This window comes from Microbacterium sp. Z12_35 (genome assembly GCF_058310475.1).
In genome coordinates this window covers 840,806-1,295,183 of the sequence record NZ_JBZEGJ010000001.1, presented here as the reverse complement: position 1 = coordinate 1,295,183, position 454,378 = coordinate 840,806, and the positions used below count along the sequence as shown (strand labels likewise).

Sequence of the window (454,378 nt, the reverse complement as noted above, 5' to 3'; positions counted from 1 at the left end):
GGATGGCGCATCATCCGCACGCTCGGAAAGGGCCTGACCGACGTCAAGCCTGCCCAGGGATTCGCGGCCGAGACGTCCACGGCCTCCACCATCCTCGCCTCCAGCGCACTGGGCTTCGCTCTGTCGACGACGCAGGTGGCGTCGGGATCCGTGATCGGGTCGGGTCTCGGTCGCCGCGGTTCCATCGTGCGCTGGCGCACGGCGGGTCGCATCGGGATCGGCTGGCTCCTGACTCTCCCGGCCGCCGGTGGGGTCGGTGCGCTCGCGGCGCTTCTGGTGGTCTGGCTCGGGGGCTGGGGCATCCTCGTGGACGCGATCCTGGCCGGCGTGACCGTGCTCGGGCTGTTCCTGCGCTCCCGCCGGAACCAGGTGACGTCGTCCAACGCCATGAGCGAGGTGGCCGTTTCCGGCCGCGCCGTGAAGGTCCAGCGGAACCCCCCGCCCACGCGCCGCCAGCGGCGGCTCTCGCATGAATCGGCCGCAACGTCGGACGCCCCCTCCCGCACCGACGAAGGGAGCGACAAGTGACCATCGACTGGTTCTCCTTCCTGCTGGTGTTCGCCGTGGCGCTGCTCGGCGCTGTGGTCGTCGTGCTCTTCTACGCGCTCGGCCTCCGGCTGCTCGTCCGCGCGGGGCGTGTTCCCGTGGTCGCCCCGGCGGAGTTCACCGACGCCATCGCGGTCGTGACCGAGAAACAGCGGCGCCGCGCGGCGAAGGCCGCGGCCAAGGCGGCCAGGAAGAACCCGCTCAGCGCCGCCCAGAAGCGCATCGCCCTCCTGGGCGCGTACGGGTGCTTCGTCGTCTGTGGGCTGGCGGTGCTCGCCGGGCTGATCCTCATCGTCGTCGGGCACTGATCGCGTCGGCGCCCCGCTCTAGGGTGGAGGCATGGTCTCCGCGGTTCAGTTCGGTCAGCATCCCCCCGCCCGCCGCGTGATCGTGCACGTGAGCGACACGCATCTGCTCGCTGGGAACCAGCGGCTCGCCGGCCGGTACGACACGGCGGGCAACCTCGCACGCACTCTGGAGGCCGTCGCGGGCCTGGGTGTACGCCCCGACGCCATCGTCTTCACGGGGGATCTGACCGACCTGGGTGAGCCCGAGGCCTACCACGCTCTGCGCGCGACGGTGGAGCCCGTCGCCGAGCGCCTCGGGGCGCCCGTGATCTGGGTCGCGGGCAATCACGACGAGCGGCCTGCGTTGCGCCGCGACCTCCTCGGGCTCGCCCCGTCCGAAGAGCCGGTGACCGGTGTGTGGGACCTGGGCGGACTGCGCCTGATCGCGCTGGACAGCACGGTTCCGGGATGGCACCACGGCGATGTGGATGCGGCGCAGCTGGCGTGGTTGCGCGACGTTCTGGCCCAACCGGCGCCGCTCGGAACGGTCCTCGCCCTGCATCACCCACCGCTGCCGACGCACATCCCCCTCTTCGACATCCTCGAGCTGCGTGACCAGGCCGGGCTCGCCGAGGCCATCGCCGGCTCCGACGTGCGGCTGATCCTTGCCGGGCACCTGCATTACTCCACCAGCGGCACCTTCGCCGGGGTGCCCGTGAGCGTGGCCGCGGCGACGTGCTACACCATGGACCTCGCGCGACCGGCCGTGGAGGTCAACGGCATGGATGCCGGCCAGTCTTTTCATCTCGTCCACGTCTACGACGACACCGTGACCTCCGCGGTCGTGCCGGTCGTGGATGCGGAGCCCTCGGGCTACTTCTCGGCGGCGTGGGCCGAGCGGATGTCCCGGCTGAGCCCGGACGAGCGTCTCGAGGCGTTCTCGCGCAAGCGTCCCGCGGAGGCGTGAGCCGTCCGCTGCGGCGGCCGCCGAGAGCTCGCTGGACGCCGCGGCCACGGCTGGCCGGGAGGCCCGGCGGGTAGGCTCGGGGCATCCCCGACCGACGTGAAGCGACCCACGAGGACAATCACATGGCACTGGACGCAACGACGCGTACCCGTCTCGAGACCGACTCCCTCGGCTCGCTCGAGATTCCCGCCGACGCCTACTGGGGCATCCATACGGCGCGCGCCCTCGAGAACTTCCCCATCTCCAAACGCCCGATCTCCGTCTACCCCAATCTGGTGTGCGCTCTGGCGATGGTGAAGCAGGCCTCCGCACGGGCCAACCGCGAGATCGGCGTGCTCGATGCCGACAAGGCGGACCTGATCGATGCCGCGGCGCAACGCGTGATGGACGGGGAGTTCCACGACCAGTTCGTCGTCGGCGTCATCCAGGGCGGCGCGGGCACCTCGACGAACATGAACGCCAACGAGGTGATCACCAACATCGCGTTGGAGATGGCCGGACGCGAGAAGGGCGACTACGCCTTCCTCTCGCCCATCGACCACACGAACCGCAGTCAGTCGACGAACGACGTGTATCCGACCGCGGTGAAGGTGGGCCTGTCCCTGACGCTGCACAGCCTGCTCGAGCAGCTGGCCCTCCTGCGGCAGGCTTTCCTGGACAAGGCGGCGCAGTTCCACGACGTGCTGAAGGTCGGTCGCACGCAGCTGCAGGATGCCGTGCCCATGACCCTGGGGCAGGAGTTCCACGGGTTCGCCACCACGCTGGGCGAGGATTACAACCGTCTCACCGAGAACGCCTACCTGCTGTCCGAGATCAACATGGGCGCCACCGCGATCGGCACCGGGATCACCACGCATGCCGGATACGCCCGCGCGGTTCTGCGTCACCTCCGCGAGAACACCGGACTGGACCTGGAGACGGCGACCGACCTCGTGGAATCCACGAGCGACACGGGCGCGTTCATGTCGTTCTCTTCATCTCTCAAGCGCAACGCGATCAAGCTGTCGAAGATCTGCAACGACCTGCGCCTGCTCTCCAGCGGCCCACAGGCCGGCCTGGGGGAGATCAACCTCCCCGCCCGGCAGGCGGGCTCCAGCATCATGCCGGGAAAGGTCAACCCCGTCATCCCCGAGGTGGTGAATCAGGTCGCGTTCGCCGTCGCCGGTGCCGACCTCACCGTGACGATGGCGGTCGAGGGCGGCCAGCTGCAGCTGAACGCGTTCGAGCCGGTCATCGCGCATTCGATCTTCCAGTCCATGACGTGGATGCAGCAGGCCATGTGGACGCTGCGCGTCAACTGCATCGAGGGCATCACCGTCAACCGGGAGCGGCTGGGCGCCATGGTCGGTTCGTCTGTCGGTGTCGTGACCGCCCTGACGCCCTTCATCGGTTACGCGGCGTCGGCGGCGCTGGCGAAAACCGCGCTGCTGACCGGGCGGAGCGTCGCCGACCTCGTCGTGGAGGCGGGGCTGATGTCGCGGGCGGAGGTCATCAAGCAGCTCTCCCCGATGCGCCTGTCGGGGCTCGAGGCCATCACGGAGGCGATCCCGATCATCCAGGCCGCGGAGAACGTGGTGGCGCCCGCGGAGGACTGAGGTCAGTCGAGGATGCGGCAGTGCGTTGTCAGTTCGCCGATCCCGTCCACTCCCACGGTCACGGTGGAGCGGTCGCGCAGGAAGATCTGCGGGTCGCGCGAGTAGCCCGCGCCTCCCGGGCTTCCGGTGGAGATCAGGGTGCCCGGCAGCAACGTGACGGAGCGGGAGAGGTGCGAGATGAGAAGGGCCACAGACCGCACCATCTGACCGGTGGAGGCGTCCTGGACGAGGTGCCCGTCGACCACTGTCCAGATGTGCAGATCCTGCGGGTCGGCGATCTCGTCCGCCGTCACGACGAACGGTCCGGTCGGCGTGAAGCCGTCGAACGACTTGCATCGCGACCACTGCGCCTCGGAGAACTGGATGTCGCGCGCGGTGATGTCGTTGACCACCGTGTAGCCCCACACGTGGTCGAGGGCGTCTTCCACCGCGACGTCCTTCGCGGGCCGGCCGATCAGGACGCCCAGCTCGGCCTCGTAGTCGACGGACTGGCTGAGGGACCGGGGCCAGGAGGTGGTCGCGTCGTGCCCGGTGAGGGAATTCGGCCACAGGCCGAACACGGTCGGGGTCGCGTCCGTCTTCAGCCCCAGCTCGCCCGAGTGCGCCGCGTAGTTCAGCCCGACCGCGAGGATGACGGGTGGAGTGAGCACCACTGACGCGAAGGTGGGGTCGGCCAGCGGCTGCCAGACGGCTGCCTGCTGGGCCTCGCGGACACGACCCAGCAGGTCGTCGCCGCCGGCGATCAGGTCATCCAGTCGGGACGGCGCGCCCGGGAAGAGCTCGTCGACGAATGCGCTCTCGCCGTCGCGGACGACCACAAGCCGAGGGGTGGTCGAGGACGGCGGGATGACATGGGCGAAACGCATGGTTCCACGCTACCTGCGGTTGCGGCGCGGTCCGTGCCGAGCGGGGTGGTGCGCCTGGCCGGAGAGGGACCCGGCGGCGCTCTAGGCTGAGCGCATGTCGCATCCCTCGTCGCTGTCGCAACCGCACCCCGGCGCCGGAGCCCTGATCCCACCGGCACCGTCACGGCAGGTCGCTCCGAGCGAGCCGCCGCGGCCACGGGGCACGGGCGCCGCGTTGATCTGGGTCGGCGGCGTCCTCGTCATCGTGCTGCTCGCCCTGGTCGGGTACTTCCTGCGCTTCCTCGGTCCCGTCGCATCCATCATCGGCGTCGTGTTGGCGGCAATCCCGTTCGTGGGGGTGTGGCTGGCGGTACGGATCGTCGATCGCTGGGAGCCGGAGCCGCGCGGTCTGGTGGTGTTCGCCCTCGCGTGGGGGGCGATCGCCTCGGTGGGCATCGCGCTGGGCGTCGACCTCGTGCTCGTACTCTTGTTCGGCGCCGGCGACTCCGCGCTCTCCGCGATCGTCCAGGCTCCGATCGTGGAGGAGGTGGCCAAGGGTCTCGGCGTCTTCCTGATCTACGTCGCCGCCCGGCGGGCTTTCAACGGACCGGTCGACGGAATCGTGTACGGCGCGCTCGTCGGAGCCGGCTTCGCCTTCACCGAGAACGTGCAGTACTTCGCGGTGAGCCTCCTGGAAGGCGGCATCGCGGACGTGACAGTGACCTTCTTCCTCCGTGCCGTGCTCTCACCGTTCGCGCACGTGATGTTCACCGCGATGACCGGGTTCGCTCTCGGTCTGGCGGCACGGCGCGCGCTCGGTGCCGGGGGAGCGCTGCGCTACGGTGTTGTCGGCCTGGTGGCCGCCATCGTCCTGCACGCGCTGTGGAACGGTTCTGCCGTTCTCGCTGACTTCTTCGGCCTGTACTTCACGCTGCAGGTGCCGCTGTTCGTGCTCTTCATCCTCGGTGTCGTGCTGCTTCGTCGGGAAGAAAGCCGTCTCACGCGCGCCCGTCTGGGGGAGTATGCGGCAGCGGGATGGTTCACTCCCCAGGAGGTGGACATGCTCGCCACCGGACCCGGCCGCCGCGCGGCGCTGAACTGGGCCGCGACCCTCCCCGGCGATCGGCGCAGGCTCATGCGCACCTTCATCGCCGACGCCACCGCCCTGGCCGCCGCGCGGCAGCGAAGCCTGAGCGGGCGGGACGCATCTGCCGCGGAGAGCGAGCGGACCCTGCTGAGGCAGACCGCCGAGGCGCGGGCAGCCTTGTTCGCCCGCTGACCCGGCAGGCGGGCCCGCAGCAAGACTCAGCGCCCGGTGCCGCGGCGATGCCTGCGTGCCTACCGAGCGCTGAGTTTGTCTGCACACAGCATCCACTCTGCTCGAGAGGGTGTCAAGAGGTGCCGCCGGCGCACCGCCGAGCGTGCTTGGATGAGATCATGACCGATCGCACCAAGCCCGAGTTCGACGCGCCCCAGGGGCCGGCTCCCACCGACCTCGTCATCCGTGACCTCATCGTCGGGGACGGCCCCGAGGCCAAGCCCGGCGACACCGTGACCGTCCACTACGCCGGCGTCGAGTACGACTCCGGCGAGGAGTTCGACTCCTCCTGGGGACGCGGCGAGAGCATCCAGTTCCCCCTCCGTGGCCTCATCCAGGGGTGGCAGGACGGCATCCCCGGTATGAAGGTCGGGGGGCGCCGCGAACTCATCATCCCGCCGCACCTTGCGTACGGCCCCGCCGGTGGCCACTTCCTCGGCGGCAAGACCCTCATTTTCATCATCGACCTGCTCGCCGTCGGCTGACGATCGGGCGAGGAAGACCCGGGAGCCTTCGCTCCCGGGTCTTTCTATTCGGGGGAATAGATCGAACCGCGTGACGCGTTGGCTCCCTTGTTGCAGCATCCCCAGCATCCACGAGGAGAGATATGACCGACACCACCCCGCTCGACGTTTCCGGGTATCAAGCAGGCACCTGGGTGCTCGATCCCTCGCACAGCGAGGTGTCCTTCACGGTTCGCCACATGATGATCTCCAAGGTGCGCGGTACCTTCGGTGTGAAGAGCGCGACCTTGATCGCCCCCGAGAACCCCCTCGACGCTCGCGTCGAGGCATCCGTCGACGTGGCCTCGGTCGACACGAAGGACGCGGGCCGCGATCAGCATCTGCGCTCGGCGGACTTCTTCGACGCCGAGACGTACCCGACCATGGAGTTCCGCTCCACCGGCGTGCGCATCGAGCAGGGGGACTTCCTCGTCGACGGCGACCTGACGATCCGGGGCACCACCCGTCCGGTGACGTTCGCCTTCGAATTCGGCGGCTTCGGCACCGACCCGGGCGGCAATTACAAGGCCGGCGCTACCGCGAAGGCGGTCATCAACCGCGAGGACTTCGGTCTGACGTGGAACGCCGCCCTCGAGACCGGCGGTGTGCTGGTCGGCAAGGATGTCACCCTCGAGCTCGAGCTGCAGGGATCGCTGCAGGCCTGACCGCGACAGCAAGCGGCGGATGCTCCGGCATCCGCCGCTTCGTCGTTCAGTCGGTCGCGCGGGGTCCGAGGCGGATCCGCTGCTGCACGAGGAGGATCCCCAGGACGACGATGAGGGCGCCCGCGGGCTCGTTCCACGTCAGCGTCTCCCCGAGCACCACGATGCCGAGGATCACACCCACCACGGGCGTGATGTACGTCACCGTGGATGCGCGGGTGGGTCCCCACGCCGCCAAGGTGCTCTGGTTCCAGATGTAGGCCAGGCCGGTGCCGAAGCATCCCAGCAGCACAACACTGCCCGCCACCCAGGGATCCCACCGCACTGGTTCGAGGAAGACCAGGGGCGACAGGGCGAGCATGACGAGCGCGGCGATGCCGATGTAGCCCGCGGCGACGGCCACCCCGGACAGGCCGGTGTCCGCGAGGAACCTGCGCATGTAGGCCAGGCTGAAGCCGTAACAGGCGGTGCCCCCGAGGAGGGCCAGCTGGGCCACGACGCTCTCGCCGAGTTCGAAGGTCGCTCCCGGCGCGATGATCACGACCACGCCGGCCACGCCGACGGCGATCCCGGCGAGCTGACCGGTGCGCAGGCGCTCGACACGGAAGACCGCCCACGCGAGCACGGCCGTCATGATCGGGGTCGTCGCGTTGAAGATGCTCGCCAGGCTCGAGGTGACGTGCTGCTGAGCCCACGCGAACAGCAGGTAGGGCAGGATGCAGAAGGTCACGGCCACGACGCTCAGATGACCCCACACCCTCCGGGAGCGCGGCAGCCGTTCGCGCCGGAGAAGGACGATCGCCGCGAGGGTCAGGGCGCCGAAGACGAGACGTGACCACGTGACCTGCACGAATGTCATGCCGGTCAGCGCTACCGCGATGAACAGGAAGCTGGAACCCCATACGACTCCGGTGAGGACGAATTGCACCCCGATCGTGATCGGGGAGGGAGTGCGGACGGCCGTCGGAGAGGTCACCCGCCGACGATAGCCCCGCTGGCGGACGCGGATGCACCGCTCTGAAGGGACGTCCGAAATCCTCCGACGATCGGCGGTCGGCGCACGGTCACGGTTGCGGATTCTCCGCGTCGTAGTGGCGGAAACGGGGGTTGAGGCGGACGAGAAGGCCCACGAGGGCGAGGATGACCAAGCCGCCGAGCAAGGGCGGGAACCACAGCGCCACGAGGGTCGCCAGGGTGCCGGCGTACAGTGCTCCCACGCGCGGTCCGCCGGTGACGACGACGATGAACACGCCCTGAAGGCGGCCGCGGATGTTGTCGGGGACGGCGGCCTGCAGCATCGTCGATCGGAAGATCGAGCTGACGTTGTCGGCGGCGCCGGCGAGCACCAGGGTCACCATGGCCGCGATGATGAGCGCGGTGTTCGCGGAGTTCTCGTTGACCTCGGATGGCGCGAAAATCCCGAAGGCCGCGGCGGCGAGAACGCCGCCGAACATCGCCATGGCGACGCCATACGCGAGGATGGCCCGCTCGATCCCGAGCCCCTGGCGTCGGACGCGTCCGACCGGGCCGGAGAACAGGCTCGACAGGAGGACCCCTCCCGCCACCGCAGAAGTGAGGGCGCCTGTCGTGATCGCGCCGCCTCCCAGCAGCACGGCACCGATCGCGGGGAAGAGGGCGAGGGGGTGCCCGAAGGTCATCGCCACGATGTCGAGCAGGAACTGCAGGCGGATGTTCGAGGCGCGGCGGAGGAACTGCCATCCGTCACGGAGCGACTGCAGACCCGCCTTGACCGAGTCTCCTTCCGGCGCGATCTTCGGAAGGGTCCACAGACCCAGGAACAGCCCGAGCATCAGGATGACGTCGATCGTGTACGTCCACGCGTACCCCGTGAATGCGACCAGCACGCCGGCGAGCGCCGGTCCTGCCATGACCATCGCCCCGGCGGAGATGCCCTGGAGCGCTGCGGCGGCCGGAAGCAGGTCGCGCGTGATGAGGCGCGGCACAATGGCGGCCCGGGTGGCCATCACGACCGAGTTCGCGGCGGAATTGACCACGCTCAGCACGTAGAGCCACCACACGGTCTCTCCGCCGGTCCAGGCGAGGACCGACAAAAGCACCGTGGAGCTGAAGGTCACCGACGCGGCCAGGAGGGCCACGATCCGGCGGTCGAACGCGTCCGCGAGCATCCCGCCATAGAGGCCCGCGACGACCATCGGCAACAGCCCCGCCACGGCGATCATCGACACCGCGAACGTGTCACCGGTGAGCTCGTAGACGTGCAGCATGACGGCCACGACGGTCAGCTGGCCGCCGAGCCCCGCCAGTGCCGAGCCTGCCCAGAGGCGCGCGAACGCCGGGGTGCGCAACGGCCGGAGGTCGACGAAGTGATCGCGACGCAGACCACGGGCCCGAGCCGGACGACCCGCGCTCACGCGGCTGTGGCGCGGACGGCGGGGGAGGGTCGGCGCATCCCTCCAGGCTAACCGGCGCTGGCCGCGGCCCGGTCGCCGCGGGATCCGTTCGCTGGTAGTCTTAGGAGGTTGCCGTTGGATCGGCCGCGGAGAAAGAGAGCCCACGGATAAGCCGTCGGGCGCCGCGCAACAAGCTGAAAGGGGATCCCATCTATGCCACTCGAGTCAGACGCTAAGAAGGCGATCATGGAAGAGTACGCGACGCACCCCGGTGACACCGGATCCCCCGAGGTGCAGGTCGCGATGCTGACGCAGCGCATCAAGGACCTCACCGAGCACCTCAAGGAGCACAAGCACGACCACCACTCACGTCGTGGTCTGTTCTTGATGGTGGGTCAGCGCCGTCGTCTGCTCGGCTACCTCCAGGACATCGACATCGCGCGTTACCGCACGCTGATCGAGCGTCTGGGGCTCCGCCGCTAGTCGCAACCAGCGCACAATCGCTTTCTCGAAGGGCCGTCCCAGGTGTGGGACGGCCTTTCGCTTTGCGTTCGGGCGGCATCCTTGTGAATGCCCGGAGGCGCGGATACGTTGTGGATGCCGGTGGAATCCGGGCGACGTCCTTCGGCTCGTGAGGAGGTGCTCCGCATGAATTACGGGATCAGCATCCTCTTCCGCGTCATTCCTCTGCTGATGGGCGCCGTCTGTCTGGGGTTCGGGCTGTACGTCCTCAGCGGCGGCAGCGACGCGGGTCATTTCGTCGCAGGGCACGTGCTGACCGCGTTGACGGCCATTTGCATCGCACTGTTCACCACGGCGGCGATGATCATCCGTCAATTGACGAACACCTTCGCGCCGGCGTGGAAGGTCGTTCTCCCCACGGTGGGCTACGGGGTCGCGCTCGCGACAGCCGGCTGGGGTCTCTGGCTCCGATCGGACGCGACGTCTGCTCCCTCGTTCGTCGCCGGTCACGTCGTGTTCGGGGTCGGGCTGGTTGCAGCCTGCGTCTCGACCGTCGGTGCCGCATCCAGCGCGTTCACGCTGATCCCGCGGAACGGCGCGGGTAGTCGCAGCGACGGCGCGCCCGCGGAGGCCTACAGCAGGTCGGCGGCCTGGGCGCTGCTCAGCGTGCCCGTCGCAGCGACGTTCATCGCCGGAGCCTGGGCGGTCGTGCTGCTGGCAGGTGGGGCGCAGGCTGATCACTATGTCGCCGGGCACGTGCTGCTCGGACTGACCGCGATCTGCTCGAGTCTCATCGCACTGGTGGGCACCGTCGTGCGACAGGTGCGCAATCAGTTCGACGAACAGGAGCGCTGGTCGTGGTCGATCTGGGTGCTGATCATGGGAACCAGCACCATCGTGTGGGGGCTGTTCGTACTGTTCGGCTCGAACCGTCCGGAGCGGATCGCACCTGGCTGCATCCTGATCGGTCTCGGCTTGATCTGCTTCAGCATCATCTCGAAGGTCTGGCTGCTCGCCTCGGTATGGCGCCGTGACTTCCCGCTGGCCAACAGAGTGCCGATCATCCCGATCATGACCTGTCTGACCTGCCTCTTCTTCGCGGCGTTCCTGGCGGAGGCGGCCACGACCGACCCGAACTTCTTCGTTCCCGCCCGCGTCCTCACAGGGCTCGGGGCGGTCTGCTTCACGCTGTTCTCCATCGTCTCGATCCTCGAGGCGGGCACCTCGAAGGACTCCTGACCCGCTCTGGCCTCGTCCCGTGGCCCTGTCGCCCCCGCCGCCGAGACTGCAACCGAACGAGGCCGCCTTGCAGCCTCGCGGCCGAGAGCGCGGTCGAGAGGGAGGGCGCGAGGGAGCGCGGGGGAGCGTGCGCGAGCGTCAGGAAGACGCGGATGCGGCGGCTCGTGCGGCGACGAGGTCGGCGTGGTGGATGGCGGCGACGTCGGGGTGCGCGCGCAGGCGCGACTTCAGCGCGTTCTCTCCGTAGGTGGCGTGGATCGGGTTCGACGGGTCGTCCGTCACGCCCCGCGCCTCAGCGGCCAGTTCGGCGGGAAGCTGGATGATCGGCAGCGTCGCGTCCAGCGCCGGATTGAAGAAGAACGGCACCGAGATCCGCTCGCCGGGGTAGCGCGGCGAGATGACGCGGTGGTTCGTGGCCGTCAGGTAGCCCTGCGTGGCGTACTCGAGCAGCTCGCCGATGTTCACCACGAATGCGCCGGGCACGGGCGGAGCATCCACCCATTCCCCCTCGCGCTGCACCTGCAGGCCGCCCTTGCCCGGCTCGACCCACAGGAGGGTGAGGACGCCGGAGTCCTTGTGCGCGCCCACTCCCTGCTGCGGCGTCGGGTCTTCCTTACCGGGGTAGCGGACGATCTTGATGAGCGTGGACGGTTCGCCGAAGTGCCGATCGAAGTACGAATCCTCGGCCCCCAGCGACAGCGCCCATGCGCGCAGGAGCTTGCGTGCCACGCCCGTGAGGTGGTCGTGCCATTCCGTGACCACGTCGCGCAGTTCGGGCTGAGCATCAGGCCACAGGTTCGGCCCGATGAGCCGCGCGTAATCGGGCGCGTCAGGTTCGGTGACCGGCTGGCGTTCGGGACCGATGTCGATCTGCTCGCGCCAGTCGACCTTGCCCTGCGTCCGTTCACCGCCGACACGCGTGTAGCCGCGGAAATGCGGGCTCTGCACGTTCTCGATCGCCAGCTTGTCAGCCTCGGGGAGCGCGAAGAAGTCCTTCGCGACCTGCAGCAGGCGTGCCTCCAGTTCGGGCGTCACGCCGGTGCCCACGAGATAGAAGAACCCGACGTCATGGGTCGCGGTGCGGAGCTCCTCGCGGAAGCGCTGGGCGGCTTCGGGACCCTGGTCCAGAAGCGACAGATCGAGCACGGGAAGGTTCAGGTCGGACATGCCCCGAGGTTAGATCTCCGCCGGCCCGGTGTGCACGAATGTTGCCCCGCGTTACCGGCCGTTCGGTCCGGGATCCGCCGGGAGCGGGCGCGGATCTTCCTGCGGACGGCGTGACCCCGTGGGGTCATCCTGGTGGCCTTCCCGGGTCGCCAGCCCGGGATCCGCGAACAGCCAGCTCGGCCGGGGTTCCACCAGCACCCGGAACACCCGGCGCACCGGGCGGGTCGCCAGCCCCAACGCGATGAGGACGCTGGCGACGATCACGATCGGCAGCCACAGCCACGTCGGCTCGAGGTCGCGCAGCACACCCGACTCGCGGAACGGATACAGCACGAACGAGTGCAGCAGATAGACGTACATCGTGTACCTGCCGAAGTGCGTCCACCACGTCTGCCGTCGTGGCAGGAGGGTGAAGAACGCCGTGCACAGGATGACCGCGACGCCCATGAGCAGCAGACGCACCCCGCCGCCCCACCACTGCGGCCCGACGAGAACGGAGTATGCGTCGTCGTAGAACAGCCAGGTCCGGAGGTCGACCCCGCGCCAGACGTCCACGAAGAACCAGCTGACGAGAGCTCCGATGACGAAGGCTGCGATCGATGCCGCGACGGCCCACCACGGCCGGCGGCCGAGAAGATGCAGCCTCTCGACGATGTCGTGCTCACGCAGCCACCAGCCCAGGGTGAAGAAGGGCAGCAGTCCGAGAGTACGGGTGAGTGCGAACGTGGAGTCGATGTTGGGGAGGTAGCCCACGCCGATGGAGATCACGACCGTCCACAGCAGCGGCCAGCGCAGCAGCGCGAGGTAGGGCAGCACGAGGCGGAAGATGCCGAGCGCGAGGAGGAACCACAGCGTCCAGGACGGCTGGGTGAGGTTGGGGTTCGCCTGGCCCTCGACGAGCCACTTCGTCATCGTCCACAGGGCTTCGAAGATGACATACGGGACCACGATGTCGGTCAGGATGCGCGCCATCTGCAGTGGGGTGGGTGCTCCGGACTTCGAGAAGTACCCGGAGATCAGCGCGAAGGCCGGTATATGGAAGGCGTACACGAGGAGATAGAACGCAAGAGCGACATCGGAGTCGTAGGTCAGGCGCTGTGTCGCGTGGCCGAGGACGACGAGCACGATGCACGCGAAGCGAGCGTTGTCCCAGAAGGGCACGCGTCGCCGCGGGCGCGCCGGGGTCACGGTGCCGGTGGGGGATTCCGGGTCGGCGGGGGCGGAGGCGTCGCTCATCTCGGCGTCACACTATCTCGCCCGATCGACGCGCCGACCCCCCTTGCACGGACGGCGAAGCGATACTGTACCGCCGATGACCACTCTCGATGATGCCGTGAGCCGCGACCGAGCGTTGTCGGACCTCGATTGGCGCGTGCTGCCGGTCGGCGCCGAGAGCGATGTGTTCGCGGCACCCAGTGGTGCCATCGCGCGCGTGGCCATGGGCTCGGGGGAGCGCGGCCGCATCGTGCTCGTTCCTGGCGCGACCGGCTCGAAGGAAGACTTCACCCTCATGCTCCCGCTGCTCGCCGACGCGGGGTACCGCGCCGAAGCCTTCGACCTCGCGGGGCAGTATGAGTCCTATCGGGCAGGTCCTGAGCGTCTGCATCCGCCGCGCGCGCACTACGACTACGACCTCTTCGTCGATGATCTCATCGCGGTGCTCGAGGACGACACGGCGCCCGCGCACGTCGTGGGGTACTCCTTCGCGGGCCTCGTCGGGCAGGTGACCCTCTCTCGGCGTCCCGACCTGTTCGCCTCCCTGACGTTGCTCTCGACGCCCCCCGCGACGGGCAACGTTTTCCGAGGGATCAAGCACATCGGGCGGCTGAGTCCGCTGGCATCCCCTCACCGCGGGGCGACGCTGATGCTGTGGGGCATCCGCAACAACCTCAACGGCGTCTCGCCCAGGCGGATTGCGTTCGTGCGCGAACGTTTCGCGCTCACCCGCCGGAGCAGCGTCGACGACATCGTGGGCCTGATGATGCGCATGCCCGACGTCGCCCGGGAAGTGCGGGATGCGGAGGTGCCGCTCCTGTCCGCGGTCGGTTCGCACGATCTGTGGCCCACCGCCCAGCACCGCGCGTACGCCCAGCGCATCGGCGCGCGCTTCGCCGTGTACGACACCGGTCACAGCCCGTGCGAAACCACTCCGCACCAGGTGGTGCGCGATCTGCTCGCCCTGTTCGCGACCGCGTGAGCGGGAATAACCTCAGGAGCGACGCGTTACACGAGGTATATTCACGCGCATATAATCTGAGCGCGGGACGACACGGGAGAGAACGTGAACGACAAAACGTGGCCGGGCATGCAGTTCGGCATCATGACGGTGAGCGATATCACCGAAGATCCCACGACCGGCCAGACGCCCAGCGAGGCGGAGCGCATCCAGGCCACCCTGACCATCGCCAAGCACGCGGAGGAGGTGGGCCTCGACGTCTTCGCGCTGGGGGAGCACCACAACCCGCCCTTCTGGTCCTCGTCACCGACCACGACCCTCGCGTACATCGCGGCGCAGACCGAGCGCCTCATCCTCACCACCTCCACGACCCTCATCACCACGAACGACCCGGTGAAGATCGCCGAGGACTTCGCGATGCTGCAGCACGTGTCCGGTGGACGCGTGGACCTCATGCTCGGCCGCGGCAACACCGGGCCGGTGTATCCGTGGTTCGGGAAGGACATCCGTCAGGGTCTGCCGCTGACCATCGAGAACTACGACCTCCTGCACCGCTTGTGGAGTGAGGATGTCGTGGACTGGGAAGGGAAGTTCCGCACCCCGCTGCAGGGCTTCACCTCGACCCCGCGTCCGCTGGACGGCGTGCCGCCCTTCGTCTGGCACGGCTCCATCCGCACGCCGGAGATCGCCGAGCAGGCCGCGTTCTACGGAAACGGGTTCTTCGCGAACAACATCTTCTGGCCGAAGGAGCACTATCAGCGCCTGATCACGCTGTACCGGGAGCGTTTCGCGCATTACGAGCACGGCACGCCCGAGCAGGCGATCGTCGGGCTCGGCGGGCAGGCGTTCATGCGTGCGAAGTCGCAGGACGCCGTTCGCGAGTTCCGCCCGTACTTCGACAACGCCCCCGTGTACGGCCATGGCCCGAGCCTCGAGGACTTCACCGAGATGACCCCGCTCACGGTGGGCTCGCCCCAGCAGGTCATCGACCGATACGCCGGCATGCGGGACGCGTATGGGGACTACCAGCGCCAGCTGTTCCTGATGGATCACGCGGGTCTTCCGCTGAAGACGGTGCTCGAGCAGCTCGACATCCTCGGCGGCGAGGTCGTGCCCGTCCTCCGCAAGGAGCTCGCGCAGAACCGCCCCGCGTCGGTTCCGGATGCTCCCACCCACGCCAACCTCGTCGCCGCCGCGTACGGTGATGGCGTGCCCCGCGAGGCGCGGCCGAAGGCAAACCGCGGCGACAACCTCACCGACGGGTCGCCGTACCGCGATACCGCGGCGCGGACCGGGAGCGCGTTCGGGGCGGCTGCGAGCCGGACGGGAGCGTGACATGACCGTCCGTCGCATCGCCGTGGTGACGGCGGGGCTCTCCAACCCCTCGTCCACCCGGATGCTCGCCGACCGCCTCGCAGCGGCGGCTGTCACAGCCCTTCGGGCAACGACCACCGCATCCGACCCCGACGGGATCGATGCTGAGGTCGATGTGTTCGAGTTGCGCGACTACGCGCATGACATCACGAACAACCTCCTCACCGGGTTCGCCGCGCCGGGCCTCGAGTCCATGATCAACGCCGTGGTGTCGGCGGACGCGATCATCGCGGTCACGCCGATCTTCTCCACGAGCTATTCGGGATTGTTCAAGTCGTTCGTCGACATCCTCGACCCCGACGCCCTCGCCGGAGTGCCTGTGCTGCTCGGGGCGAACGCCGGCACCCCGCGGCACTCGCTCGCGATCGACTATGCGCTGCGTCCGCTGTTCACCTATCTGCACGCCAACCCCGTGCCGACGGGCGTCTTCGCCGCATCCAGCGACTGGGGAGCCAGCGCGGACGAGGTCGCCCCACTGGGCTCGCGGGTCGATCGGGCGGCCAGGGAGCTCGCTGCGGCCATCGCCGCCCGGGAGCCTGCCCGGGAGGACGATCCCTACGACCCGTCCTCCTACCTCGGGGAAGGGCGCTCGTTCGGGCATCTTCTCGGCGGCCTGGCGGGGGAGTAGCCGGCGTGGAGCGCATCGTCAAGGAGCGCGCCGACGCACCCGAGGGCTTCTTCGAGGCCGAGGCGGCGGGCCTGCAGTGGCTCGCCGCGGCCGGCGGCGCCCGGTTCGCGCGGGTCCTGGAGGTCGGTCCCGGGCGCATCGTTCTCGAGCGGGTGCGTCAGGGCGAACCGGATGCGGTGTCTGCCGCGGCGTTCGGGAGGGCGCTGGCCGATACGCACGCCGCGGGCGCGGAGGCCTTCGGCGCTCCGCCGGAGGGATGGACCGGCCCGACCTTCATCGGCCGGCGTCGCCAGCCCGCCGAGCCGACGGCGACGTGGGGGGCGTTCTATGCCGCGCAGCGTGTGATGCCGTTCGTGCCGGCGGCTGTGGATGCCGGCAACCTGACGGTCGACGAAGCCCGTGGGGTCGAGCGGGCGTGCGCCATCATCGCCTCCGGCACCTTCGACGACGGCGACCCGCCGGCGCGCCTCCACGGCGACCTGTGGAACGGCAATGTCCTGTGGTCGCGCGAGGGCGTCGTCCTCATCGACCCGGCAGCGCACGGCGGACATCGCGAGACCGACCTGGCGATGCTCGAACTGTTCGGATGCCCGTTCCTCGACGTCTCGCGCGCTGCCTACGACGAGCGCCGTCCCCTGCGGGCGGGCTGGCGCGACCGCATCCCGGTGCACCAGCTGCATCCCCTGGCGGTGCATGCCGCCGGGCATGGCCGCTCGTACGGGCGGGCTCTGGCCGATGCGGCCGCGCGCACGATCGCCCTGGCCGGCTGAAGGGCTCTGCGTTCGGGCCGAAAGGCGGCCCCGGGAAAGCTCCGGTCAGCCGCTCTTGCGGCGGAATTCCCGCTTGGAGCTCGCCGCGCCGTGGGTGCCATGGACGGGCGAGTCGCCGTCCAGGTGTGCCTCGCCATTGCGGTTGGCGGCGTTCTTCTTGTCGAGCGCTTCGCGGAACTTGCGCTTCATCTCATCGGATGCTGCGCCCGCGGGTTTGCCTTCACTGCTCATATCCCTAGCCTAGGCGGGCACTTCGCGTGAGTACACCGCACGGGGCGGCGGGGTTCGTCCCGCTCGCATGCCGTGCCGGGCGTGCGCTCGCCGTTCCCGGGGGAGTCCTCAGCCGGGACGGAGGCGCTCCTGATACGCTGATGTCGGTTACCGAATTCGGTACCCCGCTCAATTTCATATGAGCTGCGGAGCAGGCCGGCAGACGCTGGTCCCCTGTGGTGGATCCCCATCCGTGTCGGATGGTGGTCGTCTACTGGTGGCCAGTCGCCCGGTACCGCGCCGACTTGTCGTCGCGCGCCCTTTCTGCCTGTTCCTGCTCCTTCGAATGCCTCGCCCGTCATACGGACGCGCGAGTCTAAACAAAGAAGGAGGGACCTCTTGGAAGGTCCAGAAATCACCGCCGCTGAAGCCGTTCTCGATAACGGCCGTTTCGGCACCCGCACTGTCCGGTTCGAGACCGGCCGTCTGGCGCAGCAGGCCCAGGGCGCCGTCGCCGCGTACCTCGACGAAGAGACCATGATTCTCTCGGCGACCAGCGCCGGCAAGCACCCGCGTGAAGGATTCGACTTCTTCCCGCTCACCGTCGACGTCGAAGAGCGCTCGTACGCCGCCGGAAAGATCCCCGGCTCGTTCTTCCGTCGCGAGGGACGCCCGTCCACCGAGGCGATCCTCGTCTGCCGTCTCATCGACCGGCCGCTTCGTCCGTCCTTCGTCGAGGGGCTCCGCAACGAGGTCCAGATCGTTGTGACGATCCTCTCGATCGCGCCCGGCGAGTTCTACGACGCGCTGGCGATCAACGCCGCATCCCTGTCGACGCAGATCTCCGGTCTGCCGTTCTCCGGTCCGATCGCCGGTGTGCGCCTCGCGCTCATCCCCGGCTCGGGCGAGCACGCCGACCAGTGGATCGCGTTCCCGACCGCGGCGCAGCTCGAGACCGCCGTTTTCGACCTGATCGTCGCCGGCCGTGTCATCACGGACGCCGACGGCAAGGACGATGTCGCGATCATGATGGTCGAGGCCGAAGCCACCGAAGGCAGCTGGAACCTGATCAAGGGCGGCGCTACCAAGCCGAACGAGCAGGTCGTCGCCGAGGGCCTCGAGGCGTCGAAGCCGTTCATCAAGGAGCTCGTCGCGGCGCAGAACGTCGTGGCGAACACCGCGGCCAAGCCCATCAAGGACTTCCCCGTCTTCCTGCCTTACAGCAAGGAGACCTACGACTTCGTCGCCGGCCTCGCCTACGACAAGCTCGTGCCGATCTACCAGATCGCCGACAAGATCGAGCGTCAGAACGCCGACGACGAGCTGAAGGATGCTGTGAAGGCTGAGCTTCTCGCCGCCGTCGAAGCGGGCCGACTGCCTGCCGTCGCGACCCTGGAGTTCTCGGCCGCCTACAAGTCGGTCACGAAGCTGATCGTGCGCAGCCGGATCCTCACCGAGGGCGTGCGCATGGACGGCCGCGGCCTGGCGGACATCCGTCCGCTGGACGCAGAGGTGCAGGTCATCCCGCGCGTGCATGGCTCGGCGATCTTCCAGCGCGGTGAGACCCAGATCCTGGGCGTCACCACGCTGAACATGCTCAAGATGGAGCAGCAGATCGACTCGCTGTCGCCGGTGACGCGCAAGCGTTACATGCACCACTACAACTTCCCGCCGTACTCGACCGGTGAGACCGGCCGTGTGGGAAGCCCCAAGCGCCGCGAGATCGGGCACGGCTTCCTGGCCGAGCGCGCCCTCGTGCCCGTGCTGCCCAGCCGCGAGGAGTTCCCGTACGCGATCCGTCAGGTCTCCGAGGCGCTGGGCTCCAACGGCTCGACGTCGATGGGCTCCGTATGCGCTTCGACCCTGTCGCTGCTGAACGCCGGTGTGCCGCTGCGCGCGCCGGTCGCCGGTATCGCCATGGGCCTGGTGACCGACCAGGTCGACGGCCAGACGCGCTACGCCGCGCTGACCGACATCCTGGGCGCCGAAGACGCCCTCGGTGACATGGACTTCAAGGTCGCCGGTACGAGCGAGTTCGTCACGGCGATCCAGCTCGACACGAAGCTCGACGGCATCCCGTCGTCGGTGCTCACGGCCGCGCTGCAGCAGGCGCACGAGGCACGGCTCACGATCCTCGGTGTGCTCAACGCCGCGATCGACGCGCCGGATGAGATGGCGCCCACGGCCCCGCGCGTGATCAGCGTGCAGATCCCCGTCGACAAGATCGGCGAGCTCATCGGCCCCAAGGGCAAGACGATCAACTCGATCCAGGACGCCACCGGCGCCGACATCTCCATCGAGGAGGACGGCACCGTCTACATCGGCGCGACCGACGGCCCGTCGGCTGAGGCCGCGCGTGCCCAGGTCAACGCGATCGCGAACCCGACCAACCCGGAGATCGGCGAGCAGTTCCTCGGAACCGTCGTCAAGATCGCGACGTTCGGTGCGTTCATCTCGCTCCTGCCCGGCAAGGACGGCCTGCTGCACGTCAGCGAGGTTCGCAAGCTCGCCGGCGGCAAGCGTGTCGAGAACGTCGAAGACGTCCTCTCGGTCGGTCAGAAGATCCTCGTGAAGATCACGAAGATCGATGACCGCGGCAAGCTCTCGCTCGAGCCGGTCGTCGAAGAGGCCTCCGACACCGAGGCTCCGGCTGACGCCCCGGCTGAGGCGACCGTCGAGGTCTGATCCGCAAGAACAACGATGCCCGTCCCGCCTGTGCGGGGCGGGCATCGTCTTGCGCAAAGCGTTATGCAATGTTTACCGACGGGCGCGCTCAATCGGCGGGAGTGTCCGAGGCAGGACATAGCCTCGTAATACGCGCCGGAGCGCGCGGTTTCAGATTGGATCCGTGCTCGCCGGCCTCACCCTGGGAGCGCACCATGTCGGGCTTGAGCGTCGGTCAACCGGCCTCTGTGAGCTTGCGCCCGCCTGCTCCCTCGCACCCTTCCGCTCCCATCCCCGTGCAGGGACCCGCCCTCGGCGAGGCCGTCCGGGTGCCGCTGGGGGAGTCGGGTCTCGACGTCTTCCCCCTCGCCTTGGGGGGTGCAGAGTTCGGGTGGAACGTCGATGTCGAAGCCAGTCACGGCATCCTGGACACCTACTTGGAGCTCGGCGGCAACATGCTGCACACGGCCGACAGCTTCTCGGCGGGGCGAAGCGAGTACATCATCGGGCAATGGATGCGCTCGCGCGGGACACGCGACGAAGTGGTGGTCGCCGTTCGCGTCGGGCGTCATCCCGATAACCCCGGCCTCGGTTCGGTGAACCTCGTCCGCGCCGTGGAAGCGTCGCTGACCCGCCTCGGGACCGACCGCATCGACGTGCTCTACCTCGATGCGAAAGCCGCCGACCCGGTTCCCCTGGAAGACACCCTCGCGACCTCGGAGTGGCTGGTCGAGTCGGGCAAGGTCCGCACCGTCGGCGCGTACGGCTACACGGCGGCGCAGCTCGTGGAAGCCCGCATCCTGGCGGCGGCTGGGTACCCTCGCATCACCGTGCTCGACGTGCCGTACAACGTGGTTCGCCGCGACGAGTTCGATGGCGATCTGCGCCTCGTGGCCGGCGCTCAGGGCATGGCCGTGACGCCGTCGCACGCCCTCGAGCACGGGTTCCTCGCCGGTGCGCAGCGGCGACGTTCGCGCGATGTGCGCTCGGTGCGCGGCGCGCAGATGGCGGCCAGCCTCACTCGTCGCGGCACCCGCACGCTCCGCGCTCTCGACGCGCTTGCCGCGGAACTGAGCGTTCCGGTCGCCGCCGTGGCGGTCGCGTGGCTGCTGGCAGAGCGCATCGTCACCGCCCCCATCGTCAACGCCTTCGCACCCGAGCACGTCGAAGAACTCGTGCAGGGCGTCGGTGTCCGGCTGAGCCGCGCCCAGCTGTCCGACATCGCGCGCGCGATCGCCTGAAGCGCGGCGCGCCGACTTCTCCCGTCCCCTCCCGTCGCCCCTGTCGTAGGGTGGGAGGGTGCTTCCGAGCATGCCGACCGACGACGAAGCGAGCTGACGTGACGCACTACATCTACCTCGTGCGCCACGGCGAGCATCTCGACGCTGAGCACGGTCTGGTCGACGGGCCGTTGTCGCCGCGCGGTCTCCGGCAGGCGGCCGCCCTGGCGGATCGCCTCTCCGGCGTGCCCCTCGATGCGGTCTGGCACTCCCCTCTGCAGCGGGCCGAACAGACCGCTGTGGCCGTTGCTGAGCGGTTGCAGGCGATCTCACCGACACCGTCCGCGCTGCTGTTCGACTGCATCCCCACGGGGATGACAAGCGAGACTCCTTCCGCCTACGAGCCCTTCTTCGGCGCAGTGACGGAGGCCGAGATCGAGGCCGGCGGCGCGCAGATGGCGGACGCGACGGCGGAATTCCTCGCCCGCCGCTCGGGCGAGGTGCACGAGCTCTTGATCACGCACAACTTCGTGATCGGATGGTTCGTCCGCGAGGTTCTGCAGGCCCCCGACTGGCGATGGATGACCCTCAACCAGGCGCATTGCGGGCTGAGCGTCATTGCTCAGAAGCCCGGACGTCCCTGGACGCTGCTCGCCCACAACGACCTGGCCCACCTGCCCGTCGAGCTGCGCACCGGCCTCCCCGAGCCGAGCCCGGTCTAGCGCCCAGCCAGCAGGCCCGTTCGCGAAACCATACGTCCTCGACGAGCTCACATCCCGTCGGCATCCACCCGGGTGTTCTCGCCGAACGATATGTCCTCGCGCCCCGCGGCGGACGGTCGAGGCGAGAGCAACGCGCGGGCGACCCGGTGGGGCGCTCAGGCGAGGGGCTTGGCGTACCAGCGCGTCGCGTTGGTGTTGTCGTTGTACGGCTCGGTGGGGACGTAGCCCGACCGCTCGTAGAGCGATCCGGCCGCATCCAGGGTGTGATGGGTATCGAGCACCATCTCGGCTCCGCCGGCCTCGACGGCGCGCCGCTCGAGATCCTGCAGCAGCATGCGCCCCCAGCCGCGGCCGCGTCCGGCGTCGCACACATAGAGGTGCTTGACCTCGAATCGCGGGCCCAGCGGTCCGTCGGGGAGGCGGCGGATGCCGGCGCACCCGGCAGGCTCTTCGCCGTCGTACAGCACGAGGAAGACGCCGTCGGGATCTTGGAAGGAGTCGGGAGAGGGGAAGACCGTTCGGTAGCCGCCGCCGGGGAAGATCGAGGCGCGAAGGGCGAAGTACTCCTCCAGCAGCGCGTGGGCGTGGGGGGAGTCGACGCTCACGGGACGGATCGTGACCATGCTCCGAGGGTAGGCCACTTAGGGTGGGACCATGACGACGCGCGTGGCTCTCGTGGGCGGAACCGGCAAGCTGGGCAGCGTCATCCGATCCGTGATCGACGACGCGCCCGATTTCGAGGTGACCTCGATCCTCACCTCGTCCTCGAGTCTGGATGAGCTCGCGGGCGCCGACCTGGTGGTGGATGCCTCCTCCACCGTTGTCTCCATCGACGTCGTGCGGGCCGCGATCGCGCGGGGCATCAACCTCCTCGTCGGCACGTCGGGGTGGTCAAGCGAACGCATAGCGCTCATCCGCCCCCTCGTGGATGCGGCCGGCACCGGCGCCGTGTTCATCCCGAACTTCTCGCTCGGATCGGTCGTCGGAAGCGCCCTCGCCGCCGCAGCGGCGCCGCATTTCCCGTCGATCGAGATCGTGGAAGCGCACCGCGAGACCAAAGTCGATTCGCCGAGCGGCACGGCTGTCCGCACGGCGGAGATCATCGCCGCGGCCCGCTCCGGTGTGGGGCCGGTCGAATCGCCCCACGTCGACCAGCGAGCCCGTGGTCAGCAGGTCGCCAGCGTGCCGATCCATTCGCTGCGCCGACCGGGCGTGGTCGCGCGGCAGGAGGTCGTGCTCTCCGGGGCCGGAGAGTCCTTGACGATCGTGCACGACACCGTCGACCCGGCCCTCGCGTACGCCCCCGGCATCCGGATCGCGCTCACCGCTGCGCGCGACGCGGTGGGGGTCACGGTCGGACTCGACAGCTTCATCGACGTCGGTATCCGCATCCCGTCCCCGCGCGTCGACGGTCCCGCGCCGGTCGAGGGCGGCTCAGGGCAGGTGGCGGGCGGAACCGGCCTGTGACCGCGCGCATCGGCGTCGCGCTGATGGCAGCGGTCCTGCTGCTGTACATCGTGCTGGTGGGTCAGCGGGCGTGGCTGTTGCTGATCAGCGGGGATGGCATCGGGATCGCCCTGGGCGTCGCGCTCCTCGTGCTGCCGTTGCTCGCCGCGTGGGCTCTGGGTCGCGAACTGTGGTTCGGATGGCGCGCAGACCGGCTCGGTCGGCGGCTCGAAATCGACAATGCGCTTCCCGACGACTCCGTGGCGGTGCGTCCGAGCGGCCGTGTGGTGCGTGAGGACGGCGACGCTGTCTTCCCGCAGTACCGGGCCGAGGTGGAGGAGAGTCCGGAGGACTGGCGGGCGTGGTACCGCCTGGGTCTGGCGTACGACGCGGCATCCGATCGCCGCCGGGCGCGCGAGGCGATCCGCCGTGCCATCCAGCTCGAGGGGACGGAGCGCCGCGGCACCCGATGAGGGATGCGGCGCCTCAGGCCGCCGGGGGAACCACGGCCGCGATCGCCGAATCGACGGTCTGGTGGGTGAAGCGGAATCCGCCCCGCTCCAGCACTTCGGGGACGACATCGGCGTCGGAGGTGAGGATCGCCTCGGTCGCGTCGGATCCGAGCACCAGCCGCAGCGCCCACGCCGGGGCGCGCAGCACGTAGGGCCGGTTCATCCGCAGCGCGAGTGCGAAGCCGAGGTCGTTGGCTGTCGCGCGAGTGGGACCGACGAGGTTGACGGGGCCTTCCAGCCCCTCGTCCATCACATGGCGGATGGCGCGGACCTCGTCCACGAGCGAGATCCAGGGCCAGACCTGGGTGCCTCGTCCGATGGGGCCGGCCAGTCCGAGCCGGGTGAGCAGGAGAAGCGGCTTGAGCACCCCGTCCGGGTGCACGAGCGGCGCTGTCCGGAGGAGAGCGACACGGGCGTGCGAACCGGCCGCGCGGGCGGCGTTCTCCCACTCGCCGCAGAGGTCGGCGAGGAACCCCTCCCCGCGGGGCGATTCTTCGGTGAGTCGACGACCGGGCACCGACCCGTAGTACCCGACGGCGGACGCGGAGACGAAAGCCGGAGCATCCGCCCCCAGCGCGCGAAGCGCCGTGGCGAGCGTGCGGGTCGGGGTGATGCGCGACCACAACAGGGTGCTCTTATACCGCGGCGTCCACGGGAAGCGGCCGATGCTTGCGCCGTTGAGCGCAACGACGGCGTCGGCGCCGGCGAGCACGTCCGGATCGAGCGGTTCCGGACCGGTCAGCCATTCCACCTCGCCCGGTGCCGCCGCGGGACGGCGCACGAGGGTGGTGACCTCGATGCCGTCGGCGCGCAGGCTGTCGGCGAGGGCGCTTCCGATGAGGCCGGAAGCGCCCGCGACGACGACACGGCGGGTGTCAGGCAAGCGTTGCCTCGAGGGTGATCTCGATGCCGGCGAGGGCCTGCGAGACGGGGCAGTTGGCCTTGGCCTCCGCGGCGATGCGCTCGAACGTCTCGGCGTCGATGCCCGGGACGACGGCGTTCACGTTGAGGTGGCTGCCGCTGATGCCGGTGCCGGGCTTGAAGGTCACGGATGCCGTCGCATCCACCGACTCCGGCGGGGTGCCGTTCTGCGCGAGGGCATGCGACAGCGCCATGCTGAAGCAGGCGGAGTGCGCGGCGGCGAGGAGCTCTTCCGGGGTCGTCACCGATGTGGACCCCTCGCTGCGAGCCTTCCAGTTGACGTCGAAGGTTCCGGCGCCGGAGGTGGCAAGCGCCACCTGGCCCGATCCCTCCATGAGACTGCCTCTCCAGGCGGTGCGGGCTTCGCTCGTGACGGTCATGGAATACCTCCCGGGTCGACGGTGGCACCGCGTCGGGCGGTGTCGGTGCGAGCCTAATCGGACGGCGCGGGGGACGGGATGCCTCGACAGCGTGAGACCTGCGTGGTACCCGCGGGTGCGTCAGGCGGAGGCGGGGCGGCGCCGGCCCAGGATGCCCACGCGCTGCAGCAGCAGGTAGAGCTGGCAGCCCAGGCACAGCCCGAAGGCGGCGTTGAGGAACGCGGCCACGAACGCCATCCCGGCGGCGATCGGGAGCGCCCATGGGACGCCGAGCACGTGGAGCAGCAGTCCCGCGGCGGTGACGACGAGGCCGACGCCCTGCGCGAAGCGCGGCGGGCGCGGGTCTTCCCGTTCGGCCGGCGGGCCGAGGCGCGGTTGGACGACGCGGCGGTAGAGAACGCCCCACGGTGCGGTGCGCGGCGACACCACGCCCCACAGGAACAGCAGCGCGATCACGGCCAGCAGCAGGAACCCCGGGTCGAGAAAGCGAGCGGACAGGGGAGCCACTGTCACGGACCACGAACCGCTGACGAAAGCGAAGTCGCCCGTCAGGCGTTCCGGTGCGCGGGCCGTGGAGATTCCGGTGAGCCCCAGCACGACATCGATGGCGAGCAACAGGGCGGTGATGCCTGCCGCGAAGCGGGGTCCGCGCGGGTCGATGCCCGCGGGCAGGGCGTCAGGCACGAGCGCCCTCGCCGGTCAAGCGGGTGAGCTCCAGCTCGAGCATGTCGCGCCCCGGCACGCCGCCGATACGGGACTGCACGGCGCCATGACGGTCGAGGATGAGGGTGGTGGGCGTCTGGAGGACGCGGAAGTGCTTGGCGATGTCGGGCCGGTGTGTGAGGTCGACGTTGAGGTGGCGGACACCGTCGTGCCCGGCGGCGACGGATGACAGTATCCGGTGCAGCCCCGGGCACCTCGAGCACATGTCGGTGCTGAACTGCAGCAGCGTCGCCCTTTCACCGAGCCCGTCGGCACCGAGCCGCTCCGGCTGGATGACCTCGTGCGGGACGTCCCTGCGGATGCGCACCGCCCGATGGCGGACGACGAGTCCGCTCACGAGCACCGCGGCCAGGAGGGCCGTGAGCGCGAGCATGGCGTCGAAGAGTGACATCAGGAGCCACGTTATCGGCCCCCGCCGGTCCGTGGGCAGAGATGTTCCACATGACGCGGACGGCGTAACGATCGCTGTCGGCCGACGGCAGTAGGGTGGCACCGTGACTGACGCCGACATCCGCCCCGAGATCGAATTCCGCAGCGACGTCACCGTCGAGCTGGTGCGAGCCAGCGCGTCGGATGCCGATGTGCTCTTCGCCGCCCGCGTCTCCACCCAGGGCGAGCAGACTCTGGAGGCTGCGCAGTCCGGCACCGAGGCGTCGGGGCGCGACCGGGGCCTCATCAACTACCTCATGCGCGACCGGCACGGCTCGCCCTTCGAGCACAACTCGATGACCTTCTACGTGCAGGCGCCGATTTTCGTCTTCCGCGAGTTCATGCGTCACCGCATCGCCTCGTACAACGAAGAATCGGGCCGCTACCGCGAGCTCCGACCGGTCTTCTACGTTCCCGCTCCGGAGCGCAACCTGGTGCAGGTGGGCAAACCCGGCGCCTACGAGTTCCTCCCCGGCAGTCCCGAGCAGCACGCGCTCGTCGACACCGCGACGAAGGATGCCGCGGAGTTCGCGTTTTCGGCGTACCAGCGGATGCTGGCCGCCGGCGTCGCCCGCGAGGTCGCACGCATCGTGCTGCCCCTGAACATCTACTCGTCGATGTACGTGACGATGAACGCGCGCTCCCTCATGAACTTCCTGTCGCTGCGCACCAAGGTCGAGGGCACCCACTTCCCGTCGTTCCCCCAGCGGGAGATCGAGATGTGCGCGGAGAAGATGGAGAAGCTCTGGACCGAGCTCATGCCGCTCACCCACTCCGCGTTCAACGCGAACGGCCGCGTGGCTCCCTGAGGGACGCCGGCGGCATGACGCGCTGCCTCCGATTGGGTCTTTAGTCTCTGGTCATTCGTCCCCGCCGCGGCGAGAGTGAGCAGCGGCGAGGCCCTCGCCCGGAGGGAGTGGACATGGCCGATTCATGCTCACTCCGCGCCCGAACCGTGACGGTGCTGAAGGTGGTGTGAGCCGTGCGCGTCCACCTGGACGGCGTCGGCAAGGACGAACGCGCTCATGCACTTCCGCCCATGACGGTGGAGTTCGAAACCGGGCGGACGACGTTCGGGTTGGCCGAGACGGAGCAGCGACCCACGGTCCTGGGACTGCTGGCCGCGGGCCGGATGCGACCGGACACCGGCGCGGTGCTCCTCGACGGCCGACCCGATGCACGTGCGTTGCGCCGGATGGTGGCCCTCGTCGACGCCCCGGACATCTCGGCGCCCGAACCCAACGTGGCCGTCGCGGCTGTCGTTGCGGAGGAGCTGATGTTCGCCGGTCAGCGTTCGGGGCCGGTCGCGGCGCGACGCTGGCTGCGCGAACAGGGGATGAGCGACGCCGCCCGCCGTCCGGTCAGCAACCTCGAACCGGTACGGCGTCTGCGCATACTGTGTGAGCTGGCGGTGCTGCGCAAGAACGTCAGCGGACTGGTGCTGGTGTCACCCGATCGCCACGGTGCAGATCCTCGCGACTGGTGGTCGCTCGTGGCCGAGTTCGCCGCCCGCCGGTTCGCCGTGCTCGTGATCGCCGGGGAGGCCTCGCGCCTCGTCCTGGGTGCGCGCATCGGCGTGCCCGACGACCCGGCGCCGCGGGCGATCGCGGCAGGCCCGACCGGTGCGTCATGAAGATCTCCCATATGGTGGCCGCCGAGTTGCGGCGGTTGGTGTCCAGACCGATGTCGGCCCTCGCCCTCGTCGCACTGCTGTGTGTGCCGATCCTCTACGGGGGCTTTTATCTGTGGGCGAACCAGGATCCGTACCAGCGGCTCGGGAGCATTCCCGCCGGAATCGTCGTCCTGGACGCGGGCGCTCAGATCCAGGGAGAGCAGCGCAATCTCGGCGACGAGATCTCCGAGGAACTGCGCAAGAGCAAGACGTTTCGGTGGAGCGTCGTCGGCGAGCGCGCCGGGGAGACGGGCCTGCGGGACGGCAGATACGAGTTCCTCATCGTCGTACCCCGCGATTTCTCGGAGGCCGTCGCCTCGATCACAGGATCCGCGCCTGAGCGCGCGGCGATCGAACTGCGCACGAACGACGCCAACAATTACTTGGCCTCCTCGATCGGCACGCAGGCCGTCCAGCGGGTGCAGAACGTCATCGCCCGGAAGGTGATCGATGAGGCGGCGTCGGCAGTGCTGGGCGGCCTCGCCGAGATCCGCGCCAAACTGCTGGAGGCCGCGTCCGGAGCCGGGCAACTCTCTGAGGGACTGTCGACGGCCGGAGCCGGCGCCGAGCAGCTGCGCTCAGGATCGCAGCAACTCCTCGATGGGACCGCGCAGTTGCGCGAGGGAAGCGAGAGCCTGGCGGCGGGAGCGCAGGAGGTCGCCGCCGGCGTGCGAGAACTGGACGGCGTCGCGGACGACGCGGGCGCGCTGGCCGCGCGGGCCACTGCCGACCTTCCGCAGGTGCAGGCCGATCTCGTCCAGGTCCTGACCGACGCGGGTCTCCCGCAGGATCAGATCGACCAGGCCGTCGCCCGTCTCCAACCGGTGGGTGACCGGCTCCGCAGCCTGAACGACCGCTTGCAGGGTGCGGTGTCGCGCATCGACCGCCTCTCGGCCGGGGCGGGGGAGGTCGCTGCCGGGGCGTCGAGCCTGGCCGGGGGACTGGGGTCAGCGGAATCGGGGGCGACCGAGCTGCGCGGCGGCATCGACCAGCTGGCCGCCGGAATCACCGAGTTGTCGGCCGGTGCGGGCGAGCTCACCACCGGGCTGCAGGACGGCGCCGGACAGGTGCCCGACGCCGATGAGGCGACGCGCGAAAAGCAGAGCGCCACGTTGGCCGAGCCGGTCCGCATCGAGACCACATCGCTCGCCACCGCGCAGAATTACGGCGCGGGGCTGGCGCCGTTCTTCGCCGCGCTGGCGGCGTGGATCGGGATCTACGCGCTGTTCCTCATCGTCAAGCCGGTCTCGCGTCGGGCGGTGAGCGCCATGGAGGTGCCGGTGCGCGTGACGATCGCCGGATGGGCCACCCCGGCCCTGCTCGGAGCGGTGCAGATGGTCGGGCTTTTCGCCGTGCTTGCGCTGGCCCTGCAGTTCAGATTCGCCAACCCGGCGGCCGTGCTGGGGCTGCTCGTGTTCGCTTCGGCCTCGTACACCTGGATCATCCTGGCGTTGAACATCTGGCTGGGGGCGGTGGGTCAGTTCCTCGGGCTCGTGCTCATGGTTCTTCAGCTCGTGACCGCGGGGGGCACGTTCCCCTGGCAGACGCTGCCCGCGCCGCTGGCGGCGCTGCACGAGGTGCTGCCGATGGGCTTCATCGTCGACGCGTTGCGCCAGGTCATGTACGGCGGCGATCTTTCCCGTGTCTGGACCGACATGGGGGTGGTGCTCTGCTGGGCGCTCGTTGCAGCCATCGTGGCGGCGGCGGGGGTCACTCGGATGACCCGCTTCTTCACACTGGGCGACCTGCAACCCAGCATCATCCAGTAACGGTCCGGCCCATCGATGGCCGAGAAGAACGGGGATGATGCGCGGGTTTACCCCCCTTCCAGCTCCCTCGCCACACACCCACCGGCTGTGGCGAGCCAGCCGGGCATCGCCGTGGTATGCCGGCTCCTCAGCGTCGTGCCCGGGGTGGCGACCGCCTTCGCGGGCGTGCTGTCGTCGGCGTGGCGTTCGGAAGCCGGGCGCACCCACCATGCCTTCGCTGAGGATCGAGAGCCACGTCGCCTCGAGCACCGACGGATCGCCCTGCCCGGTGCTCTCAAGCGGTCCGCGTCGTGAACCGGGGCTCATCACGCGGGCGTGCGCAGCGGGTGACCCTGGGGCGCCTTCGTGACGACCACGACGGGCTCGCTGATTCCGAGTTCTCTAATCCGGCGTCCGGCGGCTCGACTTGTTCGTACCCCGCGCGGATCCCGTCGTCGGCGGGCGCGCCGCCGAGGCGGCGGCGGGTCCTGACTCCGAGTTGCCTTGGGCGTCATCCTCGTCGTGGGTGCCGTGCTTGGTCTTGTCGGCTTCGCTGCGGCGGTCCCATCCAGGTCGGCGGAGGGCGTAGAAGACGAGCGGCGGAGCGCCGAGCACCACGATGACCAGACCCACGATCCACGGGTACACGGCGGGTGGGAATGCCGTGAATCCATCAGGGGGGATGAAGGCGAGCAGGAACGCGGCGAGGCACCCGACGAATCCGACACCGGCCACGAGGTTCATCGCCGGTACGCGGTAGGTGCGCTTCACGTCGGGTTCCTTGCGGCGCAGGACGATCGCGGCGGCGAACATCAGCATGTACATGATGAGGTAGATCGCAGCGGCCATGTCGACGAGAGCGACGAACGCGGCGCTGACGTTGGGCACGACGACGAAGATCGCCGCGAGGATCGTCACGATGGTGCCCTGCAGCATGAGGATGCCGGACTGGACCCCCGCCTTGTTGCGCTTCTGCAGCGCCGGCGGCAGCAGCCCGGTCTCGGCCGCGGCGAGCAGACCCTTCGACGGACCGGCGATCCACGTGATGACAGATGCGAGCGCGCCAGCCGCGATGAGCGCGGACACCACCGCGGTTCCCCATCCGAGATCCCACTTGTCGAAGTAGGCCTGGAAGGCGAGCATGATGCCGTTGGTGAGCCCCAGCTCCTTCTCCGGCACGGCGATCGAGATGGCGATCGTCGGCAGGATGAACACCAGAAGGATCAGGATCGAGGCCAGCAGCACCGACCGCGGGTACCCCTTGCCGGGATCCTTCATCTGGTTCACGTGGACGGCGTTCACCTCCATGCCCGCGTACGCCAGCACGTTGGAGACGATCAGCACGATGGAGGCGATGCCGGTGAACGGCGGGATGATCGCCGAGGCGTCCAGCGGCACCTCGCTCTTCTGGCCGGTGCCGAGCCAGATGAAGCCGAACACGATGAGCAGCACGGCCGGCAGGAGCGTGCCGAGGATGCCGCCCCACGAGCCGAGCTTGGCGAAGAGGTTGCCGCCGCGCAGCGTGATGAGCGTCGACCCCCAGTACAGCACCAGGATCACGATCGCGGTGAAGAGCCCTGAGTTCGCCAGCGACGGGTCGACGAACACGAACGCCAGCGCCGCGGCGATGAACGCGATCTGCGTCGGGTACCAGACGACATTCTGGATCCACTGGAGCCAGACCGCCGTGAACCCCCAGCGGTTGCCGAAGGCCTCGCGGACCCAGACGTAGACACCGCCTTTCCACCCTGTGGCCAGCTCGGCGGCCACGAGCGCGGTCGGGATGAGGAAGAGGACGGCGGGGATGATGTAGAGGGTGACGCTCCCGAGCCCGTACACGGCCATCGCGGGGAGGGAACGCAGGCTCGCCACGACCACGAGCGTCAGCAGTGCGAGCTGGCCGACTCCCAGGAAGCTCGTGACGACTTTGCGGGACGTGAGCGGATGATTGGACGCGGCCTTCGCGGCAGCATCCGCTGTCTGATTCGATGCGTTGGTCGACATCTCCGCCGCCTAGTGGTGGAAACCGGAGTGTTGGGCTTCGACGGGCATGGGCGATTCGAGTGCATCGAGGTAGGCGGTCTCGGTCTCGATGCTCTCGAGCAGTTCGGCGGCCAAGTCCATGCTCAGACCATTGCGGACCACGATGCGCTGCACCGTCAGATCGCTCAGGTCATCGGGCATGGGATACGCCGGCACGAGCCAGCCCTTCATCCGCAGTCGATCCTGCAGGTGGTAGAGATTCCAGTTCTTGGTGTGCCCGTCTTTCAGGTACCACGCGAAGACGGGGATGTCGCTGCCGTCGTTCCACAGCTCGAAGGCGCCGATCTTGGCGATACCTTTGGCGAGGTACTTCGCGACGTCCTGCGACGCTTGCTGCACGGCGCGGTACCCCTCGAACCCGAGGCGGAGGAACATGTAGTACTGCAGCAGCACCTGTGCGCCGGGGCGGGAGAAGTTCAGGGCGAACGTCGGCATCTGCCCGCCGAGGTAACTCACCTGGAACACCAGGTCCTCGGGCAGCCACTGCGTGTTGCGCCAGACCACCCAGCCCAAGCCTGGGTACACCAAGCCGTACTTGTGGCCCGAGGTGCTGATTGAGTGCACGCGTTCGAGGCGGAAGTCCCAGACGAGGTCGGGCTGGAGGAACGGCGCGATCATCGCCCCGGATGCCCCGTCCACGTGGATCGGGATGTCGAGGCCGGTCTTGGCCTCGATGTCATCCAGCGCCTTGGCGATCTCGGCGACCGGCTCGTACATGCCGGTGTAGGTGACCCCCAGGATGGCCACGACGCCAATCGTGTTCTCGTCGACGTACTTCTCGAGGTCGTACCCGTCGAGGGTCTTGTGGTCCATGCTGATCGGCACGAACCGGGGTTCGACGTCGAAGTAGTTGCAGAACTTCTCCCAGCACACCTGCACCGCGGATGACATCACCAGGTTCGGCTTGGACGTGTCCTTCCCGGCGACGCGGCGTGACTGCTGCCAGCGCCGCTTGAAGGCGAGGCCGCCGAGCATGCAGGCCTCCGACGAACCGATCGTCGACGTGCCGATGCTCTGGGAGGCGTCGGGCGCGTTCCAGAGGTTCGCCAGCATGTGCCAGCAGTTGTCCTCGATAGCCGCGGTCTGCGGGTATTCGTCCTTGTCGATCATGTTCTTGTCGAACGACGCCTCGTACACCTGCTTGGCGTCTTCGTCCATCCACGTCCCCACGAAGGTGGCGAGGTTGAGGCGGGAGTTGCCGTCGAGCATCGTCTCGTCGTCGACGATCTGCTTTGCGGTGTCGGGGAGGGACTCCTCCTGGGGGATGACGTGGCGGGCGGCGATGGTCGCCTCACCGGGCCGCGCGAACCTCGGAGTCAGATCACCGCTGGCCTGGAATGCGTTCATGACATCTCCTGTCTAGCTCCCGAGCGGCCACAAGTAGGTGGTCGTCACAGGTGCGACGGCCGACGAGGGGTCCGCGGTCGTGCACCCGTGGCGAGCGTACGTCGGGGGCACGCGGCCGGACCAGGGTCGTTCGTCCCCCCCGACGGATGGCCCGTCGGAGCGGCGGCGCGCGTGGAGAATGCCGCGCAGACGGGCGGAACCAGCGGCGGGTCGCGCCGAGCAGCAGCGATTGTTGTGGGTCGTTCGCCCCTGGCGATGCGGTCTTGGCCGGACGTACCGAGGCCCCCAACGGGAGACGAACGAGCACCCATCGGAGACGGTCCCATGTGCGCAGGCGCGAGGGACACCACCCGCGACCACTACTTCGGTCGAAACCTCGACCTGGAGTTCTCGTACAACGAGACGGTGACCGAAGGGATCGGGTGACGCTCGGGCCGCTGCCCGGTCACGCGCGGTCAGCCTCGAGGTCGACGAGCCATCCGGCCGTCGATCGCAGACGGCGCTCCGGGGGCGGGTCCGGCAGAGGGTTCCTGGTGGGTATGACGGCTCCGCCCTCTGGGCCGGGCAGACGCACGCCCTCGACCGGATGAAGGGTCGCGCTGTCCGGAACGGGTTCGCGGACGACCACGTACCGCGACGGGCGTGTACCGATGAAGATCCCGTCGCCAACCTGTCGCCGAGTTTCCGGCCACTCCTCGCCCGCTCGTGGGGCGACGGCATCGGGGGGCGCGCCGTGCCCCGGACGGCGCAGCTCGCGGCGTTCCACGTATCCGATCGCGACTGCGTGCACGGCCGTGACCACCCCGCGCACCCGGTCGGGGAACTCCTCCTCGTGGTGCGACTCGACCGCGTCGACGGTTGCGGCGAGGTCGGATCCGAGGAGCTCGTGAAGCCACGCATCGCCCGCGCGGGAGGCGATGCCGAAGTCGACGGCGTCGCCCACGCGGAAGGGCTCCCCGCAGCATCCCCATTCCCATCCGGTCAGCCACACGCGCGTCATGGCGCCAGACTAACGGCGGTCCTAGGCTGGCCGTGATGGCACGTACGGCACTGATCACGGGAGCGAGCTCCGGCCTGGGCGCCGAGTACGCGCGACAGCTGGCCGCGCGGGGGATGGATCTCGTGCTGGTCGCCCGCGACCGCAACGCGCTGGAGGCACTCGCCACCTCCGTCCGCGACGCGCACGGGGTTTCGGCCCGGGTGCTGGTCGCCGACCTTCTCGACGCCGAGCAGCGCGACACGGTGGTCGCGCGCCTGTCCGATGGGCAGCATCCGATCGACCTGCTCGTGAACAACGCCGGCTACGGCCTGCCGCTGGCGTTCGAGCGGAACCCGATCGAGGACGAGGTGAGGCATCTTCAGTTGCACGTCGAGGTGCCGATGCGGCTCATGCACGCGGCGCTGCCCGGCATGCTCGCGCGGGGAAGCGGCAAGATCCTCAACCTCGCGTCCGTCGCGGGGCTGATCCCGCGGGGCACCTACGGCGCCGTGAAGGGGTGGCTCGTCAGCTTCAGCCGGTGGGCGAACGTGCAGTACCGCGACCGGGGTGTGACCGTGACGGCCGTTTGCCCCGGCTTCGTGCACACCAACTTCCACGAGCGGCTCGGATTGCCGCCGGGCGAGGAGGGGATCGCGGACTGGATGTGGCTGGACGCGCCGGACGTCGTCCGCGAGTCGCTCCGAGACCTCGGCCGGGGCAGGTCGGTCTCCATCCCGTCCCGCAGATACAAGGCGCTCGTCACCGCCTCCCGTCTCCTGCCCGACGCCGTGGTGGTCAAGGCCGCCGGTCGGGGCCGCTGACGCGGCATCCCCCTCCGACCCTCCCGATGCCTGTGCGCTGGCGGAGGAGATGTCGCGTGGGGAGGGGGTGAGTGCTGGATTCGGCCCTCCCGAGTGCACTTCTCCTCCCGACGTGCCCGTGAGCGCGCCCGCTATCGGCGGCCAGCGTCCGGCGCGGGCGTTTGGGGAGGAGATGTCGCTTGGGGAGGGGGTGAGTGCCGGATTCGGCCCTCCCGAGTGCACTTCTCCTCCCGACGTGCACGCCCCGCCCCGCGCCGGCGCGCCCGCTGCGCCCGCCCGCCCCGCCCCGCGCCGGCGCCCGCCCGCCCCGCCCGCCGCGCCCGCCCGCCCCGCCAGGCGCCGGCGCCCGCTGCGCCCGCCGGCCTCGGGCGACAGAACCCCCTGCGAACGCCTGGGCGCCAGGATGCGGCGGCGACGACGCCGCGCCGACCGATACCCTGAGAACATGACGCATTCGGGCAATCCGTTCGGGCAGGTGCTCGTCGCGCTCGTCACCCCCATGACGGCCGACGGCGAGGTCGACTGGCCCGCCGTCGAGAAGCACATCGACGATGTCATCGTCGCCGGTGCCGACGGCATCGTCGTCACGGGCACCACCGGCGAGACCAGCACCCTCACCGACCCCGAGAAACTGCGCCTCGTCGAGGTGGGCAAGGATGTCGCGGCCGGCCGCGCCAAGATCATCACCGGCGGCGGATCCAACGAGACCGCGCACGCCATCGAGCTCTACAAGGCGAGCGAGAAGGCCGGCGCCGACGGCATCATGATCGTGACGCCGTACTACAACAAGCCCACACAGGCGGGCATCCTCACGCACTTCCGTCTCGTCGCCGACGCTACCGACCTGCCGGTCATCCTCTATGACATTCCCGGCCGCACCGGTGTACCCATCAGGTACGAAACGATCCTCCGGATCGCGAAGCACCCCAACGTCCTCGCCATCAAGGACGCCAAGGGCGACTTCAGTGAGGTCAGCCGCGTTCTCAACCAGACCGACCTGATGTACTTCTCCGGCGATGACGCCAACGTGCTGCCGCACCTCGCGATCGGAGCGAGCGGGCTCATCGGAGTCACCGCGAACATCGCCGCCGCGCCGTACCGCACGATCGTGGATGCGGTGAACCGCGGCGACCTCGCCGCTGCCACCGCCGCGCACAAGCGCCTCGAACCCCTCGTCCGCGCCGTCATGACCCACGTGCCCGGGACGGTGGCGGCGAAGTACATCCTGCACGGCCTCGGACGCATCACGAGTCCCCGCGTTCGCCTGCCACTGGTCGGGCCCGAGGAGTGGGAGGCCGCGATCATCGAGGACGAACTCGCCCTCGTCCGCGACGTCCCCGGCGCGGACTTCTCCAACTTCCGCCCCGACCGGAACGCCGCGGCCGGTGGCGCGCTGCCGAAGGTGCACGGCACCACCCGATGACATGGGCTCGCGCCGCGCGAGTCGACAAAGAAAGAGGTTCGCGCCACGCGAGCCGCAATAGCGATGCAACCGCATCCGAGGAGGCAACACATGCCCACGACGGTCTATGACCCGCCCGCGCTCGCACCCCGCACCCTTCGAGTCACGCCGCTGGGCGGGCTCGGAGAGGTCGGCCGCAATATGACGGTATTCGAGTACGAGGGCAAGCTCCTCATCGTCGACTGCGGCGTGCTCTTCCCCGAAGAGCACCAGCCGGGCGTCGACCTGATCCTTCCCGACTTCGAGCCGATCAAGCACCGTCTGGACGACATCGTCGCGGTCGTGCTCACCCACGGTCACGAAGACCACATCGGTGCGGTTCCCTATCTGCTTCGGCTCAAGAGCGACATCCCGCTCCTCGGCTCGGGTCTGACTCTCGCCCTCCTCGAGGCCAAGCTCAAAGAGCATCGCATCAAGCCGTACACGCTCACCGTCGCCGAGGGGCAGCGGGAGAAGGTCGGTCCGTTCGATCTCGAGTTCGTCGCGGTCAACCACTCCATCCCCGACGCGCTCGCCGTCGCGATCCGCACCCCCGCGGGCATGGCCCTGGCCACGGGCGACTTCAAGATGGACCAGCTGCCGCTGGACGGCCGCATCACCGACCTGCGCGCCTTCGCTCGTCTGGGCGAGGAGGGCGTCGACCTGTTCCTCGTCGACTCCACCAACGCCGATGTGCCCGGGTTCACTCCGACCGAGCGCAGCATCGGCCCGGTCCTCGAGCAGGTCATCGGTTCGGCCCCCCGCCGGGTCATCGTGGCAAGCTTCTCCAGCCACGTGCACCGGGTGCAGCAGGTTCTGGATGCTGCCGCCGCTCATGGGCGCCGCGTCGCGCTTCTCGGCCGCAGCATGGTGCGCAACATGACGATCGCCGAAGAGCTCGGCTATCTGCACGTGCCCGAGGGCGTGCTGATCGACTACAAGAAGGCACGCGACCTCCCCGAAGACCGCATCGTGTACATGTCGACCGGGTCGCAGGGCGAGCCGATGGCGGTCCTGTCGCGCATGGCCAACAACGACCACGAGATCGAGCCGGGTGTGGGTGACACGGTCATCCTCGCGTCCAGCCTGATCCCGGGTAACGAGAACGCGGTCTACCGCGTGATCGACGGGCTGACCAAGCTCGGGGCGACGGTCGTGCACAAGGGCAACGCCAAGGTGCACGTGTCCGGCCACGCCGCCGCCGGGGAGCTCCTGTACTGCTACAACATCATCAAGCCCGCGAACGTGCTCCCGGTGCACGGCGAGTACCGCCACCTGATGGCCAATGCGCGCCTCGCGCAGGACACCGGCATCCCCGCCGAGCGCACGATCCTGGGTGAGAACGGCACCGTCGTCGACCTTCGCGACGGCCTCGCCGAGGTCGTCGGACAACTCGACATCGGGTTCGTCTACGTCGACGGCTCATCCGTCGGCGAGATCACCGAAGCGGATCTCAAGGACCGCCGCATCCTCGGTGAGGAGGGCTTCATCTCGGTCATCGTCGTCATCGACTCCGCGACCGGCAAGATCATCACCGGACCGGAGATCCACGCGCGTGGCTTCGCCGAAGACGCCGGAGTGTTCGAGAGCGTCAAGCCGAAGATCGCCGCCGCGCTCGCCGAGGCAGCCCAGTCGGGCACGCGCGACAGTCACGCGATGTCGCAGGTGGTGCGCCGGACGATCGGTCGCTGGGTGAACCAGCGGCTGCGTCGCCGCCCGATGATCGTGCCGCTGGTGATCGAGGCGTAACCATGCCGGCGCTCCCGGTTCGCCCGGCCCGTCAATCCGATGGGACGTTCCTCGCCGACATGGTGGTGGAAGCGGCGAACTGGCGCGCGGGCGGCGATCGGCCACGCCATGAGGTGCTGGCCGGAGCCGACTACCAGCGATACCTGGCCGGGTGGATGCGGCCGGGTGACGCGGGCATGGTCGCCGAGTCGCCGGCCGGTGAGGCCGTCGGGGCCGCGTGGTACCGGATGTTCCCGCGCACAGAACCCGGTTTCGGTTATGTCGGCACGGGCGTGCCGGAACTGATCATCGGCGTGCGACCCATCTGGCGATCCCACGGCGTCGGCCGGCTGCTCCTCCACACTCTGTGCGACGAGGCGCGTGCGCAGGGGTTCGGCCGCATCAGCCTCAGCGTCGAGCGGGGCAATTTCGCCGTGACGCTGTATCGCTCGGAGGGGTTCGCGGTCACGAACGCCGGGATGGGGCGCGACACGATGGTCAAGCGGCTCCGCTGAGTTCCGTCGGGTCGTCAGCTCATGGCCCCGACCTCCCGGCACGACGCGTACCCGAGAGAACAGAGTTCGCCGACGTCGTGGAGCGCGGCCACAGGAACGGCGTCCCGCACCGAGAGGGCCGGCATCCACGCGGGCGCCGTCACCCAAGCAGCCAGGACTCCCACGACGACGAGGGTGACGACGACGACGGTGAGGACCGATCGGGTGCGCACGCGATCACTCTAGGGTGAAGCGGCTCCGCTGAGAGACCCGCGTCAATCCGGGGAAACGTCGGCCCCCCGGCCTACCGTGGGAGTATGCCCCGCAGCACCACGACGACCGGCGCCCGCGCGTCCGCAAAGGGTGGCGCGCGCAAACCTGCCCCCGCACCCAAACGTTACGTCGGCGAACCCGAGAAGCCCGCCGTCCTCGTTCGCGCATGGCTCGCGCTCGCCCACGCTGTCGGAGGGGTTTTCCGTGCGTTCGGGCCGGAGACCCTCGAGAAGGATCAGCGGCGCGACGGGTTCCCGTTCCTGCTCGTCCTCCTCGCCGCTGCCGGCGCGGTGGTGGAGTGGTTCCTCATCGGCACCGACGTCGCGGCACTCATCAGCGCGTACAGCGTCGGCGGTCTGATCGGCCGCGAGGCATTCGTCTTCCCCGTGCTGTTGCTGCTGCTGGCCGGCTGGCTCTTCCGCCACCCCTCTTCCGTGCACGACAACGGCCGCATCGGCATCGGTTTCGCGCTTTTCCTCGTGACGGTCGCCGGCTTCTGCCACGTTCTCGGCGATCGGCCGCAGCCGAGCGAGGGCCTTCCGGTCCTCAGTCTCGCGGGCGGGTTGTTCGGCTGGATGGCGGGGGAGCCCCTCGCGATGCTGCTCACACCGGTCGGTGCCGGCATCGTGCTCGCGCTCGTCGCGGTGCTCAGCATCCTGATCCTCACGAAGACGCCGCCCAATCGCATCGGCCGCCGTCTGGGCGACCTCTACGACTGGCTGTTCGGCGCCGATCCTGCCGAGCGGGCCGCGCGCGCCGAGCGTGCGGAGACACGGCGCGCGGATGAGGCGTCCTCCGGCGACGGCGACGACGGGGATGACGCCGACCCGGCGCTTCCGTGGTGGCGACGCAACCGGACGGGCCGAGAGCAGGAGGTCGACGGGGGCCTGGGATCGCAGGACCTGACCCAGCTCTTGACGCCCGGCACGGTCGAGGGCGGCTTCGAGCAGGTCTTCCCGACGGCCCCCACCCCGACCCCTCCGCCCCCGCCGCGCCCGCCGACGCCCGACGCCCTCACCGAGGTGCTCGACCCGGCCGCGCTTGCCGCTGCCCTGCCCGGCGGAGGAACGTCGCTGCGCGACGACGCTCCCGATGATCTGACCGCGGAGCTGCCCGGCATCTCCGGACTGGGCGGTGACGGTCAGGGGCTCCCGCCGGCAGCGAACTACCGGCTGCCGTCGGTCGCCGCTCTCGCGGCCGGATCGCCGCACAAGGACCGGTCGCCGGCGAACGACGCGGTCGTCGCGGCTGTGGAGAGCGTGCTGTCGCAGTTCAACGTCGACGCGCGCGTCACGGGGTTCTCTCGAGGGCCGACCGTCACGCAGTACGAGATCTCGCTCGGCCCGGGTGTGAAGGTCGAGCGCATCACGGCGCTCACCAACAACATCGCCTATGCCGTCGCATCCAACGAGGTGCGCATCCTCGCCCCGATCCCCGGCAAGAGCGCGATCGGCGTCGAGATCCCCAACACCGACCGCGAGATCGTCACGCTGGGTGACGTCCTGCGCTCTCCGGTGGCCGCGGCATCCACGCACCCCATGACCATCGGTGTCGGCAAGGACGTCGGCGGCGGCTATGTGGTGGCGAACCTCGCGAAGATGCCCCACCTGCTCGTGGCCGGTTCCACCGGCTCCGGCAAGTCGAGCTTCGTGAACTCGATGATCACGAGCCTGCTCATGCGCGCCAAGCCGTCGGAAGTGCGGATGGTGCTGGTCGACCCCAAGCGCGTGGAACTCACCGCCTACGCCGGCGTGCCGCACCTCATCACGCCGATCATCACGAACCCCAAGAAGGCCGCCGAGGCGCTCCAGTGGGTCGTGAAGGAGATGGACATGCGGTACGACGACCTCGCGTCGTTCGGATTCCGCCACATCGACGACTTCAACAAGGCCGTGGTGGCGGGGGAGTTGCAGCTCCCCGCCGGCAGCGAGCGTGTCCTCAAGCCGTATCCGTACCTCCTGGTCGTTGTGGATGAGCTCGCGGACCTCATGATGGTCGCCCCGCGCGACGTCGAAGACTCCATCGTGCGCATCACGCAGCTGGCCCGCGCGAGCGGCATCCACCTCGTGCTCGCCACCCAGCGACCATCGGTCGACGTGGTGACCGGACTCATCAAGGCCAACGTGCCGTCGCGTCTCGCGTTCGCCGTGACGAGCGTCACCGACTCCCGCGTCATCCTCGACCAGCCCGGTGCTGACCGCCTCATCGGACAGGGCGACGCGCTGTTCCTGCCGATGGGCGCCAACAAGTCGCTGCGCGTGCAGGGCGCGTGGGTGAGTGAAGCCGAGATCGAGAAGGTCGTCGCCCACGTCACCCAGCAGGCCCGGCCGGAGTACCGCTCCGACGTCGCCGCCGCCGCGGAGCGGAAGGAGATCGACGCCGATATCGGGGACGACCTCGAGCTTCTCCTGGCCGCGGCGGAACTGGTGGTCTCGACGCAGTTCGGCTCGACATCCATGCTGCAGCGGAAGCTCCGCGTGGGCTTCGCCAAGGCCGGGCGCCTCATGGACCTCCTGGAGTCCCGCGAGATCGTCGGCCCGTCGGAAGGCTCCAAGGCCCGCGACGTGCTCGTGACCGCAGAGCAGCTGCCCTCGGTGATGGCACGGCTGCGCGGTGAGGATGCTCCGGAGCCGGCAGCATCCGACCGTTACGCGTCCGACCCGATCGAGGCCCAGTTCGACGGCCTTCCGGTCGTGGACGCGGACGACGACGACGGCGACGCGTGGCAGTTGACGGGTCGCGATTGATGGCCGTTCCTCGGCAGTTGCCGAACGTCATCACGATCGTGCGCATCCTGTGCGCGCCGGTCTTCCTGTGGATGCTGCTGGCCGACGACGGCGCGGACGGGCCGCTGCGCTGGTGGGCCGCGGTGCTGTTCATCGTCGCGATCGCGACCGACGGCATCGACGGCTACCTGGCGCGCCGGTACGAGATCGTCACAGATCTCGGGAAGCTGCTCGACCCGATCGCCGACAAGGTGCTGACGGGCGTGGCGTTCGTGGGTCTGTCGATCCTCGGTGAGCTGCCGTGGTGGATCACGATCATCGTGCTCGTGCGCGAGATCGGCATCACCGTGTACCGCTTCCTGGTCGTGAGCGACCACGTGCTCGCCGCCGCATGGATGGGCAAGCTGAAGACGGTGGCTCAGGCCCTCGCGCTGTCGCTGGCCCTTCTGCCGCTGGCGTCGCTCATCGACGATCCGACCTGGCAGGGCGCGGTCTGGTGGGTCAACGTCGTCACCATGACGATCGCCGTACTGCTCACCATCGCGAGCGGAATCGACTATCTCGTCAGTGAGTTGCGGGCCGCGCGGTCGCGTAAAGTCGCGCCATGATGGACGAGCTCCCCGCAGAACTCGAGCAGACCCTGGCAAGCAACCCTCGCGAAAGCGCCGCGAGGCTGATCGAGCGGCTGGCGGAGCTGGGGTGGACCGTCGCGGTCGCTGAATCGCTGACCGGCGGGCTGGTCGTCTCCTCGCTCGTTGCGGTACCAGGAGCCTCCCGCGTCGTCCGCGGGGGAGTGGTGGCCTACGCGACCGACATCAAGCGCAGCGTCCTCGGGGTGGATGAAGCTCTCCTCGACGCGCACGGGCCGGTGCATCCGAGCGTGGCGCGTCAGATGGCGAGAGGGGTACGCGAAGTGCTGGGCCACAACGGCCGAGCGGCCGAGGTGGGCATCGCCACGACCGGCATCGCCGGCCCCGACTCGCCCGACGGGCAGCCGGTCGGAACGGTGCACGTTGCCGTGTCGACCCCACTGGGCACTCGAGTGGACTCGCTCGTCCTCAGCGGAGACCGCGACGCGATCCGCAAGGAGGCCGCTCGCATCGCGGTCCGCCGCGCGATACTCGCCCTGTGAGGGCACTCGCCGCGCGCGGGAATAGGGCGTGTTTCTGCGCCGTTACATTCGGCGATTCCCATCCATTCCCCAGCGCAAGGGATTAGATTGCCAGCATGCGGTGTTGTACCGTGGTGCACCCGGCAGAAAGCGGAGTCAACGTGAGGAGGGGCTTGAAATGATCCTGGTACGTCAAGAGATCGGCGAAGTCCTGCGCGAACTCCGTCAGGAGAAGGGTCGTACCCTGCGGCAGGTGGCGAGCCGCGCAAGCGTCGCGCTCGGTTACCTCAGCGAGGTGGAGCGCGGCCAGAAGGAAGCCTCCAGCGAGATCCTCGCCTCGGTGGCGGAGGCGCTCGACGTGCCGATCTCCACGATCATGCGCGAGGTGGGCGACCGCATCTCCGTCCTGGAAGGCCTGCAGCCGTTCCCCGACGTGGTTCCCGACGACCTGGTCGCTTCGGTGGAGCCCGAGCTGTCGCTGCGCTGACACGGTGCGCAGGTCTGAGTTCGATCGGGCGGTGTCCGATGAGTTCGGCGCTCGCGGATCCTCGCTGGTGACCGATCTGGTGCTGTCCGCCGTCGGTGGGCGCACGGCCGCCGAGGCACTCGATGCGGGGATCCCTCCGCGCGACGTGTGGCTGGCTCTGTGCGAGGAGACCGACGTGCCGCCATCGCGTCGCTACGGCGCCGGCCGCCTCGAACCCCGCCGGCGCTGAGCCGACGTCGCGCCCAGGGCTCGCCCCGGCTCGCGGCTGCTCGACGCGACCCCGGCAGGGCACGCATATATCCGGGCGGGTGAGCCGTCCTCGCGGCGTGTCATCGAAGAAGTGTTCGAACGGCGCGTAGGCTCCTGCACAGAAGGTGTCGAGGACGCGTTTGTCCCCGCGACCACGGGAATCCTCCGCGATGTCGGAGGCCCCGTCTAGCGTGAACAACGTCGAACGACACCACACGCCTTGTCGCAGCATCCACCCGCCGGGCTGGAGCGCGACAGCCTACAGGCGACGGACACGCGCAGCAGAAGGAGCACGCCATGCCATCACCCGCCGACCGCGAAAAGGCCCTCGACTCGGCCCTCGCACAGATCGACCGGCAGTTCGGAAAGGGCTCGGTCATGCGGCTGGGCAGCGACGAGCGTGCGCCCGTCGCCGTCATTCCGACCGGATCGATCGCCCTCGATGTGGCCCTTGGCGTGGGGGGACTCCCGCGCGGCCGCATCATCGAGATCTACGGTCCGGAGTCGTCGGGTAAGACGACCCTGACCCTGCACGCCATCGCGAACGTCCAGCGTCAGGGCGGCATCGCCGCATTCATCGACGCCGAGCACGCGCTCGACCCGGAGTACGCCAAGAAGCTCGGCGTCGACATCGACTCGCTGCTGGTGTCGCAGCCCGACACCGGTGAGCAGGCGCTGGAAATCGCCGACATGCTCATCCGGTCGGGGGCGATCGACCTCGTCGTCATCGACTCGGTCGCCGCGCTCGTCCCTCGTGCCGAGATCGAAGGTGAGATGGGTGACTCCCACGTCGGCCTGCAGGCCCGTCTGATGTCGCAGGCACTTCGCAAGCTCACCGGTGGGCTGAACACCACGAACACCACGATGATCTTCATCAACCAGCTGCGCGAGAAGATCGGCGTGTTCTTCGGTTCGCCCGAGACCACCGCCGGCGGAAAGGCGCTGAAGTTCTACGCCTCCGTGCGCTTGGACATCCGCCGCATCGAGACGCTCAAGGACGGCTCCGACGCTGTCGGAAACCGCACGCGCGTGAAGGTCGTGAAGAACAAGATGGCCCCGCCGTTCAAGCAGGCGGAGTTCGACATCCTGTACGGCACGGGTATCTCCCGCGAGGGCAGCCTGATCGACTTCGGTGTCGAGCACACCATCGTCAAGAAGTCCGGCGCGTGGTACACCTACGACGGCGAGCAGCTCGGTCAGGGCAAGGAGAACGCGCGCAACTTCCTCCTGAAGAACCCCGACATCGCCGCCGACATCGAGACCAAGATCAAGGACAAGCTCGGGATCGGTGCGCCGCGCACAACGTCGGTCGAAGACGAGCTGGCCGCGCGCCGCCCTGCCTGATGTTTCGACGTCGCTCAACAACCGTGTTTCGGCGTCGCTCAACAACCGGGGTGAGCTATGAGTAACGGGGGCGAGGGCGAGCGCCTCGCCCCCGTAACCCCCTTGTTCGCCGGCGCGGCAGACGCGCCGGCCTGGCACCCCGCGTGGACCGTCGAGGCAGAAGAAGCGCTCGGCACCGACGTCGTTCCGACCGGAACCTCGGCATCGGATGCGGTGGCCGACGCCGAAAGCGCGCTCCTGCGCCGTCTCCGGGCGCGGCAGCTGTCTGTCTCGGAGGCGCGGTCCTTCCTCCGCGAAAGGGATCTCGGACCCGGCGAGGCGGATGCGCTCGTCGCCGAGTTCGTTCGTCTCGGCTATCTCGATGACACGATGCTCGCCGAGCAGCTGATCCATGCCGCGACCGAGCGCAAAGGGCAGGGAAGGCGCGCGATCGCGCAGACGCTGTCGGGTCGCGGGGTTCCGCGCGCCGTCACCGACGCGGTCCTCGCCGAACTCCCCGACGACGATGCGGAGCGGGCGCTGCAATTCGCTCGGACCAAAGCGCGCCAGCTGAGCCGCTACGACGATGACACGGCGCTCCGCCGGCTGATGGGTCAGCTCTCCCGTCGGGGGTACCCCGGGTCGGTCGCTGCGACGGCGGCGCGCGCGGCGCTGGCGGAGAACCGGTCGAGCGGCGGCGTGCACTTCCGCTGATTTCCGGCGTGACGCCCCGCGACACGTCATGGGGAGACCGCCCACACCTTCGATCCCCGCGCCCGTCGCCGGAACCTAGAATGGGGCACCATGACCACCCTGTCCGCCGCCCCCACGCTGATCGCGCCGTCTCTTGCCGCGTACAGCCCCGACGGCCGTGCGCGCACCTACGAAGTGCGCACGTTCGGCTGCCAGATGAACGTGCACGACTCCGAGCGCCTGTCCGGCTCGCTGGAGAGCGCGGGGTACGTGCGCGCGGCGCTCGGGGAGGAGGCGGACGTCATCGTCATCAACACGTGCGCCGTGCGCGACAACGCGGCCGGCAAGCTGTACGGGACCCTCGGTCATCTGAAGTCCCGCAAGGACGCGCACGCCGGCATGCAGATCGCCGTCGGCGGCTGCATGGCGCAGATGGACAAGCAGGCCGTTCTCGACAAGGCACCGTGGGTGGACGTGGTGTTCGGCACCCACAACATGGGTTCTCTTCCCGGCCTCCTCGAACGCGCCCGTCACAACGGCGACGCAGAACTGGAGATCCTCGAGTCCCTCGAGATCTTCCCCTCGACCCTTCCCACGAAGCGCGACTCGGCGGCCAGCGGCTGGGTGTCGATCTCCGTCGGGTGCAACAACACCTGCACGTTCTGCATCGTCCCGAGCCTGCGAGGCAAGGAGAAGGATCGCCGGCCGGGCGACATCCTCAACGAGATCCGGATGCTCGTGGACGACGGAGCGATCGAGGTGACGCTGCTCGGGCAGAACGTCAACTCGTACGGCGTCGAATTCGGCGATCGAGAGGCGTTCGGCAAGCTGCTGCGGGCCGCGGGCGAGATCGACGGGCTCGAGCGGATCCGCTTCACGAGCCCCCACCCGGCAGCCTTCACCGACGACGTCATCGCCGCCATGGCCGAGACGCCCGCGGTCATGCCCTCGCTCCATATGCCGCTGCAGTCCGGCAGCGACCGCGTCCTCAGGGCCATGCGTCGCTCCTACCGGAGCGAGCGATTCCTCGGGATCCTCGATCGCGTTCGCGAGCGCATCCCGCAGGCCGCGATCACGACCGACATCATCGTGGGGTTTCCCGGTGAGACGGCCGCCGACTTCGAAGACACCCTCCGGGTCGTCGAAGCTTCGCGCTTTGCCAGCGCCTTCACCTTCCAGTACTCCATCCGCGAAGGGACACCGGCGGCGACAATGCCCGACCAGGTGCCCAAGCCCGTCGTCCAGGAGCGTTACGAACGCCTGCTCGCGCTCCAGGAGCGGATCGCCCTCGAGGAGAACCAGCGCCAGGTCGGCCGTGAGCTGCAGATCCTCGTCTCCACGGGCGAAGGCAAGAAGGATGCGGCGACCCGCCGCGTGACGGGACGCGCGGAGGACAACCGTCTGGTCCACGCCGAAGTGCCCGCTGGGTCGGGCGTGCCGCGGCCCGGCGACGTCGTGACCGCCGTGGTGACACACGCGGCACCCTTCCACCTGCTCGCGGACAGCCCCGACCACTCCCCGTTGCGCATCCGGCGAACGCGCGCCGGCGACGCGTGGGATCGGGCTCAAGGGGATTCCTGCGCGGTTCCCGCACCCGTCGGCGGAGCCGGCGGCGCACGGGCGGTGTCGCTCGGCCTCCCGGGCCTCCGCGTCGGGGTGTGAACGAGCGACGCCTCTGGGCCGTCGTCGGGGCGACGGGGACGGGTAAAACCGCCCTCTCGCTTGCCCTGGCCGAAGCGCTCGGCTCGTTCGGGCAGCCCGCCGAGATCGTCAACGCCGACGCCATGCAGCTGTACCGCGGCATGGACATCGGTACCGCCAAGCTGCCGGAGGACCAGCGTCGGGGTATCCCACATCATCTGCTGGACGTGCTCGAGGTGACGGACGAGGCCGCGGTGGCGTGGTACCAGGAAGCGGCACGCACCGCGGTGCGCAGCATCCATGCGCGGGGGGCGGACGCGATCCTCGTCGGTGGTTCGGGGCTGTACGTCTCCGCGGTCATCCACGACTTCCGATTTCCGCCCCGCGACGACGCGTTACGCGCGGGCCTGGAGGCTGAGCTGGCGGAACAGGGGCCGGGGGTGCTCTTCGCTCGGCTGCAGGCGGCAGACCCGGCGACGGCGGCGCGCGTGGACCCGCACAACGGCCGCCGCATCGTGCGGGCTCTCGAGGTGCTCGCGCAAGGCGAGTCCACGCACGGCGCGGCGCTGCCCGCACGGCCCGTGCTCTGGCATCCGCGCACCTCCGTCGTCGCGACGGCCATCGAGCGGTCGGAGCTGGTGCCCCTGCTGGACTCGCGCGTGCGCCGGATGTGGCAGGACGGCCTGGTCGACGAAGCCGACATGTTGCGGGCCAGCGGGCTGGAGCGCGGCGTGACGGCGCGCCGTGCCATCGGATACGCGCAGGCGCTCGCCCAGCTGCGGGGGGAGATGACACCCGAGGAAGCGGTCGAGGAGACCCAGGCTCTCACTCGGCGGTACGCGCGCCGTCAGGTGTCGTGGTTCCGCCGGTATGACGACGTCACCTGGGTGGATGCGCGCACCATCGACGCCGCAGACCTCGTGCGCGCCGCCACCGTAGACTGACGGCATGCCGATTTCGCTCCCGTTCACCAAGGGCCACGGCACCGGTAATGACTTCGTCCTGATCGCCGATCCCGACGGCGAGGTGGACCTCAGCGACGCGCAGGTGGCGGTGCTCTGCGACCGGCACTTCGGCATCGGCGCCGATGGGATGCTGCGTGTCGTCCGCTCGGCCTCCATCGCGGAGGGGTCCGATGCGGCCGCGGCCGGCGCGGAGTGGTTCATGGACTACCGCAATGCCGACGGGTCGAAGGCCGAGATGTGCGGCAACGGTACCCGTGTCTTCGCGAAGTACCTCTCCCAGACCGGGCTGGCGAGCCTCGACGGCGGGCTGCGCATCGGAACCCGCGCCGGCGTGAAGACACTCACCCGCAGTGAGGACGGCCTAGAGGTGGACCTGGGCCGCTTCCGGATCGAATCGGGGGACACTCTCGTTCGTGCACGAGGCCTGGATATCGCGCGCCCGGGCATCGGCATCGACGTGGGCAACCCGCACATCGTGGTCGCGCTGTCATCCGCCGCCGAGCTGGAGGGCCTCGATCTGACGTATCAGCCCGTGCTGGAGCCGTCACCGGCACGCGGGGCCAACGTCGAGTTCGTTGTGCCGTCCGATCCGCTGGTCCGCGACGGCGTGGGCGAGATCAGCATGCGGGTCTTCGAACGCGGAGTGGGCGAGACCCTCAGCTGCGGGACAGGCGTGGCCGCTGCCGCCCTCGCAGTTCGCCACTGGGCAGGTCAGGCGGCGCCCGATCGCTGGGTCGTCGACGTCCCGGGCGGGCGCCTCGGCGTCCGCGTGCACGAGGGTTCGGTGATGCTGTCCGGACCCGCATCCCTCGTCTATTCGGGCGAGATCACGCTCTCCTGACCCGCGCCCTGGGGTGTCACGGCAGCGTGATCGTCCCGGTCTCGGGCGTTCCGTGCCGGCGCACCTTGAGCACCCGGTAGCCGCGGGACGTCGCGGCGCGCTGCACCGTGAAGCCTCGCGGGAAGGTCGCGTCCAGCCACCGCTGCAGCGAGTCCGAACCGAGGTTCCGCTGCACGACCAGCCACGCGTCCGATCGGACGTCCAGGCGGGGGATCCAGTGCTCGAGCATGTGGTGCAGCTCGTTCTTGCCCACGCGGATCGGGGGATTGGAGCGGATGGTGCGGAAAACGACGTCCGAGGGAACATCCTCGGGGTGGGCCGCGTTGACGTTATTAAGCCCCAATTCCTCGGCATTGCGCCGCACGAGGTCCAAGGCCCGTTCATTGACGTCGACCGCCCACACCGTGGCGCGAGGCGCCTCCAGCGCCAGTGACAGCGCGATCGGGCCCCAGCCGCAGCCGAGATCGAGGAAGTGACCGCCGGCGGGCGGGGGAGGCGTGTGGGACAGCAACACCGCCGTACCGGCATCGAGCCGGTCGGGGCTGAAGATTCCCGCCGCCGTCGTGACCTCGCGGTCGTGCCCCGCCAAGGTCACGCGGATGCGACGGAACTGGGCGGAACTGGAAGGCGACGCGCTGAAATAGTGGTCGCTGCCCATGCCGGAAGCGTAGCGGAGACCGTCCCGATGGCGGGACAGTTAGAGTGCAGGGGTGCCCGACCGGGCGGTAACCGGCCGGTCAGGCATCGAGAAAGGATGATATGACGGACACCACCACACCCCGACACGGGCACCAGCTGCCCGTTTCGAGCACCGATGAGACCCGGGTCGACCCCGTGGATCGTGTGCTCGAGCGTGCCGAGGCTCGCTCCGGGGTCAGTGTGTTCGGGGCCGCTCAGGCCCTGCAGGACGAGACCACGGTGAGCTACGGCAACAGCGACGGCGAGCAGTGGGAACGCGAGGAACGCGCCGCGCTTCGCCGCGTCGTCGGGCTCTCCACCGAACTGGAAGACGTCACCGAGGTCGAGTACCGCCAGCTGCGGCTGGAGAACGTCGTTCTCGTGGGCGTTCACGCCCAGGGCGAGCAGGGGGACGCGGAGAACTCCCTGCGCGAACTCGCCGCGTTGGCGGAGACGGCCGGTGCCGTCGTGCTGGATGGCGTGCTGCAGCGGCGGCCGCATCCCGACCCCGCGACGTACGTCGGCCGCGGCAAGGCTCAGGAGCTTCGCGACATCGTCGCTGCCGTCGGCGCCGACACGGTCATCGCCGACACCGAGCTCGCCCCCAGCCAGCGCCGTGCGCTCGAAGATGTCGTGAAGGTCAAGGTCATCGACCGTACGACGGTCATCCTCGACATCTTCAGCCAGCATGCGAAGAGCCGCGAGGGCAAGGCGCAGGTCGAACTGGCCCAGCTCGAATACCTCCTACCGCGTCTGCGCGGCTGGGGTGACTCGATGAGCCGCCAGGCCGGTGGCCAGGTGGGTGCCGGCGGTGCCGGTATGGGCTCACGCGGTCCGGGTGAGACGAAGATCGAGCTCGATCGACGCCGCATCCGTACGCGCATGGCCCTGCTGCGCCGACAGATCCGCGACTTCGCGCCCGCCCGGGACGCCAAGCGCGCCGAGCGCAAGCGCAACGTCATTCCCGCCGTCGCGATCGCCGGATACACCAACGCGGGCAAGTCGAGTCTGCTGAACCGCCTCACCAGTGCGGGCGTGCTCGTGGAGAACGCGCTGTTCGCGACGCTGGATGCGACGGTGCGTCGGTCGGAGACCGTCGACGGCCGCGTGTACACCCTCACCGACACGGTCGGATTCGTCCGCAACCTGCCGCACCAGCTCGTCGAGGCGTTCCGCTCCACGCTCGAGGAGGTCGGCGACGCCGACGTCATCGTGCATGTCGTGGACGGGTCGCATCCCGACCCGGCGGCCCAGCTGGCGACGGTGCGGGATGTCATGGGGGATGTCGGCGCCCGTTCGACGCGCGAGATCGTCGTGTTCAACAAGGCGGATCTCCTCGATCCCGATACGCGAATGGTGCTGCGGGGCCTCGAGCCCAGCGCGCTGTTCGTCTCGTCGCGGACCGGCGAGGGGGTCGGCGAGCTGCGCGCGGCGATCGAGGAGGCGCTTCCGCTTCCCGCGGTCGAGGTGCGCGCGGTCGTGCCCTACGACCGGGGCGAGCTCATTTCGGCGGCCCACGACTCCGGGCTGATCCTGGCCGAGGAGCACCGTGCCGAAGGAACGTACCTGCACGCGCACGTGGGGGAGCGGCTCGCTGCCGAGCTGGCACCCTTCGCATCCTGACCCGCCACGTGCGTGAATCGGCTGCCACACCGAGGGGTGCGGCAGCCGATTCACACGCGTCGGGGACTTAGAAGGGCGTGGGGCCGTACCCCTCCGGCACGATGAGGATGCCGACGACGAGGCCGTCCTCGTTCACTGCCACGCGGCCGGTCATCTCCCCGGCCTCGCAGACCAGGGTGGTCGCGCCCACGACGGTGCCGACGACCTCGTCTTCTTCGGCAGCGATGGTGGCCCCGCCGGGCATCTCCACGCGCGTGTCGCGGAGGCTCTGCAGCGCACCCACCTCACCGAGCACCGTTCGCCACGTGTCGGCGATGCGCTCGCGCGGAAGCTCCTGCGCGGTGACCGGATGCATGATCTCGGTCAGCCTGCCGTAATCGCCGGTCGCGATGAGCGTGAACACGAGCTCCGTCGTGGTGCGGACCTCCGCCACGCCCCGCCGGGGGAGCGGTTCGCCGCCTACCGGATCCACCGGCTTCCCGAACCGCTTGAATGCTGCCTGCCTCGTCATTCCCAATTCCCTCCCGATATCGGCCCATGTCCGCCCCGCCGCCCGCGCCGCATCGACGGCGGACTCCAGTCGGCGGCGGGCATCCTGCACTGCTTGCTGTGCTGCCCGGATCTCATCCATGTCGATAGTCAACCAAAGGTTGACGCTGATGTCAACCGACCGTTGACACTCGGTGGGCAGCGGGGTCGGTGCCGCGGCGCGTCGGGCTCGACGGGGTGTCAGGTCGAGAGCGTGATCGGCGGGACCCCTGGCGTCTCGAAGCCGAAGATCTGGCCGAGGAACGCCAGCTCGCTCTCCAGGGCGTGCGCGATCGTCTCGCCACGGCGAAAACCGTGGCCCTCGCCCTCATAGAGCACATACGCGTGCGGGATCCCCTGGGCCGCAAGAGCATCACGGATCGCCTCCGCCTGCGACGGCGGGACCACCGCATCCTCGGCCCCCTGCAGAATCAGGATCGGCACGCGGAATCGCTCGGGGCGGCTCAGCGGGGACCGCTCGCGGTAGAGGGCCTCGGCCTCCGGCAGCGGACCGATGAGTCCGTCCAGGTAGCGCGCCTCGAAGTCGTGCGTGTCCTCTGCCAGCGTCCGCGCGTCGCCGACGGCATACCGCGCGATTCCCGCCGCGAACACATCCGTGCCCACGAGCGCCGCCAGCACCGTCCAGCCACCGGCCGACCCGCCGTCGATCGCCAGGCGCTCGCCGTCCGCGTCGCCGCCGGCCACGAGTCCCTCCGCGGCGGCAGCCACATCGTCCACGTCGACGATGCCCCACTGCCCCTTCAGCCGATCACGGTAGATCCGCCCGTAGCCGGTGGACCCGCCGTAGTTGACGTCCAGCACGCCGATCCCGCGACTGGTGAAGTAGGCGATCTTCGCGGATGCTGCCGGCCCGACGTGTGAGGTCGGGCCGCCGTGGACGAGGACGATGCAGGGCGGCAGCTCGCCCTCCACGCCGGTGTAGTGGGGGTTCGTCGGCGGATAGGAGAAGGCGTGCACAGGGCCGTGCGGCCCCTCCGCCGTGAGGCTCCGCGGGCGCGGCATCCAGTCCTCCGGGAGAACCGGCGTGCCACCGGCCACGAGGACGGCCTCCTCCGCGTCGACATCCATCATCCACAGCCCACCCTGCTGATGCGGGCTGCTGCCCGAGACCAGCACCCTTCGGCCGTGGGCGTCCTCCACGAGGGCGCCTGATGTGACCGGCACCGGCAGCGTGCGCTCGTTTCCGTCCGTCAGAAGCACCAGCTGGTCGGCACCGTCGGTGCGCACCGCGACGAAGCCGCCGTCGATGGGCGCGAACCACCGGGAACCCAGCACCCAGAGTGCGCCGCCGGTGTCGGCATCGGCGGGGGCGATCGGATGCGGCGTGCCGCCGACCCGCGTGCCCCACAGGTTCCACCTGCCGGACGCGTCGTCGAGGAACGCGAGTTCGTCCCGTCCTGTCCATTCCGGTTGCAGCGGCGCGCGGTCCGCGCCGCCGGCGACAACAGCCCACGTGTCGATCCGGCCGTCCTGCAGTTCGCCGACACGGAGCTCCGTGCGATCCCACGGCATGTCCGGGTGATTCCACGCGATCCAGGCGAGTCGCGTCGCATCCGGGGAGAGTGCCGGCTGCGCCACGAAATCGCTGCCGGCCACAATGCTCTGCACGGCCGCCGAGTTCGCGGCCGCGGAACCGTCCAGGGGAATCACGACGATGTCGCGTTGCGGCGTGCGCCCGGTCCCGTCCGTCTCGCGCACGGCCAGCAGCATCCCTGCCTGAACGCGCAAGCCGCCGAACCGCACGCCGTCGGCGCGGGGGGTCAGGCCTCGCGGTTGCCCGCCCGGCCGGAGTGCCCACACGCGCTGATCGCTCTTCTCGACGTAGACGAGCTCGGCGTCGTCGGTCGCTGCCCATGCGCCTCCGCCATACTCGTGCACCCGGGAACGCGCGTTCCCCGGCGCCGGCAGGACGTCGCTCACGGTGCCATCCGCCGACCGCCGTCGCACCGTCGTCCGGCCGCCCTCTTCAGGAACCGTCTGCCCCCACCACACCTCATCACCGACGAACCGCGCGCCGTCGATCCGCGGCGACGCCGCCGCCACATCGCGCGCGGAGAGGGGAGATGGCCAAGAGCCGTGGGGGAGGGGAGCAGGCATGCCGTCAGCCTAGATCGGCGAAACAGTCCGACACACCGCACCCCTCGGGAAGGGGCCGGCGGTACCGTCGAACCGCACGACCGCCCCGCCCCTGACGTCGCGTGCGCAAACCGCCGTAGGTGCTGCGCGCAGCACCCCGTTCCTCCGCCGAGAGCCCCAGATGTCCGACGATCTGCGCACCAACGTGCCGTTCTCCTTCGAGCTGTACCCGCCTCGCTCGGCGACCTCGGAGCCGGCGCTCCACGAAACGATCGCGCGTCTGGCGCGGACCGGGCCCCAGTTCATCTCCGTGACGTACGGCGCGGGTGGATCCACCGGCGGGCGCTCGCTCGACGTGCTCCGCCACATCCGGCGCACGACCGACGTCGAGCCGCTCGCGCACCTCACCTGTATCGGCAACAGCTACACCGGCGCAGCCGCACTCATCCGTGAATTCCTGGACGCGGGGATCACGAGCTTCCTGGCGCTCCGTGGCGACCCGCCGGAGGGGGTGGCCGAAGACGAGGTGGAACTCGGCGACCTTGAGAGCTCAGCGCAGTTGGTGCAACTCATCGACAGGGTGCAGGCCGAGCGTGCGCCCTACACCGAGTTCGGCATCCCCGGGCTTCCCGGGGCCGCCCGGGTGGACCGTCGCCCCCGCGTGCAGATCGCGGTCGCAGCGTTCCCCACGGGGCATCCGCGTTCGCGGCATCCTCGTCAGCACATCGATGCCCTGCTGGCGAAACAGGCCGCGGGAGCGACCCTCGCGATCACGCAGCTCTTCTTCCACGCCGACCACTACCTGGGGTTCGTCGCGCGCGCCCGCGACGCCGGCGTGACCATCCCGATCCTGCCCGGCATCATGCCGATCACCTCGCCGGCACGTCTGCGGCGCGTGCTCGAGCTCACCGGCGAGGATCTGCCGTCCGAGCTCGCCATCGCCCTCGAGGTGGAGCCCACGTCCGAGGGTCGCACCCGCATCGGAATCGATTACGCCGCACGTCTGGTCGCCGACGTGGTGGACGGCGGCGCGCCTGGCGTCCACCTCTACGCCTTCAACCACCACGACACGGTGCTCGCGGTCCTCCGCGAGGCCGGTGTCCTCACACCGCACAAGGAGACCGCGAGATGACCGCATTCCCCACCGGAACGATCCTCGGATACCCCCGCATCGGACGCCGGCGCGAGCTCAAGCGCGCCGTGGAGGCGCACTGGGCGGGCGCGCTCGACGAGGCGGAGCTCGAGGCCGCAGCGGCGGCGCTGCGTCGCGCGACGCGGGGCCGCCTGGCCGCCCTGGGGCTCGGCCGGAACGACTCCGCCATCCCTGAGTCGTTCTCGTATTACGACCAGGTGCTCGACGCCGCTGTCACCGTCGGCGCGGTCCCCGCGCGCTTCGCTGACCTGCGCGAGGCCGACGGCACCGTTCCCCTCGCGGGGTACTTCACTGCGGCGCGGGGCGCGGGGGAGCATCCCCCCTTGGAGATGACGAAGTGGTTCGACACGAACTACCACTACCTCGTGCCCGAGATCTCGCCCGACACCGTCTTCCGCCTCTCCAGTGACCGGTATGCGCGCCTGGTGGCCGAGGCGCGCGCCGACGGCTACACGACGCGGCCGGTGATCGTCGGCCCCGTGACATTCCTCGCCCTCGCAAAACCCGCCGACGGGGCGCCGGACGGCTTCCGGCCGCTCGACCGCCTCGACGACCTGCTTCCCGTGTACGCGGAACTCCTCGCAACACTCCGCGCGGCCGGCGCGGAGTGGGTGCAGCTGGATGAGCCGGCGCTGGTGAGCGAGAGCCTCCCGGAGGATGCGGCGTCCCTCGCCGCGGCGGCGGAGCGGGCGTACGCGGCGTTGGGCGGAGCATCCGACCGCCCTGCGATCCTCGTCGCAGCCCCCTACGCGCAGCTCTCCGAGCAGGCGTGGGCGGCGCTGGCCGCAGCCCCCGTCGAGGCGATCGCGGTCGATCTCACCCGGGGAGCCGTCCCGCCGGTCGTCGACGGGCTGGGCGGCAAGACGCTGGTGGGCGGCGTCATCGACGGACGCAACGTCTGGCGAGGTGATCTCGGAGCAGCGCACACCCGCCTCGCCGAGCTCGCCGCCCTCGGCTCCGCCGCTGTGGCGGCCGGGACCTCCACGTCGCTGCAGCACGTTCCGCACGATGTCGAGGACGAGCCGGACCTCGACCCCCGCCTCGCGACATGGCTGGCGTTCGCCGACCAGAAGATCGGTCAGGTGGCGACTCTGGCGCGGGGTCTTGAGGACGGCCCCGACGCGATCGCGGATGAGGTGGCCGCCGCATCCGCCGCTCTCGCCGATCGCCGGAATGCGCCCGGAGTCCGCGACGGCGACGTGCGCGCCCGCGCCCAGGCGCTGACCGATGCCGACTTCTCTCGCGGCGAGTACGGGGTGCGCGAGGTGGCACAGCGGGAGGCGCTCGGGCTGCCCGTGCTTCCGACCACCACCATCGGATCGTTTCCCCAGACCGGTGACATCCGCCGCGCCCGTGCACGCTTCGCCCGCGGGGAGATCGACACGGATGCGTACGAGGGGTTCCTCCGCGAGGAGATCGCCCGCGTCGTTGCGCTGCAGGAGGAGCTCGGACTCGACGTGCTGGTGCACGGCGAGCCCGAGCGGAACGACATGGTGCAGTACTTCGCCGAGAATCTCGGCGGGTTCGCGGTGACCCGTCACGGGTGGGTGCAGTCGTACGGATCACGCGCCACCCGACCGTCGATCCTGTGGGGCGACGTCTCGCGCCCGGCACCGATCACGGTGCGCTGGTCGACGCATGCGCAGTCACTGACCCAACTGCCGGTCAAGGGGATGCTGACAGGACCGGTGACGATCCTGGCGTGGTCGTTCGTCCGCGACGACCAGCCGCTGGGGGAGACGGCGAATCAGGTCGCCCTTGCCCTCCGCGACGAGATCTCCGACCTTGAGCGTGCGGGGATCGGGGTCATCCAGGTCGACGAGCCCGCCCTCCGCGAACTCCTGCCGCTCAAGCGCGCGGACCAGCCGGCGTACCTCGACTGGTCGGTGGGGTCGTTCCGCCTGGCCACGGCCGGCGCAGCCGACGCGACGCAGGTGCACACGCACCTGTGTTATTCGGAGTTCGCGGTGGTCATCGATGCGATCGCCGCCTTGGATGCGGACGTGACCTCGATCGAGGCTGCGCGGAGCCGCGGCGAAGTGATCGGCGACATCCGCACCTCCGGGTTCGCCCACGGCATCGGCCCGGGCGTGTACGACATCCATTCACCGCGTGTGCCTTCGGTCGCCGAGGTCGCGGAGCTGCTCGACCGCGCCGTCGATGATCTGCCGCTGCGGCAGGTGTGGGTGAACCCGGACTGCGGTTTGAAGACGCGCGGCTACGACGAGACGGTGGCGTCCCTCCGCAACATCATCGAGGCCACGCGCCGGACGCGCGCGCGTGTGGCCGCCCCCGTCGCCTGACCCCCACGGACGCCACCGAGAAACGACATCCCGGCCGAGACGTAACGCAACGCGTTGTTTCTCGGCCGGGATGTCGTTTCTCGCGCGGATGCGGAGGGGGCGGCGGCGGGGTTAGACGGCGCGCAGCACCGCCACGACGCGGCCCAGAACGACCGCCTCGTCGCCGAGGATCGGCTCGAAGGCGGAGTTGCGCGGGAGCAGCCAGGTGTGGCCGTCGCGGCGGCGGAAGGTCTTGACCGTGGCCTCGCCGTCGAGCATCGCCGCGACGATCTCGCCGTTCTCCGCAGTGGCCTGTGAGCGGATGACGACCCAATCGCCGTCGCAGATCGCAGCGTCGATCATCGACTCGCCCGACACCTTCAGCATGAAGAGGTCGCCCTTGCCCACGAGCTGGCGGGGGAGCGGGAAGATCTCCTCGACGTGCTGATCGGCGGTGATCGGCACACCGGCCGCGATGCGGCCCACCAGCGGCACGAGCGCGGCGTCGCCGACCGACGGGCCGGCGTCGGCCGGATTCTCCGCCGCCGTGCCCGGCAGATCGATCAGCACCTCCATGGCCCGGGTCTTGCCGGGGTCGCGACGGAGGTATCCGCTCAGCTCCAGCTGGTTGAGCTGGTGCGTGACGCTGGAGAGCGACTTGAGCCCGACGGCGTCGCCGATCTCGCGCATGCTCGGCGGGTAGCCGTGCCGGGCGATGGATCTCTGGATGACTTCGAGGATCGCGAGCTGCTTGTCGCTGAGGCTCTTGCGTCGGCGCGTCTGCGGCTTCTCTCGAGCGGTCGCGTCGGTCATTCTCCTGCTCCCTCCCGGGCCCGCCATGGCACCGGTCTTCGAATGTCGGAGGTCCGTGATGGTCTTCCGTTGTCGAAACCGTATCCGGTATCGGGCTTCGGATGTCGCTGCGCTCCGCGTGTCGCCTCCGATCCATGTCCGATCAGGCGTTGGTTGACACGCGAAGTATATCGAAGATAGATTCGGAAGACAGGTTCGCATCTTGCCCTCCCGGCCGAGTGCTGGATGCGAACCTTCCCCCAAAGGAGGAGCCATGGCCACCATCGCGAGCGTCGCCCCCACCACCCGCCTGCGCCTCACCGCGCGTGGTCGCCGTGTGCTGGCGTCCCTGGCCGCACTTCCCGCCGTGCTGGCGATCACGTGGGCCGCCCTCGCCGGCGGGTCCGCCCTCGCCTCGGGTGACGGGGGAGCGCCGGCAGGGACGTTCACCGAGATCACGGTGATGTCTGGGGAGTCGCTGTGGTCCATCGCCCAGGACGTCGCCCCCGATGCCGACACGCGTGACGTCGTCGACGCGATCTCGCGGCTGAACATGCTGGACTCCTCGACGGTGTCGGCCGGCCAGCGCCTGGCGATCCCTACAGAGTTCGCCGCCACCCCGTAGCCCGATCAGCTCGCCGTAGCATGGGGAGAATGACGATCCGGTTGGACGACCTCCCGCTACGCGACGATTTGCGCGGATTGGTGCCGTACGGTGCCCCCCAGGCCGCGCTGCCGATCGCCTTGAACGTCAACGAGAACACACATCCCGTGCCGCAAGAAGTGGCCGATGACATCCTCGACTCGATCGCCCGAGCGCTGCGGGACGTGAACCGGTACCCCGACCGGGAGTTCACGGCTCTTCGTGAGGCGTTCGCGGAGTACCTCGGCCACGGACTCACCCCCGATCAGATCTGGGCGGGCAACGGATCCAACGAGGTGCTGCAGCACATCCTGCAGGCCTTCGCCGGTCCCGGCCGCACGGCGTTCAGCTTCGCGCCGACGTACTCGATGTATCCCCTCCTGACCCGGGGCACCGGAGCGCGGTGGGTGGCGGGCGAACGGGCGCACGACTTCACGCTCTCACCGGAATCCGCGGCCGCGCAGGTCGCGCAGGTTCAGCCGGATGTCGTGTTCCTCTGCGCGCCCAACAACCCCACCGGAACGCCGATGGGGTTGGACGTCATCTCCGCCGTGTATGACGCCACCGACGGCATCGTGATCGTGGATGAGGCCTACCACGAGTTCGCGCCGCGGGACGAGCGTTCGGCGCTCACCCTTCTCCCGGGTCGCGAACGGCTGGTGGTCTCGCGCACGATGAGCAAGGCGTTCGCGTTCGCCGGCGCCCGGGTCGGTTACCTGGCGGCGGATCCGGCCTTCGTGGACGCCCTGCGGCTCGTGCGCTTGCCCTACCACCTCAGCGCCCTCACGCAAGCGGCGGCGGTGACCGCCCTGGGGCATGCCTCCACGATGCTCGGCATGGTCGAGGACATCATCAGCCAGCGCGATCGCATCGGGGCCACCCTCTCGGCGTTGGGCTACACGCCCTACGAGTCGTCGACGAACTTCGTCCTTTTCGGCGGGGTGGATGACCCTGCTGCCACGTGGAAGGCGCTTTATGACCGCGGTGTCCTCATCCGCGACGTCGGTATCCCGCACTCGCTGCGCGTGACTGCCGGGACGGAGGAGGAGTCCACCTCGTTCCTCGATGCCCTGGCCTCGATAGGATCGAAGGTATGACCGGAACTGGCGCGCCCCGCACCGCGACCCTGCGACGTGCCACGAGCGAGTCCTCCGTGGAGATCGAACTCGACCTCGACGGCTCGGGGCGCAGCTCCATCTCGACGAGTGTGCCTTTCTACGACCACCTCCTGACGGCGTTCGCCAAGCACGCCCTGATCGATCTCACGGTGCGCGCGACCGGCGACACGCACATCGACGCGCACCACACCGTGGAGGACGTGGCCATCGTGCTCGGTGACGCGATCCGTGACGCCCTCGGCGACAAGTCGGGCATCACCCGGTTCGGCGACGCCCTCGTGCCGCTCGATGAGGCGCTCGTGCAGGCTGTCGTCGACATCAGCGGCCGGCCCTACCTCGTGCACGTCGGTGAACCGGCCGGCTTCGAATTCCACCTCATCGGCGGGCACTTCACCGGTTCGCTCGTGCGGCACACGTTCGAGGCGATCGCGTTCCACGCCGGCTTGACCGTACACATCCGCGTGCTCGAGGGCCGCGACGCGCACCACATCGCCGAGGCCGAGTACAAGGCATTCGCGCGTGCGTTCCGGCAGGCGAAGTCGCTCGATCCGATGGTCGACGGCATCCCCAGCACCAAGGGCGCTCTGTGAGCGATAAGCCGCTCGTCGCCGTCCTGGACTACGGCTCGGGCAACATCCACTCCGCTGTGAAGGCTCTCGCTGCGGCCGGAGCCGATGCGCGCCTGACGAAGGACGCCGGACTCATCCGCGACGCCGACGGTCTGGTCGTCCCCGGAGTCGGGGCCTTCCACGCCGTCATGGAGGCACTGCGGGAGAGCCGCGGTGACGAGCTCATCGAGCGCCGTCTGGCCGGTGGCCGTCCGGTTCTGGGAATCTGCGTGGGTATGCAGGTGCTCTTCGGCCGTGGGGTGGAACGCGGGGTCGATACGGAGGGGCTCGGGCAGTGGCCGGGAGTGGTCACCGAACTGGATGCTCCGGTGCTGCCGCACATGGGGTGGAACACCGTCGAGGCGGGCAAAGGCTCGCGCCTGTTCGCCGGTCTCGAGTCCGAGCGGTTCTATTTCGTGCACTCCTTCGCGGCGCAGCAGTGGAATCTGGAAGTTCTGCCGCCGTTCCCCTCACCGGCCCTCACCTGGTGCACGTACGGCACGCCGTTCCTCGCGGCGGTGGAGAACGGTCCGCTCGCAGCGACGCAATTCCACCCCGAGAAATCGGGCGAGGCCGGTATCAAGCTGCTGTCCAATTGGATCGGCGGCCTCGGCGGGGCTACTCTCTGAGCTTGTGCCCAGCCCCGGCGCCCGCCGTCCGTTCGCACGAGGAGCCATGAACGATTTCGCGTCAAGTCCCGAGCTGATCCTGCTGCCCGCCGTCGACATCGCCGGCGGAAAGGCGGTACGGCTGACCCAGGGGGAGGCCGGAAGCGAGACGTCCTACGGCGACCCGGTTGAAGCCGCCGGTGAGTGGGCCCGGCAGGGCGCGCGATGGATCCACCTCGTCGACCTGGATGCAGCGTTCGGCCGCGGGAGCAACGGCGGGATACTCCGCAAGGTCATCAAGCAGGTGCGCGGCGTGCAGGTCGAGCTGTCCGGCGGCATCCGCGACGACCGTTCGCTCGAGACGGCTTTGGAGAGCGGTGCCGCGCGGATCAACCTCGGCACCGCCGCCCTGGAGAACCCGGAGTGGGCGGCGGATGTCATCAGCCGCTACGGCGATGTCATCGCGGTGGGCCTGGACGTCCGGGGGACGACCCTGGCTGCGCGTGGATGGACGCGGGATGGCGGCGACCTGTGGACCGTGCTCGACCGGCTGGAGAACGCCGGCTGCAGCCGCTACGTCGTCACCGATGTCACCAAGGACGGCACACTACGCGGACCGAACCTGGAGCTCCTGCGCGAGATGACCTCGCGGACCCCCAAGCCGATCGTGGCATCCGGGGGAGTGTCGAGCCTCGACGACATCGTCGCTCTGCGGGAACTCGTCCCCCTCGGCGTCGAGGGCGCGATCATAGGCAAGGCGCTGTATGCGGGGGCCTTCACGCTGGCCGAGGCGCTGGATGTCGCCGGACTCCGGCGCTGACTCCGCGGGCGTGCCCTGGGAGGGCCGCCATTTCGAGGCGAACCCGCACTCCGGCGACGACGGATCGGCAGACCCCGCGCTCCTCGCGGCCTTGCAGGGTTTCCGGGCCGGAGACGCCGACGCGGTGGCCGTGGTCGAGGCCTACCGGCACGCGCGCCTCCTGATCCCGCTCATCGCAGAGAAGGGCGACGAGGGGGTCGGACCCACCGGGTTGACCGTGGACAAGACCCAGGAGCTGTCGATCGTGACCGTCGGCGCGCCCGACGGTCGCAAGGTGCTCCCGGTCTTCACCTCGGTCGACGCGATGGGGCGGTGGGATGCGGCGGCACGCCCCGTCCCCGCCGAGGGAGTGCGTACGGCCCTCGCCGCAGCATCCGACGACACCGACCTGATCGTGATCGATCCGGGGTCCGAGACGGAGTTCGTGCTCCGTCGCCCCGCGGTGTGGGCGATCGGTCAGGGTATCCCGTGGGAACCGAGCCACCTGTCCGCGGACGTCTTCACCGGGCTGCAGCAGAGCATTTCGGGGGAGCTGGCGGTGCTCGACCTCGCGGTCGAGCCGGGCGATCCGTCCGCACAGTTGCGTGGTCCCGACCTCATCGTGCACCTCCAGCTCATGCACGGCCTGGACCAGGAGGAACTGGACGCGGTGCTCGCGCGGGTCGCCCGCCGCTGGGCGGCCGATGACCGCATCGCCGTGCTCGTGGATTCTCTGACGGTCAAGCTCCACCGTTCCGCGTAGCCGCTCCCTACCCGTAGCCGCTCACGCACCCGCAGCCGCTCACGGAAATCGAGGAGATCTCGCGGATCGAGGACCCCTTGGGCTCGATCGATCCTCGATTTCGGTGATCTCCTCGTTTTCCGGGGCACGTCACGTCGCCTCGCCCGCTGAGCCTCGCTCGCGACCAAGCGGCGACGTGGGCGAGCGGGCCCGGAAAATTTCCGAACGCGACCCGGAAATCGAGGACATCTCGCGGATCGAGGACCCCTTGGGCTCGATCGATCCTCGATTTCCGTGATGCCCTCGTTTTCCGGGGCACGGAGCCCGAAGCGAGGACCGGAGCGACGGGCCCAGCCCGGGTCAGGTGACGGGTCCCGTCCACTTCTCGCCCGGCCCCTTGCCGATCGGATCGGGGATGACGGAGGCCTCACGGAAGGCGAGCTGTACGGAGCGAAGTCCGTCGCGCAGCGAGCGGGCGTGCATGTCGCTGATCTCCGGCGCGCCCGCGGTGATGAGGCCGGCGAGAGCGTTGATGATCTTGCGGGCCTCGTCCAGGTCGGTCTGGGTTTCCGGGTCATCCGCCAGGCCGACCTTCACGGCGGCGGCGCTCAGCAGGTGCACCGCGGTGGTGGTGATGACCTCGACGGCCGGCACGTCAGCGATGTCGCGGGACGCGGATGAGGAGGCCCGCTCCTGTTCTTCCCAGCGAGCGAGACGCTCGACGTGCGGGTCGGGGATGGGGTCGCTGCCGGGGATCGAGGTCACGTGCTTCTCTCTGGTAGACTTGTGCGGGCTCCGGAGCGTTCTGCTTCGGACGTAAGAGGATTCCATCCCACCCGTTCGCCGTTCCAGGCTACCGGGTCCACGCACTCCGCCCCGCTCGTCGGGGTTGTTCGGGTGCGAGAAGCCGGCGCTGAAAGCGTCGAGCCGGGTGGCGTGCATTCCTCTTCCGCTCCCGCCGCATCCGCGGCGTGGTGGCTGACTACCCAGAAGAGGAGTTCCGTATCAGCGATCCCCGCACCAACGACCGCATTCGCGTCCCCGAGGTCCGCCTCGTCGGTCCCGCGGGTGAGCAGGTCGGCGTCGTCCGCATCGAGGTGGCGCTGCGCCTGGCCCAAGAGGCCGACCTCGATCTCGTCGAGGTAGCCCCGAACTCGAAGCCGCCCGTGGTCAAGATCATGGACTACGGCAAGTTCAAGTACGAGGCTGCGCAGAAGGCCAAGGAAGCGCGTCGCAACCAGGCGAACACCGTCCTCAAGGAGGTCCGGTTCCGTCTGAAGATCGAGGCACACGACTACATAACCAAACTGAAGCGCGCCGAGGGCTTCCTGCAGGCCGGCGACAAGGTCAAAGCCATGATCTTGTTCCGCGGCCGCGAGCAGTCCCGTCCCGAGCAGGGCGTCCGTCTGCTGCGCAAGTTCGCCGAAGACGTCGCGGAGTTCGGCACGGTCGAATCCAGCCCGACGATCGACGGGCGCAACATGGTGATGGTCGTGGCGCCGCACAAGAACAAGTCCGAGGCCAAGGCCGAGCAGAACGCTCAGCGCACCGCCAACAGGGAAGCCGCGCGTGCGGCCGCCCGTGGCGACGGGCACCCCGACGACGAGGACACGGCCGAAGAGGCTCGGCCCACCCAGGCCTCGGCCGAATAGGCCCCCACCACTCCCCGCCCGGGCGGGAACCACAACGAAGGAAGAGACATGCCGAAGCAGAAGACCCACTCGGGTGCCAAGAAGCGTTTCAAGGTCACCGGCAGCGGAAAGATCATGAAGCAGCAGGCGAACCTCCGCCACAACCTCGAGGGCAAGGCCACCAAGCGCACCCGCCGCCTGTCGCAGGACCAGGTCCTCGCCAAGGGTGACGCCAAGGTCGCCAAGAAGCTCCTCGGCATCTGAGCGCCGACGCACGTTAGGAAATAGAAGAAATGGCTAGAGTCAAGCGGGCCGTCAACGCCCACAAGAAGCGTCGCGTCATCCTCGAGCGCGCATCCGGTTACCGCGGGCAGCGTTCGCGCCTGTACCGCAAGGCGAAGGAGCAGGTCACCCACTCCCTCGTCTACGCCTACCGTGACCGGCGCAAGCGCAAGGGCGACTTCCGCCGCCTCTGGATCCAGCGCATCAACGCGGCTGCCCGTGCGAACGGCATCACGTACAACCGCTTCATCCAGGGCCTCGGCCTGGCGGGTGTGCAGGTCGACCGTCGCATGCTGGCGGAGCTCGCGGTGAACGAGCCGGCGACGTTCGCCTCGCTCGTCGCGACCGCGAAGAACGCCCTGCCCGGCGACGTCAACGCCGCGAAGACCGCGTAATCGCCGCTTCCACGATCGTGGGGCGCCCTCTTCGGAGGGCGCCCCTTTCGTTTGTCTCCGTGTCGTGGCTCCCCGGTGCCCGGTGCCGAGCGTCGGGGCCCATAGACTGAGAACGTGCTGGAAAATCCCCGCTCGCCGCGCGTTCGCGCGGTTGCGAAACTGAGTAAGCGCAGCGCGCGCCAGGAGACGGGGCTCTTCCTCCTCGAAGGTCCGCAGGCTGCCCGCGAGGCCCTCGCCTACGTGCCGGCCACCGTGCTGGAGCTGTTCGCCACCCCGTCCGCGATGGAGCGGCACGGCGACGTCCGGGACGCCGCGCGCGCCGCCGGCATCGAGGTCGAGTTCACGACCGAGGACGTGCTGGATGCGATGGCCGATACGGTCACACCGCAGGGCATCGTGGCCGTGGCCCAGCAGTCGCCGACGGCGATGAAGGACGTCTTCTCGGATTCTCCGCGCCTCGTCGCGATCTGCGAAGAGGTCCGCGACCCGGGCAACCTCGGCACGATCATCCGCGCGGCTGATGCTGCGGGCGCGGATGCGGTAATCCTCACCGGGCGGACGGTCGACCCGTACAACCCGAAGGTGGTGCGCTCGAGCACGGGCTCGCTGTTCCACCTTCCCATCGTGGTCGGAGTGGAGCTGGAGGCGGCCGTCGAGCGTGCCCACGCCGCCGGCATGCGCGTGGTGGCAGCCGATGTCGGTGGCACGGACTTCCTGGCCTCCCGGGCGGCACTGTCGGACCCGACCGCATGGCTGTTCGGCAACGAGGCGCACGGACTGGAAGAAAGCGCGCTCGCGCAGGCGGACCTGGCTCTGCGCCTCCCGATCTACGGTCGCGCCGAGTCGCTGAACCTCGCGACGGCGGCGAGTGTGTGCCTGTACGAAACCGCGTTCGCGCAGCGCGCGGGCGAGGCGTCCGGCGCCGGCGGCCCTGTTACAAGTCGATAAAGGCGGGCGTCGATCCTTGGTCGGCGTGCACGGCGCTCCTAGGGTGTGATTATGGTGACCCCCGACTCCCGTGCCACAGGCGATCCGCTCGTCGTGCTCGCGGATGTGCAGAAGCACTACGGCGAATTCCAGGCGCTGAAAGACATCAACCTCACCGTGGGCCGCGGTGAAGTGGTCGTCGTCATCGGTCCGTCGGGTTCGGGCAAGTCGACGCTGTGCCGCGCGATCAACCGGCTGGAGACGATCACGTCCGGCACGATCTCGATCGACGGCAAGGAGCTGCCCAAAGAGGGGAAGGCTCTCGCGCAGTTGCGGGCGGATGTCGGCATGGTCTTCCAGTCGTTCAACCTGTTCGCGCATCTGACGATCCTCCAGAACATCACGCTCGGCCCCATCAAGGTGCGCGGCATGAAGAAGGCCGACGCCGAGCGCGAGGCCCATGAGCTTCTGGAGCGGGTGGGGGTGGACGCGCAGGCGAACAAGCTCCCCGCGCAGCTGTCCGGTGGGCAGCAGCAGCGCGTCGCGATCGCGCGGGCCCTCGCGATGCATCCGAAGCTCATGCTCTTCGACGAGCCGACCAGCGCGCTGGACCCCGAGATGATCAACGAGGTCCTGGACGTCATGGTCGGCCTTGCCCGTGAGGGCATGACCATGATCGTCGTGACGCACGAGATGGGCTTCGCCCGCAAGGCAGCGGACCGCGTCGTGTTCATGGCCGACGGTCTCATCGTCGAGGAGCAGCAGCCGGAGGGCTTCTTCACCTCCCCTCGGTCCGACCGCGCCAAGGACTTCCTCTCCAAACTCATCACGCACTGACCCCCATCCACAGCACATCCCCCAAGGAGTCCTGACATGCGAAAGTCCCGCATCCTCACCGGCGTCGGCCTGGCCGCCGTCGCCATGCTCACCCTCAGCGCCTGCAACAGCGGCTCGCCCTCCGGCGGCTCGGGAGGCGGGGGAGAGGAAACGGCTGGAACCGAAGCTTTGTGGGAGGTCGCCACCGAGGTCGACCTGGAAGGCAGCCCCACGTACGACCGGATGGTCGAGCGGGACGGCGTCGTCGTCGGCGTCAAGAACGACCAGCCCGGCCTCGGCTACGAGGACGCCGCCTCGGGTGACCGCACCGGCTTCGACGTGGACATCGCGCGCTGGATCGCCGCATCCCTGGGCTTCGACGAGAGCCAGATCGAGTACCAGACGATCCCCTCCGCGAACCGCGAGCAGGCGATCGTGAACGGCGATATCGACTACTACGTCGGCACCTACTCGATCACCGACTCGCGCAAGGAGCAGATCGACTTCGCCGGCCCGTACTTCATCACCGGTCAGGGTCTGCTGGTCGCCGCCGACAACGAGGACATCACCGGCCCAGACGACCTCGCGGGCAAGATCGTCTGCTCGGTGACCGGCTCCACCCCGCTCCAGCGCATCCGAGACGAGTACAACCCCGGTGACGCCGTCGAGTACGACACCTACTCGCAGTGCGTCGAGCAGCTGAAGGCCGGCTCGGTCGATGCGATCACGACGGATGAGGCGATCCTCGCCGGCTACGTCGCGCTGGAGCCTGACGCCCTCAAGATCGCCGGCGATCCCTTCAGCGAGGAGCGCTACGGCGTGGGCCTGGAGAAGGGCGACACGGCGCTGAAGGAGCACATCAACGCCCTGTTCACCGACGGCGGCGACGTGTGGACCGCTCTGTTCGAAGAGCACCTCGCACCCGCCGGCATCGAGGGCGAACAGCCCGCCGTCGACCAGTGAGTTCCCGGGGCGGCGCACCTGCGCCGCCCCCTTCTCCGGCCGTTTGCGGAAAGGATCGCGCGTGGGTGTCATCACCGACAACCTCGACCTGTGGTGGACGTTCCTCCTGGGTACCCTCTTGCTGTTCGTGGCCGGAGGTGCGCTCGCGCTCGTCCTGGGCACCATCGTCGGCGCGATGCGTGTGTCCCCGATCCCGGTGGCGCGGGCGGTGGGCACCCTCTACGTCAACACCATCCGGAACACGCCGCTCACGCTCGTCTTCTTCGCCTTCTCCTTCGCCCTCCCGCCGCTGCTCGGTCTTCGCCTGACGCAGTCGGTCTCGGTGACGCTCGCGATCTGCGCCTTGGGTGTGTACACCGCGACGTATGTGGCGGAGACCATCCGTTCCGGCATCAACACCGTGCCCGTCGGCCAGGCCGAGGCCGCTCGCGCGCTGGGGCTGACCTTCGGGCAGGTGATGGGCAGCGTCGTCATGCCGCAGGCCTTCCGCTCCGTCATCCCGCCCCTGATGAGCGTGTTCATCGCCCTGCTGAAGAACACCACCGTGGCGGCGGGCTTCTCCGTCATCAACCTCGGATCCATCCGGAACTACCTGAGTGAGCGCGGCGAGAACCAGTTCGTCACGATCCTGTGGGTCATGGTCATCTTCATCGTGCTGGTGCTCGTGCTGTCCTGGGTGCAGCGCACGCTCGAGAACCGCTGGAGGATCGCGCGATGAGCAGCGTCCTGTACGACGTCCCCGGTCCGCGCGCGATGGCGCGCAACCGCGTCTTGGGCGTGCTGACGATCGTCGTCGTCGTGGCCGTCATCAGCTTCTTCGTGTGGCGGCTCGCCGCCACCGGCCAGTTCACGGCGCAGAAGTGGTCGGCATTCACGTACACCAACGTGTGGATCAACATCGGTCAGGCGACCATGCGCACGCTCGCCGCCTTCGGCACCGCCGCGGTCGGGGCCCTCATCCTGGGCTTCGTGCTCGCGATCGGGCGCCTCTCCGATCACGCGTGGGTGCGCGTGCCGTTCACGGTCGTGATCGAGCTGCTGCGGGCGGTGCCCGTGCTCGTCTTCATGTTCCTGCTGTACTACGGCCTCCCGGTGATCGGGGTGCGCATGGAGCCCTACTGGGCCGTGGTCATCGCGCTCATCGCCTACAACGGATCGGTGCTCGCGGAGGTCTTCCGCGCCGGCGTGGAGTCGCTGCCGCGCGGGCAGAAGGAGGCCGGCTACGCGATCGGCCTGCGCAAGTCCGGGGTCATGCGCCTCGTCCTGCTTCCGCAGGCGATCCGGGCGATGCTGCCGGTCATCATCGCCCAGCTGGTGGTCACGCTCAAAGACACCGCGCTCGGGTTCATCATCACCTACCCGGAGCTGCTGTTCTACGCCAAGTTCCTCGGCTCACAGGCGAGCATCGGCTCCCCGATCATCCCCGCGACGATCGTGGTCGGCGCCATCTACATCGCGCTGTGTCTCGCGCTGTCGGGCGTGGCGACACTGGCCGAGAAGCGGCTCCGGCGCTCGCCGAGGGTGGCAACCGTCGCGGGCGCCCATCAGCCGATGCAGGAAGTCACCGACACCGAGCTCATCGTCGCGCAGCGTGGGCTCGGCAAGCACGACGGGACCAGCGGCGGCGGGTTCTGACACGCACGAACGGGGCGGCACGCGCCCGTCGGTAGACTCGACTCTCGTGTCTGACGCACCCGAGATCACCCCCGACGCCGTGCAAGCGGCGGTCGACGCCGCCCTGGCGGCCATCGACGCCGCCTCCACCACCGCCGAGCTCAAGGCCGTCCGCGCGGCGCACTCCGGCGAAGGGTCACCGCTCGCACGGCTGAACGCCCGCCTGCGCGATGTCGCCCCGGAGAACAAAGCCACCTTCGGCAAGCTCGTCGGCCAGGCGCGTGGCCGTGTGAACCAGGCGCTCGCGGCCCGTGAGGCCGCGCTGGCGGAGGCGGAGACCGCCGCGCAGCTGGAGGCGGAACGTGTGGACATCACGGCGCTGCCGCAGCGTGCTCGCGTCGGGTCGCGGCATCCGCTCACCCTCCTGCAGGACCACGTCAGCGACATCTTCGTCGGCATGGGCTGGGAGATCGTGGAAGGTCCGGAACTCGAGCACGAGTGGTACAACTTCGATGCCTTGAACCTCGACGCCGACCACCCGGCCCGTCAGATGCAGGACACCTTCTACGTCGACCCGGTCGCCCGCCACCTGCTGCTGCGCACGCAGACGAGCCCCGTCCAGATGCGTTCCATGCTCACCCGCGACCTCCCGATCTACATCGTGTCGCCCGGCCGGGTCTTCCGCACCGACGAGTTCGATGCCACGCACCTGCCCGTCTTCAGCCAGTTCGAGGGCCTCGTCGTCGATGAGGGCATCACCATGGCGCACCTGCGCGGCACGCTCGACCACATCGCCCGCCAGCTGTTCGGCGCCGAGGCGAAGACCCGTATGCGCGCGAACTACTTCCCCTTCACCGAGCCCTCCGCCGAGTTCGATCTGTGGCATCCCACCTTCAAGGGCGGCGCACGATGGATCGAGTGGGGCGGATGCGGCATGGTCAACCCGAACGTGCTGCGCGCCGCGGGCATCGACCCGGAGGTCTACTCCGGCTTCGCGTTCGGGATGGGCTTCGAGCGGACGCTGATGTTCCGCTCCGACGTGCAGGACATGCGCGACATGGCCGAGGGCGATGTCCGCTTCAGCGAGCAGTTCGGGATGGTGGTCTGATGCGCGTTCCCATCGCGTGGCTGCGCGAGTACGTCGATGTTCCTGCCGACGCCACACCCGAAGACATCCTCGCCTCGCTCGTCTCCGTCGGATTCGAAGAGGAGGATGTCCACCGCTTCGAGCTGACCGGTCCGATCGTCGTCGGACAGGTGCTCGACGTCGTCGAGGAGCCGCAGTCCAACGGCAAGACCATTCGCTGGTGCCAGGTGGATGTCGGCCCATCGAACGGCGGCGTACGCGGGATCGTCTGCGGCGCGAGCAACTTCTTCGCCGGCGACAAGGTCGTCGTGACCCTCCCGGGTGCCGTCCTGCCGGGTCCGTTCCCGATCGCCGCCCGGAAGACCTACGGGCATGTCTCGGACGGCATGATCGCCTCGGCCAAGGAGCTGGGGCTGGGCGACGAGCACAGCGGCATCCTGCGCCTGACCGAACTGGGGCTCGATCCCGAGGTCGGCACCGACGCGATCGCCCTCCTCGGCCTCGACGACGTGGCGGTCGAGATCAACGTGACCCCCGACCGCGGCTACGCCCTGAGCCTGCGGGGCGTTGCCCGCGAGTACGGGCACGCCACCGGGGCGAGCTTCCGTGACCCCGGCGACCGCCCGTTCGAGGAGCTCGAGCAGCCCACCGGCGGATTCTCCGTCTCGGTCGTCGACGACGCTCCCATCCGCGGCCGGGTCGGCGCCAGCGAATTCGTCGTGCGCATCGTGCGCGGCGTCGACCCCACCCGTCCCACGCCGCCGTGGATGGTGTCGCGGCTGACGCTGGCCGGGATCCGGTCTCTCGGGGTGCTCATCGACATCACCAACTACGTCATGCTCGAGCTCGGCAACCCGATCCACGGGTACGACCTCGACACTCTCACCGGCGGCATCACCGTGCGCCGCGCTCAGGCCGGGGAGAAGCTCACGACGCTCGACGGCAAGGAACGCTCCCTCAGCGAAGAAGACCTGCTGATCACCGACGAGTCCGGCCCCATCGGCCTGGCCGGCGTCATGGGCGGCGGCGCCACCGAGATGAGCGACGAGACCCGCAACGTGCTCATCGAAGCGGCGATCTTCGACCCCGTGACGATCGCCCGGACGGCGCGTCGCCACAAGCTCCCCTCCGAGGCATCCCGCCGCTTCGAACGCGGCGTCGACCCCCTCATCCCGTTCGTGGCGGCACGCCGCGTGGCCGACCTGATGGTCGAGCACGCCGGCGGAACCCTCGACACCGAGACCGGCGGAGCCCTGTTCACCGAGGTGTTCGTCGAGGCGATCGAGTTGCCGCGCCCGTTCGTTCCGGGGCTCATCGGCGTGGAGTACACCGATGCCGAGATCATCGGTGCGCTGGAGACCATCGGCTGCGAGGTGACCGAAGCCGCCGAAGCGCCCGGCTCGTGGATCGTGATCCCGCCGTCGTGGCGGCCCGATCTGACGGACAAATGGACCCTCGCCGAGGAGGTCGCCCGGATCACCGGCTACGACCGTATTCCGTCGAAGCTGCCCATCCCGCCGTCCGGACGCGGTTTCACGCCGGCGCAACAGGGCCGGCGCCGGGTGGCGAACGCGCTGGCTGCCGCAGGGTACGTCGAGACCCTGTCGTTCGGCTTCACCACGGAGGAGCAGAACGACCTGCACGGGTCGGCGTCCGGAGCAGACCTGCCGAGCATCCAGCTCGCCAACCCCCTCGACGGGCAGAACCCGTTCCTCCGCCGGTCGCTGATCCCGGGGCTTCTGCAGGTGGCGCACCGCAATGTCTCGCGCGGGTTCACCGACTTGGCGTTGTTCGAGAGCGGGGTCGTCTTCCTGCCCGAGCCGGGCATCGACTACGGCACCGCGAGCGTTCCGGTTCCGGCCGAGCGGCCCGACCCGGAGACGCTTGCGGAGTTGGATGCGGCGATTCCGCCGCAGCCGCGCCATGTCGCGGTGCTCCTCACCGGCAACCGGATCGCCAAGCAGCCGGGCCAGCCGGTGGCGCCGTTCGACCTGGCCGACGCCCTCGACGCGGTCCGTACGATCGCGGCGGCCGCCGGGGTGCACATCGACGTCGCGCAGTCCCAGCGTGCGGCGTTGCATCCGGGGCGAGCCGGCGTGCTGACAGTGGGCGGCGTCGAGGTCGGATATGTGGGGGAGCTGCTCCCGGCCGTCGCCGAGAAGTCCGACCTGCCCGGGCGCGTCCTCGTGGCCGAGCTGAACCTCGATGCGCTGCTCCAGGTCGCGGGTGACCGCGTCGTCGCCGCATCCCTCTCCGGCTACCCTGCCGCCACGCAGGACGTGTCGCTGGTGGTGGATGGTGCGGTGCCCGCCGCCGATGTGCGTGCGGCGATCGTCGAGGGGGCGGGTGAGCTGCTGGAGTCGCTGCACCTCGTCGACGACTACCGCGGCCCGGGCCTGCCCGAGGGCGGCAAGAGCCTGACGTTCGCGCTGCGCTTCCGCGCACCCGACCGCACGCTCACCTCCGCCGAGGCTACCGAGGCGAAGCTTGCCGGCGTCGCCGTCGCGGCCGAGCGCTTCGGTGCGGCGCTGCGCGACTGAGAGCGCCCCGCGTCCCGTTTCGCGGGCCGCGGGCCGCGGGCCGCGGGAGGACGTTCGCGCCGCGCTCGCTGTCTAGCGCGACCCCCAGTGCCACGACGGCCGGTCGAGGGTGCCCTGGCCCGCCACGCGCGTGCCGCCGGCGGCACCCTCGAGCCGGTGCAACGCGGCCCCCGTGTCGGCCAGGGAGGCGGCAAGGGGCTCGGCGTGCGTGACCACGAGCACTTGAGCGTCGTCGGATGCGGCGGCGATCAGCTCGGCGAGGGGTGCCAGGAGATCGGGGTGCAGGCTCGACTCCGGTTCGTTCAGGACGATGAGCGGTGGAGGCTCGGGGGAGAGCAAGGCCACCGCCAGAAGCAGGTAGCGCAGCGTTCCGTCGGAGAGCTCTTCGGCCGAGAGTGCGCGCAGGAGTCCGCGCTGGTGCCACAGGAGGCGAAAGCGTCCGTCGTCGACGCCGATCTCGACACGACTGCCGGGGAAGGCTCGTTCCACCTGCGCATCCAGGCGCCCGCCGAACCCGGCCTCGCGGATGCTCTGCCAGGCCGCGGCGAGATCCGCCCCGTCGTCGGCCAGGCGGCGCGTGCGGGTGCCGACCTGCGGCCGGCGCGCGGGAGCGTCCGCATCCACGCGGAAGTGATCGTAGAACCGCCAGGCCGACAGCTGGCGGCGCAGCGCCAGCAGCTCGGGGGCGGCCTCCCCGTCGGCGAGGTCGGTCACGATGCTCTCGTACGGCGTGAGCTGCTGGCCGAGGGTCCGCCAGGCGCCGTCGCGCACCCGGGCGACCGCGCGCAGCCGGTCCACGAGCAGGCTCGACGGCCTGGCCGCGCGACCGGTGAACACCTGCTCGCGTTTGATTTCGGGATCCCGGGCGAAGAGGCTCGACTGCTCGGTCTGCGGCAGACCCAGGTCGACGAGATATCCGAAATCGTCGGAGGCGAAGCCGAGCAGCACCGCCACCGGACCGCGGCGCCTCGTGCCCTCTTCGCCGCCACCGTTTTCCGGACCGGCCCACACGAGCGAGGACAGGCCGCCCTCGCGCGCCACGGCGCCGACGAGCCCGCCGGCGGCGACGGTGGACAGGAGGCGCAGGGCCCGGTACAGGTTTGACTTTCCGGAGCCGTTCGGTCCGGTGACGACCGTGAGGCGGCCGAGCGGCAGGACGACGTCGCGCAGTGAGCGGTACCCCGCGACGGCGAGCGTGGTGAGCATGCGTCCATCCTGGCCTGGCGCTCCGACGCCGCCGGATGTGCGGCCGGTTCGCGTAGTGATGTCCCACATCTGCAGGTTCTGGAGGGTGGTTTCCTGCAGAAGTCGGACATGACGTGACGGGATGCACGGCCCGGACGCGGCCGAGGCGGCCCGAGTGGTGAAGGATTTGCGCGGCGGTCCGGCGCGGGACTAGGGTCGCCCCATGCTTCCGGCCGGTTCCTCCTCGCTCGCGTTCTGCGGCACCGGTCTGCGTTCGCGCCGCGGCGCCCGCCGACTCTAGGCGACCCCGAACGCGTCTGCGGCTCGGGTGTCGCCGTCTCCGGCCCCGTCGTCCCAGAACATAAGGTGGAAGTCATGCCCTATTCGGTCGCCGTCTCCGGCGCATCCGGCTACGCCGGTGGCGAGATCCTGCGCCTCCTCGCCGGGCACCCCGACGTGGAGATCCGCACGGTCACCGCGCACTCCAACGCCGGGCAGCCGCTGGTCGAGCATCAGCCGCACCTGCGATCGCTCGCGCACCTGACGCTGCAGGAGACCACCCCCGAGGTGCTCGCCGGCCATGACATCGTCGTGCTGGCCCTCCCGCACGGCCAGTCGGGTCAGTACACCGACGCGCTGACCGATACCCCGCTCGTCATCGACGCGGGCGCGGACCACCGCCTGACATCGTCGGCGGACTGGGGTCGCTTCTACGGTGGAGCCTTCACCGAGGCGTGGACGTACGGAGTGCCCGAACTGCCCGTCGGCTCTTCGAAGCAGCGCGACCTTCTCGTGGGCGCGACACGGATCGCCGCGCCGGGCTGCAACGCGTCGACCGTGTCGCTGAGCATCGCCCCGGGCGTGGCTGCCGGTGTCATCGACGCCGGCGACATCGTCAGCGTCCTGGCCGTGGGGCCGAGCGGTGCCGGCAAGAGCCTGAAGACGAACCTCCTGGCGAGCGAAATCCTGGGGTCGGCGAACCCCTATGCCGTCGGCGGGACGCACCGCCACATCCCCGAGATCCGGCAGGCGCTCGCCGCAGCAGGGGCGGATGCGGCGTCGGTGCGGATCTCGTTCACCCCCGTGATCGTGCCGATGGCCCGGGGCATCCTGGCCACCACCTCCGCACCGATCGCCGCCGGCGCCACCGACACCCAGATCCGCGACGCGTGGGAGGCGGCCTACGGCGGGGAGCCGTTCGTGCAACTCCTTCCCGCGGGGAGCTTCCCGCGAACCGCCGACGTCGTGGGCGCCAACACCGCGCTGCTGGGGCTCGCGATCGACCGCGACGCGAACCGTGTCGTGGTCGTCGCGGCCGTGGACAATCTCGTCAAAGGCACTGCCGGCGCCGCCGTGCAGTCGATGAACATCGCACTGGGGCTCCCGGAGACCCGCGCGCTGAGCATGAACGGAGTGGCACCGTGAGCGTCACCGCCCCCGCAGGCTTCGAGGCGGCCGGTGTGGCGGTGGGCCTCAAGTCCACCGGCAAACCCGACGTCGCCGTCGTCGTGAACCGCGGCCCGCTCAAAGTCGGTGCGGCGGTCTTCACCTCCAACCGTGCGAAGGCCAACCCGATCCTGTGGTCGGAGCAGGCGATCCAGGACGGGGTGGTCGAAGCGATCGTGCTCAACTCGGGCGGCGCCAACTGCTTCACCGGGTCGTTCGGATTCCAGACGACGCACCAGACCGCCGAGAAGGCCGCGGCCCTCCTGGGGGTGGGCGCCGGTGATGTGCTCGTGTGCTCCACGGGTCTCATCGGCACCGGCGACGAGATCTTCCGCGGGAAGGTCCTCCAGGGCGTCGAAGAGGGCGTCGCCGCGCTGTCGGACGACGGCGGAGAGGCCGCGTCGCTCGCGATCATGACAACGGACTCCCGGCCCAAACGCGTCGTGCACCGTTCCGGTGGCTGGACGATCGGCGGGATGGCGAAAGGCGCGGGGATGCTGGCGCCGGGCCTGGCGACGATGCTCGTCGTGCTCACCACCGATGCGGTGCTCGACTCCGCCGAGGCGGATGCGGCCCTCCGTTCCGCGACCCGCGTCAGCTTCGATCGGCTGGACTCGGACGGCTGCATGTCGACCAACGACCAGGTCAGCCTGCTGGCCAGCGGGGCCAGCGGCATCCGTCCCGACCCCGCGGAGTTCCGCGACGCTCTTGCCGCCGTGTGCGTCGACCTCGCCGAGCAGCTGCAGTCGGATGCCGAGGGTGCGAGCCACGACATCCGCATCGAGGTGTCCTCCGCCGCGACGGAGGAGGAGGCGGTCGAGGTGGGACGCTCGGTCGCTCGCAACAACCTCTTCAAGGCGGCGATCTTCGGCAACGATCCCAACTGGGGTCGGGTGCTCGCCGCGATCGGGACGACGACGGCGCAGTTCGACCCCTACGACGTCGATGTCTGGATGAACGGCGTGCGGGTGTGTACGGCGGGGGGACCCGACCGCCCCCGGGAAGACGTGGATCTGACGCCACGGGCGACGCGCGTGGAAATCGACCTCAAGGCCGGGGACGCGGCCGCCGTCATCCTGACCAACGACCTCACCCACGAGTACGTCCACGAGAACAGCGCGTATTCGTCATGACCGGAATCGATCTTCAAGACACCGACCCCGCCGCTGCGAGCGAGTGGGCCGCGAGCCTCGTGGAGTCCCTCCCGTGGCTGCAGCGCTACCGCGACTCGATCATCGTGATCAAGTACGGCGGCAACGCCATGGTCAGCGACGAACTGCAGGATGCCTTCGCCGCCGACATCGCCTACCTCCGCTACGTGGGCGTGCTCCCGGTGGTGGTGCACGGCGGCGGACCGCAGATCTCCTCCATGCTCGACCGTCTCGCCATCCCCAGCGAGTTCAAGGGCGGCTACCGGGTCACCTCGACCGAGGCCATCAGCGTCGTGCGCATGGTGCTCACCGGTCAGATCAACCCGCAGCTGGTCGCCAAAGTCAACGCCCACGGCCCCCTCGCCACCGGGCTGAGCGGCGAGGACGCCGGACTGTTCGGTGGCCGCCGCCGCGGCGTCGTCGTCGACGGGGTCGAGCACGACCTCGGTCGGGTGGGCAACGTCGAGTCGGTCGATCCACGACCCGTGCTCGATCACCTCGCGGCGGGCCGCATCCCGATCGTCTCCAGCATCGCGCCCGACCTGGATCACCCCGGGCACTCCCTCAACGTCAACGCGGATGCCGCGGCGGCCGCCCTCGCGGTGGCCCTGAAAGCCGAGAAGCTCGTGATCCTCACGGATGTGGCGGGGCTCTACGCCGACTGGCCGAACCGGGAATCGCTCGTGTCCCACCTCACCTCGCCGGAGCTGCGCGCGATGATGCCGCGGCTGGAGTCGGGGATGATCCCGAAGATGCAGGCGTGCCTGGAAGCCGTCGAAGGCGGAGTCCCCACCGCGGCCATCATCGACGGGCGGGTGCCGCACTCGGTGCTCGTGGAACTGTTCACCAGCAAAGGGATCGGAACGGAGGTCGTCGCATGAGCGAGGCAATGTCGTGGCAAGAGGACGCCGGGCGTGACCTCGTCCGCAGCTTCGGTGAGCGGATGGCCCTGTTCGTCCGCGGCGAGGGCGCCTACCTCTGGGACGGCGACGGCCGACGGTATCTCGACTTCCTCGCCGGCATCGCCGTGGACGCCCTCGGTCACGCGCATCCGGTCTTCGTGGAGGCGGTGTCCCGCCAGGCCGCCACGCTCGCCCACGTCTCGAACTACTTCGCCACCCCGCCGCAGCTCGAACTCGCCGCCCGCCTCAAACGGCTCGCCGGTACCGGCCCGGCCGGCCGCGTGTACTTCGGCAACTCCGGTGCGGAGGCGAACGAGGCCGCGTTCAAGCTCGCGCGGCTGCACGGCCGGAACTCCGGCCGCACCCGCATCCTCACTCTCAACGGGGGCTTCCATGGACGCACCATGGGCACCCTGGCCATGACGGCGAAGCCCGCCCTCCAGGCGGACTTCCTCCCCATGGTCCCGGGCGTGGAACACATCGATGCGACCGTCGACGCGCTCGAGGCGGCGATGGATGACCGCGTCGCCGCGCTCGTCGTGGAACCGATCCAAGGCGAGGCCGGCGTCGTCGAACTTCCGGAGGGGTACCTCCAGGCGGCTCGCGCGCTGACGCACGACCACGGTGCGCTGCTCATCGTGGACGAGATCCAGACCGGCGCCGGACGCACGGGGGAGTGGTTCGCCTTCCAGCACGAAGGGATCACGCCCGACGCGATCACGGTCGCCAAGGGCTTGGGCGGCGGGTTCCCGATCGGCGCTCTGATCACGTATGCGGCGGCAAGCGAGCTCTTCTACCCCGGAACCCACGGATCGACGTTCGGTGGCAACGCGCTCGGGACAGCGGTCGCCGACGCCGTCCTGGCCGAGATCGAGGATGCCGGGCTGGTGGAAAACGCGACGCGGCGTGGCGAGCAGGTGCGCGCGGCGATCCGTGGCATCGAATCGCCTCTGGTGGTGGGCGTCCGCGGACGTGGGCTCCTCCTCGGAGTCGCGCTCGCCTCCCCGGTGGCCAAAGCCGTCGTCGCGGCAGCCCAGCAGCATGGGCTGATCATCAACGCCCCGAACGACGACACCATCCGTCTCGTTCCCCCGCTGACAATCGGCGACGCCGAGATCGACGAGTTCTCGAGACTCTTCGCGGCGTCGTTGGCGACGGTGGCGGACTCGCTGCTGCTGAAGGACGCCGCGCCCGCGGCGAAAGGAGAGTCCGCGTGACCCGACATCTGCTGCGCGACGACGACCTGAGCCCTGCCGAGCAATCCGAGATCCTCGATCTCGCGATCGAGCTGAAAAAGGACCGGTGGGCGCAAAAGCCCCTGGCGGGCCCGCAGACCGTGGCCGTCATCTTCGACAAGTCATCCACGCGCACGCGCGTGTCGTTCGCAGTCGGCATCGCGGACCTGGGCGGATCTCCGCTGATCATCTCGACGGCCAACAGCCAGCTCGGCGGCAAGGAGACCCCTGCCGACACCGCGCGCGTGCTGGAGCGGCAGGTGGCGGCCATCGTCTGGCGCACCTACGCCCAGGCGGGGCTCGAGGAGATGGCGCGGAACACCCGGGTGCCGGTGGTCAACGCCCTCAGCGACGACTTCCACCCCTGCCAGCTGCTGGCCGACCTGCTGACCATCCGCGAGCACAAGGGCGCGCTGACCGGTCTGACGCTGTCGTTCTTCGGTGACGGCCGGAGCAACATGGCCCACTCCTACGTCCTCGCCTGTGTGACAGCGGGGATGCATGTGCGGGTCGCTTCGCCCGAGGACTACGCCCCGCGCGAAGACGTGGTGGCGGACGCCGACGCGATCGCCGCTCGCACCGGGGGATCAGTGACCCTCTACACCGACGCGAACGAGGCTGCCGCAGGAGCGGATGTCATCGTCACCGATACGTGGGTGTCGATGGGCAAGGAGGAGGAGAAACTCGCACGCCTGCGAGATCTCGGTGCGTACAAGGTGACGCAAGATCTCATGGCGCTCGCCCGCCCGGATGCCGTCTTCATCCATTGTCTGCCGGCCGACCGCGGTTACGAGGTCGACGCTGAGATCATCGACGGCCCGCAGAGCGTCGTCTGGGATGAAGCGGAGAACAGGCTCCACGCCCAGAAGGCGCTGCTGGTGTGGCTGCTGCGTCAGGACTGACCGCCTGGCTCCGCTCGCGGTGGCGTCGGTTCGACGCCCCGCCGCGCCTGGCCGGCGTCGACCTCGCCCGCGGGCTGGCTGTGGTGGGCATGCTCGCGGCGCACCTGCTGGTCATTGACGACTTCGTCCTGGACGATCCGGCGACCTGGGTCGACATCGTCAACGGGCGGTCCTCGATCCTGTTCGCCACCCTGGCCGGGGTGTCGATCGCGATCGTGACGGGCGGCCGGCGGCCGTTCCACGGTTCGCGCCGCGCGCGCGCGTCCGCCCGCATCGCCCTGCGTGGAGCACTGCTGTGGGTTCTCGGGGTGCTGCTGGTGAGCACGGGGGTGCCGGTCTACGTCATCCTGCCCGCGTACGCGATCCTCTTCGTGCTGTCTCTGCCGTTTCTCGGCCTCGGCGCCCGTGCGCTCTTCCTCCTCGCAGCGGTGCTGGGACTCACGATGCCGTTCCTCCAGGCGCTGTGGGACGCATCGCCGTTCTGGTTCACGCCCGAGGGGGCGACGATCTCCGCCCTCATGGGATGGCACTACCCCTTCCCCGTGTGGATCGTGTTCCTGCTCGCGGGCATGGCGATCGGGCGTTGCGATCTGCGCTCGGCGCGTACCGCCGCCCTTCTCCTGGGCTCGGGTGCCGTGCTCGCGGCCCTCGGGTATTTCCTGGACGCGACGACGGGTACGAGTGTCGAGGCCGAGCCGTTCTCGCCGTTGGCGGCCGTGTGGACGGCGCGCCCGCACTCCAGCGGCGTGCTGGAGGTGATCGGGTCCGGCGGCTTTGCGATCGCGGTGATCGGACTGTGCCTGCTGATCAGCCGCACCTTCGTGCGCTGGGTCGTCGTGCCCCTGCGCGCGGTGGGGTCGATGCCACTCACCGCGTACACCGCGCAACTTCTCGTGTGGGCGTGGATCGCCGCATCCGTTCTCGGCCGCACGGACGACCTTCAAGGATTCCGCGAGCTGGATCCCTTCTGGCCGCTGACCATCGGCCTCCTCGTGGCGTGCACGCTGTGGGCGCTGCTCGTCGGCCGCGGGCCGCTGGAGGCGGCGATCGCGCGGCTCAGCACCTGGCTCGTGCGCGAGCCGGACGTCGGCGAGGGCGTGGATAGGCTGGAGCGATGAGCGGTCACACAGGACACGGCACGAACGAAGGCGCGCTGTGGGGAGCGCGGTTCTCCGGAGGACCGTCGCCGGAGCTGGCCGCGCTCAGCCGGTCGACGCACTTCGACTGGGACCTCGCGCTCTATGACATCGCGGGATCGCACGCCCACGCGAAAGCGCTGGAAGCCGCGGGGTATCTCACGGCTGACGAGGCGGCGACCATGCACGCCGCCCTGGACGCGCTGGCCGTGCGCGTCACCGAAGGCACCCTCGTCGCGGGCCCCGACGACGAAGACGTCCACGGCGCCCTGGAGAGCGCGCTCATCGCGCAGATCGGGTCGGCGCTGGGCGGGAAGCTGCGGGCCGGGCGTAGCCGGAACGATCAGATCGCGACCCTCGTGCGCCTCTACCTGCTCGACCACGGCCGCACGATCGGGCGGGAGGTGCTGCGCCTCATCGACGCGATCGTCGCGCAGGCCGACGCTCACGCCGATGCGATCATGCCCGGCCGCACCCACCTGCAGCACGCGCAGCCGGTGCTGCTCGCGCATCATCTCCAGGCGTACGGCTGGGCGCTCGTGCGCGGGCTCGAGCGCCTCCGGGACTGGTCAGCGCGCGCGGCGGTCTCGCCCTATGGCGGGGGAGCGCTCGCCGGCTCGAGCCTCGGCCTCGACCCGGAACTGGTCGCGCGGGAACTGGGCCTTGCCCGTCCCGCGGAGAATTCGCTGGACGGTACGGCCTCGCGCGATGTCGTGGCCGAGTTCGCCTTCGTCACGGCCATGATCGCGGTGGACGTCTCCCGGTTCGCCGAGGACGTCATCCTGTGGAACACGCGCGAGTTCGGTTTCGTGACGCTGGATGATGCGTACTCGACGGGGTCGAGCATCATGCCGCAGAAGAAGAACCCGGACATCGCAGAACTCGCGCGCGGCAAGGCGGGACGCCTGATCGGAAACCTCGCGGGTCTGATGGCAACCCTGAAGGGCCTTCCGCTGGCGTACAACCGCGACCTGCAGGAGGACAAGGAGCCCGTCTTCGACAGCGTGCGCACGCTCGAGCTCGTCCTTCCTGCCTTCGCGGGGATGATCGCGACGCTCCGGTTCGACACTGCCCGCATGGCCGCCCTCTCACCGGAGGGTTTCTCGCTGGCCACGGACGTCGCAGACTGGCTCGTGCGTCAGGGAGTGCCTTTCCGGGATGCGCATGAGATGTCCGGCGCGCTGGTGCGGGCCTGCGAAGCGCGGGGGATCGGTCTCGAGGACGCTTCCGACGAGCTTCTCGCCGAGATTTCGCCGTCGCTCACCCCTGCGGTGCGGGGAGTGCTCACCGTGGAGGGTTCGGTGGCGAGCCGCTCGGGGATGGGCGGAACCGCACCGGACCGCGTGAGCGAGCAGCGGCGCGAGCTGGTCACGCGTGCCCAGGCGGTAGCTCGGGCGTTTATCGGCTGATTCGCGCAATATCGCTTATATCTCCGCTGAATAAGCAATACTGTGGCCTATGGCTTACCGCGTAGGCGTCATCACCGACATCGTACGGTCACGAGAGCTGTCCGACCGCGCGGGAGCGCAGGCCGCCATTCGCGCGTGCTTCGACCGCGCGCATACCGTCGCGCCGGCGGTCGAGCCGCTGTGGGCCACCGCCGGCGATGAGTTCCAGTCGGTCTACGCACGGGTCGAAGACGCGCTTGTGACAACCCTGCTCGTCCGCACTCTGCTTCCGGAGGGTTTGGATTGCCGCTTCGGGATCGGCGAGGGGGACATCCGCCGAGTGGAAAGCGGCGCGAACGGTCACGACATCCAGGACGGGCCGGCCTGGTGGAACGCACGTGAGGCCATCACGGCGGTCCACGCGATGCAGGACCGCGGGCAGGCGGGGCTGCGCACCTGGTTCGTCGGAAACGACCCCGCCCAGCAGGGCTTGGTGAACGCGTTGCTCCTTGGCCGCGACCACGTCGTGTCGAGGATGAAATCTCGCGAGAGACGCCTGGCGGCGGAGTACTTCGCCGGCCGGACGCAACAGGCCATCGCCCAGTCCGAGAAGATCTCGCAGGCGGCGGTTTCCCAGAACCTCCGGCGATCCGGTGCCACGGCACTCGCCCTCGGCATGGACGTTCTGAAGGCGGGGCCTCGCTCGTAACGGCAGCAACGCGGCGCGCCGCGCGGCCGGCCCCTCCCCGTCGGTGGCCGCGGGGAGAATGCAGACATGGTTCTCACCGCGGGCTCAGCCGACGCAGACCGGCGCACGGCGCATCAGCCTTCTGGGGATGTGCGTGCGCCCGCGCGAGGAGGGCGGTCGTGATCCTCGCGGGCCTGCTTCTGCTCACCATCGGGGCTGCGGATCTGCTGCGGCAATTCATCCCGGCGCCTCGCCGGTGGCTCGCCTACCTCGTTGCCGTGGTCCTGCTGATCTGTCTCAGCGCCGCCGTGGATGCCGTGCCTGCCGCGATCGCCGCATCCCTTCTCGCCGCGGCATGGCTGGCGGTGGTCTCCCCGGATGGAGCGCGTCGCGCCGGCATCTGGGCGGCCGCCGTCGCGGCCCTCGTCTGTGCCGCCGCTGTCCTCGCCATGCCGCCCCGCGTGCAGGCGGGTCCGCTCGGCGACATATGGCATCCGGTCGCCCCGTTCGGACCCGTCGCGATCGACACCGTCGTGGCCGCGGTGGGCGCGGCGGTGTTCATGCTGGAGTCGGGCAACGTGATCGTCCGCGCCGCCCTCCGCCACGAGATGGCGGAAGTGCCCGCGGCCGGCTCCGGGCTGAAAGGCGGGCGTCTCATCGGGCCTCTGGAGCGGCTCCTCGTCTTCGCGCTGACCCTCGCCGGCGCGTACACGCTCCTGGCCGCGGTGCTCGCCGCGAAAGGCATCGTGCGCTTCCCCGAAATCTCACGCGATGACGAATCCGGCAACCGCGCGGAGTACTTCCTCGTGGGGAGCCTCGTCAGCTGGGTGTCCGCACTCGGTGCCGCGGCGCTCGTGTGGTGGGGTTCAGGAATCTGACCCTGGTGTGCCCGTAGTTCCGGCGGAAGGATGGCAGCCATGGCGAAGATGGAGCATTTCGAGATTCCGGTCGACGACATCGAGCGCGCGCAGAATTTTTACCGCGCCGTTCTCGGATACCGGTACGAGCCGTGGGACGACGACATGGGGATGCTGCTTCAGCCCGATGGGGAAGGAATCAGCGGCGACCTGCACCTGCGCGGGGCGACGCCCCATCCGACGGTCGTTTTCACCGTCGACCGCATCGAGGACGTGGTGGATGCGGCGATCGCGCACGGCGGCGAGCAGCTCGGACAGATCCAGCCGCTGAGCGAGACGTCGCGGTGGGTCTACATCCGCGACTCCGAGGGCAACATCATCGGCCTGTTCGACGAGGCTGCATCGTCCTGAGTCTCCGACCCCCGCTGGTAGCGTTGACGGTGTGTCCGCACCTTCGACAGAGAGTGCCGTGAACGCCCTCGCGCCGGCCAACGACCCCACGTTCGACGACGTCTGGGACGAACTGGTCTGGCGGGGTTTGGTGCAGGTTTCAACGGACGCCCAGGCGCTGCGAGAGCTCCTCGCCGGACCGCCGATCGTCTTCTACTGCGGTTTCGACCCGACGGCCCCGAGCCTGCACCTCGGTAACCTCGTGCAGCTGCTCACGATGCGCAGGCTCCAGTTGTCCGGTCACCGCCCGCTGGGTCTCGTGGGCGGCTCCACAGGGCTCATCGGTGATCCCCGACCCACGGCCGAGCGCACGCTGAACACCCCCGACACGGTTCGGGAGTGGGTCGGCTACCTCCGCGCGCAGGTCGAGCGTTTTCTGAGTTTCGACGGTGACAGTGCGGCGCGGATCGTGAACAACCTCGACTGGACGGAACCGCTGAGCGCCATCGACTTCCTGCGCGAGATCGGCAAGCACTACCGCGTGGGCACGATGTTGAAGAAGGACGCGGTCGCTGCCCGCCTGAATTCCGAGGCCGGCATCAGCTACACCGAATTCAGCTACCAGATCCTCCAGGGGCTCGACTACCTCGAACTCTTCCGCTCCTACGACTGCGTTCTGCAGACCGGCGGGAGCGACCAGTGGGGAAATCTCACCAGTGGCGTCGACCTCATCCACCGGGTCGAGGGCCGGTCCGTGCACGCGCTCGGCACCCCGCTGATGACGAACGCCGACGGGACGAAGTTCGGCAAGAGCGAGGGCAACGCGATCTGGCTCGACCCGCAGATGTGCAGCCCCTACGCGTTCTACCAGTTCTGGCTCAACACGCTCGATGACGATGTGATCGCGCGGATGAAGGTCTTCACCTTCCTCTCGCGGGCGGAGATCGCCGAATACGAGAGGCTCGTGGCGGAGGAGCCGTTCCGGCGCGCCGCGCAACGGCGCCTCGCGCTCGAGGTCACCACGTTCGTCCACGGCCAAGAGGCCACCGCCGCCGTCGCCGCGGCATCGGAAGCCTTGTTCGGGCGGGGAGACCTGGCAGCCCTGGACGCCGCAACTTTGCGCAGCGCACTGGAGGAGCTACCCCATGCGCGGGTCGCGCCGCGCACCACGGTCGTCGATGCGCTCGTGGCGACGGGTCTCGTGACGAGTTCGAGTGAGGCGCGGCGCGCGATCGCCCAGGGTGGGGTGTCACTGGACGGTGCGCGTGTGAGCGCGGACGATGCCGTCGTCGAAGGAACCCTGCCCGGCGGCGTATCGGTCCTGCGGCGCGGAAAGAAGACCCTCGCCGGGATCTTCCTGGACTGAGCGGCGCCGTGCCGTTCACGCCGAGCCACGCCGTGGTGGCACTGGCGTTCGCACGGACGCCCCTGGTTCCCGCCGCGGTCGCGATCGGCGCGATGACCCCGGACCTGCCGCTCTTCGTGCGCGCCGGTGTCCCGCCCTACGGGCGGACACACGATCTGGCCTGGCTGCCCCTCACCGTCCTGATGGCAGGGGCGCTGCTGCTGGTGTGGCGGATGCTGCTGCGGCCGGCCGCCCGCGAACTCGTGCCGCGCGCGATCGCGGCACGACTGCCGCAGGCGTGGGACGCCGGACCGATGGCGGGGTGGCGCGAGACGCTCGCCATCAGGCGGGGCCGCGTGTCCTGGCGCGGCATCGCGCTGCTGCTGGCTTCCCTGGCGACCGGGGTGGTCACGCACATCGTGTGGGACCTCTTCACGCACGAAGGCCGTGGGGGAGTGCAACTGATCCCCGTGCTCGACGAAAGATGGGGACCGCTCCCCGGGTACACATGGCTCCAGCACGGATCCAGCATCCTGGGCCTTGGTGTTCTCGCGGTATGGGCTGTTCTCTGGCTCGCGGGCCGCCGGCCGGTGCCGCTGCGGCGGACGCTGCCCGCGGCGGCGCGCGTCGCGTGGTGGGTATCGCTTCCCGTTGTGCTCGCCGGAGCGTGGGCGGTCGGACTGGCCGCGCTGGGCCCGCTCGACGCCGACTTCACCCCCGCACACCTGGCGTACCGAGTGCTTCCGCCGGCGTGCGCCGGGTGGGGGGCGGCGACACTCGCGCTGTGCGCCGTCCTGGTGCTGCAGCGGCGTCGCCCCTCGCGCTGACCCGCGGAAAGCCGGGCGACACGCCCGGGATGCGCCCAGATTTGCCGAGCCCGCGGATCGCACGTAACTTATTACTTGTTCGCCCCACAGGGGAGAGCGGAGAGGCCGAAAGGCCCCGCTACCTCTCAAGCGGAGAACCACCCCCAACCACACACTCGCTTGAGTGTGACGACCTCCGGGTCTAGGATGGGGTTTCCGGCCGCCCAGGCCACGTCCCCGACGCTCGGTTCCGATTTCGGAACGAACGAAACGTCGATTTGACAGCCTGAGCGAAACGGATAAGATAGAGAAGTTGCCCTGCGGGCGAGGCCGAGAGGCTGAGCAGCAGGAGCATCCGATCCTTGAGAACTCAACAGCGTGCACTTGTCAAATGCCAAAAAACCTCGCGGTCAGCTTGTCTGACCGATGAGATTCTTTTGAGATTAAACGGATAAATGTCAGTAATGACATCCGATCGTCAGATCAAACTCGCTCGGCCGAACCTATTCCGGTTCGATCGCAGCAAAATTCTTCTACGGAGAGTTTGATCCTGGCTCAGGATGAACGCTGGCGGCGTGCTTAACACATGCAAGTCGAACGGTGAAAGAGAGCTTGCTCTCTGGATCAGTGGCGAACGGGTGAGTAACACGTGAGCAACCTGCCCCGGACTCTGGGATAACAGTTGGAAACAGCTGCTAATACCGGATACGAACTGCGAAGGCATCTTCAGCAGTTGGAAAGAACTTCGGTCTGGGATGGGCTCGCGGCCTATCAGCTAGTTGGTGAGGTAATGGCTCACCAAGGCGTCGACGGGTAGCCGGCCTGAGAGGGTGACCGGCCACACTGGGACTGAGACACGGCCCAGACTCCTACGGGAGGCAGCAGTGGGGAATATTGCACAATGGGCGAAAGCCTGATGCAGCAACGCCGCGTGAGGGACGACGGCCTTCGGGTTGTAAACCTCTTTTAGCAGGGAAGAAGCGAAAGTGACGGTACCTGCAGAAAAAGCACCGGCTAACTACGTGCCAGCAGCCGCGGTAATACGTAGGGTGCAAGCGTTATCCGGAATTATTGGGCGTAAAGAGCTCGTAGGCGGTTTGTCGCGTCTGCTGTGAAAACTGGAGGCTCAACCTCCAGCCTGCAGTGGGTACGGGCAGACTAGAGTGCGGTAGGGGAGATTGGAATTCCTGGTGTAGCGGTGGAATGCGCAGATATCAGGAGGAACACCGATGGCGAAGGCAGATCTCTGGGCCGTAACTGACGCTGAGGAGCGAAAGGGTGGGGAGCAAACAGGCTTAGATACCCTGGTAGTCCACCCCGTAAACGTTGGGAACTAGTTGTGGGGACCATTCCACGGTTTCCGTGACGCAGCTAACGCATTAAGTTCCCCGCCTGGGGAGTACGGCCGCAAGGCTAAAACTCAAAGGAATTGACGGGGACCCGCACAAGCGGCGGAGCATGCGGATTAATTCGATGCAACGCGAAGAACCTTACCAAGGCTTGACATATAGAGGAAACGGCTGGAAACAGTCGCCCCGCAAGGTCTCTATACAGGTGGTGCATGGTTGTCGTCAGCTCGTGTCGTGAGATGTTGGGTTAAGTCCCGCAACGAGCGCAACCCTCGTTCTATGTTGCCAGCACGTAATGGTGGGAACTCATGGGATACTGCCGGGGTCAACTCGGAGGAAGGTGGGGATGACGTCAAATCATCATGCCCCTTATGTCTTGGGCTTCACGCATGCTACAATGGCCGGTACAAAGGGCTGCAATACCGTAAGGTGGAGCGAATCCCAAAAAGCCGGTCCCAGTTCGGATTGAGGTCTGCAACTCGACCTCATGAAGTCGGAGTCGCTAGTAATCGCAGATCAGCAACGCTGCGGTGAATACGTTCCCGGGTCTTGTACACACCGCCCGTCAAGTCATGAAAGTCGGTAACACCTGAAGCCGGTGGCCCAACCCTTGTGGAGGGAGCTGTCGAAGGTGGGATCGGTAATTAGGACTAAGTCGTAACAAGGTAGCCGTACCGGAAGGTGCGGCTGGATCACCTCCTTTCTAAGGAGCATCTGGCACTCTTCGGAGTGTCCAGGCGCCAGATCGAGACGAATGTTCTCGCTGGTAGCTCAAGGGTGGAACATTTGACGAGGTGCCGATCGGATCTTCCGGTTCTCAGTACGCTGCTTGCAGCTGGAAACGAACCTGTTGAAATGGCCGGCACATGCACGCTGTTGGGTCCTGAGGGACCGGATGCGGTTTAGACCGCAGCTGGAACTTCTGGGCCCTTTCTTCTTGTCGCACATGCGGCAAGGGAGAAGGGCACCGCCCGTACTTTGAGAACTACACAGTGGACGCGAGCATCTTTGAGCTGATCTTTGATCAGCTCTTATGATGATCTTAAAGATCATTAATCAATTTCGAGTCGGACTTCGGTCCGAAACGATTCTTTGATAAAACTCATGTGATTTCAAGTCTTTAAGAGCAAACGGTGGATGCCTTGGCATCTGGAGCCGAAGAAGGACGTAGCAATCTGCGATAAGCCTCGGGGAGTGGATAAGCACACTTTGATCCGAGGGTGTCCGAATGGGGAAACCCCGCTGGGCGGCGTGCCGACCCAGTGACTCCCGCCTGAATATATAGGGCGGGTAGAGGGAACGTGGGGAAGTGAAACATCTCAGTACCCACAGGAAGAGAAAGCAACCGCGATTCCGTTAGTAGTGGCGAGCGAAACCGGAACAGGCTAAACCGAGTACGTGTGATATCCGGCAGGAGTTGCGTATTCGGGGTTGTGGGACTTTTCAGGCTGCTCTGCCGAGCAGCCGGCGTTACAAGAAGGTATAGACGAACGGTCTTGAAAGGCCGGTCATAGAGGGTGCCAACCCCGTAGTCGAAATGCCTCCCTTGGCGCGAGAAGTATCCCAAGTAGCACGGGGCCCGAGAAATCCCGTGTGAATCTGTCAGGACCACCTGATAAGCCTAAATACTCCCAGATGACCGATAGCGGACAAGTACCGTGAGGGAAAGGTGAAAAGTACCCCGGGAGGGGAGTGAAATAGTACCTGAAACCGTTTGCTTACAAACCGTTGGAGCAGCCATAGCAGCTGTGACAGCGTGCCTTTTGAAGAATGAGCCTGCGAGTTAGCGATACGTGGCGAGGTTAACCCGAGTGGGGTAGCCGTAGCGAAAGCGAGTCTGAATAGGGCGATTCAGTCGCGTGTCCTAGACCCGAAGCGAAGTGATCTATCCATGGCCAGGTTGAAGCGACGGTAAGACGTCGTGGAGGACCGAACCCACTTAGGTTGAAAACTGAGGGGATGAGCTGTGGATAGGGGTGAAAGGCCAATCAAACTTCGTGATAGCTGGTTCTCTCCGAAATGCATTTAGGTGCAGCGTTGCGTGTTTCTTGCCGGAGGTAGAGCTACTGGATGGCCGATGGGCCCTAAAAGGTTACTGACGTCAGCCAAACTCCGAATGCCGGTAAGTGAGAGCGCAGCAGTGAGACTGTGGGGGATAAGCTTCATAGTCGAGAGGGAAACAACCCAGACCACCAACTAAGGTCCCTAAGCGCGTGCTAAGTGGGAAAGGATGTGGAGTTGCTTTGACAACCAGGAGGTTGGCTTAGAAGCAGCCACCCTTGAAAGAGTGCGTAATAGCTCACTGGTCAAGTGATTCCGCGCCGACAATGTAACGGGGCTCAAGCACGCCACCGAAGTTGTGGCATTGACATTATTGGTAGGCCTTCGTGGTCCAGCCGTGTTGATGGGTAGGAGAGCGTCGTGTGGCCAGCGAAGCGGCGGTGTGAACCAGCCGTGGAGGCCACACGAGTGAGAATGCAGGCATGAGTAGCGAAAGACATGTGAGAAACATGTCCTCCGAAAGACCAAGGGTTCCAGGGTCAAGCTAATCTTCCCTGGGTAAGTCGGGACCTAAGGCGAGGCCGACAGGCGTAGTCGATGGACAACGGGTTGATATTCCCGTACCGGCGAAGAACCGCCCAAGCTAATCCAGTGGTGCTAAGAGTCCTAACCAGGAATGGACGGATCCCTTCGGGGTGAAGCCGTCTTGGCGAACGCTCGACCCCATGCTGGTGCGGTTAGCGTATTAACAGGTGTGACGCAGGAAGGTAGCCCAGCCAGGCGATGGTTGTCCTGGTGCAAGTGCGTAGGCCGAGTGATAGGCAAATCCGTCACTCATACAGGCTGAGACACGATGCGAATGAAAAGTGGGTGATCCTATGCTGCCAAGAAAAGCATCGACGCGAGGTTCTAGCTGCCCGTACCCCAAACCGACTCAGGTGGTCAGGTAGAGAATACCAAGGAGATCGAGAGAATCGTGGTTAAGGAACTCGGCAAAATGCCCCCGTAACTTCGGGAGAAGGGGGGCCTTCGGCGTATTAGGACTTGCTCCGAAAGCGTTTGGAGGCCGCAGAGACTAGTGGGTAGCGACTGTTTACTAAAAACACAGGTCCGTGCCAAGTCGCAAGACGATGTATACGGACTGACGCCTGCCCGGTGCTGGAAGGTTAAGAGGACCGGTTAGCCGCAAGGCGAAGCTGAGAATTTAAGCCCCAGTAAACGGCGGTGGTAACTATAACCATCCTAAGGTAGCGAAATTCCTTGTCGGGTAAGTTCCGACCTGCACGAATGGCGTAACGACTTCCCAACTGTCTCAACCGCGAACTCGGCGAAATTGCATTACGAGTAAAGATGCTCGTTACGCGCAGCAGGACGGAAAGACCCCGTGACCTTTACTATAGTTTGGTATTGGTGTTCGGTGTGGCTTGTGTAGGATAGGTGGGAGACTTTGAAGCATGGACGCCAGTTCATGTGGAGTCATTGTTGAAATACCACTCTGGTCACTCTGGATGTCTAACTTAGAACCGTAATCCGGTTCAGGGACAGTGCCTGATGGGTAGTTTAACTGGGGCGGTTGCCTCCCAAAAAGTAACGGAGGCGCCCAAAGGTTCCCTCAACCTGGTTGGCAATCAGGTGTCGAGTGTAAGTGCACAAGGGAGCTTGACTGTGAGACTGACAGGTCGAGCAGGGACGAAAGTCGGGACTAGTGATCCGGCAGTGGCTTGTGGAAGCGCTGTCGCTCAACGGATAAAAGGTACCTCGGGGATAACAGGCTGATCTTGCCCAAGAGTCCATATCGACGGCATGGTTTGGCACCTCGATGTCGGCTCGTCGCATCCTGGGGCTGGAGTAGGTCCCAAGGGTTGGGCTGTTCGCCCATTAAAGCGGTACGCGAGCTGGGTTTAGAACGTCGTGAGACAGTTCGGTCCCTATCCGCTGCGCGCGTAGGAAGTTTGAGAGGATCTGACCCTAGTACGAGAGGACCGGGTTGGACGAACCTCTGGTGTGTCAGTTGTTCCGCCAGGAGCACCGCTGATTAGCTACGTTCGGGATGGATAACCGCTGAAAGCATCTAAGCGGGAAGCCGGCCTCAAGATGAGACTTCCATGCCTTCGGGCGAGAGGCTCCCAGCCAGACTACTGGGTTGATAGGCCGGATGTGGAAGCGCGGTAACGCGTGAAGCTGACCGGTACTAATAAGCCGATGACTTGATAACACACCGTTTTATGGTGCTTGCGTCCACTGAGTGGTTCCCGATGTACGGTCGGGAGCAACAACACAACAATGATTACGTTTGTGTACGACTGAAACATCAATAGTGTTTCGGCGGCCATAGCGTGAGGGAAACGCCCGGTTACATTCCGAACCCGGAAGCTAAGCCTCACAGCGCCGATGGTACTGCAGGGGGGACCCTGTGGGAGAGTAGGACACCGCCGGACTTCTTTCGAGAAATGGCCACCCAACGTTGGGTGGCCATTTCGCGTTTACGGGCACATTTATCCCGATAGAGGAGGCGACGCCGTGGCTACGGACGATCGCGACGACCGAGCACCACGCACCCCTCGCGGGAGCGGTGGTGACCGAAACGACCGCGGCGGATCCCGTCCGGGCAAGGACGGCGATCGGTCCTCCGACCGTGGGACGGGCGGCGCTGCGCGTCGTCCTCGTCCGGCGTCGGATGGGCCGCGACGCTCTTCCGGGGACGGGCCGCGACGGGCTTCCGCCGACAGCGACCGTCGGCCTTTCCGCGACGGGCAGAGCCGACCTGCGAGCGACGGAGCCCGTCGACCATCCGGAGACGGAGCCCGTCGGCCTTTCGGAGATGGAGCCCGCTCGTCCTCCGGCGAAGGAGCGCGTCGGCCTTTCGGAGACGGAGCCCGCTCGTCCTCCGGCGATCGGCCACGTCGTCCGGCCGATGGGGGAGGAGGGCGTCCTTCATCGGGCGACCGGCGCGGCGCCGCCGACGGTGCGCGTCGGCCATTCCGGCCCGCTTCCGATGATCGCCGGCAGGGGCGCGACTACGGCTCCGACCGCGGCGGTTCGGCCCCGCGATTCGGCGGCGAGCGTCGGCCCTCGCGTCCCATCCCGCCCAGCGAGGAGCGCCGTGCGCGCGTGGCCGAACCCGAGATCCCGGAGGATGTGACGCCGCGCGATCTCGCCTCGGCAGCGCGCAATGAGCTGAAGACCCTGAGCAAGGAGAATGCCGAGAACGTCGCCCGTCATCTTGCGATGGCGGCGCGTCTCATCGACGAAGACCCCGCCCGCGCGCACGAGCACGCACTCGCGGCCACTCGGCGCGCCGGCCGTGTTGCGGTCGTCCGAGAGACGGCGGCGATCACTGCGTACGCGGTCGGAGACTTCGCGCTCGCGCTCCGGGAACTGCGCACCTATCGGCGCATCTCCGGTCGGGATGACCAGCTGCCGCTCATCGTCGACAGCGAGCGGGGTGTCGGTCGTCCCGATCGCGCGCTCGAGGAAGGCCGCTCCGTCGACCGTGCGAGCCTGCCCGTGCCGGTGCGCGTCGAGTTGGCCATCGCGATGTCCGGCGCCCGGCTCGACCTTGGGCAGCCCGATCGCGCGCTGACAGAGCTCGATATCCCCGAGCTCGACCCCGACCGCGCCTTCGAGTGGAGCCCTGGCCTGTTCGCGGCGCGTGCGGCAGTGCTGGAGGAGCTCGGCCGCGACGACGAGTCCGCCGAATGGTACCGCCGGGCCGAGATCGCGGAGGACGCACTGGACGCCGCGACGGGTGCTGCTGATCGTGAGGTCCTCGTTGTGGAAGACGTCGACATGGACGGCGATTCCGACTCTGACGACGGGTCTCGGCACTCCCCGGAGCCCGAGGAGTGATCGGGCGTCGCCGCCCGGTTGACGGGTCGACGCCTCTCGATGGCGTCGATGTGGTGCTCGCCGACCTCGACGGCGTGGTCTATGCCGGCCCTGGTGCCATTCCCCATGCCGTCGACAGCCTGAACCGCGCAGCTCAGCAGGGGCGGCGCCTGGGTTTCATCACGAACAATGCGTCGCGCACCGATGCATCGGTGGCGAACCATCTCACCGACCTCGGGTTGACCGTTCGCGCTGAGGAGGTCGTCACCAGTCCGCAGGCGGCGATGCGCCTTCTCCGGGAGCTGGTTGCTCCGCCCGCGACCATCCTGGTCGTCGGCGGTGAGGGGCTCGTCGTCGAGGTAGAGAAGGCCGGATACGCCGTCACCCGCAGCGCGGATGACGCACCCGCCGCCGTCGTCCAGGGATTCGCACCCGAGGTCGGATGGACGCAGCTGGCCGAGGCCGCGTACGCGCTGCAGCTCCCCGAAGACGAGGGCGGGATCCCCTGGATCGCGACGAACACCGACTGGACGATCCCGCAGGCACGCGGAATCGCGCCAGGAAACGGCACGCTCGTCTCGGCCGTGCATACCGCCGTCGGGCGACTGGCCACCGTTGCCGGAAAACCCGAAACACCGATCTTCACCGAGGCGGTGGCCCGCTTCGCCGCGGCGTCGCCGTTGTTCATCGGCGACAGGCTCGACACCGATATCCAAGGCGCCTCCCGCGCCGGTATCCGGTCGGCGCTTGTGCTGACGGGCATCGACCGACCCAAGCACGTCCTCGCGGCGCCCCCGGATGCTCGTCCCGATCTGATCCTCGGCGACCTCCGCGAGCTGTTCGAGCCCTACCCGCAGACAGTGGTCCAGGGATCCCGGACCATCGTCGGCCGGTCCTGTGTGGAGATCGACGGCCCCGACCTCCGCATCGTCAAGGAGGGCGACCGCCCCATCGATCTCGTACGGGCCGCGGCGTCCGCGATCTGGTCGTCGGGCCGCGCCATCTTCGGGTTCCGTGTTCCGGAGCGCCTGTATGCCGACCCGTTCTGGCGCGTATAGGTCGTTACGATAGCGGCATGTCCGAGCCCGATGACGCCGCGACCGGCGATGAGGAAGGCGAACTGATCAGCCGTCTCCGGGTGATCGAGTCCCAGCCCCTCGCCGAGCGCGCCGCCGCCTACGCTGCGCTGCACGACGAACTCGCGCACCGTCTCGAGTCCGGACCGACCGCCGACGGCGGACCGCGCGGATGACACCGCGCCTCGACGCGGCGATGGCCGGGCGGGGGCTCGCGCGTTCACGAACTCAGGCCGCGCAGCTCATCACAGCCGGATCCGTGAGTGTCGACGGACGCCCGGTGGTGAAGCCCTCGACGCCTGTGCCGGACGACGCGCGCATCGAGGTGCTGGCGCCCGACTCGTACGTCAGTCGCGCGGCGCACAAGCTTCTCGCCGGACTCGACGCATTCGGCATCGAGGTGAGCGGGCGACTGGCCCTCGACCTCGGTGCGTCCACCGGCGGATTCACGCAGGTGCTGCGCGAGCGCGGGGCTTCGCCCGTCCTCGCCGTCGACGTCGGCCACGGGCAGCTCGCCCCGCAGGTGGCGGCGGACCCCGGCGTCATCGCTGTCGAGGGGTACAACGTGCGATACATGGATGCGGCGAGCCTCGCCGCCGCGACGGGCGTCGCCGCGGCGCCCACCGTCGTGACCGGCGACTTGTCTTTCATCTCCCTGACCCACGTGCTTCCGGCGGTGGCGGCGGTCGCCGCCCCCGAGGCCGACATCGTGGTGCTGGTCAAGCCGCAGTTCGAAGTAGGGCGCACCGCGGTGAAAGGCGGACTGGTCACCGACCCTGCGCTGCGGGTCGATGCCGTCACCAGCGTCCTGTGGTCGGCGTGGGACGTCGGGCTGAAAACCGCGGGTGTCATCGCGTCGCCGGTGGTGGGCACCCACGGTAATCGCGAGTTCGTCGTGCATCTGGCGACGGGTCGGGGAAGCGATCCGTCAGAATGGACGAGCACCCTGAACGAAGTGGCCGGTACCCGATGAATTCGAGCGAACGCAGCATCCTTGTCGTGGTGCACTCCCGGCGGGACGACACGGTCGAAGCGGCGCGTCGGGTGCTGTCGGAACTGCGCTCGGCCGGCGCACGCCCCGTCTTCTCCGTCGACGACCGCGCCGTGCTGGACGGTCTGCTGGACTTCGACGGGGCCGGCACACTCGGCGTCGACGTCCCGCTGGATGACGTCGAACTGGCGATCGTCCTCGGCGGCGACGGCACCATCCTGCGCGCTGCCGAACTGGTGCGCGGGGGGACGGCGCCGGTGCTCGGCATCAACCTCGGCCATGTCGGGTTCCTGGCCGAGATCGAACGGGACGACATGGACGACGCCGTCCGCCGCGTCATCGCCCGCGACTATCGCGTCGAGGAGCGCCTCGCTCTGGCGGTCCGGGTGAAGGATGCCGCGAACAACGTCATCTACGAGACCTGGGCGCTGAACGAGGCGACCGTGGAAAAGGCCAGCCGGGAGCGCATGCTCGAGGTGGTCATGGAGGTCGACGGGCGTCCCCTTTCGTCCTTCGGATGCGATGGAGTGGTCGTGGCCTCGCCGACAGGGTCGACCGCCTACAACTTCTCCGCCGGTGGGCCGGTCATCTGGCCGAACGTGGAGGCGATCGCGGTCGTCCCACTGTCGGCGCACGCGCTGTTCGCACGACCCCTCGTGGTCGACCCGGACACTTCCGTGGCGATCGAGGTCCTCGAGCGTACGAGCGGTGGGGGGATCCTCTGGTGCGATGGACGGCGGTCGCACGATCTGCCGCCCGGAGCGCGGGTGATCGTGCGTCGCTCCAGCCGCCCGGTGCGGCTGGCGCGTCTGCATCCCGCTGCCTTCACCGACCGGCTCGTCCGCAAGTTCCGCCTGCCCGTCGAAGGGTGGCGCGGCCCGGACGGGGCCCCTTCGTGATCGAGCAGATGCGCCTGCGCGACCTCGGCGTGATCGCCGACGCGACCCTGCCCATCGGCGCCGGGTTCACCGCGATCACGGGTGAGACCGGCGCCGGAAAGACCATGGTGGTCACCGGTCTCGGGCTGCTTCTCGGACAGCGAGCGGACTCGGGTGCCGTGCGCTCCGGCGCGAGCCAGGCCTCGGTGGAAGGGGTGTGGGTCGTCCCAGAGGAGGGCGCTGTGGCCGATCGCGTCCGCGAGGCAGGTGGCGACATCGAGCCTCTGGGCGACGGCCGGGCGGAACTGTATCTCGGGCGGACGGTCTCGAGCGAGGGGCGGGGGCGCGCGACCGTCGGCGGACGCACGGCGCCGGCCGGCGTGCTCGCCGACCTCGCCGACGACCTCGTCGTCGTGCACGGGCAGTCCGATCAGCTGCGGTTGCGCTCATCCGTCGCACAGCGCGACGCGCTTGATCGCTTCGGAGGCGCGCCGATCGCACGAGCGCTCGGCACGTATCGGGCCGCGTTCGAACGGTGGCGCGCGCTGGACGAGCAGCTGTCGATGATCGAGAACGATCGCGATGCCCGCGCCCGGGAAGCCGAAGAGCTGCGCGCGCGCCTCGCCGAAATCGAAGCGGCCGCGCCGGTCGCGGGCGAGGAGGCGCAGCTTGCCGCGCGCGCCGAACGTCTGGCGAACGCCGAGGAGTTGCGCCTGGCCGCCGTCACCGCTCACGAGGCGCTCTCCTCCGACAGCGACGCCCCGGACGTCACAGCGCTGCTCGCCGATGCCCGCCGGGCGCTCGAGCGGGGAGGGGATGCGGCGCTGCGCGAGCTGGCCGACCAGATCGCCGAGCTCGGCTACCGCGTCACCGATATCGCCGCGGCGCTGTCGGGCTACCTCGCCGATCTCGACGAGACAGGTCCGCATGAGCTCGCGGCCGTCGAGGAACGTCGCGCGCTGCTGGCCGGCCTCGCCCGGGTCCATGGCAGCGTGGACGCCGCCATGGAACTGCTGGAGTCGGGCTCCGCCCGTCTGGCGGAGCTCGATGACGATTCGGACCGCGTGGAGCGGCTGTCGGTGGAACGCGACGAGGCGGCCGGCAGCCTGGATGACGCGGCGGCGACGTTGACGGCCGTGCGCACCGACGCCGCGGCGCGCCTCGGGGCGGCCGTCACCGAGGAGCTCCACGCCCTCGCCCTTCCCGACGCGAAGCTCACGGTCGCGGTCGCTCCCGGTGTGGCGTCCGCGTCCGGGCGCGACGAGGTGACGATCCTCCTCGCCCCGCATCCGGGCGCCGACCCGCGACCTGTTGCCCGGGGAGCATCCGGGGGAGAGCTCAGCCGCGTCATGCTCGCGATCGAAGTCGTACTGGCCGGGGTCGACCCTGTCCCCACGTTCGTGTTCGATGAGGTGGATGCGGGGATCGGCGGTGCCGCGGCGATCGAGGTCGGGCGCCGGCTGGCACGGTTGGCCGAGACCTCGCAGGTGATCGCCGTCACCCACCTTGCACAGGTCGCGGCGTTCGCCGGCAACCACCTGTCGGTCGTGAAGGGCACGGACGGCGCGGTCACCGCTTCCAGCGTCCGCCGCCTGGAGGGACCCCAGCGCGAGGCGGAGATGGCCCGGCTGCTGTCGGGGATGCCCGACTCGGAGGCCGCGCTCACGCACGCTCGCGAGCTGCTGGACGCCGGGCGCTCCCCGCGGTGACCCCGGACGCTGCTGAGCCGCCGGCCGAGGACGAGCCCGCTCCCGCCGACGCCGTTCATATCGCGACCCGCCGTCCGACCCCGCTGTACCGACGGCTCGCCCGCTCACTGCTGTGGCTCGAGGCGCGCGCACGGGCTCGGGGGCCGCTCGGAATCCGGCTCACGAACCTCGGGGTGTGGCTCCTCGTTGCCGGGTCCGGACTGATTCTGCTGACCGGACCCGTGATCAACGAGCCGCGCGACCTCGACGACATCACGGCGGCGGCCTCGGAGGCGACAGATCGCTGGATCGCCCGTGGGTTCGACGTGGCCTTCGAGGTGGAGCGCACGGACGAGGGGCGGATGCTGCTGCACGTCGAGGAGCGCATCGACGCGGTGTTCCCCGACGGAGTCGCAGAATCCGGGATCAGCCGGACCATCGCCTCCCACTATGAGGGACACGATCTGCTTCCGGAGGTGACCGGTGCCGAAATCGACGGCGTGCCGACGGAGCTCGAGATCGACCGGAAAGCCACGACCGCGACCCTGCGATGGGACACGGGGAAGGTCCTCGACGGTGCGCACCGATTCGTGGTGCGCTACACCCTGTCCGACGTCGCCTACCGCTCCCTCGACGAATCGACGGGCCGGATGCAGAACGTGCTGGAGTGGGACGTGTTCGGTCCCGCCTCCCCGCAGGGGGTTGCCCGCACGTCGGCCACCGTTGTCCTGCCGCGGGAAGTGGATGAAGCGCTCGAGCGCTCGCCGCGGGCAGCCGTGGCATGGACGCTGCTGTCGGATGCGACGAGCCTGAGCCCCGACAGCGAAACGTCGGACTCGGTGACGTATCTCGTCGAGAACGACCAGAATCTGCCGCCGTATGCGCAGTTCTGGTTCACGTTCCGCTTCGCGGACGGCACCTTCGCGATGCCCGACCCGTCGCCGCTGTACTGGGTGCTCGTCGTCGGGCCGTTCGTGCCGCTCCTGCTGCTCGCGGTCGGCCTGCTGTTCGCGCTGGCGGCCAGAGCAGTGGTGTGGAACGACGAGCGCGGCCGCGCGTGGTACGTCGCCCAATACGAGCCAGACCCCGAGGTGCCCGCCCCCGTCGCATCCCGGCTGATGCGTCAGGTGCTCACGGCGCCGCTCGTCCAGGCCCTCGATGACCGGCGCCGCTCGCGCGGGCCGTGGTCCGCCGTCGGGCGCATCGCATGGCGGACCGGACGGCCGGGCAACATCGTGGCCGCGTGGCGCGCCTACCTCATGGCGCCGGCGTGGTCGGCCCAATACCGCTCCGGGCTCCGCCGCGTCCCGCGAGGCATCGTGCGCGACGTGTTCGTCGGCGCCGCTCTCGGCCTCGCTCTGCTGCAGCTCGGGGTCGTGCGTCAGCTGTCGCACCAGATCCCGCTGAGCGTCTACTGGTGGCCAGTCCTGATCGTGGCTGCCAACCTTCTCCTTGCCGCCGTGGTCCTGCTCGTGGTCCTCTCTGCCCGCCCGCTCACCCGCGCCGGCGCCTTGGCGAAGGAGCACCTGCTGGGGTTGCGGCTGTATCTCGAGCAGACGCAGTCGGCACAGCGCATCACGCTGCGTGACGAGCTCCTTCCGTACGTCGTGATGTTCTCCCCACCGCGCCGGGCCGGTGCTCTCGTCTGGGGGCTGCTGGGCGAGCGCGGTCATCGTGACGCGCGCGTGGCCGCCGGGTTCCTTTCCATCCCGCGGCTGCTGCTGCGCGCTGTGGCCGTGCTCAGCGTCGCAGGCTCCCTCGGGCTGGCCTACCTCGTTCCGTCCCCGTCGGAACGCGATCGCCCAGAAGACCTCGCGTACTCCGGCGATCTGCCGGGCGGGCGCGGGTGGGTGGTCACCGATTTCGCCGCCGATGCGGAGCTGGAACGGACGGAAGCCGGCGCGGCGGTCGTCGCCGTCACCGAGACCCTCTCGGTTTTCGTCGACGACGGCCGCGACCACCTGCCGCAGCTGATGCGGCAGTGGCGCGATGTCGTCGCGGGGCATGACATGGCGCTGGACGTATCGGCGGTCACCGTCGACGGAGAACCCGTGCCCTTCGCGGTTCGCCGCGCGCAGGGCATGGCCTTCTTCCAGACCGCGCTCACCGACGAATGGGGCGGCGAGCATGTCGTGGAGATCCGCTACGTGGTCGCGGATGCTGCGGCCGCGGTCCAGCACGACGGACAGTGGCGCGAGCAGGTGTTGTGGACGGCCCTGAACGAGGGGTGGGAGGCGGCGTGGTCGTGGCAGGACACCCCGATTCTGCGGGCATCGGTGACGGTGCGTGTGCCGGCGGCGCTCGCCGAGGAGACCGAGGCGGCCACAGGCTGGCTCGCCGGCCAGACCCGCGGGAAGACCGACGTGCGCGCGCTGCCGCCCGGGCGCTCGGCCGGGGACGTCGTCGTCTACCGATGGCAACTGACCCCGGAGCCGGACGGGTACTGGGGCACCGAGGCCGACGAGGACGTCGGCATCCGGATGCTGTTCCCGGAGGGGACGTTCGCGGATGTGGATCGCGGCTCCTGGTGGGCGGCGGAGACATGGCGTCTCGCCCCCACGGTGCTCGCGCTCGCCCTGTCGGTCATCGCCGCCGGAGTGGCCCTGTACGGATTGATGCTGCGCGGCGGAGGCTCGGAACGGCTGAAACGCGCCGGTCTGGTGCGCGACCTCGTGCGGTGGATCCCCCCGTGGTTCACTGCCGCGGCCGTGGTGCTGTTCGTATGGCGGACGATCGACGCGGTGGAGGAAGACCCCATCCTTCCGCTCCTCGGTATCCCCGCCGCAATCGCGCTGGCCCTCACCATCTGGAACGCCCGCGTCACGCGTTCGAGACCGTGAGGCCCCTCGGATGCTGGCAGACTGCAGGGGAACCGATTCCGCGCGCGCCGCAGCGGAGCATCCCCGACAGCCGGCTGATAGGATTGAAGCCCGTGATGCAGACTTCAGACGCGGGACATCCAGACGACACCACCAAGCACATTTTCGTGACGGGCGGTGTCGTTTCGTCTCTCGGTAAGGGCCTGACGGCGGCCAGCCTGGGCAACCTTCTCACGGCCCGCGGTCTCCGCGTGGTGATGCAGAAACTCGACCCGTACTTGAATGTCGACCCGGGCACGATGAACCCGTTCCAGCACGGTGAGGTCTTCGTGACCGACGACGGTGCCGAGACCGATCTCGACATCGGACACTACGAGCGCTTCCTCGATATCGAGCTCAGCCAGGCGGCCAACGTCACCACCGGACAGATCTATTCGCAGGTCATCGCCCGGGAGCGCCGGGGCGAGTACCTGGGCGACACCGTGCAGGTCATCCCGCACATCACCGACGAGATCAAGCGCCGCATGCGGCTGCAGGCGACGGAGGAACCCCGCCCCGACGTGATCATCACCGAAATCGGCGGAACCGTCGGCGACATCGAGTCGCAGCCGTTCATCGAGTCCGCTCGGCAGATCCGTCACGAGCTGGGTCGCAACAACGTCTTCTTCGTCCACGTGTCGCTCGTGCCGTTCATGGGGGCCTCCGGGGAGCAGAAGACCAAGCCCACGCAGCACTCCGTAGCCACGCTCCGCTCGATCGGCATCCAGCCCGATGCACTCGTCCTGCGCAGCGATCGACCCGTCACCGAGTCGAACAAGCGCAAGATCGCGCTCATGTGCGACGTCGACGAGGACGCGGTGGTCAACGCCGTCGACGTGCCGAGCATCTACGACATCCCCTCGATGCTGCACGAGCAGGGTCTGGACGATTACATCGTCCGCTCCCTCGGGCTCGGCAAGGCGGCGGACGTCGACTGGTCGCGGTGGGAGCGGGTTCTTCGCGCCGTGCACAACCCCAAGCACGAGGTGACCATCGGGCTGGTGGGCAAGTACATCGACCTGCCTGATGCGTATCTCTCGGTGACCGAGGCGCTGAAGGCGGGCGGGTTCGGCGAGGAGACGCACGTCAACATCACGTGGATCCCCTCCGACCTGTGCGAGACGCCCGAGGGCGCGGAGAAAGCACTCGGATCCTTGGATGGCATCGTGATCCCCGGCGGGTTCGGCATCCGCGGTATCGAGGGCAAGCTCGGGGCGCTGCGCTTCGCCCGCGAGCAGGGCATCCCGACGCTCGGCATCTGTCTGGGACTGCAGTGCATCGTCATCGAGTACGCCCGGAACGTCGCGGGCATCGAGGACGCCTCCTCGAGCGAATTCGACCCGGACAGCCCGAACCCGGTCATCGCGACGATGGCGGAGCAGGTCGACATCCTCGACCGTGGCGACCTCGGCGGCACGATGCGCCTCGGTCTGTACCCTGCCGACCTCCTCGACGGCTCCATCGCGGAAGAGGTCTACGGCGCACCGCGCGTGTCGGAACGGCACCGTCACCGCTACGAGGTCAACAACGCCTACCGCGATCAGCTCGCCGAGGCGGGGCTGGTCTTCTCCGGCGTCAATCCCGACCTCGGTCTCGTCGAATACGTCGAGCTGCCGCGCGACGTACACCCGTACTACATCGCGACGCAGGCGCACCCCGAACTGCGCTCGCGTCCGACGGAGCCGCATCCGCTCTTCCGCGGTCTCATCGGCGCCGCGCTGGAGCGCCACCGCGCCAGCGAGCTCTTCGATGTCGAGCAGGCCTGACGTGGGGAGCGGCACGCTGCGTGACGAGCCCCTCGACCCCGAAGTGCTCGCCAGCGAGATCGTCTACCGCGGTGCGGTCTGGGATGTGCGGGCCGACACCGTGCGGTACGGGGACGGCGAGATCCAGCGCCAGTACGTCGAACATCCCGGGGCCGCAGCGATCGTGGCGATCGACGACGATGAGCAGGTCGTGCTCATCCAGCAGTATCGTCACCCTTTGCGCCTGCGCGACTGGGAGGTGCCCGCCGGTCTTCTGGACGTCGCGGGGGAGCCCCCATTGGAGACGGCGAAGCGCGAGCTGGCCGAGGAGGTGGACCTCGTCGCCGATCGCTGGCAGTTGCTCGCGTCGCTGCGCACGAGTCCCGGCGGCAACGACGAGGTCGTGCACCTGTTCCTGGCGCGCGGGCTGTCGGATGCGCCCGAGAAGTTCGCCCGCGCCGAGGAGGAGGCAGACATGCGTGTCGCACGCATCCCCCTGGCCGATGCGATCTCGGGGGTGCTCGAAGGGCGTCTGACCAACGGCATCCTCGCGACCGGGGTGCTCGCGGCTGCCGAGGTGCTCCGCCGCGAGGCGGGGGACCCCACCGGGCGATGACGTGCGCCTGTCCCGTGCGGTCGACGCGTATCTGAGGCACATCTCGCTCGAGCGCGGGCTCTCCGACCACACCGCCGAGGCTTACCGGCGTGACCTCGCCGGATACGTCGAATGGCTCACCGCGCACGGGGTCGACGACACGGATGCGGTCACCCCTGCCATGGTGACGGAGTTCGCTGCGGAGCGGGCCTCGGCGCAGCCGCCGCCGGCGGCATCCAGCATCGCGCGGCTCCAATCGTCGGTGCGGGGCCTGCACCGCTTCCTCACGCGCGAGGGCATCGCCGCCGACGACCCCTCGGGCCGGTTGCGGCCGCCCAAGGCCGCGCAGCGACTCCCCAAGGCGCTGACGATCGACCAGGTCACGCAGCTGCTGGATGCCTCGGGCCCGGCGCCCGAGGATGCCGCGCCGGGTGACCTCGCCGGCATCCGCGACCGCGCGCTCCTGGAATTGCTCTATGCGACGGGTGCACGCGTCTCGGAGATCATCCAGCTGGACGTCGACGACCTCGCACACGGAGATGTGCTGCGCGTGCGCGGCAAAGGCTCGAAGGAGCGGATCGTGCCGGTGGGTTCCTACGCCCGCGCAGCCGTGGACGCCTATCTCACGCGCGTGCGGCCCGAGCTGTCACGCCGCGGGCCGGCGACTCCTCGGCTGTTCCTCGGCCTCCGCGGAGCCCCGCTCTCCCGGCAGAGCGCCTGGCTCGTCCTGCAGCAGGCCGCGGGGCGCGCGGAACTGACCGCCCACGTCTCGCCGCACACACTCCGGCACTCGTTCGCGACCCACCTGCTGCAGGGTGGCGCGGACGTGCGGGTCGTCCAGGAACTGCTCGGCCACGCCTCCGTGGCGACCACGCAGATCTACACGCACGTGAGCGTCGACGCGCTCCGCGACGTCTACGCCACGTCGCATCCCCGCGCCCGCTGACGACGTGCCGCGCGCATCCCGGGACCGGGACGGGCGGCGGGTAGAATCAACACACGACATGGCAAGGTCAGGAGAGTCGGTGGCGGGCAGCGCGACAACGGGCAAGGCGAAAGCCGCAGTAAGTCGGGACGAGGTCATCCTCGGCCCGACCGGTCGCCCCTATCACGGCTTCCCCACGCCCCCGAAGCTCGACGGGCACGGCCCGGCACGCATCATCGCCCTCTGCAACCAGAAGGGCGGCGTCGGCAAGACCACGACGACCATCAACCTCGCCGCGGCGTTGGCCGGCTACGGCCGCAAGGTGCTCGCTATCGACTTCGACCCGCAGGGTGCACTCTCGGCGGGCCTGGGGATCCAGACCCACGACATCCCGACGATCTACGACCTGCTGCTGGACACCAAGCGCGATCCGCGTGACACGATCGTGCACACCTCGGTCGAGGGGCTGGACGTCATTCCGGCGAACATCGATCTGTCGGCGGCCGAAGTGCACCTGGTCAACGAAGTGGCGCGCGAGACGATTCTGGCGCGGGTGCTCCGCCATGTCGCTCCCGACTACGACGTCATCCTCATCGACTGCCAGCCGTCGCTGGGCCTTCTGACGGTCAACGCCCTGACGGCGAGCCACGGCGTGGTCATCCCGCTCGAGTGCGAGTTCTTCGCGCTGCGCGGCGTCGCGCTTCTCGTCGAGACGATCGACAAGGTGCGCGACCGGCTGAATCCCGCCATCATGCTCGACGGTGTCCTCGCCACCATGTACGACCCCCGCACGCTCCACTCCCGCGAGGTTCTCGAGAGAGTGGTCGAGGCCTTCGGCGATGACGTCCTAGAGACGGTCATCGGCCGCACCGTGAAGTTCCCCGACGCGTCGGTGTCGGGCGTGCCGATCACCGAATTCGCCCCCGAGCACGCGGCCGCCCAGGCGTACCTCCGCCTGGCGCGGGAGCTGGTCGCCCGTGGCGCCGTCGCCTGACCAGGATGCGCCGACGAGCGAGCACGACGACGGTTTTCGCGTCTCGCTCCCCGTCTTCGACGGACCGTTCGACCTGCTGCTGACGCTCATCTCGCAGCGCGAACTCGACATCACCGAGGTCGCCCTCAGCGCTGTCACCGATGAGTTCATCGCCTACCTGCGTGCGCTCGGACCTGATGCTCACCTCGACGAGGCATCCGAATTCCTCGTGGTCGCCGCCACCCTGCTCGACATGAAGGTCGCGGGACTCCTCCCGCAGGGTGAGCTGGTGGATGCGGAGTCCGTCGCGCTGCTCGAAGCCCGTGACCTCCTGTTCGCCCGTCTGCTGCAGTACCGCGCGTTCAAGCAGGTGTCCGGCTGGCTCGGTGAGCGTCTGCAGGCCGAAGACCGCCGCCATGTGCGCGCGGTGCGGCTGGACGAGAAGTACCGCAACGCCGCGCCTGACCTCGTGTGGACGCTGAGTGCGGACGACTTCGCGGCGCTCGCCCTCCTCGCCTTCGCCCCCAAGGAGATCCCGCACGTCGGACTCGATCACCTGCACGCGCCGCTCGTGAGCATCCGCGAGCAGGCCGCCGTCGTCGTGACGCTGTTGCGCGGCGCGGGAGCCCTGTCGTTTCGTGACCTCATCGCGGGTGTCACGCAGACCGGCGTGGTCGTCGCACGATTCCTGTCCGTGCTCGAGCTGTACCGCCATGCTGCGCTGTCGTTCGAGCAACTCGAACCGCTGGGCGAGCTCACCCTCCGATGGACCGCCGAACGGTGGTCTGAGGAGAACCTCGCAACCCTGGGAGCCGACTATGACCGATGACCCTTCGTCTCGCCCTCCGGGCTCGCTCAGGGACCGGGAGGTCGCTCCGAGCTCGCTCGGGGACCGGGAGGAGGCTCCGGTCGCCGAGGGATCCGTTGCGCGGCGGCTGGAGGCGATTCTGCTCATCGTCGAAGAGCCGCAGAGCCTGGTGAGTCTGGCAGCGGCCGTCGGGGCTCCCGTCGCCGCGGTCCGCCAGGCGATCGAATCGCTCGTCGACGACTATGACGGACGTGCCGGCGGCCCGCGACGCGGCTTCGAGCTGCGCGAGGTCGGCGGGGGATGGCGGATGTACGTGCGCGCGGAGCACGATGACCTGGTGACGGAGTTCGTCAACACCCAGGCACCGTCGCGCCTGTCGCAGGCAGCGCTGGAGACCCTCGCGGTGATCGCCTACAAGCAACCGGTCACGCGCGGGCAGGTGGCCTCCATCCGGGCGGTGAACGTCGACTCGGTCGTGCGCACACTTCTGGCGCGCGGGCTCATCACCGAGGTCTTCACCGACCCGGAAACCGGGGCGATCAACTACGGGACGACCGACGCGCTCCTGGCGAACCTCGGCATAAACTCCCTCGACGAGCTGCCGCACATCTCTCCGCTGCTCGATGACGGTTCCGACGGATTCGACATCGAGGGCGTGCGATGAGCGACCCGCGGGGCACCGAGGGGGTCCGGCTGCAGAAGGCCCTCGCAAACGCCGGCGTCGCATCGCGCCGTGTCTCGGAGCAACTCATCGTCGAAGGACGCGTGCGCGTCAACGGAACGGTGGTCACGGAGCTCGGGAGCCGCGTCGATCCGGAGGTCGACCTCATCGATGTCGACGGTGTCGCCGTGCAGCTCGATACCGACAAGCGCTACGTCATGCTCAACAAACCCACCGGCGTCGTCAGCACGATGAAGGACGAACGCGGCCGCCCCGATCTGCGCCCGTTCACCGAAGAGTGGAGCGAGCGACTGTACAACGTGGGCCGCTTGGATGCGGACACCAGCGGGCTCCTCGTGCTCACCAACGATGGCGACCTGGCACATGTGCTCGCCCACCCCTCGTTCGGGGTGACGAAGGTGTACATCGCCAAGGTCGAGGGACGCGTCACCGCTCAGACCATCGCGCGTCTGACCCGCGGAATCGAGCTGGAGGACGGCCCCATCGCTGCGGACAAGGCGCGGCTGCTGGATGCGTCGGGGGAGTCGAGCCTGGTGGAGTTGACGTTGCACTCGGGTCGCAACCGCATCGTGCGGCGCATGATGGCCGAGGTCGGGCATCCCGTCGTCGAGTTGGTCCGCCGGCAATTCGGCCCGCTGCACCTGGGAACCCTCCCGGTTGGGCGGGCACGTGAGTTGACTAAGCTGGAACGTGGTGCGCTGCTGACCCTCTCGCGTCGCGAGAGCGCACCGGACGACACCCCGTGAGCGATTCAGAGACTTCTTCCGCGCGCGCGGCCGCACCGCTGGCCCCGCGTGTTCGAGGGACGGTGCGCATCGTCGGAGCGGGGTTGCTGGGAGCGAGCATCGGGCATGCGCTCACCGCCCGCGGCGTGGACGTCGTCCTGGATGACGCCTCTCCCGCGCAGCTGCGGCTCGCCGTGGACTACGGGGCCGGACGCCAGGCCCGCGCCGACGACGCTCCCACGCTCATCGTCGTGGCCGTGCCGCCGGACGTCACGGCCGAGGTCATCGCCCGCGAACTCGCCGCGCACCCCGGCGCTGTCGTGACCGACGTCGCGAGCGTCAAACTCGAGCCGCTGCGCGCGCTCCGCGCCCGGGGAATCGACCTGACGCACTACATCGGTTCGCACCCCCTCGCCGGCCGCGAGCGCGGGGGCGCGATTTCCGCGCGCGCCGATCTGTTCATGGGCCGACCGTGGGTCGTGTGCCGTGACGGCGAGACGTCGGCCGAAGACCTGGCGCTCGTGGAGAGCCTCGCCCTGGATGTGGGCGCCGTCCCGGTGGAGATGTCGCCGGAGGAGCACGACCGTTCGGTCGCTCTCGTCTCGCACGTTCCGCAGCTGGTGGCGAGCCTGCTCGCCGGCCGTTTCGTCGACGCGCCGGGCTCCGCGCTGGGCCTTGCCGGTCAGGGCGTCCGCGACACCACACGGATCGCCGCATCCGCCCCCGAACTGTGGGTGCAGATTCTCGGTGCCAACGCCGCGCCGGTCGTCGACGTCCTCGACGCGCTGGCCACCGATCTCGCCGCGGTCGCCGAGGCGCTGCGCGCACCGGATGCTCCGGGGGCACGCCGCGCGGTGGCCGACACCATCCGCCGAGGCAACGACGGCGTGGAACGGCTCCCCGGTAAGCACGGCCAGAACCGGCGCTTCGACTCGTTCGTCGTGATGGTCGATGACACCGCAGGACAGCTCGGGCGCCTGTTCGGCGAACTCGGAGAGCTCGACGTGAACGTCGAAGACCTCCGCCTCGAGCATTCGCCCGGAGCGCAGTTCGGCCTCGCCGAGATCAGCGTGGAGCCCGACGCCGTCCGCCGCGCCACCGAAGGACTGACCGCGCGCGGTTGGCGGATTGCGAGCACGAATGACTGAGCCGACGATCATTGCCGTCGACGGTCCCGCGGGCAGCGGCAAGTCGAGTGTTTCCAAAGAAGCCGCACGACGGCTGGGCTTCGGGTACCTCGACACCGGCGCCGCCTACCGGGCGTTGGCGTGGCATGCCCTCGAGCACCACGCCGACACGTCCGATTCATCGGCGGTGCTGGACGTCTTCGGCGATTTCGACTTCGCCATCTCGCTGGACCCCGACGATTATTGGGTGCGCGTGGCCGGCCACGACGTGACAGCGGCCATCCGCGAGCCGCGGGTCACCGATGCCGTCAGCGGCGTGGCGCGCATCGCCGCCGTCCGGCACGCGGTGAATATCATCTTCCGCCAGCTCGTCGCGGACTCTGATCGTCCCGGTGTCGTCGTCGAAGGCCGTGACATCACCACGGTCGTCGCGCCCGACGCCGCCGTGCGGATCCTCCTGACGGCGGCGCCCGAGATCCGCGCGGCGCGGCGCAGCGCCGAATTGACCACCCAGGATGCGGCATCGGTGGCCGCCGCGCTGCATAGGCGCGACGCATCCGACTCCGCCGTTGTCGACTTCCTCACCGCCGCCCCCGGCGTCGAGGTCGTCGACTCGAGCGACCTGGATTTCACACAGACCGTCGACGCCGTTCTTGCGGTCGTCGCACGCACGAGGGGAGCCCTCGATGGGCGCTGAAGACGAATACGAAGGCGGGCCTGACCAGCTCGTCGAGAAGATGCAGACGCTTGACGACACGCTCGCCGAGCAGCGTGCGGCCGCCCTGCGTGCCGGGCTCGACGACTTCGACCTGGACGAGGACGACGCAGCGCTTCTCGCCGGTCTGGCCGAGGACGGCGACGGCATCGAGTACCTCCCGGCGCTGCCGGTGGTGGCGATCGTCGGACGCCCGAACGTGGGCAAGTCGGCGCTGGTCAACCGGATCCTCGGCCGCCGCGAAGCGGTCGTCGAAGACACCCCGGGTGTCACGCGCGACCGGGTGACGTACAAAGCCGAATGGCTGGACCGCCGCTTCTCGCTCGTCGACACCGGCGGGTGGGAACCGGACGCCCGGGGCATCGACCGTTCGGTCGCGCTGCAGGCGGAGGTGGCGATCGAACTCGCCGACGTGGTGCTGTTCGTCGTGGACGCACGGGTGGGGGCGACCTCGACCGATGAGCACGTCGTGAAGCTTCTCCGCCGCAGCGGCAAGCCCGTCTTCCTCGTGGCGAACAAGATCGACGACGCCCGCCTGGAACCGGAAGCGGCGGCGCTGTGGAATCTCGGACTGGGGGAGCCGTACCCCGTGTCGGCGATCCACGGACGCGGGGTCGCGGACCTCCTCGACGCGCTCATGAAGGTGCTTCCCGAGGTGTCCGCCGTCGCCAAGCACGAGATCGGCGGCCCACGCCGCGTCGCGATCCTCGGGCGTCCCAACGTCGGCAAGTCCTCGCTGCTGAACAAGGCAGCCGGTGAGGAGCGCGTGGTCGTCAACGAACTCGCCGGCACGACGCGCGACCCCGTGGATGAGGTCGTGGAGCTCGGTGGCAAGCTCTGGCGGTTCGTCGACACGGCCGGCATCCGCCGACGGGTGCACCTGCAGCAGGGTGCGGACTTCTACGCTTCGCTGCGCACCGCGACCGCGCTGGAGAAAGCCGAGGTCGCGGTGGTCGTCCTCGACATCTCCCAGTCGCTCAGCGAGCAGGACGTACGGATCATCGACCTGGTCCTGGAGTCGGGGCGCGCGCTCGTCCTCGCCTTCAACAAGTGGGACCTGCTGAACACGCCCGAGCTCGAGAACGCCGACCGCCGCCGCTACCTGGAGCGCGAGATCGAGCAAGACCTCGCCCACGTGGCATGGGCACCGCGGGTGAACATCTCCGCGCGCACCGGCCGGCACCTGGACAGGCTCGTCCCGGCTTTGGAGACGGCGCTGGAGTCGTGGGATCAGCGCATCCCCACCGGCAAGTTCAACGCCTTCCTCGCCGCGCTCGTGGCCGAGCACCCGCATCCCCTCCGCGGCGGCAAGCAGCCCCGCATCCTGTTCGGCACGCAGGCCGCCACGCGGCCGCCCACGTTCGTGCTCTTCACGACCGGCTTCCTCGACCCGGGCTATCGCCGCTTCATCCAGCGTCGCCTGCGCGAGATCTACGGCTTCGAGGGAACGCCGATCGTCCTGAACATGCGCATCCGCGAGAAGCGCCAGCGCTGATCCACGCGGTCGACTCGCCACAATCCGTCGCATTCTCGCGCGAGACTCCGCGTTTTGTGGCGAGTCGACCGGGGAGCGGGCTGGGACCGAGAGGACTGTTCCGTCGAGTCGCCAGCATCCGTTGTGTTTTTCGCTGCCACGCCGTGGATGTCGGCGACTCGACCCGAGAGCGCTGTGACAGGCTGGGAGCGTGACTATCGAGCCGCCCCGTCCCGGTGAACCGCGCCGTCCCGCGGGGCCGCGCGATCCCGGTGATGCGTGGGTGGTTGCCGACTCGGGGGAGCGGTATTGGGGGCGGTTCGGCGCCGCGGGACTTCTCGCCGTCGACCCGGACAGAGGCGTGCTTCTGCAGCACCGCGTGTCGTGGAGTCACTTCGGCGATACGTGGGGGCTGCCGGGAGGCGCCCGGCACGAGTGGGAGTCGGCGGGCGACGCTGCCCTCCGAGAAGCGGCCGAGGAGGCCGGGGTTCCGCCCGGCGCCGTCATGCCGCGCCTGGTGAGCGTGCTCGACCTGGACGTCTGGACGTACACCACCCTCGTGGGTGACGTCATCGAGCCGTTCGAACCGGTGATCAGCGATCCGGAGAGCCGCGCGCTGGCGTGGGTGCCCATCGACGAGGTGGATGCTCTCCCGCTGCATCCGGGATTCGCCGCATCATGGCCGGCCCTGCGCGGTGTGCTCGACACGTATCCGACCATCGTGGTCGATGTCGCAAACGTGGTGGGGTCGGTTCCCGATGGCTGGTGGCGCGACCGTGCCGGAGCCGCCGAACGCCTGCTCGAACGCCTCGGACGGCTCGCTGCCACGGGCGTCGCCGCCGACGCGATCGGGTTCGCCGGCACTCGTTGGTTCCCCGGGATCGTGGCCATCGTGGAGGGCGCTGCCCGCAGCGCCGCAAGGGATGTAACCGGAATCACCGTCGCGTCGGCCCCGGGCGAGGGCGACGACGAGATCGTCGCGCAGACCGCGGCGTTGCCGCATCCGGATCAGGCGATCGTCGTCACGAGCGATCGCGGCCTGCGCCAGCGCGTGGAATCGGTCGGTGCGTCCACCCGCGGCGCGGGCTGGCTCCTCGACCTGCTCGACTGAGGTTCACGACCCGCGCAGGCGGTCGATCTCGCGGCGCTCGCGTTTCGTGGGCCTGCCCGCGCCGCGGTCCCGCACTGCGAAGGAGGGAATGCTCTCGCGCGGCGGCGGGGGAGGCGTGCGATCCTCGACCGCAAGGGCAGCCTGCGGAGCGCCCACACGCTTGGCGATCGGTTCACGAACAACCAGGGTGCGGTCGAACCCGGCGACGCGCACGCGCAACTCGTCGCCGGGCCGTACCTGCACTGAGGCCTTGGCGCGCTCACCGTTGACGCGCACATGCCCCGCTCGGCATGCCGCCGTGGCGATCGACCGCGTCTTGTAGATGCGCACCGCCCACAGCCATGCGTCGACGCGGGCCGCACCGGCGGTCATGGCGCCGCCGTCGGCACCAGCAGCACGGCACCGCGGTCGATGAACCCGGTCACGCCTCGGTGTCGGGCGCGTCGTTCGGTCGCTCCCACACCCAGTTGTCGCGCTCGTACAGCACCTCGAAGCCGGAGCGCACCATGTTGTTGAGCGACGGGTTGCCTCCCTCGGTCTCGGGTACCCACGTTTCGGCGATTGCCAGCTCGCAGCCGGCCTCTCGTGCGGCCACCGCGCGGGCAGCGATGAGTGCCGTCTGAGCGCCTCTCCGCTGATACTCCGGCAGCGTAGCGGCCCCGTACATGTGCGCAGTGGAACTGCCTACCGCGACAGTGGCAGAGGCGATCATCCGGTCGCCATCGAACGCGCCGAAGCCGAGGAGCGCGCCCGAGCGGACCGGGGCGCTGTACACCGCGTCCACGACCTCGTCGGACCAGCCGAACGCGCCGCCGAGAAGGCGCGAACCCTCATCGACTTCGTCCTCTCGTAGCTGTCGAACCGGCGGACCGGAGGAGGATGCGGTGAACTGCCGTAGCTCCAGCCCGAGTTTGTACCAGGCGCTTGATCGGCGCAGTCGGTGGTGCTCGGCGATGCCCGCCCAGTCGTCGGTGAGCAGCTCGGGGACGACTTGGATCCTCGCGACGTCTGCCGTCCCCTGGGCCAGAATCTGGATGGCAGCATCAGTCGCCTCGGGCGTGGCGGGTTCGAACAGACCGAGACCGATCACCCGGTTCCAGAATCCGCCCGGATCAGCGCCGAGAGAGGTGACTGCCACTCCGCTCGGCAGTCGGACGGCCGTCATGCCGAGGGAGGTCCTCGTCTGGGCTGTGCCGGAGCCCAGGAGGGTGAGCAGTGTGTCGATCTCGCGGATCTCTGCGGTGGTGATCGTCGTCAGGCTAGACATTGCTTCATTTTATGTGCCGTCAGGGCGCGCGGATCGGACCGGACGACGCGCCGGAACACCGCCATACTCGGAGCCATGACGGATGCGCTGGTGCGAGGCGGACTGCGACGGATGATCTCGCGCGACCGCTCGGAGCCGTACCGGACATCGTCGCCGCTCGAGCTCCTTTTCGATCTCACCTTCGTCGTGGCGGTCTCCCAAGCCTCCAGCAATCTGCATCACCTCATCGCCGAGGGTCGCATCGGAGACGGCGTGGTGGCGTACCTCCTCGTCTTCTTCGCCGTGTGGTGGGCGTGGATGAACTTCACCTGGTTCGCCTCGGCGTTCGACATCGACGACTGGCTGTACCGCGTGCTCACCATCGTGCAGATGGGGGGCGTGCTCGTGCTCGCGGCGGGTGTGCACGATGCGATGGTCGAAGCTGACTTCACTTTCGTGACGTGGGGATATGTCGTGATGCGCCTGGCGATGGTGGCGCAGTGGGTGCGGGCCGCTCTCTCCGATCCGGGCGCTCGGCCCACCGCCGTGCGGATGGCCATCGGCATCGCCGGCGTGCAGCTGCTGTGGGTCGGTCGCCTCCTGCTGGACGATGAGCCGGGGTTCTGGGCATTCCTGGCCCTCGTGCTTGCGGAGCTTGCCGTGCCGGTATGGGCGGAGCTACGCGGGCGTACGCACTGGCATCCGCAGCACATCGCCGAGCGGTTCGGGCTGTTCACGCTGCTCCTGCTGGGCGAGAGCCTGCTCGCATCGTCGAGTGCGATGATCGACGCGCTCAGCGAAGGCGAGCACGTGCCGCAGCTGCTGTGGCTGGCCGCATCGGGTCTCGTGATCACCGCCGCGATCTGGTGGCTCTACTTCGCCCGCGAGCAGCACACCGGCTTGCGGGGGCTGCGGCGCGGCTTCACTTTCGGCTATGTCCACTACGTCATCTTCGGCGCGGTGGGAGCGGTGTCTGCCGGGGTCGAGGTGGAGATCGATCGGGTGACCGGGCACACCGAGATCAGCGCGGTCGCCGCCGGGCTGACGCTGACCGCTCCGCTCGCCGTGTTCCTCCTCTGTGCGTGGGCGCTCCTGCTGCGCGGGCGGGTGGCGGGCTGGGTGTCGGCGGTCGCGGTGGCCGGCGCGGTGCTGGTGACCGGGGCAGGGCTTCTTCCGGCGGGGGAGTATGTGGCAGCGGCCGTCGTGATGACCGGGGTGGTGGTGGCCGTGGAGATGGATGCGGCGCGCCGAGTCACTCACGGAGGGTGAGCGACACGAGGGCTCGGTCGTCGCTGGGTTGCGCAACGACGTCGAAGCCGGCCTCGGTGAAGACCGACAGGACGCCGCGGTAGAGGTCGTTGGACGGCCGCTTCTTCACGGTGGGGTCGAACGGGTAGGCCTCCACGACTCGGGCGCCGGCGCTTCGCGCGTAGGCGACGGCGGCATCCAGGAGTTGACGCATGAGGCCCGCGCCGCGGTGTTCTTTGCGGATCGCGAAGCAGGACACCGCCCACACGGACGGGTCATCCAGGGGCTCGGGGGTGTGTGCGATGAGCATCCGCGTGCGGAGGAGACGTGGTTGTGCGGTGCGTGGCCCGACGCGCACCCAGCCCGCCGGGGCGCCATTGACGTAAGCGACAAGACCGGGGGAGGGTTCCTTCGTCATCTCGACGCGGAGCAGGTCGACCAACTGTTCCTGTGTGGTGTCGCGGAACTCGGCCGCCGGAATCGTCCACCATTGGCACTGGCAGGTCGGGCCGTCGCCACCGCCGGTCAGGGCGTGCTCGGCATCGTCGAAACGGTCGGCGGTCGCAGGGAGGATCTCGATGCTCATGCCGGAAGGGTAGTCCCGGGCGCCGACACGGGCGATCGGCCTCATGCGGCGAGGATGAAGGCGAGGGGATCGAAGCGTCTTCGCCCGCCCAGGCGTGGCGTGCGGTCGGGATCGATGTGGGCGGGTGGGATGAACCAGACGACGCCGGCGGATGGCGGGGAACCCGCCGGGGTTTCGACGCGGATCTCCCACGCGTCCGTGTGTACCCGGTGGTGGCATGCCGTGCACAGGAGGATCCCGTTGTCGAGATCGGTGGGTCCGTCGTCTCGCAGCCACCAGAGGATGTGGTGGGCTTCGGCGTAAGCGGGAGGAAGGTGGCAGAACGCGCATCCGCCGTCGCGTTCGACGAGTGCTCGGCGTTGCGCCTTCGTGAAGTGCCGTCGGCTTCGCCCGAAGTCGAGGACCTCGCTGTTCGTTCCGAGGACGCAGGGGATGATGTTCGCCGCCGCCGCGAGACGGCGGGCGGCTCCTGCGTCGATGGGTTGTTCGATCCCGTCGATCGTCGCGATGCCGGTGCCCGTGGTGAGGTGATCGAGATCCATGCGCACGATGACCGATGCCGACGGCCCGGGGACGACGTTGGAGTCGCATCCGATCGCGTGCCGGCAGATCGCCGCCAGCGCGTCGGCGCGTAGCTGCGGCAGCGATCGGGACTCCGCGGCCACCGGCGCGGAACCGTCCTCGAGAACGACCCCGTCCGGGGTGTTGTGGCCACGGGACGTCCGCAGTTGTGCCGTGACGATCGCATCGATCGCGGCGACCACGGGGGCTGCGCTCTCCGGGTCGAGCCGCGCGGTCAGCACGGTCATACCTGAGGCGTCGTGCCCGATCTTCAACGACCGTTCGCCGTGCATCTCGTCGGTGGCCGGCTCGAGCCCGTCAGGGTCGAGGTGGGCCTCCGCGCGGCGCAGCACGGCTTGCAGTTCTTCGAGGGAGAGGAGTGGCGCCTGGCCGACCAGGGCTTGTTCGGCTTCGGCCAATGTGGCGGCGTCGACGCGGAGCGCGATGCGATCCAGCATCCCCGTGATCGCGGAGGCCGCTGCGACGCTGATCGCGCCGGTGCTGACCGAACGTGCGACGTCGGGATGCCGCGGGGGAGCCGATTCGCCCGAGATGAGGCTGCGTTCGCGGGTGGCCTCGCCGACCTGGATGAGCCGGACGGCGTCGCCGACGTGGCCACCGGTGGTCGCGGCGATCAGCTTGGCGGGAGAGCGGAATCCGGCCTGCCGGGCGAGGCCGTCCGTCCCGAGCTCCGGGCGCGACCTGGCCGCCATCTCGGCCGCGATCTGTGTGTGCAGGCCGTCGAGCTGGCGTCGGATCGCCGCGATCCGCTCGTTCATGTCGAGCAGATCCGCGGCAGTCATCGCGCGCGCATCGCCGTGGGCGGAACTCGCCGCGCTCCATGCCGCCCGCAGGGCGGTCATGGTCTCCAGGAGCGGGTCCACCGGGTTGTTCATGCCTCCATGGAATCACCAACCTCGGACATTGGTTCGAGGGTTCCGGAGTGCTGTGGACGAACAGTCGATGTGTCCGCCCCGCGTTCGCGGCGGCCGAACGGACCGGCTAGGATGGGGGAGTTGTCCGCTCGCGGGCATCGGGATGTGGCGCAGCTTGGTAGCGCACTTGACTGGGGGTCAAGGGGTCGCAGGTTCAAATCCTGTCATCCCGACCGGAAGAGGCCCGGAATCTCATAAGAGGTTCCGGGCCTTCCGTATGTCTGGAGGCGATGCTCCGAGACCGTGTGTGGTCGGATTGCTCGCCGGGTCCGCCGACCAGGTCCCGTCAGGAGCGAGTGCTGCTGAGTCTCATGACGGCCCAACCGAGCAGAGCGAAGACGAGGCCCGCGCCCATCGCGAACAGGGCCACGCCGAACGACACGACAGATGTGAAGAGCGATGCGCGCAGGAAGGAGGCGTTCATCACCGTGTCGCGAAGGGGGTCTTCCCGATCGAGCTCGGCGTACGTCTTGCCGTCGGCCATCTCCAAGGCATGCACGTTGATGATGTCTGCCTGTGCGAGCGCGGTCAGCGGGCCTTTCACCTCGTCGCCGGCGAAGAAGGAAGCGTCATCGGCAACGGTGATTTTCTGCTCGGCGAGTTGGGAGCTCACCACCCCCCACACCACCCCGCCGGTCACGATCATCACGATGCCGGCAAGGATCGCGAGCAAGCCGACCCACCAGATGAGGGTGCGCTTTCTCGACGTGCGGACTTCGTGGTCGGTGGTCGACTGGGTCATGATGCCTCCAGGGGGGCGGACGAGGGAATCCTCGTTCTTCGTGCAGCGTCTCACGAGCGGCCGCTCCCGGTTAGGGCCGCATGGCCCAATATGAGCCTGATCTCCACCACCCCCGGGCCGCCACCGCTCGGCGGCGCCTCGGGCGCGGATGCGGCGCCGCGAAGCCGTCCGGTGAGACGGCTAGACGCCGAGAAGCTCGGTGATCCTCGCGTAGAACGCGGCTTGGTCACCCGAGAGCGATCCCTTCACCATGGCGGTCCAGTCGTCGACGACGACCTCGATCGACCCCGCGGCCAGACCGTCGAGCGTCGCGCGCGCCACCTCGCGGGGGTGCATCAGCGGGCCCTCGTATCCGGCCATCATGTCGGTGTCCGCTGTGGCGAGGAGCACCCCCAGGACGTGCGTTTTCTGAGCGGCCAGCTCCAGGCGGACGGCGTTGGTCATGTTCCATGCGGCGGCCTTCCCTGCCGCGTAGGCGCCTGCGCCCGGCGCGGCGAACCAGGACATTGCGGAGAGGATGTTCACGATCGCTCCTCCGCCGTTGTCCGCCAGGATCGGGCTGAACGCGCGGATCGTGGCGAGCGTGCCCCAGAAGTGCGTGTCCATCTCGCGGCGGATCATGGTCAGATCGCCCGTGACGAGCGCAGTACCGGTGCTGATGCCGGCGTTGTTGATGAGAAGGGACACGTCCGGGGCGGCGTCCGCGGCAGCGACGATGGACTCATGGTCCAGCAGATCGAGACGCAGCGGCACCACCCGGGCGTCGTCGAAGTCGAGGCTCTCCGGCCGGCGAGCCGTCGCGTAGACCTTGCTCGCCCCGCGCTCGAGCAGTTCGAGAACGAACTGCCGGCCGATACCGCGGTTGGCGCCGGTGACGAGAGCGATCTGATGGGTGACGTTCATGTGCGGTGCTCCTGTGTACGTATTCGGTTCAGCGGCCGGGGTCGGCGCGCCGGCGGCTACGCTAATCCTTCACGTTGGCGTCAAGGTCAAGAGGCGGTCCGCGGAGGCGGGATGAGAGGGAGGGTGCACGTGCGCATCGGAGAGGTCGCGCGGAGGGCAGGCGTGAGCACCAGAGCCCTCCGCTACTACGAAGAGCAAGGCCTGCTCGCCTCGGCCCGCACCTTCAGTGGCCAGCGCACCTACCCCGACTCGGCCGTCGAACGCGTCCGCCTGATCCAGCAGCTCTTCACCGCAGGCCTGCCCAGTCGCACCATCCGCAAGCTCCTGCCCTGCATCGAAGCAGGGCACGCTTCTCCCGAAGCGCTCGAGCTGATGGCGGCCGAACGCAACCGGATCACCACAGCGATGGCCGACCTCGCCGCCGCGCGCGATGCTCTCGACCGCGCGATCGACATCGCGAACCATCCGACTCCCGAACACTGTCCCACCCTGCGCGAACCCGCCTGGACGCCCTACATCCCCGAACCCCGAGGGACGGCAACGCCCGCCGACGCGGCCGCGTGACCTGCAGGCATTCGTGCCTCGCCTCGGCATGAAGGGCGGGCGATCGCGAGGAGAATGCGGGTGCGCGGCGCCTTGGCCTACGCGGGGGAGCGCTCGTAGAACCGCCAGAGGTGCCGGAGGGCGGACGGGATGCCGGTCTCGTCGTACGGTGCCCGCTCGACGAAACCGCGGCATTCGTAGAGTCGGTGTGCGTCCCCCATGAAGCGGTTGCTGTCCAGCCGGATGATCTGCGCCTGGAAGTGGTCGCGGGAACCATCGAGTAGCCGATCCAGCATCCGAGATCCGAGGTGGGCGCCGCGGTACTCGGGACGCACGTCCCGAGATCCGAGGTGGGCGCCGCGGTACTCGGGACGCACGTACATCCGTTTGATCTCGACCACATCGGGATTCAGCGCCCGCACAGCTCCCACCCCGGCCGGCATTCCGTCGACCTCTGCCAGCGCGAGCAGCCCGCGGGGACGCCGGAAGCGGTGCAACGACGCGGGGGTGTCTTCCGCAGCGGCCTCCATGGAGAACCCGTACGTGCTCTCGAACGTCGCCAACGCCCAGGTCATGTACTCCGTCATGAGCATCAGCACCGAGGTGTCGTCCGAGGGGAGGGCTTCCCGGATATGCAGTTCGGCCACCCCTAATCCTGCCGCGATGTCCGGTTCCGGCGCCGACTCCGAGGCCTGAGCGCGCGGGCTTCCGCCCCCGGGAGGGGACCGCGCTCGTCACGCTGCGTGGCCCCGCGAAGCCGTCTGGTCAGACGTGGACCAGGCCTCGGTGTCAGCCGCGCGGCACTGTCCCACGGAGGTGCTCGGCGACGGGGCGGAGGATCTCGCCGAGCAACGCGAGCATGTCCGGAGGGATGTGGTCGAGCACCTGCTCCCGGATCTGATCCATGTGTCCGGCCGCGGCGGCGAGGAAGGTGCGGCGCCCGGCCTCGGTGAGAGTGACGTGCCGGTTCGTGCCGCGGCGTTCCCGAGTCACGAGCCCGCGCTCCGTCATGCGCGTGATGGTGTGGGAGAGGCGAGAGAGAGAGCCGGCCGTGATCGCGCTGAGCTCGTTCATCGGCGCGGAGTGGTCCGGTTGACGGTGCAGGGTCAGGAGCACGGCGTACTCGTAGTAGCCCAGACCCGCGTCGCGACGCAGTTGTTGCTCCATGACGGTGGGGAGGCACTGCGCGATGATGTGCAGCTGTGTCCACGCGGACTCTTCGTCGTGGCTCAATGGTGGCCTGTGGCTCATGCTTCCCCCTCCACGCCAATGTCGCACAGGTGACTTGATTGTTCAAGTTAGACGGCCTAGGTTCTACTTGAATGATCAAGTTGCGGGTGAATGAAGGAGTGGCGTGAAGAAGATCGGATTCCTCTCGTTCGGGTATTGGAGTCGGGGGATGGGCTCGCGTGTGAGATCGGCCGGTGAGTCGCTCTCGCAGTCTGTCGATCTCGCCGTCGCCGCCGAGGAGATCGGCATAAGGGGTGCCTACTTCCGGGTGCACCACTTCGCGGAACAGCAGTCCTCGCCCTTCCCGCTGCTGGCCACCATTGCCGCACGCACCAGGCAGCTCGATGTCGGGACCGGTGTCATCGACATGCGTTACGAGTCCCCGCTCTATTTCGCCGAGCAGGCAGCGTCTCTGGATCTGCTCTCCGGAGGGCGTGTGCAACTCGGCGTCGGACGCGGCTCGCCCGAGGCGGCCGACCGTGGCTATCGGCACTTCGGCCACGTTCCCGCAGCGGGTCAGGAGCCCGGGGAGATGGCGCGGGAGCACACGAAGCAGGCGCTTGCCGCCATCCGCGGGGCGGCGATCGCCGCCCCGAACCCGGAGCATGGCGCCGGCTCCGGCCGTCTGCCGGTGAGCCCACAGTCTTCGACCCTGCATGAGCGCGTTCAGTGGGGTGCCGGCAATCTCAACACGGCGCTCTGGGCGGCGGAACAGGGGTTGGGGCTCATGAGCTCGACACTGATCATCGATGAGAAGGGCATCCCGTTCAGCGAGCTCCAACTCGAACAGATCGAGGGTTTTCGGAATGCCTGGCGGAAGCACGGGTGGTCGTGGAGCCCCCGGGTCACCGTCGTCCGCAGCATCGTTCCGCTCGTAGACGAGGAGAGCCGGGCCTACTTCGGCACGAGCCTCGACCGGGACGAGGGGATCGGTGTTCTCAAGGGCACGGCCTACCGGTATGGCGCCTCATTCATCGGTGAGCCCGAAGATCTCGTCGAACGTCTCGGACACGATGTGGCACTGTCCGCAGCGGACACCGTTCTCGTCACTATTCCCAACCAGCTCGGCGTGGACTTCAACACTCGACAGCTCGCGGCTGTCCACGCCATCGGACGCGAGCTCGGGTGGCACGAGTGACCGGTCGCGCAGGGACACCTTTCACACTTCCTGCGCGAGAGCTCAGCGGCTGACGGTGAGCCGCACGTCCATGAACCGCGGACGGTAGATGCTCGCGTCGTTGTAGACGTCGCCGACGTTGTCGAACGTGTTGACGTTGTACGTCACGAGCAAGGTGCCGCCGCGCGTCAGCTCAGGGTGCGAGTGCGCGTTGTAGGTGAACACGTCCGGGTCGCCGTAGCTGCCCGCAGCGCCCGTCTCGGGCGTCCGGAACAACTCCGTGTCGCCGGTGAAGACACCGGTCGGGGAGCAGCCGACTTTCGCGACCACCCGCGTGCTGAACAGCTCCGACGTGTCGTGCGTCACCATGAGGTACCCATCGCGGAACTTCTCGACGCTGAACTCGTTTGCCACGTTCTCTGCGATTGCGGCAGCATCCTCCTCGTTCGCCGACCACATGCTGCCGTTCCAGTACTCCCACACGCCCTTCAGGCCATCGCCCGAGGTGGTGCGGGCGACGAAGGCGGTGCGGACGCCCGCGACGTCTTCGATCCCGTAGGTGTAGGTTGTGCGGCCCTCCTGGAGCGTCCACGAGCCCCAGTTGATGCCGCGCTCGGAGGGCAGGTCGGTGACGTCGATGAGCTGCAGCGTCTTTCCGTCGAGGGTCGCGAGTCGGTTCGCGACCCATCGGAAGTCGAAGCTGCCCGTCCCGGTCTTTTCGAACTGCAGCAGCGGGATCTGGACCGTCTTGCCACGCCCCTCCGCGGGGTCGCCGATCCAGTACCAGGAGTTGGCTTCGCCGGTCGAGACGAGTGAATCGGGCTGGCCGGGGGTGCCGCCGGTGACGGTACGGAGGCCGGCCCTGGATTGCACGACGATGGAGTTGTTCACGAACAGCGAGTCCCGGGGTCGGGAGCCGTCGGGATTCACCTCGCCCAGGAACGTGTCCGAAAAGAACCACCCGACGTCGCCGTGCTTGAGGGGCAGGGAGAACGTGCTGTCGCCGCCGGTCCATGCACCGCCGGTGTTGCCGTAATCGGTGAACTGCTGCGTGAGGGGCTGGTTGATGGATGCGGTGGCCGTGAGCGTGCGCGTGGCGAGCGCGCACGTGTCCCCGCCGTGACCGCGGTCGCTGTCGGCGGCGGTCGCGTGTGCCGCGGGGGCGAGTCCGAGCGTCAGCATGAGTGCTGCGGCGGAGATCATGCCGGTGCGAGCGAGAGAGATTCTGTTCATGAGGGTCACTCCTTCGTGACGTCGGTGGGATTTCCCGGGGGGTTCAGCTCGCGGATGCTGCGACGGTGCCATCTGCGGAAATGTCCATGAGGCGGCCGCCGACGCGGAGGCCGCGGAGGGCGGCGGTCGGGTCGAGGTCGGCGATGCATCCACCGGCTGTGACTTCGCCGTCGGGACCGATTCGCACACCGAACACGCCTTCGACGATCAACTCGAACCAGGCTCCCGACGATGAGCACGCCCAGTCGATGATGTACGGCAGTTGAGGCGGAGCCTTTCGTGCGCCACCGTTTATGCCGGGCACCGCTTCTTCGACGAAGTGCGCCTGACCCATCGGCCCCTGGTTCGCGGTGTGCGAGAGCCCCTCGAGCCAGTCCAGCAAGACCTCGGGCGCCCCGAGCTGCACGAGTGCGCGCCCGGCATCGGCGGGCCAGGCCGGGTAGGCCCCGTTCCATTGGTGGTCGGGTCGAAGGCTGTAGCTGGCGTCGGGATCCCACGGCGAGAGGGCGCGCATCCAGTTGCCCGTCTGCAGCTCACGCTGGAAGAAGGCGACCATGTCGGCCTTGGTCTCCGGTGGAAGGTCGTCCGCGATGGTCGTGCCGACGATGCTGAAGTCGTAGCAGTGCCGGACGGGCAGCCGGGTGCCGTCCGGCTGGCCGGCGGCGAAGAAGCCCTCCCCTTCGAGGGACAGTTCCAGCACGCGGGGGAGCAGCGCGTCCGCCTCCGTGCGGAGGGCGGCCGCGGCATCTGCGTCATCCGCGCGGTCGAGAAGATCGGCGGCGGTGCGGAGGTTCCACACGTTCGCCGCGTTGAGGCTCGCCACTTCGTGCGTGTAGGAGCTCACGCATTCGAGCAGGTTGTCGATCTCGCCATAGTCGGCGAGCCCTGCGGAGGAGCGCAGATCACGCCAGGCCTGTGCCCAGTACTGCAGGGAGGCGGTGACCGCCCCGCGCTCGCCGATGCGAGCGCCGAGAAACTCGATGTCGCCGCTGACCCGGACGTAGTCGTTCACGAGCCGGGTCATGGCGAAGTCGTTCACGGAGTACCAATTGCCGACGGTCTCACCCGTCAACGATGAGGTGCCGAAATGGGTGTGGGTGTCCAGACCGATCCACTGCGACACCTGGCGCCGCATCTCCTCCGGGTCGAGGAGCGCGTGGCTGAGGGAGCTGAGGCTGTAGTCCCAGATGAAGGTCGTCGTGCCCCAGTAGTTCGGCATGAGCGTGTCGTAGGTGCGCCCGAGCACGTTGCCGGCGAAGTCGCGGCGGAACCAGATCACCCCGAGGATGCTCCACCAGTACAGCCGTCGGAGAACCGGCGACTGCGTCTCGAGCGTGGGCAGGTGACCGGAGTACTCGGCGTTGCCCGGGGTGAAGGGTGCAGCGAGCTGACCGTTCCAGAACTCCTCCGTCTCCGCGACGGTGGCCGGCACGTCGGCGATCGCGGCGCGGTACGCCGCATCCGCCTCGTCCTTCGACGTGCCGCTCGCGTTGACGTACCCGAACCGCGCTGTCCCGCCGGCGGGTGCCGTCAATTCCACGGTGACGTCGCCGCCGCGGCCGTTGCCGCCGATGCCGGTGTCGAACGCGTCGGGAAGGTCGGCGACGCCGCTGAGGCGGGCAGAGGCAGGCACGTCGACTCCCTGCACGCTCCACGCGCTGTCGTCGTGGGAGCGGAAGACGAGACGCCGGTCGTCGGCTGCGACATCGTTGCGGTCGCTCGGCGACTCGGCGGTGCGCCATGCCCCCTCGGCGCGGGTCACCCGGGCGGCGAGGGATAGCCCGAGGCGGATGCCGCGCTCATTGTCGCCGGTGTTGCGGACGACCACGTCGATCGCCACCGCGGTTTGCCCCGGCACGGCGATGGTGGTCGTGGTGATCTCCCAGCCGCGCACGACGGCCGTACGGACGACACGGTCGGGCCGCCAGGTGTGAGTCACCGGGACGCCGTAGGACGCGAACAGCCGCCCATCGACGAACAGCACCGCCGTTTGCGTGAGAGCCTGCGACACCGGCGGGAACTGCACTGCACTGATCGCCGTCAGATCGTGATCCACGCGCACGGTGCCGAGGAAGTTCGTCAGCCCCTGGGGCGCGATCATGTCGTCGAAGTGGTGCGTCACGGCATCGGCCGCGAGGTCGTCGACCGTGGGGATGGCAGAGAGCACGAGCATCCTTTCGTGGGATTCAGTACTGGCCGAGGGCCAGGCCCTTGGCGAAGAAGCGCTGGGTGCACAGGAACAGCACGACCGTCGGCAGCGAGACGAGCACGGCCGCGGCCAGCACCGTCGACAGCTGCGCTCCGCCGTACGTGGACTGCATGCCCGCAAGAGTCGTGACGATCGGGCGGATGTCGTCGGACTGGCTGAGAGTGAGCCCGAGCAGCAGGTCGTTCCACACGAACGTCGCCTGAAGGATGAAAATCGCGACCAGCGCGCTGGAGGCGATGGGGAGGTACATGCGCGTGAAGATGCGCCACGTGCTGGCACCATCGATGACCGCCGCCTCGAACACGCTGTGCGCAACACCGGTGAAGAAGTTCCGCATCACGAACGCCGCGAAGGGGATCGAGATCGCGGTGTACACGAGCACCATGCCCACGCGGGTGTCGTAGAGCTCGACTCGGGAGTACGCGTCGAAGAGGGGGAGCAGCACCATCTGTAGCGGGAACACCGTGCCGCCGAAGATCACGACGAACCACAGGAACCCGCGCTTGAGCCGCAGCGCGACGATCGCGAAGCCGGCGGCAGCGCCCACGACGACCGCGATGAGCGGCGACGCGATCGCGTAAATGAGGGTGGCGACGACGCTGTTGCCGAGGCCCGAGAGCGTCATGGCCTCGGCGATGTTCTCGAACAGGTGGAAGTCGGTCGGGATCCACGAGGTCTTCGTCGTGAACGTCAGCGGGTTCTTCGCCGCGTTGATGACAAGGAGGTACGCCGGCAGCAGCCAGACGAGACCGAGGATCACCAGGACGGCGTAGCGGATGCTTTTCATGGTGAGCCTCGTCACATCTCGTGCTTCGGGGACAGCTGCTGGCGGAGGTAGATGACGGAGGCCAGCAGAGTCACGATCGTGAGGAACACCGCGACCGCCGACCCGAGCCCGTACTCGCTGTTGACGAACGTCTCCTTGTACATCGTGAGCGCGAGGGTCTCGGATGCGGTACCCGGACCGCCCTTCGTCATGGCCCAGACGATGTCGAAGGTCTTGAGGCTCGCGACGATCGAGAGCCCGACGACGACGGCGGTGAGGGGGCGGAGCATCGGCCACAGGATGCTGCCGAAGAGGCGGAAACCGCCCGCGCCGTCGATGCGTGCGGCCTCGAGCGGTTCCTTCGCGATCGACTGCAACCCGATGGTGAACAGCAGCGCGTTCACCCCGACGCCCTGCCACGCCGACGCGAAGATCATCACGACCGTGTTGAGCGGCGAATCAAGCAGCCACCGCGGCGGATCTGTGATGCCGACGAGGAGGAGCGCCTGGTCGAGCGCCCCGCCGGAGGAGAGGATGAACGACCAGATGACGCCGACCCCGATGCCCGACAGGGCGTAGGGGATGAGGAACGGGAGGCGGAGCCACATGCCCCCGCCGAGGTTCCAGGTGAGGAGGGCGATGGCGAGCCCGATGCCGACGGGCACGATCAGGGTGCCGACCACCCATAGCAGGGTGTTACCGGCGGACACGAGGAATCCCGCATCCGAGAACATCTCGACGTAATTGTCGAGACCCACCCAGTCCGGGCTGCCGAGACCGTTGTACTCGGTGAAGCTCAGGTACACGGTCCACAGCAGCGGGAGGTAGAGGAGGACCGCGACCAGGAGCACGCCCGGGGCGATGAAGCCCCGGGCGGACCACTGGTACGGCGTCTTGGACGGCCTCGGCTCCGCAGTCGTCGGCAGCAGAGGCCTTTCGGCATCCGTCTTCGACGTCGTGATCGTCGTCATCGGTGACCTTTCAGACGTCCTCGCGGATTATTCCTGCGAGGCCCAGTAGGTGTCGGCCTCGGCCTGGATGGTCTCGAGGGACGGCATCGGGTCGCCCGGGTTGGCGATGAAGGCGCCGAACTGCTCGAGTGCGACGTTCAGCACGGAGCTGGGCATGGCCTCGAAGAATCGGTCGTACAGCACGTAGTCGGAGCCGGAGATCTGGGTGCCGAGCTCCTCGAGTGCGGGGTCGGAGACCGTCGCCTTCGGGTTGAACGCCACGTCGCCGTGCGCGTCGTTCCAGGCGCTCTGCGCCGTGTCCGACATCCACCACTCGGAGTACGCCAGGCCCAGGTCCTTCTGCGATGAGTTCTCGGCGACGCACATGGGCCCGGACTCGACGGCCACCGGGGTCGCCTCGAGGTCGGAGTTCACAGCCGGGATGACGAACATGCCGTAGTCGTCGCTCGTCATGCCTGCGCCGGCGAGGTTGCCGGCGTACCACGTCCCGAAGTCGATCATCGCGAAGTCGCCCTGCTTGAGCCCGACGGCGGGATCTGTGGAGCTGCCGGCGTCACTGAACCAGCCGTTCTCCATCTCCTCGAGCCAGAGGTTCATGACATCGACGATCTCGGGGTCGGTGTACTTCACCTCGCCGGTGGAGAGCCCCTCGTAGAGCTCCGGGTCGGTGCTGGCGACGAGGTGCTGGAACCACTGGAAGGTGAAGAGCGTGCTCGTCTGGTAATAGGGCGTGACTCCCGCATCCTTCAGGGTCGTGGCAGCCGTGTTCAGGTCGTCCCAGGTCGTGGGGACGGTGACGCCGTTCTGCTCGAAGAGGTCCTTGTTGTAGAACATGACCCAGTAGGCGATGTTCATGGGCACGCAGTACTGCTTGCCGTCGAAGGTGTACGAGTCGCGCAGGCTCTCGCTGACCCAGCCCTCCTCGAGGGCGTTGTCCCAGATGTCGGTCGTCTCGGCCACGAGGCCCTCATCGACGAGCTCCTTGAGGGACTCGCCGGTGTGCCAGGTGAACAGGCCCGGGGCCTTCGAGGTGCGGAACGACTGCTTGATGAAGGCGTCGTACTGGTCGGCGTCGGAGTAGCCGGTGACCTTGAGGTCGATGTCTTCCTCCTCCGAGCTGACCGTGTTCAGCGACTCGAAGTCGCCCTTCCACGCGGCCTTGTCCGTGGCGAAGTTGAGGGTGCCGGTCGTCGCGCCGGCGGAGGAGGAGCCGCCACCACCGGAGCATCCGGTGAGCGCGGCGCCAGCGAGAGCGACGATCGCCAGCGAGCCGGCGAGGATTCGTCGAGAGGACATGTGAACTCCTTCGTTCGTGAGGGGTTTCGGGTGGTGCGTGGTTCTGAGTGGGGTGCGTCGGGGTGCGGTGTGTGGCGGGATGCGGTGTTGGTCGGGACGCGGCGGGTGCGGTTTACGGACGCGGGGTGGGCTGCAGGGGTCGGGTGATGCCGTGTGCGGTGCGAGCAGGGCCGTCGGGCTCGGTGCGGCCTGCAGTGGGCCTGTGGCCCGCGGGTTCGGCGGGGTTTGTGGTTTCGTCGTGGTTCGCGGCTGCGGTCTGCGCTTCGGACGGGGCGTCGCGCGTGCGTTCCGTGCCGCGGACGTAGGCCTTGAGGGTCGCGAAGCGCTCCGAGCGCGCGTCGGCGGTGCGTTCGATCACGTAGGCGCCCACGGATGCGGGGACGATGAACGTCTCGGCATAGTGCACGAGGAACGGCTCGAACGCGCCGGTGGGGCTGACGACGCGCACCTGGTCGCCCTCCACCAGGTTCAGCACGTTGACCGTGCCCGCGGTGTCGTGGGCGGCGCGCTCGGTGAACCAATGCCGGCGGGTCTCGATGAACTCGAGCTCGTGAAGCCCGGTGCGTTCCTCGATGACCCCGTGGTCACTGCTGAGCACCTCCACCTGATCCACGAGGTTGTCGGTCACCCAGGCGGTGTCGCGGTCCCACTGGATGTTCCTCGCGCCGTGCTTCAGGTGCACGGGCCGCGGGATGCCGTCGAGGCCGAGGCGGCCCCAATCCCACAGCTTGAACGTGAAGATGAACGGGGTCGCCGAGATCTCGAGAACCATCGAGTTCTCGCCCGAGCAGTGGATGGTGCCCGCGGGGATCGCGAAGTGGTCGTGCTTCTTCGCCGGGAAGGTGTTGACGTACTCCTCGGTGGGGAACGGCGCGTCGCCGCCCTGCGCGACCTCGAGGTCGCGCAGCATCCGTTCTCGATCGATGCCCTCCTTGGTGCCGAGGTACACGACCGCGTCGTCGCCCGCATCCAGGAGGTAGTAGCTTTCGTCCTGCGTGTAATGCATGCCGAACGTGTTCTGGATGTAGTCGGTCAGCGGGTGCACCTGCAGGCTGAGGTTGCCACCGCCCATCGTGTCGAGGAAGTCGAAGCGGATGGGGAACTCCGCCCCGAACCGTGCGAATGTCTTCTCGCCCAGGAGGTCGACGGGCTGGGAGAGAACGAGATCCATCGCGGGGATCTCGATCACACTGCCGCCGCCTTCCCCGCCGCCGTCGGCGTGGGCTGACTCGCGGAGGAGGAGCGAGTTCTCCTCGGGCACGCAGTCGAAGCACCACGCGTAGTTCGGCTGCGATGGATCGAGTCCGATGACGCTCTTCATCCATTGACCGCCCCACACGCCGGGGTCGAAGAACGGAACGACACGGAACGGCCGGGCCGTCGCGTCACGCAGCGCGCCGCGGAACGCCTCGCCCGTAATCATGCCGAACTCGTGGGCGTCTTGGGCATGCGAGGGCGAGATCGCGTTACCGTCCACGACGAAGTCGACAGTGGGGAAGAGGGTGCGCTTGTGGCGGTCGGCGACACGCCACTCGACGAAGAAGCCGCGTTTGTACTTGCGGAGATTGTCCTCGTCCGCGTTGTCGCAGTGCCAGTTGGTCGCTCCGCGGCGCTGACGCTGCTGCAGCTCCCACCGGGCCATGTCCACGAGGATCGTGGTGGGGGCCGGTGTGGTGGCGTCTGCCGCGCCGACGAGAGAGGCGCCCCAGCCGACGAGAACGGTGGGCCGACCTCCGTCGACATCCAGGCGCTGGAGGGCCTCAGAGTCGTAGAAGTCCTCCAGCACGGCGTGGCTGAGCACCCCGAAGACACGGTCGTCGGTGAGATTGCCGGCGATCATGGCGTCGATCACCGCGAGCGGACGCGCGGCCTGCTCGACGTCGACGACGCTCCACGCGGGCAGCGCAGAACGGATGCTGTCGATCAGGGCAGAGAGGTCGGTGCCGGGATACGTGTCGACGACGAGCCGCGGAGCGCGATTGCCGCGGGCGGCTTGATCCTCAGCAGCGGCGGCAGCGCGGAGCCAGGCGTCGGCACCCCGGACGATGCGCTCGCCGTGGGGGAGGGCGATGGTCGGCTGGGTGTCGTAGGTGCCGCGGACGGTATGACCGCTGTGCATGTCACCGATGGTTCCGGTCAACGGACGATCTCCTTGGCGGTCGCGGATGCGGATGCGGAAAGGACGGCGAGGCCACGAAGGACGGACAGCTCGGGCTGCATGGCGATGACCAAGGGCGGCCGGTGTGACGACGGCCACAGATGGCGGTGGACGTGCTCGCGCAGGGGATCCGCGATGCGGGCGCCGGCACGCAGGACGCCGCCGGAGAGCACCACGAGATCGGGGTCGTACATGTGGCAGAGGGTGACGATCGTCGCGCCCCAGACCTGCAGGAACTCCTGGAAGAGCGCCGATGCCGCCGCGTTGGTCGTGCTGAGAGTCACGAGCGCATCCATGCCCGCCAGGTCGGGGCGCCTTTCCCGTAGCGCTCGGGTGCTGGCCAGCGACTCACCGCAGCCGACGTTGCCGCACGGGCACAGCGGAGCATGCACATCTGTGGTGACGTGGCCGCCCAGGATGCCGGCGTGGTCGTGGGCGCCCCAGAGGAGGCGACCGTCCATCGCAGCGGCCGTGCCGATGCCGGTGCCGAGGGTGACGAGGACAACGTCTCGTTCTCCGGTCGCCACTCCCGAGGCCATCTCGCCGGCGAGTGCCGCTCGGGCGTCGTTCTCGATGATGGCCGGCGCACCGAACCGTTCGCGTGCCCAAGCCGTGAGATCCACTCCGGCGCTGGAGGGCTCGCTGCCGCCATCCCGGAGATAGCCGTACTTGGCGTTGGCGTGCAGCATCCGCCCCGTCCTGCGGTCCACCACGCCAGGGACGGCGATCCCGACGGCGGTGACGGCGCCCACGCGGGCGATGAGCCCGTCAGCCGCCGCGGCGGCTCGGACGAGATCCTCCGCAGTCCCGGCGACGGGCAGGACGTCGACCGCGAGAGGGGTGCCGTCGCGCAGTATCCCCGTCTTGATCTCGGTGCCGCCGAAGTCTATGCACAGCTGCACGGCCCACCTCCTCGTGTCGTCGCTTGGCTGGTAACGTTACCAACGCGCCTCGCGGGGGTCAATGCCCGATTCGGGAGACCTATCGGCTACGCCGCGTGAGAGTGACGGGCATCTGAACCTCGCGCACCGGGTCGTTGCCCGCGCCGTCGAGACGGGCGAGCAGCAGGCGCGCTGCCTCACGACCGAGCTCACGTGCGTCGTGGCCGATGACGCTCACCGGCACCGGCATGAGGGCCGAGAGCTCGAAATCGTCGAAGCTCATCACCTCCGGCAGCTCCGCCGCAGACCGGCCCAGGTCACGGATCTGACGGCCGATCTCTTCCACGGCGCCGATCGCGTTGCGGTTGTTGGCACAGAACACTGCCGTCGGGGGATGGGCGAGCTCGAGGAGGGTCCGCATCGCCTCCCGGGCCTGCGCGACGTCCTGCTGCCCCGGGCCGATCAGTTCGGGGTCGATCGGGACGCCGCGGTCGCGGTGCGCCTGCTCGAATCCGACGTACCGCCGGCGTCCGGTGAACATCGAGCGGGCGTTGCCGAGGTAGGCGAGGCGCGTATGTCCCGCATCGAGCAGGGCGAGCGTGCCGCGGTACGCGCCGCCCTCGTCGTCGAGGACGACGCTGTCGACCGCGAACCCGTCCGCGCGGCGGGAGGCCAGTACGACGGGTAGGCCCTGCGCGACTGCTCGTTCGAGGTGCTCGTGGTCGCCGCTGGCCGGGACGACGATGAGCCCGTCGACTCGGCGGCCCAGGAAGTCATTGATCAACTGGCGTTCGCGGTCGCCGTCCTCCGAGGTGTTACCGAGAAGGATGCGCCGGCCCGTGCCCGCGGCCTGCTCCTCGACGCCCAACGCGAACGTGCTGTAGTACGGGTTCGCGATGTTCGTGATCGCGACGCCGATAAGACCGCTGGATTGTCCGGGCCGGATGCTGCGTGCGTTCTCGTTCCGGTGATAGCCGAGCTGCTCCACGGCTGCCCACACGCGCGCCTGGACGTCGGGTCGCACGTTGGTGCCGCCGCCGAGGGTGCGAGACACCGTCATCGGGCTCACGCCGGCGTGCTGGGCGACCTCTTTGACGGTCGGGCGCCGGGGGGAGTCGCCGGGGTGGCTCGTGGGCTCGCTCATCATGTGACTCCGGGCGATCGGACCCCGCGGCTGAGTGCCCCGGGGCTTGGGGAACGTTACCAGCCGTACACCCGAGCTCGATGCCGGGGAGCGGGGATGCCCAAACGGGCGCGTACGTTCGCCGTCGGCTGCGGGTGAGTGGGTGCCGCTCTGCGCCGGCGTCTCGGGCGCGGCAGACCGGGGCCTGGGAGGATGACATGCGTGACCGAGTTCCCCCGCGCGTTCCGCGCTCCGATGCGGTCGCGGAACGACGACGTGCCGGACGGTGCAGCGGTGGAGCGCGCCCTTTCGGAAGGTCTGTGCGGCCTCGGTGGGATCCTGGCGTCGCAGCCGCGGTCGCTCGGGGAGGCGACCGCCGGCCTGGCTGCCCACCACGATGAGCGGATGGCGCGCCGCCTCGAGCGATTCGCTGCTGTCCCCGATGGCGCCTTCGTGTGGACCCGGGACGTCGACGGGCTCTTCTGGCTCGGGCACCTCGAAGGACCCTGGCGTTACGACGGCAGCGCCGACGCAGCGCGCGTCGACCTCGTTCACGTCCGACGCTGCTCCTGGCTGGACGCCCCGGTTTCCGAGGAGGATGTTCCCCGGCGCGTTCGTGTCGCGTTCGCCCGGGGAGGCCGCAACTGGCAGGAGATCCACGACCGCGCAGCGGCCGAGGCATCAGCGCGGTTGTGGCGGCGCTGACGCGACCAGATACCCGGCGCGGGCACGGTGAGATGTCCGGCCCCGGGGCCGGTGCCGTCGCGACGGGATCCGTGGCATTGTCGTAGTCGGCCCGGGCAGCTTCCGGCGCCGGAAGGAACGAACACCATGGAGCAGCGTGATCTCGGCCGCACCGGCCGCACCGTTTCGGTCATCGGCCTGGGCACCTGGCAACTCGGGGCCGACTGGGGTGAGATCACCGATGATGCAGCCCGCGCCATCCTCACCACGGCGGCGGATCGCGGCATGACCCTGTTCGATACCGCGGATGTGTACGGGGATGGACGCAGCGAGAGGTTCATCGGGGCCTACCTCGCGGAGCATCCCGGAGCGGACGTCTTCGTCGCGACCAAGTTCGGACGCCGGGTGGAGCAGACGCCGGAGAACTACACGCCGGGGAACTTCCGCGCGTGGGCGGACCGTTCCCGGCACAACCTGGGCACGGACACCCTCGACCTCGTGCAGCTGCACTGCCCGCCCACCGAGGTGATCGAGAGCGACGCGACGTACGACGCGCTGGACGCGCTCGTGGCCGACGGCACCATCGCCGCCTACGGCGTCTCGGTGGAGACGACGGCGCAGGCCCTCGCCGCCATCGCGCGGCCGAACGTGACGAACGTCCAGATCATCTTCAACCCGTTCCGGTTGAAGCCGCTGGATGAGGTGCTCCCCGCCGCCCGCGCGGCCGGAGTGGCGATCTTCGCTCGGGTGCCGCTGGCGTCCGGTCTGCTGTCGGGCAAGTACACCGCCGACACGACGTTCGCGGCCGACGATCACCGCGCCTTCAACCGGCATGGTGAGGCGTTCGACCGCGGCGAGACCTTCTCGGGCGTCGATTTCGAGGTCGGCCTTGCCGCAGTGGCCGAACTGACCCAGGCGCTCCCCGAGGGGGTGTCCCTCCCGGCCGCCACCCTCGCGTGGATCGCTTCCCAGCCCGGCGTCACGAGCGTCATCCCGGGGGCCAGCAGCGTCGCACAGGCGGAGAAGAACGCGGATGCGGCGGCCGTGCTGTCCGACGTGGATCTCAGCGGGTTCGACGCGGCCGTACACCGCGTGTACGACGAGCGCCTGCGGGCGGACATCCACCCGCACTGGTGACATGGGGTTCACTCGCGCCGAACTGGAGTCGTTCCGGGGTGCCACCATCCCGGATCTGGTGCCGGAGAAGCCCAAGCTCCTCTTCGTGGGCATCAACCCGAGCCTGTGGACCGCGGCGACGGGAACGCCGTTCGCCCATCCCGGAAATCGGTTCTACCCGGCGCTGGTGGCCGCGGGCATCCTGCCCCGGCTCCCTGCATTCTCGGAGCCGTTGCGGGACGAGGATCGCCGGATGATCCTGGACGCCGGAATCGGGATCTCGGCCCTCGTCCGCCGGGCCACTTCCCGCGCCGACGAGCTGACGCGGGAGGAACTGCGGGAGGGCGCGGAGCGTGTGGCGGGCGATGTGCGGCGGTGGCAGCCGCACGTGGTCGCGGTCTTGGGTGTGACGGCCTACCGACAGGCGTTCGGATACCCCCGCGCGGCGGTGGGGCGGCAAAGCAACGAGATCGCCGGTGTCCCGACGTGGGTCGTCCCGCACCCGAGCGGCCTGAACGCGCACGACACCGTCGCAACGCTGGCAACGGCATACGCCGAACCCGCTCGGGCTGCCGGCATCCTGTCCTGAAGACCCTTCCGGATCCACGAGCCGGCCGGTTCCCCGTCGGATCGCGATTTCCCTTCGAGAGAGCCCCGCACCGGGCCGTCAGGCGATCGGGACGACGCCCGTGCGGATGCCCCACAACACGGCCTGCAGGCGATCGCGGGCGCCCGTCTTCTGCAAGATCTGGGCGAGGTGGTACTTCACGGTCGTCGTCTCGACGAACAGCCGCTGGGCGATCTCCGCATTCGACAGCCCCTCGGCCAGCAGCCGCAGGACGTCGAGTTCGCGTTCGGTCAGCGGCACCGTCGAAGCTGCGCCGGTGCGATGCGCATCGCCCGGCCGTCTCTGGGTGAACTCCTGCAGGATGCGGCGGGTCAGCCGCTGGTCGAGCGTGCCGTCGCCCGCGGCCACGGAGCGGATGGCGCCGAGCAGCGTCGCCTCGTCCGCCCCCTTCAACAGGAACCCCGCCGCGCCCGCCTCCAGCGCGGCGAAGACGTCTTCGTCGATGTCGAAGGTGGTGAGGATCAGCACATCTGTCGAGAGCGCGGGGTCGCTGGTGATCGCGCGGGTCGCGGCGATCCCGTCGGTTCCCGGCATCCGGATGTCCATGCACACGACATCGGGATGCAGCGCACGCGCCAGCGCGATGGCCTCCGCACCGTCCGCGGCTTCGCCCACGACCTCGAGGTCATCTTCGGCGCCGATGATGACGGAGAGTCCCGCGCGCACGATGGACTGGTCGTCGGCGATCAGTACGCGGATCATTCAGCGTTCCCTTCTCGTGATCGCGGGATCACGAGTTCGTTGGCCCAACCGCCGTCGGGCTGGACACCCGTCGTCAGTCGCGCCCCGATGAGCTGCGCGCGCTCGCGCATCCCCGCCAGGCCGTACCCGTCCGTGCGTACGGCGGCTTCCCTCCGTGGCACCCACCCGCTGGGCTCGTTCCGCACGAGAAGGCGCACCGTGTCCGTATCGACGTCGACCCGTACTTCGGATGCGGCGCCGGGGGCGTGCCGTGCGGCGTTCGCGAGCGATTCCTGCACCATCCGGTAAGCGGCCGTCTCGGCGAGCGCCCCCAGCGGAGGCAGCTCGCCTTCGACGACCAGGTCCACGATTCGGCCCGACTCCCGCGCCTGGGCGACCAGGGCAGGGATGCGGGAGAGTGACGGTGGTGCGGAGGGCACCTGGGGTCCTGCCCCGGCCGCATCATCGTCGCGCAGGAGCCCGACGGTGCGGCGCAGATCGGTGAGGGCGGTGCGGGCGTCGACCTGCACCGCGGCCAGCATCTGCCGGGCGCGTTCGGGATCGGTGCGGGTCAGCGCCGAAGCGGCCTGTGCCGAGACGATGATGCCCGACAGGTGGTGTCCGGCGACGTCGTGGAGCTCGCGCGCGAGGGCGGTCCGCTCGCTGCGCAGAGCACGCTCGGCGCTTTCCCGCCGCTCGCGCTCGACCAGCACCGCCCTTTCCCGCTGGGCGAAAGCGAGCTGCTCACGGTTCCGGGCGTATTCCGCCGCCGCGACGGGCAACGCGTAGAGGATGACGACCCTCGACACGCTCGCGATCAGGATCGCCGCGACGGGCATCCCGGCGATGCCCATGGAGACCGCACCCGCCGCGACGGTCGCCGCCGCGGCGATTCCCACCGGAACGAGCGCGGCGGGGAACGATGAGCGCCGCCACGCCGCGTACGTCGCGAACAGGACGGCGAGCGCCCCGATCCCCAGCTCACCGCCGCTGGTGCCGAGGATCAGCGCATCCAGGGCGACGACGGCGGCGAGGGCGGTGACGGGGAAACGGCCGCGGAGCACGAGAGCGAGGGCTTGCAGCGCCACCATCCCGGCGTGGGCGACCGGCGGGACGGGAGAGATCACCGGGTCATCGAAGCTGCCGGCGAAGTCCACACCGACGTATCCGATCGCCACCGCGAGGATGATCACGGGCGCGATGGCGGCCCGCCAGCCCGACGCGGGCGCGGGCGTCGCGGGCACGGGCATGGACAGAGTCAACCACGACGGGTGCCGGCGCGTACTCGCGCCGGCACCCGTCTTTCCGTCGGTCGGGATCACTGATCTTCCAGCGTCTCGTCCAGGGCATCGAAGATCACCTGGTACTTCTCCAGCAGGGGCTCTTCCGCTGCCGGATCGGCGATCGCCCAGGGGAGTGCGTTCACGGCGATCGTGACGGCCGTGCCGTCGGGGGCCACGGCGTTGCGCGTCTGCATCCCCTGAATGTCGCCGCCGTGTCCCCAGGCCAGGCCGCCATCTTCGAGCGAGAAGCTCTGCAGGCCGAGGCCATAGGCATTGTCCTCATGGAAGGGGTCGCCGGCGGGCACCGTCTGCTGCATGAGTGACAGGCTGTCCTCGTTGACGAGGTCACCGCGCAGCAGTGCCTGCATGAAGAGGTTCAACTCGGTCGGGGTGGACACCAGCGCACCCGCCGACCATGCCGTCGACGTGTCGAGGTCGGTGATCTCCCGCAGGTCCTCCGGGAATTCGGCGTGATAGCCCTCGATGTGCTCACCGCGCAGCTCGCGCTCGGCAGGGCCGGGGAGATACGTGTGCTCGAGGTTCAGCGGTTGCACGATCCGCTCATCGATCTGCTCCCACAGTGCGCGCTCGGTGACGCGCTCGATGAGAAGGCCGAGGACGAAGTAGTTCGTGTTGCTGTAGTCGAAGCGCTCGCCGGGAGCGAAGTTGGCAGGCTGGGAGAGGCCGATGTCCACCATGTCACGAGCCGACACGTACAGTTCCTGCGTCGCGAAGGCGTCCAGGGCGAACTCCTCGGCGTTCTCGGCCAGGCCGGCGGTGTGCTGCAAGAGGTGATGGACGGTGATGGCCGTGCCATCGATGCCTTCGCCGGCGACGACTCCGGGAAGGTACGTGTCGATCGGTTCGTCGAGGGACACCAGGCCCTCCTCGACGAGCTGCATGACGATCGTCGCGACGAACATCTTGGTGTTGCTGCCGACACGGATCTCGCCGTCTTCCGCGGTCTCGCGGTCGGAGGAGAGGTCGCCGTCACCGACGAGCACCTCGATGCTCGAGCCGTCCGGATGCGTGATCGATGCCTGTGCGGCGGGGTATCCGGCATCGACGATCGACTGGAGGCGCTGCTCCAGCTCTTCGCGCTCGGTGTCGACGCTGGTGCTGCGCGCGGCGGCGCCGAAGGCGAGTGCGCCGACGACCAGTACGGCCGCCGCTGTGCTCGCGAGGGCAACGCGTCCGCGGGGCAGGCGGCGTCGCTCGGGCGGCGCGGCTGGGGTGGGGGTCATGTTGTTTTCGCTCATGACCCCAGCCTCCGCGTTTACGCATCCGGCCGCCCCGGCCGGGGGATCAGTCCGCCCTGTCCGGAAGGACAGGAAGGGAGCGCGCCCGCATGAGGGACGCAGGGATGTGGCCGATCCCGAGGAGGACCGCGGATCCCGCGATCCAGGGGTTGGCGACCCATGCCGCCGTCGCCAGGAACACCACGACGGGCGCGATCGCCATCGGCACCGGTATGCCGGCGAACGGCGCGTAGAGCACGCGTACGCGGCATCCCGTTCTCAGGTACCGCGCCCAGAGGCCCCCGTACAGGAGAACGCCTCCCGCCACGGCCGCGGACCATCCCCATCTCAGCGGCCCGGGCTCGGTGATCGCCGGCACCGTCACGCACAGGGCCTGGCCGCTCCGCTCGAGAATCACCAGCACGCGTGGGACACGGGCATCCGGATAGCCGTCGCGAGGCGGGAACCGCAGCAGAAGCAGGTTCGGGGCGAGCACGGCCAGGCTGACAAGCAACCCCCACACGGAAAACCCCACACGGGGACGCTACCGCCCGTGACGCAGGATGGCAGGGTGTCGACCTCCTCGCGCCTCCGGCGGACGGCTGCCGCCCTCTCCCTCCTTGCTGCAGTCGGTGCGGGCCTGAGTGTCCATGCGCTCGCGCCCGACATCGCCGCGAGCGACATCGCGGGCGATGCGCTCTACGCGCTCGCCGCGTATGCCGGCGTCGCGCTGCTCGCCCCGCGTCTCGCCCCGGCGGTCGTCGCGATCACCGCCGGTGGATGGTGCGCGGCCGTCGAGCTCTTCCAGCTGACCGGACTGCCTCTGCAGTGGGGCGGCGCGTTCGCGCCCGTCACGCTTCTCCTCGGGACCGTCTTCGACGGACGGGACCTGATCGTGTACGTTCTCGCCGTGCTCGTCGCGGCCGGAGTCGACAGCGTGGTGGGGAGGCGGTTGCTGAGCGCGCGGTGAGGGGGCACGCTGTGGGCAGCCCGATTCGCCGGAAGGACTTGTCATGACCGTCACGCCGCTTCCCGCAGCCATCGCCGCCTTCATCGACGCCACCAACGCCGGCGACGACGAGGGATTCCTCGCCGCGTTCACGGATGACGCGGTCCTCAGCGATTGGCGGAGGGTTTACCGCGGGCGGGGCGAGATCGCCGAATGGAATCGCACGGACAATATCGGCAAGCGCTCCCACTTCGACCTCGTCGGGATCGAGCCCGGTGCGGCCGCCGACACCTTCGTGGTGACCCTCACGGTCGCCGGCGACGGATACAACGGAACGGGGCCGATGACGTTCTCGCTGTCGGGCGGACGTATCTCACGGCTGACCATCTCTCCCGAGTGACGCGCCCGCGCTTGCCCCGCGCACGGCGGGGACGGACGATGGGGTGGTGACCGATTCCCCCCGGCCGGCGCGGCCCGCCGCCCGATGGATTGCCATGGCCGTCGCTGCCGTGCTGGTGGCCGCCGGCGGCATCGCGGTGTGGGCGCTCGCCGATCGCGGCGGCGCCGCAGCGCCGGCCGCGACCGCGATTCGTGCGGACACGCCCTCTCCGATCCCCACGGCATCTCCCACTCCCAGCGGGTTTCCGGCGAACACGGCGTCGTACCCGCTCGACCAATTGCCGCAGGTCGACGTCTACGCCGTCATCCCCGCTCTCCCCGTTGATGCCGACCCCTACGGCGCTCTGACCGGCGACCTGGCGCGGGCGACGGCCGAGCGGATCCCCGTGTTCGCCGACCCCACGGGGGAGCCGGTCGCCGCCCTGCCTCGCGATCACTATTACGACGGCACCACGGTGCCCGTGATCGAACGACAGGAGCACTGGCTGCACGTGCTCCTCACCGGTCGCGCGGCGCTGCCGTCGGCGGGGAACCCCGCGCAGCTCACTGGATGGGTGCGCGCGCAGGACGTGGAGCTGTCGACCGCGGGAGCGACGGTAGAGGTCGATCTGGCGGCCCGCACCATCGACATCGTCACCCCTGATGGCACACGCGAACGCATCGCCGACGACTACGCGTGGGGCACCGAGGCAACGCCCACCCCGCTCGGCCGCTCGTTCGTGATGATGGTGCGCACCGAACCGTCGCTGACGTATACCCGGGGTCATCCGCTGGTCTATCTCGCGGCGCAGTCACCGACCCTCGACGGGTTCGGGGGCGCGCCCGTCGCGGTGACGGCGTTCCACTATCACGACGCCCGGACCGGCGCGATCTCCAACGGCTGCCTGCGGCTGGGACCGGAGGCGATTGATCGGCTCGGCCAGTTGCCCGTCGGAACCCCGGTCGTCATCCGCTGACGCGCACGCCCGGCCCGACCATTGTGCAGGGCGCGCCCGGTGGTGAACACGCGCGAGTAGCGTGGGCCGCGTGTCATTGGTTCCTCGTATCGCGGTGGTCATCCCATGCCGCAACGATGCGCCCTTCCTCGAGGAGTGCCTGCGGGCGCTCGCCGCGCAGTCCCGCCAGCCCGATGAGGTCATCGTCGTCGACAACGACAGCGCCGACGACTCCGCCGCCGTCGCGCGGCGGTATGGGGCCCGGGTCGTCACCGAACCGATGGTGGGCATCTGGCCGGCGGCGGCTCGCGGATACGACGAGGCCCTGGGCTTCGACTTGATCGCTCGACTGGATGCTGACTCCCGCCCCCATCCGGACTGGATCTCGCGGATCGTTCAGGCCTTCGTGGCCGACCCCGCGCTGGGGGTGCTCACCGGCGGGTCGGAGTTCTACGGCTCGACGCCCCTCGTCCGCTACCTCGGCGACCACTGGTACGTCGGCGGCGGCACCTTCTGGGTGCGGCAGTGGCTCGGCATCCCGCTCGTCTTCGGGTCGAACTTCGCCATGCGGTCGGCCGTCTGGAACCGCATCCGCGACCAGGTCGACCGTACCAACCCGAAGATCCACGACGACCTCGACCTGACGATCCACCTGCGGCCCAGCGACGGAGTCCGGTACGACCCCGACCTGCGCATGCCCGTGTCTGCCCGCCCGTTCGCGCGGCCGTCGGCCCTGTTGCGGCGGGTGTGGCGCGTCATCCCCACGTTCGCAGCCACCTGGCCGGCCGGATCGCCCTGGCATCGCGCACGCCATGACGACGCCGCGCAGCCGCTCGATGCCGCGGGCATCCGGTGGCCGGACCGCGGCGACGACGTGGCTGAGCGAAGGAGGTAAGGGGTGCACGTCGAGTTCGAGGCCGAGGTGTTCCGATGGAGCGCCCGGGAAGACGCGGCCTGGTACTTCGCTGAGGTGCCCGAAGAGCTCAGTGGCGACATCCGGGAGGTGATGGAGCCCTTCGCTCGCGGTTTCGGAGCAGTCCGGGTCGAGGCCACGGTCGGTACGACGACGTGGCGCACATCGATCTTCCCCGGCTCGTCAGGAACGTATTCGCTTCCCCTCAAGCGTGCGGTGCGCGAGGCCGAATCGCTCGTCGACGGCGGGCCGGTTTCCGTCGCGCTCGAGATCCTCGACGGGTGACATGACCATCGCCGCCGGCGTTGGCGTCGTGTTCGCGCTGATCGCGTACGGGTGCTTCGCGGTGCAATCGGTGACTCTTGCCGTCGTCGATGCACGCACGCACCGCCTTCCGAACCGGTACGTGCTGCCGGGGTACGCGGCGGCCGGGGTGCTGCTTCCCGCCTCTGCTCTGGCGTCCGGCGTTCCCGCGCGCCTCATCCCGACGCTCGGGGGCGCTGCGGCGTTGTTCGCGTTCTATCTCGTGCTGCGGATGCTGCGGCCGGCGGCCATGGGCGGGGGCGACGTCAAGCTCGCGGGGGTGATCGGCGCCTACCTCGGATTCCTGGGCTGGGAGAGCGTGTGGATCGGTGCGCTCGCGGGGTTCCTGCTCGGGGGGTTCTACGGGGTGCTGCTGCTGCTCACGCGGCGCGCCCGTGCCACGTCGGCCATCCCGTTCGGCCCGTGGATGCTGGGGGGCGCGTGGCTCGCGATCGTCGCCGCCGCCCTGCCCGTGATCGCGCGCGGCTGACCGGTGGTGTCACGTGTCGTCAAGCCCCCGCGGTCGGCGGATGCGGCGCCGATAGCCTGATCAGATGTCGAGTGTTCTGTCCCGTGTCACCGCCTGGGCGCTGGCGCGCCGCCCCGTCCGTGCACTCCTGGTCTACAGCAGGGCACGCGGCCCCATGCTGGCCGACTCCGTCACGTACCGCACGCTGTTCGCGTTGTTCGCCGGGGTCCTGCTCGGCTTCTCCGTGGCGGCCCTGTGGCTGGCGGGCAATCGGGAGGCGTGGAACGCGCTCGTCGATTCCCTCGACGCGGCCATTCCCGGGCTCCTCGACCTCGTAGACCTGGATGACGTCCAAGCACCGGCGGGTCTCACCATCGCCGGCGTCATCTCCGCCATCGGCCTCATCGGCGCCGCGATCGGCGCCGTCGGCTCGCTCCGGTCGGCCCTACGGACGATCGCGGGTATCGCGACGGACGACGTGCTGTTCGTGTGGGTGATCCTCCGGAACCTCCTTCTGGCCATCGCGATCGGCGCGGGCCTCGCGGCGGCTGCCGCAACGACCTTCCTCGCCACCGCCGGGTTGGCCGTGCTCACCGACTGGCTCGGGATCCCCGGAGACGCTCCCGCGCTCGGTTTCGTCGCGTGGCTCGTCTCCGTGGTCGTGGTCTTCGTGCTCGACACCCTCGTCGTCGCTGCGGCGTTCCGGCTGCTCTCCGGGCTCCACGCGCGGGCGCGGACGCTGTGGACCGGCGCGATGATCGGCGGGTTCGGGCTCACGGTGCTCCAGCAGCTTTCGGGTCTGTTCGTCGGCGGGGCATCCAACAACCCGCTGCTGGCCTCTTTCGCCTCCCTCATCGCGCTCCTGCTCTGGCTGAACCTCTCGAGCCAGGTGATCCTCATCGCATCGGCGTACATCGTCATCGGCGTTGAAGAAGATCAGGACCGCGTGCGGGCGCTGCACGGCGCTACGACGCTGGCCCAGTTCCGCGTGCGCCGGGCTGAGCTCGCCGTGCAGGCGGACGCCGACGAGTTGCGCGCGGCACGTGATGCCGAGGCCAAGGAGCGAGAAGGCGAAAACGAGCGAAACAGCGAAAAGGAGCGCGAGGGCAGGAAGGAGCACGCGTGAGTGAGGCCGCCCTGGTGCCCGCGTATACCGCGGCCGCCGTGCGAGCGGCCGAGGCACCTCTCCTCGCGGCGGGGGAGCCGCTGATGCGGGAAGCCGCGACCGCACTGGCAGGGGTGGTGCGGGAGCGATTGGCCGAGGCCCCCGGACGCGTCCTCGTGCTCGCCGGCGGCGGTGACAACGGAGGCGACGCGCTGTATGCGGCGGCCGAGATCGCCGGCGCCGACCAACCGGTGGACATCGTTCTCACGTCGGACCGCGTGCACCGCGAGGCCCTGGCCGCGGCGATGTCGGCCGGCGCCCAGCTGCGGGGAGCCGGCGAGCTGTGCAGCGAACCGCCCACCTACGCGCTCGTCCTCGACGGCATCCTCGGGATCGGCGCGTCTGCCGACCCCCGCCTGCGCGGGGTTGCGCGCGCCGTCGTCGAGGCCCTGCTGCCGACGCTGCGCGACGGCGGTACGACGGTGATCGCCGTCGACCTGCCCAGCGGACTGCATCCCGACGACGGCCGCGCCGACGATGTGGTGCTCCCCGCGGACACGACGGTGACGTTCGGCGCCGTCAAGGCCGGACTCGTCCGCGGCCGTGGACCGCAGCTCGCAGGCGACGTGCGGCTGGTCGACCTCGGTCTGGGACCTGCTCTCGCCCGCGCGCACCCCGAAGTGACCGGGCCGATACCCGTCACGCGTCTTCCGCGGCCTCAGCGCCCGTAGAGTTCGACGAAGCGGCGCAGGATGCGCCCGGGCTCGGTGACGTGGGCACGGCGTACCGCCGCCAGCGTGTCATCCAGCTCATGGGGCGCGAAGTAACCGTGGGCGGCATACGCGTGGATCCGCGTGGTGATGCCATCCACATCCAGTTCGGGGTGGAACTGCGTGGCGTAGACGTTCTCACCGACACGGAACATCTGCACGGGGCAGCCTGGGGACGACGCGAGGAGGACGGCGCCGGGCGGAAGGACGCTGATCGCCTCTTTGTGGCCGACGAAGGCGCCGAAGGTCGTCGGCATCCCGGAAAGGAGAGGGTCGTGGCTCCCCGCCTCGGTCAGGGAGACCGGGACGATGCTGATCGGTTCGGAGAATCGCCGGTCGATGACCGCGCCGAGATGCGTCCCGAGGGTCCCCACCCCGTAGCACGCCCCTAGGAAGGGGAAGTCGCGTGCGACCACCTCATCCAGGAGCGCGGCGAAATCGGACTCCACGCGCTGCTGAACCGCGGACTTACGGTCCGCAGGATCGGATGCGTTGAACGGGCTGCCACCGACGAAGATGCCGGAGATCTCGTCGAGGTCCAGCGACGGGAGCGGTCCGGATTCCAAGCGGACGCGACGGAGCTGGGAGGGGTGCAGTCCGCTGTAGCGCAGGAACAGCGCGTACTCCTCATCGGCCGGGCCGTCCTCTCCGCGGGTGGCGAGCAGGACGAAGGGGCGCTTCTCCGCGCCGGTCATGAGGCGAACGTCACCAGCCCCAACTCGACGTCGGAGACGAGGTACGGATGCTGCGGCACGGCACGGACGGCATACCCGAAGGGCCCGGTCACGTCGAGGTCGAGGGTCGCTTCGAACACGGTCGGTCGGCCGTCTCCGCCACCGACCGGGGCGAGGGCGAGCACCTCCCGCGCGCCGGTCAGTTCGCCATCCGCGTCGGCGCTCCCGGAGACGAGCTCGATGGCGACGTCGGAAGGCGCCAGCGCGCCCAGCTCGACCTCGGCACGCACGCGCAGGCGGTCGCCCGCGCGTGCCTGCTGCGGCAGACCGGACGCGTCAACGCTCAGCACCCGCACCGCGGGCCACCCCTCGCGCACTCGCCCGACGTAGGCCGCGAGCTCCGCGGCGGCGGCGTGGTGGTCGGCTGCCAGTGCGCGGGCGTTCACCGCCGCCGGCGCGTAGAGGTGGGTGACGTATTCGCGCACCATCCGGTCGCTGGTCGCCTTCTGGCCGAGATCGGTCATGGTATGGCGCACGCGGTCGAGCCATCCGCGCGGGATTCCGCCGTCGCGGTCGTAGTAGGCCGGGACGAGCTGATGCTCGATGAGGTCGTACAGGGCAGCGGACTCCAGATCGTCGCGCTCCTCATCGCTGGTCGCGGTGTCGGCGGTGGGGATCGCCCACCCGTTGCGGCCGTCGTACCACTCGTCCCACCATCCGTCGAGCACCGAAAGGTTCAGGGCGCCGTTGAGGGCCGCCTTCATGCCGGACGTGCCGCACGCCTCCAAGGGCCGCAGCGGGTTGTTCAACCACACGTCGCATCCGGGGTAGAGCGTCTTGGCGAGGGTGATGTCGTAGTCGGGCAGGAACACGATGCGTCCGCGCACGCGGGGGTCGCGGCTGAAACGGACGAGCTGCTGAATGAGTTGCTTGCCCGAGTCGTCAGCCGGATGCGACTTGCCCCCGATGACGATCTGCACGGGCCGCTCGGGGTCGGTCAGCAGCCGGGTGAGGCGCGCGGGGTCGCGCAGCATGAGGGTGAGGCGCTTGTACGTCGGTACCCGCCGGGCGAAGCCGATCGTGAGCACCTCCGAGTCCAGGACGTCGCCCGCCCACGCGCCGGCCGTCGAACCGGCCGCCTCCGAGAGGCGCCGGCGGGCTTCGGCGATGAGCTCCTCCTTCATCCGGGTGCGCACGCCCCACAGCTCGTCGTCGGAGAGGACGTCGCGGTCCCGCCAATCGTGCTCGGTGGTGAGCGCGTCGCCGAAGGCGCGCTCGCTGAGGCCCTTCAGCGCCGGGTGGACCCAGGTCGGCGCGTGCACGCCGTTGGTGATCGAACCGATGGGCACCTCGTCGGTGTCGACCCCGGGCCACAGCGCACCGAACATGGAGCGGCTGACCTTGCCGTGGAGGCGCGAGACCCCGTTCGAGTGTTGGCCGAGGTGCAGCCCCAGAACGGCCATGTTGAACACCTGCGGGTCGCCTCCGGGGTATGTCTCGACCCCGAGGTCGAGCGCTCGCTCCGAGTCGAGCCCCGCCAGCAGCCCCGTGGCGAGGTACTCGCCCACGAGGCTCCTCGGGAATCGGTCGATTCCGGCGGGTACGGGGGTGTGGGTGGTGAAGACCGTCGACGCCCGAACCTGAGCGAGGGCGGCGTCGAATGACAGGCCGGCGCCGGTGACGAGTTCCGACATGCGCTCCAGGCCCTGGAACCCGGCGTGGCCCTCGTTGGTGTGATAGACGTCCGGCTCATCGCGCCCGGTGACCCGGCACCAGGCCCGCACCGCGCGCACGCCGCCGACGCCGAGGAGGAGCTCCTGCAGCAGGCGGTGCTCGCCGCCGCCGCCGTAGAGGCGGTCGGTGACACGGCGCAAGTCTTCGGAATTGGAGGGAGTCTCCGAATCCAGCAGCAGCAGCGGCACGCGGCCGATGTCGGCGACCCAGATACGCGCGGAAAGGGTACGTCCGCCGCTCACCGCCAGTGCGATCTCCACGGGAGCGTCATCCGCTTCCCGCAGGAGCGTCAAGCCGAGACCATAGGGGTCGAGCACGGGATAGCTCTCCCGCTGCCAGCCGTCGTCGCCGATCGACTGCCGGAAGTAGCCGGCGCGGTAGAACAGGCCCACGCCGGTGAGGGGGACCCCGAGATCGGACGCGCTCTTGAGATGGTCGCCCGCGAGGATGCCGAGGCCTCCGGAGTACTGCGGCAGCGACCCGTCCACACCGAACTCGGGCGAGAAGTACGCGATCGATCGCGGCTTCGGTTCAGGCAGGCTCTGGAACCAGCGGTCGCCGGTCAGGTACGCCTCGAGCCGTTCATCCTCTTCGCGGACGCGCCACGCGAAATCATCGTCGCGCGCAAGCTCATCCAGCGGCGCCTGGCCGAGGGCGCCCAGCATCCGCGACGGGTTCTCGCCGACCTGTTCCCACAGGCCGGGATCCATGGACGCGAACAGTGCGTGCGTCGCGCGGCTCCATGACCACCGCCAGTTGGATGCCAGCCGGTCGAGCGGGGCGAGGCGCTCCGAAAGCACGGGTCGGACGGTGAACGTACGCAGGGCCTTCATCCGTGTGAGTCTAGGTGACCTCCGTGACTGCCCACCGCCGGATTTGCGGGGGAGGGGCGCCGGATTTGCGGGGAGGGCTGCGCTGGTCCGCTGAGGATTCGCGGGGAGGGTTACGCTTGCCCCATGGCTATCGCACGACTGACCGGAGGGCCGCTTGACGGCCAGTTCCTCCCACTGGATGACGACACCGACGACGCGCTGATCGTCCCCTACGGTGAGGGCCAGCTGGTCTACCGTCGCGAGGGGGATTTCGAGAACACCGGCGAGAACGACGGCCCCACGCAGGCGACCTACCGCTTCAGCGCCGAGACCGAGGACATCAACCCGGACGAGGACGGGCGTCTGGGTTGACCGCAGGCCCCGATCCCCTCCGCTCGATCGAGGTCGAGCGGAAATATGACGTCGGCGACGGCGGCGAACTGCCGAACTGGTCGGCGCTCCCAGGGGTATCGCTCGTGGATGAGGCCGAGGTGCGCGAACTCGACGCGCGCTACGTCGACACCGAGGATGTGGCGCTTGCCCGTGCTCACGTCGCGGTACGCCGCCGCTCCGGCGGACCCGACGCGGGGTGGCATGTCAAAGTGTCCGCCGCCGACGGCCGGCACGAGTGGCAGTGGCCGCTGGACGAGGGCGGCGAGCCGGTTGTGCCCGAGGGGCTGATCGCCGCGATCGCGCAGTGGGCGGCCCCGCCGCTGCTTCCGCTGGCGCGTATCCGCAACACCCGCACCGCCTATGCGTTACGCGACGGTGAAGGCGGCCTGGTCGCGGAATTCGTGGACGACCGCGTCCGCGCGCTGGATGAGCGGTCCGGGCGCGAGTCGGCATGGCGAGAGTGGGAGGTCGAACTCGGCCCCGCCGCCCCTGCCGACCCCGACTGGCGCGAGGCCTTTTTCGCCGCGGTGGATGCGGCTGTGTCCGCCGCCGGTGGCGGCCCCGCCGCATCCGACTCGAAGCTCGCCCGCGCGCTCGGCCGCTGACCTCTCGCACTCCGTTTCCCCCGCCGACGGCACCGGCACTCGTCGGACGTCCGCGTCCCGCGCCGTTCGCACCCCGGGCCGTTCGCGCCCCAAGCCTCGGCCCCGAGCGTTTCGGGAGGGGATGTGCACAGGGGAGGGCGTCTTAGAGCGATCTGGTCCTCCCGAAGCGCCATCTCCTCCCGAGCCGCACGCCGCACGCCTCACGCGGCCCGAACGCCGCACGCAGTACGCCGGGCTCCCACCCCGAGCGTTTCGGGAGGGGATGTGCACGGGGGAGGGTCTCTTTGAGCGATCCGGTCCTCCCGAAGCGCCATCTCCTCCCGGGCCGCACGCCGCACGCCTCACGCGGCCCGAACGCCGCACGCAGTACGCCGGGCTCCCACCCTGAGCGTTTCGGGAGGGGATGTGCACGGGGGAGGGAGTGTTTGAGCGATACGGTCCTCCCGAAGCGCCATCTCCTCCCGAGCTGCACGCGGCACGCCGCACGCGGCCCGGATGCCGGACGCAGGGCTCCCACCCGGAGCGTTTCGGGAGGGGATGTGCACAGGGGAGGGTCTCTTTGAGCGATCTGGTCCTCCCGAAGCGCCATCTCCTCCCGAGCCGCACGCCGCACGCCGCATCCCGCACGCCTCCCGAGGCCCGGACGCCGCACGCAGGGCTCCCACCCTGAGCGTTTCGGGAGGCGATGTGCACGGGGGAGGCGGTATTAGAGCGATACGGTCCTCCCGAAGCGCCATCTCCTCCCGAGCTGCACGCGGCACGCGGCATCCTGCCCGCCTCACGCGGCCCGGATGCCGCACGCGGGGCTCCCACCCCGAGCGTTTCGGGAGGGGATGTGCACGGGGGAGGCGGTATTAGAGCGATACGGTCCTCCCGAAGCGCCATCTCCTCCCGAGCCGCACGCCCACACGCCGCACGCCGCCCGGCCCCGCCGACGGCACCGCACCCGGCCCCGCCCCGCCCCGCGCCGCACGCCATCCCCGACCCGCGCACTACCCCCGGAACACAGCAGCGCCGCCCGGCTTCAGCTGGGCGGCGCCGCGGGTGCGAGGCGAAAGTCAGATGTTGATCATGTGACCGGCGAGGCCGTGGAAGGCCTCCTGCAGTGCCTCCGACAGGGTCGGGTGCGTGTGCACGTTGCGTGCCAGCTCGAGCGCCGTGAGGTCCCACTTCTGCGCGAGGGTCAGCTCGGGCAGAAGTTCGGACACATCGGGGCCGATGAGGTGGCCGCCGAGAAGCTCGAGGTGCTCGCTGTCGGCGATGAGCTTGACGAAACCGATCGGCTCGCCCAGGCCGTTGGCCTTGCCGTTCGCGGAGAAGGGGAACTTAGCGACCTTGATGTCGTGGCCGGCGTCGCGTGCCTGCTGCTCCGTGAGGCCGAACGAGGCGACCTGGGGCGAGCAGAACGTCGCACGCGGCATCATCCGGTAATCGCCCAGCGTCATGGTCTCGGCCTTGCCGATCGTCTCGGCAGCCACGACGCCCTGCGCCTCGGCGACGTGCGCGAGCTGCAGCTTGGCGGTGACGTCACCGATCGCGTAGATGTGCGGCACGTTCGTCCGCATGTAGTCGTCGATGCCGATGGCGCCGCGCTCGGTGAGCTTCACGCCGGTGTTCTCCAGGCCGAAGCCCTCCACCCGCGGGGCGAAGCCGATGGACATGAGCACGCGGTCGGCCTCGATCGAACCCTTCGTGCCGTCCTTGGCCGTGTAGGTCACCGTGACCTTGTCGCCGGAGTCTTCGACGGTCTCGACCTTGGTCGAGGTGAGGATGTCGACGCCGTAACCCTTGTACTGCTTCTGGATCTCCTTGGAGATCTCGGCATCCTCGTTGGGGAGGGCGCGATCGAGGAATTCGATGATCGTGACCTTCACGCCGTAGTTCGTCAGGACGTACGCGAACTCCATGCCGATCGCGCCGGCACCGACGATGACGATCGATTCGGGCAGTTCGCGGTTGAGGATCTGCTCCTCGTACGTGACGACGTTCTCGCTCAGGGTCACGCCGGGCAGAAGCCGCACGGTGGAGCCGGTCGAGATGATCGCGTTGTCGAAGGTGACGCGTTCGACAGAGCCGTTGGCCCCCGCCACGTCGATGGAGTTCGCATCGACGAACGTGCCGCGGCCGTCGTACTCCGTGATCTTGTTCTTCTTCATCAGGTAGTGGATGCCCTTCACATGGCCATCCGCGACCTTCCGGCTGCGATCCCACGCGGCGCCGAAGTCGAACGTGACGTCGCCGGAGATTCCGAAGAGGTCGGCCTTCGCGTGGAAGGTGTGCGCCAGGTCGGCGTTGCGCAGGAGAGCCTTGGAAGGGATGCAGCCCACGTTGAGGCAGACACCGCCCCAGTACTTCTCTTCGATGACCGCGACCGAAAGGCCGAGCTGGGCGCTGCGGACCGCTGCGACGTAACCGCCGGGGCCCGCGCCGAGGATGACGACGTCGTAGTGAGGCATGACTCCCAGCCTATCGGTCGTCGCGGACCTCGGAGTCGGCGGCGGCACGGCGTGGGCGCACGACCAGGAGGTACAGCACGAGGGCGATGACAACCGCCAGGACGACGCCCCCGATGATCCACGGCAGCCGGCTGGCGGAGTCCTCACCGGTGGCTGCTGTCGGCGACGGCGCGGGCTCGGCCGACGCGCTCGGTGTCACGGTGTCGGTGGGCGACGCGGGCGTGGACGCCGTCGGCGTCGGGGTGGGGCTCTCCGGGCCCGTCACGGTGAACGCGAACTCCCCGGAGATGGGGTGCCCATCACTGGAGACCACCCGCCAGAGCACCCGGATGCTGCCGCTGGCCTCACCCGCCAGTGGCTGGGTGAGCGTCGTCCCGTCCACCACGGCGGGTCCGTCGGTGAGCGGGGTGCCCGCAGCATCCGTCACCTGCACCTGGTTCGCGTCGTCGCCGCCGAGCAGTTCGGCGCTGAAAGCGAGCGTGAGCGCCTCGGGCAGCTCTGTCAGCTGGGAGTCCGCCACCGGATCTGTCGAGACGAGCTCGTCGTGCGCCGCCGCCGGCGAGGCCGCCCCGTACACGAGCGTGAGGACCCCCAGGAGGACGGTCGCGAGGACGGTCAGGGGGTGGATGCGGAAGCGGTCGGAGGTCATCCTTCGGAGCCTACCCGCGGCCCTTATGCGGGTCACCCGCTGCCCCTACCATGGCCGCAGGCGGGGGAATCTGCCCGCTGCCGGTGAACACGGAGGTGCGGGATGGACATGCGGATGATGGACATGATGTCGGACGACACGATGTCGATGCCCGGCAGGGGGACGATCAACATGGAGCTGCTGCAGGCGTGTCTGGACGCCTGTGCGGCGTGCGAGCAGGCGTGCACGGTCTGCTCGACACAGATGCTCTCGTGCGCGCCGGCGTGCATGAACTGCGCCGACATGTGCAACACGATGATGCGCACCATGCTGCGCATGCAGGGCACCACTCCGGCAGCGATGATGGCGATGCTCGACGCGTGCATCGCGATGTGCCAGGTGTGCGAGGAGGAGTGCCTCGAGCACGCCTCGCACCACGTGGCTTGCGAGCTGTGCGCTCAGGCGTGCCGCGCCTGCATCGACGCCTGCGTGGCGCTGAAGGACTCGATGATGGCTGCGGCCTGAGTCAACCGACGAGCGCGACGTTCAGTCGGCGGCCCCGGGCCGCCAAGACGGCGTAGCGGCCGTGGATGGCGACCGGTTCGCCCGGCGCGAGACCGGTGGATGCGGCGTGCCACAGGGTGACCGCGACGCCGTCGGCGAGCGTGTGCAGCACGATCTCGCCGGAGTCCGCGTCGGAGCTCGTCACGACAGCATCCCGCCACTCCGAGGGGGTCGCCGCCGCGAGGCGCGCCTGGATCAGGTGCAGCGCGTGCCCGGGAGCGAAGGATGAGCACGCCCCGCCGGAGGTGCACATGCACGTCTCACGCTCGCGCACCTCGAGCGGCGGACGACGGCGGGACGGGCTCGACACGGTGGGCTCCTGATCAGTAGGTTCGAAGTCCCGCCAGGCTAGGCGGATCCGACGCCCGGTGCCCTCGGCGCAGACACACAGCGCAACACTGCGCAGGACCCCGTCCCGGGGGAGTGGCCTCATGGGGCACGGAGCGATCGGATAGTGTGGACGCGGAAGGAGGCCTCGTGGACGAGACACGTCGACCTGAGCCGGGCGAGATCCGGCGCGATGCGGATTCCGGTACGCCGGAGGCACGCTCGCATGACACCACGCAGACCTTCGGGCACGATGCCGATCTGTCGTTCGTGCCGTTCGGCAGCGAGCTGAGCGAAACCGAGATCGAGGCGATCGGCGCACTGCCTTCGGGCGCTGCGCTGCTGCTGGTCCGGTCGGGGCCCACGGCCGGCGCGCGCTACCTCCTCGACACCGACGTCACCACGGTGGGGCGCCACCCCGAGGCCGACCTGTTCTTCGACGACGTGACCGTGTCGCGTCGTCACGCGGAGATCATCCGCGACGGCGTACGGTTCGACATCGTCGACCAGCGCTCCCTCAACGGCACGTATGTCAATGGCGAGCGGGTCGACCGGGCATCCCTTGCCAACGGCGCCGAGGTGCGCATCGGGAAGTTCCGGCTGACGTTCTTCGTCTCTCCCGCGGATCTGCCGCTGGCTGCCGACGACTGATGCCGGCAGCATCCGCCCGCGGCCGTTCGTCGTCCGCGGGGCTCCTCAGCATCGGTCAGGTCCTGGCGCGCTTGACGCCGGAGTTCCCGTCGCTCACTTCGAGCAAGCTGCGGTTCCTCGAGGTCCAGGGCATCGTCTCGCCTACGCGAACCGACTCCGGGTACCGCAAGTTCTGCGCGGCAGACCTTGAACGGCTGCGCCTGGCCCTGACGCTGCAGCGCGATCACTACCTCCCGCTCAACGTGATCCGCGATTATCTGGCCGAGGTCGACGCGGGCCGCGACCCGTCGCCTCCCAGCGCCGTGCCGTCGATCGTGCCCGCGCCCCGGCGTTACCGGCGTGCAGAGCTGCTGGCGGCAGCCGGCGCTGCCCCGCAGCTGCTCAACGACGCGATCAGCACAGGCGTGATCGTCGCCGCGGAGTCGTACAACGACCAGACCGTGGCGCTTCTGCGTGCGCTCGTCGCGCTCGACCGGCATGGGATCGAGCCTCGACACCTGAGATCGGTGCGTCAGAGCGCCGAACGCGAGGCCGCCTTGATCGAGTCGGCGCTCGCGACGCTCATGCGGCGCCCGGATGCTGCATCCCGGGCCCGCGCGAGCGAACTCGCGCCGGAGCTCGCCAAGCGCCTTGAGGACGTTCGGGCCGTGTTCGTGCGTGACGCCATCGAACGCATCGTGTCGTGACCCGGCGACACGCCGAGCCTGGGATGCGGATGTCGTTGCCCGGGGCCATCCGCTCATCTAGCGTGGGTATATCCGATTCGATGTGGAGGTTCCGGCATGACTGCTGATGAAGCTGTCGGCGGGCCTCGGTTCGTCTCAGACCTTTTGTTCACCGATGGGCTGCCCCAGATGGATGACGAGGTCGGCTACCGCGGTGCGGTGGCGGCACGCGCCGCCGGGATCACGTACCGGCAGCTCGACTACTGGGCGCGCACCGAACTCGTGGAACCCACGGTCCGCGGTGCCAGTGGCTCCGGGTCGCAGCGCCTCTACGGATTCCGCGACATCCTCGTGCTCAAGCTGGTGAAGCGGCTGCTGGATACCGGCATCTCGCTGCAGCAGATCCGTACCGCGGTCGACCAGCTGCGCGCTTCCGGCATCCGCGACCTCGCGGGCACCACGCTCATGAGCGATGGTGCCTCGGTGTACCTGTGCACCTCGAACGACGAGGTCATCGACCTCGTCAGCCGCGGGCAGGGCGTCTTCGGGATCGCCGTCGGCAAGGTGCTGCGCGAGGTCGAGTCGACGCTGGTCGAATTCGACCCGACCGCGCCCGACCCGGTCGACGAGCTGGCCGCGCGGCGCGTCAAGCGCACCGCGTAACGTCCCGCGCCCGCCACCCGCCGCCGCATCCCCGAGCCCCGCCCGGCTTCCCTCACGTTCCGCCCGCCCGCCTTCCGTCCCGTCACGCGCTCCGGCGCGTCATGAGATCAGGAGTTTTGGCCGAGACAGGCCGAATCGGCCCGGATCGTCCTGTCTCCGCGAAAACACCTGATCTGGTGCAGGCGGGAGGCGGTCAGACGCTGGCGGCGTCGCCCGGAACGGGGATGCGCCCCGTGCGCATGACGCGGTCGAGCAGCGCGTCGAAGTCGGCCGCGAGCTCCTGAGCCGAGTCGCCGGGCCAGACGTGCAGAGGCTTCGCGGCGCCCTGCGCCTGCTGCAGCGACGTGCGCTCGGGCAGCTGGGGGTTCAGCACCAGGGGTCCGAACATGTCGCGCAGCTCCTTGATGCGGAACTGGTGCTCGATCGACTGCGGGCGCACGCGGTTCACGACGACCCCCAGCGGCTGAAGACGGGGGGAGAGGCCACGGCGGATTTCTTCGATCGCCCGCAACGCGCGGTCGGCGGCGGCGACGGAGAAGAGACCGGGCTCGGTGACGACGATCACCCGGTCACTCGCCGCCCACGCCGTGCGCGTCAGGGCGTTCAGCGAGGGTGCGCAGTCGATGAGGACGAGGTCGTAGTCGGCCTCGATCGTGGCGAGCGCCTCCTCGAGCTTCCACACGTCACGGACGCTGGGATGCGGGCCGTCGAAGTTGATCGCGGACGGGCTGCCGATGAGCACGTCGATCGTGCCCGGGTGCACCTTCGCCCAGCCGCTCGAGGTGATCGCCTGACGCACGACCTTTTCTCGCGGATTCGCGAGAACATCGGCGACGTTGAGACGCCCCGCGACGGAGATGTCCATGCCGGTGGAAACGTCGGATTGGGGGTCGAGGTCGACCACGAGGGTGCGCACGCCGCGAGCGAAGGCCGCGGAGGCCAAGCCGAGCGTGACGGTGGTCTTGCCGACGCCGCCCTTGAGCGAGCTGACGGAGAGTACGTGCACAAGCGTCTACGTTACCGTCCCCTAGGCTGTGAGCACACTCAGCCGGTCGCCACTGTGAGGTGCGCATGTTCCGAAAGATCCTGGTCGCCAACCGCGGCGAGATCGCCATCCGTGCTTTTCGAGCCGCCTACGAGGTCGGTGCCCGCACGGTTGCGGTGTATCCGTACGAGGATCGGTTCTCCCTGCACCGGCTGAAAGCGGATGAGGCGTACCAGATCGGTGAGCGGGGACACCCCGTCCGTGCGTATCTGGATGTGGACGAGATCATCCGCGTGGCGCGCGAGAGCGGCGCCGACGCGATCTATCCCGGCTATGGCTTCCTTTCGGAGAACCCGGAGCTTGCCGAAAAGGCCGCTGCGAGCGGTATCGCGTTCATCGGCCCGCCCGCTGCCGTGCTGGAGATGGCCGGCAACAAGGTCACGGCGAAGCACCACGCGACCGCAGCCGGCGTTCCGGTGCTGCGCTCGACGGAGGCCTCGGACGACATCGACGCGCTCCTGGCGCAGTCCGATGACATCGGGTTCCCGTTGTTCGCCAAGGCCGTCGCCGGCGGCGGCGGACGAGGGATGCGGCGAGTGGAGTCCAAGGGCGAGCTCGCTCCCGCCCTCGCCGAGGCGATGCGCGAAGCACAGAGCGCGTTCGGCGACGCCCGCATGTTCCTCGAGCAGGCGGTGCAGCGCCCGCGGCACATCGAGGTGCAGATCCTCGCCGACTCGACGGGTCACACGGTTCACCTCTTCGAGCGCGACTGCTCGCTGCAGCGTCGCCACCAGAAGGTCATCGAGATCGCTCCGGCCCCGAACCTCGCCGAGGACGTGCGCACCGCGCTCCACCGCTACGCGGTCGCCTTCGCGGAGTCGATCGGCTACCAGAACGCCGGGACAGTGGAGTTCCTCCTGGAGACGGCCGGTCCCCGCACGGGCGAGGTCGTCTTCATCGAGATGAATCCGCGCATCCAGGTCGAGCACACCGTGACCGAAGAGATCACCGACGTCGACCTCGTGCAGTCGCAGATGCGCATCGCCGCGGGGCAGACCCTGAACGAGCTGCACCTCGCGCAGGATGACATCCACCTGCGCGGCGCGGCCCTCCAGTGCCGTCTGACCACCGAAGACCCGGCCCAGGGGTTCCGCCCCGACACCGGCAAGATCACGACCTACCGTTCGCCCGGTGGCGCCGGCATCCGCCTGGACGGGGGAACGACCGCGGCGGGATCGCAGATCAGCCCGCACTTCGACTCGATGCTCGCGAAGCTCACGTGCCGCGGGAGGGATTTCCCCGCCGCGGTGGCCCGTGCGCGCCGAGCGCTCGCGGAGTTCCGTATCCGCGGTGTGTCCACGAACATCCCGTTCCTCCAGGCGGTGCTCGATGACCCCGCCTTCCTCGCCGGAGACGTGAGCACGTCGTTCATCGATGAGCGCCCCGAACTGCTGCAGGGGCGCGAGTCGAAGGACCGCGGCACGAAGGTCCTCAGCTGGCTCGTCGACGCCACCGTGAACCGCCCGAACGGGGAGAACCCGGTCTCGGTGAACCCGCGTCTGAAGCTGCCCGCGATCGACCTGCTGACTCCCGCGCCGTCCGGGTCCCGCCAGCGTCTCGAAGAGCTCGGCCCGGCCGGGTTCGCACAGGCCCTGCGGCAGCAGAACGCCCTCGCCGTGACGGAGACGACGTTCCGCGACGCGCACCAATCGCTGCTGGCGACGCGCGTGCGCACCAAAGACCTCGTCACCGTCGCGCCCTATGTCGCCCGGCTCACACCCCAGCTTCTCTCCGTTGAGGCGTGGGGCGGCGCCACGTACGACGTCGCCCTCCGGTTCCTGAGCGAAGACCCCTGGGAGCGGCTGGACGCCCTCCGTTCGGCGTTGCCGAACATCGCGATCCAGATGCTGCTGCGCGGCCGCAACACCGTGGGCTACACGCCCTATCCGACCGAGGTCACCGACGCCTTCGTGGCCGAGGCCTCAACCAGTGGCATCGACATCTTCCGCATCTTCGATGCGCTCAACGATGTCGCCCAGATGCGCCCGGCCATCGACGCCGTCCTGGCCACCGGCCGCTCGGTCGCCGAGGTGGCTGTCTGCTACACCGGTGACCTGCTCGACCCGAACGAAGACCTGTACACCCTGGACTACTACCTGCGTCTCGCGGAGCAGATCGTGGCCGCCGGTGCGCACGTCCTCGCGGTCAAGGACATGGCGGGGCTTCTCCGCCCGGCTGCGGCGACGAAGCTCGTCACCGCCCTGCGTGAGCGGTTCGACGTGCCTATCCACGTGCACACCCATGACACCGCCGGCGGCCAGCTCGCCACGCTCCTGGCCGCGTCCGCGGCGGGGGCGGATGCGGTGGATGCAGCATCCGCGCCGATGGCCGGGACCACCAGCCAGCCCTCCCTCTCGGCCCTCGTCGCCGCGCTCGCGCACACCGAGCGTGACACGGGGCTCGACCTGCAGGCGGTGTCCGATCTCGAGCCCTATTGGGAGGCAGTGCGGCACCTGTACCGGCCGTTCGAGTCGGGGCTTCCGGGGCCTACCGGCCGCGTCTACCGCCACGAGATTCCCGGGGGCCAGCTGTCCAACCTCCGCCAGCAGGCGATCGCGTTGGGGCTCGCCGAGGATTTCGAGCTCATCGAAGACATGTATGCCGCGGCGAACGACATCCTCGGGCGCGTGCCCAAGGTGACGCCGTCGTCGAAGGTGGTCGGTGACCTGGCGCTGTACCTGGCGGCCGTCAAGGCCGATCCTGCCGACTTCGCCGCGAACCCGGAGAAGTACGACGTCCCCGATTCGGTCGTCGGCTTCATGGCGGGCGAGCTCGGGGAGCTCCCCGGCGGCTGGCCCGAGCCGTTCCGCACCAAGGTCCTCGCCGGACGGGACGTGAAGATCGGCGTGAGCCCGCTCACTGACGAAGACACCGAGCAGCTGGCCGGCTCGCCCGCCCAGCGCCGGGATCGGCTGAACCGGTTGCTCTTCCCCGGGCCGACCCGCGCGTACGCCGAGGCGCGGGAGAACTATGGCGACCTCAGTGTGCTCGACACTGCGGACTACCTGTACGGGCTGATGCCAGGTGGCGAGCACGTGGTCGAGATCGAGAAGGGCGTGCAGCTGTTCGTCGGGCTCGAAGCCATCGGCGACGCGGACGACAAGGGAATGCGCACGGTCATGACGACGCTGAACGGTCAGCTGCGTCCGGTCTTCGTGCGCGACCGCTCGATCGCCGTCGAGACGCGCTCGGCCGAGCGCGCCGATACCTCGAAACCGGGTCAGGTCGCAGCTCCCTTCTCCGGTGTCGTGACGGTGAAGACTGCCGTCGGCGACACCGTTTCGGCCGGCCAGCCGGTGGCGTCGATCGAAGCGATGAAGATGGAGGCGGCCATCACCAGCCCGGTGGACGGAGTGGTGGAGCGGCTCGTCATCGGTGACACGGCACAGGTGGACGCGGGGGACCTTTTGGTCGTCATCCGCCCCGCGCAGTAACCTGAGGGGGACGGGCGCCGCGCGCCCACCCCCGTTTGGAGACCTGCTGTGACCCCCGACCGACACGACGAGACGCCCGAGGAAGACGCGGAGCACGGCATGTTGACCGACGCGACAAGCGTCGAGACAGCCGGCATCGGCATCCTCGGCGCACGCACGGCACGAGTGAGCCTCTCCCTTCCTGCCGACGACGATGACCTCGCCGAGGATGAGGCCGTCGACGACATCGCCGTCGATCATGCGGCCGGGGACGCCGCCATCGAGGAGATCGCCACGGGCGACATCATCCTCGAACGCGCGCCGGAACGCGAAGCTCTCCCCGACGACATCCACGATGCGGATGAGGTGATCGACGAAGCGGGCGCGCACGCCCCGGCCACCGAATCCGTCGCCCACACGCCGGCCGCGGCATCCCTCGCCCCGCCTCTCGAACCCCAGCCCGAGCCCGCGGAGACCGCACAGGATGCGGCGTCGGCGACCAGTGCGCCCACCACGCCGCGCGCGCTGCACAGCGGCAGCATCGCCGTCGGTGAGCCGGTGTCGTTGACGCCGACGACGCGCCGGGAAGCGCATCACGCGGACGAGCACGGACGGGGAGACCGCGCGCACGCCGTGGAACGGGTCCACCCTCCGCAGCCGGAGGTCACCCTCGCGTCCAAGCGGCTCGGTGAGTTCGAGCCGAACCGCGAGACGGCCGACCTGCTCACAGCAGACCGGCTGCTCGAGCGGGGTCAGGTCAGCGGAGCGGAGCCGGAGGGCCTGTGGCAGCAGCTGGTCTACTCGCTATCGCGGCACCGCATCAATCTCGGCGACAGCCGCAAGGCACGCGCCCGCAAGCGGCTCGACCTCCGGATCGCCGCACCGTTGTCCGGCGGAGCCCGCTTCGTCGCGGTTCTGTCGCGCAAGGGCGGGGTGGGTAAGACGACCATCACCACTCTGCTCGGGATGGCGCTCGCCTCTGCGCGCGACGACCGCATCATCGCCATCGACGCCAACCCCGACCGCGGCACCCTCGCCGACCGCATCGGACGCGTCGGCGGGCGCACCGTACGTGACCTCGCGCGCCTTCGCGGCGCCGTCACGGGGTTCAACGACATCTCGACGATCGTCGGTCGCGACACGACGCGGCTGGATGTCCTCGCATCCGATTCCGATCCGCGTATTTCCGAGGCGTTCAGCGACCGCGATTACCACGACGTCGCCGCCGTGGCTGCTCACTACTACTCCATCGTGTTGACCGACACCGGCACCGGCGTCGTGCACTCGGTCATGGGAGCGACCCTCGAGGTGGCCGACCAACTGGTCATCGTCGCGGGGCTCAGCGTGGACGAAGCGAGACTGGCCTCCGAGACTCTGACATGGCTGGAGACCAACGGGTACTCCGATCAGGTGCGCAGCGCCGTCGTGGTGCTCAACAACGCGCGTCCGGGCACGCCGCTCGTGAGCGAACGCGAACTCGAGGCGCACTTCCGCACGCGCGTACGCGCGGTGGTGCGGATGCCCTACGACCCGCTCATCGGCGTCGGCAGCGAGATCTCGTTCCGGGACCTTCAGCCGGCGACACGCCAAGCCGCGCGCGAACTGGCCGCTACCGTCGTGGAGGGCCTTCGCGCGATGGCTCCCGCCGCGTGACACGATGACCGTCCGCAGCATCCGCCTCTTCGGCGACCCCGTCCTCCGCGCACCCAGCGCCGTCATCACCGAGATCGACGACGGTGTGCGTGCGCTCGTGCAAGACCTCCTCGACACCGTCGAACCGCCCGGACGTGCCGGCGTCGCCGCGCCCCAGATCGGTGTCGGGCTGCGCGCCTTCAGCTACAACGTCGACGGCGAGATCGGCTACGTGCTCAACCCGGTGCTCGTCGAGACGGCCGGTGAGCCCGTGCCGACGGCGGAGGGCTGCCTCTCCATCCCCGGCGTGTGGCACGACGCCCTCCGCTTTCCCTACGCGAAAGTCGTCGGCATCGACCTCGACGGGAACGAGGTGACCCTCGAGGGGGAGGGGCTGATGGCTCAGGCTCTCCAGCACGAGACCGACCACCTCGACGGGATGCTGTTCGTCCAGCGCCTCCCCGCCGACGCACGGCGCCAGGCGATGCGGGAGATCCGCGAAAGCTCCTGGTTCTGACTCGCGTCCTTCACGCGAGAAACGACATGTCGGGCGAGAAACGCCGCGATGCGGCGTTTCTCAACCCGAATGTCGTTTCTCGGCGGAAGGGGCGCGTCAGGGGAGCGAGACGTTCGTCGTGTTGACGGGCGAGAGGTAGATCTCCTCGACCTCGTCGGCGAAGTCGGCCATGATCACGTTCCGCTTGATGCTGAGCTTCGGGGTCAGGTGGCCGCTGGCCTCGGTCCATTCGCTCGACAGGATCGTGAACTTGCGGATCGACTCCGCCCGCGACACGAGCACGTTCGCCCCGTCGATGGCGCGCTGTACTTCGGCGTGCACGGCTTCGTGCTGAGCAGCGTCCGCGAGCGTCATGTCGGCCGACAGCCCGTTGTTCGCGAGCCAGGTCGGAAGCATCTCCGAGTCGAGCGTGATGAGCGCCGAGATGAACGGCTTCTGATCTCCGATCACCACGACCTGCCCGATGATCGGGTTCGCGCGGATGGGGTCCTCCAGCGCCGCGGGCGCGACGTTCTTCCCGCCGGCGGTGACGATGATCTCCTTCTTCCGGCCCGTGATCGTGAGGAATCCCTCCGCGTCGAACGCGCCGACGTCGCCGGTCTTGAACCAGTCGCCGTCGAACGCTTCGGCGGTGGCCTCGGGGTTGCGCCAGTACTCCTTGAAGACGTTGATGCCGCGCACCTCGATCTCGCCATCGTCGGCGAGACGGACGCCCACCCCGGGGAGGGCCGGGCCCACGGAGCCGATCTTCGACTTCGTCGCGAGGTTCACCGTGGCGGGGGCGGTCGTCTCGGTGAGACCGTAGCCCTCGAGGATCACCACGCCCAGGCTGTGGAAGAAATGACCCAGCCGCTCACCCAGGGGGGCCGAGCCCGACACGGCGTACTGCACGCGTCCGCCCATCGCGGCCCGGAGCTTGGAGTAGACGAGGCGGTCGAAGACGCGGAACTTCACCTTCAGACCCAGCGGAACCTTCTTGCCGTCCTGCAGGAGCTTCGAGTGCTCGATGGCCGCCTGGGCGGCGGCCCGGAAGATCTTGCCACGGCCTCCGGCCTCGGCCTTCTGCTCGGCGGAGTTGTACACCTTCTCGAAAACCCGCGGGACGGCGAGGAGGAACGTCGGTTTGAACGAGCCGAGCGCGGGGAGGAGCTGCTTGGTGTCGGGCTGATGCCCGACCTTCACTCCCGCGTGGACCGACAGGATCGAGATGAACCGGGCGAACACGTGCGCGGTGGTGATGAACAGCAGAGTCGACGCGCCGGGCGCTCCCACGACTTCATGCAGCGCCTTCGCGGAGTTGCGGGACAGCTCGACGAAGTTGCTGTGCGTCAGCACGCACCCCTTCGGCCGGCCGGTGGAGCCGGAGGTGTAGATGAGCGTCGCGATGTCGCTCCCGTTCGCCAGGTGGCGACGGCGCTGGATCTCCGCGTCCTCGACGGACGCGCCGGCGCTCACGAGCTTGTCGAGGTCGCCGAGGTGCATTCCCCAGACGTGCCGAACGAGCGGCAGGTCGGCGCGAACCTCATCCAGGCGTGCCGAGTGGTCGGTGGACTCCACGATGACCGCGGTGGCGCCCGAATCCGACAGGACCCACTGGATCTGCGCGGGCGAGCTCGTCTCGTACACGGGAACCATCACGGCCCCGGCGTAGAACAAGGCGAAATCCACGAGCGTCCAGTCGTACGTCGTGCGGGCGAGGAACCCGACCTTGTCGCCCGGCTGGATGCCCGCGGCGGCGAATCCCTTGGCCAGCGCGATCACCTGCCCCTCGAACTCGGCGGCGGTGATATCCCGCCACCCGGGTCCGTCGGGCACCGCGAAGATGGCTCGTTCGGGTGTTTCGGCCACTCGATCGGCGAGGAGATCCGCGATGTTGGCGGACGGATCAGCAGGCACGATCGGCGGTACTTCGAATTGGGTCACGGCAGCTCCTTCGGTACCGGGAAGAACATGGTTCGGATGGGTCCACTGTATCTGGACGCGCCCGCTGATCGTTGTCGTTCCCGCGTGACTAGACTTTCAGGCGCCGCCGTCGGGTTTCGTCGGCCGGGAGGGGACGCGTGCTCAACGTCGAGATCGACATCCGCGGGACCGAGATCGCCGGTGGAGCGGGGGATGGCGCGGACCGATTCGTGGAGAAACTCCGCGCGGAGACCCTCGTCGACGTCGCGGCGATCGTTCATGCCGCCTTCGGAATAGCCCCGGCGCGGCGCGACCGCCGTCACGTCGCCGGCAGGGGCTTCGTGGGGGCGCAAGTGGGCAACGACGCGGGCGCCATCGGAGTCGCCGACCTCGCGGGCAGGGACGGCTGAGATGTTCTACTGGCTGATGAAGTACGTCGTGATCGGCCCGCTTCTGAAGGCGATCTTCCGGCCCTGGATCGTCGGCCGCCGTAACATCCCCACCGAGGGCGCGGCGATCCTGGCGAGCAACCATTTGTCTTTCGCCGACTCGGTCTTCCTCCCGCTGATGATCGACCGGCGCATGGCCTTCCTCGCCAAGAGCGACTACTTCACCGGCCGAGGCATCAAAGGCTGGGCGACGCGTGGGTTCCTCAAGGCCACGGGTCAGATACCGATCGATCGCACGGGCGGCAAGGCCTCCGAAGCATCCCTGAACACCGGTCTGCGCGTCCTCGCGCGTGGTGAGCTCCTCGGTATCTACCCCGAGGGCACCCGCAGCCCCGACGGCAAGCTGTATCGCGGGCGCACCGGGATCGCGCGCATGGCGCTGGAGGCCCGCGTCCCGGTGATCCCGGTCGTCATGGTCGACACCGACACGATCCAGCCGATCGGCAAGCGGATACCGCGCGTGGGACGGGTGGGCATCGTCATCGGAGAGCCGCTGGATTTCTCCCGGTTCGCCGGGATGGAGGGCGACCGGTACATCCTGCGCTCCGTGACCGACGAGATCACCGTCGCCCTTCAGAGGCTCGGCGAGCAGGAGTATGAAGACGTGTACGCGTCCACGGTGAAGGACCGCATCCCGGCCCCCGGCGCGAACGCCCCCACGCGCCGCCGATAGACTTCGAGGATGCTTCAGCACCTCGACGGCCTCGATCATTGGCGGACTCTGCCCATCAAGCAGCAGCCCCAGTGGTATGACGCCGACGCGGTGGCGGCAGCATCCGCCGAGATCGCGACCCTGCCCCCGCTGGTCTTCGCCGGTGAGGTGGATCTCCTGCGTGAGCGCCTCGCCCGTGCCGCATCGGGCCAGGCGTTCCTGCTCCAGGGCGGCGACTGCGCCGAGACATTCGCTGGTGCGACCGCGGACCAGATCCGCAACCGGGTCAAGACGCTTCTGCAGATGGCCGTCGTGCTGACCTACGGCGCATCGATGCCCGTCGTGAAGATGGGGCGGATGGCCGGCCAGTTCGCCAAGCCGCGCTCGAGTGACACCGAGACGCGGGGAGATGTGACGCTCCCGGCGTACCGCGGAGACATCGTGAACGGATACGACTTCACCGAGGAGTCGCGCAAGGCCGATCCGGCGCGGCTTCTCAAGGGCTACCACACCGCCGCATCGACCCTGAACCTGGTCCGCGCCTTCACCCAGGGCGGATTCGCGGACCTGCGGGAGGTGCACAGCTGGAACCGGGGCTTCGCCTCGAACCCGGCCAATCAGCGGTACGAGCGCCTGGCGTCGGAGATCGACCGCGCGATCAAGTTCATGGAGGCGGCCGGCGCCGACTTCGACGAGTTGCGTCGGGTGGAGTTCTACACCGGTCATGAGGGTCTTCTGATGGACTACGAGCGTCCGATGACCCGCATCGACTCCCGCACAGGTACGCCGTACAACACCTCGGCGCATTTCGTGTGGGTCGGGGAACGCACGCGCGACCTGGACGGCGCGCACGTCGATTACTTCTCCCGCATCCGCAACCCCATCGGCGTCAAGCTCGGACCGAGCACGACTCCCGAGACCGCGCTCGCCCTGATCGACAAGCTCGACCCGGAGCGCGAGCCCGGCCGCTTGACGTTCATCACGCGCATGGGGGCCGGGAAGATCCGCGACGCGCTCCCACCGCTGCTTCAGGCCGTGAAGGAGTCCGGCGCGACGCCGCTGTGGGTCACCGACCCGATGCACGGCAACGGCATCACGACGCCGACCGGGTACAAGACCCGCCGGTTCGATGACGTGGTCGACGAGGTGCGCGGGTTCTTCGAGGCGCACCGTGCGGTCGGGACGTTCCCCGGCGGGATCCACGTGGAACTCACCGGGGATGATGTGACCGAGTGCCTGGGCGGCTCGGAGATGATCGACGAGGCCACCCTCGCGACCCGCTACGAGAGCCTGTGCGATCCGCGCCTGAACCACATGCAGAGCCTCGAGCTCGCCTTCCTGGTGGCCGAAGAGCTCGAAAAGCTCTGACCCGCGGAGACTCCGGGCCCGCTGGGTCCGCGAGACTCCACGCTGGCGGAGGTGGCTTCTCGCGGTGAGGGCGGAGGTGGCTTCTCGCGGTGAGGGCGGCGGAGTCAGCCCGTGACGTTCAGCCGCAAGGAGATGCGCGTGCCCTTGACGACCTTGGCCCCGGCCTTCGGGTCCTGAGACTCCACCTGCGTCGTGCCGTCCGGGAACAGGTCCCAGGTGGGGAGGTACTCCCACGTGAAGCCGGCGCCCGAGAGCGTGCGCTTGGCCTCGTCCCGCGTCATGCCCACGACGTTCGGCACTTCGAACAGTGGGGGACCGGTCGACACGACGAGCGTGACGGTCTCGCCCGGGCGCCAGTTGCCGCCGCCGTCGCGCCCCGCGATGCCGATGACGTCGCCCACATCGATGGAGTCGCTCGACTCTTGACGCCGGTCGCCGGAAACCTCGAGACCGACGTCGTTCAGCCGCTGGGTGGCACGATCGACGCTGTCGCCGGAGACGTCCGGAACAGGTCCGCGCGAAACCAGCAGCGACACGGTGTCGCCCTCGTGCGCCTCGCACCCCTGTGAGCAGTCCGCAGGCTCACCCGCACGCGGGGTGAGGGTCGCGCCGAGGACCGTGCCGGCCTCCGCGTCGGTGAACTCGAGCTGGTCGGGATCGGAGACGATGAGATTGATGCCGGTGAGGATGCCGCGGGCCTGGTCTGCCGGCATCCCCGCGAGGGGCTCCACCGGCTGCGGGCGCGGGCCGAGCGAGACCCGCACAGTGACACTCGTGTCGCGGTCCACGCGAGCCCCGGCAGCAGGGTCGGTGCCCACGACCGTGCCGGCAGGGATGTCGAGGTCGTAGACACCCTCTTCCACGGCGACGAGCGTGTCTTCGAGCAGCCGCGCCTGTGCGTCGGCGAAGGCGCCACCCGAGACATCCGGGACGGCGACGAGCGATCCTGGGCCGGAGCCGAACCACCACCCCGCGCCGCCGGCCAGCGCGGCGAGGAGGAGCACGAGGGTGAGCAGCCACGCCCCCTTGACGGCCCGCCGCTTGGTACGGGCGCGCAGGCGCGCCCCGTTGTCGGACTCCGCCACGGGGGTCGGCGCGGTGACCATGCTGGGCGGGAGGACCTTCGTGAGCTCGCCGGAGTCGACGGCGTCGTCGGTGCCGGTCGTGCCGACCGCGACCGCGCGGGCCACCTGCGGGGCCACTCCGAGGTCGCGCTCGATCTCGCGGAGGCGGGCGAGCATCACGCCGGCGTCGAGCGGACGATCGTCGGGCACCTTCTCGGTGGCCCACAGGACGAGCTCGTCCAGCTGCTCGGGGACGCCGGGGTTCTTCACGCTCGGCCGGGGCACGGAGTCCGTCGCGTGCTGGAAGGCGATCTGCATCGGCTGCTCGCCCTTGTAGGGCTGCTCGCCGGTGAGCATCTCGTAGAGCATAATGCCGAGCGAATAGATGTCGCTGCGGGCGTCGGCCGTGCCGCGGGTCACGAGCTCGGGCGCGAGGTACGCGATCGTGCCCATGAGCATCTGACCGGATGCGGTGTTGGCGGTCGTCGCGCGTGCCAGGCCGAAGTCACCGATCTTGATGCGACCGTCCTCGGCCAGCAGGACGTTCTCGGGTTTCACGTCCCGATGGACGATCCCCGCCCGGTGCGCCGCGGCGAGGCCCGAGAGCACCGCATCCATGATCGTGATCGTCTGCGGCACGGTGAGGCGGCGGTGCTCCCGCAACAGTTCGCGCAGTGTGATGCCGGGCAGGTACTCCATGACGAGGTACGCCATGTCGCCGTCCTGGCCCTGATCGAACACATTGACCACATGCGGGTCGGCCAGACGCGCCGCGGAGCGGGCCTCCTGGATGAACCGGCTCTGGAAGACCGCGTCGTCGCTGAGGTGCCCGTGCATGACCTTCAGCGCGATCCGGCGCTCCAGGCGCAGATCGGTCGCCACATATACGGTCGCCATGCCGCCCCGCGCGATGCGCGCGCGAACCCGGTAGCGGCCGTCGACGAGACGTCCGATCAGCGGGTCGGCCTGACTCGTGCTCACGGGGAGAGTCTACGGAGGCGGCCCTGCGAGCCTCGGGAGCGCCTCACCCCGTTACACAGTCGTTCCCTGCGCACGTCCACGCCGGGAGAAGGCGGCCGGCTCGCCGAACGACCGGTCTCCGAGGTCTCGGCGTGCACGAGGCGCGGAGTTCGCCTCAGCCGAGGACCGCGAGCCATGTCGTCGCGGGTTGCTCCCACTGCGCATACCGATCGGGGAATGCGGAGATCTGCACAGCCTGCGCCGCATCGGCGTAGGCCATCGACTCCCAGCCCGGGATGTCGAGGAGTCCCCGGGTGTGGGGGCCGTTGGGGTCTCCGGCGCCGCCGAAGAAGGCGCGTGTGGACCGGACGGGATCGAGCGCCTCCGCGGCCGTTCCCCAGCCGCTGCTCGGCCGCTGCTGGAACAGCCCGAGCGAATCCCGGTCACCCCAGTCGAGGTTCCGCAGCCAGGACTCCTGCATCGCGGTGCCCAGGGCGATGGCGATGCCGCGTTCGGGCACGCCGAGCTCGCGTCCGACGCGGATGATGAGCTGCGCGTTGGCGGTCTGTTCGGCATCCAGCCCTTCGGCCGTCGGGGCGGGGGTGGATGCGGCGGCCGGGGTTGCCGCGAGGGCCGGCGCGGGCACGGCCAGCGTCTGTCCGGGGTAGATGATCGACCCGCGCGTCAGTCCGTTCGCATCCAGCACCGCTTGCACGCTCACGCCGCGCGCGCGGGCGATGGCGCTGACGGTGTCGCCGGCCTGCACGGTGTGCGACGCGGCGGCCGGAGCGGGCGCCGGCACGGGCGCGGGCGTCGGAGCTGCGGCGGGTGCCGGAGCGGCGGCGGGTGCCGGAGCGGCGGCAGGTGCCGGAGCGGCAGCCAGGCGGAGCACCTGTCCGGGGTAGATGATCGACGACCAGCCCAGGCCGTTGGCGGTGAGGAGGTCGATCGTGCGCAGCCCATGGCGTGCCGCGATGCTGCTGACGGTGTCACCGGCCTGCACGACGTAATCGGCCGGGGCGGACAACGCGAGCGGAGAGCCGGAACGCGCGGGCGCCTTCCCGGCCGGAGGTGTGGCCGCCGGCCGCGCTTCGGGGGACGCTTCGGGGGGCGCGATGCCGCCCGTACCGCGCTGCGGCACCGCGTGTGCGGACTCAGCGGTGAGGGCCAGCGCGATCGAGCCGGCCAACGCCCACGGCAGGCTGGCAGTGAGCGAACGGGCGCGAGGGGTGTTCACGGAATGTCGCATGGGGGATGCTCCGTTTCTCGGGTTGCCGTCACGCTGTCACGGATGTGTTACAGGTGTCAACCACTGTGACCAATGGGGAATGTGTGACAGATGGGGCTGAAATCCCGCGGTGGGGGCTACCCCAGACGATCTCCCGCAGCGAGGACGAGCGTCCGGAGTGAGATAGTGAAAAGGTGACCGGCTCTCCCCTCGAAACCACCTGGCTGACCCTCCCCGAACTCGTCGAGGCACTGGGTGAACCCCTCGGCCGCGTGCGGCGCCTGCTCGACGAGCAGCATCTCGTCGGATCGCGTCGGGAAGGCCCGCTGAAGGTGCCCGCCGCCTTCATCGTGGATGGTGCCCCGCTTTCCTCGCTGCGCGGCACGATCATCGTCCTGCACGACGCGGGCTTCACCGATGACGAGGCCATCGACTGGCTGCTGGCACCCGACGAGTCCATCGGCGTCGCCCCGCTGGAGGCCCTGCGCGCCGGGCGCAAGGCGGAAGTGCGGCGGGTCGCCCAGACCCTCGGCTGACGAGCGGGTGGGTCAGGACGAGCGCGTCGTGGCGGCCCGCGCGAGTTCGCGCAACTCCGCGACGGCGGCATTGTCCAGACGTGCGCCCGACAGCGCGCGGTCGGCCTCGCGCGCATAGGCCGTGATCAGGTCTTCCGTGCGCTGCAGGGCACCCGTTTCGCTGATCGTCCGCTGAAGCGACCCGATCTGCGCCTCGTCCAGGGTGGGGTCGCCGATCAGCTCGTCGAACACGCGCCGTGCCCCGACCGGAAGCGCCTCCCGCGCATATGCCACGAGAACGGTGCGCTTGCCCTCCCGTAGGTCGTCGCCGGACGGCTTGCCCGTGACGGAGGCGTCGCCGAACACGCCGAGGACGTCGTCCCGCAGCTGGAACGCCATCCCCACGGGGTGACCGAAGGCGGACAGTGCAGCATCCTGCGCGGGGTCTGCACCGGCCAGAGCCGCTCCGATGAGCAAAGGCTGCTGGATGCTGTATCGCGCCGACTTCAGCGAGGCCACCCGGAGCGCCCGCTCAGCGTGGGTGGAATCGGGTTGCGTCGAGAACGCGGATTCCTCGGCGACGTCCAGGAACTGTCCGACCGTGACGTCGCGGCGCATCTGTGCGTAGGCCCGGCGTGTCGCGGCGGCACGGTCGGCCGCGATCGACGCGATCGTGTCCTCCAGCAGGTCGTCACTCCACGCGACGAGGAGGTCGCCGAGCAGGACGGCGCCGGAGCGACCGAACGCGGCGGCGTCGCCGTGCCATCCCCGGGCGATATGGCCGGCCTCCAGTCGGCGGTGCGCGGAGGGGCGGCCGCGACGGGTGTCGGAATTGTCGATGAGGTCGTCATGCACGAGCGCGGCAGCGTGGAAGATCTCCAGCGCCGCTGCTGCGCCGACGGCTTCCGGCGCTGCGGGAGCGGACTCGGAAGGAAAGGCGACGGCACGCCAGCCGGTGAGGCAGAAGCGGGCGCGCAATCGCTTGCCACCCTGCATCGAGTCTGCGGCGGCACCGGCGAGCAGGGCAGCCTCATCGCCCCACTCGGTTGCTTCGCGCGTCCGATCGGTGAGGAACGTGTCCAGTCGCTGAGAAACAGCCTCGATGGGATCCGGGGAGGGCGCCACGGGCCTAGCCTAGTAACTGACCGCGCGCGTAGAATCGTCGCCGAGAAGCACCGAGGGGGTTCCATGCCACTCTCCGAACAGGAGCAGCGCCTGCTGGACGAGATGGAACGCCATCTCATGCGTAATGACGCTGACGTCGTGACCGCCCCGGTGCGTGCCCTGAGTTACCGCAACATCGTGTACGGCACGATCCTCGTCCTGGTGGGTCTGGGCGGCCTCATCTTCGGCGTGACGGTCGGGATGAACACCCTCGGCATCATCCTGGGCGTCGTCGGCTTCGCCGTCATGCTCGGAGGCGTGATCCTCGCCGTGACTCCCTTGCGCGGTGCCGCACCCACCGTTCCCTCCACTTCCCGCCCCCGGTCACCCCAACGCGGTGCCGGATCGTTCATGGACCGCATGAATGAGCGCTGGGATCGGCGCCAGGAAGGCCGCTGACCACAATCTGACCGGGCGAAACGCCCGGACCACACAAGCACCGACTCTGCGGAGTCGGTGCTTTTTTTGTGTCCTGACGGCGATCGGATCCCGGGAGAGGCGCAATCGTGCGGAATGTCATGGTGAAGTGGAGCGGAGTGGAGTAAAGTGGAGCTACTGCGCAGGACGGGGATGGGAGGGGTGCACAGATGCTGCTCGGCACGCACACTCCCAAGCTCGACGACAAAGGCCGTGTCATCCTCCCGGCGAAATTCCGCGACGACCTCGGCGCGGGAATCGTGGTCACGCGCGGACAGGAGCGCTGCCTCTACGTCTTCAGCACGACGGAGTTCGAAAGAGTGCACGAGCGCATCCGCGAAGCGCCGCTGAACAACAAGCAGGCCCGCGATTTCCTCCGCATGTTCCTGTCGGGCGCCAGTGCGGAAAAGCCCGACAGCCAGAACCGCATCACCATCCCGCCCGCGCTGCGCACGTACGCGGGATTGGAGCGCGACCTCATCGTCACGGGCGTGGGCGCGCACGCCGAGATCTGGAACGCCGACGCGTGGAACGCCTACGCCGAGAGCAACGAAGAGACCTACGCCGAGATGGAGCAGGAGGTGATCCCGGGCTTGTTCTGACCTCCGGTTGTGATTCCCAGCCGCTCGCCCTGACGCACTTCCCCGGCGCCAGGTCGACGGATGGGGATCAGAGCCGGGGGCCGAGGCCCCTGCATCATGGACTCCCGCGACATCCACACCCCGGTCCTCCTCGAGCGCTGCATCGAGTTGCTCGCGCCGGCCCTCGTTCGGCCCGGCGCGGTCTTCGTCGACGCGACGCTCGGCATGGGTGGGCACTCCGAGGCGTTCCTCACCCGCTTCCCGGAGCTGCGGCTGGTCGGGCTCGATCGTGACACCGACGCGCTGCGTATCGCGGGGGAGCGCCTGGCGACGTTCGGCGACCGTGTGACCCTGGTCCACACGATCTACGACGGCATCGCGGACGCCGTGGCCTCAGCCGGGGTGAGCCGCGTGGACGGCATCCTCTTCGACCTGGGTGTCTCGTCGCTCCAGCTGGATGTCGCCGACCGCGGATTCGCGTACGCCAAGGATGCTCCGCTGGACATGCGTATGGACCAGAGCACCGGGACGACCGCCGCCGACATCCTGGCCACCTACGGCGAGGGCGACCTCCGCCGCATCTTCGAGCGGTACGGCGAGGAGAAGCTCGCCGGCCGGTACGCGAGGGCGATCATCGCTGCGCGCGCCGAGGAGCCGATCGTCCGGTCGGGGCGCCTCGTGGAGATCCTCTCGGCAGCCACCCCCGCCGCTCTGCAGAACGCCGGCCACCCCGCCAAGCGGGTCTTCCAAGCCCTGCGCATCGAGGTCAACGGCGAGCTGGCGGCGCTCGACCGTGCTCTGCCGGCCGCCCTCGACCTCCTTTCGGTGGGCGGGCGCATCGTGGTGCTCTCCTATCAGTCGCTGGAGGACCGCTTCGTCAAGCGTGTGCTCGCCGAGGCCACTGCCTCGACGGCGCCGGCGGGTCTTCCCGTCGAGCTGCCCGAGCACGCGCCGCGCTTCCGTCTTCTCGTCAAGGGCGCCGAACTCGCCGGCGATGACGAACGCGCCCGCAACCCGCGCGCCACCCCGGTGCGCCTGCGCGCCGCCGAACGAATCCGGGAGGCGGCATGACCGATCTCGCGCACGCCCTTCCGCTGCGCCGCCCGACGACGGCGACGCCGCCGTCGCGCCGGCTGCACGTCGTCGAAGAGCCCGTCCGCCGCCGTCGCCCGAAGCTGGCGTATGGGGTCATCGCCGTAGCCGGTGCCGTCACCATCGCGCTCGCTCAGATGGGTTTGTCGATTCTGACGACCCAGGGGACGTACGAGATGGCCGCCCTCTCCCAGCAGCAGCGCGACCTCACCTACGAGAAGCAGATCCTCGCCGACGATGTGGCGGGGCTCAACTCCCCGCAGTACCTCGCCGCCAACGCCGCAGCACTGGGAATGGTCATCAACGAATCGCCCTCCTACCTCCGGCTGAGCGACGGCACCGTCATCGGTGCCGGCCAGGCCGCCGCGGACACGTCGGCCGTCGATGCGATCAACCGCGGCGCCGTGCAGAACGCGCTCATCGCCGACACTCCGCTGATCACCGCGCCGGGTGCAACCATCCAGGGCGTGCCGCTCGTGCCCGAGGAGACCGCTGCCGCGGGCGCTGCCGCGGAGGAGCCGGGTTCGGCGACACCCCCGCCGATCACCGACGGCCTGCCGACTCCCGCGACACGATAGCCCCATGACGACCCGCAGCACGAGAAGCCCGCGCCGACGGACGGTGGTCGCCTTGGCGGTCGTCCTCGCCGTGCTGGTGGGCTTCGTCGTGCGTCTCGTCGACATCCAGGTCGTCAATGCGCGCGAGCACATCGCCGACTCCCTCTCGCTGGGCTTCGCCGCGGAGCGCAAGCTCTACGGCACACGCGGCTCGATCGTCGACGAGGCCGGCGCGACGCTGGCCGGCAGCATCCTTCTCTACGACGCGCAGCTGGATCCGTCCCACGTCAACGGCATCCGCCGCGAAGGAGCGGGCGGCGAGCGCGTCGAGGTGGGGTGGCCGGAACTCGCTGCGGAGATCGGATCGATCACCGGCCAGACGGCCGAAGAAGTGCAGAAGATCGTCACGGACGCGAAGGCGGTGGACCCGGACTCGCAGTACGCCCTGCTCAAGAGAAGCCTGTCGACGGAGCAATACCGGCGGCTGGCCGACCTGGAGATCCCCTTCCTCTATTTCGACCAGCACCCTTCCCGCATGTACCCCGATGGGGCGGTCGCCGGGAACCTCGTGGGCTTCGTCGGAACCGACGGCAAGCCACTGGCCGGACTCGAGCAGGCCGAGGACGACTGCCTGACCGCCACCGACGGCGTCCTGCGGTTCCAGCGCGGGAAAGACGGCGTCACCATCCCGGGCACCGCTGTCGAAGAGCCCGCGGTGGACGGCGGGACGCTGCAACTGACGGTCAACCGTGACCTGCAGTGGTACCTGCAGCAGCTCATTGCAGAGCAGGTGCAGAACACCGGCGCCCAGTCCGGAACCATCACCGTCGTCGAAGTCGCCACCGGCAAGGTGCGCTCGATGGCGGAGTACCCGACGGTCGACCCCAACAACGTGAATGGTTCCGCCGAGCCGGACCGCGGCAGTCGCATCTTCACGAACTCGTTCGAACCCGGCTCGACGTTCAAGGCCCTCACCGCGGCCATAGCGATCGACGCCGGTGGCGCGACTCCGTCGTCGACGGTGACCGCCGCATCCAAGGAGAGTTTCCCCAACGGCGCGACCGTTCGCGACCCCTTCGTCCACCCGGTCAACACCTACACGCTCACCGGTGTGCTCATCGACTCCTCCAACGTCGGCATCTCGAAGTTCGGTGACACCGTCAGCGCGCAGACGCGCTACGAGTACCTTCAGAAGTTCGGCCTCGGCGTCGACAGTGCCATCGACTTCAACGGTGAGCTTCCCGGCGTGCTGCGCACGGTGGATCAGTGGGACAACCAGACGTTCTACAACACGAACTTCGGACAGGGGCTCACCACGACCGTCCCGCAGCTCGTGAACGCGTACCAGACCCTCGCGAACGGCGGGGTCCGTCAGCCGCTGTCGCTCGTCGAGGGCTGCGTCCAGGCCGATGGAACGGTCAAGGATGCCCCTGATACGACGGGCCAACGGGTCGTCAGCGAGAAGACGGCCGACGAGGTGTCGCTGATGCTGGAGAACGTCGCGACCCAGGGAACCCTCGCCAAGCAGATCGCGATCCCGGGTTACCGTCTCGCGGTCAAGACCGGCACGGGTGAGAAACCCGACCTCGTCAACGGCGGGTACAAGGCCGGCGCGTACTACACGACGATGATCGGCTTCGCCCCCGCCGACGACCCGCAGTTCGTCGTCGCGGTGACGCTCGACGAGCCGGCGACGGTAAAGTCGTCTGCGGCCAACGCTCCGGCGTTCCAGAAGGCGATGACCCAGGTCTTGAAGACCTACCGCGTGATCCCCTCCGGTTCCGCCACGCCCGAACTGCCCAAGTTCGGCTGACGCGCGGCCACCCACAGCCATGATTCCCTTCACCCTCGCCCAGCTCTCCGATGCCGTCGGCGGCGTCCTCCGCCTCGCGGGTTCCGACACCCCTGAGACGGTCGTTTCCGGCGCCGTCGACACCGACTCACGTCTGATCGAACCGGGCGGCATCTTCGTCGCCAAGCCCGGTGAGACCACGGACGGGCACCAATTCGTGGATGCTGCGCTTCAGCGCGGTGCCGTGCTCGCCCTCGTCGAGCACCCGGTCGACGACGCCGTCACCCAGATCGTCGTGCCCGACGCCGTAGCCGCCCTGGCTGATCTGGCGCGTGAGGTCGTCGCGCGCGTCCGCGCCCGCGGCGACCTGCGCATCGTGGGCATCACGGGATCCAACGGCAAGACCACCACGAAGAACCTGCTCGCCCGCATCCTCGAGGGCGAAGGCGAGACGGTCGCTCCGCGCGCCTCGTTCAACAACTCCGTCGGCGCGCCCCTGACGATGCTGCGCGTCACCGAGCGCACCCGCTTCCTCGTCAGTGAGTTCGGCGCGAGCGCTCCCGGCGAGATCGCCCGCCTCGCCGGTCTCGTCACCCCGGACATCGGCGTCGTGCTCATGGTCGGCATGGCGCATGCCGGCGGCTTCGGAGGCATCGAGGCCACGTTCCACGCGAAATCCGAACTCGTCCGCGCTGTCCGACCCGGCGGTCTCGCGGTGCTGAACGCCGACGACCCCCGGGTGAGTGCGATGGCGCCGATCGCCGCCGAGCGCGACGTGTCGGTCCGCTGGTTCGGACGCGGACCGAACGCGGAGGTCCGTGCGACCGATGTCGAAGTCACCGCGAGCGGCACCCGCGCGCAGCTCGACGTGGATGGCGTCGTCATGCCGCTCCGGCTTCAGGTCCTCGGCGAGCATCACGTGATGAACGCCCTCGCCGCTCTCGCGGCGGCAACGGCGCTGGGCGTCCGCGCCGAGGACGCCGTCGCGCGCCTGGAGACGGTCGAGATCGCCGAGCGGTGGCGGATGCAGCCGCTCGGGTCGGATCGCGTGCGCATCCTCAACGACGCCTACAACGCGAGCCCCGACTCGATGGCCGCGGCCTTGCGCACGCTGGCGCAGATCACCGCCCCGCACGAACGCACCGTCGCCGTTCTCGGCGCGATGAGCGAACTGGGGGAGTACTCCGGCGACGAGCACGACCGCATCGGGCTGCTGGCCGTTCGGCTGGGCATCCAGCGCATCGTCATCATCGGCGGGGATGCGCGTCGCATGTATCTCGAGGCCATCTCCCAGGGCTCGTGGGACGGCGAGGCCGTGTTCTTCGCCGACGCCGACGCCGCGTACGAATACCTGCTGACCGAGTTGCGCGACGGCGACCGCGTGCTGGTGAAGTCGTCCAACTCCGCCGGACTCCGGTTCCTCGGCGATCGTCTGGGAGAATCGTTCTCGTGAGATCCCTTCTGACTGCAGCGGCGATCTCGCTGGCGTTCACACTTTTCCTCACCCCCGTCTTTCTGCGGTTGTTCCGAAAGTGGGGCTGGGGACAGGTCATCCGGACGCCAGAAGACATCCGTAACCCCTCACACGCCGAGAAGCGCGGCACGCCCACGATGGGCGGCACGATCTTCATCGCGGGGACGATCCTCGGCTACCTCGTCGGCGCTTTCACGGGCAACAACCCGCCCACCATCTCCGGGCTCCTCGTGTTGTGGATGATGGTCGGATTCGGCGCTGTCGGGTTCATCGACGACTACATGAAGGTGCGCAGTCAACGCAGCCTCGGTCTCACCGGGTGGCGCAAGATCGTCGGCCAGGTGCTCGTCACCGTGCCCTTCGGAATCGTGGCCCTGAACTTCCCCAACCGCGTCGGCCAGACGCCGGCGTCGGAGTACATCTCCGTCTTCCGTGACATCCCCCTGCTGTCTCTGTTCGCCCTCGGGCCGATCATCGGCTGGTTCCTCTACCTCGCGTGGATCTCCCTCATCGGGGTGGCCACCTCGAACTCGGTCAACCTCACCGACGGTCTGGACGGCCTGGCAGCAGGTTCTGGCATCTTCGTCGTCGGCGCCTACAGCCTCATCGCCTTCTGGCAGGTGCAGCAGGTGTGCACCAACGTCGCCGAGGCCGTGCAGCCCGCGTGCTACGGCACGCGCGACCCATTCGATCTCGCGATCGTGTCGGCCGCCTTCGTCGGCGCACTCGTCGGGTTCCTCTGGTGGAACGCGCCGAAAGCGAAGATCTTCATGGGGGACGTGGGATCCATGGCGATCGGCGGCGTCATCGCCGCACTGGCGATCCTCACCCGCACCGAGCTGCTTCTCATCCTCGTCGCCGGCATCTTCGTCATCGGCCCCGGCTCCGTCATCCTGCAGCGGGCGTACTTCAAGATCACCCGCGGGAAGCGGCTCTTCCTGATGAGCCCGTTCCATCATCACCTCGAGATGCGCGGCTGGTCGGAGGTCACGATCGTCGTGCGCATGTGGATCATCGCCGGGTTGCTCGCGGTATCGGCGGTCGGATTCTTCTACGTCGAGTGGCTCTCACGCGCATGACCGCGGAGCGTCTGGACGCCCTGACCAGCTGGCACGCCGACTGGCGCGGATTGAAGGTGGCGGTCCTCGGCCTGTCCGTGACCGGCTTCTCCGTCGCCGACACCCTGGCCGAGCTCGGCGCCGACGTCTTCGTCTTCACAGAGTCCGCCGACGAGGAGTACGAACGCCTCCTGCCCGTGATCGGTGCTCGGCTGTGGATCGGCGCGCTCTCCGCTGTGCCGGAGGAGCTCCTGGCCTTCGCCCCGGACGTCGTCGTCGCCTCGCCCGGCTTCTCGCCGCAGCATCCCGTGATCGTGTGGACGCAGGAGAGCGGGACCGCGCTGTGGGGCGACGTCGAGCTCGCGTGGCGCATCCGCGACAAGGTGCTGCGGCCGGACGGCACACCCGCCGACTGGATGCTGATCACCGGCACCAACGGGAAGACCACCACGACGCGGCTGACGGCGTCGATGCTCGTGGCCGGCGGGCTGCGCGCGGCCCCGGTCGGGAACATCGGTACCCCTGTGCTCGACGCCGTGCGCGACCCCGGCGGGTTCGACGTGCTCGTCGTGGAACTCTCCAGCCATCAGCTCTGGTACCTCAGCCGGCAAAGCGGGCCCGACCCCCTCTCGCCCTACGCCGCGGTGTGCCTCAACCTCGCCGACGACCATCTCGAGTGGCACGGCTCTTTCGCCGCCTACCGCGACGCGAAAGCGTTCGTGTACGAGAACACGCGGGTCGCATGCGTGTATAACAAGGCGGATGCGGCCACGCGGGAGATGGTCGAGGACGCGAACGTGGTCGAGGGCGCCCGTGCGATCGGGTTCGACCTCGGTGTTCCGGGTCCCAGCGACCTCGGGATCGTCGACGGCATCCTCGTGGATCGCGCGTTCCTGGCGGAGCGGCACTCCTCGGCGCTGGAGCTGACCACCGTCGCCGACCTAGCGGCCGTGGGATTGGCCGCGCCGCACATCGTCGCGAACATCCTCGCGGCCAGCGCCTTGGCCCGCTCCCGGGATGTCGCGCCGGCGGCCATCCGCGAGGCTTTGCAGTCTTTCACCTTGGACCCTCACCGCATCCAGGTCGTCGCGGTGAGCGAGGGCGTGACCTGGGTCGACGACTCCAAGGCCACGAACCCCCATGCCGCGGCATCGTCGCTTGCCGCCTTCCCCGGCGCGCTGTGGGTCGTCGGCGGGCTGCTGAAGGGCGTCGATATCGCACCGCTCGTCGCTGCGCGCGGGGGGAGCGTGAAGGCAGCGATCGTCATCGGCGCCGATCGCGCCGAGGTGGTGGCCGCGTTCGCGCGACACGCCCCCGCGGTTCCCGTGTTCGAGGTCGACGCCGCTGAGACTGGGAACGTGATGGCACGGGTCGTCGACCTGGCGCTGGACGTCGCTCGCAACGGAGACGTGGTGCTTCTGGCACCGGCGGCGGCATCTTTCGACCAGTTCTCGTCCTACGCCGACCGCGGTAGGCGCTTCGCCGCAGCGGTCACGGAACGGATCGGCGGAAACCCGCCGGCGAAGGGGAACGGGGGAGCGCGTGACGACGACGACACCGCCCCGGACCCGGGCATCTGACCCACCCGAACCCTCCGGGGCCGGTCTGGCCGCGCGCGTGTCGCTCGGCCGTGTGTTCGCCCCGGTGCCCAGCGAGTTCTTGCTGATCGCCTCCACCGCGCTCCTGCTCACCGGCTTCGGACTGATGATGGTGCTCTCGGCCACCTCCGCGCTCGGTGGGGCGCAGAATCCCTTCGAGCACGTCATCAAGCAGGGCGTTTTCGCGGTTCTCGGCATCCCGCTCATGTTCATCGCCAGCCGCTTCCCGGTGGCCTTCTGGCGCAAGATGGCCTGGCCGATCCTCATCGGCGCGACCGCCTTCCAGCTGCTCGTGTTCGTTCCGGGGCTCGGCGTCGAGTCGTACGGAAACCGCAACTGGGTCTCGCTCGCCGGATTCCAGTTCCAGCCCGCCGAGTTCCTCAAGATCGCCCTCGCACTGTGGATGGGTGCGGTCCTCTATCGCAAGCGCACGCTGCTCAGCTCGTGGAGCCACGTGTTCATCCCGATCGTCCCCGTGGGCATCATGGTGATCGCGACCGTGCTGGCGGGCCGTGATCTCGGTACCGCGATGATCCTCGTCCTCATCGTGCTGGCGGCGCTGTTCTTCTCCGGGGTGAAGCTGCGCATCTTCATCCTCCCGGCCATCGCATCGGTCGCAGCGGTGGTGTTCTTCGCCGTCAGCAGCCCGAACCGCATGGCACGCATCATGAGCTTCCTCAACGCCGGAACGCTCGACTGCTACTACGACGACTGCTACCAGTCGCTGCACGCCGTGTGGGGACTCGCCTCGGGCGGGATCTTCGGCCTCGGCCTGGGCAACTCCAAGGAGAAGTACGACTGGCTCCCCGCCGCGGCGAACGACTACATCTTCGCGATCGTCGGCGAAGAGCTCGGTCTCATCGGGTGCGCCGTCGTGCTGCTGCTCTTCGCCCTGTTCGCCGTCGGGGCTTTCCACATCGTCCGCAAGACCCCCGACCCCTTCGTGCGCATCGTCGCCGGCGCGATCTCGATCTGGATCGTCGGTCAGGCCCTCATCAACATCGGTGTCGTTCTGCGGGTCTTCCCCGTGCTGGGCGTTCCGCTCCCGTTCATGTCTCAGGGCGGGACCAGCCTGCTGTCGGTCCTCCTCGCCTGCGGAGTGCTGCTGTCGTTCGCCCGTACCCTCCCCGTACGCAGCCGCTGAACCCCACGTGCGGCGGACGTCGCCGTGTTCGCCTCCCTCCGTCGGACCGCGACGCGGTGGAGTTCGCGCGGTTGTGACGGTCGGGCCGTGACGCGGTGGTGTTCGCAGACGGGGCGGGCGCCCGGAACATCCAGAAGCGCCGGTTAGGGTCGAACAGTGACGACCTACCTCCTCGCCGGTGGCGGCACGGCCGGCCACGTCAACCCGCTGCTGGCTGTGGCCGACGCCCTTCGCGAGCGCGATGCCTCTGCGGAGGTGTACGTCCTCGGCACCCGTGAGGGTCTCGAGGCGCGATTGGTGCCGCTGCGTGGCTACGAGCTGCTCATCGTGGACAAGGTCCCCTTCCCCCGCCGGCTCGACCGCGCCGCCGCAGGGTTCCCGACGCGCTTCCGCCGGGCGATCGCTCAGAGCCGGGCGCATATCCGGTCGCACGGCGTGGATGTCGTGGCAGGTTTCGGCGGATACGCTTCCGCGCCTGCGTACGTCGCTGCACGACAGGCGCGCGTTCCCTTCGTCGTCCACGAGGCCAACGCCAAGCCGGGCCTCGCGAACGTGCTGGGAGCGCGGGGTGCCGCCGGTGTGGGCGTGGCTTTCGCGGGGACGCCGCTGCGCGGATCCCGGGTGGTCGGGATGCCGCTGCGACGTGAGATCGTCGACCTCGACGCCGCTGCATCCCGAGCCGAGGCGGCCGCGTACTTCGGCCTGGACGCCGCCCGGCCCACGCTCCTGGTGTTCGGCGGATCCCTCGGAGCGATGCGGCTGAACGAGGCCTTCGGCGAGGCGTGGCACGACGTCCTGAACGCCGGATGGCAGCTGCTGCACGTGACGGGGGAGCGCTCCGACCTCCCCGACCCCGGCGCCGAGGGCTACGCCGTCGTGCGCTACGTCGACCGTATGGATCTCGCGTTCGCCCTGGCCGACGTGATCGTGTCCCGCGCGGGCTCGGGGACGGTGAGCGAGATCAGCGCGCTGGGCATCCCTGCCGTCTACGTGCCGTACGCCGTGGGCAACGGCGAGCAGCGGCTCAACGCGGCCTCGGCCGTCGATGCGGGCGCGGCACGCCTCATCCCGGACGCGGAGTTCACCGCGGAACGCGTGCGTGCGGAGATCGTTCCCCTGTTGCAGGATGCGGCCGCGCTCGACGCGATGCGCCGCGCCGCGGCATCCGTCGGCACCCGCGCCGGAACGCAGAACGTGATCGCGATGCTCGACGAGGCCCTCGCCCGCCGCTGACGCCGCGTTTCGGGTCGACCCGGCGGGCCTCCGGCGAGGTCGGGTCGTGGGTGTGCGTGTGGTGAGGAGATGTGCGTGGGGGAGGGCCGATTCGGGTGGATGCGCCCTCCCGAACGGCCATCTCCTCCCGAGGGGCACGCGGGCGGTGGGCCCGCCGAAGATCTCTCCCTCCAAGGCGCACGGGTGTGCGTCCGGCGTCCGGGGGTCGCCGCGTGGGTGTGCGTGTGGGGAGGAGATGTGCGTCAGGGAGGGCCGATTCGGGGGATGCTTCCTCCCGAACGGCCATCTCCTCCTGAGGCGCACGCGGAGGTGCGCCCGGCCGAAGATCTCTCCCTCCAAGGCGCACGGGTGGCGTCCGGCGTCGGGTCCTGGTCCGGGTGTGCGCGTGGGGAGGAGATGTGCCTTGGGGAGGGCCGATTCGGGTGGATGCTTCCTCCCGAACGGCCATCTCCTCCCGAGCTGCACGCGGGCGGTGAGCCCGCACCGCACCAGCTCGCGACCGCAGCCGAGCCAGAGCCCGCGCGCCGGAGCCGACGCCCAGGCGCGCCGACCTAGGATGATCGGGTCATGATTCGCCCCGACCTGAGCCTGCCCATCCCCGAGAACATCGAGGCCGCCCACTTCATCGGCATCGGCGGATCCGGGATGTCGGGGCTCGCGCGCATGTTCCTCGAGCGCGGCATCCGCGTCTCGGGGTCCGACCGCGCCGACGGCCCAGGGCTGCGCGCGCTCGAGGCGCTCGGGGCGAGGGTGTACGTGGGCCACGACGCCGCGAATCTCGGCGACGCGGACACGGTCGTGCACACCGGCGCGATCTGGCCGGAGAACCCCGAGTACGTCACCGCCAAGGAGCGTGGCCTCGCGGTCATACATCGTTCGCAGGCGCTGCACTGGCTGATCGGCGGGCGTCGCCTGGTGTCGGTCGCCGGCGCCCACGGCAAGACCACGTCGACCGGGATGATCGTCACCGGCCTGCGCGCGCTGGACGCCGACCCCACGTTCGTCAACGGCGGCGTCATCGCCGAGTACGGAGCATCCAGTGCGACGGGCTCGGACGATCTCTTCGTCATCGAGGCCGACGAATCCGACGGCACCTTCCTGCTGTACGACACGGCAGTGGCGTTGATCACGAACGTCGACCCCGACCACCTCGACCACTACGGCTCGATCGACGCCTTCGACGCAGCGTTCGCGCGGTTCGCCGACGGCGCCGGCGAGGCGGTCGTGATCTCCGCCGACGACGAGGGCGCGCAGCGGGTGCGATCACGGCTCGCCCACCCGCGCGTGGTCACCTTCGGCGAGGATGCCGGCGCCGATGTGCGCGTGACCGGCATCCGCACCGATGGCCCCGTGTCGTTCACGCTCACCGCGGAGGGCTCCTCGGTGCCGGTACAGCTCCGAGTGCCCGGGGCTCACAACGCCATCAACGCCGCCGGTGCCGTCGCCGTGCTCGTCACGCTCGGCTTCGACCTCGCCGCGGCCGCTGACGCGGTGGCAGGGTTCGGGGGTACGGCTCGGCGGTTCGAGCTGCACGACATCCGTCGCGGGGTGAGCGTCTACGACGACTACGCGCATCATCCGACCGAGGTTGCCGCCGCCCTCTCGGCTGCCCGCACGGTCGTCGGGGATGGTCGCATCATCGCGCTGCACCAGCCGCACACGTACTCGCGTACCCAGGCGATGTATCGCGAGTTCGCGGACGTCCTCGAATCCCTCGCCGACCATACGGTCGTGCTGGATGTCTATGGAGCCCGAGAAGACCCGGTGCCTGGTGTCACCGGGGAACTGGTCAGCGGCGCGTTCGCCGACCCCGACCGCGTGCATTTCGTCGCTGACTGGCAGCAGGCCGCCGAGTACACGGCCGCGGTGGCACGCCGCGGCGACTACGTCATCACCCTCGGGTGCGGCAACGTGAACCTCATCATCCCGCAGGTGATCGAGGCGCTGGCCGGCACCGACGAGACCCCCGCGGGATGACCGGGATGCGCCGGCCCAGCCCCCTGCCGCCGCCGCCTGCGGGATCGCGCCCCACTCCTCGCGGCGCCGGCCCGGACGTCCCGGCTGACCAGGCGAACGCCCCGATCATCCCGCTTCTGCCCGGGGAGGAGCGACCTGCACCCGGCGTTCCCCGGCGCGACACTGCATCTGCGACGGAGCCCGCCCTGTCCGGACGCCTCGGCCTGCGCGACGTGTGGCGCGCCTCCCGCGCCCGCCGACGCGCACTGCGCGCCGAGGTGCGCCGCTTCACGGTTCGCCAGCGACGTCGGCGCATGGTGTGGATCGGGGCCGCATCGGCGGTGGCGCTGCTCGTGCTCGGCACCGTGGGAGCCGCGTACAGCCCGCTGTTCGCGGTCGAGCGCATCGAGGTCGCCGGAACGAGTGCGCTGGATGCAGGTGCCGTAGCCGACGCGCTGGGAGACCAGATCGGCACACCGCTCCCGCTGGTGGATGACAGCGCGGTGAAGGCCGCGCTGGTGCGCTTCCCGCTGGTGGAGTCGTACACGCTGGAGGCGCGGCCGCCGCACGACCTCGTCGTCCGCATCGTTGAACGCACTCCGGTGGGGGTGCTCGAATCCGCCGCGGGGTACACGGTGGTGGATGCTGCGGGCGTCGCTCTCTCGACGACTCCAACGCCCCCGCCCGGCCAGCCGAGCCTGTCGATCACCGGTGGCGTCGGTTCGGCAGCTTTCCGCGCGGCCGGAACGGTGATGCGCGCACTGCCCGACGCCATCCGGTCGCGGGTGACCGCGGTGTCTGCCTCCACCGCCGACGATGTGACCCTGACGCTCGGGGAGACGGGAACGACCGTCGTGTGGGGGAGCGCCGAGCGCTCCGCGCTGAAGGCGCTCACCCTCGACACGGTGATGCGGTCCAACCCGCCCGATCGGACGAGCCTCTACGACGTCTCTTCGCCCTCCGCGATCGTCTTGCGCTGACCCGTTCTGCCGGGGATGTCGCGACACGCCGCGCCGGTCCGGCCGCCGCCGCATCCGCCACCTACGTTCGGAATCAGGAATTGCATACCCAGCAATTCTTTAACCCTCTAGATGAGGTTTAAGGTTCGGGATATGGAGGCCGGCATGAGCCAGAACCAGAACTACCTCGCCGTGATCAAGGTCGTGGGAGTCGGCGGTGGTGGCGTCAACGCCGTCAACCGCATGATCGAGCTCGGCCTGCGCGGCGTGGAGTTCATTGCGATCAACACCGACGCCCAGGCACTGCTCATGAGCGACGCGGACGTCAAGCTCGACGTCGGACGTGAATTGACGCGCGGCCTGGGTGCTGGCGCCGACCCCGAGGTGGGGCGTCGCGCCGCAGAGGACCACGCGGAAGACATCGAAGAAGCACTGGCGGGCGCCGACATGGTGTTCGTCACCGCCGGTGAGGGCGGCGGCACGGGCACCGGTGGCGCCCCGGTCGTCGCGCGTATCGCCAAGTCGATCGGCGCACTGACCATCGGTGTCGTCACGAAGCCCTTCTCCTTCGAGGGCCGTCGCCGCCAGCAGCAGGCCGAGACCGGAGTTTCGAAGCTCAAGGAAGAAGTCGACACCCTCATCGTGGTGCCGAACGACCGACTCCTGGAGATCAGCGACCGCGGCATCTCGATGATCGAGGCGTTCGCCACGGCCGACCAGGTTCTCCTGGCCGGTGTGCAGGGCATCACCGACCTGATCACCACCCCTGGCCTCATCAACCTCGACTTCGCCGACGTGAAGTCGGTCATGCAGGGAGCGGGTTCCGCGCTCATGGGCATCGGTTCGGCGCGCGGCGCCGACCGGGCGATCAAGGCTGCGGAGCTCGCGGTGGAATCTCCGCTGCTGGAGGCGTCGATCGAGGGCGCCCATGGCGTCCTGCTGTCGGTCCAGGGCGGGTCGAACCTCGGCATCTTCGAGATCAACGACGCCGCGCAGCTGGTGAAGGAGGCCGCGCACCCCGAGGCCAACATCATCTTCGGAACGGTCATCGACGACACGCTCGGCGACGAGGTGCGGGTCACCGTCATCGCGGCGGGCTTCGACGGTGGCGAGCCGTCGCTGCGACTGGATGCGGTGGGTGCGGCCCAGCGGCCGGCCACGCCGGTTCTCCCGCCGCTGCCGCTGCCCGCTGAGGAGGCCACGCCCTCGGCGCCGGTCGCGGAGCAGGAGCGCGTACGGGAGTCCGTGCCGGTCGCGGCCCGGGTTCCCGAGCCCGCCTACGACTCGGCGTTCGGCGACGACGACCTGGACATCCCCGACTTCCTGAAGTAGGAGTCCTCATCAGTTGCGGCGGGCCCGGCATGCCCCGGGCCCGCCGCAGCATTTCCGGGAGGAATCGTGGACAGCGAACTGGCTGACCGTCTGGCCGCCGTCGATGAGCGGATCGCCGCATCCGCACGCGGAGCCGGCCGCGATCCGGCCGGAATCACCCGCATCGTCGTGACCAAGTTCCACCCGGCCTCCCTCGTGAGCGACCTGTACGAGCTCGGGGTGCGTGACGTGGGGGAGAACCGGCAGCAGGAGCTCTCGGCCAAAGCCGGCGAACTCTCCGCGCTGGACGACCTGCGCTGGCATTTCATCGGCCAGGCCCAGACGAACAAGGCCCGTGCCATCCGCTCCGTCGCCTCGGCGGTGCACTCGGTCGATCGCGAGCGACTGGCCGACGCGCTGGATGCTGCGGCCCCCGAACGGCCCGACGTGCTGGATGTGCTCGTGCAGGTCAACCTGACCGACGATCCGGCGCGCGGCGGGGTGGAGCCAGGCGCCGTCCTTCGTCTGGCCGAGCACGTCGCGTCGCTGCCGTCGCTGCGGCTGCGCGGCGTCATGGCGGTCGCGCCACTGGACGAGGAGCCGGAGCGCGCCTTCACGCGCCTCCGGGCGGCAGCGGACGATGTACGCCGGGTCGCCCCGGACGCCGAGTGGATCTCGGCCGGAATGACCGGAGATTTTCCGCAGGCGATCGCGATGGGCGCGACACACCTGCGGATCGGCTCGGCAATCACGGGCCCGAGGCCTGTGCGCGGCTAGCCTCGAAACAGACGATCGAACGGAGGATGCGATGTCGAACCCGCTCAAGAAGACCATGGTGTACCTGGGCCTCGCTGACGAGGAGGAAGCCTTCGACGAGCCGGCCGCGCAGCCTACAAGCCGCAAGCCGCAAGCCGTCGAGAAGGCTGCACCGGTAACGCCGATCCACCGCCCCGTGGCGGTGCGTCAGCCCGTCCCGGGCCCGATCAGCGAGATCCTGACGGTGCACCCCAAGCAGTACCGCGACGCGCAGCTGATCGCCGAGAACTTCCGTGAGGGCGTTCCGGTCATCATCAACCTGTCGCAGATGAGCGACGCCGACGCGCGCCGTCTGATCGACTTCGCCAGCGGCCTGTCGATGGGTCTGTACGGACGGATCGAGCGGGTCACCAGCAAGGTGTTCCTGCTCTCTCCGGAGAACATCGCCGTGTCCGGCGATGGTGCCCTCGCGCAGGCGGACTCCGAGTCCGTCGCTTTCGCACAGCCGTAACCGATCGTGGACGTGCTCCGCCTCGTCGCCACCGTCGTCAACACGCTGCTCTTCCTGTACGTGATCGTGCTTCTCGTGCGTCTCGTGCTCGAGTACATCCCGATGTTCAACCGGTCCTGGCGGCCGCGGGGTGGGGCGTTGATCGCCGCTGAGGTCGTTTACACCGTCACGGATCCGCCGATCAAGCTCTTCCGGCGCTTCATCCCGCCCCTGCGGGTGGGTCCGGTCGCCATCGACTTCGCGTTCGCGTTGACCATGCTCTTGTGCTTCCTTCTGCTCGGAGTCACACGCTCCATCGCCAACGGCTGACGAGCTCTCGGCTCGAGCGCAAGGCTTCGACAGCCCTCGGAGCCTCCGACTATGCTTGCTCGAAGCAACACGGCCCGGAGCGCCGTCCGAACCGCGGCCCGCGACCAGCTCTCGAAAGAGGAACCACCATGGCATTGACCCCCGATGACGTCGTCACCAAACAGTTCCAGCACGTCCGATTCAAAGAGGGCTTCGACCCGGACGAGGTGGACGATTTCCTCGACGAAATCGTCGTCGAGTGGCGCAAGGCCCTCGCCGAGAACGAGGAACTGAAGGCCAAGCTCGCCGCATACGAATCCGGTGAGCAGCCGGCTCCCGAGGCGCGCGCCGAGGCTCCTTCCGAGCCCGTTGTGACCGAGGTCCCCGCCCCCGCCCCGGCTGTTGCGGCTCCCGCTGCCTCCGCCGACCCCGCTTCCACGTCGGCGGGCATCATCGAGCTCGCCCAGCGCCTCCACGACGAGCACGTCGCCGAGGGCAAGGCGCAGCGCGACCAGCTCATCTCCGAGGCGCAGGCGCGCGCCGCAGCGATCGTCGCCGACGCCGAGGCCAAGGGTCGCGACGAGATCGCACGCCTCGAGAAGGAGCGCGCTGCGCTTGAGGCCCGGATCGCCGATCTGAACGCGTTCGAGCGTGACTACCGCGCGCAGCTGCGCAGCTACATCGAGGGCAAGCTCCGCGACCTCGACACGACCGCCACGCCGTCGGGATCCACCCCGGTCTCGGCGATCGGGCTCTAGGCCCGCTCGGTGCGCAGCCGAGCACCCCTGCATCAGGCGGCGGCCGGCATCCTCATCGCGATCCTCGCGGTGACGGTGCTGGCCGCCGACCAGTTCACGAAGTTCCTCGCGATAGCGAACCTGCCACCCGAAGAGCCGGTCGCGATCCTCGGCGAGTTCCTGCAGTTCTACCTCGTCCGCAACCCGGGCGCCGCGTTCTCGCTGGGCCAGGGCGTCACCTGGGTGTTCACACTGGCGCTGGCTGCGGTCGCGGTCGCGATCGTCTGGCTCGCGGTCACGCGGGTGACCTCCCGCGCGTGGGCGGTCGTCCTCGGGCTTCTCCTGGGCGGTGTCCTCGGAAACCTCACCGACCGGCTGCTGCGCCAGCCCGGGTTCCCAGTCGGGCATGTGGTGGATTTCATCTCCACCCCGTGGATGATGCCGGCGATCTACAACGTCGCCGACATCTTCATCGTCACGATGATGATCTCGGTCGCTCTGCTCGTGCTCATCGGCTTGCGCCTGGACGGCACGCGCGAGACGCGGGCTGCCTCGGCGAACGCCACCGACGCCACCGACGCCACGGATGCCACCGACGGGCCCGATGCCACAGGCGGCCCCGACGCGCCCGGCGGGCCTGACGCGGTCACCGACCCCGATCGCACCGGATCGCCCGCCGACCCCAACCACACCTCTCCCGGCACCCCTCCACGCGAATGACCGAGTCGCGCACCCTGCCCGTCCCCGACGGGCTCGACGGCACGCGGGTGGATGCAGCGCTAGCGAAGATGCTCGGATTCTCCCGAACGTTCGCCGCCGACGTCGCCGATGCGGGCGGCGTGGAACTGGACGGGCGCGTCGTGTCCAAATCCGACCGGCTGCACGGCGGCGGGTGGCTGACCGTTTCGTGGACGCCGAAGCGGGAGCCGGAGATCATCCCCGTCGAGGTGCCCGGCCTCGGAATCGTGTATGACGACGACGACATCGTCGTGGTCGACAAGCCCGCCGGTGTCGCGGCGCATCCCTCGATGGGATGGGAGGGTCCCACGGTGCTCGGCGCGCTGGCGGCGGGCGGTTTCCGTGTTGCCACGAGCGGCGCCGCCGAGCGGCGCGGAATCGTTCATCGCCTAGACGTCGGCACGAGCGGGCTCATGGTCGTCGCGAAGAGCGAACGCGCCTACACGGCCCTCAAGCGCGCCTTCAAGGAGCGCGAGGTGGAGAAGATCTACCATGCGGTCGTGCAGGGCCACCCGGACCCCCTCGCCGGCACCATCGACGCGCCGATCGGGCGTCATCCCACGCACTCATGGAAGTTCGCCGTCACGCCCACCGGCAAGGACTCCGTCACGCACTACGAGACGATCGAAGCCTTCCCGGGCGCGTCGCTGCTGGAGATCCACCTGGAGACCGGTCGGACGCATCAGATTCGCGTGCACATGGCCGCGCACCGGCACCCATGCGTGGGCGACCCGCTGTACGGCGCCGACCCCACGCTCTCGGCCCGGCTGGGCCTCACCCGGCAGTGGCTGCACGCGCGGCAGCTGTCGTTCGCCCACCCCGCGACGGGGGAGTGGTCGACCTTTACTTCGGAGTACCCGGCTGACCTTCAGCACGCACTCGACATCCTCCGCGCCGACTGACGCGTCTGCCCCCTTCGCCCGGTCGGAGAATCACACGTAGGTCGGACGATATCGCGCGAATCCTCCGACCGACGCGGGATGCTCCGACCTCGGTGAGCGCGGTGTCGGAGGAGAATGCGACACTGCGGGCATGACGATCAAGGTCCGGCCCGCGACATCGTTCGAGGACGCCGCGATCCTCCTCGGCCCGAAGCGCCCCGACGCGAACGTGTGCTGGTGCCTGAGCTACCGCATCCCGGGCCGGCTGAACCGCGAGCTGGCCGGGCCGGCGCGCGGCGAGTACGTGCGAGAGCTCTGCGCGCGTGATGTGGCACCCGGGGTGCTCGCCTACGACGGGGGCGAGGTGGTCGGGTGGGCCGCCGTCGCGCCGCGCGCCGACACGACCTTCGCGACCTCGCGGCTGATCCCGCACGTCGATGACCTCCCGGTATGGGCGGTGTGGTGCATCCGGGTGCGGCCAGGTCACCGCGGGCGCGGAATCTCCCACGCCCTGCTGGCGGGGGCGGTCGCCTTCGCTCGCGACCATGGCGCGCCCGCCATCGAGGGCTATCCGGTCGACAACGAAGGCCGGAAGGTCGATCTCACGATGGCCTACGTCGGCACGAAGGCGCTGTTCGAGAGAGCGGGATTCCGCGAGGCCGCCGTCACCGGTTCGCGCCTGGCCGGGTTCCCGCGGGTGCTGATGCGTCGGACGCTCTAGCGGCCACCGGCGAAGGACGCGGGGTCGTCTTCGGCGACGGCCAGCGCGATCTTGCGGACGTGCTCGGGAGCGACGTCCGTGAGCTCTCCGAGTCCGTAGAAGCCGACCTCTGTCAACTCGCCGTCGGCGGGATGCGGGTCACCCGAGACCCAGTCGCAGCGGAAGACCAGATCGAGGTAGTCGACCTGGTCGCCGTTGGCGTAGGTGATGCGCGGCACCTGCTGGACGAGCGCGAGGCGCGTCGCGCGGACGACGATCCCGGCCTCCTCCGAGCACTCGCGGACGGCGGCATCCGCGGGCTCCTCGCCGGGATCGACGATGCCCGAGACCGCCTGCCACTGGCCGTTGTCGGCGCGCTTACCCAGCAGCACCTTCTCGTCACGGAAGACGATCGCGGTGACTCCCACCAGCGGAAGCGGCGCGTGTCCGATCTTCTCGCGCAGCGACAGGACGAACTCGGGCGTGGCCATGAATCCACCCTAGGCGGAGCCCCCGCCGGCGAGCAGCCGGCTCGCACCCCGGCCGAACCTTCACCTTCTACATGAGGGAGAACCGATTCCGCCCGGCCGCACCCGGAACGACCTCGGCGACGGCCGGAGTGTCGGTGGGGGGTTCGTAGACTCGACCCGTGGCATCCGACTCCTTCGTTCATCTGCATGTGCACAGCGAGTATTCGATGTTGGACGGCGCCGCGCGCATCGCTCCGATGGTGCAGGAGGCCGTCCGTCAGGGGATGCCCGCGATCGCGGTGACCGACCACGGCAACACCTTCGCGGCGTACGAGTTCTACAAGACGGCGAAGGATGCCGGCATCAAGCCGATCATCGGTATCGAGGCGTACGTGACGCCCGGAACCCACCGTGCCGACAAGGCGCGCGTGCGGTGGGGCACCCCCGAGCAGAGCGGCGACGACGTGTCGGGTTCCGGTGCCTACACGCACATGACCCTGCTGTCGGAGACCACCGAGGGCATGCACAACCTCTTCCGGCTCTCCAGCAGGGCGTCCATCGAGGGGTACTACTTCAAGCCCCGCATGGACCGGGAGCTGCTCCAGACCTACTCCACGGGCCTCATCGCCACGACCGGCTGCCCGTCGGGCGAGGTGCAGACGCGCCTGCGGCTCGGTCAGTACGACGCGGCCCGTGCGGCCGCAGCGGAGTTCCAGGACATCTTCGGCAAGGACAACTACTTCGCCGAGATCATGGACCACGGTCTCTCGATCGAGCGCCGGGTCATGGGCGACCTGATCAAGATCGCGAAAGACCTCAGCATCCCCCTCGTCGGGACCAACGACCTGCACTACACACATCAGCACGACGCCACGAGCCACGCGGCGCTGCTGTGCGTGCAGTCGGGCTCGACCCTGGATGATCCCAAGCGGTTCAAGTTCGACGGCGACGGCTACTACGTGAAGTCGCCCGCGGAGATGCGCCAGATCTTCCGCGATCATCCGGAGGCGTGCGACAGCACCCTGCTGATCGCCGAACGCTGCGACGTCGAGTTCAACACCTCCGCGAACTACATGCCGCGCTTCCCCGTCCCCGCCGGCGAAACCGAGGATTCGTGGTTCATCAAGGAGGTGGAGAAGGGGCTCGAGTTCCGCTACCCCGAGGGCATCCCCGCGGAGGTGCGCAAGCAGGCCGAGTACGAGACCGGCGTCATCACCCAGATGGGCTTCCCCGGCTACTTCCTCGTCGTCGCCGACTTCATCAACTGGGCGAAGGACCACGGCATCCGCGTCGGTCCCGGCCGCGGCTCGGGCGCGGGGTCGATGGCGGCCTACGCCATGCGCATCACCGATCTCGACCCGCTCAAGCACGGCCTCATCTTCGAGCGATTCCTCAACCCCGATCGCGTCTCGATGCCCGACTTCGACGTCGACTTCGACGACCGTCGCCGGGGCGAGGTCATCCAGTACGTCACCGAGAAGTACGGCGACGCGCGCGTCGCGCAGATCGTGACCTACGGCACCATCAAGGCCAAGCAGGCCCTGAAGGACGCCGGCCGCGTCCTCGGCTTCCCGTTCAGCATGGGGGAGAGGCTCACCAAGGCCATGCCCCCCGCCGTGATGGGCAAGGACATGCCGCTGGACGGCATGTTCGACAAGGAGCACCCGCGCTTCAAGGAAGCAGCGGAGTTCCGCACCCTCATCGAGACCGACACCGAGGCCAAGACGGTGTTCGACACGGCGGTGGGGCTGGAGAACCTCAAGCGTCAGTGGGGTGTCCACGCCGCGGGCGTGATCATGTCCAGCGAGCCGCTCGTCGACATCATCCCGATCATGCGCCGGGAGCAGGACGGCCAGATCGTCACGCAGTTCGACTATCCCGCGTGCGAGGCCCTCGGCCTGATCAAGATGGACTTCCTGGGGCTCCGCAACCTCACCATCATCAACGACGCCGTCGACAACATCGAAGCCAACCGTGGCGAGAAGCTCGTCCTCGAAGACCTCACTCTCGATGACCAGCACTCCTACGATCTGCTCTCCCGGGGAGACACCCTCGGCGTGTTCCAACTCGATGGTGGGCCGATGCGCTCGCTCCTGCGTCTGATGAAGCCCGACAACTTCGAAGACATCTCGGCTGTCATCGCCCTGTACCGCCCGGGTCCGATGGGCGCGAACTCGCACATCAACTACGCGCTGCGCAAGAACGGCCAGCAGGAGATCACCCCGATCCACCCCGAGCTCGAAGAGCCCCTCAGAGACATCCTCGACACCACCTACGGCCTGATCATCTATCAGGAGCAGGTCATGGCGATCGCCCAGCGGGTCGCGGGCTTCTCGCTCGGTCAAGCAGACATCCTTCGTCGCGCGATGGGTAAGAAGAAGAAGTCCGAGCTGGACAAGCAGTACGAGGGGTTCCACGGCGGAATGGTCGCGCGCGGGTTCGGCGAGGCCGCGATCAAGGCGCTGTGGGACATCCTCCTTCCGTTCTCCGACTACGCCTTCAACAAGGCGCACTCGGCCGCTTACGGGCTCGTGTCCTACTGGACCGCGTACCTCAAGTCGCACTACCCCGCCGAGTACATGGCCGCGTTGCTGACCAGCGTGGGCGACTCCAAGGACAAGATGGCGGTCTACCTGAACGAGTGCCGCCGCATGGGAATCCGGGTTCTTCCGCCCGACGTGAACGAGTCCATCCGCTACTTCGCGGCCGTCGGCGACGACATCCGCTTCGGTCTCGGAGCCGTGCGCAATGTCGGCTCCAACGTGGTGGAGGGGATCGTGGCCTCCCGAGCCGACGACAACTTCGTCAGCTTCCACGACTTCCTCACGAAGGTGCCTCTGCACGTCGCCAACAAGCGCACCGTGGAATCGCTCATCAAGGCGGGCGCGTTCGACTCTCTCGGTGCAACCCGGCGCGCCCTTCTCGAGATCCACGAGGATGCGACGGAGGCGGCGGTGGAGACAAAGCGAAAGGCGGCCACCGGCGCCATCGGCTTCGACTTCGACAGTCTTTACGACGAGGCGGAGGAGATCATGCCGGCGAAGGTGCCCGATCGCCCCGAGTGGACGAAGAAGGACAAGCTCGCCTTCGAACGCGAGATGCTCGGCCTCTACGTGTCCGATCATCCGCTGGCCGGGCTCGAGGTGCCCCTCGCCAAGCATGCGTCCACCAGCATCCATGACCTGCTCTCGTCCGAAGAGGTGCAGGACGGCGACCAGGTCACCATCGCGGGGCTGATCACAAGTGTCCAGCATCGCGTCGCCAAGCAGAGCGGCAACCCGTACGGCATGATCACCGTCGAAGACTTCAACGGCGAGGTCACCGTGATGTTCATGGGGAAGACCTACCAGGAGTTCTCGCCCGTTCTCCAAGCCGATGCGATCCTCGTGGTCCGCGGCCGGGTGTCGCGGCGCGATGATGGTCTGAACCTGCACGCGCAATCGGCGTTCTCGCCGGATCTCGGCTCCCTGGACGAGTCGGGCCCGCTCGTGCTCCTGATGGCCGAGCAGCGCGCCAGCGAAGACCTGGTCAACGATCTGGCCGAGGTGCTGCGCCGCCACCGCGGCGATACCGAGGTCACACTGAAGCTGCACAAGGCCGGGACGGCGAAGGTGTTCGAAGTGCCGCTGCCCGTGCGGGTGACCGCTGACCTGTACGGCGAACTCAAGGGGCTGCTCGGCCCGAACTGTCTGGGCTGAGCCATCCCTCCTTCACAGGTGCGAGCCTGATTTCACAAGTCGAGCCTGATTTCACAAGTCGAGCCTGATTTCACAAGTACTGTCAAGCGGCGACGCCTCCTGGGCCGCGCCGACCACCGTGGGTAGGATCGTCTCCGCCCCCCTGGAGAGGAACATCGTGACTGACGCTGAACTTGACGACACGACCATCGCCCGCGCCCCGGCCTCCGAGGCGGCACCCGTCGCGGCGGAGGATGCGGCGGTTCCCGCCGAGCGCGAGACTCCACCCCAGTACGGTGTGGGCCCGTTCTCCATCCGCGAGGTGGCCCTGACGGCCGTCTGGCTCGTGGCCTTCATCGTGTCCTTCTTCCCCCTGAACATCGTCGGCGGCAACGCGCGCCCGCTCTTCGGTGGCGCGAACGTCTGGGTATCGGGTCTGTCGTGGATCCTCACGATCGGGCTTCCCACGATCGCCGTGTTCCTGCTGGTGCTGCGCCGGCTCTCGCCGCAGGGTATCCGCCGATTCGGATCGCTCGGCATCGACCAGTTCGCCTCCGTGGCGTTCTCGGTGGCCGCACTGGTGTGGCTCTCGTCGCTGTGGGACAACGTCGCCATCGTCATCGAGACCGGTTTCTGGACCCGCTCGTGGGTGGTGTGGGTCGAGGTCATCCTCATGCTCGCCGGTGTGGTGCTCACGGTCTTCGCGCCGATCATCCCCGTGCTCGAGCAGGACTTCCAGGATCGACCCGAGATCCCCGCGCATCGCAACGCCCGTCCTGTCCGTGCCGTGGTGCCGCGCCCTGCCCGTGAGCGTCGCGCCCCCGCTCCGGCGCCTACGCCGGTGGATGGCGACGCCTTCCAGGGCGGCCCCTCCCACGATGCGGCCTCCGACTCGCGCTCCGACGAGACGGGCGCCTCCAGCACGGGTTCCCACGACGCCGGCACCTACCCGCCGAATTCGTACGACACGGGGTCGTACGCCCGCGGCGCGGGCACCTCCGCGCCGGTGGCGGCAGTGCCCGTGTCGAACACCGGGGCCTTCGACACCGATGTCTTCGCCCCCCTGCGAGACGACCCCGAGCCTGCAGAGCACGAGCCTGCAGAGCACGAGCCGGAGACCCAGGAATGGGCGGCGGCCGATGACACGGTGGCCTCCGCCGCGCACGCCGCGCCCGCGCAGCAGGCCTTCTGGGCACTTGTGCCCGTGGAGCGCGACGTGGTGGATGACTACGGCTCTCCACTCTTCCGGATCGGCCCCACCGCATGGGCGCTGGTCATCGAAGACCGCGGCGAGGTCTTCGTGGTCCGTCACGAGGACGGCCGCATCGGCTACCTCCACGACGTGAGCGGCGTCACCCGGGGCTGACCCGGGCTCGGGCTACCGGGGACGGGGCGCGTTCCCGTGCCGGTAGCCTGGATGGATGCTCCGCACCATCGATCTGCGCGGCCGGACGCTCAGCCCGGCCGAGCTGCTGGCCTCCGTGCCACGTGCCGCCGCGGCACGCGACGAAGCTTTGACGATCGCCGCCGCGATCGTCGCCGACGTCGCCGAGCGGGGCGAGGCGGCGCTGCGCGAGCAGGCTGAGCGGTTCGACGCCGTCAGCGGACACGAGGTGCGGGTGCCGCCCGCACACCTCGAAGAAGCCGTCGCATCCCTCGCCCCCGATGTGCGCGCCGCGCTGGAGGAAGCCATCCGGCGCGTACGACGGGCCTCTGCTGCGCAGGTCCCGGCGCCCGTGACGACGGAGCTCGGCCCCGGGGCGCGCGTGACGCAGCGGTGGCAACCGGTGCGGCGGGTGGGCGTCTACGTGCCCGGAGGCAAAGCCGCGTATCCCTCGAGCGTCGTGATGAACGTCGTGCCCGCGCAGGTCGCCGGCGTCGTCGAGGTGGCCCTCGCGTCCCCTCCGCAGCGTGAGTTCGGCGGGCGTGTGCACCCCGTGATCCTGGCTGCCGCTCACCTTCTCGGCGTCAGTGAGGTCTATGCCATGGGGGGCGCGGGGGCGATCGGCGCCTTCGCATACGGCGTCGACTCACTCGGGCTGGAACCGGTCGACGTGGTCACCGGGCCGGGCAACAACTTCGTCGCGTCGGCCAAGCGCGCCGTCGCCGGTCGCGTCGGGACAGACGCGGAAGCCGGCGCCACCGAGATCCTCGTCGTCGCGGACGACAGCGCCGACGCCGTGCTGGTGGCGGCCGACCTCGTGAGCCAGGCCGAGCACGACGAACAGGCCTCGGCCGTCCTCGTCACCGAATCTCCCGCACTGGCGGCAGCGGTGGCGGATGCGGTGGCCGCGCTCGCTGCGCGTACCCGTCACCGGGAGCGGGTGCAGGCGGCGCTGAGCGGCCCGCAGTCCGCGATCGTCCTCGTGGACGACCTCGCCGGCGCGGCGGCGTTCAGCAACGCCTACGCGCCCGAGCACCTCGAACTGCACCTTCGCGACCCGAAGCCGGAGCTCTTCGTCCACGCCGGCGCCATCTTCGTCGGACCGTTCTCGCCTGTGAGCCTCGGCGACTACCTGGCCGGCAGCAACCACGTGCTGCCCACCGGGGGACAGGCGCGGTACGCGGCCGGGCTGTCGGCCGCGACCTTCCTGCGCCCGCAGCAGATCATCGAGTACGACCGCGATGCCCTCGCAGAGGTGCGGGACGGCATCGTGGCGCTGGCGGAGGCGGAGGCGCTGCCCGCGCACGGGGAGGCCATCCAGGCCCGCTTCGCCGGAGAAGATGCTTCCGAAGACCCGTCAACAGCATGAGGGGCGACGGCGTCGCGTAGTCTGTCGGTGCCATGCACTGCCCCTTCTGCCGCCATCCCGATTCCCGCGTCATCGATTCCCGCACGAGCGACGACGGGCTCAGCATCCGCCGACGTCGGCAGTGCCCCGAGTGCGGCGGGCGATTCTCGACCGTCGAGACGGCCAGCCTGAACGTCATCAAACGCTCCGGCGTGATCGAGCCGTTCAGCCGCGAGAAGGTGATGTCGGGCGTGCGCAAGGCATGCCAGGGTCGGCCCGTGACGGAAGCCGATCTGGCGATGCTGGCGCAGAGCGTCGAGGAGACCGTCCGCCAGACCGGGGCGTCTCAGATCGAGGCGAACGAGATCGGTCTGGCCATCCTCGGCCCGCTGCGCGAGCTGGATGAGGTGGCGTACCTGCGTTTCGCCAGCGTCTACCAGGGTTTCGAGTCGCTCGAAGACTTCGAGTCCGCCATCGGGCTGCTCCGCGCCGATCACTCGGCGCGGCACACCGTGGACGAGCCGGCGGGCGTCGCCGAGTAGGCGCATCCTCGCAACCGGGTGCCGTCCCCTAGGCTGGCGGGGATGTATCCGCTGCTCTTCCGCCTGGTCCTGTCGCGGATCGACCCCGAACGCGCGCACCACCTGGCGATCCCGGTCATCCGCCTGCTCGGCATCACGCCGTTCTCCTGGGCCACCCGTCGGCTGACGGCGCCCCGGCCGGAACATCGGACGGACGCGCTCGGGCTGACCTTCGACTCGCCCTTCGGCGTCGCCGCCGGCTTCGACAAGGACGTCCGCATGGTGGCGGGCCTCCGCGCCCTCGGATTCGGGCACATCGAAGTGGGCACGATCACGGCGCTCCCGCAGCCGGGAAACCCGCGTCCTCGTCTGTTCCGGTTCGTTGCCGACCGCGCCGTGGTGAACCGGATGGGGTTCAACAACGGCGGCGCGGAGGCCGCCGCCCGGCGCCTGGAGCGGCTGCGTCGCCGCCGCATCCGTCCCGTGATCGGTGTCAACATCGGCAAGAGCCGCGTCGTCGCGGTCGAGGATGCGGCGGACGACTACGTGCGGAGCACCCGGCTGCTCGCACCGCTGGCCGACTACCTCGTGGTGAACGTCTCGTCACCGAACACCCCGGGCCTGCGCGGCCTTCAGGCCGTGGAGACGCTCCGTCCGCTGCTGGAGGCTGTGCGGGATGCGGCCGGCGAGACGCCGCTCCTGGTGAAGATCGCGCCGGATCTCGCCGACGACGAGGTGCAGGACATCGCGCGTCTCGCCGTCGATCTGGGTCTGGCCGGACTCATCGCGACGAACACGACGATCTCGCGCGAGGGCCTGCGCACGCCTCCGGAGATCGTGGCGGCCGCGGGGGAGGGCGGGCTTTCCGGGGCGCCGCTGAAGCTGCGGGCGATGGCGGTCCTGCGCCTGGTGCGAGCGGTCGTACCCCCGGAGTTCGTCGTCATCTCCGCCGGCGGCGTGGAGACCGCATCCGACGTACGCGAGCGTCTGGACGCCGGAGCGACTCTCGTGCAGGGCTACACCGCGTTCCTGTATCGCGGCCCGCTCTGGGCTCGCCAGATCAACCGCGCTCTCTGACACCGCACCGCACCCGCGAGACTGCACGCTGCCCACGAGACCGTGGCGTAGCGCCGTCGTCTCGTGGGCAGCGTGGAGTCTCGCGGATTCGAGCGGGCCGCGAGGAGCGGCGCGTGAGTCAGGCGGGGTGCTGGCCGCGCTTGACCTGAGCCTTGGGCAGGCGCATGAAGCGCATCTGCACGGTGCGCATCGCCGAGTACCAGCCGAGGCCCTTCTCGAGGCGCTCCGCGCCGAACTTCTCGCGCGCCGCGCGCTTGACGCGGATGGAGGTGATGATCATGTCGCCGACCACGAAGAGGATGAAGATCCACAGCGCCACGAATGCCCAGTACTGGAACATCGGCAGCGGCACGAGGGTCGCCACGATCACGAGCACCATGAAGGGCATGACGCCCTCTCCGAGGTGCCATCCCGAGTCGACGAAGTCGCGCGCGAACCGGCGCTGCGGACCCTTGTCGCGCAGGGGCAGGTAGCGGTCGTCCCCGGCGGCCATGCCGGCGCGGGCCTTCTCGCGCTTCGCGGCGAGCTCGGCGCGCGCACGGGCCTTCGCCTCCTTGGTGTCGGCGACGAGCGGCCGCTTGCGCGCCGCCTCCCGCTCGGCGCGCGTCGGAGTGGCGCGTCCCTTGCCGGAGCCCAGGCGGGCGGGGTCGGCGGGAGCGTCGTTGGACGCGGGGGCAGGAGTCTTGGCCACGGGGAACCTTCGAAGCATCGGATGCGGGCTCTTTAAGATTACCCGCATGACCTCTGACTCATCCCGCAGAGATGCCGTGCGTTCCGCCGCCGCATCCGTCGTTCCCTCCGCCCTGGCCGATCTCGGCGCTCTCGTGCGCATCCCGTCGGTGGCGTGGCCCGCGTTCGACCAGACCCAGCTTGCGCGCAGCGCGGAGGCGGTCGCCGAGCTCTTCCGCGGACTGGACTTCTTCGATCGCGTGGAGGTGAAGACCGCGGCGATCCCCGACACCGATGAGCACGGGCAGCCGGCCGTGCTCGCCACACGGGCAGCGCGCAACGGCCGCCCGACGGTGCTGCTGTACGCGCACCACGATGTGCAGCCGGTCGGCGACGAGGCGCTCTGGGAGTCGCCGCCGTTCGAACCGACCGTGCGCGACGGGCGCCTGTACGGGCGCGGCGCCGCCGATGACAAGGCCGGGGTCATGGCACACGTGGCGGCCCTCCGCGCCCTGACCGAGGCGCTGGGCCGAGACCTCGACCTGGGCGTCGCTGTGTTCATCGAGGGAGAAGAGGAGTACGGGTCGCGGTCGTTCGCATCGTTCCTCTCCGACAACGCCGACGCGCTGCGCGCCGACGCGATCGTCGTCGCCGACTCGGGCAACTGGGACGAGCGCACACCCGCCCTCACGGTGTCGCTTCGGGGAAACGCACGCTTCACCCTCCGCGTGCGGACCCTCGACCACGCCTCGCACTCCGGGATGTTCGGGGGAGCGGTGCCCGACGCCATGCTCGCCACCGTGAAGCTCCTCGCAACCCTGTGGGACGACGACGGCGCGGTCGCGGTGGACGGCCTCACCGAGCGTGACGAGCCGACGCCCGACTACAGCGAAGAGACCCTCCGCTCGGAGACCGGCCTCCTCAGTGGCGTGTCGCCGATCGGGCGGGGAGCGATCCTCGGCCGTATCTGGAACAAGGCGTCGATCACGATCACCGGAATCGACGCGACCAGCGTGGCCGCCGCATCCAACACGCTGGCCCCCGAGATCACCGTCGTGGTGAGCGCTCGCGTGGCGCCCGGTCAGGCCGCGGCGGAGGCGTATGCGGCGATCGAGGCGCATCTGCGCGCACACGCGCCCTTCGGTGCTGAGCTGACCTTCTCCGACGTCGACCTCGGCGACGGGTTCCTTGTAGACACCAGCGGGTGGGCAGTCGAGGACGTGCGTGCGGCGTTCGCCGAAGGCTACGGAGTCCCGAGCATCGACGTGGGTGTCGGCGGGTCGATCCCCTTCATCGCCGACCTCGTGCGCGAGTTCCCCGAAGCCCAGATCCTCGTGACCGGTGTGGAAGACCCCCACTCGCGCGCGCACAGCCCGAACGAGTCGCTGCACCTGGATACCTTCCGGCACGCGGTGGCGGCCGAGGCTCTGCTGCTGGAGAGCCTCGACGCGCGCACGGTGTGAACGAAGCTCTGCGTCGCCGGGCGGCGTAGAATCATCGTGTCCGAACCGCGACGCGCTCGACGAAAGGGGTTGTCATGACCGACACCGCGCTGTCCACCGACCAGATTGTCCGCGAACACGGCGTCGGGCTCACCGACGCCGCCGCCAGCAAGGTCAAGAGCCTGCTCGACCAGGAGGGGCGCGACGACCTGCGCCTGCGCGTGGCCGTGCAGCCCGGGGGATGCTCCGGACTGATCTACCAGCTGTACTTCGACGAGCGCTACCTCGACGGTGACAAGGCGGTCGATTTCGATGGAGTCGAGGTCATCGTCGACGACATGAGCGTCCCGTATCTCGACGGAGCGACCATCGACTTCAAGGACACCATCTCGGAGCAGGGGTTCACGATCGACAACCCCAACGCCGCCGGCAGCTGCGCCTGCGGCGACAGCTTCCACTGATCTCAATCCGGGAGGCCGCCAGCCGGTCCCCGACACGCGGCAACCCGCGGCACGAGAGCGATTTTCGCCTCGTCCCGCGGGTTTTCGCGTTGTGCAGGCTGGACGGTTGTCCTGAGAAGCATGAGAGCTTGCCCTAGACTGAGCAAGCAACATTCATGTCCCGGAAAGGTACACCGTGCCCTCGAAACGCAGCCTCCGCTGGGCCTTCCTCCCGGTAGGAATCGCCTCGGCAGCAGTGCTCGCCGGGTGCTCCCCGACGCAACTGCACGGCTACCTGCCGGGCTTCCAAGAGGACGGCGTTCCCGCCACCAACCGCGTGGACATGGTCGCCGGGCTCTGGGTCAACTCGTGGATCGTGCTGCTCGCGGTGGGTCTGACCACCTGGGGACTGATGCTGTGGGCGGCCATCGCCTACCGTCGCCGTAAAGGCCAGTCGGGCCTCCCGGTGCAGCTGCGCTACAACATGCCGATCGAGATCTTCTACACGATCGTGCCGCTGATCCTGGTCGTCGGTTTCTTCGCGTTCACCGCACGCGACCAGGACATCCTCGAGACGCAGTACGAAGACCCCGAGGTGTCGATCACCGCCTACGGCAAGCAGTGGGCGTGGGACTTCCAGTACAACGGCGAAGAGGAGGACGCCTCCGACGCCGTCTGGACGATGGGTGTTCAGGCAGAACCCGAGGGCGACGGGACCGTCGACCAGGAGGCACTGCCCACCCTTTACCTCCCCGTCGACAAGACGGTGCAGATCGAGTTGCAGTCGCGCGATGTGGCGCACTCCTTCTTCGTGATCGACTTCCTTTACAAGAAGGACATGTACCTCGGGCGGGACAACTACTGGTCGTTCACGCCCACGCGTGAGGGCACGTACGCCGGCAAGTGCGCCGAGCTGTGCGGCGAATACCACTCCGCGATGCTGTTCAACGTCAAGGTCGTCAGCGAGGCGGAGTACGAGGACTACCTTGAGACCCTCCGTGACGAGGGCCAGACGGGCGATATCGACGAGGCCTACGACCGACTCCAGGGCAACACAGGATTCGGCCGCGCCGAGGAAGGCTAGCGAGCATGACCACCACGCTTCCCCCGAAGGAGTCGGCGCCCGGCCGCCCGACGACGATTCCGCCGCGCCAGGCGGCCCTGCTCAGCACCTCGCGTGTGGAGCAGAAGGGCAACATCGTGGTCAAGTGGATCACCTCCACCGACCACAAGACGATCGGGTACATGTACCTCATCGCGTCCGTGCTGTTCTTCATGCTCGGCGGCGTCATGGCGCTGATCATCCGCGCTGAGCTGTTCGAGCCGGGCATGCAGGTCGTGCCGACGAAGGAGCAGTACAACCAGCTCTTCACGATGCACGGCACGATCATGCTGCTGATGTTCGCGACGCCGCTGTTCTTCGGTTTCGCCAACGCGATCATGCCGCTGCAGATCGGTGCCCCGGATGTGGCCTTCCCCCGGCTGAACGCGTTCTCCTTCTGGCTGTTCCTGTTCGGATCGTTGATCGCCGTCTCGGGCTTCCTCACCCCGGGGGGTGCCGCGGGCTTCGGTTGGTTCGCGTATCAACCGTTGGCGAACGCGAGCTTCTCACCCGGCGTCGGGGGAAACCTCTGGATGCTGGGGCTCGGCATGAGCGGTTTCGGCACGATCCTCGGCGCGGTCAACTTCATCACCACGATCCTCACGCTGCGCGCCCCGGGCATGACGATGTGGCGGATGCCGATCTTCACGTGGAACACCCTGATCACCAGCATCCTGGTGCTCCTGGCCTTCCCCGTGCTCGCCGCCGCACTGCTCGCGGCCGCTTCCGACCGCGTGCTCGGATCGCACATCTACGACCCGGCGGCGGGCGGTGTGCTCCTCTGGCAGCACTTGTTCTGGTTCTTCGGTCACCCCGAGGTGTACATCATCGCGCTGCCGTTCTTCGGCATCGTGTCGGAGATCTTCCCCGTCTTCAGCCGGAAGCCGATCTTCGGGTACAAGACGCTGGTGTACGCCACGATCGCGATCGCGGCCTTGTCGGTGGCGGTGTGGGCGCACCACATGTACGTGACCGGCGCGGTGTTGCTGCCGTTCTTCGCGCTCATGACGATGCTCATCGCCGTTCCGACCGGGGTGAAGATCTTCAACTGGATCGGCACGATGTGGCGCGGTTCCGTGACGTTCGAGACGCCGATGGTGTTCGCGCTCGGGTTCCTCATCTCGTTCGTCTTCGGAGGCCTCACGGGCGTCATCCTCGCCTCGCCGCCGCTGGACTTCCACGTCTCCGACACCTACTTCGTGGTCGCGCACTTCCACTACGTCGTCTTCGGCACGGTCGTGTTCGCCATGTTCGCCGGGTTCTACTTCTGGTGGCCGAAGTGGACGGGCCGGATGCTGAACGAGCGCCTGGGCTACGTGCACTTCTGGATGCTGTTCATCGGCTTCCACATGACCTTCCTCATCCAGCACTGGCTGGGTGTGGACGGCATGATGCGTCGCTACGCCGACTACTCGCCGGAGGACGGCTTCACGTGGGGCAACCAGGTCTCCACCGTGGGTGCGATGATCCTGGGCGCCTCTATGATCCCGTTCCTGCTGAACATCTGGATCACCGCCCGTAAGGCGCCGAAGATCACGGTGAACGACCCGTGGGGTTACGGCGGATCGCTCGAATGGGCGACGTCTTCCCCGCCGCCGCGGCACAACTTCACCTCCATCCCGCGGATCCGCAGCGAGCGTCCCGCGTTCGACCTGAACCACCCCGAGGCCGGCGTGCCGGTCGGAGTGGGCCCGGCGAAGGACGCGCCTGACGCCCCGGTCGTGGATGCTGCCGAGGGAGAGGTGAAGTAATGCGCGTCAACACGAACCTGTGGTGGCTGCTGTCGGTCTTCTTCCTCGTGGTGGGTGTGACCTACACCGTGTGGGCGATCCTCTTCTACTCGGGCGACATCCTCTCCCGCATCGAGTGGGTCGGTTCCATCGCTCTCCTCTTTGCCACGCTCATGTCGGCTCTGATCGCCTTCTACGTTCAGCGTGTGCACCGCGCGCAGGGCGGCGAGCTCCCGGAAGACACTCTCACCGCCGACATCGATGACGGCGACCCCGAGGTGGGCGAGTTCAGCCCGTGGTCGTGGTGGCCCATCGTTCTGGCCTTCTCGGCAGCGATCGGGATGATGGGTCTGGCCATCGGCACGTGGATGATGCCGATCGGACTGGCTGTCTTCGCCGTCGCCATCGTGGGCTGGGTGTTCGAGTACTACCGCGGACATTTCGCCCGCTGACCGGCGCGTGCCGATTCGACTGACAGCGGCCGCGGTCTCCGACACCGGACCGCACCGGGCGACGAATCAGGACGCCGCCTTCACCGCACCCTGGGGTGCGGCGGTTGCTGACGGCGTCGGGGGCGGGCCCTCCGGCGACCTGGCCTCTGCCGCGCTCATCCACCGGCTGGTGGCCGGCGTCGGCGGAGCATCCGATGCCGAGGCCCTCCTCGTCCGCATCCGCGAGGCGAACTGGGACATCCGCGCGCACGTGACCCGCGATCCGTCGCTGCAGGGGATGTCCACGACCTTCACGGGCTTGTTCGTGGCGGCCAGCGGTTCCGTGCTCCTGGCACACACCGGCGACTCCCGCGGCTACCTGCTCCGCGACGGATGGTTCACGCGCGAGACCCGCGACGATTCGTACGTTCAGGCGCTCGTGGATCACGGCCTGCTTGCACCGGAGGCCGCCGCATCCCACCCGCGCCGGAACATCATCACCGCCTCCCTGGGCGGCGGGGAGAACGATTCGGTCTCGGTCAGTGAACGACCGGCGATGCCGGGCGACCGCTGGCTGCTGTGCAGCGACGGCGTGACGGATTACGTCCCCGAGCCGGACGTGGCGGCCGTGCTGCGCGAGGCCCAGACCCCGCGCCAGGCCGCGAGCGACCTGGTCGCGTTGGCGCTGGAGGCGGGCTCGCTCGACAACGTGACCGCCGTCGTCTGCGATGTGGTCGAGGGCGCGGTGGAGCCGGCCCGGCCGGTATTCTCCGGCTCGGCGGCGCGATACTTCGCGGAAGACGTCGAGACGGCCTGAATCGAGCTGGGGCGTCGGCGGCCGGCCGCCCGATACCAGTCCGCGCAGAACACGACGATGATCGCTGCCTCCACCCACGCGCCCGCGTAGTACATCAGCTGCGCACCCTCGTGAGCCTGGTCGATCGGAACCCCTTCGGGGGGAGAGGCGTAGAGGTACTTCGCGAGCACGGCGTGCGAGGCCATCGCGACGACGAGCGCCGCGACGAGCACCGCGCGGGGTGAGCGGTGCGGGCGGGGGTCCCGGCCGATCACCGCCGCGGTGAAGAGGTAACCGGCGCCGACCAGGTGAGCGTGCACGAGCACGTACAGGACGGGGTCGTGGTGCATCGCCGGGAGCAGGGGGCTGAGGTAGAGCACCCAGAGGCCACCTGCGCTCAACACCGCAGCCACGACGGGGGAGGAGATGATCCGGGCCGGCCACGACCGCAGCATCCGTGACAGCCGTCGCGCCGGGGTGACCGGCAGAGACCGCAACGCCAACGTCACGGGGGCGGCGAGCACCAGCAGCACCGGAGCGGCCATTCCCGCGGCGAGGTGCCCCCACATGTGCACGACGAAGTCGTTCCGCGCCGCCGCCGCCACCGGTCCGGTGACCGAGAGCGCGCCCAGCGCCACGCCTCCGATCCACGCGAGCACGCGCCAGAAGGGCCACTCCCGCCCTCGCCGTCGTGCCGTGAGGACGGCGGCGACGTAGCTCGTCACCGCCAACGCCGCCAGAGCGAGGAGAAGCACGTCGAGGAAGCCGGCGCCGCCGCCGGCGTGGACATGGGTGCTGGCGGCCTCCCTCACAGCGACTCCGCGTACGCGAGGGCGCGGCGCCGGCCGGTTCGCGAGACCACCACGACCCCCGCGATCAGGATGAGGGCCGCGGAGATGTTCCACGCGAGGTCGTACGGCAGGAGGTCGTCGACGTAGCGGATCTGGTGGATGCGCCACACCTTGTGCTGGAGCAGCCCGTCATACAGCTGGAAGGCACCGGCCCCCACCAGCACGCCGCCGACCCACCGCGTCGCCCACAGCGCGTGGCGGCGGCGGAGGTCTGCCAAGAGGAACAGTCCGCCGATCGTCGCGAACCAGCTGAATGCATGAAAGAGGCCGTCGGAGACCAGGCCGATGTCGGTGGTGCTGCGGTCGTAGAAGTGGTGCCAGTGCAGCAGCTGGTGGAACAGGGCCTCGTCGAGAAACGCCACCAGCCCGACCCCGAACAGTGCGCCCGACCAGGCGTTCTGTGCCGACCGGTCAGCGCGTGATGTCCAGGACGGTGGAGGTGCCGTCGCCGGGCGGCGGGGAGATGCAGGAACGGTCATGAACCCAGCCTCAGCTGCGGCCCCGGGTCGGTGACACGGGGTGGACAGCGCCCCGGGGCGCCGCTACGACGAGAGCGCGGGGGAGTGCACCACCATCACCAGGGGGTCGAAGGTGCGGGACATCGGTCCGTCGTCGGTGTCGGCCGGTTGCCCTTCGCGCACCCAGTATTCGTATCCGCCGATCATCTCGCGGACGTCGTATCCGAGCCGGGCGAATTCGAGAGCGCCCTTCACGCCGGCGTTGCATCCGGGGCTCCAGCAGTAGACGACGACCGGGACGGCGGGGTCGAGCTCTCGCGGAGCCCGCTCGGCGATCTGCCGGTAGGGCATGTGGATGGCTCCGCTGACGCGGCCCTGCGCCCACGCTTCCTCGCCCCGCACATCCACCAGCACGAACGATTCCCCCGCCTTCTGCGCGGCGTACACGTCGGACGGGTCGGTCTCGGCGGCGAGGCGGGCACGGAAGTAAGCGGCACGGTCGGTCATGGCATCAGGCTACGGGGAGACGCGTCGCTGCACCGCGGGCCGGAAGGTCTCCGGTCGTGCGAATCCTGCCAGAACAGCGGAATGCCCGATCCGCGGGGCGGACCGGGCATTCCGGGTATGTCAACTCATGACGTCACTGGGGCGGTGTCTCGCCCGTGGGGCGATTGCGCTCGTCGAGTCCCTTCGGAGAGGGGAACTCCATCTCAGCGCGCTCGTCATGCGGGGCGGCCACGGGGCGCCCCTCCTCGATCGCTCGCTGGTCGGAGGCCTCGAGCTCATCGCTGGCCACGTGCTCGACGTGGTCGAGATCGTGGTGCTGGTGAGCGGCGGCCGCATCCAGTTCCGCCTGGCTGATGGGGACGAGGCGGTCTTCGAAGAACCAGCGGGAGACACTCGCGCGGACGTGCTCGTGCCACGGGATGCGTCCCTGGGCATTCGGCCGCACGACCAGGGGAGCATAGGTGTTCTCCGAGTCCACGAGCTTCCAGCGGTCGTATTCGTCGACGGGCTGGTGCACCTCGATGTACTCGCCGCCGGGAAGACGCACGATGCGGCCCGACTCATAGCCGTGCAGGAGGATCTCGCGGTCCTTCTTCTGCAAGGCCAGGCAGATGCGCTTGGTGACGAAGTACGCCACGATCGGCCCGAGGATCAGGAGCGCCTGGAGGGCGTGAATGACACCCTCCATCGTGACCCAGAAGTGCGTGGCGATGATGTCGGAGGACGCGGCGGCCCACAGCACGGCGTAGAACGTCACGCCCGCCGCGCCGATGGCGGTGCGGGTCGGCGCGTTGCGCGGACGCTGGGCGATGTGGTGCTCACGCTTGTCGCCGGTGATCCACGCCTCGATGAAGGGGTAGATCAGCACCAGCACGATGAACAGCCCCAGGACCGCCAGCGGGATGAGGATGTTCCACGACCACGTGCGATCCCACAGGACGAACTCCAGGTGCGGCGGCACAAGGCGCAGCGCACCGTCGGCGAAGCCGATGTACCAGTCCGGCTGGGTACCGGCAGACACCGGTGAGGGGTCGTAGGGGCCGTAGTTCCAGATCGGGTTGATCGTGAACAGCGAGGCGATGAGCACGATCACGCCGAAGGTGATGAAGAAGAATCCACCCATCTTCGATGCGTAGACCGGCAGGATCGGGAAGCCCACGACGTTGTCGTTCGTCCGGCCGGGGCCGGCGAACTGCGTGTGCTTGTTGATGATCATGAGCATGAGGTGCACGACCAGCAGCGCCACCAGAATTGCCGGCAACAGCAGGATGTGCAGTGTGTACAGCCGGCCGACGATCACCGACCCCGGGAACTCCCCGCCGAAGAGCAGGAAGGAGATCCACGTGCCGACGACCGGGATGCCCTTGACCATGCCGTCGATGATGCGCAGGCCGTTGCCCGACAGCAGGTCGTCGGGGAGGGAGTAGCCGGTGAAGCCCTCACCCAGGGCGAGGATGAAGAGGATGAAGCCGACCACCCAGTTCAGTTCGCGCGGCTTGCGGAAAGCGCCGGTGAAGAAGATGCGCAGCATGTGCACACCGATACCGGCGATGAACACCAGAGCCGCCCAGTGGTGGATCTGGCGGACCAGGAGACCGCCGCGCAGGTCGAAGGAGATGTGCAGGGTCGACTCGAGGGCCGCCGACATCGCGACACCGCGCATCGGGGCGTACGCACCGTCGTAGTGCGTCTCGACCATCGACGCCTCGAAGAAGAACGTCAGGAACGTGCCGGAGAGCAGCACGACGACGAAGCTCCACAGCGCGATCTCGCCGAGCATGAACGACCAGTGGTCGGGGAAGATCTTGCGGCCCAGTTCCTTGACGAAGCCCGAGATGCTCGTGCGTTCGTCGAGGTAGTTGGCCGCGGCGCCGACGAATCGTCCGCCGAGCGGCTTGCCGTCACGGCCGACGTTCACCGGGCCGGTATGAACCGCCGGCTCGGTGGTGACGTTGTCTGTGGGATGAGTCGTGGTACTCAATGGCGCTCCCAGAAGCTGGGGCCGACGGGCTCATGGAAGTCACTGCGGGCGACGAGGTAACCCTCGTCGTCGACCGTGATCGGAAGCTGCGGCAGGGGACGGGCGGCCGGGCCGAAGATGACGGCCGCGCCGTTGGCGACGTCGAACTGCGACTGGTGGCAGGGGCAGAGAAGGTGGTGAGTGTGCTGTTCGTACAGGGCGACGGGGCATCCGACGTGCGTGCACACCTTGGAGTAGGCGACGATGCCGTCGTAGGACCAGTCCTTCTTGTCCTCGGATTCGTGAAGATCTTCGGGCAGGAGGCGCATCAGCAGGACGATGGCCTTGGCCTTCTCTTCCAGGTAGCCGTCGTGGTGGCTGACACCGGCGAGCTCTTCCGGAATGACGTGGAATGCGGAGCCCAGGGTCACCTCGGAGGCCCGGATGGGGCGACCGGACGGATCCTGTGCGAGGCGAGAGCCTTCCTTCCACATCGTGTGGCTGAGGAGGTACACCGGGTCGCCGGCATGCGGGTGCTCCGGGGAGTTCTCCGGCGCCAGTCCACGGAAGAGCGTGATCCCCGGGAGGATCGACGCCGCCAGCGCGGCGAACAGCGAGTTCCGGATCATCGTGCGGCGCCCGAAGCCGGACTCCTCGTTCGCGTCGACGAAGACCTGCACGGCAGCCGAGCGTGTGCTGTCGCGGCCGCGCGTGGCGTGGCGGGGCTCGATGTACTCCTTGTCGGACATCACGGCCTTGGACCAGTGAATGGCTCCGAGGCCGATCGCCAGCAGCGCGAGGCCGATGCCGAGCCCGATGAAGAGGTTGTTGTAGCGGATGTCCAGGAGCGAGCCTGACTCGATGGGGAAGAGCATGTAGGCCGCGATGGCCCAGATGCTCGCGGCCACCGAGAGGTAGAACAGCGTGTAGACGGTGCGGACCGCGCGGCGCATCGCCTTCGGGTCCTTATCGGTCATGCGCGCGCGGTGCGGTGGGAGCTCAGGATTCCTCACGGGGTCCGTCACCGCGACCGCGAGCCCCGAAGAAGGCTTCCAGGAAGCCCTCTCGTGCTCGAGCGCGTTGTCCTCGTGTGCCATGCTGCTCCTCGTACGTTCCGGAATGCCGTTAAGGCGACTATCAGTTGGACTTCGCCGTGATCCACACGGTCAGCGCGATGAGTGCGCCGATACCGAAGATCCAGATGAACAACCCTTCAGCGACCGGTCCGAGCGAACCGAGCGCGTAACCGCCGGGCGAATCGTTCTCCTGCAAGAACACCAGGTAGGAGATGATGTCGCGCTTGTCCTCGAGGGTGAGGTTCAGGTCGTTGAACACCGGCATGTTCTGCGGTCCGGTGACCATGGCCGCGTACATGTTCAGCTCGCTGGTGGTGTGCAGACCGGGGGCGTACTTGCCTTCGGTCAGTGCGCCACCGGCACCGGCGACGTTGTGGCACATCGCGCAGTTGATGCGGAACAGCTCGGCGCCTTCGGCGACGTCACCCTCTCCGTCCAGCACCTCCTCATCGGGGAAGGTCGGTCCGGGCGCGCTGGACTGCACGTAGGCGGCCATCGCGGCGATCTGGTCGTCCGTGAACTGCACCGGCTTCTGCGGGGCCTGCGGGGCCTGCGCCTGCAGCGGCATGCGGCCTGTGGAGACCTGGAAGTGCACCGACAGCTCGCCGACGCCATACAGCGAGGGGCCGTTCTCCGACCCCTCGAGGTCCATGCCGTGGCAGGTGGCGCAGTTGGCCTGGAAAAGCTTCTTGCCGTCATCCACCGTCAGGGTGGATGCGGTGGCGGAATCGTCTTCGGTGGCGGCGATCGCCGCGGTCGCACCGGCGTACAGACCGCCGGTGACCAGCAGGCCGATGCCGATCAGGGCAGCGGCTGCCAGTGGGCTGCGGCGGCCGTTCGAGCGTTGCTTCTTCTCACGTGCCATGTCGAGGTGGAGCTCCGCTCTATTTCAGGAAGTAGATGACGAGGAACAGGGCGATCCAGACCACGTCGACGAAGTGCCAGTAGTACGACACGACGATGGAGGTGGTCATCTCCTTGCGCCCGAAGTTCTTGACCGCGTACGCACGTCCGATCACGAAGAGGAAGGCGATCAGCCCGCCGGTGACGTGAAGTGCGTGGAAGCCGGTCGTGATGTAGAAGGCCGACGCGTACGGGTTGGCCGTGATCGGCATGCCCTCCGCGACCAGCTGGGCGTACTCCCAGACCTGACCCGAGACGAAGATGGCGCCCAGGGCGAAGGTGAGATAGAACCACTCGACCATTCCCCACCGCAGCGGGCTCGCGCCCGTGCGGTACGGCTGGTAACGCTCGGCGGCGAAGACACCCATCTGGCAGGTCACGGACGACAGCACGAGGATGATCGTGTTGACCAGCGCGTACGGGACGTTCAGCAGCTGCGTCTCTTCGGCCCACAGGTCCGGCGAGGTGCTGCGCAGCGTGAAGTAGATCGCGAAGAGCCCGGCGAAGAACATCACTTCGCTGCCGAGCCAGACGATGGTCCCGACCGCGACCGGGTCCGGCCGTTTCACGGACCTGAGTGCCTGGGGGTATGTCGCTGGCGTCGTCACACCACCCATTATGGCCGATTCCCCGCTCAGGTTTTGGCACTGAGATGCCCAGTACACCTGGTGCCGAGATAAGGGAAGCCTAAAAAACGGCCGGGAGTTCGCCCCGCGTTCCCGGTGAGACCGCGGGCGGGCCGCGCAACAGCCCGCCGATAAGATCGCTGCATGGTGGAGCGGTATGCGTGGCCTGAAATCCTCACGAGTCTTCTCGGCGGGAACGACCTCAGCGTGTCGGAGTCCACCTGGGCGATGCGCCGGATCATGCAGGGGGAGGCGACCCCGTCGCAGCTGGCCGGGTTCCTCGTTGCTCTGCGGGCCAAGGGCGAGACGGTGGATGAGATCGTGGGATTCCGCGACGCCATCCTGGAAGCAGCCCTGCCCCTCCCGGTTCCCGCGGAGGTCCTCGACATCGTCGGAACGGGCGGCGACCGCTACGGGACGGTGAACGTCTCGAGCATGGCTGCCATCGTGGCCGCCGCATCCGGCGTCCCCGTGGTGAAACACGGCAACCGCGCGGCGAGCTCCTCTTCGGGCTCTTCCGACGTGCTCTCGGCACTGGGAATCGATCTCACACTCAGTCCCGAGGCCGTCGCCGAGACCCTGGCCCGTACGGGCATCACGTTCGCTTTCGCCGCGGCGTTCCATCCGGGATTCCGGCACGCGGGCCCGACGCGTGTGGAGCTCGGGGTGCCGACCGTCTTCAATTTCCTGGGGCCCCTGTGCAACCCCGCGCGCGCCGAGGCCAACGCCGTGGGAGTCGCGCACCTCGACCGCGTGCCGCTGATCACCGGGGTCTTCCGCACCCGCGGAGCCACGGCGCTGGTGTTCCGCGGCGACGACGGCTTGGACGAGCTGACCACGACGGGGCACAGCCGGGTGTGGGAGATCAGCCTCGGCGACGTGCACGAGCACGACCTCGACCCGCGGGATCTCGGCATTCCCCTGGCCGACATCGACGACCTGCTGGGCGGTGACCCGCAGCACAACGCCGAGGTGGTGCGACGCGTACTCGCGGGCGACAGGGGGCCGGTGCGCGACATCGTGCTCCTCAACGCGGCGGCCGGAATCGTGGCGTATCGGCTCTTCCGTGATTCCACCGAGGTGCAGCGGCCGATCGTGGAGCGGCTCGCCGAAGCGTTGGCGGAGGCTTCCGCCGCCATCGACGATGGGCGTGCCGCCGCGAAGCTGGATGCATGGGCCACCACCACCCAGGAGCTGGCGGGCTGAGACATGGACCCGCTCGACGCCCTCACCGAGATCGCCTATCTCCTCGAGCGGGAACGGTCCAGCCGCTACAAGTCGAAGGCCTTCCGCTCAGCGGCCGATGCGATCGCGGGCCTGGATGACGCGCAGCTGCGCGACCCCGGGCTGAGACGGCGGAAGGGCATCGGAGACTCGACGTTCGCCGTGATCCAGCAGGCCCTCGCCGGCGACGTGCCGGAGTACCTGGCTTCGCTGCGCGAGAAGGCCGGCATCGCCGGGCCGTCGGAGCTTCGCGCCGCGCTCCGCGGTGACCTGCACAGTCACAGCGATTGGAGTGACGGGCTCACCCCGATCGAGGCGATGGTGGATGCGGCGCGGCGCCTCGGCCACGAATACCTGGCGCTCACCGACCACTCTCCCCGCCTGCGGGTGGCGAACGGATTGTCGCCGGAGCGCCTGCGCGAGCAGCTGAAGGTCGTGGCGGGGATGAGCGGGGAGGGCTTCACCCTCCTTGCCGGCATCGAGGTCGACATCCTCGAAGACGGGGCGCTCGATCAGGAGGACGCACTGCTGGACGAACTGGACGTGGTCGTCGCCTCGGCCCACTCCCTGCTGCGGATGGAACGCGCGCCCATGACGCGTAGGCTCGTGGCGGCGGTCTCCGATCGGCACACCGACGTCCTCGGGCACGTCACGGGGCGACTCGTGGAGGGGGCGCGCGGGACCCGCCCGCCGTCGTCGCTCGACCCGCACGCGGTGTTCGAGGCGTGCGCCGCCCACGGCGTGGCGGTCGAGATCAACTCCCGTCCCGAGCGCCAGGATCCGCCGGACGAGCTGATCGCGATCGCCCTGGAGAAGGGCTGCCTTTTCTCCATCGATTCCGACGCGCACGCGCCTGGGCAGCTGTCGCTGCTGGATTATGGCGCCGCGCGAGCGGAGGCCGCCGGCATCCCGGCCGACCGGATCGTCACCACCTGGCCGCTGGATAAGCTCCGAGATTGGCTCGGCCGGAGCCGCTGACCCGCTTCTACACTGGGACGATGACCTCCCCGCGTGGTTCCGCCGGGGGCAGGGCTCTCCCGTGGCTGCTCATCTCCGGCGTCCTGGTGGCCGCGTTGAGTCTCCGCGGCCCGATCGTCGCGCCGACCCCGGTGCTCCGCGACATCGAGCACGACCTCGGGCTGGGTGCCACCACGGTGGCGCTCCTCACGACGGCGCCGGTGCTCATGTTCGCGATCCTGACGCCGGTCGCGGCGTACGTCATCCGCCGCTCCGGTCCGGAGCTCGCGCTGCTGATCTCGCTGGTGGGCGTGCTCGCCGGTACCGTCGTTCGCGCTCTCCCCGGATTCGGATGGATGCTGGCCGGGACGATCGTGATCGGTGCGGCCATCACGGTCGGCAATGTGGTGATCCCGGTGATCATCCGGCGCGACGTTCCGCCGGACCGGGTGAGCCTCGTCACCGCCGCCTACGTCGCGATGCTCAACGCCGGGTCGCTTCTGACATCGCTCCTCACCGCGCCGTTGGCAGCGCTCGGCGGATGGCCGGTCGCGCTCCTCCTCTGGTCGGTGCTGGCGGTCGCCGGCATCGCACTGTGGAGCACGCACCTCGTGCGCTGGCGCCGCGCCGGCGTCGATGCCGACGAGCGGTACTCCGGCGAGCCGCCCACGCGCACGCCGGCGGCGTCGAACGACATCGACCCGCGGACCCTCACCGGTCCCATGCCCGTCATCTCGGCGCACGGCGGATCCTTCCTGCGCCGGCCGGTGCCGTGGCTCCTCCTGGCGACTTTCGCCTGCCAGACGTTCATCTACTTCGGATTCACGACGTGGCTGCCGGTGCTCACCGGCGACGTGCTGGCGCTGGACCGCACCGCGGCAGGTGCCTTGGCATCGGTCTTCCAAGGCGCGGGCATCATCGGCGCGTTCGTCGTGCCACTGCTCACCCGCGTCGCCCCACCGTGGGTGACGGTCGTGGTGATCAGCGGCAGCTGGATCACGCTGACCGTCGGAGCCCTCACGGCGCCATCGCTCATGCTGCTGTGGCTGGCAATTGGTGCGATCGGACACTCGGGCGGGTTCGTCGCCGTCTTCAGCGTGCTCGTTCAGGCGGCACGCACGGATGCGGAGGCGGCGGGCATGTCGGCCTTCGTCCAAGGAGGCGGCTACGCGATCGGCGCCCTCGCGGGCCCCGTGCTCGGTGCCCTGCACGAGACCTCCGGCGACTGGGCAAGCGCGCTGACGCTGCTGATCGGAGCATCCGCCGTCTACACCGTCCTCTTGGCCGCGGCGTTCAGCGCGGTGCGTCGCGCCGCCCGCTGAGGACGGCGCGACCGACACGGCGTCAGAGAGCGTTCGTGCGAATGACCTCGAGTCGGGCGCGGTACTCCGTCTCGTCGATGTCGCCCTTCGCGAATCGCTGGGCGAGGGTGGCCTCCGCCTGCCGTGCGGGGCTGAGCCGCCCGTGCGGGCCGTAGCCGTTCTGGGCAGCCGCGCGACGCCAACGGCGGCCGAACACCGCGAAGAACACCGCGATGACCGCGACCCAGAACAGCGGGATCAGGAGGAACCACAGGCCGGGGCCCGGACCGCCCCAGGCACCGCCGCCCCACGCGGGGGAATGTGCGGCGACTGCCGCAAGCGTGACTGACATTTCGTCCTTCCGTCCGGGCGCGGCGGGTCCGCGACCGGATGCTCCGAGTCCACTCCGCCCGCGCGGTCGGCGAATCCGGCCGGGGGAGTCATCCGCGGTGCTCTCGGCGGAGTACCCGATCGGTCGGGGTGAGGCCCTACGACCAGCCCGGGGTGATGAGGCCGGACTCGTAGGCGAGCACCACCAGCTGCACGCGATCGCGCGCCTGCACTTTCTGCATGATGCGCGAGACATGAGTCTTCGCCGTCAGCGGGGAAAGGAACAGTTCTGCGGCGATCTCGTCGTTGGTCAGGCCGTGGGCGACCAGCCGCAGAACCTCGCGTTCGCGGTCGGTGAGCCCGCGGAGCACTCCCGGGTCGGGGTTCACCCGCAAGCCCCCGGCCGCGAGTTCGAGGAGCCGCCGGGTGATGCCCGGCGACAGGAGCGCATCCCCGGCGGCGACGACCCGCACAGCGCGGATGAGGTCGGTCGGCTCGGTGTCTTTGACGAGGAAACCGCTTGCGCCGGCGCGGATGGCGCGTGCTACGTATTCGTCCAGCTCGAAGGTGGTCACGATGACCACTCGGATGGCGGAGAGGGCCGGATCAGCGGCGATCTGTTCGGTCGTCCACAGTCCGTCGCCGTCGGGCATACGGATGTCCAAAAGCGCGACATCCACCGGCTGGTTGCGCAGAGCGGCGAGGAGGTCCTGCCCGCCCGAGGCTTCGGCGACCACCTCGATGTCGGGTTCGGACTCCAGCAGGGCGCGGAACCCCGCCCGGACGAGCTGGTGGTCGTCGGCGAGCGCGACGCGGATCATCGGGGTCCTTCCCACGGAAGACGCGCGATGACCTCGGTGCCCCGGCCGCTCCGCGTTCCGATCTCGACCGTGCCGCCGGCGAGTTCGGCGCGTTCTCGCATGCCGCGGATGCCGCCGCCCGGCGCGCGACCGGGAGGCATCCCGGTGCCGTCATCGATCACCTGTATGACCAGGTCGGCGCCATCCCGGGTCACAGTGACCGTCCCGGAGGAAGCGGATGAGTGGCGGACGACGTTGGTGAGCGCTTCCTGTGCGATTCGGTAGGCGGTGGTCTGCACGGCGCTGGGCGGAGCATCCTCGCCCGTGCGATCGTCGAGCGTGACAGCGAGCCCGAGGCCGCTGCGGGCAGCCACCAGCGCGGGCAGATCGGCGAGCTGGGGCTGTGGGGTGAGCGGGGCGGTCGGGACGCGTTCGTCGCCGCGCAGGAACCCGAGTACCCCGCGGACCTCGTCGAGCCCCGTCGCGCTGAGCTCGCGGATGCTCGCCAGCGCCTCGCGCGCCTTCTCGGGTTCGCGATCGAACAGATGCAGACCCACACCGGACTGGACGGCGATCTGACTGAGCGAGTGGGCAAGCACATCGTGCAGTTCACGGGCGATGCGAGCCCGCTCTTCCTGCTCGACGGCGCGCTGCCGCTCGGCCAGTTGACGGCGCCGGGCCTCTGACGACGCGACTCGTGTGCGGATCGCCTCGCCGATGGCGAAGCAGGCGATGAGCCCGAGGGTCGTCAGGGCGATGCGGAACGGATGCCACGGGACGCCCCCGAAGACCGACCCCTCGGGGAAAGGCGTCACATCCTGGAAGCCCGCAGCCACGACGGCGGCGGTCCAGGCGATGCCGACGGAGAGGATCGCCCAGAGCCGTGCACCGCGGGCCACCGCGCCGATGATCGCGAAGGCGATGGCGATGATGGGTGGTCCGCCGTCGGGTGGCAGCAGTACCGCGGCGAGTGTGAGCGCGCTGACGACGGCCACGGTCGGGCCGGGCCAGCGACGGGCGCCCAGAAGCGCAACGGCCGCCGCGATGGCGATCCCGACCGACACGGCCGCGAGGAGCGGGGGAACGCGCGACCACACCGATGTCGCGATGCTCGCCGGCACCTGAACGAAGAACGCGATGACTGCCGGAACGGTCAGGACCAGGGAGGACGAGGGGCCGAAGCGGGGTTCGTCCCCGCCGGCGTCGCTCCGCATGCGCATGATGCTACGCCGCGGGGCGCTGGGCCACGTCGCAGCGGGGGAGGCCGTCCGCGTACTCCCCGAGGAGTACGCCATGGTCCCTCCGGGGCCGCGACGTGCGGGTTTGCGGCTAGGCGAGGGCGTCCAGGGCGCGGGACATGGAGGAACCGAGATTCCATTGCTGCGCGAGGGCCTCGGCCGCGGCCCGCCGTGCGTCGTCGACAGCGGGGAGCCGGTCGTCGATCGCGGGCAGGTCCAGGTCGCGTACGACCTCGACGACCGTCGGTGCGACGGCCAGATAGGCGGCACCCGCCAGCATCTTCGCGCGCTGACCCGCGGTCATCCCTTCGCCGGCTTCGGCTGCGGCGACGATGCCGGCGAGATCACCGTGGGCGGCCAGGAGCGTGGCGGCGGACTTCTCGCCGATGCCGGCGACGCCCGGCAGCCCATCGGAGCTGTCGCCGCGGAGGGCGGCGAAGTCGGCGTACTGCGATGCGTGCACCCCGTACTTGGCCACGAGGGTGGTGTCGGTGACCACGTCGAGGTTGCTCATCCCGCGCGCGGTGTAGATGACGCGGATGTCGCGGTCGTCGTCGATCAGCTGGAACAGGTCGCGGTCGCCGGTGACGATGTCGACCGGAAGGGTGGCACGGGTCGCCAGCGTCCCGATGACGTCGTCCGCCTCGTGCTCGGCGGCCCCGGCGATCGGGATGCCCAGCACGCCGAGGGACTCGCGGATCACGGGGATCTGGGCCTCCAGCGGGTCGGGCACCACTTCCACATCCGGCGCGTCGACGATGACTTCGGCCACCCGGTGCGTCTTGTAGCTCGGGATGAGGTCGACCCGCCACTGCGGACGCCAGTCGTCGTCCCAGCACGCGACCAGGTGCGTCGGATGGTAGGTGGTGACGAGTTTCGCGATGATGTCGAGGAGCCCGCGGACGGCGTTCACCGGCGTTCCGTCGGGTGCACGGACGGTGTCGGGAACCCCGTAGAACGCGCGGAAGTACAGCGACGCGGTATCGAGCAACATGAGCCGGTCGGACATGGGCACATCCTCCCACGCGAGGACAACTCGACCGGTTACTGTCGGCCCCATCTGTGCCGATACAGTGACGGCATGTTCGCGATGATGACCACCAGCTTCCGAGGCGCCGTCGGCATGGCGATTCTCTACGCCTTCGCCGCCGCCGCCGGCGCGGTGATCCTGGTCTCGCGAATCGTCGAGGGAACGAACGGCTTCGGGGTCCTCGCCGGGGCCGCCATCCTCTTCACGTTCGGAATCCTCACCTTCACCTACGTGCGGAACGCGCTGCGGCTGCGCCGGGAAGGGTCGGGCCAGGTCTCGTCGGCGTCGGCGGCCTCGCCGCAAGACTAGAAGCGGGCGCAATCAGCACCCGGGACCGGAGGGGTTCTCTAGGCAGGTCTTATCGACCAGTGCCGTTCGGACTTCGAAGATCTCCACGGGGTAGCCGGCAGTGGTCGCGGTGACGACGCCTCGTACGGGAAACCACGAGCCCGTGCCGAAGTCGACGGCCGCGGTGTACTCGATCGTGACCGACACGTCGTAGGTGCCGCGCTCGCCGTAGGAGTGACTCGTCGGCGTCGGCGTGAACTGCGCCTGGCCGAGGTTCTGCCAGGATGCTCCGCCTGACATCGAGCGGCCCGTCGCCCCATCTCCGTAATCGAAGACGAAGGCGGATGGAGTGAACTGGACCGTGACGGGTCGCCCGAAGAGCGTGCCTGCGATGGTCTGCGGGGCCGCGGATGCCACGAAGTTCGCGGGCATCCCCACAACGCCCACGCCCTCGGGCTCGCTGCCGAGTGACGGACGAGCCGGCGCGAAGCTCGCCAGGTCACGCGCGGTCACCGGAGGGATTCCCGGTGCCACCTCCTCCTCATCCGCGTCGGCCGGGCAGACCAGGAACGAATCGCCGCGCGAGCCGAAGATCTCGGTGCACCCGTCGGCGCGTGCGGGACTCGCGTTCGAGGGCGCATCGTCGCCACCCGCTCCCGTACCCCCACCGCCGCCACGGGTGCCGTTCCCGCCTCCGCCGCCGTTGCGGCCGGGTTGTTCTCGCTCGCCGACGATGTCGATCTGCGTGCCAGAGTTCGAGGGGCTGCAGTGTGTCCACGCGGATTCGAGGCCGCACTGATGGCTGGATGGCGGTGCAAACATCGCCGCGACCAGCCCGGCCATTATCAAGGCGCGCATAGATCACTCTCGATCGCCTCGCTGCCCGCGATAACCGCGCCATGGTCTGCAAAGGTGAGACGGGCGGGCTGACGGTCGGCCCGTTCCGGCGAGACAACGGATTCTCCCTCGGCGTTAGTCACGGCCACGTCGGACACATCGAGACAGACATCTACCGAGACCGCTCCGCTGCGGTCATAGCTGACGGGTGTGAAGGCCAGATATTTGCTTTCCCCCGTCACGGTCCAGCCATCTGCATGCATCTGGGAGAAAGACTCTCGTGCAGAGGCGTTAGCGTCGCCGGTAGTCAGGGCGTAGACGGGCTCAAAGGTGGCCGGGTCGGCCAGATCCACCTGGTTGAGCGCGTCGACGTAGGCCCGGTAGGTCTCCTCGGCCGCGGCGAAGGCCTCCTCGTCGCTGAGCGGTGCCGGCGTGGACTCGCGGGGCTCGGATGCGCCGACGCATCCGGTCACGGCCGCGCCGACGATCACGGCGACGGCGACAGCGCGACAGACCCGGGCGAGCATTTCACCAGGCTAGGAGCGGCGCTCGCCGAGCGCACCCGTTATCCACAATGTCGCGCGATTCCGCGACATCCCGCGTAGCAGGCAGGAAACATCGATCCGACAGGATGAGGCCATGACGCTCGCAACATCCTTCTCCGCCACATTGCCCGACTGGCTCATCGCGGATCTTCCCAACCTTCCCGAGGTTCTGCCGTCCCTCGAGGACCGCATGGACCTGGTCAATGACCTGGCCGATCGCAACTGGCGCGCCGGCAATGGGGGCCCCTTCGCCGCGATCGTCGTCGAGGCGGAAAGCGGCCGGCTCGTCTCGGCGGCGGTGAATGTCGTGCTGAGCTCCGGCCTCAGCTCCATGCACGCGGAGGTGACCGCGATCGGGCTGGCGCAGACGGCGCTGGGTCGGTGGGACCTCGGTGCCTCCGGTGCCGACCTGCAGCTCGTGGTCAACTGGCGGCCGTGCGTCATGTGTTACGGCGCGACGATGTGGAGCGGCGTACGGTCGCTCGTCGTCGCGGGTCACGGCCCCGAGCTGGAGACTCTCAGCGGCTTTGACGAGGGACCGGTCGTCGAGGACTGGGCCGACCAGTTCGAGGGGCGCGGCATCCAGGTCGTCAGCGGCATCCGTCGGGAGGAGGCCGTCGCGGTGTTCGCCGAGTACGGCGACGCCGACGTCCTCGTCTACAACGCGCGCCGCATCGATTCCTGACCCCGCCGCGCCCGGGCCCGCTGCCCGGCCCCACTCCGGCGACCATGCCGTCGACCGTTGCAGCGGTGACGGCGCTGAGCCTCACCCGGTCGGTCCCCACTACACCTGCTCGCCCTCGGGGAACTCGAGGACGAGGTATCCCGTTCCGGTGACGCCCGGCGCCACGTCGAAGACCTCGAAGTATCCCACCGACTCGCCGGGCAACACCTCATGGAGATCCCAGATCGTCGGGAACCCTGCGTCGGCGGTCAGGTAGGCCGGGGAGGCACGTCCTCCTTCCCCGGTGAGCAGCCACGCGTACAGCGTGTAGTCGAACTCACGTGCCGGGTCGATCGCGACGTCGGTGAGGTTGGTCAGTTCGACCGGGAGTGCGACGTACCCGCCATTCTCCGGCGGAGGGTCGGAAGCCTCGGATGCGGCGGTCGTGGCGTCGACCGGAGCATCCACCGTTATCGCCCACACGTCTGCGCCGGTGGTTTCGTCGGCGATGGTCACCGTTGTGCCGTAGGGGAGGGGATCGTCGCGGGATGCGCCGCGCCCATCGGCGCCGTCGACCCCCAGTTCCGGCGGCAGCGGCAGGTCGGGCTCTTCGATCTCCGGCTCGAACGGGGCGTCGGGCGGGCTCGGCCCCGCCCACGGGGGCCGCGATTCCCATGGCCACATCCCCGAGCCGGAGCGCAGCACCGACCAGGAAACCGTGGAAAGGATCCCCACCAGCGCGAGCACCAGCGCGATGACCGGGAGGCGGCGGGACGTGCGCCGCCGGCTGATCGCGATAACCGCGAAGATCAGCGTGACCACCACGAGCGGCGCGACGAAGGAGGTGCCGAAGATCGGGAGGATGCCGAACACCACGCACAGGATGCCGAGGATGAGGGATGTGACGGAGAGGGCCGAGCGATTGCCGCCCGCGGGCGGCGGAGTCGGGGCAGCCACCGGCGCGTATGTCGGCGGCGCACCCGGGTAGGGCTGCCGGAGGACATACCCCGGCATAGGAGGTGGCGCGGTGCCGGGCACGGCGCCCGGTGGGGGACTCTGCGGTTCGCTCATGCTGCTCCTTCTCGGCGCTGCGGCCACGCTACGGATACCGCGGACTCCCGCCGCCGCCGGCGGTGCAGCCTGTGGGAAATCCGTGCGCGGAGGCCGCGGGGGAGGAAGGTACGGCGTCCGACTAGGGTGGCCGCATGTCTTTCGGCACCACGGGCTCCGCGCCCCGCCGCGACGATGCGTGCCCGTGCGGAAGCGGCGCCACCTATGGGGCATGCTGTGCGCCGCTGCTGGCCGGTGCTCCGGCCCCCACGCCCGAGCGGCTCATGAGGTCGCGGTACACCGCCTTTCGCTCCGGGGATGCCGCATACCTGGAGCGGACGTGGCATCCGCGCACCCGTCCTGCGTCCGTGGAGCTCGACGGCGCTCTGGAGTGGACGCGGCTGGAGATCGTCGACGCACCGGCGGCGACCGAGTCCGACGGGGCGGTGGAGTTCCGTGCGTTCTGGCGCAACGGGGCCGAGCGGGGTGTCCTCCATGAGCGCAGCCGCTTCGCGCGACGCGCGGGGCGCTGGCTCTACGTCGACGGTGACGTGTCAGCGGAATAGCGGCCTCGGCGCATTCGTTCGAATGAACATGAATCCCGAAGGGCCGCGTTACGTGGATGTCGCCGTGCTCGGCGCCGGCCAAGCCGGTCTCTCCGCGGCGTATCACCTGCGCCACCGGGGGTATGTGCCCGTGACGCGGGCAGACCCGGAAGACGTCGCAACCTTCGTCGTCCTCGACGCCAACGCCGCACCGGGGGGCGCATGGCAGCACCGCTGGGCGTCGCTGCGGATGGCGACGGTCAACGGCATCCATGAACTCCCCGGGTATCCAGTGCCCCCCGCCGACCCGAACGCGCGAGCGCGGGACGTGCTTCCGCCCTACTTCGCCGACTACGAGGAGCGGTTCGGTCTTGATGTGCAGCGCCCCGTCCGGGTGACCGCGGTGCGCGCCGCCGACGACGATCCGCGGGGCCGGGTGCTCGTCGAGACGGATTCGGGCACGTGGGCCGCGCGCTACATCGTCAACGCCACCGGCACCTGGACGCGGCCCTTCTGGCCGCACTATCCCGGGCAGGAGAGCTTCCGCGGACGCCAGGTGCACACCGCCGACTACGTGTCCGCCGACGAGTTCGCCGGGCAGCGGGTGATCGTCGTGGGTGCCGGAGTGTCAGCTGTGCAGCTGATCGAGGAGATCTCCCACGTGGCCACGACCTTCTGGATGACCCGCCGCGAGCCCGAATGGATCGAGGACGACTTCGACATCCCGGCCCGTGTCGCGGCCATTGCCGGCGTGGAGGAACGCGTCCGTCAGGGGCTACCGCCGGGGAGCGTCATCTCGGTCACGGGGATGCGGTGGACCCCGTGGGCGCGCCGTGCACACGAACGCGGCGTGCTCAACCGGCTGCCCATGTTCACGCGCATCGAGGAGCACGGTGTGCGCATGCCCGACGGGACGTTCCTGGAGGTCGACGCCATCCTCTGGGCGACCGGATTCCGCCCCGCGCTGGAACACCTCGCCCCGCTCCGCATCCGCACACCGCAGGGCGGATTCCGGGTCGCCGACTCGCGCTCTCTCGATGACCCGCGGGTGTTCTTCATCGGGTACGGACCGTCAGCCTCGACGATCGGAGCCAACCGTGCAGGGCGGGCTGTCGCGCGTGCGATCGTGGCGGATCGGGTTTCCGCATCCGCATGACGCGCGTCAACCCCTCGTTCCCTGCCTACGCGTGGCTCTAGCGTGGACTCGTGACCGACGCGCCGATTCCCGACGACCTCCGCGACTTGCTCGAAGAACCGCTGTACGGAGCGCTGGGCACCGTGAGGCCGGATGGCACGGTGCAGGTGAACCCGATGTGGTTCGAGTGGGACGGTGACCGACTCCTGTTCACTCACACCACGCAGCGCCAGAAGTTCCGCAACCTGCAGTCGAACCCGTCGATGAGCCTCGCGGTCTTCGACCCGGACGATCCGCACCGCTACATCGAGGTGCGGGGGCGGTTGGTGGAAGTCACCCCGGATCCGACGGGAGCGTTCTATGTGCGTCTGGGCCGCCGGTACGGTAACGCCGGCCAGCAGCCGCCGCCCGACAGCGCCGACCGGGTGATCCTGGCCATGTCCATCGAAAAGGTAGGGAGACACTGATGCGTGTTCTGGTTCTCGGTGGCCATGGGAAGGTCGCGCTGCTTCTCGCGCCGCTTCTGGTAGCGCGTGGCGACGAGGTGACGTCGGTCATCCGCAATCCCGCCCACGCGGACGAGGTCGCCGCCGGGGGCGCCACGCCTCTCGTGCTCGATATGGAGAAGAGCCACGGGGGTGAACTGCGCGAGACGTTCGCGGGGTTCGACGCGATCGTGTGGTCAGCCGGGGCGGGCGGCGGCACTGCCGAGCGCACGTACGCGGTCGACCGGGATGCGGCGATGCGGACGATGGATGCGGCGAAGGCGGCGGGCGTCCGCAGGTACGTCATGCTCTCGTGGATCGGCTCGTCTCCGGGACACGGTGTGGATCCGGAGAACTCCTTCTTCGCGTACGCCGACGCCAAGCTCGCCGCCGACGACCACCTGCGCGCGAGCGGTCTGGACTGGACGATCCTCGGGCCCGGGACGCTGACGCTCGACCCGCCGACCGGTCGGATCGAGATCGACCCGGAGGGCGACGGAGAGGTGCCGCGGGCGGACGTGGCGGCGGTGATCGCGGCCACGCTCGCTGAGGATCGCACCATCGGGCGCTTCCTGCGGTTCGGTTCGGGCGACATCCCGATCGCCGAGGCCCTCGCACGCTGACCCTGACTGCGTCGGCCGACACCCGGCACCGGAAGTGCATCGGCACTGCACGTGCGCCGGGGCGGTGACCTCCGAAGCGCCGGAGGATGAGGTCAGCGCTCGCCGAGGCTCTCGTGGATGCGGTGCAGGTCGACGAGCAGCGAGCCGACGAGGATCCAGTGATCCCCCGACGGCGCAGCGACCTGCAGCGGTCGCGTCAGCGCCGGCGGTTCCGCCGCAGGAGCGGGGGATGCGGAGGGGTCGGTGTCGCTGGACATCCGTAGGCGCGCGTCGTGGGCGGCACGTCGCAGCTGCTCGGCGATCGCCTGCACCGACGGTTCGTCCGAGATGGAGGGGTCGTATCGGTCGTACACGGCTCGGGTCATCCCGATCACCTGCGTGAGGATCGGTGTGAACGCGTCCAGCAGTGCCTCCACGCGCGCGAGATCGGCGCGGCGGCGGCGGCCGCGAGGATTGAAGGTGAGCGAGTCGGCGGCGTCGGCGATGGCCGCCTCCGCACCATCCCGCATGGGTCGCAGGAGGCGCGCAGTGAGGAGCAATTCCTCCACCTGAGCGCGCGTTTGAGGTGCGACGAGCGCCTCGGCGAGGCGGTCGAGGGCGGCGGCGACCTCGCCGACGAGCGCTTCGGTCTTCTCGCGCGCGGGGGCGAGCGCCATCGGGGGAACGATGGCGAGGTTCACGACGAAGCCGATGGCGGCGCCGATCAGTGTTTCCAGCACACGATCCACGGCGTAGCCGGGAGTAGCGGTGCCCAGCGCCAGCACGAGCACCGCGCTTATTCCGACCTGGTTCGCCGTCCCCGCGGTCATTTTCAGCGCCCACGCGGCGATGAGCGCGACGGCGGTGGCGAGCAGGATCACCCAGGTGCCCGACCCGAGGAGGATGCCGAGGGTCGACGCGATGAGCACACCGACGATCACGCCCACGCTGCGTTCGATCGCTTTCGTGAACGACTGGTTGACGCTCGGCTGCACCACGAGAAGCGCTGCGATGGCCGCGAAGACCGGCGGCGGGCCCTGCACGAGCCATGCCGCGATCACCCACGCCGCGATCGTGGCGATGGCCGACTTGAGCACCTGCAGCAGCGGTGCCCGCCGGGGGGCGCGGAAGGTCGCGGGGATGCGCATGCGCCGAGTCTTGCAGGGCGTCAGCGGGGTCGGCAGTCAGCGCGCGGAGAGCTGGGTGCCGATGACGCGCAGAAGTTCGAGCTTGTCAGCGTCTTCGGAACCCGGTGTCGCGGTGAACACCAGCAGCCGGTGCCCCGTTTCCGTGTCGAGCAGCGTCTGACAGTGCAGCGTCATCTCACCCACCTCCGGGTGCGCGAAGCGCTTGGTTCTCGGATGCTTCTCCGCAACCTCGTGCTCCGCCCACACGGCCGCGAACTCGGGGCTCTGCCGCAGCAACTCCGCGACGAGCGCGCCGGCCTGGGAACGCTCGCCGGTGCGCGCGTAGAGCGAGCGGAGTTCCGCGGCGAAGGTGCGGCCGCGTTCGTCGTGGTCGGAGCGCGCGTAGATGTCGCGCGACTGCGGCTCGATGAACCACCGGTACACCGTGGAGCGCCGCATCCCGGTCAAGCCTCGGGCGTCACCGAGCAGGGCGCGTGCCGGCTCGGTCTGGGCGAGCGTCTCGCCGAGTTCGTTGATGATTTGCGCAGGAGTGTCGGCGAGCCGCTCGAAGATCCGCAGCATCCCGGGGGAGATGTGCGTGGAGGTGCCGGCCCTCTCCGGTGCCGGGTGCCCGGCGAGGCGGAACAGGTGGTCGCGCTCGTCGAGGTCGAGATGCAGGGCACGGGCCAACGCCGTCAGCATCTGTTCGGATGGTTGCGGGCCCCGGCCCTGTTCGAGACGGTTGAGGTAGTCGGTCGACATGCCGGCGAGGGAGGCGACCTCCTCCCGCCGGAGTCCGGGGGTTCGCCTCCGCGGTCCGCGCGAAAGACCCACGTCTTCGGGCTGCAGCGCCTCCCGGCGCTTGCGAAGGAAATCGGCCAGCTGCTGCATGCGCCCATCCTCCTCGCGATGCGGGAGCGGAGCCAGGGATTCCCGATCCCTCGATGCGCGCGGCCTGGTTGTCCCCGGCAGCCCGCGCGACGGTGGAGGCATGACGAACCCACGCATCATCCTCATCACCGGCGGCTCCCGTGGACTCGGACGCGCCACCGCCCTCGCCCTCGCCGATGCCGGCGACGACATCGTGCTGACCTACCACTCCCACGCGGATGCGGCGGATGAGGTGGTCGGCGAGATCCAGGCACGCGGCCGCCGCGCCGTGGCGCTGCCCCTGGACACCACCCAACCCGAGACGTTCGCCGCCTTCGCGGAGCGACTGGCGAGCGCACTGCGGTCCACCTGGGATCGCGACACGTTCGATGTCATGGTCAACAACGCCGGATACGCGGGCAACACCCCGGTCGGCGCCATCGAGAAGAGCGAGATCGACCGACTTGTCGCGGTCCACTTCACCGGCGTGGTGCTCCTCACCCAGCAGCTGGAACCCCGCCTGGTCGACGGAGGGCGCATCCTGAACATCTCCACCGGCCTCACGCGCATCGCCAACCCGGTCTACGCCGTGTACGCATCGATGAAAACGGCGATCGAGACCTGGACCCACTATCTGGCCAAGGACCTGGGCCCGCGCGGCATCGCCGTCAACGTCGTGGCACCCGGTGCGACGGCGACCGACTTCGCCGGCGGCAGCATCCGGGACAGCGAGGAGTACCGCTCGGTGCTCCTGCCCTCTATCGCGATGGGACGCATCGGCGAGCCCGAAGACATCGGTGCTGCTATCGCGGCGGTGCTCGACCCTCGGATGGCGTGGGTCACCGGGCAGCGAATCGAGGCATCCGGCGGTCAGCGCCTGTGAGCCCGCGCCGGCGTCGGGTCCCTCGCGGGAGCGTAGCGTGGAGGCATGCCTGAGCTCGAGCGACTGCGCGCCGACGTCGAAGCGCGCCTCGCGCGTCTGGACGCGGACGAGCGCTCCCTGCTCGTCGACCGCGCGGATGGTACGGCCGACGACGAGCACGACCCGGAGGGTTCGACGCTCTCGGCCGAGTGGAGCCGCGTCGACGCCCTGCGGCGGGGCGCGCAGGCCGAGCTCGCCGAGATCGACGCCGCGCTGCAGCGCGTGGCCGACGGAACCTACGGAATCTGCGCCCGCTGCCGCCGCCGCATCCCCGACGAGCGCATGGAGGTCCGCCCCATGGCCGAGCTGTGCGTGGCGTGTGCCTGAAGGCCTCAGTCCTCACTCGAGTGGAGACCGCGTCGCGCCGACAGGAGCGTGACCTCGGGATGCTCCGCCAGAGCGCGTTCGGCCCGGTCGAGCACGTCCCGCACATGGGTCGCGTCGCCACCGACGACCGCCACTCCCACCTCGGCGCGGCGGTGCAGCTCGTGCGCGTCCGTCTCGGCGGCCGAGGCCTCGGTGCGCCGACTGAGGTCGGCGAGGATGGGGCGCAGGATGCTGCGCTTCTCCTTCAGAGAGTGCACGTCGCCGAGTAGCAGGTCGAAGGCGATCCAGCCGATCCACATGCTTACTCGGCGGGTCGCTCACTCGTGCGTGTCATGGGTCGTGTCTACCGCCTCGTGCCGGGCGGCCACAACGATGCCGCGGGCCCCGACGCTGCCTCCCGCAGCACCCGATGGGTACGCTGACGGCATGACCACCCTCGTCCTCACCCTCGTCGGCGATGACCGCGCCGGCATCGTCGCGTCCGTCGCTGCTGTCGTCGATGCCGCCGGTGGCAACTGGGAGAACAGCCAGCTCGCGGAACTCTCGGGCGCCTTCGCCGGCATTGTGGAGGTGTCGGTGCCGGCCGAGCGGGCCGAGGCACTGCGCGAAGAATTGCGCACCATCGACGGGCTGCTCACCGTCGCCGTGCCGGTCGAGCCGGGCCGCAGATCTGCCCCGGCCAACGGGTCGCGGCGCATCGGCCTGCAGGTGATCGGCAACGATCATCCCGGCATCGTGCGTGACGTGTCCGCTGCCCTGAGCACGCACGGCCTCAGCATCGAGCGGATGACGACCGAGACCCGGGATGCAGCGATGTCGGGCGGGCGCCTGTTCGAGGCGACGATCGCCGCCGTCCTCCCGGCCGGTGTCGGCCTCGAAGAGGTGCGAGCCGAGCTCGAGCGCCTCGCCGCCGAGATCCAGGTGGATCTAGCTTTCAGCGACTGACCCGCCGTCGCGCGAGCGCCCTCACGCCTGCCACGAGCGCACGCCACCCGACCAGGAAGACCAGCAGCGTCACGGCGGCGACTGCGATGAAGGCGACGGCGGTGCCCTGGCCGGATGCTGCGCGGAGCAGCATCCCGCCGACCACGGTGATGGCCCACACCGGTGCACCGGTCCGCAGTACCGCGTACGGGTGGCTCCAGCCCCGCGCGATCGCCCACCCCGCCAGCAGGGCGGCCAGGAACGGCCACGCCGTCTGCACGAGACCCCATCCCGCTGCACCGAAAGGGTCGCCCTCGTGTGTGGATCGACCGATGGCGGCGAACACCACGACCAGCGCCGCGTCGAGGGCGAACGCGGCGAGCGCGGCACGGGATCGGGACATCCCCCCATTCTCTGCGGTGCCGGCGCGCCTGGTCATTCGGCCACGCGCACGCGCGCGGCGATGATCCCCGCGGCGAGAGCGCCGAGGCCACCGGCAGCCATGTCACCGATGGTGTCGACGTAGGCGACGAAGATGTCATCGGTGATGAAGGTGTACCCGGCCCACTCCACCATCTCCCACAGAGCGCCGAGCGCCAGTCCCGTCATGGTCACGAGCACGATCGGGATGCGTGCCATCAGCTGAGCGTCGGGCACTCCCGGCACGATGCGGAGGCGCCCCGCGAGGACGTAGAGCATCAAGGCGAGAACGCCGGTGCACTCGAAGTGGACGAGCAGGTCCCATCCCGGGATGCTGCGGTACAGATCCAGCACGTTGCTCCAGGCAGCCACGAGCACCGACACGCAGGCGACGAGGTCGAATCCGGGGCGTACGCCGAGGAAGCGGGGTAGAACGAGGGCGGGAAGGGCGAAGGCCAGGATGCCGGCGTCGGTGATCGACCAGCCGATGCCCGCGACGACGACGCTGACGAGACCGGCGACGCGGAGCGCGTCCGCGGCCCATTCTCCGGCGGTGGCGGGGCGGCGGAGGAACCGTTCCTTCATTCCGCGTGTTCCCGGACCCGCAGAACGGCCTGCACGGGGAGGTGGTCGGACGGCCACCCGCCGCGCACCGGGCGCGCTTCGATCGCGACCCGCGGAACGTCGCATCCGCGGGCGTGGATTCCGTCGATCCGGGTGCCGCCCGAGCGCGGGCGGCGGTCCCGCGCGTAGGTCGCCCACTCCCGGGTGAGACGGTGCGCGGCGACGGTCCAGGTATCGACCAGCCCGGCGGCGGCGAGGATGCGGCGGGCGGGGGAGTCGGGGGCGGCATTGAAGTCGCCGGTGACCACAGCAGGACCGTCACCCGCGCGGGCGACCAGGAGGGCGGCCCCGCGCCGCCGCGCCAAGGGCGAGAGGACGTCGAGGTGCGTGTTCACCATCGTGAAGCGGAGTCGGGTGATCCGGTCGCGGAATTCCACGCGCGTCAGGACGCGGGGGAACAGCGACCCCCACGACCGCGAGCCGGGCACCTCGGGTCGGTCCGACAGGGCGCTCTGCGTCCAGTCCACGACCTCGAGGCGGCTCTCGTCGAAGAAGATCGGACATCCCTCGCCTCCGCCGTCCCGGTCGCGGCCGTGTCCGACGAAGCGGTAGCGCTCGCCGAGGGCATCCCGCAGCACGGCGGCCTGATGCGGGAGCACCTCCTGTGCTCCGAGGAGGGTCGGGTGTTCCCGGCGGAGGAGCGCGGTCATGCGGTCGCGCCGCTGCCTCCAACTCTGGGACGCGGCCGGTGCCCGCAGGACGTTGAAAGTCATCACCGACAACTCCGGAGGCAGCACAGGGCCGATCAGCGCGTCACCCATGAGCGACGCTCCGTCGTCGGTCGAGGGTCCGACGCATCACCAGGTGCACCCAGCGCACCGGAGGAAAGTCGCGCGGCCAGTGCACGACGACCGAGCGCACCCCGCGCACCGTGCGGACGGCGAACGCGCGAGGGTCGCCGAAAGGCCGCATGGACGCCCCCATCGCCGCCTCAGGTGCATATCGGATCCGGGATCGCAGGCCGAGGTGGAAGGCGAGGTCGAAGTCGTCGTGCACCTCGGGCGACAGGTGCACCGATGACCGCACCCGCTGCCACGCCTTGCGGCGGAATGCCATGTTCGATCCGTACAGCGGCAGGTGACCGAGCGTGGGCACAGACACCGCGACGTACGCGCAGAGGTACAGCGCCGCCAGCGGGGTGCGCAGCATCCGCGGTCCGTCCACGAAACGCGCGCCGGCGGTGAAGGCGTCCACGTCGGGACGCCGGGTGAAGGCGGCCGTCATGGCTTCGACCCAGGTCACCGCGGGCATGCAGTCGGCATCCAGGCGCAGGACGACGTCGCCCGTCGCGGCGTCGTATCCGTGGGCACTGGCCGCGGGGATCCCGGAGCGGTCGCACCGCAGCACGCGGGCGCCCGCCTCGCGCGCCACCGCGGCGGACGAGTCCGACGAGCCGTTGTCGACCACGATGACCTCGTCGGGTCGGAGGGTCTGTACGGCGAGGGCGCGCAGGCACCGACGCAGCGCGGGAGCATCGTCCTTCACCGGGATGACGACCGACACGCGGGGGCTCTCGTCCGGGGAGCTGGACGCGGCGTCGGAAGCGGGGCCCGGGGTCACGGTTTCACGGTAGGGGTGGCCCGCCCCGGGGTCGCGGTGGTTGACACCGCCCGGGCCACCGGATAGCTCGCCCATCGTGCGAGCAGCTCCCGCGCCTGCCCGGCGAGTGCGTCACGCGCTGAGGCTTGGAGGACGCCCCGCGGGCGGTTGTCCAGGGGGTGTGCGTGGGGACGCGCCGCGGGAACGCTGGAAGCAAACGGAAGGAGCTCACATGAGCGACACGATCCCCAGCCGCGATGCCGACGACGCGCACGCCGACGACGCCCCGCCCACCGACGCGGTGATGGACGAGGTGCGTGAGGACGCCGCCTCCGCCGAGAACCACGCCGCCGGCGGCGACGACGAGGTCACGCCGGAGAGCGGGGGCGACGCCGGAACAGCCGAGACGATCGCCGGGACGGCCGAGCAGGGCGACGCATGAACGCCGAGGAGAAGACCAGCATGGCGGCACCCGTTCAGTCCACGAGGGTGACCTCTTCCACCACCGCGCATCGACCGTCGGCAGCCCGCCGCCCGAAGACATAGCTCTCGCGCACCTGCTGTGCGCCGTTCAGCTCGGACGCCAACGTGTGACGTTTCGCAACCTCGATTCCGTCGGGCGCCTCGAGCTCGTTGAGTACCGTGATGGTCACTGTCCCGTCGGTGATCTGCCGCACCTGCCCCATCATGGATGCGAACTGGGATCGGTCGGCCCACTTGCCCCCGCTGCGCTGCCGGTGATCATCGGCGAAGAACTCCGACAGCACGGCACACCTTCGGGCAAACATCGCCGGCGCGCACCTCGAACTGACGGACGAAGACCTTCTGGAGCTGAGCACCATCGCGGGTTGACGTCTCGCGCTGCCGCGGGTGCTGACGGCCCGCTCGGCCTCTGTCCTACGTGCCCCGCACGGCCGCCCGGATCCGCTCCACCGGAAACTTGGGTGACCGATCGGCGTAGAGCAGTCCGTTGGTCTCCTGACCTGTGTCGGTCAGCTGGGTATAGCAGAACCCCGCCAGGGGCGCGGCGGAGCGGGCGGCGTGCAGGAGTGCGGTCACGCGCGCTTCGAACGCATCGATGCTCTCTGCGGTGGTGTATCCCCAGTCCTCCTGAGAGCCGCCGGCGAGCGAGACACCGCCGAACTCCGTGAGCATGACGGGTGCTGTCGGAGGCATCCTCCCCACCGCCATGACACGACCGGCCGGGCCGCGACCGCTCAGCAATCGGCGCACGGTTGCTTCATCCCCGTATCGGGCGGCTAGAACGTCGGCGTCGCCTTCATAGTCGTGTACGGTCCAGATGTCCGAGGCGGTGTGCTCCCAGCCGTCGTTGGAGATGACCGGTCGCGTCCCGTCGAGCGCGCGCGTGAGGTCGGCAACGGATCGGCTGAAGGCTTGCTGGCGTGCGTCATGCGAGATGTGCTGGACCCCCCAGCTCTCGTTGAGGGGGACCCATACGACGATGGAGGGGTGCGAAGAGTCTCGTCGCACGATCGCCGCCCATTCGGACATGAGGCTGGCGATCGCCCGGGGGTTGAATGCATACGCGTTCGCCGTCTCCGCCCACACCATCAGTCCCAAACGATCCGCCCAATAGAGAAAGCGCGGATCTTCCGCCTTCTGATGCACGCGCGCCGAGTTGAATCCCAGGTCGAGGATCACCTGCACCTCTGCGCGAAGGGCGTCCGGGGTGGCGGCGAGATGCGTGGTCGGCCAATAGTTCTGCGCGAGGACGGCACGAACGGCGACGGGACGGTCGTTGAGGAGCAGGCCATCGGGGCTCGTCCCGACACTGCGCATCCCGAAATAACTCGCCACTTCGTCCCGGACGACACCGTTCCCCTCCGCCACCGCCAGGTTCGCCCCGATCAGCGTGGGCTGGTCGGGCGTCCAGAGCAATTCCTCGTACTGCTGCCCGTTCAGTTGATCGGGCAGGACCAGGCGGACCGTCACGGTCGAGTGTCCGAGAGAGCGGACCCGCGTCTCGCCGATCACGGCGCCGCCGTGAGTCGCCCGAACATGCACCCACGCGTCATCGGGGACGGCGCCGCGGAGCTCGATGTCCACCTCGACGGCGGATGACGGCACATCGCTCCGCCATGTCAGTGCAGCGATGGAAAGGTCCGCGACGCACTCGAGCCAGACGGGCTGCCAGATGCCGGTCGTTCGTTCGTACCAGATCGCGTGCGGTGTCTCACGCCAGTCTTGCTTGCCGCGGAGCACCGACACATCCCCAGGCAGGTCAACGGCTCGCACGACGAGCTGATTGATGTCGTCCGTCTTGATGGCGTCGGTGACGTCTGCAACGAAGGGTGTCTGCCCCCCGCCGTGGGTCGCCACAACCTGCCCGTTGAGCCACACGGTGGCGGAATGATCGATCGCCCCGAAGTGCAGGAGTGTTCGCGGGTGGTTCTCGTCCCAGCCGGCGCTGCGCAATTCGTCCGTCCCGAACGAGCGCCGATACCAGACACAGGGAAGAAAGCTCGTGTCGTGGATGCCGGACGCCGGGGACTCCGGGGGATAGGGGACCGTGATGGTGCGGTCGAATGTCACGTCCGACAACGAACGGTCCATGTCGTCGTCCTGAGCGAAGTCCCACGGTCCGCCGAGGTCGTGCCAGGCGGGCCGCAACATCTGCGGACGGGGGTACGTGCCGTCCTGTGAGGTTGCGTCCGGCATCATGCTGGGACTCATGCGGAAGGTCCTTTCGTGCTGGCGCGATCGGCGATCGTGAACCCCACCGTGTGTGTCCCGATCTGCGAAGGTTCGGCGAAAAGGAGATCGAGCGCTTTGCGAGCCAGGGCGGCGGTGTCGGGGGATACGGAGGAGAGCGAGGGGGTGCTGTAGCGGCCTTCGTCGATGTCGTCGAACCCGATCACAGCGACATCCTGTGGCACCCCGACCCCGGCGGTCACCAGGACGTGCATCGCGCCCAGCGCGAGGAGATCGTTGAAGGCGAAGATGCCATCGGGGCGCAGGTCCGTGTCGAGGATGGTCCGTGCGGCGGCGGCGCCGTCTGCGCGATGAAAGCTCCGGACCGGGAGTATGAGCCGTTCATCCACAGCGATGCCCGCCGCCCGCAGAGCCGCGCGGTAACCCTCGAGGCGTAGCACGGCGGTCTCGTTCGGACCGGATTCTTGCGCGCCGACTGCCGCGATGCGCCGGCAGCCCAGGCCGATGAGGTGCTCGGTGGCGGCATACGCGGCGGCGGTGTTGTCGACAGTGACGTGCGGGAAGGTGCTTTCCCCCGCGTGTTCCCCGAGGAGCACCAGCGGGGTGGTGTCTAGGCGCCCGCGCAGGTCGGCGGCGGTCAACGCTAACGGGCTCATGATCAGGCCATCCATGACCGGCGCGTCGATGCCGTCGCTGATCCGGCGTTCTGCATCGGCGCTGCCGTCAGTCTGATTGATGAGAACGGTGATGGATCGGTCCTGCGCCGCGCGGACGAGCTCGGCTGCGAGCTCGGCGAAGTAGGGCTGGCTCAGCTCGGGAAGCGCGAGCGCGATCATGCCGCTGCGGCCGCTACGCAGTTGCCGCGCAGCCGCGTTGGGACGATAACCCAGTTCGACGACCGCTGCGCGGACCCGGACGCGCAGTTCGTCGGTGACCCATCCCGTGCCGTTCACCACGTTGGACACGGTCTTGGCCGATACACCGACGCGGTCAGCGACGTCCTTCAGTGTCGTGCGTGACATCCGTTCGGCACCTCCTCCCGCATATCGTGGCGGGTTCACATTCGCACGACATCGTGTCTTGTTCAACGTTTACCGTTCATGTATAACGGGAGTCACTTGATCGGTTCAACGTTGAACGACATTTTCAAAGGAGAAAGTGTGATGAGAACACAGCATGGTTCCGACGCGCTCCGTGGGCGGAGTCGCGTCCTCGCCGGCGCCACCGCGATGCTCTCCGTTGCCGCCCTCGCGCTCGCGGGCTGTGCCGGTCAGGGCAGCGGTGGCGGTGCCGACACCAACGCGGACGGCAAGATCGTTCTCGATTTCTGGAACGGGTTCACCGGCCCGGACGGTCCCGCGCTGGAACAGGTCATCGCGGACTTCAACGCTTCCCAAGACGACATCGAGGTCAAGGCGAACATCATGCCCTGGGACACCCTGTACCAGAAGGTGCTCACCTCGGTGGCGAGCAAGGATGGCCCCGACATCATCGCGATGTCGGCCAGCCGCATGCCGCAGTTCGCGGATGAGGGACTCTTCCTCCCCCTGGACGACTACTACGAGGACGCGGATCACGAAACGGAGGCGCTCGCACCGTCGTCCGTCGAGGCGTCCATGTACGACGGGAAGAACTACGGGGTGCCCGTGAACTTCACGCCGATGATGATGTATTACAACAAGGACCTGTTCACGGCCGCGGGCCTGAACCCCGATGCCCCACCCACAACGTGGGACGAGTTCGCCGCGATGGTGCCCAAGCTCACAGTCGACGAGGACGGCGACGGCAAGCCGGAGCAGTACGCCATCGCTCTTGCCGACCACGAGACCGTGCCGATCTTCCCCTCCCTGCTGTGGGGTACCGGCGGCAGCATCGTCTCGGACGACGGGAGCACCTCGACCCTCGGCGACCCCGAGTCCATCGAAGCGCTTGACTACTGGGTCTCGCTGCTTCGCGACCAGAAGGCGAGTCCCATCGGGCTCAACGGAGCGGATGCGGACAAGCTTTTCCAGACCGGTAAGGCCGCCATCGAGATCGTGGGACCGTGGATGACCACGGGATTCGACGAGGCCGGGCTCAACTACGGGCTGGCGAAGCCGTTCATGGGGCCGGCTGCGGATAACGTGCTTGCCGACGTCGTATCCATGGGGCTTCCCGCGAACACCAGCGATGAGGTCAAGGAGGCGGCATACGAGTTCTTCGCGTACTGGAACTCCTCGGAGGGGCAAGTCACGTGGGCCAACGGGTCGGGATTCCCGCCTACGCGCGCCGACGTGGCCGATCAGGTCTCCGACACCCCCTACCCGGCGATCTTCGGTGCCGCGGACGTGGTGGACAGCGCCAAGGTGCTTCTTCCCGGCATCGCCGCTGGCGGCCCGATCCTCGAGACCGTCTTCACACCGTCACTGCAGCGGGCGCTGAACGGGGAGGGGACGGTCGAGGAGATCTTCACCTCAGCGTCGGATCAGGTCCAGGCAGAGCTCGACAAGTGACACGAAGGCGGGCGGCCTCTCGAGGTCGCCCGCCCTTCCCGGAGGGCTCATGACGACGACCGTCGACCGTGCACCGCTGCGCACCGACGCTCCACCCCGCCGCCGCAGCATCCGCGCCAAGCGCGCGCGGACGGCCTGGCTGTTTCTCACACCATCGCTGCTGATCCTGATCGCCTTCACGCTGTACCCGATGGCGCAGGCGGTCTGGCTGTCGTTCACCGATTACAACCTGATCCGCGCCGCGGAGTTCGTCGGGTTGAGCAACTATGCCGAGCTGTTTGCCGATCCTGCGTTCTGGAACGCCTTCGGCAACACCGTGCTGTACGCCGCCGTGGTGACACCGGTCACCGTCGTCCTGGCGCTGCTCTTCGCCATCATGTTGAATCAGCGCTTCACCGGGCGCGCTTTCGCCCGCACGGCGATCTTCCTCCCCTTCATCGTGTCGCTCGGCATCATCGCGATCGCTTGGGCGTTCCTGCTCGATCCGAACATCGGCCTGCTGTCCTATTGGCTCGGGCTCGTAGGCATCGTTCCGGAACAGGGATGGCTGTCCGATCCGCGCTACGCCATGGCGGCGGTGATGGTCGTCGGTGTCTGGAAGAACGTGGGCTTCTATATGGTGATCTATCTCGCCGGGCTGCAGTCCATCCCCGTGGATATGTATGAGGCGGCTCGTCTGGATGGCGCGGGACCATGGCAGCGATTCCGCAGCGTTACGCTTCCGCTGCTGTCGAACCAGACACTGCTGGTGTCCGTGCTCGCGCTCATCGCCACCCTGCAGGCCTTCGACCAGATCTATGTCATGACGAGGGGTGGTCCGTTCTTCCGCACCGAGACGCTCGTGATGCTCATCTATCGCGAAGGCTTTCAGGAGCTGCGGTTCGGCTACGGCTCTGCTATCTCCTTCGTGCTGCTGATCTTCGTGTTCATCCTCTCGATGATCCAGTTCGGCTATCTCCGCCGGAAGCAGGTGACGTACTGATGGCCGTGACCACGCTGCCTTCGACGCCGACGCCGACGCGGAGGCCGACGAGACGTCCCGCCGTGACGCGACGCCGAGGCGGTCGCCCGCGCCTGGCAACGTGGTTGCTCGCGATCACGTCGGTCGCGATCGGTTTGCTCATGCTGCTGCCGATCATCTGGATGCTGTTCACCGCGTTCAAGCCGGAAGCCGACATCGTGTCGTACCCGCCGACGTTGTGGCCGCGTGAGCTGACCGTCGCGCACTTCATCGACGTGTGGGAACGGATCCCGTTCGCTCGGCTCTACGTGAACACGATCATCTTCGCCGGTTCGGTGACGGTCATCTCACTGCTGTTCGACTCCATGGCGGCATACGCCCTCGCGCGGGTCCCGTTCCGCGGTCGTGGGGTCGTCTTCGTCGGGATTCTGCTGCTGCTCATGCTGCCGTTCCAGGTCACGCTCATTCCGCTTTATGACATGCTCAACGGTCTCGGCCTGACCAACACTCTTCCCGGTCTGATCATCCCGCGGATGACCAATGCGTTCGGGATCTTCTTCCTCACGCAGTTCTTCTTGTCACTACCGAAGGACTTGGAAGAGGCGGCACGCGTGGACGGCGCATCCGAGTGGCGGATCTACTGGGGCATCATCATGCCGCTCGCGCGGCCGGCGCTGCTGACGCTGGGGCTCTTCCATTTCCAGTACAACTGGAACGATCTTCTTTGGCCGCTGGTGATGTCCTCCTCGGTGGAGACCTCGACGCTTCCCGCGGGTCTGGCGCTTTTCATGGGGCAGCACGTGGTCGAGTACGGGCTGCTCATGGCCGGATCGCTGCTCGCGCTTCTGCCGGTGATCATCTTCTTCCTGCTGATCCAGCGGAGCTTCGTCGCCGGAATCGCCACGACGGGTCTCAAGTGATCCCACCCGTCCCCAAACGAAAGGCTGCGGCGTGAGCGACGTTCGTTGGTATCGAGAGAACCGGCTGCACTACGGAGTCGGAATCGAGGACACCTTCATCCCCCAGGAACGACCGGGGCATCGCAAGCTCGACGAGTACGAGTTGACGCAGCACTACTCTCACTGGCGCGAGGACCTCGAACTCGCGGCCAGCGCTGGAGCCGAGTTCATTCGGTGGGGCATCCCTTGGTACCTGGTCGAGCCGCGCCCGGGCGAATTTGATTGGGCCTGGCTCGATGAGGTGGCGACGAAGATGCAGGAGCTCCGTCTCCGGTGCGTCGTGGACCTCATGCACTACGGCACCCCTCTGTGGCTGGAGAACTCCTTCCTCAATACCGGATACCCCGAGCGGGTGGCCGCGTACGGTCGTGCCGTGGCCGAGCGCTACCGAGGCGTCTGGACAGACTTCACACCGCTGAACGAGCCCATTGTCAACGCGGAGTGGTGCGGGCAGAACGGCGCCTGGCCGCCTTACCTCGTCGGCCACGACGGATTCGTCACGGTGCTCCTCGCGCTGGCGCGTGGGATGGTGCGGACCCAGCAGGAGATCGCGGCCGTGCAGCCGGAGGCGACCTTTGTCCACGTGGACGCGGGGTTCCGATACGAGGGCGACACGTCTCCGTTGGCGCGGGAGCTACTCGAAGAGCGGCGCTTCGCCGCGCTGGATCTCATCACCGGACGCGTGCAGGCGGACACGATCCTGGGTCGCTGGCTCGCCTCGCACGGTGTCACAGCCGGCGACCTCGCCTGGTTCCGCGACAACGCCGTAACTCCCGATGTCATCGGGGTCAACTACTACCCGCACTTCACCACCTCGCGCATGCAGGACGGTGTGATCACGCCGGTAGGCGCGGGAGCAGCCGGCCTGCGCGACCTGGTGAACAGCTACGCCGAGCGTTACGATCTCCCCCTCGCGGTGACGGAGACCTCCCTCGTCGGCACCGTCGAGGAACGCATCGAGTGGCTCCGGGATTCGACAGCCGAGCTCGCGGCGATGCGCGACGAGGGCCACCGCATCATCGCGTACACGTGGTTCCCGTTCTTTACCATGGTGGACTGGCTCTACCGGTTCGATCAGAAGACGCCCGATGAATGGTTCCTCACCTTCGGACTCGTCGACCTCGTTCGCGGCCCGGATCAAGTGCTCGCACGGGTGCGGAACCCCGCGTTCGACGTCTTCGCGCAACTCGCCAGGGCTTCGCGAGATGACCACTCCGGTCTTTGACCGCTCGGCATGCACTGCCTGTAGGAAGTTGTACCCCATTTCGCCCTCGGCCGCCCTCCGCCCACCGGCCGGGGGATAACGTGCTCGATATGGCACAGAAGACGTGGTTCATCACCGGCACCTCCCGTGGCTTCGGACGGGAGTGGGCGTCGGCCGCCCTGGCGCGCGGCGACCGGGTCGCCGCGACCGCGCGGGACGTTTCGAGCCTGAACGACCTTGTTCAGCAGTATGGCGATGCACTTCTGCCGATCGAGCTGGACGTCACCGACCGTGCGGCCGACTTCGCCGCGGTGCAGCAGGCTTTCGAGCACTTCGGGCGCCTGGACGTCATCATCAACAACGCCGGCTACGGGCAGTTCGGCATGGCGGAGGAGCTCAGCGAGAAGGACATCCGCGACCAGATGGAGACCAATCTCTTCGGGGCGGTGTGGGTCACGCAGGCGGCGATCCCGATCATGCGCGAGCAGGGCTCGGGGCACATCATCCAGGTGTCGTCGATCGGTGGGATCTCAGCCTTCCCGAATCTGAGCGCCTATCACGCGTCGAAGTGGGCGCTGGAGGGGTTCTCGCAGGCTCTGGCGCTCGAGGTCGCGGAGTTCGGCATCAAGGTCACCATCGTCGAGCCGGGGGGCTTCGCCACCGACTGGTCGGGTGCGAGCTCCCGTCATGCCGACCCTCTCCCCGCGTACGATGCCGCCCGTGAGCGCCGCGCGCAGCAACGCGCGGCGCAGGCCCCCGGCGACCCGACGGCGTCGGCGCAGGCGATCCTTCGGGTCGTGGATGCGGACGAGCCGCCGTTGCGGGTCTTCTTCGGAACGACACCGCTCAAGGTCGCCCGCCGCGACTACGAGTCCCGTCTGGAAACGTGGGAGAAGTGGGACGACGTCTCGCAACTCGCGCAGGGCTGACGCGCATACGCTGACGCAACACCGCTCCCGCTGAGATGGGGGCATGCGTTACATCACCCGCGCTCTTCTCGCCGCTGCCGCCCTCCTTCTGGTGGCCGTGTTGACCCTCGCGCCGCAGATGCTGGTCGGGCCCGCCAGGGCGGCGTTCCTGGGATGGGCGGACGCGGTGACCGTGCCCCTGTTCGCCGGCGCCGGGTACGCCGAGGCGGAGCGGCTGATGAACACGGCCATGTTCGTGCCCCTCGGCGCGACCGTCGCGCTGGTGCTCCCGCGTCGAGGCTGGCCTTTCGCCATGCTCGCGGGCATGGCGGTGTCCATCGCCGTCGAATATGCGCAGACCTCGATCCCTGGCCGCATCCCCGACGCGGCTGACGTCCTGTGGAACACCGTCGGCAGCGCGATCGGGGTCGTTGCGGTGACCGCGGTACGGGCGGTGGCAGGCGCGGTCCGCAGTCAGCGGGGAAGGGTGACGCGCACCTGAAGTCCGCCCTCGCGCCGCGCCGTCACCTCGAGCGTCCCGGAATGAGCGCGCACGATGGCGGCGGCGATCGCCAGGCCCAGGCCCGACCCGTCGCCCGATCCGCTTCCGCGGGTGCGCCCCGCGCCGCGGACGAACGGCTCGGTCAGGGTGGCCGCCGTGGTCGGGTCGATGATCGGACCGGTGTTGACGACGGCGAGTCCCGCCGCGCCCGGAAGCTCCGTGGTCCTCACGAGGACCTGACCTCCGTGCTCGTTGTGCACCACGGCGTTGTGGACGAGGTTTCCCGCCAGGCGGGCGAGAAGCGTCGGGTCGCCGAGCGTCGGGGCGGGCCGCAGATCGCGGTCGATGCGGATGCCGGCGGCCGCCGCATCCGGCGCCGTGTCGTCGATCGCCTCGGCAGCGATGGCGGCAAGGTCGAGCGGCTCCGACCCCGGCGTTCCTCCGCGTCCGACGCGGGCGAGGGCGAGAAGGGCCTCGGTGGTCGCGATCGCCCGGTCGTTCGTCTCGCCGATCCTGCGGAGCACCTCGTCCACGTCGCGGCCGGCCGGGTCGGCTTGAGCCACCTCGACGAGCGTCCGCACGATGGCATGCGGGGTGCGCAGCTCGTGCGACGCGTTCGCCGCGAATCGCCGCTCCTCCTCGAGGGTCTGCTGCACGCGGTCGAGCATCGCGTCGAACGCGTCGGCAAGGTCGGTGAGCTCGTCCCGCCGCCCGGGGAGCCGGATGCGGGAATCCAGCGACCCGTCGCGCGCCCGGCGAGCCGTGGCGGTGATGCGGTCGAGTGGTCGCAGCACGAGCCCGGCGAGGATCCATCCGCCGACCAGCCCGAACAGCACGAGTGCCACGAGAGCCCACCACGCGTACCGGACGAACACCTCCATCAGGTCGGACCGGTTGGGAGCGAACCCCCCGCCGAACACCTGGACGTCGCCTTCGGGAACGAATCGCAGCAGGAGGAACCCGACGGCGAACAGAGCGATGCCGGCCATGAGGAGGAAACCCGCGTAGCTGAGTGCGAGTTTGATCCGTACCGACAGGCCGGCAGGCCGAGCGGCCTCAGCCGTCGTCATGCGCCGCGCTCATTCGGTAGCCGACACCGGCGACCGTCTCGATGGTCCACGGCTCGCCGAGCCGCTTGCGTAAGCCCGAGATGGTGATGCGCACGGCGTTGGTGAAGGGGTCGGCGTTCTCATCCCACGCGCGCTCGAGGAGATCCTCGGCGCTCACCACGCCGCCGCGCGCGGAGAGCAGCACCTCGAGGACGGCGAACTGCTTGCGGGTCAGGGCCACATATCGGTCGTCGCGGTACACCTCGCGGCGGAACGGGTCGAGCCGCAGCCCGGCGTATTCGATCACCGGCGGCGCGCCCGCCGAGGGCCGTCGGCTGAGCGCTCGAAGGCGCAGCACGAGTTCGCGCAGCGCGAAGGGCTTCGTGAGGTAGTCGTCGGCGCCGCTCTCGAACCCGGTGGCCTTGTCGTCGAGCCGGTCGGCCGCGGTCAGCATGAGGACGCGCGGGCTCGCCGGGGTACGTGACAGCGAACGGGCGATCTCGTCTCCATTGGGCCCAGGGATGTCGCGGTCGAGGACGACGACGTCGTAGGTGTTGACCGCCAGCTGCTCGAGCGCCGTGTCCCCGTCGCCGGCGATGTCGGCGGCGATCGCTTCCAGCCGGAGCCCATCGCGGATCGCCTCTGCGAGGTACACCTCATCCTCGACGATCAACACGCGCACGGCCCCATGGTAGGCGGGACGGCATATCGCCGGCGTATGAGAACCGGCATACGCCGTGGCAACCGGCCCCTGCGTGGGATGGCTCCATGCAGATCGCTCCTCACCTCCCGACCACCGTCCGCCGTGTCCGTCCGGCCGTCTTCGTCGCGGTGGGGGCCGGCCTTGCCGTCATCCTCGCTGTGCTCCTCATCGTCGCGACGGGGTTCGCGGCGTCGTTCGCCCTGACGCCGTTCGCGCCGCGGGCGCAGGATGGGCTCATCCCGGAGGGTGCTGCAGTCACGCTTGACGACGACCACCTGCCGGCGCTCGCCAACCTCGATCCCTCCCTCCTGGGCGCGCTGCGGGACGCCGGGATCGAGGCTCGCGGGGAGGGCGTGACGTTCGAGATCACCAGCGGATGGCGGAGCCGTGAGTATCAGGGCTGGTTGCTCGCGCAAGCGGTGGAGACATACGGCAGCGAAGAGATCGCGCGCCAGTTCGTCGCTTCGCCCGAAGAGTCGGCCCATGCGAAGGGGGATGCCGTCGACATCGTCCCCGTCGATGCCCAGTCCTGGCTCAGCCAGCACGGGGCGCAGTTCGGTCTGTGCCAGGTGTACGCGAACGAGCCGTGGCACTACCAGCGCACCGTCGAAGCCGGAGGCGTCTGCCCCGAGATGATGCCGGATGCATCGACGGCTCGAGCGGCGGCGGACAAGTCCTGACTCCGCCCCTCACCAGCCCCCACGGGTCGGAGTGTGTCCCTCACGCGCGTCGTCCGGCATCTGCATTTCCGCGCGGACGCCTAAGAGCCGCAGTGGGCGGTCGGGTTCGATCTTCGCCACGAGCGCGAGAATCTCGGCGACCACCGCATCCCGATCGAAGGTCGTCGCCACCTTTCGTGTGAACGTCTTCGTGAGGAACGGCGCGTACCGCACCTTCAGGCCGACCCCGACGACCGGCCGGCCCTCGGCGGCGACATCATCGAGCACCTGCGAGGCAAGCTCGCGGGCGGCCTGTTCGATCTCGGCCGGGGCGACGACGTTCTGCTGGAACGTCGTCTCGCGCCCGTGGCCGCGGGGCACCCACGGCGTGTCATCGACGACGCTCGTGCCATCGCCGCGGCCGAGCGAGCGATACCACGGGCCCATGCGGGGTCCGAATTCCGCCACGAGCGCCGCCTCATCCGTTCGCGCGAGCTCGTCGACCGTCTGGATGCCCAGCGCCGCGAGCCGGCGGGAGATCTTCGAGCCCACGCCCCACAGGTCGATCGTCGGGCGTTCGCCCATGACGTCGAGCCAGTTTTCAGCGGTGAGTCGGAACACGCCGCGAGGCTTTCCGAAGCCGGTCGCCACCTTCGCGCGCACGAGGGTGTCGCCGATGCCGACGCTGCAGTGCAGCCGGGTGCGCTCGAGGACCGCGGCTTGAATGCCGCGTGCGTAGGCCTCGGGGTCGCCGGTCGTCACGCCCACGAAGGCCTCGTCCCAGCCGAGAACCTGGACCACGGCTCGCGGTTGCGCGCGCAGCGTCGCCATGACCTCCTCCGACGCCGCGGTGTAAGCGGGGGCATCCACCGGCAGCAGGACGGCATCGGGCACCTTCCGGGCGGCCAGGCGCAACGGCATCCCGGACCCGACGCCGAACGCGCGGGCTTCGTAGGAGGCTGTGGACACGACGGCGCGCTCCGTCGGGTCGCCGCGTCCGCCGACGATCACGGGCTTGCCTGCGAGTTCGGGCCGCCGGAGCACCTCGACCGCCGCGATGAATTGGTCGAGGTCGACGTGCAGGACCCACGCCCTCTCGGCACCGTCGTTCATGTGCACCAGTGTGCCTCGTGAGCCCCGGAAGCGCTCGGCTGTTGTCCGAGTGCGTCAGGCCGCGACGGGCCGGGCGGCGAGGGCGGCGGCCATCCTCTCGACCGCCTCGCGCAGCAGCGGGCGGGGGAGGGCGAAGACGAAGCGCACGTGCCCGATGCCCGCGGCTCCACAGGCGGCGCCGTCGGTCATGGCGACCCGGGCGGAGGTGCGGAACCACTCCGCCTGGTCGCCGGGGATCCCGTATGCGCGGAGATCGATCAGGGCGATGTAGGTGCCCTCGGGGAGGACCATCCGTGCTTCGGGCAGGAGCTCGGCGACGAGGTCGGCCAGGTGTGTGCGGTTGCCGTCGAGGTAGCGGACGACTTCCTCGAGCCAGACGCCGCCGGACGTGTACGCCGCCGTGTTCGCGACGACGCCCAGGGTGGAGGTGCCGTGGCCGGCCCAGAATCCGAACTCCGTCCACGCCGCCGCATCCGCCTCGTTCGAGAGGATGACCTGCGCGCACTTCAGTCCGGCGAGGTTCCAGGCCTTCGAGGCCGAGGCTGCCGTGATCGTATGGCCGGCCGCCACGGCGGAGAGGGACGCGTACGGGATGTGCCGCGCCGGTGCGTAGACGACCGGAGCGTGGATCTCGTCCGCGAACACCCGGCCGTTCTTGGCCTCCACCACCCGGGAGACCGCTTCCAGCTCTTCTCTCGTGAACACAGTGCCGAGGGGGTTGTGCGGATTGCACAGCACGAGAAGACCGGCACCGTCATCGAACGCCTTCGCGATGCCGTCGAGGTCCATCATCATCCGCCCGTCGACCGCGATGCTCGGCACCTCGATCACGCGCCGGCCGTGGAGCGGCGGCACGGTGAGGAACGGCATGTAGGCCGGAGTGGGGACGATAACGGCCGAACCCGGCTCGGTGAACCGCTCGATGGCGAGTTCGAGCGCCGCGATGACGTCGGGCACGTGGTGCACGCGCTCGGCAGGGACGTCCCAGCCGTAGGCCTCGCGGTACCAGCGCGCCGTCGCTGCGGCGAGGTCGTTCTCGAGATGTGCGGGCAGATACCCGGTGAGGCCCTTGTCCAGCGCGCCTTCCAGCGCGTCGCGGATGGGCGGGGCGACGCCGAAATCCATCTCGGCGACGAAGACACCGATCGTGTCGGGGAACATCGTCCACTTGACGCTGCCGTTGCCTCGTAAGTCGGCCTCGGTCAGCGCGTCGAACTCCGGAGCGGTCATGCTTCCGATTCTCCCAGCGTCGCGGCCGCGGCGGGTGCGCGGGGCGCGGCCGCCGGTGTCGGGGGAAGCCGCGCGCGCTGTCGGCGGACTGCCTCGGCCGAACGGCGCTGCGCCGGGGGACGGGCCGGTGGGGCGGCGTTGGGGGACCGGCGGAACGACGAAGGCCGCGGCCCGCGTGATGCGGACCGCGGCCTTCGTGCGGCTCAGGCGGTGGCGCCGGCCTCGGCGCGCTTGGGCAGAACCCATCCCGCGCGCGGGAAGTGGCACGTGTAGCCGTTCGGGTACTTGATCAGGTAGTCCTGGTGCTCCGGCTCGGCCTCCCAGAACGGGCCCGCGGGCTCGATCGTGGTGACGGCCTTGTCGGGCCAGAGGCCCGAGGCATCCACGTCGGCGATGGTGTCGCGAGCGACGCGCTCCTGTTCCTCGGTGAGGGGGAAGATCGCCGAACGGTAGCTGACACCGATGTCGTTGCCCTGACGGTTGAGGGTCGACGGATCGTGGATCTGGAAGAAGAACGCCAGGATGTCGCGGTAGGTCGTCTTCGACGGATCGAACACGATCTCGACCGCCTCGGCGTGCCCGGGGTGGTTGCGGTAGGTCGCGTGGTCGTTCGTCCCGCCGGTGTAGCCCACCCGGGTGTCGAGCACACCGGGCTGGCGGCGGATCAGGTCCTCCATGCCCCAGAAACACCCGCCCGCCAGGACGGCGGTCTCGGTGCCGGGAGTGCGGGTGATGGCTCCGGTGTCGGTGGTCATGATGCGTTCTCCTTCGTGTCGGTGAAAAGTGCGCGGTAGGCGCCGTATCCCTGCTCTTCAAGCTCGTCGACAGGGACGAAGCGCAGCGCGGCGGAGTTCATGCAGTAACGCATTCCGCCGGCCTCGCGCGGGCCGTCGTCGAAGACGTGGCCCAAGTGGCTCCCCGCTGCGGAGGAGCGTACCTCGGTGCGGGTCATCCACAGATTCCGGTCGGTCTTCTCGACCACGGCTGACCGGTCGATCGGGCGCGTGAAGCTCGGCCATCCGGTACCGCTGTCGTACTTGTCGGTCGACGAGAACAGGGGCTCACCCGAAACGACGTCGACGTAGATTCCGGGCTCGTGGTTGTCCCAGTAGCGGTTGCGGAAGGGGGGCTCGGTGCCCTCCTCCTGCGTCACATGGAACTGGGTGGGGGTGAGGCGGCTCAGCGCCTCGGGCGTCTTGCGGTACTCGGTGCTCACGATTCCTCCTGGGTGGCGCCGCTGGCTGTGGCGTCCACTGAAGAGAACGAGGAACCCCTCGGTTTTGGTCCCGTGAAGCTGGGAGCGGGCCGAGAGTTATCGGGCCCCGGCATCCATGGCTCGGGCGGCGGCCACGAGGATGTGGTCCAGCGTCGGAACCCCGCTCGCCCGCATCACCTCGACGCCATCGGCTCCACGCAGGATGACCGTCGGAGTCGACTCGATCCCGCGCTCCTCGGCGAGGCCAGGCTCGAAGGCCACGTCATGCTCGGACACCACCGCATCCGGGAGCAGTTGCCTGACTCGTTCCAACATCGATCGCGTCTGGCGGCAGGCGCCGCAGAACGACGTCGAGTACAGCTCGAATGCGATCGATGATGTGCTTCCCACGGCGGCCTCCGAGTGAGGCAACGCTGTGCCTCGTCCCGATATTTCGTTGAGCGGTGCGTGGGGCCGGGTGCGGGCGCGTGGGGAGGGTGCGGCGTTGGGTCGTGTGGGGCGTTGGGCGTGTGGGGAGGGGATGTGCATTGGGGAGGGTGGTTCGGGCGGTTTGGTCCTCCGGAGGCGCCTTCTCCTCCCGGGGTGCCCGGTCTGGCACGGGGGTTGGGCGTGTGGGGAGGGGATGTGCGTTGGGGAGGGTGGTTCGGGCGGTTTTGGTCCTCCGGGGGCGCCTTCTCCTCCCGCGGTGCCCGCCCAGGCACGGGGGTGGGCGTGTGGGGAGGGGATGTGCGTTAGGGAGGGTGGTTCGGCCGCTCTTGGCCCTCCCGTCGCGCCTTCTCCTCCCGGGGTGCCCGCCCAAGCAAATGGGGCGGGCGTGTGGGGAGGGGATGTGCGTTGGGGAGGGTGGTTCGGGCGGTTTTGGTCCTCCGGGGGCGCCTTCTCCTGCCGGGGTGCCCGCTCTGGCCCGGGGCGCCCACGGCCCGGTGTGCCCGGTCTGCCCGAGGTGGGCGTGTGGGGAGGGGATGTGCGTTGGGGAGGGTGGTTCGGGCGGTTTCGGTCCTCCGCAGGCGCCTTCTCCTCCCGGGGTGCCCGCTCCTGCCGAGGTGCCCGCTCTGGCCCGGGGTGCCCGCTCCTGCCGCGCCGCCTGCTCTGGCCCGGGGCGCCCGCCCTGGCCCGGGGCGCCCGCCCTGGCCCGGGCCGCCCGCTCTGGCCCGGGGCGCCCGCTCCTCCCGGGGTGCTCGCCCCGTCCGGGTGGGGAGCGGCGTAGCCTTGACGGATGCCCGCCCATTCCGCTCTCCAGAGCGCGCGATCGCAGCTGGCTGAGCTCGTCCAGGGCGCCCCCTCGGGTTCCGGAGTCAGCCCCATCACCCGCGGGATCGACGTTCCCACCGACCCGCAGACCAACGCCCGCGCGGCCGCGGTGCTCATCCTCTTCGGTGTGTTGGACGGCCTCGCAAGCAACAGCGATGCGCAGGCGTCGGCGGTCTCGCGTGAGCTGGATGTGCTGCTGCTGTCCCGCGCCACCACGTTGCGCTCGCACGCCGGTCAGGTCGCGTTTCCCGGAGGCCGCGTCGACCCCGGGGATGCGAGCGTGGTCGCGGCGGCCCTGCGCGAGGCCGAGGAGGAGACCGGCCTCGATCCCGCGGGCGTCGAGGTTCTCGGAACTCTCGATAAGGTTCCGCTCGAGTACTCACGGCACCTGGTCACTCCCGTGCTCGCGTGGTGGCAGCATCCGTCACCCGTTCGCGTGGTCGACGACGCTGAGTCGGCGGATGTGTTCCGTGCGCCGGTCGCCGACCTCCTCGACCCCGCGAACCGCGGCGTGACCGTCATGCGCCGCGATGGACTCGAGTGGAGGGGGCCGGGCTTCCTCGTGCCGCACGCCACCGGGGAGCACCTGGTGTGGGGCTTCACCGCGATGCTGCTGGACGGGCTGTTCGATCGCCTCGGCTGGACGGAGCCGTGGGACGTCGACAAGGAACTGCCGCTCCCCCCGCCCGGGCCGAACGACCGCTGATCACGGCGGTCCGTTGCGCCGGAGCACACGGCGGCCGGAGACTGGCGACATGGGCTTCGACATTTCCGAGCTGCTGCGCCTCGAACATGCCGGGTGGACTGCGCTGTCGGACGGCAGCGGCGGAGAGTTCTACGGCTCCGTCATGACCGACGACGCCGTCATGGTGCGTGCGGACGGCTCGGTGCTCGACCGCGACGCCGTGCTGGCATCCCTCGACGACACCCCCGCCTGGTCGGCGTACGAGATCACCGATGAACGCCTCATCGAGATGGGCCCGGATGCCGCGGCCTTCGTGTACCACGGCCGGGCGTTCCGCGCCTCGGGCGGCCCGCCCTTCGACGCGCTCATGTCGAGCGTCTACGTGCGGGAGGCCGGGGAGTGGCGGCTGGCGCTGCACCAGCAGACGCCCACCCCCGACGAGGAGAGCGTCGAGCTCTAGCCCGATCGATCCGGCCGGGGGAAGGGACGATAGCGGAGGTCGACGCTGACCCGACCCCGGTCGCCGTTGACCAGTGTGAGCGGAATCGCGTCGCCGCCGGGATTGTCGTAGAGCCGCACTCCGTCACCGAGCAGGACGGGCGCGAGATGGATGTCGATCTCGTCGAGTAGCCCGCGTTCGAGAAGCTGGCGCCCGATCGACGCGGACAAGACCTCCACGTTCTTGCCGCCGGCCGCAGCCCGGGCGATCGCCACGGCCTCGGCCACATCGCATGTCAGGAACGTCACACCGCGCGAGGGCGCCGCATCCTCGGGGTGGTGCGTCAAGACGAAAGTCGCCCCCTCCCACTGCCCGCCGTACGTCGCGCTCGCGTCGGGGTACGCGTCCCAGCCGGCGCGACCCCCGAGGACCGCTCCCGTGGTCGCGGTGTACTCGTCGATCAGGCCGGGACGGTCCGCGATGCCGGCCATCCAGCCCATCGTGTGCCCCGGGCCGGCGACGAAACCGTCGAGAGACATCGTGAAGTGCCACAGCACCTTCCCGCTCGCCGTCTGCGGCGGCATGTCCTCCACGTTCACCCCTCCTAGAGTCCGCGAATGTGTTTGATGTTCGTCTTCGCGGTCTCGATCACCTGGCGGATCCCGCCCGACTGTTCTGCCCCGAGCACGAGTTTCGCCATCGACAGCCCGAACCCGGTGACCTGCTCTGCGGTGATGGTCGCCGGCATCGACAGCGCATCGGGGTCGGTGACGATGTCGACGAGCGCCGGGCCGGCGTGTGCGAGCGCCGTGGCGATCGCCGCATCCAGATCCGCCGGGTCGGTGACCCGCTGGGTGAGGAACCCGAGGGTTCCCGCGAGAGCGGCGAAGTCGACCATGGGCACGTCGACGGCGAAGTCGGGATAGCCGTTCACCAGCATTTCGAGCTTGACCATGCCGAGCGTGGAGTTGTTGAACACGAAGACGTTGATCGGCAGCCGGTAGGCGGCCGCGGTGAGGAGTTCGCCGAGGAGCATCGACAGCCCGCCGTCTCCGGCGATCGCGATCACCTGCCGCTCGGGGTAGGCGAACTGGGCGCCGATCGCCTGCGGCAGCGCGTTGGCCATCGATCCGTGCCGGAACGACGCCAAGAGCCGCCGGTGCGCGGTGGGGGTCACGTAGCGGGCCTGCCACACGTTCCCCATGCCGGTGTCGGCGGTGAAGACGGCGTCGGATGCGGCGGCCCGATCTATCGCGGTCATTGCACGTTCGGGGTGGATCGGCACAGCGGATGAATCGGTGTAGATCGCCACCGCGTCCTTCATCGCCTTCCGGTGGTGTTTCAGGGTGTCATCGAGGAACGCACGGTCGCTGCGGGCGGGCACAAGGCGTTGAAGCGCTTCCAGAGTGAGGCCGACATCCCCGTGGAGAGGGTGCGTCACCGCCGCGCGGCGACCCAGGCGCGTGGCATCCGCGTCGATCTGAGCGATCGTGACCTCGCCCGCATCGGGAAAGAACTGCCCGTACGGAAAGTCGGTGCCCAGCAGCAGCAGAAGGTCGGCATCGTGCATGGCCCGGTCGATTCCGCCGTAGCCCAGGAGGCCCGACATCCCCACGTCGAACGGGTTGTCGTACTGCACCCACTGCTTACCGCGAAGCGTGTGCCCCATCGGTGCCTGCAGATGACCGGCGAAGGACAACAGCTGTTCGCGCGCGTCGCGGGCGCCTTCCCCCGCGAACAGGGCGATCTTCCGGGCCTGACCGATCGCGGCGGCCAGCGCCTCGACGTCTCCCGGGTCGGGCGCGACGCGCCCCAGTCGAACCGGCACGAAGGGCGGAAAGGAGTCGGCGGCCTTCTCGGTCGCGAGATCGCCGGGGAGCACGACCACGGCCACACCCGACCCGCCCGTGGCGTGCCGAAGAGCGGAGTTCACCACGCGGGGGGACTGCTCCGCCGTGGAGATCAGCTCGCAGTAGTTCGCGCACTCGTTGAACAGCCGTTCCGGATGCGTCTCCTGGAAGTAGTCCGAGCCGATCTCCACGGCTGGAATGTGACTGGCGATCGCGAGGACCGGCGCGCCTGACCGGTGGGCGTCGTAGAGGCCGTTGATCAGGTGGAGGTTTCCGGGGCCGCAGCTGCCCGCGCACACCGCAAGTTCACCGGTGAGCTGAGCTTCGGATGCCGCGGCGAAGGCGGCGGCCTCTTCGTGGCGGACGTGGATCCAGTCGATCCCGCCCTTCGCCGATCCGCCCGTGCGGCGCACCGCATCCACGATGGGGTTGAGCGAATCGCCCACGATCCCATAGATGCGCTTCACCCCCGCCTCGATGAGCTGCTGGACGAGCTGTTCGGCGACGTTCTCTGCCACGGCGATCCTTCCCGGCGCACTGCGGCGCGTTGCGGTATCCCTCGAGTCTTCGCACGAGACCGCGCCGCGTCCAGTGGCTTGCCGGGATCGGCGAGCGGGTCTCCTCACCTGGGGCGGATCTGCCGTATGGATCGTCTCGTGTCAACACCTCGTCACGGAGGGTGGTGGCGCGGTTGCATGGAGGCGTCCGTCCGGTGAAAGGAAACTTCATGACCGCCGACACCTCCGAGCTGGCCAAGCTCAACGAACTCCTCAAGAAGTTCCGTTTCGCGATGGTGACCACGCGCACGGCAGAGGGCAAGCTCGTCGCCCACCCCCTGACGGTGCAGGACACCGAGTTCGACGGCGACCTGTGGTTCGTGATCAGCCGCGATGCGTCGGCGGTGGAACACATCCGCCTCGACGCCACGGTCGGCGTCTCCTTCAGCTCCAACGACGCGTGGCTGTCGCTGTCGGGCACCGCGCACGTGGTCGAAGACGCCGCAAAGCTGCGCGAGCAGTGGAACGCCGGCCTCGAGGCCTGGTTCCCGGATGGTCCGGAAGACCCGAACGTGGTGCTCCTGAAGATCGACACGCACAGCGGCGAGTATTGGGACAGCCCCGGCGGCAGAGTCGCCAGCGTCGTTGCCTTCGTCAAGCACAAGGTGACCGGCCAACGTATCGAAGGCGACAACGAGAAGTTCGACCTCTGACAGAGAACCACGTCTAAGGAGGCTTTGTGCCCCGCACCATCGTTCTCACCGGAGCCAGCGACGGCATCGGGGCGGCCGCCGCCCGCCAGTTGCAGGATGCGGGGGAGCAGGTCGTTGTCGTCGGACGCGACCCCGACAAGACCCGCGCCGTGGCCGGCCCGCTCGGTGCGCCGTGGCATGTCGCTGACTACAGCGACCTGGCACAGGTGCGTGACCTCGCAGCGACCCTCCTCGAGACGTATCCGCACATCGACGTCCTGGCGAACAACGCGGGAGGCATCTTCAGCGATCGGGTGGTCACGGTTGACGGCTACGAGAAGACGTTCCAGGTCAACCACCTCGGCGGGTTCCTCCTCACGAACCTCCTCCTGGGCCGGCTCCTGGAGAATTCGGCGTCGGTCATCCAGACCTCCAGCGTTGCCGCACGCCGGCTGGCGAGGCTGGACATCGATGACCTGCAGGCGGAACGCCATTACTCGGCGAGCACCGCCTATGGCAACGCCAAGCTCGCGAACATCCTCTTCACCAAGGAGTTGCAGCGCCGTTACGGCGACGGCGGACTGAATGCCGTGGCCTTCCACCCCGGCGCGATCGCCAGCGGTTTCGCCGCCGCATCCACGGGGCCGTGGCGGTGGTTGTACACGAGTCCGGTCATGCGGCGGTTCCTGACCTCGACCGATGTCGGCGGGTCGCGCCTGACCTGGCTCGCCCTCGGGAAGGCCGGACTCGACTGGCAGCCGGGCCAGTACTACGCGCGCAACCGCGTGGCCCGGACGAGCCCGATGGCGGATGATCCGGCACTGGCGAAGAAGCTGTGGGAGCGCAGCGCGGAGCTTGTAGGTCTGTGAGCGGGGAGAATTGCAGCGGACAGGAGTAACCCGTCGAGGACGTCGTGCGGCAGTGGTCGCGAGTGTGCTTCTGCTTGTCGGATGCTCCGCCGCCGGCCCGAGCGCGCCACCCGTCCCGACAGCGCGGGTCCCAACGGCCGAGCCGCCACCCACGAGCGGGGCGACACCGGCGACCGGAACCGCATCCGCCCACCGCCCGTCCGGGACTCCCACCGCGGCCGCGACCCACCTGGATGCGCCGTGGTCGGTCGTCGTGCTCCCCGACGCAACTCTGCTGATCAGCCAGCGCGACACCGGCACCGTGGTCGAGGTGGACGCCGACGGGCGGACACGGGAACTCGGCACCGTGCCGGATGTGGTGCCCGGTGGCGAGGGCGGCCTGCACGGCATCGCCGTGCGGGAGGATGACGCAGGCACGTGGCTGTACGCCTACCACGGCACGTCCCGCGACAATCGGGTGGTCCGGCTGCCGCTTCGCGGCGCCGCCGGATCCCGCACCCTCGGCGCACCCGAGACCGTGATCGACGGCATCCCGCGCGCGAGCAACCACAACGGCGGGCGCATCGCGTTCGGCCCCGACGGATTCCTGTACGTCACGACCGGGGATGCCGGGCTGCGCGATGCGGCACAGGACGCAGCATCCCTCGCCGGCAAGATCCTCCGCCTGACGCCGGAGGGCGATCCTGCGCCGGAAAACCCGTTCGACTCGTCCGTGTACTCGCTCGGTCACCGTAACGTCCAGGGCATCGCCTGGACGGCCGACGGCGCCATGTGGGCGAGCGAATTCGGGCAGAACACCGTCGACGAGATCAATCGCATCGAACCCGGGGGTAACTACGGCTGGCCCCTGCACGAGGGCATCGCGGCGGATGCAGCGTTCGTCGACCCGATCGCGACCTGGACGCCCTCCGACGCCAGCCCGAGCGGCCTGGCTGCCACCGGCCGAACGCTCTTCGTCGCGGGGCTGCGCGGCGAGCGCGTCTGGATGCTGGATGTCGAGGCCGGCGCACTGTCCGGCGAGCCGACCGCCCTGTGGGCGGGGGAGTACGGGCGAATGCGGGACGCCGTCGTGGCCGGCGGCGAGCTGTGGCTGCTCACCAACAACACCGACGGCCGCGGGTCACCCGGAGCTGACGACGACCGGCTCCTCCGCGTGCCGCTTGCGGAGGAGCCGTAGCGCGTCAGGCGAGGATCGTGCTCTCGTCGAGTTCCCGCAGATCCAGCACGAACCGGTAGTGGACGTCGTTTCGTCCGAGCCGGTCGAGCGCTTGGGCGATTCCGGACGCGGGAACCACCTCCACGTCGGCGACGACACCGTGTTCGGAGCAGAAGTCCAGGAGGTCCTGGGTGTAGCGGTGGCCGCTGCCGCCGGACGAGCTGAGCTTCTTGTGCCCGTAGACGAGATCCACCGTCTGCACCGTGACGGGACCCAGATACCCGAGGGAGAACAGGGTGCCGTCGAGGTCCAGGACGTGCAGATACGGTGCGAGGTCGTGATCGGCGGAGACGGTGTCGAGAATGACGTCGAGCGAGCTCTGCCGCGCGCGCATGGCGTCGGCATCCGTGGATACGACGACGTGCGATGCGCCGAGCGCGAGTGCGTCCTCGGTCTTGCTCGCCGACCTGGTGAACACGGTCACTTCGGCTCCGAGGGCCTTGCCGAGCTTGACCGCGAGGTGGCCGAGGCCGCCAAGCCCCACGACCCCCAGGCGCGTGCCGGGCCCCACCCCGGCGATCCGCAGCGGCTCCCACACGGTGATTCCCGCGCACATGAGCGGCGCAACGGCCGCAGGGTCGAGGTTGTCCGGAAGACGGTAGGCGAAATGCTCGCGAACGACGTACCGAGTGGAGTACGCGCCCGCGGTGATCGTTCCGTCCACGCGGTCGCGTCCGCCGTAGGTGAGCGTGGCAACCTGCTCGCAGAAGTTCTCCTGGCCGGCGCGGCACATGCGGCAGACGCCGCACGAGTCGACGATGTTGCCCACGGCCACGAAGTCGCCGACGCGGAAGTTCGTCACCTCCGGGCCGACGGCGACCACCTCGCCGACGAACTCATGGCCGGGAACGAGCGGGAAGGTCCCGCCCTCGTCTGGGCTCGTGTGCAGCGCGTGGAGATCACTGTGGCAGACGCCGCAGTAGGTGACCGCGACCTCCAGGTCGTCCGGCCGAAGCGCCCGACGCGGGATGGAAACGGGGGTGAGTGGTGCGCCGTACTCGGCGGCTTGCAAGGCGATTGCGTTCATGTCAGCACCTTACCAACTAGTTGGTTGGATTGTCTAGAGGGTCAGGTGGGTCGCCCCGCACGACGCGAGCGCAACCCCCGCGCGACATCCGGGGTGCCCTCCTACGCTGGGCTAATGCCGATGAGAACTCTGTGGCTCGCGCGCCACGGCGAGAGTGTGGGAAATGTCGCTGCGACACGCGCCGAACGGGAGGGTCTCGAGCGCATCCCGCTGGACGTTCGGGACTCCGACGTCCCGCTGTCTGCGACGGGGGAGGATCAGGCGCGTGCGCTCGGCGTGTGGGTGGCAGAGCACCGCGCCGAAATCGCGACCTACTGGGTCTCGCCCTACTTCCGTGCACGCGAGACGCTCGCGATCGCGCTGGGCGACGAGCTCCCGGTCGTCGGCGTCGATGAGCGCCTCCGCGACCGGGAACTCGGCATCCTCGACCTGCTGACGACGAGCGGGGTGGCACACCTGCATCCCGAAGAGGCGCAGCGGCGGCGGCATCTCGGCAAGTACTACCACCGACCGCCCGGCGGGGAGTCGTGGGCCGATGTGGCGCTGCGCCTCAGGTCGTTCCTCGGCGACCTGCTGGCGGGCCCCGATCAGTCGGCGCTCATCGTCGCCCACGACGCGGTCGTGACGCTCATCACGTCGCTCCTCATGAGCATGCAGGAGGAGGAGCTCCTCGCGTTCGCCTCCGCGAACCCTGTCCTGAACGCCTCGGTGACCCGCTTGGATCTGACAGATGCGGGCTGGCAGGTCTCGGCGTTCGCCGACGTGAGCCATCTGCAGGAGGAGGGCGCCGACATCACGGTGCATGAGGGGACACCCGATCTCCAGCCACCGGACGCCGCAGGCGCCCCGCAACCGGGAGGTCCCGATGTCAGAGTCGACTGACACCCGTCGAGCGGACGCGGGCAGCGCCGCCGGCGCGGAAGAGGTCACGCCGGAGCTCCTGGCCCACTGGGGCCTGCCAGACCCGGGAGGTGACAAGAAGTCGCGCGGCGATGTCGTGGTCATCGGGGGTTCCCGGCGGACGCCGGGGGGCGTCATGCTCTCGGCCGAGGCCGCGCTCCGAGTCGGCGCGGGGCGGCTCAGTGTTTTCGCGCCGGGGTCGATCGACGTGCAGCTCGGGGCCGTGCTGCCCGAGGCCGCCATCTATGCCCTGCCCGACGAGGCGACCGACCCGTTCGATGAAACGGCGTCCGGGAATCTCGCCAGTGCCGACGCGGTGCTGGTCGGGCCGGGCTTCGACGATGCCGACGAGACCCGCGACACGCTCCTCGCGGTGGCCGATGCCGGTCCGCAACGCCTCATCCTCGACGCGTACGCCCTCGGCGTGCTCCCGCAGATCGACCGCGCACGTCTTCCGGATGCTCTGGTGCTGACGCCGAATCGGGAGGAGCTCGCGCTCCTTCTCCAGGGGGCGCCTGAGGCCCAGGAGCCAAGCGGCGACCTGGAGTCGGATGTGCGCGAGGTCGCGCGACAGTACCGGGCCATCGTCACGTGCTACGACGCGGTGGCCGGCCCCGACGGTGCCACATGGACGGTCGGCGGTGGTGGTCCCGGACTCGCGACGTCGGGAAGCGGTGATGTGCTCGCCGGCGCGGTCGCCGGATTCGTGGCGCGTGGCACGGATCTGTCCCGCGCTGCAGTCTGGGGCACGTGGGTGCACGGGCGAGCCGGTGATCGACTGACCGACCGTCTCGGGCTGGGCTTCCTGGCTCGCGAACTCGTTGCCGAACTGCCGCTCGCGCTGCGCGAGGTGGAGTTGTTGGGTAATCCGGAGCCGCCGCCCCCCGCGGGTCGCTAGCGTTGACCCTGTGACCGCTCCTGTCGACCCCACGTCCACATCCGCCTGGAGCGAGCTGACCGCTGCTCGCGACTCCTTCGCTCCTGATCTCCGCCGCTGGTTCGAGAACGATCCCGGCCGCGTCGAGCGGATGACGCACACGCTCGGCGAACTGCACGTCGACCTGTCGAAGAATCTCGTCACCGACGACATCCTCGCCTCGCTCGTGCGCCTCGCGGAGCAGACAGGTGTCGCCGAGCGTTTCGCCGACATGCTGCAGGGCGTGCACCTGAACACCAGCGAGGACCGCGCGGTTCTCCACACGGCGCTCCGCCGCGCCGGCGGGGAGAGTCCCGAGCTGGTCGTGGACGGCCAGAACATCGACGCCGACGTGCACGAGGTGCTCGACCGGCTGTCGGCCTTCGCTGAGCGGGTGCGCTCGGGGGAGTGGCGCGGAGTGACCGGCAAGAAGGTCACGCACGTCGTCAACATCGGCATCGGCGGCTCGGACCTCGGCCCGGTGATGGTCTACGAGGCTCTGAAGCCCTACGCCGACGCCGGTATTCACGCCCGCTTCATCTCGAACATCGACCCGACGGATGCGGCCCAGAAGACCGAGGGCCTCGACCCGGAGACCACACTCTTCATCGTCGCGTCCAAGACCTTCACGACGTTGGAGACCCTCACGAACGCGCGACTCGCGCGCGACTGGCTGTGGGGGCAGTTGGCCGAGCGCGGCGCGATCGACGATTCCGAAGCATCCCGGACTGACGCCGTCGCCCACCACTTCGTCGCCGTCTCGACGGCGCTGGACAAGGTCGCGGAGTTCGGTATCGACCCGGCCAACGCCTTCGGGTTCTGGGACTGGGTCGGCGGTCGGTACTCCGTCGACTCGGCGATCGGGCTGTCGCTGGCGATCGCGCTGGGGCCCGACACCTTCCGCGAGCTGCTCGCGGGATTCCGCACTGTGGACGAGCACGTCGCATCCACCCCTCTCGCGCAGAACGTGCCGATCCTCATGGGTCTGCTGAACGTCTGGTACACGAATTTCCTCGGCGCGCAGTCGCACGCGGTGCTGCCGTACGCGCAGCAGCTGCACCGATTCGCGGCGTACCTGCAGCAGCTGACGATGGAGTCGAACGGCAAGTCGGTGCGCTGGGACGGGACGCCGGTCGTCACGGACACCGGAGAAGTCTTCTGGGGGGAGCCCGGCACCAACGGGCAGCACGCGTTCTACCAGCTGATCCACCAGGGCACGCGCCTCATCCCGGCCGATTTCATCGCGTTCGCGAACCCCGCCTACCCGCTGGAGGATGACGGGCGCGACGTACACGGGTTGTTCCTGGCGAACTTCCTGGCGCAGACGAAGGCTCTGGCGTTCGGGAAGACCGCGGAGGAGGTCGAGGCCGAGGGGACGACCGGTGCGCTGGTGGCGGCGCGCACGTTCCCCGGCAACCGGCCGACGACGTCGATCTTCGGTCCGGCGCTGACGCCGGGGGTGCTGGGGCAGCTCATCGCGCTGTACGAGCACATCGTGTTCACACAGGGCACGATCTGGGGCATCAACTCGTTCGACCAGTGGGGCGTGGAGCTCGGCAAGCAGCTGGCCCTCCAGATCGCGCCGGCTCTCGAGGGCGATGCGGCCGCGCTCGAGGCGCAGGATGCTTCGACGAAGGCGCTGCTCGCGTACTACCGGTCTCAGCGGCCCTGATCCGCACCGCGCGCTTGATCGCCGGGCCGCGGGTCGGGATAGCGTGGAGGCATGGAGGTCGTCATCCTCGCGACACCGGCCGAGGTCGGTGAGCTTGCCGCCCGGAAGGTCGCAGCCGTTCTGAAGGGCGCCGATCCTGGTGTTCTGGGTCTTGCCACAGGGTCGTCGCCGTTGGCGATCTATGCCGCGCTTGCGCGCATGGTGGAGGACGGCCAGCTGGATCTGTCGCGGGTGCGCGGCTTCGCGCTCGACGAGTACCTCGGCATCCCGGCCGACCACCCCGAGAGCTACCTCTCGGTGATCCGCCGGGTGGTCGTCGCGCCGCTCGGCATGGATCCAGCGCTCGTGCAGGTGCCCGACGGCCGTGCGACCGACCTGGTGGCCGCGTGCCGCAGCTACGAGGAGGACATCCTGGCCGCGGGCGGGGTGGACGTGCAGATCCTCGGGATCGGCGCGAATGGGCACATCGGATTCAACGAACCGACGTCGTCGTTCGCTTCTCGCACACGCATCAAGACGCTCGCGCCGCAGACCCGTCGCGACAACGGCCGGTTCTTCGATCACCCCGACGATGTGCCGACGCACTGTCTCACGCAGGGGCTCGGCACCATCCTGGAGGCAAGGCACCTCGTGCTGGCCGCTCAGGGCGATGCGAAGGCGGAGGCGATCCGGCTCGCGGTGGAGGGGCCTCTGTCGAGCATGTGCCCGGCGTCGGCCCTCCAGTTGCACCCGAACGCGACCGTCATCGTCGACGAAGCGGCGGCGAGCAGGCTGCAGCTGCAGGACTACTACCGCTACACCTACGCTCACAAGCCCGACTGGCAGCGTTACTGACGTCGCCTACCCGGGCCGCTGCCGCGAACGGACCCTCGGTCTCGCGGAGGCTGCCGTCCCGGTTGTGACGCCGGGCTCTCACGGTTCGTCCAGGTGGCACGGAGGCTCCCTCCAGGCGTGATGCACCAGACTCGAGGCTTTGTGTCCACCCGATGACACGCCCGCGTTCCCGACGCGAAACCCTTCAAGGAGCCTCGCTTCGCCATGCCCACTCATCACATGACCCCTTCTCTCCGCCGCCGCCGTGTGGCCCTCGCCACCGCCTGCGCAGCCGCTGCGATTGCCTTCATCGGCACGACCGGACTGGCTGCCGTGGCCGCCGAGCCCTCGACCGAGGCGCGCACCGCCGAGAGGGAAACGAACGCCCTCATCGCCGAATCCGTATCTGTGCTGCAGCCGCTCGCCATGAGCACCCGCGACGCTCAGCTCACGCTGGCCGACGCCGAATCGGCACTCGAAAGCGCCTCAGCCGTCACCACGGAGGTCGCTGAGTCCGGGCTCAGTCTGGGGGAGGGCGCCACCTCGGTGGATACCGCCGCCCTCGCCTCGGCAATCGAGCGGCTCTCGGCGGTGCGCGTCGTCCCCGCGCTGCTCTTCCCCGAGGTGGCAGCGGAAGCTGATGCGCAGACGCGCATCGCCCTCGCGGCCACGGCGGAGCTCGACGCAGCCCTGGAGGCAGCGCGCACCCAGAAGGCCGCTGAGGAGGCGGCCGCAGAGGCGCAGCGCCAGGCTGAGGCCGCAGCGGCGGCAGAGGCGCAACGCCAGGCCGAGTTGCGCGCGGCGGCGAACACGCCTGACGGCGCAAGAGCCGTGGCTCAGCAGATGGCCGCCGAGCGATACGGGTGGGGCGGCGATCAGTTCTCGTGCCTGAACTCCCTGTGGCAGAAGGAGTCGAACTGGAACTACCAGGCGTACAACGCCTCGAGTGGGGCCACCGGCATCCCGCAGTCCCTTCCCGGCAGCAAGATGGCCAGCGCGGGCGCGGACTGGCAGACCAATGCCGCCACCCAGATCTCCTGGGGTCTCGATTACATCTCCCGCGCGTACGGAACTCCGTGTGCTGCGTGGGGCAAGTCGCAGTCCGTCAACTGGTACTGAGCTCTGGCGCGTCGACTCGCCGAGAAGCGTTGTGATCCGGCCGGAAAATGGCCGGATGCTGGCGAGTCGACGTGGCAGTCAGGGGGTCCAGGCGGAGACGTCGTTCAAGCGCGCCACCTCGTCGGCTGACAGCGCGACCCGCAGGCTCGCCAACAGGTCGGCGACCTGTTCCGGCTTGGATGCGCTGGCAATGGGCGCGGCGACGGTGGGCTGAGCACGAACCCAGGCGATCGCCGTCGCCGCGATCGACGCGTCGTGGGCGCGGCCGACGTCCTCGAGCGCGTCGATGATCGCAAGCCCCTGGGGTGTGGCATATTTCGCGGCACCCCCGGCGCGCGGCGATCCATCCGCAGCATCCACCGATCGGTACTTCCCGGTCAGGAATCCGCCGGCGAGCGCGGGATACGGCACAAGCGACAGACCGAACTCCTCCGCGATCGGCATGATGTGATCCTCGACGTCATTGCGGTGCACGAGGTTGTAGCGCGGCTGGATGGCGACGGGCAGGGCGCTGCCGGCGGCCTGCGCGAGCGAGATCCAGGACCGGATGCGGTCGGCCGAGTAGTTCGAGACGCCGGTGTAGCGCACCAGGCCATCGGTGACGAGGTCGTTGAACGCCGCGACTGTTTCCTCGAGCGGCGTGTCCGCGTCGTCGAAGTGCGCGTAGTAGAGGTCGATCGTGTCTACTCCGAGGCGCTTCAGTGACGCTTCGGCGCCGGCGCGAACGGTCTTCGGCGAGAGACCCCGGAAGTCCGGGTGGCTGCTGACCTTCGTCGCGACGACGAGGTTCTCCGGCCGCCGCGCCGCGAGCCATTGGCCGATGATGGTCTCACTCACGCCGCCGGAGTTGCCCGGGACCCACGCGCTGTAGCCGCCGGCGGTGTCGAGGAAGTTGCCTCCGCCCTCGTGGAATGCGTCGAGGATCGCGAAGGAGGCATCGCGGTCGGCCGTCCACCCGAAGACGTTGCCGCCGAGGGCCAGAGGTGCGATGTCGAGGTCGCTGAAGCCGATGCGGGTCATAGGGGTCCTGTCGATGGTGGCGGCTCCCGGGCGAACGCGACGATGCGCTTCTACCCGTGCACGTGGGGTTTATTCCCCGGTGTAGTCGTGCGCCCAGCAGACGTCCGGCTGCACGAGGAAGACGACCATGCCCGACCGGATGTCGTACGGCCCGCCGGTGTATCGCTCGGCGATCCGGTCGATGATCGGCATCGCCGCATCCCCGTCGATCCTTTCCACCATGCGCCCGCGGACGGTCGCCATGTCGAGCGGGTTCTCTGGGTGGGTGATGGAGAAGGCGATCCGCGGGTCGGCCGCGAGGTTCTTGTCCTTGCGGGAGTCGGCGACGGAGAAGAATGCGACGTGATCGCCCTCGACACCCACCCAGACCGGAACGCTGTGGGGCGATCCGTCCGGCAGCAGGGTCGCCACGTGCGCTACGGCGGTGCGGAGGAAGTACGGGCGGACGTCGTCCCAGGTCTTCGTCATACCCCCAGGCTACGGGGAAGCTCAGTGAGACGGATGCGACGAGGAAAGTCCGTCGGAGCGCACATCCCCTGCGGGGGTGCTCGCGGCGAGCGGCCGCGGCCGGGCGCCTCGCGGCGGCGTGCCCGCCGGCGGCACCCCCGCCGCCTTTCGGGCGTGCGGTTCGGGAGGGGATGTGCGTTGGGGAGGTCGCTTGGGCTGGAATTGTCCCTCCGGAGTGCACATCTCCTCCGGACGTGCTCGCCGAGAGCGGCCGGGTGCGAGGCGCCGAGCGCCTACCGGCCCGACGCCTGCGCCGCCTGCGCCGTGCCGTTGGGGAGGAGATGTGCGTTCGGGAGGTCGCTTCGGCCGGATACGGGCCTCCGAAGTGCACATGTCCTCCCGAGCAGCTCGCCGAGAGCTGTAGGTGCCGTGCCCCGCGGTCGTCTGCGCCGCCCGCGCCGTGCCGTTGGGGAGGAGATGTGCGTTCGGGAGGCGGCTTCGGCCGGATACGGACTCCGGAGTGCACATCTCCTCCGTAGGTGCTCGCCGCGAGCCACCCTCAGCGAGACGTCGATCCGGTGAAGCGAACACCTGAGCCCAACGCCGCACCCCGGCCACCGCACCCCCGCCGCCGCACCCCGGCCGCACCCCGGCCACCGCACCCCGGCCACCGCCGCACCCGGCCACCCGCGCGCAACACCGCAGAGCGCCACAACTCAACCTGGCAGTTCGCCGCGGAACCCCAGCCGACCCCCGTCTAGCGATATATCGTTATGTATCGCCGAGCCCGCGGTGGACGCGGCGCAGAGGAGGTTCATCATGAGCAATTCATTCTTCGGTGATGGGTTCGCCGGACTGGGCAAGGGTGCAGGCTCGGGCTGGCCGAGCGGCGCCGGACTGTGGGATGCGATGGAGCAGCTTCGCGACTCCTTCATGCCCAAGCCCACAACGCGGATGCAGAAGGGCGACGTCCGCTCGGCGGTGCTCTCCCTTCTCGCCGAGCGCCCGATGCACGGGTACCAGATCATCTCGGAGATCGAGGAGCGCAGCGGCGGGACGTGGAAGCCGAGCCCCGGTTCGGTGTACCCGACGCTTCAGCTTCTGGCCGACGAGGGCTTGATCCGCGCCGAGGAGTCGGGCGGCCGCAAGACCTACTCGTTGACCGACGAAGGTGGCGTCGTTGCCGGTGCCGAGAGCGACAAGTCGGCCCCGTGGGAGACGTCCGGCGCTCGCGAAAGCGGACGCCACACGGCGCTCGCCAAGGCCGGGATCGATCTCGCCCAGGCGGCCGCGCAGGTGGGTCGCTCGGGCACTCAGGAGCAGGTCAAGGAAGCAGTCGCTGTGCTGGATGAGGCGCGTCGCAAGATCTTCTCCATCCTCGCGCAGGATTGAGCTTGTCGCACTCCGACGGCGTGCCCGCTGCACGCCGGCGGTCGGGCGACGCGGGAGCCGACGGCTACGCCCTGCGCGCCCGGTACCGCCGCATCACGCGGTTCGCGGCACGGTACCTCGTGCAGTCGTGGTGGTTCGAGCTCTTCCTGCCGCGGATCGGGTTGGCCCGGCTGGCCGCGCGCGGCCGGGCCGCCCGACTCCAGCGCATCGCGCAGCGTTTCCACGTGCTCGCCGTGGACCTCGGTGGGCTGATGATCAAGGTCGGACAGTTCATGTCGTCGCGCCTGGACGTGCTCCCGCCGGAGATCACGAACGAGCTGCAGGGGCTCCAGGATGAGGTCCCGCCCGTGCCCTTCGGCGCGATCCGGGAGTTGGCGGAGGCCGAGCTGGGTGTGACGCTGGATCGGGCGTTCGCGTACGTGGATCCCACCCCGCTGGCCGCAGCATCCCTCGGTCAGGCGCATCGTGCCCGACTCGGAGAAGCGGATGCGGCGGACACCGGGCTCGGCGATGTCGTCCTGAAGATTCAGCGGCCGGGCATCGAACAGGTCATCGACGTGGACTTGCGGGCGCTTCGGCGCGTCGGCCAGTGGCTGATGCGGGTCAAGGTCGTGGCCGATCGCGTCGACGCACCGGCTCTCATCGAGGAGTTCGCCGCGACGAGCTTCGAGGAGATCGACTACGTCCACGAGGCGGTGAACTCGGAGCGGTTCGCGGCCGAGTTCGCCGGCGACGCCCGCGTTGCCGTGCCGGAGGTCGTGTGGGAGCGCACGACGCGACGCGTGTTGACGTTGCAGGACGTGACGGCGATCAAGATCAACGACGTCGACGGGCTGCGCGCGGCAGGCATCGACCCATCGGAGGTCGCCGCGCAGTTCGCCGCGGTGATGTTCGACCAACTGTTCGTGCACGGTTTCTTCCACGCCGACCCTCACCCCGGCAACATCTTCGTCACTCCGCTGCGGCGGGTTCCCGGGACTGTCGACGGGTCAGGCGTCGCATCGCCCGGCCCACCGTGGCGGCTGACGTTCATCGACTTCGGCATGATGGGGGAGGTCCCCGACGGTCTCCGTCGTGGCCTCCGGCGGGTACTCATCGCCGCCGCATCCCGCAACGGCAAAGGCCTGGTCGACGGAATACGCGACGTGGGGATGCTGCTGCCCTCGGCCGACACCGCCGAACTCGAACGCGCGATGGTTCAGCTTTTCGCGCGGTTCGGCGGGATGGGGTTCGCCGAATTGCAGGAGGTGGACCCGCGCGAGTTCCGCGTGTTCGCCGAGGAGTTCGGCGACACCGTTCGCGCGTTGCCGTTCCAGCTCCCCGAGAACTTCCTCCTCGTCATCCGCGCCATGTCACTGACATCGGGGATGTGCAGCTCGCTCGACCCCGCCTTCAACATCTGGGATGCGGTGGAGCCCTACGCCAATCGACTGATCCGCGAAGAGGGCGGCAACGTCGTGCAGGGGTTCGCGCAGGAGGCGGCATCGGTCGCAGGGGTCGTGGCGCGCCTTCCGCGCCGCCTCGACGACGTGGTGACGAGGATCGAAGAAGGGCGACTCACCGCGCAGGCGCCGCGCATCGAGCGGCGACTGCGCGCACTCGAGCGTCTCGGGCGCCGTGTGCTCGCCGCAGTGCTGTTCGCAGGGCTCCTCATCGGCGGCATCCTGCTGCGCCCCGATGAGGCGGTGCTCGGGTCGGTGCTCATGGGCGTGTCCGTCCTGCCCCTGCTCTACGCGCTCCTCGCCGGCTTCGTCGGCCGGCGGCGACTCGACTGACCTCTGCCCGATTGTTCGCCACGGGCGATCCGGCATCGGCCATGCTGGTCCCGTGACCAAAGTGGATCTCAAGAAAGAGATCGCCGCATACGGCGCTCCGCGCGGCGCTTTCGAGATCGTCGATGTGCCGCCCCTGCGGTACCTCGCCATCGAGGGCGCCGGCGACCCGAACACGGCCGCCGAGTATCGCGCCGCGCTCGAGACCATCTACCCGGTCGCGTACAAGCTGAAGTTCCTCAGCAAGCGTGAGCTCGATCGCGACTACGTCGTGCCGCCGCTCGAGGCGCTGTGGTGGGCCGACGACATGGCCGCCTTCACCGCCACACGCGACAAGTCGCAGTGGAAGTGGATGCTGCTCAACCTCGTGCCGGACTGGATCTCCGACGACCACGTCCTCCGTGCGCGCGATGCCGCGCCGGATGCTCCGCTCCTGGGACGACTCCGCGTCGAGACGCTGGCCGAGGGTCGGTGCGTTCAGATCCTGCACGTCGGTTCCTATGACGACGAGGCGCCCGTGCTCGCGAGGATGCACGACGAGTTCATCCCGGGTGAGGGGCTGCGGATGACCGGGCGCCATCACGAGATCTACCTGAGCGATCCACGGCGCACCGAGCCGGCGAACCTCAAGACGATTCTGCGTCAGCCGGTGACCGAAGCCTGACCGACGCGGGCGCGGCGGTGTCCGGCAACTGCCGGGTGGAAGAAGCCGCCCCCCGCAACGAATGCGAGGGGCGGCTCCGAATCTCAGCGACGGGGCGTCAGTACCAGCCGACGCGCTGGGACTGGCCCCAGGCACCGCACGGGGTTCCGTACCGGCTCGTGATGTAGCCGAGGCCCCACGAGATCTGGGTGGCCGCGCTGCTCTGCCAGTCGGCACCGGCCGACGCCATCTTGCTGCCGGGGAGGGCCTGCGGGATGCCGTACGCGCCACTGGGGTTGGCCGCGTTCACGCGCCAGCCGGACTCCTTGTTCCACAGCGACACGAGGCAGCTGAACTGGTCCTCGCCCCAACCGCGGGCGGCGACCATGCCGCGCGCGGTCGCCTGAGCGCCGGCGGGGCTGTTGTCGCCCGTGCCTGCGGGGACGGCCGGAAGCGGCGCTGCGCCACCGCCGCCACCCGTGGAGGGCTTCACCGTCGCCTTCGCCGCTGCGGTAGCGGCAGCAGCAGCGGCCGCCGCGGCTTCCGCCTCGACCCGCGCCTTCTCGGCGGCCTCTTCCGCAGCCTTCTTCTGAATGGCGCCTTCGAGGCCGCCGCGAAGGTCGGCCACCCGCGTGTCGACGGATGCGACGAGTTCCGCCACATCCTCGGTCAGCGCGGGCATCAGCGGGGTGGGGAGCATGTCGGCACCCTCGAGCCGATCGGCTGCCGCCTCGAGCAGCGCGGTGTCGACCGACGTGTCGGGCTGGCCGATGTCGAGGCCCGACGCGGCGATGTCGGCCTGCACCGAGGCCGCGGCCTGGACGGAGGCGTCCGCAGCATCGACCGCATCCTGAGCCTGCGCGACTTCGGGGTCGGCAGCCGGCTGGATCACGGTCGGGACGCCGTAGGAGGCGAGAGCGTAGGTGGCGGCGGGCGAGGATGCTGCGGCAGCGGGCTGCGGCAAGGGTGCTGTGCCGGTCATTCCGACCGAGCAGACAGCCGCAAGAGCAAGGCCGCCGACCACGAGGATCGGGCGGCGGCGGGTGCGGCGTTCCGCCCGACGGCGGGTGCGGCGGGTGGAGACTGATGACGTGTTCGGGCGCATAAAAACCGGTTCCGTATAGGGGTTCACGCCGATGAATCGGCGCCTCGAATCCGCGTCATGCGGACACAAAAACCCAAGCCTGGCAGTCGTTACCTGGGCGTTACCTGGGTGGAGGGGCGGAATCGCTGTGGGGGAAGGGCCGATCCGAGGGCGAAAACCCTCGGAAACCGACGTCCGCGAGGACGCCGTGCGGGCTGGCGTCTCGCCGGCGCACCCTGCCGCGAGAAGCCGTGGAGGCGTCTATTCCTCGGGGCTCGGGGGTGCGGCCAGCCACGCCTTCGCGGCCCGCTTCCGTGCCTTCAGCAGCCAGGAGTCCGTGATCACTTCGCGCAGCTGATCCCGGTCGATCGCGTCGAGTCGCACGAGAACGGCCGGGTAGCCGTTGAAGTGCGCAATCGTGAAGAACAGCTCCGGGAAGCTTCCGAGGAGCGCTTCCTTCTCCGCGAGCCCATTGGTCCGCACTCCGATCACGAGGCCGTCCGGCCACGGAATGCCGAGCTCTGCGAGCTGCGCGAGATCTGTCTTGCTGGGCGCGCGTTCCCACGCGAAGACACCGTTCGCGGTTCGCCAGGTGGCGCCCCCGCGGTGACCGTCCGTCGCCTCGACGGTCTCCGGGAGCGCGAGCGCTATCGCGCGCACGTCGTCCAGCGTCATCGCCACGCGCCCAGTGTGCCGCGCCGGAGGGCGCACGTCGATGAGTGGCCGTGACAGCGGAGCCACCGCAATGCGATCACGCACGCATCCGAACACCGCGAGCGGAGCGGTCGAGACGCGTCCCTTCCGGCAACGAAGGCGGAGGCCGCCGCCTTCTAGGCTGAACGGATGCCACCCGCGACGCCGACCCCGCTCGCTTCGTGGCGTTTCTCGGGCACCCTCCGCCACTACCAGGCCGACGTGCTCGAGCGCGTCGACGTGGATGCCACGTCCCCGCTGCACATCGTCGCCCCACCGGGCTCGGGCAAGACCCTCCTCGGACTGCTGCTGGCAGCGCGCCGAGGCCGGCGCACCGTGGTGCTGGCCCCGACCACCACGATCCGCGCGCAGTGGGCGCGGGCGGCGGCACCCCTCGCGGCCGAACCGAGCGCGATCTCGCAGGACCCGGCGAGTCCCGGCGACCTCACCGCCCTGACGTACCAGGCCGTCAGCGTGCTCGACAGCGCCAACCCCCTGTCGGGGCTGGCGCGGACGCGCTGGCTGGCGGAGCTGGAAGCCGACGGCCGCTCGCCCGACGCCGCGGCCCGGTGGCTCGACGAGATGGAGGAGGGCAACCCGAAGGTCTACCGGCGTGGGATCGCGAGCCGGTCGCGCACGCTCCGCCGGCAGCTCGTGCGCGAGGATGCCGACGTGCTGGCTTCGGCGCTGCATCCGAACGCCCTCGCCCTCATCGACCGGCTCGTCTCCCACGGGGTGGAGACGATCGTGCTCGACGAGTGCCACCACCTGCTCGACCACTGGGCGCTCGTCGTGGCGACCCTGACGGCACGGTTGCGCTCCGCGGGACGCGAGCCGCTGCTCATCGGGCTCACCGCCACCCTGCCCTCGCCGGACGACGCCGACGAGTACGACAACTACACCTCTCTTCTGGGCGACGTCGACTACGAGGTGCCGGTGCCCGCCGTCGTCCGCGAGGGCAACCTCGCGCCCTACCGCGACCTCGTGCGCTTCGTGGAGCCCACACGCGAAGAGCTCGCGTTCCTGGGCGCACATGCCGAGGGGCTCGCCGTGCTGCTGCGTACGACGTTCGCAAACGACATCGGCCGGCAATTTCTTGTGGACAAGCTCCAGCCGGAGCCCGAGCCGGAGCCCGAGCGGTCCGAGCTCGAACCGCCCGCCGCGCCGATGCCGGTCGAAGACGCGATCGACGCTCGCCTGGCGGCGGCGTTCGGCGACGACTTCGCCGGATCCGAAGCAGCAGCGGCGATGCTCGCGACCGTGGCCCCGCAGCATCCCCTCGTCGAGCGGTTGCCCGATGCCGCGCGGCGCCCGCCGACCACCGACGAGTCGCTGCGCCTCCTCGCCCGCTTCGGGCTCGACCGGCTCCTCCCGGATCCCTCCGAACAACCCCGCTGGGAGCGGATCCGACGCACGCTCGCCGACTTCGGCTACGCGCTCACCGACCGTGGTGTGCGCCGCGCCCGTGACCCGATCGACACGATGCTCGCGTCCTCGCTGGCGAAGGATCACGCCGCGTGCGACATTCTGCGCCTCGAGCGGGAGGCGCTCGGCGATGAGCGCCTGCGCGCGCTCGTCGTGACCGACTTCGCCGAGCACGGCAACAAGCACGGCGGACTTGTCGGCACCGCCGGAGCGCTCCGTACGTTCGCCACGCTGGTGGCGGATGCGGCGACCGCCCGCCTGCGACCGATCCTCGTGACCGGCGACCGCACCCGCATCGCCACGCGCGACGTCGATGTGCTCGTTCCCGCTCTCGGGCAGCTGCTGGGTGTGCCGGTCGCGTCGGCTCCGGTCCTCGGCGCGACGCAAGTGTCGGAGGTGCACGCGCCGGGGATCGGTGCGGCCACGCTCGTGCGCGCCGCATCCGTTCTGCTCATGCGCGGCACCGTGCAGGTCGTCGTCGGCACGCGCGGACTCTTCGGCGAGGGCTGGGATTGCCCGGCTGTCAACACGCTCATCGACCTGACGGCGGTGGCGACGGCCTCGGCGACCCAGCAACTGCGCGGACGCACCCTGCGCCTCGACCCGGCATGGCCCGCGAAGGTCGCGCACAACTGGACCGTCACGACGGTGCTTCCACCCTCGTTCCCGCTCGAGTCTCAGCCCGACGCGACGCGACTGCGCCGCAAGCACGCGCGTCTGTGGGGCCTCGACAGCGACGAGCCGTCGCGCGTGGTGCGCGGGCTCTCGGTTGCACTGACGGCCGAACAGCGTGAAGGACTGCAGCGAGTGGTGGCGAAGGATGCGGCGATGTCCGTCGACGCGCTGAATGATCTGCTCGCGCTGCCGACGCGATCCCGCACCCGAGCCGACTGGCGGATCGGCGAGGAGTACGTCGACCGCGAGAGCGTGAGTGCGCTCGTGGCCCGGCGGCCGCAGCATCCGGTTTTCCGCACCAGTGAGCCGGTGTCACGGGCGTTGGGCGGCGCGTTCGGGGGAGTGGCGGCGGCCACCCTGGTCGGGGCGGCGGGCGCTCCCTTCGCCGGACTCGCCCTCGCCGCACCCGAAGCCGGCATGGTCGCGGGTGTCGCGGCGCTCGGGCTCGGGCTCATCGCGGCGGCCCCGCTCGGGCGCGCCTGGCGCCAGGCGCGAACGCAGTCCGCGAATACCGCCGAGGCGTACCGGCGCATCGCCGCGGTGGTGTGGGAGGCGCTCCGCCGCGCCGGAAGGGTCGCCGACATCGAGGCATCCGTGCTCGTGGACGAGGGGACGCCTCAGCGCGGACTCGTGCCCATCACCATCGCGGCGCCGACGGCTTCGGTCGCCGATCAGCGGACGCTTTCCGAGGCGCTCGGTGAGCTGTTCGGGGTGGTACGCACCCCGCGCTTCCTCCTCGAGACGGGTCGGGGAGGGCGTTCGCCGGTCGTGCGCTGGGTGTTGCGGAGATTCACGCCGCAGGACCGACCGCGGCATTTCCTCTCCGTGCCATCCGCGATCGGACGTCGCCGCGACGATGCCGAGCAGTTCGCCGCGTCGTGGGAGCGCGAGGTTGGCCCGTGCGTCCTGCACGCGATGGATCGCCCCGGCCAGCTCGCGTTGATGGCCCACGCGCGTCGCGGGGGCGACGTGCTGTCGGCGCCCGTCACGCGTGAGGAATGGCGCTAGGCGCAGCATCGTCCCCTGCCGCCTCCGGATGCCTCGGCAGCCGCACCTCGGGTACCGGGCTGATGACCGCCTGGCGTTCTACCAGCCGTCGACGATCGACATGAAGCCGGCGAAGGCGAACAGGCCGGGCACGAGGTAGAGCGATGCGCGGAAGACATACCACGCCACCGCGCCGATGACCGGGCCGAACCCGGTGCTCCGATCGCGCACCTGCAGGCGACGTCCGGTCGGTCCGATGACTGCCGGGGGCGGCACCCACGCGGTGTCGGGGTCGTCCAGTGCCGCGCGCACCGCCCGCAGGGCCACCGGCACCTCCTGCCCGGGCACCCGCTCGTCCAGATACCGGCGCGCTTTCGAGGTGACCCGTGGCGCAACGTGCTCGAGGACGGCGCCCACCGCTTCCCACTGCTCCGCCGTGAAGAAATCGGCGCCCGGCGATGTGAAGAACACGAGCATGTCGTCGACGATCTCCACGTTGTACGCGCTCGCGTGGTCGACCAGGGCTGCCATGAGGTCGGGCGTCAAGACGTAGAGCGCGTCCTGGCCGTACGCGACGGGGGAGTACACGCGGAACCACCGGTCGAAGTCGCCCTCGAGCGAGAGCCGCTGTCCGCGGTCCACCCCCGCCGGCAGGTCGCTCCCACCCCGGTTGTTCGTCGTCGCGTCGAGGATCAGGTGCGGAAGCGGCGCGGGGAGCGCCACCGCGATGTAGTGCCACTCCGTGGCCCTCGGCGAACGCGCCTTGAGGCTTCCGAACTCGACGCCGGGAGCGGCGAACCGGGGGTACTCCCGTACACCCACGCTGGAACCGGTGATGAGCGAGGCGAACGTCGCTCTCTCGCTCGCCCGCGGCTCGAACCCGTTCGCGAGTGCGGTGAGGGTGCGGCGCCACGACTTCAGTCGCGTACGCGGCGAGGGGGGTCGCTTCGTCGCGCGGTAGAGGAAGAGAGTCGCCACCAGCCACACCGCCAGGACGGGCATCGTCACCGCGAGCACCGCCAAGTCGTCGGGGCGCACCACACCGTCCTGCATGCCGTCGACCCGCACGCCGACGAACATGAAGACGACGAACATGTACCAGAGCACCAGGCAGTTGTTGACGTGGAGGAGCACCTGACGCTTCGTCGGCATCCAGCTCGGCCGCGAGTCGCGGCGCACCGTGGCCATGGCCGCCGCCACCTCGTCGACGGGCGCGCTCATCCACCGCAGGTCCATGATCGCCTCCCCGGCCGCGAGGCTGGTCACTGTTCGATTCAGTCAATCATCCGGCGCGGCCGTGCTCGTCACTCGCCGCGCCGGCGCCCGCGAGATGAGGTCCGGCTCGCGATCGGATGCTGCGGGCGAGGAGTGGCGCTCGTGTCCGGCCCGATGTCGGAGGTCGGTTCTAGTCTTTTGCCATGTCCACAGATCGCATCGACCCGGCGGAAGAGCCCGCCGACGACGTCGATTCGCTGTGGGATGACGACCCAGGTCTGGCCGAGATGCTCGACTCGATCGATCTGGTGACGGAAGTGTCGACGATGATGTCGGTGTTCGCGGCACAGCGGTTCGAACGCGTCGAAGCGATGCACCGGGAGGCTCTGACCGAGCTGGAGACGTTCCGTGGGGCGAGCCTGGAGATCATCGAACGTTCGCTGCGCCTGGAGTTGGCCGCGGCACTGCAGATGACCGAGCGCGCGGCAGATCGGATGCTCATCACCGCCGAAGGGCTGGTCGTCCGCTATCCCGCGATGCTCGGCTCCTTGCACGCCGGGCGCACGACGGAACGTCATGCCGAGGTTCTCGTGGAGCTGGTCGACACGGTCGAGGCGGAGTTGCGTGACCAGGTCGTCCCGATCGCTGTCGAGCTGGCGGAGGTGCACCCGCTGGGCACGTTCCGCCGTCTGTTGCGCAAGCTTGTCGAGACGGTCCGGTCGGCGACGCTGGAAGAGCGCTATCGTGACGCGATCGCACAACGCCGAGTCGTCATCGAACCGTCCGAGGATGGTATGGCGTGGCTGCTCATCCACCTGCCGGCGGTCGAGGCGCAGGCGGTGCACGACCGCGTCACCGCTATCGCGAAGGTGCTCGGCGCGGAGGAAGGTGAAGAGCGCACGCTCGATCAGCTGCGCGCCGACGTGGTGGGCGACCTGCTCGTCGAAGGTGTCGTCAACGCGCACCCCGAGACGGCCCACGGTATCCGCGCGACCGTTGCGGTCACTGTTCCGGTTCTGGCACTGCTGAGCGACGAGTTGGCCGCGCGCAGCGAGCCCGCCACGGTGGAGGGGGTGGGTCCGATCCCCATTGCTCGGGCTCGTGAGCTGTGCGGCACAGCGGAGAGCTGGATGCGAATTCTCACCCACCCCGAGAACGGGATGGTCCTCTCCGTCGGACGAAAGAAATACCGACCTCCGGCGCCGCTTCGGCGACTGGTCCGCTGGCGGGCCGAGCGATGTATGGGCCCAGGATGCGGCCTTCCCGCCTCCCGATGCCAGATCGACCATCAAACCGCTTGGGAGGACGGCGGACGAACGGAACTGTCGAACCTCGCGCCGCTGTGCCAAGGGCACCACACCGTCAAGCATCACGGCGGCTGGCGGGTACGTCAGAAAGAAGGCAGCGGCGGCGCGATCGAGTGGACCTCGCCCCTCGGCCGGCAGTACGTCGTCGAACCCGAACGCCGGGTCCCCGTCTTCCACGCTGCCTGAGCCGCGTCCGGTCATCGCACGCGGTTCCGCGTGGCCGCCAGAGAACTTCGGGAGAGCGGGTTGCGGGGAACATTTCGTCCCCCGCCAGCGTTTGCTAGTCTTGAGTGTCACTCGTGTGGCTCGTTCCGCACGTCCGGGCTCCGGCTCGGTGACATCGCACGAAATCAATCCGCTTCGCTTCGGCTCGCGCCGTTTCGTCTCGGTCGCTGTGCGTTCCCGTTCAACGATCGTATGGCTGCGGAATGTTTCACTCCCAACCGGGGGTGGGGCACGAGCAGAAGCCCGACACAAACCCAACTAGGACAACCCACTACATGACTACCGCAACGACCGCCCCGGCCACCAAGCAGGTCGCGATCAACGACATCGGCTCTGCTGAAGACTTCCTGGCCGCGGTCGAACTGACTCTGAAGTTCTTCAACGACGGCGACCTCATCGAAGGCACCGTCGTGAAGATTGACCGCGACGAGGTGCTGCTCGACGTCGGTTACAAGACCGAGGGTGTCATCCCCTCGCGTGAACTTTCCATCAAGCACGACGTTGACCCCAATGAGGTCGTCAAGGTCGGCGACCACGTCGAGGCGCTGGTTCTCCAGAAGGAGGACAAAGAAGGCCGCCTCATCCTGTCCAAGAAGCGTGCGCAGTACGAGCGCGCCTGGGGCGACGTGGAGAAGATCAAGGAGACCGACGGTGTTGTCACCGGCTCCGTGATCGAGGTCGTCAAGGGTGGCCTCATCGTCGACATCGGCCTCCGTGGCTTCCTGCCGGCGTCGCTCATCGAGCTGCGCCGCGTCCGGGACCTCACGCCGTACCTCGGCCAGGAGATCGAGGCGAAGATCCTCGAGCTCGACAAGAACCGCAACAACGTGGTTCTCTCGCGCCGCGCCCTGCTGGAGCAGACGCAGTCCGAGTCGCGCTCGAACTTCCTCAACAACCTGCACAAGGGCCAGGTCCGCAAGGGCACGGTCTCGTCCATCGTCAACTTCGGTGCGTTCGTCGACCTGGGTGGCGTGGACGGCCTCGTGCACGTCTCCGAGCTCTCGTGGAAGCACATCGAGCACGCTTCTGAGGTCGTCGAGGTTGGCCAGGAGGTCACCGTCGAGATCCTCGAGGTCGACCTGGACCGCGAGCGTGTCTCCCTGTCGCTCAAGGCGACGCAGGAAGACCCGTGGCAGGTCTTCGCCCGCACCCACGCGATCGGCCAGATCGCACCGGGCAAGGTCACCAAGCTCGTTCCGTTCGGTGCGTTCGTTCGCGTCGCAGACGGCATCGAGGGCCTCGTGCACATCTCCGAGCTGTCGGGCCGCCACGTCGAGCTCGCCGAGCAGGTCGTGTCGGTCGGCGAAGAGGTCTTCGTCAAGATCATCGACATCGACCTCGAGCGTCGCCGCATCTCGCTCTCGCTCAAGCAGGCGAACGAGTCGGTCGACCCGTTCGGCACCGAGTTCGACCCGGCCCTCTACGGCATGGCCACCGAGTACGACGAGCGCGGGGAGTACAAGTACCCCGAGGGCTTCGACTCGGAGACCAACGCCTGGCTCGAAGGATTCGACGAGCAGCGCGAGAAGTGGGAGCAGGAGTACGCGGCTGCCCAGGCTCGCTGGGAGGCTCACAAGGCCGCCGTCGCCAAGGCCCTCGAGGCCGAGGCGAACGCTCCGGCCCCGAGCGCGGATGCTCCGGTCTCGACCGGTGGCGGAGGGTCGTACTCCTCGGAGTCGGCTTCGGCCGGCACCCTGGCCGACGACGCTGCTCTCGCCGCTCTGCGCGAGAAGCTCTCGGGTCGCTGATCCAGCGCTGAGCTGACGCTCCACGCGAGTGGGCCGGAACCTTCGGGTTCCGGCCCACTTTCGTCTTCCCGGTCGAGGGTGGACCCCATCAGAAGATCAGCTGGCCGACCGCGAAGCGTGGCGGAGTACGCTCCCGCACATGCCCGGACGCATGCACTTCGACGCGCACGCCTCGGAGTACGAGGACGCCCGCCCGGCATATCCGCCCGAGCTGTGGCTCATCTCGATGCGGCGGGCGTGATCCGCCGACACGTGATCCGCGGCGTACGGCCTGCCTATGCGCATTAGCCGGTAAGCTATTAGCTATAGGTAACCCCGAAGCGAGGGAGGCCCGGTGCCCAGAGCGGGAGTCACGGTCACGCGGGTGGTGGCCACCGGCGCGGAGCTGGCGGACGAGATCGGTTTCGAGCACGTGAGCGTCGCAGCTGTCGCACGGCGGCTCGGGGTGCAGACCGCGAGCCTCTACTCGCACATCCGAAGCACCCTCGAACTGAGCCAGGGAATCACCCTTCTCGCGCTCGAGGAGCTTGCCGACCGCGCCGCGGATGCTGTCGCCGGGCTCTCGCGTCGCGATGCGGTGGCCGCACTGATGAACGCATACCGCGACTACGCGCGAGCATTTCCCGGCCGGTTCGCCGCGACGCTCGCTCCACTGGACGCGGACACGGCGGCATCCAGCGCCGGCCCCCGGCACGCCCGGCTGTCGGAGGCGGTGCTCCGGGGTTACGGGCTCGACGTGGCGAGCACCGTTCACGCCGTGCGGTTGCTCGGCAGCACCACCCGCGGCTTCATCACACTGGAGATGAGCGGAAGCTTCTCCCACAGTGCGCCGCCCTCTGAAGAGAGCTGGTCGGCCACCATCGTCGCGCTCGACGCGCTCTTCACCCATTGGCCCGAATCGTTGCCACCTCTGGAGGCGTGACGAATGACCCGTTCCGAACTTGTGACCGTGCCTCTCACGGACTCCCTCGTACGGGGGGCGATGGAGCTGGAACGGACCGACGCCGGGATCCTGCCGCATCGCCTACCCTCCTGGGCGCGATCCGAAGCCGCCGATGGGCAGCTGGCGATGGTCGAGTCCCAGCCCTCCGGGGTCCGACTGGCCTTCCGCACCGCCGCATCGGTCATCGAACTGGACGTGCGGCGCACGCGAGTGGCGTATGCGGGCCTTCCGCCTCGGCCCGACGGCATCGTCGATCTCGTGGTCGACGGCATCCCGGTCGGGCGCTCGGCGACCACGGGCGGCATCGCGGTCACCGTCGATACGACGACGGGGGAGCGGTCGATCGACAACGGACCGGTGGCGACGCTGCGGTTCGGCGACCTCGCCGCGGAGCCCAAGCATGTCGAACTGTGGCTCCCGCACAACGAGACGCTCGAGATCCTCGGACTCCGCGCCGACGCCCCGGTCGAGCCGCTCGATCCGGGAGCGCCGGTGTGGCTCCACCACGGCAGTTCCATCAGTCAGGGGTCCAACGCCGCCGGTCCGCTCGGGACCTGGCCAGCGGTCGCCGCGCGGATCGCCGGGGTCGAACTGACCAATCTCGGCTTCGGCGGGAGCGCCCTCATGGACCCCTTCGTCGCACGGGTCATGCGGGATACTCCCGCGGATGTGATCAGCCTGAAGCTCGGGATCAACCTGGTGAACACCGATCTCATGCGGATGCGGGCGTTCAGGCCGGCCGTGCATGGCTTCCTCGACACCATCCGCGAGGGGCACCCGACCGCGCCGCTGATCGTCGTGTCGCCCATCTTCTGCGGGATCCATGAGAACACGCCCGGGCCGGGCGCCTTCGACCCGGAAGCGCTCGGACGCGGGGAGATGCGGTTCATCGCGACGGGTGACCCTGCCGAGCGCGCCGCGGGAAAGCTGACGCTCGTGAGCATCCGCGAGGAGCTCGCCCGCATCGTGGCAGAGCGGCGCCCCGCCGACCCGAACCTCCATTACCTCGACGGATTGCGGCTCTACGGCGAGCAGGACTCCCTCGCGCATCCGCTTCCGGACGGGCTGCATCCTGACGCGGAGACGCATCGCCTCATCGGCGAGCGGTTCGCCGGCCAGGCCTTCGCCGGCACGCTCGGCTGGGGACAGAGCCTTTCCTGATCGCGGTCCGGGCACCGCCACGGGTCAGCCGGTGGTACCGGATCCGCGGATCAGCGTGGCACCTCAGCACGATGTGCACGGCGTCGGCGTTCCGTAGCGTCGGACGCATGATCACAGCGGAAGGCCTCACGAAGAGGTTCGGAGACAAGACGGCCGTCGACGACGTGTCGTTCACGGTGAGCCCGGGAAAGGTCACGGGGTTCCTCGGCCCCAACGGCGCCGGCAAATCCACGACGATGCGCATGATCGTGGGCCTTGACCGGCCGACGTCCGGCCGTAGCACCGTCAACGGCAGCGACTACCGGCGGCTGCGCGCACCTCTCACCGAAGTCGGGATCCTCCTCGATGCCAAGGCGGTGCACACCGGCCGCACCGCGCGGAACCACCTGCGCGCCATGGCCGCGACCCACGGCATCCCCGCCTCCCGTGTCGACGAGGTCGTGGACCTCACCGGCATCGGTTCGGTCGCCGGGAAGCGCGCCGGCACGTTCTCGCTCGGCATGGGTCAGCGCCTCGGCCTGGCCGCGGCGCTGCTCGGCGACCCGCACACGCTCATCCTCGACGAGCCCGTCAATGGACTCGACCCCGAGGGCGTGCGGTGGGTGCGGCAGTTCGTCCGCCGCATCGCCGCCGAGGGGCGCACGGTGCTGCTGTCCAGCCACCTCATGAGCGAGATGGCGCAGACCGCCGACCACGTCATCGTGCTCGGGCGAGGAAAGGTGCTGGCGGATGCTCCGCTGCACGACCTCGTGCAGGCCTGGACGACAGCGGCCGTCCGGGTGCGCACACCGCGCGCGAGCGAGCTGGCTGCGGCCGTCTCCGGGCCGGGTGTAGAGGTCGTCGCGATGAGCCCCGACGTGCTCGACATCCACGGGGTCCCAGCCCCGCGCATCGGCGATCTCGCCGCCGAACACGGCATTCCCCTCCACGAACTGACCCCGACCACCGGATCCCTGGAAGAGGCCTACCTCGCCCTGACCGGCGAAGCTGTCGAGTACCGGACGAAGGAGCTGGCATGACCCCCGCATCCGCCACATCGGTATCGCCGGAGACACGGACGAGTCCCTACCGGCTCACCTTCCCTCGGGTTCTCCGCAGCGAGTGGATCAAGCTGTCCACGCTGCGATCGACCTGGTGGTCGATCGGCATCGTCGCGCTGCTCACGATCGGGATCGCGCTCCTCGTCGCGCTGGCCGTGGACGGTCCGGGCTTCGCGGGCATCCAGGCGGTCATCCTGCCGGTCCAGTTCACGATGCTGCTCGCCGGCATCCTCGGGGTGCTCGCGGTGACCGGGGAGTACTCCACCGGGATGATCCGGTCGACCCTCACCGCCGACCCGAGCCGCGGGTCGGTCCTCGCGGCGAAGGCCGTCGTGGTCGCCGGACTGATGTTCGCGGCATCGCTCGTGATCTTCGTCGGCGCAGCCCTCGCGATCACTCCGATCCTCGAACCGAGAGGCAACGGGATCGCGTGGGGCGCGGCCGACGAATCGTTCCTGCCGCTCCTGGCGGCGGCGTTCTCGATGGCGATCTTCGCCCTTCTCGGGGCGGCATGGGGGTTCCTCCTGCGCAGTGGCGCCGGCGCGATCGCGGCCTCGGTCGGGCTCCTCTTCGTCCTGCCGATCGTGGTGAGCATCTTCCCGGCCTTCGATCCCACGGCATGGCAGTGGGTCACCGATCTGAGCGCGTACTTGCCGCCGGCTGCGTCACAGAGCCTCATCCTGCCGCTGGCCGACAACGCGCTGAGCGCCACAGTGTCGCTCGTCACCCTGTGCGGCTGGGCTGTCGCGGGCATGCTCGCCGCCTGGGCCGTGCTCCGGATGCGCGACGCGTAAAGTCGACGCCGTGCCGACCACGCGCAACCGCAGGTCCTCCTCGACCGCCGAGGAGGACCTGCGGCTGCCGCGTGCGCCGGGGCTCGTCCGGCAGTTCTGGGCGCGGCATCCGCTCTTCGCCGACATCCTGATCGCCCTGATCTGCCTGTCGCTCACCCTGCTCCCTGTCGTGCCTTTCCAGCCCGCTGAGCTGCGGGACACAGACTCGGCCGTCGACATGCCCTGGGCGTCTGCGATCCCACTGGCCGCGGCCGCGGCGGCATCGGTCCTCCTGGTGTGGCGCAGGAGGCGACCGACCCTCGTCTTCGCCGCGTGGTTCGTCAGCGCTGCGACCTTTCTGCTGTTCAATCCCACCGGCGGCAGCCCTCTCGTGCTCGTCGCCACCTATTCACTGGCCGTCTACCGATCCTCCCGCGCGTGCTGGGTCGGGTACGGCATCGCGATCGGGACGCTCGGTCTCCTGGGACTTGCTCTGGTGGGCAGCGGGAGCCTCACCCTGCAGACGGCGAGCACCGCGGTCATCGCGGAAGCGGTGCTCGGACTGATCGGTTCGCTCATCGGCGTCAACGTCGGCAACCGGAAGCGATACCTCGAAGCGGTGCTCGCCCGGTCGCGCCAGCTCCTCGTCGAACGCGACCAGCAGTCGCGCCTGGCCGCAGCAGCTGAGCGGGCGCGGATCGCGCGCGAGATGCACGACATCGTCTCGCACTCGCTCACCGTGGTCGTCGCGCTGTCCGAGGGCGCCGCGGCCACGCCCGACCGCGAGCGGGCGCGGAGCGCGATGGATGCGGCGGCCGCGACCGCACGCGAGGCGCTGACCGAGATGCGTGCCATGCTCGGCGTTCTCCGCGAGAGCGGACCGGATGCGCCCCTCACCCCCGTGGAGCCCGTGGCCCCCGAGGCCACCGTCGACGCAGCCCGGCGTGCGGGATTCCCGGTCACACTCATCGTCACGGGATCGTCCACCGGGTCGGATGCCGTGCGCTTCGCGATCGGGCGGATCGTGCAGGAGGGCGTGACCAATGCGATGCGCCACGCCCCGGATGCGACGGCCATCGAGGTGCGGATCGAATACACGGATGCGGAGGTGCAGGTGACAGTGCGAAACGACGGAGCCTCGCGACCCGTCGCGTCGGGAGGATTCGGCATCCGGGGCCTGGTCGAACGGGCCGCGCACGTCGGCGGGACCGTGACGTCGGACCTCACCCGCGACGGCACGTGGGAGCTTCGCGCGGTGCTCCCCGCCGCTGCCGCCGCGACGCGCGATCTGCCCGCGGAACTCTCGGCCACGAGGGAGTCGCGCGCATGAGCGACCCCATCCGCATCCTGCTGGTCGACGATCAGGAACTCATCCGCGTGGGATTCCGCCTCGTGCTCGAGGCGGAGGACGACATGGTCGTCGTCGGGGAGGCGGCCGAGGGCGAGTCGGCCATCGCCCAGGCGGCCGCTCTGAAGCCCGACGTCATCCTCATGGACGTGCGGATGCCCGGGGTCGACGGCATCGCGGCGACCGAGCGGATCGTCCACGCGGACCCGCGCGCGAGAGTGCTCGTCCTCACCACTTTCGACCTCGACGAGTACGCATTCGGAGCCATCCAGGCCGGGGCGAGCGGGTTCCTGCTCAAGGACGTGCAGCGCGCTGACCTGACCGCCGCCATCCGCTCGGTCCACGGTGGAGACGCGGTCCTCGCGCCGCGCGTCACGCGCCGGCTGCTCGACCATGTCGCCTCGCGGATGCCGGGGACACCCGCCGGTCGCGACCCCGCGACGCTCCTCACCGAACGCGAGAACGAGGTCTTCCGCGCCATCGGACAGGGCCTCACGAACGCCGAGATCGCCCAGTCGCTGTTCCTCAGCGAATCGACGGTGAAGACACACGTCGGGCGCGTCCTGGCGAAGATCGCCGCCCGCGACCGTGTGCACGCCGTCATCCTCGCCCACCGCTGGGGTCATGCCGCCTTCGGTGACTCCGGCCCGGGTCTCTGAGGCCGCGGAGCGGTCGCTGTCATCGAAGTGCTGTCCGCGGCCTTCGTCGCGTGGCAATTCACCCGGGAAGACCCCGGCAGTGCGCGAGGGCATCGAAGCGTGGCGAGGCGACGTCGAATCGCGGCCCGGCTCGCCCGTCCCCTAACGTGGGGGAGTGAGCGGCTTCACCGGACACCTGCGCGGAAGCCGCGAGTACCGCCGGCTGCTCGCCGGCCTCTTCTTCGCCGGCGTCGCGACGTTCGCGCAGCTGTACTCGCCGCAGGCCGTCCTTCCCGTGATCGTCGATGATCTCGGGATCGCGCCGGCGACGGCGGCCCTCTCGATCTCCGCGTCCACGCTCGGGCTGGCGGCAGCGGTCATCCCGTGGTCGATGGTGGCCGACCGGATAGGTCGCGTGCCGGCCATGGCGATCGGCATCGTCGGGGCGACGATCCTCGGGGTCGCCGCGCCGTTCGCGAGCGAGATCGGCGTCTTCCTCGTCGTCCGCCTGGTCGAGGGAGCGGCGCTCGGCGCCGTGCCCGCCGTGGCGCTGGCGTACCTGAGCGAAGAAGTGGATGCGGGGCATGCGGCGGCGGCTGCGGGCAGCTACACCGCCGGAACCACCGTGGGTGGGCTCGCCGGGCGGCTCGTGTCGGGTCCGATCGCCGACCTCGCCCAGTGGCGCGCGGGAATGTGGGCTGTCGCTGCCCTGTGCGCGGCTGCGGCGGTGCTGTTCCTGTGGCTGGTCCCTCGGGCGCGCGGGTTCGTCCCGCACCGGCATCGTGCCCAGCAAGGCCCCCGCATCGCCGCGCGGCTCGCCGTCAACCTGCGCTCGCCCGTGCAGCTCGCTCTGTACGGGCAGGCGTTCCTCCTCATGGGCGCCTTCGTGGGGGTGTACAACTATCTCGGGTTCCACCTCACCGCCCCACCCTTCTCCCTGCCGGCGTGGATCGTCACGCTGCTGTTCCTCGCCTACCTCGCCGGCACCGCATCCTCGGCGTGGGCTGGTTCGCTGGCGACCCGGCACGGGCGGCTTCCGGTGCTGCTCTCCTCGATCGGATGCACCATCCTCGGCCTGCTGCTGATGTTCGTGCCGGCCGTGCCCGTCCTCCTGGTGGGGCTCGTCGTGTTCACAATCGGATTCTTCGGCGCGCACGCGCTGGCGTCGGGGTGGGCGCCGGCGGCGGCGCGGCCGGACTCGCGCGCGCAAGCCTCGTCGCTGTATTACCTCGGCTACTACGGGGGATCGAGCGTCTTCGGGTGGGCGCTGGGATGGGTCTTCGCCGACGTGGGGTGGGAGCCGTTCGTCGCCGCGGTCATCGTGATGTGCGTGGTGGCCGGTGTGCTCGCCGGTGCGGTGCTGCGCCGCAGCTGACCGACCCTTCGGCGGGCGCCTCCAGCGGCGTACGCTAAGCCCTGTGCATCGCATCTTCCGCACCAGCTTCGCCTCCGTGTACCCGCTGTACGTCACGAAGGTGGAGAAGAAAGGTCGTGGCCGGAACGAGCTCGATGAGGTGATCGAGTGGCTCACCGGATTCGACGATGCCGCCCTGCGCCGGCACATCGCGCAGGGCACCACTTTCGAGGAATTCTTCGCTGCTGCGCACATGAATCCGAATTCGTCGCTCATCACCGGTGTCGTCTGCGGGGTACGGGTCGAGGAGATCGACGATCCGCTGATGCAGAAGCTCCGGTATCTCGACAAGCTGGTCGACGAACTGGCGAAGGGCAAGCCGCTCGAGAAGATCCTGCGCACCGCGTGACGCCCCAGCAGACGGCCGGCGCCGCCGCATCCGACTACTGGCGCGACGCCGGCGTGATCCTCGGTTGGAACCCCTCATTGTGGGACGAGTGGCCTGGCTCCTATGCAGCCGTGGTGACCGCGGTCACCGGCGACTCGCCGTATGTGACGCAGTGGTCGGTGGGTTCACGCCGCGAGGTGGAACCAGGGACAGATGCCTGGCTCCTGCGTCAAGGCGGCTCGTATGGGTTGATCGGGCACGGCACCGTGATGACGCATCCGTATGAGGACGTTCATTTCGCTGACCCGCGCCGCACCGCGAGCTTCGTGGATGTCGCGTTCGACGCCTTGCTGATCGAGAGCGAGCGCGTGCCGCGGGATCTCTTGGAGGTCGTTGTGCCGGAGGTGGCGTGGCGCTTCCAGTTCCGCTCCGGCAACCGTGTCGCGCCGGAGGCGAACCGGCGCCTTCGAGCTCTGTGGTCGGATGCGGTGGCCGGGGAGCCGTGAGGTAACGGGTCGTCTGCGAGAGCGGTCCGCTGCTCCTGGTTCGCCGGCGGGAAGCAGGGCCGGTTACCGCGCTGTGCGCAGCGGGGATGCCCATCCGAGCACGGCGGCCGCGACGAAAACGGCGATCACCATGAGGATCGCGCCGCGGTCACCGGCGAGGGAAACGAGTGCCCCGCCGCCGACCGCCCCCACCGCGGCCGCGGTGCGATTCGCCGACCTCATCGTCGCGTTCACCCTCCCCAGCAATGCGCTCGGGGTCGCCTGCTGCCGCAGGCTCATCTCATTCGCATTCTCGACACCGCCGGCGAGCCCGTGCAGCGCCGCGCCGGCCAGGAGGAGCGCCATGGTGGCCGCGCCGGCGGTCGGTGCCGCGAGGACGAGCGACCAGGCGATGGGGTAGGCGAAGCGGGCGGCCACGATGGAAGGCCCCGATCCCCAACGCCGACCGACCGTGGCCGCGAGGGACGCCCCGCCCAGCGCCGAGACCCCGAAGACCGCGAGCAGGACACTGTAGAAGACCGGCCCGAGATCGAGGGTGCCCAGCACCAGGATGGCGAGAACGGTGAGACCGGCGGCGTTGGCGATGAACCACACGTGCGTCGACACCGCGAGCGGAGCCAGGACGCGGTGGCGGTACGTCCAGCGCAGCCCGTCGGCGATCTGTCTGCCCAAACGCACCTGTCCGGCGGGAGCGCCCGTCTCCCGCACCCGCATGCGTGCGATCAGCACTGCGTCGATGACGTAGCTGACCGCGTCCACGAGAATCGTCACGGGTGCGCCGATCACGCCCACGAGGATGCCGCCGATGGGCGGGCCGGCGGTCTGTGCGGCTGCGTCCCCCTGATCCAGCCTCGCATTGGCCGACAGCAGCCGATCGCGCGGCACGACGTCGGGGAGCAGCGACTGGGACGCGGCCATGCCGAACACCGCACACGCCCCGAATACGAGGAGGATGGCCACCAGCATCCCGAGTGAGAGGACGTCGAGCCACCACAGCACGGGGATCGCCGCCAGTGCCGCCGCCCGCCCGCAGCTGGCCACGACGAGCACCGCTTGGCGAGGCCATCGATCGACGTACGCTCCGGCGAGGAGTCCGAGCAACGCGTACGGGACGAACTGCGCCGCGTTCACGATTCCGACGCCGAGCGGGTCTGCGCGCAGATCGTCGATCACGAGCACGGGCAGCGCCACCGCTGTGAGCGTCGTGCCGAGCGAACTCAGCGTCGACGCCGTCCACAACCGTGCGAATGCGCCGGGCCGAGGGCTGCCGTCGTGTGGGGACATCCGTCCCATTGTGGCCTGCGCCGCCGGGCCTGCCGGGCAGCGCACCTCGCGGGCTGCGCTCCTGCCTCAGCGGCCCCGAGGGCGGGTGCGGCCGGATGCCGCGCGGCGGCCGCGCCCCGTCGCCGCTTCCTCGTGCCAGCGGCGAAGGTGCTGCGGGTGGAAGAACTCCTGCGCCAGGAGCCACCCGTAGCCGGCGTCGACGCCGACCTCGTGCTTCCACATCCACGCGCCGGACAGGGGTGCGGAGACGATGATGAGGGCCACGAGCGACAGCCCGAGCCACAGTTCGGCGGGCCGTGTCATCAGAACCACCAGCGCGAGCAGGACGGCCAGTGTGGCCGCGGCGGCCCCCGGGATCACACGTACGCGTGGTACTCGTGCGATCCCGGTGGCGAGCCCGGTCCCGATGCCGGCGATCAACAGCAGGATCGTCAGCGTCAGGTCGTTCATGCTTCCTCGCATCTGTTCGGTGGGGGGTATCCGACGACGCTCCTCCGACCCTAAGCGGCGCCCGCAGGGTCTGTCTGTAGACCGTTCGGGGGACAGCCGCTGTCGTCGGCTCCACGTACGCTCGCGGAATGCCCACGACGTGCCTGGTGATCGGATGCGACGCCCGCGTCGACCCGGAGGCGCCGATCTCCCTCTGCGCCCGGCACTTCGCCGTGGCGGGCGAGTGGGCCGAACGCGAGAGCGGCGTCACCGACCTCCTGCCCTCACCGTGCCTCGCATGCGGGTCGCGCCTGGGGGTTCGGTGGCCGACCGGCTGGCTGTGCGCAGCCTGCGAGTGGCGCTACGGCGAGGTCCCCGACGGCGATCTCGCCCCGCCGCGTGTCGACGTCGTCTACTACCTCCGCTACGCCGATCGCGTGAAGATCGGCACCACCGCCAACCCGCGCCAGCGCCTGTCCGCGATCCGGCATGACGAGCTGCTCGCTTTCGAGCGGGGCGACCGCGCGCTCGAAAGCCGCCGCCACGCGCAGTTCGCCGCGGAGCGGTATTCCGGCACGGAGTGGTTCCGCCTCTCCGACCCGCTCGCGGAGCACATCGCCGTCCTCGCCGCAGGAGTCGGTGACCCGTGGATGCTGTGGACCCGGTGGCGGAGCGAAGCCCTCGCCCACCGCGGTTGACGCCGAGTCCTCAGGCGGTCGGAGGACCGAACACCTGGATCTCGCTCACCTTCTCGAAGCCCAGTCGTCGGTACACCGGCTCCGCCATGTCGTTGGACTGCAGGGTCGCCACGAGCAGGCCCTCGGAACGCGCGCGGGCCACGGCTGCGGCCACCACGGCGGTCGCCACTCCCCGCTGGCGGTAGGCCTCCTGGGTCGCGACGAGGTAGATGCCGGCGACGTCGGCGGTGATGAGCATCTCCGCCGTCGCGCGGATGGCCCCGTCAGCGGTGTACCCGAACCGGATCAGCCGGTCGTCGTCGAGCCTGCGCGCAGGGTCCAGGGCCGCGATCTGCGGGATGACCGCCTCGGGCACCTCCATCGGCCCCGCATACGCCTCGACCCACTCCGTGGCATCCGCGGTGCGCTCCCATTCCCTCACGCCGGTGTCCGCGTCCGGACGGGCGTAGGACGAGGAGCGGGTGAGGTCCATCGCCATGACGCTGACCGCGCCGTAGTGCGGCGCCCGGAGGGCGCCGAGGGCCTCACGGGTCCGGGGGTGCGACTCGGCCGTGACTTCCCACAGCCACGGCACCCCGGCCATCCGCTGGCGCACGTCCGCGACGATCTCGTTCGGGTGCATCTCGTTGTGGGTGACCCCGTTCAAACGTGGGTACTGCGCGCCGCTGCGGTACACCTGGAGGGGGCCGGTGACGGAGCCCGACCCGCCCCACCCCTGCCAGAAGCGGCGGTAGTTGGTCAGCAGCGGTGCGAGCTCGTACAGGGTGTCGGTTGTCATACTCATGGCGACCACGCTAGAGACCGCCGACGTACGGGATCATCCGTCCAACTACGTAAGTGCTACGGAGTCCACGCGCATCGGTTCCCGGCACGATCGGCGACGCTCCGACGGCACGGCGGACGGGGCCCGCGGCACGCGGGCGCTACTGTCGAGCGCATGGCCTGGCTGTCCGACGGTGAGCGGCGGGCGCGCGTGGAGGAGCCCACGCGCGACCGGACGGTCCTCCTGCACCAGCTCCTCCTGGCGGGGGTCGTCCTCGTCGTCACCCTCGTCGCGCTTCCGTTGGGTGAGGTGCGCCACACGCCCAGTTACGTCATCGGGTTCGCCATCATCTACGTCGGCGCGGCGGCCGCCATCCTGCTCCCGTGGAAGCGCCTTCCCTATTGGGCGGGCGGCATCCTGCCGATCGTCGACATCGTCGCGATCACGTTCATCCGGGAGGCGGCGCCCGGGAGCGGACTGGGGCTCCTCTGGGCCTTCCCGGCGATGTGGATCGCCACCGTCTTCGGGATCGTCGGGGTCGTCGCGTCCACGGTCGCGATCACGGTGCTTCTGGTGCTCCTCATCGCACGGGACCCGGACGGGCGCATCTCCGCCTCGACGTTCCTGCTTCCCATGCTGCTGGCGGCCCTGGGGCTGCTCGTCGCATTGTTCACCCGCCGCGCGTACGTGCAGCGTGAGCTGCTGGAGAAGCAGTCCGCTCACCTGTCACGGTCCGTCGACCGGGCGCGGCGGCAGGAGGACGTGGTCACCGAAGTGCTGGATGCCGTCGACTTCGGCGTCACGCGGATAACCGCGGGCGGCGACCTCGTGGTGACCAACGAGGCGCACGGACGGTTGCAGGGGAGCTCCACGTGGAGCGGCGAGGACATCCCGGCCTTCGCCGCCGATGGCACGACGAGGCTGAAGCCGTGGGAGGCGCCGCTGTCGCGCGCACGACGCGGGGAAACGTTCGAGAACGAGGTCATCTGGTACGGGACACCGGGGGAGGGGCGCCGCGCCCTCACCGTCAGCGCGCGGCGGCTGACCGACATCGACGGGTCGCACGCGGGGACCATCGTCATCTCGCGCGACGTCACGATAGAGGTGCAGGCGCTCCGCGCGCGCGAGGACCTCGTGGCATCGGTCTCGCATGAACTGCGAACGCCGCTGACCTCGATCATCGGATACCTGGAGTTGGCGCTGGACGGGGAGGAACTGCCGGAACAGACGCGCCGCGACCTGGAGGTGGCCGAGCGCAACGCGGACCGCCTCCTCGAACTGGTCGCCGACATCCTCGCCCTCTCCGCCTCGTCGCGGCAGGGCGGGGTCGAGCTGACGTTGCATCGCGAACCCGTCGACATCGCCGTCATCCTCGCCTCGGCAGCCGAGTCCATCGCTCCGCGCGCTGCGGATCGGCACATCACCATCGACACATCGGACGTGTACTCCGCCACGGCCGCGGTCGATCCGCACCGCATCCGCCAGGTCGTCGACAACCTGCTCTCCAATGCGGTGAACTACAACCACGACGGCGGGACGGTGCGCGCGGCTGTCAGCACTGACGGCGCCTCCGTCTGGATCACCGTCAGTGACAACGGGCCGGGTGTCTCCGTCGAGGAGCAGCCCCACCTGTTCGACCGGTTCTTCCGCTCGGATGCGGTGCGCAACTCCACGATGCACGGCTCGGGCCTGGGTCTGGCCATCAGCCGTGAGATCGTCCGCGCGCACGGCGGCGAGATCTTCGTCCACACTCAACCGGGCTCCGGCGCGACCTTCACGGTGCGCCTTCCCGTCGCTCTCGAAGAGGAGGCCGAATGAACGCGCTCGATCCATTCACGGTGACCGTGCTCACCGCAGTGGTCATCGTCGTCTCCGGCGTGTTCTACCTGGTCGAGACGCTGCTGCGGAAGGAGGGCGCCGCGGGGCGGCTGTGGGCGACCGCGTTCCTGTCCGGGATCCTCAGCGTGATGTCGTATCTCGTGTGGGCTGTCGACCCCGGCGCTTTCGTTGCCGTCGCCCTCGGCAACGGCGCCTTCACCGCCTCGGCCGGATTCCTGTGGCTCGGGTGCCGCGCCTTCAACGGCAGCGATCTCCGAGTCGCGGGGGCGATCCTCGGCGGCGGCGTGCTCGTGGTGATCCTCGCCGCGCTCCTCCCGGGCCCCGGTGGCGGCGACTGGGCCGGAGCTCCCGTGATGTTCCTGGGCAATGCCCTGTTCGCCGCCTTCGGCGCCGTCGAGACCCGCCGGGGCGCGCTGTCATCCCACTGGAGCGCGATCGGCCTGACCGCCGTGCTCGCGATCGAGTGCATCTGGTTCGTCCTGCGCACCCCGGTCTTCCTTCTCGCCGGACCCGACAGCGACCTGTTCCAGACCTGGTTCGGCACCTCGCTGGCCTCGCTCCTGACGATCACCCTCACCATCGCCACCGTCGTGACCACGTCCGTGCTGAGAGCAGGCGAGTCGAACCTGCGCGGTCAGCGCGACACGATCGCGCTGCGCGTGGCGCTGGATGGCCTCCTCCTGCCGGATTCCTTCCGCCTCCTGGCGTCGACGCTCCTCGAGAGCGCCCATGCCCGGGAGGAGACGATGTGCATCATCGCTGTACGGGTCGACGACCTCGACCGCATCGGAACCGCCTTCGGGCCGGAAGAAGCCGAAGCCATCGCCGCGGCCTGGCGTCTGGGCGTGCGGCAGCATTCGCCTACGGCCGCGATCGTGGGCGAGGCGGACCGCACGACCCTGCTCGCGATGTTCTTGACGACCTCGTTCGCCGACGTGCGGCGCACCGCGAGCATCATCCACCGCCGTGTCCTGGATGACATGGCGGTCCTGCGCCTGTCTGTCCTGCCCATCGTGTCGGTCGGCGTCGCCCTCACCGACCAGATCGGCTACGACTTCGACGTGCTCACCGCAGCGGCGGTCGACGCGGCGAGACGGTCCTCGTCCAGCCACGACGCATCCGTCATCCTCGCCGAGGGGTGAGCCGCCGTTACTCCTCGTCCAGTGCCGCCTGCACGCGGGCGCGGAGTTCCCGGGGACGGAACGGCTTGGTGATGTAGTCGTTCGCGCCGGCCTCGCGTCCGAGGCGCACGTGTTCTTCGTCGGCGCGCGCGGTCACCATGAGGATGCGGGTGTCGCTGAAGGCCCGGATGCGCCGTGCCGTCTCGAATCCGTCGATGCCGGGCATGCTCACATCCAGGGTCGTGACCGCGGGGGACAGCTCGCGCACGAGCTCGATGCCCTCCAGTCCGGCGGGCGCGGTGTGCACGTCGAAACCGGAACTCGTGAGAACAGCGGAAATGAGGGAGCGGATGTCCGCATCGTCCTCGATGATGACCGCCACGAGCGGGTTCGACATCCGTCTACCTCGGTACTCCGCCGACTTCGGGTCACGGCGGATCACCAAATCGTAATACACGCGTGCATCCCGCACGCTGAGCGCGCGAGGGGCCGCCCGCCTGCCCGCCGCGTGCCATGCTCGGAGGATGCCTTTGATCGCACTGACCGGCGGCATCGCGTCGGGCAAATCCACGATCGCGCGTCGGCTCGCGGAGCATGGCGCGGTCATCATCGACGCCGACCAGATCGTGCGCGACGTGCAGCGGCCCGGGTCGCCCGTTCTCGCCCGGATCGCGGAGGTGTTGGGTGCCGATGTGATCCGCGCCGACGGGTCGCTCGATCGTCCTGTCCTCGGCGCACGTGTGTTCGGTGATCCCGAGAAGCTCGCTGCCCTGAACGCGATCGTCCACCCCGCCGTTCGGGTGGAGTCCGAGCGGCGGTTCACGCAGGCAGCGGCGGCAGACCCCGCTGCGGTGGTCGTCTACGACGTGCCGCTGCTGGCGGAGGCCCGGGCCGCCGACCCGTGGGATCTCGTCGTCGTCGCCCACGCGCCGGCGGACATCCGCGTGCAGCGGCTCACGAGCGAACGCGGCATGACCGAGGCCGATGCGCGGGCACGCATCGCCGCCCAGGTGTCTGACGAGGACCGGCTGAAGCTCGCCCACGTCGTCATCGACACCTCGGGGACGCTGGACGAGACCCTCCGCCAGGCCGATGCCCTGTGGGAGCGGCTCTCCGCCTGACGCGGCGGTCCCCTCCCTCCCCTCCACCGGCGCGCGCGGCCCGGGCGCCCCCATCGCCTCCGCGCTCGGCGAACGGCCGCCCCGGTGTCGGAGGCTCCGCCTACGCTGGAAGCATGCAGGCCACCCGCTCCGTCCGTCCGTTCGAGGTCGTCAGCGAGTACACGCCGTCGGGCGACCAGCCGCAGGCGATCGCCGAACTGGCCGCCCGGGTCAACGCCGGGGAGACCGACGTCGTGCTGCTCGGGGCGACGGGAACAGGAAAGTCGGCGACCACGGCGTGGCTCGTGGAGGCGGTGCAGCGCCCGACGCTCGTCCTCGCGCACAATAAGACCCTCGCGGCGCAGCTGGCCAACGAGTTCCGCGAACTGATGCCGAACAACGCCGTCGAGTACTTCGTCTCGTATTACGACTACTACCAGCCCGAGGCGTACGTCCCGCAGACCGATACCTTCATCGAGAAGGACTCCTCGATCAACGCCGAGGTCGAGCGCCTCCGCCACTCCACGACCAACTCCCTCCTCAGCCGGCGGGACGTCATCGTGGTGTCCACCGTCTCGTGCATCTATGGTTTGGGGTCGCCCGAGGAGTACCTCCGCGCCATGGTGGCGCTGCAGGTGGGGGAGCGCTACGACCGCGACTCCCTCATCCGCAAGTTCATCGCGATGCAGTACAACCGCAACGACGTCGACTTCTCCCGCGGCAACTTCCGCGTGCGTGGCGACACGATCGAGATCATCCCGGTCTACGAAGAGTTCGCCATCCGCATCGAGATGTTCGGCGACGAGATCGAGGCGCTGTACATGCTCCACCCGCTCACGGGTGACGTGCTGCAGCGGATGGAGGCCATCCCGATCTTCCCCGCCACGCACTACGCGGCCGGCACCGACACGGTGAAGCGCGCCATCGGCACCATCGAACACGAGCTGGCCGAGCGTCTCAAGGAGCTGGAGTCGCAGGGCAAGCTGCTCGAAGCGCAGCGTCTGCGGATGCGCACGACCTTCGACCTCGAAATGCTGCAGCAGCTCGGGTTCTGCTCCGGCATCGAGAACTACTCCCGCCATCTCGACGGACGCGGTCCCGGCGACCCGCCGCACACCCTCCTGGACTTCTTCCCCGACGACTTCCTCATGGTGATCGACGAGTCGCACGTGACGGTGCCGCAGATCGGGGCGATGTACGAGGGCGACGCCTCGCGCAAGCGCACGCTCGTCGAGCACGGCTTCCGCCTTCCCAGCGCCATGGACAACCGGCCACTGCGCTGGGACGAGTTCAAGAACCGCGTGGGGCAGACCGTGTACCTCTCCGCCACCCCCGGACGGTATGAGATGGGGATCGCGGATGGCGTGGTGGAGCAGATCATCCGTCCGACCGGGCTCGTCGACCCGCAGATCATCGTGAAGCCCTCGAAGGGCCAGATCGACGACCTGCTCGAGCAGATCCGCGTGCGCGCGAGCCGCGACGAGCGCGTGCTGGTCACGACCCTGACCAAGAAGATGGCCGAAGAGCTCACCGACTTCCTCGGTGAGCACGGTGTGCGCGTCCGGTACTTGCACTCCGACGTCGACACGCTCCGCCGTGTCGAGCTGCTCACCGAGCTGCGTGCGGGTGTGTACGACGTCCTCGTCGGTATCAACCTCCTCCGTGAGGGCCTCGACCTGCCCGAGGTGTCGCTTGTCGCGATCCTCGACGCGGACAAGGAAGGGTTCCTGCGCAGCGGCACCTCCCTCATCCAGACGATCGGACGCGCCGCCCGCAACGTGTCCGGCGAGGTGCACATGTACGCCGACAGAATCACCGACTCGATGGCCAAGGCCATCGAAGAGACCGATCGTCGCCGTGAGAAGCAGGTCGCGTACAACCTCGAGCACGGCATCGACCCGCAGCCGTTGCGGAAGAAGATCGCAGACATCACCGACGTGCTGAACCGTGAGGCGAGTGACACCAAGCAGCTGCTCTCGCGTCGGGATGCGGCGGCGTCGAAGAACGGCAAGGGCAAGTCGCCGACGCCGCAACTGCGCCGGACCGGGATCGCCGCCGAGGGCGCCGATCAGCTGGAAGCGACGATCGCCGACCTCAGCGACCAGATGCTGGCAGCGGCGGCCGAGTTGAAGTTCGAGCTGGCCGGCCGCCTGCGCGACGAGGTGCAAGACCTCAAGAAGGAGTTGCGCGCCATGGAGAAGGCCGGGCACGCGTAGGGGAGCGGGACGCCCGACTCGAGTCGGCGGAATTCCGGACGGAAGGTCCGGCAACCCGCGTCAGGGGCAGGTCATGAGGGGCTTCGGGCCCGAGCGGTCGAACGTGTGCGCCGACATGGGGTTGCCGCACAGCGGGCACGGACGCTCCGTGCGCGAGGGCTCCGGGGTCGTCTCGTAGGGGCCGACCGATGCCGGACCGGCGATGCGGATCAGACGGGTGTTGACGTAGGTGTACCAGCCGCCGGCTGCACGCACGCGCTCGCGCAACGGGGGCCGCTCCGGATCGCTTCGTGCCATGATGTTTAGTGTACTAACCAATTGGCGGAAGGAGCACGGGTGTCGGAGGACGATCTGCTCAAGCTCGACAATCAGGTGTGCTTCGCGCTGGTGACGGCCGCCCGCAACGTGGTGTCGATCTACCGTCCTGTGCTCGAGCCGCTCGGGCTGACGCACCCGCAGTATCTCGTCCTGCTCGCGCTGTGGGAGCAGTCGCCGCGTTCGCTCGGCGACCTCGCCGCCGAACTCGCCATGGAGCCGGCGACGCTCTCACCCCTGGTGAAGCGGCTCGAGGGCCAAGGCCGTGTCATCCGTGCCCGAAGGGTGGGGGATGAGCGCGTGCTCGACATCGCGCTCACCGACGCCGGCCGGGGTTTGCGCTCGGATGCCGTCCGCGTACCCGAGCAGATCATGGAGCGCACGGGCATGAGCGCCGAGGCACTCATCGCCCTCCGCGACGGCCTCGCCCCGTTCGCCGGGCGTCGCTCCGCCTGATCCGCGAACCGGATGTGCTGCGGCCGCACGATACTCGGCGGGTGCGCTGGCCGCGAACCTGGAGCCGGTGTCAGAACCCCCGCCTAAACTTGACGGGTGCCCATCGTTCCTGCCGTCCTGCCCGGAAACACCAGCGGAAAGCTCAGTGTTCGTGGCGCGCGCGTCCACAACCTGAAGGACGTCGACCTCGACATTCCGCGCGATGCGCTCGTGGTATTCACGGGTCTGTCGGGTTCCGGCAAGTCGAGTCTCGCGTTCGACACGATCTTCGCCGAAGGGCAGCGCCGCTACGTCGAGTCGCTGAGCGCCTACGCGCGTCAGTTCCTCGGTCAGGTCGATCGGCCCGACGTGGACTTCATCGAGGGCCTCAGCCCCGCGGTGTCGATCGATCAGAAATCGACGAACCGCAACCCGCGCTCGACCGTGGGCACGATCACCGAGATCCACGACTACATGCGCCTGCTGTGGGCGCGCATCGGCGTGCCGCACTGTCCGATCTGCGGTGCGACCATCCAGCGGCAGACCGTGCAGCAGATCGCCGATCAGCTGATAGAGCTGCCCGAACGCACGCGCTTCCAGATCGTCGCGCCTGTCGTGACGCAGAAGAAGGGCGAGTTCGTCGACCTCTTCAAGGAGCTCAGCGCGAAGGGATATGCCCGCGCCGTCGTGGACGGCGAGTTGGTGCAGCTGGCCGAACCGCCCGTCCTGAAGAAGAGCTACAAGCACGACATCGCCGTCGTCGTCGACCGCCTCGTGGCGGGCCCCGACATCCTCAGCCGCGTCACCGACTCGGTCGAGACGGCTCTGGGACTTGCCGGCGGCGTCATGCAGGTCAACTTCGTCGACGAAGAAGGCGATGACGCGTGGCAGTCCTTCTCCGAGAAGCTGTCGTGCCCGAACGGCCACCCCATCCAGCTCACCGAGATCGAGCCGCGGACGTTCTCGTTCAACGCGCCGTTCGGCGCGTGCCCCACGTGCTCGGGCCTCGGTACCCGCATGTCGGTCGACGTCGACCTCATGCTCGGCGACGAAGAGCTCTCCATCCGCGAGGGCGTCATCATCCCCTGGACGACCCAGGGCAAGGGTCTCTTCCAGTACTACGAGCGGCTCCTGGAAGGACTCGCGCGCGACCTGAAGTTCTCCCTCGACACCCCGTGGAAGAAGCTCTCGTCGGACGTGCGCCAGGCCGTGCTGCGCGGCGAGGACTACAAGGTCACCGTCAAATGGAAGAACCGGTACGGCCGCGAGATGCGGTACACCTCCGGCTTCGAGGGCGTCGTGCCCTACATCGAGCGGCAATACCTGCAGGCCGAGTCCGACACGCAGCGTCAGCGCTGGTCGGAGTTCCTCCGCGAGGTCCCATGCCCGGTCTGTGACGGAGACCGGCTCAAGCCCGAGGTGCTGGCCGTGCTCGTGCACGGTCACTCCATCGCGGATGCGTCGCGCCTCAGCCTCGGCGAGGCGCAGGAGTACTTCGCCCAGCTGCAGCTCACCGACCGTGAGGCGCAGATCGCTGCGGCGGTGCTGCGCGAGATCCGCGCGCGATTGGACTTCCTCATCCAGGTCGGCCTGAACTATCTGAGCCTGGGACGGGCGGCAGCGACGCTCTCCGGCGGTGAGGCGCAGCGCATCCGGCTCGCCACGCAGATCGGATCGGGTCTGACCGGGGTGCTGTACGTCCTCGACGAGCCCTCCATCGGGCTGCACCAGCGTGACAACCGGCGACTCATCGAGACGCTCATCAAGCTCCGCGACCTGGGGAACACCCTCATCGTCGTCGAACACGACGAGGAGACCATCCACGCCGCCGACTGGGTCGTCGACATCGGTCCGCGCGCCGGGGTCGACGGCGGCAATGTCGTGCACTCGGGTCCGCTGTCCCAACTCCTCACGGACGAAGAGTCTTTGACGGGCGCGTACCTGTCCGGGCGCCGCGCCATCGCGACGCCGGCCAAGCGCCGGAAGATCGACAAGAAGCGGCAGATCACCGTCGTCGGCGCGCGGGAGAACAACCTGCAGAACGTGACCGTCGACTTCCCCCTCGGAGTCCTCACCGCCGTCACCGGCGTGAGCGGATCGGGTAAGTCGTCGCTGGTCAACGGCATCCTCTACGAAGTCCTCGCCTCGCGGCTCAACGGTGCGCGCCGCGTCCCCGGCAAGCACACCCGGGTGACGGGACTCGACAACCTCGACAAGGTCGTGCACGTCGACCAGGCACCCATCGGCCGCACGCCGCGGTCGAACCCGGCGACCTACACGGGAGTGTTCGACCGCATCCGCACGCTCTTCAGTGAGACGCCCGAGGCGAAGGTCCGCGGCTACCAGGCCGGGCGGTTCAGCTTCAACGTCAAGGGCGGCCGGTGCGAGGCGTGCTCGGGCGACGGCACCATCAAGATCGAGATGAACTTCCTCCCCGACGTGTACGTCGACTGCGAGGTGTGCCACGGGAAGCGCTACAACCGCGACACGCTCGCCGTGCACTACAAGGGCAAGAACATCGCCGAGGTGCTGCAGATGCCGATCTCCGAGGCTGCGGAGTTCTTCGAGCCGATCCAGGCGATCCACCGCTACCTGAAGACCCTCGTCGACGTCGGCCTCGGGTACGTGCGGCTGGGTCAGTCGGCCACGACGCTGTCCGGTGGTGAAGCGCAGCGCGTGAAGCTCGCCACCGAGCTGCAGCGCCGCAGCAACGGCCGCTCCATCTACGTGCTCGACGAGCCGACCACGGGCCTGCACTTCGAAGACGTCTCCCTGCTGCTGCAGGTGCTCAACGGGCTCGTCGACAAGGGCAACACGGTCATCGTCATCGAGCACAACCTCGACGTCATCAAGTCGTCGGACTGGGTGATCGACCTGGGCCCCGAGGGTGGCTCGGGCGGCGGCACCATCGTGGCGACCGGCACCCCCGAGCAGGTCGCGCGGGTGCGGGAGAGCTACACGGGTGCGTTCCTGGCCGAGGTGCTCGCCGGCCGCTCGCTCGCCGCGCCCATCCGAGCCCGCGAGCGGGAACTCGAGCGCAAGGCCGGCTGAGCGTGGCATCCCGAGAACGGGTGTCGCAGCTTCCGTACCGGCCGAAGCCCGGCGAGATCCCCACCAACCCCGGTGTTTACCGGTTCCGCGACGCCGACGGACGCGTGCTGTACGTCGGTAAGGCCAAGAACCTCCGTGCGCGCCTGTCGAACTACTTCGCCCCGCTGCGCTCGCTGCACGAACGCACGCGGCGGATGGTGACGACCGCGGCATCCGTCGAGTGGACCGTGGTGGCCAGCGACGTGGACTCGCTGCAGCTGGAGTACATGTGGATCAAGGAGTTCGATCCGCCCTTCAACGTCCGCTATCGCGACGACAAGTCATACCCGTTCATGGCCATCACGCTCGGGGACGAGGCCCCACGGGTTCTCGTGACCCGCAATCGCCGCATCCCCGGGGCCAAGTATTTCGGGCCGTACCCGAAGGTGTGGGCGGTGCACGACACGATCGACCTGATGATCAAGGTCTTCCCGATCCGCACCTGCAGCGACGCGTCGTACAAGAAGGCGATGCAGTCGGGGCGCCCCTGTTTCCCGGGCCAGATCGGACGCTGCGGCGGGCCGTGCTCGATGAAAGTGACGATCGAGGAGCATCGTGCGATCGTCGACGACTTCGTCGCGTTCATGGCCGGCGGCGACCAGCGCTTCCGGAAGGCACTCACCGCGCGGATGCGGGAAGCGTCGGCGGCGATGGACTACGAATCGGCCGCGGTCTACCGTGACAAGCTCCAGGCCATCGACGCGGTGCTCAACAAGAGCGCCCTGGTGCTCGCCCCCGACACCGACGCCGACCTCTTCGGCATCGCCGAGGACGAGCTCGCCGCCACCGTGCAGCACTTCGTCATCCGCGGCGGACGCGTCCGCGGTGTGCGGGCGACGACCATCGAGAAGGAGATCGACATCTCCGGCGCCGACCTGGTCGACCAGGTGCTGCAGCGCACGTACGGCGACGCCCCCGCCACCGACATCCCGCGGCAGGTGCTCGTCCCCTCGCTTCCCGACGACGCCGCCGAGCTCGAAGACTGGTTGCGCGAACGGCGCGGGAAGAATGTCACCATCCAGGTCGCCCAGCGCGGGCGCAAAGCCGACCTCATGAGGACGGCGACGCTCAACGCGCAACAGGCGCTGATGCTCCACAAGACGCGACGCACGACCGACTATGTCGCCCGTACCCAGGCGCTCACCGACCTGCAGGAGGCGCTGGACCTTCCCGAGGCGCCGCTGCGCATCGAAGGCTTCGACGTGTCGCACCTGTCGGGCACGAACGTGGTCGCGTCCATGGTGGTCTTCGAAGACGGCCTCCCGCGGAAGGACCAGTACCGCTCCTTCGGGGTACCCGAGACCACCGATGACACGGACTCGCTGTACCAGGTGCTCACCCGGCGCCTGGCATACCTGGACCGTCCGGAATCCCAGGGCGGCGACGAGCCCGACGCTGCGGCAGCCACCGCGACCCGCAGCGTCGTCGCGCCGACGGCGGACATCGTCACCGACCCCGACGCCGAGGTCGTCACCGCGCGCAAGCGGCCGCGCTTCGCCTACCCGCCGCAGCTCCTCGTGGTCGATGGCGGTAAGCCGCAGGTCGAAGCGGCCGCGCGGGCGCTGGCCGATGCGGGGCACCCGGAGATCGCCCTGTGCGGCATCGCCAAGCGTCTCGAGGAGGTCTGGCTGCCGGGGGAGGACTTCCCCGTCATCCTTCCCCGGACGAGCGAGGCGCTGTACCTGCTGCAGCGCCTGCGCGACGAGGCGCACCGGTTCGCGATCTCGCATCAGCGCAAGCGGCGCAAGCGCGACATCTCCAGCGTCCTGTCCGAGATCCCCGGCCTCGGCGACGCCCGCATCAAGGCTCTGCTGCGTCACTTCGGGTCGGTCACGGCGCTGCGCGGTGCCACGCCGGAGGAGATGTCACAGCTGCCGGGGATCGGGCCGAAGCTCGCCGAGTCGATCCACGCGCATTTGGCTCGCTAGGCTGTGCTGACGGGGGTGGCCATGAGCGACGAGGCACAGCGCGAGCGCGGCGAGGTGCTGATCGTCACCGGCATGTCCGGTGCCGGCCGCACGACCGTCGCGAACGCACTGGAAGACCTCGGCTGGTACGTCGTGGACAACCTGCCGCCGCGGATGCTGCGGCCCCTGCTCGAGCTCACGGAGCTCGCCGCGGGAGCCGTACCGCGGGTCGCGGTGGTGGTCGATGTGCGCGGAGGCGAGCTGTTCTCCGATCTCCCCGAGGTGATGGAGACTCTCCGCGCCGGCCGCCAGGTGCGCGTCGTGTTCCTGGATGCAGCCGACAACGTCCTCGTCCGGCGCTTCGAGGCGGTGCGGCGACCGCATCCGCTGCAGGGTGAGGGCACGATCCTCGACGGTATCCGGCGGGAGCGCGAGCAACTCGCGGAGGTGCGGGAATCCGCGGATGTGCTCATCGACACCTCGACCACGAACATCCACCAGCTGACCACTCGCGCCGTTGAGCTGTTCAGCGAACAGGGAGCGGCACGGCACACCGTGACGCTCATGAGCTTCGGGTTCAAGTACGGCCTGCCCACCGACGTGGACATGGTCGCCGACATGCGGTTCCTCCCCAATCCGTATTGGAACGAGAATCTGCGTGCGCTCAGCGGCGAGGATGCCGCGGTGCGCGACGAGGTTCTTGCTCAAGCCGGCGCCGAGGAGTTCCTCGACGCCTACGCCGCCGCCCTCCGCCCCGTCCTCGACGGATACCAGCGCGAGAACAAGCGGCACTCCGTGGTCGCGATCGGGTGCACCGGCGGACGACACCGCTCCGTCGTGATGGCCCGGGAGCTCGCCGAGCGCCTGCGATCGACGCCGGGTGTCGCCGTCCGCGTCGCGCATCGTGATCTTGGCCGCGAGTAGGCCGGGTGTGAACCGGCCCGTCGCGAAGCGACCCGGTCGTCATCGGGGAGGGGCCGCGAGTAGGCTGTAACGTCGTCCCCCCACCCTCGCCCGAAGGAGAACCGTGCCGCTGACCGCCGACGTAAAGGCCGAGCTGACCACCGTCCGCGACCCGCGGCCGACGGCCCGCATAGCCGAACTGACGGCGCTTCTGCGGTTCTCAGGGGGGCTTCACTCGATCGCGAACCGCGTCGCCGTGGAGGCCGAGCTCGACTCCGAAATGCTCGCCCGCCGGGTCGCGCGCGACCTCATGGAGCTGTACGGCGTCCGTCCGGAGCTCGTCCACGTGCAGGGATCCGGCGGCCGCACCGGTGGACACTACGCCGTCCGCGTCATCGAGGCGGGGGAGACCCTCGCGCGGCAGACCGGGCTCCTCGACCAGCGCCGGCGCCCCGTCCGCGGCCTTCCCAACAAGCTCACGACCGGCTCGCGCGGCGACCTCGCGGCCATCTGGCGTGGCGCGTTCCTCGCGGCGGGTTCGCTCAGCGAGCCCGGACGCTCGGCGTCGCTGGAGATCGCCTGCCCGTCGCCCGAGGCCGCCATGGCCCTCGTGGGCGCCGCTCACCGCATCGGTGTCGCCGCCAAGGCGCGCGAGGTCCGCGGCGTCCCGCGGGTGGTCGTCCGCGATGGTGAAGCGATCCGCGCCACCCTCGCCGAGATGGGCGCGCGGCGCACCGCCGCCGAGTGGGATCAGCTCCGCCAGCGCCGCGAGGTGCGCGCCGGGGTGAACCGGCTCGTGAACTTCGACGACGCGAACCTCCGCCGGTCGGCGCAGGCCGCTGTGGCTGCGTGCGCGCGTGTGGAACGTGCGTTGGAGATCCTCGGTGACGAAGTGCCCGAGCACCTGCGCGAGGCGGGCGAACTGCGGCTCTCTCACCGCGACGCGAGCCTGGACGAACTCGGCCACCACGCCGACCCGCCGTTGACGAAGGATGCCGTGGCCGGCCGCATCCGCAGGCTCCTCGCCATGGCGGACAAGAAGGCAGAAGTCGACGGGATCCCCGGCACGGAGTCTGCCGTCCCCGCCGGCGTCGAGGACTGACGCCCGCGCACCCCACCGCGTTCCGGTGGGAAGCAACCGGGGCGCGGAGGTGTTGCCGGTCACTAGGATGAAAACGTCATCCTCGCTGCGCCGGGGTCTCGGCGCGCGCCGAACGGAAGAAGAGAACATGGCGAAGTATTCATTGCCCGACCTCCCTTACGACTACGCCGCCCTGGAGCCGCACATCAGTGCGACGATCATGCAGCTGCACCACGACAAGCACCACCAGACGTACGTCACGGGTGCCAACACCGCACTGGAGCAGCTCGCGGAAGCCCGTGAGACCGGCAACCTCGCGAACGTCAACAAGCTCACGAAGGACCTGTCCTTCAACCTCGGCGGCCACGTCAACCACTCGATCTTCTGGACCAACCTGTCGCCGGACGGCGGAGACAAGCCGGTCGGCGAGCTCGCTGCCGCCATCGACGACGCGTTCGGGTCGTTCGACAAGTTCCAGGCTCACTTCACCGCCGCCGCACTCGGCGTGCAGGGCTCCGGCTGGGCCGGGCTCTTCTGGGACTCGATCGGCGAGAACCTCGTCATCCAGCAGATCTTCGACCAGCAGGGTCAGATCGCCGCAGCGACCGTCCCGTTGCTCCTCCTGGACGTCTGGGAGCACGCGTACTACCTCGACTACAAGAACGTGCGCGCCGACTATGTGAAGGCGTTCTGGAACGTCGCCAACTGGGCGAACGCGCAGGAGCGCTTCGCCACCGCCCGCCAGAAGACTGCAGGTCTGCTGGTACTGTCGTAAACGGCGCAGGCGTCCCGGTGGGACACCCGCCGGGACGCCGTCGTCCAACCTGGAACACCCACATCAGAGCGCGTTCTGCGCCCACGAAACACATTCAGGAGTGACTCCGTGACCGTCAAAATCGGGATCAACGGCTTCGGCCGCATCGGACGCAACTACTTCCGCGCGGCGCTCGCGCAGGGCGCTGACCTTGAAATCGTCGCGGTCAACGACCTCACCGACAACAAGACCCTCGCCCATCTGCTGAAGTACGACTCCGTCACGGGCCGCCTGGACGCCGAGGTCTCGTACGACGAGACGTCGATCACCGTCAACGGCAAGAAGATCGAGGTGCTCGCTGAGCGCGACCCCGCGAACCTCCCGTGGGGCGAGCTGGGCGTCGACATCGTCATCGAGTCGACCGGCCGCTTCACCAAGGCCGATGATGCCCGCAAGCACATCACCGCCGGCGCGACCAAGGTGCTCATCTCCGCCCCCGCCACCGGCGAGGATGGCACGTTCGTCATGGGCGTGAACGAAGAGACCTACGACCCCGCCACGATGCACATCATCTCCAACGCGTCGTGCACCACGAACTGCCTCGCGCCGCTCGCGAAGGTCTTCAACGACAAGTTCGGTATCGAGCGCGGCCTCATGACGACCGTGCACGCGTACACCGCCGACCAGAACCTGCAGGACGGGCCGCACAGCGACCTGCGTCGTGCTCGCGCCGCCGCGATCAACATCGTCCCCACCTCCACGGGCGCCGCCAAGGCCATCGGCCTGGTGCTGCCGGAGCTGAAGGGCAAGCTGGACGGCTTCGCGCTGCGGGTGCCGATCCCCACCGGCTCGATCACCGACCTGACCGTCACGGCTTCCCGCCCCGTCACCGTCGAGGAGATCCGAGAGGCGTACAAGGAAGCCGCGGCGGGTCCGCTCAAGGGCATCCTGAAGTACACCGAGGATGAGATCGTCTCCAGCGACATCGTGACCGACCCGCACTCGGCGATCTTCGACTCCGGACTCCTGCGCGTCCTCGGCGACCAGGTCAAGCTGTCGGCGTGGTACGACAACGAGTGGGGCTACTCCAACCGCCTCGTGGACCTCACCGAGTACGTCGCGGATCGCCTGTAGGCCGTCATGGCTCTGCGCACCCTCGCCTCTCTGGGGTCGCTCGCAGGCAAGCGTGTCCTCGTCCGGTGTGACCTCAACGTTCCCCTCGGGGACGGGGTCATCACCGACGACGGACGTGTGCGTGCGTCGCTGCCCACCCTGAATGCCCTCATCAACGCCGGCGCCCGCGTCGTCGTGATCTCCCACCTCGGTCGCCCCAGCGGCGCGCCCGACCCGAAGTACAGCCTGGCTCCTGTTGCCCAGCGGCTCTCGGAGCTGCTCGGCAAGCCGGTCGCGTTCGCGCGTGACACGGTGGGTGAGTCGGCCGCCGAGGCTGTCGCGGCCCTCGAGGACGGCGACATCGCCGTGCTCGAGAACCTCCGGTTCAACCCGGGGGAGACGGCCAAGGACGAGGCCGAGCGGCGGGCGTTCGCCCAGCAGCTCGCCGCGCTCGGGGACGCATTCGTGTCCGACGGGTTCGGCGTGGTGCATCGCAAGCAGGCCAGCGTCTACGACCTGGCCGAGATCCTTCCGTCCGCGGCGGGGTCGCTCATCGAAGCAGAAGTGCACGTCCTCGACCGTCTCACCGAGAACCCGGAGCGGCCGTACACGGTCGTCCTGGGTGGCTCGAAGGTCAGCGACAAACTCGGCGTGATCGAGCACCTGCTGCCGCGCGTGGATCGGCTCCTCATCGGCGGCGGGATGATGTTCACGTTCCTCGCCGCGCAGGGTTACTCCGTCGGCGCGAGCCTGCTCGAGAAGGACCAGATCGACACCGTGAAGGGCTATCTCGCCGACGCTGCCGAGCGAGGCGTGGAGATCGTCCTCCCGGTGGATGCCGTCGTTGCCGCATCCTTCTCCGCCGACGCCGAGCATGTCGTGGCCGATGCGACCGCCCTGGAGAGCACCCCCTTCGGTGCCTCCGGCCTGGGACTCGATATCGGCCCCGCCACGGGCGAGACCTTCGCCGCGGCGATCCGGGAGAGCCGCACGGTGTTCTGGAACGGGCCCATGGGCGTGTTCGAGCTGGCGCCGTTCGCCGCCGGAACGCGTGCCGTCGCAGACGCACTCACAGCCGTCGACGGCCTGAGCGTCGTGGGCGGCGGCGATTCCGCCGCAGCGGTACGGCAGCTCGGATTCACCGATGACCAGTTCGGTCACATCTCCACCGGCGGCGGAGCCAGCCTGGAGTTCCTCGAAGGCAAGAAGCTCCCCGGACTGGAGGTCCTCGGATGGGCGTAGCAACGCGTACCCCGTTCATCGCCGGCAACTGGAAGATGAACCTCGACCACCTCCAGGCGGTCGCGTTCGTGCAGAAGCTGCACTGGACGCTTCGCGATGCCAAGCACGAGAACGGCAGTGTCGAGGTGGCGGTCTTCCCGCCGTTCACCGACCTGCGCACCGTTCAGACGCTGGTGGACGCGGACAAGATCCCGTTCGCCCTCGGCGCGCAGGACCTGTCCACGCAGGACTCCGGCGCATACACGGGTGAGATCTCCGGCCAGTTCCTCGCGAAGCTCGACGTCGGCTACGTGATCATCGGCCACTCCGAGCGCCGCGAGTACCATGCCGAGTCCGACGAGCTCGTGGCGCAGAAGGTGCAGGCGGCCCTCCGCCACGGCATCGTGCCGGTCATCTGCGTCGGCGAGACGGCCGAAGACCTCGAGAAGTTCGGTGCGAGCGCGGTGCCGGTGGGTCAATTGCAGGTCGCCCTCGAGGGCGTGCCGGCCGATGCCGACATCGTCGTGGCCTATGAGCCGGTCTGGGCGATCGGTTCCGGGCAGGCCGCGACCCCCGATCAGGCACAGGACGTGTGCGCGAAGCTCCGCGAGGTCGTCGCCGACAAGCTCGGCGCGGATGCGGCGGCACGCACCCGCGTCCTTTACGGCGGGTCGGTGAAGTCGGGAAATATCGCGAGCTTCATGAGGCAGCCCGACGTGGATGGCGCCCTGGTGGGCGGCGCGAGCCTCGTCGTGGAAGAGTTCGCCGCGATCATCCGGTACCAGAAGCACGTCGGCGTCTGAGCTTTCGAGCCGGAGGGGCCGCCGCCCGTATACTTGATCCTTGTGCGACCGGGGAGGGTCGCCGCGAAAGGCTTTCGACAGTGCAGATCATCGAGTTCGTCCTGCAGGTGCTGCTGGGCATCACCAGCCTCCTGCTGACCCTGCTGATCCTGCTCCATAAGGGGCGCGGCGGGGGGCTGTCCGACATGTTCGGCGGCGGCATGACGTCGGCGCTCGGGTCGTCGGGGCTGGCCGAACGCAACCTCAATCGTTTCACCATCATCCTTGCGCTCGCATGGTTCGTGTCCATCGTGTCGCTGGGGCTCATCACCAAGTTCCAGGGACTCTGACAATGGCGACAGGCGGAAATGCGATTCGGGGCACGCGCGTCGGCGCGGGGCCCATGGGTGAACAGGACCACGGCTTCCACGCGGATCGCGTGGCGGTGTCGTACTGGGATGCCCTCGGAAACGAGACGGTGCGCTACTTCGCCGCCGGCATCCCCGACGACGAGATCCCCGACACCATCGACTCCCCGCACTCCGGCCTTCCTGCCGGGCGCGACAAGGAGAACCCGCCGGCGCTGGCGAAGGCGGAGCCCTACAAGACGCATCTCGCGTACGTGAAGGAGCGTCGCACCGAGGAAGAGGCCGAAGCGCTCCTCGACGACGCCCTGCAGGCGCTGCGCGACCGTCGCGGCCAGGCCTGAGCCCGCGCGACTGGTCTACGCTTCGTCTCGCTGCCTTCGGCTGCTCGCTCTGCGTTGACCCGCCTCGGAGCAACGCGGCTGCGCCGCATTGATCCGAGTCGCGTCAATACTCGCGGTCGATGAGCTGTGGCGGCACGGAAGCGGCGGCAGCCTCGTCGACGAACAGGACGGTGCGCCTCCGGCCTTTCGCGCCGGCGGCCGGCACGCTCTCATAGCTCGCCCCGGCCAGCGCCAGGCCGAGGGCCGACGCCTTGTCCGAGCCGGCGAGCACCATCCACACGCGCTTGGACGAATTGATCACGGGGCGCGTGAGCGAGACCCGCTCCGGCGGAGGCTTGGGGGAGTCCCTCACCGATACGGTCGCGCGATCGGTGACCTGGATCTCGGGGCGGTCCGGGAAGAGCGAGGCGATGTGGCCGTCGGGCCCGACACCGAGGAAGCAGATGTCGAACGTCGGCCACGGCCCCGTCTCCGTGCGGTCGGCCGGCGCGAACTGCGCAAGCTCGTCGGCGTAGGCCCCGGCTGCAGCATCCAGGTCGAGCGTCTCGTCGCTGGATGCCATCGCGTGGATGTTCTCAGCGGGGATGTCCAGCGAGTCCAGAAGCGCCTCGCGAGCCTGCTTCTCGTTTCGGTCATCGGAGTCGCGCGGAACCCAACGCTCGTCACCCCACCAGAAGTGCACGCGAGACCAGTCGATACGTTCGATGCGACCGTCCTGCGCCGCCGCGCGGAGGACAGCGCCACCCATCGATCCGCCGGTGAGGCAGATGTGCACCGTCTTGCCGTTCTCCACGTTCTTGTTGATACGGTCCAGCAGACGCTCGGCGACGGATGACGCGAGGGCACCGGGATCGTTGCCGATCACGACCCGTTTCTCGGTGCCGGCATCAGCCACGGTCGCTCCCATCGTCGGTCCGGGCAAGCAGTTCCATGCCCTCCGTGATGACGCGACCGTACAGCACATCCGGGTCCAGGCGCCGCAGCTCCTCCGCGAGGCACTCACGCATGGTGCGTCGTGGGAAGGCCAGCTCGTGCACCGGCTGACCCGGCTGCGTCAGCACGGCTACGCCCGGGGTCGGCCGCTCGAGGAGCGTGTCGCCGCTCGCGCGCGTCAGCCGCACGCTCTTGATTCCGCTCGCCCACTCCGCGGTCGGAAGGTACGCGGAATCCACCGGCACTCCGAGCTTCAGGCGCAGCCACGCGGCCAGGAGCACCGTGGACGGCGAGTCGGCGGCGCCGCGCACCTGCACGGCGGTGACGGGCTCGTACGGGGGCTGGTCCAGTACCGCGGCGAGTTGCTCGCGCCACCGCGTCAGGCGCGTCCACGCGAAATCGGTGTCGCCCGGGTGGTAGTGGCTTCCCAGGCCGTCCACCCACGCCGCCGGATCCGGCTGGCTCGACGCATCCGTGATGCGCCGCTGCGCGATGCGGCCCACCTCGGACTCCGCGGGGGACGAGGGCGGGTTGGCGGGCCACCACGCGACGACCGGTGCATCCGAAAGCAGAAGTCCCGTGACCAGGCTCTCCGCATTCGAGCCCGCCGCGCCGTACACGCGAAGGACGACGACCTCGCTGGCCCCTGCGTCACCGCCGACGCGGATCTCCGCATCCAGGCGGGGAGAATCGGCGGCCTCGTCGAAGATCAGCACGACGACGCGCATGGGATGCTCGCGCGAAGCGTCGTTCGCAGCTCCGATGACCGCTTCCTCTTCGCCCTGGTGCGCGACGATGATGAGCGTCAGCACCCGGCCCAGGGCGACCGCGCCGCCTTCCTCACGGACGTTGACGAGCGCCTTCGAGATCTTGCTGACGGTCGTGTCGGGCAGGTCGATGATCACGGGCGCCTCCAGTTGCGGCCGTCGCGGGCAAGGAGTTCGTCGGCGGAGGCCGGTCCCCACGAACCGGGTGAGTACTGTTCGAGCGGTCCTCCCTGCTCGGCCCAGAAGTTCTCGATCGGGTCGAGGATCTTCCAGCTGAGCTCGACTTCTTCGTGCCGCGGGAACAGGGGAGGGTCGCCGAGAAGCACGTCGAGGATGAGGCGCTCGTACGCTTCGGGGCTGGCCTCGGTGAACGCGTGCCCGTAGCCGAAGTCCATCGTGACGTCGCGCACCTGCGTGCCGTCACCGGGAACCTTCGACCCGAACCGGATCGTGACGCCCTCATCCGGCTGCACACGGATGACCAGTGCGTTCTGCCCCAGCTCCTGCGTCTGGCTGCGGCTGAACAGGAGCTGCGGCGCGCGCTTGAACACGACCGCCACCTCGGTGACGCGTCGGCCGAGCCGCTTGCCGGTGCGGAGGTAGAACGGCACCCCCGCCCAGCGGCGCGTGTTGACTTCGAGCTTGACCGCGGCGTAGGTCTCGGTCGTGGAACCGGGGTCCATGCCGTCCTCGTCGAGGAAGCCGGTCACCTGCTCCCCGCCCTGCCAGCCGCCGGCGTACTGACCGCGCGCCGTTGCCAGGGACAGGTCTTCGGGAAGGCGCACGGCGGCGAGCACCTTCTCCTTCTCGGCGCGGAGGTCTTTCGCGTTGAAGCTGATGGGCTCTTCCATCGCGGTGAGCGCCATGAGCTGCAGCAGGTGGTTCTGGATGACATCGCGCGCCGCACCGATGCCGTCGTAGTAGCCGGCACGGCCGCCCACACCGATGTCTTCGGCCATCGTGATCTGCACGTGGTCGACGTAGTTGCGGTTCCAGATCGGCTCGTACAGCTCGTTGGCGAAGCGCAGAGCCAGGATGTTCTGGACCGTCTCCTTGCCGAGATAGTGGTCGATGCGGAAGATCGAGTCGGCGGGGAACGCCGTCTCCAGCGCCGCGTTCAGTTCGCGGGCCGAAGCCAGGTCATGCCCGAACGGCTTCTCGATGACGACGCGGCGCCAGCCCGTCTCGTCATCGGCGGTGTCGCCGACGAGCCCCGACGCCTTCAGCTGCTGCGCCACGACCGGGAATGCCTTCGGCGGGATCGACAGGTAGTAGGCGTGGTTGCCGAGCGTGCCCCGCTCGACGTCGAGTTTCTCGACCGTCTCACGCAGGCGCTGGAACGCCTCCGGGTCATCGAACTCGCCCGGAACGAAGCGGATCCCCTCGAGGAGCTCTTTCCAGGTCTCATCGCGGAACTCCGTGCGCGCGTACTGCTTCACCGCGTCATGCACGACCTGCGCGAAGTCCTGATCCTCCCAGTCGCGGCGGGCGAACCCCACGAGCGCGAACCCCGGGGGGAGGAGGCCACGGTTGGCGAGGTCGTAGACGGCCGGCATGAGCTTCTTGCGCGCCAGGTCACCCGTGACACCGAAGATCACGAGAGCGCTGGGCCCCGCAATGCGGTTCAGGCGCCGGTCATCAGGGTCGCGGAGCGGGTTGTCTCCCCGCGAGATCTCTACGGTCATTCTTCGCCTTACTGAGCAGCCTCGAAGAGCGAGAGCACTTCGACCTGCGGATCGGTCAATGTCAGAGTCACGACGGGACGTCCGTGCCCCTGAGCCAAAACAGTTGCGTCACCAGCGGCCTGCGCCTGGATCAGTGAACTGAACGTGAACGGGCGCCCAGGAATTTCCAGGTCGACCTCGGACTGCTCGATGATCTGCAGGAACACGCCGACGGCGGGGCCGCCCTTGTGGTACTGCCCGGTGGAATGGAGGAACCGCGGACCCCACCCGAACGTGGTCGGGCGCCCGGAGTCGGCGGCGACGAGTTCGCGGAGACCCTGCAGCTGCGGCAGCGCGTGCCGGTTCACGTAGGCCTGGATGCTGACGTAGCCGTCGGCCGGGATGCTCGCCCACAGCGCGTCCAGCACACCGGCCAGGGTCCCGGATGCGGCGAGGGCGGGGTCGCTCACACGGACTTCGACGCCGTCCGTGGTGAAGGCGGGCGCGGAGGGTTCGGGACGAGCGTCCAACAGGCCACGCGTCGCGTCCTTGGCGGATTCGACATCGGGCTGGTCGAAGGGATTGATCCCCAGCATCCGCCCGGCGATCGCGGTGGCGTACTCCCACACGATGAACTGGGCACCGAGCGAGCCGCTCACGAGGATCTCGTCGAAGTGACTCTCGAAGAGCCGGAAGTGCTGGGCGTCGTCGACGAAACGGACGATCTGGAGGTCGGCGGGTGGTTCCTCCACCTCCGGGGAGACCGGCAGCAGCACCACGGGGAGGATGCCCGTGCCGCTCTTACCCGTCGACTCGGCGATGAGCTGCTCGATCCAGTCGGGCAGCCCGACGATGTGCGTGCCGTCGGAAACCAGCCCCAGCTTGTCGCGGCGAGGGTCCCCGCCGGCGATGGCGGCAGCCAGCACGAGCGCGGGGTTTCCCGGGTCGTCGATGGCGACCTCGAGGAGGGTCGCCTCGGCCTCGTCGAGGAGCTCACCGACGTCGACGCCGGCGAGCCCGGCCGGGACCAGCCCGAAGGCGGTCAGGGCCGAGTAGCGCCCGCCGACCTCGGGGTCGGCCGGGAACACGCGGTAGCCGTCGGCGAGAGCGGACGCCTCCAGAGGTGAGCCGGGATCGGTGACGACGACGATCCGCTCGGTCGGGTCGATGCCGACGTCGCGGAACGCCGCTTCGAACGCGCGCTTGGCGGAGTCCGTCTCGATCGTCGAGCCGGATTTCGAGGAGACGACGAGAACCGTGTTCTCCAGGCCCCCCGCTTCGGCGTCGCCGTCGATCGCGGCGAGCACCTGGCCGGGGGCGGTGGAGTCGAGGATCACCAGCGGGACGCCGGCCGTCTGCGCGATGACCTCGGGTGCGAGGGACGATCCGCCCATGCCGGCCAGGACGACCCGCGTGATGCCCTGCGAGACGAGCTGTGCCCGGAGGGCTTCGATCTCGGCCACGAGCGGACGCGAGGTCGAGACCGCCTCGACCCAGCCCAGTCGCCGGGATGCCTCGGACTCGGCGGTCGCGCCCCACAGGGTCGCGTCACCGGCGGTGATGCCGGAGGCGACCAGGGAGGCCGCCAGCCCAGGAACGATCGTGTCCACGAGCTCTTTGGGACGCCCGGAGACATGGATCTCAAAGCTCACGAAGCGGCCTCCGCGGTGCCGGCCTCCAGCGCCTTCGAGACGGTTTCCTGCAGCTCGTGCCACGAGGCGATGAACTTCTCCACGCCCTCGTCCTCGAGCACCTGAGTGATGTCGGCGAAGTCGACGCCGGCGTCGGCGAGATTCGCGAAGACCTCGCGTGACGCTTCGTAGCTGCCGGTCACGGTGTCGCCCTCGATCACGCCGTGGTCGAAGGTCGCCTCGAGCGTCTTCTCCGGCATCGTGTTCACGACGCCGCGCGCGACCAGCTCCGTCACGTAGAGCGTGTCGGGAAGATCCGGGTTCTTCACGCCGGTCGACGCCCACAGCGGGCGCTGCACGGTGGCGCCGGCATCCAGGAGCGCCTTGGCGCGCGGCTCGGCGAACTTCTGCTCGTACAGCTCGTATGCCAGGCGCGCGTTGGCGAGGCCGGCCTGCCCCTTGAGGGCGACGGCCTCAGCAGTGCCGACGGCGTCGAGCCGGTTGTCCACCTCGGTGTCGACGCGGGAGACGAAGAACGAGGCGACCGACTGCAGCGTGGAGATCTCGTGGCCGGCTGCCTGCGCCTTCTCCACGCCGGTGAGATACGCGTCGATGACTTCGGCGTAGCGCTCCAGGCTGAAGATCAGCGTCACGTTGACCGAGATCCCCGCGCCGATGACTTCGGTGATGGCGGGGAGGCCCGCCTTGGTCGCGGGGATCTTGATGAGCACGTTCGGGCGGTCGACGGCCGCGGCAAGCTCTTTCGCCTGGGCGATGGTCGCTTCGGTGTCGTGCGCGAGTTCGGGGGAGACCTCGATCGACACCCGTCCGTCGACGCCGCCGGTCTCGGCGAACACCGTCGCGAAGACGTCGGAGGCGGCGCGGACGTCGTCGGTGGTGATCTCGAAGATCGCGTCGTCGACGGAGGCGTTCTTCGCGGCGAGCTGGCGCACCTGAGCCTCGTACGCCTCGCCCTGGGAGAGGGCGCCGGCGAAGATGGTCGGGTTGGTGGTGACACCGCTGACGTTTCGCGTCGCGATGAGGTCCGCGAGGTTGCCCGTCAGGATGCGCTGGCGCGACAGGTCGTCGAGCCAGATGCTGACGCCCTCGGCGACCAGTTTGGCGGTGGGGGTGCTCATGAGTTCTCCTTGTGCTTGATCGCAGCAGTGCCCGCGGCCGCGATGCTCTCGCGTGCGGCCTCGACCACGGCCTCGGCGGTGATGCCGAACTTCTGGAACAGGGTCTGATAGTCCGCCGAGGCGCCGAAGTGCTCGATCGAGACAGACCGGCCGGCGTCTCCGACGATGCCGCGCCACGGGAGGGCGATGCCCGCCTCGACCGACACCCGCGCGCGCACCGACGACGGAAGCACCGACTCGCGGTACTCCGCATCCTGCTCGTCGAACCACTCCAACGACGGAGCCGAGACGACGCGGGCATTGACACCCTCGGCGGCCAGTTGCTCACGCGCGGCGACCGCGACCTGAACCTCGGACCCGGTGCCGATGAGGATGACGTCGGGGGAGCCGTTCGGAGCATCCACGAGCACGTAGGCGCCGCGGGCGGCGGACTGCGCCGACGCGAAGGTGTCGCCGGATGCGGCGCCCTCTCCGCGGGGGAACACCGGAATGTTCTGCCGCGTCAGCGCGAGACCGGCCGGCCCGTCCGTGCGCCGGAGGATCTCTAGCCACGCCACGGCCGTCTCATTGGCGTCGGCCGGACGCACGAGCGCGAAGTTCGGGATGGCGCGGAGCGTGGCGAGCTGCTCGATCGGCTGGTGGGTGGGCCCGTCTTCGCCGAGGGCGACGGAGTCGTGCGTCCAGACGAAGATCGTGGGGATGTTCATCAGCGCGGCCAGACGCACCGGCGGGCGCATGTAGTCGCTGAAGATGAGGAAGGTGCCGCCGAAGGGCCGCGTCGGGCCGTGCAGCACGATGCCGTTGAGGATCGCGCCCATCGCGTGCTCGCGGATGCCGAAGTGCAGCACGCGCCCGTACGGCGATCCCTGCCACTCGTGGGTCGACCACTCCTCGGGGATGAACGACTCCGCCTCCTTGATGGTGGTGAGGTTCGACTCGGCGAGGTCGGCCGACCCGCCCCACAGCTCGGGAAGCTCGGCGGCGAGGGCGTTGATGACGGTGCCGGAGGCGGCACGCGTCGAGACCTCCTTGCCCGATTCGAAGGCGGGGAGCGCGTCGGCGATGTCGGCGGGGAGCTCGCGGGCTTGCAGGCGGTCCCACAGCGCCTTGCGCTCGGGGTTCGCGGCGGCCCACGCATCGAACCGTTCCTGCCACGCGGCCTTGTCGGCCTCGCCGCGCTCGACGAGCGAGCGCGTGTGTGCGAGAACGTCGTCGGCGACGGCGAAGTTCTGCTCGGGGTCGAATCCGAGCACTTCCTTGGTCGCGCGGAGCTCGTCGGCGCCGAGGGCGGAGCCGTGGATCTTGCCGCTGTTCTGCTTGCCGGGGGAGGGCCAGCCGATGATCGTCTTGAGAACGATGATCGAGGGCTTGTCGGTTTCGCCCTTGGCCGCCTCGATCGCGGCGTAGAGCTCCGCCACATCCTCGACGTACTGTCCGGACTTCTTCCAGTCGACCGTCTGCACGTGCCAGCCGTAGGCCTCGTAGCGCTTCGCGACGTCTTCGGTGAAGGCGACGTTGGTGTCGTCTTCGATGGAGATCTGGTTGGAGTCGTAGATGACGACGAGGTTGCCGAGGCTCTGGTGACCCGCGAGCGACGACGCCTCGCTGGTGACGCCCTCCTCGAGGTCGCCGTCGGACGCGATGACGTACACGAAGTGGTCGAAGGGGCTCTCGCCCTGCGGCGCGTCGGGGTCGAACAGGCCCCGCTCGTACCGGGCCGCGTAGGCGAAGCCCACCGAGGAGGACAAGCCCTGGCCCAGCGGGCCGGTCGTCATCTCCACGCCGTCGGTGTGGCCGTACTCGGGGTGTCCCGGAGTCTTCGAGCCCCACGTGCGCAGCGCCTCCAGGTCGGAGAGCTCCAGGCCGAACCCGCCCAGGTACAGCTGGACGTACTGGGTCAGCGACGAGTGACCGGCCGACAGGACGAAGCGGTCACGCCCGGGCCAGTGCGGATCGGCGGGGTCATGGCGCAGCACCCGCTGGTACAGCAGGTACGCGGCCGGTGCGAGGCTCATCGCCGTGCCGGGATGGCCGTTTCCCACCTTCTCGACAGCATCCGCTGCCAGCACTCGTGCGGTATCCACCGCACGACGATCGATTTCATCCCATTGCAAGTCCGACACGCGGTCGCCTTTCTCGATCCCTGTGCCCAGCCGCATTCGGTCCGCGGCCTCGATGCACGAGGGTCAGAGGGAGGGATGCGCTGGGCGCGCTTCGTTGCCAGCATAGCGAAGCGGGGAACTTGCCGGGTCGGTCGTGACGGCTTCCGACCTGCGTAGGACGAGACGGGGGCGCTCAGCCCCATGGCCTAGACTGAACGCACCGAAACGGTGCTCGAAACAGGGGGCGATGGACATCTCTACGACGACGAATGCGCCGTTGCCGACCGCACCCCGCTCCGTCGGTCGTACGATCCGCGCCTACGTCGCTCTCACCAAGCCCCGCGTGCTGGAGCTCCTGCTCGTCACGACCGTTCCGGTGATGATCCTGGCGCAGAACGGGCTGCCGAACCTGTGGCTCGTGCTGGCCACGGTGATCGGCGGGTCGATGAGCGCAGGATCGGCCGCCGCGTTCAACATGTACCTCGACCGCGACATGGACGCGCACATGCAGCGCACCAGTAAGCGTCCGCTCGTGACCGGCGAAGTCTCCCCCCGCGGTGCGCTCATCTTCGCGTGGACGCTGGCCGCAGTGTCCACGGTCTGGTTGCTGGTCACGACGAACTGGGTCGCCGCCGCGCTGTCGGCCGCCGCCATCTTCTTCTACGTCGTCATCTACACGATCCTGCTGAAGCGCCGTACCGAGCAGAACATCGTGTGGGGGGGCATCGCCGGATGCTTCCCGGTGCTGATCGGCTGGTCGTCGGTGACCGGAACGCTCAGTTGGTCGGCGCTCATCCTGTTCGTGCTCGTCTTCCTGTGGACGCCGCCGCACTACTGGCCGCTGTCGATGAAGTACAAGGACGACTACGAAGAGGCCGACGTGCCGATGCTCGGGGCGACGCGTAGCGGCCCGCAGGTCGGCCTGCAGGTCATCCTCTACGCGTGGGCGACCGTCGCGTGCTCGCTTCTCCTCATCCCCGTCGCCTCGATGGGCCTGGTCTACACGGTGTCGTCACTCGTGTTCGGCGGCTGGTTCGTTTACGAGTCACACCGCCTGTACTCCCGCGCCGTTCGGGGTACGGAGCCGCGTCCGATGCGTGTGTTCCACGCGTCGATCACGTACCTCACGCTGCTGTTCGTGGCGATCGCGGTCGACCCGCTCCTGCCGTTCTGACGCGGGACGCCGCCGAGAAACGACGATCCCGCCGAGACATAGCGCGTTGCGCTGTTTCTCGGCGGGATCGTCGTTTCTCGCGGGTCAGTCGCGGGCGTTAGCCGGCGGCGTCGCGGTGCTGGGGACCTCGACGTCGGGGCCTTCGGCGATCACCGGGTCGGTCGCGATGACCGGGTCGGTGTGCGTCGACGCTGCGGCGGGTGCTGCGGCCGGGGTGGCGGCGACGGGGGCGGCGGATGCGGCGGCCGGGGCGGACGCGGTGCTGGCGCTGTACTCCGGAGCGGGCGCGGCAACCTCGTCGTCGGTCCAGTCGATCGTCTCGATCTCTTCGACGGCGAGACGGGGGCGCAGGGTGCTGTACGTCGCGACGGCGAGGGTGAGCAGCAGGCCCACGAGCCCGGAGCCGAGGACGATGGCGGCGGCCAGAACGGCGGGCTGGCCCACGTAGACCTCGATCGTCGCCTCGGCGGACTGGCTCACGATGGCCGACTCGATGCGCGACAGGCGGTCAAGGACGAGCCAGGCGCCGACGCCCGTCAGGATGAGGGATCCGACCAGGAGCACCCAGAACGGGATGCTGCGGATCAGGCTGGGGCGTGAGGTCATAAGGGGCGTTCTCCTCGGTGATTTCCGGGCACGGTCGGCCGCGGCATCCCCCCAGCTTGACGCATCGGCATGGACATCGCCTCCGCGCCGTCCATGAATCCCCTATGTGGCGGACTTATCTCGCCGCGGGTCTTCGTCGGTCGCCGGGAGCTTCAGGTGCATGACGACCGCGGTCATCGCCGCGACCAGCACCACCGCGAGCACCATGTGGATGTTCACGAGGACGACGGGCAAACCGGCGCGAGCCTGCCACAGCCCCACTGCGGTCTGGGCGGCCTCGACGGCCAGCAGCAGCCCGACCCACAGGCGCAGGCGGAGACGCGACGGGGTGCGCCACGCGCCGACCAGCAGGATCAGCGTCGCGGCCAGGAGAGCGTAGGCGGGCCAGGAGTGGACGTGCTGCATGAACTGCGGGTCCAAGCCGTTGCGTGCAGCTCCGCCGTCTCCGGCGTGCGGCCCGGAACCCGTCACCAGGATGCCGACGACGACCGTGATGAGCACGAGCAGGCTCGTGACATGGGTGAGGGCGGCGAACCAGGCCGGCACGGCGCGCACGCGCGGGCCGGGTGTCGCGTAGACGCGGGCAACGAACACGGCCGACAGCGCCACGAGCACGACCGAGGCGAAGTAGTGCAGTCCGACGACGAACGGGTTGAGGTTCGTCAGCACCGTGATGCCGCCGATGATCGCCTGCAGCGGCACGTAGAGGCCGATGGCGAGGGCGAGCCAGAACAGGTCGGGCCGCGTGCGCCGCATCCTGACCACGAGGAGGAAGGTCGCGATGGCCACGGCGACGAGGACGAACGTCAGCAGCCGGTTGCCGAATTCGATCACCCCGTGGATGCCCATCTCCTCCGTCGCGACGAAGGAGTCCGCCGTGCACCGGGGCCACGTGGGACACCCCAAGCCCGATCCGGTCAGGCGCACCAGACCACCGGTGCCGACGATCCCGATCTGGACGATCAGCGTGGCCCAGGCCGCGGCGATCACCCGCCGGTCCACCCGCGCCGGAAGCCATTCCCGTCGTTGGCCGGAAACCCCGGAGCGGATCGGCACGGGAGTCTGCACGGACATGCGAGTCGCCTCCTGGACGCTGCTGACGAGGGGCGGCCGACGCGGCGGCGGCGGCCCCGGGGAAGAGCCGGAACCTGTAGAATCAAAGGGTTCGGGATGCGGACGCTGCGCGTTTCGCATCACTGACAGTCTAGGCGCGGGAATTGCGCCCACAGAGCGGGCCCACCGACGGCTTCCCCCCTCCGGAACTCCACGGAGGACGTGGGAATTCCGGGGCGGATCACACCGTTGCGGCCCGAGAGGAGAGTGACCGACATGGCTGATGTCCTGATCGACCGGCCCGAACTCGAGAGCCTCGGCGTCTACGAGTTCGGATGGCACGACGCCGATGCCGCTGGCGCCAGCGCAAGGCGTGGGCTGAGCGAAGCCGTCGTGCGCGATATCTCTGCCCTGAAGGCCGAGCCCGAGTGGATGCTGAAGACCCGCTTGAAGGGGTTGCAGCTGTTCGACCGCAAGCCCATGCCGACCTGGGGTGCAGACCTCAGCGACATCGACTTCGAGAACATCAAGTACTTCGTGCGCTCCACCGAGAAGCAGGCGCAGACGTGGGAAGACCTCCCCGACGACATCCGCAACACCTACGAGCGCCTGGGCATCCCCGAGGCCGAGCGTCAGCGGCTGGTGTCGGGTGTGGCGGCTCAGTACGAGTCCGAGGTGGTCTACCACCAGATCAACGAGCAGCTCGAAGCCCAGGGCGTCATCTTCATGGACACTGACACGGCCCTGCGTGAGCACCCCGAGTTCTTCACCGAGTATTTCGGCAGCGTCATCCCCGCGGGTGACAACAAGTTCGCCGCGCTCAACACCGCGGTGTGGTCGGGCGGATCGTTCGTCTACGTGCCGCCCGGCGTGCACGTGGAGATCCCTCTCCAGGCCTACTTCCGGATCAACACCGAGAACATGGGTCAGTTCGAGCGGACGCTGATCATCGCCGACGAGGGTTCCTACGTTCACTACATCGAGGGCTGCACGGCTCCGATCTACAAGAGCGACTCGCTGCACTCGGCCGTCGTCGAGATCATCGTGAAGAAGAACGCCCGTGTGCGGTACACGACCATCCAGAACTGGTCGAACAACGTGTACAACCTCGTCACCAAGCGTGCCGTCGCCCACGAGGGCGCGACGATGGAGTGGGTCGACGGAAACATCGGGTCCAAGGTCACGATGAAGTACCCGTCGATCTTCCTGATGGGCGAGCACGCCAAGGGCGAGACCCTGTCCGTCGCCTTCGCCGGTCCGGGACAGCACCAGGACGCTGGCGCGAAGATGATCCACATGGCGCCCTACACGCAGTCCTCCATCGTGTCGAAGTCGATCGCCCGCGGCGGTGGCCGCGCCGGTTACCGCGGCGAGGTCCGCGTCGACGCCAACGCGCACCACTCCGCCAACACCGTCCGGTGTGACGCGCTGCTGGTGGACTCCATCTCGCGCAGCGACACGTACCCGGCGATCGACATCCGTGTCGACGACGTCCAGCTCGGCCACGAGGCCACGGTCTCCAAGGTCAGCGAAGAGCAGCTCTTCTACCTGCAGTCGCGCGGCATGCCCGAAGACGAAGCGATGGCGATGATCGTCCGCGGATTCATCGAGCCGATCGCACGGGAACTGCCCATGGAGTACGCCCTCGAACTGAACAAGCTCATCGAGATGGGCATGGAAGGATCCGTCGGCTAAATGACGACCGCGACCGCCCCCCTGCCGGGAAGCTCAGCGCACACCGACGGAGGATGGGACCGGGCCGACGTGCCCGCCGCGCCCATCCAGACCCGTTCCGAGCGACCCTGGTCTTTCAACCCCGCCGACTTCGGCGCCCCCACCGGGCGTGAGGTCAACTGGAAGCACACTCCGATCGACCGCCTCGGTGGTGTGCTGGCGCCCGGGGATGATGCATCCGCTGTGCGTGTGGTGACCGGGAACGCCGCCGCGTACCTGGTGGCCGACTCCACCGTGCGGGGCGAGTTCTTCCGCCCCGAAGATCTGCCGGCCGCCATCGCGTGGCAGCGCGCCGGCGACGGACTGCATGTCCGCATTCCGGCGAACGAAGACCTCGCCGAGCCGCTGCGCATCGACCTCGTCGGCGAGCGCGCCGACGGGTTCGGTGCCGCGCACATCGTGCTGGAGGCGCTTCCGAACTCCCGCGCGACGGTCATTCTGTACCACTCCGGATCGGCGCAGTACGCGCAGAACCTCGAGATCCTCGTCCGCGACGGGGCGCAGCTGACCGTCATCTCGGTGCAGCGCTGGAACGACGACGCCGTGCACGCCGCCACCCACCAGGCGCGGGTCGACCGTGACGCCAAGCTCATCCACGGGGTGGTGACGCTCGGCGGCAGCGTCGTTCGCGTCAATCCCTCCGTCGAGCTCGCCGGTTCCGGCGCCGAGGGCCGGATGTTCGGTCTGTCCTTCGCCGACGCCGGCCAGCATTTCGAGTCGCAGGTGTACCTGCACCACAAGGGTCCGCACACGGTCGGCGACGTCCTCTACAAGGGAGCCCTGCAGGGCGTGAGCGCGCGCAGCGTCTGGATCGGCGACGTGCTCATCGGGCGGGATGCTGTAGGCACCAACTCGTACGAGGCCAACCGAAACCTCGTGCTCACCGACGGTGCCCGGGCCGACTCCATCCCGAACCTCGAGATCGAGACGGGCGACATCCTCGGTGCCGGCCATGCCAGCGCCACGGGCCGGTTCGACGACGAGCAGCTGTTCTACCTGCAAGCGCGCGGCATCGACGAGGAAGAAGCACGACGACTCGTCGTGATCGGCTTCCTCAGCGAGATCGTGCAGCGCATCGGCGTCCCCGACCTCGAGCGGGAACTCGCCGCGGAGATCGAGCGCGAACTGGTCGAAGGCGAGGCACTGTGAGTGCCGCGCGTGTGTGCGCCCTGAGCGCGCTGGAGACCGACACCCCGCTGCGCGTCGAGGTGGGTGGCGTCCCGATCGCCGTCGTGCTCGACTCCCACGGCGACGTGCACGCCATCGGCGACACGTGCACCCACGGCGAGGTTTCGCTCTCCGAGGGGTTCGTCGAAGACGACACGCTCGAGTGCTGGGCGCACGGCTCGGCGTTCTCGCTGCGCACCGGACACCCCCTGAACCTCCCGGCCTTCGAGCCGGTGCCCGTCTATGTCGTCGAGATCGACGGCGATGACGTGCTCATCGACCCCACCCGAACGAAGGAAGTCTGAATGTCTGTCCTCGAGATCCGCGACCTCCATGTGACGGTCGAGACGGATGCGGGCACCACGCCCATCCTCAACGGCGTCACCCTGACGATCGGCACGGGAGAGACGCACGCGATCATGGGCCCCAACGGGTCCGGCAAGTCCACCCTGGCGTACACGATCGCCGGTCACCCGAAGTACACCGTCACGTCGGGTTCGATCACCCTCGACGGCCAAGACGTGCTGGCGATGACCGTGGACGAGCGCGCCCGCGCCGGCCTCTTCCTCGCGATGCAGTACCCGGTGGAGATCCCCGGCGTCACCGTGACGAACTTCCTCCGCACCGCGAAGACCGCGATCGACGGCGAGGCGCCCAGCATCCGCGCCTGGACGAAGGACGTCAAGCACGCCATGACGAACCTGCGGATGGACCCGAAGTTCGCCCAGCGCAACGTCAACGAGGGCTTCTCCGGTGGTGAGAAGAAGCGCCACGAGATCCTTCAGCTCGAGCTGTTGCGGCCGAAGATCGCCGTCCTCGACGAGACCGACTCCGGCCTCGACGTCGACGCGCTCAAGATCGTGTCGGAGGGCGTCAACCGCGCCAAGGCCTCCAGCGACCTCGGCGTGCTGCTGATCACCCACTACACGCGCATCCTCCGCTACATCCGCCCCGACTTCGTCCACGTGATCGTCAGCGGACGCATCGTCGAAGAGGGCGGCCCGGAGCTTGCCGACCGACTCGAAGAAGAGGGCTACGACCGCTTCATCACCGAGGCCGGAACCTCCGTCGACGCCTGACGGCGACGCCAAGCATAGGATCGTGACATGACCGCAACCCTCGCACCTGACAAGTACGACGAGGTCACCGAGTCGCTCAAAGACGTCATGGACCCCGAACTCGGGATCAACGTCGTCGACCTCGGCCTCATCTACGACCTCGCCTGGGACGACGAGAACGACGCACTGGTCATCCACATGACGCTCACGTCGGCCGGCTGCCCGCTCACCGACGTGCTCGAGGAGCAGACGGCTCAGGCCCTGGACGGCGTCGTCGAGCGCTTCCGCATCAACTGGGTGTGGATGCCGCCGTGGGGTCCCGAGCGGATCACGGACGACGGGCGCGACATGATGCGTGCCCTCGGCTTCGCCATCTGACCGCCTGTCACCCGGCCGATGCGAAAGGTCCTGATCCTCGGGGGTACCGGGTGGCTCGGGGGAGCGATCGCCCGGGCGGCGCTGGCCGATGGATCTGACGTCACCTGCTTGGCGCGCGGACGGTCGGGAGCGGTTCCGGCCGGTGCGAACCTCGTTGCGGCCGACCGGTCGGATCCCGGCGCGTACGACGCGGTCCGCGGCGCATGGGACGACGTGGTCGAGGTCTCGTACGACAGCGGCTTCGTCAGCGCCGCCCGCGAGGCCCTCGCCGGGTACGCCGGGCACTGGACCCTGGTGTCGAGTGTGTCGGTGTACCGGCGCAATGACGAGCCCGGTGCCGACGAATCCGCCGATGTCGTCGAGGGGGACGATCCTGCCGACTACGCGCAGGCCAAAGTCGCCGCGGAACACGCATCCGCCCGCACTTTCGCCGAGCGGCTCCTCATCGCCCGTGCGGGTCTGATCGTCGGTCCGGGAGATCCCACCGATCGGTTCGGATACTGGCCGGCGCGGATGTCCCGGGGCGGGCGGGTCCTCGCCCCGGTGACGGCGGACCGCTTCGTGCAGGTCATCGACGTCGACGATCTCGCGCAGTGGATCGTCCGTGCCGGCGCCACGGGTGTGGCCGGCACGATCAACGCGGTGGGCGCACCGATGCCCTTCGACGACTTTTTCGCCGCCGCGCGGAACGTGACCGACTTCGACGGCGAGATCGAGGCGCGCGACGATCGGTGGCTTGTCGAGCGCGATGTCCGCTACTGGTCCGGCCCGCGGTCCCTGCCGCTCTGGTTGCCGATCGGCGACACCGGCTTCGCTCGCCGGAGCGATGCTGCCTTCCGTGCGACCGGCGGGGCGACGCGTCCCCTGCCGGAGACCCTCACCCGCACGCTCGCCGACGAGGTGACGCGGGAAATCGACCGGACGCGCCGGGCGGGACTCTCCGCCGCGGAGGAGTCCGAGCTGCTGTCGTAGGCTCGTCGGGTGAGCGTCAACCCGCTGAGAGCACTGCCGATCGACGAGCTCCGCGAACGATCGAGCTCGAAGTGGCGGACCTACGGCGACGACGTCCTGCCGCTCTTCGTCGCCGAGACCGACTTCCCCCTCGCACCGGCCATCACGCGAACGCTGACCGACGCGGTGCGGCGCGGAGACACCGGCTACACGCCACCGGACCCCGGACTTCGCACCGCGTTCGCCGCGTTCGCCGACCGCCGCTTCGGCTGGAGCCCTGACCCGGCCCGGATGCGTTCCACGTGCGACGTCATGATGGGGATCGTGGAGGTGCTCCGCGCCCTCCTCAGCCCCGGCGACCGGGTCGTGGTCACGCCACCGGTGTACCCACCGTTCTACGACGCCATCCCCGAGGCCGGCGGCGTCGTCGAACGGGTTCCCCTGCGCGACACGGGCACGGGGTGGGAGCTCGACCTCGACGCCATCGACCGGGCGCTCGCGGGTGGGGCGCGGGCCGTCCTTCTGTGCAACCCCCATAACCCGACCGGAACGGTGCATGCGCGCGAGATGCTCGCGGAACTGGCGTCGATGGCGGCGCGACATGGCGCGGTCGTCCTCAGCGACGAGATCCATGCGCCACTCGTCCAGCCGGGCACACCGTTCACCCCGTTCCTCTCCGCCTCCGACGACGCGGCGGCGGTCGGGTTCGCGCTCGTCAGCGCGAGCAAGGCGTTCAATCTGGCGGGCTTGAAGTGTGCGCTCATGGTCGCCGCATCCGATGCCCACGCCGGGGTGCTCCGCGGGATGCCGGCAGAGGTCGAATGGCGGACGGGTCACTTCGGCGCCCTTGCCTCCGTCGCCGCCTTCGCCCCCGAAAGCGACGGATGGCTCGACGCGCTCCTCGCCGCACTCGACGAGAACCGGCGCCTCCTGGCCGCGCTGCTTAGCGAGCACCTGCCCCGCGCGGGTTACCGCATCCCCGACGCCGGATTCCTGGCGTGGGTGGACGTGTCGGCGTACGGCTGGGGGGACAACCCCGCGCCGCGGATCCGCCGGGAGGCGCGGGTCGCCCTGCACCACGGGCCGCTCTTCGGGAACGAGGGCTCCGGGCACGTCCGCGTCAACTTCGGCTGTTCCCCCGACGTGCTCCGCGAGGCCGTGGAGCGCATCGGCGCGCTGGCGCGCGCGTGACCCTCCGCACACCGGCGAGCGGTGTCTGGAGCGCGCAGTTCGTCTGGGTGACGCTCGGCGCCGTCGCGCTCATCTTCCTCGCGGCCATCCAGTCGCTCGCGGTGACCACCGTCATGCCCGTCGTCAGCGCCGACCTCGACGGCGACGCCCTATACGCGGTCGCCTTCTCCGGCACGCTGGCCACCAGCGTCATCGGCATGGTCGCTGTCGGGGCGTGGTGCGACCGCGGTGGGGTGCTCGCCCCGCTGACCACGGCGGTGGTGCTCTTCGTCGTGGGACTGATGATCGCCGGGCTCGCCGGGACCATGGAGGTGCTCGTCGTCGGCCGCCTCATCCAGGGCCTGGGAACGGGCGGGCAGACCGTGGCGCTGTACGTCGTCGTCGCGCGGGTCTATCCGCCGACCCTGCACGGACGCGTGTTCGCCGCTTTCTCGGCGGCATGGGTCGTGCCGTCGCTGATCGGGCCCTTCCTCGCCGGTGCCGTCGCGGAGTTCCTGCACTGGCGGTGGGTCTTCCTCGGGGTCGCGGCGCTGACGGTCGTCGCTTTCGCCATGGTCGTCGCACGCCTGCGCGGGCAGCCGCTGGGAACCGACCACCCCGCGACGCAGCGCGTCGGTCCGCGGCTGGCGTGCGCGGCAGCAGTCGCGCTGGGGGCCCTGGCTCTCGGTCTCTCGGGCCGGCTCGGCGCACTGTCGTGGGCGGGAGTGATCGGGTCCGTCGTCGTCATCGGCCTGGCGGTGCGTCCTCTTCTCCCCGCCCGGACGCTGCTTCTGGGGCGTGGGCTGCCGAGCGTCGTGCTGATGCGAGGGCTGATCGCCGGTTCGCTCTTCGGTGCCGAGGTCTACATCCCCTACCTGCTGATCGACGAGTACGGGTTCTCGCCGACGTGGGCAGGTCTCGCCCTCACCGCCGCAGCGCTGTCCTGGGCGACTGCGGCGGAGGTGCAGGGGCGGGTCGGGGATCGCCTCGGGAACACGCGGATCGCCGTGATCGGTACGGCCATGCTCACCACCGCGACCGTCACGGCGCTCCTCACGGCGCTCCTCCACGTCCACCCCGCGCTGCTGATCGCGGGCTGGGCGTTCGCCGGCGGCGGGATGGGTCTCATGTACCCCCGCCTGACGGTTCTGACGCTCGCCTACTCGACACCGCAGAATCAGGGTTTCCATTCGTCGGCGCTGTCGATCTCCGATGCCCTCGGAACGGCCATGACGATCGCGGTCATGGGGCTGGTCTTCACCGCTCTGACGGGTGCCGGCGGCGGTTTTTCCGCGGTGCTCGCCATCGCGGCCGCCCTGGCGGTGTTCGCGATCGTGCCAGGGCTGCGTCTGGGTCGCGCGCGCGAGCGGCCTTGACCGCGGGCGCCTCTCGCGCTAGACCTTGCGACGGCGGCGTGCCGCCGCGAGGAATGTCCCGCCCGCCGCGATGAGCAGTGCCCCCAGAGGCCAGAGCACGGCGCCACCGGAAGCGTTGCCTCCCGTCGCCGGGAGTGTGCTGATGGACGGATCCGGCGTCGCCGGTCCCGGCGCGCTCCCGCCGGGAGTCCCGGTGGGCTCAGCGGGCGTTGGGGCGGTGCTGGTCGGCGTCGGGGTTGGAATCGGCGTCGGGGTTGGAGTCGGCGTCGGGGTTGGCGTGGGCGTCGGCCCCGCTTCGACGCACGACAGAGTCGTCGCGAACGGGAAGTCGTGCACCTCGCGCGGCCCGCGGCCTGCGACGCCGCCGTGAATGAACGACGCAGCGATCACGTTACCCTCGATGTTCTGCGTGACCTGCCAGTTCAGCTGTGCGCGCGGAGCGTAGATCGTGCCGCGCAGACTATCTCCGCCTGTGACGAGCACGCTCGTCGCGTCGACGAAGTTCCAGAGGATGTAGGGCGCCGAAGCGCCGCTGAGGCCCGGCATGCTCGGGATCTCGCCGTTGAAATCGCCGGTGATGTTGACCAGCAACGGGGTCGTGCTGCTGGGCGCGGGGTCGATGACGAGCTCACCGAGCCCGGCGAGCTCCTCTGCGCTGAAAGAGAGCACATTCGTCACTCCGGAGACGAGGGGCGCCCGGACGTTCCCCCCGGCGGGCACCGGGCGCGTGGCCGGCTGCCCGTCGTCTCGCTGGAGCAGTGTCACCGTGGTCGCGCACGTGCCCAGGGTGGCGGAGGTGTCCCGGTACAGCTCGTAGGCGCCTGCGATGTCCAGCACGTCCGAGGGCACAGGCTCGCCCACCGAGGCGGCGGGTTGCGGGACGACGCTCTCGATGCGGGGCGTCGAGTCGTAGGAGGCGCCCGGCTCCACCACACGGAGGTTGGCGGCAGCGCCGTTGCTGTCTGTGTCCAGCGCGAGGTAGGTGGTGGTATCCGCCACCTTCACGTAGCCCCCTTGGAGGATGCGAAGAATCTGGCCGTCCGGATCCCAGGTGATGCCCCCGCCGACGTACAGCGCGATGTGTTGGGCGTCGCCCGGCGCCGTCACGGTCGGTCGGCCGCCGAAGATGTTGTACGCCGAGGAGAACGAGAGATCGCCTCCCGCGGCCACGGTTCCCTCCGCCTCATCGCCGTCGAGTGCGACGTCGTCTTCCACGAATACCAGGAAGTTGCCGTTCGCGGGCGACCCGTTCAGAGGCTGGGTGACCGGGTTGATCGGGCCGATCGGGTCGCCGGGCGCTGCGGAGGCCGGAAGCGATCCGACCACGAGGAGGCAGCCGAGAGCAATGGCGCCGGCCGCGGCGAGGACAGAGGAAGGGGAGGTGGCGGGGGGAGCCATAGCTCATCGTCGGTCCCCGGTCCCCCGGGGACCAGGGACCTTGGTCCCGTCGGTTGCTCGCGGATCTGCTTCGGCGGGGCGAGCGCCCTCTTCTCCGGGTCAGCTCTCCGCGCGGCCCTCGCGCCAGTAGCCCATGAAGGCCACCGCGCGGCGGTCGACGCCGTGTTCGCCGACAAGGTGGCGACGCAGGGCCTTGATCGCCCCGGCCTCGCCGGCCAGCCACGCGTACATGGGCGCTTTCTTCAACGCCGCGCCGCCTTTCGCCGTCCGGGGCACCTCCCACAGGATGCCCTCGTCGATGTCGATCTCCTCGACCTCGGCGCCATGGCCGGGCGGGATCAGCTCAGCGGCCGCCGCCACGACGGCGGTCTTCAGGTGCGCGTGCCGCGGGGCGCTGCCGCGCGCGGCGACGCGATAGGTGAAACCGGGATGCTGCGGCAGGTATGCCGCGTCGGCTTCGTGCGGCACCTCGAGCACGACCACGCCACGAGCGGAGTCGGGGAGGTGCTCCAGGATCACCGCGATCGCCGGTGCTGCGGTCTCGTCGCCCGCGAGGAGGAAGCACCCGGTGGATGCCGGCGGGACGAAGTCGATGCCGAAGCTCACTCCCGTGTGCGCCGTCGTCGGGGCGAATATCAGCACCTCGTCACCGATCACGGCCTTCTCGATCCATACCGATGCCGGACCGAGCACCTCGTGCGCCACCATGTCGATGTCGACCTCGGCGACGTCGTTGCGCACCGCACGCGTCGTATACGTCCGGAACGGCGGCCGGCCGGCCTCATCCATGTCGCGCCACTGCGTGTACCAGTCGTCGGCGGTGGGCATGACGTCGATTCCCGTGACGGGCGTGGGGAAGACCACCTTGACCCGCTGGTCCAGCCCCGGGTCGCCGTAGTCGGCGAGATCGGGTCCGGCGAAGGTGAAGCGGCGGAAACTCGGCGTGACATCGGTGATCGCCGCGACGCGAGCACGGAAGAAGCGACTGGTGGCGACGGTGGTCGACGTCATGGGGTTCCGTTCAGACAGCTGCGGCGTGGTGGCGGCCGCGGGGGAGGACGAGGGGAGTGCCGGAGACGGGGTCGGGGACGACGAGGGATTCCAGCCCGAAGACCTCGCGGATGAGGTCGCTCGTGATCACCTCGGCGGGAGGTCCACCGGCGATCACCTCGCCGCGGCACATCGCGAACACGTGATCGGCGTAACGGGCGGCGAGGTTGATGTCATGCAGGACCATGACCGTCGTGGTGCCGCGTTCGCGGTTGAGGTCGGTGATCAGGTCGAGCACTTCGATCTGGTGCGCGACGTCCAGGAACGTCGTCGGCTCGTCCAGCAGCAGGATGTCGGTCTCCTGCGCGAGCGCCATCGCGATCCATACCCGCTGCCGCTGGCCGCCGGAGAGCTCGTCGACGGATCGATCGGCCAGGTCGGAGATGCCGGTCGCCTCCAGCGACTGCGCCACCACTTCGTAGTCCCGAGCGTTCCACCGTGCGAGCGGCTTCTGATGCGGATGACGCCCCCGCCCGACGAGGTCGGCCACCGCGATCCCCTCGGGGGCGATCGGGCTCTGGGGGAGCAGGCCCAGGGTGCGGGCCACTTCGCGCGAGGGCCGGGAGTGCACGGCCTTTCCGTCGAGCACCACGGAACCCTTGCGCGGACGGAGGAGGCGGGCGAGGGCGCGCAGCAGCGTCGATTTGCCGCATCCGTTGGCCCCCACGATCGCGGTGATCCGGCCAGGGGGGATGACCAGGTCCAGGCCCTCCACGATCACGCGGTCACCGTAGGCCAGGGTCACGTCCTGGGCGGCGAGTTGGTGCGACACGGTCACAGGGAGCCTCCCGAGCGGTTGGTCCGGATGAGCAGGTAGACGAGGTACGGCGCCCCGAGGACGCCGGTGATGACTCCGACGGGGTAGCGATTGTCGAAGGCGAACTGTCCGATGAGATCGGCGGCCAGCACCAGGACGACTCCGACCAGCCCGGCCGGAACGATGAGGGATGCTCCGGGGCCGACGATGCGCGCCGCAATCGGACCCGCCATGAACGCCACGAACGCGATCGGCCCTGCGGCGGCGGTGGCGAAGGCCAGGAGCGCCACCGCGCCGATCAGCAGCAGCACGCGGGTGCGGTGCACGGACACGCCGAGGGCGGTGGCGGAGTCATCGCCCAGACGCAGGACGCCCAGGTCGCGACCGTTGGCGAGGACGATCGGAACGAGCACCGCGGTCGCGATCGCCAGTGGCAGGATCGACGACCATGTCGCGCCGTTGAGGCTGCCGGTGAGCCACTGCATCGCGGTCTGGAGATCCCATGCCGCCGCACGCGAGAGAACGTAGGTCACGACGCTGTCGAGCATGGCGGCAACGCCGATCCCGATGAGGATGAGGCGCGTGCCCGCGAAGCCGCCGCGGTGGGAGAGGAGGTAGATCGCGGCGGCGGTGACGAGGGCTCCGCCCAGCGCGAGAAACGACACCGCGGTCTGGTCCAGAGAGAGCAGGATGATGCCGGCGACGGCGGCAGCGCTGGCGCCGGAGGTGATGCCGATGATGTCGGGTGCGGCGAGCGGGTTGCGGAGCATCGTCTGGAAGATGACGCCCCCGACGCCGAACGCGAGGCCCGAGAGGATCGCCAGGACCGCGCGGGGGAGTCGGAGCTCGCCGACCGTGAAGGACGCGCCGGGGACCGTCTCGCCGAGGACGACACGCAGGACATCCGACAGGTCGTAGAACGTGCGGCCCACCATGAGGCTCACCACGAACAACACGACGGCGACGGCGCCGAGCACCAGTGTGACGGCGGCGTGCCGTCGGACCCGCGCCCGCCGACCCGCGAGGACGACTGCGACGCTCATAGTTCCCGCACCTTCTGGCGTCGCACGATCGCGATGAACACCGGTGCCCCGATGAGGGCGGTGATGATCCCCACCTCGACCTCGGAGGGCCGGGCGACGACGCGTCCGACCACGTCGGCGAGGAGGAGGAGGCTCGCGCCGGCGAGGGCGCAGTAGGGGAGCAGCCAGCGGTGGTCGGTTCCCACGAGCAGACGGCACAGGTGAGGAATGACAAGCCCCACGAAGGCGATCGGCCCGGCGATCGCCGTCGCGGCGGCGCACAGGAGGACGGCGCCGGAGGAGGCGATCAGGCGCGTACGGGCCACGTGCTCACCAAGACCCGTGGCCATGTCGTCACCGAGAGCGAGCGAATTCATGCCGCGCGAAGTGAGCACGCACACCAGCGCGCCGACCGCGAGGGCGGGCAGGACGACGCCGATCCGGTCCCACGTGGCGCCGCCGATCCCGCCGATCTGCCAGAACCGGAACGTCTCGAGGAGGTCGACGCGGGGGAGGAGGATCGCGCTGACGAGAGACATGGATGCGGCGGTGATCGACGCGCCCGCGAGGGCGAGCTTGAGCGGGGTGGCGCCGCCCCGGCCGAGGGAACCCACCGCGTAGACGAAGACGGCTGCGGCGGCGGCTCCGGCGGTGGCGAACGCGAGATAGCCGTAGGGGTTCGACAGGCCGAAGAAGGCGATTCCGATCACCACGGCCAGAGCCGCACCGCCGGACACCCCGAGAATGCCGGGGTCGGCCAGCGGGTTGCGTGTGACCGCTTGCATCGTCATCCCCGACAGCGCCAGGGCGGCACCGACGAGGATCCCGAGCACCGTCCGCGGCAGACGCGCGATCACGGCGCCCTCGCCGACACCCGCGGAGGTGCCGGTGAGCCCGCCCCAGATCTCCTCGAGCGAGACCGGGCGGGCGCCGAACGCGACGGAGGCAACCACCAGCAGGAGCAAGGCCGCCACGAGGGCGCCGAGCCACAACAGACGTACCGCTGCCGGACGCCGCAGGAGTGCGGTGTCCGGCAGCGATGTCTGCCGCTGGAGGACGGTCATCGGTCTCAGCCGAGCGGGGCGGCGAGCACGGCGAAGTAGTCCCGCACGCCCCAGGGGATGGACAGCGGGGTCGGGTTGGCCGACGCCGCGAGCGGGGTGCTGTCTTCCAGCACCGCGATGCGTCCCTCGGCGATGGCGGGGATCTGGGAGAGCAGGGGGTCGGCCTGCAGCTGGGCGATGAGCTCACCGTCGGGGTCGCCGTAGGTCACGAAGACGTCGACATCGGCGAAGCGGTCGGCCTCCTCGGCGCTGACGGTGACGTAGAACTCCTCCGTCCCGGCAGACTCCTCCTCGACGATGCTCGGCAGGGGCATTCCGTGGTCGGCCAGGAACCCCGGACGTGTGTCGTGGCTGGTGTAGAAGCCGATCTGGCTCAGGTCGGTCGGGTCCAGGTAGGAGAACAGAGCCGTTCCTTCGGCGAGCGCCGGGTACTCCTCGAGCGCCGCATCCACCTCCGCCTCGAGGTCTGCGATCAGCGCCTCGCCCTCCTCCGCGAGACCGAGCGCCGTGGAGTTCAGGCGGATCATGTCCTGGTATGAGGTGCCCCACGCGACCTCGGGGTACGCCACGACCGGAGCGATCTTGGAGAGGGTGTCGTACTCCTCCTGGGTCAGGCCCGAGTAGGAGGCGAGGATGACGTCCGGCTTCGTGTCATTGACGGCCTCGAAGTCGATGCTGTCTCCGCCGTCGAAGAGCACGGGAGTCTCGGCGCCGAGCTCTTCGAGGCGCTCTTCGACCCAGGGGAGGACGCCATCGTTGTCGTCATCGCCCCACGTGGCCTTCTCCATCCCGACCGGGACCACTCCCAGTGCCAGCGGAACCTCGTGGTTGCCCCACGCCACTGTGGCGACGCGTTCGGGGGCGGATTCGATGACGGTTTCGCCGAATGCGTGCTCGATCGTGACCGGGAACACGTCGTCGCCGTCGGCGGAGTTCCCGGCGTCGGAGGTCTGGCTCGCGGTCGAACAGCCGGTCAACAGGAGTGCGGCTCCGGCCGCGAAAGCGGCGGCAGTGCGGATGCGGGGCACAGGAATCTCCTCGGTAGTTAGGTAAGGGTTCCCTTAGTTTATGCACGTGCCATCGATCGCGTCGAATTGAAATCTCGACGGCGAGACAAACGGGCTTCCCCCGATGCGGACCCGCGCGGAATCGAGGAGGCGCCTCGCGACTTATACTTGAAGGCTGGCCGCTCGGCCATCCACCCCCTCCCGCCCGACAGATCGGACTTCCGCTGTGCTCGCTGTGCACGACCTCCAGATCCGCGTGGGCGCCCGCGTGCTCATGTCGGACGTGTCGTTCCGCGTGTCCGACGGCGACAAGATCGGGCTGGTGGGCCGCAACGGGGCGGGCAAGACCACGCTGACTAAGGTGCTCGCCGGCGACCTGATGCCCAGCGACGGTCGCGTCGAGCGGTCGGGGGAGCTCGGCTACCTGCCGCAGGACCCGCGGTCGGGCGACCCCGAGATGCTGGCGCGTACGCGCATCCTCGACGCCCGCGGGCTCGGCACGCTCGCCCTGGGGATGCACGAGGCCTCGCTGCAGATGGCCGACGACGACGTCGATGTCGCGGCACGGGCGATGCGGCGGTACGGCAACCTCACCGAGCGGTTCGAGGCGCTCGGCGGCTACGCCGCGGAGGCGGAGGCGGCATCCATCGCCCACAACCTCTCGCTTCCTGACCGCATCCTCGACCAGCCGCTCAAGACCCTCTCCGGAGGGCAGCGCCGCCGCATCGAGCTCGCCCGCATCCTCTTCTCCGACGCCAGCACGATGATCCTCGACGAGCCGACGAACCACCTCGACGCGGACAGCGTCGTGTGGCTGCGCGAGTTCCTCAAGGGGTACAAGGGCGGGCTCATCGTGATCAGCCACGACATCGAGCTGGTCGGCGAGACGGTCAACCGCGTGTTCTACCTCGACGGCAACCGTCAGGTCATCGACGTCTACAACATGAACTGGAAGAACTACCTGCGTCAGCGGGTGGCCGACGAGGAGCGCCGCAAGAAGGAGCGCGCCAACGTCGAGAAGAAGGCCACCGCCCTGCAGCTCCAGGCGGCGCGATTCGGCGCGAAGGCCTCGAAGGCCGCCGCCGCGCATCAGATGGTGGCGCGGGCGGAGAAGATGCTGTCCGGCCTGGACGACGTCCGTCAGGAAGAGCGCGTCGCGAAGCTCCGCTTCCCCAAGCCCGCACCGTGCGGCAAGACGCCGCTCATGGCGCGGGGGCTGTCGAAGTCGTACGGCTCGCTGGAGATCTTCACCGACGTGGACCTCGCGATCGACCGCGGCTCGCGCGTGGTGATTCTGGGCCTCAACGGTGCCGGGAAGACGACGCTGCTGCGGATGCTGGCCGGGGTCGACAAGCCCGACACCGGGGTGATCGAGCCCGGCTACGGGCTGAAGATCGGCTACTACGCCCAGGAACACGAGAACCTCGACGTCGGCCGCTCGGTCTTTGAGAACATGATGTCAGCGGCGCCCGACATCACCGCCACCGAGGCGCGGAAGGTGCTCGGCTCGTTCCTGTTCGTCGGGGACGACGTCCTCAAGCCCGCCGGTGTCCTTTCCGGTGGAGAAAAGACGCGTTTGTCGCTGGCCACACTCGTGGTCTCGTCGGCGAACATGCTGCTGCTCGACGAGCCCACGAACAACCTCGACCCGGCGTCCCGCGAGGAGATCCTCGGCGCTCTGGCACACTACGAGGGCGCGGTCGTGCTCGTCTCGCACGACGAGGGCGCCGTGCAGGCTCTGAACCCCGAACGCGTTCTCATCCTCCCTGACGGCGTCGAAGACATCTGGGGTCGCGACTACGCCGACCTCATCGCCCTGGCCTGACCGGACCGGAGGATCAGCGGGCGTCGAGGAGGGCGTCCTCGACCTCGGAATCCCGGTCGCGACGTCGCGGACGCCGCGTCTCCGCATCCTCACGGGCGTGCCTGCGCTCGGTGACGAGGATGTAGAGGATGAACGCGAAACCCATGACCGCGAACAGGATCCACTGCACTGCGTACGAGAGGTGCGGGCCTGGGTCCTCCGACGGCGGGTCGATCGAACCGGGGACTGTCGCGGGCGCCGGGTCTTCCGAGACCAGCAGACCGTAGGCGCCGGTCTCCAGAGTCGATCCGTCGCTCATCCGCTCCGCCACGAGCGGCAAGTGGATGGTGGGCACCTGGCCCTCGCCGGCGGTGCGTCCGGATGTCGGCAAGGGCTCACCCGGACGAAGACGCACGGTGACCTCGACGAGCCCCGTCGGGGGCGCGGGAACGACATCGGGGTCGGGCTGATCCACGCCCGGCGGCACCCACCCGCGATCCACGACCAGCGTGCGGCCGTCCTCGAGGAGGAACGGCACCAGGACTTCGAAGGCGGCCGTGCCCCCGTGCGGGCGGTTGCGGACGAGGAGCTGTTCGTCGGTCAGGTATTCGCCGGTGAGGGTCACGGGTGTCCACTCATCGGAGGCGGCGAGGTCCGCGCCGGGCGCCAGGACATCGCCGAGCGGGACCGGGGTCGTGTCGTAGTTCGCCTCCACCAGGGCCAGCTGGCGGGCACGCGCCTCGTTCCTCTCGAACTGCCAGTTCGAGAGGAACCCGCACGCGATCGCGAAGACGATGGCAACCGCCACGTAGGCGGTCCAGCGGACGGCAGGCGGAGCATCCCGGCGGCTCACGATGCGGCTCCGGCGGTGCCGGCGGCGGAAAGGGGAGCAACCTCGAGGGGGAAATCGCGCGCCGCCAGGAAGTCACGCAGATAGCCGACGTGCTCGTCGCACGCCACCCACTCCTTGCGGCGCTCGGCGGTGTGGATGCGGGGATTCCGCCACGAGATCCGCCAGACCGCGGTATCGCGGCATCCGGCCCGCGAGCATTCCGCGGTCATCGGTTCTCCTCGGTGTCCGGGTCGGGGCGCGTGCTCTCGCTGATGCGGATCACGGTCGGACTGCCGGATGGTGGGGGAGCAGCGGGCGTGGGATCGGCGATCGCCCGGCCGGGGCTCTCGGCGACGGTCCGGCGAGTTTCCTGACCCACGTTGGCGATCACGACGGCGACGTACGGAAGGAGAACGGCTCCGGCCGCCAGCACCCACGTGTACCAGCCGTAAGGCGTGATGAACACCATCCCGACCAGGCACGCGATGCGGATCCCCATCGTGATCATGTACTTGGCAAACCGCGAACTGGCGTCGTCGTGCGGAGCGCGAGGCAGCGACGTCGCGGAGGGCGCGCGGGGGGAGGATTTCACGGTCCTCCCAGACTACGCCGGGCACCTGGAAGAGAGCGCTCAGGAGCTGTATGTGGTCGCGCCCATCACTCCCATGAGAAACAGGAAAGGCAGAATGGCGAAGAGCACGAACAGGAGGACGAGCAACGCCACGCCCACCCAGCCGACGATCGTGCCCGCCAGGGCCATGCCGTAGCCGGCCTCGTTCGACGTCTTGAGGCGCCTGAGCGAGAGGTGACCGAGGATGACGGCGGCGATGGAGGCCAGGCCCAGGACGAGCGTCCACGAGAACACGATGCCGGCGATGGCGCACACGAGCGACGCCACGGCCAGCCCGTTCGTCCTGCGCTGCGGGTAGCCCGGTGCACCGTAGGGCGTGGGCTGGGAGTAGCCCGCCGGAGGGCCGTATCCCTGCGGCGCGGATGACCCGTATCCCTGTCCGGGCGTTCCGTAACCCTGTGTGGGTGTTCCGTACCCCTGCGCGGGCTGGGAGTAACCCTGCGACGGCGGCGTGTACGCCTGCGGCGGCGCGTAGGTCTGCGGCGTGGGAGCCGCTTCCGTGGCGTACGGCGGGACGGCCGGAGGAGCGGGCGGCGGCGGAATCGGCGGGGAGGCGGGGGAGTCGTCGGCGAGGGGCGAAGTGGGGTCGCTCACGGAGGGCCCCTTTCTAGTCGGAGGCCTCCACATTCCCAGCGCGGGGTGGCGGTGTCAAACGCGGTTCCGCCCGCTCGCTTAGGCTGGGGCCGTTCTTTCCTTCGCCTGAAACGGAGTGTGCCCATGGCCACCGATCGCGTCGTACTCGTCACCGGCGGAAACCGCGGCATCGGCCGTGCGATCGCCGAACGGTTCGTCGCCGAGGGGTACCGCGTCGCCGTGACGGCGCGCTCGGGCGACGGGCCGATGGGCGCCCTGACGGTCCGCGCCGACGTCACCGACGCCGCAGCCGTGGATGCCGCCTTCCGCGAGGTGGAGGCCACGCTCGGGCCGGTGGAGATCGTGGTCGCCAACGCCGGGATCACCAAGGACACCCTGCTCATGCGGATGAGCGAGGACGACTTCGATTCGGTCGTCGCGACGAACCTCGGAGGGACTTTCCGTGTCGTCAAGCGGGCCTCGAAGGGGATGCTGCGTGCCCGGTGGGGTCGCGTCATCCTGATCTCCAGCGTCGTGGGCCTCCTCGGATCGGCGGGGCAGATCAACTACGCCGCCTCCAAGAGCGGCCTCGTCGGATTCGCCCGCTCCCTGACCCGCGAGCTCGGGTCTCGCGGCATCACGGCCAATGTCGTCGCGCCGGGATTCATCGAGACCGACATGACCGCCGCTCTGCCCGAAGACACCCAGGCCGAATACAAGCGCAGCATCCCGGCCGGGCGCTTCGCCACCGCCGAGGAGGTCGCCGGCGTCGTGACGTGGCTCGCCTCCGACGCCGCGGCCTACATCTCCGGTGCTGTCATCCCCGTCGATGGCGGCTTGGGCATGGGGCACTGACCCGAACCCCGCCGTACGTTCGCCGAGTGCACGGGATCGTGCCCGGTGCACGGCTTGTGGGCGCTGCGAAGGCGTGCACTCGGCAGGAACTCGTGCGCTCGGCGGGAGTCAGCGCAGGGCGGCGGCGATCAGGCGGCCGAGCTCGCCGGGCTGGGAGAACTGCGGCCAGTGCCCGGAGTTCAACTCGACGATCTCGAGGTTCTGCAGGGCGGCGAGGTCGGCGGCCCACGGGGGCGCCGTCGCGATGATCGCTCGGAGGTCCGACTCCGGCATCGTTCCGGTGAGCATCGTCACGGGAACGTCGTAGCGGCGCGTATCCGTCAGGGAGATGGGATCGGTCGGCACCCGTACGGGCACCGAAAGAGTGCGGGATGCCGCATCCGCACGCGTGTCATCGTCGAGGTCACCCACCTCGGCGTCTTCGAACGTGTCCCAGCCCGGGAACGGGATCACGCCATCGACGATCGGGAACTCCCAGATCGACCCGCCGTCGCCGGGTGGGAAGGTGTCGACGAACACCACGCGCGCGACGCGGTCGGGGCGGGCATCGGCAGCGCCCCACACGACGTTGCCGCCGCCGGAGTGGCCCACGAGTGCCACCTGTCCCGGCAGCCGATCGATCTCCGCGACGACGGCGGAGATCCAGTCCGCGAGCCCGATGTCGGCGGATCGCTCCGCCGGCTCGCCGAGGCCCGGCATCGTCAGCGGATGCGGCGTGTGGCCGGCGTCGCGGAGCGGTGGGAGCACCTGATCCCACGTGGAGCCGTCGAGCCAGAGTCCGGGTACGAGGAGAACGTCCATGCGCTCACGCTACGCGCGGGTCCCGACATCCCGTCCTCGGCCCGTCGACTCGCCACGTTCGGTCGTGTTCCGGCGGCCGGCCCGACGTGTTCCGGCGACTCGACGGGGTCAGGGGAGGAGCGGGATCACCTGCGTGAGATCGACCGGCCCGATCACGAGGTCGGCGCGCTCCCGCACCGCGGGCTTGGCGTTGAAGGCGAGCCCGAGGCCGGCCGCCGCGAGCATGAGAAGGTCGTTCGCTCCGTCGCCGATGGCGATCGTGCGCGACGGCGCCACCCCGAGTTCGTCCGCCCATGCGCGCAGCGACGCCGCCTTCGCGGCGGCATCCACGATCGCCCCGGAGACGTCGCCGGTCAGCATCCCCTCAGCCGTTGCCAGGCGGTTCGCGCGCCAGCGGTCCACACCGAGCCCTGGGGCGACGGAGTCGAGCACCTCGTGGAACCCGCCCGAGACCACCCCCACCGTTCCGCCGCGCGCATGGACCGCGGCGATGAGCTCGTGCACCCCCGGAGTGGGCTCGACGCGAGCGATGACGCGGGCGAACGCGGTCACCGGCACCCCCCGCAGTTCCGACACCCGTGCACGGAGGCTTTCGGCGAAGTCCACCTCTCCGCGCATGGCCGCCTCGGTGGCCGCGGCGACCTCCGCGCCGCGGCCGGCTTCGTCGGCGATCAGTTCGATGACCTCGTTGCGCAGCAGGGTGGAGTCGGCGTCCAGAACGACGAGGAGGCGGGATGCGTCGGGCACGGCCTCGACCCTAGCGCGACGCGCGATGGCGACCCGCCCTCCGGCGTCATCCGGCGCGCACGATCGGCCGGCCGTCGTAGGCTCGGAAGGTCGCGCGCGCGACGCCCGCTTCCCACCCGAGGAGATCCGCCATGGCCGACGTCGAGAGCTTCACCCTGGACCACACCGCCGTGAAGGCGCCCTACGTACGCCTCATCGGCACGGAGAAGGGTCTGCGCGGCGACGTCATCTCCAACTTCGATGTGCGCTTCGTGCAGCCCAACGAGGGGGAGATTCCCACCGCCGGCATCCACACGATCGAGCACATGCTCGCCAGCCTCCTGCGCGACCGCATGGAGGGCTTGATCGACATCTCGCCCTTCGGATGCCGCACCGGGTTCCACCTCATCGCGTGGGGTGAACCGCCCCTGCGGGAACTCGTCGCGGCCCTGAGCGACAGCCTCCGGTTCATCGCCGAAGAGGCGACCGAGGCCGACATCCCCGGGGTCGACGCGTTCAGCTGCGGCAACTACCGCGACCACAGCCTCCACACTGCGCGCGAATGGTCGAAGCTCATCCTCCAGCAGGGCATCAGCCTCGACGCCTTCGAACGCGTCGGCGTCTGAACCGTCCCGGCGGGAGTTGACATGTTCGCCGAACTCGCCGGCCGCGTCGTACTGATCACCGGAGGAGCCAGCGGCATCGGCGCAGGCTCCGTGGCCGCCTTCGCCGCCGAAGGGGCCGTCGTCGTCAGCGCCGACCTCGCGCATCCCTCCGCCGCACCCACTCGGGGCGGCGACGGCGTGTGGATGCTGCGCCTCGACGTGACCGACGAGGCCGCCGTCGAGCGAGCCCTGCGCGACGTCCGCGACCGCATCGGCCTCGTCGAGGTGCTCGTGCACGCCGCCGGGACCTCCACGATAGCCTACGCGGTCGACACGACCGAAGCGGACTGGGACCGCAACCTCGACGTCAACGCGAAAGGGTCGTTCCTCGTCGCCAAGCACGTCGCGCGCGGGCTGCGCGCCGCATCCCGCCCGGGCCGGATCATTCTCGTCGCATCGCAGGCGGCCAAGAACGGCTATCGCGGGATGGCCGCGTATGTCGCATCCAAGCACGCGGTCCTCGGTCTCACCCGCACGATGGCGGTCGAGCTGGCGAGCGAGGGCATCCTCGTGAACGCGATCTGCCCGGGTATCATCGAGACCCCCATGAAGTGGCGCGAGCGCGCAGAGGGTGCGCTCGTGCGCGGCCTCACCGCCGCCGACATCGAAGCCGAGGACCGCTCCCAGGTGCCGGTCGGACGCACGGGCACACCGGCCGACGTCGCCGGCGTGGCGCTGTTCCTCGCGAGCGATCTCGCGTCGTACCTCACCGGACAGGGCATCAACGTCACCGGTGGGATGACGATGCACTGACCCCGCGGGACCCCGGGTCAGGAGTCGACGCGCACGCCCTTCCCGACCACCGTGATGCCGGTATCGGTGACGGTGTAGCCGCGGGCAAGATCGCGTTCCCGATCGACCCCGACCGTGGCACCATCGGCCAGCACGACGTTCTTGTCGAGGATGGCGCGGTGGACCCGCGCTCCCGCACCGACGTGCACGTAGTCGAACAGCACCGAGTCGGTGATCGTCGATCCGCCGCCGGCGAGGGTCCACGGACCCACGACGCTGCGCTCGAGGTGCGTGCCGGAAAGCACCGACCCGAGGGACACGATCGAGTCGATCGCGTTGCCGATGCGCCCCACCGAGTCGCGGACGAACTTCGCGGGAGGGGAGTTGACCGTCTGCGAATGGATCGGCCAGTCGGTGTTGTACAGGTTGAAGATCGGGAGCGTCGCGATGAGGTCGGCGTGCGCATCGTAGAACGAGTCGATCGTTCCCACATCCCGCCAGTACGCCCGGTCACGATCGGTGGACCCCGGAACGTCGTTGCGCTTGAAGTCGTACACGGCCGCCTCCCCGCGATTGACGAAGTACGGCACGATGTCACCGCCCATGTCGTGGTTCGACGTGGGCGACTCGCCGTCCACCTGCACGGCTTCGATGAGCGCGTCGGCGTCGAAGATGTAGTTGCCCATCGAGGCGAGCACCTCGTGCGGAGCATCCGAGAGCCCGGTGGGATTCTGCGGCTTCTCCAGGAAGTCGCGGATGCGGACGTTGTCCTTCGGGTCGACGTCGATGACGCCGAACTGGTTCGCCAGGGAGATCGGCTGACGGATGCCGGCGACCGTCGCGCGTGCTCCGGATGCGATGTGCGCCTCGAGCATCTGACCGAAGTCCATGCGGTACACGTGGTCGGCACCGATGACCATGACGATGTCCGGCTTCTCGTCGGTGAGGAGGTTCATGCTCTGCAGGATCGCGTCCGCCGAACCGGAGAACCATCGCTTGCCGAGGCGCTGCTGCGCCGGCACCGACGCCACGTACGAGCCGAGCATCGGCGACATCCGCCACGTCTGGGAGATGTGGCGGTCGAGGCTGTGGGACTTGTACTGCGTCAGCACCACGAGCTGGCGGAGCCCGGAGTTGATGAGGTTCGAGATCGCGAAGTCGATGAGGCGGTACTGTCCCGCGAAGGGAACCGCGGGCTTGGCTCGGTCAGCCGTCAAAGGCATGAGTCGCTTTCCCTCGCCCCCGGCGAGGATGATTCCGAAGACCTTCGGCGCTGCTGGCATGGCACCACCCTAGGCCGGGACATGCGGGCGCAACCACCCGCCTCCGACCCCTTGACAGCTGTACTACCGTTCCCTCATGCGCGTCGACATCGTGACCAAGGAATACCCGCCGGAAATCTACGGCGGGGCAGGGGTGCACGTCACCGAACTGGTGCGTTCCCTGCGCCATTCGCTCGACGTCCAGGTGCGCGCCTTCGGTGCGCCCCGCGATGAGGAGGGCACGACGTCCTACGCCGCGCCGGCGGAACTGTCCGCGGCGAACGGCGCGATCCAGACGCTCGGCACCGACCTGGAGATCGTCGGGGATGTCGCCGGCGCCGACGTCGTGCACAGCCACACCTGGTACGCCAACTTCGCCGGTCACCTCGCGTCGTTGCTGCACGGCATCCCGCACGTCGTGACGGCGCACAGCCTCGAGCCGCTCCGCCCGTGGAAGGCCGAGCAGCTCGGCGGCGGGTACGCCGTCTCCAGCTACATCGAGAAGACCGCGTACGAGGGGGCGGCGGCCATCGTCGCGGTGAGCGGGGGAATGCGCGCCGACATCCTGCGCAGCTACCCGAGCCTCGATCCCGCCAAGGTGCACGTGATCTACAACGGCATCGACACGCAGGCGTGGCATCCCGTCGAGGATGCGGCGTTCCTCGCCGAGGAGGGCATCGATCCCTCCCGTCCCTCGGTCGTGTTCGTGGGGCGCATCACCCGACAGAAGGGCCTGCCGTACCTGTTGCGGGCGGCCGAGCAACTGCCGCCCGAGGTGCAGCTGGTGCTGTGCGCCGGGGCGCCCGACACGCCGCAGATCCTGGCTGAAGTGCAGGAACTCGTGCGGGACCTGCAGGCCACGCGCGAGGGGGTCGTATGGATCGACCGCCTCCTCCCGCGCCACCAGCTCTGCGCCATCCTCACCGCCGCTACCACCTTCGTGTGCCCGTCGGTGTACGAGCCGCTCGGCATCGTGAACCTGGAAGCCATGGCGTGCGGCGCCGCGGTCGTCGGAACCGCCACCGGCGGCATCCCGGAGGTCGTGGCCGACGGAGAGACCGGGCGCCTGGTGCCGATCGAGCAGGTGCAGGACGGCACGGGGACCCCCGTGGACCCGGAGCGGTTCGTGGACGATCTCGCGCGCGTACTCACCGAAGTCGTGGCCGATCCCGCACGCGCGGCACAGTACGGCGAGGCCGGGCGGCTGCGGGCGGTGGAGGAGTTCGGCTGGGACCGGATCGCGGAGCAGACGGCCGCGCTGTACGCGAGTCTGACGACGCCCGGCCGATAGGCTGGGCGCATGCCTGAAGTCCTGGAGTTCTCCGACGTCGTCGTCCGCCGGAACACTCGCGACATCGTCGCGCACCTGGACTGGACGGTCGCCGACGACGAACGCTGGGTGATCCTCGGGCCGAACGGCGCGGGCAAGACGACCGTGCTCCAGCTGGCCGACACGCTGCTGCATCCCACGTCGGGCACCGTGACGATCCTCGGCGAGCGGATGGGCCGCACGGACGTCTTCGAACTGCGTCCGCGGATCGGGTTCGCCTCGTCGGCGATGGCCCGCCGCGTGCCGCCGGAGGAGACGGTGCTGGACGTGGTCCTCACCGCCGCGTACTCGGTGCTCGGGCGGTGGCGCGAGGAGTACGAAGACATCGACGAGCGCCGGGCGTTGCGCGTGCTGTCGGAATGGCGGCTCGATCACCTCGCCGACCGCACCTTCGGCACGCTCTCCGACGGCGAGCAGAAGCGCGTGCAGATCGCCCGTGCCGTCATGACCGACCCTGAGTTGCTGCTCCTCGATGAGCCGACCGCGAGCCTCGATCTCGGTGCCCGCGAGGAGCTCCTCACCCTGCTCTCCGGCTACGCACAGGCCCCCACGACGCCCGCGATGGTCATGGTGACGCACCACGTCGAGGAGATCCCCATCGGGTTCACGCACGTGTTGCTCCTCCGCGACGGCGGGGTGGTCGCCGCCGGGCCGATTCCGGCCACCCTCACCGCCGAGAACCTCACCGCCACCTTCGGCGCACCGATCGTGCTCACCGAGGACGGCGGCCGGTACGCCGCCCGCGCAGCATCCTGACGTGTTCCCGCCGTCGACCCGGTGCTGATAGAATCGACGCTTGGTGCCTCGCGCACCTCAGACTTTCCCGGCCCTCGAGGCCTCGTTCACACCCCAAGGATTCCGCATGAGAACTGACATTCACCCCGAGTACCGCGCCGTCGTGTTCCGCGACCTCGGTTCGGGCGAGACCTTCCTCACCCGTTCGACGGTGTCCAGCGACAAGACGGTCGAGCTCGACGGTGTCGAGTACCCCGTCATCGACGTCGAGATCTCGTCCGCGTCGCACCCGTTCTACACGGGCAAGCAGCGCATCATGGACTCCGCCGGTCGCGTCGAGAAGTTCAACCAGCGCTTCAAGAACTTCGGCAAGTAAGACTCGTCCCTCCTCGAAGGCCCCGCTCCGCGGGGCCTTCGTCGTTCCCGCCCCCGACGCCGTCCGTCCCCGCGCTCACTCGCGAGAAACCACATTCCGGACGAGAAACGGCGCGGCGCGTCGTTTCTCGCCCGGATCGTCGTTTCTCGCGGACGGAGCGGGAAGGAAGCGGGACGCACGGGAGGAGAGGGTCAGCGGATGGGCCAGCGGCCGTCGACGGCGTCGTCGGGGTCGAGCCGGCCGATCTGCACGAAGTATTCGGTGAGGCTCTCCGCCTGCGACCGCGCCCAGCCGATCTGCCGCGTATGCAGCTCGTCGAGGCTCGGCGGGAGCCAGGCGGCGAAGCGTTCGGCCAGCGCCAGGGCGACGCGGCCCGCGGCGACCGCGTCGGCGGACGCCTCGTGCGCGCCGTCGAGGCGCACCGCGTAATGCTCCGCGACCACCGCCAGCGTGCGCTTGCCCCGCCGGTAGCGGTCGTAGCGTTTGTCGACGACGAGCGGGTCGATGACGGGGGAGGGGGACTCCAGCGGCGCCACGCCGTGGCGGAGGGCCTCGTGCTTGAGCAGCGAGAAGTCATACGGCGCGTTGTAGGCCACCACCGGGATGCCGGCGGCGAAGATCCCCGCGAGGGCGTCGACCACTTCGGCGACCACGGTGGCGGCCTCGCGCCCGTGCCGGCGTGCGTGCTCGGTGGAGATCCCGTGGATGGCGGCAGCGCCCTCGGGGATGGGCACGCCCGGGTCGGCGAGCCAATCCCGCGCCGTCAGCACCGCGCCGTCCGCGTCGAGCACGCCGACGTGCGCGGTCACGATCCGGTCGCGCGTCACATCCACACCCGTGGTCTCCAGGTCGAACACCCCGATGACGCGCGTCCACTCCGGGGCCTGGAACAACGGAAGCGGTGGAGGTCGCTTCGCGGGGTGCATACGCCACACGGTATGCGCGGCATCCGACATCCGCGGCAGGCGCACCGCCGCGTGCTCCGTAGACTCGGGGGATGCCGAATCCGTACGCCCCCCTGCTGTCCCGCGTCGCGCTCGAGCGTCGCGAGGCCGAGGTGCTGGGGGGAACGACGGCGTACTGGGTCTACGGCGATGCGGATGCGGCGACCACCGTCGTGGCGGTGCACGGCTTCCGCGGCGAGCACCACGGGCTCGAGCCGGTGATCGCGCACCTTCCGGGGATGCGCGTCATTTCGCCGGACCTGCCGGGATTCGGCGAGAGCGCCCCGATCAGGGGGCGTGCGCACGACCTCGCCCTGTATGCCGAGTGGCTCACCGGGTTCGTCGCCGCCGTGGCTCCGGGCTCCGTGATCCTCGGGCACTCGTTCGGCTCCATCGTGTCGGCGGCCGCCGTCGCCGGCGGACTGGACACCCCCGCCGTCGTGCTCGTGAACCCCATCGGTGCCCCGGCGCTGGAGGGGCCTCGTGGCGTCCTCACGCGTCTCGCGGTCTTCTACTACTGGGCCGGTGCCCGCCTCCCGCGGCGGATCGGCGAGGCGCTGCTGCGCAATCGGATCATCGTGCGGGTCATGAGCCTGGCGATGGCCAAGACGAAGGATCCCGGGCTCCGCCGGTTCGTCCACGAGCAGCACGACCTCTACTTCTCACGGTTCTCCGACCGCGACGTGCTGCACCAGGCGTTCGTCACGTCGGTCTCGAACGACGTGCGCGCCTTCGCCCCGCGCATCGCCCAGCCGGTGCTGCTGGTGGCCGCCGTTCGCGATGACATCACGCCCATCGAGGCGGAGCGTCACCTGGCGACCCTCTTCCCCCGCGCCGAGCTCGTCGAGATCCCCGACGTCGGCCACCTCATCCATTACGAGACTCCGGCCGAGGCCGCCGACGCGATCAGGCGGTTTCTTGCGCCTTCCGACGCCGGTACGCGTTGACGTTCATGCGGTTTCCGCAGTTGCCGGTGTCGCAGTAACGCTTGGAACCGTTCCGTGAGTAGTCGACGTACACCGACGCGCAGTCGTCCGCCTCGCACACGCGTACCCGGTCGTATTCGTCGGCGCGGATGACATCGACGAACGCCATCGCCGTCTCCACGAGGATCCGGATGGCGAGGGGTGCATCGTCGTCGGTGGCATGGATGTGCCACTCCTCGAATCCCGGGTGCGTGACGAGCCGGGGGAGCGCACGCCCGTCGGCGAGCATGCCGTTCACCAGGGGGACGGCGTTATCGCGATCCACGGTCCACAGCTCGTGCAGGCGCGGGCGGATGCTCCGCAGCTGAGCCAGTTCGCCGGCATCGCGGTCGATCCGCCCGCTGTAGGGCTGACCGGCGAGGAAGCGGTTCAGATCGTCGACCGTCGTGAGGTCGTCCACACCGTCGGACGACGTCTCGGGCAGCGTGTTGACCAGGGTGACGGCGGCGCCGAGGGCAAGCTGCGTGTCATGAATGAACACCATGTTGACTCCTGACATCTCGTACCGTAGTGTCACCAGCGTACAGACCCTACGCTCGTGACAGGCCACTGATGACCGCTACCGTTCTCCTCCCGGACATCGCGCGCGCGCGCACCTCCGGCATCGTCATCGGACTTGCTTCCGCCCTGGCCTTCGCCTCGAGCGGACCCGTGACCAAACCGCTCCTGGAAGCGGGATGGTCGGTGGGTGCCGCCCTTCTCCTGCGGATGGGCGGAGCCGCGCTCCTGCTGTCGCCGTGGCTCGTCCGCGCGATTCTGCGCGATCGCTCGATGATCCGCCGCTCGTGGCTGCTCATCGTCGGATTCGGGCTCACCGCCGTCGCCGGATGCCAGGTGTTCTTCTTCTCCGCGATGCAGAGGATGCCGGTGGCCATCGCCCTGCTCGTGCAGTACATCGCCCCGGTGCTGCTGGTCGTGTGGGTGTGGGCACGGACGCGCCGCCGCCCCTCGTCGGTTGTGCTGATCGGCACCGCCGTCGGCGTGGCCGGCCTGGTCCTCGTCATCGACATCGCCGGCGCCTCCTTCGACCTGCTCGGTGTCGTCCTCGCCCTCGGCGCGGCCGTGTGCCTCGCGGCCTACTTCGCGATCGCCGAGCACGCCGCCCAGACGATGCCGCCCCTGGCCCTCGCCGCCGGCGGGCTGCTCGTCGGCGCGCTGTTCATGGCGGTGCTGTGCCTGACCGGCGTGCTGCCGTTCGTCGCCCCGCCGGTGTCCACCGACATCCTCGGGGCGAGCATGCCGTGGTTCGTCTCCATCGCGTGGGTCGTCCTCGTCGCCACCGCGCTGGGCTACGGACTGGGAGTCCTCGCCGTGCCGCGCATCGGTGCGCGTCTGGCGTCCTTCGTCGGCCTCACCGAGGTGCTGTTCGCGATGCTGTTCGCGTGGCTGCTGCTCAGTGAGGCACCCACTCTGGTCCAGGCATTCGGAAGTGTGCTCATCCTCGCCGGTGTCGTCCTCGTGCGGGCGGATCCTGTGGCGCCGCCCCGGCGGGAGGCCGCTACCGTTCCCGCCGTGCCAGCTCCATGAGCGGCCCCACGCGGTAGGGGATCACCTCGCGCATCACGAGCGACGTCTCCGTGCGTTCCACGCCGTCCACCGCGAGAATGCGGGCGTCGACGTCGAACAGATGACGGGCGTCGCGGCACGCGACCCGCACCACGAGGTCGATCTGCCCGCTCATCCCGTGGGCCTGGAGAATCTCGGGGATGCTCTCCAGCTCCGTGCGGATGCGCGGAAGATCCGCCTGTCGGACGGTGACGTGGATGAACGCCTCGATCGGGAAACCCAGGGCCGCCGGCGAGAGGGATCTCTCGAACGACAGGAGCACCTCGGCGCGCTCGAGGCGCGCCATGCGTGCCTGCACGGTGTTGCGCGAGAGTCCGAGGCGATCGGCGAGGGCGACCACGGTCGCCCTCGGATCATCGGCCAGCGCCCGCAGCAGGTCGAGGTCGACTGCGTCCAGACGAGACATGATGCGAAACCTTAGCAGCGAGGCCGCGCCGATGTAACGCAACTTGCTCAATCCAAACCGTGATGCTTGAGCTAGGTGCGCGCCGGACGTATGGTCGGCCTGTCGGCGACGCCGCCGGCGCCGGACGCTTCGGGGCCCCACGAGGGCCGCGGGCCGACCTGGAGGTATGACGATGGTGCACACTCCAACCCCGACAGCCGGTCCCGCGGTGTCCGTGGATGACGCGGCACGATTGCTCACCGCCGACGGCGAGCGCGTGGCCGACCCCACGCTGGATCCCTGGCTGGATGCGCTCGACCCCGCCGCGCTGCGCACGCTGTACCGCGACATGATCCTCACCCGCCGGGTCGACGCCGAGGGCTTCGCCCTGCAGCGCCAGGGGCAGCTGGGTCTGTGGCCGCCCTGCCGCGGCCAGGAGGCTGTCCAGGTCGGCACCACCCACGCCCTCGCCGCCGCCGACATGATCTTCCCCAGCTACCGCGAGACCGGGGTACTGCTGGCACGGGGAGGGCGTCCGCAGGAGTTCGTGCTCGCGTGGCGGGGCGAGGCGCACACCGCCTACGACACCGAGCGGCTGCGGATGGCGCCCATGCAGGTGATCATCGGAGCCCATGCACTGCACGCCACCGGCTACGCGATGGGCATCCAGCGCGATCACGCGGACGAGATCGCGGTGGCGTACTTCGGCGATGGGGCGATGAGTCAGGGCGACGTCAACGAGGCGCTGGTGTTCTCCGCCTCCTACCAGGCGCCCGTCGTGTTCGTCTGCTCCAACAATCAGTGGGCGATCTCCGAGCCGGTCGACGTCCAGTCGAGGGTGCCGCTGGCCGCTCGCGGAGCCGGCTTCGGGGTGCCGAGCCTGCGGATCGACGGCAATGACGTTCTCGCCTGCTACGCGGCGATGCGCTGGGCGCGCGACCGTGCCCGTCGGGGCGAGGGACCGACGCTCCTCGAGGCTGTGACGTACCGGATGGGGCCGCACACCACCGCGGATGACCCGACCCGGTACCGGGATGCTGCGGAACTCGAGCGCTGGGAACGCCGCGACCCGATCTCCCGGTTCGAGACCTACCTGCGCGGCGAGGGGATCCTCGACGATGAGGCGGTTTCCGAGGTGGCAGCCGCTGGCGACGCCCTGGCCGCCGAGGTGCGTGCGGCGTGCATCGGCGCGCAGACCCTCCCCGGTGTCGAGGTGCTCGACACCGTCTACGCCGAGCCGCATTCGGGTCTTGCCGAACAGCGCCGCGACTACGAGGCGTATCTCGCGGCATTCGCCGACACGGAGGTGGAGGCATGACTCGGCTGACTCTCGCCCAGGCGGTGGGTGCGGGTCTTCGCACCGCCATGCAGGACGACCCCCGTGTGCTGCTCCTCGGGGAAGACATCGGGAAGCTCGGCGGAGTTTTCCGGGTCACCGACGGGCTGCTCGACCGGTTCGGCCCGGAGCGCGTGATCGACACGCCGCTGGCCGAGGCCGGCATCATGGGCGCCGCCGTGGGGCTCGCCTTCCGCGGCTACCGGCCCGTGGTGGAGATCCAGTTCGACGGGTTCGTGTATCCCGCGTTCGATCAGATCGTCTGCCAGGTGGCGAAGCTCCACTACCGCACGCGCGGCGTGGTGAAGATGCCGCTGACGATCCGTATCCCGTGGGCGGGCGGCATCGGCGCGGCCGAGCACCACTCCGAGTCGCCCGAGGCGTACTTCGTCCACACGGCCGGTCTGCGCGTGGTTGCCGCATCCGACCCCCGCGACGCCTATGTGCTGCTGCGCCAGGCGATCGCGAGCGATGACCCGGTGGTCTTCTTCGAGCCCAAGCGGCTGTACCACACGAAGGGCGAGGTCGACCTCGACCTCGATCTCGCCGATGAGCCGCCGATGGGGCTCGCCCGCGTGGTGCGCGAAGGCACCGACGTCACTCTCGTCACTTACGGCGCGCAGGTTCCGATCGCCCTGGACGCCGCTCTCGCCGCAGAGGATGAGGGGGTATCGATCGAAGTCCTCGACCTGCGATCGATCTCCCCGGTGGACTACGGTGCCGTCACCGCATCCGTGCGCAAGACGGGCCGCGCGGTGGTCACGCACGAGGCAGCGCGCGAGGCGGGAGTGGGGGCGGAGCTGGTCGCCAGCATCACCGAGCGCTGCTTCGATTACCTGGAAGCCGCTCCCCAGCGCGTCACCGGTCATGACATCCCCTACCCGCCCGCCAAGCTCGAGCGTCACCACCTTCCCGACCTCGACCGCATCCTCGCGGCCGTCGACCGCGTGCTCGGCCGCGAACACGACCTGCAGGGGATGCCGCGATGATCCAGGAATTCCGACTCCCCGACCTCGGGGAGGGGCTCACCGACGCGGAGCTCGTGCAGTGGCTCGTCGCCGAGGGCGACGCGGTGCATCTCAACCAGACGATCGCGGAGGTGGAGACAGCCAAGGCGGTCGTGGAGCTGCCGTCGCCGTTCGCCGGTGCCGTCCAGCACCTGCACGCCGCAGCCGGCGACACCGTGCAGGTGGGCGCGCCCCTGGTGACCTTCTCCGTGCCCGGCGAGGACGCGCCGAGCCCCGCCGCCGACCCGGTCGCGACCGGGTCGGCACCGGAGGTTGCCTCCCAGCGGGAGCGGGAGCGGGAGCCGGAGCCGGAACGCGCGCACGTGCCCGCCTCCGCGCAGCGGCCGTCACGCGACGAGTCGGAGTCGACCGACGGTCGGCAACCGACCCTCGTCGGGTATGGCGCGGTCGGGCGATCGGGTGCGCGTCCGCACCGTCGCCCCCGACGCGGGCTCCCGGCCGCGGGGCCCGGAACGGCTCCGGCGCGCGAGGCGGGCGAGCGGGAACGGCCCCGCTCCAGCCCGCCGGTGCGCCGCCTCGCCAAAACGCTCGGCGTCGACCTCGATGCGCTGGGCGGACGCGACGGCCTGATCACGCGCGCCGACGTGGAGGCCGCAGCCCGGCCCGCGGCAGCGAGCGACCCCCGGGTCACCCGCATCCCCATCCGGGGCGTCCGCAAGCACACCGCTGCGGCGATGGTGCGCAGTGCCTTCACCGCGCCGCACGCCGCGACCTTCGTCACCGTCGATGTCACCGAGACGGTGCGCCTCCTCGACGAACTGTCGCACGACCGGGCGCTGGACGGCCACCGCCTCGGCATCCTCGCCGTCACCGCGAAGGCCGTGTGCCTGGCACTCGGGCGCACCCCGGTGCTCGGCTCGCGCTGGGACGAGGAGGCGGGAGAGATCATCCAGCCCTCGTACGTGAACCTCGGCATCGCCGTCGCCAGCGCGCGGGGCCTCGTCGTCCCGAACGTGCGGGACGCCGAGACGCTCACCCTGGTGGATCTGGCCGACTCCATCGGCGACCTGGTGTCCACGGCGCGTGCCGGGTCGCTCACCCCGGTCCAGCTCAGTGGCGGCACGTTCACCATCACCAACGTCGGGGTGTTCGGTGTGGACGGCGGAGTCCCCATCCTCAACCCCGGGGAGGCGGGCATCCTCGCCGTCGGAGCGATACGACGTCAGCCGTGGGAGCATCACGGCGACATCGCGCTCCGCGACGTCATGACGCTCAGCCTGTCGTTCGACCACCGCCTCGCCGACGGCGCGGAGGCCGCCGGCTTCCTCATGGATGTCGCCGGCGTGCTGCGCGCACCCGGCCGAGCGATGCTGCTGCGCTGAGATGACGACCACCCGGACCGCACCGACGCACGCGACGCAAGCCGCACTCGCCGACCGCCTCCGCGACCGCCTCGCCCAGGTGGCACGCGGCGGCTCCGACACCGCCCGCGACCGTCATGTCGCCCGCGGCAAGCTCCTCGCTCGCGACCGGGTCGACCGTCTCCTGGACGAGGGAAGCCCCTTCCTGGAGGTCGCGCCGCTCGCCGCCGAGGGAATGTACGACGGGGATGCCCCCGCCGCCGGCGTGGTCGCCGGCATCGGTCTCGTGCACGGCCGCCTCGTGATGGTCGTCGCCAACGACGCGACGGTGAAGGGCGGCGCGTACTTCCCGCTGACCGTGAAGAAGCACCTCCGTGCTCAGGAGATCGCCCTCGAGAACCGCCTGCCGTGCGTGTACCTGGTCGATTCCGGAGGCGCCTACCTGCCGATGCAGGACGAGGTGTTCCCCGACCGCGACCACTTCGGGCGGATCTTCCGCAACCAGGCACGTCTCTCCGCTGAGGGCGTCGGGCAGATCGCCGCCGTCCTGGGCTCGTGCACCGCCGGCGGCGCGTATGTGCCGGCGATGAGTGACGAGACCGTGATCGTCCGGGGCCAGGGGACGATCTTCCTCGGCGGCCCGCCGCTGGTGAAGGCCGCGATCGGCGAGACCGTCACCGCCGAGGAGCTCGGCGGGGGAGACGTGCACGCGCGCCGCTCCGGGGTGGTCGATCACCTTGCCGAGAACGACGCGCACGCACTCGAGATCGTGCGTGACATCGTCGCGACGCTGCCCAAGCCCGCCCCGCGGTCATGGGAGGTCACCGCATCCGTCCCACCCGCGGCAGACCCCGCCACCCTGTACGACGTCGTGCCCGTCGACGTCACGCAGCCCTACGACGTGCACGCCGTGCTCGACCGACTGGTCGACGCCGACTCGGTACACGAGTTCAAGCGCGAGTACGCCACCACGATCGTCACCGTGTTCGCACGTATCCACGGGCATCCCGTCGGGATCGTCGCGAACAACGGAGTGCTCTTCAGCGAATCGGCGCTCAAGGCGGCGCACTTCATCGAACTCTGCGATCAGCGCGGCATCCCGCTGCTGTTCCTGCAGAACATCTCCGGCTTCATGGTCGGAAAGGATGCCGAGGCCGGCGGTATCGCGAAGGACGGCGCGAAGATGGTCACCGCCGTGGCGACCACCCGGGTACCCAAACTGACGGTGATCATCGGCGGCTCGTTCGGCGCCGGCAACTACGCCATGTGCGGACGCGCGTACGACCCGCGGTTCCTGTGGACCTGGCCGGCCGCCCGCATCTCGGTCATGGGCGGGACTCAGGCCGCGGCCGTCCTCGCCACGGTCAAACGAGATCAGCTCGACGCACGGGGCCAGGAGTGGTCGCCCGAGGACGAAGAGGCGTTCCGCGCCCCCGTTCGCGACCGCTACGACGCGCAGGGCGACCCGTACTACGCCACCGCCCGGCTGTGGGATGACGGCATCCTCGACCCCGCCGACACCCGCACCGTGCTCGGCCTTGCGCTGGAGGTCGTGTCCCGGTCCCCGCTTCCCGATCCGCGCTTCGGCGTCTTCCGGATGTGAGCGCCATGGGTCCCACCGAGCCTGTCGAGGTGTTCGGCACCGTCCTCGTCGCCAACCGCGGTGAGATCGCCCGCCGCGTCATCCGGACGCTTCGGCGCCTGGGCATCCGATCGGTCGCCGTGTACAGCGACGCCGACGCCGGTGAGCCGCACGTGCGGGAAGCCGACACCGCCGTGCGCATCGGACCCGCCGCCGCCCGGGGGTCGTACCTGGACATCGACGCGGTCCTCGCGGCCGCCCGGGCCACCGGCGCCGACGCCATCCACCCCGGGTACGGGTTCCTGTCCGAGAACGCCGCCTTCGCCCGCGCCTGCGCGGAGGGCGGAATCGTCTTCATCGGGCCGGGGGAGCGGGCGATCGACATCATGGGCGACAAGATCCGCGCCCGCGACCATGTCGCCGCATCCGGGGTGCCGATCGTGCCCGGTTTCGGGGCGGAGGGGATGACCGACGCCGAGATCGCCGCCCGGGCCGTCGAGGTCGGCTACCCGGTGATCGTCAAGCCGTCGGCCGGCGGCGGGGGCAAGGGTATGGAGGTGGTGCGGGATGCGGCGGACCTGCCGGCGGCCCTGGCCACCGCGCGCCGCGTCGCCACCGCGGCCTTCGGCGACGACACCCTGCTTCTGGAGAGGTTCGTGTCGGCGCCCCGTCACATCGAGGTGCAGGTGCTCGCCGACGAAGCCGGAACCGTCGTGCACCTCGGCGAGCGGGAGTGCACTCTTCAGCGGCGGCACCAGAAGGTAATCGAGGAGGCTCCGTCGCCGATCGTGACGCCCGGCCTGCGCGCGCGATTGGGGGCGGCCGCGTGCGCGGCAGCGGCCAGCGTCGATTATCGCGGCGCGGGCACCGTGGAATTCCTGGTGTCGGGCGAGAACCCGGAGGAATTCTTCTTCCTCGAGATGAACACGCGCCTGCAGGTGGAGCATCCCGTCACCGAGCTGGTCACCGGGCTCGACCTCGTCGAGCAGCAGGTACGGGTCGCGGCCGGGCGACCGCTGGACTTCACGCAGGCGGACGTCCGCGTAGAGGGGTGGGCGATGGAGGCCCGCGTGTACGCCGAACGCCCGGCACGGGGATTCCTGCCGGCAACCGGCGACGTGCTCGCCTGGCGGCCGGCCCCCGGAGCGCGCACCGACGCCGCCGTCGAGAGCGGCAGTCGGGTGGGCGTGGACTACGACCCTCTCGTGGCGAAGGTCATCGCGCATGGCGCCGACCGGGCCAGCGCGCTGTCGCGACTGGATGCGGCCCTGGCCGGCACGGTCCTGCTCGGCGTGGAGACGAATATCGCCTACCTCCGCACGATCCTCGCCGACCAGCGGGTTCGCCGGGGAGACCTCGACACCGGACTGCTCGACCGGCTGCCGTCCGAAGAAGAGGAGCCGCCTTCACCGGCGATCCTCGCTGCCGCCCGTGATGCTGTCGCACCGCCCCGCGGCGACCTGTGGGAGGCCCGCGACGGCTGGCGAGCCGGCGGCCGTTCCGCGGAGGTGCGCACCATCTTCGACACCGACGCGGGCACCGCCACGGTCGACGGGAACGCGGCGCCCTCGCCCAGCGCCGTCGTGGCCCGCGCAGCCGACGGCGCCGTCTGGGTGCACGACGACGGGGTGACCGCACGGGTCGTCCCGGTCTCCCGGCGCGACGCGACACTGCGCGAGCGGGAAGGCGCCGTCGCGGCACAGCGCAACCCCGCACTCCTCGCGCCGCTCCCCGGCACGGTGGTCGCCGTGCACGTCACGGAGGGCTCCCGTGTGAACGCGGGCGAGAAGATGCTGACGATCGAAGCCATGAAGATGGAGCACACCCTCACGGCCCCGCACGACGGGATCGCGCGGTTGCGGGTGCAGCTCGGAGCATCCGTCGCCCGCGACCAGAGCGTCGCCGAAGTCGAACCACCCGTCCTGGAGGACCACGATGCCCACTGACACCTTGACCGTCGGACTGACCGCAGAGGAGCGGGAACTCTCGGGCATGGTCCGCGCCTTCGCCGACGAGGTCGTCGCGCCGCGGTCGTACGAGGCGGATCGCGAGGCGACTCTTCCTCTCGACATCGTCGCTCAGATGGGTGAGCTCGGCCTGTTCGGCCTCCCGTTCCCCGAAGACGTCGGGGGGCAGGGCGGCGACTACGCCGCCCTGTGTGTGGCGCTGGAAGCACTCGGGCGGGTGGACCAGTCGATCGCGATCACCCTCGAAGCGGGCGTGAGTCTCGGCGCGATGCCGGTGTACCGGTTCGGCACCGACGCACAGCGCACCCAGCTCCTCCCCGACCTCCTGGCCGGGCGCGCGCTGGCCGGGTTCGGCCTCACCGAGCCCGAGGCCGGCAGCGACGCGGGCGCGACGCGCACCGCGGCGCGGCTGGAGAACGGGGAGTGGGTGATCGACGGGGCCAAGCAGTTCATCACCAACTCCGGCACCGCGATCACCCGGTTCGTCACAGTGACCGCGGTCACCGGCCGCGGCGCGGACGGGCGCCCCGAGATCTCGGCCATCATCGTGCCCACCGGCACTCCCGGATTCGTCGTGGGACCCGGCTACGACAAGGTGGGGTGGCACGCCTCCGACACGCATCCGCTCGCCTTCTCCGACGCGCGAGTCCCCGAGGCCAACCTCCTCGGGGAGCGCGGCCGCGGCTACGCGAACTTCCTCCACATCCTCGACGAAGGCCGGATCGCCATCGCCGCCCTCGCCACCGGTGCGGCGGAGGGCTGCCTGGAAGCCGCGGTCGACTACGCCAAGAGCCGCACCGTGTTCGGCGAGCGTCTCTCGTCGCGTCAGGGCATCCAGTTCCTCCTCGCACGCATGCGAGCGCGCGTGCACACCTCCCGCCTGGCGTGGCTGCACGCCGCGCGCCTGCGGGACGCAGGGGAGCGGTTCAAGGAGGAGGCGGCCATCGCGAAACTCGTCGCGGGGGAGGCGGCGATGGACAACGCCCGCGACGCCACGCAGGTCTTCGGTGGAAACGGCTTCATGAACGAGTATCCGGTCGCCCGCCACTATCGCGACTCGAAGATCCTGGAGATCGGTGAGGGCACCACCGAGGTGCAGCTCCTCGTCATTTCGCGGGCACTCGGTCTGACGGGATAGCGTGACGTTGTGAGCGGCATCCTCCAGCGCGGCCTGTGGTTCGAGGAGTTCGAGGTCGGAGCGCGGTACCTTCACCGCCCCGGGCGGACGATCACGCAGGCCGACAACATCCTCTTCTCCGCCCTCACCGCCAACCCGCAGGCGCTGCACGTGGACGCCGCATACGCGGCGAGCCAGCCGTTCGGCCGCCCCCTCGTGAACTCGATGTGGACGCTCGCCACGATGGTGGGCGCATCCGTGGCGCAGTTGACGCAGGGCACCCTCGTCGCTCAACTCGGGCTCGGCGACATCGCGTTTCCCGCGCCGCTGTTTCCCGACGACACGCTCTACACCGAAACGGAGATCACCGCGACACGCCCATCCGCGTCGCGTCCCGGCCAGGGGGTCGTGACCCTGCGCCACACCGGCCGATCGCAAGACGACACCGTCGTCGCCACCGCGACGCGCACCGTGCTGGTGTGGCGCGAGGATGCAGAGGGCCGGCCATGAGCGGATTCGCCCTGGGCCCCGCGCTGTTGTTCTGCCCCGCCGACCGCCCCGAACGCTTCGCCAAGGCCGCCGAACGCGCGGACGCGGTCATCCTCGACCTCGAGGACGCGGTCGCGCCCGCCGACAAGACCCGAGCGCGCGGGGCGCTCATCGAAGCGGAGCTCGATCCGGCCCGCGTGATCGTCCGGGTGTCGGCGCCCGGCACCGACGCCTTCGTCGCCGACCTCGCCACGCTCGCGCAGACCGACTTCCGTACGGTCATGGTCGCCAAGACCGAATCGGCCAAGGCGTTGCGCGCCCTCGATGAACGGTTCTCGATCATCGGGCTGTGCGAGACGGCGAAGGGTGTCGCCGCGGCCGACAAGATCGCCGCATCCGACCGCGTCGTCGCCCTCATGTGGGGAGCGGAAGACCTCGTGGCGAGCCTGGGCGGCACCTCCAGCCGTGATGACCGCGGCCGGTATCGCGACATCGCCCGTTACGCGCGCTCGTGGGTGCTCCTCGCCGCCCGGGCGCACGACAAGGCCGCGATCGACGCGGTGCATCTCGACATCGCCGACACCGCGGGGCTCCGGAGCGAGGCCGAGGATGCTGCCGCCTCCGGGTTCGCCGCGAGTGCCTGCATCCACCCGTCGCAGGCGCCGATCATCCGCGCCGCCTACCGCCCGGACGCCGCCACCGTGGCGTGGGCCGAGGGTGTGCTGCGGGCCGCGGCCGGCGCGGGTGGGGTCTTCCGCCATGACGGGCGCATGGTGGACGAGCCGGTGCTGGTCCACGCCCGACGCGTGCTGCAGCGCGTGCAGGGCTGAGCTCGGCTCAGACGCCCCCGGCGGAGCGCTGCGCCACGATCGCGGCTGCGACGCGGGCGATCAGGTCGTACGGAATGGGCTGGGCGTGCGGGAAGACGACGGAGTCCTTCTCGGTGCGGTACGGCGCGATCTCCGATTCGAGCGGCTCGGAAAGCGGAGGGACCGGATACAGGCCGATGTGCTTCTTCCACCCCGCGTAGTGCAGCGCGTACCGGCCGCCGAGCATCACGGCGGCGATGCCGTACCGCATCTTCTCCTCCGGTGCCGGCACTTCGGCGAGGATGGCCGCACGGACCCGCTGAAGACGCTCGGCGATGGCCCCCGGGAAGGACGCGAGATACTCGTCGACCGTGGCGGGGGCAGGCATGCGCGCAGTCTAGGCCGCAGCCCCGACGTAGGACAGCAGACGGATGCGGTCGCGTTCGACGAGGAACCGGTGAGCCGACCCGTTGGGCAGCCGCTCGCCCTCGGCCGGCAGCTCGTCGCCGCTGGCGTGCCGGATGACCTGGCGGATGAGCGCACCGTGCGCGACCGCCACCACTTCGGGCGCGCGCGGCGCCGTGAGCAGCCGCGCGTCGCGGACGACGTCCCGGATGGCGCGTACCGCGCGGACGCGCACGTCCGGCCACGGCTCGGCACCGGGCACCTGCGCGGAGTGCCAATCGCCCCAGCGGGCATGGAATTCCGCGGCGTCCAGCCCCTCCGCGTCGCCGTACGCCCGTTCGCGCAGCCCCGCGTAGCGCCTCGGGGGAGCAACCCCCAGCGTCTGGGCGATGATGGCGGCGGTCTCCACCGCGCGCGAGAGGTCGCTGGAGACCACCACGAGGGGCGTTTCGGGGTCACGATCCTCGGCCAGGAGCATCCCCGCGGCGAGTGCCTGTGCACGCCCGGTGTCGTTCAGGGGGATGTCTGTCGCGCCCTGCACGCGCCCGTCGCGGTTCCAGTCGGTCTCGCCGTGGCGGATGAGGGTCATGAGCGTCACCGAATGAGTTTATCCGCCGGGCTCCCCGGCGAGCGCCCGGTGCAGCGCGGGGAGCACCTCACTCGTGCCCGCGTCGATCTTGACCGTCGCTCGGCCGTCGGCGCGGGTCTCGCCGCGGTTGATGATCACGACCGGGATGCGCCGCCGCCGTGCCCGCTCGACCAGGCGGATGCCGGAGTTGACCACGAGCGACGATCCGGCGACCACGAGCGCCCCGCTCGCGTGCAGCAGCTGCTCCGCCTCCCGGAACTTCTCCGCCGGGATGAACTCGCCGAAGAACACGACGTCGGGCTTGAGCATCCCCCCGCACACCGTGCAGGCAGGGATGCGAAAGCCCTCGACCGTCTCGGGCCGTACGTCGCCGTCGGGTCCGAGCGGCACGTCCTGGTCGACACGGAGCCACGGATTGTCGGCCTCGACCCGCTCGGCGAGGTCGCGGCGGTCGAACACCTGGCCGCAGTGCGTGCAGAAGACCCGCCGCATCGTGCCGTGCAGCTCGACGACCCGGCGGCTGCCGGCGCGAATGTGCAGGCCGTCCACGTTCTGCGTGATGACGCCGGTCGCCGCGCCCGCGCGCTCGAGATCGGCGATGGCGGCGTGCCCGGGGTTGGGTCGGGCCGCGGCGAAGGTGCGCCAGCCCAGGTGGCTCCCCACCCAGTACCGGCGCCGCGCGCCTTCGCTCGCCAGAAACTGCTGCGCGGTCATGGGGGTGCGCACGGGAGCGCCCGCGCCGCGATAGTCGGGGATCCCGGAATCCGTCGAGACCCCCGCCCCCGTGAGGATCGCGAGACGGCGACCTTCCAGCGCCTCGATGGCACGTTCGACCGACGCCGCCACCGCAGCATCCTGGGCGAACACAGAAGACACCCTCCACCTCCGATGTCGAGTGTAGGCGCGTGCCGGACCCCTGACGCCCGATGCCCGGCGTCGGTGGGCGGCTCGGGAGGCCTTCGGGAAATGGCAGAGTGAATGCATGCTCGTGGTCGAAATCGCGGATGCCGCCGACCCCCGGTTGAGCGACTATCGCGACCTCACCGATGTGGCCCTCCGCCGGGTGCGCGAACCGGCCGAGGGGCTCTACATCGCCGAGTCCGCCAAAGTGCTCTCCCGGGCGCTGGCTGCGGGACATCGGCCCCGCTCGCTGCTCGTGCAGGAGAAATGGCTCGACGACGCCCAGCATCTGGTGCCCGACGACGACGTGCCCGTCTACGTCGTGCCGGAAGAGGTGGCGGCCCAGGTGACGGGGTACGCCGTGCACCGGGGGATGCTGGCGGCGATGCATCGTCCCGCCCTGCGGCCCGTGGCCGAGGTGGTCGCCGGAGCGCGGCTCGTGGTGATCCTGGAGGACATCGTCGACCACACCAACGTCGGAGCCGCGTTCCGCAGCGTCGCGGCCCTGGGTGCCGACGCCGTGCTCGTGACGCCGCGGTGCGCCGACCCGCTTTATCGCCGCAGTGTGCGCGTCAGCATGGGGACGGTCTTCCAGGTCCCGTGGACGCGCCTGCCGGAGTGGGATGCGGCCGGTCCGCTCCTGCACGAAGCGGGCCTGCACATCGCCGCGCTCGCGCTGTCGGCGGATGCGGTGTCACTGGACGACTTCGCCGCATCCCGCCCGGAGCGCGTCGCGCTTCTCCTCGGAGCCGAGGGCGACGGCCTGAGCCGGCGTGCGCTCGCTGCCGCGGACACCGTGGTGACCATTCCGATGGCCGGGGGAGTGGACTCCCTCAACGTCGCGGCGGCATCCGCGGTCGCGCTCTGGGCGCTGCGCCCGCGCGACCGCAGCTAGGTGAACGCTCACCCGGAAATCGAGGGGATCCCGGTCATCGAGGACCGGTTCGGGGCAGAGGCTCCTCGATTCGCGTGATCCCCTCGAATTGCGCGGGGATGCGGCGGCTCAGCCGGGCGTGCCCTGCTCGCCGCCCGGATGTTCGGGGCCGGGGTGGTCGGCCTCGGGGCCAGGGCGGTCCGGCTCGGCCGCAGGTACCGGAGCACCCCCGGGGGCTTCCGCGGTTCCGGCCGAACGTGAGGTGTCCGAGTGCGCGACCGGGAGGGGCTCGGGGCGCTTGGGTGTGAGGTCGTCCCCCGAGGACTTGTGACGCAAGCGCCGGAGCACCCAGGGCATGAGGTACTCGCGCGCCCACAGGATGTCGTGCCCGCGCGCCGCGCGCCAGGTCGTCCGCGGGAGCGGCTCGGGCTGCATCGGCTGGAGGTCGTTCGGCACGTTGAGAGTCCGCAGCACCATGCGCGCGACTTCGTGATGGCCGAGGGAGTTGTAGTGCAGACGGTCGTCGTCGAAGAACCGCCCGTCCTGCACGACCCGCAGACCCCACTGGTCGGCGACGATGCAGTCGTGGGCGGCGGCGATCACGCGAATGTGCTCGTTGAAGATGGCGACCTTGCCGCGGATGCCGCGGAACACCGGCGTGAACTGGGTGTCGATGCCCGTGAACACCACGAGCGTGGCGCCGGTGCGGGACAGGCGCACGACGGCGTCCTGGAACTGCTGAGCCACCGCGTCGGGGTCGCTGCCGGGGCGGATGACGTCGTTGCCTCCCGCCGAGAAGGTGATGAGGTCCGGCGCGAGGGCGATGGCCGGCTCGATCTGGTCGGCGACGATCTGGCCGATGAGCTTTCCCCGCACGGCGAGATTGGCGTACGCGAAGTCGTCGGCCTGCGCGGCGAGCACCTCGGCGACGCGGTCGGCCCACCCGCGGAGACCGGCGGGGGAGCCGGGTTCGGGGTCGCCGACACCCTCCGTGAAGGAGTCGCCGATCGCGATGAAGCGGCGCCAGGGATGCGGCGCGGGTGGTGATTCGAAGGGAGTGTGGGCGGGGACGTCGGGGTGTGTCGTCATCGTTCCTCCGCCATCCAGGGTAACGGCCTTCCCGCGGCCGGTGGAGTCGGGAGCATCGCCTAGGGTAGTGAGTCGCGCCGGACGGAGAGGGGAGGAAACGTGGACGACGACGTGCTCCTCACCCCCGAGAATTCCCCCGATAGCGAAGCGCACTTCGGGAGCTTCGCGGCCGAGCATCTCTCACCGACGTATCCCCAGCGAGCCCCGTGGGGAACCGCGCAGCGCCTGCGCGCGTGGCAGGCCGAGGCCCTTGACGTGTACTTCGGCCTCGATGGGCCCGACGGCGTGGGTAAGGGTCCGCGCGACTTCCTCGCGGCCGCGACACCCGGCGCCGGCAAGACGACCTTCGCGCTCCGTCTCGCGAGCGAGCTGGTGCGGCGACGCGTCGTCGACCGCATCGTCGTGGTGGCACCGACCGAGCACCTGAAGACCCAGTGGGCGGATGCGGCGGCCCGCGTCGGCATCCGGCTGGATCCGGCGTTCAGCAACCGGCACGCGGCTCCCTCTCGGCAGTACCACGGTGTCGCGGTGACCTACGCGCAGGTCGCGGTGAAGGCATCCGTGCATCACCGGCTGATCCTCGACGCCCGCACGCTCGTGATCCTCGACGAGGTGCACCACGGCGGCGACGCGTTGAGCTGGGGCGACGCGCTGCGCGAGGCGTACAGTCGCGCGACGCGACGGTTGCTGCTGTCGGGCACGCCCTTCCGCAGCGACACCGCACCCATCCCGTTCGTGGAGTACCACCCCGATGCCAAGGGCATCCGCGTCTCTCGCACCGACTACGCGTACGGATACCGCCGCGCCCTGGAGGACGGCGTGGTGCGCCCCGTCCTGTTCCTCGTCTACGCCGGGAGGATGCGGTGGCGGACCAAGGCCGGCGACGAGATGGAAGCGCATCTCGGCCAGGACAACACCAAAGACATCACAGCGCAGGCGTGGCGCACGGCCCTCGACCCGAACGGCGAGTGGATCCCGGCGGTGCTGCGCTCCGCTGACCGGCGGCTGACCGAGGTGCGTCAGCACATCCCGGATGCGGGTGGACTCGTGATCGCCACGGACCAGACCGCTGCGCGCGCCTATGCCGCGATCCTCGCCGACGTCACCGGTGAGCAGCCGACCGTCGTGCTCTCGGACGAGGCCGAGGCATCCTCGCGCATCGAGCAGTTCGCCCAGAGCACGAGCCGGTGGATGGTGGCCGTGCGGATGGTGTCGGAGGGCGTCGACGTGCCGCGCCTGGCCGTGGGGGTGTACGCGACGTCGGCGGCAACACCGCTGTTCTTCGCGCAGGCGATCGGCCGTTTCGTGCGGGCGCGGCGTCGCGGGGAGACCGCGAGCGTGTTCCTTCCCAACGTGCCGATCCTCCTGGCCCTCGCCGGTGAGCTCGAACGGCAGCGTGACCACGCGCTGGATCGCGACTCCGACGACGATCAGTGGAACGCCGAAGAAGACATGATGGACGCCGCCGAGCGCGAGGAGAAGGCCTCCGACGGGCTCACGGAAGAGTTCAGCTTCCAGGCGCTCGGCTCTCTCGCCCACTTCGATCGGGTGATGTTCGACGGGAAGGACTTCGGTCAGCTGGCGATCCCCGGAACGCCCGAGGAGGAGGAGTTCCTCGGTATTCCCGGCCTGCTCGAACCCGACCAGGTGCACGAGGTGCTGATGTCGCGCGTCTCCCGGCAATCCCGGCACCGCACCGCGCGCGAGGCGCAGGAGGCGCAGGCACCCGAGCAGGGCGAGGCATCCGACGCCCCCGCAGCGGGCCTGCCTCAACCCCTGCACCGAACCCTGAAGGAGCAGCGTCAACTGCTCAACAGCCTCGTGGGTCTGTATGCGCGGCAGACCGGCGAAGCGCACGGACTGGTCCACGCGGAACTGCGGCGCGTGTGCGGCGGGCCGGCCGTCTCGCACGCGACCGTCGCGCAGCTGCAGGCGCGTATCGAGGTGCTGCGTCGCCGGGTCCACTCGTGACAAACGGGGAGGACGCGCTTCGGAACCCCGAAATGCTGGAAGTTCCGCCGCCGGGGCCGGCCCGGCCCATCCCCGCGGATAGCGTGGAAGCTCACCACCCGATCGGAGCTCTCGTGACCCGCGCCCTGCCGACAGAGCGAGATCGTCGGCGCTGGGCGCGGTACCTCGTGGATGAACGCGCCGAAGCGCGGGTCTACCACGAACTCGCCACCCGCCGGGAGGGCGAGGAACGGGAGATCCTCCTCGCTCTGGCCGACGCAGAGGCGCGCCACGCGGCCCACTGGCTCGACCTTCTCGGCGGCGAGCCCCGGCGGGCACCGCGCCCGGGCATGGGAACCACGCTCCTCGCGTGGATGGCGCGGCACTTCGGCTGGCTTTTCGTGCTGGCACTGGCCCAGAATGCGGAGGGGCGCTCGCCGTACGAAGACGAACCGTACGCGACGGCGGCGATGGCTGCCGATGAGAAGGTGCACCACGAAGTCGTTCGCGGGCTCGCTGCACGCGGGCGCCGACGACTGTCGGGCACCTTCCGCGCGGCGGTCTTCGGCGCCAACGACGGACTGGTCTCCAACCTCGCGCTGGTGATGGGAATCGGCGCGACCGGGATCGCCCCTGGTTTCGTGCTTTTCAGCGGCCTCGCCGGCCTCCTCGCCGGGGCGCTGTCGATGGCGGCCGGGGAGTTCGTCTCGGTGCGTTCGCAGCGAGAGCTGCTGCAGGCCACGCAGCCGAACGAGTACGCCGACGAGGCGTTGCCGTTCCTCGACCTCGACGCGAACGAATTGGCCCTGGTCTATCGCACGCGCGGTCTTCCCATCGACGAGTCCCGCGATCGGGCACGCCGCGTCGTCTCGGCGGCTCAGGCCACCGGGCGCGGTGCGGCGCGGGCGGGCGAACCCGATCCCGGCGACGCGCACGAGATCGTCGGAAGCGCCTGGCGCGCCGCATCCTCGAGCTTCCTCTTCTTCGCCTCGGGAGCGGTCATCCCCGTGCTCCCGTGGATCTTCGGGCTCTCCGGGGTCGCAGCCATCGTGGTGGCGCTCCTGCTCGTAGGTGCCGCGTTGCTGGCGACCGGCGCCACGGTGGGATTGCTCTCCGGGGCGTCGCCGCTTCGCCGCGCCGTCCGGCAACTGTTCATCGGATACGGCGCCGCCGCGGTCACCTATCTGCTCGGGCTCGCCTTCGGCGTCACCCTGGGGTGACCCGACGGGTCAGATGTGGCCGAGGGCGAGCATCGCGTCGGCCACGTGGATGAACGCGGAGATGTTCGCCCCTGCGACGTAGTCGCCCGGCACGCCGTACTCGTCTGCGGTCTCGAGGCACCGGTCGTGGATGGAACGCATGATCTGCTCGAGCCGTTCCTCCGTGTGCGGAAACGTCCAGGAGTCGCGAGACGCGTTCTGCTGCATCTCCAGCGCGCTGGTGGCCACCCCGCCGGCGTTGACGGCCTTGCCCGGCGCGAACTGCACGCCCGCCTCACGCAGGACGCGAATCGCATCGGGCGTCGTGGGCATGTTCGCGCCCTCGGCCACGATCCGGCAGCCGCCCCGCGCGAGCGCCTCCGCGCCGGCGGCATCCAGTTCGTTCTGCGTCGCGCAGGGGAGCGCGATGTCGCACGCGACGTCCCAGATGGATCCGCCGGAGACGAACTCCGCGCCGCGGCGTTCATCGGCGTAAACACTCATGCGGGCGCGGCGGACGTTCTTGATGTCTTTGAGCAGATCGAGGTCGATGCCTGCCTCATCCACGACGTATCCCGACGAATCCGAGCAGGCGACGACGGTGCCGCCGAGCTGGTGCACCTTCTCGATGGCGTAGATGGCGACGTTGCCCGAACCCGACACGACCACCCGCTTGCCCTCGAGCCCGTCGTCCGCCTCACGCAGCATCTCGTCGACGAAGAACACCACGCCGTACCCGGTGGCTTCCGTGCGCACCTGCGAGCCGCCCCAGGTGAGGCCCTTGCCGGTCAGCACGCCCGACTCGTAGCGGTTGGTGATGCGCTTGTACTGACCGAACAGATAACCGATCTCCCGTCCGCCGACGCCGATGTCGCCGGCTGGCACATCGGTGTGCTCGCCGAGGTGACGGTACAACTCCGTCATGAACGACTGACAGAAGCGCATGACTTCGCCGTTCGAGCGGCCCTTCGGGTCGAAGTCGCTGCCGCCCTTGGCGCCGCCGATCGGCATTCCGGTCAGCGCGTTCTTGAAGATCTGCTCGAACCCGAGGAATTTCACGATGCCGAGGTACACGCTCGGGTGGAAGCGCAATCCGCCCTTGTACGGGCCCAGGGCCGAGTTGAACTCGACGCGGAATCCGCGGTTCAGCTGGACATGTCCGGCGTCGTCGGTCCACGGTACGCGGAAGATGATCTGACGCTCGGGCTCGCAGAGGCGTCGGATGATCTCTTCGTCGGCATACTGCGAATGCTTGGCCACGACCGGTGCGAGGCTCTCGAACACCTCGCGCACGGCCTGGTGGAACTCCGCCTCCCCGGGATTGCGGCGGACGACTTCGTCGAAGACAGGGACGAGACTGGGCTCGAGAACGGACACGGGTGCTCCTTCAATGGTGCTCTGCCGCTTGCGGCAGGTGCGCCCGGAAGCAGACGCACCACCTCGACGGTATCGCGCCCGCCTCGCGAAACCATGTGTGCTCCGAGCCCACACGGTGCCGCGCAGGAATCCTGTCACGCTGACAGGCGCCCTCGTCCCGCGGAGTGGTTGATCTCCAGCGGTCCGGCCTCCGGGCGGAGGATGACCTTGGACAGGTAGAGGGGCCGGGAGGCCAGGTGAACCGTCTGCGTCACGATCAGAACCGGCGAGGTGGGCCGGATCGTCAGCAGCTTCGCACGAACCACCCCCGGCGTGCCTGCAGTAAGCTCCGTGCGCCCTGTGCCGAAGGCCGGGCCGAGCTCGGCCGTCAGAGAGCCGAGGCATGTGCGCCCTTGATCGATGTTCTCGATGAGGCGCTGCACCTGCGTGCCGAAAGTGCGGAGATTCTCTCCCGCCGGGAGGTGTTCCTGTACCAGCGCGACGGGGTCGCCGTTGCTGGACAGCACGGACTCGACGAACAGACTCGGTGACGTCGGCGTGATGCCGAGTCCCTCGGCGATGAACGACACGGATTCCCGCTGCAGCGTCACCTCCGTGCGGCTCACAGAGAGATCAGGGAACCGCTCCGAGAGAATCTGCTCCATCGGGCGCAGGCGCTCGAAGCCCACGGCCGGCTGAGCGGCGGAGACGACTCGCCCGATTCCTCGGCGCGATCGGAGAAGCCCGTCCTCCTCGAGCAATAGCAGCGCCTCCCGCATGACGGTGCGGCTGACCTCCATCGCCTCGCCCAGCTCGCTTTCGCTGGGGAGCAGGGATTCCGGCGACAGCGCACCGGTGCGGATGGCGCCCGCGATCCGGTCGTAGACCTCGACCCGAAGCGGAACTCCCGGACGCGGAGTGATGGGGCCCACGAGAGCTGTCATGCGACCATCAAAACATATGCGCATGTCAGACTGGCCCGTATGACAAGCTCGTCCTACCCGGTGGTTTCCGTGCTCCGGACCCGGCACACCGGGTATCTGCTGTTCACCTCCCTCCTCGGTCGGCTCCCTGGCGCGATGGCGGCTCTCGCGATCGTGCAGCTCGTCCGTTCCACGAGCGGGGATTTCGCCTTTGCCGGGCTGATCACGGCCGTCTACGTCGTAGCGGGCGCCGTGGGGCAGCCGCTCCTCGGCAGGCTGATCGATCGGCTCGGCCAGGTCGCTGTTCTCGCCGTCAGCGGCGTCCTGAGCTTTCTGGCGTTCACCGGTATGGCGTTGACGCTCGACCCGGCGCCGGGTGCTGCGGTTGCGCTTGCGGCAGCCGCGGGAATCTTCACGCCGCCGCTCGAGCCGGCGCTTCGTGCATTGTGGCCGCGGCTGGTGAGTCCCGGCCCCCAGCTGAAAGCGGCCTTCAGCCTGGACGCCGGCGCGCAGGAGATCATCTTCATCATCGGCCCCCTGCTGACCGTCGCCGGTATCGCCGTGCTCGGCCCGATCGGCAACCTGCTGTTCGCCGGCGGGCTCGGCCTGATCGGTGCGCTCGCCTTCATCGTCAACCCCGCCCCGAGAGCTGCCTCGATCAAGCGGCGCGGCGACGTCGCCGCGCACCGCGGCGTCCGGTCGCCCATTCTCATGCCCGCCGTGGCGCGGCTCGCCGCATTCACGTTCGGCATCGGCGTTCCCGTCGGCGCGCTCACCATCGTTGCGACCGCCTCCGAGGCGGCCCGAGCCGACGCAGGACTGGCGGGGTGGGTTCTCGCGGTGAACGCCGTGGGCGCTTTGATCGGCGCAACTGTGGTCGGCATCCGGCCACTCGGCTCCACGCCAGAGCGCCTGCTCACCCTGTGCGGCATCCTTCTGGCTGCCGGGTATCTCCCGCTCGCCGCCACAGCGCTTCCGACCTGGGCCTACGTCGTCGCCGCGGGAATCTCGGGGCTGATGCTCCCTCCGACGCTGGGTCAGGCCTTCGAACGCATCTCGCAACTGAGCCCGCCCGCTGCTCTCACCGAGGCGAACGGCTGGGTCGTCAGCGCCATGACTCTCGGAATCGGCGCCGGCACGCTCGTGGCAGGCGTCATCGTCGGCGCGTCCGGCACTTCGGTGGTCACGTGGATCGTTGTCGGCGCATCCGCGCTCACGGCGCTGTTGTCGCTGATCGCTCTGCCGAGCAGATCAATCCTCGTCCGCTGACGTCGACGGCGCACGCGAAGCGCTCCTCATCGGCCATGGATTGCGGAGATGTCCCATGAGCGCTGCGGTTCACAGGTGAGGGGGCGAGACCGGGGAGAGGTTGCGCGTCACGCTCACCCGGAGAAACGAAAAGGGCCCCTTTCGGGACCCTTTTCATTTCTGTGCGCGAGGGGGGACTTGAACCCCCACGCCCTATACGGGCACTAGCACCTCAAGCTAGCGCGTCTACCTATTCCGCCACCCGCGCATGGGTGAGTCGCTTACGCAACCGAAGATCGAGATTAGCACGTCGCCGCACCGCTCCGATAATCGCCGCGGCGTCCCGCGGAGGGTGGTGCGAAACGGGCGGGTTCCGCGTGACCGGTAGCGTAGGCGGCATGGCCTCCAGCTCGTCCGACCTGCCTGAAGTCGCCCGGATCGCGGCCGACCTCATCCGATTCGACACCTCCAACTACGGCGGCGGACGTTCGGAAGGCGAACGGGAAGCCGCCGAGTACGTCGGCGCGTACCTGGAGTCGCTCGGGCTGACGCCGGAGTACTACGAGCCGATCCCGCGGCGCACCAACGTCATGGCCCGGGTTCCCGGGCGCGACCCGAGCAAGCCCGCACTGGTGCTCCACGGACACCTCGACGTCGTCCCGGCGATCGCGGAGGACTGGAGCGTCGACCCGTTCGCGGGCGAGATCCGCGACGGGCTCCTCTGGGGCCGTGGCGCCGTGGACATGAAGAACATGGATGCCATGATCCTCACCTCCGTCGCTGACATCCTGCGCAGCGGTGGAATGCCCGAACGCGACCTCGTGCTCGCGTTCTTCGCCGACGAGGAGAACGGCGGCATCGAAGGCTCGGCGCTGGTCGTGCGCGATCGCCCGGAGTGGTTCGCGGGGGCGACGGAGGCCATCAGCGAGGTCGGCGGCTACTCGATCCCGGTCGGCGACCGCCGGGCCTACCTGCTGCAGGTGGGGGAGAAGGCCCTGGTGTGGATCAAGCTCGTCGCCCGCGGCCGTGCCGGCCACGGCAGCCGCGTCCATCCCGACAACGCCATCACGCGACTGGCCGAGGCGGTGGCCGCCCTCGGCCGCACGGACTGGCCTGTGCGGCTCACCGACACCACGACCCAGTTCCTCGACGCCCTCTCCGAACTCACCGGCGCCGGCACCGATGATCCTGACGCCCTCGCCGACCGCACAGGAGCCGCCGCGGCGTTCCTCCGCTCGACCCTGCGGACGACGGCCAACCCCACCGGCGTGACGGCGGGGTACAAGCACAACGTCATCCCCGATCGCGCGGAGGCGCTGGTGGATGTGCGGACCCTTCCCGGTACGGAGGACGCGGTCCTCGCGCAGATCGCGGAGATCGTCGGACCCGATGTGGAGGTCCAGATCGTCCACCGCGACATCGGCCTGGAGGTGCCCTTCTCCGGCGGACTCGTGGATGCCATGGTCGGCGCTCTCGATCGTGCGGATCCGGGCGTACCGGTCCTGCCGTATCTGCTGGGAGCGGGCACCGACAACAAGGCGCTGTCGAGCCTCGGCATCGCCGGATACGGGTTCGCCCCTCTGCGGCTGCCCGCCGACCTCGACTTCACCGGGATGTTCCACGGCGTCGACGAGCGCGTCCCCATCGACGCGCTCGAATTCGGGCAGGGCGTGCTCACCGATCTTCTCCGGACCTACTGAAAGGCGCGCATGCACGTCTTGGAAGCCATCATCCTGGGGCTCGTCCAGGGGTTGACCGAGTTCCTGCCGATCTCCTCGAGCGCGCACCTCCGCATCGTCGGGGAGTTCTTGCCGTCGGCGACCGACCCCGGTGCGACCTTCACCGCGATCACGCAGATCGGCACCGAATTAGCGGTGCTCGTCTACTTCTGGGGAACCATCGTGCGGATCATCTCGCGGTGGGCGCAGTCCCTGGCCGGCCGGGTGCCGCGCAATGACCCGGACGCGCGGATGGGGTGGCTGATCATCCTCGGAACCATCCCGATCGGCGTGCTCGGGTTCCTTTTCCAGGACGTCATCCGCGACACGTTCCGCAACCTCTGGCTGGTCGCGACCGTCCTCATCGTCTTCGGCCTGCTGCTGGGTGCCGCCGACCACTGGGGCAAGCGCCGGCGGGAGCTGACGGACCTCACCTACCCGCACGGCGTGGCGTTCGGATTCGCGCAGGCGCTCGCGCTCGTTCCGGGGGTGTCGCGGTCCGGGGCGACGACGACGCTCGGCCTCGCCCTGGGCTACACCCGTCCCGCCGCCGCGGAATATGCCTTCCTCCTCGCCGTTCCGGCGGTGTTCGGCAGCGGCTTCTACGAGCTTCTCCAGGCCTTCGAGGAGCCGGGCGGCCCGTACAACCTCGCCGAGACGGGGTTGGCGACCGTGGTCGCCTTCGGAGTGGGCCTGGCTGTGATCGCGTTCCTGATGCAGTACATCAAGCGCCGCAGCTTCCTGCCGTTCGTGATCTACCGCCTCGTCCTGGGCGCGGTGCTGATGGTGCTGCTCGCCACCAACGTGCTGCAGCCGACCTGATCGGCCGCGCCCACCGTCTCAGCGGCGGGGAGGCTCGTCGCGGCCCGGCTTGCCGGGGCCGTCGGTGCGGCGCCGGAGGTACCGCTCGAACTCCTGCGCGATCGCGTCGCCGGATGCCTCGGGTGAGTCCCACGTGTCGCGTGTGCGCTCGAGCTGCCGGATGTACTCCGTCATCTCCTCGTCGTCCGCTGCGGCGGCATCGATCGACGCCTCCCACGCGGCGGCCTCACCCGCGAGGTCTCCGCGGGGAACCTCGGCGCCGGTGACATCTTCCAGCCGGTCGAGGAGCGCCAGGGTCGCCTTCGGAGAGGGCGTGTGGCCGGCGACGTAGTGCGGCACGCTCGCCCACAGGCTGGCCGAGGGGATGCCCGCGGAATCCGCGACGCTGGACAGCACGCTGAGGATCCCGACCGGACCCTCGTAGCTGCTGCGCTCGAGCTCGAGCACGTCCCGGAGGCGTTCGTTCTCGCTGCCGGCGAAGACGGAGATCGGTCGCGTGTGCGGCACGTCCGACATCATCGAGCCGAGCGCGACGATCCCGGTGATGTCCTCGCGGAGCGCCACATCGACGAACTCGTTCGCGAAGGCCTGCCACGCGCGTGCCGGCTCGGCGCCGGTGAGAAGCCACAGCTGCGTTCCGCTCCGGCTCGGGTGGGAGGGCTTGTAAAGCGTGGCCTCGGGCCAGCGGAGCGACCGATGTCCCTCGCCGTCGGTGACGATGTGCGGACGCGTGTACTGGTAGTCGAAGTACAGTTCCGGATCCACCGAGAACACGGGCTCGTACGCGCCCTGCTCGCGCAGGAGCGACACCGCAGCCGAAGCAGCCTCGCCCGCGTCGTTCCAACCGTCGAAGGCGGTGACCAGAACCCGGCGACCCAGTGCGTCCACGCAACCTCCTCAGACCGTCGCTGCGATCACTCCAGGATAGGCGCATCGGGCCGGGACCGGGCCGGGGGCGGCGGCGGGGGCGCGGCCCTCCTGGTTACGATGGACGGATGACTTCGCCCCGGCTCGCCGCTGTCCTGTGGGACATGGACGGCACGCTCGTCGACACCGAGCCGTACTGGATGGCGGCCGAAACCCTTCTCGTGGAGCGGTTCGGCGGGACGTGGTCCCACGAGCAAGCGCTACAGCTCGTGGGCCTCGGGCTCGAGGACTCCGCCCGCATCTTCCAGGACGCCGGCGTCGCGATGAGCGTGCCCGACATCATCGATCACCTCACCGATGACGTCATGGCCCGCCTGACGGCCACGGGCGTGCCGTTCCGTCCGGGTGCGCGTGAACTGCTGGCCGACCTGAAGGCGAACGGGGTGAAAGCGGCGCTCGTGACAATGTCGGTCAGCCGGATGGCGCAGAGCGTGGTCGACCTCATGGACTTCGACGCGTTCGACGTCATCATCGCCGGCGACGACGCCACCCGCCCGAAACCGCATCCCGACGGATATCTGCAAGCGTGCGCGGCGCTCGGGGTCGACCCGGCCGATACCCTCGCCATCGAGGACTCCCCGAACGGCGCGCGCGCGGCGCTGGCCAGCGGCGCGGTGACCCTCGGGGTGCCGCTGATGCTCTCGCTCACCGGTGTGGGCGCGCACGCGCTGTGGCCCACCCTGGACGGACGCAGCACAGAGGATCTGCGCGTGCTCCACGCCGCGCACGCGCGACAGCCCGTGCAGGCGCAGCACCCGGAGGCAGGACGATGACCGAGATCCCGCACCTGAGTGGCCCCTTCCGCATCGGTGACCGCGTCCAGCTGACCGGACCCAAGGGGCGGCTGCACACCATCACCCTGCGCGAGGGCGGCGAGCTGCACACCCACCACGGGGTGCTGCCGCACGCGACCCTGATCGGCCAACCCGACGGCAGCGTCGTCACCAACAGCGGCGGCCACGACTACCTGGCGCTGCGGCCGCTCCTGCGCGACTTCGTGATGTCGATGCCGCGCGGTGCGGCGATCGTGTACCCGAAGGATGCGGCGCAGATCCTGGCGCAGGCCGACATCTTCCCGGGCGCCGTCGTCGTGGAAGCCGGCGTGGGCTCGGGCGCACTGGCCCTCTGGCTCCTGCGCGCGATCGGCCCCGCGGGGCGCCTGGTGTCCTTCGAACGCCGTGAGGATTTCGCCGAGGTGGCGCGCGCCAATGTCGAGACGGCTCTCGGCGCGCAGCCGTCGACGTGGCAGCTGGTCGTCGGCGACCTCGTCGAGACGCTCCCCGACACCGTCGCCCCCGCATCCGTCGACCGCGTGGTCCTCGACATGCTCGCGCCGTGGGAGTGCATCGACGTCGTGGCCGACGCCCTGATCCCCGGGGGCGTCGTGCTCTGCTATGTCGCGACGGCCACGCAGCTCAGCCGCGTCGCCGAGTACCTGCGCGGCACCGGGCTGTTCACCGAACCCGAGGCGAGCGAGACCATGGTGCGGGGCTGGCACGTCGAAGGCCTGGCCGTACGGCCCGACCACCGCATGGTCGCGCACACCGGCTTCCTTCTCACCGCGCGCCGCCTGGCGCCCGGTGCGATGCCACCAGACGTGCGGCGTCGCGCGCTCAAGAAGCCCACGTACGCCGATGACGACGTGGAGGTCTGGACGCCCGGTGCCGTCGGGGATCGTGAGATCACGGACAAGAACCTCCGCAAACGCGTGCGCGAAGCGCAGCGGGCCGCCGAGGGAGTGCGGCAGGCGGCCGAGCGGGGTGGCGAGAACCCCACCCCTTAGACTGTTGCGGTGCGCAGAACCCCCGCTCTTCTCACCCTGACAGCGCTGGCCGCCTTCGGTCTCGTCGGCTGCTCGGCCCCGTCGGATGCGACGTGCAACCCCACCACCCGTAACGCGGAGGCCCTCGACCTCGTCGATGTGTCCGGGTCGGAAACCGGCGAACCCACGGTGCAGGTGCGCACGCCTTTCCACGTCGACTCGACCGCCTCGACGGTGCTGGAGCGGGGCGACGGCCCGGCGATCGTCGACGAGAACCAGCTCGTAGTGCTCGACATCACCGTGAACAGTGGCGAGACCGGCGAATCGGTCATCGCGACCCCGTACAACGGGGACCTGACGAGGGTCTTCACCGTGTCGGAGTGGCTGCAGGGCTTCCCCGGCCTCGCGACGGCCTTGGATTGCGTGACCGAGGGCTCGCGGGTCGTTGTGGGTCTGGCCCCCGACGACCTCGCCGAAGGCGCTGCCAACAGCATCGGCCTCGATGAGGGCGAGTCGGCCGTCGCCGTCGTGGACGTCCGCAAGGTGTACCTGCCCAAAGCCGACGGAGCCGACCGGTTCACCGAGGGTCACGGTCTCCCGACCGTCGTGCGCGCGCCCGACGGGCGTCCCGGCATCATCGTCCCCGACGCGACCCCGCCGAGCGACGTGGTCGTGGAGGTGCTCAAGCAGGGTGACGGCCCCGAGATCACCGCCGACGACACCGCCCGCGTGCACTACACGGGCGTCGTCTGGGAGACCGGCGAGGTCTTCGACACGACCTGGGGTGCCACGCCTGCCGCGGTGTCGCCGGAGACGCTTCCCGCGGCGGTGGTGTCAGCGCTGGAGGGGCAGAACGTCGGCTCGCAGGTGCTCATCGTCCTGCCTCCGAGCGAAGGAACGGGCGACGAGCAGCAGGGCGCGATCCCGGGCGGGTCGTCGCTGGTGTACGTGATCGACCTCCTCGGCATCGACGGGTGAAGCCCGCCACACCGCCACGGCGCAGGCGCGGCCGACCGACGGGCGCGAACGTAGGATGTCACAGTGCCTATCCGACCGGTGAAGAACGCTCCTGAGGAGCGTCTCGTCAACCTCGTCGTGGCGCTCATGGCCACCGAGCAGGGACTGACGAAGGACACCATCCTGTCCTCGGTCGCGGGGTATCGCGAGCAGGTCGACTCCGGCGCATCCAAGGACGCGCTGGAGAAGATGTTCGAGCGCGACAAGGAGAGCCTTCGCGGGCTCGGCGTTCCCATCGAGACCATCGGGGACTACGCCGACCCGGATGATCTCCGTGAGGCGCGTTACCGCGTCCCCACCGCGGAGTACTCGCTGCCGGATGACATCACGTTCACGCCCGCCGAAGTCGCGCTGCTGAACCTCGCCGGCGGGGTGTGGGGGTCGGAGTCGCTTTCGACCGACGCGCGGAGCGGGCTCCGCAAGATCCGCGCGCTGGGCATTCCGGTGGATGAGCCGATCATCGGCTACGCCCCGCGGATCAGCCTGCGTGACCCCGCCTTCCCTGCGCTGCAGACGGCGATCGAGCAGAGCCGCGTCGTTCACTTCCCCTACCTGCGCCCCGGTGATTCGGCGCCGCGCGCGCGCCGCATCCGCCCTCTTGCGCTGGTGGAGTACGAGGCGCGCTGGCATGTGTTCGGGTACGACGTCAACATCGACGCCGATCGCACCTTCCTTCTTTCTCGCATCGTCGGGGAGGTCGAACTGACCCGGGACCGATTCGATCCGGCATTGCGCGACGGGGCGGGGGAGAGGGCGCTGTCGGGTCTGCAGGCGGTCGCGGCCTCCCAGACCGCGCTCCTGGAGGTGCACCCCGGCACCGAAGCGGCGCTGAGGCTCTCTCGACGAGCGACGCCCGCTGACCAGGGCATCCGCGTGCCGTACGTCGATGTGCATGTCTTCGCCGACGAGCTCGCCTCCTACGGCCCCGAGGTGCGCGTCGTCGAACCGGAGGAGCTGCGCCAGCAGGTGATCCGTCGCCTCGAAGCGACCCTGGCGCTGCACGGAGGTGGCGCATGACGACGGGTAAACCGATGCTCGCCACCGACCGCGCCGCGCTCATGCTGCAGCTCGTGCCCTATCTCATCGGCAAGGGCGAGGTGTCGATCGTCGAGGCGGCCGATGAGTTCGAGGTGACCCCCGAGCAGATGCGCGGCATGGTGGAGAAGCTCACGGTCATCGGCCTGCCCGGTGACGGCGGGTTCTGGCAGCTGCCGAACGACCTGTTCGACATCGACTGGGATCTCCTGGACGCGCGCGACATCATCTCGATCACCAACTCCGTCGGGCTCGAGCGGTCGCCCCGACTCACCGCGCGCGAGGCGGCAGCGCTCCTCACCGGCCTGCAGCTGGCACGCACCGTTCCCGGCGTGGGCACGGGCGAACTCATCAACGGGCTGCTCGCGAAGCTCGCCCGCGGGGCGTCGTCGGCACCGGCCGACGTCATCGTCGCGCCAGGACCCGTCGATGGGGTGCGGGACGTCGTCGGCGATGCCCTTCGGCGCGGCGTCGCGGTGTCGTTCACCTATAAGGCGCCGGATGCCGCGGCCACCACCCGAACGGTGGACCCCGTGAAGGTGCACATCGCCAACGGCTCGTGGTATCTGCAGGGGTGGTGCCACATGCGCGAAGCGGTGCGGACCTTCCACCTCGACCGGGTGCGCGACCTCACCCTCACCGACATTCCGATCACCCATGGCGCCGAGCCCGTGCCCGACCTGTTCGAGCCGGGGGAGAACGACGTCGTCGTGCGCATCCGCTTTCCCTCCGCCATCGCGCCGCTGATCGGTGATTACCTGGATCGCGCCCGGACCGAGACGACGGGGACGACGACGATCGCACACATCCAGGTCGCCGACGAGCACAGCCTCAAGCGGCTCGCCGCCCGCCGCGGCGGTGAGGTGGAGATCCTCGACCCGCCCGCGGCGCGCTCAGCGGCGGCATCCTGGGCCCAGGCCGGGCTGGCGCAGTATCGCTCCGAGGCTTAACGTCGTCGCGCCTCGGGCGCCGTGCAGGTGCGCGGGTTACACTGGGGGCTTCCCGTAGAACTCGAGGAGACCTCATGGCCGGCTTAACCGGATGGCACTTGCTGATCGTCCTCGCTGTCATCCTTCTCCTGTTCGGCGCGGCGAAGTTGCCGGCCCTGGCCAAGAGCGTGGGCCAGTCGGCCCGTGTGTTCCGTGGCGAGATCAAAGAGATGAAGAAGGAAGACGCCGCGGAGTCGGCGTCGGCACCCGCCGTTCCCGACGTGCGCACTCCATCGAACGTCTCGGTGGACCGGCCCGGCGGGACGCCCAACACTCCCTCCTGACCCGCCGTGGTCACCACGGAACCGCCGAGGGTGGGGGATCAGCCCCGGTCGCCGCGACGCGGTGATCGCCGCATGTCGCTGGGCGCGCACCTCGTGGAGTTGCGCAAGCGTCTGATGTTCGCCGCCGCGGCGTTGATCGTCGGCATGACGGTGGCGTTCTTCATCACCGACCCCGTGATCCACCTCATCACGGAGCCGATCCGTCAGATCGCCGCCACCGACAACGAGGAAGCGCGCGTCGAGTTGATGTTCACGACCGTCACCAGTGCGTTCGACCTGCGACTGCGGATGTCCTTCGCCATCGGTCTGCTCCTGTCCGCGCCGGTGTGGCTGTGGCAGATCTGGGCGTTCATCATGCCCGGGCTGACCCGCAAGGAGATCCGCTACACGGTCGGCTTCATCCTCGCTGCCGTCCCGCTGTTCTTCTCGGGGTGCGCCGTGGGCCTCTACGTGATGCCGCACATCGTCGAGCTGATGAACACGTTCGTTCCCAACGAGGGCGTCTCGTTCTACGACGCCTCGTACTACTACGACTTCGTCTTCAAGCTCCTCATCGTCATCGGTGTGGCATTCGTGCTCCCCGTCTTCCTCGTCGCGCTGAACCTGGCGGGGGTCATGAGCGGAAAGGCGATCATCAAGGGATGGCGCGTCGCCGTGCTGGTGGCGACCGTGTTCGCCGCGCTGGCCACGCCGGCGGCGGATGTCATCAGCATGCTGCTGCTCGCGGGCATCCTCGTCGTGCTGTTCTTCGCCGCCGCCGGCGTGTCGATGCTCTTCGATCGTCGCCGTCGCAAGCGCGATGCTGCCTTCCTCTCGTCCCAGGCCTCCCTGTGAGCGACCCGAGCCCGGCCGAGCGGTTCGCGCGCGCCTCCCGGAGGGCGCAGCATCCGCTGACCGCCGAGTTCGCCGCGGCGCAGAAATTCGAGCTCGACGACTTCCAGATCGCGGCCTGCCAGGCGCTCGAAGAGGGCCGTAGCGTGCTGGTCGCTGCACCGACGGGCGCGGGCAAGACGATCGTGGGGGAGTTCGCCGTCCACCTGGCGATGAACGAGCCGGGGGAGAAGGCGTTCTACACCACCCCCATGAAGGCCCTCTCGAACCAGAAGTTCCGTGAGCTCGTCGAGGTCTACGGGGCGGACGATGTCGGTCTCCTCACCGGCGACACGAACATCAACGCCTCGGCGCGCATCGTCGTGATGACCACCGAGGTCCTGCGCAACATGCTGTACGCCGACTCGTCGGCACTCCGCGGGCTGCGATACGTGGTGATGGATGAGGTGCACTACCTCGCCGATCGGTTCCGCGGCCCGGTGTGGGAGGAGGTCATCCTCCACCTTCCCGCTTCGGTGCGGATCATCTCCCTCTCCGCGACGGTTTCCAACGCCGAGGAGTTCGGCGACTGGCTGGACACCGTCCGCGGCGATACCCAGGTGATCGTGTCGGAGGTGCGTCCCGTCCCTCTCGAGCAGCATGTGCTCGTGCGCGGCGACCTGCTTCCCCTCTTCGATGACCGCGCGGGCGTGGCCACCGCCCAGGTCAACCAGGAGCTTCTGCGCATCCGGTCGGGATCCGGTGCGTCGTACGAGAACAACCGGCGCGCGCAGAGCTACCGGTCGGCGCAGCAGGCCGGCACCGCACCCCACGGCCGACGACCGCCGCGCGGCGGCCAGCGTCCGGTCCGCTCGGCGAACGTCCAGCGCATCGAGCGCTTGGATCGGCCGGACGTGGTCGAGCTGCTGCGGCGGGCGAACCTGCTGCCGGCGATCTTCTTCATCTTCAGCCGCGCCGGCTGCGACGGTGCCGTGCAGCAGGTGCGGCGCGCGAACCTGCGTCTGACGACACCGGAGGAGCGCCGGGAGATCCGCGAGATCGTCGAGGAGCGTACCCGCACGTTGCGCGACGAAGACCTCGCCGTCTTGGGCTTCTGGGAGTGGCGCGACAACCTGGAGAGGGGTGTCGCCGCCCACCACGCCGGGCTTCTCCCGGCCTTCAAAGAGGTCGTGGAGTATCTCTTCCAGCGGAAACTCGTCAAGGCGGTTTTCGCGACGGAGACCCTCGCCCTCGGCATCAACATGCCCGCGCGCACGGTCGTGCTGGAGAAACTGGAGAAGTTCAACGGCGAAGCGCGCGTCGCGATCACGTCGGGGGAGTACACCCAGATCACCGGGCGAGCCGGACGCCGCGGCATCGACGTCGAGGGCCACGCGGTCATTCAGTGGACCGAGGGTCTGGATCCACAGGCCGTGGCCGCCCTCGCCTCCCGGCGCACCTACCCGCTGAACTCGAGCTTCCGCCCCACGTACAACATGGCCGTGAACCTCATCGACCAGTTCGGCCGCGCTCGGGCGCGGGAGATCCTCGAATCCTCCTTCGCGCAGTTCCAGGCAGACCGCGCGGTCGTGGGTCTCGCCCGGCAGGTGCGCGAGGCCGAGGAGTCACTCGCCGGATACGCGCAGGCGATGACCTGCGACCGGGGTGACTTCCGCGAGTACTCCGCGATCCGGCGCGACCTCTCCGAGGCGGAGAAACTCAATCGGCGCGACGCCACCGCGTCCCGCGCGACGCGGGAGAAGCGTCTGCGGGAGATCTCGTCGCTGCGCAAGCGGATGCAGCGGCATCCGGCCCATTCCTGCCCCGACCGGGAGAACCACGCCCGGTGGGCGGAGCGGTATTGGAAGCTCAAGCGCTCCACGGACAAGATCCGGGCGCAGATCTCGGCGCGCACGGGCACGGTGGCGCGCATCTTCGACCGCGTGGTGGATGTGCTCACCGAGTTGCACTACGTCGTCGTCGAGGACGACGGGTCGACACGTCTCACCCCGACCGGTCGCACGATGCGGCGCATCTACGGCGAACGCGACCTCCTCGTGGCGGAGTCGCTGCGCCGCGGGCTGTGGACCGGCCTCGACGCCCCGGCGTTGGCGGCCATCGCCTGTTCGCTCGTCTACGAGCCGCGCCGCGATGACGCAGGGCCGGGCGAGCACGGGTTGCCTCGCGGGGCGTTCCGCCCCGCGCTGGAGGCGACGGAGAACCTCTGGCAGGAGCTGGACGACCTCGAGCAGGCGCACCGGCTGCCCGGCACCGAACCGATCGCCGCGGGTTTGGCCAGCGCCATCCACCAGTGGACGCGGGGTGCGCCGTTGGATCGCGTCCTCGCGGACGCCGACATGGCCGCCGGCGACTTCGTGCGCTGGGCCAAGCAGACGATCGACCTGCTCGATCAGCTGTCGCTCGTCGCCGACCCGCCGGTCGCGGGTGTCGCGCGTCGCGCACTCGAGGGCGTCCGGCGCGGCATCGTCGCCTACTCCACCGTCTGACACAGCGCGCGATCAGCATCCCCCGATTAAGGTCGATTCGTGCCCCGACACCGCCCCCTGCTTCCGCTGTGGGCTGCGGTGCTCACCGCGGGCGTCGGGGGGCTGGTTCTGGATGCCGCCTTTCCCGATATCGGCTGGTGGCCCCTGGCTTTCGTCGGGGTAGCGTTCGCACTCGCCTCCCTCATCGGACGGAGCGTCGGCGGCGCGCTGCTGGTCGGCTCCGTTTTCGGCGCGGCGTTCTGGTTCGTCCACGTCTCGTGGACCACCCGTTACCTGGGGATCGTCCCGTGGTTCGGCCTCGCCGGTGCCGAAACCGTCTTCTGGGCCGTCGGCTCCATCCCGATCATGCTGGCGTACCGGTGGCTGCCGCGGGTCCTCCCGGCGACGTGGGGGCGCCTGGTGGTGCTCCCCGTGCTCGTCGGAGGCCTCTGGACGATGCGGGAACTCGTGATGGGCTCCTGGCCGTACACGGGGTTCCCGTGGGGGCGCATCGGAATGAGCCAGTCCGAGAGCCCCCTCGCCTCTCTCGCGTCGTGGGTCGGGGTGACCGGGCTGACGTTCCTCATGGTGGCCTTCACCGCCGCGGTGCTCGAGTGGGTGCGGCTCGCACGATTCCGCGACCTCCGTACCGTCATCCCCGTGGCCATCCTCGCCGTCGTTCTGCTCGCCGTTCCTGCCTTCCCGACCACGGGCACCGGATCCCTGCGCGTGGGGAGCGTCCAGGGCAACGGGCCCAGCGGCTACTTCGACCCGCGCGCCCCGGGCGACGTCCTCAACGCGCAGCTGGGAGCCACCTCGCCGCTGCTGGACGAGAACCTCGACCTGCTCGTGTGGCCGGAGGGAAGCGTCGACGCCGACCCGCTGTCCGATCAGGGAACCGCGCGGATGCTGGACGCCCTGGCCGCGCGCGTCGACGCGCCCCTGCTCGTGAACGCCGCCACCGCACGGGGCAAGGACATCTTCAATACGTCGATCCTCTGGACCGCCGGCGAGGGCCCCGCCGCGGTGCACGACAAGACGCATCCCGTGCCGTTCGGCGAATACGTCCCCGACCGATGGTTCTTCGAAGCGCTCGTTCCGGACCTCGTCGGACTGATCGGCCGCGAGTACACGCCCGGCACCAACCCGCCGCTCGTCGACCTCGGGGGCATCGGCATCGGCTTGGCCATCTGCTTCGACGTCATCTACGACGATGTCCTCTGGGAGGGGGCCCGCGGCGGTGCGGAGCTCTACGTGTTCCAGACCAACAACGCCGACTTCCGCGACACCGACGAGAACCTTCAGCAGCTCGCTTTCGCCCGCATGCGTGCGATCGAGACCGGGCGCGCCGTGGTCAACATCTCCACCGTCGGGACGAGCCAGGTCATCGCGCCCGACGGTGCCGTCGTCGACGCGCTGCCGGCCGGCGAGGCGGGGACGATGCTCACGGACGTGCCGCTGCGGGAGGGACTCACGCCCGCGGTGCTGATCGGCTCCGCCGTGCAGGCGATCGTGGGGTGGGGGAGTGCGCTCGCGCTCCTCGCCGTCGGTCTGGTCGTCCTACTGCGGGGCCGCCGCGCCGGCCACTCGCGCTGAAACGACGACGCCGGCCCCCGCGGGGACCGGCGTCGGTGTGAGTGTGAACTCAGGCGGAAATCTTCTCGGTCGCCCCGGCGGAACCACCGCGGCGGGCGCGGATGTAAGCCAGACGCTCTTCGAGCAGCTCCTCCAGCTCGGGAAGCGTGCGCCGCTCGAGCAGCATGTCCCAGTGGGTGCGAGGAGCCTTGTCTTCGCTGTGGTCGACGGTGGCGGTGTTGTCGCCGATGCGCAGCAGAGCCTCGGCTCCGCAGGTGCGGCACTCCCAGGACGGGGGTACCTCCGCGTCGGCGGCGAACGTCAGTGTCGTGTCACGTCCACAGGACGTGCAGGTGTAGATGTGCTGTGCGCGGTCGTGGAACACGACGCCCTCTTCGCTTTGTAGGCTCTGGGCGCCGAGTCGGACTCCGCGCAGACTGCGGTCTGCCATTGTAAGGTCCTCTCGTCGCTGTTCAGGTATAACGTCTTGACCTGGGCGATCCATCCGAACGGCTGCCCTCGGCCGGGCATTCACAGATGATGCTCAGCGGGGCTGTCAAGATGCCAGCGTCAGGGCCACATCGGCGCGGTCGGTGATCAGTCCGTCCACCCCGGCGTCGAGCAGTCGCAGCATGTCGGCAGGGTCGTTGACGGTCCATACATGTACTTCGATTCCGTGGGCGTGGGCGGCCTCGACGAGCCTGGGCGTCAGCACGCGCACGCGACGATGGCGTTCCGGAATCTGCAGCGCGTCGAGCCCCTCGAGGGCAGCGTCGGCACGGCGACGACTCCGCACGGCGAGGGCCGCCACCAGCCGTCGCAGTACCTGCGATCCGGGCGATGTCGCGGGCGCGGGCCGTGCGCCGTGCCGTACGGCGGCGGCCAGTGCGGCGTGGCGCCGTTCGTCGGAGAAGCTCGTCAGCAGCACCCGCTCGGCGTGCGGAGCGACCAGCCGCCCCACGGCATCCTCCGCTCCGTCCTCCTTGACGTCCAGATTGAAACGCAAGGTCGGGAACGCATCCAGCGCCTGCTCGAGGGTGAGAAGACCTCCGCGCGGGGCCAAGAGGTCCGTCAACTCTGGCAGCGCCACCTCCGCGACCGGGCGGGGGAGGCCGGCGACGCGCTGCAGGTCCTCGTCGTGCAGCAGGACGACCGTCCCGTCCGCCGTGAGGCGGCAGTCCGATTCGACGAACTCCACGCCGGCGGCATGCGCCTCGGCCACGGCGGCGAAGGAGTTCTCCACCACACCGGCTGCTGCAGCATCCGCGGTCACGAGCCCACGGTGTGCCAGGACCCGCGGCCGTGCGGCGCCGCGGAAATAAGGGTGCGTCACGACGAAGCGGGCCGCCCTGATTCGAGGTCGCCCGCCCCTGCGGGAAGGGTCGACCGGGCCTCGGCCGCGATGTCGTCCGCGGCCGACGCAGCCTCCCGTGCCGCAGCGAGCGCCTCATCGGTGCCCGGCGACGGGGCGGGGGGCTTGGGGGCGCGCGGAGCACGGGGCCCGCCCGGCTCGGAGTGACGCCCGCCGAACGCGTCGCCGATGCCCTTGAGCGCCTCGGTCAGTTCGCTGGGGATGATCCACAGTTTGCTCGAGGGACTGTCGCTGATCTTCGGCAGCGTCTGCAGGTACTGGTACGCCAGGAGCTTCTCGTCGGGCTCGCCGGCGTGAATGGCGGAGAACACCATCTGGATGGCCTCAGACTCACCCTGTGCCCGCAGCACTGCGGCCTGCTTGTCACCTTCGGCGCTGAGGATCTCCGCCTGCCGGCGCCCCTCCGCTTCGAGGATCTGCGACTGCTTCGACCCCTCCGCCGTGAGGATCGCGGCGCGGCGGTCGCGCTCGGCGCGCATCTGCTTCTCCATGGAGTCCTGGATGGAGTGCGGCGGATCGATCGCCTTCAGCTCCACGCGGCCGACGCGGATGCCCCACTTGCCGGTCGCTTCATCGAGCACCACGCGCAGCTGCCCGTTGATGTTGTCGCGGCTGGTGAGGGCCTCTTCCAAGTTCAGGCCGCCGACCACGTTGCGCAGCGTCGTGGTGGTGAGCTGCTCGACAGCGCCCAGGTAGTTCGCGATCTCATAGGTCGCCGCGCGCGCGTCGGTGACCTGGAAGTAGACCACCGTGTCGATGGAGACGACCAGGTTGTCCTCGGTGATGACCGGCTGCGGCGGGAAGGACACGACCTGCTCGCGCATGTCGATGAGGGGGCGCACCCGGTCGATGAACGGCACGAGGATGTTCAGGCCCGGCTGCAGCGTCTTGTGGTAGCGCCCGAGGCGTTCGACGACACCGGCGGAGGCCTGCGGGATGATGCGGATGGCGCGGAAGATCACCACCAGGACGAAGATCAGGACGGCGATCGCCAGCGTCCAGCCGATCACGGCCGGGATGACCTCTGATGCGGTCATTCGGACAGCTCCTCAGGTCGGGGGCGGACAAAGGCCGTGGCGCCGTCGATCCGGGCGACGCGGACCGGAGTGCCGGGTTCGATCTCGGTGCGTCCTTCGCTGCGCGCGGTCCACACGTCCCCGTTGGCGAGTTTCACCTGACCGGTCACGCTCGAGACGGTTGCCAGGACGCGCCCGTCCAGACCCAGGAGCGCCTCCACGTTCGACGGTCTCGTGTCCGAACTGCGGTGCAAGCGGCGCAAGAGGGCGGGGCGCAGGGCCAGGAGGAGCACGGCGGCCACAGCGGCGGCGGCGATCACCTGCAGCCACAGCGGGGCTCCGAGGATGTCCGCACCGAGGCCGGCGAGGCCGCCGATCGACAGCATCAGGAACGTCAGATCGAGGGTGAGCATCTCGACGACGAGGAAGATCAGCATGAGGACCAGCCAGCCGATCCACGCCCACTGCTCGATGATCTGGAGTAGCTCCATCGTGCGCGCCTCCCTGTGGGTCGAAAGTATCACGCGCCGTTTCTCACGGACCCGGATTGGTAGGGTCGAACAGCGGCCGCGCCACGTCGTCGGCGCGGCACAGGAAACCCAAGACTTCAGGAGCTCCCGTGTCTCAGATCCTCCCCCCCGATTCGCTGCGCGGCAAGACCGCCCTCGTGACGGGATCCTCCCGCGGCATCGGCGCGGACACCGTGCGTTACCTCGCCGAGGCCGGCGCGAACGTCGTGGTGAACTACCGCAACAAGGCTCCTCGCGCCGAGAAACTGGCCGGAGAGCTGCGTGCCCTCGGCGCCGAAGTGCTCGTCATCGGTGCCGACCTGACCGACGACGCATCCGTGCAGGCGATGTTCGCCGAGGTGGAGCGGGCTTTCGGTGCCCTCGACATCCTCGTGCTGAACGCCTCCGGCGGCATGGAGGCCGGGATGGGCGAGGACTACGCGCTGCAGTTGAACCGCGATGCGCAGGTGCGTGTGCTGCAGAACGCGCTGCCGCTGCTGGGTGACGGGGCGCGCGTGGTGTTCGTCACGAGCCACCAGGCGCACTTCATCCGCACGACCCCGACCATGCCGGAGTACGAGCCGGTGGCCCTCTCCAAGCGCGCCGGTGAAGACGCGTTGCGCGAATACATCCCCGAACTCGCCGAACGCGGCATCGGGTTCGTGGTCGTCTCCGGCGACATGATCGAGGGCACCATCACCGCGACCCTGCTCGAACGGGCCAACCCCGGCGCCATCGCGTCGCGCCGCGAATCGGCCGGGCGACTGTACAACGTGTCGGAGTTCGCCGCCGAGGTCGCCCGCGCGGCGATCGACCCCATCCCGGATGATTCCACGCGGCTCGTCGGCGACACGTCGTCCTTCGCGGGGGAGTGAGCATGCGGGCATCCGACATCGAGCACCTCGTCGCGGTCGCTCGCCCCGCGATCGCGCGCGATGGCTCGTTCGCCGTCTTCGCGACGTCGCGTCCCGACATCGCTGCCAACCGCAACGTCGGGCAGCTGTGGCGCATCGATCTCCCCGGCGGATCGCCGCGCCGGCTCACCCGCGGCATCGCGGATTCCGCTCCCGCGCTCACGCGGGACGACACACGGGTGGCATTCCTGCGCGGTGACGCCAAGGGACGCGCGCAAGTGTTCGTCGTCGCATCCGGGGGAGGGGAGCCCATGCAGGCGACCGACGCCCCGTCGGGCGTCGAGGGGTTCGCGTGGTCTCCCGACGGCGCGCGGCTGGCATACACCGCGCGGATCGCGGAGAAGGGACGATACGGAACGGTCGAGGGGCTGGATGCTCCGGCCGAGGCCCCGCGGCGAATCACCGGCATCCGCTGGCACGCGAACGGCCTGGGTTACGTCGCCGACCGCCCGGCGCAGCTGTTCGTGATCGATGCCCCGTCGGTGGGTGCCGAGCCCTTCTACGAGCCTGCTCCGCGCGTGCTGGCCGAGGGTGAAGAAGCGCCGGTCAAGACGCTGGTGGCGGACGAAGCCGTCGCGCTGACGGAGGGCCCGGCCAGCTGGCACGGCGCCACGTGGACGGCCGACGGCCGCGAGATCCTCGTCATCCCCGACGTCATCGAGCGGGGCGAGCGCGACCTGCGGAGCCGAGTCGTCGCCATCGCCGCCGCTGACGGCACGACGCGCGAGGTGCTGGGGACGGCGGCGAACCTTTCCGTAAGCGACCTTGCGGTGGCTGACGATGGCACGGTCTTCCTGCGGGCCAGCGACGCGGGAACCCGCGGGATCGACTTCGTGGCGCCAGGGGTGGCGCTGTGGATCCTCGAGGCGAACGGACCCCGCGCGCTCACCGACCCCGAGACCATCGACCTCGGCGAAGTCGGCAGTGCGCTCACACCGGCCGGCGACGACGTGCTCGTGCAGGACCGTACGCGCGGGCGGATGCGGGTGCTCCGCGTCACCCGGGCCGGGGAAGTCTTCGAGGTCCTCGGCGGCGACCTCGAAGCCGTCGGCGTCGCCGCGGCGGGGGAGCGGATCGTCGCAGCGGTCGCGACGCCCGAGTCGTACGGCGAGCTCGTGCTCCTCGATGCCGGCGCACCCGCTCGCGTCCTCACCGACTTCGGGCGGCCGCTCGGTGAGCGGGGAATCGTGTCACCCCGCGAACTCGAGGTGACCGCCCGCGATGGGTACCCGGTGCACGGATGGGTCGCCACGCCGGAGGGGAGCGGCCCGTTCCCGGTCATCCTGCAGATCCACGGTGGTCCGTACGCCTCGTATGGCGTGCACGTCTTCGACGAGACGCAGGTACTCGTGGACGCCGGTTACGCCGTCGTCTACTGCAACCCGCGCGGCAGTGCCGGGTACGGGCGAGCACACGGCCGCGCCATCCGGGGCGCCATGGGCACCCTGGACTACACCGACATCATGGACTTCTTCGAGGGGGCGCTCGCTGCGGACCCCCGCTTGGACGGCGGGCGCGTGGGGATCATGGGCGGCTCCTACGGCGGCTACATGACGGCGCGGGTCATCGCGCACGACCACCGCTTCGCCGCAGCGATCGTCGAGCGGGGATTCCTCGACCCGGTGTCCTTCCAGGGAACCAGCGACATCGGCAGCTTCTTCGGTGACGAGTACGTCGGTACCGATCCGGACGGGATCCGGTCGCAGAGCCCGATGGCGGTGGTCGACCAGGTGACCACGCCGACCTTCGTCGTGCACTCGGAACTGGACTTCCGATGCCCGCTCGAGCAGGCGACCCGGTACTACACCGCCCTCAAGCGCCAGGGCACCGAGGCGGAGATGCTCATCTTCCCCGGCGAGAATCACGAGCTGACCCGCGCGGGGCAGCCGCGCCACCGCATCGAGCGGTTCGACGCCGTGCTGGACTGGTGGAAGCGGTATCTCCCCGCCGACGCCTGAAGCGCGCCCGGCACCGGCAGTCCTGAGCCGACGGTTCACCGTGCGCTTCGGGAGGGGATGAACGTTCGCGAGGTCGTGTGCACCTGGGGAGGGGATGAGCGTTCGGGAGGTCGTATTCGCCCGGATCGGCCCTCCGTTGTGCACATCTCCTCCCGGCCTGCCCGCTGCTACCGCCCGGGCGGGTGAGCGCCGGGGATGGAGGCGTGGCGCTCAGTGTGGGCGTCTGGTCTGGCGTTCGGGTGTGCGCTTCGGGAGGGGATGAGCGTTCGGGAGGTCGTATTCGCCGGATCGGTCCTCCGTTGTGCACATCTCCTCCTGTGCTGCCCGCTGCCGACGGCCCGGGCGGGGCGAGTGCCGGGGATGGGGGGAGTGGCGTTCGGCGAGATCCGGAGCTTGGGTGTGCGCTACGGGAGGGGATGAGCGTTCGGGAGGTCGTATTCGCCGGATCGGCCCTCCGTTGTGCACATCTCCTCCCGAACGGCCCACGACGGGCCCGCGCGCACTGGGGCGAGCGTGGCGGAAGTGCGGCGCGCTCCGCCGCGCGCGGGGTCAGACGGACTAGCGCCCGAAGGTGACCGCCCGCACGATCTGGACGATGCCCAGCACGATGAGCGAGACGCCCAGCAACACCCAGAGCAGGGCGACGTACATGGGAGTGAGCAGGAGCACGATGCCGGCCAGGATGCTGACGATCCCGAAGAAGACCGACCAGCCCTTCGAGCCGGCGGTACGCAGGGTCGCCAGCGTCACGATCCCCTCGGCGACCCACAGAGCGCCGATGATGATGCCGAGCGCGATCGCGAATCCCGTGGTGGCCGCCGCGAGATTGACCAGCGCCACCACACCCGCGATGACGAACAGCACGCCGAGGACGGCGTAGCCGACGCGACTCCATCCGCCTAAGAACCGCGAAAATATGCCCAGTCCGACATATACCAGGCCGGCGACGATCACCCAGATGGCGATGATCGCGACCCCCACCTCCGCGGTGCGTCCGGGCCACACGAAGATGAGGATGCCGACGATCAGCGAGAGAGCGCCCGAGACGCCGAGCGCGACGCGGATCGCCGTGGTGGCGCTGCGCTGAAGCGAAGAGTCGAGAGACATGAATGCCTTTCTGTGCGGGGGAGAAGCCGGGCTTCGGCCCCACCATAGGGCACCGGCTGCGCCGCCGGGAGAGGCCTCAGTGCAGGAGGGCGGCGGCCAGGAAGAGGATGGGGATGCACCCGAGCGTTGTGACGAAGATCGTGTCACGCGCGATGATCTCACCCACGCCATAGCGCTGTGAGAAAAGGAACGCGTTCTGCGCCGTGGGAAGCGCCGCGAGCACCACGACGATGCGCGTCTGCTCGGGGGAGAGGGCGAAGGCCATGGCGAGTAACCAGGCAACGAGCGGCATGGCCACGAGCTTCAGAGCCGAGGCGAGCAGGACGTCGACCCGCCTTCCGGGAGCGGTGAGCACCCGCTGCCCGTGGAGGGACATGCCGTAGGCGATGAGCAACACGGGGATTCCGGCATCCGCGATCAAGGTGAGCGGGTCGAGCACGATGGGGGGCAGATCGATACCTGTCAGCGCAACGACGACACCGAGCGCCGCGCCCCACAGCATCGGGTTCCGGACGGTCTGGGCCACGATGCGGCGCCATGAGAGCGACCCGGTCGTGGCTGCATCCAGCAACGCGAGCGTGACCGGCATGAACACGAGCAGCTGGAACAGCACGACGGGTGCCGAGTACGCCGCGTCGCCGAGGATGTACAGGGACAGCGGGATTCCGATGTTGTTGGCGTTGACGTAGCCGCTCGAGAAGGAGCCGACGACCGTCTCACCGAGCCCGCGCCGGAGGACGAGGGCGGCGATGAGCGCGTAGAGCGCGAACATCACGAGCGCTGTGAGCGCGGAGACCGGCAACAACGCGGAGAAGAGGGTGTGCACGTCGGCACCGGCGAGGATGACGAAGAGCAGGAACGGCGAGAGGACGAAGAACGTCAGACGGCTGAGCACCGGGAGTCCGGAAGGCCCCAACAGCTGGGTGCGGCCGAGAATGAAGCCCACGGCCACAGCGAGTCCGACGACGGCGAAGCCGGTGAGGATGCCGGTCATGCCGCGGTGCGGGGGAGCGGCGATGTCCTCACGGGGTCGAGCTTACGGGGGCCTCAGCCCTTCCCCTTGCCCTTTTCCTTGTCCCCGGGGGCTGGTGCGTCCTTGCCCGGCCCGTTGTTGCCGGGCGCCGGATCGTCCTTCTTCCCGGGTTCCTCCTTGTCTTTCTTTCCCGGCCCGCCGTTGTCGGCGCCGTTGTTCCCCGGACCGCTGTTGCCGCTGCCGTTCCCACCGCCCGTGTCCGTGCCGTTTTCCGCGTCGGTCGGAACGACGTCGTCGGGAACGACCGTGACCGTCGGCTCCGTCGCCTGCTCCGGGGTGGGCTGTTCGGGCGCCGGGGTCGAAACCGGAACAGCGAGCGCGGCGAGGTCCGCTCGGACCAGCAGGATCGTCGCGAGGATCTCGTCGGCTTCGTTCGCGGGGAGGCCACCCGCATCCCGGGCGGCAACGACACGCGTCTCCACCTCGTCGATCGAGGACTCTGCCGCGGCCAGATCTCCCGAAGCGGCGGAGCCGGCGGCATCCACCACGAGCGTGCGGAGATCGTTCGCCGGCGACGGCGTGGCCGAGCAGCCGGCGATCGTCAGGGCGGTCACGAGAGCCGTGGCAAGGACCCACGGGATGCGGCGGGCTGCACCTGCTCCAAGTCTCATGGCTGCACCTGCTCCAAGAGCTGGCGAAGATGCTCGCCGAGTGGTTCGGGGAGTGCGGGCAAGGTCGGTTCCGGAGCCGGCGTCGCGCCCGGGAGCAGCAGAGCCACGGTGATGGCGGCCGCGACGACGAGGAGGACCACAGCCGCCGTTATCCACCACCCCCGGCGTGAACGGCCCCCGTGCGGGACGGCATCGCCGGCGGGGGGAGTGACCGACGGGAGCGGCGGCGGCGCACCGATCGCCGTGGCCGGAGCCGGGAACGTCGTCGACGTGGCGGCAGGGCCGGTGAGCACCTCGGTAGGAGGAAGGAGGCGCAGCGTGGGACGGTCAGCGTCGTCGGGGACAGGGGGGCGCGCCGCGGGTTGCGTGATCGCCGCGGGATCATCGGTCTCCGCGGCCCCGGTTGAGCGCAGGAGCAGAGCCGCGCGCTGCACGGCATGAGCGTCGGGACGAGAAGCCGGATCCATCGCGGTCATCGCTGTCAGGAGGTTCCGCCAGTCGTCCGGCAGGCTCGCAGGAACCTCGGGCGAGCGTACGAGACGGGCCACGAGGGCCTCGTGCGGGGTGACCTGAGGGTACGCCCGTTGCCCGGTGAGCGCCTCCAGGAGCACGAGCCCGAGGGCGTACACGTCCGCAGCGGGCGACGGCGAATCGCCGCGTGCCTGCTCCGGGCTGAGGTACGCGGCGGTACCGATGAGTGTCCCGGTCGCCGTGACGCGAGCCGAGTCGATGAGGTAGGCGATGCCGAAATCGGCGAGGGTCGCGCGAGGCGGCTCGGAGGGCAGCGGCGCCGGACGCAGCAGCACGTTGGACGGCTTCACGTCGCGATGCACGACGCCGCGGGCATGGATCACGTGAAGCGCCTCGGCCAGGTGGGCGGCGAAGGCGGCGGCCGTGGCAGCATCCACCGGACTCTCGCGGATGCGCTGGCCGAGGGTCGGACCGTCGATGAGTTCCATCACGAAGTACGGCGGGTCTTCATCCAGGCGCGCGTCGAACAGCGTGACCAGCGAGGGATGCGTGAGAGAGGCCAGGACGCGCGTCTCCGCGGCCACCCGTGCGCTGTCCGGATCATCCGGAGCGGCCGCGGCGAAGATCTTCAGCGCGACGGCACGGTCCAGGCGTTCATCGACTGCACGGTAGACGCTGGCGTACCCGCCGCGGCCGACCAGGCCGCCCAGGCGGTAGCGCCCGCCGAGAATCGTTCCGGTGAGGGGCGCGACAGGCGGGTCGACGACGCCCGTCATCGCAGCCCCTCACACCCAGCCATGCAATTGCCGATAATGCACATTATGTCAGCATGAACAGATCAACCCTGCTCCTGCGGCCTTCCGCCCGGATCGCTCAGACGATGTCGTCGCCGCTGGACCGCGTGGACTGGCGCGTGACGCGCTCTCCCGCAGCCGGGTCGACGGCCGTGCGCGTGACGGTGTCCGTCGAGCGACGACGCATCATCAGGACGAGACCGATGACGAAGACGACGACGCCGGCACCCATGAGGATGTAGCCGATGAGGTCGAGGTTGAACCACTCGAGCTGCACGTTGACGGCGAACGCAAGGATGGCTCCGATGACGAACAGGGCGATTCCCGCTCCGATGCTCATGGCTTCCCCCTTCTAGGCGTCGGCACAGCCGACGTCCTCGCGACACCATGCCGCGCTCCCAATGATGGCCACCCCATGCCCGATCATCCGAGGGCTTGACAACGCGACTCTGCGTACCCTCGACACCGGAACCGGTTCCATGAACGTCGGATGCCCCGCCTATCGTCGGGGCATGGCCACCACGATCTTCCACACCGCCGTCACCCTGAACGGGTTCCTCGCGGACGAGGCCGATTCACTCGATTGGCTGTTCGCCGTTCCGGGGGCCGATGACGCCGAGAACGACTTCGGCTCGTTCCTCGCCACCGTCGGCGCGTTCGTGATGGGCGCGGCCACGTACGAGTGGGTGCTCCGGCACGAGGAGGAAGAGCGCCCGGGGATGTGGGCGGAGTCCTACGGCGCACTCCCCTGCTTCGTGGTCACCCACCGGACATTCCCCATTCCCGAGGGCGCCAACGTGCAGTTCGTCCGGGGGGACGTTCCCTCCTTCTGGCCGCGCATCGAGCAAGCCGCGGGCGACGGTGTCGTGTGGCTCGTCGGCGGGGGCGATCTCGTCGGCCAGTTCGACGATGCCGCCCACCTCGATGAGATCCGCCTCTCGGTCGCTCCGGCCCTGCTGCCCGCGGGCAAGCCGCTTCTCCCCCGCCGAATCGGCCCGGACCGCCTGAGCCTGGAGACGGTCGCACGCCACGGCCAGTTCGTCGAGCTGGCGTACCGGGTGAACCGCTTCACCGGTGCCGCATGAACCGGCGCGTCCGCCGGGTGGTGCGCACGTGGCTGCCGACGGCGGTGATCGGCGCGATCTGCGTCGCGGTGGTGATCGGCGCCGTCGCGATGCAGAACTCCTGGTGGACCGCGCCGGCTCCGAAGCCCGCCGCCGACCAGCAGGCTGCCGATGGGATGTCGCGATTCGATCGCGCCGGCGTGGACTACTTCACGCGCGCTGGCGCTGTGCGGGTGAGGATCGGAGATGACGCCCTGCCGGCCGACGAATTGGGCCTCGCGGCGGAGGGCGAAAGCACGATAGAGCCGCTCGTCCCGGTGCGAGCCGTCGTCCTGGCGGACGAACCGCTGGTGCTGGAAGCCGTGTCCTCCGTCTCGGTGACGAGCACCGGGAACCGGGTCACCGCGGTGACCCTCGTGCCGGACACCGGCCGCTCCTGGCAAAGTGTCTCGGGCGAGCTGGAACGCACCGCCCTCACGTGGGGCTGGACCGAGGGTCAGCTCGCCCAGCTCTCATCGGATCTCGCCGCGGCCGCGCAGGGTGGCGACGGAGGCGGCTACTCGGCCGCACTCCCCGGAATCCCCTCGCGTGGCGCGCTCGTGAGCGCGGCGGTGGTGGTGGATGGCGGGGTGACAGTGTCATTCACGATCGAACCCGCGCCGTAGGCGCGCGCTCAGGCGGTGGTGGCGGGTGTGACGGTCACCCACGACGGGAACTTCGCCGTCCGTCCGTCGCCGGAGGACGTGCCGGTGAGGCGGCGGCGCACCCACGGGCCGACATGCGCGCGGTAGTAGGCGGCGCCTGCCAGGCGCTCCTGCGTCGTGTCCGGAAGCGACCACCAGCCCGCCGGCACGTCCAGCCCCAGTGCATCGAGTACGCGGGCCGCGACGCGATGGTGCCCGCGTGCGTTCATGTGCAGACGGTCCGGAGCCCAGTACGACGGCGTCGACAGCTCCCGGTCGGGCCAATTCATGGCACGCACGACGTCGGGTCGATCCGCGAAGCGTTCCACGACGGCGGCGGAAAGGCTGTCCCCGCGCCGCTGCACCATGCGTCCGAGCGGCAACTGCCCAGACGGGTTGGCGCCGGAGAGGAGGATGAGGCGGACGCCTTCTTCATCGCACCGGCGCAGCACCGCCGCGAACGCGTCGACGATGTGCGCGATGTCGGGACGCGGACGGATCATGTCGTTACCGCCGCCGTTGAAGGACAGATGAGTGGGCTTCAGCGCCAGCGCCGGCTCCAGCTGCTCCCGCACGATGGGCCACCCCAGCTTGCCCCTGATCGCGAGGTTGGCGTATTCGATCGGCTCCGCCACGGCGGTCGCCCACTGCTGCGCGACGAGGTCGGCCCACCCGCGTACGGTGCCGTCCGGCAGCTCATCCCCCACCCCCTCGCTGAAGGAGTCGCCGATCGAGACAAAGCGTACGGAAGCCACCCCGCTACCCTACGGCTGCCCGGAGAGCGTCCGGCTCAGCGTTCGTCGAGTGCGCGCCCTCGGCGGTCGGCCAGGCCCCACGTCGCGATGACGGCCACCGCGAAGAACGCGGCGAAGACGACGAAGAGGACCGGTGCTCCGCCGGCGGCCAGGAGCGGGGGCACGGTCAAGGGCGCGAGGATCGACGCGATGCGGCCCACGCCCGCCGCCCATCCGCTTCCCGTCGCGCGCAGCGACGTGGGATACGTCTCGGGAGTGACCGCGTACAGCGCACCCCATGCGCCCAGGTTGAAGAACGACAACGCCATCCCGGTCCCGATGACCATCGCCTCGCTCGTCGCGGTGCCGAACAGGATGGCCGCGACGGCTGAGCCGCCGAGGAACACGGCGAGTGTCCCCCGGCGTCCCCACACCTCGATGAGCCACGCGGCGACGGCGTACCCGGGCAGCTGCGCGAGGGTGATGATCAGCGTGAAGCCGAACGACCTGACCAGGTCGTAGCCCGAGGCGACGAGGATCGTGGGGATCCAGATGAATGCCCCGTAGTAGGAGAAGTTCACGCAGAACCACACGACCCACAGGCTCGCGGTCCTCAGGCGGAACTCCGGTGACCACAGCGCCCCGAGACGCTCCCCTGCCCGTCCGGCCGCGGGCGGGGGCACAGCCGCGGCGGTCGCCGCCGGTACCGCTCCCCCGGCACTGCCGCCCTCGAAGGACGCCAGGATGCGGGCTGCCTCGGCCGAGCGCCCCTGCCGCTCGAGCCACCGCGGTGACTCGGGAAGACCCCACCGTACGACGAGGGCGTACGCCGCCGGGACGGCCCCCAGCGCGAAGGCCCACCGCCACCCGTCGTCCGAGGCCGGGATCACGAAGTAGCCGATCAGCGCCGCAGCGGTCCATCCCACCGCCCAGAACGCCTCGAGGATCACGATGAGCCTGCCCCGGATGCGCGCGGGAGCGAACTCGCTGACGTAGGTGGATGCCACGGGGAGTTCCGCACCCAACCCGAGGCCGACGAGGAAGCGCAGCACGATGAGGGCCGCCAGTCCGCCCGCCAGCGCGCTGGCCCCCGTGGCCACGCCGTAGACCAGGAGGGTCACGGCGAAAACCTGCCGCCGCCCGAAGCGGTCAGCCAGCAGACCGCCGACGCTGGCGCCGACGGCCATCCCCACGAAGCCGGCCGACGCGATCCATGCCGTTTCGTTCGGCTGGAGCGCCCACTGCTGTGCGAGGACCGCGATGACGAACGAAATGAGCCCCACATCCATGGCATCCAGCGCCCACCCGATGCCGGAACCGGTCAGCACGCGGACGTGCCCGCGGCCGAATGGCAGTCGGTCGAGTCGCTCGGACACGGTGGCGGGCGAGGAAGCCGCAACATCGGTCATGACGCCATGTTAGGGACCTTCGGCCCTGTCACGGGTCGTCCGCGGCAGCTGATCCGCCCGAAAATGCTCAGCCCGCGCTGGACAGCATGTCGCGGACCATCGGCAGCACGCGCGTGCCGTACAGCTCGATGCTGCGCAGCACCTGGTGTTGCGGCAGGCCGCCGGTGCCGATCTTCATGTCGAAGCGGTCGGCGCCGAGGGTGCGAACCGTGTCGGCGATCTTCCGCGCCACGGTCTCGGGCGACCCGACGTACATCGACCCCTCCGGGCCGAGGTCGTGCTGGAACCGCAGCCGGTTGTAGGCGGGCCAGCCGCGCTCGCGCCCGATGGCGGTGAAATTGCGCTCCACGCCCGGGTACGCCTCCTCCTGGGCCTCCGCGTCGGTGTCGGCGACATGGCCGGGCGAGTGAATGCCGAGCGGCAGGCGGTCGCGTTCGAAGGAGTCCAGCGACCGGTGGTACAGATCCACGAGGGAGCGGAACCGGTGTGCGGGTCCGCCGATGATGGCGAGCATCAAACCGAAGCCGTGGCGCGCTGTACGCACCACTGATTCCGGGCTGCCGCCCACGCCCACCCATGCGGTGAGTCCGGATTCGGTCTTCGGATAGACGTCGGCCGCCGCCAACCCGGCGCGGGTCGTTCCCGACCACGTCACGGGCTTCTCGTCCAGGAGCTGACGGAACAGGGCCAGCTTCTCGTCGAAGAGCACCTCGTAGTCGGCGAGGTCGTAGCCGAACAGCGGGAAGGACTCGATGAACGAGCCGCGGCCGAGGATGACCTCCGCGCGGCCGTGGGACACCGCATCCAGCGTCGCGAAGCGCTCGTACACGCGGACGGGATCGTCCGAGGAGAGCACCGTCACGGCGGTGCCGAGGTGAATGCGCTCGGTCAGGCCTGCGGCTGCGGCCAAGACGATCTCCGGACTGGAGACGGCGAACTCGGGTCGGTGATGCTCCCCCACCCCGAAGAAGGACAGCCCGACCTCGTCGGCGCGAACGGCCTGTTCCACGACCTGCCGGATGGTCGCGCCGTCGCTTGCACGTGAGCCGTCCGGCGCGATCGCCACGTCCCCGAACGTGTCGAGGCCGAGTTCCACCTGTCCTGCGCTCATCGGCGCCTCCTATTCATTCGTCCGCATAAACCGCAGGCCATCCGGGGGCATTCCCACGGATTGCGCGCGTCACGAACGAGCCGAGGCCCCGGTCCTCGGGGCCTGATGCGGCGATCGCGGCGGAGCGTAGGCTCGCCGCATGGTGCTGTTCGCCGATCGCATCGCGGCCGGCCAGGAGCTCGCTGCGTGCTTGCGGACGCGGTGGGGCTCCGACGCGGTCATCCTCGGCATTCCCCGGGGCGGGGTGGTGGTGGCGGCGCAGGTCGCCTCCGCGGGCGGCTGGCAGCTGGACAGGATCCCCGTCCGAAAGCTCGGTGCGCGCGGGCGCGAAGAGCTCGCGGTGGGAGCCATCGCGGACGGCGTGCGGGTGCTGTCCGACGAGGTGATGCGGCTCACCGGCACCACCCCCGCCGATGTGGCCGACACGGAGGGTGCCGAGCGCACCGAACTCGCACGCCGAGCATCCCTCTACCCCTCCCCAGACGCCGACGTCGCGGGGCGGGTGGCGATCGTCGTCGACGACGGGGTGGCTACCGGGGCGACGGCCATGGCTGCGTGCCGCGCCGTGCGCGCGCGAGGACCCGCGGGCGTCATCCTGGCGGTGCCGGTCGCACCGCACGACTGGGCGCCGGATGCTGACGTGGTCGACGAGTTCGTGTGCCCGCATCGGCCGCGCGACTTCCGTGCCGTCGGGCAGTTCTACGACGAGTTCCCGCAGACGAGCGACGAGGAGGTCACCCGCCTGCTGGCGCGTGACCTCCCCGCGTGAAAGAGCGGCCATCGGGTCAGGGCACGAGCGCTTCGCGCAGCGTATCCAGGCCCACCCCGCCCAGGTCGAGCGCCTTCTTGTGGAAGGCCTTCAGGTCGAACGCGTCCCCCTGTGCCTCGGCGTAGCCGTCGCGGATCTGCTCCCAGATCCGCTGCCCCACCTTGTACGAGGGCGCCTGTCCCGGCCAGCCGAGGTAGCGGTTGACCTCGAAGCGGACGAACTCGTCCGACATGTTGACGTTGTGCAGCATGAACTCGAGCGCGTACTCCGCGTCCCAGGTGCCGGTTCCGTCCAGGCGCGGCTTCTCCAGGTGCACTCCGATGTCGAGCACGACGCGGGCCGCCCGCATCCGCTGGCCGTCCAGCATCCCGAGCCGGTCGGCGGGGTCGTCCAGGTAACCGAGAGACTGCATGAGACGTTCGGCGTAGAGGGCCCAGCCCTCCGCATACCCGGATGTCCCGGCCAGCAGACGCCGCCACGAGTTCAGCTGTGCGCGGTTGTACACCGCCTGCGCGATCTGCAGGTGATGCCCCGGAACGCCCTCGTGGTAAACGGTGGTCAGCTCGCGCCACGTGTCGAAGTCTTCGACACCCTCCGGAACCGACCACCACATGCGTCCGGGACGCGAGAAATCGTCGGTGGGGCCGGTGTAGTAGATCCCGCCTTCCTGGGTGGGGGCGATCATGCACTGCAGCTGGCGAATGGGTTCCGGGATGTCGAAGGCGCTCGCCCCGAGCTGTTCGATCGCGCGGTCGCTGGTCTCCTGCATCCACCTTTGCAGCGCTTCGGTGCCGTGAAGCTTCCGCGTCGGGTCTGCCTCCAGGAAAGCGACGGCCTCTTCCACGCTCGCGCCGGGCAGAATCTCGTTCGCGATGGCCTCCTGCTCCGCGACCATGCGGGCGAGCTCTTCGACGCCCCACTCGTAGGTCTCGTCGAGGTCCACCGTGGCACCGAGGAATCGGCGGGAGTGGAGCGCGTACAGCTCGCGGCCGACGGCATCCTTCTCGGTCGCCACCGGCGCCAGCTCGCCGGTGAGGAAGGCGGCGAGCTCGCCGTAGGCCACGCGCGCCGCGTTGGCGTTGTCGGCCAGTTCGCGCGCGAGCGACGCGGGAAGCTGTCCTTCGTCCGGTGCGGCGTTGGCGGCGAACTCGGCGAAGAACCCGTTGTCGGCGGTGTACCGGTCGATCTGCGTCACGACTTCGCGCACCTGACGGCGGGCCGGGACGACTGCCCGGGCGATCCCTTCGCGGAGGGTGGCGATATAGCCGTCGAGCGCCGCGGGCAAGGCCTTCAGACGTGCGGAGACCACCGTCCAGTCCTCAGCGGTAGCGGTGGGCATGAGGTCGAACACCATCCGGATGTCCTGCGCCGGGGAGGCGATGACGTTGAGATCACGCAGGTGCCAGCGGGCGTCGTACAGGTCCAGGCTCAGACGCAGTTCCCGCGCGAGGTCGGTCTTGGTCACCACGTCGATCTCGTCCGCCGGCTCCGCCGCCTCGAGGGCGGTCAGCGTCTCCCGGACGGCGCTCGCCATCCGGTCGTGGCCGGCGGGTGAGTAATCGCCGAACCGGTCGTTGTACTCGGACCGGCCGATGTACGTCGCAGCGGTCGGTTCCAATTCCGCGAGGGTGTCCACCCACGCGTCGGCGATCTCGTCGATCGGCGAGGGAGTGCGGGATGCGTTCGTCATACGTCGAGCCTACGGACGCGCCGCCCGCGCAACCAACCCGTTCTCGCGGACTCGGTCGTCAGTGGCCGGCGACCGACCAGTCGGGGCCGCGACCGATCTGCACGTCGAGCGGCACCGAGAGTGCGGCGGCGTCGCCCATGCGCGTACGCACGATCCGCTCGGCCGCGTCCCACTCCCCCGGTGCCACCTCGAGGACGAGCTCGTCGTGGATCTGGAGCAGCACGCGGGACCCGAGGCCCCCGGCGGCGAGGTCATCCGCGATGTGGAACAGGGCGATCTTCATGATGTCGGCGGCACTGCCCTGGATGGGGGCGTTCAGCGCGGCTCGTTCGGCGTTCTCGCGTAGGACCCTGTTCGGGCTGACGAGGTCGGGGAACGGCCGCCGACGACCGAAGATCGTCTCGGTGTACCCGTCGACGCGGGCCTTTTCCACGGAGGTGCGCAGGTAGTCCCGCACCGCGCCGAAGCGGGCGAAGTACTCCATCATGAGTTCGCGGGCCTCGGCCTGCTCGATCCGCAGCTGCTTCGAGAGCCCGAAGGCCGAGAGCCCGTAGACGAGTCCGTAGGACATCGCCTTCACCTTCGTGCGCATGGCGGGCGTCACGTCTTCCTGGGCGACACCGAACACCCGGGCGCCGACGAAGCGGTGGAGGTCTTCCCCGGAGTTGAACGCCTCGATGAGGCCAGGATCGCCCGACAAGTGCGCCATGATGCGCATCTCGATCTGCGAGTAGTCCGCCGTCAGAAGAGTCTCGTATCCCGCGCCCACCTCGAAGGCGGCGCGGATGCGGGTGCTCTCCTCGTTGCGGATCGGGATGTTCTGCAGGTTCGGGTCGGTGCTGGACAGGCGGCCGGTCTGGCTGCCGGTCTGCAGATACGTGGTGTGGATGCGGCCACCGTCGTCGATCGCGACGTCCAGCGATTCGATGATCTGCCGCAGCTTCGTGGCCTCGCGGTGCTGGAGCAGCAGCGCGAGGAACGGGTGCGGGTGGGTTTCCTGGAGATCGGCGAGGGCCGCCGCATCCGTGGAGTACCCCGACTTGGTCTTGCGGGTCTTCGGCAGCTCGAGCTCGTCGAACAGCACCTCCTGCAGCTGCTTGGGGGAACCGAGGTTCACCTCGCGACCGATCGCCGCGTACGCCTCGCGCGCCAGTGCGTCGGCCCGGGCGGCGAGTTCGCCGGAGAAGGTCGAGAGCTTCTCGTGCGACACCGCCACTCCGGCCAGCTCCATGGCCGCGAGCGCCTTCAGCGTCGGCAGCTCGATGTCGGTGAGGACCGTCGCCACAGGTGCGGGTAGTTCGGTCCGCAGCGCGTCGGCCACCCGCAGCAGGAACCAGGAGATCTGACCGGGGGTCGCCCCTTCCGTCTCCGGCACGAGCTGCGTCGGATCGGCCTCGGGGAGTTTCTCACCGAGGTAACGCGCGACGAGGTCGGCGAGGGTCTTGTCGGGGAAGCTCGGACGCAGGAGCCACCCGGCGAGGATGACGTCCAGCGCGACCCCGCCGACATCGACGCCTTCGCGAAGGAGCGCTTTGACCTGCGGCTTCGCGTCAGCGAACGTCTTCGGACGGTCTGAGGCGAACCACCCGGCCAGCGCGTCGCGCACCCCGGGTGTCCAGTCCGCCTCCACGGCGCCGGATGCCGTTGCCAGTCCCACCCGGGAGGGTCGACCGCCCGTGAGGACGAGGGTGACGCCGACCTCACCCTCGGCCGAGGTGACGAACGCGGCCAGGGCCGCGGGATCCGATTCGAGCGCGGCCGGAGCCTCGGCCACCGGGATGCTGGCATCGGACCCGGTCGCGTCGGCGCCGGCGACTTCGAACACCCGCGGCAGCAGGGTGCGGAACTCCAGGCGCGCGAAGATGTCTCGCACGGCCTGAGCGTCGATGGGCCGCATCTCCAGGTCGGCGGGGGCAACGGGGAGCTCGACGTCGCGGAGCAGGCGGTTCAGGGCGCGGTTGCGCCGGACGTCGTCGAGGTGCTCGCGCAGGTTGTTGCCCACGACCCCCGTGATCTTGTCGGCGTTCTCCAGGAGGGCATCCAGCGAGCCGTACTGCGTCAGCCACTTCACCGCGGTCTTCTCGCCCACCTTCGGTACGCCGGGAAGGTTGTCGCTGGTCTCCCCCACGAGCGCGGCGATCTCGGGGTACTGGGCGGGTGGCAGGCCGTACTTCTCCACCACGGCGGCGGGGTCGTAGCGCTTCAGCTGAGACACCCCCTGCACGTTGGGGTAGAGCAGGGTGACGTCATCGGTGACGAGCTGGATGGTGTCGCGATCCCCCGAGCACACGAGCACGTGGAAGCCCTCGGCGGCGCCCTGCGTGGCGAGCGTGGCGAGGATGTCGTCGGCCTCGATCCCCTCCTTCTGCAGCACGGGGATGCTCATGGCCGCCAGGCAGTCCTGCAGGATCGGGATCTGACCCTTGAACTCGCTCGGCGTCTCGGAACGGTTCGCCTTGTACTCGGGGTACTGGTCGGTGCGGAACGAGTGGCGTGCCATATCGAAGGCGACGGCGATGTGCGTGGGCTTTTCCGCCTTGATGAGGTTCACCAGCATCGACAGGAAGCCGTAGATGCCGTTGGTGTGCTGACCGTCCTTCGTGGAGAAGTTGTCGACCGGCAGCGCGAAGAACGCCCGGTACGCGAGCGAATGGCCGTCGACGACGAGAAGGGTAGGCTTTGCGGAGTCCGTCACCTGTTCAGCCTAACGACGGGAGAGGACATCTCTCCCCGCGGCGAAACGAAGGCGACGATGAGCTCCACTCCCCCGCAGACCGCTTCCGGAATCGACTGGGCCCGCGCCCGTGGCGTGGGTGCCCTCGCAGAGAAGATGGGCATCGAGTTCGTGGAGTTCTCCGTCGAGCGGGCCGTCGCGACGATGCCCGTCGAAGGGAACACGCAGCCCGTGGGGCTCCTCCACGGCGGCGCGTACGTCGTGCTGGGAGAGTCGCTCGGCTCGATGGCCGCCAACCTCTACGCCGGCCCCGGGCGACTCGCGGTGGGTGTGGACATCAATGCCACGCACACCCGCTCGGCGACCTCGGGGATCGTCACCGGAGTGTGCACGCCGATTCATCTCGGCCGTTCGCTGACCGTGCACGAGATCGTCGTCACCGACGAGGAGGGCAGACGCTGCTCGACGGTGCGCATCACTAACCACGTCAAGGACATGCCGCGCGCCTGACCCGGCTTCAGGACCGCGAAACTCCACCTGCGCCACGAGACAGCATCCGTCGCACGCAGCCTCGTGGCGGCCGTGCAGTCTCGCGGGACGGAGCGGCGGAGGCGCGGGACGGAGCGGCGGCGGCGGCGGCGGGGGACGGAGCGGGGGCGGTCAGGACTTCTTCGGCGCGAGCTGTTCGATGATCGCCTTGGCGACGTCCTGCATGGTGAGGCGGCGGTCCATCGACGCCTTCTGGATCCAGCGGAATGCCTCGGGTTCGGTCAGGCCCATCTTCTCGTTGAGGAGACCCTTGGCACGGTCGACGAGCTTGCGGGTCTCGAACCGCTCGACCATGTCGGCGACCTCGGCCTCGAGCGTGATGATCTGCTCGTGGCGGGCCAGGGCGATCTCGATCGCGGGGAGCAGGTCATTCGGCGTGAACGGCTTCACGACGTAGGCGAGGGCACCGGCTTCGCTCGCACGCTCGACGAGTTCCTTCTGGCTGAAGGCGGTGAGCAGCACGACCGGGGCGATGTGGTTCTTGCTGAGCCGCTCGGCTGCGCTGATGCCGTCCAGCTGTGGCATCTTCACGTCCATGATCACGAGGTCGGGCCGGAGCTCGGTGGCCAGCTGGACCGCGGTCTCGCCGTCGCCGGCTTCACCGACCACGTCGTACCCGTTGTCGCGGAGGATCTCGACGATGTCCAGGCGGATCAGCGACTCGTCCTCCGCCACGACGACGCGACGGGGGGCAGATGCAGCGGGGGGCTCTGAGTCGGTCACGTGTTCCATCCTAGAACTGCGGGCGTCGGCTTTCGGCCGACATTCGGGGAGAGGTGGCATACCGGCCCCTCACGGAGCCGATATGCCATCGTGCCGGTGGTGGGACTCGAACCCACACGTCCTTTCGGACAGAGCATTTTGAGTGCCCCGCGTCTGCCATTCCGCCACACCGGCCTGCACGTCGGCATCGACCCTAGCGCACGCGCGCGATCGCCCCGCATCCCGGGCGCGCTCGCGCGCGGGACATCACCGGTCGGCCTGGTAGATCGGAGCCGCTCCGTGCACCGCGTCGCCCACGCGGTGCACGCGCAGGTCGTTCGTGGAGCCGGCGATGCCGGGAGGGGATCCGGAGATCACGACCACCTTGTCGCCGACCTTCGCCAGGTCGCGCCCGAGGAGGTAGTCGTCGACCTGGATGAACATCCGGTCGGTGTGGGGCACGTGTTCGACGAGCGTCGCACGCACTCCCCAGGTGAGCGCGAGGCGGCGGCGGATGCCCGGCTCCGGGGTGAACGCGAGCATCGGGATCATGGAGCGCAGGCGCGCGAGGCGGCGTGCGGAATCGCCCGACTCGGTGAACACGCACAGGAACTTGGCCTCGACGAAGTCGGCGACCTCGACCGCGGCAAGGGTGATCGCGCCACCCTGTGTGCGCGGCTTGTTCGTCAACGGCAGGATGCGCTCCAGTCCGTGCTCCTCCGTGGAGGCGACGATGCGGGCCATCGTCTCCACGACCACGACCGGGTACTCCCCCACGCTGGTCTCACCGGAGAGCATCACAGCGTCGGCACCGTCCAGGACGGCGTTGGCGACGTCGCTGGTTTCGGCGCGGGTGGGAACGGGGCTGGAGATCATCGACTCGAGCATCTGCGTGGCCACGATGACGGGCTTCGCCATCCGGCGCGCGAGCTCCACCGCGCGCTTCTGCACGATGGGCACCGCCTCCAGCGGCAGCTCGACACCGAGATCGCCGCGGGCCACCATGATCCCGTCGAACGCATCGATGATGCTCTCGAGGTTGTCCACCGCCTGCGGCTTTTCGATCTTGGCGATGATCGGGACGTGGCGCCCCTCCTCGCCCATGATGACGCGCGCCCGGTCCACGTCCTCGGCCGAGCGGACGAAGGACAGGGCGATGAGGTCGGCGCCGATCCGCAGGCCCCAGCGGAGGTCTGCTTCATCCTTCTCGCTCAGTGCGGGGACGTTCACGGCGACGCCGGGGAGGTTGATGCCCTTGTTGTTGGACACCATTCCGCCCACGACCACCTCAGTGGTGACGTCGGTGTCGTCGGCGGCGATGACGCGCACCCGCACCTTGCCGTCGTCGATGAGGAGGAAATCTCCCGGCTTCACGTCCTGCGGTAGGCCCTTGAACGTGGTGGAGACCCGTTCTTTCGTGCCCATCACATCCTCGATCGTGATGGTGAAGATATCGCCGGCGGCCAGCTCGTGCGGGCCGTTCTCGAACCGTCCCAAGCGGATCTTGGGGCCTTGCAGGTCGACCAGGATCGCGACCGGCTTGCCCGCGTCCTCCGCTGCCCTCCGTACGTTGGCGAAGTTCCCCTCGTGCACGGAGTAGTCGCCGTGACTGAGGTTCAGGCGAGCCACATCCACGCCGGCGTCGATGATGGCGCGAACCATCTCGTACGACGAGGTTGCGGGGCCCAAGGTGGCGACGATTTTGGCGCGTCTCACTGTGTATGTGCTCCAGGAGGAAGAAGGGGAGGGTGGTCGGGTGGCCTCGGCCAGCCTACGCGGGCTGCAGACCGATGGCGACATCGGCCGGGCGCACCGGCGAGGGCAGCGCGGTCGTGCCCATGAGGTAGCGATCGACGGATGCGGCGGCAGCCCGGCCCTCGGCGATGGCCCACACGATGAGCGACTGGCCACGTCCCGCGTCGCCGGCGACGAAGACGCCGGGAGAGGTGGTGGCGTAGTCGTGATCGCGTGCGACATTGCCGCGCCCCGTGAACTGCGCGCCGAGCTGGTCTTCCAGCTGCGGCCGCTCGGGGCCGGTGAATCCGAGGGCGATCAGCACCAGGTCGGCGGGGATCTCGCGCTCGGTGCCGCTCTTGGGGACGCGACGCCCATCCACGAACTCGGTCTCCGCGACGCGCAGCGCCCGCACTTCGCCGGAGCCGTTGCTGAGGAACTCCACGGTCGAGGCGAGGTAGGTGCGCTCACCGCCTTCCTCGTGCGCAGACGACATCTCGAACAGCGTCGGGGTCATCGGCCACGGCTGATGCGACGGACGCAGCTCGGGCGGCTGCTGGCCGATCGCGAGGTTCGTCACGCTGAGCGCCCCCTGGCGGTGCGCCGTGCCGATGCAGTCGGCGCCGGTGTCGCCGCCGCCGAGGACGATGACGTGCTTCCCCTGTGCGCTGATCTGCGAGGGCACGTCGTCACCGGCCACGGCCTTGTTCGACTCGACGAGGTACTCCATCGCGAAGTGCACTCCCTCGAAATCCCGGCCGGGGATCGGGAGATCGCGCGGGACGGTGGAGCCGGTGGCGACGACGACCGCGTCGTAGCGGCTGCGCAGGTCGTTCCAGGAGATGTCCCGCCCGATCTCGACGCCCGCACGGAAGCGGGTGCCTTCGTCGCGCATCTGGCGCAGCCGCGCCTCGAGGTGGCGCTTCTCCATCTTGAAGTCGGGGATGCCGTACCGCAGGAGCCCGCCGATGCGGTCGTCGCGCTCGTACACCGCGACGGTATGCCCCGCGCGGGTGAGCTGCTGAGCTGCGGCGAGGCCCGCCGGTCCGGATCCGACCACCGCGACGGTCTTGCCCGTGAGGCGCTCCGGCGGCTCGGGCTCGACCCATCCGCGCGTGAAGGCCTCGTCGATGATCGAGACCTCGACCTGCTTGATCGTGACCGCCGGCTGATTGATGCCCAGGACGCACGAGCTCTCGCACGGGGCGGGGCAGAGCCGGCCGGTGAACTCGGGGAAGTTGTTCGTCGCGTGCAGGCGCTCGATCGCCGAGCGACCCTCGCCCCGCCACATGAGGTCGTTCCACTCGGGAATGAGGTTCCCCAGCGGACAGCCCTTATGGCAGAACGGGATGCCGCAGTCCATGCAGCGGCCCGCTTGGCGGCGGACCATCGCGGGATCCGCGGCCTCGTAGACCTCTTTGTAGTCCATGATGCGCACGGGCACCGGCCGCCGCGGCGGAAGCTCGCGCTCCGTCGTCTTCAGAAAGCCCTTCGGATCAGCCACCGGTCACCTCCATGATGCGGTTCCAGACGACGTCGCCGTCCGGGTCGAGTCCCTCGGCCAGCGCCGCCTGCCGGGTCTCCAGCACCGCCGCGTAATCGCGCGGTACGACGCGCACGAAGTCGTCCGACTCCGCGTCGAAGTCGGCCAGCAGGCGCTGGGCGAGGACGGACCCGGTTTCCGCAACGTGCTCCGACAGCAGATCGCGCAGGATCTCCGCATCCCCCGCACCCAGGGGCCCGAGGACCAACTCACCGGATGCGAGCGCCTCACGGTTCACCAGCGCGCGGTCGAGCTTGTAGACGTAGGCGGTACCCCCGGACATCCCTGCCCCGAAGTTGCGTCCGGTCGCCCCGAGGATCACCGCGAGACCGCCGGTCATGTACTCCAGAGCGTGGTCGCCCACACCCTCGACCACGGCGGTGGCACCGGAGTTGCGGACGAAGAACCGCTCCCCCACCACGCCGCTGAGGAACATCGAGCCCTGCGTGGCGCCGTAACCGATCACATTCCCGGCGATCACGTTCTCGGATGCGGCGAACGTCGACGCGCGCGGGGGCCGGACGACGATCTTGCCGCCGGAGAGACCCTTGCCGACGTAGTCGTTGGAGTCGCCCTCCAGACGCAGCGTGATGCCGGCGGGCATGAAGGCCCCGAGGGACTGCCCGGCCGAGCCTGTCAGTGACACGTCGATCGAGCCCGACGTCAGCCCGTTCTCACCGTGCACGCGGGTCACGCGGTGCCCGAGCATCGTCCCGACGGCGCGTGCCGTGTTCCGGATGGGCATCTCGATCGCGACCGACCCTCCGTGGGCGATGACATCCTGCGCACGTTCGATCAGGGCGACGTCGAAGTGCTCGTCCAGTTCATGCTTCTGCGGGCGCTCGGAACGTCGCGGCTCGTCGTCGGCGAACTGGGGACCCTCCAGGATGGGGGTCAGGTCCAATCCGCTGGCCTTCCAGTGCTCGATCGCCCCGTCGACGTCCAGAAGTTCAGCGTGGCCGATCGCCTCGTCCAGGGAACGGAACCCCAGGGCGGCGAGGTACTCGCGTACCTCGGCGGCGATGAACTCCATGAAGTTCACGACGAACTCAGGCTTTCCGGTGAACCGCGCCCGCAGCACGGGGTTCTGTGTCGCCACACCGACCGGGCAGGTGTCGAGGTGGCAGACGCGCATCATCACGCAGCCCGAAACCACCAGGGGCGCGGTCGCGAAGCCGAACTCCTCTGCGCCCAGCAGCGCGCCGATGATGACATCGCGCCCGGTCTTGAGCTGTCCGTCCACCTGCACCACGACCCGATCACGCATGCCGTTGAGCATGAGGGTCTGCTGCGTCTCGGCCAGCCCCAGCTCCCAGGGGGTGCCGGCGTGCTTGAGCGAGTTCAGCGGGCTCGCACCCGTGCCGCCGTCGTGACCGGAGACGAGGATGACGTCCGAAAGCGCCTTGGCGACACCGGCGGCGACCGCCCCGATTCCGGACTGGCTCACGAGTTTGGTGTGGATGCGCGCGCTGGGGTTGGCGCGCTTGAGGTCGAAGATCAGCTGCTTGAGGTCTTCGATCGAGTAGATGTCGTGGTGGGGCGGGGGCGAGATGAGGCCCACGCCGGCCGTCGCGTGCCGCGTGCGCGCCACCCACGGGTACACCTTCGCCGGCGGAAGCTGGCCGCCCTCGCCGGGCTTGGCGCCCTGGGCGAGCTTGATCTGGATGTCGTCGGCCTGGGTGAGGTAGAGGCTCGTGACGCCGAACCGGCCCGAGGCCACCTGCTTGATCGCGCTGCGACGTTCGGGGTCGAGGAGCCGGTCGACGTCTTCGCCGCCCTCACCGGTGTTCGACTTGGCACCGATGCTGTTCATCGCGATGGCGAGCGTCTCGTGTGCTTCCTTGGAGATCGAGCCGTAGCTCATCGCACCCGTGGAGAAACGCTTGACGATCGACGAGATCGGTTCGACCTCGTCGATCGGCACCGCCGGCCGGGCGTCGGTGCGCAGATGGAACAGCCCGCGAAGGGTCTTCAGCTCGTTCGCCTGGTCGTCCACCAGTCGCGTGTACTCGCGGAAGATGTCGTACCGCCGCTCGCGGGTCGCGTGCTGCAGCCGGAAGACCGTGTCGGGGTTGAACAGGTGCGGGGAGCCGTCGCGGCGCCACTGGTACTCGCCACCGGTCCACAGCCGCTCGTGCGCGCGCACCGCCTCGTCCTCGGGATAGGCGAAGTCGTGGCGGGCCTGGTTCTCCGCGGCGACCTGCTGGATGCCGATGCCGCCGAGCTTGGTCTCGGTGCCGGTGAAGTACTTCCCGACGAACTCCTCCGACAGCCCGACGGCCTCGAAGACCTGCGCTCCGGCGTAGGACGACACCGTCGAGATTCCCATCTTCGACATGATCTTCAGCACGCCCTTGCCCAGGGCGTAGATGAGGTTCTTGACGGCCTTCTCGGGGGTGATCCCGGTGATGAAGCCCGCGCGCACGAGGTATTCGACGGTCTCCATGGCGAGGTAGGGGTTCACCGCGGATGCTCCGTAGCCCAGCAGCGTCGCGACGTGGTGGACTTCCCGCACATCACCGGCCTCGACCACGATGCCCACCTTCAAGCGGTTCTGCCGCCGAATGAGGTGGTGGTGCACCGCGGAGAGGAGCAGAAGCGACGGAATCGGGACCTGGTCCTTGTTCGAGTCGCGGTCGCTCAGGATGATGAACTCCGCGCCGTCCTCGATCGCCTCGTCGACCTCGGCGCAGATGGCGTCGAGACGCTTTTCGAGCGCGCGGCGTCCCTGATCGAAGTGATACAGGCCTCGGATGGTGACGGAGCGCCGCCCGGGAAGCGCCTTGTCGATGTTCTGGAGCTTCGCGAGCTCGTCGTTGTCGATGACCGGGAAGTCCAGGGTGACGACGCGGGTGTGATCGGGGCCCCAGTCCAGCAGGTTGCGCTCAGGGCCGAGACCGAGGCTGAGGGACGTCACGACCTCCTCGCGGATGGAGTCCAGCGGCGGGTTCGTCACCTGGGCGAACTGCTGGACGAAGTAGTCGAACAACAGGCGGGGGCGCTCGCTGAGGACCGCCACGGGCGTGTCGCTGCCCATCGCCCCGAGCGGTTCGGCACCGTTCTGCCCCATCGGGGTGAGAAGGATGCGGACCTCTTCCTCGGTGTAGCCGAACGTGCGCTGGCGGCGGGTGATCGAGGCGATCGGATGCACGATGTGTTCGCGCTCCGGCAGCTCGCTCAGCTGCACGCGCCCCGCATCCAGCCACTCCTGCCACGGCTCCATGTTCGCCAGGTCGGACTTGATCTCGCTGTCTTCGATCACGCGGTGCTGTGCGGTGTCCACCAGGAACATCCGACCCGGGCGAAGGCGCCCGCGGCGCTTGATCCGCGCCGGCTCGAAGTCGAGCACGCCCGTCTCGCTCCCGATCACGATGAGACCATCGGTGGTCTCCATCCAACGCCCCGGGCGCAGGCCGTTGCGGTCGAGGGTCGCCCCCACGAGGGTGCCGTCGGTGAAGATGAGCGCCGCCGGGCCGTCCCACGGCTCCATCTGCATGGAGTGGTACTCGTAGAACGCGCGCAGCTGCGGATCCATGTCCGGCTGCTTCTCGTAGGCCTCCGGGACCATCATCATCATCGCGTGGGGCAGGCTGCGTCCCGTCAGCGTGAGCAGCTCGAGCACCTCGTCGAAGGACGCCGAGTCGCTGGCGCCGTCGGTGCAGATCGGCAGAAGCGGGGTGATGTCCCCCAGCAGCTCGGACTCGAGCTGCGACTGACGCGCCCGCATCCAGTTGCGGTTGCCGTTGACCGTGTTGATCTCGCCGTTGTGGGCGAGCATGCGCAGCGGCTGCGCGAGCGGCCACGACGGGAAGGTGTTCGTCGAGTACCGCGAGTGCACGACGGCGAGTTCTGAGGCGAACCGCTCGTCCTGCAGGTCGGGGTAGAACGGCTCGAGCTGGAGCGTGGTGACCATGCCCTTGTAGCCGAGCGTGCGGCTGGACAGCGACACGAAGTAGGCGTCGAGCTCGTGACCGACGCGCTTGCGCAGGCGGTAGACCCGGCGGTCCAGCGCGAGCCCCGACAGTGCCGGGGCGTCCCCGACGGCCGGACGGGCGATGAACAGCTGCTCGAAGGCCGGCCGCGCCTTGTAGGCGAGCTTGCCGAGGTGCTCGGGGTCGACCGGAACCTCGCGCCAGCCGAGGACGACGAGGTTCTCGCTGTGGGCGAGCCGTTCGATGCCGGCCTTCTGCGCGGCACGTTCCTCAGCATCCAGGGGCAGGAAGGCCATGCCGGCCGCGTACTCGCCCACGGGGGGCAGGTCGAAGTCGACGACCTCCCGCAGGAAGGCGTCGGGCATCTGCGTCAGGATGCCGGCACCGTCACCCGTGCCCGCATCGGAGCCGATGGCGCCGCGGTGCTCGAGGTTGCGCAGAGCCGTCAGCGCAAGGTCGATGATGTCGTGCCCGGGTTCGCCGCGCAGCGTCGCGACCATCGCCAGGCCGCAGGCGTCCTTCTCGAATGCCGGGTTGTACATGCCCTGCCGGGGAGGCAGCGCTCCTCCGACGGCTCCGGAACGGGGGCTCGAGGCCATACCAACCGTCCTCACGTTGTTGCTCAAGATGGGACGACGTCGGCCCGGAAATTTCCTAACTCGTGACAGTGGTGCTTGTGGCGCTGCCGACGCGGTTCTCCGTCGCGGGCGGCTCGCTCACATCGACGAAGTCGTTGGGGTCGGTCGATTGTACAGCCCCTTTGCCCTTCGCCTCGCGACCGGGCACGTAGGGCGACGGCTCGTACCCCGGGTGCCGGCGACGCTGGACGAAGAAGAGCACGAGTCCGAGCAGAACGCCGGCGATCGCGGCCCACACGTTGGTGCGGAGCCCGAAGTAGATCTCGCTCGGATCGATCCGGATGGACTCCCACACGATGCGTCCTGCGCTGTACCAGATGAGATAGACCGCGAAGAGGCGCCCCCACTGGAGGCGGAACCGGCGGCCGACCCACAGGAGGACGGCGACGCCGAGGAGGTTCCAGAGAACCTCGTACAGGAACGTGGGGTGGAAGAGGGTGCCGGGCTCGAGCCCTGCGGGGAAGGCGGCGTTGTCGCTGTCGATCTCCAGTCCCCACGGCAGATCGGTGGGAAGGCCGAACAGCTCCTGATTGAACCAGTTGCCGAATCGCCCGAGCGCCTGGGCGAGGAGCAGCCCGGGGGCGATGGCATCCGCCAGTGTCCAGAAGCGGATACCGGTCCACCGGCATCCCAGCCACGCGCCCACGGCGCCGCCGAGAAGCGCGCCGTAGATGGCGATGCCGCCCTCCCAGATGCGGAACACCGCCCAGGGGTCGGCGCCCTCGCCGAAGTAGAAGCCCGGGTGGGTGAGCACGTGATAGATCCGCGCGCCGATGATGGCGAGAGGTACCGCCAGCAGCGCGATGTCGATGACGATCCACGGCTCGGCGCCGCGGCGGGTCAGGCGCGCGTTGGTCAGCAGGGTCGCGGCGATGATGCCCACGATGATGCACAGCGCGTAGAAATAGATCCGCAGCGGACCGAGCTGGATGAAGCTGATCTCGGGGCTCGGGATGCTGCCGAGCACGCCGCTGAGGGCGCTCGAGGAGGCGAACGTCATGCGAAAGAGTCTACGGCCGGTCGAGAATCTACGATCGCCATCCGTTTTCTCCTCGCTACGGTGGTGCGTGATGGGGGGTGAGGTGGATGGACCAGGCGACCCTGACCATGCTCGGTAACGTTCCGGAGAAGACCGGACGCACGCTGGACGAATGGTTCCAGGTGATCGACGGGACGGGTCTGGGCACACACGGCAAGATCCTCGGACACCTCAAGAGCGAGTACGCGGTGTCCCACGGCTTCGCGAATCTCATCGCGGCCCGCTACCTCGCGCGCGGTGAGATGCCGGCCTCGGACTCCGCGATGCTGGATGCGCAGTTCACCGGCCGGAAAGCGGCACTGCGTGGGCTCTACGACGCGGTGGCGTCGGCGGCCACGGGCCTCGGGGCCGACGTCGAGGTCGTTGTGAAGAAGACGGCGGTGTCCTTCCGGCGCGGTCGCCAGTTCGCCTACGTCGAGGTGCCGAGCGCGGCTCGAGTACGCGTCGGCCTCAACCTTCGCGGTGCGCCGCCCACGGAACGACTCCGTGCAGCCACGGGGATGTGCACGCACGCCGTTGACCTGGCCACCCCCGCAGAGGTGGACGACGAATTGCGCGGCTGGCTGCGCGACGCCTATGAGCGCGTCGGCTGACCCTCGGGAGGAGGGAGCTCCGACAGGGGGACGAACAGCGCGGCGTCGGGTCCGGAGGCGCGAACCCGCTTGAGGTACTCGCCGGGGGTCCAGCCCGTGAACCGTCGGAAGGCGCGGATGACGTCGGCGTGATCGTAGTAGCGCGAGCTCACGGCGACATCGGCCCATCCCGGCGTGCCGGATCCCAGCGAGCTGATCAGAGTGTGGAATCGCCACACCTGCGCATAGGCCTTCGGTGCCATGCCCACCGCGCCCCGGAACCGACCGATCAGCGTGCGGTGCGAGACACCCAGCGCGATCGCCAGGTCGCCGATGGGACGGGCCGGATCCTCACGGATCGCAGCCAGGACCGCGGAAGCGACCGGATCGGCCGGCACCGGCCGGTACGCGTCCGCCAGGCAGGTCACGATCGCGTCCAGCGCATCGCCTGGGGGAACCGGAGCGGAGCCACGGCGGAGCGCGGAGGCCACTTCGTCGATCCCGTCGATCACCGCGGCAGCCGGCTGTACCCGCCCCACGACCCGAGCCGGGCTGACAGCGGAGACGGAGCTGAGCGCGTTCGGCTCGAGCTCGACGCCCACGTGGCGGATCGTCTCGGGAAGCTCGGTGATCAGGTATTCGGCGTGCGGTCCGGAGATGAAGGCATCCGCGACGGGCAGCGGCGTTCTGTCACGGGTGAAGATGCGGTAGGGAGTGGAGAGGTTGACGATCAGGTGGATCCACGGGAGCGGAAGGATCTTCTCGTACGGCCGGGCACGTGGTGTCTCCAGGAACCAGACGCGGCGGACGGGCCCTTCCAGACCGGGGGGCGCCGACCGCTCGAGGTAGATCACCGCACGGTGCCGCCGGAAAGGGAACGCGCGGTTTCGGCGAGGCCCTCGAGTCCGCGGTCGCGGAGGGCGCGTACCAGCGCCGTGCCGACGATCGCGCCGTCGGCGTACTCCACCACGCCGGCCACCTGTTCGGGGGTCGAGATGCCGATTCCCACACACGCGCGCGTCGCGCCGTGTGCCCGGAGACGGCCGACGAGCGTCCGGGCCGCTGCATCCAGCTGGGCGCGTTCGCCCGTGATGCCCATCGTCGAGACGGTATAGACGAAGCCGGTCGAGGCCGCGGCGATCAGCTCGAGGCGTTCGTCGGTGGAGGTGGGCGCGGCCAGGAACACGCGATCAAGGCCCGTGCGCTCGCTGGCGGCGATCCACTCCTCCGCGTTCTCCGGAGTGATGTCGGGCGTGATCAGACCCGCGCCGCCCGCGGCCAGCAGGTCGTCGGCGTAGCGGTCCACGCCGTACTGCACCACGGGGTTCCAGTACGTCATGACGAGAACGGGCACATCGACCCTGCGCGTGATCTCCGCGATCGCGGGAAAGAGATCGGAGAGTCGGAAGCCGCCGGCCAGGGCCGCCTGCGTGGCCTCCTGGATGATGGCGCCGTCCATGACGGGATCGCTGTAGGGCGGTCCGATCTCCAGGACGTCGGCGCCGTTCTCGGCCAGCGTCACGGCGGCTTCGATCCCGGTCCGCAGGTCGGGGAACCCTGCAGGCAGGTACCCGATGAAGGCCCCCCGTCCTTCGGCATGAGCGGCGTCGAGGGCCGCGGCCACCCGGGAGGTCACAGTTCCACGCCTTCTCCGCTGGCGGCGTCATCCGCCGGCGGAACGTTCACGATCTCCGCCTGCTGCGCGTCGTACAGCTCGAAGTACCGGGCGGCGGTGTCCATGTCTTTGTCGCCGCGACCGGACAGGCACACCGCGATCACGGCGTCGGGTCCGAGGTCGCGACCGATCCGCAGAGCGCCGGCCAGGGCGTGGGCGGACTCGATGGCGGGGATGATCCCCTCCGTCTCGCTCAGGAGGCGGAGGGCCTGCATCGCTTCGTCGTCCGTCGCGGGGATGTACTCCGCGCGGCCGATCGATGACAGCCAGGCGTGCTCGGGGCCGACGCCCGGATAGTCCAGGCCCGCCGAGATCGAATGCGACTCGATGGTCTGCCCGTCCTCGTCCTGCAGCACGAACGTGCGAGATCCGTGCAGGACGCCGGGACGCCCACGTTCGATGGATGCCGCGTTCCGCGGCGTGTCCACGCCGTCGCCGGCCGCTTCCACGCCGTACAGGCGCACATCCTCGTCGTCCAGGAACGCGTCGAACATGCCGATCGCGTTGGACCCGCCGCCCACGCAGGCGAACACGGCGTCGGGAAGGCGCCCGACCTCGTCGAGCAGCTGGGCGCGGGCTTCCTCGCCGATGACCTTCTGGAAGTCGCGCACCATCGCCGGGAAGGGGTGGGGGCCGGCCGCGGTGCCGAAGATGTAATTGGTCGTCTCGACGCTGGCCACCCAGTCGCGGTACGCGTCGTTGATGGCGTCCTTGAGGGTGCGTGAGCCGGTGCGGACGGGGATGACCTCGGCGCCGAGGAGGCGCATGCGCGCGACGTTGAGCGCCTGGCGCTCCGTGTCGACCTCGCCCATGTAGATCGTGCAGTCGAATCCGAACAGAGCGGCGGCGGTCGCTGTGGCGACGCCATGCTGACCCGCGCCGGTCTCGGCGATCACCCGTGTCTTGCCCAGGCGCTGGGTGAGCAGCGCCTGGCCCAGGACGTTGTTGATCTTGTGTGACCCCGTGTGGTTGAGGTCTTCGCGTTTGAGGAAGACGCGGGCGCCACCGGCGTGCGCCGCGAACCGCGGCACCTCGGTGATCGGCGACGGGCGTCCGGCATAGCTGTGCAGCAATCGGCGGAGTTCGTCCAGGAACGCCGGGTCGGCCATCGCCGACTCGTACACGGCCGTGAGCTCGTCGATCGCGGCGATGAGCGACTCGGGCATGAACCTGCCCCCGAAATCGCCGAAGAACGGTCCGGACTGGTCACGAAGACTCATGAGGATGCTCCCAGAAAGGCCCGTAGCGTCGCGACGGGGTCGCCGGTGACCAGGGCTTCTCCCACCAGGACAGCGTCGGCTCCGGCGGCGCGATAGTGCGCCACGTCGGCGGGGGCGAGCACAGCCGACTCGGCGACCTTGATGGCGTCGGCCGGCACACGGTCGACGAGGCGGCCGAACAGATCACGATCAAGCTCGAACGTCGACAAGTCACGGGCGTTGATCCCGATCACGCGTGCCCCGATGTCGGAGGCGCGAGCGACCTCGTCCGCCGAGTGGGCTTCCACGAGGGGTGTCATCCCGAGGTCCAGAACGAGCGCGTGCAGGTCGATCAACACCCGCTGCTCGAGCGCGGCCACGATGAGCAGCACCAGGTCGGCGCCGGCGGCGCGCGCTTCCAGCACCTGGTACGGGTTCGCGATGAAGTCTTTCCGCAGCACCGGAAGGGCGACCGCGTCTTTCACGGCCTCGAGGTCGGCGAGACTGCCCTTGAAGCGACGTCCCTCCGTGAGGACGGAGATGGCGGATGCGCCGCCTTCCTGGTAGAGCGCGGCCTGACGGGCCGGGTCGGGGATTTCGGCGAGATCTCCGCGGGAGGGGCTCGCGCGCTTGACCTCGGCGATGATCTTCACCCGGTCGGCGGGTGCCAGGGCGGCCAACGCGTCTCGCGCGGGAGGCCGATTCAGCGCGTCGCGTTCCACCTCCGCCAGCGGACGAGCGACGGCCCGCGCAGCGGCGTCTTCCACAGCGCCGGCCGTCAGGTCGGCGAGCATGCTCAATGCTCTTTGACGGTGGTCTTCGAGCCGCCGACGCCGTAGCCGGCCCGCGACATACCCCAGCCCACGAGGAGCCCGACGACCACCAGAACAGCAGAAGCGATCACCAGCCAGGCGAGGTCGAGGAAGAACGCGACGGTGCCGATCGCGATGGCGACCAGCATGATCGTCACGGCCGTCCAGGCGGCCGGAGAGTGTCCGTGACCGGGGTCGCCGATGTTGCTGCTCATGGGTCTCCTTCGGGTGCGGGCACGGCCTGTCGTGTGCGCACCCCAGTCTACCGGTGCCCCTTGCCGGTCCGAATCACCGGGGCGTTCAGCGCGTCGGGTCTTCGCCCCGGGACAGGTCGTCCCAGGAGTCGATCGCATCGGGCGGCCGCGACCCGGCCGGCCCGGGGGCCGAGCTGTACCGCCGGTCAGCGCCGCTTCGCCAACGGCGGGCGGTGACGAGGGTGAATCCGCTGGCGGCCGCCAGCAGGACCTGCGCGAGCAGCGTGATCAGAGGCCACGGCGTCGGATCGATGCTCGCCACCAGGCGGGCGACGGCGTCGACCCCGGCGATTCCCGTGGCGGTGGTCACCGTCGAGGCGACAGCGGTCACCGAGGGTGAGAGGGCGATCATGGCCGTCGCCCAGCCCAGGGCCACGGCGAGCACGACGCCCAACGCTCCGAAGATCACACGCACGACGGTTCCGACGATCGACAGTGCGGCGCCCAGGGCGAGCACGGCCAGGCTCAGCGGCGTCAGCACCGGAAGGGCGTCGGCGCCGGGGACGAGGAGAGGTTCGGCGGAGCCATCTGCGAGTGTCACGGTCAGCCACGTCTGCGTCGCCGAGATCACGCCGATCGCCCCGGCGGCGAGCATGGCGACGACGGCGAGCAGCCGGGCGCGCCGCTTCATGACGAGGCGCCCACCACGGGCTCCAGGTCATCGGCGTCGAAGCACGTGCGGGTTCCCGTGTGGCAGGCGGGGCCGACCTGCTCCACCTGGATCAGGAGGGCGTCCCCGTCGCAGTCCAGGCGCGCTCCACGGACGAGCTGGATGTTGCCGGATGTGTCACCCTTGCGCCAATACTCCTCGCGCGATCGCGACCAGAAAGTCACCCGGCCGCTGGTCAGCGTGCGGCGGAGGGCTTCGGCATCCATCCATCCGAGCATGAGTACCTCGCCGGTGTCGTGCTGCTGGATGATCGCGGGGGCGAGGCCCTCGGGCGTGAACGCGACGCGCGCGATCCTGTCCTCCACGCTCCCGCCTTCGTCGTTCTGCGTGGTCACGAACGCACCTCGATCCCGTCTGCGGCCAGCGCCGCCTTGACGTCCCCGACGGTCAGCACCCCGGTGTGAAACACGGATGCGGCCAGCACCGCGTCGGCACCGGCGTGGATGGCCGGCGCAAAGTGCTCGACGGCGCCGGCGCCCCCGGAGGCGATCACGGGGACGCTGGACACCTCCCGCATGAGGGCGACGAGCTCGAGGTCGAAGCCTTCCTTGGTCCCGTCGGCATCGATGGAGTTGACCAGCAGCTCGCCGGCGCCCCGCTCGATCGCCTCACGCGCCCAGTCGAGCGCGTCGAGGGTGGTCTCGGTGCGGCCTCCGTGCGTGGTGACGACGAACCCGGATGCGGTCGTGGCGGCACGCTTCACGTCGAGCGAGAGGACCAGCACCTGCGCACCGAACCGGTCGGCGATCTCGTCGACGAGGTCGGGGCGCGCGATCGCGGCGGAGTTCACGCCGACTTTGTCGGCGCCGACGGCCAGCAGCCGCGCGACGTCATCGACGGAGCGCACTCCCCCGCCGACGGTCAGCGGTATGAAGACCTCTTCGGCCGTCCGCCGGACGACGTCGTACGTGGTCGCCCGCTCGTCGACCGTCGCGGTCACGTCCAGGAACGTGATCTCGTCGGCGCCCTGGTCGAAGTAGAGCCGCGCGAGCTCGACCGGGTCGCCCATGTCGCGGAGGTTCTCGAAGTTCACGCCTTTGACCACACGGCCGGCGGCCACGTCGAGGCAGGGGATGACACGTCGTGCCAGAGACATCGTCACAGACCGTTCGTCACAGGCGTGCCGCGTGGATCTCGGTCACGAGGATGGCGCGGGCACCGATGGCCCAGAGGGCGTCCATCACCTGGTTCACCCCGCGCTTCGGGCTCATGACCCGGACGGCCACCCATTCGGGGTCGCGGAGGGGAGAGATGGTGGGCGATTCGATTCCCGGTGCGACCGTGACGGCGTCGTCCACGAGACGGGCGGGCAGGTCGTAGTCGATGAGGACGTACCGCCGGGCCACGAGCACGCCGCGCAGGCGCCGCAGCAGAGTGTCGGTGCCGTCCACGTCACGGGGGCCGGCGATCAAGACCGCTTCGGACTGGAGGAGCGCCGGACCGAAGATCTCCAAGCCGGCCTGACGCAGCGTCGTCCCGGTCGAAACGACATCGGCGACCGCATCCGCCACGCCCAGCTGCACGGCGGATTCGACCGCTCCGTCCAACGGTACGAGGTCGACGGCGATGCCGCGCTCGTCGAGGAAGCCGTCGACCAGACCCGGGTAGGCGGTGGCCACGCGGGCGCCTTCCAGGTCGGCGAGTTCGGTGAAGCGTCCGGGACGTCCGGCGAAGCGGAACGTGGAATCACCGAAGCCCAGCGCTTCGACCTCCCGTGCACCGGGCATGCGAGCATCCAGCAGCAGGTCGCGACCGGTGATCCCGACGTCGAGGGCGCCCGATCCGACGTACGTCGCGATGTCGCGGGGTCGGAGGTAGAAGAACTCGACTTCGTTAGCGGGGTCGATGACGTGAAGATCTTTCGGGTCCCGCCGGCCGGTGTAACCGGCCTCCGAGAGCATTTCGGAGGCGGTCTCGGCGAGCGAGCCCTTGTTCGGCACGGCGATGCGCAACATGACGGGCTTTCGTGGGAGGAGGCGAATGGGAGGGAGGGAGCGCTCAGAGATGTCGGTAGACGTCCTCGAGGCTCAGGCCTTTCGCGAGCATGAGAACCTGCAGGTGGTACAGCAGCTGGGAGATCTCCTCGGCTGCGGCGGCGTCGGACTCGTACTCCGCGGCCATCCACACCTCGGCGGCCTCTTCGACGACCTTCTTGCCGATCGCATGGATTCCCGCGTCCAGTTGCGCGACGGTACCGGAGCCGGCCGGGCGTTCGATCGCCTTCGCGCTCAGCTCGGCGAACAGGGCGTCGAACGTCTTCACTCAGCCAGGGTATCGAACCTGCGGCGGCCGCCGGGTCAGTGCGCGGCGATGCTGAGCCGGCTCACCACCAGCTCGAGCCCGGCCGAGACCAGGACGGGCCATGTCGGTTCCGCTCAGGGAGCGGTGTAGTGGCGGCGCGCGAGGGAGCGGAGGTGGGCGATCGCGGCGTCCGGGTCACCCGCCCCGAACACGGCGGAACCGGCCACGAAGGTGTCGGCTCCCGCCTCGGCGGCCTGCGCGATCGTCGACTCGGAGATGCCGCCGTCGACCTGGAACCACACCGTCGAGCCGCGCCGGCGGGCCTCGTCCACGAGGGCCCGCAGCTTCGGCATCGTTTCGGGTCGGAAGGACTGCCCCCCGAAGCCGGGCTCCACGGTCATGACGAGGATCTGATCGAACTCGTCGAGGACGTCGAACAAGCCCTCTCCGGGAGTGTCGGGCTTGATCGCGACCCCGGCGCGCGCGCCGATCTCCCGCAACCGGCGGGCCAGAGTCACCGGCTCGGCGGATGCTTCGAGATGGAAGGTGACCGATGCGGCGCCGAGCTCGGCGTAGGCCGGAGCCCAGCGCTCGGGGGCGTCGATCATGAGGTGCACATCGAGTGGGACCGGGCTGGTGTCCTGAACCCGTCGCACCATCTGCGGCCCGAACGTCAGGTTGGGCACGAAATGGTTGTCCATGACGTCGACGTGCACGAAGTCCGCCCCGGCGATCCGTGCGAGCTCGGACTGCATGTTGACGAAGTCGGCGGCGAGGATGCTGGGGTTGATCCGGACCGGATCATCGGAATCGCGCGGAGGGGCCACGGGTCCATTATGGCCAGCGCGCCTCACGCCGTCTTGCGCAGGAGCGCGATCGACATCGCGTCCGTTCCGTGCCGATGGGGCCAGAGCTGCGCGCGACCCGATCCGTCGGCCTGCTCGGGAAGCTCGATCGGCGAGCGGGAGATCGACCGGAGCACGGCGCGGGCATCGAGCTCTTCGATCCTTCCCCCCACGTCGCGGCGCACGTCGGCGAGCACTCCGGCCGTCTCCGCCAAGTGCGGCGAGCACGTGACGTAAGCGACGATGCCGCCGGGCCGGAGCCCTTCGATGGCGGCCAGGAGGAGTTCCCGCTGCAGTTCGGCCAGACCCGGCACATCGCCCGGGGTCTTCCGCCACCGCGCCTCGGGGCGCCGACGCAGCGCGCCGATGCCCGTGCAGGGCGCGTCGACCAGGATGCGGTCGTAGGAGCCGGGTGCCGACGCCGCGCGGCTGCGGCCGTCCTCCTCCGAGACGGGGACGTCCAGCGGCACTGCGGCGACCGCGCGGCGGACGAGCTCGGCGCGCGCCGGGGAGATTTCGTTCGCTTCCAGGGAGGCACCGGCTGCCAGCGCTTCGGCAGCCAGGAGCGCCGTCTTACCGCCCGGCCCGGCGCAGAGGTCCAGCCACCGCTCCCCCGCTCTCACCGGCGTCGCGCGACTGAGCGCCAGGGCGGCCAGCTGCGACCCCTCGTCCTGTACGCGGATGCGGCCCTCGCTTGCGCGGACCGTTTCCTCCGGGTCGCCCCCGGCCAGCGGGAAGGCGAAGGGCGAGTAGCGGCCGCGGCGCGCCTCGGCGGGCACCTCGGCGAGACCCGGCAGGGCGGCGAGCGTCACGCGCGGGGCGTCGTTGTCGGCCTGGAGGAGGTCGTCGAGCTCGTCGGCGCGGCCCTCGGCGGCCAGCGCGCGGCGGAAGGCGCGCACGATCCACACCGGATGCGACGACGCGAGCGATATGCGTTCGTCGTTCGAGCGCGCAGCCTCACCCACGCGGGCCAGCCATGTGCCCGGCGTGTCGCGGGCTACGCGCCGCAGCACGGCGTTGGCGAACCCCGCCGGACCGCGGCCGGCGGCCCGCCGGACGAGCTCGACCGACTCGTTGACGGCGGCGTGCGAGGCGACGCGTGTGGAGAGGATCTGGTGCACTCCGAGGCGGAGCGCATCCCGCACGGGCGGATCGATGTCGTCGGCGGGGCGGGCGGCGGCCAGCGCGATCACGGCGTCGTACGTTCCGCGCCGGCGGAGCGTGCCATAGGTCAGCTCGGTCGCCAGCGCCGCATCCTTCGTGTCCAGACCTGCTCGTGCGATGGTGTGCGGCAGCAGGAGGTTCGCGTAGGCGTCGGCGTCGTCCACGGCGCGCAACACGTCGTACGCCACCTGCCGTGCCGCTTGCACGCTCATGCGCCCGCCCTCCGGGCTTCCGTGCGGAGCCCGCGCCACCAGTCGGCGGCGGCCATGGCGCCGCGGCCGGCGGGCTGGACGCTGACCAGTTCGACGGGGACGCTCCCGGTGCCGGCGAGGACGCGGCGACCGCTGAGCGTCAATTCGCCGGGAGCGAGGGATGCGCCTTCGGCCTCCGCCGGTGCGGCTCGCGTGATCTTCAGGCGTGCGCCGTCCACGGTCGTGTGCGCGCCCGGTTCGGGGGTGGTGCCGCGGATGCGCGCGAGCACGGCCGCGGCGTCGGTGGTCCAGTCGATCTCGCCGTCGGCGAGGGTGAGTTTGGGGGCGAAGGTCGGCTCGCCGAGTTGGGGTCTTGCGACCGCGCGCCCGGCGGCGATGTCGTCGACGACGCGCGCGAGGAGGCCGGCGCCCGAGGAAGCGAGCGCCTCCAGCGCCTCACCTGCCGTCACGTCGCCCGCGGGCAGGGACTCCTCGGCGAACACGGGCCCGGCGTCGAGCTCGGCCACGAGCTGGAAGACGCTGGCGCCCAGGGTGTCGTCCCCCGCGATGAGCGCGCGTTGCACGGGTGCGGCCCCTCGCCAACGCGGCAGGAGCGAGAAGTGGAGGTTGATCCACCCGTGGGTGGGGGCGGACAGCAGCGGCTCCCGCACCAGCCCGCCATAGGCGACGATCACTCCGAGGTCGGGGGCGAGTGCCGTGACGGCGTCGGTGATCTCCTCGTTCAGCCGGTCGGCCTTGAGAACGGGAAGCCCGAGCTCCGTGGCCGCGTGGGCCACCGGGGACGGGGTGAGGACGCGTTTGCGGCCCAGCGGAGCATCCGTGCGGGTGAGTACCGCAGAGATCTCGTGGCTGCCGGCCGCGAGGGCGCGCAGGGAGGGGACGGCCGCCGCGGGGGTGCCGGCGAAGACGAGGCGCATGGTTCTCCTCACAGGTCCGGTTCGGGGATGTCGAACCGGACTCTGAGTGTATTGCGGGCGCGTGTGCCCTTGCCGCGACTCCGGGCGCGGGCAGAGACGGCGTCGGCCACCACCGCGGCGCGCAGGCTCTCCGCCACGGCGCGGCCGGCCGCGTATTCGAAGCGCACCAGCGCGCGGGCAACGGGAGCATCCCCATCGGTGGCGGGGCGCGTCACCGGCCCGAGGATCGCCTCGGTGGCGAGGTCGGGCACGTCGGCACGCAGCTGGGTCAGTGCCGCGTCCACGGCGGCGAGGGGTCCTTCGACCGAGGCGAGACGCACCGCCGGCGGCATATGCAGCGGGGCGCGCTCGGCGAGTTCGCCGCGGGCATAGGACGGTTGCGTCCACGTGGCCAGCGCGCGGGCCACAGGCCCGGTCACCCCCACGAGGTGCACGGGGGCGCCGGGGGCGGCCAGCGCGGCCGCGTTGGACCACCAGCGCAGGCAGTCCTCCCCGATGTGCAGGGCCTCCGACATCAGCATCCGCTCTCCGTCCAGCAGGATGACGGTGGCGTACCCGCCGGGCGCGAACGGCTCGGCGCCCCGGGTCGCCACGACGAGGGCGGGGCGTCCATCCACCTCCGCGACCTGGTGGGCGCCGTCGGAGACGATCACGCGGACGCCGGGGAACGCGCGCCCGAGCTCGTCCGCGGTTCGCTCGCTGCCGGAGGAGGCCATGCGCACGGTCTGCCCCTCGCAATGCGGGCACGTCCAGCCGTGTGCGCTCCGGCCGCACCACGCGCAGGTGGGAACGACCCCCGGGCGTGTCGCCCGCAGAGGACCCGCGCAGAAGGTGCAGCGGGCGGGGCGGCGGCACTCGCCGCACACGAGCGAGGGAGCGTAGCCGGGGCGGGAGACCTGGATGAGCACCGGGCCGTGCGCGAGGGCTTCGCGGGCGGCCTGGAACGCCGACGACGGCACCCGTGACCCGCGCTCTCCCTCACGGGTCGCGCTGAGCACGACCCGCGGTGAGGCGCGGCGCTTCAGGTTGGCCTCCCGCACCCACCGCACATCGACCAGCCGCTGCACGTCGGTGGTGCGCGTGTGTCCGGCGAACACCAGCGCCGACCCCTCGAGTTCCTGCCGCACCAGCGCCGCATCGCGCGCGTGCACGCCCGGGCTGAGCGGTTCCGACAGCAGCGGATCGCCGTCATCCCAGATCGCGACCAGCCCCGCCCGGACGGGCGCGTAGACGGCGGAGCGGCGGCCGATGACGATGCAGGGTGCGTCATCGAGCATGCGCAGGAACTGGGCGTACCGCGCCGGGCCCGACTGGTCGGCGTCGTCGCGCACGACAGCCTCGGCGGGGACGAATGCCCCCAGGGCGCGCTCCAGCTGCGCCTGGTCGCGATAGTCGGGCACGACGAGGATGACGCTTCGTCCGGCGGCGAGGACGTGAGCGGCGGAGGCCGCCAGCAGCACCGCCCACGCGCCGGTGGCGATATCGCGGGCGGGGCGGGGCGGGGCATCCACCACCAGGCGCTCCCCCGCAGCCAGGCCGGCGACCAGGTCGGCGTACTCCTCCAGCGCCGCGTTCGCGCGGGCGAGTGCCTCAGCAGGCACGAGCGGCGCGACGAGCGGGTCAGCCGCGAGCCAGGCCTTCTCGGCGCGCACCATGCGCTTGGGAACCGCCAGGCGCAGGATGTCGGCGGCCGACCCCGCGGCCCGATCGGCGACCCGTCGCGCGAGTGCGTAGAGCCGGGGAGGAAGCACGGCGACCGACGACACGACGCTGTCGATCTCGGACAGCGGCCGATCGCCGTCGTCGGCCTCATCGATCTCGACGACGAACCCGTCGACCTGCCGTCCGGCCGACCGCAACGGCACACGGACGCGGACCCCCGGTGTCACCTCGACGCTCGCCGGGATCGCGTAGTCGAACAGACGGTCCAGCTGCGGAAGCGGCGAATCCAGCAGCACCCGGGCGACCCGCCGGGCACTCATCCGAACGCCCCGCCGAGCGGAGGCACGTCAGAGTCCGGCGGCGGCGCGCAGCTCTTCGACGCGGTCGGTGCGCTCCCACGTGAAATCGGGAAGATCGCGACCGAAGTGTCCATACGCAGCCGTCTGGGCATAGATGGGGCGCAGCAGATCGAGGCGGTCGATGATCGCCTTCGGGCGCAGATCGAACACGTCGAGGATGGCGCGGGTGATCGCCTCGTCATCGATGCGGCCGGTGCCGAAGCTCTCGACGTACAGCCCGACCGGGCTCGCTTTTCCGATGGCATAGGCGACCTGCACCTCGAGGCGCTCGGCGAGGCCTGCCGCGACCGCGTTCTTCGCGACCCAGCGCATGGCGTATGCGGCCGATCGGTCGACCTTCGACGGGTCTTTGCCGCTGAACGCCCCGCCGCCGTGACGCGCCGCTCCCCCGTACGTGTCGATGATGATCTTCCGGCCGGTGAGGCCGGCGTCGCCCTTCGGGCCGCCCACGACGAAGGGGCCCGCCGGGTTGATGTAGTACTTCACGTCGGGGAGGTCGAGGCCCGTGTCGGCGAGGACGGGGTCGATGACCTCGGCCCGCACGAGGGCACGCAGGTCGTCCTGCGAGATGTCGGGATGGTGCTGGGTGGACAGCACCACGGACTCGACGGTGCGGGGGATCTGCCCGTCGTATCCGAGGGTGATCTGCGTCTTGCCGTCGGGGCGCAGGAACGGCAGCCGGCCATCGCGGCGCGCGGCGGCCAGCCTCTCGGCCATGCGGTGAGCGGTCCAGCTCGCCATCGGCATGAGCTGCGGCGTCTCCGTCGTGGCGAAACCGAACATGATGCCCTGGTCGCCCGCGCCCTGCTCGTCGCGGGGGTCGATCGATCCGCGTTCCCGCTGCTCGAAAGCCCGGTTCACTCCCGCGGCGATATCGGAGGACTGCGCGCCGATCGACACGCTCACACCGCAGGACTCGCCGTCGAACCCGGTGTCGCTGGAGGTGTACCCGATGCGATTGACCACGTCGCGCACGATCGCGGGGATCTCCACGTAGGCGCTGGTGGAGACCTCACCCGCCACGTGCACGAGACCGGTGGTGACGAGCGTCTCGACGGCGACCCGGCCCGTCGGGTCTTCGGCGAGGATCGCATCGAGGATGCTGTCGGAGATCTGGTCGCAGATCTTGTCGGGGTGCCCCTCCGTGACGGACTCGGAGGTGAACAGCCGCAGCTCGGTCATGCATGCTCCCTCAGGCGCAGAAGCTGATTCGGGTGTGGGGTGCAACGGACACGAGTATGCCCCGGACGGCGGACAGCCGACCGGGGCCGCTCACGCCCGACGGGACGTCACTCGACGTGACGCAGGCGGAGCTTGTCCTCGTGGATCTCGTGCATCGCGATGGTGAGCGGCTTGTCCTCGACGGTCGAGTCCACGAGCGGGCCCACGTTGTCGAAGAGGTTGCCCTCGTGCAGGTCGGAGTAGTAGTCGTTGATCTGACGAGCGCGCTTGGCGGCGTAGATCACGAGCTGGTACTTGGAGTCGACCTTCTCGAGAAGGCTGTCGATGGGGGGCTCGATGATGCCCTGGTTCGTTCCGGCCATGGAAGACCTCCTGGTTCGGGGTGGAAAGGCTGATGCCGAGGATGCGGCGCCCGATGAGCGCCGAAGCATCCCCCTAGTCTACCGGGCCATGCTCGGCCGGCGGCGACGGCCTGTATGGTACGAGCGTGGGGTCGTCACCGTGCGACGGCGACGACCTGTTCGGCTGCGGCGGCGACGTCGTCGTTGACGACACGGAAGTCGAACTCGTTCTGCGCCGCCAGCTCGGCACGCGCGGTGCGCAGGCGTCGCGAGCGTTCCTCGGCGTCCTCCGTGCCGCGACCGACCAGGCGGTTCACGAGCTCATCCCAGCTGGGCGGCAGGAGGAACACGAGGGCAGCCGACGGATCGGCCGCGCGCACCTGGCGTGCTCCCTGGAGGTCGATCTCGAGGAGGGCCGTCCCCCCGTCGGCGAGAACTTTCTCGATCGGCGCGCGGGGCGTCCCGTAGCGATACCGATTGTGCACGGTGGCGTGCTCCAGCAGCGCCCCCGACTCCACGAGCCGGTCGAACTCGGCGTCGTCGACGAAGAAGTAATGCTCCCCGTCGACCTCCCCGGGCCGCGGCGGACGCGTCGTGGCCGACACCGACAGGTGGATCTCGGGGTGGTGCTCCTTGATGTGCGAGGCGACGGTCCCCTTGCCCACGGCCGTGGGACCGGCGAGCACGACGAGGCGGCTCCGCCCCGGCCGCGGTTGCGGCTCGGGCCACCGCCGGTCGAGGTAGTCGAGGAGTGCGCGACGCTGGCGCGCCCCGAGGCCGCCGAGGCGTTTGACGGGCGAGATCGCCAGATCGGCGAGGATGCGGTCGCGTTTGCCCTCGCCGATCGCGGGGATCGCCGTGAGGAACTCCGGAACGCGCATCGCCCCGGCGGCGGAGTCGGGCTCGGCCAGGGCGCGCCGGAGCAGTTCCTGCGGCGTGATCACACGGCTCGTGACGTCGCGCTTCAGGGCGGCGCGTTCGCGCCGCGCCGCGACGGCGCGCCGCGATGCCGCGGCGCGATCGACCTCCGGGGGACGGCGGACGTCAGTCATCGAGCGCCTCCTGGTACAGCGTCGAGCGTTCGTCGATGCGTGCGGCGAGACCGTCCGGCCCCGCCGAGAGGATGCTGCGGCTCTCGCTCGCGATCACCGCGCCGGCACGCGGTCCGAACCGCGACGAGAGGTCCCGCGGCTGGGCGCCCTGAGCGCCGAAACCCGGTGCGAGGATCGGGGCGACGGGATCCTCCGCGCCGTGACCGAGCCCGGCGGCGAGCAGATCGACGGTTGCGCCGATGACCACGCCGATGCTCCCCCACTGCTGGTCGGGAGTGGATGCGGCGTTGAACGCCGTGACCTGCTCGACGACGAGGGCCGACACGGTGTCTTCGTCCACGTCCGCTCGTTGCAGTTCGCGCGCCTCGGGATTGCTCGTCGCCGCCAGCACGAACACGCCCTTGCCTCCTGCAACGGCCTGGCGGAGGGTCCCGCTGAGCGCTTCCACGCCCACGTACGGGCTCACGGTGAGGGCGTCCGCCTCCAAGGGTGCTCCGGCCTCCAGCCACGCGGCGGCGTAGCCGTCCATGGTGGAGCCGATGTCGCCGCGCTTCGCGTCGGCGATGACGACGAGGCCGGCCCCGCGGGCTGCCCGGAGCACATCTTCCAGCGCTGCGAACCCGGCGGCACCGAACCGCTCGAAGAACGCCACCTGCGGTTTCACGATGCCGACGCGTCCTGCCGAGGCCTCCACCACGCGGAGGCCGAAATCGCGGACGGCGGATGCCGTGGCATCCAGCCCCCACTGCGCGAGGAGGTGCTCGTGCGGATCGATTCCGACGCACAGGGGGCCGTAGGCGTTGCGCGCCGCCCGCAGGCGCTCACCGAAGCTCGTGCTCATGCGCGCGCCGCCCGGTCGGCCGCGTACTCCTGGAGGCTCCGCACGCGGAACCCTTCGCTGACGACCCCGAGCGCGCTGACTGCGGCGCCGAGCACCGCCATCGTGGTGAACAACGCCTTATCGCCCGCGACCGCCGCCGCGCGGATCTCGTACCCGTCCGCCCGAGCGAGGCCACCGCTCGGGGTGTTCACGACGATGTCGATCTCACCGGCGTTGATGAGGTCGACGATGTTGGTCTCCCCCGAAGCCTGCGTCGCGGAGTACTTGTTGACCACGCGCACCTCGATACCGTTGCGGGACAGCACCTCCGCGGTGCCCTCGGTGGCCACGAGCGTGAACCCGAGCTCCTGCAGGCGGTGGGCGGGCAGGATGACGGCGCGCTTGTCGGCGTCCGCGACGGAGATGAACACCGTGCCGGTCAGCGGCATGCCGCCGTATGCGGCTTCCTGGCTCTTCGCGAATGCCGTGGGGAAATCGCGGTCGATGCCCATGACCTCGCCGGTCGAGCGCATCTCGGGGCCGAGGATGGAATCGACGGTCTGCCCGTCCCTCGTCCGGAAGCGCTTGAACGGCAGCACGGCTTCCTTGACGGCCACCGGGGCATCCAGCGGAACACGTGACCCGTCTTGCGGCGGGAGCAGCCCCTCGCCCTTCAGCTCGGCGATCGTCGAGCCGGCCATGATCCTGGCGGCGGCCTTGGCGAGCGGGATGCCGAGGGCCTTGGACACGAAGGGCACGGTCCGGCTCGCGCGCGGGTTGGCCTCGATGACGTAGAGGACACCGGCGCTGATCGCGAACTGCACGTTCAGCAGTCCGCGCACGCCCACGCCCTCGGCGATCGCGAGGGTCGCGTCACGCACCCGATCCACGTCGGCTCGGCCGAGGCTCATCGGCGGCAGGGTGCAGCTGGAATCGCCGGAGTGGATCCCGGCCTCCTCCAGGTGCTCCATCACGCCGCCCACATACAGCTCGGCACCGTCGTAGAGCGCGTCGACGTCCAGCTCGATGGCGTCGTCGAGGAAGCGGTCGACCAGGAGCGGCATGCCGGGGCCGATGATGGCCTGGTCGGCGACGCGGACGAAGTAGTCGCGCAGGCTGGGAGTGTCGTAGACGATCTCCATCCCGCGTCCGCCCAGCACGAAGCTCGGACGCACGAGCACGGGGTATCCGACCTCTTCGGCGACCGTGACGGCACCGTCGACGTCGATCGCGGTGCCGCTGCGCGGGGCGACGAGGCCTGCCTCATCCAGCAGCCGGGAGAACAGCTCCCGCTCTTCTGCGAGGTCGATCGCGGCGGGGCTCGTCCCGAGGATGCGGTAGCCGGCGGCCTCGATCCCCTTCGCCAGGCCCAGGGGCGTCTGTCCGCCGAGCTGGCAGATGACCCCGAGGATCTCCCCCGACGCGGATTCGGCGTGCAGGACCTCGAGCACGTCTTCGAGCGTCAGCGGCTCGAAGTACAGGCGGTCGGAGGTGTCGTAGTCGGTGGAGACGGTCTCCGGGTTGCAGTTGACCATGATCGTCTCGAACCCGGCGTCCGACAGGGCGAACGAGGCGTGGACGCACGAGTAGTCGAACTCGACGCCCTGCCCGATGCGGTTGGGGCCCGACCCGATGATGACCACCTTCGTGCGGTCGGAGGGCTCGACCTCCGTCTCCCAGTCGTAACTGGAGTAGTGGTACGGGGTGAGGGCGGGGAATTCGCCCGCGCACGTGTCGACGGTCTTGTAGACCGGGCGAACGCCCAACGCCGTGCGGACCCCGCGGACCTCGGTCTCGGTGTCGCCGCGCAGTTGAGCGATCTGAGCGTCGCTGAAGCCGTGTTCCTTCGCCAGGCGCAGGGTGTCGGCATCCAGTTCGTCCGCCGTGTGGACGGTCTCGGCGACCTCGTTGATCAGGACGATCTGGTCGAGGAACCAGGGGTCGATGGCGGTCGCCTCGAACGCCTGCGCGACGGTCGCGCCCTTTCGGAGCGCCTGCTGCACGACGACGATGCGTCCATCCGTCGGCGTCTTCGCGACCTCCAGAAGCTCCTCGACCGGCCGGTCCTCCGTGCCCCAGTGGAAGCTCGACCCGCGCTTCTCGAGCGACCGGAGCGCCTTCTGCAGCGCGGTGGTGTAGTTGCGTCCGATCGCCATGGCCTCGCCGACCGACTTCATGGTGGTCGTCAGCGTCGGATCGGCCGCGGGGAACTTCTCGAAGTTGAAGCGCGGCACCTTGACGACGACGTAGTCCAGGGTCGGTTCGAAGCTGGCCGGGGTGACCTTGGTGATGTCGTTGGGGATCTCGTCCAGCCGGTAGCCGATGGCCAGCTTCGCGGCGATCTTGGCGATCGGGAAGCCGGTGGCCTTGGACGCGAGAGCCGACGAGCGGGACACGCGCGGGTTCATCTCGATGACGATGATGCGGCCGGTGGCCGGGTCGACGGCGAACTGGATGTTGCACCCGCCGGTGTCCACCCCCACGGCGCGGATGATGTCGATGCCGATGTCGCGGAGCTTCTGGTACTCGCGGTCGGTGAGGGTGAGGGCCGGCGCGACGGTGATGGAGTCGCCGGTGTGGACGCCGACGGGATCGACGTTCTCGATCGAGCACACCACCACGGTGTTGTCGGCCGTGTCGCGCATGAGCTCGAGCTCGTACTCCTTCCACCCGAGGATGGACTCCTCCAGGAGCACCTCGGAGGTCGGGGAGTCGTGGAGGCCGGCCCCGGCGATGCGACGGAGGTCTTTCTCGTCGTAGGCGAAGCCGGATCCGAGGCCGCCCATCGTGAACGACGGGCGCACCACCAGCGGGTAGCCGAGTTCGTCCGCGGCGGCGAGAACCTCGTCCATGGTGTGCGCGATCCGGGATGCGGCGACCTCGGCGCCCGCGTCGATCACGAGCTGCTTGAAGATCTGGCGATCCTCGCCCTTGTTGATCGCCTCGAAGTTGGCCCCGATCAGCTCGATGTCGTACTTCTCGAGGATCCCGTGGTTGTGGAGTTCGATCGCGGCGTTCAGCGCGGTCTGGCCGCCGAGGGTGGGGAGGATCGCGTCGGGGCGTTCCTTGGCGATGATCGTCTCGATGACCTCCCACGTGATCGGCTCGATGTAGGTGGCATCGGCGAAGTCGGGGTCGGTCATGATCGTCGCGGGATTCGGGTTGACGAGGATGACGCGCACGCCCTCCTCGCGCAGCACACGGCAGGCCTGCGTCCCCGAGTAGTCGAACTCCGCGGCCTGACCGATGACGATCGGGCCGGAGCCGATGACCAGGACGGAATGGATGTCGTCGCGCTTGGGCATCAGTGGGAATCCTTCGTAGTGTCACGGCGCTTCGTCTCGTCGCTGCGCTCCTCGCTCAGCGACCGGGTGGACTGGTCCTCACGGACCAGCTCTGCAAATCGGTCGAAGAGGTAATTGGCGTCGTGGGGTCCGGCCGCCGCCTCCGGGTGGTACTGCACCGAGAACGCCGGGATGTCGAGGGCACGCAGCCCCTCGACGACCTGGTCGTTGAGGCCCACGTGGCTGACCTCGACGCGGCCGTAACCGTGCGGGCTGTCGGTCGGGCCCTCCAGCGGCGCGTCCACGGCGAAGCCGTGGTTGTGGGCGGTGATCTCCACCCGTCCGGTGGTCTTGTCCAGGACCGGCTGATTGATCCCGCGGTGTCCGAAGGGGAGCTTGTACGTGCCGAAGCCGAGAGCGCGGCCGAGCAGCTGATTGCCGAAGCAGATGCCGAAGAACGGCAGCCGGTCATCCAGCACCGCGCGGAGCAGCTCGACGTGCTCGTCGGAGGCGGCCGGGTCGCCCGGTCCGTTGGAGTAGAACACCGCGACCGGCTCGATCGCGCGGAGCTCATCGATCGTGACGTCCTGCGGAAGCACGTGCACGTCGAAGCCGCGGGCGGCGAGGTTGTGGATGGTGGCCTGCTTCACTCCGAGGTCGAGGACGGCGAGATTGCCGATGCGCTCGCCCGTGGCGGGGGTCACTTCCGCGACGGCCACCGACACCTCGGCGGACAGGTTCCGCCCCGACATCTCGGGCGTCTCCTGCACGATGCGCAGCTGCTCCCCCGGCTCGATGGCGGCGGCGTCGCCGGAGAAGATGCCGCCGCGCATGCTTCCGGTCGAACGGATGCGGCGGGTGACCGCCCTCGTGTCGATGCCGCTGATGCCCACCACGCCGTCGGCGACGAGCGCGTCGTCGAGCGACTCCTCCGCGCGCCAGTTGGACACGACGCGGGAAGGGTCGCGCACGACATACCCCGAGACCCAGATGCGGCGGGACTCGGTGTCTTCGGTGTTCATGCCGGTGTTGCCGATGTGGGGGGCGGTCTGCAGCACGATCTGGCCGGCGTAGGAGGGGTCGGTGAGCGTCTCCTGGTAGCCGGTCATCCCGGTGGCGAAGACGACCTCGCCGAGCGTCGTGCCGCGGGCGCCGTAGGCGCGGCCGGGGTAGCGGGTGCCGTCCTCGAGTACCAGGACGGCGGGGTCGGTCGAAACACGGGAGATCATGCGTTTCCTGTCGGCAGAAGGCGGCGGATGGCGTCGGCCACGGCTCGGGCAGACGCATCCTGGGGGCGGAGGTAGGTGTCGACGATGGTGTCGTCGTCGATGCGCCAGGAGAGGCGCGTGAGGCCGTCTCGCTCGACGACGCGGTCGATCGCGACGGTGGCCTGGGCGGCGTCGACGATGCGGTCCGTGGGGAGGAACATCCGCGGCTGGCCGGGGAGGTCGAGAACCACTCCGGCGTCGGTCACGGTGATGTCGGCGCGGGAACGGAAGGCGAGCCCGCGGATCGCGAGGCGCTCGAGCGGCTCGCCCGCGCGCGTGGTGGCGACGTACAGCCCGGGGAAGGTCGCGAGGACGGATGCGCCGGCGGGCGCCTCGCCGATGGGAGCGTCGAATCCGGCGTCGCGGCGGGAGCGTCGCATCCACGCCCACGCCAGGACCGCCAGGGCGACCACGGCGACGCCGATCATGACGGCGAGTGCGCCTTCCCGGCTCATGCGCGCGCCCCCGGTGCATCCAGCACGCGGCCATCGGCGACCGTGGGCGTGCCGGCGTAGAACGTCCACCGCACCTCGCCAGGAAGCTCACGGCCGAGGTACGGAGAGTTCCTGCTGCGCCCGTGCAGGTCGTCCCGGCCGAAGGCACGGGTGGGGCGCGGGTCGTACAGCGTGAGCGAGGCGGGCTGGCCCGCCGTCAGGGGCGTGCCGGCGTCGGTGCGGCGTCCGATACGGGCCGGGACGCGCGACATCACCCGTGCGACGTCGGCCCACGTGAGCAGGCCGGTGTCGACCATGGCGAGCTGCACGACCCGCAGCGCGCTTTCCAGCCCCACCATGCCGTTCGCCGCTGCCGGCCATTCACAGGCCTTCGCTTCGGCGGGGTGCGGGGCGTGGTCGGTGGCGACGATGTCGATCGTGCCGTCGGCGAGCCCCTCGCGCACCGCGAGGACATCCTCTTCGCGGCGGAGGGGTGGATTCACCTTGAAGCGGGCGTCGTAGCCGCGGGCCAGCTCCTCGGTGAGGAGCAGGTGGTGGGGCGTCACCTCGGCGGTCACGTCCACCCCGCGCTTCTTGGCCCAGCGGATGATGTCCACCGATCCGGCCGTGGAGAGGTGGCAGACGTGCAGCCGCGAGCCGACGTGTTCGGCGAGGAGCACATCGCGCGCGATGATCGACTCCTCGGCCACGGCCGGCCATCCGGCCAGCCCCAGCTCGGCGGAGACGGCCCCCTCGTTCATCTGCGCGCCCTCGGTCAGGCGCGGATCCTGCGCGTGCTGAGCGACGACCCCGTCGAACGCCTTCACGTATTCCAGCGCGCGGCGCATGATGAGCGGGTCCCACACGCAGAAGCCGTCGTCGCTGAACACGCGGACCCGGGCGCGCGAGTCGGCCATCGCTCCCAGTTCGGCCAGCCGCTCGCCCTTCTGGCCGACGGTGACCGCGCCGATGGGCTGCACGGAGACGAACCCGGCGGCTTCACCCAGCGCGAGTTCCTGTTCGACGACGCCGGCGGTATCGGCCACCGGCGAGGTGTTGGGCATGGCGAAGACGGTCGTGAACCCGCCGGCCGCGGCCGCGCGCGATCCGGAGAGGATCGTCTCGGATGCTTCGTAGCCCGGCTCGCGCAGGTGGGTGTGCAGGTCGACCAGCCCGGGAAGGGCGATCAGTCCGTCGGCGTCGATCACGGTGGCACCGGCCCGGGTCGCCCCCACCCCGGCTTCCACCAGCATCCCGTCGGCGAGAACGAGGTCGGTCGCGCCGCCGCCTTCGACGCGGGCCCCGCGGAGGACGAACGTTTCGGCGGAGCCACCCGGGGCGGCGTGCAAGGCGCTCATCGGTGGTCCTCTTTCTCGGTCGCGGGGCGCTCGCCCGCCAGCAGCAGGTACAGCACGGCCATCCGCACGGACACGCCGTTCGCGACCTGCTCGAGCACCGTCGAGCGATCGGAATCGGCGGCTTCGGCGGAGATCTCCAGACCCCGGTTCATCGGTCCGGGGTGCATCACAATGCTATCGGTCGGCAGCGACGCCAGCCGCCGCGCGTCCAGGCCCCAGCGCCGGGAATACTCCCGCTCAGTCGGGAAATACGCGGCGTTCATGCGTTCCAGCTGGATGCGGAGCATCATGAGCGCGTCGGGATCCTCGGCGATCGCCTCATCGAGATCGAACAGCACCCGCACGGGCCAGCGCGACATGTCCTGCGGGACGAGGGTGGGGGGCGCGACCAGCGTCACCTCCGCTCCGAGCGTGTGCAGGAGCCAGACGTTCGAACGGGCGACGCGCGAGTGCAGGACGTCGCCGACGATGGTGACGCGCAGGCCCGAGAGGTCGCGACCGCGGCTGGAGTCGCGGTGGGTGCGCTTGCGGATCGTGAACGCGTCCAGGAGGGCCTGGGTGGGGTGCTCGTGGGTGCCGTCGCCCGCGTTGATCACGCCGGCGCTGATCCACCCGCTGGTGGCCAGGGTGCGCGGAGCACCGGAGGCGCCGTGGCGGATGACCACCGCATCCGCCCCCATGGCCTGCAGGGTCTGGGCGGTGTCCTGGAGAGACTCCCCCTTCGAGACGCTCGAGCCCTTCGCGGAGAAGTTGATCACGTCGGCCGAGAGACGCTTCGCGGCGGCCTCGAACGAGATGCGGGTGCGTGTGGAGTCCTCGAAGAAGAGGTTCACGACCGTTCGGCCACGCAGGGTGGGGAGCTTCCGCACCTCGCGCTGCTGCGTGTCGGACATGTCTTCGGCGACGTCGAGGATCCGGAGGGCGTCGTCGTACGCGAGGGTCTGCGTGTCGAGCAGATGCTGCATCCGCTCAGTTCCCTTCGATGATGACGAACTCTTGGCCGTCGGTCTCGGCGAGCCGCACGAACACGTGCTCCTCGCGGGAACTCGGCAGGTTCTTTCCGACGAAGTCGGGGCGGATCGGCAGCTCCCGGTGGCCGCGGTCGACGAGGGCGGCCAGGCGTACGGCGGCGGGCCGGCCGATGTCCTGCAGCGCGTCGAGCGCGGCGCGGATGCTGCGACCGGAGAACAGCACGTCATCGACGAGGACCACCGTCTTGCCGTCGATCCCGCCGGGCGGGATCTGCGTCGGGTGCGGCGCACGCGTGGGGTTGCGGTGCAGGTCGTCGCGGTACATCGTGACGTCGAGCGCACCGACGGGCACCTGCGCGCGGGTGAAGTCGCTGATGAGCGAGGCGATGCGTTCGGCCAGCGGAACGCCGCGGGTGGGGATCCCCAGGAGGACGAGGCCATCCGGCCCCTTGTTGGACTCCAGGATCTCGTGGGAGATCCGAGTCAATGCTCGGGCGATGTCGGCCTCGTGCAGCACGGTGCGCGTGCTCATCCGCCGCTCCCTTCTCCGCCTCACGGGACGGTGTTAAAGGTTGCTTGGTCCTCTCAGCCTACCGGAGGCCCGGGCCGCGAAACCGCTCCTGCGCCACGAGACCGCCGACGACGGCTGCTGTCTCGTGGCGGACATGCAGTCTCGCGGTCGCCGGTGTGCCGCGCGAGCGGTCAGGCGGCGGGGGCCGCGGCGACCTCGGGCGCCAGGGAGGAGCGGATGGGGTGCCCCTGGGTCGTCAGACATTTGCCGGACGTGAGGTCCCACTTCCAGTCGTGGAGGCTGCACGTGAGCACGCCGTCCTCGATCTTGCCGGTCTTGGACAGGTCGGCACGCAGGTGCGGGCAGCGGCGCTGCACGACCCACTCGTCGAGCTGGATGTCCTCGGTCTGGTCGGACTGCTCGGCGTACCAGTTCTCGACATACTCGATCCGGTCGCGCGACAGGCACTTCAGGAACGTCGTGAGGAACTCGTTGAACTTGCCGCTGCGGCCGACCTCGAACTGCATGGACAGGAAGATCGAGTTCGACCAGTCGACCTCGTGGTCGCGGATGTTCGTGGACACGAGGTCGGCGGGGATCGTGTACCAGTAGATGCACTCCTCCCCCGCGTACTCGCGCACCTTGGCCTTCGGGAAGTCCACGACCATGTCCAGCTCGCCGATGCGGAAACGGACGGCGCCGCCCACGCCGTTGCGGATGGTGCGGGCTCGGCGCAGGAGGGGCTCCCACCATTCCTTCAGTGCCGCGAGCATCTCCGCCGGCGGCAGCACCTCGGCGCGCGAGGCCTCCTCAGCGCGGACCTCGTCCTGACGGGTGTCGCGCTGCTCGGCGAGGTAGTCCCACTTGGCGCCGAAGATGCGGTCGATCTCGGCGTCGCTGAAGAGCGTCTGCGTCACCTCGACGGCGTTGCCGCGGACATCCACCTGCGTGCCCGGCAGGAACAAGTACCCCTTCTGCCCGGGGCGCTGCCGCGACATGTGCTCGAGGAACTGGCTCTGATCGGTGAAGATCGAGTCGTTCTGCTCCCCGAGGCCGTTGTAGCGGAAGAGCTCTTCGCGCAGGAACATCGGGGGCCCCGCCATCGGGAAGACGTGCTCGGCGTCGACCTTCTCGATGTAGTACATGGCGCGCTTGTTCTGCGCGTCTCGCTTGAGCTGGGCGAAGTTCTGCTTCGCCTCCAGCGGCAGGTCGTAGACCATCGGCCACCAGATCGCACCGGACACCTGGGTGAAGTACGCGTCGGGTTTGCTGAAGCTCAGCAGCTTCTCCAGATCGAGGGGGTGCGAGTCGTTCTGATTCAGGATGCTGGCCGTGCCGTCGTCCACGCTGAGCGACGAGTCGCCGATGGGTCCGTCGCTGGGCGCGCGCAGCGGCGTGACCATCAGCTTCACGTCGCCGTACTCCAGCACCTCGCCCGTGTGCGTGTAGATGATGTTGTCGTAGCCGAGGCCCCGGAGATCGCGCTCGAGGTCGTCGGTCGGATAGTCGGGAAGCAGCACCCGGATGTCCTTCGGAACGTACTTCTCGAGGAGTGCCGGGTCGAAGTGGTCGCGGTGACGGTGCGAGATGTAGAGGAAGTCGGCCTTGCCGAAGCGTTCCCAGTCCAGTCCGCGGTTGTCGGGGAACGGGAACCACGATCCGAAGAAGCTCGGTCCGAGGACCGGGTCGCACAGGATGCTGCCGCCGGCGGTCTCGATGAACATGCCCGCGTGGCCGAGGCCCGTGATGCGCATTTTTCCTCCTCGTAGGACGGCTCCGATTCTACGCGAGGGTCACCTGGACGCCCGGTGGACGGGCGGGGCATGCCGGTCCTCGGGCGGGTCAGTCTTCGAACAGGCCGCGGATGTCGTCGGGGGTGAGTGGTCCGCCGAACAGCGCGTCGTCGTCGAGGACGGAGCGGAACAGGCGGGCTTTTCGGCGCTGCAGCGCCATCACCTTCTCCTCGATCGTGCCGTTCGCGATGAGCCGGTACACCAGGACGTTGCGCGTCTGCCCGATGCGGTGCGCGCGGTCGACCGCCTGCGCCTCGGCGGCGGGGTTCCACCACGGGTCGAGCAGGAAGACGTAGTCGGCTTCGGTGAGCGTCAGTCCGAAGCCGCCGGCCTTGAGGCTGATGAGGAACACCGACGCCTCTCCACCGCGGAAGGCCGCGACGGCCGCGTCGCGGTCGCGTGTCGACCCGTCGAGGGAGGCGTACGGGATGCCGCGCTGTTCCAGCCGGGTGGCCACCAGCGCGAGGAAGGACGTGAATTGGCTGAACACGAGAGCGCGGTGGCCCTCGGCGAGGGCCTCGTCCAGCTGCTCGAACAGCGCGGTCAGCTTGCTCGGCTCGATGTGCGCGTGCGCGGGATCGATGAGCTCGGGCGCCAGGCTCAGCATCCGGAGGAGCGTCAGCGAGCGGAACACGATGAAGCGGTTGCGGTCGAGGTCGTCGAGCAGCCCCAGCACCTTCTGCCGCTCTCGCTGGAGCACCGTGTCGTACAGCGCCCGGTGCGCTGCGCTGAGTTCGATCCGCACCTCCTGCTCCTGCTTGGCCGGCAGGTCGGCCGCAACGACGTCCTTCGTCCGCCGCAGCACCAGCGGGCGGATGCGGCGCCGCAGCCGCGCGAGCCTGCCGGCGCGGTAGGCCGCGCCCTCGTCCTCGGGCACTTTGCCCTTCTCGATGGGGCCGACATACTGCTCGCGGAAGGCTCGCGCCGAGGGGAACAGCCCCGGTGCGGTGAGGGAGAGCAGTGCCCACAACTCGGTGAGGCTGTTCTCCAGGGGCGTGCCGGTGATCGCGAACACGACATCGGCGGTCAGCGCGCGAACGGCCCGATACGCCCGCGTCTGGCTGTTCTTGACGAACTGCGCCTCGTCGAGGATCACCCCGGCCCAGTGCACTCCGGTGAAGCCCGCTTCGTCCAGACGGAGGAGCGTGTACGAGGTGACGACGACGTCCGCGTCCGCCGCCGCATCCGCGACCGTCCGACCGCGCTTCCCGGCGGTCGCATCCACGATGGCGACCCGCAGGTCGGGGGTGAACCGTGCCGCCTCCGTGCGCCAGGTGGAGACGACGGACGTGGGAGCCACCACGAGGAACGGCCGGCGTTCTCCCGTTTCGCGGGTGTGCGCAAGGAGCGCCAGCATCTGCAGCGTCTTGCCCAGACCCATGTCGTCGGCGAGGATGCCGCCCAGCCGGTGCTGCCACAGGAAGGCCAGCCAGTCGTAACCCTTCCGTTGGTAGGGCCGGAGGTCGGCGTGCAGACCCGCGGGAACGGAGGCCGGTGGCACGCCGTCCGCGGTGCGCAGCCCCTCGGCCGTCGCACGCCACGAGACCGCCGGTTCCGCCTGGTCGGCCAGGTCCTCGAAATCGGCCCAGAGGTCGACCTGGGAGCGACTGATCCGCGGACCGGCCTCCCACTCCTGGAGCTCCGCCGCCTCGTCGATGAGCTCGCGCAGGCGCGTCAGCGCCGGATGTGCGAGCGAGAAATAGGCGCCGTCGCTCAGGAGCATCTTCTTCCGGCCGCGGGAGAGCGCCGTGAACAAGGGACCGAACGGGATGCTCCGCCCCTCGACGGTGACCACGATGCCGAGGTCGAACCAGTCCGGGTCGGTGGTTTCGATGCCCGACACCTCGATGCGCGGATCCCCCGAGAGCTCACGGTAGCGGGGACGCTCGCCCGACAGTTCGACGACGACGTCCGGCTCGGCTTCCATCCTCGGCAGCAGCCGCGAGGAGAACTCCGCCGCTTCCAGCTTCTCGAGCCTGCCCGACGCGGCCCACGCCACCGGAGACACGTCGCCCCACAGCTTCTCGACCCGGCTGCGGATCTCGTCCTCGGCCGCGGCGTCCCGGTCGCCGGTGGCCCGGGCATCGAACGGAAGGGTCTCGCCGGAGCCGTAGCGCCACGCCAGGCGGTACTCCAGCACGTGCGACGGTGCGAACCGGACGCTCACGACGAGAGTAGGGCGCGGCGGGGCGAGGATCGCGATCCCGGGGGCGTCGACGATCACCCGTCGGGCGATGCGAGGGAGATGCTCGCGGGTGAACTCGTCGGCCTCCTCGGGAGGGATCGTCACGGGCCGGCGCGCCGCGAGCAGCGCGGGCAGCGGGTCAGGCAGCGGGAGAGCGGCGAGCGTCACGTCGATGCGCTCGCGCTGCACCTCGAACCGGTACACGCCTGTACTGCCGATGGGGCGGATGCTGTCGGCATCCGCGTCTTCCCCGTCGAGCGCGATACGCGGGGAGACCTCCCACCCGCCGCCCACGGTCGCGGCCCGGATGGCCGCCGACGCTGAGGTTGCCACGTGCACCGTCTGCGACCGCTTGGTGGGAACCACGGCAATCCCCAGCTGCGTCGCGCCGGCGAGGTGCGGCCACAGGAGGCCGGAGGCGATGTCGTCCAGGGTGAGCCATTCGGAGACGTCGGAGAACGCGCCGAAGGAGCGCACATCGCGACCGATGCTGTGGAGCTCCGCGAACCAGCGCGCCTGAGCGGGGTCGTACGCCGAGCCGAAGCGGCGGAGCGCATCCCACGACACCGTCCCCTTGATCCACGACCCCGACCGTTCGCTGTGTTCGAGGGGGCGCAGGCCGACGAGGACATCGGGTCCGTGCTGGTGCAGGCTGCGCGGTGTGGCCGTCTCCAGGCGTACCGGCGTCCACGTCGATGCGCCCCGGCGCACCCGCTGCCGCAGCTCCACTCCGAGAGCGAGGGACGTCCACCGTCGCGGGGTGACCGGCGCCGGGGGTGCGAGCACGGACCGCCATGCGGGGATGGCGGCCGACGCCCGGTCGGTGAGGCGGTTGCCCGCGAGAATCGTGGCGACCGCGTGCTTGCAGCCCGTGTGCATCGGGCATGTGCACGACGTTCCGACGATCGGACGTTCGCGCTCCCGAGGGTCGAGGCGGATGCGGCAACGGTAGACCGCGGTCCCGCTGCCGGAGACGACCGATTCGAGCACGCCCGCAGCAGGATCCCAGCTCACCTGCTGCACCGCGCCGCCGGCGAAGTAGGCGACCCCGCGCTCATACGACCCGTCGTCCACGACGCCGCGGATGTGCGCGGCGTCCACGATCGGCGGGGTCACGGTATCCATCCTCGCAAGGGCCCCGGCCGTGAGGTCGAGCCCACCGGAGCGACCGCGGTCAGCCGGCGCGTGAAATCCGGCCCAGCACTCCATGCACGAAGGCGCCGGAGTCGTCGGTGGAGAACTCCTTGGCGAGCTCCACGGCTTCGTCGATCGCCACGGCGGCCGGCACGGCGTCGTTGTAGAGGATCTCCCACGTGCCGATCCGCAACAGCGCGCGATCGACGGCGGGCATCCGGGCGAGCGACCAGTCCTTCGCGAACGTGGTGATCTGCTCGTCGATCGCGTCGGCGTTGTCGATCACGCCGTCGACGATCTCGCGGGCGTAGAGCCAGGACGCTTCGCGGGCGGGTTCACTCGCGGCGCGCTTGGCTTCCGCTGCGAGCACCGTGCCGAGTTCCTCCCCACGGACGTCGGCGGAGAAAAGGATGTCGAGGGCGCGCTTACGCGCCTTCGTGCGAGCACTCATCGAAACGTCGGCGGCGCGTCAGCTGACGCGGCCGAGGTAGTCGCCGGTACGGGTGTCGACCTTGACCTTGGTCCCGGTCTCCAGGAAAAGCGGAACCTGGATCTCGTAACCGGTCTCGACGGTGGCGGGCTTCGTCCCCGCCGAAGAGCGGTCGCCCTGAAGCCCGGGCTCGGTGTAGGTGATCTCCAGCACGACGGATGCGGGCAGCTCGACGTACAGCGGGTTGCCGTTGTTCAGCGCGATCTGGACCTGCTGGTTCTCCAGGAGGAAGTTCGAGGCGTTACCGACGACCGTGGCGGGGACGGTCAGCTGGTCGTAGTCCTCGACGTCCATGAAGACGAACGCCTCGCCGTCGTTGTAGAGGTAGGTGAAGTCGCGGCGGTCGACGTTCTCGATCTCGATCTTCGCCCCCGCGTTGTAGGTGCGGTCGACGGTCTTGCCGGTGACGACGTTCTTGAGCTTGGTGCGGACGAACGCGCCGCCCTTACCGGGCTTGACGTGCTGGAACTCGATGACGTTCCACAGCTGTCCGTCGATGCTGAGGACGACGCCGTTCTTGATATCTGCGGTGGAGGCCATGGGGGAAGAGGGTCCGTTCGTCGGGGTGCGGGGCCGAACGCGGCCCGGCACAGCATTCTACGGGATGCGGCGCCCTCCCCCGCGGGCGTCAGCCCTCAGCCTGCCCGGTGATCACGTCAGACAGCAGCGCGACGGCGCGGGCGTAGCCGGGCACGCCTTCCCCGATCACATGGACGACGGCGATGTCCGCGATGTAGGAGTGCTGGCGGAACGGCTCGCGCGCCGACAGGTCGGAGATGTGCACTTCCGCGACCGGAAGCGCGACCGCGGAGAGGGCGTCGCGAAGCGCGACCGAGGTGTGGCTGTAGGCGCCGGCGTTGATGATGATGCCGGCGCAGTCCTCCCGCGCCTCGTGTATCGCGTCGATGAGGACGCCCTCGTGGTTGCTCTGCACCGCACGGATCGTGAAGCCTCGCTGGGCAGCGGCATCGGCCGTTGTCCGCTCCACATCGGCGAGGGTGGCGGTGCCGTAGATCTCCGGCTCTCGCGTGCCGAGCAGATTGAGGTTCGGGCCATTGACGAGGAGCAGGCGGCGGGCGGTCGTCACCGCTGCACACTACCAGCGGCCCGCACGCGCCAGCTCCCGAGAAACGACGATCCGGACGAGACGGGATGCGACGCGGCATTTCTCATCCGGATTGTCGTTTCTCGCGCGGCTGCGGCGCGCGGCGCGCGCGGCGGGCTACGCCGCGATCTCCTGGTAGGCGGCGAACAGCAGCGATTCGTCCGGCGCCTGGAGCACGGTCGGGCGGGCGAGGTCGTCGAGCACGATGAAGCGCAGCATCCCCCCGCGGCTCTTCTTGTCGCGCTGCATCGTGGCCAGCAACTGCGGCCACGCCCCCGCGCGATAGGTCATCGGCAGACCGAGCGCGCCCAGGATGTCGCGGTGGCGCTGCACGACCGCGTCCGGGAGGCGGCCGGCCAGGCGGGAGAGCTCGGCGGCGAATGTCATGCCGACCGAGATCGCGGCGCCGTGACGCCAGCGGTACCGTTCGGCATGCTCGATGGCGTGGCCGAGGGTGTGGCCGTAGTTGAGGACTTCCCGAAGCCCCGCTTCGCGCAGGTCTTCGCCGACCACCCGAGCCTTCATGTCGATGGCGAGTTCCAGCGTGCGCCGGAACGCCTCCCCGCGCGGGTCGACGACGGCGACGGGGTCGGCCTCGATGAGATCGAGGATCTCGGGGTGCCAGATGAACCCGGCCTTCACGACTTCGGCGTACCCGGCGGTCCGCTCGTTGGGCGAGAGCGAGTCCAGCAGATCGAGGTCGCACACCACCGCGGACGGCGGCCAGAACGCGCCCACGAGGTTCTTCCCCTCCGCGGTGTTGATCCCGGTCTTGCCGCCGACTGCGGCATCCACCATCCCGAGTACCGTCGTCGGCACCTGGACGAGGGCGACGCCGCGCAGCCAGGTCGCGGCAACGAACCCGGCGAGGTCGGTCACCGCTCCCCCGCCGAATCCGACGACCACGTCGGTGCGCGTGAAATCTGCTTGACCGAGGATCTGCCAGCAGAACGCCGCGACCTCGATGCGTTTGCCCTGCTCGGCGTCGGGGATCTCGGCCAGGAGCACCTCGCGATCGGCCAGGAGCGACTGCCGCAACTGTTCGGCACGCTCGGCCAGCGTCGGGGGGTGCACGATCAGCACCTTGCGTGCCGCGGGTGGAAGAACCGCGCCGAGGCCGGCGAGGAGCCCGCGGCCGACGGTGACGTCGTAGGGGGTGGTGCCGGTGACGGGGATGGTCGTGGTGCTCATGTTGTGCTCGATCCGGTCGGGGTGGACGCGTGGGTCCAGCGGACGACGGCGTCCACGACGGCCTGAAGCGGGCCGCGGGAGGTGTCGAAGGTGACGTCGGCCGCGGCTTCGTACAGCGGGCGGCGGGCTTCGAAGATCTCGGTCCAACGCGCGAGCGCGTCGCCGCTGCCGCTGAGCAGCGGGCGCGACCCGTCGCGGATGCGGTGGGCCACCACGTCCGGTTCGACTGTGAGGAAGACGACGCGGCAGGTGGCGAGGTCGTCGCGGGTGTCGGGGTGAAGCACCGCACCTCCGCCGAGAGCGATCACGCCGCCGGAGGCGAGGCTCTCGCGGACCGCGTTCCGCTCGAGGCGGCGGAACCCGTCCTCGCCGTGCTCTGCGAACAGCGCCGGGATCGGTCCGTGTGTGCGGGCGATGACAGCGTCGCTGTCGGTGAACGGGACGCCCAGCTGTTTGGCGACGCGACGGCCGATGCTGGACTTACCCGCCCCCATCGGTCCGATGAGAGCGATCGTGTCAGTGGGAGCCATCGGACGCGGCGAGCGTCGCGTCGCTGGCGGAGGTTGTCCGCAGCGACGGAGAGACGGCGTCGAGGTACGACAGCAGGTTGCGACGGGTCTCTCCGACGCTGTCGCCGCCGAACTTCTCCAGGACGACCTCGGCGAGCACGATCGCCGTCATCGCCTCGGCCACGACGCCGGCGGCCGGCACGGCGCAGACGTCCGAGCGCTGATGGTGGGCGGCCGCGGCTTCGCCGCTGGCGACGTCGATCGTGCGCAGCGCGTGCGGCACGGTGGCGATGGGCTTCATGCCCGCGCGCACCCGCAGCACGGTTCCTGTCGACATCCCGCCCTCGGTACCGCCGGCCCGGTCGGTGGCGCGTGCGATTCCCTCTGCGGTGGCGAAGAGCTCGTCGTGCGCCTGCGATCCGCGACGGGTGGTCGTGACGAAGCCGTCGCCGACCTCCACGCCCTTGATGGCCTGAATGCTCATGAGCGCCTGCGCGAGCTTGCCGTCCAGACGCCGGTCCCACTGCACGTGCGAGCCGAGCCCAGGGGGCAGCCCGTACGCCAGTACCTCGACGACACCGCCGAGGGTGTCGCCGTCCTTGCGGGCGTCATCGACCTCCGCGACCATCCGCGCACTGGTCTCGGCGTCGAAGCAGCGCAGCGGATCGGCATCCAGGGCGTCCACGTCGTCGGGGGCGGGGATGACCGCATCCTCCGGAACGCGCACCGGGCCGATGGACAGGGTGTGGCTGACCAGGCGGATCCCGAGTTCGGAGAGGAAGGCGCGGGCGAGCGCTCCCAGCGCCACGCGGGCGGCGGTTTCGCGGGCGCTCGCGCGCTCGAGGATGGGGCGGGCTTCGTCGAAGTCGTACTTCTGCATGCCGACGAGGTCGGCGTGGCCGGGACGCGGCCGGGTGAGCGCTGCCCCGCGGCCGCGGGACTTCTCGGTGAGTTCGACCGGCTCCGGGCTCATCACTTCGACCCACTTGGGCCATTCGGTGTTACCGATCCGCAGCGCGATGGGGCTGCCCAGGCTGAGGCCGTGACGCACGCCGGAGGAAATCGTCAGCTCGTCCTCTTCGAACTTCATCCGCGAACCGCGTCCGTATCCGAGCTTGCGCCGCGCGAGGTCCGCGCGAATCCCGTCGGACGAGATCGGAACGCCGGCGGGAAGACCCTCCATGATGGCGACCAGTTCGGGGCCGTGGGATTCGCCGGCCGTGAGCACGCGGAGCATTCGTCTAGTCTCCCATGAGCGCTCGGCGCATCGCGGCCAGCACGGCGGGTTCGCCGGGCAGGGCCAGTTCGGGGTCGCCGGAGACGAAGATGCGCACCTGCAGCAGCGCCTGGTGCAGCAGCATCCCGAGTCCTGAGTGCGCTGCGCCCCCGGCCGTCTCCCATGCCGACGCGAGCGCGGTGGGCCACTGACCGTAGACGACGTCGACGAGGACGCCGCCGGCCGCCGCGAAATTCTCCGCCGCGCCGCCGAGGTCGATCCCGCCCGGGAGCGTGGCCACCGTCACGTCGACGGCGTCGGGGTTCTTCTCGTCCAGGCCCACGGGGGTGACGAGGACGCCGAGCGCTTCGCCGAGACCGACGAGGGCCGCGGATGCTTGCCGACGACGTGCAGCGACGTCTACCCGCCGGACGCCCAGTTCCGAAAGGGCGACGAGCGCGGACGTGGCCGTCGCGCCCGCGCCGAGGATCCGCGCGGTGGCCGCCTCCGTCACGCCGTGCTCGGTGAGGCTGAGCACGAGCCCACCGACATCCGTGTTGAACCCGCGGATCCGGTCGTCCAGCAGCAGCGTGTTCACCGCTCCGGTGAGCTGGGCGCGGCGGTCGAGGTCGGTCGCGGCGCGGGCCGCTACGGATTTGAGCGGCATCGTCAGCGACAATCCCCGCCACGTGGAGTCCCGTTCGGCGAGGGCGTCGTCGAAACCGCTCTCGGTGACCTGGCGGCGCCCGTACTCCCAGTCCAGTCCGAGCACCGCATAGGCCGCCGAGTGCAGCAGCGGCGAACGGCTGTGGGCGATCGGGTCACCCCAGACGGCGAGACGCGTTCCGGTCAGCATCCCGAGTCGGGGTGGTCCTTGCACCAGTTGACCCACTGGTCAACGGCCGCCTGATGATCGTCGGCGTTCGTGGTGAACACCGTCTCCCCCGTGTCGAGGTTGACCGTGACGAAGAACAGCCACGGTCCCTCGGCCGGGTTCATGGCGGCATCGATGGCCAGGTCGCCCGGGTTGGAGATCGGTCCGGAGGGCAGCCCGTCCACGACGTAGGTGTTCCACGGGTTCTCGTCGAACTGCGCTTCGCCCGACGTGCTCGCCGAGCCCTCGTGCAGCTCTCCGTATCCGTACTGAGCTGTGGAGTCCATCTGGAGCTTCATGCCCTCATCGAGGCGGTTCTGGATGACCCGCGACACCTTGTAGAAGTCGTCCTCGAACCGCGCCTCGCGCTGGATGATCGACGCCACCGTCAAGACGCGCTGGCGCTCCTCCGCCGGAACGCCGGCGGTGTCGAGCGATTCGACGGTGCGATTGACCATCCGGGCGACGACATCGGTGGCCGTCACACCCGGGTCGAAGGTGTACGTGGCGGGAAACAGCCAGCCCTCGAGCGAATCGGCGGCCACGCCGTAGGCGGCGGGGTCGGCCACCGCCGACTGCAGATCTTCGATCGGCATCCCCATCTGCTCGGAGATCGCCTCGGTCGTCTGCTGCACGGTGAGCCCCTCGCGCAGCTGGGCGGTGTTCTCGAGCTTGTTCGCGGGGTCACGGAGCGCTTCGAGCACGGCCGGGGACGTCATCTCCAGCTGCAGGCGGTATACGCCCGGCTGGAAGGTGAAGCTCACGGAGTTCTCCACCATGTAGTCGTAGAGGGACGTCGGCGTCTTGGTGACGCCGGCGTCGAACAGCTTCTGCGAGACCGGGGCGCCGGTGTCGCCGGCAGCGACCGTGAGCTGGGCCTCACCGTGGGCTTGACCTGCGGCGAAGTCATCGACCGTGGTCCCCGCGAAGAAGCCCTCGATCCGCTCGCTGAAGGTGTTCCACGCCCACACACCGCCCCCGACTGCGCCGCCGATGAGGGCCAGCACCACGATCAGGGCGACCCACCCGCCGACGCGACGCCGCTTCTTGGGGCGCGGTGGCGGGGCGCCGATCTCCTCGGCCGTCCGCTCGCCGGTGAACAGATCCTCGAGGGTGCCGGCGCGAGCTGCGCGCACGGGGGCGCCCGGGCTGCCGGCGGTCGCGCCCACGGTGGCCGGTTCGCGCAGAACGACCGGCTCGTCGCGGGGGGTGGGCTGAGGTTCGCGGGGCGCGGGGACGGGCTCGTGGTCCGTCGCCGGTTCGGGGGCGCGCGGCGGGGTGACGCCGCCCGAGCGGGCCGCACGGGCGGCGCGCCGCGACGGCGGAACCGACGAGTCCTCACCCGATCCGTGTCGGCGCGGGTCGGGCAGTTTTCCGTAGAGATCCGCGAACGGGTCGTCGAATCCGGACGTGTTGTCGGGCATGTCAGGCGGGCTCCTGTCCCGAAGATACGGCGACTCCGGCCGGGTTGCCGGAGCGTCTCTCCACATCGAGCGCCTGCTGCAGGAGTACAACGGCGGCGACTTGGTCCACAATGCTACGAGAACGACGCTGGGAACGCCCGGCGGAGCGCAGGACGTCGTGTGCGCTCACCGTACTGAGGCGCTCATCGATCAGCCGCACCGGGGTGCCGGATGCCGCCGCGAGGTCGGCCGCGAACGTTCTGGCGTCGGTCGTCGAGGGCGTGTCGTTGCCAGTCAGGTTCGTGGGCAGCCCGACGACGAACTCGAGAGCCTCGTACTCGGTCGCGAGTTCACGGAGCCGGGCGATCGTCGCCTCCGATCGCGGCACAGTCTCGACCGGCACCGCGAGGAGGCCGTCGGGGTCGCTCCGGGCGACACCGACACGCGCCTTCCCGACGTCGATCCCGAGCCTGATGCCGCGGCGGATGACCGTCACTCCCCCGTCGAAGCCAGTTCCGCGGTCACGGCGTCCAGCGCACGAGGCAGCGCGGCAGCATCCGTGCCGCCGCCCTGCGCGACATCGTCGCGTCCACCGCCGCCGCCGCCGAGCACCGCCGCGGCGGCCTTGGCGAGCACACCCGCCCGCGCGCCGGCGGCCCGTGCCGCGTCGTTGGTCGCCACGACCACTGTGGCGCGGTCGCCGAGCGTCGCACCCAGCGCCACCACCGCGGGCGCGGAGCCCATCCGGTCACGCACCTGCAGGGCGAGCGACCGGACGTCGTCCGCGGAGGACGCCGCGCCGATCGACTGGGCGACGACCCGCACGCGTCCGGCGGAAACGGCGCTCTCGGCCAGCTGCGGAACGCGGTCGGCCAGGGCGCGGGACTCGAACTGTGCAATCCGCTTCTCCGCCGCCTTGAGACTGGCGGTGAGCTCCGCGATGCGAGCGGGCAGCTGTTCGCGTGGGGTCTTCAACGTCGACGTCAACTGCGAGACGATCGCGCGTTCGGCGGCGAGGTCACGGAACGCGTCCAGGCCCACGAGGGCCTCCACGCGCCGGTTGGATGCTCCCACCGACGACTCGCCGACGAGGTTGATGAGACCGATCTCGGCGCTCGAGGAGACGTGCGTTCCCGCGCACAGTTCCCGAGACCACGGGCCACCGATGTCGACCATGCGCACGGTGTTGCCGTACTTCTCGCCGAACAGCGCCATGGCGCCCAGCTCGCGGGCCTGATCCAACGGAAGCACGCGCGTGGTGACTTCGAGATTGTCGCGCACGGCGTTGTTGGCGATCTCCTCGATCTCCGAGCGGGTCTCGGGCGAGAGCGACTGCCCCCACGAGAAGTCGAACCGCAGGTATCCGGCACGGTTCAGCGAGCCCGACTGGGTCGCGGACTTCCCGAGCGTGTCACGGAGGGCCGCGTGCACGAGGTGCGTCGCGGAGTGGGCCTGACGCGCGGCGCGACGGTTGGCGGCGTCCACGACCGTGGTCGCGGCCTCGCCGACGGCGACCTCCCCCGTCGTGACCTGGACGGTGTGGCTCACCAGACCCGGCACGGGCTTTTGAACGTCGAGCACCTCGAGCTCGTAGCCCGGTCCGATGATGGCACCCTTGTCGGCCACCTGGCCGCCCGACTCGGCGTACAAGGCGGTCTCGGCGAGGATCACCTCGGCCACCTGCCCGGTGCGCGCCCGGTCGACCGAGATGCCGTCGACGAGCACGCCGAGCACGCGGGACTCCGCCTCCAGGTCGGTGTATCCGGTGAAGACGGTCTCACCGAGAGCGCGGAAGTCGCGATAGACGCTGTGATCCGCGATCGCACGCTTGCGCGACTTGGCGTCGGCCTTTGCGCGATTGCGCTGCTCGAGCATCAGGGTGTCGAACGCGGCGCGGTCCACAGACAGCCCCGCCTCCTCCGCGATCTCCAGCGTGAGGTCGATCGGGAAGCCGTACGTGTCGTGCAGGAGGAACGCTTCCGGACCGGAGAGAGTCGTTCCGCCGGTCTGCTTGGTGTCTTCCACCGCGAGGTCGAGGATCGTCGATCCGGCGGCGAGGGTGCGCAGGAACGTCTCCTCCTCGGCAACCGCGTACTGCGAGATGCGCTCCCAGTCGGTCTCGACGACGGGGTAGGCGTCCTTCATCGCGTCGCGGGATGCGGCGAACAGCTCGGGGAAGCTCGGAGCATCCACCCCCAGCAGCCGCATCGCCCGGACGCTGCGGCGCATGAGGCGACGCAGGATGTACCCGCGCCCGTCGTTGGACGGAGTGACGCCGTCGGACAGCAGCATGAGCGAGGACCGCACGTGATCGGCGATCACCCGGAAACGCACGTCGTCTTCGTGGTCGGCCCCGTAGCGGCGTCCGGACAGTTCGACGGCACGGTCGAGAACGGGACGCACCTGGTCGGTCTCGTACATGTTGTCGACGCCCTGCTTGATGAACGCGACGCGCTCGAGACCCATGCCGGTGTCGATGTTCTTGGCGGGGAGTTCGCCGATGATGTCGAAATCGATCTTCGAGCGCACGTTGTTGATGGCGTACTGCATGAAGACGAGATTCCAGATCTCGGTGAACCGATTGTCGTCCACCGCCGGACCGCCCTCGCGGCCGTACGCGGGGCCGCGATCGAAGTAGATCTCCGAGCACGGACCGGCGGGCCCCGGCTGGCCGGTGGACCAGTAGTTGTCCTCCCGGCCCAGGCGCTGGATGCGGTCGGCGGGAAGGCCCGCGATCTTCTGCCACAGCTCGGCGGCTTCGTCATCGTCCTGGTAGACGGTGACCCACAGGTCGTGTTCGGCGAAACCCAGACCGCCGTCCGACTCCGAAGAGGTCAACAGCTCCCACGCGTAGGAGATGGCGCCTTCCTTGAAGTAGTCGCCGAACGACCAGTTGCCGAGCATCTGGAAGAACGTGCCGTGCCGGGCGGTGTGACCGACCTCTTCGATGTCGTTCGTGCGGATGCACTTCTGCACATCGGCCGCCCTCGAATAGGGCGCCGGCACGACACCGGTCAGGTAGGGGATGAACGGCACCATCCCCGCGACGGTGAACAGCAGCGAGGGGTCGTCGGTGACGAGCGAGGCCGACGGCACGATTGTGTGGTCGTTCTTCTCGAAGAAATCGAGGTAACGCTGGGCGATCTCAGCGGTCTTCATGCATCGGGTCTTTCGGGAGGCGCGGGCGCCCAGCCCGGTTGAGCCGGGCGGTGGCGGAGGGGGTTCAGGCGGTGGTGCGGGGGCTGTCTGCAGCGCCGAGCGAGGAGTCGGGAGTGGCTCCCGGCACGGATGCCGCGGCGTCGGCGGCCTGCTGTGCGACCGCGTCGGCGGCCTCCACGGCGGCGACCCTCGCCTCGGACAGGGGGTGGGAGAAGCGCGCCTCCTGGTCGCGGTAGGCGGAGCCGATGCGGTCGGTGAACTCGCTGATGCGCGAGTCGATCTGGGCGAGCACCTCGTGACCGCGAGGATCCCTGTTCACGAAGTGGGCGACCGTGACGCCGCCGGCAACGCCGAAAAGGAACCAGAGCAGGCTCTTCACGATCTCACTCCTCGGATCGGGCCGCGGGCGCGGCATCCCTTCATCGTAGACGGCATACGGCGAAGGGCGCCGGGTGACCCCGACGCCCTCCATATCGTTCATCTCCGGTCGCTGAGCGAGCGAAGCGAGACGAAGCGTGCTTAGCGCGCCGCGTCGCAGTGCATACGGCCGCTGCGCGGCTGTACTACGAGCCGCTTAGCGCGCCGCGTAGTACTCAACGACGAGCTGCACGTCACACGTGACGGGCACCTCGGCGCGCTTCGGGCGACGGACGAGCCGCGCCTGCAGCTTGTCGAGCTCGACCTCCAGGTAGCCCGGAACGGGGGGCAGCACCTCGGCGTGCCCACCAGCGGCGGCGACCTGGAAGGGCTCGAGGCCTTCGCTCTTGGGCTTGACGTGAACGACCTGGCCCGGCTTCACGCGGAACGACGGGCGGTCGACGAGCTGGCCGTCGACGAGGATGTGGCGGTGCACCACGAGCTGGCGGGCCTGGGCGGTCGTACGGGCAAGACCCGAGCGGACCACGATGGCATCCAGTCGCATCTCGAGCAGCTCGACCAGGTTCTCACCGGTCAGGCCGTCGACGCGGCGGGCCTCGTTGAACGCGATGCGCAGCTGCTTCTCGCGGATGCCGTACTGCTCGCGCAGACGCTGCTTCTCCCGCAGACGGACGGCGTAGTCGCTGTCCTGCTTGCGCTTGGTGCGGCCGTGCTCACCCGGAGCATACGGGCGCTTCTCAAGGTACTTGGCTGCCTTGGGGGTCAGCGCGATGCCGAGCGCGCGTGACAGGCGGACCTTACGGCGGTCCTGGGACTTCGTTGCCACGAAGGGTTCCTTCCGAATACGTGGCCGCGCGCTTCGCGGCTCACGGACGTATCAACCCCTTCCGCCCGTCCGGTTCACACGCCGGGGCGCACCGCACGGTGATACAGGAAGAGGGGGATGCCCGAAAACTCTGTTTCGAGCCGATCCAGTCTAACAGAGCCCGGCTTCCGCCCCGCGGTGAGTGGGCGGCCGCCTCCAGCGATGACCGGCGCACCGTGCCGGGATCAGGAGATGTGGCGTAGCCAGGCTGATTCCGGGTGGTTCGTCCTGTGTCCGCGGCATCGCCTGATCTCGATACCGGTCACGAGCCGTCGACGATGCGGCGGATCTTCTCCAGCCGCGCCGCGACATCGCGTTCCTGGCCGTGGTTGGTGGGCTCGTAGTATCGCCGCCCACGCAGCTCGTCGGGCAGGTACTGCTGCGCGACGATGCCGATCTCGCTGTCGTGCGGGTATCGATATCCCTTGCCGTGTCCGAGACGCTTCGCGCCGGGGTAGTGCGCATCACGCAGGTGCATCGGCACGCGGCCGAAGCCGCCCGAGCGCACGTCGGCGATCGCGGCGTTGATCGCGTTGTAGGCCGCGTTCGATTTCGCCGTCGTCGCGAGGTACGCGGTCGCCTCGGCCAGCGGAATACGCCCTTCCGGCATGCCGATGAACGCCACGGCGTCCGCGGCGGCCACCGCGATCTGCAGCGCCTGCGGGTCGGCCAGTCCGATGTCTTCCGAGGCCGAGATCACCAGGCGCCGCGCGATGAAGCGCGGGTCTTCACCGGCCTCGATCATCCGGGCGAGGTAGTGGATGGCAGCATCCACGTCGGATCCGCGGATGGACTTGATGAACGCGCTGATGACGTCATAGTGCTCGTCGCCCTGCCGGTCGTACCGGAGCAGCGCGCGGTCCACGGCCTGCGCGATGTGCTCTGCGGTGACCACGGCCGGCACGTCGTCATCGCCGTCGTCGGCGGCGACGGATGCGGCCGCCTCCAGCGCGGTGAGCGCCCGGCGCGCGTCGCCCGACGCCAATCGGACCAGCGCCGCGCGGGCTTCGGGCTCGAGGGTGACTGCCCCGTCGAGTCCGCGCGGATCGGACACGGCCCGGTCGATGAGGAGCCCGAGGTCGTCGTCGCCCAGCGGCCGGAGCGTGAGCAGGAGCGAGCGCGACAGGAGCGGCGAGATGACGGAGAACGACGGGTTCTCGGTCGTCGCGGCGATGAGCACGACCCATCCGTTCTCCACACCCGGCAGGAGCGCATCCTGCTGCGCCTTGGTGAAGCGGTGGATCTCGTCCAGGAAGAGGATGGTCGACTGCCCGTACAGGTCGCGCTGGTTCAATGCGTCCTGCATCACCTCGCGGACATCCTTCACACCCGCCGTCACGGCCGACAGCTCCACGAAACGTCGCCCCGACGAACGGGCGATCGCCTGGGCGAGGGTGGTCTTGCCTGTTCCCGGCGGTCCCCACAGGATCACCGAGACCGCGGTCGCCGCGCTCGACACCTCGGCCGACGCCAGCGCGACGAGGGGCGAGCCGGGGCGCAGGAGATGTCCTTGGCCGGCGACGTCGTCGAGCGAGGTGGGTCGCATCCGCACGGCCAGAGGCGTCTGCCCACGGAAGAGCGCGGCAGAGGAGGTCACTCCCCCAGGCTATCCGGGGCTACCGACACGGCGCGCGCGCTTTTGGCCGTTGCCCACAGCCCTGCGTAGGATGCTTCGCGCCCGGGAACACCGGGCGAGGGAGGATGCTGTGGCCACCGGCGGCAAGGATCGCGAGACGCGGGAAGCACGTGAGCGCGCCCGGGTGTACCAGGCACGTCAGCAGCTCCATCTGGCGCAGTCCCGACGCCGCCGGCGCGACAACCTTCTCGCGGGAGTTGTCGGCGGGCTCGTGATCCTCGGGGCGGTCGGCGGCCAGACGGCCTATTTCATGGCCGGTCCCGGCGCCCCCGAACCTTCTCCGAGCTCCAGCCCGAGTGCGCCCGCCACACCCTCCGTCGGGCCCACGCCGGGTGAAACCCCGGCGATGCCCACCGAGGGTCCCGCGACACCGACCCCGTAGCCGGCTCCCCGCAGACGCTCTGCGCACCGGCCGCGTCACGTACTAGGCTCGACCCCGTCCCCAACCGAGGCGGCCCGAGCCGCGATGAGGTGCAATCCGTGACTGCCGACGCCGAGACTTCCGACACGACCCGTGACCCCCAGCCGGCCTGGGGCCGCGTCGACGACGACGGCACCGTATCGGTCCGCGAGGGCGACAGCTGGCGTGTGGTCGGCCAATTCCCCGACGGCACGCCCGAAGAGGCGCTGGCGTACTTCGAGCGGAAGTTCACCGACCTCGCCGGCGAAGTGACGCTGCTCGAGGCCCGTGTCCGCCGCGGCGGCGCGCCCGCCGCCGACCTCCGCTCCACCGCCGCAACGCTTCGCACACGCATCGCGGATGCGGCGGCTGTCGGAGATCTCGAAAACCTCCGCACGCGCGTCGATGCACTCACCGAGACTCTTGCCGAGGCCACCCAGGCCGAGTCCGCGGCCGCGAAGGCGGCCGTCGAAGAGGCCACCCGCGAGCGGACGGCGATCGTCGAAGCGGCCGAGGCGCTCGCTGCCCGCGACCCCGAGACGGTGCAGTGGAAGCAGGCGTCGACGGAGATGACCGAGCTTTTCGACCGCTGGCAGACCCACCAGCAGAACGGTCCTCGACTGCCGCGCGCGTCCGCGCAGCAACTCTGGCGACGCTTCCGCGACGCGCGGTCCACGGTCGATCGGCACCGCCGCGAGTTCTACGCCAGCCTGGATCAGACCCACAAGGCCGCGCGTGACACGAAGACCCGGCTCGTCGAGCGGGCCGAGGCGCTGGCTCCGCGTGGCGAGGACGGCATCGGTGCGTACCGTGACCTGCTCGACGAGTGGAAGAACTCCGGCCGCGCGGGCAAGAAGCTGGACGACGCCCTGTGGGCGCGGTTCAAGGCCGCCGGTGATGCCCTCTACGGCGCCCGCGCCGAACGCGAGGCCGCCGACACGGAGGCGTCGAAGGAGAAGATCGAGGCGAAGCGCGCTCTTCTCCTCGAGGCCGCCCCGATCGTCGACGAGCGTGACATCGCCCGCGCGCGGTCCCTCCTGACCAACGTTCAGCGCCGTTGGGACGACATCGGTCGGATCCACCCGCGAGAGACCGAGCGGTCGCTCGACGACGAGCTGCGCAAGATCGAGCAGAGCGTACGCACACGCGAGGACGCCGACTGGAAGCGGAACAACCCCGAGACCAAGGCGCGCGCGAACGACATGACCCGCCAGCTCACCGACGCGATCGACAAGCTCGAGGAAGAGCTGGCCGATGCTCAGGCGCGCGGAGACAAGCGGGCCGAGAAGGAAGCGCACGACGCCCTCGAGGCGCGACGTACGTGGCTGCGCGCCGTCGGAGGCTGACCAGCCCTCCCCTGCCGCGCTCCCGCGCCGGTTGTCCACAACCCGTCTTCGCGGCCGTGTCGGCGCGGCCCGGTCGGCGAGACTTCGGGGGTGGCGTCACCGTTCATCTACTTCGCGGGCAGCCGGCTGTCTCGAGCCGAGCTTTCCGCGGCGTGCCTGGACGGTGACGTCATCGCCCTCGGCGAGGCCTTCGTGCCCGCCGATGTGGTCGAAACCGCGGCTCTCCGCGCGGCGAGTCTCGCAGAGATGCTCGGAGCATCCCTGGCCGCGTCGCACCTCAGCGCTGCCTGGATCTTCGGCGGCATCGACGATCCGCCGACCCGGCATGGTGCGCAGCGCGCTGTCGGACGTCGGCTTCATCACATCATCGACCGCCGCCTCGTTTATCACGACTCGTTCGTGCCGCCGGAAGACCTCGTCCAGGTCGGCGGCGTGCGGGCGACAACGCCTGCTCGGACGCTCGCCGACCTGGCGCGCGCACCGACCGAGGCGCACGTCCGCGCGTTGCACTCCTGGGTGAGCCGTGACGCGTCCGCCGTGCGTCTCGCGCGGGAGTGGTTCGCCGAGCGGCCCCGCATCCCCAACCGACGGCGAGCCGAGCTGCTGCTGGCCGCGACGGACGAGGCGGTGGGTCAGGAGGACGTCACGCGGTAGACGTCGTAGACGGCGTCGATGCGACGCACCGCGTTGAGCACGCGGTCGAGATGCACCGTGTCACCCATCTCGAAGACGAACCGGCTGATGGCGAGGCGGTCGTTGGTGGTCTGCACGGTGGCGGACAGGATGTTGACGTGGTGCTCGCTCAGCACGCGGGTCACATCGCTGAGGAGCCCGGAGCGGTCCAGTGCTTCCACTTGGATGTGCACGAGGAACACGCTCTTCGACGTCGGCGCCCAGTCGACGTCGATCATCCGCTCAGGGTCCTGCCGGAGCGAGCTGACGTTCGTGCAGTCCGCGCGGTGCACCGACACGCCGCTCCCCCGGGTCACGAAGCCGACGATCTCGTCGCCGGGCACCGGAGTGCAGCACTTGGCGAGTTTGACGAGGATGTCGGGGGCGCCACGCACGAGCACACCCGCGTCGCCATCGCGGGGGGCCTTGCTGCGGCCCACCTGTGGGAGATCGATCGGCCCGGTCGTGGGGTCGCTGGCGCCGACGAGCGCAGTGACCTTCTCGATCACCGACTGCGTCGAGACGTGGCCTTCACCCACGGCCGCGTACAGCGCGGAGACGTCTTCATAGCGCAGCTGGTGCGCGACCTCCGTGAAGGAGTCCTGGTTCATGAGCCGTTGCAGGGGCATGTTCTGCCGCCGCATCGCTCGCGCGATGGCTTCCTTGCCCTGTTCGAGCGCCTCTTCGCGGCGCTCCTTGGTGAACCACCCGCGAATCTTGTTGCGCGCCCGTGTGCTCTGCACGAAGCCCAGCCAGTCCTGGCTCGGGCCGGCGTCGGGATTCTTGGAGGTGAAGACCTCCACGACATCGCCGCTCTTCAGTTCCGACTCGAGCGGCACCAGGCGGCCGTTGACCTTGGCCCCCATCGTGCGGTGACCGATCTCGGTGTGCACGGCGTAGGCGAAGTCGACAGGCGTCGCACCGGCGGGGAGGCCGATGACGCGCCCCTTCGGTGTGAAGACGTAGACCTCTTTGGCCCCGATCTCGAAGCGGAGGGCGTCGAGGAACTCCCCCGGGTCGGCCGTCTCGGCCTGCCAGTCGGAGATGTGCGCAAGCCACGCCATGTCGGTGTCGGCCGCCTTGCCGTCGGCCTTACCGCCGTTCATCCGCTCTTTGTACTTCCAGTGCGCGGCGACACCGTACTCCGCCTGCTGATGCATCTCGTTCGTGCGGATCTGGATCTCGACCGTGCGGCCCCCCGGGCCGATCACGGTGGTGTGCAGCGACTGGTAGAGGTTGAACTTGGGCGTGGCGATGTAGTCCTTGAACCGCCCGGGCAGCGGGGTCCAGCGCGCATGGATGGCGCCCAGCACCGCGTAGCAGTCGCGCACGGTGCTCACGAGCACGCGAATCCCGATGAGGTCGTAGATGTCGTCGAACTCGCGCCCCCGAACGACCATCTTCTGGTAGACGGAGTAGAGCTGCTTGGGGCGCCCTATGACGCGCCCGCGGATCCGAAGTTCGCGGAGGTCGGCGTCGACGGATGCGATCACGTTCTGCACGTACTGCTCGCGCTGCGGCGTGCGCTGCTTCACGAGGCTCTCGATCTCGGCATAGAGCTTCGGGTGCAGGACCGCGAAGGACAGCTCTTCGAGCTCGGACTTGATCGCCTGGATGCCGAGGCGGTGCGCGAGCGGGGCGTAGATCTCGAGCGTCTCGGTCGCCTTCTTGGCAGCCTTCTCGGGGGGAACGAATCCCCACGTGCGGGCGTTGTGCAGCCGGTCCGCCAGCTTGATGACGAGGACGCGGATGTCACGGGACATCGCCACGATCATCTTCCGGACCGTCTCGGCCTGTGCACTCTCGCCGTACTTGACCTTGTCGAGTTTGGTGACGCCGTCGACGAGCATCGCGACTTCGTCGCCGAATTCGGCGGCCAGTTCGTCCAGCGGGTAGCCGGTGTCTTCGACGGTGTCGTGGAGGAGCGCGGCGGCGATGGCCTTCGGGCCGAGGCCCAGGTCGGCGAGGATCTGCGCCACGGCGAGCGGGTGGGTGATGTACGGCTCGCCGCTTTGGCGCTTCTGGCCGTCGTGCTGGGTTTCCGCGACGG

At 69.4% G+C, this 454,378-nt stretch carries 441 protein-coding genes, 3 tRNA genes, 3 rRNA genes and 2 pseudogenes (2 of these 449 cut by a window edge); 260 read left to right on the top strand and 189 right to left on the bottom strand.

Going from position 1 to position 454,378, the window contains the following annotated elements:
- The 4 genes from AC4FS1_RS06460 to AC4FS1_RS06445 all read left to right on the top strand — a co-directional run.
- Positions 1-528, top strand: partial view of an inorganic phosphate transporter gene (locus AC4FS1_RS06460; protein WP_491153480.1) — the final stretch only. Its footprint begins 723 nt before the window's first position; the window shows 528 of its 1,251 coding nt (coding positions 724-1,251); its start codon lies off the left edge, out of view; its stop codon occupies positions 526-528.
- Positions 525-854, top strand: coding sequence for a peptidase (locus AC4FS1_RS06455; RefSeq protein WP_491153478.1), 330 nt, complete (start codon positions 525-527; stop codon positions 852-854). Before AC4FS1_RS06460 ends, AC4FS1_RS06455 begins: the two co-directional genes overlap by 4 nt.
- Before the next feature lie 31 nt (positions 855-885).
- Positions 886-1,800: a phosphodiesterase gene (locus AC4FS1_RS06450; RefSeq protein ID WP_491153476.1), complete on the top strand. Its 915-nt coding sequence runs from the start codon at positions 886-888 to the stop codon at positions 1,798-1,800.
- Positions 1,801-1,922: 122 nt separating this feature from the next.
- The gene (locus AC4FS1_RS06445) at positions 1,923-3,395 is read left to right on the top strand and encodes an aspartate ammonia-lyase (RefSeq protein WP_491153474.1); all 1,473 of its coding nucleotides are present in this window, start codon (positions 1,923-1,925) and stop codon (positions 3,393-3,395) included.
- Positions 3,396-3,397: 2 nt separating this feature from the next.
- Here the strand turns inward: AC4FS1_RS06445 and AC4FS1_RS06440 are convergent, their stop codons facing one another.
- On the bottom strand, positions 3,398-4,261 hold the full coding sequence (locus AC4FS1_RS06440) for a fumarylacetoacetate hydrolase family protein (RefSeq protein ID WP_491153473.1): 864 nt from the start codon (positions 4,259-4,261) through the stop codon (positions 3,398-3,400).
- Positions 4,262-4,355: 94 nt separating this feature from the next.
- Between AC4FS1_RS06440 and AC4FS1_RS06435 the strand changes: the two genes are divergently transcribed.
- From AC4FS1_RS06435 to AC4FS1_RS06425, 3 genes are all read left to right on the top strand, one after another.
- Positions 4,356-5,519, top strand: coding sequence for a PrsW family intramembrane metalloprotease (locus tag AC4FS1_RS06435; protein ID WP_491153471.1), 1,164 nt, complete (start codon positions 4,356-4,358; stop codon positions 5,517-5,519).
- A 158-nt stretch (positions 5,520-5,677) separates the two neighbouring features.
- Positions 5,678-6,043 (top strand): FKBP-type peptidyl-prolyl cis-trans isomerase, encoded by a 366-nt coding sequence (locus AC4FS1_RS06430; RefSeq protein WP_491153470.1) that lies wholly within the window; start codon positions 5,678-5,680, stop codon positions 6,041-6,043.
- A gap of 122 nt (positions 6,044-6,165) precedes the next feature.
- On the top strand, positions 6,166-6,726 hold the full coding sequence (locus tag AC4FS1_RS06425) for a YceI family protein (RefSeq protein WP_491153468.1): 561 nt from the start codon (positions 6,166-6,168) through the stop codon (positions 6,724-6,726).
- Positions 6,727-6,772: 46 nt separating this feature from the next.
- Here AC4FS1_RS06425 and AC4FS1_RS06420 read toward each other — a convergent pair whose 3' ends face one another.
- A complete protein-coding gene (locus tag AC4FS1_RS06420; protein WP_491153466.1) occupies positions 6,773-7,699 on the bottom strand; it encodes a DMT family transporter in 927 nt (308 codons plus the stop codon).
- 88 nt (positions 7,700-7,787) lie between these two features.
- Complete coding sequence (locus tag AC4FS1_RS06415; RefSeq protein ID WP_491153464.1) at positions 7,788-9,116, bottom strand: MFS transporter; 1,329 nt, start codon at positions 9,114-9,116, stop codon at positions 7,788-7,790.
- A 192-nt stretch (positions 9,117-9,308) separates the two neighbouring features.
- Here AC4FS1_RS06415 and rpsO point away from each other — a divergent pair, with 192 nt between their 5' ends.
- Positions 9,309-9,578, top strand: coding sequence for a 30S ribosomal protein S15 (gene rpsO / locus AC4FS1_RS06410; protein WP_491153462.1), 270 nt, complete (start codon positions 9,309-9,311; stop codon positions 9,576-9,578).
- A 165-nt stretch (positions 9,579-9,743) separates the two neighbouring features.
- Positions 9,744-10,796: a DUF2776 family protein gene (locus AC4FS1_RS06405; RefSeq protein ID WP_491153460.1), complete on the top strand. Its 1,053-nt coding sequence runs from the start codon at positions 9,744-9,746 to the stop codon at positions 10,794-10,796.
- A gap of 138 nt (positions 10,797-10,934) precedes the next feature.
- Here the strand turns inward: AC4FS1_RS06405 and AC4FS1_RS06400 are convergent, their stop codons facing one another.
- Both AC4FS1_RS06400 and AC4FS1_RS06395 read right to left on the bottom strand, forming a co-directional pair.
- Entirely contained in the window at positions 10,935-11,963 is a 1,029-nt protein-coding gene (locus AC4FS1_RS06400) for an isopenicillin N synthase family dioxygenase (RefSeq protein WP_491153457.1), read from the bottom strand.
- Positions 11,964-12,014: 51 nt separating this feature from the next.
- Positions 12,015-13,199, bottom strand: coding sequence for an acyltransferase family protein (locus AC4FS1_RS06395; RefSeq protein WP_491153456.1), 1,185 nt, complete (start codon positions 13,197-13,199; stop codon positions 12,015-12,017).
- 76 nt (positions 13,200-13,275) lie between these two features.
- On the opposite strand from AC4FS1_RS06395, the gene AC4FS1_RS06390 reads away from it, so the two are divergent.
- From AC4FS1_RS06390 to AC4FS1_RS06375, 4 genes are all read left to right on the top strand, one after another.
- Entirely contained in the window at positions 13,276-14,160 is an 885-nt protein-coding gene (locus AC4FS1_RS06390; protein ID WP_491153454.1) for an alpha/beta fold hydrolase, read from the top strand.
- Between the two features lie 108 nt (positions 14,161-14,268).
- A complete protein-coding gene (locus AC4FS1_RS06385; RefSeq protein ID WP_491155660.1) occupies positions 14,269-15,474 on the top strand; it encodes an LLM class flavin-dependent oxidoreductase in 1,206 nt (401 codons plus the stop codon).
- Between the two features lies 1 nt (position 15,475).
- The gene (locus tag AC4FS1_RS06380) at positions 15,476-16,141 is read left to right on the top strand and encodes a CE1759 family FMN reductase (RefSeq protein ID WP_491153453.1); all 666 of its coding nucleotides are present in this window, start codon (positions 15,476-15,478) and stop codon (positions 16,139-16,141) included.
- A 14-nt stretch (positions 16,142-16,155) separates the two neighbouring features.
- The gene (locus AC4FS1_RS06375; RefSeq protein ID WP_491155658.1) at positions 16,156-16,911 is read left to right on the top strand and encodes a fructosamine kinase family protein; all 756 of its coding nucleotides are present in this window, start codon (positions 16,156-16,158) and stop codon (positions 16,909-16,911) included.
- Positions 16,912-16,956: 45 nt separating this feature from the next.
- Here AC4FS1_RS06375 and AC4FS1_RS06370 read toward each other — a convergent pair whose 3' ends face one another.
- The gene (locus AC4FS1_RS06370) at positions 16,957-17,142 is read right to left on the bottom strand and encodes a DUF5302 domain-containing protein (RefSeq protein ID WP_491153451.1); all 186 of its coding nucleotides are present in this window, start codon (positions 17,140-17,142) and stop codon (positions 16,957-16,959) included.
- Positions 17,143-17,520: 378 nt separating this feature from the next.
- Here AC4FS1_RS06370 and AC4FS1_RS06365 point away from each other — a divergent pair, with 378 nt between their 5' ends.
- The 3 genes from AC4FS1_RS06365 (at position 17,521) to AC4FS1_RS06355 (ending at position 21,727) form a co-directional block, all read left to right on the top strand.
- On the top strand, positions 17,521-19,806 hold the full coding sequence (locus tag AC4FS1_RS06365; protein WP_491153449.1) for a polyribonucleotide nucleotidyltransferase: 2,286 nt from the start codon (positions 17,521-17,523) through the stop codon (positions 19,804-19,806).
- Between the two features lie 194 nt (positions 19,807-20,000).
- Positions 20,001-21,026, top strand: coding sequence for an aldo/keto reductase (locus AC4FS1_RS06360; RefSeq protein WP_491153447.1), 1,026 nt, complete (start codon positions 20,001-20,003; stop codon positions 21,024-21,026).
- A gap of 98 nt (positions 21,027-21,124) precedes the next feature.
- Positions 21,125-21,727 (top strand): histidine phosphatase family protein, encoded by a 603-nt coding sequence (locus tag AC4FS1_RS06355; RefSeq protein WP_491153446.1) that lies wholly within the window; start codon positions 21,125-21,127, stop codon positions 21,725-21,727.
- A 155-nt stretch (positions 21,728-21,882) separates the two neighbouring features.
- Here the strand turns inward: AC4FS1_RS06355 and AC4FS1_RS06350 are convergent, their stop codons facing one another.
- Entirely contained in the window at positions 21,883-22,350 is a 468-nt protein-coding gene (locus AC4FS1_RS06350) for a GNAT family N-acetyltransferase (protein WP_491153445.1), read from the bottom strand.
- 31 nt (positions 22,351-22,381) lie between these two features.
- Between AC4FS1_RS06350 and AC4FS1_RS06345 the strand changes: the two genes are divergently transcribed.
- Together AC4FS1_RS06345 and AC4FS1_RS06340 are read left to right on the top strand one after the other, a co-directional pair.
- Positions 22,382-23,194: a 4-hydroxy-tetrahydrodipicolinate reductase gene (locus AC4FS1_RS06345; RefSeq protein WP_491153443.1), complete on the top strand. Its 813-nt coding sequence runs from the start codon at positions 22,382-22,384 to the stop codon at positions 23,192-23,194.
- Positions 23,191-23,646: a hypothetical protein gene (locus AC4FS1_RS06340; RefSeq protein ID WP_491153441.1), complete on the top strand. Its 456-nt coding sequence runs from the start codon at positions 23,191-23,193 to the stop codon at positions 23,644-23,646. Before AC4FS1_RS06345 ends, AC4FS1_RS06340 begins: the two co-directional genes overlap by 4 nt.
- A gap of 13 nt (positions 23,647-23,659) precedes the next feature.
- Here the strand turns inward: AC4FS1_RS06340 and AC4FS1_RS06335 are convergent, their stop codons facing one another.
- The 4 genes from AC4FS1_RS06335 to AC4FS1_RS06320 form a co-directional block, all read right to left on the bottom strand.
- Entirely contained in the window at positions 23,660-24,568 is a 909-nt protein-coding gene (locus AC4FS1_RS06335) for a TIGR01777 family oxidoreductase (protein ID WP_491153439.1), read from the bottom strand.
- Complete coding sequence (locus AC4FS1_RS06330; RefSeq protein WP_491153437.1) at positions 24,561-24,986, bottom strand: OsmC family peroxiredoxin; 426 nt, start codon at positions 24,984-24,986, stop codon at positions 24,561-24,563. The genes AC4FS1_RS06335 and AC4FS1_RS06330 overlap by 8 nt, the downstream gene beginning before the upstream one ends.
- A 120-nt stretch (positions 24,987-25,106) precedes the next feature.
- Complete coding sequence (locus AC4FS1_RS06325) at positions 25,107-25,670, bottom strand: DUF4395 domain-containing protein (RefSeq protein ID WP_491153435.1); 564 nt, start codon at positions 25,668-25,670, stop codon at positions 25,107-25,109.
- A complete protein-coding gene (locus tag AC4FS1_RS06320) occupies positions 25,663-26,100 on the bottom strand; it encodes a thioredoxin family protein (RefSeq protein ID WP_491153433.1) in 438 nt (145 codons plus the stop codon). Before AC4FS1_RS06320 ends, AC4FS1_RS06325 begins: the two co-directional genes overlap by 8 nt.
- A 103-nt stretch (positions 26,101-26,203) precedes the next feature.
- Between AC4FS1_RS06320 and thyX the strand changes: the two genes are divergently transcribed.
- The 5 genes and pseudogenes from thyX to AC4FS1_RS06295 all read left to right on the top strand — a co-directional run bounded on the left by thyX (position 26,204) and on the right by AC4FS1_RS06295 (position 29,873).
- Positions 26,204-26,947: an FAD-dependent thymidylate synthase gene (gene thyX / locus AC4FS1_RS06315; protein WP_491153432.1), complete on the top strand. Its 744-nt coding sequence runs from the start codon at positions 26,204-26,206 to the stop codon at positions 26,945-26,947.
- Positions 26,948-27,177: 230 nt separating this feature from the next.
- Positions 27,178-27,771: a hypothetical protein gene (locus AC4FS1_RS06310; protein ID WP_491153430.1), complete on the top strand. Its 594-nt coding sequence runs from the start codon at positions 27,178-27,180 to the stop codon at positions 27,769-27,771.
- Positions 27,768-28,844 (top strand): annotated as a pseudogene (locus AC4FS1_RS06305) (YhgE/Pip domain-containing protein); the annotation flags it as partial. The gene AC4FS1_RS06310 and the pseudogene AC4FS1_RS06305, both read left to right, overlap by 4 nt.
- 96 nt (positions 28,845-28,940) lie before the next feature.
- Entirely contained in the window at positions 28,941-29,579 is a 639-nt protein-coding gene (locus AC4FS1_RS06300) for a YhgE/Pip family protein (protein ID WP_491155656.1), read from the top strand.
- 87 nt (positions 29,580-29,666) lie between these two features.
- Positions 29,667-29,873: a hypothetical protein gene (locus tag AC4FS1_RS06295; RefSeq protein WP_491153429.1), complete on the top strand. Its 207-nt coding sequence runs from the start codon at positions 29,667-29,669 to the stop codon at positions 29,871-29,873.
- Between the two features lie 87 nt (positions 29,874-29,960).
- On the opposite strand, the gene gadC is transcribed toward AC4FS1_RS06295, so the two are convergent.
- The 3 genes from gadC to AC4FS1_RS06280 form a co-directional block, all read right to left on the bottom strand.
- Positions 29,961-31,562, bottom strand: coding sequence for a glutamate/gamma-aminobutyrate antiporter GadC (gadC, locus tag AC4FS1_RS06290; protein WP_491153427.1), 1,602 nt, complete (start codon positions 31,560-31,562; stop codon positions 29,961-29,963).
- A 9-nt stretch (positions 31,563-31,571) separates the two neighbouring features.
- On the bottom strand, positions 31,572-32,948 hold the full coding sequence (gene gad / locus AC4FS1_RS06285) for a glutamate decarboxylase (protein WP_491153425.1): 1,377 nt from the start codon (positions 32,946-32,948) through the stop codon (positions 31,572-31,574).
- A 445-nt stretch (positions 32,949-33,393) separates the two neighbouring features.
- Positions 33,394-33,948: a DUF6578 domain-containing protein gene (locus AC4FS1_RS06280; protein WP_491153424.1), complete on the bottom strand. Its 555-nt coding sequence runs from the start codon at positions 33,946-33,948 to the stop codon at positions 33,394-33,396.
- 35 nt (positions 33,949-33,983) lie between these two features.
- Here AC4FS1_RS06280 and AC4FS1_RS06275 point away from each other — a divergent pair, with 35 nt between their 5' ends.
- The 4 genes from AC4FS1_RS06275 (at position 33,984) to AC4FS1_RS06260 (ending at position 38,432) form a co-directional block, all read left to right on the top strand.
- Complete coding sequence (locus tag AC4FS1_RS06275) at positions 33,984-34,748, top strand: SDR family NAD(P)-dependent oxidoreductase (RefSeq protein WP_491153422.1); 765 nt, start codon at positions 33,984-33,986, stop codon at positions 34,746-34,748.
- Positions 34,749-35,193: 445 nt separating this feature from the next.
- The gene (dapA, locus tag AC4FS1_RS06270) at positions 35,194-36,171 is read left to right on the top strand and encodes a 4-hydroxy-tetrahydrodipicolinate synthase (RefSeq protein ID WP_491153420.1); all 978 of its coding nucleotides are present in this window, start codon (positions 35,194-35,196) and stop codon (positions 36,169-36,171) included.
- Between the two features lie 90 nt (positions 36,172-36,261).
- Positions 36,262-37,938: a ribonuclease J gene (locus tag AC4FS1_RS06265; RefSeq protein ID WP_491153418.1), complete on the top strand. Its 1,677-nt coding sequence runs from the start codon at positions 36,262-36,264 to the stop codon at positions 37,936-37,938.
- Between the two features lie 2 nt (positions 37,939-37,940).
- Entirely contained in the window at positions 37,941-38,432 is a 492-nt protein-coding gene (locus AC4FS1_RS06260) for a GNAT family N-acetyltransferase (protein WP_491153416.1), read from the top strand.
- A gap of 14 nt (positions 38,433-38,446) precedes the next feature.
- Here the strand turns inward: AC4FS1_RS06260 and AC4FS1_RS06255 are convergent, their stop codons facing one another.
- Positions 38,447-38,644 (bottom strand): hypothetical protein, encoded by a 198-nt coding sequence (locus AC4FS1_RS06255; protein ID WP_491153415.1) that lies wholly within the window; start codon positions 38,642-38,644, stop codon positions 38,447-38,449.
- An 84-nt stretch (positions 38,645-38,728) separates the two neighbouring features.
- Here AC4FS1_RS06255 and AC4FS1_RS06250 point away from each other — a divergent pair, with 84 nt between their 5' ends.
- From AC4FS1_RS06250 to dapF, 10 genes are all read left to right on the top strand, one after another.
- On the top strand, positions 38,729-41,431 hold the full coding sequence (locus AC4FS1_RS06250) for an FtsK/SpoIIIE family DNA translocase (RefSeq protein ID WP_491153413.1): 2,703 nt from the start codon (positions 38,729-38,731) through the stop codon (positions 41,429-41,431).
- A complete protein-coding gene (gene pgsA / locus AC4FS1_RS06245) occupies positions 41,431-42,018 on the top strand; it encodes a CDP-diacylglycerol--glycerol-3-phosphate 3-phosphatidyltransferase (protein ID WP_491153411.1) in 588 nt (195 codons plus the stop codon). The genes AC4FS1_RS06250 and pgsA overlap by 1 nt, the downstream gene beginning before the upstream one ends.
- The gene (locus AC4FS1_RS06240) at positions 42,015-42,542 is read left to right on the top strand and encodes a CinA family protein (protein WP_491153409.1); all 528 of its coding nucleotides are present in this window, start codon (positions 42,015-42,017) and stop codon (positions 42,540-42,542) included. The genes pgsA and AC4FS1_RS06240 overlap by 4 nt, the downstream gene beginning before the upstream one ends.
- Positions 42,543-42,699: 157 nt before the next feature.
- Complete coding sequence (locus AC4FS1_RS06235) at positions 42,700-43,008, top strand: helix-turn-helix domain-containing protein (RefSeq protein ID WP_491153406.1); 309 nt, start codon at positions 42,700-42,702, stop codon at positions 43,006-43,008.
- A 4-nt stretch (positions 43,009-43,012) separates the two neighbouring features.
- Entirely contained in the window at positions 43,013-43,237 is a 225-nt protein-coding gene (locus AC4FS1_RS06230; RefSeq protein WP_491153404.1) for a DUF3046 domain-containing protein, read from the top strand.
- A 317-nt stretch (positions 43,238-43,554) separates the two neighbouring features.
- Positions 43,555-44,601: a recombinase RecA gene (recA, locus tag AC4FS1_RS06225; RefSeq protein WP_491153402.1), complete on the top strand. Its 1,047-nt coding sequence runs from the start codon at positions 43,555-43,557 to the stop codon at positions 44,599-44,601.
- Between the two features lie 57 nt (positions 44,602-44,658).
- A complete protein-coding gene (locus AC4FS1_RS06220; protein WP_491153400.1) occupies positions 44,659-45,294 on the top strand; it encodes a regulatory protein RecX in 636 nt (211 codons plus the stop codon).
- Positions 45,295-45,384: 90 nt separating this feature from the next.
- Complete coding sequence (miaB, locus tag AC4FS1_RS06215) at positions 45,385-46,935, top strand: tRNA (N6-isopentenyl adenosine(37)-C2)-methylthiotransferase MiaB (protein ID WP_491153398.1); 1,551 nt, start codon at positions 45,385-45,387, stop codon at positions 46,933-46,935.
- Positions 46,932-47,858, top strand: a complete 927-nt coding sequence (miaA, locus tag AC4FS1_RS06210) for a tRNA (adenosine(37)-N6)-dimethylallyltransferase MiaA (RefSeq protein WP_491153396.1) — start codon at positions 46,932-46,934, stop codon at positions 47,856-47,858. The genes miaB and miaA overlap by 4 nt, the downstream gene beginning before the upstream one ends.
- Before the next feature lie 4 nt (positions 47,859-47,862).
- Complete coding sequence (gene dapF, locus AC4FS1_RS06205) at positions 47,863-48,720, top strand: diaminopimelate epimerase (RefSeq protein ID WP_491153394.1); 858 nt, start codon at positions 47,863-47,865, stop codon at positions 48,718-48,720.
- A 16-nt stretch (positions 48,721-48,736) separates the two neighbouring features.
- Here dapF and AC4FS1_RS06200 read toward each other — a convergent pair whose 3' ends face one another.
- Positions 48,737-49,378 carry a class I SAM-dependent methyltransferase gene (locus AC4FS1_RS06200; protein WP_491153393.1) on the bottom strand — a complete coding sequence of 214 codons (642 nt, stop codon included), beginning with the start codon at positions 49,376-49,378 and terminating at the stop codon, positions 48,737-48,739.
- Positions 49,379-49,479: 101 nt separating this feature from the next.
- On the opposite strand from AC4FS1_RS06200, the gene hflX reads away from it, so the two are divergent.
- A complete protein-coding gene (hflX, locus tag AC4FS1_RS06195; RefSeq protein ID WP_491153391.1) occupies positions 49,480-51,021 on the top strand; it encodes a GTPase HflX in 1,542 nt (513 codons plus the stop codon).
- A 67-nt stretch (positions 51,022-51,088) separates the two neighbouring features.
- On the opposite strand, the gene AC4FS1_RS06190 is transcribed toward hflX, so the two are convergent.
- Both AC4FS1_RS06190 and AC4FS1_RS06185 read right to left on the bottom strand, forming a co-directional pair.
- On the bottom strand, positions 51,089-51,652 hold the full coding sequence (locus AC4FS1_RS06190; RefSeq protein WP_491153390.1) for a hypothetical protein: 564 nt from the start codon (positions 51,650-51,652) through the stop codon (positions 51,089-51,091).
- Positions 51,653-51,750: 98 nt separating this feature from the next.
- A complete protein-coding gene (locus tag AC4FS1_RS06185) occupies positions 51,751-53,667 on the bottom strand; it encodes a prolyl oligopeptidase family serine peptidase (protein ID WP_491153388.1) in 1,917 nt (638 codons plus the stop codon).
- 160 nt (positions 53,668-53,827) lie between these two features.
- Here AC4FS1_RS06185 and AC4FS1_RS06180 point away from each other — a divergent pair, with 160 nt between their 5' ends.
- Positions 53,828-54,778: a methylenetetrahydrofolate reductase gene (locus tag AC4FS1_RS06180; RefSeq protein WP_491153386.1), complete on the top strand. Its 951-nt coding sequence runs from the start codon at positions 53,828-53,830 to the stop codon at positions 54,776-54,778.
- On the top strand, positions 54,775-57,102 hold the full coding sequence (metE, locus tag AC4FS1_RS06175; protein WP_491153384.1) for a 5-methyltetrahydropteroyltriglutamate--homocysteine S-methyltransferase: 2,328 nt from the start codon (positions 54,775-54,777) through the stop codon (positions 57,100-57,102). The genes AC4FS1_RS06180 and metE overlap by 4 nt, the downstream gene beginning before the upstream one ends.
- Positions 57,103-57,213: 111 nt before the next feature.
- On the opposite strand, the gene lexA is transcribed toward metE, so the two are convergent.
- On the bottom strand, positions 57,214-57,894 hold the full coding sequence (gene lexA / locus AC4FS1_RS06170) for a transcriptional repressor LexA (RefSeq protein WP_491153382.1): 681 nt from the start codon (positions 57,892-57,894) through the stop codon (positions 57,214-57,216).
- A 253-nt stretch (positions 57,895-58,147) separates the two neighbouring features.
- On the opposite strand from lexA, the gene AC4FS1_RS06165 reads away from it, so the two are divergent.
- From AC4FS1_RS06165 to AC4FS1_RS06140, 6 genes are read left to right on the top strand one after another with little or no spacing between them, the layout of a single operon-like run.
- A complete protein-coding gene (locus tag AC4FS1_RS06165; RefSeq protein WP_491153380.1) occupies positions 58,148-58,498 on the top strand; it encodes a LysM peptidoglycan-binding domain-containing protein in 351 nt (116 codons plus the stop codon).
- 29 nt (positions 58,499-58,527) lie between these two features.
- Positions 58,528-59,613 carry a histidinol-phosphate transaminase gene (locus AC4FS1_RS06160; RefSeq protein WP_491153377.1) on the top strand — a complete coding sequence of 362 codons (1,086 nt, stop codon included), beginning with the start codon at positions 58,528-58,530 and terminating at the stop codon, positions 59,611-59,613.
- A complete protein-coding gene (gene hisB / locus AC4FS1_RS06155) occupies positions 59,610-60,224 on the top strand; it encodes an imidazoleglycerol-phosphate dehydratase HisB (RefSeq protein WP_491153375.1) in 615 nt (204 codons plus the stop codon). The genes AC4FS1_RS06160 and hisB overlap by 4 nt, the downstream gene beginning before the upstream one ends.
- Positions 60,221-60,871 carry an imidazole glycerol phosphate synthase subunit HisH gene (gene hisH, locus AC4FS1_RS06150; protein WP_491153373.1) on the top strand — a complete coding sequence of 217 codons (651 nt, stop codon included), beginning with the start codon at positions 60,221-60,223 and terminating at the stop codon, positions 60,869-60,871. The genes hisB and hisH overlap by 4 nt, the downstream gene beginning before the upstream one ends.
- A 46-nt stretch (positions 60,872-60,917) precedes the next feature.
- Positions 60,918-61,670 carry a bifunctional 1-(5-phosphoribosyl)-5-((5-phosphoribosylamino)methylideneamino)imidazole-4-carboxamide isomerase/phosphoribosylanthranilate isomerase PriA gene (gene priA / locus AC4FS1_RS06145; protein ID WP_491153371.1) on the top strand — a complete coding sequence of 251 codons (753 nt, stop codon included), beginning with the start codon at positions 60,918-60,920 and terminating at the stop codon, positions 61,668-61,670.
- Positions 61,648-62,412 (top strand): SseB family protein, encoded by a 765-nt coding sequence (locus AC4FS1_RS06140; RefSeq protein ID WP_491153370.1) that lies wholly within the window; start codon positions 61,648-61,650, stop codon positions 62,410-62,412. Before priA ends, AC4FS1_RS06140 begins: the two co-directional genes overlap by 23 nt.
- A 339-nt stretch (positions 62,413-62,751) precedes the next feature.
- Here AC4FS1_RS06140 and AC4FS1_RS06135 read toward each other — a convergent pair whose 3' ends face one another.
- Positions 62,752-63,156 (bottom strand): DUF1844 domain-containing protein, encoded by a 405-nt coding sequence (locus tag AC4FS1_RS06135; RefSeq protein ID WP_491153369.1) that lies wholly within the window; start codon positions 63,154-63,156, stop codon positions 62,752-62,754.
- A gap of 209 nt (positions 63,157-63,365) precedes the next feature.
- Here AC4FS1_RS06135 and infC point away from each other — a divergent pair, with 209 nt between their 5' ends.
- The 10 genes from infC to pheT all read left to right on the top strand — a co-directional run bounded on the left by infC (position 63,366) and on the right by pheT (position 72,646).
- The gene (gene infC, locus AC4FS1_RS06130) at positions 63,366-64,043 is read left to right on the top strand and encodes a translation initiation factor IF-3 (RefSeq protein WP_491153367.1); all 678 of its coding nucleotides are present in this window, start codon (positions 63,366-63,368) and stop codon (positions 64,041-64,043) included.
- Between the two features lie 48 nt (positions 64,044-64,091).
- A complete protein-coding gene (rpmI, locus tag AC4FS1_RS06125) occupies positions 64,092-64,286 on the top strand; it encodes a 50S ribosomal protein L35 (RefSeq protein WP_491153365.1) in 195 nt (64 codons plus the stop codon).
- Positions 64,287-64,315: 29 nt separating this feature from the next.
- The gene (rplT, locus tag AC4FS1_RS06120; RefSeq protein ID WP_484509641.1) at positions 64,316-64,699 is read left to right on the top strand and encodes a 50S ribosomal protein L20; all 384 of its coding nucleotides are present in this window, start codon (positions 64,316-64,318) and stop codon (positions 64,697-64,699) included.
- 114 nt (positions 64,700-64,813) lie between these two features.
- Positions 64,814-65,647: a TrmH family RNA methyltransferase gene (locus AC4FS1_RS06115; protein WP_491153363.1), complete on the top strand. Its 834-nt coding sequence runs from the start codon at positions 64,814-64,816 to the stop codon at positions 65,645-65,647.
- A 51-nt stretch (positions 65,648-65,698) separates the two neighbouring features.
- Positions 65,699-66,463, top strand: coding sequence for an amino acid ABC transporter ATP-binding protein (locus AC4FS1_RS06110; RefSeq protein ID WP_491153362.1), 765 nt, complete (start codon positions 65,699-65,701; stop codon positions 66,461-66,463).
- Positions 66,464-66,499: 36 nt separating this feature from the next.
- Positions 66,500-67,405 carry a glutamate ABC transporter substrate-binding protein gene (locus AC4FS1_RS06105; protein ID WP_491153361.1) on the top strand — a complete coding sequence of 302 codons (906 nt, stop codon included), beginning with the start codon at positions 66,500-66,502 and terminating at the stop codon, positions 67,403-67,405.
- Between the two features lie 61 nt (positions 67,406-67,466).
- Positions 67,467-68,123 (top strand): amino acid ABC transporter permease, encoded by a 657-nt coding sequence (locus AC4FS1_RS06100; RefSeq protein WP_491153360.1) that lies wholly within the window; start codon positions 67,467-67,469, stop codon positions 68,121-68,123.
- Positions 68,120-69,040 (top strand): amino acid ABC transporter permease, encoded by a 921-nt coding sequence (locus AC4FS1_RS06095; protein WP_491153359.1) that lies wholly within the window; start codon positions 68,120-68,122, stop codon positions 69,038-69,040. The genes AC4FS1_RS06100 and AC4FS1_RS06095 overlap by 4 nt, the downstream gene beginning before the upstream one ends.
- A gap of 46 nt (positions 69,041-69,086) precedes the next feature.
- Positions 69,087-70,127: a phenylalanine--tRNA ligase subunit alpha gene (gene pheS / locus AC4FS1_RS06090; RefSeq protein ID WP_491153358.1), complete on the top strand. Its 1,041-nt coding sequence runs from the start codon at positions 69,087-69,089 to the stop codon at positions 70,125-70,127.
- Positions 70,127-72,646 carry a phenylalanine--tRNA ligase subunit beta gene (gene pheT, locus AC4FS1_RS06085; protein ID WP_491153357.1) on the top strand — a complete coding sequence of 840 codons (2,520 nt, stop codon included), beginning with the start codon at positions 70,127-70,129 and terminating at the stop codon, positions 72,644-72,646. Before pheS ends, pheT begins: the two co-directional genes overlap by 1 nt.
- Positions 72,647-72,718: 72 nt before the next feature.
- Here pheT and AC4FS1_RS06080 read toward each other — a convergent pair whose 3' ends face one another.
- Positions 72,719-73,852 carry an AAA family ATPase gene (locus tag AC4FS1_RS06080; protein WP_491153356.1) on the bottom strand — a complete coding sequence of 378 codons (1,134 nt, stop codon included), beginning with the start codon at positions 73,850-73,852 and terminating at the stop codon, positions 72,719-72,721.
- A gap of 354 nt (positions 73,853-74,206) precedes the next feature.
- Between AC4FS1_RS06080 and argC the strand changes: the two genes are divergently transcribed.
- The 33 genes from argC to AC4FS1_RS05915 all read left to right on the top strand — a co-directional run bounded on the left by argC (position 74,207) and on the right by AC4FS1_RS05915 (position 111,626).
- Positions 74,207-75,256: an N-acetyl-gamma-glutamyl-phosphate reductase gene (gene argC / locus AC4FS1_RS06075; RefSeq protein ID WP_491153355.1), complete on the top strand. Its 1,050-nt coding sequence runs from the start codon at positions 74,207-74,209 to the stop codon at positions 75,254-75,256.
- On the top strand, positions 75,253-76,410 hold the full coding sequence (argJ, locus tag AC4FS1_RS06070; protein ID WP_491153354.1) for a bifunctional glutamate N-acetyltransferase/amino-acid acetyltransferase ArgJ: 1,158 nt from the start codon (positions 75,253-75,255) through the stop codon (positions 76,408-76,410). The genes argC and argJ overlap by 4 nt, the downstream gene beginning before the upstream one ends.
- Complete coding sequence (gene argB / locus AC4FS1_RS06065) at positions 76,407-77,309, top strand: acetylglutamate kinase (RefSeq protein ID WP_491153353.1); 903 nt, start codon at positions 76,407-76,409, stop codon at positions 77,307-77,309. Before argJ ends, argB begins: the two co-directional genes overlap by 4 nt.
- Positions 77,306-78,547, top strand: coding sequence for an acetylornithine transaminase (locus AC4FS1_RS06060; RefSeq protein ID WP_491153352.1), 1,242 nt, complete (start codon positions 77,306-77,308; stop codon positions 78,545-78,547). Before argB ends, AC4FS1_RS06060 begins: the two co-directional genes overlap by 4 nt.
- Positions 78,544-79,467 carry an ornithine carbamoyltransferase gene (gene argF, locus AC4FS1_RS06055; protein ID WP_491153351.1) on the top strand — a complete coding sequence of 308 codons (924 nt, stop codon included), beginning with the start codon at positions 78,544-78,546 and terminating at the stop codon, positions 79,465-79,467. Before AC4FS1_RS06060 ends, argF begins: the two co-directional genes overlap by 4 nt.
- Positions 79,446-80,585 (top strand): heparan-alpha-glucosaminide N-acetyltransferase domain-containing protein, encoded by a 1,140-nt coding sequence (locus AC4FS1_RS06050; protein WP_491153350.1) that lies wholly within the window; start codon positions 79,446-79,448, stop codon positions 80,583-80,585. Before argF ends, AC4FS1_RS06050 begins: the two co-directional genes overlap by 22 nt.
- Positions 80,582-82,012: an argininosuccinate lyase gene (gene argH / locus AC4FS1_RS06045; RefSeq protein WP_491153349.1), complete on the top strand. Its 1,431-nt coding sequence runs from the start codon at positions 80,582-80,584 to the stop codon at positions 82,010-82,012. Before AC4FS1_RS06050 ends, argH begins: the two co-directional genes overlap by 4 nt.
- Positions 82,013-82,061: 49 nt before the next feature.
- Positions 82,062-82,700, top strand: a complete 639-nt coding sequence (locus AC4FS1_RS06040) for a SatD family protein (RefSeq protein WP_491153348.1) — start codon at positions 82,062-82,064, stop codon at positions 82,698-82,700.
- A gap of 158 nt (positions 82,701-82,858) precedes the next feature.
- The gene (locus AC4FS1_RS06035) at positions 82,859-83,557 is read left to right on the top strand and encodes a hypothetical protein (protein WP_491153347.1); all 699 of its coding nucleotides are present in this window, start codon (positions 82,859-82,861) and stop codon (positions 83,555-83,557) included.
- A 39-nt stretch (positions 83,558-83,596) separates the two neighbouring features.
- Positions 83,597-83,947 (top strand): VOC family protein, encoded by a 351-nt coding sequence (locus AC4FS1_RS06030; RefSeq protein ID WP_491153346.1) that lies wholly within the window; start codon positions 83,597-83,599, stop codon positions 83,945-83,947.
- A gap of 31 nt (positions 83,948-83,978) precedes the next feature.
- Positions 83,979-85,292: a tyrosine--tRNA ligase gene (tyrS, locus tag AC4FS1_RS06025; protein WP_491153345.1), complete on the top strand. Its 1,314-nt coding sequence runs from the start codon at positions 83,979-83,981 to the stop codon at positions 85,290-85,292.
- An 8-nt stretch (positions 85,293-85,300) separates the two neighbouring features.
- Positions 85,301-86,098 carry a DUF4184 family protein gene (locus tag AC4FS1_RS06020; RefSeq protein ID WP_491153344.1) on the top strand — a complete coding sequence of 266 codons (798 nt, stop codon included), beginning with the start codon at positions 85,301-85,303 and terminating at the stop codon, positions 86,096-86,098.
- A 511-nt stretch (positions 86,099-86,609) separates the two neighbouring features.
- Positions 86,610-88,129, top strand: a 16S ribosomal RNA gene (locus AC4FS1_RS06015).
- Between the two features lie 407 nt (positions 88,130-88,536).
- Positions 88,537-91,642 (top strand): 23S ribosomal RNA (locus tag AC4FS1_RS06010).
- A 106-nt stretch (positions 91,643-91,748) separates the two neighbouring features.
- Positions 91,749-91,865 (top strand): 5S ribosomal RNA (gene rrf / locus AC4FS1_RS06005).
- The 16S, 23S and 5S rRNA genes sit together here, the layout of an rRNA operon.
- Positions 91,866-92,538: 673 nt before the next feature.
- A complete protein-coding gene (locus AC4FS1_RS06000) occupies positions 92,539-93,276 on the top strand; it encodes a hypothetical protein (RefSeq protein WP_491153343.1) in 738 nt (245 codons plus the stop codon).
- Positions 93,273-94,313, top strand: a complete 1,041-nt coding sequence (locus AC4FS1_RS05995; protein WP_491153342.1) for an HAD-IIA family hydrolase — start codon at positions 93,273-93,275, stop codon at positions 94,311-94,313. Before AC4FS1_RS06000 ends, AC4FS1_RS05995 begins: the two co-directional genes overlap by 4 nt.
- A gap of 17 nt (positions 94,314-94,330) precedes the next feature.
- Entirely contained in the window at positions 94,331-94,507 is a 177-nt protein-coding gene (locus AC4FS1_RS05990) for a hypothetical protein (RefSeq protein ID WP_491153341.1), read from the top strand.
- On the top strand, positions 94,504-95,304 hold the full coding sequence (locus AC4FS1_RS05985) for a TlyA family RNA methyltransferase (protein WP_491153340.1): 801 nt from the start codon (positions 94,504-94,506) through the stop codon (positions 95,302-95,304). The genes AC4FS1_RS05990 and AC4FS1_RS05985 overlap by 4 nt, the downstream gene beginning before the upstream one ends.
- On the top strand, positions 95,301-96,221 hold the full coding sequence (locus AC4FS1_RS05980) for an NAD kinase (RefSeq protein ID WP_491153339.1): 921 nt from the start codon (positions 95,301-95,303) through the stop codon (positions 96,219-96,221). The genes AC4FS1_RS05985 and AC4FS1_RS05980 overlap by 4 nt, the downstream gene beginning before the upstream one ends.
- Positions 96,218-97,909, top strand: coding sequence for a DNA repair protein RecN (gene recN / locus AC4FS1_RS05975; protein WP_491153338.1), 1,692 nt, complete (start codon positions 96,218-96,220; stop codon positions 97,907-97,909). The genes AC4FS1_RS05980 and recN overlap by 4 nt, the downstream gene beginning before the upstream one ends.
- Positions 97,906-100,728 (top strand): hypothetical protein, encoded by a 2,823-nt coding sequence (locus AC4FS1_RS05970; RefSeq protein WP_491153337.1) that lies wholly within the window; start codon positions 97,906-97,908, stop codon positions 100,726-100,728. The genes recN and AC4FS1_RS05970 overlap by 4 nt, the downstream gene beginning before the upstream one ends.
- A gap of 95 nt (positions 100,729-100,823) precedes the next feature.
- On the top strand, positions 100,824-102,512 hold the full coding sequence (pyrG, locus tag AC4FS1_RS05965; protein WP_491155654.1) for a CTP synthase: 1,689 nt from the start codon (positions 100,824-100,826) through the stop codon (positions 102,510-102,512).
- A complete protein-coding gene (locus AC4FS1_RS05960) occupies positions 102,496-103,107 on the top strand; it encodes an NUDIX domain-containing protein (RefSeq protein WP_491153336.1) in 612 nt (203 codons plus the stop codon). The genes pyrG and AC4FS1_RS05960 overlap by 17 nt, the downstream gene beginning before the upstream one ends.
- A gap of 1 nt (position 103,108) precedes the next feature.
- A complete protein-coding gene (xerD, locus tag AC4FS1_RS05955) occupies positions 103,109-104,032 on the top strand; it encodes a site-specific tyrosine recombinase XerD (protein ID WP_491153335.1) in 924 nt (307 codons plus the stop codon).
- A 58-nt stretch (positions 104,033-104,090) separates the two neighbouring features.
- Complete coding sequence (locus AC4FS1_RS05950) at positions 104,091-105,005, top strand: ParA family protein (RefSeq protein ID WP_491153334.1); 915 nt, start codon at positions 104,091-104,093, stop codon at positions 105,003-105,005.
- Complete coding sequence (locus AC4FS1_RS05945) at positions 104,989-105,813, top strand: segregation and condensation protein A (RefSeq protein WP_491153333.1); 825 nt, start codon at positions 104,989-104,991, stop codon at positions 105,811-105,813. The genes AC4FS1_RS05950 and AC4FS1_RS05945 overlap by 17 nt, the downstream gene beginning before the upstream one ends.
- A complete protein-coding gene (gene scpB / locus AC4FS1_RS05940) occupies positions 105,803-106,456 on the top strand; it encodes an SMC-Scp complex subunit ScpB (RefSeq protein WP_491153332.1) in 654 nt (217 codons plus the stop codon). The genes AC4FS1_RS05945 and scpB overlap by 11 nt, the downstream gene beginning before the upstream one ends.
- Complete coding sequence (locus AC4FS1_RS05935) at positions 106,453-107,220, top strand: pseudouridine synthase (protein ID WP_491153331.1); 768 nt, start codon at positions 106,453-106,455, stop codon at positions 107,218-107,220. The genes scpB and AC4FS1_RS05935 overlap by 4 nt, the downstream gene beginning before the upstream one ends.
- On the top strand, positions 107,217-108,347 hold the full coding sequence (locus AC4FS1_RS05930) for a prephenate dehydrogenase (protein ID WP_491153330.1): 1,131 nt from the start codon (positions 107,217-107,219) through the stop codon (positions 108,345-108,347). The genes AC4FS1_RS05935 and AC4FS1_RS05930 overlap by 4 nt, the downstream gene beginning before the upstream one ends.
- Positions 108,340-109,023: a (d)CMP kinase gene (cmk, locus tag AC4FS1_RS05925; RefSeq protein ID WP_491153329.1), complete on the top strand. Its 684-nt coding sequence runs from the start codon at positions 108,340-108,342 to the stop codon at positions 109,021-109,023. Before AC4FS1_RS05930 ends, cmk begins: the two co-directional genes overlap by 8 nt.
- A complete protein-coding gene (gene der / locus AC4FS1_RS05920; RefSeq protein ID WP_491153328.1) occupies positions 109,013-110,536 on the top strand; it encodes a ribosome biogenesis GTPase Der in 1,524 nt (507 codons plus the stop codon). Before cmk ends, der begins: the two co-directional genes overlap by 11 nt.
- 190 nt (positions 110,537-110,726) lie before the next feature.
- On the top strand, positions 110,727-111,626 hold the full coding sequence (locus AC4FS1_RS05915; protein WP_491153327.1) for an NUDIX domain-containing protein: 900 nt from the start codon (positions 110,727-110,729) through the stop codon (positions 111,624-111,626).
- A gap of 3 nt (positions 111,627-111,629) precedes the next feature.
- Here AC4FS1_RS05915 and AC4FS1_RS05910 read toward each other — a convergent pair whose 3' ends face one another.
- Positions 111,630-111,998, bottom strand: a complete 369-nt coding sequence (locus AC4FS1_RS05910) for an RNA-binding S4 domain-containing protein (RefSeq protein WP_491153326.1) — start codon at positions 111,996-111,998, stop codon at positions 111,630-111,632.
- Positions 111,999-112,047: 49 nt separating this feature from the next.
- A complete protein-coding gene (locus AC4FS1_RS05905) occupies positions 112,048-112,893 on the bottom strand; it encodes a GNAT family N-acetyltransferase (RefSeq protein ID WP_491153325.1) in 846 nt (281 codons plus the stop codon).
- 75 nt (positions 112,894-112,968) lie between these two features.
- On the opposite strand from AC4FS1_RS05905, the gene AC4FS1_RS05900 reads away from it, so the two are divergent.
- Complete coding sequence (locus AC4FS1_RS05900; protein ID WP_491153324.1) at positions 112,969-114,141, top strand: low temperature requirement protein A; 1,173 nt, start codon at positions 112,969-112,971, stop codon at positions 114,139-114,141.
- On the opposite strand, the gene AC4FS1_RS05895 is transcribed toward AC4FS1_RS05900, so the two are convergent.
- Both AC4FS1_RS05895 and AC4FS1_RS05890 read right to left on the bottom strand, forming a co-directional pair.
- Entirely contained in the window at positions 114,125-114,706 is a 582-nt protein-coding gene (locus tag AC4FS1_RS05895) for a GNAT family N-acetyltransferase (protein WP_491153323.1), read from the bottom strand. The genes AC4FS1_RS05900 and AC4FS1_RS05895 overlap by 17 nt on opposite strands.
- 41 nt (positions 114,707-114,747) lie before the next feature.
- Positions 114,748-116,163 (bottom strand): HNH endonuclease, encoded by a 1,416-nt coding sequence (locus AC4FS1_RS05890; protein ID WP_491153322.1) that lies wholly within the window; start codon positions 116,161-116,163, stop codon positions 114,748-114,750.
- A 138-nt stretch (positions 116,164-116,301) separates the two neighbouring features.
- Here AC4FS1_RS05890 and AC4FS1_RS05885 point away from each other — a divergent pair.
- Positions 116,302-116,375, top strand: a tRNA-Pro gene (locus AC4FS1_RS05885).
- 113 nt (positions 116,376-116,488) lie between these two features.
- Here the strand turns inward: AC4FS1_RS05885 and AC4FS1_RS05880 are convergent.
- Both AC4FS1_RS05880 and AC4FS1_RS05875 read right to left on the bottom strand, forming a co-directional pair.
- Complete coding sequence (locus AC4FS1_RS05880) at positions 116,489-116,848, bottom strand: aromatic ring-opening dioxygenase LigA (RefSeq protein WP_491155652.1); 360 nt, start codon at positions 116,846-116,848, stop codon at positions 116,489-116,491.
- A gap of 276 nt (positions 116,849-117,124) precedes the next feature.
- Positions 117,125-117,847: an SDR family oxidoreductase gene (locus AC4FS1_RS05875; RefSeq protein WP_491153321.1), complete on the bottom strand. Its 723-nt coding sequence runs from the start codon at positions 117,845-117,847 to the stop codon at positions 117,125-117,127.
- Between AC4FS1_RS05875 and AC4FS1_RS05870 the strand changes: the two genes are divergently transcribed.
- A complete protein-coding gene (locus AC4FS1_RS05870) occupies positions 117,833-118,411 on the top strand; it encodes a MerR family transcriptional regulator (RefSeq protein ID WP_491153320.1) in 579 nt (192 codons plus the stop codon). The two genes, AC4FS1_RS05875 and AC4FS1_RS05870, sit on opposite strands and share 15 nt — an antisense overlap.
- Before the next feature lie 77 nt (positions 118,412-118,488).
- On the opposite strand, the gene AC4FS1_RS05865 is transcribed toward AC4FS1_RS05870, so the two are convergent.
- On the bottom strand, positions 118,489-119,037 hold the full coding sequence (locus AC4FS1_RS05865; RefSeq protein ID WP_491153319.1) for a GNAT family N-acetyltransferase: 549 nt from the start codon (positions 119,035-119,037) through the stop codon (positions 118,489-118,491).
- Between the two features lie 142 nt (positions 119,038-119,179).
- Positions 119,180-119,641 carry a MarR family winged helix-turn-helix transcriptional regulator gene (locus tag AC4FS1_RS05860; RefSeq protein ID WP_491153318.1) on the bottom strand — a complete coding sequence of 154 codons (462 nt, stop codon included), beginning with the start codon at positions 119,639-119,641 and terminating at the stop codon, positions 119,180-119,182.
- A gap of 103 nt (positions 119,642-119,744) precedes the next feature.
- Here AC4FS1_RS05860 and AC4FS1_RS05855 point away from each other — a divergent pair, with 103 nt between their 5' ends.
- Positions 119,745-120,758 carry an LLM class flavin-dependent oxidoreductase gene (locus AC4FS1_RS05855; RefSeq protein ID WP_491153317.1) on the top strand — a complete coding sequence of 338 codons (1,014 nt, stop codon included), beginning with the start codon at positions 119,745-119,747 and terminating at the stop codon, positions 120,756-120,758.
- A 42-nt stretch (positions 120,759-120,800) separates the two neighbouring features.
- Here AC4FS1_RS05855 and AC4FS1_RS05850 read toward each other — a convergent pair whose 3' ends face one another.
- From AC4FS1_RS05850 to AC4FS1_RS05815, 8 genes are all read right to left on the bottom strand, one after another.
- Positions 120,801-121,970 carry a DUF5005 domain-containing protein gene (locus AC4FS1_RS05850; protein WP_491153316.1) on the bottom strand — a complete coding sequence of 390 codons (1,170 nt, stop codon included), beginning with the start codon at positions 121,968-121,970 and terminating at the stop codon, positions 120,801-120,803.
- 43 nt (positions 121,971-122,013) lie between these two features.
- Positions 122,014-124,137, bottom strand: a complete 2,124-nt coding sequence (locus AC4FS1_RS05845; protein WP_491153315.1) for a glucosidase family protein — start codon at positions 124,135-124,137, stop codon at positions 122,014-122,016.
- A 19-nt stretch (positions 124,138-124,156) separates the two neighbouring features.
- Positions 124,157-124,966: a carbohydrate ABC transporter permease gene (locus AC4FS1_RS05840; RefSeq protein ID WP_491153314.1), complete on the bottom strand. Its 810-nt coding sequence runs from the start codon at positions 124,964-124,966 to the stop codon at positions 124,157-124,159.
- Positions 124,967-124,977: 11 nt separating this feature from the next.
- On the bottom strand, positions 124,978-125,916 hold the full coding sequence (locus tag AC4FS1_RS05835) for a carbohydrate ABC transporter permease (protein WP_491153313.1): 939 nt from the start codon (positions 125,914-125,916) through the stop codon (positions 124,978-124,980).
- Positions 125,917-125,943: 27 nt separating this feature from the next.
- Positions 125,944-127,212 carry an ABC transporter substrate-binding protein gene (locus AC4FS1_RS05830; RefSeq protein WP_491153312.1) on the bottom strand — a complete coding sequence of 423 codons (1,269 nt, stop codon included), beginning with the start codon at positions 127,210-127,212 and terminating at the stop codon, positions 125,944-125,946.
- A gap of 112 nt (positions 127,213-127,324) precedes the next feature.
- Positions 127,325-129,352, bottom strand: coding sequence for a class I mannose-6-phosphate isomerase (locus tag AC4FS1_RS05825; protein ID WP_491153311.1), 2,028 nt, complete (start codon positions 129,350-129,352; stop codon positions 127,325-127,327).
- The gene (locus AC4FS1_RS05820; RefSeq protein ID WP_491153310.1) at positions 129,349-130,272 is read right to left on the bottom strand and encodes an ROK family protein; all 924 of its coding nucleotides are present in this window, start codon (positions 130,270-130,272) and stop codon (positions 129,349-129,351) included. Before AC4FS1_RS05820 ends, AC4FS1_RS05825 begins: the two co-directional genes overlap by 4 nt.
- A 79-nt stretch (positions 130,273-130,351) precedes the next feature.
- Positions 130,352-131,395 carry a LacI family DNA-binding transcriptional regulator gene (locus AC4FS1_RS05815; protein WP_491153309.1) on the bottom strand — a complete coding sequence of 348 codons (1,044 nt, stop codon included), beginning with the start codon at positions 131,393-131,395 and terminating at the stop codon, positions 130,352-130,354.
- 201 nt (positions 131,396-131,596) lie between these two features.
- Here AC4FS1_RS05815 and AC4FS1_RS05810 point away from each other — a divergent pair, with 201 nt between their 5' ends.
- The 3 genes from AC4FS1_RS05810 (at position 131,597) to AC4FS1_RS05800 (ending at position 133,763) form a co-directional block, all read left to right on the top strand.
- Positions 131,597-132,079: a GAF domain-containing protein gene (locus tag AC4FS1_RS05810; RefSeq protein WP_491153308.1), complete on the top strand. Its 483-nt coding sequence runs from the start codon at positions 131,597-131,599 to the stop codon at positions 132,077-132,079.
- Between the two features lie 126 nt (positions 132,080-132,205).
- Positions 132,206-133,195, top strand: a complete 990-nt coding sequence (locus AC4FS1_RS05805; protein WP_491153307.1) for an aldo/keto reductase — start codon at positions 132,206-132,208, stop codon at positions 133,193-133,195.
- A 1-nt stretch (position 133,196) separates the two neighbouring features.
- The gene (locus AC4FS1_RS05800; protein ID WP_491153306.1) at positions 133,197-133,763 is read left to right on the top strand and encodes a mismatch-specific DNA-glycosylase; all 567 of its coding nucleotides are present in this window, start codon (positions 133,197-133,199) and stop codon (positions 133,761-133,763) included.
- 78 nt (positions 133,764-133,841) lie between these two features.
- Here AC4FS1_RS05800 and AC4FS1_RS05795 read toward each other — a convergent pair whose 3' ends face one another.
- The 4 genes from AC4FS1_RS05795 to AC4FS1_RS05780 form a co-directional block, all read right to left on the bottom strand.
- A complete protein-coding gene (locus tag AC4FS1_RS05795) occupies positions 133,842-134,504 on the bottom strand; it encodes a response regulator (RefSeq protein WP_491153305.1) in 663 nt (220 codons plus the stop codon).
- Positions 134,501-135,733, bottom strand: coding sequence for a sensor histidine kinase (locus tag AC4FS1_RS05790; protein ID WP_491153304.1), 1,233 nt, complete (start codon positions 135,731-135,733; stop codon positions 134,501-134,503). Before AC4FS1_RS05790 ends, AC4FS1_RS05795 begins: the two co-directional genes overlap by 4 nt.
- Before the next feature lie 68 nt (positions 135,734-135,801).
- Entirely contained in the window at positions 135,802-137,025 is a 1,224-nt protein-coding gene (locus AC4FS1_RS05785) for a serine hydrolase domain-containing protein (protein WP_491153303.1), read from the bottom strand.
- Positions 137,026-137,071: 46 nt separating this feature from the next.
- Positions 137,072-137,539 carry a hypothetical protein gene (locus AC4FS1_RS05780; protein ID WP_491153302.1) on the bottom strand — a complete coding sequence of 156 codons (468 nt, stop codon included), beginning with the start codon at positions 137,537-137,539 and terminating at the stop codon, positions 137,072-137,074.
- Between the two features lie 36 nt (positions 137,540-137,575).
- Here AC4FS1_RS05780 and AC4FS1_RS05775 point away from each other — a divergent pair, with 36 nt between their 5' ends.
- From AC4FS1_RS05775 to AC4FS1_RS05740, 8 genes are all read left to right on the top strand, one after another.
- The gene (locus AC4FS1_RS05775) at positions 137,576-137,974 is read left to right on the top strand and encodes a DUF2809 domain-containing protein (protein ID WP_491153301.1); all 399 of its coding nucleotides are present in this window, start codon (positions 137,576-137,578) and stop codon (positions 137,972-137,974) included.
- A gap of 43 nt (positions 137,975-138,017) precedes the next feature.
- The gene (locus tag AC4FS1_RS05770; RefSeq protein WP_491153300.1) at positions 138,018-138,353 is read left to right on the top strand and encodes a nuclear transport factor 2 family protein; all 336 of its coding nucleotides are present in this window, start codon (positions 138,018-138,020) and stop codon (positions 138,351-138,353) included.
- Between the two features lie 46 nt (positions 138,354-138,399).
- Entirely contained in the window at positions 138,400-139,308 is a 909-nt protein-coding gene (locus tag AC4FS1_RS05765) for a L,D-transpeptidase (protein ID WP_491153299.1), read from the top strand.
- Positions 139,309-139,378: 70 nt separating this feature from the next.
- Positions 139,379-140,182 carry a glycosyltransferase family 2 protein gene (locus AC4FS1_RS05760; RefSeq protein WP_491153298.1) on the top strand — a complete coding sequence of 268 codons (804 nt, stop codon included), beginning with the start codon at positions 139,379-139,381 and terminating at the stop codon, positions 140,180-140,182.
- A gap of 3 nt (positions 140,183-140,185) precedes the next feature.
- Complete coding sequence (locus AC4FS1_RS05755; protein ID WP_491153297.1) at positions 140,186-140,485, top strand: DUF1905 domain-containing protein; 300 nt, start codon at positions 140,186-140,188, stop codon at positions 140,483-140,485.
- Between the two features lies 1 nt (position 140,486).
- Positions 140,487-140,993, top strand: coding sequence for a prepilin peptidase (locus AC4FS1_RS05750; protein ID WP_491153296.1), 507 nt, complete (start codon positions 140,487-140,489; stop codon positions 140,991-140,993).
- A 64-nt stretch (positions 140,994-141,057) separates the two neighbouring features.
- Positions 141,058-142,098 (top strand): YhjD/YihY/BrkB family envelope integrity protein, encoded by a 1,041-nt coding sequence (locus AC4FS1_RS05745; RefSeq protein ID WP_491153295.1) that lies wholly within the window; start codon positions 141,058-141,060, stop codon positions 142,096-142,098.
- Complete coding sequence (locus tag AC4FS1_RS05740; RefSeq protein ID WP_491153294.1) at positions 142,095-142,808, top strand: NAD(P)H-hydrate epimerase; 714 nt, start codon at positions 142,095-142,097, stop codon at positions 142,806-142,808. Before AC4FS1_RS05745 ends, AC4FS1_RS05740 begins: the two co-directional genes overlap by 4 nt.
- On the opposite strand, the gene AC4FS1_RS05735 is transcribed toward AC4FS1_RS05740, so the two are convergent.
- Both AC4FS1_RS05735 and glgP read right to left on the bottom strand, forming a co-directional pair.
- Positions 142,796-143,542: a glutamine amidotransferase gene (locus AC4FS1_RS05735; protein WP_491153293.1), complete on the bottom strand. Its 747-nt coding sequence runs from the start codon at positions 143,540-143,542 to the stop codon at positions 142,796-142,798. The genes AC4FS1_RS05740 and AC4FS1_RS05735 overlap by 13 nt on opposite strands.
- The gene (glgP, locus tag AC4FS1_RS05730; protein ID WP_491153292.1) at positions 143,539-146,088 is read right to left on the bottom strand and encodes an alpha-glucan family phosphorylase; all 2,550 of its coding nucleotides are present in this window, start codon (positions 146,086-146,088) and stop codon (positions 143,539-143,541) included. The genes AC4FS1_RS05735 and glgP overlap by 4 nt, the downstream gene beginning before the upstream one ends.
- A 123-nt stretch (positions 146,089-146,211) precedes the next feature.
- Between glgP and AC4FS1_RS05725 the strand changes: the two genes are divergently transcribed.
- Entirely contained in the window at positions 146,212-146,439 is a 228-nt protein-coding gene (locus tag AC4FS1_RS05725; protein WP_491153291.1) for a response regulator, read from the top strand.
- Positions 146,436-147,065, top strand: a complete 630-nt coding sequence (locus AC4FS1_RS05720; RefSeq protein WP_491153290.1) for a CYTH domain-containing protein — start codon at positions 146,436-146,438, stop codon at positions 147,063-147,065. The genes AC4FS1_RS05725 and AC4FS1_RS05720 overlap by 4 nt, the downstream gene beginning before the upstream one ends.
- A 1,058-nt stretch (positions 147,066-148,123) precedes the next feature.
- On the opposite strand, the gene lpdA is transcribed toward AC4FS1_RS05720, so the two are convergent.
- Both lpdA and AC4FS1_RS05710 read right to left on the bottom strand, forming a co-directional pair.
- A complete protein-coding gene (lpdA, locus tag AC4FS1_RS05715) occupies positions 148,124-149,521 on the bottom strand; it encodes a dihydrolipoyl dehydrogenase (protein WP_491153289.1) in 1,398 nt (465 codons plus the stop codon).
- A gap of 10 nt (positions 149,522-149,531) precedes the next feature.
- On the bottom strand, positions 149,532-150,170 hold the full coding sequence (locus tag AC4FS1_RS05710) for a copper resistance CopC family protein (protein WP_491153288.1): 639 nt from the start codon (positions 150,168-150,170) through the stop codon (positions 149,532-149,534).
- 102 nt (positions 150,171-150,272) lie between these two features.
- On the opposite strand from AC4FS1_RS05710, the gene AC4FS1_RS05705 reads away from it, so the two are divergent.
- Positions 150,273-150,674: a four-helix bundle copper-binding protein gene (locus AC4FS1_RS05705; protein ID WP_491153287.1), complete on the top strand. Its 402-nt coding sequence runs from the start codon at positions 150,273-150,275 to the stop codon at positions 150,672-150,674.
- A gap of 1 nt (position 150,675) precedes the next feature.
- Here AC4FS1_RS05705 and AC4FS1_RS05700 read toward each other — a convergent pair whose 3' ends face one another.
- Complete coding sequence (locus AC4FS1_RS05700; protein ID WP_491153286.1) at positions 150,676-151,023, bottom strand: hypothetical protein; 348 nt, start codon at positions 151,021-151,023, stop codon at positions 150,676-150,678.
- A gap of 167 nt (positions 151,024-151,190) precedes the next feature.
- Between AC4FS1_RS05700 and AC4FS1_RS05695 the strand changes: the two genes are divergently transcribed.
- The 3 genes from AC4FS1_RS05695 (at position 151,191) to AC4FS1_RS05685 (ending at position 153,019) form a co-directional block, all read left to right on the top strand.
- Positions 151,191-151,691, top strand: coding sequence for an FHA domain-containing protein (locus AC4FS1_RS05695; RefSeq protein WP_491153285.1), 501 nt, complete (start codon positions 151,191-151,193; stop codon positions 151,689-151,691).
- Complete coding sequence (gene ftsR, locus AC4FS1_RS05690) at positions 151,691-152,377, top strand: transcriptional regulator FtsR (RefSeq protein ID WP_491153284.1); 687 nt, start codon at positions 151,691-151,693, stop codon at positions 152,375-152,377. Before AC4FS1_RS05695 ends, ftsR begins: the two co-directional genes overlap by 1 nt.
- Before the next feature lie 96 nt (positions 152,378-152,473).
- Positions 152,474-153,019, top strand: coding sequence for a MerR family transcriptional regulator (locus AC4FS1_RS05685; protein ID WP_491153283.1), 546 nt, complete (start codon positions 152,474-152,476; stop codon positions 153,017-153,019).
- Positions 153,020-153,212: 193 nt separating this feature from the next.
- Here the strand turns inward: AC4FS1_RS05685 and AC4FS1_RS05680 are convergent, their stop codons facing one another.
- The gene (locus tag AC4FS1_RS05680; RefSeq protein ID WP_491153282.1) at positions 153,213-154,025 is read right to left on the bottom strand and encodes a ParA family protein; all 813 of its coding nucleotides are present in this window, start codon (positions 154,023-154,025) and stop codon (positions 153,213-153,215) included.
- A 65-nt stretch (positions 154,026-154,090) separates the two neighbouring features.
- Between AC4FS1_RS05680 and AC4FS1_RS05675 the strand changes: the two genes are divergently transcribed.
- The 3 genes from AC4FS1_RS05675 (at position 154,091) to AC4FS1_RS05665 (ending at position 159,626) form a co-directional block, all read left to right on the top strand.
- Positions 154,091-157,498 carry a pyruvate carboxylase gene (locus tag AC4FS1_RS05675; protein WP_491153281.1) on the top strand — a complete coding sequence of 1,136 codons (3,408 nt, stop codon included), beginning with the start codon at positions 154,091-154,093 and terminating at the stop codon, positions 157,496-157,498.
- Between the two features lie 99 nt (positions 157,499-157,597).
- Positions 157,598-159,130 carry a MinD/ParA family ATP-binding protein gene (locus tag AC4FS1_RS05670; protein ID WP_491155650.1) on the top strand — a complete coding sequence of 511 codons (1,533 nt, stop codon included), beginning with the start codon at positions 157,598-157,600 and terminating at the stop codon, positions 159,128-159,130.
- A 4-nt stretch (positions 159,131-159,134) separates the two neighbouring features.
- A complete protein-coding gene (locus AC4FS1_RS05665; RefSeq protein ID WP_491153280.1) occupies positions 159,135-159,626 on the top strand; it encodes a peptide deformylase in 492 nt (163 codons plus the stop codon).
- 96 nt (positions 159,627-159,722) lie between these two features.
- Here AC4FS1_RS05665 and AC4FS1_RS05660 read toward each other — a convergent pair whose 3' ends face one another.
- Entirely contained in the window at positions 159,723-161,549 is a 1,827-nt protein-coding gene (locus AC4FS1_RS05660; protein ID WP_491153279.1) for an AMP-dependent synthetase/ligase, read from the bottom strand.
- Positions 161,550-161,686: 137 nt separating this feature from the next.
- On the opposite strand from AC4FS1_RS05660, the gene AC4FS1_RS05655 reads away from it, so the two are divergent.
- From AC4FS1_RS05655 to AC4FS1_RS05645, 3 genes are read left to right on the top strand one after another with little or no spacing between them, the layout of a single operon-like run.
- Entirely contained in the window at positions 161,687-161,938 is a 252-nt protein-coding gene (locus AC4FS1_RS05655; protein WP_491153278.1) for a hypothetical protein, read from the top strand.
- 1 nt (position 161,939) lies between these two features.
- Complete coding sequence (locus AC4FS1_RS05650) at positions 161,940-162,650, top strand: lysophospholipid acyltransferase family protein (RefSeq protein WP_491153277.1); 711 nt, start codon at positions 161,940-161,942, stop codon at positions 162,648-162,650.
- A gap of 9 nt (positions 162,651-162,659) precedes the next feature.
- Complete coding sequence (locus tag AC4FS1_RS05645; protein ID WP_491153276.1) at positions 162,660-163,997, top strand: class II 3-deoxy-7-phosphoheptulonate synthase; 1,338 nt, start codon at positions 162,660-162,662, stop codon at positions 163,995-163,997.
- A 104-nt stretch (positions 163,998-164,101) separates the two neighbouring features.
- Here AC4FS1_RS05645 and pknB read toward each other — a convergent pair whose 3' ends face one another.
- Both pknB and AC4FS1_RS05635 read right to left on the bottom strand, forming a co-directional pair.
- Entirely contained in the window at positions 164,102-166,042 is a 1,941-nt protein-coding gene (gene pknB / locus AC4FS1_RS05640) for a Stk1 family PASTA domain-containing Ser/Thr kinase (RefSeq protein ID WP_491153275.1), read from the bottom strand.
- Between the two features lie 154 nt (positions 166,043-166,196).
- The gene (locus AC4FS1_RS05635) at positions 166,197-167,270 is read right to left on the bottom strand and encodes a LysM peptidoglycan-binding domain-containing protein (RefSeq protein ID WP_491153274.1); all 1,074 of its coding nucleotides are present in this window, start codon (positions 167,268-167,270) and stop codon (positions 166,197-166,199) included.
- 173 nt (positions 167,271-167,443) lie between these two features.
- Between AC4FS1_RS05635 and AC4FS1_RS05630 the strand changes: the two genes are divergently transcribed.
- Positions 167,444-167,785, top strand: a complete 342-nt coding sequence (locus tag AC4FS1_RS05630; protein ID WP_491153273.1) for an Rv2175c family DNA-binding protein — start codon at positions 167,444-167,446, stop codon at positions 167,783-167,785.
- Positions 167,786-167,797: 12 nt separating this feature from the next.
- Here the strand turns inward: AC4FS1_RS05630 and AC4FS1_RS05625 are convergent, their stop codons facing one another.
- Positions 167,798-168,889 carry a polyprenyl synthetase family protein gene (locus tag AC4FS1_RS05625; RefSeq protein ID WP_491153272.1) on the bottom strand — a complete coding sequence of 364 codons (1,092 nt, stop codon included), beginning with the start codon at positions 168,887-168,889 and terminating at the stop codon, positions 167,798-167,800.
- Positions 168,890-168,952: 63 nt separating this feature from the next.
- On the opposite strand from AC4FS1_RS05625, the gene AC4FS1_RS05620 reads away from it, so the two are divergent.
- From AC4FS1_RS05620 to AC4FS1_RS05525, 20 genes are all read left to right on the top strand, one after another.
- Positions 168,953-169,327, top strand: a complete 375-nt coding sequence (locus AC4FS1_RS05620; RefSeq protein WP_491153271.1) for an SCO2097 family morphological protein — start codon at positions 168,953-168,955, stop codon at positions 169,325-169,327.
- 188 nt (positions 169,328-169,515) lie between these two features.
- Positions 169,516-169,947 carry a division/cell wall cluster transcriptional repressor MraZ gene (gene mraZ, locus AC4FS1_RS05615; protein WP_491153270.1) on the top strand — a complete coding sequence of 144 codons (432 nt, stop codon included), beginning with the start codon at positions 169,516-169,518 and terminating at the stop codon, positions 169,945-169,947.
- 96 nt (positions 169,948-170,043) lie between these two features.
- Positions 170,044-170,997 carry a 16S rRNA (cytosine(1402)-N(4))-methyltransferase RsmH gene (gene rsmH, locus AC4FS1_RS05610; protein ID WP_491153269.1) on the top strand — a complete coding sequence of 318 codons (954 nt, stop codon included), beginning with the start codon at positions 170,044-170,046 and terminating at the stop codon, positions 170,995-170,997.
- The gene (gene ftsL, locus AC4FS1_RS05605; protein ID WP_491153268.1) at positions 170,994-171,596 is read left to right on the top strand and encodes a cell division protein FtsL; all 603 of its coding nucleotides are present in this window, start codon (positions 170,994-170,996) and stop codon (positions 171,594-171,596) included. Before rsmH ends, ftsL begins: the two co-directional genes overlap by 4 nt.
- Before the next feature lie 4 nt (positions 171,597-171,600).
- A complete protein-coding gene (locus AC4FS1_RS05600) occupies positions 171,601-173,388 on the top strand; it encodes a peptidoglycan D,D-transpeptidase FtsI family protein (RefSeq protein WP_491153267.1) in 1,788 nt (595 codons plus the stop codon).
- A gap of 19 nt (positions 173,389-173,407) precedes the next feature.
- Positions 173,408-174,820: a UDP-N-acetylmuramoyl-tripeptide--D-alanyl-D-alanine ligase gene (locus AC4FS1_RS05595; RefSeq protein WP_491153266.1), complete on the top strand. Its 1,413-nt coding sequence runs from the start codon at positions 173,408-173,410 to the stop codon at positions 174,818-174,820.
- Positions 174,817-175,920 carry a phospho-N-acetylmuramoyl-pentapeptide-transferase gene (gene mraY, locus AC4FS1_RS05590; protein ID WP_491153265.1) on the top strand — a complete coding sequence of 368 codons (1,104 nt, stop codon included), beginning with the start codon at positions 174,817-174,819 and terminating at the stop codon, positions 175,918-175,920. The genes AC4FS1_RS05595 and mraY overlap by 4 nt, the downstream gene beginning before the upstream one ends.
- The gene (murD, locus tag AC4FS1_RS05585) at positions 175,917-177,479 is read left to right on the top strand and encodes a UDP-N-acetylmuramoyl-L-alanine--D-glutamate ligase (protein WP_491155648.1); all 1,563 of its coding nucleotides are present in this window, start codon (positions 175,917-175,919) and stop codon (positions 177,477-177,479) included. Before mraY ends, murD begins: the two co-directional genes overlap by 4 nt.
- Entirely contained in the window at positions 177,442-178,641 is a 1,200-nt protein-coding gene (ftsW, locus tag AC4FS1_RS05580; protein ID WP_491153264.1) for a putative lipid II flippase FtsW, read from the top strand. Before murD ends, ftsW begins: the two co-directional genes overlap by 38 nt.
- Before the next feature lie 156 nt (positions 178,642-178,797).
- Positions 178,798-179,874 carry a UDP-N-acetylglucosamine--N-acetylmuramyl-(pentapeptide) pyrophosphoryl-undecaprenol N-acetylglucosamine transferase gene (locus AC4FS1_RS05575; protein ID WP_491153263.1) on the top strand — a complete coding sequence of 359 codons (1,077 nt, stop codon included), beginning with the start codon at positions 178,798-178,800 and terminating at the stop codon, positions 179,872-179,874.
- A 567-nt stretch (positions 179,875-180,441) separates the two neighbouring features.
- Positions 180,442-181,851, top strand: coding sequence for a UDP-N-acetylmuramate--L-alanine ligase (gene murC, locus AC4FS1_RS05570; protein ID WP_491153262.1), 1,410 nt, complete (start codon positions 180,442-180,444; stop codon positions 181,849-181,851).
- A gap of 5 nt (positions 181,852-181,856) precedes the next feature.
- Entirely contained in the window at positions 181,857-182,810 is a 954-nt protein-coding gene (locus tag AC4FS1_RS05565; protein ID WP_491155647.1) for an FtsQ-type POTRA domain-containing protein, read from the top strand.
- Between the two features lie 144 nt (positions 182,811-182,954).
- The gene (gene ftsZ, locus AC4FS1_RS05560; protein ID WP_491153261.1) at positions 182,955-184,121 is read left to right on the top strand and encodes a cell division protein FtsZ; all 1,167 of its coding nucleotides are present in this window, start codon (positions 182,955-182,957) and stop codon (positions 184,119-184,121) included.
- A 66-nt stretch (positions 184,122-184,187) separates the two neighbouring features.
- Complete coding sequence (locus AC4FS1_RS05555) at positions 184,188-184,877, top strand: YggS family pyridoxal phosphate-dependent enzyme (RefSeq protein ID WP_491153260.1); 690 nt, start codon at positions 184,188-184,190, stop codon at positions 184,875-184,877.
- A gap of 31 nt (positions 184,878-184,908) precedes the next feature.
- Positions 184,909-185,367: a cell division protein SepF gene (locus AC4FS1_RS05550; RefSeq protein ID WP_491153259.1), complete on the top strand. Its 459-nt coding sequence runs from the start codon at positions 184,909-184,911 to the stop codon at positions 185,365-185,367.
- Positions 185,368-185,373: 6 nt separating this feature from the next.
- Positions 185,374-185,676: a YggT family protein gene (locus AC4FS1_RS05545; protein WP_491153258.1), complete on the top strand. Its 303-nt coding sequence runs from the start codon at positions 185,374-185,376 to the stop codon at positions 185,674-185,676.
- A 128-nt stretch (positions 185,677-185,804) separates the two neighbouring features.
- Positions 185,805-186,413 carry a DivIVA domain-containing protein gene (locus tag AC4FS1_RS05540; RefSeq protein ID WP_491153257.1) on the top strand — a complete coding sequence of 203 codons (609 nt, stop codon included), beginning with the start codon at positions 185,805-185,807 and terminating at the stop codon, positions 186,411-186,413.
- Positions 186,414-186,422: 9 nt separating this feature from the next.
- Positions 186,423-187,112, top strand: a complete 690-nt coding sequence (gene lspA, locus AC4FS1_RS05535; protein WP_491153256.1) for a signal peptidase II — start codon at positions 186,423-186,425, stop codon at positions 187,110-187,112.
- Positions 187,109-188,032, top strand: coding sequence for an RluA family pseudouridine synthase (locus AC4FS1_RS05530; protein WP_491153255.1), 924 nt, complete (start codon positions 187,109-187,111; stop codon positions 188,030-188,032). The genes lspA and AC4FS1_RS05530 overlap by 4 nt, the downstream gene beginning before the upstream one ends.
- Positions 188,033-188,162: 130 nt before the next feature.
- On the top strand, positions 188,163-188,732 hold the full coding sequence (locus tag AC4FS1_RS05525) for a GNAT family N-acetyltransferase (RefSeq protein WP_491153254.1): 570 nt from the start codon (positions 188,163-188,165) through the stop codon (positions 188,730-188,732).
- On the opposite strand, the gene AC4FS1_RS05520 is transcribed toward AC4FS1_RS05525, so the two are convergent.
- Positions 188,729-189,202: an NUDIX hydrolase gene (locus tag AC4FS1_RS05520; RefSeq protein WP_491153253.1), complete on the bottom strand. Its 474-nt coding sequence runs from the start codon at positions 189,200-189,202 to the stop codon at positions 188,729-188,731. The genes AC4FS1_RS05525 and AC4FS1_RS05520 overlap by 4 nt on opposite strands.
- Before the next feature lie 206 nt (positions 189,203-189,408).
- On the opposite strand from AC4FS1_RS05520, the gene dnaE reads away from it, so the two are divergent.
- The 5 genes from dnaE (at position 189,409) to AC4FS1_RS05495 (ending at position 197,188) form a co-directional block, all read left to right on the top strand.
- Complete coding sequence (dnaE, locus tag AC4FS1_RS05515) at positions 189,409-192,879, top strand: DNA polymerase III subunit alpha (protein ID WP_491155646.1); 3,471 nt, start codon at positions 189,409-189,411, stop codon at positions 192,877-192,879.
- Between the two features lie 157 nt (positions 192,880-193,036).
- Positions 193,037-194,224, top strand: a complete 1,188-nt coding sequence (locus tag AC4FS1_RS05510; RefSeq protein WP_491153252.1) for a hypothetical protein — start codon at positions 193,037-193,039, stop codon at positions 194,222-194,224.
- 55 nt (positions 194,225-194,279) lie between these two features.
- Complete coding sequence (gene hisD / locus AC4FS1_RS05505) at positions 194,280-195,611, top strand: histidinol dehydrogenase (protein ID WP_491153251.1); 1,332 nt, start codon at positions 194,280-194,282, stop codon at positions 195,609-195,611.
- Positions 195,612-195,643: 32 nt separating this feature from the next.
- A complete protein-coding gene (nrdR, locus tag AC4FS1_RS05500; protein ID WP_491153250.1) occupies positions 195,644-196,132 on the top strand; it encodes a transcriptional regulator NrdR in 489 nt (162 codons plus the stop codon).
- Positions 196,133-196,174: 42 nt separating this feature from the next.
- Entirely contained in the window at positions 196,175-197,188 is a 1,014-nt protein-coding gene (locus tag AC4FS1_RS05495; protein WP_491153249.1) for a quinone-dependent dihydroorotate dehydrogenase, read from the top strand.
- A gap of 118 nt (positions 197,189-197,306) precedes the next feature.
- On the opposite strand, the gene AC4FS1_RS05490 is transcribed toward AC4FS1_RS05495, so the two are convergent.
- Positions 197,307-197,879 carry a DUF3043 domain-containing protein gene (locus tag AC4FS1_RS05490; RefSeq protein ID WP_491153248.1) on the bottom strand — a complete coding sequence of 191 codons (573 nt, stop codon included), beginning with the start codon at positions 197,877-197,879 and terminating at the stop codon, positions 197,307-197,309.
- Between the two features lie 46 nt (positions 197,880-197,925).
- On the opposite strand from AC4FS1_RS05490, the gene AC4FS1_RS05485 reads away from it, so the two are divergent.
- The 6 genes from AC4FS1_RS05485 to AC4FS1_RS05460 all read left to right on the top strand — a co-directional run bounded on the left by AC4FS1_RS05485 (position 197,926) and on the right by AC4FS1_RS05460 (position 203,819).
- A complete protein-coding gene (locus tag AC4FS1_RS05485; protein ID WP_491153247.1) occupies positions 197,926-199,320 on the top strand; it encodes a dipeptidase in 1,395 nt (464 codons plus the stop codon).
- 74 nt (positions 199,321-199,394) lie between these two features.
- Positions 199,395-199,760 carry an iron-sulfur cluster insertion protein ErpA gene (erpA, locus tag AC4FS1_RS05480; protein ID WP_491153246.1) on the top strand — a complete coding sequence of 122 codons (366 nt, stop codon included), beginning with the start codon at positions 199,395-199,397 and terminating at the stop codon, positions 199,758-199,760.
- Positions 199,761-199,935: 175 nt separating this feature from the next.
- A complete protein-coding gene (gene ctaC / locus AC4FS1_RS05475) occupies positions 199,936-200,823 on the top strand; it encodes an aa3-type cytochrome oxidase subunit II (protein ID WP_491153245.1) in 888 nt (295 codons plus the stop codon).
- Positions 200,824-200,828: 5 nt separating this feature from the next.
- Positions 200,829-202,592: an aa3-type cytochrome oxidase subunit I gene (ctaD, locus tag AC4FS1_RS05470; RefSeq protein WP_491153244.1), complete on the top strand. Its 1,764-nt coding sequence runs from the start codon at positions 200,829-200,831 to the stop codon at positions 202,590-202,592.
- Positions 202,592-203,023, top strand: coding sequence for a cytochrome c oxidase subunit 4 (locus AC4FS1_RS05465; RefSeq protein WP_491153243.1), 432 nt, complete (start codon positions 202,592-202,594; stop codon positions 203,021-203,023). The genes ctaD and AC4FS1_RS05465 overlap by 1 nt, the downstream gene beginning before the upstream one ends.
- Positions 203,024-203,030: 7 nt before the next feature.
- A complete protein-coding gene (locus AC4FS1_RS05460) occupies positions 203,031-203,819 on the top strand; it encodes a PP2C family protein-serine/threonine phosphatase (protein WP_491153242.1) in 789 nt (262 codons plus the stop codon).
- A 41-nt stretch (positions 203,820-203,860) separates the two neighbouring features.
- On the opposite strand, the pseudogene AC4FS1_RS05455 reads toward AC4FS1_RS05460, so the two are convergent.
- The 7 genes and pseudogenes from AC4FS1_RS05455 to ctaE form a co-directional block, all read right to left on the bottom strand.
- A pseudogene (locus AC4FS1_RS05455) lies at positions 203,861-204,523 on the bottom strand (cytochrome c oxidase assembly protein); the annotation flags it as partial.
- Between the two features lie 83 nt (positions 204,524-204,606).
- Positions 204,607-205,128, bottom strand: coding sequence for a DUF2243 domain-containing protein (locus AC4FS1_RS05450; RefSeq protein WP_491153241.1), 522 nt, complete (start codon positions 205,126-205,128; stop codon positions 204,607-204,609).
- 63 nt (positions 205,129-205,191) lie between these two features.
- The gene (locus AC4FS1_RS05445) at positions 205,192-205,614 is read right to left on the bottom strand and encodes a rhodanese-like domain-containing protein (RefSeq protein WP_491153240.1); all 423 of its coding nucleotides are present in this window, start codon (positions 205,612-205,614) and stop codon (positions 205,192-205,194) included.
- A 133-nt stretch (positions 205,615-205,747) separates the two neighbouring features.
- Positions 205,748-207,532: a cytochrome bc1 complex cytochrome b subunit gene (gene qcrB / locus AC4FS1_RS05440; protein WP_491155645.1), complete on the bottom strand. Its 1,785-nt coding sequence runs from the start codon at positions 207,530-207,532 to the stop codon at positions 205,748-205,750.
- A 59-nt stretch (positions 207,533-207,591) separates the two neighbouring features.
- A complete protein-coding gene (gene qcrA / locus AC4FS1_RS05435; protein WP_491153239.1) occupies positions 207,592-208,671 on the bottom strand; it encodes a cytochrome bc1 complex Rieske iron-sulfur subunit in 1,080 nt (359 codons plus the stop codon).
- Positions 208,672-208,711: 40 nt separating this feature from the next.
- Positions 208,712-209,515 (bottom strand): cytochrome bc1 complex diheme cytochrome c subunit, encoded by an 804-nt coding sequence (qcrC, locus tag AC4FS1_RS05430; RefSeq protein ID WP_491153238.1) that lies wholly within the window; start codon positions 209,513-209,515, stop codon positions 208,712-208,714.
- A gap of 19 nt (positions 209,516-209,534) precedes the next feature.
- Complete coding sequence (ctaE, locus tag AC4FS1_RS05425) at positions 209,535-210,170, bottom strand: aa3-type cytochrome oxidase subunit III (RefSeq protein WP_491153237.1); 636 nt, start codon at positions 210,168-210,170, stop codon at positions 209,535-209,537.
- Between the two features lie 153 nt (positions 210,171-210,323).
- Between ctaE and trpD the strand changes: the two genes are divergently transcribed.
- The 3 genes from trpD to AC4FS1_RS05410 are packed head-to-tail and all read left to right on the top strand — an operon-like array spanning position 210,324 to position 213,682.
- Complete coding sequence (gene trpD, locus AC4FS1_RS05420) at positions 210,324-211,385, top strand: anthranilate phosphoribosyltransferase (RefSeq protein ID WP_491153236.1); 1,062 nt, start codon at positions 210,324-210,326, stop codon at positions 211,383-211,385.
- Between the two features lie 3 nt (positions 211,386-211,388).
- Positions 211,389-212,381, top strand: coding sequence for a PHP domain-containing protein (locus AC4FS1_RS05415; RefSeq protein WP_491153235.1), 993 nt, complete (start codon positions 211,389-211,391; stop codon positions 212,379-212,381).
- Between the two features lie 20 nt (positions 212,382-212,401).
- Positions 212,402-213,682, top strand: coding sequence for an MFS transporter (locus AC4FS1_RS05410; RefSeq protein WP_491153234.1), 1,281 nt, complete (start codon positions 212,402-212,404; stop codon positions 213,680-213,682).
- 22 nt (positions 213,683-213,704) lie between these two features.
- On the opposite strand, the gene AC4FS1_RS05405 is transcribed toward AC4FS1_RS05410, so the two are convergent.
- From AC4FS1_RS05405 to AC4FS1_RS05390, 4 genes are all read right to left on the bottom strand, one after another.
- Entirely contained in the window at positions 213,705-214,013 is a 309-nt protein-coding gene (locus AC4FS1_RS05405) for an SHOCT domain-containing protein (RefSeq protein ID WP_491153233.1), read from the bottom strand.
- Between the two features lie 136 nt (positions 214,014-214,149).
- Positions 214,150-214,812 (bottom strand): response regulator, encoded by a 663-nt coding sequence (locus AC4FS1_RS05400; protein WP_491153232.1) that lies wholly within the window; start codon positions 214,810-214,812, stop codon positions 214,150-214,152.
- Positions 214,809-216,005 carry a sensor histidine kinase gene (locus AC4FS1_RS05395; RefSeq protein ID WP_491153231.1) on the bottom strand — a complete coding sequence of 399 codons (1,197 nt, stop codon included), beginning with the start codon at positions 216,003-216,005 and terminating at the stop codon, positions 214,809-214,811. Before AC4FS1_RS05395 ends, AC4FS1_RS05400 begins: the two co-directional genes overlap by 4 nt.
- A gap of 115 nt (positions 216,006-216,120) precedes the next feature.
- The gene (locus AC4FS1_RS05390; RefSeq protein WP_491153230.1) at positions 216,121-217,038 is read right to left on the bottom strand and encodes a 5'-3' exonuclease; all 918 of its coding nucleotides are present in this window, start codon (positions 217,036-217,038) and stop codon (positions 216,121-216,123) included.
- Positions 217,039-217,110: 72 nt separating this feature from the next.
- On the opposite strand from AC4FS1_RS05390, the gene AC4FS1_RS05385 reads away from it, so the two are divergent.
- The gene (locus AC4FS1_RS05385) at positions 217,111-217,368 is read left to right on the top strand and encodes a hypothetical protein (protein ID WP_491153229.1); all 258 of its coding nucleotides are present in this window, start codon (positions 217,111-217,113) and stop codon (positions 217,366-217,368) included.
- 12 nt (positions 217,369-217,380) lie between these two features.
- Here the strand turns inward: AC4FS1_RS05385 and AC4FS1_RS05380 are convergent, their stop codons facing one another.
- On the bottom strand, positions 217,381-218,205 hold the full coding sequence (locus AC4FS1_RS05380) for a hypothetical protein (RefSeq protein WP_491153228.1): 825 nt from the start codon (positions 218,203-218,205) through the stop codon (positions 217,381-217,383).
- A complete protein-coding gene (locus tag AC4FS1_RS05375; RefSeq protein ID WP_491153227.1) occupies positions 218,193-218,711 on the bottom strand; it encodes a hypothetical protein in 519 nt (172 codons plus the stop codon). Before AC4FS1_RS05375 ends, AC4FS1_RS05380 begins: the two co-directional genes overlap by 13 nt.
- A gap of 112 nt (positions 218,712-218,823) precedes the next feature.
- On the opposite strand from AC4FS1_RS05375, the gene AC4FS1_RS05370 reads away from it, so the two are divergent.
- Entirely contained in the window at positions 218,824-219,414 is a 591-nt protein-coding gene (locus tag AC4FS1_RS05370; protein ID WP_491153226.1) for a nucleoside deaminase, read from the top strand.
- A 99-nt stretch (positions 219,415-219,513) separates the two neighbouring features.
- Here the strand turns inward: AC4FS1_RS05370 and AC4FS1_RS05365 are convergent, their stop codons facing one another.
- Complete coding sequence (locus tag AC4FS1_RS05365; RefSeq protein ID WP_491153225.1) at positions 219,514-220,464, bottom strand: CD20-like domain-containing protein; 951 nt, start codon at positions 220,462-220,464, stop codon at positions 219,514-219,516.
- Positions 220,465-220,598: 134 nt separating this feature from the next.
- On the opposite strand from AC4FS1_RS05365, the gene AC4FS1_RS05360 reads away from it, so the two are divergent.
- From AC4FS1_RS05360 to AC4FS1_RS05345, 4 genes are read left to right on the top strand one after another with little or no spacing between them, the layout of a single operon-like run.
- The gene (locus AC4FS1_RS05360) at positions 220,599-221,009 is read left to right on the top strand and encodes a YchJ family protein (RefSeq protein WP_491153224.1); all 411 of its coding nucleotides are present in this window, start codon (positions 220,599-220,601) and stop codon (positions 221,007-221,009) included.
- A gap of 28 nt (positions 221,010-221,037) precedes the next feature.
- A complete protein-coding gene (locus AC4FS1_RS05355; protein WP_491153223.1) occupies positions 221,038-222,144 on the top strand; it encodes an FAD-dependent oxidoreductase in 1,107 nt (368 codons plus the stop codon).
- A gap of 50 nt (positions 222,145-222,194) precedes the next feature.
- Complete coding sequence (locus AC4FS1_RS05350; RefSeq protein WP_491153222.1) at positions 222,195-222,590, top strand: PPOX class F420-dependent oxidoreductase; 396 nt, start codon at positions 222,195-222,197, stop codon at positions 222,588-222,590.
- Positions 222,587-223,231, top strand: a complete 645-nt coding sequence (locus AC4FS1_RS05345) for an SDR family oxidoreductase (RefSeq protein WP_491155644.1) — start codon at positions 222,587-222,589, stop codon at positions 223,229-223,231. The genes AC4FS1_RS05350 and AC4FS1_RS05345 overlap by 4 nt, the downstream gene beginning before the upstream one ends.
- 92 nt (positions 223,232-223,323) lie before the next feature.
- Here AC4FS1_RS05345 and AC4FS1_RS05340 read toward each other — a convergent pair whose 3' ends face one another.
- Positions 223,324-224,358 (bottom strand): FUSC family protein, encoded by a 1,035-nt coding sequence (locus AC4FS1_RS05340; protein WP_491153221.1) that lies wholly within the window; start codon positions 224,356-224,358, stop codon positions 223,324-223,326.
- A gap of 36 nt (positions 224,359-224,394) precedes the next feature.
- Entirely contained in the window at positions 224,395-225,228 is an 834-nt protein-coding gene (locus AC4FS1_RS05335; protein ID WP_491153220.1) for a helix-turn-helix transcriptional regulator, read from the bottom strand.
- 100 nt (positions 225,229-225,328) lie between these two features.
- Between AC4FS1_RS05335 and AC4FS1_RS05330 the strand changes: the two genes are divergently transcribed.
- On the top strand, positions 225,329-226,090 hold the full coding sequence (locus tag AC4FS1_RS05330; protein ID WP_491153219.1) for an SDR family NAD(P)-dependent oxidoreductase: 762 nt from the start codon (positions 225,329-225,331) through the stop codon (positions 226,088-226,090).
- A gap of 45 nt (positions 226,091-226,135) precedes the next feature.
- Complete coding sequence (locus AC4FS1_RS05325; protein ID WP_491153218.1) at positions 226,136-226,456, top strand: TraR/DksA family transcriptional regulator; 321 nt, start codon at positions 226,136-226,138, stop codon at positions 226,454-226,456.
- A gap of 5 nt (positions 226,457-226,461) precedes the next feature.
- Here the strand turns inward: AC4FS1_RS05325 and AC4FS1_RS05320 are convergent, their stop codons facing one another.
- Positions 226,462-226,755, bottom strand: a complete 294-nt coding sequence (locus AC4FS1_RS05320) for a DUF503 domain-containing protein (protein ID WP_491153217.1) — start codon at positions 226,753-226,755, stop codon at positions 226,462-226,464.
- Positions 226,756-226,882: 127 nt separating this feature from the next.
- On the opposite strand from AC4FS1_RS05320, the gene AC4FS1_RS05315 reads away from it, so the two are divergent.
- On the top strand, positions 226,883-227,401 hold the full coding sequence (locus AC4FS1_RS05315; RefSeq protein ID WP_491153216.1) for a glycine cleavage system transcriptional repressor: 519 nt from the start codon (positions 226,883-226,885) through the stop codon (positions 227,399-227,401).
- Here AC4FS1_RS05315 and AC4FS1_RS05310 read toward each other — a convergent pair.
- From AC4FS1_RS05310 to AC4FS1_RS05295, 4 genes are read right to left on the bottom strand one after another with little or no spacing between them, the layout of a single operon-like run.
- Complete coding sequence (locus AC4FS1_RS05310; RefSeq protein WP_491153215.1) at positions 227,391-227,783, bottom strand: DUF3054 domain-containing protein; 393 nt, start codon at positions 227,781-227,783, stop codon at positions 227,391-227,393. The genes AC4FS1_RS05315 and AC4FS1_RS05310 overlap by 11 nt on opposite strands.
- 32 nt (positions 227,784-227,815) lie before the next feature.
- Positions 227,816-228,385 (bottom strand): DUF2238 domain-containing protein, encoded by a 570-nt coding sequence (locus AC4FS1_RS05305; RefSeq protein ID WP_491153214.1) that lies wholly within the window; start codon positions 228,383-228,385, stop codon positions 227,816-227,818.
- A complete protein-coding gene (locus tag AC4FS1_RS05300) occupies positions 228,382-229,185 on the bottom strand; it encodes an endonuclease/exonuclease/phosphatase family protein (RefSeq protein ID WP_491153213.1) in 804 nt (267 codons plus the stop codon). Before AC4FS1_RS05300 ends, AC4FS1_RS05305 begins: the two co-directional genes overlap by 4 nt.
- On the bottom strand, positions 229,178-229,984 hold the full coding sequence (locus AC4FS1_RS05295) for a glycosyltransferase family 2 protein (protein ID WP_491153212.1): 807 nt from the start codon (positions 229,982-229,984) through the stop codon (positions 229,178-229,180). Before AC4FS1_RS05295 ends, AC4FS1_RS05300 begins: the two co-directional genes overlap by 8 nt.
- Before the next feature lie 211 nt (positions 229,985-230,195).
- On the opposite strand from AC4FS1_RS05295, the gene AC4FS1_RS05290 reads away from it, so the two are divergent.
- Positions 230,196-230,405 carry a hypothetical protein gene (locus AC4FS1_RS05290; protein WP_491153211.1) on the top strand — a complete coding sequence of 70 codons (210 nt, stop codon included), beginning with the start codon at positions 230,196-230,198 and terminating at the stop codon, positions 230,403-230,405.
- 34 nt (positions 230,406-230,439) lie between these two features.
- Here AC4FS1_RS05290 and AC4FS1_RS05285 read toward each other — a convergent pair whose 3' ends face one another.
- The 3 genes from AC4FS1_RS05285 to AC4FS1_RS05275 all read right to left on the bottom strand — a co-directional run bounded on the left by AC4FS1_RS05285 (position 230,440) and on the right by AC4FS1_RS05275 (position 233,658).
- Complete coding sequence (locus AC4FS1_RS05285; RefSeq protein ID WP_491153210.1) at positions 230,440-230,730, bottom strand: hypothetical protein; 291 nt, start codon at positions 230,728-230,730, stop codon at positions 230,440-230,442.
- Positions 230,731-230,860: 130 nt separating this feature from the next.
- Positions 230,861-232,657 carry a glycoside hydrolase family 2 protein gene (locus AC4FS1_RS05280; protein WP_491153209.1) on the bottom strand — a complete coding sequence of 599 codons (1,797 nt, stop codon included), beginning with the start codon at positions 232,655-232,657 and terminating at the stop codon, positions 230,861-230,863.
- Positions 232,654-233,658 carry a LacI family DNA-binding transcriptional regulator gene (locus tag AC4FS1_RS05275; protein WP_491153208.1) on the bottom strand — a complete coding sequence of 335 codons (1,005 nt, stop codon included), beginning with the start codon at positions 233,656-233,658 and terminating at the stop codon, positions 232,654-232,656. Before AC4FS1_RS05275 ends, AC4FS1_RS05280 begins: the two co-directional genes overlap by 4 nt.
- A 141-nt stretch (positions 233,659-233,799) precedes the next feature.
- Between AC4FS1_RS05275 and AC4FS1_RS05270 the strand changes: the two genes are divergently transcribed.
- The 6 genes from AC4FS1_RS05270 (at position 233,800) to AC4FS1_RS05245 (ending at position 239,662) form a co-directional block, all read left to right on the top strand.
- Positions 233,800-235,128: an ABC transporter substrate-binding protein gene (locus AC4FS1_RS05270; protein ID WP_491153207.1), complete on the top strand. Its 1,329-nt coding sequence runs from the start codon at positions 233,800-233,802 to the stop codon at positions 235,126-235,128.
- Positions 235,129-235,177: 49 nt separating this feature from the next.
- Positions 235,178-236,110, top strand: coding sequence for a carbohydrate ABC transporter permease (locus AC4FS1_RS05265; protein ID WP_491153206.1), 933 nt, complete (start codon positions 235,178-235,180; stop codon positions 236,108-236,110).
- A gap of 62 nt (positions 236,111-236,172) precedes the next feature.
- The gene (locus AC4FS1_RS05260; protein ID WP_491153205.1) at positions 236,173-237,009 is read left to right on the top strand and encodes a carbohydrate ABC transporter permease; all 837 of its coding nucleotides are present in this window, start codon (positions 236,173-236,175) and stop codon (positions 237,007-237,009) included.
- A 31-nt stretch (positions 237,010-237,040) separates the two neighbouring features.
- The gene (locus tag AC4FS1_RS05255; protein ID WP_491153204.1) at positions 237,041-238,273 is read left to right on the top strand and encodes a beta-galactosidase; all 1,233 of its coding nucleotides are present in this window, start codon (positions 237,041-237,043) and stop codon (positions 238,271-238,273) included.
- 89 nt (positions 238,274-238,362) lie between these two features.
- Positions 238,363-239,181, top strand: a complete 819-nt coding sequence (locus AC4FS1_RS05250) for an SDR family oxidoreductase (protein WP_491153203.1) — start codon at positions 238,363-238,365, stop codon at positions 239,179-239,181.
- A gap of 43 nt (positions 239,182-239,224) precedes the next feature.
- Entirely contained in the window at positions 239,225-239,662 is a 438-nt protein-coding gene (locus AC4FS1_RS05245) for a VanZ family protein (RefSeq protein ID WP_491153202.1), read from the top strand.
- Here AC4FS1_RS05245 and AC4FS1_RS05240 read toward each other — a convergent pair.
- On the bottom strand, positions 239,635-240,732 hold the full coding sequence (locus AC4FS1_RS05240) for a sensor histidine kinase (RefSeq protein ID WP_491153201.1): 1,098 nt from the start codon (positions 240,730-240,732) through the stop codon (positions 239,635-239,637). The genes AC4FS1_RS05245 and AC4FS1_RS05240 overlap by 28 nt on opposite strands.
- Positions 240,719-241,393 (bottom strand): response regulator transcription factor, encoded by a 675-nt coding sequence (locus AC4FS1_RS05235; protein WP_491153200.1) that lies wholly within the window; start codon positions 241,391-241,393, stop codon positions 240,719-240,721. Before AC4FS1_RS05235 ends, AC4FS1_RS05240 begins: the two co-directional genes overlap by 14 nt.
- Before the next feature lie 86 nt (positions 241,394-241,479).
- Between AC4FS1_RS05235 and AC4FS1_RS05230 the strand changes: the two genes are divergently transcribed.
- Positions 241,480-242,094 (top strand): M15 family metallopeptidase, encoded by a 615-nt coding sequence (locus AC4FS1_RS05230; protein ID WP_491153199.1) that lies wholly within the window; start codon positions 241,480-241,482, stop codon positions 242,092-242,094.
- 9 nt (positions 242,095-242,103) lie between these two features.
- Here the strand turns inward: AC4FS1_RS05230 and AC4FS1_RS05225 are convergent, their stop codons facing one another.
- The 5 genes from AC4FS1_RS05225 to AC4FS1_RS05205 all read right to left on the bottom strand — a co-directional run bounded on the left by AC4FS1_RS05225 (position 242,104) and on the right by AC4FS1_RS05205 (position 246,022).
- Entirely contained in the window at positions 242,104-243,186 is a 1,083-nt protein-coding gene (locus tag AC4FS1_RS05225; protein ID WP_491153198.1) for a DNA polymerase IV, read from the bottom strand.
- Positions 243,187-243,240: 54 nt separating this feature from the next.
- The gene (locus AC4FS1_RS05220; RefSeq protein ID WP_491153197.1) at positions 243,241-244,416 is read right to left on the bottom strand and encodes a MalY/PatB family protein; all 1,176 of its coding nucleotides are present in this window, start codon (positions 244,414-244,416) and stop codon (positions 243,241-243,243) included.
- Positions 244,417-244,619: 203 nt separating this feature from the next.
- The gene (gene msrA / locus AC4FS1_RS05215) at positions 244,620-245,171 is read right to left on the bottom strand and encodes a peptide-methionine (S)-S-oxide reductase MsrA (RefSeq protein ID WP_491153196.1); all 552 of its coding nucleotides are present in this window, start codon (positions 245,169-245,171) and stop codon (positions 244,620-244,622) included.
- Entirely contained in the window at positions 245,168-245,632 is a 465-nt protein-coding gene (msrB, locus tag AC4FS1_RS05210; RefSeq protein ID WP_491153195.1) for a peptide-methionine (R)-S-oxide reductase MsrB, read from the bottom strand. The genes msrA and msrB overlap by 4 nt, the downstream gene beginning before the upstream one ends.
- A 96-nt stretch (positions 245,633-245,728) precedes the next feature.
- Positions 245,729-246,022, bottom strand: coding sequence for a thioredoxin domain-containing protein (locus tag AC4FS1_RS05205; protein WP_491153194.1), 294 nt, complete (start codon positions 246,020-246,022; stop codon positions 245,729-245,731).
- An 826-nt stretch (positions 246,023-246,848) separates the two neighbouring features.
- Between AC4FS1_RS05205 and AC4FS1_RS05200 the strand changes: the two genes are divergently transcribed.
- Together AC4FS1_RS05200 and AC4FS1_RS05195 are read left to right on the top strand one after the other, a co-directional pair.
- Positions 246,849-247,589 (top strand): NUDIX hydrolase, encoded by a 741-nt coding sequence (locus tag AC4FS1_RS05200; RefSeq protein WP_491153193.1) that lies wholly within the window; start codon positions 246,849-246,851, stop codon positions 247,587-247,589.
- Positions 247,590-247,638: 49 nt separating this feature from the next.
- Positions 247,639-248,028, top strand: a complete 390-nt coding sequence (locus tag AC4FS1_RS05195) for a nuclear transport factor 2 family protein (RefSeq protein WP_491153192.1) — start codon at positions 247,639-247,641, stop codon at positions 248,026-248,028.
- On the opposite strand, the gene AC4FS1_RS05190 is transcribed toward AC4FS1_RS05195, so the two are convergent.
- Entirely contained in the window at positions 248,025-248,591 is a 567-nt protein-coding gene (locus tag AC4FS1_RS05190; RefSeq protein ID WP_491155643.1) for a dihydrofolate reductase family protein, read from the bottom strand. The two genes, AC4FS1_RS05195 and AC4FS1_RS05190, sit on opposite strands and share 4 nt — an antisense overlap.
- Positions 248,592-248,611: 20 nt before the next feature.
- Positions 248,612-250,375 (bottom strand): thiamine pyrophosphate-dependent enzyme, encoded by a 1,764-nt coding sequence (locus AC4FS1_RS05185; RefSeq protein WP_491153191.1) that lies wholly within the window; start codon positions 250,373-250,375, stop codon positions 248,612-248,614.
- Positions 250,376-250,584: 209 nt separating this feature from the next.
- Here AC4FS1_RS05185 and AC4FS1_RS05180 point away from each other — a divergent pair, with 209 nt between their 5' ends.
- Genes AC4FS1_RS05180 through AC4FS1_RS05170 form a run of 3 tightly spaced genes read left to right on the top strand, consistent with a single transcriptional unit; the run spans position 250,585 to position 253,092 of the window.
- Entirely contained in the window at positions 250,585-251,067 is a 483-nt protein-coding gene (locus AC4FS1_RS05180; RefSeq protein WP_491153190.1) for a pyridoxamine 5'-phosphate oxidase family protein, read from the top strand.
- A gap of 26 nt (positions 251,068-251,093) precedes the next feature.
- The gene (locus tag AC4FS1_RS05175; RefSeq protein WP_491153189.1) at positions 251,094-251,915 is read left to right on the top strand and encodes an SDR family NAD(P)-dependent oxidoreductase; all 822 of its coding nucleotides are present in this window, start codon (positions 251,094-251,096) and stop codon (positions 251,913-251,915) included.
- A 52-nt stretch (positions 251,916-251,967) separates the two neighbouring features.
- Positions 251,968-253,092, top strand: a complete 1,125-nt coding sequence (locus tag AC4FS1_RS05170) for a PQQ-dependent sugar dehydrogenase (RefSeq protein WP_491153188.1) — start codon at positions 251,968-251,970, stop codon at positions 253,090-253,092.
- Positions 253,093-253,096: 4 nt separating this feature from the next.
- Here the strand turns inward: AC4FS1_RS05170 and AC4FS1_RS05165 are convergent, their stop codons facing one another.
- Entirely contained in the window at positions 253,097-254,158 is a 1,062-nt protein-coding gene (locus tag AC4FS1_RS05165) for an NAD(P)-dependent alcohol dehydrogenase (protein WP_491153187.1), read from the bottom strand.
- Between the two features lie 114 nt (positions 254,159-254,272).
- Here AC4FS1_RS05165 and AC4FS1_RS05160 point away from each other — a divergent pair, with 114 nt between their 5' ends.
- The 5 genes from AC4FS1_RS05160 to AC4FS1_RS05140 all read left to right on the top strand — a co-directional run bounded on the left by AC4FS1_RS05160 (position 254,273) and on the right by AC4FS1_RS05140 (position 259,578).
- Positions 254,273-255,040: a histidine phosphatase family protein gene (locus AC4FS1_RS05160; protein ID WP_491153186.1), complete on the top strand. Its 768-nt coding sequence runs from the start codon at positions 254,273-254,275 to the stop codon at positions 255,038-255,040.
- Entirely contained in the window at positions 255,024-255,956 is a 933-nt protein-coding gene (locus AC4FS1_RS05155) for an NAD(P)H-hydrate dehydratase (RefSeq protein WP_491153185.1), read from the top strand. Before AC4FS1_RS05160 ends, AC4FS1_RS05155 begins: the two co-directional genes overlap by 17 nt.
- Before the next feature lie 10 nt (positions 255,957-255,966).
- Positions 255,967-257,646 carry a glucose-6-phosphate isomerase gene (gene pgi, locus AC4FS1_RS05150; RefSeq protein WP_491153184.1) on the top strand — a complete coding sequence of 560 codons (1,680 nt, stop codon included), beginning with the start codon at positions 255,967-255,969 and terminating at the stop codon, positions 257,644-257,646.
- 51 nt (positions 257,647-257,697) lie between these two features.
- Positions 257,698-258,480 carry a glucosamine-6-phosphate deaminase gene (nagB, locus tag AC4FS1_RS05145; RefSeq protein ID WP_491153183.1) on the top strand — a complete coding sequence of 261 codons (783 nt, stop codon included), beginning with the start codon at positions 257,698-257,700 and terminating at the stop codon, positions 258,478-258,480.
- Between the two features lie 219 nt (positions 258,481-258,699).
- The gene (locus AC4FS1_RS05140; RefSeq protein ID WP_491153182.1) at positions 258,700-259,578 is read left to right on the top strand and encodes an aggregation-promoting factor C-terminal-like domain-containing protein; all 879 of its coding nucleotides are present in this window, start codon (positions 258,700-258,702) and stop codon (positions 259,576-259,578) included.
- Between the two features lie 78 nt (positions 259,579-259,656).
- Here AC4FS1_RS05140 and AC4FS1_RS05135 read toward each other — a convergent pair whose 3' ends face one another.
- Together AC4FS1_RS05135 and AC4FS1_RS05130 are read right to left on the bottom strand one after the other, a co-directional pair.
- On the bottom strand, positions 259,657-260,598 hold the full coding sequence (locus tag AC4FS1_RS05135; RefSeq protein WP_491153181.1) for an aldo/keto reductase: 942 nt from the start codon (positions 260,596-260,598) through the stop codon (positions 259,657-259,659).
- Between the two features lie 69 nt (positions 260,599-260,667).
- Positions 260,668-261,066, bottom strand: coding sequence for a TIGR03618 family F420-dependent PPOX class oxidoreductase (locus AC4FS1_RS05130; protein ID WP_491153180.1), 399 nt, complete (start codon positions 261,064-261,066; stop codon positions 260,668-260,670).
- Between the two features lie 798 nt (positions 261,067-261,864).
- Between AC4FS1_RS05130 and AC4FS1_RS05125 the strand changes: the two genes are divergently transcribed.
- The 3 genes from AC4FS1_RS05125 to AC4FS1_RS05115 are packed head-to-tail and all read left to right on the top strand — an operon-like array spanning position 261,865 to position 264,873.
- Entirely contained in the window at positions 261,865-262,437 is a 573-nt protein-coding gene (locus AC4FS1_RS05125) for a PadR family transcriptional regulator (protein ID WP_491153179.1), read from the top strand.
- A gap of 20 nt (positions 262,438-262,457) precedes the next feature.
- Positions 262,458-264,212 carry an ABC1 kinase family protein gene (locus AC4FS1_RS05120; protein WP_491155642.1) on the top strand — a complete coding sequence of 585 codons (1,755 nt, stop codon included), beginning with the start codon at positions 262,458-262,460 and terminating at the stop codon, positions 264,210-264,212.
- Between the two features lie 52 nt (positions 264,213-264,264).
- On the top strand, positions 264,265-264,873 hold the full coding sequence (locus tag AC4FS1_RS05115; protein ID WP_491153178.1) for a GyrI-like domain-containing protein: 609 nt from the start codon (positions 264,265-264,267) through the stop codon (positions 264,871-264,873).
- A 97-nt stretch (positions 264,874-264,970) separates the two neighbouring features.
- Here AC4FS1_RS05115 and AC4FS1_RS05110 read toward each other — a convergent pair whose 3' ends face one another.
- Together AC4FS1_RS05110 and AC4FS1_RS05105 are read right to left on the bottom strand one after the other, a co-directional pair.
- Entirely contained in the window at positions 264,971-265,834 is an 864-nt protein-coding gene (locus tag AC4FS1_RS05110) for an aggregation-promoting factor C-terminal-like domain-containing protein (RefSeq protein WP_491153177.1), read from the bottom strand.
- A 363-nt stretch (positions 265,835-266,197) separates the two neighbouring features.
- Entirely contained in the window at positions 266,198-266,611 is a 414-nt protein-coding gene (locus AC4FS1_RS05105) for an MmcQ/YjbR family DNA-binding protein (protein ID WP_491155641.1), read from the bottom strand.
- 168 nt (positions 266,612-266,779) lie between these two features.
- On the opposite strand from AC4FS1_RS05105, the gene AC4FS1_RS05100 reads away from it, so the two are divergent.
- The gene (locus AC4FS1_RS05100; protein ID WP_491153176.1) at positions 266,780-269,737 is read left to right on the top strand and encodes a DEAD/DEAH box helicase family protein; all 2,958 of its coding nucleotides are present in this window, start codon (positions 266,780-266,782) and stop codon (positions 269,735-269,737) included.
- A 78-nt stretch (positions 269,738-269,815) separates the two neighbouring features.
- Here AC4FS1_RS05100 and AC4FS1_RS05095 read toward each other — a convergent pair whose 3' ends face one another.
- Complete coding sequence (locus tag AC4FS1_RS05095; protein WP_491153175.1) at positions 269,816-270,982, bottom strand: hypothetical protein; 1,167 nt, start codon at positions 270,980-270,982, stop codon at positions 269,816-269,818.
- Between the two features lie 152 nt (positions 270,983-271,134).
- Here AC4FS1_RS05095 and AC4FS1_RS05090 point away from each other — a divergent pair, with 152 nt between their 5' ends.
- The 11 genes from AC4FS1_RS05090 (at position 271,135) to AC4FS1_RS05040 (ending at position 282,362) form a co-directional block, all read left to right on the top strand.
- The gene (locus AC4FS1_RS05090) at positions 271,135-272,424 is read left to right on the top strand and encodes an HNH endonuclease signature motif containing protein (RefSeq protein ID WP_491153174.1); all 1,290 of its coding nucleotides are present in this window, start codon (positions 271,135-271,137) and stop codon (positions 272,422-272,424) included.
- A 314-nt stretch (positions 272,425-272,738) separates the two neighbouring features.
- A complete protein-coding gene (gene rpsA, locus AC4FS1_RS05085) occupies positions 272,739-274,211 on the top strand; it encodes a 30S ribosomal protein S1 (RefSeq protein WP_491153173.1) in 1,473 nt (490 codons plus the stop codon).
- A gap of 334 nt (positions 274,212-274,545) precedes the next feature.
- Positions 274,546-275,133 (top strand): TetR/AcrR family transcriptional regulator, encoded by a 588-nt coding sequence (locus AC4FS1_RS05080; RefSeq protein ID WP_491153172.1) that lies wholly within the window; start codon positions 274,546-274,548, stop codon positions 275,131-275,133.
- Between the two features lie 3 nt (positions 275,134-275,136).
- Positions 275,137-276,315: an SGNH/GDSL hydrolase family protein gene (locus tag AC4FS1_RS05075; protein ID WP_491153171.1), complete on the top strand. Its 1,179-nt coding sequence runs from the start codon at positions 275,137-275,139 to the stop codon at positions 276,313-276,315.
- 107 nt (positions 276,316-276,422) lie between these two features.
- Entirely contained in the window at positions 276,423-277,334 is a 912-nt protein-coding gene (locus AC4FS1_RS05070; RefSeq protein WP_491153170.1) for an ABC transporter ATP-binding protein, read from the top strand.
- Positions 277,331-278,149 carry an ABC transporter permease gene (locus AC4FS1_RS05065; protein ID WP_491153169.1) on the top strand — a complete coding sequence of 273 codons (819 nt, stop codon included), beginning with the start codon at positions 277,331-277,333 and terminating at the stop codon, positions 278,147-278,149. Before AC4FS1_RS05070 ends, AC4FS1_RS05065 begins: the two co-directional genes overlap by 4 nt.
- 10 nt (positions 278,150-278,159) lie before the next feature.
- The gene (locus AC4FS1_RS05060; RefSeq protein WP_491153168.1) at positions 278,160-279,458 is read left to right on the top strand and encodes a sensor histidine kinase; all 1,299 of its coding nucleotides are present in this window, start codon (positions 278,160-278,162) and stop codon (positions 279,456-279,458) included.
- On the top strand, positions 279,455-280,135 hold the full coding sequence (locus AC4FS1_RS05055) for a response regulator (RefSeq protein ID WP_491153167.1): 681 nt from the start codon (positions 279,455-279,457) through the stop codon (positions 280,133-280,135). Before AC4FS1_RS05060 ends, AC4FS1_RS05055 begins: the two co-directional genes overlap by 4 nt.
- 154 nt (positions 280,136-280,289) lie before the next feature.
- The gene (locus AC4FS1_RS05050; RefSeq protein WP_491153166.1) at positions 280,290-281,489 is read left to right on the top strand and encodes an MFS transporter; all 1,200 of its coding nucleotides are present in this window, start codon (positions 280,290-280,292) and stop codon (positions 281,487-281,489) included.
- A gap of 43 nt (positions 281,490-281,532) precedes the next feature.
- Positions 281,533-281,877: a DUF2200 domain-containing protein gene (locus AC4FS1_RS05045; protein ID WP_491153165.1), complete on the top strand. Its 345-nt coding sequence runs from the start codon at positions 281,533-281,535 to the stop codon at positions 281,875-281,877.
- Positions 281,874-282,362 carry a hypothetical protein gene (locus tag AC4FS1_RS05040; protein WP_491153164.1) on the top strand — a complete coding sequence of 163 codons (489 nt, stop codon included), beginning with the start codon at positions 281,874-281,876 and terminating at the stop codon, positions 282,360-282,362. The genes AC4FS1_RS05045 and AC4FS1_RS05040 overlap by 4 nt, the downstream gene beginning before the upstream one ends.
- Positions 282,363-282,425: 63 nt before the next feature.
- On the opposite strand, the gene AC4FS1_RS05035 is transcribed toward AC4FS1_RS05040, so the two are convergent.
- Complete coding sequence (locus AC4FS1_RS05035; RefSeq protein WP_491153163.1) at positions 282,426-283,646, bottom strand: MFS transporter; 1,221 nt, start codon at positions 283,644-283,646, stop codon at positions 282,426-282,428.
- 66 nt (positions 283,647-283,712) lie between these two features.
- Positions 283,713-284,096: a hypothetical protein gene (locus AC4FS1_RS05030; RefSeq protein ID WP_491153162.1), complete on the bottom strand. Its 384-nt coding sequence runs from the start codon at positions 284,094-284,096 to the stop codon at positions 283,713-283,715.
- A 128-nt stretch (positions 284,097-284,224) separates the two neighbouring features.
- Between AC4FS1_RS05030 and AC4FS1_RS05025 the strand changes: the two genes are divergently transcribed.
- Positions 284,225-284,773 (top strand): GIY-YIG nuclease family protein, encoded by a 549-nt coding sequence (locus tag AC4FS1_RS05025; protein ID WP_491153161.1) that lies wholly within the window; start codon positions 284,225-284,227, stop codon positions 284,771-284,773.
- A gap of 10 nt (positions 284,774-284,783) precedes the next feature.
- Here the strand turns inward: AC4FS1_RS05025 and AC4FS1_RS05020 are convergent, their stop codons facing one another.
- The gene (locus AC4FS1_RS05020) at positions 284,784-285,557 is read right to left on the bottom strand and encodes a GNAT family N-acetyltransferase (protein WP_491153160.1); all 774 of its coding nucleotides are present in this window, start codon (positions 285,555-285,557) and stop codon (positions 284,784-284,786) included.
- Positions 285,558-285,710: 153 nt separating this feature from the next.
- On the opposite strand from AC4FS1_RS05020, the gene AC4FS1_RS05015 reads away from it, so the two are divergent.
- Positions 285,711-287,354 carry a sensor histidine kinase gene (locus AC4FS1_RS05015; RefSeq protein ID WP_491153159.1) on the top strand — a complete coding sequence of 548 codons (1,644 nt, stop codon included), beginning with the start codon at positions 285,711-285,713 and terminating at the stop codon, positions 287,352-287,354.
- Positions 287,351-288,517 carry a hypothetical protein gene (locus tag AC4FS1_RS05010; protein ID WP_491153158.1) on the top strand — a complete coding sequence of 389 codons (1,167 nt, stop codon included), beginning with the start codon at positions 287,351-287,353 and terminating at the stop codon, positions 288,515-288,517. The genes AC4FS1_RS05015 and AC4FS1_RS05010 overlap by 4 nt, the downstream gene beginning before the upstream one ends.
- A gap of 7 nt (positions 288,518-288,524) precedes the next feature.
- On the opposite strand, the gene AC4FS1_RS05005 is transcribed toward AC4FS1_RS05010, so the two are convergent.
- A complete protein-coding gene (locus tag AC4FS1_RS05005) occupies positions 288,525-288,953 on the bottom strand; it encodes a response regulator transcription factor (RefSeq protein WP_491153157.1) in 429 nt (142 codons plus the stop codon).
- A gap of 67 nt (positions 288,954-289,020) precedes the next feature.
- Here AC4FS1_RS05005 and coaE point away from each other — a divergent pair, with 67 nt between their 5' ends.
- A complete protein-coding gene (coaE, locus tag AC4FS1_RS05000; protein WP_491153156.1) occupies positions 289,021-289,617 on the top strand; it encodes a dephospho-CoA kinase in 597 nt (198 codons plus the stop codon).
- Positions 289,618-289,730: 113 nt separating this feature from the next.
- Positions 289,731-291,812 (top strand): excinuclease ABC subunit UvrB, encoded by a 2,082-nt coding sequence (gene uvrB / locus AC4FS1_RS04995; RefSeq protein ID WP_491153155.1) that lies wholly within the window; start codon positions 289,731-289,733, stop codon positions 291,810-291,812.
- Positions 291,813-291,872: 60 nt separating this feature from the next.
- Here uvrB and AC4FS1_RS04990 read toward each other — a convergent pair whose 3' ends face one another.
- Positions 291,873-292,109 (bottom strand): hypothetical protein, encoded by a 237-nt coding sequence (locus AC4FS1_RS04990; RefSeq protein WP_491153154.1) that lies wholly within the window; start codon positions 292,107-292,109, stop codon positions 291,873-291,875.
- Positions 292,110-292,148: 39 nt separating this feature from the next.
- Between AC4FS1_RS04990 and AC4FS1_RS04985 the strand changes: the two genes are divergently transcribed.
- The 11 genes from AC4FS1_RS04985 to AC4FS1_RS04935 all read left to right on the top strand — a co-directional run bounded on the left by AC4FS1_RS04985 (position 292,149) and on the right by AC4FS1_RS04935 (position 304,122).
- Complete coding sequence (locus AC4FS1_RS04985) at positions 292,149-292,583, top strand: MarR family winged helix-turn-helix transcriptional regulator (RefSeq protein ID WP_491153153.1); 435 nt, start codon at positions 292,149-292,151, stop codon at positions 292,581-292,583.
- Positions 292,584-292,679: 96 nt separating this feature from the next.
- On the top strand, positions 292,680-295,613 hold the full coding sequence (gene uvrA, locus AC4FS1_RS04980) for an excinuclease ABC subunit UvrA (RefSeq protein ID WP_491153152.1): 2,934 nt from the start codon (positions 292,680-292,682) through the stop codon (positions 295,611-295,613).
- Positions 295,614-295,615: 2 nt separating this feature from the next.
- Positions 295,616-297,580 (top strand): excinuclease ABC subunit UvrC, encoded by a 1,965-nt coding sequence (gene uvrC / locus AC4FS1_RS04975; RefSeq protein WP_491153151.1) that lies wholly within the window; start codon positions 295,616-295,618, stop codon positions 297,578-297,580.
- A gap of 21 nt (positions 297,581-297,601) precedes the next feature.
- Entirely contained in the window at positions 297,602-298,483 is an 882-nt protein-coding gene (gene rapZ, locus AC4FS1_RS04970; RefSeq protein WP_491153150.1) for an RNase adapter RapZ, read from the top strand.
- 103 nt (positions 298,484-298,586) lie between these two features.
- Positions 298,587-299,564: a DNA-binding protein WhiA gene (gene whiA, locus AC4FS1_RS04965; RefSeq protein ID WP_491153149.1), complete on the top strand. Its 978-nt coding sequence runs from the start codon at positions 298,587-298,589 to the stop codon at positions 299,562-299,564.
- 127 nt (positions 299,565-299,691) lie between these two features.
- On the top strand, positions 299,692-300,318 hold the full coding sequence (locus AC4FS1_RS04960) for a superoxide dismutase (protein ID WP_491153148.1): 627 nt from the start codon (positions 299,692-299,694) through the stop codon (positions 300,316-300,318).
- Positions 300,319-300,426: 108 nt separating this feature from the next.
- Entirely contained in the window at positions 300,427-301,431 is a 1,005-nt protein-coding gene (gap, locus tag AC4FS1_RS04955; RefSeq protein ID WP_491153147.1) for a type I glyceraldehyde-3-phosphate dehydrogenase, read from the top strand.
- A 6-nt stretch (positions 301,432-301,437) separates the two neighbouring features.
- Positions 301,438-302,652 (top strand): phosphoglycerate kinase, encoded by a 1,215-nt coding sequence (locus AC4FS1_RS04950; RefSeq protein WP_491153146.1) that lies wholly within the window; start codon positions 301,438-301,440, stop codon positions 302,650-302,652.
- The gene (tpiA, locus tag AC4FS1_RS04945; RefSeq protein ID WP_491153145.1) at positions 302,643-303,434 is read left to right on the top strand and encodes a triose-phosphate isomerase; all 792 of its coding nucleotides are present in this window, start codon (positions 302,643-302,645) and stop codon (positions 303,432-303,434) included. Before AC4FS1_RS04950 ends, tpiA begins: the two co-directional genes overlap by 10 nt.
- Positions 303,435-303,514: 80 nt before the next feature.
- Positions 303,515-303,763 carry a preprotein translocase subunit SecG gene (secG, locus tag AC4FS1_RS04940; protein ID WP_484509424.1) on the top strand — a complete coding sequence of 83 codons (249 nt, stop codon included), beginning with the start codon at positions 303,515-303,517 and terminating at the stop codon, positions 303,761-303,763.
- A 2-nt stretch (positions 303,764-303,765) separates the two neighbouring features.
- Positions 303,766-304,122, top strand: coding sequence for an RNA polymerase-binding protein RbpA (locus AC4FS1_RS04935; protein ID WP_491153144.1), 357 nt, complete (start codon positions 303,766-303,768; stop codon positions 304,120-304,122).
- A gap of 103 nt (positions 304,123-304,225) precedes the next feature.
- Here AC4FS1_RS04935 and pgl read toward each other — a convergent pair whose 3' ends face one another.
- The 6 genes from pgl to tkt are packed head-to-tail and all read right to left on the bottom strand — an operon-like array spanning position 304,226 to position 312,379.
- Complete coding sequence (gene pgl / locus AC4FS1_RS04930; RefSeq protein ID WP_491153143.1) at positions 304,226-305,029, bottom strand: 6-phosphogluconolactonase; 804 nt, start codon at positions 305,027-305,029, stop codon at positions 304,226-304,228.
- Positions 305,010-305,960 (bottom strand): glucose-6-phosphate dehydrogenase assembly protein OpcA, encoded by a 951-nt coding sequence (locus tag AC4FS1_RS04925; RefSeq protein ID WP_491153142.1) that lies wholly within the window; start codon positions 305,958-305,960, stop codon positions 305,010-305,012. The genes pgl and AC4FS1_RS04925 overlap by 20 nt, the downstream gene beginning before the upstream one ends.
- Positions 305,957-307,507 (bottom strand): glucose-6-phosphate dehydrogenase, encoded by a 1,551-nt coding sequence (gene zwf / locus AC4FS1_RS04920; protein ID WP_491153141.1) that lies wholly within the window; start codon positions 307,505-307,507, stop codon positions 305,957-305,959. Before zwf ends, AC4FS1_RS04925 begins: the two co-directional genes overlap by 4 nt.
- Before the next feature lie 8 nt (positions 307,508-307,515).
- Complete coding sequence (locus AC4FS1_RS04915) at positions 307,516-309,138, bottom strand: phosphoglucose isomerase-related protein (protein WP_491153140.1); 1,623 nt, start codon at positions 309,136-309,138, stop codon at positions 307,516-307,518.
- Complete coding sequence (gene tal, locus AC4FS1_RS04910) at positions 309,135-310,256, bottom strand: transaldolase (RefSeq protein WP_491153139.1); 1,122 nt, start codon at positions 310,254-310,256, stop codon at positions 309,135-309,137. Before tal ends, AC4FS1_RS04915 begins: the two co-directional genes overlap by 4 nt.
- Positions 310,253-312,379 (bottom strand): transketolase, encoded by a 2,127-nt coding sequence (tkt, locus tag AC4FS1_RS04905; protein ID WP_491153138.1) that lies wholly within the window; start codon positions 312,377-312,379, stop codon positions 310,253-310,255. The genes tal and tkt overlap by 4 nt, the downstream gene beginning before the upstream one ends.
- Positions 312,380-312,605: 226 nt before the next feature.
- On the opposite strand from tkt, the gene AC4FS1_RS04900 reads away from it, so the two are divergent.
- The gene (locus AC4FS1_RS04900; protein WP_491153137.1) at positions 312,606-313,532 is read left to right on the top strand and encodes a heme o synthase; all 927 of its coding nucleotides are present in this window, start codon (positions 312,606-312,608) and stop codon (positions 313,530-313,532) included.
- Between the two features lie 84 nt (positions 313,533-313,616).
- Here the strand turns inward: AC4FS1_RS04900 and AC4FS1_RS04895 are convergent, their stop codons facing one another.
- Entirely contained in the window at positions 313,617-314,138 is a 522-nt protein-coding gene (locus AC4FS1_RS04895; RefSeq protein ID WP_491153136.1) for a dinucleotide-utilizing enzyme, read from the bottom strand.
- 102 nt (positions 314,139-314,240) lie between these two features.
- Positions 314,241-315,212, bottom strand: coding sequence for a COX15/CtaA family protein (locus tag AC4FS1_RS04890; RefSeq protein ID WP_491153135.1), 972 nt, complete (start codon positions 315,210-315,212; stop codon positions 314,241-314,243).
- A gap of 255 nt (positions 315,213-315,467) precedes the next feature.
- On the opposite strand from AC4FS1_RS04890, the gene sufB reads away from it, so the two are divergent.
- The 8 genes from sufB to AC4FS1_RS04850 are packed head-to-tail and all read left to right on the top strand — an operon-like array spanning position 315,468 to position 323,025.
- Complete coding sequence (gene sufB / locus AC4FS1_RS04885) at positions 315,468-316,886, top strand: Fe-S cluster assembly protein SufB (protein ID WP_491153134.1); 1,419 nt, start codon at positions 315,468-315,470, stop codon at positions 316,884-316,886.
- Complete coding sequence (gene sufD / locus AC4FS1_RS04880; protein WP_491153133.1) at positions 316,887-318,074, top strand: Fe-S cluster assembly protein SufD; 1,188 nt, start codon at positions 316,887-316,889, stop codon at positions 318,072-318,074.
- On the top strand, positions 318,071-318,397 hold the full coding sequence (locus tag AC4FS1_RS04875) for a non-heme iron oxygenase ferredoxin subunit (RefSeq protein WP_491153132.1): 327 nt from the start codon (positions 318,071-318,073) through the stop codon (positions 318,395-318,397). The genes sufD and AC4FS1_RS04875 overlap by 4 nt, the downstream gene beginning before the upstream one ends.
- Positions 318,398-319,171, top strand: coding sequence for a Fe-S cluster assembly ATPase SufC (gene sufC, locus AC4FS1_RS04870; protein ID WP_491153131.1), 774 nt, complete (start codon positions 318,398-318,400; stop codon positions 319,169-319,171). It begins immediately after the preceding gene.
- Between the two features lie 27 nt (positions 319,172-319,198).
- On the top strand, positions 319,199-319,528 hold the full coding sequence (locus AC4FS1_RS04865; RefSeq protein ID WP_484509409.1) for a metal-sulfur cluster assembly factor: 330 nt from the start codon (positions 319,199-319,201) through the stop codon (positions 319,526-319,528).
- An 18-nt stretch (positions 319,529-319,546) separates the two neighbouring features.
- Positions 319,547-320,500, top strand: a complete 954-nt coding sequence (locus AC4FS1_RS04860; RefSeq protein WP_491153130.1) for a Rossmann-fold NAD(P)-binding domain-containing protein — start codon at positions 319,547-319,549, stop codon at positions 320,498-320,500.
- Positions 320,501-320,509: 9 nt separating this feature from the next.
- A complete protein-coding gene (locus AC4FS1_RS04855) occupies positions 320,510-321,670 on the top strand; it encodes a MalY/PatB family protein (protein ID WP_491153129.1) in 1,161 nt (386 codons plus the stop codon).
- Positions 321,667-323,025: an MFS transporter gene (locus AC4FS1_RS04850; protein ID WP_491153128.1), complete on the top strand. Its 1,359-nt coding sequence runs from the start codon at positions 321,667-321,669 to the stop codon at positions 323,023-323,025. Before AC4FS1_RS04855 ends, AC4FS1_RS04850 begins: the two co-directional genes overlap by 4 nt.
- 18 nt (positions 323,026-323,043) lie before the next feature.
- On the opposite strand, the gene AC4FS1_RS04845 is transcribed toward AC4FS1_RS04850, so the two are convergent.
- The 6 genes from AC4FS1_RS04845 to AC4FS1_RS04820 all read right to left on the bottom strand — a co-directional run bounded on the left by AC4FS1_RS04845 (position 323,044) and on the right by AC4FS1_RS04820 (position 329,344).
- Positions 323,044-324,423, bottom strand: a complete 1,380-nt coding sequence (locus AC4FS1_RS04845) for a collagen-binding domain-containing protein (RefSeq protein ID WP_491153127.1) — start codon at positions 324,421-324,423, stop codon at positions 323,044-323,046.
- Between the two features lie 99 nt (positions 324,424-324,522).
- A complete protein-coding gene (locus AC4FS1_RS04840) occupies positions 324,523-325,434 on the bottom strand; it encodes a siderophore-interacting protein (RefSeq protein WP_491153126.1) in 912 nt (303 codons plus the stop codon).
- A 10-nt stretch (positions 325,435-325,444) separates the two neighbouring features.
- Positions 325,445-326,251: an ABC transporter ATP-binding protein gene (locus tag AC4FS1_RS04835; protein ID WP_491153125.1), complete on the bottom strand. Its 807-nt coding sequence runs from the start codon at positions 326,249-326,251 to the stop codon at positions 325,445-325,447.
- Positions 326,248-327,273 carry a FecCD family ABC transporter permease gene (locus AC4FS1_RS04830; protein WP_491153124.1) on the bottom strand — a complete coding sequence of 342 codons (1,026 nt, stop codon included), beginning with the start codon at positions 327,271-327,273 and terminating at the stop codon, positions 326,248-326,250. The genes AC4FS1_RS04835 and AC4FS1_RS04830 overlap by 4 nt, the downstream gene beginning before the upstream one ends.
- Positions 327,270-328,316: a FecCD family ABC transporter permease gene (locus AC4FS1_RS04825; RefSeq protein WP_491153123.1), complete on the bottom strand. Its 1,047-nt coding sequence runs from the start codon at positions 328,314-328,316 to the stop codon at positions 327,270-327,272. Before AC4FS1_RS04825 ends, AC4FS1_RS04830 begins: the two co-directional genes overlap by 4 nt.
- A gap of 5 nt (positions 328,317-328,321) precedes the next feature.
- Entirely contained in the window at positions 328,322-329,344 is a 1,023-nt protein-coding gene (locus AC4FS1_RS04820) for an iron-siderophore ABC transporter substrate-binding protein (RefSeq protein WP_491153122.1), read from the bottom strand.
- 205 nt (positions 329,345-329,549) lie between these two features.
- On the opposite strand from AC4FS1_RS04820, the gene AC4FS1_RS04815 reads away from it, so the two are divergent.
- Positions 329,550-331,148: an ABC-F family ATP-binding cassette domain-containing protein gene (locus AC4FS1_RS04815; RefSeq protein WP_491153121.1), complete on the top strand. Its 1,599-nt coding sequence runs from the start codon at positions 329,550-329,552 to the stop codon at positions 331,146-331,148.
- Positions 331,149-331,161: 13 nt separating this feature from the next.
- Here the strand turns inward: AC4FS1_RS04815 and AC4FS1_RS04810 are convergent, their stop codons facing one another.
- The 4 genes from AC4FS1_RS04810 to AC4FS1_RS04795 are packed head-to-tail and all read right to left on the bottom strand — an operon-like array spanning position 331,162 to position 333,184.
- Positions 331,162-331,980, bottom strand: a complete 819-nt coding sequence (locus AC4FS1_RS04810) for an SURF1 family cytochrome oxidase biogenesis protein (RefSeq protein ID WP_491153120.1) — start codon at positions 331,978-331,980, stop codon at positions 331,162-331,164.
- Positions 331,977-332,189, bottom strand: coding sequence for a hypothetical protein (locus tag AC4FS1_RS04805; RefSeq protein ID WP_491153119.1), 213 nt, complete (start codon positions 332,187-332,189; stop codon positions 331,977-331,979). The genes AC4FS1_RS04810 and AC4FS1_RS04805 overlap by 4 nt, the downstream gene beginning before the upstream one ends.
- A complete protein-coding gene (locus AC4FS1_RS04800; RefSeq protein WP_491153118.1) occupies positions 332,186-332,551 on the bottom strand; it encodes a DUF3099 domain-containing protein in 366 nt (121 codons plus the stop codon). Before AC4FS1_RS04800 ends, AC4FS1_RS04805 begins: the two co-directional genes overlap by 4 nt.
- A 39-nt stretch (positions 332,552-332,590) precedes the next feature.
- Positions 332,591-333,184 carry a DUF4190 domain-containing protein gene (locus AC4FS1_RS04795; protein ID WP_491153117.1) on the bottom strand — a complete coding sequence of 198 codons (594 nt, stop codon included), beginning with the start codon at positions 333,182-333,184 and terminating at the stop codon, positions 332,591-332,593.
- A 123-nt stretch (positions 333,185-333,307) separates the two neighbouring features.
- Here AC4FS1_RS04795 and fabG point away from each other — a divergent pair, with 123 nt between their 5' ends.
- Positions 333,308-334,018: a 3-oxoacyl-ACP reductase FabG gene (fabG, locus tag AC4FS1_RS04790; protein WP_491153116.1), complete on the top strand. Its 711-nt coding sequence runs from the start codon at positions 333,308-333,310 to the stop codon at positions 334,016-334,018.
- 108 nt (positions 334,019-334,126) lie between these two features.
- Here the strand turns inward: fabG and AC4FS1_RS04785 are convergent, their stop codons facing one another.
- Entirely contained in the window at positions 334,127-334,819 is a 693-nt protein-coding gene (locus AC4FS1_RS04785) for an alpha/beta fold hydrolase (protein WP_491153115.1), read from the bottom strand.
- 108 nt (positions 334,820-334,927) lie between these two features.
- Positions 334,928-335,566, bottom strand: a complete 639-nt coding sequence (gene serB, locus AC4FS1_RS04780) for a phosphoserine phosphatase SerB (protein WP_491153114.1) — start codon at positions 335,564-335,566, stop codon at positions 334,928-334,930.
- A 131-nt stretch (positions 335,567-335,697) separates the two neighbouring features.
- Here serB and AC4FS1_RS04775 point away from each other — a divergent pair, with 131 nt between their 5' ends.
- Complete coding sequence (locus AC4FS1_RS04775; RefSeq protein ID WP_491153113.1) at positions 335,698-336,171, top strand: S-ribosylhomocysteine lyase; 474 nt, start codon at positions 335,698-335,700, stop codon at positions 336,169-336,171.
- Positions 336,172-336,192: 21 nt separating this feature from the next.
- Positions 336,193-336,963 carry an SDR family NAD(P)-dependent oxidoreductase gene (locus tag AC4FS1_RS04770; protein ID WP_491153112.1) on the top strand — a complete coding sequence of 257 codons (771 nt, stop codon included), beginning with the start codon at positions 336,193-336,195 and terminating at the stop codon, positions 336,961-336,963.
- Between the two features lie 17 nt (positions 336,964-336,980).
- Here the strand turns inward: AC4FS1_RS04770 and AC4FS1_RS04765 are convergent, their stop codons facing one another.
- On the bottom strand, positions 336,981-338,225 hold the full coding sequence (locus tag AC4FS1_RS04765; RefSeq protein WP_491153111.1) for a glucose-1-phosphate adenylyltransferase: 1,245 nt from the start codon (positions 338,223-338,225) through the stop codon (positions 336,981-336,983).
- A gap of 76 nt (positions 338,226-338,301) precedes the next feature.
- Between AC4FS1_RS04765 and glgA the strand changes: the two genes are divergently transcribed.
- The 3 genes from glgA to AC4FS1_RS04750 all read left to right on the top strand — a co-directional run bounded on the left by glgA (position 338,302) and on the right by AC4FS1_RS04750 (position 340,645).
- Entirely contained in the window at positions 338,302-339,495 is a 1,194-nt protein-coding gene (gene glgA / locus AC4FS1_RS04760) for a glycogen synthase (protein WP_491153110.1), read from the top strand.
- A 9-nt stretch (positions 339,496-339,504) separates the two neighbouring features.
- Complete coding sequence (locus AC4FS1_RS04755; RefSeq protein WP_491153109.1) at positions 339,505-340,290, top strand: ABC transporter ATP-binding protein; 786 nt, start codon at positions 339,505-339,507, stop codon at positions 340,288-340,290.
- Between the two features lie 106 nt (positions 340,291-340,396).
- Complete coding sequence (locus AC4FS1_RS04750; RefSeq protein ID WP_491153108.1) at positions 340,397-340,645, top strand: type B 50S ribosomal protein L31; 249 nt, start codon at positions 340,397-340,399, stop codon at positions 340,643-340,645.
- A gap of 191 nt (positions 340,646-340,836) precedes the next feature.
- Here AC4FS1_RS04750 and AC4FS1_RS04745 read toward each other — a convergent pair whose 3' ends face one another.
- Entirely contained in the window at positions 340,837-341,571 is a 735-nt protein-coding gene (locus tag AC4FS1_RS04745; RefSeq protein WP_491153107.1) for a 3'-5' exonuclease, read from the bottom strand.
- Between the two features lie 71 nt (positions 341,572-341,642).
- On the opposite strand from AC4FS1_RS04745, the gene AC4FS1_RS04740 reads away from it, so the two are divergent.
- Complete coding sequence (locus tag AC4FS1_RS04740; protein WP_491153106.1) at positions 341,643-342,536, top strand: alpha/beta fold hydrolase; 894 nt, start codon at positions 341,643-341,645, stop codon at positions 342,534-342,536.
- Here the strand turns inward: AC4FS1_RS04740 and AC4FS1_RS04735 are convergent.
- Positions 342,496-343,059 (bottom strand): CGNR zinc finger domain-containing protein, encoded by a 564-nt coding sequence (locus tag AC4FS1_RS04735; RefSeq protein WP_491153105.1) that lies wholly within the window; start codon positions 343,057-343,059, stop codon positions 342,496-342,498. The genes AC4FS1_RS04740 and AC4FS1_RS04735 overlap by 41 nt on opposite strands.
- A 68-nt stretch (positions 343,060-343,127) precedes the next feature.
- Here AC4FS1_RS04735 and AC4FS1_RS04730 point away from each other — a divergent pair, with 68 nt between their 5' ends.
- The gene (locus AC4FS1_RS04730) at positions 343,128-344,102 is read left to right on the top strand and encodes an EamA family transporter (RefSeq protein WP_491153104.1); all 975 of its coding nucleotides are present in this window, start codon (positions 343,128-343,130) and stop codon (positions 344,100-344,102) included.
- Here AC4FS1_RS04730 and AC4FS1_RS04725 read toward each other — a convergent pair.
- Positions 344,074-344,547 carry an Lrp/AsnC family transcriptional regulator gene (locus AC4FS1_RS04725; protein WP_491153103.1) on the bottom strand — a complete coding sequence of 158 codons (474 nt, stop codon included), beginning with the start codon at positions 344,545-344,547 and terminating at the stop codon, positions 344,074-344,076. The genes AC4FS1_RS04730 and AC4FS1_RS04725 overlap by 29 nt on opposite strands.
- A 166-nt stretch (positions 344,548-344,713) precedes the next feature.
- Here AC4FS1_RS04725 and pdhA point away from each other — a divergent pair, with 166 nt between their 5' ends.
- Genes pdhA through AC4FS1_RS04685 form a run of 8 tightly spaced genes read left to right on the top strand, consistent with a single transcriptional unit; the run spans position 344,714 to position 354,176 of the window.
- Positions 344,714-345,844 (top strand): pyruvate dehydrogenase (acetyl-transferring) E1 component subunit alpha, encoded by a 1,131-nt coding sequence (gene pdhA / locus AC4FS1_RS04720; protein WP_491153102.1) that lies wholly within the window; start codon positions 344,714-344,716, stop codon positions 345,842-345,844.
- The gene (locus AC4FS1_RS04715) at positions 345,841-346,851 is read left to right on the top strand and encodes an alpha-ketoacid dehydrogenase subunit beta (RefSeq protein ID WP_491153101.1); all 1,011 of its coding nucleotides are present in this window, start codon (positions 345,841-345,843) and stop codon (positions 346,849-346,851) included. Before pdhA ends, AC4FS1_RS04715 begins: the two co-directional genes overlap by 4 nt.
- Positions 346,848-348,212: a dihydrolipoamide acetyltransferase family protein gene (locus AC4FS1_RS04710; RefSeq protein ID WP_491153100.1), complete on the top strand. Its 1,365-nt coding sequence runs from the start codon at positions 346,848-346,850 to the stop codon at positions 348,210-348,212. Before AC4FS1_RS04715 ends, AC4FS1_RS04710 begins: the two co-directional genes overlap by 4 nt.
- A 1-nt stretch (position 348,213) precedes the next feature.
- Entirely contained in the window at positions 348,214-349,794 is a 1,581-nt protein-coding gene (locus AC4FS1_RS04705) for a carboxyl transferase domain-containing protein (RefSeq protein WP_491153099.1), read from the top strand.
- A 5-nt stretch (positions 349,795-349,799) separates the two neighbouring features.
- Positions 349,800-351,719 carry an acetyl/propionyl/methylcrotonyl-CoA carboxylase subunit alpha gene (locus AC4FS1_RS04700; RefSeq protein ID WP_491153098.1) on the top strand — a complete coding sequence of 640 codons (1,920 nt, stop codon included), beginning with the start codon at positions 349,800-349,802 and terminating at the stop codon, positions 351,717-351,719.
- Positions 351,709-352,878: an acyl-CoA dehydrogenase family protein gene (locus tag AC4FS1_RS04695; protein ID WP_491153097.1), complete on the top strand. Its 1,170-nt coding sequence runs from the start codon at positions 351,709-351,711 to the stop codon at positions 352,876-352,878. The genes AC4FS1_RS04700 and AC4FS1_RS04695 overlap by 11 nt, the downstream gene beginning before the upstream one ends.
- Positions 352,879-352,887: 9 nt before the next feature.
- Positions 352,888-353,367 (top strand): MaoC family dehydratase, encoded by a 480-nt coding sequence (locus AC4FS1_RS04690; RefSeq protein ID WP_491153096.1) that lies wholly within the window; start codon positions 352,888-352,890, stop codon positions 353,365-353,367.
- Positions 353,364-354,176: an HpcH/HpaI aldolase/citrate lyase family protein gene (locus AC4FS1_RS04685; RefSeq protein WP_491153095.1), complete on the top strand. Its 813-nt coding sequence runs from the start codon at positions 353,364-353,366 to the stop codon at positions 354,174-354,176. The genes AC4FS1_RS04690 and AC4FS1_RS04685 overlap by 4 nt, the downstream gene beginning before the upstream one ends.
- Positions 354,177-354,183: 7 nt before the next feature.
- Here AC4FS1_RS04685 and AC4FS1_RS04680 read toward each other — a convergent pair whose 3' ends face one another.
- Genes AC4FS1_RS04680 through AC4FS1_RS04670 form a run of 3 tightly spaced genes read right to left on the bottom strand, consistent with a single transcriptional unit; the run spans position 354,184 to position 356,025 of the window.
- The gene (locus AC4FS1_RS04680; protein WP_491153093.1) at positions 354,184-354,543 is read right to left on the bottom strand and encodes an iron chaperone; all 360 of its coding nucleotides are present in this window, start codon (positions 354,541-354,543) and stop codon (positions 354,184-354,186) included.
- Between the two features lie 9 nt (positions 354,544-354,552).
- The gene (locus AC4FS1_RS04675) at positions 354,553-355,149 is read right to left on the bottom strand and encodes a histidine phosphatase family protein (protein ID WP_491155640.1); all 597 of its coding nucleotides are present in this window, start codon (positions 355,147-355,149) and stop codon (positions 354,553-354,555) included.
- 18 nt (positions 355,150-355,167) lie between these two features.
- On the bottom strand, positions 355,168-356,025 hold the full coding sequence (locus AC4FS1_RS04670; protein ID WP_491153091.1) for a Sir2 family NAD-dependent protein deacetylase: 858 nt from the start codon (positions 356,023-356,025) through the stop codon (positions 355,168-355,170).
- A 106-nt stretch (positions 356,026-356,131) separates the two neighbouring features.
- Here AC4FS1_RS04670 and AC4FS1_RS04665 point away from each other — a divergent pair, with 106 nt between their 5' ends.
- Positions 356,132-356,944 carry a TrmH family RNA methyltransferase gene (locus tag AC4FS1_RS04665; protein ID WP_491153088.1) on the top strand — a complete coding sequence of 271 codons (813 nt, stop codon included), beginning with the start codon at positions 356,132-356,134 and terminating at the stop codon, positions 356,942-356,944.
- A gap of 108 nt (positions 356,945-357,052) precedes the next feature.
- On the opposite strand, the gene AC4FS1_RS04660 is transcribed toward AC4FS1_RS04665, so the two are convergent.
- Complete coding sequence (locus AC4FS1_RS04660; protein WP_491153086.1) at positions 357,053-358,012, bottom strand: SGNH/GDSL hydrolase family protein; 960 nt, start codon at positions 358,010-358,012, stop codon at positions 357,053-357,055.
- Positions 358,013-358,111: 99 nt separating this feature from the next.
- Between AC4FS1_RS04660 and AC4FS1_RS04655 the strand changes: the two genes are divergently transcribed.
- Entirely contained in the window at positions 358,112-359,983 is a 1,872-nt protein-coding gene (locus AC4FS1_RS04655; protein WP_491153084.1) for a DEAD/DEAH box helicase, read from the top strand.
- A 32-nt stretch (positions 359,984-360,015) separates the two neighbouring features.
- Complete coding sequence (locus tag AC4FS1_RS04650; protein ID WP_491153082.1) at positions 360,016-361,182, top strand: VIT1/CCC1 transporter family protein; 1,167 nt, start codon at positions 360,016-360,018, stop codon at positions 361,180-361,182.
- Positions 361,183-361,191: 9 nt separating this feature from the next.
- Here the strand turns inward: AC4FS1_RS04650 and gdhA are convergent, their stop codons facing one another.
- Entirely contained in the window at positions 361,192-362,538 is a 1,347-nt protein-coding gene (gene gdhA / locus AC4FS1_RS04645; protein WP_491153080.1) for an NADP-specific glutamate dehydrogenase, read from the bottom strand.
- A gap of 134 nt (positions 362,539-362,672) precedes the next feature.
- Positions 362,673-363,461, bottom strand: coding sequence for a GntR family transcriptional regulator (locus tag AC4FS1_RS04640; protein ID WP_491153078.1), 789 nt, complete (start codon positions 363,459-363,461; stop codon positions 362,673-362,675).
- Positions 363,462-363,500: 39 nt separating this feature from the next.
- Between AC4FS1_RS04640 and AC4FS1_RS04635 the strand changes: the two genes are divergently transcribed.
- Complete coding sequence (locus tag AC4FS1_RS04635; RefSeq protein WP_491153077.1) at positions 363,501-364,709, top strand: MFS transporter; 1,209 nt, start codon at positions 363,501-363,503, stop codon at positions 364,707-364,709.
- Positions 364,710-364,871: 162 nt separating this feature from the next.
- Here AC4FS1_RS04635 and AC4FS1_RS04630 read toward each other — a convergent pair.
- Positions 364,872-364,956: transfer RNA gene (locus AC4FS1_RS04630), tRNA-Leu, on the bottom strand.
- 130 nt (positions 364,957-365,086) lie between these two features.
- On the opposite strand from AC4FS1_RS04630, the gene AC4FS1_RS04625 reads away from it, so the two are divergent.
- A complete protein-coding gene (locus AC4FS1_RS04625; RefSeq protein ID WP_491153075.1) occupies positions 365,087-366,388 on the top strand; it encodes a M20/M25/M40 family metallo-hydrolase in 1,302 nt (433 codons plus the stop codon).
- Between the two features lie 9 nt (positions 366,389-366,397).
- Positions 366,398-367,228, top strand: a complete 831-nt coding sequence (locus AC4FS1_RS04620; RefSeq protein ID WP_491153074.1) for an undecaprenyl-diphosphate phosphatase — start codon at positions 366,398-366,400, stop codon at positions 367,226-367,228.
- Between the two features lie 18 nt (positions 367,229-367,246).
- Here AC4FS1_RS04620 and AC4FS1_RS04615 read toward each other — a convergent pair whose 3' ends face one another.
- On the bottom strand, positions 367,247-368,116 hold the full coding sequence (locus AC4FS1_RS04615) for a PAC2 family protein (RefSeq protein WP_491153072.1): 870 nt from the start codon (positions 368,114-368,116) through the stop codon (positions 367,247-367,249).
- A 107-nt stretch (positions 368,117-368,223) separates the two neighbouring features.
- Between AC4FS1_RS04615 and AC4FS1_RS04610 the strand changes: the two genes are divergently transcribed.
- From AC4FS1_RS04610 to lnt, 9 genes are all read left to right on the top strand, one after another.
- Entirely contained in the window at positions 368,224-368,928 is a 705-nt protein-coding gene (locus AC4FS1_RS04610; protein ID WP_491153070.1) for an HAD family hydrolase, read from the top strand.
- Positions 368,925-369,938, top strand: a complete 1,014-nt coding sequence (locus AC4FS1_RS04605; RefSeq protein WP_491153068.1) for a tRNA (adenine-N1)-methyltransferase — start codon at positions 368,925-368,927, stop codon at positions 369,936-369,938. Before AC4FS1_RS04610 ends, AC4FS1_RS04605 begins: the two co-directional genes overlap by 4 nt.
- Positions 369,939-369,947: 9 nt before the next feature.
- Positions 369,948-370,895 carry an FKBP-type peptidyl-prolyl cis-trans isomerase gene (locus tag AC4FS1_RS04600; protein WP_491153066.1) on the top strand — a complete coding sequence of 316 codons (948 nt, stop codon included), beginning with the start codon at positions 369,948-369,950 and terminating at the stop codon, positions 370,893-370,895.
- Positions 370,896-371,021: 126 nt separating this feature from the next.
- A complete protein-coding gene (locus tag AC4FS1_RS04595; RefSeq protein ID WP_491155639.1) occupies positions 371,022-371,951 on the top strand; it encodes a helix-turn-helix transcriptional regulator in 930 nt (309 codons plus the stop codon).
- A complete protein-coding gene (locus AC4FS1_RS04590) occupies positions 371,948-372,919 on the top strand; it encodes a helix-turn-helix transcriptional regulator (protein WP_491153064.1) in 972 nt (323 codons plus the stop codon). The genes AC4FS1_RS04595 and AC4FS1_RS04590 overlap by 4 nt, the downstream gene beginning before the upstream one ends.
- Before the next feature lie 74 nt (positions 372,920-372,993).
- On the top strand, positions 372,994-373,242 hold the full coding sequence (gene tatA / locus AC4FS1_RS04585; protein ID WP_491153062.1) for a Sec-independent protein translocase subunit TatA: 249 nt from the start codon (positions 372,994-372,996) through the stop codon (positions 373,240-373,242).
- A gap of 72 nt (positions 373,243-373,314) precedes the next feature.
- Positions 373,315-374,076 (top strand): twin-arginine translocase subunit TatC, encoded by a 762-nt coding sequence (gene tatC / locus AC4FS1_RS04580; protein ID WP_491153060.1) that lies wholly within the window; start codon positions 373,315-373,317, stop codon positions 374,074-374,076.
- Positions 374,073-376,559: a DEAD/DEAH box helicase gene (locus tag AC4FS1_RS04575; RefSeq protein WP_491153058.1), complete on the top strand. Its 2,487-nt coding sequence runs from the start codon at positions 374,073-374,075 to the stop codon at positions 376,557-376,559. Before tatC ends, AC4FS1_RS04575 begins: the two co-directional genes overlap by 4 nt.
- 39 nt (positions 376,560-376,598) lie before the next feature.
- The gene (lnt, locus tag AC4FS1_RS04570) at positions 376,599-378,134 is read left to right on the top strand and encodes an apolipoprotein N-acyltransferase (protein ID WP_491153056.1); all 1,536 of its coding nucleotides are present in this window, start codon (positions 376,599-376,601) and stop codon (positions 378,132-378,134) included.
- 49 nt (positions 378,135-378,183) lie between these two features.
- Here lnt and AC4FS1_RS04565 read toward each other — a convergent pair whose 3' ends face one another.
- From AC4FS1_RS04565 to AC4FS1_RS04550, 4 genes are all read right to left on the bottom strand, one after another.
- The gene (locus AC4FS1_RS04565; protein WP_491153054.1) at positions 378,184-378,564 is read right to left on the bottom strand and encodes an RNA polymerase-binding protein RbpA; all 381 of its coding nucleotides are present in this window, start codon (positions 378,562-378,564) and stop codon (positions 378,184-378,186) included.
- A 105-nt stretch (positions 378,565-378,669) separates the two neighbouring features.
- Positions 378,670-379,446 (bottom strand): glycerophosphodiester phosphodiesterase family protein, encoded by a 777-nt coding sequence (locus AC4FS1_RS04560; RefSeq protein ID WP_491153052.1) that lies wholly within the window; start codon positions 379,444-379,446, stop codon positions 378,670-378,672.
- Positions 379,443-380,522 carry an SPFH domain-containing protein gene (locus tag AC4FS1_RS04555; RefSeq protein ID WP_491153051.1) on the bottom strand — a complete coding sequence of 360 codons (1,080 nt, stop codon included), beginning with the start codon at positions 380,520-380,522 and terminating at the stop codon, positions 379,443-379,445. The genes AC4FS1_RS04560 and AC4FS1_RS04555 overlap by 4 nt, the downstream gene beginning before the upstream one ends.
- Positions 380,519-380,992 carry an NfeD family protein gene (locus tag AC4FS1_RS04550; RefSeq protein ID WP_491153049.1) on the bottom strand — a complete coding sequence of 158 codons (474 nt, stop codon included), beginning with the start codon at positions 380,990-380,992 and terminating at the stop codon, positions 380,519-380,521. The genes AC4FS1_RS04555 and AC4FS1_RS04550 overlap by 4 nt, the downstream gene beginning before the upstream one ends.
- Positions 380,993-381,120: 128 nt before the next feature.
- On the opposite strand from AC4FS1_RS04550, the gene AC4FS1_RS04545 reads away from it, so the two are divergent.
- Together AC4FS1_RS04545 and AC4FS1_RS04540 are read left to right on the top strand one after the other, a co-directional pair.
- Positions 381,121-381,885 (top strand): SDR family oxidoreductase, encoded by a 765-nt coding sequence (locus AC4FS1_RS04545; protein ID WP_491153047.1) that lies wholly within the window; start codon positions 381,121-381,123, stop codon positions 381,883-381,885.
- 2 nt (positions 381,886-381,887) lie between these two features.
- Positions 381,888-383,882, top strand: a complete 1,995-nt coding sequence (locus AC4FS1_RS04540) for a S9 family peptidase (protein WP_491153045.1) — start codon at positions 381,888-381,890, stop codon at positions 383,880-383,882.
- Positions 383,883-384,440: 558 nt separating this feature from the next.
- Here the strand turns inward: AC4FS1_RS04540 and AC4FS1_RS04535 are convergent.
- The 5 genes from AC4FS1_RS04535 to AC4FS1_RS04515 all read right to left on the bottom strand — a co-directional run bounded on the left by AC4FS1_RS04535 (position 384,441) and on the right by AC4FS1_RS04515 (position 388,238).
- The gene (locus AC4FS1_RS04535) at positions 384,441-384,989 is read right to left on the bottom strand and encodes an HdeD family acid-resistance protein (RefSeq protein WP_491153043.1); all 549 of its coding nucleotides are present in this window, start codon (positions 384,987-384,989) and stop codon (positions 384,441-384,443) included.
- A 76-nt stretch (positions 384,990-385,065) separates the two neighbouring features.
- Entirely contained in the window at positions 385,066-385,983 is a 918-nt protein-coding gene (locus tag AC4FS1_RS04530; protein WP_491153041.1) for an AEC family transporter, read from the bottom strand.
- A 53-nt stretch (positions 385,984-386,036) separates the two neighbouring features.
- Positions 386,037-386,633: a hypothetical protein gene (locus AC4FS1_RS04525; protein WP_491153039.1), complete on the bottom strand. Its 597-nt coding sequence runs from the start codon at positions 386,631-386,633 to the stop codon at positions 386,037-386,039.
- A complete protein-coding gene (locus AC4FS1_RS04520) occupies positions 386,630-387,880 on the bottom strand; it encodes a serine/threonine-protein kinase (protein WP_491153037.1) in 1,251 nt (416 codons plus the stop codon). Before AC4FS1_RS04520 ends, AC4FS1_RS04525 begins: the two co-directional genes overlap by 4 nt.
- A gap of 97 nt (positions 387,881-387,977) precedes the next feature.
- Positions 387,978-388,238, bottom strand: a complete 261-nt coding sequence (locus AC4FS1_RS04515) for a DUF6458 family protein (RefSeq protein ID WP_491153035.1) — start codon at positions 388,236-388,238, stop codon at positions 387,978-387,980.
- Positions 388,239-388,410: 172 nt separating this feature from the next.
- On the opposite strand from AC4FS1_RS04515, the gene AC4FS1_RS04510 reads away from it, so the two are divergent.
- Positions 388,411-388,983, top strand: a complete 573-nt coding sequence (locus tag AC4FS1_RS04510; RefSeq protein ID WP_491153033.1) for a dihydrofolate reductase family protein — start codon at positions 388,411-388,413, stop codon at positions 388,981-388,983.
- The gene (locus AC4FS1_RS04505) at positions 388,980-389,627 is read left to right on the top strand and encodes a hypothetical protein (RefSeq protein WP_491153030.1); all 648 of its coding nucleotides are present in this window, start codon (positions 388,980-388,982) and stop codon (positions 389,625-389,627) included. Before AC4FS1_RS04510 ends, AC4FS1_RS04505 begins: the two co-directional genes overlap by 4 nt.
- Positions 389,628-389,635: 8 nt before the next feature.
- Here the strand turns inward: AC4FS1_RS04505 and AC4FS1_RS04500 are convergent, their stop codons facing one another.
- The 3 genes from AC4FS1_RS04500 to AC4FS1_RS04490 all read right to left on the bottom strand — a co-directional run bounded on the left by AC4FS1_RS04500 (position 389,636) and on the right by AC4FS1_RS04490 (position 392,899).
- Complete coding sequence (locus tag AC4FS1_RS04500) at positions 389,636-390,400, bottom strand: SGNH/GDSL hydrolase family protein (protein ID WP_491153029.1); 765 nt, start codon at positions 390,398-390,400, stop codon at positions 389,636-389,638.
- Between the two features lie 35 nt (positions 390,401-390,435).
- Positions 390,436-391,788 carry an MFS transporter gene (locus tag AC4FS1_RS04495; protein ID WP_491153027.1) on the bottom strand — a complete coding sequence of 451 codons (1,353 nt, stop codon included), beginning with the start codon at positions 391,786-391,788 and terminating at the stop codon, positions 390,436-390,438.
- 67 nt (positions 391,789-391,855) lie between these two features.
- Positions 391,856-392,899 (bottom strand): LLM class flavin-dependent oxidoreductase, encoded by a 1,044-nt coding sequence (locus tag AC4FS1_RS04490; protein ID WP_491153025.1) that lies wholly within the window; start codon positions 392,897-392,899, stop codon positions 391,856-391,858.
- A gap of 139 nt (positions 392,900-393,038) precedes the next feature.
- On the opposite strand from AC4FS1_RS04490, the gene AC4FS1_RS04485 reads away from it, so the two are divergent.
- Positions 393,039-393,668, top strand: a complete 630-nt coding sequence (locus AC4FS1_RS04485; RefSeq protein ID WP_491153023.1) for a phosphoribosyltransferase — start codon at positions 393,039-393,041, stop codon at positions 393,666-393,668.
- A 16-nt stretch (positions 393,669-393,684) separates the two neighbouring features.
- Here AC4FS1_RS04485 and AC4FS1_RS04480 read toward each other — a convergent pair whose 3' ends face one another.
- Positions 393,685-395,358 carry a DUF885 domain-containing protein gene (locus AC4FS1_RS04480; RefSeq protein WP_491153021.1) on the bottom strand — a complete coding sequence of 558 codons (1,674 nt, stop codon included), beginning with the start codon at positions 395,356-395,358 and terminating at the stop codon, positions 393,685-393,687.
- Between the two features lie 58 nt (positions 395,359-395,416).
- The gene (gene polA, locus AC4FS1_RS04475) at positions 395,417-398,053 is read right to left on the bottom strand and encodes a DNA polymerase I (protein ID WP_491153019.1); all 2,637 of its coding nucleotides are present in this window, start codon (positions 398,051-398,053) and stop codon (positions 395,417-395,419) included.
- Between the two features lie 57 nt (positions 398,054-398,110).
- On the opposite strand from polA, the gene AC4FS1_RS04470 reads away from it, so the two are divergent.
- Positions 398,111-398,542, top strand: a complete 432-nt coding sequence (locus AC4FS1_RS04470; RefSeq protein ID WP_491153017.1) for a hotdog fold thioesterase — start codon at positions 398,111-398,113, stop codon at positions 398,540-398,542.
- A 150-nt stretch (positions 398,543-398,692) separates the two neighbouring features.
- On the opposite strand, the gene AC4FS1_RS04465 is transcribed toward AC4FS1_RS04470, so the two are convergent.
- The 6 genes from AC4FS1_RS04465 to lgt form a co-directional block, all read right to left on the bottom strand.
- Entirely contained in the window at positions 398,693-399,313 is a 621-nt protein-coding gene (locus AC4FS1_RS04465; RefSeq protein ID WP_491153015.1) for an ANTAR domain-containing response regulator, read from the bottom strand.
- A gap of 82 nt (positions 399,314-399,395) precedes the next feature.
- Positions 399,396-399,478 (bottom strand) — tRNA-Leu (locus tag AC4FS1_RS04460).
- Positions 399,479-399,550: 72 nt separating this feature from the next.
- The gene (gene pyk / locus AC4FS1_RS04455; RefSeq protein WP_491153014.1) at positions 399,551-400,999 is read right to left on the bottom strand and encodes a pyruvate kinase; all 1,449 of its coding nucleotides are present in this window, start codon (positions 400,997-400,999) and stop codon (positions 399,551-399,553) included.
- Positions 401,000-401,054: 55 nt separating this feature from the next.
- On the bottom strand, positions 401,055-402,521 hold the full coding sequence (locus AC4FS1_RS04450; protein WP_491153012.1) for a glutamate synthase subunit beta: 1,467 nt from the start codon (positions 402,519-402,521) through the stop codon (positions 401,055-401,057).
- Positions 402,514-407,091, bottom strand: coding sequence for a glutamate synthase large subunit (gltB, locus tag AC4FS1_RS04445; RefSeq protein WP_491153011.1), 4,578 nt, complete (start codon positions 407,089-407,091; stop codon positions 402,514-402,516). Before gltB ends, AC4FS1_RS04450 begins: the two co-directional genes overlap by 8 nt.
- Positions 407,092-407,146: 55 nt before the next feature.
- Positions 407,147-408,130 carry a prolipoprotein diacylglyceryl transferase gene (gene lgt / locus AC4FS1_RS04440; protein ID WP_491153009.1) on the bottom strand — a complete coding sequence of 328 codons (984 nt, stop codon included), beginning with the start codon at positions 408,128-408,130 and terminating at the stop codon, positions 407,147-407,149.
- Positions 408,131-408,216: 86 nt separating this feature from the next.
- On the opposite strand from lgt, the gene AC4FS1_RS04435 reads away from it, so the two are divergent.
- The gene (locus tag AC4FS1_RS04435; RefSeq protein WP_491153007.1) at positions 408,217-408,762 is read left to right on the top strand and encodes a DUF5655 domain-containing protein; all 546 of its coding nucleotides are present in this window, start codon (positions 408,217-408,219) and stop codon (positions 408,760-408,762) included.
- On the opposite strand, the gene AC4FS1_RS04430 is transcribed toward AC4FS1_RS04435, so the two are convergent.
- The 39 genes from AC4FS1_RS04430 to AC4FS1_RS04240 all read right to left on the bottom strand — a co-directional run bounded on the left by AC4FS1_RS04430 (position 408,744) and on the right by AC4FS1_RS04240 (position 449,871).
- Positions 408,744-409,595, bottom strand: coding sequence for a helix-turn-helix domain-containing protein (locus AC4FS1_RS04430; RefSeq protein WP_491153005.1), 852 nt, complete (start codon positions 409,593-409,595; stop codon positions 408,744-408,746). The genes AC4FS1_RS04435 and AC4FS1_RS04430 overlap by 19 nt on opposite strands.
- Entirely contained in the window at positions 409,592-410,377 is a 786-nt protein-coding gene (trpA, locus tag AC4FS1_RS04425) for a tryptophan synthase subunit alpha (RefSeq protein WP_491153004.1), read from the bottom strand. The genes AC4FS1_RS04430 and trpA overlap by 4 nt, the downstream gene beginning before the upstream one ends.
- Positions 410,374-411,636: a tryptophan synthase subunit beta gene (gene trpB / locus AC4FS1_RS04420; RefSeq protein WP_491153003.1), complete on the bottom strand. Its 1,263-nt coding sequence runs from the start codon at positions 411,634-411,636 to the stop codon at positions 410,374-410,376. The genes trpA and trpB overlap by 4 nt, the downstream gene beginning before the upstream one ends.
- On the bottom strand, positions 411,633-412,409 hold the full coding sequence (gene trpC / locus AC4FS1_RS04415; RefSeq protein WP_491153001.1) for an indole-3-glycerol phosphate synthase TrpC: 777 nt from the start codon (positions 412,407-412,409) through the stop codon (positions 411,633-411,635). The genes trpB and trpC overlap by 4 nt, the downstream gene beginning before the upstream one ends.
- A gap of 2 nt (positions 412,410-412,411) precedes the next feature.
- On the bottom strand, positions 412,412-412,642 hold the full coding sequence (locus AC4FS1_RS04410; RefSeq protein WP_491152999.1) for a DUF6704 family protein: 231 nt from the start codon (positions 412,640-412,642) through the stop codon (positions 412,412-412,414).
- Positions 412,643-412,727: 85 nt separating this feature from the next.
- Positions 412,728-413,312 (bottom strand): Trp biosynthesis-associated membrane protein, encoded by a 585-nt coding sequence (locus AC4FS1_RS04405; RefSeq protein WP_491152998.1) that lies wholly within the window; start codon positions 413,310-413,312, stop codon positions 412,728-412,730.
- Positions 413,309-413,656, bottom strand: coding sequence for a phosphoribosyl-AMP cyclohydrolase (hisI, locus tag AC4FS1_RS04400; RefSeq protein WP_491155638.1), 348 nt, complete (start codon positions 413,654-413,656; stop codon positions 413,309-413,311). The genes AC4FS1_RS04405 and hisI overlap by 4 nt, the downstream gene beginning before the upstream one ends.
- 26 nt (positions 413,657-413,682) lie before the next feature.
- Complete coding sequence (gene hisF, locus AC4FS1_RS04395) at positions 413,683-414,447, bottom strand: imidazole glycerol phosphate synthase subunit HisF (RefSeq protein ID WP_491155637.1); 765 nt, start codon at positions 414,445-414,447, stop codon at positions 413,683-413,685.
- Between the two features lie 16 nt (positions 414,448-414,463).
- Entirely contained in the window at positions 414,464-415,306 is an 843-nt protein-coding gene (gene hisG / locus AC4FS1_RS04390; RefSeq protein ID WP_491152996.1) for an ATP phosphoribosyltransferase, read from the bottom strand.
- A 43-nt stretch (positions 415,307-415,349) separates the two neighbouring features.
- On the bottom strand, positions 415,350-415,613 hold the full coding sequence (locus AC4FS1_RS04385; RefSeq protein WP_491152995.1) for a phosphoribosyl-ATP diphosphatase: 264 nt from the start codon (positions 415,611-415,613) through the stop codon (positions 415,350-415,352).
- A 113-nt stretch (positions 415,614-415,726) separates the two neighbouring features.
- The gene (gene rpe, locus AC4FS1_RS04380) at positions 415,727-416,419 is read right to left on the bottom strand and encodes a ribulose-phosphate 3-epimerase (RefSeq protein ID WP_491152993.1); all 693 of its coding nucleotides are present in this window, start codon (positions 416,417-416,419) and stop codon (positions 415,727-415,729) included.
- Between the two features lie 23 nt (positions 416,420-416,442).
- The gene (locus tag AC4FS1_RS04375; protein ID WP_491152991.1) at positions 416,443-417,813 is read right to left on the bottom strand and encodes an RsmB/NOP family class I SAM-dependent RNA methyltransferase; all 1,371 of its coding nucleotides are present in this window, start codon (positions 417,811-417,813) and stop codon (positions 416,443-416,445) included.
- Positions 417,810-418,730, bottom strand: coding sequence for a methionyl-tRNA formyltransferase (gene fmt / locus AC4FS1_RS04370; RefSeq protein ID WP_491152989.1), 921 nt, complete (start codon positions 418,728-418,730; stop codon positions 417,810-417,812). Before fmt ends, AC4FS1_RS04375 begins: the two co-directional genes overlap by 4 nt.
- A gap of 8 nt (positions 418,731-418,738) precedes the next feature.
- Positions 418,739-420,712, bottom strand: a complete 1,974-nt coding sequence (locus AC4FS1_RS04365) for a primosomal protein N' family DNA-binding protein (RefSeq protein ID WP_491152987.1) — start codon at positions 420,710-420,712, stop codon at positions 418,739-418,741.
- Between the two features lie 27 nt (positions 420,713-420,739).
- Positions 420,740-421,933, bottom strand: a complete 1,194-nt coding sequence (gene metK, locus AC4FS1_RS04360; protein ID WP_491152985.1) for a methionine adenosyltransferase — start codon at positions 421,931-421,933, stop codon at positions 420,740-420,742.
- 107 nt (positions 421,934-422,040) lie between these two features.
- Positions 422,041-422,295, bottom strand: coding sequence for a DNA-directed RNA polymerase subunit omega (rpoZ, locus tag AC4FS1_RS04355; RefSeq protein ID WP_442927132.1), 255 nt, complete (start codon positions 422,293-422,295; stop codon positions 422,041-422,043).
- Positions 422,296-422,429: 134 nt separating this feature from the next.
- The gene (gene gmk, locus AC4FS1_RS04350) at positions 422,430-423,326 is read right to left on the bottom strand and encodes a guanylate kinase (RefSeq protein WP_491152983.1); all 897 of its coding nucleotides are present in this window, start codon (positions 423,324-423,326) and stop codon (positions 422,430-422,432) included.
- Positions 423,319-424,167, bottom strand: a complete 849-nt coding sequence (gene pyrF, locus AC4FS1_RS04345) for an orotidine-5'-phosphate decarboxylase (RefSeq protein ID WP_491152981.1) — start codon at positions 424,165-424,167, stop codon at positions 423,319-423,321. Before pyrF ends, gmk begins: the two co-directional genes overlap by 8 nt.
- Positions 424,164-427,451 carry a carbamoyl-phosphate synthase large subunit gene (gene carB, locus AC4FS1_RS04340; RefSeq protein WP_491152979.1) on the bottom strand — a complete coding sequence of 1,096 codons (3,288 nt, stop codon included), beginning with the start codon at positions 427,449-427,451 and terminating at the stop codon, positions 424,164-424,166. The genes pyrF and carB overlap by 4 nt, the downstream gene beginning before the upstream one ends.
- Positions 427,451-428,659, bottom strand: coding sequence for a glutamine-hydrolyzing carbamoyl-phosphate synthase small subunit (gene carA, locus AC4FS1_RS04335; RefSeq protein ID WP_491152976.1), 1,209 nt, complete (start codon positions 428,657-428,659; stop codon positions 427,451-427,453). The genes carB and carA overlap by 1 nt, the downstream gene beginning before the upstream one ends.
- A complete protein-coding gene (locus AC4FS1_RS04330) occupies positions 428,656-429,153 on the bottom strand; it encodes a PH-like domain-containing protein (RefSeq protein WP_491152973.1) in 498 nt (165 codons plus the stop codon). The genes carA and AC4FS1_RS04330 overlap by 4 nt, the downstream gene beginning before the upstream one ends.
- Positions 429,150-430,490: a dihydroorotase gene (locus AC4FS1_RS04325; RefSeq protein ID WP_491152970.1), complete on the bottom strand. Its 1,341-nt coding sequence runs from the start codon at positions 430,488-430,490 to the stop codon at positions 429,150-429,152. The genes AC4FS1_RS04330 and AC4FS1_RS04325 overlap by 4 nt, the downstream gene beginning before the upstream one ends.
- The gene (locus AC4FS1_RS04320; protein ID WP_491152969.1) at positions 430,487-431,455 is read right to left on the bottom strand and encodes an aspartate carbamoyltransferase catalytic subunit; all 969 of its coding nucleotides are present in this window, start codon (positions 431,453-431,455) and stop codon (positions 430,487-430,489) included. The genes AC4FS1_RS04325 and AC4FS1_RS04320 overlap by 4 nt, the downstream gene beginning before the upstream one ends.
- Before the next feature lie 4 nt (positions 431,456-431,459).
- Positions 431,460-431,993: a bifunctional pyr operon transcriptional regulator/uracil phosphoribosyltransferase PyrR gene (gene pyrR / locus AC4FS1_RS04315; protein WP_491152966.1), complete on the bottom strand. Its 534-nt coding sequence runs from the start codon at positions 431,991-431,993 to the stop codon at positions 431,460-431,462.
- 170 nt (positions 431,994-432,163) lie between these two features.
- The gene (locus AC4FS1_RS04310; protein ID WP_491152964.1) at positions 432,164-433,726 is read right to left on the bottom strand and encodes a Rieske 2Fe-2S domain-containing protein; all 1,563 of its coding nucleotides are present in this window, start codon (positions 433,724-433,726) and stop codon (positions 432,164-432,166) included.
- Between the two features lie 88 nt (positions 433,727-433,814).
- Positions 433,815-437,066, bottom strand: a complete 3,252-nt coding sequence (locus AC4FS1_RS04305; RefSeq protein WP_491152962.1) for a DEAD/DEAH box helicase — start codon at positions 437,064-437,066, stop codon at positions 433,815-433,817.
- A gap of 58 nt (positions 437,067-437,124) precedes the next feature.
- Positions 437,125-437,535, bottom strand: coding sequence for a transcription antitermination factor NusB (nusB, locus tag AC4FS1_RS04300; protein ID WP_491152960.1), 411 nt, complete (start codon positions 437,533-437,535; stop codon positions 437,125-437,127).
- A gap of 18 nt (positions 437,536-437,553) precedes the next feature.
- Positions 437,554-438,114, bottom strand: a complete 561-nt coding sequence (gene efp, locus AC4FS1_RS04295; RefSeq protein ID WP_491152958.1) for an elongation factor P — start codon at positions 438,112-438,114, stop codon at positions 437,554-437,556.
- An 88-nt stretch (positions 438,115-438,202) separates the two neighbouring features.
- Positions 438,203-438,661, bottom strand: a complete 459-nt coding sequence (gene aroQ / locus AC4FS1_RS04290; RefSeq protein ID WP_491152956.1) for a type II 3-dehydroquinate dehydratase — start codon at positions 438,659-438,661, stop codon at positions 438,203-438,205.
- Between the two features lie 135 nt (positions 438,662-438,796).
- Entirely contained in the window at positions 438,797-439,870 is a 1,074-nt protein-coding gene (aroB, locus tag AC4FS1_RS04285; RefSeq protein WP_491152954.1) for a 3-dehydroquinate synthase, read from the bottom strand.
- Positions 439,867-440,400, bottom strand: coding sequence for a shikimate kinase (locus tag AC4FS1_RS04280; protein WP_491152952.1), 534 nt, complete (start codon positions 440,398-440,400; stop codon positions 439,867-439,869). Before AC4FS1_RS04280 ends, aroB begins: the two co-directional genes overlap by 4 nt.
- Positions 440,387-441,616, bottom strand: a complete 1,230-nt coding sequence (gene aroC / locus AC4FS1_RS04275; protein WP_491152950.1) for a chorismate synthase — start codon at positions 441,614-441,616, stop codon at positions 440,387-440,389. The genes AC4FS1_RS04280 and aroC overlap by 14 nt, the downstream gene beginning before the upstream one ends.
- 4 nt (positions 441,617-441,620) lie before the next feature.
- Positions 441,621-442,475 carry a shikimate dehydrogenase family protein gene (locus AC4FS1_RS04270; RefSeq protein WP_491152948.1) on the bottom strand — a complete coding sequence of 285 codons (855 nt, stop codon included), beginning with the start codon at positions 442,473-442,475 and terminating at the stop codon, positions 441,621-441,623.
- Complete coding sequence (mltG, locus tag AC4FS1_RS04265) at positions 442,445-443,893, bottom strand: endolytic transglycosylase MltG (protein ID WP_491152946.1); 1,449 nt, start codon at positions 443,891-443,893, stop codon at positions 442,445-442,447. Before mltG ends, AC4FS1_RS04270 begins: the two co-directional genes overlap by 31 nt.
- Position 443,894: 1 nt before the next feature.
- Positions 443,895-444,368: a Holliday junction resolvase RuvX gene (ruvX, locus tag AC4FS1_RS04260; protein ID WP_491152943.1), complete on the bottom strand. Its 474-nt coding sequence runs from the start codon at positions 444,366-444,368 to the stop codon at positions 443,895-443,897.
- Positions 444,365-447,031, bottom strand: a complete 2,667-nt coding sequence (alaS, locus tag AC4FS1_RS04255; protein ID WP_491152942.1) for an alanine--tRNA ligase — start codon at positions 447,029-447,031, stop codon at positions 444,365-444,367. Before alaS ends, ruvX begins: the two co-directional genes overlap by 4 nt.
- Positions 447,032-447,095: 64 nt before the next feature.
- Positions 447,096-447,410 carry an ATPase gene (locus AC4FS1_RS04250; protein ID WP_491152941.1) on the bottom strand — a complete coding sequence of 105 codons (315 nt, stop codon included), beginning with the start codon at positions 447,408-447,410 and terminating at the stop codon, positions 447,096-447,098.
- Positions 447,411-447,605: 195 nt separating this feature from the next.
- Positions 447,606-448,235, bottom strand: a complete 630-nt coding sequence (gene rpsD, locus AC4FS1_RS04245) for a 30S ribosomal protein S4 (RefSeq protein ID WP_491152939.1) — start codon at positions 448,233-448,235, stop codon at positions 447,606-447,608.
- A 301-nt stretch (positions 448,236-448,536) separates the two neighbouring features.
- Complete coding sequence (locus AC4FS1_RS04240) at positions 448,537-449,871, bottom strand: replication-associated recombination protein A (RefSeq protein ID WP_491152937.1); 1,335 nt, start codon at positions 449,869-449,871, stop codon at positions 448,537-448,539.
- Positions 449,872-449,980: 109 nt separating this feature from the next.
- Here AC4FS1_RS04240 and AC4FS1_RS04235 point away from each other — a divergent pair, with 109 nt between their 5' ends.
- From AC4FS1_RS04235 to AC4FS1_RS04225, 3 genes are all read left to right on the top strand, one after another.
- The gene (locus tag AC4FS1_RS04235) at positions 449,981-450,292 is read left to right on the top strand and encodes a dioxygenase (protein WP_491152935.1); all 312 of its coding nucleotides are present in this window, start codon (positions 449,981-449,983) and stop codon (positions 450,290-450,292) included.
- Between the two features lie 98 nt (positions 450,293-450,390).
- The gene (locus tag AC4FS1_RS04230) at positions 450,391-451,656 is read left to right on the top strand and encodes a DUF349 domain-containing protein (protein WP_491152933.1); all 1,266 of its coding nucleotides are present in this window, start codon (positions 450,391-450,393) and stop codon (positions 451,654-451,656) included.
- A gap of 90 nt (positions 451,657-451,746) precedes the next feature.
- On the top strand, positions 451,747-452,310 hold the full coding sequence (locus AC4FS1_RS04225; protein ID WP_491152931.1) for a type IV toxin-antitoxin system AbiEi family antitoxin: 564 nt from the start codon (positions 451,747-451,749) through the stop codon (positions 452,308-452,310).
- Here AC4FS1_RS04225 and AC4FS1_RS04220 read toward each other — a convergent pair.
- Positions 452,289-454,378, bottom strand: partial view of a RelA/SpoT family protein gene (locus tag AC4FS1_RS04220; RefSeq protein ID WP_491152928.1) — the 3' portion only. The gene runs 163 nt beyond the window's last position; only the last 2,090 of its 2,253 coding nucleotides appear in the window; the start codon falls outside the window, past its right edge — the gene reads right to left on this strand; it ends in the stop codon at positions 452,289-452,291. The genes AC4FS1_RS04225 and AC4FS1_RS04220 overlap by 22 nt on opposite strands.

Bases quoted from the DNA above. Each gene is read 5' to 3' on its own strand.
- AC4FS1_RS06450 (WP_491153476.1), top strand. From the start codon at position 886: ATGGTCTCCGCGGTTCAGTTCGGTCAGCATCCCCCCGCCCGCCGCGTG.
- AC4FS1_RS06445 (WP_491153474.1), top strand. From the start codon at position 1,923: ATGGCACTGGACGCAACGACGCGTACCCGTCTCGAGACCGACTCCCTC.
- AC4FS1_RS06440 (WP_491153473.1), bottom strand. From the start codon at position 4,261: ATGCGTTTCGCCCATGTCATCCCGCCGTCCTCGACCACCCCTCGGCTT.
- AC4FS1_RS06435 (WP_491153471.1), top strand. From the start codon at position 4,356: ATGTCGCATCCCTCGTCGCTGTCGCAACCGCACCCCGGCGCCGGAGCC.
- AC4FS1_RS06430 (WP_491153470.1), top strand. From the start codon at position 5,678: ATGACCGATCGCACCAAGCCCGAGTTCGACGCGCCCCAGGGGCCGGCT.
- AC4FS1_RS06425 (WP_491153468.1), top strand. From the start codon at position 6,166: ATGACCGACACCACCCCGCTCGACGTTTCCGGGTATCAAGCAGGCACC.
- rpsO (WP_491153462.1), top strand. From the start codon at position 9,309: ATGCCACTCGAGTCAGACGCTAAGAAGGCGATCATGGAAGAGTACGCG.
- AC4FS1_RS06405 (WP_491153460.1), top strand. From the start codon at position 9,744: ATGAATTACGGGATCAGCATCCTCTTCCGCGTCATTCCTCTGCTGATG.
- AC4FS1_RS06400 (WP_491153457.1), bottom strand. From the start codon at position 11,963: ATGTCCGACCTGAACCTTCCCGTGCTCGATCTGTCGCTTCTGGACCAG.
- AC4FS1_RS06395 (WP_491153456.1), bottom strand. From the start codon at position 13,199: ATGAGCGACGCCTCCGCCCCCGCCGACCCGGAATCCCCCACCGGCACC.
- AC4FS1_RS06390 (WP_491153454.1), top strand. From the start codon at position 13,276: ATGACCACTCTCGATGATGCCGTGAGCCGCGACCGAGCGTTGTCGGAC.
- AC4FS1_RS06385 (WP_491155660.1), top strand. From the start codon at position 14,269: ATGCAGTTCGGCATCATGACGGTGAGCGATATCACCGAAGATCCCACG.
- AC4FS1_RS06380 (WP_491153453.1), top strand. From the start codon at position 15,476: ATGACCGTCCGTCGCATCGCCGTGGTGACGGCGGGGCTCTCCAACCCC.
- AC4FS1_RS06370 (WP_491153451.1), bottom strand. From the start codon at position 17,142: ATGAGCAGTGAAGGCAAACCCGCGGGCGCAGCATCCGATGAGATGAAG.
- AC4FS1_RS06360 (WP_491153447.1), top strand. From the start codon at position 20,001: ATGTCGGGCTTGAGCGTCGGTCAACCGGCCTCTGTGAGCTTGCGCCCG.
- AC4FS1_RS06350 (WP_491153445.1), bottom strand. From the start codon at position 22,350: ATGGTCACGATCCGTCCCGTGAGCGTCGACTCCCCCCACGCCCACGCG.
- AC4FS1_RS06345 (WP_491153443.1), top strand. From the start codon at position 22,382: ATGACGACGCGCGTGGCTCTCGTGGGCGGAACCGGCAAGCTGGGCAGC.
- AC4FS1_RS06330 (WP_491153437.1), bottom strand. From the start codon at position 24,986: ATGACCGTCACGAGCGAAGCCCGCACCGCCTGGAGAGGCAGTCTCATG.
- AC4FS1_RS06320 (WP_491153433.1), bottom strand. From the start codon at position 26,100: ATGTCACTCTTCGACGCCATGCTCGCGCTCACGGCCCTCCTGGCCGCG.
- AC4FS1_RS06310 (WP_491153430.1), top strand. From the start codon at position 27,178: ATGACGGTGGAGTTCGAAACCGGGCGGACGACGTTCGGGTTGGCCGAG.
- gadC (WP_491153427.1), bottom strand. From the start codon at position 31,562: ATGTCGACCAACGCATCGAATCAGACAGCGGATGCTGCCGCGAAGGCC.
- gad (WP_491153425.1), bottom strand. From the start codon at position 32,948: ATGAACGCATTCCAGGCCAGCGGTGATCTGACTCCGAGGTTCGCGCGG.
- AC4FS1_RS06280 (WP_491153424.1), bottom strand. From the start codon at position 33,948: ATGACGCGCGTGTGGCTGACCGGATGGGAATGGGGATGCTGCGGGGAG.
- AC4FS1_RS06275 (WP_491153422.1), top strand. From the start codon at position 33,984: ATGGCACGTACGGCACTGATCACGGGAGCGAGCTCCGGCCTGGGCGCC.
- dapA (WP_491153420.1), top strand. From the start codon at position 35,194: ATGACGCATTCGGGCAATCCGTTCGGGCAGGTGCTCGTCGCGCTCGTC.
- AC4FS1_RS06265 (WP_491153418.1), top strand. From the start codon at position 36,262: ATGCCCACGACGGTCTATGACCCGCCCGCGCTCGCACCCCGCACCCTT.
- AC4FS1_RS06260 (WP_491153416.1), top strand. From the start codon at position 37,941: ATGCCGGCGCTCCCGGTTCGCCCGGCCCGTCAATCCGATGGGACGTTC.
- AC4FS1_RS06250 (WP_491153413.1), top strand. From the start codon at position 38,729: ATGCCCCGCAGCACCACGACGACCGGCGCCCGCGCGTCCGCAAAGGGT.
- pgsA (WP_491153411.1), top strand. From the start codon at position 41,431: ATGGCCGTTCCTCGGCAGTTGCCGAACGTCATCACGATCGTGCGCATC.
- AC4FS1_RS06240 (WP_491153409.1), top strand. From the start codon at position 42,015: ATGATGGACGAGCTCCCCGCAGAACTCGAGCAGACCCTGGCAAGCAAC.
- AC4FS1_RS06235 (WP_491153406.1), top strand. From the start codon at position 42,700: ATGATCCTGGTACGTCAAGAGATCGGCGAAGTCCTGCGCGAACTCCGT.
- recA (WP_491153402.1), top strand. From the start codon at position 43,555: ATGCCATCACCCGCCGACCGCGAAAAGGCCCTCGACTCGGCCCTCGCA.
- AC4FS1_RS06220 (WP_491153400.1), top strand. From the start codon at position 44,659: ATGAGTAACGGGGGCGAGGGCGAGCGCCTCGCCCCCGTAACCCCCTTG.
- miaB (WP_491153398.1), top strand. From the start codon at position 45,385: ATGACCACCCTGTCCGCCGCCCCCACGCTGATCGCGCCGTCTCTTGCC.
- dapF (WP_491153394.1), top strand. From the start codon at position 47,863: ATGCCGATTTCGCTCCCGTTCACCAAGGGCCACGGCACCGGTAATGAC.
- AC4FS1_RS06200 (WP_491153393.1), bottom strand. From the start codon at position 49,378: ATGGGCAGCGACCACTATTTCAGCGCGTCGCCTTCCAGTTCCGCCCAG.
- hflX (WP_491153391.1), top strand. From the start codon at position 49,480: ATGACGGACACCACCACACCCCGACACGGGCACCAGCTGCCCGTTTCG.
- AC4FS1_RS06190 (WP_491153390.1), bottom strand. From the start codon at position 51,652: ATGGATGAGATCCGGGCAGCACAGCAAGCAGTGCAGGATGCCCGCCGC.
- AC4FS1_RS06185 (WP_491153388.1), bottom strand. From the start codon at position 53,667: ATGCCTGCTCCCCTCCCCCACGGCTCTTGGCCATCTCCCCTCTCCGCG.
- AC4FS1_RS06180 (WP_491153386.1), top strand. From the start codon at position 53,828: ATGTCCGACGATCTGCGCACCAACGTGCCGTTCTCCTTCGAGCTGTAC.
- metE (WP_491153384.1), top strand. From the start codon at position 54,775: ATGACCGCATTCCCCACCGGAACGATCCTCGGATACCCCCGCATCGGA.
- lexA (WP_491153382.1), bottom strand. From the start codon at position 57,894: ATGACCGACGCGACCGCTCGAGAGAAGCCGCAGACGCGCCGACGCAAG.
- AC4FS1_RS06165 (WP_491153380.1), top strand. From the start codon at position 58,148: ATGGCCACCATCGCGAGCGTCGCCCCCACCACCCGCCTGCGCCTCACC.
- AC4FS1_RS06160 (WP_491153377.1), top strand. From the start codon at position 58,528: ATGACGATCCGGTTGGACGACCTCCCGCTACGCGACGATTTGCGCGGA.
- hisB (WP_491153375.1), top strand. From the start codon at position 59,610: ATGACCGGAACTGGCGCGCCCCGCACCGCGACCCTGCGACGTGCCACG.
- priA (WP_491153371.1), top strand. From the start codon at position 60,918: ATGAACGATTTCGCGTCAAGTCCCGAGCTGATCCTGCTGCCCGCCGTC.
- AC4FS1_RS06140 (WP_491153370.1), top strand. From the start codon at position 61,648: ATGTCGCCGGACTCCGGCGCTGACTCCGCGGGCGTGCCCTGGGAGGGC.
- rpmI (WP_491153365.1), top strand. From the start codon at position 64,092: ATGCCGAAGCAGAAGACCCACTCGGGTGCCAAGAAGCGTTTCAAGGTC.
- rplT (WP_484509641.1), top strand. From the start codon at position 64,316: ATGGCTAGAGTCAAGCGGGCCGTCAACGCCCACAAGAAGCGTCGCGTC.
- AC4FS1_RS06110 (WP_491153362.1), top strand. From the start codon at position 65,699: ATGGTGACCCCCGACTCCCGTGCCACAGGCGATCCGCTCGTCGTGCTC.
- AC4FS1_RS06105 (WP_491153361.1), top strand. From the start codon at position 66,500: ATGCGAAAGTCCCGCATCCTCACCGGCGTCGGCCTGGCCGCCGTCGCC.
- AC4FS1_RS06095 (WP_491153359.1), top strand. From the start codon at position 68,120: ATGAGCAGCGTCCTGTACGACGTCCCCGGTCCGCGCGCGATGGCGCGC.
- pheT (WP_491153357.1), top strand. From the start codon at position 70,127: ATGCGCGTTCCCATCGCGTGGCTGCGCGAGTACGTCGATGTTCCTGCC.
- AC4FS1_RS06080 (WP_491153356.1), bottom strand. From the start codon at position 73,852: ATGCTCACCACGCTCGCCGTCGCGGGGTACCGCTCACTGCGCGACGTC.
- argC (WP_491153355.1), top strand. From the start codon at position 74,207: ATGCCCTATTCGGTCGCCGTCTCCGGCGCATCCGGCTACGCCGGTGGC.
- argB (WP_491153353.1), top strand. From the start codon at position 76,407: ATGACCGGAATCGATCTTCAAGACACCGACCCCGCCGCTGCGAGCGAG.
- AC4FS1_RS06060 (WP_491153352.1), top strand. From the start codon at position 77,306: ATGAGCGAGGCAATGTCGTGGCAAGAGGACGCCGGGCGTGACCTCGTC.
- argH (WP_491153349.1), top strand. From the start codon at position 80,582: ATGAGCGGTCACACAGGACACGGCACGAACGAAGGCGCGCTGTGGGGA.
- AC4FS1_RS06040 (WP_491153348.1), top strand. From the start codon at position 82,062: ATGGCTTACCGCGTAGGCGTCATCACCGACATCGTACGGTCACGAGAG.
- AC4FS1_RS06030 (WP_491153346.1), top strand. From the start codon at position 83,597: ATGGCGAAGATGGAGCATTTCGAGATTCCGGTCGACGACATCGAGCGC.
- AC4FS1_RS05990 (WP_491153341.1), top strand. From the start codon at position 94,331: ATGTCCGAGCCCGATGACGCCGCGACCGGCGATGAGGAAGGCGAACTG.
- AC4FS1_RS05985 (WP_491153340.1), top strand. From the start codon at position 94,504: ATGACACCGCGCCTCGACGCGGCGATGGCCGGGCGGGGGCTCGCGCGT.
- AC4FS1_RS05980 (WP_491153339.1), top strand. From the start codon at position 95,301: ATGAATTCGAGCGAACGCAGCATCCTTGTCGTGGTGCACTCCCGGCGG.
- pyrG (WP_491155654.1), top strand. From the start codon at position 100,824: ATGCAGACTTCAGACGCGGGACATCCAGACGACACCACCAAGCACATT.
- AC4FS1_RS05960 (WP_491153336.1), top strand. From the start codon at position 102,496: ATGTCGAGCAGGCCTGACGTGGGGAGCGGCACGCTGCGTGACGAGCCC.
- AC4FS1_RS05950 (WP_491153334.1), top strand. From the start codon at position 104,091: ATGGCAAGGTCAGGAGAGTCGGTGGCGGGCAGCGCGACAACGGGCAAG.
- scpB (WP_491153332.1), top strand. From the start codon at position 105,803: ATGACCGATGACCCTTCGTCTCGCCCTCCGGGCTCGCTCAGGGACCGG.
- AC4FS1_RS05935 (WP_491153331.1), top strand. From the start codon at position 106,453: ATGAGCGACCCGCGGGGCACCGAGGGGGTCCGGCTGCAGAAGGCCCTC.
- cmk (WP_491153329.1), top strand. From the start codon at position 108,340: ATGACTGAGCCGACGATCATTGCCGTCGACGGTCCCGCGGGCAGCGGC.
- der (WP_491153328.1), top strand. From the start codon at position 109,013: ATGGGCGCTGAAGACGAATACGAAGGCGGGCCTGACCAGCTCGTCGAG.
- AC4FS1_RS05910 (WP_491153326.1), bottom strand. From the start codon at position 111,998: ATGACCGCCGGTGCGGCCCGCGTCGACGCATGGCTGTGGGCGGTGCGC.
- AC4FS1_RS05905 (WP_491153325.1), bottom strand. From the start codon at position 112,893: ATGTCTAGCCTGACGACGATCACCACCGCAGAGATCCGCGAGATCGAC.
- AC4FS1_RS05900 (WP_491153324.1), top strand. From the start codon at position 112,969: ATGACGGATGCGCTGGTGCGAGGCGGACTGCGACGGATGATCTCGCGC.
- AC4FS1_RS05895 (WP_491153323.1), bottom strand. From the start codon at position 114,706: ATGAGCATCGAGATCCTCCCTGCGACCGCCGACCGTTTCGACGATGCC.
- AC4FS1_RS05890 (WP_491153322.1), bottom strand. From the start codon at position 116,163: ATGAACAACCCGGTGGACCCGCTCCTGGAGACCATGACCGCCCTGCGG.
- AC4FS1_RS05880 (WP_491155652.1), bottom strand. From the start codon at position 116,848: ATGATCGTGACCGGCGGGGTGGTGTGGGGGGTGGTGAGCTCCCAACTC.
- AC4FS1_RS05870 (WP_491153320.1), top strand. From the start codon at position 117,833: ATGGGTGACGTTCATGTGCGGTGCTCCTGTGTACGTATTCGGTTCAGC.
- AC4FS1_RS05875 (WP_491153321.1), bottom strand. From the start codon at position 117,847: ATGAACGTCACCCATCAGATCGCTCTCGTCACCGGCGCCAACCGCGGT.
- AC4FS1_RS05860 (WP_491153318.1), bottom strand. From the start codon at position 119,641: ATGAGCCACAGGCCACCATTGAGCCACGACGAAGAGTCCGCGTGGACA.
- AC4FS1_RS05850 (WP_491153316.1), bottom strand. From the start codon at position 121,970: ATGAACAGAATCTCTCTCGCTCGCACCGGCATGATCTCCGCCGCAGCA.
- AC4FS1_RS05840 (WP_491153314.1), bottom strand. From the start codon at position 124,966: ATGAAAAGCATCCGCTACGCCGTCCTGGTGATCCTCGGTCTCGTCTGG.
- AC4FS1_RS05835 (WP_491153313.1), bottom strand. From the start codon at position 125,916: ATGACGACGATCACGACGTCGAAGACGGATGCCGAAAGGCCTCTGCTG.
- AC4FS1_RS05830 (WP_491153312.1), bottom strand. From the start codon at position 127,212: ATGTCCTCTCGACGAATCCTCGCCGGCTCGCTGGCGATCGTCGCTCTC.
- AC4FS1_RS05815 (WP_491153309.1), bottom strand. From the start codon at position 131,395: ATGAGCGAGCCCACGAGCCACCCCGGCGACTCCCCCCGGCGCCCGACC.
- AC4FS1_RS05805 (WP_491153307.1), top strand. From the start codon at position 132,206: ATGGAGCAGCGTGATCTCGGCCGCACCGGCCGCACCGTTTCGGTCATC.
- AC4FS1_RS05800 (WP_491153306.1), top strand. From the start codon at position 133,197: ATGGGGTTCACTCGCGCCGAACTGGAGTCGTTCCGGGGTGCCACCATC.
- AC4FS1_RS05795 (WP_491153305.1), bottom strand. From the start codon at position 134,504: ATGATCCGCGTACTGATCGCCGACGACCAGTCCATCGTGCGCGCGGGA.
- AC4FS1_RS05790 (WP_491153304.1), bottom strand. From the start codon at position 135,733: ATGCCCGTGCCCGCGACGCCCGCGCCCGCGTCGGGCTGGCGGGCCGCC.
- AC4FS1_RS05785 (WP_491153303.1), bottom strand. From the start codon at position 137,025: ATGAGCGAAAACAACATGACCCCCACCCCAGCCGCGCCGCCCGAGCGA.
- AC4FS1_RS05770 (WP_491153300.1), top strand. From the start codon at position 138,018: ATGACCGTCACGCCGCTTCCCGCAGCCATCGCCGCCTTCATCGACGCC.
- AC4FS1_RS05750 (WP_491153296.1), top strand. From the start codon at position 140,487: ATGACCATCGCCGCCGGCGTTGGCGTCGTGTTCGCGCTGATCGCGTAC.
- AC4FS1_RS05745 (WP_491153295.1), top strand. From the start codon at position 141,058: ATGTCGAGTGTTCTGTCCCGTGTCACCGCCTGGGCGCTGGCGCGCCGC.
- AC4FS1_RS05735 (WP_491153293.1), bottom strand. From the start codon at position 143,542: ATGACCGGCGCGGAGAAGCGCCCCTTCGTCCTGCTCGCCACCCGCGGA.
- glgP (WP_491153292.1), bottom strand. From the start codon at position 146,088: ATGAAGGCCCTGCGTACGTTCACCGTCCGACCCGTGCTTTCGGAGCGC.
- AC4FS1_RS05725 (WP_491153291.1), top strand. From the start codon at position 146,212: ATGGCTATCGCACGACTGACCGGAGGGCCGCTTGACGGCCAGTTCCTC.
- lpdA (WP_491153289.1), bottom strand. From the start codon at position 149,521: ATGCCTCACTACGACGTCGTCATCCTCGGCGCGGGCCCCGGCGGTTAC.
- AC4FS1_RS05710 (WP_491153288.1), bottom strand. From the start codon at position 150,170: ATGACCTCCGACCGCTTCCGCATCCACCCCCTGACCGTCCTCGCGACC.
- AC4FS1_RS05705 (WP_491153287.1), top strand. From the start codon at position 150,273: ATGGACATGCGGATGATGGACATGATGTCGGACGACACGATGTCGATG.
- ftsR (WP_491153284.1), top strand. From the start codon at position 151,691: ATGCCGGCAGCATCCGCCCGCGGCCGTTCGTCGTCCGCGGGGCTCCTC.
- AC4FS1_RS05685 (WP_491153283.1), top strand. From the start codon at position 152,474: ATGACTGCTGATGAAGCTGTCGGCGGGCCTCGGTTCGTCTCAGACCTT.
- AC4FS1_RS05675 (WP_491153281.1), top strand. From the start codon at position 154,091: ATGTTCCGAAAGATCCTGGTCGCCAACCGCGGCGAGATCGCCATCCGT.
- AC4FS1_RS05670 (WP_491155650.1), top strand. From the start codon at position 157,598: ATGTTGACCGACGCGACAAGCGTCGAGACAGCCGGCATCGGCATCCTC.
- AC4FS1_RS05665 (WP_491153280.1), top strand. From the start codon at position 159,135: ATGACCGTCCGCAGCATCCGCCTCTTCGGCGACCCCGTCCTCCGCGCA.
- AC4FS1_RS05650 (WP_491153277.1), top strand. From the start codon at position 161,940: ATGTTCTACTGGCTGATGAAGTACGTCGTGATCGGCCCGCTTCTGAAG.
- AC4FS1_RS05645 (WP_491153276.1), top strand. From the start codon at position 162,660: ATGCTTCAGCACCTCGACGGCCTCGATCATTGGCGGACTCTGCCCATC.
- AC4FS1_RS05635 (WP_491153274.1), bottom strand. From the start codon at position 167,270: ATGCGACATTCCGTGAACACCCCTCGCGCCCGTTCGCTCACTGCCAGC.
- AC4FS1_RS05620 (WP_491153271.1), top strand. From the start codon at position 168,953: ATGCCACTCTCCGAACAGGAGCAGCGCCTGCTGGACGAGATGGAACGC.
- mraZ (WP_491153270.1), top strand. From the start codon at position 169,516: ATGCTGCTCGGCACGCACACTCCCAAGCTCGACGACAAAGGCCGTGTC.
- rsmH (WP_491153269.1), top strand. From the start codon at position 170,044: ATGGACTCCCGCGACATCCACACCCCGGTCCTCCTCGAGCGCTGCATC.
- ftsL (WP_491153268.1), top strand. From the start codon at position 170,994: ATGACCGATCTCGCGCACGCCCTTCCGCTGCGCCGCCCGACGACGGCG.
- AC4FS1_RS05600 (WP_491153267.1), top strand. From the start codon at position 171,601: ATGACGACCCGCAGCACGAGAAGCCCGCGCCGACGGACGGTGGTCGCC.
- AC4FS1_RS05595 (WP_491153266.1), top strand. From the start codon at position 173,408: ATGATTCCCTTCACCCTCGCCCAGCTCTCCGATGCCGTCGGCGGCGTC.
- murD (WP_491155648.1), top strand. From the start codon at position 175,917: ATGACCGCGGAGCGTCTGGACGCCCTGACCAGCTGGCACGCCGACTGG.
- murC (WP_491153262.1), top strand. From the start codon at position 180,442: ATGATTCGCCCCGACCTGAGCCTGCCCATCCCCGAGAACATCGAGGCC.
- AC4FS1_RS05565 (WP_491155647.1), top strand. From the start codon at position 181,857: ATGCGCCGGCCCAGCCCCCTGCCGCCGCCGCCTGCGGGATCGCGCCCC.
- ftsZ (WP_491153261.1), top strand. From the start codon at position 182,955: ATGAGCCAGAACCAGAACTACCTCGCCGTGATCAAGGTCGTGGGAGTC.
- AC4FS1_RS05550 (WP_491153259.1), top strand. From the start codon at position 184,909: ATGTCGAACCCGCTCAAGAAGACCATGGTGTACCTGGGCCTCGCTGAC.
- AC4FS1_RS05540 (WP_491153257.1), top strand. From the start codon at position 185,805: ATGGCATTGACCCCCGATGACGTCGTCACCAAACAGTTCCAGCACGTC.
- AC4FS1_RS05530 (WP_491153255.1), top strand. From the start codon at position 187,109: ATGACCGAGTCGCGCACCCTGCCCGTCCCCGACGGGCTCGACGGCACG.
- AC4FS1_RS05525 (WP_491153254.1), top strand. From the start codon at position 188,163: ATGACGATCAAGGTCCGGCCCGCGACATCGTTCGAGGACGCCGCGATC.
- AC4FS1_RS05520 (WP_491153253.1), bottom strand. From the start codon at position 189,202: ATGGCCACGCCCGAGTTCGTCCTGTCGCTGCGCGAGAAGATCGGACAC.
- dnaE (WP_491155646.1), top strand. From the start codon at position 189,409: ATGTTGGACGGCGCCGCGCGCATCGCTCCGATGGTGCAGGAGGCCGTC.
- hisD (WP_491153251.1), top strand. From the start codon at position 194,280: ATGCTCCGCACCATCGATCTGCGCGGCCGGACGCTCAGCCCGGCCGAG.
- nrdR (WP_491153250.1), top strand. From the start codon at position 195,644: ATGCACTGCCCCTTCTGCCGCCATCCCGATTCCCGCGTCATCGATTCC.
- AC4FS1_RS05495 (WP_491153249.1), top strand. From the start codon at position 196,175: ATGTATCCGCTGCTCTTCCGCCTGGTCCTGTCGCGGATCGACCCCGAA.
- AC4FS1_RS05485 (WP_491153247.1), top strand. From the start codon at position 197,926: ATGACCTCTGACTCATCCCGCAGAGATGCCGTGCGTTCCGCCGCCGCA.
- erpA (WP_491153246.1), top strand. From the start codon at position 199,395: ATGACCGACACCGCGCTGTCCACCGACCAGATTGTCCGCGAACACGGC.
- ctaD (WP_491153244.1), top strand. From the start codon at position 200,829: ATGACCACCACGCTTCCCCCGAAGGAGTCGGCGCCCGGCCGCCCGACG.
- AC4FS1_RS05465 (WP_491153243.1), top strand. From the start codon at position 202,592: ATGCGCGTCAACACGAACCTGTGGTGGCTGCTGTCGGTCTTCTTCCTC.
- AC4FS1_RS05450 (WP_491153241.1), bottom strand. From the start codon at position 205,128: ATGACCGTTCCTGCATCTCCCCGCCGCCCGGCGACGGCACCTCCACCG.
- AC4FS1_RS05445 (WP_491153240.1), bottom strand. From the start codon at position 205,614: ATGACCGACCGTGCCGCTTACTTCCGTGCCCGCCTCGCCGCCGAGACC.
- qcrA (WP_491153239.1), bottom strand. From the start codon at position 208,671: ATGGCACACGAGGACAACGCGCTCGAGCACGAGAGGGCTTCCTGGAAG.
- qcrC (WP_491153238.1), bottom strand. From the start codon at position 209,515: ATGGCACGTGAGAAGAAGCAACGCTCGAACGGCCGCCGCAGCCCACTG.
- ctaE (WP_491153237.1), bottom strand. From the start codon at position 210,170: ATGGGTGGTGTGACGACGCCAGCGACATACCCCCAGGCACTCAGGTCC.
- trpD (WP_491153236.1), top strand. From the start codon at position 210,324: ATGGTGGAGCGGTATGCGTGGCCTGAAATCCTCACGAGTCTTCTCGGC.
- AC4FS1_RS05415 (WP_491153235.1), top strand. From the start codon at position 211,389: ATGGACCCGCTCGACGCCCTCACCGAGATCGCCTATCTCCTCGAGCGG.
- AC4FS1_RS05410 (WP_491153234.1), top strand. From the start codon at position 212,402: ATGACCTCCCCGCGTGGTTCCGCCGGGGGCAGGGCTCTCCCGTGGCTG.
- AC4FS1_RS05405 (WP_491153233.1), bottom strand. From the start codon at position 214,013: ATGTCAGTCACGCTTGCGGCAGTCGCCGCACATTCCCCCGCGTGGGGC.
- AC4FS1_RS05400 (WP_491153232.1), bottom strand. From the start codon at position 214,812: ATGATCCGCGTCGCGCTCGCCGACGACCACCAGCTCGTCCGGGCGGGG.
- AC4FS1_RS05395 (WP_491153231.1), bottom strand. From the start codon at position 216,005: ATGCGGAGCGACGCCGGCGGGGACGAACCCCGCTTCGGCCCCTCGTCC.
- AC4FS1_RS05390 (WP_491153230.1), bottom strand. From the start codon at position 217,038: ATGTCCGACCGGCTCATGTTGCTCGATACCGCGTCGCTGTACTTCCGC.
- AC4FS1_RS05385 (WP_491153229.1), top strand. From the start codon at position 217,111: ATGTTCGCGATGATGACCACCAGCTTCCGAGGCGCCGTCGGCATGGCG.
- AC4FS1_RS05380 (WP_491153228.1), bottom strand. From the start codon at position 218,205: ATGCGCGCCTTGATAATGGCCGGGCTGGTCGCGGCGATGTTTGCACCG.
- AC4FS1_RS05375 (WP_491153227.1), bottom strand. From the start codon at position 218,711: ATGCTCGCCCGGGTCTGTCGCGCTGTCGCCGTCGCCGTGATCGTCGGC.
- AC4FS1_RS05370 (WP_491153226.1), top strand. From the start codon at position 218,824: ATGACGCTCGCAACATCCTTCTCCGCCACATTGCCCGACTGGCTCATC.
- AC4FS1_RS05365 (WP_491153225.1), bottom strand. From the start codon at position 220,464: ATGAGCGAACCGCAGAGTCCCCCACCGGGCGCCGTGCCCGGCACCGCG.
- AC4FS1_RS05360 (WP_491153224.1), top strand. From the start codon at position 220,599: ATGTCTTTCGGCACCACGGGCTCCGCGCCCCGCCGCGACGATGCGTGC.
- AC4FS1_RS05355 (WP_491153223.1), top strand. From the start codon at position 221,038: ATGAATCCCGAAGGGCCGCGTTACGTGGATGTCGCCGTGCTCGGCGCC.
- AC4FS1_RS05340 (WP_491153221.1), bottom strand. From the start codon at position 224,358: ATGCGCATCCCCGCGACCTTCCGCGCCCCCCGGCGGGCACCGCTGCTG.
- AC4FS1_RS05335 (WP_491153220.1), bottom strand. From the start codon at position 225,228: ATGCAGCAGCTGGCCGATTTCCTTCGCAAGCGCCGGGAGGCGCTGCAG.
- AC4FS1_RS05330 (WP_491153219.1), top strand. From the start codon at position 225,329: ATGACGAACCCACGCATCATCCTCATCACCGGCGGCTCCCGTGGACTC.
- AC4FS1_RS05325 (WP_491153218.1), top strand. From the start codon at position 226,136: ATGCCTGAGCTCGAGCGACTGCGCGCCGACGTCGAAGCGCGCCTCGCG.
- AC4FS1_RS05320 (WP_491153217.1), bottom strand. From the start codon at position 226,755: ATGTGGATCGGCTGGATCGCCTTCGACCTGCTACTCGGCGACGTGCAC.
- AC4FS1_RS05315 (WP_491153216.1), top strand. From the start codon at position 226,883: ATGACCACCCTCGTCCTCACCCTCGTCGGCGATGACCGCGCCGGCATC.
- AC4FS1_RS05310 (WP_491153215.1), bottom strand. From the start codon at position 227,783: ATGTCCCGATCCCGTGCCGCGCTCGCCGCGTTCGCCCTCGACGCGGCG.
- AC4FS1_RS05305 (WP_491153214.1), bottom strand. From the start codon at position 228,385: ATGAAGGAACGGTTCCTCCGCCGCCCCGCCACCGCCGGAGAATGGGCC.
- AC4FS1_RS05300 (WP_491153213.1), bottom strand. From the start codon at position 229,185: ATGGGTGACGCGCTGATCGGCCCTGTGCTGCCTCCGGAGTTGTCGGTG.
- AC4FS1_RS05290 (WP_491153211.1), top strand. From the start codon at position 230,196: ATGAGCGACACGATCCCCAGCCGCGATGCCGACGACGCGCACGCCGAC.
- AC4FS1_RS05280 (WP_491153209.1), bottom strand. From the start codon at position 232,657: ATGAGTCCCAGCATGATGCCGGACGCAACCTCACAGGACGGCACGTAC.
- AC4FS1_RS05275 (WP_491153208.1), bottom strand. From the start codon at position 233,658: ATGTCACGCACGACACTGAAGGACGTCGCTGACCGCGTCGGTGTATCG.
- AC4FS1_RS05270 (WP_491153207.1), top strand. From the start codon at position 233,800: ATGAGAACACAGCATGGTTCCGACGCGCTCCGTGGGCGGAGTCGCGTC.
- AC4FS1_RS05265 (WP_491153206.1), top strand. From the start codon at position 235,178: ATGACGACGACCGTCGACCGTGCACCGCTGCGCACCGACGCTCCACCC.
- AC4FS1_RS05250 (WP_491153203.1), top strand. From the start codon at position 238,363: ATGGCACAGAAGACGTGGTTCATCACCGGCACCTCCCGTGGCTTCGGA.
- AC4FS1_RS05245 (WP_491153202.1), top strand. From the start codon at position 239,225: ATGCGTTACATCACCCGCGCTCTTCTCGCCGCTGCCGCCCTCCTTCTG.
- AC4FS1_RS05240 (WP_491153201.1), bottom strand. From the start codon at position 240,732: ATGACGACGGCTGAGGCCGCTCGGCCTGCCGGCCTGTCGGTACGGATC.
- AC4FS1_RS05230 (WP_491153199.1), top strand. From the start codon at position 241,480: ATGCAGATCGCTCCTCACCTCCCGACCACCGTCCGCCGTGTCCGTCCG.
- AC4FS1_RS05225 (WP_491153198.1), bottom strand. From the start codon at position 243,186: ATGAACGACGGTGCCGAGAGGGCGTGGGTCCTGCACGTCGACCTCGAC.
- AC4FS1_RS05220 (WP_491153197.1), bottom strand. From the start codon at position 244,416: ATGACCGCTCCGGAGTTCGACGCGCTGACCGAGGCCGACTTACGAGGC.
- msrA (WP_491153196.1), bottom strand. From the start codon at position 245,171: ATGACCACCGACACCGGAGCCATCACCCGCACTCCCGGCACCGAGACC.
- AC4FS1_RS05200 (WP_491153193.1), top strand. From the start codon at position 246,849: ATGCCCGCCCATTCCGCTCTCCAGAGCGCGCGATCGCAGCTGGCTGAG.
- AC4FS1_RS05195 (WP_491153192.1), top strand. From the start codon at position 247,639: ATGGGCTTCGACATTTCCGAGCTGCTGCGCCTCGAACATGCCGGGTGG.
- AC4FS1_RS05190 (WP_491155643.1), bottom strand. From the start codon at position 248,591: ATGCCGCCGCAGACGGCGAGCGGGAAGGTGCTGTGGCACTTCACGATG.
- AC4FS1_RS05180 (WP_491153190.1), top strand. From the start codon at position 250,585: ATGACCGCCGACACCTCCGAGCTGGCCAAGCTCAACGAACTCCTCAAG.
- AC4FS1_RS05165 (WP_491153187.1), bottom strand. From the start codon at position 254,158: ATGAACGCAATCGCCTTGCAAGCCGCCGAGTACGGCGCACCACTCACC.
- AC4FS1_RS05160 (WP_491153186.1), top strand. From the start codon at position 254,273: ATGCCGATGAGAACTCTGTGGCTCGCGCGCCACGGCGAGAGTGTGGGA.
- AC4FS1_RS05155 (WP_491153185.1), top strand. From the start codon at position 255,024: ATGTCAGAGTCGACTGACACCCGTCGAGCGGACGCGGGCAGCGCCGCC.
- nagB (WP_491153183.1), top strand. From the start codon at position 257,698: ATGGAGGTCGTCATCCTCGCGACACCGGCCGAGGTCGGTGAGCTTGCC.
- AC4FS1_RS05140 (WP_491153182.1), top strand. From the start codon at position 258,700: ATGACCCCTTCTCTCCGCCGCCGCCGTGTGGCCCTCGCCACCGCCTGC.
- AC4FS1_RS05135 (WP_491153181.1), bottom strand. From the start codon at position 260,598: ATGACCCGCATCGGCTTCAGCGACCTCGACATCGCACCTCTGGCCCTC.
- AC4FS1_RS05130 (WP_491153180.1), bottom strand. From the start codon at position 261,066: ATGACGAAGACCTGGGACGACGTCCGCCCGTACTTCCTCCGCACCGCC.
- AC4FS1_RS05125 (WP_491153179.1), top strand. From the start codon at position 261,865: ATGAGCAATTCATTCTTCGGTGATGGGTTCGCCGGACTGGGCAAGGGT.
- AC4FS1_RS05110 (WP_491153177.1), bottom strand. From the start codon at position 265,834: ATGACCGGCACAGCACCCTTGCCGCAGCCCGCTGCCGCAGCATCCTCG.
- AC4FS1_RS05105 (WP_491155641.1), bottom strand. From the start codon at position 266,611: ATGACGCTGGACGACGTGCGCGCGATAGCGCTCGCGCTCCCGGAGACC.
- AC4FS1_RS05100 (WP_491153176.1), top strand. From the start codon at position 266,780: ATGCCACCCGCGACGCCGACCCCGCTCGCTTCGTGGCGTTTCTCGGGC.
- AC4FS1_RS05090 (WP_491153174.1), top strand. From the start codon at position 271,135: ATGTCCACAGATCGCATCGACCCGGCGGAAGAGCCCGCCGACGACGTC.
- rpsA (WP_491153173.1), top strand. From the start codon at position 272,739: ATGACTACCGCAACGACCGCCCCGGCCACCAAGCAGGTCGCGATCAAC.
- AC4FS1_RS05075 (WP_491153171.1), top strand. From the start codon at position 275,137: ATGACCCGTTCCGAACTTGTGACCGTGCCTCTCACGGACTCCCTCGTA.
- AC4FS1_RS05070 (WP_491153170.1), top strand. From the start codon at position 276,423: ATGATCACAGCGGAAGGCCTCACGAAGAGGTTCGGAGACAAGACGGCC.
- AC4FS1_RS05065 (WP_491153169.1), top strand. From the start codon at position 277,331: ATGACCCCCGCATCCGCCACATCGGTATCGCCGGAGACACGGACGAGT.
- AC4FS1_RS05055 (WP_491153167.1), top strand. From the start codon at position 279,455: ATGAGCGACCCCATCCGCATCCTGCTGGTCGACGATCAGGAACTCATC.
- AC4FS1_RS05035 (WP_491153163.1), bottom strand. From the start codon at position 283,646: ATGTCCCCACACGACGGCAGCCCTCGGCCCGGCGCATTCGCACGGTTG.
- AC4FS1_RS05030 (WP_491153162.1), bottom strand. From the start codon at position 284,096: ATGAACGACCTGACGCTGACGATCCTGCTGTTGATCGCCGGCATCGGG.
- AC4FS1_RS05025 (WP_491153161.1), top strand. From the start codon at position 284,225: ATGCCCACGACGTGCCTGGTGATCGGATGCGACGCCCGCGTCGACCCG.
- AC4FS1_RS05020 (WP_491153160.1), bottom strand. From the start codon at position 285,557: ATGAGTATGACAACCGACACCCTGTACGAGCTCGCACCGCTGCTGACC.
- AC4FS1_RS05015 (WP_491153159.1), top strand. From the start codon at position 285,711: ATGGCCTGGCTGTCCGACGGTGAGCGGCGGGCGCGCGTGGAGGAGCCC.
- AC4FS1_RS05010 (WP_491153158.1), top strand. From the start codon at position 287,351: ATGAACGCGCTCGATCCATTCACGGTGACCGTGCTCACCGCAGTGGTC.
- coaE (WP_491153156.1), top strand. From the start codon at position 289,021: ATGCCTTTGATCGCACTGACCGGCGGCATCGCGTCGGGCAAATCCACG.
- uvrB (WP_491153155.1), top strand. From the start codon at position 289,731: ATGCAGGCCACCCGCTCCGTCCGTCCGTTCGAGGTCGTCAGCGAGTAC.
- AC4FS1_RS04990 (WP_491153154.1), bottom strand. From the start codon at position 292,109: ATGGCACGAAGCGATCCGGAGCGGCCCCCGTTGCGCGAGCGCGTGCGT.
- rapZ (WP_491153150.1), top strand. From the start codon at position 297,602: ATGAGCGACGAGGCACAGCGCGAGCGCGGCGAGGTGCTGATCGTCACC.
- AC4FS1_RS04960 (WP_491153148.1), top strand. From the start codon at position 299,692: ATGGCGAAGTATTCATTGCCCGACCTCCCTTACGACTACGCCGCCCTG.
- AC4FS1_RS04950 (WP_491153146.1), top strand. From the start codon at position 301,438: ATGGCTCTGCGCACCCTCGCCTCTCTGGGGTCGCTCGCAGGCAAGCGT.
- tpiA (WP_491153145.1), top strand. From the start codon at position 302,643: ATGGGCGTAGCAACGCGTACCCCGTTCATCGCCGGCAACTGGAAGATG.
- AC4FS1_RS04935 (WP_491153144.1), top strand. From the start codon at position 303,766: ATGGCGACAGGCGGAAATGCGATTCGGGGCACGCGCGTCGGCGCGGGG.
- pgl (WP_491153143.1), bottom strand. From the start codon at position 305,029: ATGGGAGCGACCGTGGCTGATGCCGGCACCGAGAAACGGGTCGTGATC.
- zwf (WP_491153141.1), bottom strand. From the start codon at position 307,507: ATGACCGTAGAGATCTCGCGGGGAGACAACCCGCTCCGCGACCCTGAT.
- tal (WP_491153139.1), bottom strand. From the start codon at position 310,256: ATGAGCACCCCCACCGCCAAACTGGTCGCCGAGGGCGTCAGCATCTGG.
- AC4FS1_RS04900 (WP_491153137.1), top strand. From the start codon at position 312,606: ATGGACATCTCTACGACGACGAATGCGCCGTTGCCGACCGCACCCCGC.
- AC4FS1_RS04895 (WP_491153136.1), bottom strand. From the start codon at position 314,138: ATGACCTCACGCCCCAGCCTGATCCGCAGCATCCCGTTCTGGGTGCTC.
- AC4FS1_RS04890 (WP_491153135.1), bottom strand. From the start codon at position 315,212: ATGTCCGTGCAGACTCCCGTGCCGATCCGCTCCGGGGTTTCCGGCCAA.
- sufB (WP_491153134.1), top strand. From the start codon at position 315,468: ATGGCTGATGTCCTGATCGACCGGCCCGAACTCGAGAGCCTCGGCGTC.
- sufD (WP_491153133.1), top strand. From the start codon at position 316,887: ATGACGACCGCGACCGCCCCCCTGCCGGGAAGCTCAGCGCACACCGAC.
- sufC (WP_491153131.1), top strand. From the start codon at position 318,398: ATGTCTGTCCTCGAGATCCGCGACCTCCATGTGACGGTCGAGACGGAT.
- AC4FS1_RS04865 (WP_484509409.1), top strand. From the start codon at position 319,199: ATGACCGCAACCCTCGCACCTGACAAGTACGACGAGGTCACCGAGTCG.
- AC4FS1_RS04860 (WP_491153130.1), top strand. From the start codon at position 319,547: ATGCGAAAGGTCCTGATCCTCGGGGGTACCGGGTGGCTCGGGGGAGCG.
- AC4FS1_RS04845 (WP_491153127.1), bottom strand. From the start codon at position 324,423: ATGGCTCCCCCCGCCACCTCCCCTTCCTCTGTCCTCGCCGCGGCCGGC.
- AC4FS1_RS04840 (WP_491153126.1), bottom strand. From the start codon at position 325,434: ATGACGTCGACCACCGTCGCCACCAGTCGCTTCTTCCGTGCTCGCGTC.
- AC4FS1_RS04830 (WP_491153124.1), bottom strand. From the start codon at position 327,273: ATGAGCGTCGCAGTCGTCCTCGCGGGTCGGCGGGCGCGGGTCCGACGG.
- AC4FS1_RS04825 (WP_491153123.1), bottom strand. From the start codon at position 328,316: ATGACCGTCCTCCAGCGGCAGACATCGCTGCCGGACACCGCACTCCTG.
- AC4FS1_RS04805 (WP_491153119.1), bottom strand. From the start codon at position 332,189: ATGACCGCGGAATGCTCGCGGGCCGGATGCCGCGATACCGCGGTCTGG.
- fabG (WP_491153116.1), top strand. From the start codon at position 333,308: ATGGCCACCGATCGCGTCGTACTCGTCACCGGCGGAAACCGCGGCATC.
- AC4FS1_RS04785 (WP_491153115.1), bottom strand. From the start codon at position 334,819: ATGGACGTTCTCCTCGTACCCGGACTCTGGCTCGACGGCTCCACGTGG.
- AC4FS1_RS04775 (WP_491153113.1), top strand. From the start codon at position 335,698: ATGGCCGACGTCGAGAGCTTCACCCTGGACCACACCGCCGTGAAGGCG.
- AC4FS1_RS04770 (WP_491153112.1), top strand. From the start codon at position 336,193: ATGTTCGCCGAACTCGCCGGCCGCGTCGTACTGATCACCGGAGGAGCC.
- AC4FS1_RS04765 (WP_491153111.1), bottom strand. From the start codon at position 338,225: ATGCCAGCAGCGCCGAAGGTCTTCGGAATCATCCTCGCCGGGGGCGAG.
- glgA (WP_491153110.1), top strand. From the start codon at position 338,302: ATGCGCGTCGACATCGTGACCAAGGAATACCCGCCGGAAATCTACGGC.
- AC4FS1_RS04755 (WP_491153109.1), top strand. From the start codon at position 339,505: ATGCCTGAAGTCCTGGAGTTCTCCGACGTCGTCGTCCGCCGGAACACT.
- AC4FS1_RS04750 (WP_491153108.1), top strand. From the start codon at position 340,397: ATGAGAACTGACATTCACCCCGAGTACCGCGCCGTCGTGTTCCGCGAC.
- AC4FS1_RS04745 (WP_491153107.1), bottom strand. From the start codon at position 341,571: ATGCACCCCGCGAAGCGACCTCCACCGCTTCCGTTGTTCCAGGCCCCG.
- AC4FS1_RS04740 (WP_491153106.1), top strand. From the start codon at position 341,643: ATGCCGAATCCGTACGCCCCCCTGCTGTCCCGCGTCGCGCTCGAGCGT.
- AC4FS1_RS04735 (WP_491153105.1), bottom strand. From the start codon at position 343,059: ATGGTGTTCATTCATGACACGCAGCTTGCCCTCGGCGCCGCCGTCACC.
- AC4FS1_RS04730 (WP_491153104.1), top strand. From the start codon at position 343,128: ATGACCGCTACCGTTCTCCTCCCGGACATCGCGCGCGCGCGCACCTCC.
- AC4FS1_RS04725 (WP_491153103.1), bottom strand. From the start codon at position 344,547: ATGTCTCGTCTGGACGCAGTCGACCTCGACCTGCTGCGGGCGCTGGCC.
- pdhA (WP_491153102.1), top strand. From the start codon at position 344,714: ATGACGATGGTGCACACTCCAACCCCGACAGCCGGTCCCGCGGTGTCC.
- AC4FS1_RS04715 (WP_491153101.1), top strand. From the start codon at position 345,841: ATGACTCGGCTGACTCTCGCCCAGGCGGTGGGTGCGGGTCTTCGCACC.
- AC4FS1_RS04710 (WP_491153100.1), top strand. From the start codon at position 346,848: ATGATCCAGGAATTCCGACTCCCCGACCTCGGGGAGGGGCTCACCGAC.
- AC4FS1_RS04705 (WP_491153099.1), top strand. From the start codon at position 348,214: ATGACGACCACCCGGACCGCACCGACGCACGCGACGCAAGCCGCACTC.
- AC4FS1_RS04700 (WP_491153098.1), top strand. From the start codon at position 349,800: ATGGGTCCCACCGAGCCTGTCGAGGTGTTCGGCACCGTCCTCGTCGCC.
- AC4FS1_RS04695 (WP_491153097.1), top strand. From the start codon at position 351,709: ATGCCCACTGACACCTTGACCGTCGGACTGACCGCAGAGGAGCGGGAA.
- AC4FS1_RS04685 (WP_491153095.1), top strand. From the start codon at position 353,364: ATGAGCGGATTCGCCCTGGGCCCCGCGCTGTTGTTCTGCCCCGCCGAC.
- AC4FS1_RS04680 (WP_491153093.1), bottom strand. From the start codon at position 354,543: ATGCCTGCCCCCGCCACGGTCGACGAGTATCTCGCGTCCTTCCCGGGG.
- AC4FS1_RS04675 (WP_491155640.1), bottom strand. From the start codon at position 355,149: ATGACCCTCATCCGCCACGGCGAGACCGACTGGAACCGCGACGGGCGC.
- AC4FS1_RS04665 (WP_491153088.1), top strand. From the start codon at position 356,132: ATGCTCGTGGTCGAAATCGCGGATGCCGCCGACCCCCGGTTGAGCGAC.
- AC4FS1_RS04660 (WP_491153086.1), bottom strand. From the start codon at position 358,012: ATGACGACACACCCCGACGTCCCCGCCCACACTCCCTTCGAATCACCA.
- AC4FS1_RS04650 (WP_491153082.1), top strand. From the start codon at position 360,016: ATGCTGGAAGTTCCGCCGCCGGGGCCGGCCCGGCCCATCCCCGCGGAT.
- AC4FS1_RS04640 (WP_491153078.1), bottom strand. From the start codon at position 363,461: ATGACAGCTCTCGTGGGCCCCATCACTCCGCGTCCGGGAGTTCCGCTT.
- AC4FS1_RS04635 (WP_491153077.1), top strand. From the start codon at position 363,501: ATGACAAGCTCGTCCTACCCGGTGGTTTCCGTGCTCCGGACCCGGCAC.
- AC4FS1_RS04625 (WP_491153075.1), top strand. From the start codon at position 365,087: ATGGCCTCCAGCTCGTCCGACCTGCCTGAAGTCGCCCGGATCGCGGCC.
- AC4FS1_RS04620 (WP_491153074.1), top strand. From the start codon at position 366,398: ATGCACGTCTTGGAAGCCATCATCCTGGGGCTCGTCCAGGGGTTGACC.
- AC4FS1_RS04610 (WP_491153070.1), top strand. From the start codon at position 368,224: ATGACTTCGCCCCGGCTCGCCGCTGTCCTGTGGGACATGGACGGCACG.
- AC4FS1_RS04605 (WP_491153068.1), top strand. From the start codon at position 368,925: ATGACCGAGATCCCGCACCTGAGTGGCCCCTTCCGCATCGGTGACCGC.
- AC4FS1_RS04595 (WP_491155639.1), top strand. From the start codon at position 371,022: ATGGCCACCGAGCAGGGACTGACGAAGGACACCATCCTGTCCTCGGTC.
- AC4FS1_RS04590 (WP_491153064.1), top strand. From the start codon at position 371,948: ATGACGACGGGTAAACCGATGCTCGCCACCGACCGCGCCGCGCTCATG.
- tatA (WP_491153062.1), top strand. From the start codon at position 372,994: ATGGCCGGCTTAACCGGATGGCACTTGCTGATCGTCCTCGCTGTCATC.
- tatC (WP_491153060.1), top strand. From the start codon at position 373,315: ATGTCGCTGGGCGCGCACCTCGTGGAGTTGCGCAAGCGTCTGATGTTC.
- AC4FS1_RS04565 (WP_491153054.1), bottom strand. From the start codon at position 378,564: ATGGCAGACCGCAGTCTGCGCGGAGTCCGACTCGGCGCCCAGAGCCTA.
- AC4FS1_RS04555 (WP_491153051.1), bottom strand. From the start codon at position 380,522: ATGACCGCATCAGAGGTCATCCCGGCCGTGATCGGCTGGACGCTGGCG.
- AC4FS1_RS04550 (WP_491153049.1), bottom strand. From the start codon at position 380,992: ATGGAGCTACTCCAGATCATCGAGCAGTGGGCGTGGATCGGCTGGCTG.
- AC4FS1_RS04540 (WP_491153045.1), top strand. From the start codon at position 381,888: ATGCGGGCATCCGACATCGAGCACCTCGTCGCGGTCGCTCGCCCCGCG.
- AC4FS1_RS04535 (WP_491153043.1), bottom strand. From the start codon at position 384,989: ATGTCTCTCGACTCTTCGCTTCAGCGCAGCGCCACCACGGCGATCCGC.
- AC4FS1_RS04530 (WP_491153041.1), bottom strand. From the start codon at position 385,983: ATGACCGGCATCCTCACCGGCTTCGCCGTCGTCGGACTCGCTGTGGCC.
- AC4FS1_RS04525 (WP_491153039.1), bottom strand. From the start codon at position 386,633: ATGAGACTTGGAGCAGGTGCAGCCCGCCGCATCCCGTGGGTCCTTGCC.
- AC4FS1_RS04520 (WP_491153037.1), bottom strand. From the start codon at position 387,880: ATGACGGGCGTCGTCGACCCGCCTGTCGCGCCCCTCACCGGAACGATT.
- AC4FS1_RS04515 (WP_491153035.1), bottom strand. From the start codon at position 388,238: ATGAGCATCGGAGCGGGAATCGCCCTGTTCGTCATCGGAGCCATCCTT.
- AC4FS1_RS04510 (WP_491153033.1), top strand. From the start codon at position 388,411: ATGGCCACCACGATCTTCCACACCGCCGTCACCCTGAACGGGTTCCTC.
- AC4FS1_RS04505 (WP_491153030.1), top strand. From the start codon at position 388,980: ATGAACCGGCGCGTCCGCCGGGTGGTGCGCACGTGGCTGCCGACGGCG.
- AC4FS1_RS04495 (WP_491153027.1), bottom strand. From the start codon at position 391,788: ATGACCGATGTTGCGGCTTCCTCGCCCGCCACCGTGTCCGAGCGACTC.
- AC4FS1_RS04490 (WP_491153025.1), bottom strand. From the start codon at position 392,899: ATGAGCGCAGGACAGGTGGAACTCGGCCTCGACACGTTCGGGGACGTG.
- AC4FS1_RS04485 (WP_491153023.1), top strand. From the start codon at position 393,039: ATGGTGCTGTTCGCCGATCGCATCGCGGCCGGCCAGGAGCTCGCTGCG.
- AC4FS1_RS04480 (WP_491153021.1), bottom strand. From the start codon at position 395,358: ATGACGAACGCATCCCGCACTCCCTCGCCGATCGACGAGATCGCCGAC.
- AC4FS1_RS04470 (WP_491153017.1), top strand. From the start codon at position 398,111: ATGAGCTCCACTCCCCCGCAGACCGCTTCCGGAATCGACTGGGCCCGC.
- AC4FS1_RS04465 (WP_491153015.1), bottom strand. From the start codon at position 399,313: ATGGAACACGTGACCGACTCAGAGCCCCCCGCTGCATCTGCCCCCCGT.
- gltB (WP_491153011.1), bottom strand. From the start codon at position 407,091: ATGGCCTCGAGCCCCCGTTCCGGAGCCGTCGGAGGAGCGCTGCCTCCC.
- lgt (WP_491153009.1), bottom strand. From the start codon at position 408,130: ATGACGTTCGCCTCCTCGAGCGCCCTCAGCGGCGTGCTCGGCAGCATC.
- AC4FS1_RS04435 (WP_491153007.1), top strand. From the start codon at position 408,217: ATGGACCAGGCGACCCTGACCATGCTCGGTAACGTTCCGGAGAAGACC.
- trpB (WP_491153003.1), bottom strand. From the start codon at position 411,636: ATGAGTCTTCGTGACCAGTCCGGACCGTTCTTCGGCGATTTCGGGGGC.
- trpC (WP_491153001.1), bottom strand. From the start codon at position 412,409: ATGCTCGCCGACCTGACGGCCGGCGCTGTGGAAGACGCCGCTGCGCGG.
- AC4FS1_RS04410 (WP_491152999.1), bottom strand. From the start codon at position 412,642: ATGAGCAGCAACATCGGCGACCCCGGTCACGGACACTCTCCGGCCGCC.
- AC4FS1_RS04405 (WP_491152998.1), bottom strand. From the start codon at position 413,312: ATGAAGCGGCGCGCCCGGCTGCTCGCCGTCGTCGCCATGCTCGCCGCC.
- hisF (WP_491155637.1), bottom strand. From the start codon at position 414,447: ATGTCTCTGGCACGACGTGTCATCCCCTGCCTCGACGTGGCCGCCGGC.
- hisG (WP_491152996.1), bottom strand. From the start codon at position 415,306: ATGTTGCGCATCGCCGTGCCGAACAAGGGCTCGCTCGCCGAGACCGCC.
- AC4FS1_RS04375 (WP_491152991.1), bottom strand. From the start codon at position 417,813: ATGAGCGTGCAAGCGGCACGGCAGGTGGCGTACGACGTGTTGCGCGCC.
- fmt (WP_491152989.1), bottom strand. From the start codon at position 418,730: ATGCGCCTCGTCTTCGCCGGCACCCCCGCGGCGGCCGTCCCCTCCCTG.
- AC4FS1_RS04365 (WP_491152987.1), bottom strand. From the start codon at position 420,712: ATGAGTGCCCGGCGGGTCGCCCGGGTGCTGCTGGATTCGCCGCTTCCG.
- metK (WP_491152985.1), bottom strand. From the start codon at position 421,933: ATGACCGAGCTGCGGCTGTTCACCTCCGAGTCCGTCACGGAGGGGCAC.
- rpoZ (WP_442927132.1), bottom strand. From the start codon at position 422,295: ATGGCCGGAACGAACCAGGGCATCATCGAGCCCCCCATCGACAGCCTT.
- gmk (WP_491152983.1), bottom strand. From the start codon at position 423,326: ATGACTGACGTCCGCCGTCCCCCGGAGGTCGATCGCGCCGCGGCATCG.
- pyrF (WP_491152981.1), bottom strand. From the start codon at position 424,167: ATGAGCACGAGCTTCGGTGAGCGCCTGCGGGCGGCGCGCAACGCCTAC.
- carB (WP_491152979.1), bottom strand. From the start codon at position 427,451: ATGCCCAAGCGCGACGACATCCATTCCGTCCTGGTCATCGGCTCCGGC.
- carA (WP_491152976.1), bottom strand. From the start codon at position 428,659: ATGATCTCCCGTGTTTCGACCGACCCCGCCGTCCTGGTACTCGAGGAC.
- AC4FS1_RS04330 (WP_491152973.1), bottom strand. From the start codon at position 429,153: ATGAGCCGGGAAGGCGCACTCGCCGTCATGATCGGCGTCGCCGTGGTC.
- AC4FS1_RS04325 (WP_491152970.1), bottom strand. From the start codon at position 430,490: ATGAGCGCCTTGCACGCCGCCCCGGGTGGCTCCGCCGAAACGTTCGTC.
- AC4FS1_RS04320 (WP_491152969.1), bottom strand. From the start codon at position 431,455: ATGCAGCATCTGCTCGACACGCAGACCCTCGCGTACGACGACGCCCTC.
- pyrR (WP_491152966.1), bottom strand. From the start codon at position 431,993: ATGAGCACGCGCACCGTGCTGCACGAGGCCGACATCGCCCGAGCATTG.
- AC4FS1_RS04310 (WP_491152964.1), bottom strand. From the start codon at position 433,726: ATGCGCATCACGGGCCTCGGCCACGCGGGCATGTTCATCGAGACCGCC.
- nusB (WP_491152960.1), bottom strand. From the start codon at position 437,535: ATGAGTGCTCGCACGAAGGCGCGTAAGCGCGCCCTCGACATCCTTTTC.
- efp (WP_491152958.1), bottom strand. From the start codon at position 438,114: ATGGCCTCCACCGCAGATATCAAGAACGGCGTCGTCCTCAGCATCGAC.
- aroB (WP_491152954.1), bottom strand. From the start codon at position 439,870: ATGAGCACCACGACCATCCCCGTCACCGGCACCACCCCCTACGACGTC.
- AC4FS1_RS04280 (WP_491152952.1), bottom strand. From the start codon at position 440,400: ATGGCTCCCACTGACACGATCGCTCTCATCGGACCGATGGGGGCGGGT.
- aroC (WP_491152950.1), bottom strand. From the start codon at position 441,616: ATGCTCCGCGTGCTCACGGCCGGCGAATCCCACGGCCCCGAACTGGTC.
- mltG (WP_491152946.1), bottom strand. From the start codon at position 443,893: ATGCCCGACAACACGTCCGGATTCGACGACCCGTTCGCGGATCTCTAC.
- alaS (WP_491152942.1), bottom strand. From the start codon at position 447,031: ATGAAGACCGCTGAGATCGCCCAGCGTTACCTCGATTTCTTCGAGAAG.